The organism is Rhodococcus sp. MurmanLake-1 (assembly GCF_056945715.1).
Window position 1 is genome coordinate 173,015 of sequence record NZ_JBWZNF010000001.1, and the last position, 461,373, is coordinate 634,387.

General features: G+C 63.1%; 404 protein-coding genes, 7 tRNA genes and 1 pseudogene (2 of these 412 only partly in view). 182 read left to right on the plus strand and 230 right to left on the minus strand.

The features are described 5' to 3' along the window. From AC2ETI_RS00745 to AC2ETI_RS00755, 3 genes are all read left to right on the plus strand, one after another. On the plus strand, nt 1-9,784 hold the 3' end of the coding sequence (locus tag AC2ETI_RS00745) for a non-ribosomal peptide synthase/polyketide synthase (protein ID WP_483633446.1). It extends 16,793 nt beyond the left edge of the window; 9,784 of the gene's 26,577 nt are visible here — the last part of the coding sequence; its start codon lies off the left edge, out of view; it ends in the stop codon at nt 9,782-9,784. Nucleotides 9,785-9,894: 110 nt separating this feature from the next. Further along, a complete protein-coding gene (locus AC2ETI_RS00750; protein WP_021344275.1) occupies nt 9,895-11,070 on the plus strand; it encodes a lipase family protein in 1,176 nt (391 codons plus the stop codon). A gap of 73 nt (nt 11,071-11,143) precedes the next feature. Further along, nucleotides 11,144-11,617 (plus strand): DUF5709 domain-containing protein, encoded by a 474-nt coding sequence (locus AC2ETI_RS00755; RefSeq protein ID WP_019748468.1) that lies wholly within the window; start codon nt 11,144-11,146, stop codon nt 11,615-11,617. Here AC2ETI_RS00755 and AC2ETI_RS00760 read toward each other — a convergent pair. Next, complete coding sequence (locus AC2ETI_RS00760; RefSeq protein ID WP_483633447.1) at nt 11,606-12,739, minus strand: GGDEF domain-containing protein; 1,134 nt, start codon at nt 12,737-12,739, stop codon at nt 11,606-11,608. The genes AC2ETI_RS00755 and AC2ETI_RS00760 overlap by 12 nt on opposite strands. Nucleotides 12,740-13,227: 488 nt before the next feature. Here AC2ETI_RS00760 and AC2ETI_RS00765 point away from each other — a divergent pair, with 488 nt between their 5' ends. Beyond that, complete coding sequence (locus AC2ETI_RS00765; RefSeq protein WP_483633448.1) at nt 13,228-14,211, plus strand: hypothetical protein; 984 nt, start codon at nt 13,228-13,230, stop codon at nt 14,209-14,211. A 7-nt stretch (nt 14,212-14,218) separates the two neighbouring features. On the opposite strand, the gene galE (AC2ETI_RS00770) is transcribed toward AC2ETI_RS00765, so the two are convergent. The 5 genes from galE (AC2ETI_RS00770) to AC2ETI_RS00790 all read right to left on the minus strand — a co-directional run bounded on the left by galE (AC2ETI_RS00770) (nt 14,219) and on the right by AC2ETI_RS00790 (nt 19,630). Next, nucleotides 14,219-15,217: a UDP-glucose 4-epimerase GalE gene (gene galE, locus AC2ETI_RS00770; RefSeq protein WP_483633449.1), complete on the minus strand. Its 999-nt coding sequence runs from the start codon at nt 15,215-15,217 to the stop codon at nt 14,219-14,221. Continuing rightward, complete coding sequence (locus AC2ETI_RS00775; protein WP_483633450.1) at nt 15,214-16,344, minus strand: nucleotidyltransferase family protein; 1,131 nt, start codon at nt 16,342-16,344, stop codon at nt 15,214-15,216. The genes galE (AC2ETI_RS00770) and AC2ETI_RS00775 overlap by 4 nt, the downstream gene beginning before the upstream one ends. Continuing rightward, a complete protein-coding gene (locus tag AC2ETI_RS00780) occupies nt 16,323-17,144 on the minus strand; it encodes a hypothetical protein (protein WP_483633451.1) in 822 nt (273 codons plus the stop codon). The genes AC2ETI_RS00775 and AC2ETI_RS00780 overlap by 22 nt, the downstream gene beginning before the upstream one ends. Nucleotides 17,145-17,208: 64 nt before the next feature. Beyond that, nucleotides 17,209-17,481 (minus strand): PqqD family protein, encoded by a 273-nt coding sequence (locus AC2ETI_RS00785; protein ID WP_020969628.1) that lies wholly within the window; start codon nt 17,479-17,481, stop codon nt 17,209-17,211. Nucleotides 17,482-17,542: 61 nt separating this feature from the next. After that, the gene (locus AC2ETI_RS00790; RefSeq protein WP_483633452.1) at nt 17,543-19,630 is read right to left on the minus strand and encodes a glycosyltransferase; all 2,088 of its coding nucleotides are present in this window, start codon (nt 19,628-19,630) and stop codon (nt 17,543-17,545) included. A gap of 58 nt (nt 19,631-19,688) precedes the next feature. Between AC2ETI_RS00790 and AC2ETI_RS00795 the strand changes: the two genes are divergently transcribed. Then, nucleotides 19,689-19,991 carry a hypothetical protein gene (locus tag AC2ETI_RS00795; RefSeq protein WP_029255360.1) on the plus strand — a complete coding sequence of 101 codons (303 nt, stop codon included), beginning with the start codon at nt 19,689-19,691 and terminating at the stop codon, nt 19,989-19,991. A gap of 421 nt (nt 19,992-20,412) precedes the next feature. Here AC2ETI_RS00795 and AC2ETI_RS00800 read toward each other — a convergent pair whose 3' ends face one another. Next, the gene (locus tag AC2ETI_RS00800) at nt 20,413-21,210 is read right to left on the minus strand and encodes an ArsR/SmtB family transcription factor (protein ID WP_483633453.1); all 798 of its coding nucleotides are present in this window, start codon (nt 21,208-21,210) and stop codon (nt 20,413-20,415) included. Between the two features lie 410 nt (nt 21,211-21,620). Here AC2ETI_RS00800 and AC2ETI_RS00805 point away from each other — a divergent pair, with 410 nt between their 5' ends. After that, the gene (locus AC2ETI_RS00805) at nt 21,621-23,036 is read left to right on the plus strand and encodes an NAD(P)/FAD-dependent oxidoreductase (protein ID WP_019748456.1); all 1,416 of its coding nucleotides are present in this window, start codon (nt 21,621-21,623) and stop codon (nt 23,034-23,036) included. An 87-nt stretch (nt 23,037-23,123) separates the two neighbouring features. Here AC2ETI_RS00805 and AC2ETI_RS00810 read toward each other — a convergent pair whose 3' ends face one another. Both AC2ETI_RS00810 and AC2ETI_RS00815 read right to left on the minus strand, forming a co-directional pair. Beyond that, the gene (locus AC2ETI_RS00810) at nt 23,124-23,552 is read right to left on the minus strand and encodes a PaaI family thioesterase (protein ID WP_020969625.1); all 429 of its coding nucleotides are present in this window, start codon (nt 23,550-23,552) and stop codon (nt 23,124-23,126) included. Between the two features lie 236 nt (nt 23,553-23,788). Continuing rightward, complete coding sequence (locus AC2ETI_RS00815; RefSeq protein WP_483633454.1) at nt 23,789-24,571, minus strand: hypothetical protein; 783 nt, start codon at nt 24,569-24,571, stop codon at nt 23,789-23,791. Nucleotides 24,572-24,773: 202 nt separating this feature from the next. Here AC2ETI_RS00815 and AC2ETI_RS00820 point away from each other — a divergent pair, with 202 nt between their 5' ends. The 3 genes from AC2ETI_RS00820 to AC2ETI_RS00830 are packed head-to-tail and all read left to right on the plus strand — an operon-like array spanning nt 24,774 to nt 28,170. Beyond that, the gene (locus AC2ETI_RS00820; protein ID WP_483633667.1) at nt 24,774-26,234 is read left to right on the plus strand and encodes a FecCD family ABC transporter permease; all 1,461 of its coding nucleotides are present in this window, start codon (nt 24,774-24,776) and stop codon (nt 26,232-26,234) included. After that, nucleotides 26,231-27,322 (plus strand): FecCD family ABC transporter permease, encoded by a 1,092-nt coding sequence (locus AC2ETI_RS00825; protein WP_019748452.1) that lies wholly within the window; start codon nt 26,231-26,233, stop codon nt 27,320-27,322. Before AC2ETI_RS00820 ends, AC2ETI_RS00825 begins: the two co-directional genes overlap by 4 nt. After that, nucleotides 27,319-28,170: an ABC transporter ATP-binding protein gene (locus tag AC2ETI_RS00830; protein WP_020907760.1), complete on the plus strand. Its 852-nt coding sequence runs from the start codon at nt 27,319-27,321 to the stop codon at nt 28,168-28,170. Before AC2ETI_RS00825 ends, AC2ETI_RS00830 begins: the two co-directional genes overlap by 4 nt. A 10-nt stretch (nt 28,171-28,180) precedes the next feature. Here the strand turns inward: AC2ETI_RS00830 and AC2ETI_RS00835 are convergent, their stop codons facing one another. After that, on the minus strand, nt 28,181-30,754 hold the full coding sequence (locus AC2ETI_RS00835; protein ID WP_483633455.1) for a bifunctional lysylphosphatidylglycerol flippase/synthetase MprF: 2,574 nt from the start codon (nt 30,752-30,754) through the stop codon (nt 28,181-28,183). 191 nt (nt 30,755-30,945) lie between these two features. On the opposite strand from AC2ETI_RS00835, the gene AC2ETI_RS00840 reads away from it, so the two are divergent. The 14 genes from AC2ETI_RS00840 to AC2ETI_RS00905 all read left to right on the plus strand — a co-directional run bounded on the left by AC2ETI_RS00840 (nt 30,946) and on the right by AC2ETI_RS00905 (nt 47,835). Then, nucleotides 30,946-31,359: a BlaI/MecI/CopY family transcriptional regulator gene (locus tag AC2ETI_RS00840; RefSeq protein ID WP_003944876.1), complete on the plus strand. Its 414-nt coding sequence runs from the start codon at nt 30,946-30,948 to the stop codon at nt 31,357-31,359. 25 nt (nt 31,360-31,384) lie between these two features. Further along, nucleotides 31,385-32,338, plus strand: a complete 954-nt coding sequence (locus AC2ETI_RS00845; protein ID WP_003944922.1) for a M56 family metallopeptidase — start codon at nt 31,385-31,387, stop codon at nt 32,336-32,338. 261 nt (nt 32,339-32,599) lie between these two features. Further along, the gene (locus tag AC2ETI_RS00850) at nt 32,600-34,567 is read left to right on the plus strand and encodes a DEAD/DEAH box helicase (protein ID WP_084325946.1); all 1,968 of its coding nucleotides are present in this window, start codon (nt 32,600-32,602) and stop codon (nt 34,565-34,567) included. Between the two features lie 217 nt (nt 34,568-34,784). Then, on the plus strand, nt 34,785-36,242 hold the full coding sequence (gene gndA, locus AC2ETI_RS00855; RefSeq protein WP_483633456.1) for an NADP-dependent phosphogluconate dehydrogenase: 1,458 nt from the start codon (nt 34,785-34,787) through the stop codon (nt 36,240-36,242). A 62-nt stretch (nt 36,243-36,304) separates the two neighbouring features. Continuing rightward, nucleotides 36,305-37,807: a DEAD/DEAH box helicase gene (locus tag AC2ETI_RS00860; RefSeq protein ID WP_003944962.1), complete on the plus strand. Its 1,503-nt coding sequence runs from the start codon at nt 36,305-36,307 to the stop codon at nt 37,805-37,807. Between the two features lie 4 nt (nt 37,808-37,811). Further along, a complete protein-coding gene (locus tag AC2ETI_RS00865) occupies nt 37,812-38,693 on the plus strand; it encodes a DMT family transporter (protein WP_020907757.1) in 882 nt (293 codons plus the stop codon). 3 nt (nt 38,694-38,696) lie between these two features. Beyond that, complete coding sequence (locus tag AC2ETI_RS00870; protein WP_042919784.1) at nt 38,697-40,133, plus strand: GuaB1 family IMP dehydrogenase-related protein; 1,437 nt, start codon at nt 38,697-38,699, stop codon at nt 40,131-40,133. A gap of 311 nt (nt 40,134-40,444) precedes the next feature. Further along, nucleotides 40,445-41,827 carry a hemolysin family protein gene (locus AC2ETI_RS00875; RefSeq protein ID WP_019748444.1) on the plus strand — a complete coding sequence of 461 codons (1,383 nt, stop codon included), beginning with the start codon at nt 40,445-40,447 and terminating at the stop codon, nt 41,825-41,827. Continuing rightward, nucleotides 41,820-42,908: a hemolysin family protein gene (locus AC2ETI_RS00880; RefSeq protein ID WP_003944826.1), complete on the plus strand. Its 1,089-nt coding sequence runs from the start codon at nt 41,820-41,822 to the stop codon at nt 42,906-42,908. The genes AC2ETI_RS00875 and AC2ETI_RS00880 overlap by 8 nt, the downstream gene beginning before the upstream one ends. A gap of 3 nt (nt 42,909-42,911) precedes the next feature. Beyond that, nucleotides 42,912-43,790 (plus strand): 3-methyladenine DNA glycosylase, encoded by an 879-nt coding sequence (locus AC2ETI_RS00885; protein ID WP_092764013.1) that lies wholly within the window; start codon nt 42,912-42,914, stop codon nt 43,788-43,790. A gap of 18 nt (nt 43,791-43,808) precedes the next feature. Then, on the plus strand, nt 43,809-45,122 hold the full coding sequence (locus AC2ETI_RS00890; protein WP_483633457.1) for a CoA transferase: 1,314 nt from the start codon (nt 43,809-43,811) through the stop codon (nt 45,120-45,122). 31 nt (nt 45,123-45,153) lie between these two features. Beyond that, nucleotides 45,154-45,630: an OsmC family protein gene (locus AC2ETI_RS00895; RefSeq protein ID WP_019748441.1), complete on the plus strand. Its 477-nt coding sequence runs from the start codon at nt 45,154-45,156 to the stop codon at nt 45,628-45,630. Further along, nucleotides 45,623-46,657, plus strand: coding sequence for a nucleoside hydrolase (locus AC2ETI_RS00900; protein WP_259120881.1), 1,035 nt, complete (start codon nt 45,623-45,625; stop codon nt 46,655-46,657). Before AC2ETI_RS00895 ends, AC2ETI_RS00900 begins: the two co-directional genes overlap by 8 nt. 230 nt (nt 46,658-46,887) lie before the next feature. After that, nucleotides 46,888-47,835, plus strand: a complete 948-nt coding sequence (locus AC2ETI_RS00905; protein WP_019748438.1) for a sulfite exporter TauE/SafE family protein — start codon at nt 46,888-46,890, stop codon at nt 47,833-47,835. A gap of 61 nt (nt 47,836-47,896) precedes the next feature. On the opposite strand, the gene meaB is transcribed toward AC2ETI_RS00905, so the two are convergent. Genes meaB through mutA form a run of 3 tightly spaced genes read right to left on the minus strand, consistent with a single transcriptional unit; the run spans nt 47,897 to nt 53,051 of the window. Beyond that, entirely contained in the window at nt 47,897-48,889 is a 993-nt protein-coding gene (gene meaB, locus AC2ETI_RS00910; protein WP_003945003.1) for a methylmalonyl Co-A mutase-associated GTPase MeaB, read from the minus strand. A 17-nt stretch (nt 48,890-48,906) separates the two neighbouring features. Continuing rightward, nucleotides 48,907-51,159 carry a methylmalonyl-CoA mutase gene (gene scpA, locus AC2ETI_RS00915; RefSeq protein ID WP_019748436.1) on the minus strand — a complete coding sequence of 751 codons (2,253 nt, stop codon included), beginning with the start codon at nt 51,157-51,159 and terminating at the stop codon, nt 48,907-48,909. Beyond that, on the minus strand, nt 51,156-53,051 hold the full coding sequence (gene mutA / locus AC2ETI_RS00920) for a methylmalonyl-CoA mutase small subunit (RefSeq protein WP_483633458.1): 1,896 nt from the start codon (nt 53,049-53,051) through the stop codon (nt 51,156-51,158). The genes scpA and mutA overlap by 4 nt, the downstream gene beginning before the upstream one ends. A gap of 423 nt (nt 53,052-53,474) precedes the next feature. On the opposite strand from mutA, the gene AC2ETI_RS00925 reads away from it, so the two are divergent. The 3 genes from AC2ETI_RS00925 to AC2ETI_RS00935 are packed head-to-tail and all read left to right on the plus strand — an operon-like array spanning nt 53,475 to nt 55,399. Continuing rightward, nucleotides 53,475-54,182 (plus strand): TVP38/TMEM64 family protein, encoded by a 708-nt coding sequence (locus AC2ETI_RS00925; RefSeq protein WP_060938559.1) that lies wholly within the window; start codon nt 53,475-53,477, stop codon nt 54,180-54,182. 31 nt (nt 54,183-54,213) lie between these two features. Further along, nucleotides 54,214-54,810 carry a hypothetical protein gene (locus AC2ETI_RS00930; RefSeq protein WP_003944858.1) on the plus strand — a complete coding sequence of 199 codons (597 nt, stop codon included), beginning with the start codon at nt 54,214-54,216 and terminating at the stop codon, nt 54,808-54,810. A gap of 55 nt (nt 54,811-54,865) precedes the next feature. Further along, the gene (locus AC2ETI_RS00935) at nt 54,866-55,399 is read left to right on the plus strand and encodes a hypothetical protein (RefSeq protein WP_003944797.1); all 534 of its coding nucleotides are present in this window, start codon (nt 54,866-54,868) and stop codon (nt 55,397-55,399) included. Nucleotides 55,400-55,435: 36 nt separating this feature from the next. Here AC2ETI_RS00935 and AC2ETI_RS00940 read toward each other — a convergent pair whose 3' ends face one another. The 3 genes from AC2ETI_RS00940 to AC2ETI_RS00950 are packed head-to-tail and all read right to left on the minus strand — an operon-like array spanning nt 55,436 to nt 58,020. Beyond that, the gene (locus AC2ETI_RS00940) at nt 55,436-56,719 is read right to left on the minus strand and encodes an SPFH domain-containing protein (RefSeq protein ID WP_483633459.1); all 1,284 of its coding nucleotides are present in this window, start codon (nt 56,717-56,719) and stop codon (nt 55,436-55,438) included. Further along, nucleotides 56,719-57,150: an NfeD family protein gene (locus tag AC2ETI_RS00945; RefSeq protein ID WP_019748432.1), complete on the minus strand. Its 432-nt coding sequence runs from the start codon at nt 57,148-57,150 to the stop codon at nt 56,719-56,721. Before AC2ETI_RS00945 ends, AC2ETI_RS00940 begins: the two co-directional genes overlap by 1 nt. A gap of 42 nt (nt 57,151-57,192) precedes the next feature. Next, entirely contained in the window at nt 57,193-58,020 is an 828-nt protein-coding gene (locus AC2ETI_RS00950; RefSeq protein WP_047888332.1) for a DUF3097 domain-containing protein, read from the minus strand. A 67-nt stretch (nt 58,021-58,087) separates the two neighbouring features. On the opposite strand from AC2ETI_RS00950, the gene AC2ETI_RS00955 reads away from it, so the two are divergent. Then, nucleotides 58,088-58,879 carry a hypothetical protein gene (locus AC2ETI_RS00955; RefSeq protein ID WP_019748431.1) on the plus strand — a complete coding sequence of 264 codons (792 nt, stop codon included), beginning with the start codon at nt 58,088-58,090 and terminating at the stop codon, nt 58,877-58,879. On the opposite strand, the gene AC2ETI_RS00960 is transcribed toward AC2ETI_RS00955, so the two are convergent. Beyond that, nucleotides 58,869-60,635 (minus strand): enoyl-CoA hydratase-related protein, encoded by a 1,767-nt coding sequence (locus tag AC2ETI_RS00960; protein ID WP_483633460.1) that lies wholly within the window; start codon nt 60,633-60,635, stop codon nt 58,869-58,871. The two genes, AC2ETI_RS00955 and AC2ETI_RS00960, sit on opposite strands and share 11 nt — an antisense overlap. Before the next feature lie 181 nt (nt 60,636-60,816). Next, a complete protein-coding gene (locus AC2ETI_RS00965) occupies nt 60,817-61,308 on the minus strand; it encodes a hypothetical protein (RefSeq protein ID WP_020907745.1) in 492 nt (163 codons plus the stop codon). 77 nt (nt 61,309-61,385) lie between these two features. Here AC2ETI_RS00965 and AC2ETI_RS00970 point away from each other — a divergent pair, with 77 nt between their 5' ends. Next, nucleotides 61,386-61,727 carry a metallopeptidase family protein gene (locus AC2ETI_RS00970; protein ID WP_003944783.1) on the plus strand — a complete coding sequence of 114 codons (342 nt, stop codon included), beginning with the start codon at nt 61,386-61,388 and terminating at the stop codon, nt 61,725-61,727. Nucleotides 61,728-61,833: 106 nt separating this feature from the next. Then, a complete protein-coding gene (locus AC2ETI_RS00975; protein WP_019748428.1) occupies nt 61,834-62,442 on the plus strand; it encodes a hypothetical protein in 609 nt (202 codons plus the stop codon). A 17-nt stretch (nt 62,443-62,459) separates the two neighbouring features. Here AC2ETI_RS00975 and AC2ETI_RS00980 read toward each other — a convergent pair whose 3' ends face one another. From AC2ETI_RS00980 to AC2ETI_RS01015, 8 genes are all read right to left on the minus strand, one after another. Next, the gene (locus tag AC2ETI_RS00980; protein WP_021344248.1) at nt 62,460-63,512 is read right to left on the minus strand and encodes a ferrochelatase; all 1,053 of its coding nucleotides are present in this window, start codon (nt 63,510-63,512) and stop codon (nt 62,460-62,462) included. Nucleotides 63,513-63,596: 84 nt separating this feature from the next. Further along, entirely contained in the window at nt 63,597-64,394 is a 798-nt protein-coding gene (gene inhA / locus AC2ETI_RS00985) for an NADH-dependent enoyl-ACP reductase InhA (RefSeq protein WP_483633461.1), read from the minus strand. A 54-nt stretch (nt 64,395-64,448) separates the two neighbouring features. Next, on the minus strand, nt 64,449-65,198 hold the full coding sequence (gene fabG1 / locus AC2ETI_RS00990) for a 3-oxoacyl-ACP reductase FabG1 (RefSeq protein ID WP_007727875.1): 750 nt from the start codon (nt 65,196-65,198) through the stop codon (nt 64,449-64,451). Between the two features lie 70 nt (nt 65,199-65,268). Further along, complete coding sequence (locus tag AC2ETI_RS00995; protein WP_003944878.1) at nt 65,269-66,249, minus strand: VWA domain-containing protein; 981 nt, start codon at nt 66,247-66,249, stop codon at nt 65,269-65,271. Further along, nucleotides 66,246-67,238 carry a DUF58 domain-containing protein gene (locus AC2ETI_RS01000; RefSeq protein ID WP_483633462.1) on the minus strand — a complete coding sequence of 331 codons (993 nt, stop codon included), beginning with the start codon at nt 67,236-67,238 and terminating at the stop codon, nt 66,246-66,248. The genes AC2ETI_RS00995 and AC2ETI_RS01000 overlap by 4 nt, the downstream gene beginning before the upstream one ends. Beyond that, nucleotides 67,235-68,431: an AAA family ATPase gene (locus AC2ETI_RS01005; protein WP_019748425.1), complete on the minus strand. Its 1,197-nt coding sequence runs from the start codon at nt 68,429-68,431 to the stop codon at nt 67,235-67,237. The genes AC2ETI_RS01000 and AC2ETI_RS01005 overlap by 4 nt, the downstream gene beginning before the upstream one ends. A 150-nt stretch (nt 68,432-68,581) precedes the next feature. Next, nucleotides 68,582-70,129 carry an NlpC/P60 family protein gene (locus AC2ETI_RS01010; protein WP_029255350.1) on the minus strand — a complete coding sequence of 516 codons (1,548 nt, stop codon included), beginning with the start codon at nt 70,127-70,129 and terminating at the stop codon, nt 68,582-68,584. A gap of 451 nt (nt 70,130-70,580) precedes the next feature. Continuing rightward, complete coding sequence (locus AC2ETI_RS01015; protein WP_259120904.1) at nt 70,581-71,171, minus strand: Rv1476 family membrane protein; 591 nt, start codon at nt 71,169-71,171, stop codon at nt 70,581-70,583. A 456-nt stretch (nt 71,172-71,627) separates the two neighbouring features. Between AC2ETI_RS01015 and acnA the strand changes: the two genes are divergently transcribed. Then, nucleotides 71,628-74,429 carry an aconitate hydratase AcnA gene (gene acnA, locus AC2ETI_RS01020; RefSeq protein WP_019748421.1) on the plus strand — a complete coding sequence of 934 codons (2,802 nt, stop codon included), beginning with the start codon at nt 71,628-71,630 and terminating at the stop codon, nt 74,427-74,429. A 101-nt stretch (nt 74,430-74,530) separates the two neighbouring features. Beyond that, a complete protein-coding gene (locus AC2ETI_RS01025) occupies nt 74,531-75,097 on the plus strand; it encodes a TetR/AcrR family transcriptional regulator (protein WP_003944970.1) in 567 nt (188 codons plus the stop codon). 60 nt (nt 75,098-75,157) lie between these two features. On the opposite strand, the gene AC2ETI_RS01030 is transcribed toward AC2ETI_RS01025, so the two are convergent. Continuing rightward, a complete protein-coding gene (locus AC2ETI_RS01030) occupies nt 75,158-76,789 on the minus strand; it encodes an ABC-F family ATP-binding cassette domain-containing protein (RefSeq protein WP_020907739.1) in 1,632 nt (543 codons plus the stop codon). A 129-nt stretch (nt 76,790-76,918) separates the two neighbouring features. On the opposite strand from AC2ETI_RS01030, the gene AC2ETI_RS01035 reads away from it, so the two are divergent. Together AC2ETI_RS01035 and AC2ETI_RS01040 are read left to right on the plus strand one after the other, a co-directional pair. Then, nucleotides 76,919-77,704 carry an SDR family oxidoreductase gene (locus AC2ETI_RS01035; RefSeq protein ID WP_483633463.1) on the plus strand — a complete coding sequence of 262 codons (786 nt, stop codon included), beginning with the start codon at nt 76,919-76,921 and terminating at the stop codon, nt 77,702-77,704. A gap of 10 nt (nt 77,705-77,714) precedes the next feature. Next, a complete protein-coding gene (locus tag AC2ETI_RS01040; protein ID WP_483633464.1) occupies nt 77,715-78,845 on the plus strand; it encodes a lycopene cyclase family protein in 1,131 nt (376 codons plus the stop codon). Nucleotides 78,846-78,860: 15 nt separating this feature from the next. Here AC2ETI_RS01040 and AC2ETI_RS01045 read toward each other — a convergent pair whose 3' ends face one another. Then, nucleotides 78,861-79,832 carry an alpha/beta hydrolase gene (locus AC2ETI_RS01045; RefSeq protein ID WP_483633465.1) on the minus strand — a complete coding sequence of 324 codons (972 nt, stop codon included), beginning with the start codon at nt 79,830-79,832 and terminating at the stop codon, nt 78,861-78,863. A gap of 149 nt (nt 79,833-79,981) precedes the next feature. Here AC2ETI_RS01045 and ku point away from each other — a divergent pair, with 149 nt between their 5' ends. Then, nucleotides 79,982-80,821: a non-homologous end joining protein Ku gene (gene ku / locus AC2ETI_RS01050; protein ID WP_172932851.1), complete on the plus strand. Its 840-nt coding sequence runs from the start codon at nt 79,982-79,984 to the stop codon at nt 80,819-80,821. A gap of 1 nt (nt 80,822) precedes the next feature. Here the strand turns inward: ku and AC2ETI_RS01055 are convergent, their stop codons facing one another. The 8 genes from AC2ETI_RS01055 to AC2ETI_RS01090 all read right to left on the minus strand — a co-directional run bounded on the left by AC2ETI_RS01055 (nt 80,823) and on the right by AC2ETI_RS01090 (nt 102,118). After that, entirely contained in the window at nt 80,823-95,132 is a 14,310-nt protein-coding gene (locus AC2ETI_RS01055; RefSeq protein WP_483633466.1) for an amino acid adenylation domain-containing protein, read from the minus strand. Nucleotides 95,133-95,470: 338 nt separating this feature from the next. After that, nucleotides 95,471-95,893 (minus strand): metal-sulfur cluster assembly factor, encoded by a 423-nt coding sequence (locus AC2ETI_RS01060; RefSeq protein WP_003944963.1) that lies wholly within the window; start codon nt 95,891-95,893, stop codon nt 95,471-95,473. Beyond that, nucleotides 95,890-96,393, minus strand: coding sequence for a Fe-S cluster assembly sulfur transfer protein SufU (sufU, locus tag AC2ETI_RS01065; RefSeq protein ID WP_003944894.1), 504 nt, complete (start codon nt 96,391-96,393; stop codon nt 95,890-95,892). The genes AC2ETI_RS01060 and sufU overlap by 4 nt, the downstream gene beginning before the upstream one ends. Nucleotides 96,394-96,396: 3 nt before the next feature. Further along, complete coding sequence (locus AC2ETI_RS01070; protein WP_003944865.1) at nt 96,397-97,662, minus strand: cysteine desulfurase; 1,266 nt, start codon at nt 97,660-97,662, stop codon at nt 96,397-96,399. A 5-nt stretch (nt 97,663-97,667) separates the two neighbouring features. Next, entirely contained in the window at nt 97,668-98,474 is an 807-nt protein-coding gene (gene sufC / locus AC2ETI_RS01075; protein ID WP_003944795.1) for a Fe-S cluster assembly ATPase SufC, read from the minus strand. A 61-nt stretch (nt 98,475-98,535) separates the two neighbouring features. Beyond that, complete coding sequence (gene sufD / locus AC2ETI_RS01080) at nt 98,536-99,756, minus strand: Fe-S cluster assembly protein SufD (RefSeq protein ID WP_020907733.1); 1,221 nt, start codon at nt 99,754-99,756, stop codon at nt 98,536-98,538. Next, entirely contained in the window at nt 99,756-101,216 is a 1,461-nt protein-coding gene (sufB, locus tag AC2ETI_RS01085; protein ID WP_003944799.1) for a Fe-S cluster assembly protein SufB, read from the minus strand. Before sufB ends, sufD begins: the two co-directional genes overlap by 1 nt. 155 nt (nt 101,217-101,371) lie before the next feature. Continuing rightward, nucleotides 101,372-102,118 carry a helix-turn-helix transcriptional regulator gene (locus tag AC2ETI_RS01090; RefSeq protein ID WP_437436506.1) on the minus strand — a complete coding sequence of 249 codons (747 nt, stop codon included), beginning with the start codon at nt 102,116-102,118 and terminating at the stop codon, nt 101,372-101,374. A gap of 130 nt (nt 102,119-102,248) precedes the next feature. On the opposite strand from AC2ETI_RS01090, the gene mptB reads away from it, so the two are divergent. From mptB to AC2ETI_RS01115, 5 genes are all read left to right on the plus strand, one after another. Beyond that, complete coding sequence (gene mptB / locus AC2ETI_RS01095; protein ID WP_081329031.1) at nt 102,249-104,003, plus strand: polyprenol phosphomannose-dependent alpha 1,6 mannosyltransferase MptB; 1,755 nt, start codon at nt 102,249-102,251, stop codon at nt 104,001-104,003. After that, nucleotides 104,000-104,941 (plus strand): ABC transporter ATP-binding protein, encoded by a 942-nt coding sequence (locus tag AC2ETI_RS01100; RefSeq protein ID WP_007727917.1) that lies wholly within the window; start codon nt 104,000-104,002, stop codon nt 104,939-104,941. Before mptB ends, AC2ETI_RS01100 begins: the two co-directional genes overlap by 4 nt. Nucleotides 104,942-104,955: 14 nt before the next feature. Next, nucleotides 104,956-105,792: an ABC transporter permease gene (locus AC2ETI_RS01105; protein ID WP_370333988.1), complete on the plus strand. Its 837-nt coding sequence runs from the start codon at nt 104,956-104,958 to the stop codon at nt 105,790-105,792. Between the two features lie 47 nt (nt 105,793-105,839). Next, nucleotides 105,840-107,234: a hypothetical protein gene (locus AC2ETI_RS01110; RefSeq protein ID WP_021344236.1), complete on the plus strand. Its 1,395-nt coding sequence runs from the start codon at nt 105,840-105,842 to the stop codon at nt 107,232-107,234. A gap of 136 nt (nt 107,235-107,370) precedes the next feature. Beyond that, nucleotides 107,371-108,345, plus strand: coding sequence for a COX15/CtaA family protein (locus tag AC2ETI_RS01115; protein ID WP_019748407.1), 975 nt, complete (start codon nt 107,371-107,373; stop codon nt 108,343-108,345). A gap of 63 nt (nt 108,346-108,408) precedes the next feature. Here AC2ETI_RS01115 and AC2ETI_RS01120 read toward each other — a convergent pair whose 3' ends face one another. Continuing rightward, the gene (locus AC2ETI_RS01120; protein WP_019748406.1) at nt 108,409-108,771 is read right to left on the minus strand and encodes a hypothetical protein; all 363 of its coding nucleotides are present in this window, start codon (nt 108,769-108,771) and stop codon (nt 108,409-108,411) included. An 83-nt stretch (nt 108,772-108,854) separates the two neighbouring features. Here AC2ETI_RS01120 and AC2ETI_RS01125 point away from each other — a divergent pair, with 83 nt between their 5' ends. Continuing rightward, the gene (locus AC2ETI_RS01125; RefSeq protein ID WP_020907725.1) at nt 108,855-109,820 is read left to right on the plus strand and encodes a quinone oxidoreductase family protein; all 966 of its coding nucleotides are present in this window, start codon (nt 108,855-108,857) and stop codon (nt 109,818-109,820) included. 56 nt (nt 109,821-109,876) lie between these two features. On the opposite strand, the gene AC2ETI_RS01130 is transcribed toward AC2ETI_RS01125, so the two are convergent. Continuing rightward, nucleotides 109,877-110,860 carry a heme o synthase gene (locus AC2ETI_RS01130; protein ID WP_003944994.1) on the minus strand — a complete coding sequence of 328 codons (984 nt, stop codon included), beginning with the start codon at nt 110,858-110,860 and terminating at the stop codon, nt 109,877-109,879. Between the two features lie 201 nt (nt 110,861-111,061). Here AC2ETI_RS01130 and tkt point away from each other — a divergent pair, with 201 nt between their 5' ends. The 10 genes from tkt (at nt 111,062) to AC2ETI_RS01180 (ending at nt 120,835) form a co-directional block, all read left to right on the plus strand. Further along, a complete protein-coding gene (gene tkt, locus AC2ETI_RS01135; protein ID WP_019748403.1) occupies nt 111,062-113,164 on the plus strand; it encodes a transketolase in 2,103 nt (700 codons plus the stop codon). Between the two features lie 5 nt (nt 113,165-113,169). Further along, nucleotides 113,170-114,294 (plus strand): transaldolase, encoded by a 1,125-nt coding sequence (gene tal / locus AC2ETI_RS01140; RefSeq protein ID WP_029255341.1) that lies wholly within the window; start codon nt 113,170-113,172, stop codon nt 114,292-114,294. 4 nt (nt 114,295-114,298) lie between these two features. Then, nucleotides 114,299-115,843: a glucose-6-phosphate dehydrogenase gene (gene zwf / locus AC2ETI_RS01145; protein ID WP_020907722.1), complete on the plus strand. Its 1,545-nt coding sequence runs from the start codon at nt 114,299-114,301 to the stop codon at nt 115,841-115,843. Continuing rightward, nucleotides 115,843-116,751, plus strand: a complete 909-nt coding sequence (gene opcA, locus AC2ETI_RS01150; protein ID WP_019748400.1) for a glucose-6-phosphate dehydrogenase assembly protein OpcA — start codon at nt 115,843-115,845, stop codon at nt 116,749-116,751. The genes zwf and opcA overlap by 1 nt, the downstream gene beginning before the upstream one ends. Further along, complete coding sequence (pgl, locus tag AC2ETI_RS01155; RefSeq protein ID WP_019748399.1) at nt 116,744-117,481, plus strand: 6-phosphogluconolactonase; 738 nt, start codon at nt 116,744-116,746, stop codon at nt 117,479-117,481. The genes opcA and pgl overlap by 8 nt, the downstream gene beginning before the upstream one ends. A gap of 326 nt (nt 117,482-117,807) precedes the next feature. Then, entirely contained in the window at nt 117,808-118,728 is a 921-nt protein-coding gene (locus AC2ETI_RS01160) for an SDR family oxidoreductase (RefSeq protein WP_483633467.1), read from the plus strand. 26 nt (nt 118,729-118,754) lie between these two features. Continuing rightward, the gene (locus AC2ETI_RS01165) at nt 118,755-119,189 is read left to right on the plus strand and encodes an iron chaperone (protein ID WP_483633468.1); all 435 of its coding nucleotides are present in this window, start codon (nt 118,755-118,757) and stop codon (nt 119,187-119,189) included. Beyond that, nucleotides 119,131-119,853 (plus strand): AAA family ATPase, encoded by a 723-nt coding sequence (locus AC2ETI_RS01170; RefSeq protein WP_483633469.1) that lies wholly within the window; start codon nt 119,131-119,133, stop codon nt 119,851-119,853. Before AC2ETI_RS01165 ends, AC2ETI_RS01170 begins: the two co-directional genes overlap by 59 nt. A gap of 27 nt (nt 119,854-119,880) precedes the next feature. Next, on the plus strand, nt 119,881-120,201 hold the full coding sequence (locus tag AC2ETI_RS01175) for a TfoX/Sxy family protein (protein ID WP_019748395.1): 321 nt from the start codon (nt 119,881-119,883) through the stop codon (nt 120,199-120,201). A gap of 121 nt (nt 120,202-120,322) precedes the next feature. Further along, a complete protein-coding gene (locus tag AC2ETI_RS01180; RefSeq protein ID WP_483633470.1) occupies nt 120,323-120,835 on the plus strand; it encodes a hypothetical protein in 513 nt (170 codons plus the stop codon). Here the strand turns inward: AC2ETI_RS01180 and AC2ETI_RS01185 are convergent. The 3 genes from AC2ETI_RS01185 to secG all read right to left on the minus strand — a co-directional run bounded on the left by AC2ETI_RS01185 (nt 120,822) and on the right by secG (nt 124,823). Further along, on the minus strand, nt 120,822-121,607 hold the full coding sequence (locus tag AC2ETI_RS01185) for an oxidoreductase (protein WP_483633471.1): 786 nt from the start codon (nt 121,605-121,607) through the stop codon (nt 120,822-120,824). The genes AC2ETI_RS01180 and AC2ETI_RS01185 overlap by 14 nt on opposite strands. Before the next feature lie 104 nt (nt 121,608-121,711). Continuing rightward, complete coding sequence (ppc, locus tag AC2ETI_RS01190) at nt 121,712-124,486, minus strand: phosphoenolpyruvate carboxylase (RefSeq protein WP_029538096.1); 2,775 nt, start codon at nt 124,484-124,486, stop codon at nt 121,712-121,714. Nucleotides 124,487-124,589: 103 nt separating this feature from the next. Beyond that, on the minus strand, nt 124,590-124,823 hold the full coding sequence (secG, locus tag AC2ETI_RS01195) for a preprotein translocase subunit SecG (RefSeq protein ID WP_003944946.1): 234 nt from the start codon (nt 124,821-124,823) through the stop codon (nt 124,590-124,592). A gap of 209 nt (nt 124,824-125,032) precedes the next feature. Here secG and AC2ETI_RS01200 point away from each other — a divergent pair, with 209 nt between their 5' ends. Beyond that, nucleotides 125,033-125,833: a tyrosine-protein phosphatase gene (locus AC2ETI_RS01200; RefSeq protein WP_317831942.1), complete on the plus strand. Its 801-nt coding sequence runs from the start codon at nt 125,033-125,035 to the stop codon at nt 125,831-125,833. Nucleotides 125,834-125,943: 110 nt separating this feature from the next. Here the strand turns inward: AC2ETI_RS01200 and tpiA are convergent, their stop codons facing one another. The 16 genes from tpiA to fmt all read right to left on the minus strand — a co-directional run bounded on the left by tpiA (nt 125,944) and on the right by fmt (nt 141,903). Further along, a complete protein-coding gene (gene tpiA, locus AC2ETI_RS01205; RefSeq protein WP_019748390.1) occupies nt 125,944-126,729 on the minus strand; it encodes a triose-phosphate isomerase in 786 nt (261 codons plus the stop codon). A 6-nt stretch (nt 126,730-126,735) separates the two neighbouring features. Next, nucleotides 126,736-127,947, minus strand: a complete 1,212-nt coding sequence (locus tag AC2ETI_RS01210; RefSeq protein ID WP_019748389.1) for a phosphoglycerate kinase — start codon at nt 127,945-127,947, stop codon at nt 126,736-126,738. 17 nt (nt 127,948-127,964) lie between these two features. Further along, on the minus strand, nt 127,965-128,984 hold the full coding sequence (gene gap, locus AC2ETI_RS01215) for a type I glyceraldehyde-3-phosphate dehydrogenase (protein ID WP_003944851.1): 1,020 nt from the start codon (nt 128,982-128,984) through the stop codon (nt 127,965-127,967). Between the two features lie 158 nt (nt 128,985-129,142). Continuing rightward, nucleotides 129,143-130,120 (minus strand): DNA-binding protein WhiA, encoded by a 978-nt coding sequence (whiA, locus tag AC2ETI_RS01220; RefSeq protein WP_021344225.1) that lies wholly within the window; start codon nt 130,118-130,120, stop codon nt 129,143-129,145. Continuing rightward, nucleotides 130,117-131,181 (minus strand): gluconeogenesis factor YvcK family protein, encoded by a 1,065-nt coding sequence (locus tag AC2ETI_RS01225; protein WP_019748388.1) that lies wholly within the window; start codon nt 131,179-131,181, stop codon nt 130,117-130,119. The genes whiA and AC2ETI_RS01225 overlap by 4 nt, the downstream gene beginning before the upstream one ends. After that, nucleotides 131,178-132,077: an RNase adapter RapZ gene (rapZ, locus tag AC2ETI_RS01230; protein ID WP_003944872.1), complete on the minus strand. Its 900-nt coding sequence runs from the start codon at nt 132,075-132,077 to the stop codon at nt 131,178-131,180. The genes AC2ETI_RS01225 and rapZ overlap by 4 nt, the downstream gene beginning before the upstream one ends. Continuing rightward, on the minus strand, nt 132,074-134,266 hold the full coding sequence (gene uvrC / locus AC2ETI_RS01235) for an excinuclease ABC subunit UvrC (RefSeq protein ID WP_264614510.1): 2,193 nt from the start codon (nt 134,264-134,266) through the stop codon (nt 132,074-132,076). The genes rapZ and uvrC overlap by 4 nt, the downstream gene beginning before the upstream one ends. Before the next feature lie 74 nt (nt 134,267-134,340). Then, nucleotides 134,341-134,814, minus strand: a complete 474-nt coding sequence (locus AC2ETI_RS01240; protein WP_007727982.1) for a PH domain-containing protein — start codon at nt 134,812-134,814, stop codon at nt 134,341-134,343. Next, nucleotides 134,811-135,308, minus strand: coding sequence for a 6,7-dimethyl-8-ribityllumazine synthase (gene ribH / locus AC2ETI_RS01245; RefSeq protein ID WP_003944999.1), 498 nt, complete (start codon nt 135,306-135,308; stop codon nt 134,811-134,813). Before ribH ends, AC2ETI_RS01240 begins: the two co-directional genes overlap by 4 nt. Then, entirely contained in the window at nt 135,305-136,579 is a 1,275-nt protein-coding gene (locus tag AC2ETI_RS01250) for a bifunctional 3,4-dihydroxy-2-butanone-4-phosphate synthase/GTP cyclohydrolase II (RefSeq protein ID WP_003944833.1), read from the minus strand. The genes ribH and AC2ETI_RS01250 overlap by 4 nt, the downstream gene beginning before the upstream one ends. A 110-nt stretch (nt 136,580-136,689) precedes the next feature. Next, on the minus strand, nt 136,690-137,298 hold the full coding sequence (locus AC2ETI_RS01255; RefSeq protein ID WP_003944892.1) for a riboflavin synthase: 609 nt from the start codon (nt 137,296-137,298) through the stop codon (nt 136,690-136,692). Nucleotides 137,299-137,303: 5 nt separating this feature from the next. Next, entirely contained in the window at nt 137,304-138,356 is a 1,053-nt protein-coding gene (gene ribD / locus AC2ETI_RS01260) for a bifunctional diaminohydroxyphosphoribosylaminopyrimidine deaminase/5-amino-6-(5-phosphoribosylamino)uracil reductase RibD (RefSeq protein ID WP_019748385.1), read from the minus strand. Between the two features lie 8 nt (nt 138,357-138,364). Then, nucleotides 138,365-139,048 (minus strand): ribulose-phosphate 3-epimerase, encoded by a 684-nt coding sequence (gene rpe, locus AC2ETI_RS01265; protein ID WP_019748384.1) that lies wholly within the window; start codon nt 139,046-139,048, stop codon nt 138,365-138,367. A gap of 98 nt (nt 139,049-139,146) precedes the next feature. Then, the gene (locus tag AC2ETI_RS01270; protein WP_483633472.1) at nt 139,147-139,494 is read right to left on the minus strand and encodes an MmcQ/YjbR family DNA-binding protein; all 348 of its coding nucleotides are present in this window, start codon (nt 139,492-139,494) and stop codon (nt 139,147-139,149) included. Nucleotides 139,495-139,534: 40 nt separating this feature from the next. Further along, a complete protein-coding gene (locus tag AC2ETI_RS01275) occupies nt 139,535-140,983 on the minus strand; it encodes an RsmB/NOP family class I SAM-dependent RNA methyltransferase (protein WP_019748382.1) in 1,449 nt (482 codons plus the stop codon). Next, nucleotides 140,980-141,903 carry a methionyl-tRNA formyltransferase gene (gene fmt / locus AC2ETI_RS01280; protein ID WP_020907709.1) on the minus strand — a complete coding sequence of 308 codons (924 nt, stop codon included), beginning with the start codon at nt 141,901-141,903 and terminating at the stop codon, nt 140,980-140,982. The genes AC2ETI_RS01275 and fmt overlap by 4 nt, the downstream gene beginning before the upstream one ends. Before the next feature lie 288 nt (nt 141,904-142,191). On the opposite strand from fmt, the gene AC2ETI_RS01285 reads away from it, so the two are divergent. After that, nucleotides 142,192-142,398 carry a hypothetical protein gene (locus AC2ETI_RS01285; RefSeq protein WP_003944900.1) on the plus strand — a complete coding sequence of 69 codons (207 nt, stop codon included), beginning with the start codon at nt 142,192-142,194 and terminating at the stop codon, nt 142,396-142,398. A gap of 57 nt (nt 142,399-142,455) precedes the next feature. On the opposite strand, the gene AC2ETI_RS01290 is transcribed toward AC2ETI_RS01285, so the two are convergent. The 19 genes from AC2ETI_RS01290 to AC2ETI_RS01380 form a co-directional block, all read right to left on the minus strand. Further along, nucleotides 142,456-143,475 (minus strand): esterase/lipase family protein, encoded by a 1,020-nt coding sequence (locus AC2ETI_RS01290; RefSeq protein WP_141487304.1) that lies wholly within the window; start codon nt 143,473-143,475, stop codon nt 142,456-142,458. A gap of 94 nt (nt 143,476-143,569) precedes the next feature. Next, complete coding sequence (locus tag AC2ETI_RS01295; RefSeq protein WP_370671296.1) at nt 143,570-144,238, minus strand: PadR family transcriptional regulator; 669 nt, start codon at nt 144,236-144,238, stop codon at nt 143,570-143,572. Nucleotides 144,239-144,428: 190 nt separating this feature from the next. Then, complete coding sequence (locus AC2ETI_RS01300; RefSeq protein ID WP_211916721.1) at nt 144,429-146,447, minus strand: primosomal protein N'; 2,019 nt, start codon at nt 146,445-146,447, stop codon at nt 144,429-144,431. A gap of 25 nt (nt 146,448-146,472) precedes the next feature. Continuing rightward, complete coding sequence (gene metK, locus AC2ETI_RS01305; protein WP_003944827.1) at nt 146,473-147,687, minus strand: methionine adenosyltransferase; 1,215 nt, start codon at nt 147,685-147,687, stop codon at nt 146,473-146,475. A 188-nt stretch (nt 147,688-147,875) separates the two neighbouring features. Further along, nucleotides 147,876-149,174 (minus strand): bifunctional phosphopantothenoylcysteine decarboxylase/phosphopantothenate--cysteine ligase CoaBC, encoded by a 1,299-nt coding sequence (gene coaBC, locus AC2ETI_RS01310; protein ID WP_020969581.1) that lies wholly within the window; start codon nt 149,172-149,174, stop codon nt 147,876-147,878. Further along, entirely contained in the window at nt 149,171-149,470 is a 300-nt protein-coding gene (rpoZ, locus tag AC2ETI_RS01315) for a DNA-directed RNA polymerase subunit omega (RefSeq protein WP_003944996.1), read from the minus strand. Before rpoZ ends, coaBC begins: the two co-directional genes overlap by 4 nt. Before the next feature lie 98 nt (nt 149,471-149,568). Beyond that, nucleotides 149,569-150,168 carry a guanylate kinase gene (gene gmk, locus AC2ETI_RS01320; RefSeq protein ID WP_483633473.1) on the minus strand — a complete coding sequence of 200 codons (600 nt, stop codon included), beginning with the start codon at nt 150,166-150,168 and terminating at the stop codon, nt 149,569-149,571. 36 nt (nt 150,169-150,204) lie between these two features. Continuing rightward, nucleotides 150,205-150,525 carry an integration host factor, actinobacterial type gene (gene mihF / locus AC2ETI_RS01325; RefSeq protein ID WP_003944825.1) on the minus strand — a complete coding sequence of 107 codons (321 nt, stop codon included), beginning with the start codon at nt 150,523-150,525 and terminating at the stop codon, nt 150,205-150,207. Nucleotides 150,526-150,894: 369 nt separating this feature from the next. Continuing rightward, nucleotides 150,895-152,094, minus strand: a complete 1,200-nt coding sequence (locus AC2ETI_RS01330) for a glycosyltransferase 87 family protein (RefSeq protein WP_020907703.1) — start codon at nt 152,092-152,094, stop codon at nt 150,895-150,897. 57 nt (nt 152,095-152,151) lie between these two features. After that, the gene (gene pyrF / locus AC2ETI_RS01335; RefSeq protein WP_151531658.1) at nt 152,152-152,973 is read right to left on the minus strand and encodes an orotidine-5'-phosphate decarboxylase; all 822 of its coding nucleotides are present in this window, start codon (nt 152,971-152,973) and stop codon (nt 152,152-152,154) included. Beyond that, complete coding sequence (gene carB, locus AC2ETI_RS01340; protein ID WP_047888353.1) at nt 152,970-156,326, minus strand: carbamoyl-phosphate synthase large subunit; 3,357 nt, start codon at nt 156,324-156,326, stop codon at nt 152,970-152,972. Before carB ends, pyrF begins: the two co-directional genes overlap by 4 nt. Next, a complete protein-coding gene (gene carA, locus AC2ETI_RS01345; protein ID WP_003944927.1) occupies nt 156,326-157,501 on the minus strand; it encodes a glutamine-hydrolyzing carbamoyl-phosphate synthase small subunit in 1,176 nt (391 codons plus the stop codon). Before carA ends, carB begins: the two co-directional genes overlap by 1 nt. Beyond that, nucleotides 157,498-158,079, minus strand: a complete 582-nt coding sequence (locus tag AC2ETI_RS01350) for a PH-like domain-containing protein (RefSeq protein WP_020907699.1) — start codon at nt 158,077-158,079, stop codon at nt 157,498-157,500. The genes carA and AC2ETI_RS01350 overlap by 4 nt, the downstream gene beginning before the upstream one ends. Nucleotides 158,080-158,085: 6 nt before the next feature. Further along, a complete protein-coding gene (locus tag AC2ETI_RS01355) occupies nt 158,086-159,423 on the minus strand; it encodes a dihydroorotase (RefSeq protein WP_007728012.1) in 1,338 nt (445 codons plus the stop codon). Continuing rightward, entirely contained in the window at nt 159,420-160,364 is a 945-nt protein-coding gene (locus AC2ETI_RS01360; protein WP_003944883.1) for an aspartate carbamoyltransferase catalytic subunit, read from the minus strand. Before AC2ETI_RS01360 ends, AC2ETI_RS01355 begins: the two co-directional genes overlap by 4 nt. Beyond that, entirely contained in the window at nt 160,361-161,002 is a 642-nt protein-coding gene (pyrR, locus tag AC2ETI_RS01365) for a bifunctional pyr operon transcriptional regulator/uracil phosphoribosyltransferase PyrR (protein WP_020907698.1), read from the minus strand. Before pyrR ends, AC2ETI_RS01360 begins: the two co-directional genes overlap by 4 nt. 173 nt (nt 161,003-161,175) lie before the next feature. Next, nucleotides 161,176-161,673: a transcription antitermination factor NusB gene (gene nusB / locus AC2ETI_RS01370; protein WP_477846743.1), complete on the minus strand. Its 498-nt coding sequence runs from the start codon at nt 161,671-161,673 to the stop codon at nt 161,176-161,178. Beyond that, nucleotides 161,674-162,237 (minus strand): elongation factor P, encoded by a 564-nt coding sequence (gene efp, locus AC2ETI_RS01375; protein ID WP_003944958.1) that lies wholly within the window; start codon nt 162,235-162,237, stop codon nt 161,674-161,676. 34 nt (nt 162,238-162,271) lie between these two features. Beyond that, nucleotides 162,272-163,366 carry a M24 family metallopeptidase gene (locus tag AC2ETI_RS01380; RefSeq protein WP_483633474.1) on the minus strand — a complete coding sequence of 365 codons (1,095 nt, stop codon included), beginning with the start codon at nt 163,364-163,366 and terminating at the stop codon, nt 162,272-162,274. A 111-nt stretch (nt 163,367-163,477) separates the two neighbouring features. On the opposite strand from AC2ETI_RS01380, the gene AC2ETI_RS01385 reads away from it, so the two are divergent. Next, nucleotides 163,478-164,086, plus strand: a complete 609-nt coding sequence (locus AC2ETI_RS01385; protein ID WP_019748369.1) for a B-4DMT family transporter — start codon at nt 163,478-163,480, stop codon at nt 164,084-164,086. A gap of 87 nt (nt 164,087-164,173) precedes the next feature. Here the strand turns inward: AC2ETI_RS01385 and aroQ are convergent, their stop codons facing one another. From aroQ to AC2ETI_RS01440, 11 genes are all read right to left on the minus strand, one after another. Next, nucleotides 164,174-164,602, minus strand: a complete 429-nt coding sequence (gene aroQ / locus AC2ETI_RS01390) for a type II 3-dehydroquinate dehydratase (RefSeq protein WP_020907695.1) — start codon at nt 164,600-164,602, stop codon at nt 164,174-164,176. Beyond that, entirely contained in the window at nt 164,599-165,708 is a 1,110-nt protein-coding gene (aroB, locus tag AC2ETI_RS01395; RefSeq protein ID WP_020907694.1) for a 3-dehydroquinate synthase, read from the minus strand. The genes aroQ and aroB overlap by 4 nt, the downstream gene beginning before the upstream one ends. A gap of 25 nt (nt 165,709-165,733) precedes the next feature. Continuing rightward, the gene (locus tag AC2ETI_RS01400; protein WP_020907693.1) at nt 165,734-166,243 is read right to left on the minus strand and encodes a shikimate kinase; all 510 of its coding nucleotides are present in this window, start codon (nt 166,241-166,243) and stop codon (nt 165,734-165,736) included. Between the two features lie 13 nt (nt 166,244-166,256). Continuing rightward, on the minus strand, nt 166,257-167,444 hold the full coding sequence (gene aroC / locus AC2ETI_RS01405; RefSeq protein ID WP_024487252.1) for a chorismate synthase: 1,188 nt from the start codon (nt 167,442-167,444) through the stop codon (nt 166,257-166,259). A gap of 111 nt (nt 167,445-167,555) precedes the next feature. After that, nucleotides 167,556-168,254, minus strand: coding sequence for a S1 family peptidase (locus tag AC2ETI_RS01410; protein ID WP_020907692.1), 699 nt, complete (start codon nt 168,252-168,254; stop codon nt 167,556-167,558). A gap of 225 nt (nt 168,255-168,479) precedes the next feature. Further along, complete coding sequence (locus AC2ETI_RS01415; RefSeq protein ID WP_483633475.1) at nt 168,480-169,118, minus strand: prepilin peptidase; 639 nt, start codon at nt 169,116-169,118, stop codon at nt 168,480-168,482. Between the two features lie 80 nt (nt 169,119-169,198). Beyond that, nucleotides 169,199-170,038 (minus strand): shikimate dehydrogenase, encoded by an 840-nt coding sequence (locus AC2ETI_RS01420; RefSeq protein ID WP_256064594.1) that lies wholly within the window; start codon nt 170,036-170,038, stop codon nt 169,199-169,201. Further along, nucleotides 170,028-171,338 (minus strand): endolytic transglycosylase MltG, encoded by a 1,311-nt coding sequence (mltG, locus tag AC2ETI_RS01425; RefSeq protein WP_019748362.1) that lies wholly within the window; start codon nt 171,336-171,338, stop codon nt 170,028-170,030. Before mltG ends, AC2ETI_RS01420 begins: the two co-directional genes overlap by 11 nt. Beyond that, nucleotides 171,335-171,868, minus strand: a complete 534-nt coding sequence (gene ruvX, locus AC2ETI_RS01430; protein ID WP_151532193.1) for a Holliday junction resolvase RuvX — start codon at nt 171,866-171,868, stop codon at nt 171,335-171,337. Before ruvX ends, mltG begins: the two co-directional genes overlap by 4 nt. 2 nt (nt 171,869-171,870) lie before the next feature. Next, nucleotides 171,871-174,543 carry an alanine--tRNA ligase gene (gene alaS, locus AC2ETI_RS01435; protein WP_019748361.1) on the minus strand — a complete coding sequence of 891 codons (2,673 nt, stop codon included), beginning with the start codon at nt 174,541-174,543 and terminating at the stop codon, nt 171,871-171,873. 77 nt (nt 174,544-174,620) lie between these two features. Beyond that, entirely contained in the window at nt 174,621-176,033 is a 1,413-nt protein-coding gene (locus AC2ETI_RS01440) for a replication-associated recombination protein A (protein WP_446837475.1), read from the minus strand. A gap of 123 nt (nt 176,034-176,156) precedes the next feature. Here AC2ETI_RS01440 and AC2ETI_RS01445 point away from each other — a divergent pair, with 123 nt between their 5' ends. Continuing rightward, nucleotides 176,157-176,537: a nuclear transport factor 2 family protein gene (locus tag AC2ETI_RS01445; protein ID WP_019748359.1), complete on the plus strand. Its 381-nt coding sequence runs from the start codon at nt 176,157-176,159 to the stop codon at nt 176,535-176,537. A 71-nt stretch (nt 176,538-176,608) separates the two neighbouring features. Here AC2ETI_RS01445 and AC2ETI_RS01450 read toward each other — a convergent pair whose 3' ends face one another. From AC2ETI_RS01450 to aspS, 3 genes are all read right to left on the minus strand, one after another. Beyond that, nucleotides 176,609-177,790 (minus strand): protein kinase family protein, encoded by a 1,182-nt coding sequence (locus tag AC2ETI_RS01450; RefSeq protein ID WP_024487255.1) that lies wholly within the window; start codon nt 177,788-177,790, stop codon nt 176,609-176,611. Between the two features lie 191 nt (nt 177,791-177,981). Further along, nucleotides 177,982-178,947, minus strand: a complete 966-nt coding sequence (locus tag AC2ETI_RS01455; RefSeq protein WP_019748357.1) for a DUF389 domain-containing protein — start codon at nt 178,945-178,947, stop codon at nt 177,982-177,984. An 18-nt stretch (nt 178,948-178,965) separates the two neighbouring features. Continuing rightward, nucleotides 178,966-180,774 carry an aspartate--tRNA ligase gene (aspS, locus tag AC2ETI_RS01460; RefSeq protein WP_019748356.1) on the minus strand — a complete coding sequence of 603 codons (1,809 nt, stop codon included), beginning with the start codon at nt 180,772-180,774 and terminating at the stop codon, nt 178,966-178,968. 163 nt (nt 180,775-180,937) lie between these two features. On the opposite strand from aspS, the gene ypfJ reads away from it, so the two are divergent. The 3 genes from ypfJ (at nt 180,938) to AC2ETI_RS01475 (ending at nt 183,268) form a co-directional block, all read left to right on the plus strand. After that, nucleotides 180,938-181,861, plus strand: coding sequence for a KPN_02809 family neutral zinc metallopeptidase (ypfJ, locus tag AC2ETI_RS01465; protein WP_446836814.1), 924 nt, complete (start codon nt 180,938-180,940; stop codon nt 181,859-181,861). Between the two features lie 76 nt (nt 181,862-181,937). Beyond that, the gene (locus AC2ETI_RS01470) at nt 181,938-182,549 is read left to right on the plus strand and encodes an ArsR/SmtB family transcription factor (protein WP_021332959.1); all 612 of its coding nucleotides are present in this window, start codon (nt 181,938-181,940) and stop codon (nt 182,547-182,549) included. A 2-nt stretch (nt 182,550-182,551) separates the two neighbouring features. Then, nucleotides 182,552-183,268 carry an SRPBCC family protein gene (locus AC2ETI_RS01475; protein WP_019748353.1) on the plus strand — a complete coding sequence of 239 codons (717 nt, stop codon included), beginning with the start codon at nt 182,552-182,554 and terminating at the stop codon, nt 183,266-183,268. Nucleotides 183,269-183,272: 4 nt separating this feature from the next. On the opposite strand, the gene AC2ETI_RS01480 is transcribed toward AC2ETI_RS01475, so the two are convergent. From AC2ETI_RS01480 to AC2ETI_RS01495, 4 genes are all read right to left on the minus strand, one after another. Then, nucleotides 183,273-184,673: a DUF2252 domain-containing protein gene (locus AC2ETI_RS01480; protein ID WP_153211198.1), complete on the minus strand. Its 1,401-nt coding sequence runs from the start codon at nt 184,671-184,673 to the stop codon at nt 183,273-183,275. Nucleotides 184,674-184,704: 31 nt separating this feature from the next. After that, nucleotides 184,705-185,124: a DUF1622 domain-containing protein gene (locus AC2ETI_RS01485; RefSeq protein ID WP_007728052.1), complete on the minus strand. Its 420-nt coding sequence runs from the start codon at nt 185,122-185,124 to the stop codon at nt 184,705-184,707. 51 nt (nt 185,125-185,175) lie between these two features. Next, nucleotides 185,176-186,207, minus strand: coding sequence for an ABC transporter substrate-binding protein (locus AC2ETI_RS01490; protein WP_446836812.1), 1,032 nt, complete (start codon nt 186,205-186,207; stop codon nt 185,176-185,178). A gap of 101 nt (nt 186,208-186,308) precedes the next feature. Beyond that, on the minus strand, nt 186,309-186,668 hold the full coding sequence (locus AC2ETI_RS01495) for a zinc ribbon domain-containing protein YjdM (protein ID WP_020969567.1): 360 nt from the start codon (nt 186,666-186,668) through the stop codon (nt 186,309-186,311). A 113-nt stretch (nt 186,669-186,781) separates the two neighbouring features. Between AC2ETI_RS01495 and AC2ETI_RS01500 the strand changes: the two genes are divergently transcribed. The 4 genes from AC2ETI_RS01500 (at nt 186,782) to AC2ETI_RS01515 (ending at nt 190,580) form a co-directional block, all read left to right on the plus strand. Continuing rightward, complete coding sequence (locus tag AC2ETI_RS01500; protein WP_024487257.1) at nt 186,782-187,414, plus strand: TetR/AcrR family transcriptional regulator; 633 nt, start codon at nt 186,782-186,784, stop codon at nt 187,412-187,414. A 43-nt stretch (nt 187,415-187,457) separates the two neighbouring features. After that, nucleotides 187,458-189,029 (plus strand): MDR family MFS transporter, encoded by a 1,572-nt coding sequence (locus tag AC2ETI_RS01505; protein WP_020969565.1) that lies wholly within the window; start codon nt 187,458-187,460, stop codon nt 189,027-189,029. A 14-nt stretch (nt 189,030-189,043) separates the two neighbouring features. After that, complete coding sequence (locus AC2ETI_RS01510) at nt 189,044-189,643, plus strand: CHAP domain-containing protein (protein ID WP_446836811.1); 600 nt, start codon at nt 189,044-189,046, stop codon at nt 189,641-189,643. A 208-nt stretch (nt 189,644-189,851) separates the two neighbouring features. Further along, complete coding sequence (locus tag AC2ETI_RS01515) at nt 189,852-190,580, plus strand: HD domain-containing protein (RefSeq protein ID WP_020907678.1); 729 nt, start codon at nt 189,852-189,854, stop codon at nt 190,578-190,580. On the opposite strand, the gene AC2ETI_RS01520 is transcribed toward AC2ETI_RS01515, so the two are convergent. After that, nucleotides 190,581-190,952, minus strand: coding sequence for a cupin domain-containing protein (locus tag AC2ETI_RS01520; protein ID WP_020969562.1), 372 nt, complete (start codon nt 190,950-190,952; stop codon nt 190,581-190,583). A gap of 89 nt (nt 190,953-191,041) precedes the next feature. Between AC2ETI_RS01520 and AC2ETI_RS01525 the strand changes: the two genes are divergently transcribed. Further along, a complete protein-coding gene (locus AC2ETI_RS01525) occupies nt 191,042-191,860 on the plus strand; it encodes a helix-turn-helix domain-containing protein (protein WP_097387384.1) in 819 nt (272 codons plus the stop codon). 95 nt (nt 191,861-191,955) lie between these two features. On the opposite strand, the gene AC2ETI_RS01530 is transcribed toward AC2ETI_RS01525, so the two are convergent. Then, nucleotides 191,956-192,579 carry a hypothetical protein gene (locus AC2ETI_RS01530; protein ID WP_446836810.1) on the minus strand — a complete coding sequence of 208 codons (624 nt, stop codon included), beginning with the start codon at nt 192,577-192,579 and terminating at the stop codon, nt 191,956-191,958. Continuing rightward, entirely contained in the window at nt 192,576-193,631 is a 1,056-nt protein-coding gene (locus tag AC2ETI_RS01535; RefSeq protein WP_446836809.1) for a LacI family DNA-binding transcriptional regulator, read from the minus strand. Before AC2ETI_RS01535 ends, AC2ETI_RS01530 begins: the two co-directional genes overlap by 4 nt. A 70-nt stretch (nt 193,632-193,701) precedes the next feature. Here AC2ETI_RS01535 and AC2ETI_RS01540 point away from each other — a divergent pair, with 70 nt between their 5' ends. Next, nucleotides 193,702-194,931, plus strand: coding sequence for an MFS transporter (locus AC2ETI_RS01540; RefSeq protein ID WP_153211194.1), 1,230 nt, complete (start codon nt 193,702-193,704; stop codon nt 194,929-194,931). Here AC2ETI_RS01540 and AC2ETI_RS01545 read toward each other — a convergent pair. From AC2ETI_RS01545 to AC2ETI_RS01560, 4 genes are read right to left on the minus strand one after another with little or no spacing between them, the layout of a single operon-like run. Beyond that, nucleotides 194,892-195,560 (minus strand): class I SAM-dependent methyltransferase, encoded by a 669-nt coding sequence (locus AC2ETI_RS01545; protein ID WP_397510269.1) that lies wholly within the window; start codon nt 195,558-195,560, stop codon nt 194,892-194,894. The two genes, AC2ETI_RS01540 and AC2ETI_RS01545, sit on opposite strands and share 40 nt — an antisense overlap. A gap of 36 nt (nt 195,561-195,596) precedes the next feature. After that, nucleotides 195,597-198,140 carry a polynucleotide kinase-phosphatase gene (locus tag AC2ETI_RS01550; protein WP_446836808.1) on the minus strand — a complete coding sequence of 848 codons (2,544 nt, stop codon included), beginning with the start codon at nt 198,138-198,140 and terminating at the stop codon, nt 195,597-195,599. After that, nucleotides 198,137-199,561 (minus strand): 3' terminal RNA ribose 2'-O-methyltransferase Hen1, encoded by a 1,425-nt coding sequence (locus tag AC2ETI_RS01555; RefSeq protein ID WP_446836807.1) that lies wholly within the window; start codon nt 199,559-199,561, stop codon nt 198,137-198,139. The genes AC2ETI_RS01550 and AC2ETI_RS01555 overlap by 4 nt, the downstream gene beginning before the upstream one ends. 37 nt (nt 199,562-199,598) lie before the next feature. Beyond that, the gene (locus AC2ETI_RS01560) at nt 199,599-200,636 is read right to left on the minus strand and encodes an Rv2578c family radical SAM protein (RefSeq protein WP_446836806.1); all 1,038 of its coding nucleotides are present in this window, start codon (nt 200,634-200,636) and stop codon (nt 199,599-199,601) included. Nucleotides 200,637-200,734: 98 nt separating this feature from the next. Between AC2ETI_RS01560 and AC2ETI_RS01565 the strand changes: the two genes are divergently transcribed. The 4 genes from AC2ETI_RS01565 to AC2ETI_RS01580 are packed head-to-tail and all read left to right on the plus strand — an operon-like array spanning nt 200,735 to nt 204,300. Continuing rightward, nucleotides 200,735-201,100 carry a RidA family protein gene (locus tag AC2ETI_RS01565; protein ID WP_019748335.1) on the plus strand — a complete coding sequence of 122 codons (366 nt, stop codon included), beginning with the start codon at nt 200,735-200,737 and terminating at the stop codon, nt 201,098-201,100. A gap of 53 nt (nt 201,101-201,153) precedes the next feature. Beyond that, nucleotides 201,154-202,038 (plus strand): DUF5995 family protein, encoded by an 885-nt coding sequence (locus AC2ETI_RS01570; RefSeq protein WP_483633668.1) that lies wholly within the window; start codon nt 201,154-201,156, stop codon nt 202,036-202,038. 49 nt (nt 202,039-202,087) lie between these two features. Then, nucleotides 202,088-203,521 (plus strand): putative nucleotidyltransferase substrate binding domain-containing protein, encoded by a 1,434-nt coding sequence (locus AC2ETI_RS01575; protein WP_223257836.1) that lies wholly within the window; start codon nt 202,088-202,090, stop codon nt 203,519-203,521. Beyond that, a complete protein-coding gene (locus AC2ETI_RS01580; protein WP_446836805.1) occupies nt 203,518-204,300 on the plus strand; it encodes a Fic/DOC family protein in 783 nt (260 codons plus the stop codon). Before AC2ETI_RS01575 ends, AC2ETI_RS01580 begins: the two co-directional genes overlap by 4 nt. A 115-nt stretch (nt 204,301-204,415) precedes the next feature. Here AC2ETI_RS01580 and AC2ETI_RS01585 read toward each other — a convergent pair whose 3' ends face one another. Genes AC2ETI_RS01585 through AC2ETI_RS01600 form a run of 4 tightly spaced genes read right to left on the minus strand, consistent with a single transcriptional unit; the run spans nt 204,416 to nt 209,440 of the window. Next, nucleotides 204,416-206,398, minus strand: coding sequence for a 5-oxoprolinase/urea amidolyase family protein (locus AC2ETI_RS01585; RefSeq protein WP_483633476.1), 1,983 nt, complete (start codon nt 206,396-206,398; stop codon nt 204,416-204,418). After that, nucleotides 206,395-207,048, minus strand: coding sequence for an urea amidolyase associated protein UAAP2 (locus tag AC2ETI_RS01590; RefSeq protein WP_269577242.1), 654 nt, complete (start codon nt 207,046-207,048; stop codon nt 206,395-206,397). The genes AC2ETI_RS01585 and AC2ETI_RS01590 overlap by 4 nt, the downstream gene beginning before the upstream one ends. Then, nucleotides 207,045-207,878: an urea amidolyase associated protein UAAP1 gene (locus AC2ETI_RS01595; protein WP_141487319.1), complete on the minus strand. Its 834-nt coding sequence runs from the start codon at nt 207,876-207,878 to the stop codon at nt 207,045-207,047. Before AC2ETI_RS01595 ends, AC2ETI_RS01590 begins: the two co-directional genes overlap by 4 nt. 2 nt (nt 207,879-207,880) lie before the next feature. Next, nucleotides 207,881-209,440 carry an amino acid permease gene (locus tag AC2ETI_RS01600; RefSeq protein WP_020907661.1) on the minus strand — a complete coding sequence of 520 codons (1,560 nt, stop codon included), beginning with the start codon at nt 209,438-209,440 and terminating at the stop codon, nt 207,881-207,883. Between the two features lie 197 nt (nt 209,441-209,637). Between AC2ETI_RS01600 and AC2ETI_RS01605 the strand changes: the two genes are divergently transcribed. Beyond that, entirely contained in the window at nt 209,638-210,369 is a 732-nt protein-coding gene (locus tag AC2ETI_RS01605; protein WP_113683597.1) for a TetR/AcrR family transcriptional regulator, read from the plus strand. 12 nt (nt 210,370-210,381) lie between these two features. Here the strand turns inward: AC2ETI_RS01605 and AC2ETI_RS01610 are convergent, their stop codons facing one another. Beyond that, complete coding sequence (locus AC2ETI_RS01610) at nt 210,382-210,936, minus strand: LysM peptidoglycan-binding domain-containing protein (RefSeq protein ID WP_019748325.1); 555 nt, start codon at nt 210,934-210,936, stop codon at nt 210,382-210,384. A 440-nt stretch (nt 210,937-211,376) separates the two neighbouring features. On the opposite strand from AC2ETI_RS01610, the gene AC2ETI_RS01615 reads away from it, so the two are divergent. Then, on the plus strand, nt 211,377-212,024 hold the full coding sequence (locus tag AC2ETI_RS01615; protein ID WP_446836804.1) for a hypothetical protein: 648 nt from the start codon (nt 211,377-211,379) through the stop codon (nt 212,022-212,024). Between the two features lie 17 nt (nt 212,025-212,041). On the opposite strand, the gene AC2ETI_RS01620 is transcribed toward AC2ETI_RS01615, so the two are convergent. Genes AC2ETI_RS01620 through AC2ETI_RS01630 form a run of 3 tightly spaced genes read right to left on the minus strand, consistent with a single transcriptional unit; the run spans nt 212,042 to nt 216,123 of the window. Beyond that, complete coding sequence (locus AC2ETI_RS01620) at nt 212,042-213,724, minus strand: ATP-binding cassette domain-containing protein (protein ID WP_020969548.1); 1,683 nt, start codon at nt 213,722-213,724, stop codon at nt 212,042-212,044. Nucleotides 213,725-213,739: 15 nt separating this feature from the next. After that, entirely contained in the window at nt 213,740-215,503 is a 1,764-nt protein-coding gene (gene kstD, locus AC2ETI_RS01625; RefSeq protein WP_483633477.1) for a 3-oxosteroid 1-dehydrogenase, read from the minus strand. After that, on the minus strand, nt 215,500-216,123 hold the full coding sequence (locus AC2ETI_RS01630; RefSeq protein ID WP_483633478.1) for a TetR/AcrR family transcriptional regulator: 624 nt from the start codon (nt 216,121-216,123) through the stop codon (nt 215,500-215,502). The genes kstD and AC2ETI_RS01630 overlap by 4 nt, the downstream gene beginning before the upstream one ends. A 158-nt stretch (nt 216,124-216,281) precedes the next feature. Here AC2ETI_RS01630 and AC2ETI_RS01635 point away from each other — a divergent pair, with 158 nt between their 5' ends. From AC2ETI_RS01635 to AC2ETI_RS01655, 5 genes are all read left to right on the plus strand, one after another. After that, complete coding sequence (locus AC2ETI_RS01635) at nt 216,282-216,785, plus strand: hypothetical protein (protein ID WP_483633479.1); 504 nt, start codon at nt 216,282-216,284, stop codon at nt 216,783-216,785. Then, the gene (locus AC2ETI_RS01640) at nt 216,782-217,837 is read left to right on the plus strand and encodes a BUD32 family EKC/KEOPS complex subunit (protein WP_483633480.1); all 1,056 of its coding nucleotides are present in this window, start codon (nt 216,782-216,784) and stop codon (nt 217,835-217,837) included. The genes AC2ETI_RS01635 and AC2ETI_RS01640 overlap by 4 nt, the downstream gene beginning before the upstream one ends. 80 nt (nt 217,838-217,917) lie before the next feature. Further along, the gene (locus AC2ETI_RS01645; RefSeq protein ID WP_046378519.1) at nt 217,918-218,892 is read left to right on the plus strand and encodes an ABC transporter ATP-binding protein; all 975 of its coding nucleotides are present in this window, start codon (nt 217,918-217,920) and stop codon (nt 218,890-218,892) included. Continuing rightward, nucleotides 218,892-219,683 (plus strand): ABC-2 transporter permease, encoded by a 792-nt coding sequence (locus AC2ETI_RS01650; RefSeq protein WP_483633481.1) that lies wholly within the window; start codon nt 218,892-218,894, stop codon nt 219,681-219,683. The genes AC2ETI_RS01645 and AC2ETI_RS01650 overlap by 1 nt, the downstream gene beginning before the upstream one ends. A gap of 133 nt (nt 219,684-219,816) precedes the next feature. Beyond that, the gene (locus tag AC2ETI_RS01655) at nt 219,817-220,617 is read left to right on the plus strand and encodes an alpha/beta fold hydrolase (protein ID WP_099698673.1); all 801 of its coding nucleotides are present in this window, start codon (nt 219,817-219,819) and stop codon (nt 220,615-220,617) included. A gap of 9 nt (nt 220,618-220,626) precedes the next feature. Here the strand turns inward: AC2ETI_RS01655 and otsB are convergent, their stop codons facing one another. After that, nucleotides 220,627-221,415 (minus strand): trehalose-phosphatase, encoded by a 789-nt coding sequence (otsB, locus tag AC2ETI_RS01660; protein ID WP_019748315.1) that lies wholly within the window; start codon nt 221,413-221,415, stop codon nt 220,627-220,629. 174 nt (nt 221,416-221,589) lie between these two features. Here otsB and AC2ETI_RS01665 point away from each other — a divergent pair, with 174 nt between their 5' ends. Both AC2ETI_RS01665 and AC2ETI_RS01670 read left to right on the plus strand, forming a co-directional pair. Then, nucleotides 221,590-221,919, plus strand: a complete 330-nt coding sequence (locus AC2ETI_RS01665) for a type VII secretion target (protein WP_182261921.1) — start codon at nt 221,590-221,592, stop codon at nt 221,917-221,919. Then, the gene (locus AC2ETI_RS01670; RefSeq protein WP_483633482.1) at nt 221,916-223,208 is read left to right on the plus strand and encodes a hypothetical protein; all 1,293 of its coding nucleotides are present in this window, start codon (nt 221,916-221,918) and stop codon (nt 223,206-223,208) included. Before AC2ETI_RS01665 ends, AC2ETI_RS01670 begins: the two co-directional genes overlap by 4 nt. Before the next feature lie 33 nt (nt 223,209-223,241). On the opposite strand, the gene AC2ETI_RS01675 is transcribed toward AC2ETI_RS01670, so the two are convergent. The 4 genes from AC2ETI_RS01675 to AC2ETI_RS01690 all read right to left on the minus strand — a co-directional run bounded on the left by AC2ETI_RS01675 (nt 223,242) and on the right by AC2ETI_RS01690 (nt 226,884). Further along, nucleotides 223,242-224,231, minus strand: coding sequence for a malate dehydrogenase (locus tag AC2ETI_RS01675; protein WP_019748312.1), 990 nt, complete (start codon nt 224,229-224,231; stop codon nt 223,242-223,244). Between the two features lie 66 nt (nt 224,232-224,297). Then, a complete protein-coding gene (locus AC2ETI_RS01680; protein WP_047888379.1) occupies nt 224,298-224,927 on the minus strand; it encodes a hypothetical protein in 630 nt (209 codons plus the stop codon). Continuing rightward, the gene (hisS, locus tag AC2ETI_RS01685; RefSeq protein ID WP_019748310.1) at nt 224,917-226,188 is read right to left on the minus strand and encodes a histidine--tRNA ligase; all 1,272 of its coding nucleotides are present in this window, start codon (nt 226,186-226,188) and stop codon (nt 224,917-224,919) included. Before hisS ends, AC2ETI_RS01680 begins: the two co-directional genes overlap by 11 nt. Nucleotides 226,189-226,203: 15 nt before the next feature. Beyond that, nucleotides 226,204-226,884 carry an MBL fold metallo-hydrolase gene (locus AC2ETI_RS01690; RefSeq protein WP_269577250.1) on the minus strand — a complete coding sequence of 227 codons (681 nt, stop codon included), beginning with the start codon at nt 226,882-226,884 and terminating at the stop codon, nt 226,204-226,206. 194 nt (nt 226,885-227,078) lie between these two features. Between AC2ETI_RS01690 and AC2ETI_RS01695 the strand changes: the two genes are divergently transcribed. Continuing rightward, nucleotides 227,079-227,960, plus strand: coding sequence for a peptidylprolyl isomerase (locus AC2ETI_RS01695; RefSeq protein WP_070796917.1), 882 nt, complete (start codon nt 227,079-227,081; stop codon nt 227,958-227,960). Next, complete coding sequence (locus tag AC2ETI_RS01700) at nt 227,960-228,772, plus strand: peptidylprolyl isomerase (protein ID WP_370627687.1); 813 nt, start codon at nt 227,960-227,962, stop codon at nt 228,770-228,772. Before AC2ETI_RS01695 ends, AC2ETI_RS01700 begins: the two co-directional genes overlap by 1 nt. A 52-nt stretch (nt 228,773-228,824) precedes the next feature. Here the strand turns inward: AC2ETI_RS01700 and AC2ETI_RS01705 are convergent, their stop codons facing one another. The 10 genes from AC2ETI_RS01705 to AC2ETI_RS01750 all read right to left on the minus strand — a co-directional run bounded on the left by AC2ETI_RS01705 (nt 228,825) and on the right by AC2ETI_RS01750 (nt 240,428). Further along, the gene (locus tag AC2ETI_RS01705; protein ID WP_029255290.1) at nt 228,825-231,236 is read right to left on the minus strand and encodes a RelA/SpoT family protein; all 2,412 of its coding nucleotides are present in this window, start codon (nt 231,234-231,236) and stop codon (nt 228,825-228,827) included. A gap of 98 nt (nt 231,237-231,334) precedes the next feature. After that, nucleotides 231,335-231,913 carry an adenine phosphoribosyltransferase gene (locus AC2ETI_RS01710; RefSeq protein WP_019748305.1) on the minus strand — a complete coding sequence of 193 codons (579 nt, stop codon included), beginning with the start codon at nt 231,911-231,913 and terminating at the stop codon, nt 231,335-231,337. Then, a complete protein-coding gene (locus AC2ETI_RS01715) occupies nt 231,910-233,640 on the minus strand; it encodes an ABC transporter substrate-binding protein (protein WP_211916771.1) in 1,731 nt (576 codons plus the stop codon). The genes AC2ETI_RS01710 and AC2ETI_RS01715 overlap by 4 nt, the downstream gene beginning before the upstream one ends. Nucleotides 233,641-233,642: 2 nt before the next feature. Further along, nucleotides 233,643-234,866: a protein translocase subunit SecF gene (secF, locus tag AC2ETI_RS01720; RefSeq protein ID WP_019748303.1), complete on the minus strand. Its 1,224-nt coding sequence runs from the start codon at nt 234,864-234,866 to the stop codon at nt 233,643-233,645. Beyond that, nucleotides 234,863-236,584, minus strand: coding sequence for a protein translocase subunit SecD (gene secD / locus AC2ETI_RS01725; protein WP_029255288.1), 1,722 nt, complete (start codon nt 236,582-236,584; stop codon nt 234,863-234,865). Before secD ends, secF begins: the two co-directional genes overlap by 4 nt. A 220-nt stretch (nt 236,585-236,804) precedes the next feature. Beyond that, entirely contained in the window at nt 236,805-237,152 is a 348-nt protein-coding gene (yajC, locus tag AC2ETI_RS01730) for a preprotein translocase subunit YajC (RefSeq protein ID WP_019748301.1), read from the minus strand. Between the two features lie 138 nt (nt 237,153-237,290). Beyond that, nucleotides 237,291-238,388: a Holliday junction branch migration DNA helicase RuvB gene (gene ruvB, locus AC2ETI_RS01735; protein ID WP_019748300.1), complete on the minus strand. Its 1,098-nt coding sequence runs from the start codon at nt 238,386-238,388 to the stop codon at nt 237,291-237,293. Continuing rightward, on the minus strand, nt 238,385-238,984 hold the full coding sequence (gene ruvA / locus AC2ETI_RS01740) for a Holliday junction branch migration protein RuvA (protein ID WP_007732953.1): 600 nt from the start codon (nt 238,982-238,984) through the stop codon (nt 238,385-238,387). The genes ruvB and ruvA overlap by 4 nt, the downstream gene beginning before the upstream one ends. Next, on the minus strand, nt 238,981-239,550 hold the full coding sequence (gene ruvC / locus AC2ETI_RS01745) for a crossover junction endodeoxyribonuclease RuvC (RefSeq protein WP_020907638.1): 570 nt from the start codon (nt 239,548-239,550) through the stop codon (nt 238,981-238,983). The genes ruvA and ruvC overlap by 4 nt, the downstream gene beginning before the upstream one ends. 125 nt (nt 239,551-239,675) lie before the next feature. Then, nucleotides 239,676-240,428: a YebC/PmpR family DNA-binding transcriptional regulator gene (locus AC2ETI_RS01750; protein ID WP_007732951.1), complete on the minus strand. Its 753-nt coding sequence runs from the start codon at nt 240,426-240,428 to the stop codon at nt 239,676-239,678. A 145-nt stretch (nt 240,429-240,573) separates the two neighbouring features. Here AC2ETI_RS01750 and AC2ETI_RS01755 point away from each other — a divergent pair, with 145 nt between their 5' ends. Together AC2ETI_RS01755 and AC2ETI_RS01760 are read left to right on the plus strand one after the other, a co-directional pair. Beyond that, entirely contained in the window at nt 240,574-240,930 is a 357-nt protein-coding gene (locus AC2ETI_RS01755) for a GntR family transcriptional regulator (protein ID WP_003943322.1), read from the plus strand. Then, entirely contained in the window at nt 240,927-241,847 is a 921-nt protein-coding gene (locus tag AC2ETI_RS01760) for a hypothetical protein (protein ID WP_019748298.1), read from the plus strand. The genes AC2ETI_RS01755 and AC2ETI_RS01760 overlap by 4 nt, the downstream gene beginning before the upstream one ends. Nucleotides 241,848-241,877: 30 nt before the next feature. Here AC2ETI_RS01760 and AC2ETI_RS01765 read toward each other — a convergent pair whose 3' ends face one another. Together AC2ETI_RS01765 and AC2ETI_RS01770 are read right to left on the minus strand one after the other, a co-directional pair. Continuing rightward, complete coding sequence (locus AC2ETI_RS01765; RefSeq protein WP_019748297.1) at nt 241,878-242,579, minus strand: GAP family protein; 702 nt, start codon at nt 242,577-242,579, stop codon at nt 241,878-241,880. Nucleotide 242,580: 1 nt separating this feature from the next. Beyond that, nucleotides 242,581-242,781: a hypothetical protein gene (locus AC2ETI_RS01770; RefSeq protein ID WP_003943331.1), complete on the minus strand. Its 201-nt coding sequence runs from the start codon at nt 242,779-242,781 to the stop codon at nt 242,581-242,583. Between the two features lie 111 nt (nt 242,782-242,892). Between AC2ETI_RS01770 and AC2ETI_RS01775 the strand changes: the two genes are divergently transcribed. Both AC2ETI_RS01775 and AC2ETI_RS01780 read left to right on the plus strand, forming a co-directional pair. Continuing rightward, entirely contained in the window at nt 242,893-244,107 is a 1,215-nt protein-coding gene (locus AC2ETI_RS01775; RefSeq protein WP_483633483.1) for a sensor histidine kinase, read from the plus strand. After that, nucleotides 244,062-244,739 (plus strand): response regulator, encoded by a 678-nt coding sequence (locus tag AC2ETI_RS01780; protein ID WP_483633484.1) that lies wholly within the window; start codon nt 244,062-244,064, stop codon nt 244,737-244,739. The genes AC2ETI_RS01775 and AC2ETI_RS01780 overlap by 46 nt, the downstream gene beginning before the upstream one ends. Before the next feature lie 25 nt (nt 244,740-244,764). On the opposite strand, the gene pdxT is transcribed toward AC2ETI_RS01780, so the two are convergent. Together pdxT and tesB are read right to left on the minus strand one after the other, a co-directional pair. After that, nucleotides 244,765-245,370, minus strand: coding sequence for a pyridoxal 5'-phosphate synthase glutaminase subunit PdxT (gene pdxT, locus AC2ETI_RS01785; RefSeq protein ID WP_003943308.1), 606 nt, complete (start codon nt 245,368-245,370; stop codon nt 244,765-244,767). Then, nucleotides 245,370-246,221 carry an acyl-CoA thioesterase II gene (gene tesB / locus AC2ETI_RS01790; protein ID WP_046378507.1) on the minus strand — a complete coding sequence of 284 codons (852 nt, stop codon included), beginning with the start codon at nt 246,219-246,221 and terminating at the stop codon, nt 245,370-245,372. Before tesB ends, pdxT begins: the two co-directional genes overlap by 1 nt. A gap of 35 nt (nt 246,222-246,256) precedes the next feature. On the opposite strand from tesB, the gene AC2ETI_RS01795 reads away from it, so the two are divergent. After that, entirely contained in the window at nt 246,257-246,922 is a 666-nt protein-coding gene (locus tag AC2ETI_RS01795; RefSeq protein WP_257207950.1) for a nucleoside/nucleotide kinase family protein, read from the plus strand. A 50-nt stretch (nt 246,923-246,972) separates the two neighbouring features. Here AC2ETI_RS01795 and AC2ETI_RS01800 read toward each other — a convergent pair whose 3' ends face one another. Both AC2ETI_RS01800 and AC2ETI_RS01805 read right to left on the minus strand, forming a co-directional pair. Then, on the minus strand, nt 246,973-247,794 hold the full coding sequence (locus AC2ETI_RS01800; RefSeq protein WP_019748291.1) for an acyl-CoA thioesterase: 822 nt from the start codon (nt 247,792-247,794) through the stop codon (nt 246,973-246,975). Between the two features lie 114 nt (nt 247,795-247,908). After that, entirely contained in the window at nt 247,909-249,417 is a 1,509-nt protein-coding gene (locus AC2ETI_RS01805; RefSeq protein WP_483633485.1) for an HNH endonuclease signature motif containing protein, read from the minus strand. A gap of 196 nt (nt 249,418-249,613) precedes the next feature. On the opposite strand from AC2ETI_RS01805, the gene AC2ETI_RS01810 reads away from it, so the two are divergent. Further along, complete coding sequence (locus tag AC2ETI_RS01810; RefSeq protein ID WP_046379901.1) at nt 249,614-250,090, plus strand: RidA family protein; 477 nt, start codon at nt 249,614-249,616, stop codon at nt 250,088-250,090. A 98-nt stretch (nt 250,091-250,188) separates the two neighbouring features. On the opposite strand, the gene pdxS is transcribed toward AC2ETI_RS01810, so the two are convergent. The 9 genes from pdxS to AC2ETI_RS01855 all read right to left on the minus strand — a co-directional run bounded on the left by pdxS (nt 250,189) and on the right by AC2ETI_RS01855 (nt 258,556). Continuing rightward, a complete protein-coding gene (pdxS, locus tag AC2ETI_RS01815) occupies nt 250,189-251,097 on the minus strand; it encodes a pyridoxal 5'-phosphate synthase lyase subunit PdxS (protein WP_483633486.1) in 909 nt (302 codons plus the stop codon). Between the two features lie 170 nt (nt 251,098-251,267). After that, a complete protein-coding gene (locus AC2ETI_RS01820) occupies nt 251,268-252,290 on the minus strand; it encodes an NUDIX hydrolase (RefSeq protein ID WP_020969519.1) in 1,023 nt (340 codons plus the stop codon). Next, entirely contained in the window at nt 252,287-253,414 is a 1,128-nt protein-coding gene (locus AC2ETI_RS01825; RefSeq protein ID WP_003943332.1) for a glycosyltransferase family 4 protein, read from the minus strand. Before AC2ETI_RS01825 ends, AC2ETI_RS01820 begins: the two co-directional genes overlap by 4 nt. Next, nucleotides 253,411-254,313 carry a phosphatidylinositol mannoside acyltransferase gene (locus tag AC2ETI_RS01830; protein ID WP_483633487.1) on the minus strand — a complete coding sequence of 301 codons (903 nt, stop codon included), beginning with the start codon at nt 254,311-254,313 and terminating at the stop codon, nt 253,411-253,413. The genes AC2ETI_RS01825 and AC2ETI_RS01830 overlap by 4 nt, the downstream gene beginning before the upstream one ends. Continuing rightward, nucleotides 254,310-255,005, minus strand: coding sequence for a phosphatidylinositol phosphate synthase (gene pgsA, locus AC2ETI_RS01835; protein WP_020907628.1), 696 nt, complete (start codon nt 255,003-255,005; stop codon nt 254,310-254,312). Before pgsA (AC2ETI_RS01835) ends, AC2ETI_RS01830 begins: the two co-directional genes overlap by 4 nt. An 81-nt stretch (nt 255,006-255,086) precedes the next feature. Further along, on the minus strand, nt 255,087-255,641 hold the full coding sequence (locus tag AC2ETI_RS01840) for an ATP adenylyltransferase (RefSeq protein WP_264614478.1): 555 nt from the start codon (nt 255,639-255,641) through the stop codon (nt 255,087-255,089). Further along, nucleotides 255,638-257,695, minus strand: coding sequence for a threonine--tRNA ligase (gene thrS, locus AC2ETI_RS01845; RefSeq protein WP_047888389.1), 2,058 nt, complete (start codon nt 257,693-257,695; stop codon nt 255,638-255,640). The genes AC2ETI_RS01840 and thrS overlap by 4 nt, the downstream gene beginning before the upstream one ends. A gap of 133 nt (nt 257,696-257,828) precedes the next feature. Next, on the minus strand, nt 257,829-258,281 hold the full coding sequence (locus tag AC2ETI_RS01850) for a TIGR02611 family protein (protein WP_029255280.1): 453 nt from the start codon (nt 258,279-258,281) through the stop codon (nt 257,829-257,831). A 203-nt stretch (nt 258,282-258,484) separates the two neighbouring features. Then, nucleotides 258,485-258,556, minus strand: a tRNA-Val gene (locus tag AC2ETI_RS01855). 293 nt (nt 258,557-258,849) lie between these two features. Between AC2ETI_RS01855 and AC2ETI_RS01860 the strand changes: the two genes are divergently transcribed. From AC2ETI_RS01860 to AC2ETI_RS01880, 5 genes are all read left to right on the plus strand, one after another. Then, nucleotides 258,850-258,922, plus strand: a tRNA-Gly gene (locus tag AC2ETI_RS01860). Between the two features lie 25 nt (nt 258,923-258,947). Further along, nucleotides 258,948-259,018, plus strand: a tRNA-Cys gene (locus AC2ETI_RS01865). 1 nt (nt 259,019) lies between these two features. Next, nucleotides 259,020-259,094 (plus strand) — tRNA-Val (locus AC2ETI_RS01870). A 92-nt stretch (nt 259,095-259,186) separates the two neighbouring features. Next, nucleotides 259,187-259,262: transfer RNA gene (locus AC2ETI_RS01875), tRNA-Gly, on the plus strand. 16 nt (nt 259,263-259,278) lie between these two features. Then, a tRNA-Val gene (locus AC2ETI_RS01880) sits at nt 259,279-259,353 on the plus strand. Nucleotides 259,354-259,499: 146 nt separating this feature from the next. Here the strand turns inward: AC2ETI_RS01880 and AC2ETI_RS01885 are convergent. Both AC2ETI_RS01885 and AC2ETI_RS01890 read right to left on the minus strand, forming a co-directional pair. Continuing rightward, entirely contained in the window at nt 259,500-259,997 is a 498-nt protein-coding gene (locus tag AC2ETI_RS01885; protein ID WP_020907588.1) for an alpha-isopropylmalate synthase regulatory domain-containing protein, read from the minus strand. 174 nt (nt 259,998-260,171) lie between these two features. Then, nucleotides 260,172-261,557: a GH1 family beta-glucosidase gene (locus AC2ETI_RS01890; RefSeq protein ID WP_020969516.1), complete on the minus strand. Its 1,386-nt coding sequence runs from the start codon at nt 261,555-261,557 to the stop codon at nt 260,172-260,174. 116 nt (nt 261,558-261,673) lie between these two features. Here AC2ETI_RS01890 and AC2ETI_RS01895 point away from each other — a divergent pair, with 116 nt between their 5' ends. Together AC2ETI_RS01895 and AC2ETI_RS01900 are read left to right on the plus strand one after the other, a co-directional pair. Next, the gene (locus AC2ETI_RS01895; RefSeq protein ID WP_019748279.1) at nt 261,674-262,870 is read left to right on the plus strand and encodes an MFS transporter; all 1,197 of its coding nucleotides are present in this window, start codon (nt 261,674-261,676) and stop codon (nt 262,868-262,870) included. A 67-nt stretch (nt 262,871-262,937) separates the two neighbouring features. Further along, entirely contained in the window at nt 262,938-263,471 is a 534-nt protein-coding gene (locus tag AC2ETI_RS01900; protein WP_003942603.1) for a GNAT family N-acetyltransferase, read from the plus strand. Between the two features lie 12 nt (nt 263,472-263,483). Here the strand turns inward: AC2ETI_RS01900 and zapE are convergent, their stop codons facing one another. Then, nucleotides 263,484-264,500 carry a cell division protein ZapE gene (gene zapE / locus AC2ETI_RS01905; protein WP_019748277.1) on the minus strand — a complete coding sequence of 339 codons (1,017 nt, stop codon included), beginning with the start codon at nt 264,498-264,500 and terminating at the stop codon, nt 263,484-263,486. 43 nt (nt 264,501-264,543) lie between these two features. Between zapE and AC2ETI_RS01910 the strand changes: the two genes are divergently transcribed. The 4 genes from AC2ETI_RS01910 to msrB are packed head-to-tail and all read left to right on the plus strand — an operon-like array spanning nt 264,544 to nt 268,651. Next, nucleotides 264,544-265,293, plus strand: a complete 750-nt coding sequence (locus AC2ETI_RS01910; protein WP_438473283.1) for a pyrimidine reductase family protein — start codon at nt 264,544-264,546, stop codon at nt 265,291-265,293. A gap of 19 nt (nt 265,294-265,312) precedes the next feature. After that, the gene (locus AC2ETI_RS01915) at nt 265,313-266,866 is read left to right on the plus strand and encodes an alpha/beta fold hydrolase (protein ID WP_483633488.1); all 1,554 of its coding nucleotides are present in this window, start codon (nt 265,313-265,315) and stop codon (nt 266,864-266,866) included. A 60-nt stretch (nt 266,867-266,926) separates the two neighbouring features. Then, entirely contained in the window at nt 266,927-268,210 is a 1,284-nt protein-coding gene (locus AC2ETI_RS01920; RefSeq protein ID WP_019748274.1) for a glycosyltransferase family 87 protein, read from the plus strand. A gap of 9 nt (nt 268,211-268,219) precedes the next feature. Beyond that, nucleotides 268,220-268,651 (plus strand): peptide-methionine (R)-S-oxide reductase MsrB, encoded by a 432-nt coding sequence (gene msrB, locus AC2ETI_RS01925; protein ID WP_003942631.1) that lies wholly within the window; start codon nt 268,220-268,222, stop codon nt 268,649-268,651. An 86-nt stretch (nt 268,652-268,737) separates the two neighbouring features. On the opposite strand, the gene AC2ETI_RS01930 is transcribed toward msrB, so the two are convergent. The 7 genes from AC2ETI_RS01930 to hemE form a co-directional block, all read right to left on the minus strand. After that, nucleotides 268,738-269,658: a WXG100-like domain-containing protein gene (locus AC2ETI_RS01930; RefSeq protein ID WP_483633489.1), complete on the minus strand. Its 921-nt coding sequence runs from the start codon at nt 269,656-269,658 to the stop codon at nt 268,738-268,740. Continuing rightward, a complete protein-coding gene (locus AC2ETI_RS01935) occupies nt 269,658-269,969 on the minus strand; it encodes a hypothetical protein (protein WP_019748272.1) in 312 nt (103 codons plus the stop codon). The genes AC2ETI_RS01930 and AC2ETI_RS01935 overlap by 1 nt, the downstream gene beginning before the upstream one ends. After that, nucleotides 269,962-270,435, minus strand: coding sequence for a YbaB/EbfC family nucleoid-associated protein (locus tag AC2ETI_RS01940; RefSeq protein ID WP_238076725.1), 474 nt, complete (start codon nt 270,433-270,435; stop codon nt 269,962-269,964). The genes AC2ETI_RS01935 and AC2ETI_RS01940 overlap by 8 nt, the downstream gene beginning before the upstream one ends. 82 nt (nt 270,436-270,517) lie before the next feature. Beyond that, on the minus strand, nt 270,518-272,794 hold the full coding sequence (locus AC2ETI_RS01945; RefSeq protein ID WP_397510328.1) for a molybdopterin guanine dinucleotide-containing S/N-oxide reductase: 2,277 nt from the start codon (nt 272,792-272,794) through the stop codon (nt 270,518-270,520). 54 nt (nt 272,795-272,848) lie between these two features. Then, entirely contained in the window at nt 272,849-273,544 is a 696-nt protein-coding gene (gene hemQ / locus AC2ETI_RS01950) for a hydrogen peroxide-dependent heme synthase (RefSeq protein WP_019748269.1), read from the minus strand. A gap of 4 nt (nt 273,545-273,548) precedes the next feature. Further along, nucleotides 273,549-274,910: a protoporphyrinogen oxidase gene (locus tag AC2ETI_RS01955; RefSeq protein ID WP_097387402.1), complete on the minus strand. Its 1,362-nt coding sequence runs from the start codon at nt 274,908-274,910 to the stop codon at nt 273,549-273,551. Further along, nucleotides 274,907-276,004, minus strand: a complete 1,098-nt coding sequence (hemE, locus tag AC2ETI_RS01960; RefSeq protein ID WP_483633490.1) for a uroporphyrinogen decarboxylase — start codon at nt 276,002-276,004, stop codon at nt 274,907-274,909. The genes AC2ETI_RS01955 and hemE overlap by 4 nt, the downstream gene beginning before the upstream one ends. A 168-nt stretch (nt 276,005-276,172) precedes the next feature. Between hemE and AC2ETI_RS01965 the strand changes: the two genes are divergently transcribed. The 5 genes from AC2ETI_RS01965 to AC2ETI_RS01985 all read left to right on the plus strand — a co-directional run bounded on the left by AC2ETI_RS01965 (nt 276,173) and on the right by AC2ETI_RS01985 (nt 283,019). Then, on the plus strand, nt 276,173-276,763 hold the full coding sequence (locus AC2ETI_RS01965) for a DUF3000 domain-containing protein (RefSeq protein ID WP_019748266.1): 591 nt from the start codon (nt 276,173-276,175) through the stop codon (nt 276,761-276,763). A 60-nt stretch (nt 276,764-276,823) separates the two neighbouring features. Continuing rightward, nucleotides 276,824-278,230 carry a WS/DGAT/MGAT family O-acyltransferase gene (locus tag AC2ETI_RS01970; RefSeq protein WP_336504516.1) on the plus strand — a complete coding sequence of 469 codons (1,407 nt, stop codon included), beginning with the start codon at nt 276,824-276,826 and terminating at the stop codon, nt 278,228-278,230. 11 nt (nt 278,231-278,241) lie between these two features. Further along, nucleotides 278,242-279,531, plus strand: coding sequence for an HRDC domain-containing protein (locus AC2ETI_RS01975; protein ID WP_019748264.1), 1,290 nt, complete (start codon nt 278,242-278,244; stop codon nt 279,529-279,531). 161 nt (nt 279,532-279,692) lie between these two features. Beyond that, nucleotides 279,693-280,913, plus strand: a complete 1,221-nt coding sequence (locus AC2ETI_RS01980; protein ID WP_003942598.1) for a thiolase family protein — start codon at nt 279,693-279,695, stop codon at nt 280,911-280,913. Further along, entirely contained in the window at nt 280,914-283,019 is a 2,106-nt protein-coding gene (locus tag AC2ETI_RS01985) for a 3-hydroxyacyl-CoA dehydrogenase NAD-binding domain-containing protein (protein ID WP_007732875.1), read from the plus strand. It abuts the gene before it with no gap. Nucleotides 283,020-283,085: 66 nt separating this feature from the next. Here the strand turns inward: AC2ETI_RS01985 and AC2ETI_RS01990 are convergent, their stop codons facing one another. Further along, on the minus strand, nt 283,086-284,657 hold the full coding sequence (locus AC2ETI_RS01990; protein ID WP_081341307.1) for a GMC oxidoreductase: 1,572 nt from the start codon (nt 284,655-284,657) through the stop codon (nt 283,086-283,088). A 102-nt stretch (nt 284,658-284,759) separates the two neighbouring features. Further along, nucleotides 284,760-285,311: a TetR/AcrR family transcriptional regulator gene (locus AC2ETI_RS01995; RefSeq protein WP_003942617.1), complete on the minus strand. Its 552-nt coding sequence runs from the start codon at nt 285,309-285,311 to the stop codon at nt 284,760-284,762. A gap of 124 nt (nt 285,312-285,435) precedes the next feature. Between AC2ETI_RS01995 and AC2ETI_RS02000 the strand changes: the two genes are divergently transcribed. Together AC2ETI_RS02000 and AC2ETI_RS02005 are read left to right on the plus strand one after the other, a co-directional pair. Next, on the plus strand, nt 285,436-286,452 hold the full coding sequence (locus tag AC2ETI_RS02000) for an iron-siderophore ABC transporter substrate-binding protein (protein ID WP_483633491.1): 1,017 nt from the start codon (nt 285,436-285,438) through the stop codon (nt 286,450-286,452). A 464-nt stretch (nt 286,453-286,916) separates the two neighbouring features. Further along, on the plus strand, nt 286,917-288,359 hold the full coding sequence (locus tag AC2ETI_RS02005) for a sugar porter family MFS transporter (protein WP_020907569.1): 1,443 nt from the start codon (nt 286,917-286,919) through the stop codon (nt 288,357-288,359). An 88-nt stretch (nt 288,360-288,447) separates the two neighbouring features. Here the strand turns inward: AC2ETI_RS02005 and dxs are convergent, their stop codons facing one another. After that, nucleotides 288,448-290,394, minus strand: a complete 1,947-nt coding sequence (dxs, locus tag AC2ETI_RS02010) for a 1-deoxy-D-xylulose-5-phosphate synthase (protein ID WP_483633492.1) — start codon at nt 290,392-290,394, stop codon at nt 288,448-288,450. 252 nt (nt 290,395-290,646) lie between these two features. Here dxs and glsA point away from each other — a divergent pair, with 252 nt between their 5' ends. Together glsA and AC2ETI_RS02020 are read left to right on the plus strand one after the other, a co-directional pair. Further along, nucleotides 290,647-292,473, plus strand: a complete 1,827-nt coding sequence (gene glsA, locus AC2ETI_RS02015) for a glutaminase A (RefSeq protein ID WP_019748258.1) — start codon at nt 290,647-290,649, stop codon at nt 292,471-292,473. A gap of 9 nt (nt 292,474-292,482) precedes the next feature. Continuing rightward, nucleotides 292,483-293,148, plus strand: coding sequence for an SIMPL domain-containing protein (locus AC2ETI_RS02020; RefSeq protein ID WP_019748257.1), 666 nt, complete (start codon nt 292,483-292,485; stop codon nt 293,146-293,148). Nucleotides 293,149-293,198: 50 nt separating this feature from the next. Here the strand turns inward: AC2ETI_RS02020 and AC2ETI_RS02025 are convergent, their stop codons facing one another. From AC2ETI_RS02025 to AC2ETI_RS02040, 4 genes are all read right to left on the minus strand, one after another. After that, nucleotides 293,199-294,833: an MDR family MFS transporter gene (locus tag AC2ETI_RS02025; protein ID WP_021334295.1), complete on the minus strand. Its 1,635-nt coding sequence runs from the start codon at nt 294,831-294,833 to the stop codon at nt 293,199-293,201. A 5-nt stretch (nt 294,834-294,838) separates the two neighbouring features. Continuing rightward, the gene (locus AC2ETI_RS02030) at nt 294,839-295,327 is read right to left on the minus strand and encodes a MarR family winged helix-turn-helix transcriptional regulator (RefSeq protein WP_003942624.1); all 489 of its coding nucleotides are present in this window, start codon (nt 295,325-295,327) and stop codon (nt 294,839-294,841) included. A gap of 154 nt (nt 295,328-295,481) precedes the next feature. Beyond that, nucleotides 295,482-296,750, minus strand: coding sequence for a class I SAM-dependent RNA methyltransferase (locus tag AC2ETI_RS02035; RefSeq protein ID WP_483633493.1), 1,269 nt, complete (start codon nt 296,748-296,750; stop codon nt 295,482-295,484). Between the two features lie 48 nt (nt 296,751-296,798). Beyond that, on the minus strand, nt 296,799-298,793 hold the full coding sequence (locus tag AC2ETI_RS02040) for an APC family permease (RefSeq protein ID WP_264614470.1): 1,995 nt from the start codon (nt 298,791-298,793) through the stop codon (nt 296,799-296,801). 171 nt (nt 298,794-298,964) lie between these two features. Between AC2ETI_RS02040 and AC2ETI_RS02045 the strand changes: the two genes are divergently transcribed. The 3 genes from AC2ETI_RS02045 to AC2ETI_RS02055 all read left to right on the plus strand — a co-directional run bounded on the left by AC2ETI_RS02045 (nt 298,965) and on the right by AC2ETI_RS02055 (nt 300,706). Beyond that, complete coding sequence (locus tag AC2ETI_RS02045; protein WP_019748254.1) at nt 298,965-299,630, plus strand: potassium channel family protein; 666 nt, start codon at nt 298,965-298,967, stop codon at nt 299,628-299,630. Between the two features lie 86 nt (nt 299,631-299,716). Continuing rightward, entirely contained in the window at nt 299,717-300,379 is a 663-nt protein-coding gene (locus AC2ETI_RS02050; protein WP_003942632.1) for a potassium channel family protein, read from the plus strand. Between the two features lie 33 nt (nt 300,380-300,412). Then, nucleotides 300,413-300,706, plus strand: coding sequence for a GNAT family N-acetyltransferase (locus tag AC2ETI_RS02055; protein WP_019748253.1), 294 nt, complete (start codon nt 300,413-300,415; stop codon nt 300,704-300,706). Here AC2ETI_RS02055 and AC2ETI_RS02060 read toward each other — a convergent pair. Then, nucleotides 300,699-301,412 carry a DUF3159 domain-containing protein gene (locus AC2ETI_RS02060; protein WP_483633494.1) on the minus strand — a complete coding sequence of 238 codons (714 nt, stop codon included), beginning with the start codon at nt 301,410-301,412 and terminating at the stop codon, nt 300,699-300,701. The two genes, AC2ETI_RS02055 and AC2ETI_RS02060, sit on opposite strands and share 8 nt — an antisense overlap. A gap of 52 nt (nt 301,413-301,464) precedes the next feature. Then, nucleotides 301,465-301,839, minus strand: a complete 375-nt coding sequence (locus tag AC2ETI_RS02065) for an OB-fold nucleic acid binding domain-containing protein (RefSeq protein ID WP_483633495.1) — start codon at nt 301,837-301,839, stop codon at nt 301,465-301,467. A 138-nt stretch (nt 301,840-301,977) separates the two neighbouring features. Between AC2ETI_RS02065 and AC2ETI_RS02070 the strand changes: the two genes are divergently transcribed. Next, entirely contained in the window at nt 301,978-302,703 is a 726-nt protein-coding gene (locus tag AC2ETI_RS02070; protein WP_483633496.1) for an alpha/beta fold hydrolase, read from the plus strand. Between the two features lie 11 nt (nt 302,704-302,714). Here AC2ETI_RS02070 and AC2ETI_RS02075 read toward each other — a convergent pair whose 3' ends face one another. Both AC2ETI_RS02075 and dut read right to left on the minus strand, forming a co-directional pair. Beyond that, nucleotides 302,715-303,554, minus strand: coding sequence for a DUF3710 domain-containing protein (locus AC2ETI_RS02075; protein ID WP_070385148.1), 840 nt, complete (start codon nt 303,552-303,554; stop codon nt 302,715-302,717). A 3-nt stretch (nt 303,555-303,557) separates the two neighbouring features. Then, entirely contained in the window at nt 303,558-304,052 is a 495-nt protein-coding gene (gene dut / locus AC2ETI_RS02080; RefSeq protein ID WP_483633497.1) for a dUTP diphosphatase, read from the minus strand. 41 nt (nt 304,053-304,093) lie between these two features. On the opposite strand from dut, the gene AC2ETI_RS02085 reads away from it, so the two are divergent. Continuing rightward, nucleotides 304,094-304,591, plus strand: a complete 498-nt coding sequence (locus AC2ETI_RS02085) for a DUF3093 domain-containing protein (protein WP_019748248.1) — start codon at nt 304,094-304,096, stop codon at nt 304,589-304,591. A gap of 80 nt (nt 304,592-304,671) precedes the next feature. Here the strand turns inward: AC2ETI_RS02085 and AC2ETI_RS02090 are convergent, their stop codons facing one another. Beyond that, nucleotides 304,672-304,974, minus strand: a complete 303-nt coding sequence (locus AC2ETI_RS02090) for a DUF4193 domain-containing protein (RefSeq protein ID WP_003942593.1) — start codon at nt 304,972-304,974, stop codon at nt 304,672-304,674. A 533-nt stretch (nt 304,975-305,507) separates the two neighbouring features. Here AC2ETI_RS02090 and cei point away from each other — a divergent pair. Continuing rightward, complete coding sequence (gene cei / locus AC2ETI_RS02095) at nt 305,508-306,191, plus strand: envelope integrity protein Cei (protein WP_003942618.1); 684 nt, start codon at nt 305,508-305,510, stop codon at nt 306,189-306,191. Nucleotides 306,192-306,207: 16 nt separating this feature from the next. Here cei and AC2ETI_RS02100 read toward each other — a convergent pair whose 3' ends face one another. Beyond that, the gene (locus AC2ETI_RS02100) at nt 306,208-307,086 is read right to left on the minus strand and encodes an inositol monophosphatase family protein (protein WP_021344118.1); all 879 of its coding nucleotides are present in this window, start codon (nt 307,084-307,086) and stop codon (nt 306,208-306,210) included. Nucleotides 307,087-307,242: 156 nt separating this feature from the next. Here AC2ETI_RS02100 and ppgK point away from each other — a divergent pair, with 156 nt between their 5' ends. Both ppgK and AC2ETI_RS02110 read left to right on the plus strand, forming a co-directional pair. After that, complete coding sequence (ppgK, locus tag AC2ETI_RS02105; RefSeq protein ID WP_007732834.1) at nt 307,243-308,010, plus strand: polyphosphate--glucose phosphotransferase; 768 nt, start codon at nt 307,243-307,245, stop codon at nt 308,008-308,010. Between the two features lie 112 nt (nt 308,011-308,122). After that, a complete protein-coding gene (locus AC2ETI_RS02110) occupies nt 308,123-309,547 on the plus strand; it encodes an RNA polymerase sigma factor (RefSeq protein ID WP_370333980.1) in 1,425 nt (474 codons plus the stop codon). 69 nt (nt 309,548-309,616) lie between these two features. Here the strand turns inward: AC2ETI_RS02110 and AC2ETI_RS02115 are convergent, their stop codons facing one another. The 4 genes from AC2ETI_RS02115 to AC2ETI_RS02130 form a co-directional block, all read right to left on the minus strand. After that, nucleotides 309,617-310,426: a tyrosine-protein phosphatase gene (locus tag AC2ETI_RS02115; protein ID WP_047888402.1), complete on the minus strand. Its 810-nt coding sequence runs from the start codon at nt 310,424-310,426 to the stop codon at nt 309,617-309,619. Between the two features lie 21 nt (nt 310,427-310,447). After that, on the minus strand, nt 310,448-311,620 hold the full coding sequence (locus AC2ETI_RS02120) for a cation:proton antiporter (RefSeq protein WP_003943778.1): 1,173 nt from the start codon (nt 311,618-311,620) through the stop codon (nt 310,448-310,450). A gap of 7 nt (nt 311,621-311,627) precedes the next feature. Next, the gene (locus tag AC2ETI_RS02125; RefSeq protein WP_021344116.1) at nt 311,628-312,110 is read right to left on the minus strand and encodes a cation:proton antiporter regulatory subunit; all 483 of its coding nucleotides are present in this window, start codon (nt 312,108-312,110) and stop codon (nt 311,628-311,630) included. Between the two features lie 86 nt (nt 312,111-312,196). Beyond that, a complete protein-coding gene (locus tag AC2ETI_RS02130) occupies nt 312,197-312,574 on the minus strand; it encodes a DUF952 domain-containing protein (RefSeq protein WP_259119708.1) in 378 nt (125 codons plus the stop codon). A gap of 234 nt (nt 312,575-312,808) precedes the next feature. Here AC2ETI_RS02130 and AC2ETI_RS02135 point away from each other — a divergent pair, with 234 nt between their 5' ends. Continuing rightward, nucleotides 312,809-313,000: a DUF7455 domain-containing protein gene (locus AC2ETI_RS02135; protein WP_003942643.1), complete on the plus strand. Its 192-nt coding sequence runs from the start codon at nt 312,809-312,811 to the stop codon at nt 312,998-313,000. A gap of 133 nt (nt 313,001-313,133) precedes the next feature. Here the strand turns inward: AC2ETI_RS02135 and AC2ETI_RS02140 are convergent, their stop codons facing one another. Continuing rightward, nucleotides 313,134-314,912 carry a DEAD/DEAH box helicase gene (locus AC2ETI_RS02140; protein WP_020907558.1) on the minus strand — a complete coding sequence of 593 codons (1,779 nt, stop codon included), beginning with the start codon at nt 314,910-314,912 and terminating at the stop codon, nt 313,134-313,136. Nucleotides 314,913-315,168: 256 nt separating this feature from the next. Between AC2ETI_RS02140 and AC2ETI_RS02145 the strand changes: the two genes are divergently transcribed. After that, on the plus strand, nt 315,169-316,416 hold the full coding sequence (locus AC2ETI_RS02145; RefSeq protein ID WP_020907556.1) for a YihY/virulence factor BrkB family protein: 1,248 nt from the start codon (nt 315,169-315,171) through the stop codon (nt 316,414-316,416). Here AC2ETI_RS02145 and AC2ETI_RS02150 read toward each other — a convergent pair. Next, nucleotides 316,389-316,625 carry a DUF3039 domain-containing protein gene (locus AC2ETI_RS02150; RefSeq protein WP_003942602.1) on the minus strand — a complete coding sequence of 79 codons (237 nt, stop codon included), beginning with the start codon at nt 316,623-316,625 and terminating at the stop codon, nt 316,389-316,391. The genes AC2ETI_RS02145 and AC2ETI_RS02150 overlap by 28 nt on opposite strands. Before the next feature lie 83 nt (nt 316,626-316,708). Here AC2ETI_RS02150 and AC2ETI_RS02155 point away from each other — a divergent pair, with 83 nt between their 5' ends. The 3 genes from AC2ETI_RS02155 to AC2ETI_RS02165 all read left to right on the plus strand — a co-directional run bounded on the left by AC2ETI_RS02155 (nt 316,709) and on the right by AC2ETI_RS02165 (nt 319,725). Next, entirely contained in the window at nt 316,709-317,068 is a 360-nt protein-coding gene (locus AC2ETI_RS02155) for a DUF3099 domain-containing protein (RefSeq protein ID WP_019748237.1), read from the plus strand. Between the two features lie 26 nt (nt 317,069-317,094). Beyond that, nucleotides 317,095-318,594 carry a DUF7782 domain-containing protein gene (locus AC2ETI_RS02160; protein WP_046378488.1) on the plus strand — a complete coding sequence of 500 codons (1,500 nt, stop codon included), beginning with the start codon at nt 317,095-317,097 and terminating at the stop codon, nt 318,592-318,594. 159 nt (nt 318,595-318,753) lie between these two features. Further along, a complete protein-coding gene (locus tag AC2ETI_RS02165) occupies nt 318,754-319,725 on the plus strand; it encodes a sigma-70 family RNA polymerase sigma factor (protein ID WP_003942639.1) in 972 nt (323 codons plus the stop codon). Nucleotides 319,726-319,867: 142 nt separating this feature from the next. Here the strand turns inward: AC2ETI_RS02165 and AC2ETI_RS02170 are convergent, their stop codons facing one another. Both AC2ETI_RS02170 and AC2ETI_RS02175 read right to left on the minus strand, forming a co-directional pair. Then, nucleotides 319,868-322,573 (minus strand): bifunctional acetate--CoA ligase family protein/GNAT family N-acetyltransferase, encoded by a 2,706-nt coding sequence (locus AC2ETI_RS02170; RefSeq protein WP_020969494.1) that lies wholly within the window; start codon nt 322,571-322,573, stop codon nt 319,868-319,870. Continuing rightward, nucleotides 322,566-323,837 carry an acetoin utilization protein AcuC gene (locus AC2ETI_RS02175; protein WP_019748234.1) on the minus strand — a complete coding sequence of 424 codons (1,272 nt, stop codon included), beginning with the start codon at nt 323,835-323,837 and terminating at the stop codon, nt 322,566-322,568. The genes AC2ETI_RS02170 and AC2ETI_RS02175 overlap by 8 nt, the downstream gene beginning before the upstream one ends. A 176-nt stretch (nt 323,838-324,013) precedes the next feature. Here AC2ETI_RS02175 and AC2ETI_RS02180 point away from each other — a divergent pair, with 176 nt between their 5' ends. Next, nucleotides 324,014-324,700, plus strand: coding sequence for an iron-dependent transcriptional repressor DtxR (locus AC2ETI_RS02180; protein WP_003942150.1), 687 nt, complete (start codon nt 324,014-324,016; stop codon nt 324,698-324,700). 8 nt (nt 324,701-324,708) lie between these two features. Further along, on the plus strand, nt 324,709-325,698 hold the full coding sequence (gene galE, locus AC2ETI_RS02185) for a UDP-glucose 4-epimerase GalE (RefSeq protein WP_483633498.1): 990 nt from the start codon (nt 324,709-324,711) through the stop codon (nt 325,696-325,698). Here the strand turns inward: galE (AC2ETI_RS02185) and AC2ETI_RS02190 are convergent. Further along, complete coding sequence (locus AC2ETI_RS02190) at nt 325,695-326,825, minus strand: DUF4192 domain-containing protein (protein ID WP_092765574.1); 1,131 nt, start codon at nt 326,823-326,825, stop codon at nt 325,695-325,697. The two genes, galE (AC2ETI_RS02185) and AC2ETI_RS02190, sit on opposite strands and share 4 nt — an antisense overlap. 155 nt (nt 326,826-326,980) lie before the next feature. Continuing rightward, nucleotides 326,981-327,736 carry a sensor domain-containing protein gene (locus AC2ETI_RS02195; protein ID WP_029255254.1) on the minus strand — a complete coding sequence of 252 codons (756 nt, stop codon included), beginning with the start codon at nt 327,734-327,736 and terminating at the stop codon, nt 326,981-326,983. A 361-nt stretch (nt 327,737-328,097) separates the two neighbouring features. On the opposite strand from AC2ETI_RS02195, the gene AC2ETI_RS02200 reads away from it, so the two are divergent. The 3 genes from AC2ETI_RS02200 to AC2ETI_RS02210 all read left to right on the plus strand — a co-directional run bounded on the left by AC2ETI_RS02200 (nt 328,098) and on the right by AC2ETI_RS02210 (nt 332,807). Continuing rightward, nucleotides 328,098-329,057 carry a proteasome assembly chaperone family protein gene (locus AC2ETI_RS02200; protein ID WP_003942198.1) on the plus strand — a complete coding sequence of 320 codons (960 nt, stop codon included), beginning with the start codon at nt 328,098-328,100 and terminating at the stop codon, nt 329,055-329,057. A gap of 181 nt (nt 329,058-329,238) precedes the next feature. Continuing rightward, nucleotides 329,239-330,276 carry an alpha/beta fold hydrolase gene (locus tag AC2ETI_RS02205; protein ID WP_019748230.1) on the plus strand — a complete coding sequence of 346 codons (1,038 nt, stop codon included), beginning with the start codon at nt 329,239-329,241 and terminating at the stop codon, nt 330,274-330,276. Nucleotides 330,277-330,302: 26 nt separating this feature from the next. Then, on the plus strand, nt 330,303-332,807 hold the full coding sequence (locus AC2ETI_RS02210; protein ID WP_097387413.1) for a DEAD/DEAH box helicase: 2,505 nt from the start codon (nt 330,303-330,305) through the stop codon (nt 332,805-332,807). Between the two features lie 53 nt (nt 332,808-332,860). Here AC2ETI_RS02210 and AC2ETI_RS02215 read toward each other — a convergent pair whose 3' ends face one another. Beyond that, nucleotides 332,861-333,268 (minus strand): DUF5997 family protein, encoded by a 408-nt coding sequence (locus AC2ETI_RS02215; RefSeq protein WP_483633499.1) that lies wholly within the window; start codon nt 333,266-333,268, stop codon nt 332,861-332,863. Between the two features lie 56 nt (nt 333,269-333,324). On the opposite strand from AC2ETI_RS02215, the gene AC2ETI_RS02220 reads away from it, so the two are divergent. From AC2ETI_RS02220 to AC2ETI_RS02240, 5 genes are all read left to right on the plus strand, one after another. Beyond that, the gene (locus tag AC2ETI_RS02220; protein WP_003942255.1) at nt 333,325-334,173 is read left to right on the plus strand and encodes a LysR substrate-binding domain-containing protein; all 849 of its coding nucleotides are present in this window, start codon (nt 333,325-333,327) and stop codon (nt 334,171-334,173) included. A 120-nt stretch (nt 334,174-334,293) separates the two neighbouring features. Continuing rightward, nucleotides 334,294-334,602 carry a type VII secretion target gene (locus AC2ETI_RS02225; protein ID WP_021334291.1) on the plus strand — a complete coding sequence of 103 codons (309 nt, stop codon included), beginning with the start codon at nt 334,294-334,296 and terminating at the stop codon, nt 334,600-334,602. Continuing rightward, entirely contained in the window at nt 334,599-336,950 is a 2,352-nt protein-coding gene (locus AC2ETI_RS02230) for a TPR repeat domain-containing protein (protein WP_483633500.1), read from the plus strand. Before AC2ETI_RS02225 ends, AC2ETI_RS02230 begins: the two co-directional genes overlap by 4 nt. 163 nt (nt 336,951-337,113) lie before the next feature. Continuing rightward, nucleotides 337,114-337,758 (plus strand): hypothetical protein, encoded by a 645-nt coding sequence (locus AC2ETI_RS02235; protein WP_019748224.1) that lies wholly within the window; start codon nt 337,114-337,116, stop codon nt 337,756-337,758. Nucleotides 337,759-337,835: 77 nt separating this feature from the next. Further along, entirely contained in the window at nt 337,836-339,236 is a 1,401-nt protein-coding gene (locus tag AC2ETI_RS02240) for an FAD-binding oxidoreductase (protein ID WP_483633501.1), read from the plus strand. A 28-nt stretch (nt 339,237-339,264) separates the two neighbouring features. On the opposite strand, the gene AC2ETI_RS02245 is transcribed toward AC2ETI_RS02240, so the two are convergent. Then, complete coding sequence (locus AC2ETI_RS02245; protein WP_020907545.1) at nt 339,265-340,185, minus strand: hydrogen peroxide-inducible genes activator; 921 nt, start codon at nt 340,183-340,185, stop codon at nt 339,265-339,267. 229 nt (nt 340,186-340,414) lie between these two features. Here AC2ETI_RS02245 and AC2ETI_RS02250 point away from each other — a divergent pair, with 229 nt between their 5' ends. The 3 genes from AC2ETI_RS02250 (at nt 340,415) to AC2ETI_RS02260 (ending at nt 342,305) form a co-directional block, all read left to right on the plus strand. Further along, nucleotides 340,415-341,002 (plus strand): peroxiredoxin, encoded by a 588-nt coding sequence (locus AC2ETI_RS02250; RefSeq protein ID WP_003942119.1) that lies wholly within the window; start codon nt 340,415-340,417, stop codon nt 341,000-341,002. 2 nt (nt 341,003-341,004) lie between these two features. Continuing rightward, entirely contained in the window at nt 341,005-341,544 is a 540-nt protein-coding gene (ahpD, locus tag AC2ETI_RS02255) for an alkylhydroperoxidase, AhpD family (RefSeq protein ID WP_003942122.1), read from the plus strand. Between the two features lie 80 nt (nt 341,545-341,624). Beyond that, on the plus strand, nt 341,625-342,305 hold the full coding sequence (locus AC2ETI_RS02260) for a PhzF family phenazine biosynthesis protein (protein ID WP_483633502.1): 681 nt from the start codon (nt 341,625-341,627) through the stop codon (nt 342,303-342,305). On the opposite strand, the gene AC2ETI_RS02265 is transcribed toward AC2ETI_RS02260, so the two are convergent. Then, complete coding sequence (locus tag AC2ETI_RS02265) at nt 342,291-342,989, minus strand: hypothetical protein (protein WP_019748222.1); 699 nt, start codon at nt 342,987-342,989, stop codon at nt 342,291-342,293. The two genes, AC2ETI_RS02260 and AC2ETI_RS02265, sit on opposite strands and share 15 nt — an antisense overlap. Before the next feature lie 17 nt (nt 342,990-343,006). Between AC2ETI_RS02265 and AC2ETI_RS02270 the strand changes: the two genes are divergently transcribed. Then, nucleotides 343,007-343,273, plus strand: coding sequence for a hypothetical protein (locus AC2ETI_RS02270; protein ID WP_007732799.1), 267 nt, complete (start codon nt 343,007-343,009; stop codon nt 343,271-343,273). Nucleotides 343,274-343,275: 2 nt separating this feature from the next. On the opposite strand, the gene AC2ETI_RS02275 is transcribed toward AC2ETI_RS02270, so the two are convergent. Further along, nucleotides 343,276-344,499, minus strand: coding sequence for an aminotransferase family protein (locus AC2ETI_RS02275; protein WP_020907543.1), 1,224 nt, complete (start codon nt 344,497-344,499; stop codon nt 343,276-343,278). Nucleotides 344,500-344,631: 132 nt separating this feature from the next. Between AC2ETI_RS02275 and AC2ETI_RS02280 the strand changes: the two genes are divergently transcribed. Continuing rightward, entirely contained in the window at nt 344,632-344,949 is a 318-nt protein-coding gene (locus AC2ETI_RS02280; RefSeq protein ID WP_483633503.1) for a DUF2322 family protein, read from the plus strand. Here AC2ETI_RS02280 and AC2ETI_RS02285 read toward each other — a convergent pair. Continuing rightward, a complete protein-coding gene (locus AC2ETI_RS02285; RefSeq protein ID WP_070797210.1) occupies nt 344,920-345,597 on the minus strand; it encodes a Pr6Pr family membrane protein in 678 nt (225 codons plus the stop codon). The two genes, AC2ETI_RS02280 and AC2ETI_RS02285, sit on opposite strands and share 30 nt — an antisense overlap. A 53-nt stretch (nt 345,598-345,650) precedes the next feature. Here AC2ETI_RS02285 and hrpA point away from each other — a divergent pair, with 53 nt between their 5' ends. After that, entirely contained in the window at nt 345,651-349,556 is a 3,906-nt protein-coding gene (gene hrpA, locus AC2ETI_RS02290; protein WP_019748218.1) for an ATP-dependent RNA helicase HrpA, read from the plus strand. A gap of 286 nt (nt 349,557-349,842) precedes the next feature. Here hrpA and nrdR read toward each other — a convergent pair whose 3' ends face one another. Beyond that, the gene (gene nrdR / locus AC2ETI_RS02295; RefSeq protein ID WP_020907539.1) at nt 349,843-350,340 is read right to left on the minus strand and encodes a transcriptional regulator NrdR; all 498 of its coding nucleotides are present in this window, start codon (nt 350,338-350,340) and stop codon (nt 349,843-349,845) included. Between the two features lie 195 nt (nt 350,341-350,535). Continuing rightward, a complete protein-coding gene (locus AC2ETI_RS02300; RefSeq protein WP_047889278.1) occupies nt 350,536-351,276 on the minus strand; it encodes a LysM peptidoglycan-binding domain-containing protein in 741 nt (246 codons plus the stop codon). A 271-nt stretch (nt 351,277-351,547) separates the two neighbouring features. Between AC2ETI_RS02300 and lexA the strand changes: the two genes are divergently transcribed. Further along, a complete protein-coding gene (gene lexA, locus AC2ETI_RS02305) occupies nt 351,548-352,276 on the plus strand; it encodes a transcriptional repressor LexA (protein WP_020723648.1) in 729 nt (242 codons plus the stop codon). Nucleotides 352,277-352,367: 91 nt separating this feature from the next. Here the strand turns inward: lexA and AC2ETI_RS02310 are convergent, their stop codons facing one another. The 3 genes from AC2ETI_RS02310 to AC2ETI_RS02320 form a co-directional block, all read right to left on the minus strand. Then, complete coding sequence (locus AC2ETI_RS02310; RefSeq protein WP_019748214.1) at nt 352,368-353,510, minus strand: acyl-CoA dehydrogenase family protein; 1,143 nt, start codon at nt 353,508-353,510, stop codon at nt 352,368-352,370. A gap of 201 nt (nt 353,511-353,711) precedes the next feature. Then, complete coding sequence (locus AC2ETI_RS02315; RefSeq protein WP_065352932.1) at nt 353,712-354,992, minus strand: uracil-xanthine permease family protein; 1,281 nt, start codon at nt 354,990-354,992, stop codon at nt 353,712-353,714. 75 nt (nt 354,993-355,067) lie between these two features. After that, nucleotides 355,068-356,741 (minus strand): putative PEP-binding protein, encoded by a 1,674-nt coding sequence (locus AC2ETI_RS02320; RefSeq protein WP_483633504.1) that lies wholly within the window; start codon nt 356,739-356,741, stop codon nt 355,068-355,070. 191 nt (nt 356,742-356,932) lie between these two features. Between AC2ETI_RS02320 and AC2ETI_RS02325 the strand changes: the two genes are divergently transcribed. The 4 genes from AC2ETI_RS02325 to AC2ETI_RS02340 all read left to right on the plus strand — a co-directional run bounded on the left by AC2ETI_RS02325 (nt 356,933) and on the right by AC2ETI_RS02340 (nt 361,129). Beyond that, nucleotides 356,933-357,700: a DeoR/GlpR family DNA-binding transcription regulator gene (locus AC2ETI_RS02325; RefSeq protein WP_020969481.1), complete on the plus strand. Its 768-nt coding sequence runs from the start codon at nt 356,933-356,935 to the stop codon at nt 357,698-357,700. Further along, entirely contained in the window at nt 357,697-358,692 is a 996-nt protein-coding gene (gene pfkB / locus AC2ETI_RS02330) for a 1-phosphofructokinase (protein ID WP_483633505.1), read from the plus strand. The genes AC2ETI_RS02325 and pfkB overlap by 4 nt, the downstream gene beginning before the upstream one ends. Before the next feature lie 18 nt (nt 358,693-358,710). Continuing rightward, nucleotides 358,711-360,774, plus strand: a complete 2,064-nt coding sequence (locus tag AC2ETI_RS02335) for a PTS fructose transporter subunit IIABC (RefSeq protein ID WP_483633506.1) — start codon at nt 358,711-358,713, stop codon at nt 360,772-360,774. 97 nt (nt 360,775-360,871) lie between these two features. Beyond that, entirely contained in the window at nt 360,872-361,129 is a 258-nt protein-coding gene (locus AC2ETI_RS02340) for an HPr family phosphocarrier protein (RefSeq protein WP_003942144.1), read from the plus strand. A gap of 39 nt (nt 361,130-361,168) precedes the next feature. Here the strand turns inward: AC2ETI_RS02340 and AC2ETI_RS02345 are convergent, their stop codons facing one another. The 7 genes from AC2ETI_RS02345 to AC2ETI_RS02375 all read right to left on the minus strand — a co-directional run bounded on the left by AC2ETI_RS02345 (nt 361,169) and on the right by AC2ETI_RS02375 (nt 368,443). Then, nucleotides 361,169-362,494, minus strand: coding sequence for an alpha/beta hydrolase (locus tag AC2ETI_RS02345; RefSeq protein ID WP_483633507.1), 1,326 nt, complete (start codon nt 362,492-362,494; stop codon nt 361,169-361,171). Between the two features lie 55 nt (nt 362,495-362,549). Further along, complete coding sequence (locus AC2ETI_RS02350) at nt 362,550-363,557, minus strand: hypothetical protein (protein ID WP_483633508.1); 1,008 nt, start codon at nt 363,555-363,557, stop codon at nt 362,550-362,552. Next, nucleotides 363,550-365,025, minus strand: a complete 1,476-nt coding sequence (gene hflX / locus AC2ETI_RS02355) for a GTPase HflX (RefSeq protein WP_024487621.1) — start codon at nt 365,023-365,025, stop codon at nt 363,550-363,552. Before hflX ends, AC2ETI_RS02350 begins: the two co-directional genes overlap by 8 nt. Before the next feature lie 75 nt (nt 365,026-365,100). Beyond that, nucleotides 365,101-365,970 (minus strand): diaminopimelate epimerase, encoded by an 870-nt coding sequence (gene dapF, locus AC2ETI_RS02360; protein ID WP_483633509.1) that lies wholly within the window; start codon nt 365,968-365,970, stop codon nt 365,101-365,103. Between the two features lie 32 nt (nt 365,971-366,002). After that, a complete protein-coding gene (locus AC2ETI_RS02365) occupies nt 366,003-366,674 on the minus strand; it encodes a class F sortase (RefSeq protein WP_483633510.1) in 672 nt (223 codons plus the stop codon). An 84-nt stretch (nt 366,675-366,758) separates the two neighbouring features. Continuing rightward, a complete protein-coding gene (gene miaA / locus AC2ETI_RS02370) occupies nt 366,759-367,694 on the minus strand; it encodes a tRNA (adenosine(37)-N6)-dimethylallyltransferase MiaA (RefSeq protein ID WP_483633511.1) in 936 nt (311 codons plus the stop codon). Beyond that, on the minus strand, nt 367,682-368,443 hold the full coding sequence (locus AC2ETI_RS02375; RefSeq protein ID WP_483633512.1) for a class III extradiol dioxygenase subunit B-like domain-containing protein: 762 nt from the start codon (nt 368,441-368,443) through the stop codon (nt 367,682-367,684). Before AC2ETI_RS02375 ends, miaA begins: the two co-directional genes overlap by 13 nt. 139 nt (nt 368,444-368,582) lie before the next feature. On the opposite strand from AC2ETI_RS02375, the gene AC2ETI_RS02380 reads away from it, so the two are divergent. Then, a complete protein-coding gene (locus tag AC2ETI_RS02380; RefSeq protein WP_019748202.1) occupies nt 368,583-369,968 on the plus strand; it encodes a DUF349 domain-containing protein in 1,386 nt (461 codons plus the stop codon). A gap of 92 nt (nt 369,969-370,060) precedes the next feature. Here AC2ETI_RS02380 and AC2ETI_RS02385 read toward each other — a convergent pair whose 3' ends face one another. Then, on the minus strand, nt 370,061-370,651 hold the full coding sequence (locus tag AC2ETI_RS02385) for an Rv2732c family membrane protein (protein WP_020907525.1): 591 nt from the start codon (nt 370,649-370,651) through the stop codon (nt 370,061-370,063). After that, nucleotides 370,648-372,195 (minus strand): tRNA (N6-isopentenyl adenosine(37)-C2)-methylthiotransferase MiaB, encoded by a 1,548-nt coding sequence (gene miaB / locus AC2ETI_RS02390; protein WP_020907524.1) that lies wholly within the window; start codon nt 372,193-372,195, stop codon nt 370,648-370,650. Before miaB ends, AC2ETI_RS02385 begins: the two co-directional genes overlap by 4 nt. 231 nt (nt 372,196-372,426) lie before the next feature. On the opposite strand from miaB, the gene gluA reads away from it, so the two are divergent. The 4 genes from gluA to AC2ETI_RS02410 all read left to right on the plus strand — a co-directional run bounded on the left by gluA (nt 372,427) and on the right by AC2ETI_RS02410 (nt 375,791). Beyond that, entirely contained in the window at nt 372,427-373,155 is a 729-nt protein-coding gene (gene gluA, locus AC2ETI_RS02395) for a glutamate ABC transporter ATP-binding protein GluA (protein ID WP_007735175.1), read from the plus strand. A gap of 126 nt (nt 373,156-373,281) precedes the next feature. Then, nucleotides 373,282-374,118, plus strand: a complete 837-nt coding sequence (locus tag AC2ETI_RS02400) for a glutamate ABC transporter substrate-binding protein (protein ID WP_020907523.1) — start codon at nt 373,282-373,284, stop codon at nt 374,116-374,118. Nucleotides 374,119-374,217: 99 nt separating this feature from the next. Next, entirely contained in the window at nt 374,218-374,898 is a 681-nt protein-coding gene (locus tag AC2ETI_RS02405) for an amino acid ABC transporter permease (protein ID WP_019748198.1), read from the plus strand. Continuing rightward, nucleotides 374,895-375,791, plus strand: a complete 897-nt coding sequence (locus tag AC2ETI_RS02410; RefSeq protein WP_007735172.1) for an amino acid ABC transporter permease — start codon at nt 374,895-374,897, stop codon at nt 375,789-375,791. Before AC2ETI_RS02405 ends, AC2ETI_RS02410 begins: the two co-directional genes overlap by 4 nt. A gap of 115 nt (nt 375,792-375,906) precedes the next feature. On the opposite strand, the gene recX is transcribed toward AC2ETI_RS02410, so the two are convergent. The 8 genes from recX to AC2ETI_RS02450 form a co-directional block, all read right to left on the minus strand. Beyond that, nucleotides 375,907-376,485 carry a recombination regulator RecX gene (gene recX / locus AC2ETI_RS02415; protein WP_099697704.1) on the minus strand — a complete coding sequence of 193 codons (579 nt, stop codon included), beginning with the start codon at nt 376,483-376,485 and terminating at the stop codon, nt 375,907-375,909. Nucleotides 376,486-376,493: 8 nt separating this feature from the next. Next, nucleotides 376,494-377,531 (minus strand): recombinase RecA, encoded by a 1,038-nt coding sequence (recA, locus tag AC2ETI_RS02420; RefSeq protein WP_007735170.1) that lies wholly within the window; start codon nt 377,529-377,531, stop codon nt 376,494-376,496. A gap of 257 nt (nt 377,532-377,788) precedes the next feature. Beyond that, nucleotides 377,789-377,983, minus strand: coding sequence for a DUF3046 domain-containing protein (locus AC2ETI_RS02425; RefSeq protein WP_483633513.1), 195 nt, complete (start codon nt 377,981-377,983; stop codon nt 377,789-377,791). Between the two features lie 52 nt (nt 377,984-378,035). After that, on the minus strand, nt 378,036-379,199 hold the full coding sequence (locus tag AC2ETI_RS02430; RefSeq protein WP_483633514.1) for a glycosyltransferase: 1,164 nt from the start codon (nt 379,197-379,199) through the stop codon (nt 378,036-378,038). 12 nt (nt 379,200-379,211) lie between these two features. Continuing rightward, a complete protein-coding gene (locus AC2ETI_RS02435) occupies nt 379,212-380,762 on the minus strand; it encodes a glycerol-3-phosphate dehydrogenase/oxidase (protein WP_021333598.1) in 1,551 nt (516 codons plus the stop codon). Between the two features lie 2 nt (nt 380,763-380,764). After that, a complete protein-coding gene (locus tag AC2ETI_RS02440) occupies nt 380,765-381,403 on the minus strand; it encodes a TetR/AcrR family transcriptional regulator (RefSeq protein WP_019748192.1) in 639 nt (212 codons plus the stop codon). Nucleotides 381,404-381,476: 73 nt separating this feature from the next. Then, the gene (locus AC2ETI_RS02445) at nt 381,477-382,190 is read right to left on the minus strand and encodes a PIG-L deacetylase family protein (protein ID WP_195791221.1); all 714 of its coding nucleotides are present in this window, start codon (nt 382,188-382,190) and stop codon (nt 381,477-381,479) included. Between the two features lie 17 nt (nt 382,191-382,207). After that, the gene (locus AC2ETI_RS02450) at nt 382,208-382,396 is read right to left on the minus strand and encodes a hypothetical protein (RefSeq protein ID WP_020907519.1); all 189 of its coding nucleotides are present in this window, start codon (nt 382,394-382,396) and stop codon (nt 382,208-382,210) included. Nucleotides 382,397-382,621: 225 nt separating this feature from the next. Between AC2ETI_RS02450 and AC2ETI_RS02455 the strand changes: the two genes are divergently transcribed. The 3 genes from AC2ETI_RS02455 to AC2ETI_RS02465 are packed head-to-tail and all read left to right on the plus strand — an operon-like array spanning nt 382,622 to nt 384,507. Further along, nucleotides 382,622-383,218, plus strand: a complete 597-nt coding sequence (locus tag AC2ETI_RS02455) for a biotin transporter BioY (RefSeq protein WP_019748189.1) — start codon at nt 382,622-382,624, stop codon at nt 383,216-383,218. Between the two features lie 6 nt (nt 383,219-383,224). Beyond that, nucleotides 383,225-383,905, plus strand: a complete 681-nt coding sequence (locus AC2ETI_RS02460; RefSeq protein ID WP_070797201.1) for an energy-coupling factor ABC transporter ATP-binding protein — start codon at nt 383,225-383,227, stop codon at nt 383,903-383,905. Then, nucleotides 383,902-384,507 carry an energy-coupling factor transporter transmembrane component T family protein gene (locus AC2ETI_RS02465; RefSeq protein WP_019748187.1) on the plus strand — a complete coding sequence of 202 codons (606 nt, stop codon included), beginning with the start codon at nt 383,902-383,904 and terminating at the stop codon, nt 384,505-384,507. Before AC2ETI_RS02460 ends, AC2ETI_RS02465 begins: the two co-directional genes overlap by 4 nt. A 38-nt stretch (nt 384,508-384,545) precedes the next feature. Here the strand turns inward: AC2ETI_RS02465 and pspM are convergent, their stop codons facing one another. The 5 genes from pspM to pgsA (AC2ETI_RS02490) form a co-directional block, all read right to left on the minus strand. Further along, complete coding sequence (gene pspM, locus AC2ETI_RS02470) at nt 384,546-385,391, minus strand: phage shock envelope stress response protein PspM (protein ID WP_020907518.1); 846 nt, start codon at nt 385,389-385,391, stop codon at nt 384,546-384,548. A 31-nt stretch (nt 385,392-385,422) separates the two neighbouring features. Next, on the minus strand, nt 385,423-386,235 hold the full coding sequence (pspA, locus tag AC2ETI_RS02475; protein WP_003942098.1) for a phage shock protein PspA: 813 nt from the start codon (nt 386,233-386,235) through the stop codon (nt 385,423-385,425). A 156-nt stretch (nt 386,236-386,391) separates the two neighbouring features. Continuing rightward, nucleotides 386,392-386,772: a helix-turn-helix domain-containing protein gene (locus AC2ETI_RS02480; RefSeq protein ID WP_003942191.1), complete on the minus strand. Its 381-nt coding sequence runs from the start codon at nt 386,770-386,772 to the stop codon at nt 386,392-386,394. Between the two features lie 90 nt (nt 386,773-386,862). Beyond that, nucleotides 386,863-387,360, minus strand: coding sequence for a CinA family protein (locus AC2ETI_RS02485; RefSeq protein ID WP_019748185.1), 498 nt, complete (start codon nt 387,358-387,360; stop codon nt 386,863-386,865). Beyond that, on the minus strand, nt 387,357-387,998 hold the full coding sequence (gene pgsA, locus AC2ETI_RS02490; RefSeq protein WP_003942125.1) for a CDP-diacylglycerol--glycerol-3-phosphate 3-phosphatidyltransferase: 642 nt from the start codon (nt 387,996-387,998) through the stop codon (nt 387,357-387,359). Before pgsA (AC2ETI_RS02490) ends, AC2ETI_RS02485 begins: the two co-directional genes overlap by 4 nt. A gap of 120 nt (nt 387,999-388,118) precedes the next feature. On the opposite strand from pgsA (AC2ETI_RS02490), the gene AC2ETI_RS02495 reads away from it, so the two are divergent. Continuing rightward, nucleotides 388,119-388,643 carry an amino-acid N-acetyltransferase gene (locus AC2ETI_RS02495; protein ID WP_019748183.1) on the plus strand — a complete coding sequence of 175 codons (525 nt, stop codon included), beginning with the start codon at nt 388,119-388,121 and terminating at the stop codon, nt 388,641-388,643. A 59-nt stretch (nt 388,644-388,702) separates the two neighbouring features. Further along, on the plus strand, nt 388,703-388,987 hold the full coding sequence (locus AC2ETI_RS02500; RefSeq protein WP_020907517.1) for a YciI family protein: 285 nt from the start codon (nt 388,703-388,705) through the stop codon (nt 388,985-388,987). Nucleotides 388,988-388,997: 10 nt separating this feature from the next. On the opposite strand, the gene AC2ETI_RS02505 is transcribed toward AC2ETI_RS02500, so the two are convergent. From AC2ETI_RS02505 to thyX, 6 genes are all read right to left on the minus strand, one after another. Further along, on the minus strand, nt 388,998-389,978 hold the full coding sequence (locus AC2ETI_RS02505; RefSeq protein WP_019748181.1) for a TerC family protein: 981 nt from the start codon (nt 389,976-389,978) through the stop codon (nt 388,998-389,000). 45 nt (nt 389,979-390,023) lie between these two features. Continuing rightward, nucleotides 390,024-392,795 carry a DNA translocase FtsK gene (locus AC2ETI_RS02510; protein ID WP_019748180.1) on the minus strand — a complete coding sequence of 924 codons (2,772 nt, stop codon included), beginning with the start codon at nt 392,793-392,795 and terminating at the stop codon, nt 390,024-390,026. A gap of 124 nt (nt 392,796-392,919) precedes the next feature. Next, nucleotides 392,920-393,543 (minus strand): TIGR03085 family metal-binding protein, encoded by a 624-nt coding sequence (locus tag AC2ETI_RS02515; protein ID WP_003942175.1) that lies wholly within the window; start codon nt 393,541-393,543, stop codon nt 392,920-392,922. Between the two features lie 59 nt (nt 393,544-393,602). Then, nucleotides 393,603-395,612 carry a ribonuclease J gene (locus AC2ETI_RS02520; protein ID WP_019748179.1) on the minus strand — a complete coding sequence of 670 codons (2,010 nt, stop codon included), beginning with the start codon at nt 395,610-395,612 and terminating at the stop codon, nt 393,603-393,605. Continuing rightward, a complete protein-coding gene (gene dapA / locus AC2ETI_RS02525; protein WP_003942142.1) occupies nt 395,613-396,518 on the minus strand; it encodes a 4-hydroxy-tetrahydrodipicolinate synthase in 906 nt (301 codons plus the stop codon). It abuts the gene before it with no gap. Nucleotides 396,519-396,561: 43 nt separating this feature from the next. Next, on the minus strand, nt 396,562-397,314 hold the full coding sequence (gene thyX, locus AC2ETI_RS02530) for an FAD-dependent thymidylate synthase (protein WP_029538044.1): 753 nt from the start codon (nt 397,312-397,314) through the stop codon (nt 396,562-396,564). Nucleotides 397,315-397,468: 154 nt separating this feature from the next. On the opposite strand from thyX, the gene AC2ETI_RS02535 reads away from it, so the two are divergent. From AC2ETI_RS02535 to AC2ETI_RS02655, 25 genes are all read left to right on the plus strand, one after another. After that, the gene (locus AC2ETI_RS02535; protein WP_019748177.1) at nt 397,469-397,948 is read left to right on the plus strand and encodes a toxin-antitoxin system HicB family antitoxin; all 480 of its coding nucleotides are present in this window, start codon (nt 397,469-397,471) and stop codon (nt 397,946-397,948) included. A gap of 86 nt (nt 397,949-398,034) precedes the next feature. Further along, a complete protein-coding gene (locus tag AC2ETI_RS02540) occupies nt 398,035-398,469 on the plus strand; it encodes an SRPBCC family protein (protein WP_019748176.1) in 435 nt (144 codons plus the stop codon). A 180-nt stretch (nt 398,470-398,649) separates the two neighbouring features. Further along, entirely contained in the window at nt 398,650-399,042 is a 393-nt protein-coding gene (locus AC2ETI_RS02545) for an Rv3143 family two-component system response regulator (protein WP_044480360.1), read from the plus strand. A 228-nt stretch (nt 399,043-399,270) separates the two neighbouring features. Then, nucleotides 399,271-399,630, plus strand: a complete 360-nt coding sequence (locus AC2ETI_RS02550; RefSeq protein ID WP_003942165.1) for an NADH-quinone oxidoreductase subunit A — start codon at nt 399,271-399,273, stop codon at nt 399,628-399,630. Nucleotides 399,631-399,710: 80 nt separating this feature from the next. Next, complete coding sequence (locus tag AC2ETI_RS02555; protein WP_003942234.1) at nt 399,711-400,265, plus strand: NuoB/complex I 20 kDa subunit family protein; 555 nt, start codon at nt 399,711-399,713, stop codon at nt 400,263-400,265. Further along, nucleotides 400,262-400,924 (plus strand): NADH-quinone oxidoreductase subunit C, encoded by a 663-nt coding sequence (locus tag AC2ETI_RS02560; protein ID WP_019748174.1) that lies wholly within the window; start codon nt 400,262-400,264, stop codon nt 400,922-400,924. The genes AC2ETI_RS02555 and AC2ETI_RS02560 overlap by 4 nt, the downstream gene beginning before the upstream one ends. Further along, a complete protein-coding gene (gene nuoD / locus AC2ETI_RS02565; protein ID WP_019748173.1) occupies nt 400,924-402,255 on the plus strand; it encodes an NADH dehydrogenase (quinone) subunit D in 1,332 nt (443 codons plus the stop codon). The genes AC2ETI_RS02560 and nuoD overlap by 1 nt, the downstream gene beginning before the upstream one ends. Beyond that, nucleotides 402,252-403,076 carry an NADH-quinone oxidoreductase subunit NuoE gene (gene nuoE, locus AC2ETI_RS02570; RefSeq protein WP_020969458.1) on the plus strand — a complete coding sequence of 275 codons (825 nt, stop codon included), beginning with the start codon at nt 402,252-402,254 and terminating at the stop codon, nt 403,074-403,076. Before nuoD ends, nuoE begins: the two co-directional genes overlap by 4 nt. A 1-nt stretch (nt 403,077) precedes the next feature. Continuing rightward, nucleotides 403,078-404,397 (plus strand): NADH-quinone oxidoreductase subunit NuoF, encoded by a 1,320-nt coding sequence (nuoF, locus tag AC2ETI_RS02575; protein WP_019748171.1) that lies wholly within the window; start codon nt 403,078-403,080, stop codon nt 404,395-404,397. Beyond that, nucleotides 404,394-406,811: an NADH-quinone oxidoreductase subunit G gene (locus tag AC2ETI_RS02580; protein ID WP_483633515.1), complete on the plus strand. Its 2,418-nt coding sequence runs from the start codon at nt 404,394-404,396 to the stop codon at nt 406,809-406,811. Before nuoF ends, AC2ETI_RS02580 begins: the two co-directional genes overlap by 4 nt. Beyond that, on the plus strand, nt 406,808-408,148 hold the full coding sequence (nuoH, locus tag AC2ETI_RS02585) for an NADH-quinone oxidoreductase subunit NuoH (RefSeq protein WP_483633516.1): 1,341 nt from the start codon (nt 406,808-406,810) through the stop codon (nt 408,146-408,148). Before AC2ETI_RS02580 ends, nuoH begins: the two co-directional genes overlap by 4 nt. Then, a complete protein-coding gene (nuoI, locus tag AC2ETI_RS02590) occupies nt 408,141-408,743 on the plus strand; it encodes an NADH-quinone oxidoreductase subunit NuoI (RefSeq protein ID WP_483633517.1) in 603 nt (200 codons plus the stop codon). Before nuoH ends, nuoI begins: the two co-directional genes overlap by 8 nt. Further along, nucleotides 408,740-409,537, plus strand: a complete 798-nt coding sequence (locus AC2ETI_RS02595) for an NADH-quinone oxidoreductase subunit J (protein WP_020907504.1) — start codon at nt 408,740-408,742, stop codon at nt 409,535-409,537. The genes nuoI and AC2ETI_RS02595 overlap by 4 nt, the downstream gene beginning before the upstream one ends. Continuing rightward, complete coding sequence (gene nuoK, locus AC2ETI_RS02600; RefSeq protein WP_003942238.1) at nt 409,534-409,833, plus strand: NADH-quinone oxidoreductase subunit NuoK; 300 nt, start codon at nt 409,534-409,536, stop codon at nt 409,831-409,833. Before AC2ETI_RS02595 ends, nuoK begins: the two co-directional genes overlap by 4 nt. Nucleotide 409,834: 1 nt before the next feature. Continuing rightward, a complete protein-coding gene (nuoL, locus tag AC2ETI_RS02605; RefSeq protein ID WP_021333588.1) occupies nt 409,835-411,727 on the plus strand; it encodes an NADH-quinone oxidoreductase subunit L in 1,893 nt (630 codons plus the stop codon). Next, entirely contained in the window at nt 411,721-413,325 is a 1,605-nt protein-coding gene (locus AC2ETI_RS02610) for an NADH-quinone oxidoreductase subunit M (protein ID WP_483633518.1), read from the plus strand. Before nuoL ends, AC2ETI_RS02610 begins: the two co-directional genes overlap by 7 nt. Beyond that, nucleotides 413,322-414,917, plus strand: a complete 1,596-nt coding sequence (gene nuoN, locus AC2ETI_RS02615) for an NADH-quinone oxidoreductase subunit NuoN (RefSeq protein WP_483633519.1) — start codon at nt 413,322-413,324, stop codon at nt 414,915-414,917. Before AC2ETI_RS02610 ends, nuoN begins: the two co-directional genes overlap by 4 nt. A 4-nt stretch (nt 414,918-414,921) precedes the next feature. After that, the gene (locus tag AC2ETI_RS02620; protein WP_483633520.1) at nt 414,922-415,605 is read left to right on the plus strand and encodes a lysoplasmalogenase family protein; all 684 of its coding nucleotides are present in this window, start codon (nt 414,922-414,924) and stop codon (nt 415,603-415,605) included. Nucleotides 415,606-415,635: 30 nt separating this feature from the next. Further along, nucleotides 415,636-416,220: an RNA polymerase sigma factor gene (locus AC2ETI_RS02625; protein WP_483633521.1), complete on the plus strand. Its 585-nt coding sequence runs from the start codon at nt 415,636-415,638 to the stop codon at nt 416,218-416,220. After that, nucleotides 416,217-416,936, plus strand: a complete 720-nt coding sequence (locus AC2ETI_RS02630) for a hypothetical protein (RefSeq protein ID WP_080910511.1) — start codon at nt 416,217-416,219, stop codon at nt 416,934-416,936. The genes AC2ETI_RS02625 and AC2ETI_RS02630 overlap by 4 nt, the downstream gene beginning before the upstream one ends. A 20-nt stretch (nt 416,937-416,956) precedes the next feature. Beyond that, nucleotides 416,957-417,583, plus strand: coding sequence for a class I SAM-dependent methyltransferase (locus tag AC2ETI_RS02635; RefSeq protein ID WP_019748160.1), 627 nt, complete (start codon nt 416,957-416,959; stop codon nt 417,581-417,583). 103 nt (nt 417,584-417,686) lie between these two features. Next, nucleotides 417,687-417,757 (plus strand) — tRNA-Cys (locus AC2ETI_RS02640). 121 nt (nt 417,758-417,878) lie between these two features. Next, entirely contained in the window at nt 417,879-418,670 is a 792-nt protein-coding gene (locus AC2ETI_RS02645) for an ABC transporter ATP-binding protein (protein WP_483633522.1), read from the plus strand. Next, nucleotides 418,667-420,289: an ABC transporter permease gene (locus tag AC2ETI_RS02650; RefSeq protein ID WP_483633523.1), complete on the plus strand. Its 1,623-nt coding sequence runs from the start codon at nt 418,667-418,669 to the stop codon at nt 420,287-420,289. The genes AC2ETI_RS02645 and AC2ETI_RS02650 overlap by 4 nt, the downstream gene beginning before the upstream one ends. A 1,020-nt stretch (nt 420,290-421,309) precedes the next feature. After that, the gene (locus tag AC2ETI_RS02655) at nt 421,310-422,758 is read left to right on the plus strand and encodes an MFS transporter (RefSeq protein ID WP_483633524.1); all 1,449 of its coding nucleotides are present in this window, start codon (nt 421,310-421,312) and stop codon (nt 422,756-422,758) included. On the opposite strand, the gene AC2ETI_RS02660 is transcribed toward AC2ETI_RS02655, so the two are convergent. The 9 genes from AC2ETI_RS02660 to AC2ETI_RS02700 form a co-directional block, all read right to left on the minus strand. Then, entirely contained in the window at nt 422,707-423,552 is an 846-nt protein-coding gene (locus tag AC2ETI_RS02660) for a siderophore-interacting protein (protein ID WP_483633525.1), read from the minus strand. The two genes, AC2ETI_RS02655 and AC2ETI_RS02660, sit on opposite strands and share 52 nt — an antisense overlap. Further along, a complete protein-coding gene (entS, locus tag AC2ETI_RS02665) occupies nt 423,549-424,850 on the minus strand; it encodes an enterobactin transporter EntS (RefSeq protein WP_483633526.1) in 1,302 nt (433 codons plus the stop codon). The genes AC2ETI_RS02660 and entS overlap by 4 nt, the downstream gene beginning before the upstream one ends. Continuing rightward, nucleotides 424,847-425,860 (minus strand): Fe2+-enterobactin ABC transporter substrate-binding protein, encoded by a 1,014-nt coding sequence (locus AC2ETI_RS02670; RefSeq protein WP_029538034.1) that lies wholly within the window; start codon nt 425,858-425,860, stop codon nt 424,847-424,849. The genes entS and AC2ETI_RS02670 overlap by 4 nt, the downstream gene beginning before the upstream one ends. A 40-nt stretch (nt 425,861-425,900) precedes the next feature. Next, complete coding sequence (locus AC2ETI_RS02675; protein WP_483633527.1) at nt 425,901-438,362, minus strand: amino acid adenylation domain-containing protein; 12,462 nt, start codon at nt 438,360-438,362, stop codon at nt 425,901-425,903. Between the two features lie 208 nt (nt 438,363-438,570). After that, the gene (locus AC2ETI_RS02680) at nt 438,571-439,023 is read right to left on the minus strand and encodes a flavodoxin family protein (protein ID WP_003942217.1); all 453 of its coding nucleotides are present in this window, start codon (nt 439,021-439,023) and stop codon (nt 438,571-438,573) included. Between the two features lie 47 nt (nt 439,024-439,070). Then, nucleotides 439,071-439,718, minus strand: a complete 648-nt coding sequence (locus tag AC2ETI_RS02685) for an isochorismatase family protein (RefSeq protein ID WP_269577293.1) — start codon at nt 439,716-439,718, stop codon at nt 439,071-439,073. A 36-nt stretch (nt 439,719-439,754) separates the two neighbouring features. Then, nucleotides 439,755-441,419, minus strand: a complete 1,665-nt coding sequence (locus AC2ETI_RS02690) for a (2,3-dihydroxybenzoyl)adenylate synthase (protein WP_483633528.1) — start codon at nt 441,417-441,419, stop codon at nt 439,755-439,757. 41 nt (nt 441,420-441,460) lie between these two features. Continuing rightward, on the minus strand, nt 441,461-442,261 hold the full coding sequence (locus tag AC2ETI_RS02695; protein ID WP_483633529.1) for an SDR family oxidoreductase: 801 nt from the start codon (nt 442,259-442,261) through the stop codon (nt 441,461-441,463). Then, complete coding sequence (locus AC2ETI_RS02700) at nt 442,249-442,479, minus strand: phosphopantetheine-binding protein (protein WP_003942230.1); 231 nt, start codon at nt 442,477-442,479, stop codon at nt 442,249-442,251. The genes AC2ETI_RS02695 and AC2ETI_RS02700 overlap by 13 nt, the downstream gene beginning before the upstream one ends. Before the next feature lie 201 nt (nt 442,480-442,680). On the opposite strand from AC2ETI_RS02700, the gene AC2ETI_RS02705 reads away from it, so the two are divergent. Continuing rightward, entirely contained in the window at nt 442,681-443,838 is a 1,158-nt protein-coding gene (locus AC2ETI_RS02705; RefSeq protein WP_269577295.1) for an isochorismate synthase, read from the plus strand. A gap of 7 nt (nt 443,839-443,845) precedes the next feature. On the opposite strand, the gene AC2ETI_RS02710 is transcribed toward AC2ETI_RS02705, so the two are convergent. Beyond that, complete coding sequence (locus AC2ETI_RS02710; protein WP_020907486.1) at nt 443,846-444,244, minus strand: DUF1801 domain-containing protein; 399 nt, start codon at nt 444,242-444,244, stop codon at nt 443,846-443,848. Between the two features lie 202 nt (nt 444,245-444,446). Between AC2ETI_RS02710 and AC2ETI_RS02715 the strand changes: the two genes are divergently transcribed. Both AC2ETI_RS02715 and AC2ETI_RS02720 read left to right on the plus strand, forming a co-directional pair. Further along, nucleotides 444,447-445,394 (plus strand): hypothetical protein, encoded by a 948-nt coding sequence (locus AC2ETI_RS02715; protein ID WP_254664923.1) that lies wholly within the window; start codon nt 444,447-444,449, stop codon nt 445,392-445,394. Between the two features lie 47 nt (nt 445,395-445,441). After that, nucleotides 445,442-446,098 carry a thioredoxin-like domain-containing protein gene (locus tag AC2ETI_RS02720; protein ID WP_019748146.1) on the plus strand — a complete coding sequence of 219 codons (657 nt, stop codon included), beginning with the start codon at nt 445,442-445,444 and terminating at the stop codon, nt 446,096-446,098. Between the two features lie 35 nt (nt 446,099-446,133). On the opposite strand, the gene AC2ETI_RS02725 is transcribed toward AC2ETI_RS02720, so the two are convergent. Then, the gene (locus AC2ETI_RS02725) at nt 446,134-446,598 is read right to left on the minus strand and encodes a hypothetical protein (RefSeq protein WP_020907483.1); all 465 of its coding nucleotides are present in this window, start codon (nt 446,596-446,598) and stop codon (nt 446,134-446,136) included. Beyond that, nucleotides 446,595-447,359, minus strand: coding sequence for a 4-hydroxy-tetrahydrodipicolinate reductase (gene dapB, locus AC2ETI_RS02730; protein ID WP_019748144.1), 765 nt, complete (start codon nt 447,357-447,359; stop codon nt 446,595-446,597). The genes AC2ETI_RS02725 and dapB overlap by 4 nt, the downstream gene beginning before the upstream one ends. Nucleotides 447,360-447,461: 102 nt before the next feature. On the opposite strand from dapB, the gene AC2ETI_RS02735 reads away from it, so the two are divergent. Both AC2ETI_RS02735 and AC2ETI_RS02740 read left to right on the plus strand, forming a co-directional pair. After that, nucleotides 447,462-449,501 carry an ABC transporter ATP-binding protein gene (locus tag AC2ETI_RS02735; protein WP_483633530.1) on the plus strand — a complete coding sequence of 680 codons (2,040 nt, stop codon included), beginning with the start codon at nt 447,462-447,464 and terminating at the stop codon, nt 449,499-449,501. Then, a complete protein-coding gene (locus AC2ETI_RS02740) occupies nt 449,498-450,232 on the plus strand; it encodes an energy-coupling factor transporter transmembrane component T family protein (RefSeq protein WP_483633531.1) in 735 nt (244 codons plus the stop codon). Before AC2ETI_RS02735 ends, AC2ETI_RS02740 begins: the two co-directional genes overlap by 4 nt. On the opposite strand, the gene AC2ETI_RS02745 is transcribed toward AC2ETI_RS02740, so the two are convergent. Continuing rightward, nucleotides 450,198-450,854: a TetR/AcrR family transcriptional regulator gene (locus AC2ETI_RS02745; protein ID WP_483633532.1), complete on the minus strand. Its 657-nt coding sequence runs from the start codon at nt 450,852-450,854 to the stop codon at nt 450,198-450,200. The genes AC2ETI_RS02740 and AC2ETI_RS02745 overlap by 35 nt on opposite strands. Before the next feature lie 225 nt (nt 450,855-451,079). Here AC2ETI_RS02745 and AC2ETI_RS02750 point away from each other — a divergent pair, with 225 nt between their 5' ends. Next, on the plus strand, nt 451,080-452,024 hold the full coding sequence (locus tag AC2ETI_RS02750; RefSeq protein ID WP_483633533.1) for a metal-dependent hydrolase: 945 nt from the start codon (nt 451,080-451,082) through the stop codon (nt 452,022-452,024). Beyond that, the gene (locus tag AC2ETI_RS02755; RefSeq protein ID WP_483633534.1) at nt 452,024-453,187 is read left to right on the plus strand and encodes a DUF7802 domain-containing protein; all 1,164 of its coding nucleotides are present in this window, start codon (nt 452,024-452,026) and stop codon (nt 453,185-453,187) included. Before AC2ETI_RS02750 ends, AC2ETI_RS02755 begins: the two co-directional genes overlap by 1 nt. Nucleotides 453,188-453,249: 62 nt before the next feature. Here the strand turns inward: AC2ETI_RS02755 and lplAB are convergent, their stop codons facing one another. Beyond that, the gene (lplAB, locus tag AC2ETI_RS02760; RefSeq protein ID WP_019748138.1) at nt 453,250-454,299 is read right to left on the minus strand and encodes a lipoate-protein ligase LplAB; all 1,050 of its coding nucleotides are present in this window, start codon (nt 454,297-454,299) and stop codon (nt 453,250-453,252) included. A gap of 181 nt (nt 454,300-454,480) precedes the next feature. On the opposite strand from lplAB, the gene AC2ETI_RS02765 reads away from it, so the two are divergent. Next, nucleotides 454,481-454,984, plus strand: a complete 504-nt coding sequence (locus AC2ETI_RS02765; protein WP_092764474.1) for a Type 1 glutamine amidotransferase-like domain-containing protein — start codon at nt 454,481-454,483, stop codon at nt 454,982-454,984. On the opposite strand, the gene AC2ETI_RS02770 is transcribed toward AC2ETI_RS02765, so the two are convergent. The 6 genes and pseudogenes from AC2ETI_RS02770 to AC2ETI_RS02795 form a co-directional block, all read right to left on the minus strand. Next, the gene (locus AC2ETI_RS02770) at nt 454,976-455,311 is read right to left on the minus strand and encodes a hypothetical protein (RefSeq protein ID WP_483633535.1); all 336 of its coding nucleotides are present in this window, start codon (nt 455,309-455,311) and stop codon (nt 454,976-454,978) included. The genes AC2ETI_RS02765 and AC2ETI_RS02770 overlap by 9 nt on opposite strands. 798 nt (nt 455,312-456,109) lie before the next feature. After that, nucleotides 456,110-457,195, minus strand: a complete 1,086-nt coding sequence (locus AC2ETI_RS02775) for a pentapeptide repeat-containing protein (RefSeq protein ID WP_483633536.1) — start codon at nt 457,193-457,195, stop codon at nt 456,110-456,112. 46 nt (nt 457,196-457,241) lie between these two features. Next, on the minus strand, nt 457,242-457,781 hold the full coding sequence (locus tag AC2ETI_RS02780; protein ID WP_483633537.1) for an ATP-binding protein: 540 nt from the start codon (nt 457,779-457,781) through the stop codon (nt 457,242-457,244). Between the two features lie 24 nt (nt 457,782-457,805). Beyond that, complete coding sequence (locus AC2ETI_RS02785; protein ID WP_220388527.1) at nt 457,806-458,321, minus strand: Mu transposase domain-containing protein; 516 nt, start codon at nt 458,319-458,321, stop codon at nt 457,806-457,808. Between the two features lie 120 nt (nt 458,322-458,441). Beyond that, complete coding sequence (locus AC2ETI_RS02790; protein ID WP_220388528.1) at nt 458,442-458,819, minus strand: hypothetical protein; 378 nt, start codon at nt 458,817-458,819, stop codon at nt 458,442-458,444. A 151-nt stretch (nt 458,820-458,970) separates the two neighbouring features. Beyond that, nucleotides 458,971-459,424 (minus strand): annotated as a pseudogene (locus AC2ETI_RS02795) (transposase); the annotation flags it as partial. A gap of 197 nt (nt 459,425-459,621) precedes the next feature. Between AC2ETI_RS02795 and AC2ETI_RS02800 the strand changes: the two are divergent. Then, a protein-coding gene (locus AC2ETI_RS02800) for a hypothetical protein (protein ID WP_139182792.1) crosses the window boundary here: on the plus strand, nt 459,622-461,373 show its 5' portion. 372 nt of this gene lie beyond the right edge of the window; 1,752 of the gene's 2,124 nt are visible here — the first part of the coding sequence; its start codon is at nt 459,622-459,624; the stop codon falls past the right edge of the window.

A 461,373-nucleotide genomic window follows, 5' to 3' on the forward strand; every position in this document is an offset into this window, starting at 1 on the left:
CGACTTCTCCGTCTGGGAGCTGTGGGGGCCACTGCTGCACGGTGGCCGGTTGGTCGTCGTCGACTACTACACGACCAGATCGCCGGACATGTTCCACGAACTGCTCCGCCGTGAGCGAGTGACGGTGCTGAACCAAACACCCACCGCCTTCTACCAACTCGCCGAAGCCGACCGTGCGTACTCACCGAACGGCACCGGTCCCGACCTTGCACTGCGTTACGTCGTCTTCGGTGGAGAAGCGCTCGATCTCGGGCAATTGCGCAAGTGGTACGACCGGCGGGCCGACACGGCGCCGACGCTGGTCAACATGTACGGGATCACCGAGACGACAGTGCACGTCAGTCGAATCGCGCTCGACCGCAACGACAGCGAGCACGCGTCGGCGAGCATCATCGGGCGAGCAGTACCAGGATTGTCCGTCTACGTACTCGATCGGCGACTGAACCTGGTGCCACCAGGTGTTGTCGGCGAAATGTACGTCGCCGGTGACCAGGTGACTCGGGGATACCTCGGGAAACCCGCATTGACTTCGGTGCGGTTCCTTCCCGATCCATTCGGTAGTTCGGGGGATCGAATGTATCGGAGCGGGGACCTGGCGAGGTGGAACGACGCGGGGCAGTTGGAGTACGTGGGCCGCAGTGATTTCCAGGTGAAGGTGCGTGGTTTCCGCATCGAACTCGGAGAGATCGAAGCCGCAATGCTCCGCTGCCCCGGCGTCGCTGCCTCGGTAGCACTTGTTCGAACAGAGGGAGCGTCACCGCGGATCGTCGGGTACGTGGTCGCCGAAACAGGCAGTACCGTCGATTCAGCGACGGTGACCGACTTCGTCGCCGCCGAACTCGCGGAGTACATGGTGCCCACCGCGATCGTCGTCCTCGAATCACTTCCGCTGACGGTCAACGGAAAGCTCGACCGACGCAGCCTCCCGGCTCCGGACTTCACCGTGACGGGAACAACCGAGGCGACGCGGGCACCAGCCACCGCCACCGAAGCGGTCCTCGCGGATCTCTTCGGAGAGGTTCTGGGGCGGGGCGGTATCGGAGTGGACGATTCCTTCTTCGGCCTCGGCGGCGATTCGATCATGTCGATCCAACTCGTCTCACGGGCGAAGTCCGCAGGCCTCATCTTCACTCCGCGGGACGTCTTCGAAGCGAAAACCGTGGCCGGCCTCACCAAGGTCCTCCTCATCGAATCATCGGAAACCGCACCGGTTCTCACTGAGCTACCCGGCGGGGGAGCCGGCCCGCTACCGCTCACACCGATCATGGAGTGGCTCGTCGAACGCAGTCGCGGTGACCTGAGCACGATCCGCAGTTACAGCCAGAGCGCGCTGATCGCACTGCCCGCGGATGTGTCCGGCCCCGCGCTGGAGCGCGCACTACAAACGATCCTCGACCGCCACGACGTACTGCGGGCACGTCTGGAGGCCGCGACTCACCAACTCGAGATCAGCGAACCCGGCACCGTCGCAGCCTCCGACATCTTGCACCGAACCCCTATCGTGTCCACCGGCGGCGAAGAATTCTTGCGCGCGGCAGAAGCCGCGATGCAGGACGCATCCAGCCGACTCGATCCCGAGCACGGCAAGATGATCAGCGCAGTCTGGTTGGATCCGGTCAGCGCGAACGGCAACCGGCCTGAGGCGGGACGGTTGCTCCTGGTACTTCATCACCTCGCGGTCGACGGTGTGTCCTGGCGAATGCTGGTCCCCGGCCTGGTCACGGCATATGCGTCGGCGTTCGACGGCGAAACACCGATTCTTCCGCCCGGCGGAACGTCGATACGTCGCTGGGCGACAGCGCTCGCCGAGACCGCCGCAGATCGACGCGACGAGATCGACCTGTGGTCGAGGATGCGGACCGACGAACCAATGCTCGGAACGCGCGGGCTAGACCCCGCGGTCGACGTCGGAGCCACCGTCGACCGCGTCAGCGTCGACGTACCGACCTCGGTGACCGAGAACATCATCTCGGCGGTGCCACGACATTTCGGAGGCTCGGTGAACGACGGGCTGCTTGCTGCTCTCGCGATTGCCGTCACCGCCTGGCGTCGATCGCGCGGACAGCGCAGCGGGGAAGTGCTCGTCAATCTCGAGGGACACGGGCGCGAGGAGAACGCAGCGCCTGGCGCAGACCTCTCGCGCACAGTCGGTTGGTTCACCACCTTGTTCCCCGTCCGGATCGATCTCACCGGACTCAATGTCGTCGATGCACTGTCCGGGGGATCAACCGCGGCCTCCGCTGTGAAAGTCGTCAAGGAAACGCTGCTCGGTCTGCCGGACAACGGCATCGGGTTCGGGATGCTCAAGTACCTCGACCGAAACGACGAACTACAGGAGTTGCCCACACCTGAGATCTCGTTCAACTACCTCGGACGTTTTGCCGGCTCGGACCCCGAGCACGGCGAGGTGCCGTGGCTGCCGATCTCGGAAGTGACGCTCGACGAAGCGCACAGCGGAGATCTTGCCGCCGCGTCGGTGCTCGACATCAATGCCGTCACCACCGACACCGCGCACGGTCCGATTCTGCGCGCTACGTGGTCCTTCCCCCGCGGCATCCTCAGCGAAGCCGAAGTCACGGAACTGGCGGAACTCTGGTCCCGAGCACTCGGCTCGTTGAGTGAATACGTGGACGAACACTCCGAGCGCGAGCTCACGCCCACCGATCTCGATCTCGTCACCGCGGATCAGCAGAGCATCGAACAGCTCGAGCGTAGGTTCCCCGACCTGACCGATATCTGGTCACTGTCACCGCTGCAGTCGGGCATGCTCTTCCACGCCCAGTTCGACGAAACGGAAATCGATCCGTACATGGTGCAACTGACCCTCGAGCTCGGGGGTCGGGTGGAGGCACCGCGCCTGCGTCGCGCCGCGCAGGCCTTGGTTGATCGTCATCCGAGCTTGCGCGCGGGATTTGCCTCCGCGCCGGGAGGGCGGGCGCTGCAGGTAATCCGTTCCGGTGTCGAGATCGGCTGGGCCGAGATCGACCTGTCCGGGACCGAGGACAGTGAAGTCGCGTTCGCTCAGCTGCTCGAGCGTGATCGCGCTCAGCGTTTCGACATGGAAACAGCACCCCTGATCCGGTTCATGCTCGTACGATTCGGACCGGACACAGCACGCTTCGTCGTGACGAACCACCACATCCTGCTCGACGGCTGGTCAACCCCTCTGTTACTTCGAGACCTGCTCACTCTCTACGCAACCGACGGCGACCCCGAGATTCTGCCCAGAGTTCAGTCATATCGCGACTACCTCACCTGGATCTCGAAGCAGCACCCCGACTCTTCTCTGCGAGCCTGGCAGGAAGCGCTACGAGGAGTGGACTCATCCACCCAACTCTCGCAAGCGAGCACCGCCGCCGAAACCGTTGCCAGTGACATTCACTCGTACGCGCTGCCGACCGAACGAGCCGAGACCCTTCGGGCGTTCGCGCGAAGCCGCGGATTGACCATGGCAACCCTGGTCCAAGTGGCCTGGGGAATCGTGCTCGCCGAACTCCTCGGCCGCGACGACGTCGTCTTCGGTGGAACCGTTTCCGGACGCCCACCACAGGTGTCCGGTGTGGAATCGATTGTCGGCTTGTTCATCAACACAGTGCCCGTGCGAATCCGCCTCGACGCCCGAGAAACCCTCGCGGAACTGGCCATTCGCGTCCAATCCGAGCAAGCGTCACTACTCGACCACCACCACATCGGACTGTCGGACATCGCGGGAGCAGTGGGCGCCGCCGGTTCATTCGACACCCTGACGGTATTCGAGTCGTATCCCGTCGACGAGGCAGCCCTGACCGCCGAAACCGACATCGCGGGAATGCACGTCCTCGGCATCGACGGACGCGACTCGGCGCACTATCCGATTGCCGTTGTCGCGTCGGAAAGTGACACGCTGAACCTGAAGATGGAGTACTTGCCGACGCACTTCTCCGCCCGCGAAGTCGCGAAGATCACCGAGCGCGTGGGCATCGTCCTCGAGCAGCTGGCGTCGGCGCCGGATCAGCCGCTGGCCCGCCTGCAGGTTCTCACGGAGTTCGAGAGCCGTGATCTTGCGCCGGTCTTCGGATCCCCGGGTCGCTCCGCTCGTACGCTCCCGGAAATACTCGCCGACGTCTCCGCCACATATCCCGACCGCATCGCGCTCTCGGCCGGCAGCCGTTCCATGACCTACATCGAACTGGACCGACGCTCGAACCAGTTGGCCAGAGCCATGATCCGCCGCGGCGCCGGGCCCGAGACGTCGGTGGCCATCGGCATCGAAAGATCCGTCGAATCAGTACTCGCGGTGTGGGCAGTGGCCAAGACCGGCGCAGCGTTCGTCCCCGTCGACCCCACCTATCCGGCCGACCGAATCGAACACATGCTCAGCGACTCCGAGGTGTTGTTCGGGTTGACCGTCGTCGACGCCATCGACACATTGCCACCCATCGTGTCCTGGTTGGTGCTCGGAGAGGAAGCATTCGACGACGACGTCGCCACAAGCTGCACGCTGCCGATCGCCCAGGACGAACGGCTTGCACCGGTGGTCATGGACAACGCCGCCTACGTGGTCTACACCTCGGGATCCACCGGCCGACCCAAGGGAGTTGTCGTCACCCACACCGGACTCGACAGCTTCGCGCTCGATCAGCAACGTCGATTCCACGCCGATCACCACTCTCGGACCCTGCACTTCGCCACCCCCAGCTTCGACGGTGCCATCTTCGAGTACCTGCAGGCATTCGGTGTCGGAGCAACCATGGTGATCGTCCCGACCGACATCTACGGCGGCGCCGAACTGGCAAGTCTGATCCGCCGCGAACACGTCACTCACGCGTTCGTCACCACGGCGGCACTCGCCACCGTCGATCCGGCCGGCCTGGACGAATTCCGGCACGTCGTCGTCGGGGGAGAGGCTCTGCCACCGCACCTCGTCGGTCTGTGGGCACCCGGGCGGGAATTCGTCAACGCCTACGGCCCCACCGAGACAACCGTCATGGCAGACATCAGCGAACCCATGACAGTGGGTGCACCCATCACGATCGGTGGCCCGATCCGCGGTGTGCACGAGATGATCCTCGATTCGCGCCTGCAACCGGTGCCCGTCGGAGCTCCCGGCGAGCTGTACATCGCCGGCATCGGCCTGGCTCGCGGATACCACCGGCGTCCCGGCTTGACCAGCGAGCGATTTGTCGCCGACCCCTTCGGCAAGCCAGGCGACCGGATGTACCGCACCGGTGACATCGCCTCCTGGCGAAGCGATCACACCATCGAGTACGTAGGCCGCAGCGACTTCCAGGTGAAGATTCGCGGATTCCGTATCGAACTCGGTGAGGTGGACGCCCAGATCACTGCAATGGCAAGTGTCACGAACTGCGTGACACTCGGCGTCGACGGACCGGCCGGCGCAACCGTTCTCGCGTCTTACCTCACCGTCGAGGAAGGGTCGACGCTGACCGGCGCAGAGATCACCGCGCACCTCGCCGGACGTGTTCCCTCGCACATGGTTCCGGCCAGCATCATGATCGTCGACGAGCTACCGCGCACCGCGGTCGGCAAGCTCGATCGAAAAGCGTTGCCGACCCCGGAGTTCACCGGAACCGGCGTGGAATTCCGGGCTCCCGGCACCAGCCTCGAGCGTCGGATCGCCGACGCCTTCATCGATGTACTCGGCGTCGAGCAGGTAGGCGTCGACGACAACTTCTTCGAACTCGGCGGCAACTCGCTGATCGCCACTCGCGTGGTCTCGCGGCTCAACTCCGCACTGAACATCGACGTCGGGGTGCGCGTGCTCTTCGAGGCACCGACGACAGCTCAGCTCGCCGAACGGCTTTCCGACGCTGTCACTGCGGTCGGCACTGTGCCGCTCACTCCCATGGAGCGCGACGGTAACGTCCCGCTCTCGTTGGCGCAGAAGCGCATGTGGTTCCTGAACCAGTTCGACACACGCTCAGCCGCGTACAACATCCCACTAGCTGTTCGCCTCACCGGTGACCTCGACGTCACCGCCATGCAACAGGCGATCGCCGACGTCGTCGAGCGGCACGAAACCCTGCGGACGGTGTTCCCCGCCGTCGGCGGCGATCCGATTCAGAAAGTGCTCACCGCCGACGAGGCCGTACCGCCGGTCCGTGAAATGACGTTGGGAGAGCACGAACTCGCAGAGCGCATGCAACGACTCGCCACGACCGGTTTCGACGTATCGGTGGACCTGCCGCTGCGCGTCGCGCTCTTCCGCCTCGACACCGATGAACCCGTTCACATTCTGTTTGTCGTGGTCCATCACATCTGCGCCGACGGTTCGTCGATGGCGCCGCTCGCACGCGACGTGATGACGGCCTACCTGGCGCGCACGGCAGGAACCGAACCCACTTGGGCGCCACTCGAAGTGCAGTACGCGGACTTCACGTTGTGGCAGCACCGCGTCCTCGGATCGGAAGACGATCCGGAATCCGTCATCAGTCGCCAATTGCGCTACTGGAGTGAGCAACTCGCCGGCCTCGACGACGTCATCGCACTGCCCACCGACCACCCGCGGCCCGTACAACAGACCTTCCACGGTGACCGATTCACCTTCGACATCGACGCCAACACCCACCGCGCCCTCGCGGACCTCACCAGGGCAAACGGTGTCACGATGTTCATGGCTCTGCACGGCGCACTGGCCGTGCTGATGTCGAAACTGTCCGGCGCCGAAGAGGTCACCATCGGCACACCGATCGCCGGCCGCGGTCAGGCAGCGCTCGACCATCTCGTCGGAATGTTCGTCAACACGCTGGTCCTGCGCACAGGCGTCGACCCCGACATCACGTTTGCCGAACTGGTGGAACACATCCGGGAAATCGATCTGGCCGCATTCCAGAACTCGGATCTGCCATTCGAACGGCTCGTCGACGTCATCAATCCGACCAGATCCACGTCGTACTCACCGTTGTTCCAGGTCGCCCTCGAACTTCAGAACAACGAACCAGCGCATTTCCACTTGCCCGGCCTCGATATCGAAGGCCTCACCGTGGAAACCGAATACGCGAAGGAAGATCTCGAACTGATCGTCGACGAGAAGTTCGACGAGTCCGGCGCCCCGGCCGGGATGTCCGCTGCCTTCGGCTTCGCAACCGATCTCTTCGAACCCGCCACCATTCGGCGCTTTGCCGACCGCCTGCGTCTGATCCTCGACACTGTCGGACGCGAACCCGCAACACGTATCGCCGACATCGGCATCCTCGCCGCCGACGAAACAGCAGCCCTGGTGCCGGCATCCGGTGCAGCAGCGACTCGCGTGCAGGTGTGGCCGGAGATCCTCGCCGAGGCAGTCGCCTCGAACCCGGATGCTCCAGCTCTCTCGAGTCGCGAGGGGTCGATGACCTACCGCGAGCTCGACGAGGAATCGACGAAGCTGGCTCGAGCGTTGTGCCGGCGCGGTGTCGGACCCGAAGATTTTGTGGCGCTGGGTCTGCCGCGGTCCACGGCGGAGATCGTCGCCATCTGGGCGGTCACGAAAACCGGAGCAGCATTCCTGCCGGTCGACCCGAACTATCCAGACGATCGCATCAACCACATGCTCGACGATTCGCGGGCCGTACTCGGCATCACCGACGACGCTCACCGCAGTCAACTTCCCGACACGGTCGAGTGGATGGTCCTCGATGAAGCGCAGACCGTCGACGAGATCGACGGCCAGAGCGCCGCCGCGATCACCGACCTCGACCGCACGATCCCCTTGCATCACGGGCATCCCGCGTACCTGATCTACACCTCGGGTTCAACCGGGAAGCCGAAGGGCGTCATCGTCACCCACCTCGGTTTGTCCAACCTCAACGCCGAGGAACATCAGAGATTCAACGTCCAGCCCTATTCGCGTATCTCTCACTTGGCATCACCGAGCTTCGACGCCTCGGTCTTCGAACTCATGATGGCGTTCGGCAGCGGAGCCTGCCTGGTCGTCATCCCACCCACGGTCTTCGGCGGATCCGAGTTGGCCGAAATCTTTGCCGACGAACACGTCTCACACGCGTTCATCACGCCGACCGCGCTCAGCTCCATCGAAAGCTCCGCGCTGCCAGAACTCCGCGTGCTCGCAGTCGGTGGCGAAGCCTGCCCACCCGAACTCGTGGACATCTGGGGCCGCGACCGCCGCATGTTCAACGGATACGGACCTACCGAATCCACCATCCAGGCCAGCGTCAGTGAACCCATGCGGCCGGGCAAGGACATCAACATCGGCCGACCGGCCATCGGCTTTGCCGGCCTGGTCCTCGACGGGCACCTCAAGCCCGTGCCAGTAGGAGTCATCGGGGAGCTGTACGTGACCGGCCCCGGACTCGCCCGCGGGTACCACAATCGTCCCGACCTCACCGCCGACCGATTTGTCGCCGATCCGTTCGGCGAACCAGGCCAGCGGATGTACCGCACAGGCGACCTGGTGCGCTGGCGCTCCGACAGCACACTCGAATACCTCGGCCGCAGCGACTTCCAGATCAAGGTCCGCGGATTCCGCATCGAGCTCGGCGAAATCGACTCAGTCCTGATGGCACACCCATCCGTCTACTTCGCCGCAACACTTGGGCACGAAGCACCGTCGGGGGAGACGATGATCGCCTCCTACATCCAGCCTGTAGAAGGACAGACCGTCGACGACTGGGAGCTTCGCCGCCACCTGTCTTCTCGCCTGCCTGCGCACATGGTTCCCGGCGCGATTGTCGTCGTCGACCGAATTCCGGTGACACCGGTCGGCAAGCTGGACCGTAAAGCACTGCCGACGCCGAGCTTCGAGCGTCGTACAGTCCCGTACGCGCCGCCGACCAACGACACCGAACGAACGGTCGTCGACATCTTCGAGACCGTGCTCGGTCACGAGCACATCGGCGTCGACGACGACTTCTTCGAACTGGGAGGAACGTCGATCGTCGCCACTCGAATAACCATCGAACTCGAGAAGCGCCTCGGGATGCGAGTGCCGTTGCAATCGCTTTTCCTGGATCCGACACCTGCCGGTGTCGCCCGGGCGGCCGACGGAATGGACGCACACACTCCGGACGATTCTTCGGATCTGCTCGCCCCGATGATCACGCTGCGCGCCGGATCCGATCGAGCACCACTGTTCTTCGTCCATCCGGGTATCGGATTGTCCTGGGGTTATGCAGAATTCGTCAAGCACCTCGAGCTGGATCAACCCGTCTACGGTCTTCAGTTACCGTCCCTGAGCGGCGGACCCAGCTTCGACTCGCTGACCGAACTCGCCGACGACTACGCGAATCGCATTGCAGCCGTGGCACCGACCGGCCCGATCCATCTGACCGGCTGGTCGCTCGGCGGCGTCATCGCACACGCCGTGGCGCACAGTCTCACTCGGAGCGGACGTGACGTGACGTTGTCGATCCTCGACAGCTATCCGTCGTCGGATTCCGATCAGCCCGCAGAACTCTCGGTCTCCGAACTACTGGCCGGGCTCGCGATGCCGGCGGGATCCGAGACCGTCGAAACCTTCGAAGAAGCGGCGGAATTGCTGGAGCAGACCCTGGGCGCCGGAATCGGAATCGAAGCGGAGCATCTAGCGCGGATCAGTCGCGGTTACTCCCACTCCGTCGAATTGACGAATCGGCACCAACCGCCTGTCCACCTTGGAGCCATCGAGTTCTTCGTAGCCGGAAGATCTACGGAGAACGGACACGACGTGGCCGAATGGCGAAGGTTTGTGCAAGGCGACATTCGAGTCACCGAAGTCGATTGTGAACACAACCAGATGATCGAACCGGGTCCGGCGGCAACCATAGCTGTACGATTGCGGGAAGTTATCGCTCAGTGGGGTGTCTGAACCAGGTTCGACATGGGTATGAGTGAAACACACAGGGTGATGGACCCCGGGTGGGTCCGGACGAGGGGAAAACGTTGAAACTGCGAACCAGACGCGTGTTTACCGGATCGATGCTGACTGCTGCTGCACTGACTGCCGCACTTCTCTCCGGGTGGACTGCACAAGCAGATCCCGCATATCCGGCACCGGACCCGGACCCGTTCTATTCGCAAGCAGCGGCCGAGGGGACCGCCGGCACGCCGATCTCTGTGCGCCGGGCCCCTGACCTGATGACCTTTCCCGGCGTCGCGATCTGGCAGGTCAGTTATCGGTCCACGAACTCCGAGAACAAGCCGATCGCCGCGGTCAGCACGATCCTGGTCCCGCCGAATCAAGCGCAAGACGGCCCGTTGCTCTCCTATCAGCACATCGTCAACGCACTCGGAACGGGATGTGCGCCATCTCGCGCGCTTTACGCATCGGATCCCAACATCGTCATCCGTGAAGCGCCCATCCTCAACGTCGCGCTTCAACGTGGATGGACCATTGCCCTTCCTGACCATCTCGGACCCAACAGCGCCTACGGCGCCGCGCGCCTGGGCGGACAGATCACGCTCGACGGTATCCGCGCCGTTCAGAAAATCCCCGAATTGCGTAGTGGCGCCAGCCCAGTCGGTATTGCCGGTTACTCCGGCGGCGGCATGGCCACCGCGTGGGCGGCCGCACTGGCCCCGAGCTACGCACCCGAGGTCAACCTCGTCGGTGTAGCCGAGGGTGGCGTTCCGATGAATCTGTCCAAGATGGCCAACGGCCTCGGACAGGATCCGCACCCGGCATTCGGCCTCGCCTTCGCCGCAGCAATGGGCCTCGAACGCGAGTACCCCGACCTCCTTCCGCTGAGCAACCAACTCAATGACCTCGGTCGGTCGATGCGGACCGAACTCACCAACGCGTGCACCAACGACATCCTGAGAGTTGGCGCAGGACGCAGCGCTTCCCAGGTGTCGACGTCGACTTCCCTGTTGTCCAGCCCCGAAGTGCGAAAGGTTATGGACGACAACAGCGTCGAACTCTACCCGGGTGTGCCGACTGCCCCGGTATTCGAATGGCACACCCCCGACGACGTCCTTATCCCCATCGATTCGGTGGTGAACACGATTTCTCGGTACTGCGCCGCCGGAGCCACGGTTCAATCTCAGCTGTTCCCCAGCCCGGACCACCTCACCACTGCGGTCCTCGGTCTGCCCACCGCGTTCGAGTACCTACAGGACCGGTTCGACGGAGTGCCGGCCCCGCGTTCGTGCTGAATGTCTCCGGAGTGATGTATCGAGCAGGCGCGGCACATGGCCAACTCGGTGTGCCCGTGGCATCGTTGATCGTATGAGCGACACGGATGACACCGGCGCGGCCGGCAATGGCGATTACAGTCTCGATCCCGACGACCAGCTTCAACCCGAAGACACCCTGATCGATCGAGGCGTGGACGACATTCTCGACGAGGGAATCTCACCACCGGAACGCCCATTGGGCCTGGACGCCCACGGGTTGACCGGCAGTGAAGAATCGGCGGGGGAGACCCTCGACGAGCGCCTGGCCGAGGAAGAACCTGATCCGTACGCGTCACTGGGAGATCCCCTGAAGGATCCGGCAGATGCCGACGAATTCGAACGGGAAGAAGAATTCCCGAACGGTGACGAAGTCGGAAATCGCCGCGTCGGGCGTCTCGTTGCCGAAGACGAGGGCCGATACGAGGACGAGGAAAGCGAACTCATTGCCGGAGACGTCGGAATCGACGGCGGCGCAGCGTCGGCGGAGGAAGCCGCGATGCATCTGATCGAAGAATCAGACGACTGACCGACCGCCTGACTGTTGTGGCTGTTGATCGGTGAGAACGATGGAGTGGACGTGATTTCCACCCATCCTCTTGCTTTCGTACATCGCCGAATCGGCTAGGCGATGTAGATCGTGAACGCCACTTTCTGCTGCTTGCACGTCTGGCCAGCCGCCGTTGTGTATGGCTATGCCGATGCTTGTCGTCGAGAGTGGTTCGCCCGTAGGGGAGTTCATGATGGGGGCGATCCGTGCGAGCAAGTCGCCGACGTACGGCAACGGCATGATCTGAACGACGACGAACTCGTCACCGCCGATACGAGCGATCGCTGCGTCCGATCTGGCCCAGTCGTGGAGTCGATACGCCGTGCGCAGGATGACGCGGTCGCCGACGTCGTGACCGTAGGTGTCGTTGAAGTGTTTGAAATTGTCGATGTCGATCACCACCACCAGCAAGGACTGGTCGAGGCTGGATTTCGCTTGCAGGAGTTCGGAAGTCCGCCGTGAGAGTCCGCGCCGATTCAGCAGGTCCGTCAACGGATCGAGTTCGGAGCTTTGAGCGTCGTTGCTCAGGAGCGCCAGAGCAATCTGCGTGACCACCGGTATGACGGTGATGACAGGGATGGCAAAGGCAATGCGTCCCAGGACGTCTGAGAGGCCGGAAGGTACATCGGTGAACACGCCAATGCTGGCGATAACGATGACCGCCCCGGAAAACAGCAGGTGCCACAGCTGCGCTCGAAGATTGTGAAAGAACGCTATGTACGAGCCGACGAGTCCGAAGACGAGGCACCCCAGCAGCCTTTGATCCGGATCGGCCTCCGCCAGCACGATCACCGCAACAGCGAGGTCGCCCGCGATGACAAAAAGGTACGACCGTTCCCGGGTCGTCGCAGTGAACGGCAGCGCTGTTCCGCCGATCATCACGAGCACTGCGATGACGACGTCCAACGGAAATCCGATGGTCTGTACCGAATGGGTGCCCAGTCGCTTCAGCAGAATCGTGACTCCCAGGAGGAAAACCAATATGCCGATGCCTATCCGAGTCGGCATCAGAATTCCGTTGTCGCGCAAGAATCGCGTGAATCGGTCGAACTGGTCTGGCACTGCAAGCCAGCGGTGCACGACCTTGGGTGTGTCACTCATCGCGGCCACTGATCATTCGAAGCGGCCGGTCGAAATAAAACACATGCGGCGATAGTAGTCCGTGGCGATGACAATGGAACTGCACCCGCTCGGCAGCCTGTCGTCCCCAATACGTCACAGTGACGAATTGGGGCGGGGTGGCTGGGAGTGGGCGAGACTCATCCATCAACATCAACCCGCGTCAGGCGGCCTGCCGCGCGGCCTGGACACCTGAGCGGCAGGGTTGCTCGGTGGCCGGCCGGGGTCGGACGGCGATCGACGATTGATTGTCCGACGACGGGCACGCCAAGATGATCAGCTCACACAATGCGTCCAGCGGTCCAGGGCGGAAGCACGCGAATGGTCGACAGATACATCTACGGATCGACGACGCAGGAAACGGATCATGAGCCGATATCGCCAGGTCGACAATTTGCCGATAATCTACATTATGTCAAGTAATGGGTATTCGGACGTCCCCCGTCAGCCTGTCCGCTAGCTTTGCTCACATGGATTTCGTTGCACTCATCCTCGGTTCACCACGTGGCCGTCGCTTCTGTGCGAACGTCGGGCACGCGTGCCGCGCCAGCGCAAGCAACTCCGGTGGACACTGGCCTCAATCGCCGGAACATGCGCTCGAAGTTCTCGGCGCTGTTGATATCCGGGCAATCACCGAGATGTCCGAACTCGAGATTCTGCACTGTCTTGCGTATGCCGTAGATTGCGCACGCTACTGGGAGCCGCCGGACGAAGAAGACCTGATCTTCGTCCGGCCGGATGTCGCAGCGGCGCTGCGACCGATTGCCGGAGCACTCCTCGACTCGCCACACACCGCATGGTGGACCGAGCCGATCGACCGCCTGAACCAGAATCTGGTTGAAAAGCGAAACCCCATTTACGGCTGGTCGGGCCTACCCCTGCGGATTTACCCCACGAAGGACGGCCTCGAACAGTGGCGCGATGAGGCACTCGATACCGAACGCCGGTTTCTGGAATACCAGATCGAAGATCCGGACCGTAACATCGGAGGCGAATGGTGGTCTACCCCTTTTGCCAACGGCACAACCGAAACAACCAGGGCCCGCGACGGTATCGGGGCCCTCGGGGTGTTTCTCGAAGAAGACAGCTCCTCGAACGAGGCGCGGGTGCAGCCGGTAAGGATCTACGGCGCGCCCCGCATCTACGAGATCACCGGTCCGCAGGACTGGGCGAATCTGGTCGATACCTATCCCCTGCCAGTGCCCGCTTCACGTCGCTTCGTTTGGTACGACACGACCGGTGAATACCGTGACTGGTTCATTCCGGACTGGGTTTCGGTCGCCGCAGATTACGACGCCGTCCACCTGACCTTGATGGCTTATCTGACCACGCCAGGCATCGCGATCCCGTTGTCGGCCAACTCGGGGGCCACCGTGCTCGCCGGGTGGGATCCGGACGCCGCATTCTGGCTACGAAGCAACAACATCACCGTCGAGGGCGAGCCACCAAGCTGACGTTCAGCTACACCGAATTCAGCAGGTGCGCCCGTACGGCCAGCCACCGTGCAGTGTCCTCGATCCCCTGTTCCAAGGTGAACGTCGGAACCCACCCGAGTAGTCGTAACGCACGATCGTTCGACGCATAGGCGCCGGCAGTGTCACCGGTGCGTCGGTCGGCAGCGACCACGTCGACGTCTTCGCCGAGCACTTTCTCGAATGTGTGTACCAATTCCCACACCGTCGTCCCCCGCCCGCTGCCCAAGTTGACCACAGTCATGCGTGATGAATCAGCGGTGACCCGGTCGAACCTTTCGAGTGCTCGAACATGAGCGTCTGCAAGGTCCCAGACATGAACGTAGTCACGCACTCCCGATCCGTCGCGCGTCGGCCAATCCGTCCCCGTAACCCTGAAAGGCGTTCCTGTCGAATATGATTCGAACAGCTTTCCGAGTGCGTGGGTCGGGCGCGCCGACGCTGGTCCGCTTCGCAATTCCGGATCTGCCCCGACAGGGTTGAAGTAGCGTAGAGATATTGCCGATAATCCTGTGGCCGCCACGATGTCGTCAAGCATCGTTTCGAACTGAGCCTTGCTGTGCGCGTAGGGACTCTGCGGTGCGATCCGCCAATGTTCGTCGACACACCCACCGTCGCTCGGCGCGTACACCGCGGCAGAGGAACTGAACAAGAAGCGCTCACAGCCGTTCCGAAGGACACTCGATACCAGTGTCAGTGACTTGGATACGTTGTTCTCGTAGTACCGCGCCGGGCTACTCACGGAATCTCCGACCACGATCAAGGCCGCACAGTGAACTGTGGCAACGATATCGGGATGATCTGCGAATATCCTGTCGAGCAGTTTCTCGTCCGCGATGTCGCCGCAGTAGAACGGGAATCTGTGCGCAAATTCGGCACGGCCGGTCAGCAGGTTGTCGAGAATCACGACATCGATCCCGGCGTCGACGCACTTCGACGCCACGGTGCTTCCGATGAATCCCGCTCCGCCGGTGATCAGTACTTTCACGCTGCTCCCCCGGCATCTTCGACGGCAGCCCTCGCACGACGGACGAAGTGGGATACGCGTGAGCGTGCCAAGTCCCATCCACGTAGGTCGCGCCCGTCCCGGATGGAAAGCCGATCACGGTCGAGAAAGAGCGGCACCATGACCAGATCGCGGTAGAGCGAGTGCAGACGTGGGCGATCGGCCAACCACAGCGTGCATTGCCACCACCAACGCGCCGAGGTGGTCGTCACCCCGGTATTCACTCCGAAAATCGATTCCACCGCAGCCCAGTGGACGTTCACCGCGCGACGGACATCGCGCGGCAATCGGCGTCGCGCGAGCATCGCCGGGAGTGACGGCTCGGAGTCGAACAGGTACCCCACGTCGAAGACGCTGTTCAACGCCAGATCAGCGCGAATCAAGGCGCGATCGGCAAGCCGCGCGTGAGCGATGACATGAAGCGTGACATCGGCAAGGGCAAGTCTGGATCCTTCGGTCTCCGAGCTGAGTCCTCGGACCGCGGACTCGCGGGTCAACGCGTGACGGGCGAACCGCGGAAGCAAGTGTGAATGGATTTCGACGGAGCCGTGACGGTCGTCGCGAAGGAGCGCTGGTTCCTGATGATCGTCGTGATCGATGGAATCCCCTGCCACCTCGTCCGGGCGAACCATTCGATAGCCGAAGTCGATGATCGCGTCGTTGGCTGGAACGGCGTGTGCGGGATCTACGACCAAGAGGTCGATGTCCGTCATCCGTCGTGCCGCCGGGTTCGGCCAGATTCTTCGCTCGAGAAGAGCAGCACCTTTCAGCGCGACAGTCGGAAATCCGCTGCTGTGTAACAACTCTTGCAGTTCTACGCGCTGCGCATCGAGGTCCGCGATACGAAGCGCGTTTCGGTGATGGACAAGGCTCAGCGTCAATTCCGGACTCGACGCGCTAGCTGCGGATTCCGACAGCATTTCGGCGAAACTCGCCGGCAGGACCGATGCGAAGCCGGCATCGACTGCGCGGGCGGCCAGCAGCGGCAGCACCTTGTGCCTGGCAGCGGCGTCGATGACTCGCGGCCAATCTTGCTGCGAACACGAACGGATGACGTCGGCCCCGCGCTCGGGTTCCAACATGGAAATCAGGTACCGGGTGTCACGCATGACGCCACCAGTTCCTCCACGGTGTCGGCGCCGGTGTCGCCGTGGTGCCGGATCATTCTGTAGCACGGGGCATTCGAGAGCAGGGCAGCGATGTTTCTCAGGGTCAGTCCGTGATTGTCGGACCACAGAGCGGATTGCTCGGCCAGCGACTGTATCGCCTGGGGTGCGGGCATCGGCGCGACACGAGTAGGACCCCCGTCCCATTTATCGAGAATCAGCACCAGATCGATTCCGCGAACCGCCGAATCGACGTTGGGAGTCGCGGGCAATGTCGACGGGTCCAGTGCCCACACCGAAGGGGTATACGGGAGATACAGCGAATCGTGCGCCTTGATGTCCGGGAGAACGTCGAACGTACCGGCTTTCAGATGGACCCGGCGCGGCAAGCCCACCGCTTCGGTACCGCGAATGAAGGCCCCTTCGTCAGCTCGCAGTTGTGCACCCCGTAAGGCAAGGGCAAGCGCCAAGGTGGTTTTACCCGCCCCGGAGTGCCCGGCGATCGCCACTCTCACACCGTTGCAGTCGACCAGAGCGGCATGCAGGCGTGTCCACAGTTCGGTATCTGCGGACGTCATGACATCCCGGTGCACAGTGCGGTAAACGTTCTCCGCGAGGTGGAGTCCGTCGAGACCGATCAGCGGTTCCTTTCTGCCTCCGATGGTCGAGTCGATGGTGGCGTCCCAGCGACCGAACGTCGATCGATTCCGCTGAATCCGAACTTCGATGTTGTGGTCCGCAGGCCAGGGGCTGGCAATTCGATGCTCGATGACACCGAGTTCGGGTATGGCAGGGCCGCGCACGATCGCATCAACCCATAGGTAGTGCGTTCGGAATTGTGGTACGTGGCTGCCTGTCACGGGATTCTCACACCAGCAGACGCGAGGCGCTCAGCTGTCCATAGGTCTCGCTGACCACCGACTCCGCGTCATGGTCAGGGATCTCGAGTACCTCCGACACCGCCTGGACGATGTCACTGACGGTCCGGCCGTCACACAGTTCCCACACCAAAGTCGCGACGGGGTTGAGGTGGTGGGCAACCTCGCTGGAACTGTCGTACAGCACGACACCGTCGGTGAGATCATTGCTCTCCACCGTCTGTGAGCGCTGAGGCCTCGCGTCTTCGAGTAGTTCCGTCAAGATATCTCCTTGTTCCAACCAGTCCGATATTCGTGTTGGGCTATTTGCGTTTGCGGTGGTGTCAGAGCGAGAAGCGTCGTGAGTATTCGGATTCGATTGCGCCCGAACGAATCAGGCTGCGTGTGGAGGCGATGCCGGGTGCGAGCGTCAGACACGTGAGCGCTCCCCCGGCGTTCGCATCCACCAGGTAGTTGCCCAAAGTTTGGTAGTGGCCCGCCCATTTTTCGAATGCTTCGGGGTCTACCTCCGGATCCGCAATCGCGTCCAGAATTCGTTCGAAGGCGCGCGAATGAACGAGGACGGCGTGAACTGCACGGTTCTCCGGACTGGTGCGCAAGAGCGCCGAACCGTCGATCAGCGCTCCGTCGGCCGATTTCGCGTCGTGTCCGAGTTGGACGACATCCCAATCGCGGTGATCGAGGTCTTCACGTGCGTGGTCCAGGATCGACGCAGCCGCATCCAGCAAACTCACGTCGTCAGCTGCAATGAGGACCGAATCCCAGCTCTTCTCGGTCGCCCGAGAAACCGCGCGACGCCACGAGACGGCAAAGGCCGCTTCCTGATTCATCACGTCCTCGAAAGCTGATTCTCTCTCCACCGCTGTTACGCGCGGTAAGCGAATGAATCGATGCCAGGACGCCTTCCATCTGTCGATATCGAGGTCAAGATTCACGACGACAACACCGAGGTCCGACTTCGAATCCTCGACAGCCGGGGTGGGTTCTCCCCCTACTCGGGCAGGCGACAGTGGGCGATCGAGCACAACGTCGACTGCGCCCCGCTCGAGCAGATAGGTCGCCAGTGAAAAGTCGGACCGCACGGGTCCGTCCATGCTCCGAGAGAGTTCGTCTCGCAAGGTTCGGTATGCCGCGGCGCGAACAATCAGTGCAGCCCCGACCAGGTCTTCGCCGTGTGCGTGGATGACGGCCGCATCGGCTTCGGCGGGGAGGTCGTCTGTTATGTTCCGCAGCTTGTACATAACCGCGGGTTCGATCACGCGAGCCTCGTCCAGGAAGACCACCGACTTCCAGCCCAGCAGAATCGCCTTGTCGAGTCCGGCGACGAACGCTGAGGCCGTCCTCCACCCATCCGGACCGTCGTCCTCCGCCGGAATGGCACGGTGAACGGTCAGTTCGATCGACTCGGCCTCCGCCAGGCATGAACGCCACGGAGCTACTCGGCCGTCGTCGCTGAGAACGATCACCCCGCCGAAGACCAACTCGGGTCGCTGGACGCTCAGTTCGGCACGGCGACGAATCTCGGGATACGAATCACCGAGGTACCTGGAGAACTGACGATGGAGTGAGTCGAGATCCCATCCGACCTCATTCCAACCGAGCAGGTAATTGTGAACGCGATCTTCCCAGTTTATTCGATACGGGACACCCGCCGGGCGCTCGAATCGATGGTGCCAACCAAATGTCGGAAGGCAGACGACCTTTCCGCCGTTGATCCGGAACTTCTCGTGGATGTATCCCTCCTCACCGCCGAATCCGGTGAAGTGCGAGTTCAATCCCGGCCATGCCTCACGCCTGCAGGCAAATGAGCCGAGGCCCTGCATGATGATCTCGAAAGGCACGTCCGGGTGTTGCTTCGCTCGCGGATCAACTCCCCAGGAGCCGAACATTCCGTTGCGCCACTTGGGGTCCATGTGGGTGGCCGCGATGTGCGAGGAATCCTGGGAGAGCATCGGTCCCTGGATCAGATCGTCAGTTTCCGGATTTGCATCGAAATACGCCAGCAACGCCGACAACGATCCCGGTGCCAGGATCACGTGGGAGTCGAGGACCAGGACATACTTTCCGGTGGCCTTGCGGAACAGGACGTCCCGCACCGCAGTCGATCGAACGTCGGTGAACGGGATGTAGCGGAACCGATCGATGTAACCGGCAAACGATTCGAGCATCGGCGCCGGCAACCCCTCGGGGTTGTTGTCCAACAAGACGAATTCGACTCTGTCCAGAATCTCGCGATGATGGACCAGGATCGAGTGGATCGTGAAGTATGCGCCGTCGAAATCGTCGTAGGTCGCGATTGCAATGGTGAGGTCGGCAGATTCTCCGTGCGGCGGAGTTTCTTTCACCTGTACTGGCACCGCGCTCTGAAGCCTCTTCAGAGCGCGGTGCAGGGCGTCGTCGAACTCGGGCATCGGTGTGCTCCCTGGGAACCCGTGGCGTTGTATCGATTACGTCGGTTACGCAGGTTCCGTGGGATCTGTCGGCTTGGTCGGGCTGGTTGGGAACGTCGGCTCGGTGCGAGTGGTCGGCACAGTTGGGACAGTTGGGACGGTCGGCTCTGTCGGCTCCGTCGGCCCGGTGGGCTTGGCGGTCGTCGTTCCACCCGAGCCTGACGAGCTACCGGTTGATCCGGAACCTGTGGAACTTCCAGACGATCCCGAACTCCCGGAACTACCCGAACTTCCCGACGATCCCGAACTTCCCGACGATCCGGGGTTGCCCGGCTCGTTTCCGCCCGGCTGGTTCCCTCCCGGAGTATTACCACCGGGCTGATTCCCGCCTGGTTGCTCGCCGCCTGGTTGATTCGGATTCTGCTGGCCACGAGTAGGAACTCCGGAGAGGTTCGGCGTGTCACCGGCCGCGAAGGCCGGTGCCGCACCACCGAGGCTGATCGACGTCACGACCGGAACAGTTACCGCCGAGGCCGCTAGAACTGTCTTGACGAACTTGCGTCGATCAACCGGAACATTCTGAAAAGCGTCGCCGCCCATAGCGTTTCTCCCATGCGTCCGAGACGAGGTCGTCCTCACTCGATGTCGGGCAAAACGCTAGCATCCTTCCGGCAACTTTACAGACTGAACGCGCCGATATTTGACGGGTATGCGAATTTGAGTCCGGACTGCGCCGCCTGTTCGGACAGAAGTACGGCGATCTCCTCCTGTTCAGGGGACTCGTTTGTCCCGGTCGACAACCGTCAACCGACCGGCATCTCCCACGGCGCCACCGGAAGAGTATTTCCGGTCTCGAGGTAGGACTTCAGATTCGACAGCACCGCCGACCATCCGCCCGCTACCTCCATGCGAGCCGATTCGTCTGCCAAATCGGTGTGCTTGACGGTCAATCGCACGATCGCGCCGAAGGCTTCGATGTCGAAACTCACCCGCGAGATATCGACGCCCGGTTCGCCGTTCGGATCAGCCCAGGTGGTGACCAACCTGGACGGTGCGCTGCTTTCGACTACGGTGCCGACTACATCCGCGATGTTCGAACCGTCGATCCGGCGGTGCTCCCACGTCGATCCCGGCTGCCAGTCGGAGACGTTGCTGTGTCCCCAATACTCTGCAGTGGCCCCCGCGTCCGTGAGTGCTTTCCAGACGTTCTCGGCCGTACTGGCGATGTAGGTGACATATACAAAACTGGGCTTGTCGGTCATGGCTTCCTCCGCGAGTTTTTTGACGGCACTGAGCGCATGCAGGCGCGGTACCTCGAACTTGTTGATCCATCGCTCTCGAATCTCCTCGAGCGCAACGGGATTGAGATAGTGAAGTTTCGTTCTCCCCTGCCGCACCGTGCTGATCAGATTTGCATCCTCGAGCGCCGTGAGGTGTTGCGTGACAGCTTGGCGACTCATGTCGAGGCTCCCGCACAGCTCACCGAGCGACTGCCCGTTGGCTACGAACAGGCGGTCCAGCAGAAGTCTTCGCGTGGGATCGGCAAGTGCTTTGAAGGCTGCATTCATCCGGTCGTTCACAACTTCACGATATGCAAGCATTTGCTTGCATGTCAATGGTTGGGCGTGCCGGGTTTCGGAAGTAGGGATAAATAGGGTGTGATGTCTTCAGGCAGATGTGATCTGAATCCCGGATCACACCGTAAGAGAGGTTGAGCACATGGACTGGGCAGCAATTGGAGTGGGTGTCGGGTATGCCTCGGTGGCTCTGTCGATCCTGGTTTTCGTCGGCGGGTGCATCGCACTGTTCATTTTGTCGGTCCGCCAGTAGCTGACACCTCGACAAAGTGGTGAACACCCCCGGCGCGAGGATGACACGCGTCTCGGGGTGATCGCCGCCGGAGGCTGCTTGATCGATTCGGACACACCGGCGCGCGTCGGACTGCTCGCAGAGAAGCTCGGCCGCGGTGGGACTACCGTAGGACTGTCGCCTAGAACTCGAGGAGTACGGAATGAGCATCCAGTCGGTTGAACCGCACCGCCACCGCGTAGTGGTGATCGGTTCCGGCTTCGGAGGATTGTTCGGCACTCAGGCTCTCAAAAAAGCCGATGCCGACATCACGATGATCGCGCGTACAACCCACCATCTGTTTCAGCCGCTCCTCTATCAGGTTGCGACCGGCATCCTCTCGGTCGGTGACATCGCTCCCGCCACGAGACTGGTGCTGCGCAAGCAGAAGAACGCCCAGGTGCTGCTCGGTGAGGTCGAGACCATTGATCTCGAGAATCAGACCGTGACCTCGCGTCTGCTCGAACGCGTCACGGTTACGCCGTTCGACAGTCTGATCGTGGCGGCAGGTGCCGGTCAGTCGTACTTCGGCAACGATCAGTTCGCGGAGTTCGCCCCCGGAATGAAAACGATCGACGACGCCCTCGAACTGCGCGGACGAATCCTCGGGGCCTTCGAACAGGCCGAACTGTCGGACGATCCCGCCGAGCGCGCGCGCTTGCTCACCTTCGTCGTGGTCGGCGCCGGCCCCACCGGGGTGGAGTTGGCCGGGCAGATCGCCGAGCTTTCCCGTCGAACGCTGGACGGCGCCTTCCGCAAGATCGATCCTCGTGAAGCGCGCGTCGTGCTCCTCGACGGCGCCCCTGCCGTGTTGCCCGTGTATGGCGGGAAGCTCAGCCGCAAGGCTGCCGAGACGCTCGAGAAGCTCGGCGTCGAGATCCAGCTCGACGCAATGGTCACCGACGTCGACAACGACGGTCTGATCATCAAGGAAAAGGACGGCACGCTTCGCCGCATCGAGTCACAGTGCAAGGTCTGGTCCGCCGGCGTGCAGGCCAGCCCCCTCGGCAAGCAGCTTGCAGAGCAAAGCGGCGGAGAAACCGACCGCGCCGGCCGAGTGATGGTCAATCCTGACCTGTCGCTTCCCGGACACCCCAACGTCTTTGTCATCGGCGACATGATGTCGCTCGACAAGCTTCCAGGACTGGCTCAGGTCGCCATGCAGGGCGGCAAGTATGCGGCCAAACAGATCAAAGCGTCACTGGATGGAAAGTCCCCGTCGGAACGAGTTCCGTTCAAGTACTTCGACAAGGGCAGTATGGCGACGATCTCGCGCTTCAGCGCGGTAGCCAAGGTGGGCAAGCTCGAGATCAGCGGCTTCATCGGGTGGGTTGCCTGGTTGGCAATTCACCTCCTGTACCTCGTCGGATTCCGTTCACGCGCCTCGACGCTCTTGTCGTGGGCAGTGACGTTCTTCGGGCGTGGCCGTGCTCAGATGGCGTCCACCGAGCAGCAGGTCTTCGCGCGAAACGCGATGGGCGAGTTGGAGAAGAAGAACAAGGAAGCGACGGAGTCCGGCAGCACTTCGAATGGCGAAGCCAAGAAGGCTGCCGGCAAGCAGCAGAAGGCCGCCGGCTGATCGATCAGCACCTGGGCGAATAACGAAGGGCGGCTGTGGAGTTCAACTCCACAGCCGCCCTTCGTCATTTGATCGACTGCCGCGTGGTCAGTTTCCGATCTTCGCCACCTCGGTGATGTTCGCGAGGCGAACCTGCCCCTTGGAAACGAGTCGGCCGTTCTCGTCGGTGATGCGAACTTCCCAGAGTTGCTGGGTGCGTCCGCGATGAATCGGGGTGGCTTCAGCGGTGAGAGTGCCCTCCCGCGTTGCGCGCAGGAAGTCGGTGTTGTTGTTGACTCCGACTACGTGTCCTCGCTCGCCCAGCCACACGGTGCCGCCGACGCTGGCGAGAGACTCCACCACCGAGCAGTACACACCCCCGTGCTGTATCCCGGCGGGCTGGTGCAGCGTGGGCTTGACCGTCCATTGCGCCCTCACACGGTCTGGGCTCAGTTCGGTGTATTCCAGGCCGATGGTGGCGTCGAAGCCCGTCCCGAGCCGTTTCATCATCTCTGCGGTCTCAGCAGTGTCGACCATGCCATCTCCATCTGTGATTCTCTGGCGCCGGTGTGGCTGCCACTCCCTACCTGATTACACGAGAGGTAACTCGAGCTTGGAATCAGGTCTGGAAAAAGAACCGGCGGGTTTCCCATCATTCGATGGGAAACCCGCCGTGGGAAGGACCGGGAGTCTCTGCAGCCCTCAGGACTCCGGCGCGGTCCGGCAGTTTCGTCACTCTCGCGTCGTGTAGCTCTCTGCGAGGTGTTCCACAATCATAGGCAAGGCTGACCTAATTTAGCAAGCCTTTCGTCGAACTGGTTCCAACGAGGGCGTAGCGAGACCTTGCGGCGCGCACGAACCGGCAGCCCGGCGGCGACAAAGGCGTCCAGCAGTCCCTGCCCTCGACGCTGAGCGGCCAATTCGCCCTCACCGGCCAAGATGGGGACGTAGGCCGCTGCACCCAGGATCGACTCCCCTACCAGGCCCCAGAATCTGAACTGGTCGACGGGCGCACACCTGGCGACGGCGTCATAGATCGCTCGGAGTGAAGTCAGGCAACGGTGCGCGGTCCAGACAAGGAGCGCTTCTTCACATGGCATGTCGACGACGCCGTCACTGCCGGACTCCCGTCCGTTGGGCGCAACGCGCAGCGTTTCGTCGACCACGCCGGCCCAGTCGATCCCGCCGTCGCTGTCCATGTGGATGAACAGGTTCTCGAGCCCCGGGTCCCATGCGGACCCCTCGGAGACGATCGACGCGGCCACCCTGCCGACCACGGCATGAATAAGTGACGTGGCAACCTGGATCGCCGCAGCTTCGGCGCTGTCGAGATCTTGAAGTGAACGGGCGAACATCTGATGCACCCGATCCCCGCACAGGCCCTCGCTCAGTTGCCACCAACGCCGTTTACCTTCGCCCGCCATGGCGGCAACCGCGTAGACGCGCGGATAGTCAGGGTTGAGTGCTCGTAGGCGAACGCTGGTGCGGCTCAATGCGTTCGACCGGAGTTCGAATTCACGAACATCCGCATGCTGGGTGGTCAAGGTGATGGTCACCGTGCACTCCAATCGGCCGAAGTTGTCTTGTGGTTCTTAATGTAGGTTAGCCTCACCATAATTCAAGAGTAAAGAACTGTGACGCTGGGCACCGCATATTCACAGGAACGTCCCCCGCAGGAAGCGCACCCGCATAGGGTTCCGTAACCTAAGATGCGAATTCCCTGCGCACCAAGACCAGGAGCTCGAACCGCCAGTGACGATGATCAAATCTCTCGGGAACGGACATCCCCGAGGACCCAGCGAGACGTACGGACGGCGCATCGTGCCGCGCGGCCCCGCTCCTGTCCGAATGCGTGTCCTGGCTGGACTTTTCGACGCGGCGGTGTTCCTACTTCCGTTGATCGTCGGCTGGTACATCGTCCAGTCGCTCCGTGACGACAACGGTGGCGGCGAGGCCGATCGAGCAGTCTTCGGCGGGACAGCAATAGCGATCGCCGTCGGTCTGCTTGTGTGGAACCTCGGATTCCGTGAGGGGGTCACCGGTCGGACCTCGGGGAAGGGATGGGTTGGCCTGGTCACGCGTGACGCGACCACCAAACAGCCCATCGGTGTCCGCCGGGCTCTGCGCAGACCGTTCGACCGAAGCGGCATCGAGGTGGTCCGAGAAAGCACGGCCCGCGACGAGGGCTTCGAAGAACTCGCACGCGACAACAGTGTCGGTGCAACTCGCCGGCGCCGCCTGATCGGACTCGCGGTCCTCACCGTGCTGCTCGCGCTTGTGATGCTCGCGAGTATCGCGGTGGGTGCTCGTCCACTGACGTTCGCCGAGATCTTCCACGCGCTCTTCAATTCGGACGGAACTCAAACGGACATCATCGTGCGGACGTTGCGCGCCCCACGAACGATTTTGGGTTTTGTTGTCGGAATTGCACTCGGTATCGCCGGTGCCTTGATTCAGGGACACACGCGCAACCCGTTGGCGGATGCCGGTCTACTCGGCCTCAACGCAGGCGCGGCGTTCTTCGTGGTCATGGCGATCTACCTCTTCGGCTTTACGGCGCCGAGTCAGTACCTCTGGTTCGCGTTCGCAGGATCCTTCGTCGCCAGCATCGTCGTTTTCGGCTTGTCTTCCATCGGAAACGGCGGCGCAAGTCCTCTGAGTCTGGCTCTGGCGGGCGCGGCCGTCGCGTTCTTCCTGCAAGCCATGACCAACGCCGTGATAATCCTCGACCAGACGAGCCTGGACGCCTACCGTTTCTGGGTTGTCGGGTCGGTGTCCGGTCGCGGGTTCGACGTCCTCTGGCAGGTCCTGCCTTTCCTGATACTCGGATTGGTCATCGCCTTGGCAAGTACGCCGGGGCTCAACGTCCTCAGCTTGGGTGAAGACGTCGCAAAAGCCTTGGGAACGAACATCGCGTTCAGTCGCACACTCGGCATCGTCGCGATCACCCTGCTGACCGGCGCCGCCACCGCGGCGTGTGGTCCGATCGCGTTCATCGGTTTGGTGGTCCCTCACGTGGCCCGGGCCATCACCGGACCCGACTACCGCTGGCTGGTCCCGTACGCGGGCTTACTCGGCGCGGTCATGTTGATCACCGCGGACATCATCGGCCGCGTGGTCGTGCGCCCTGGTGAGTTGCAGGTCGGCATCATCTTGGCCCTGTTCGGCGCTCCGTTCTTCATCGCTCTCGTACGCCGCAGGAAGTTGGCAAGTCTGTGACGCTCAAGCAGGAACTCCGGGTACTCCCCCGGACCGTCCCCTCACGTAAGTCGATCCGCCTCGGTGGATTCTCGCTGGTCTACCGCCCACTCGCGGTGTCGGTGAGCATTGCCCTCGCAGTTGCGCTGTTCCTTCTGCTTTGCATCAACATCGGGCGGGGCGACTATCCGATCTCGATCCCCGATGTCATTTCGGTCCTGCTCGGCAATGGCAGCAAGACACAGAACCTGATCGTCTTCGACCTTCGACTTCCTCGGTCGCTCACCGCGCTCTTCATCGGTATGGCACTCGGCATTGCCGGTGCGGTCACCCAGACGATTGCGCGCAATGCCCTCGCCAGCCCCGACATCCTCGGAATCACGGCTGGATCGAGTGCCGCCGCAGTGGCACTCATCGTACTCGGCGGGGGTGGCTCGTTCGTGGGACTGCTTGCCACACTGGGGATTCCGTTGGCTGCGCTCTGCGGCGGCCTACTGACAGCAGTGGTGATCTACGCCTTGGCGTGGCGCAAGGGCGTCGAGGGGTTCCGCCTCATCCTGATCGGTATCGGCATCAACGCCATGCTGGTGGCAGCGACGGGATGGCTCCTCATCTCGGCGGACATCAACGACGCTTCTCGCGCACAGGTGTGGCTCAACGGTTCACTCAACGGTGCCACCTGGAATCAGATGTGGCCGGTCGCAATCGCCGTCGCAGTAGTCGGCGGCTACGCGGTGATCGCATCGTTCACCATGGGAGCGCTGCGGTTGGGCGACGACAACGCAACCTCACTCGGTGTTCGCTTGCAATCATCACAGGCCAAGTTGTTGCTTTCCGCCGTGGCACTGGCCGCCATCGCGACCGCAGCAGCAGGTCCGGTCGGCTTTGTCGCCCTGGCTGCGCCACAGGTCGCCATGCGTCTGGTGCGCTCCGCCGGCCCGCCCATCGTGGCTTCCGCGCTGACCGGTGCTGTACTGGTGGTAGGCAGCGACGTCATCGCTCGAACAATTCTGCCTGTGGAACTCCCCGTCGGAATCGTGACTTCCGCACTGGGCGGCCCGTTCCTGCTCTACCTGTTGGTTCGTAACAATCGGAAGGTCACAGCATGACCACCATCGCCCAGTCCACCGATGCTCCTTCGCGTCTCGTCGCGCAGAATCTGACGCTCGGGTACGGGGATCGCATCATCGTCGACGGACTCGATCTCGAGATCCCCACCGGCGTGATCACGACGGTCATCGGACCCAACGGTTGCGGCAAGTCGACGCTCTTGCGCGCGCTCGGTCGTCTGCTCAAGCCAAAGGGTGGATCGGTCATCCTCGACGGCAAGGCGATCAGTTCGATGAAGACCAAGGAAGTCGCGCGGGTGCTCGGAATGCTCCCCCAGACTCCTGTTGCGCCGGAAGGGCTCACCGTCGCCGATTTGGTCTCACGTGGGCGCCACCCGCACCAGTCGTGGATCAGGCAGTGGTCCGCGGACGACGAGGGCGAGGTCGCCGAAGCGCTCGAGCTGACCGGTGTCTCGGATCTCGCCGATCGGCCCGTCGATCAATTGTCCGGCGGTCAGCGTCAGCGAGCCTGGATCTCGATGGCTCTCGCCCAGGGAACCGACATCCTGCTTCTCGACGAACCGACTACCTATCTGGACCTCGCGCACTCGATGGAAGTCCTCGACCTGGTGGATCAACTCCACGAGGAAATGGGGCGCACCGTGGTGATGGTTCTGCACGACCTCAATCTCGCGGTCAGATACAGCGATCATCTGATCGTGATGCGCGACGGCGCCGTCGTCGCTTCTGGTGTCCCCAAGGACATCATTTCCGCGGAACTTCTGCTCGAGGTGTTCGGTCTCGAAGCTGCGGTCATCGACGATCCCGTCTCGGATCGGCCGCTGATCGTTCCGATCGGAACCCGGCACGTGTTCGGTGCCGTCGGCGGGCCGGCAAAGCCTGCGTGACGATCGCGAATCAGCGACCCAGAATCGTCCGAACGAGTTTGAATCCCTGACCGATCGTCACGGTCGGCAGGTATGCCCGTCCGACCGCGTTGCCGATGCTCGGCAACGCGGCTGGATCGGCGAATGTCATGTGCATCGGCACGTATCGCGGCTGGAACTTCGATTTGAAGGCCAGCAGCGATCGAAATCCGTACACCGGTTCAAGGGTGCGACCGAGTAGGTCGAGCACGCTGTCCATCATCGCCGAGAAAGTCGTGGCCTCCGGTTCGTTCGCATTCCTCTCGGAGTCACCGGCGATTGTTGCCAGCGGTGCACCGGACAGACTGAGGAACTCGACGCCCTCCTCCTCCAATTTCAGTGCAGCGGAAGCGATGAGGAACTCCATCGCGGGACGGAACCCTTCGGAGCGTCGCCTCATGAAGTCGAGTGTCCACCCGACGACTTTGCCGTCGCGGTACACCGGTAGCCACGATGTGACACCGTGCACGGTGCGATCCTCGTCGACCGCGATCAGGCACCGCACTTGTTCGTCCTCGACCTCGTCGAGTCCGCCGAGGGTGAATCCCATCTCGGGCATCCCCTTGTCCGCTACCCACTCCTCCGAGATGGCGACTATCTGATCCTTGATCGCGAGAGGTGCATGAGGGAAGGAAATCCACTCGGCGGTGATACCGGACTTCTTCGCCCGGTTCAGTGCTGTGCGCACGTCCTGGAACCGCTTTCCTGTGAACGCGACTTGTCCCAGGTCGAGCACGGTTTCCTCGGCGACCTGTAGACCGCTCCAGCCCATCGAATCGGTGATGGTTCGGGCGTCGTCGGTCACGGAATAGAAGCAGGGAATCCAACCGTTCGACGACGCGAACTCGGCGAACCCCTCGATCGCCGCGCGCATGCGATCTGGAGGACCGACCGGATCACCTGTGGTGAGAGCAACGCCGGCGATGACGCGATACGCGACGTAACTCGAACCGTCCGCGCTGAACCAGTAGGTGTTCCCCTTCCACGTCGTCATCCACGACAACGGGCTGCCGGTACCGGCGATCAACATGGATCGCGCTCGTTCGGCGGCTTTGGGATCGGCGGTCTTGACCGGCTTGAGGAAACTCACGAATACCAACAGGGCGGCAACGCCCCAGAACACGACGCCGGTCCACTCGAAGAGCAACGTCGACTCGATGTCCACGGGAAGCAGGCGCGGGTCGATCAACTGCAGGTACACCGGCGGTACAAGGCGCTGTGGGAAGTCCGCGAGCAGCATCGTGACCGTGGGCTCGCGGTCGAACCCGTGCCTGGCGAGCATTCCGCCGCCGACGTAGATCACGGCGAGGACCGCGAGCAAGGTCACGATCGCAGCACCGAGACGTCGGTACGTCTTGGCCGGGGCCGCGACGTCGAAGTATCGACGTGTGGCGATCAGCAGGATCAGCACGAAGAGCGGTGTCAGGAACGGCACCAGAGTTCGGTACACGTTCGGATCGCTGATTCCGTAGAACAAGCTGTCGCTGTCGACGGCGTCGACGAACCTGATGACGAAGTTCCCGATCGAGAGGACGAGTAAGACGACCTGAGCACAGACAGTCGCAATCCAGGCGAATCTGCGGCCACGACGGAGCCCATCGCTCAACACCAGCACAAAAATCGACGGCATCAACGAGAGCAGAGTCGGACCGATCCCCGAGAGTCTCAGCTCGAGGAGGCCGCGTCGGCAGTCCGGATCCGACGCGGATTCGGCGCACAGCTCACGTACTTCTGCGACAGTCCAGGGAACACCACGGAAGAGATCGCGGAGTACGGCGAGTGGGCCAACCGCCTGTGGGGACAGCGCGGCGATCATCGGGCCGATCGCACTTGCCGCGACGACGATGGCGACCAGGACTCGGCCCTCTCGCTGTGTCCCGGCGATGCGTTCACCGCGAGCCGATCGTCCGACGATCCACTGTCCGATCACCAAACCCACCACAGCGGCAAAGAATCGGATGACATCTTGCAGCTGACCACTGAACAAGGCCAAGGTGATGGTCAAAGCCAGGGTTCCGACGCGGATGCGGCGACGCCACAATGTCCCCATGTTCGAGCTGGCGGCCATCGCGGCGCCGACGATCCACGCGCTCGCGCCGACAGCGGAGCCGACATGGAGGCGGAACCCCCAATTGGAGTCGAACACTTTCACGAAGGATGCCCAGCCGAGCCCGAGCAGAACTCCCAAGATTTGAGTGCTTGCGCCGGCGATCGCCAGCTTGATCGTTCCCATCCGCCGTTCGAGAGGTGCAGCGACCGCAATCAGGAGCACGCTCGCGCCGATGTACCCGAGCAGGTTTCCTGCCCACAGCGCGGAGCTCAGTGGAATCCAGACATGTCCGTGCTGGATCGAGCCCATTCCCGCACCGATCGTGTGCTCGAGATCGCGGGACGGTCCGTGAACGAGGCTGCCGGTTGCGGCGCCCAGTATCCACATAGTGAGAAGTAGGACGACCGTCAAGGGTGCGTCGCGAATGCCGAAACGGATGATGCCGGCAGCTTTCTGCGTGACTACCCGCGCCCGTGATGTCGATTCTTCGGTGCCCGGCGAACTGTCGATCGTCATCTACGTGCGGCTACTTTCTGCGGATCGACTGTTGGCTTGCAATTATCGGGCATCGTCATTGTCGGGACTTTGGTCGTCTCACACCACCGTAACCGTCACGCAGATCACTATGGCCAATACCACACCCCCACCGAGGCGGTTACTACTACCAGTAGTACGTATTTCGTCGTGGAAGTCCGTAGAATCGAAGAATGGCAGGTCTAGGTGAACTCGAACGCGCGGTGATGGATCATTTGTGGTCCACATCGGAACCGCAAACTGTGCGACAGGTGCATGAAGCACTCGCGACGCATCGCGAATTGGCGTACACGACGGTAATGACCGTTCTGCAGCGCCTGGCGAAGAAGCATCTGGTGATTCAGCAGCGTGACGATCGCGCCCATCGCTATCTTCCCGTCAACAAGCGCGAAGAACTGGTCGCGAGTCTGATGGTCGACGCGCTGGCCCAGGCCCCGGAGTCCGGCGGTCGCGCTGCGGCACTCGTCCACTTCGTGGGACAGGTCAATGCTGACGAAGCCGATGCTCTCCGCGAAGCGCTCGCTGCCCTCGAGGTGCGCGAGTCCGCGAAAAAGGCTGCGCAGCCCGGAATTTCTAGGCCGAACTGATTTCGTCGTGCATGATGTGTAGGACATGAACGCCACTACTGCACTGGTTTTCGGACTGCTTGCCTTGTTGCTGGCCGGTCCGGTTCCCGCACTCCTGAGCCGCTCCACGTGGCCTTACCGCGCTCCACGCGCGGCGTTGGTTCTGTGGCAAGCCGTCGCAATTGCTGCGGTGCTGTCGGCATTCAGCTCGGGCCTGGCCATTGCCAGCCAGCTGCTCGTTCCCGGCGCTGACGGTAGGCCGACGACGGCCCCGACCGCCGAAATCGATGCACTCGGGCTCCCGCTGTGGATTCTGTACGTGGTTGTTTTTGCCCTGACGCTTCTGATCGGCGCGAAGCTGATCTTCTCGATAATCCAGGTCGCTGTGAGAACCCGACGTCGCCGTGCACGTCACCGCGTGTTGGTGGACCTTCTCGACGACTGCGCCATGCCCGCGTCGGTGGAACGCACACCCGATCTGCGGGTGCTGGACGTGGACGAACCGATCGCATACTGCCTGCCAGGTCTGCGCCAACGCGTGGTTCTCAGCCAAGGCACTCTGCAGAACCTCGATCATGCCGAGGTCAAAGCAATCCTGACCCACGAGCGTTCACACCTGCGAGCTCGTCACGATCTTGTCCTCGAGGCTTTCACGGCCGTCAACCACGCCTTCCCCCGTTTCGTCCGTAGCAAGTCGGCTCTGGGATCGGTACAACTGCTGGTGGAGTTGCTCGCCGACGATTCAGCTGTGCGGGCTACCGGTCCCACTCCCCTCGCGCGGGCACTTGTCGCGTGTGCCGGATCGACGGCACCCCGCGGAGCGATGGCAGCGGGCGGCCCGTCGACGCTCATCCGAGTGCAGCGCCTCTCGGCCGACGATGCAGATCCCCGCATCGCAGTTTTTGCGTATCTCGGGGCGGTCGCGATTCTCGTGGTTCCCACGGTTGCGGTGGCTGTGCCCTGGCTCACCGAACTTCGACTGCTTTTCAACGCATACTGAGTCTTGACCTGCGCAACCCCGTGTAGTAGTGCAGGTCACAGGCGGGGCTACCTGACTTCGGTGTCCCCGGTGGCGTAGAGTGGACCACGGCCACCATCGTGGTCCGTCAACATATAACGGCACACAGCCCAATTCCCCGCAGTATGCGTTCGGATTGCCAGGTGACATGTGCCCTGGCTCGTCCCTTTGCGAACTGTGTCGTGTATTTCAGCATGGCTTCTTCCGCTCCGCGACGTGCCCGTAGTCCGGAGAGGTTTCCGCGTGACCAACGCTGTCCAAATGTCGTCTTCCGAGAACATCGAAGACCCCACCGTCAACACCCCCGCTGCCGAAGAAGCAGTCGCCACCGAGCCGGGTATCACCTTCGCCGAGATCGGCCTGCCCGAGCAGCTTGTTGCCGCATTGGCGCGCAACTCCATCACCGTCCCGTCCCCCATCCAGGCACAGTCCATCCCGGACGCGCTCGCCGGAACCAACGTTCTCGGCCGCGCACAGACCGGATCGGGTAAGACCCTCGCCTTCGGCCTGCCGATGCTGACTCGCCTCTCACGCCACGAAGATCGCCCGGCCGCCAAGCGTCCCCGCGCACTCGTGCTCGTCCCCACCCGTGAGCTTGCTTTCCAGGTGGTCGACTCCCTCAACTCCTACGCCGGCGCACTCGGACTCACGGTTCGTCCCGCTGTCGGTGGAACGCCGTTCGCCAAGCAGGTCGATCAGCTTCGCCGCGGCGTAGACGTCCTCGTCGCAACGCCGGGTCGTCTCGGCGACCACCTGCGTCAGGGCACCTGCATCCTCGACTCGGTGGAAATCACCGCACTCGACGAAGCCGATCAGATGGCGGACATGGGCTTCCTGCCCGAGGTTCGCTCGATCCTCGGCGAGACCCCCGCAGACGGACAGCGTCTGCTGTTCTCGGCAACCCTCGACCGTGAGGTCCAGTCGCTGGTTCGTCAGTTCCTGGCCAACCACGTCACACACTCCACCGAAGACGGCCGCGCAAGCGTCGACACGATGGAGCACTACGTCCTCCTCGTCGATCGTGGGCAGAAGGATTCCGTCCTCGCCGAGATCGGTGCCCGTGACGGACGCACCATCATGTTCGCCCGCACCAAGCTCGGTTGCGAGGGAATCACCGATCGCCTCCGCGCAGTCGGCATCGCTGCCGAGTCGCTTCACGGCGGCAAGGCACAGAACCAGCGCACCCGCGTCCTCGAGCGTTTCAAGAACGGCCGCACCCCGGTCCTCGTCGCAACGGACGTTGCAGCACGCGGTATCCACGTCGACGGCATCGACCTCGTCGTTCACGTCGATCCCCCGGCCGACCACAAGGACTACCTGCACCGCGCTGGTCGTACCGCTCGCGCCGGCGAGAAGGGCACCGTTGTCGCCATCGTGCTGCCGAACCAGAAGCGTCAGTTCAAGCGTCTGACCGGAATGGCCGGCGTCAATGCCGCAGCCGTTGCCGTCACCCCGGGTTCTGCTGAACTTGCTCGCATCACCGGCGCCAAGAAGCCGACCGGAGAACCCTTGCGCGAGAGCTCTTCTCGTGGCGAGCGTTCCTTCGGTGATCGTGGCGGAAGCCGTGGCGGCTACCAGGGCAACCGCTCTTCCGGCGGCTACCAGGGCAACCGCTCTTCGGGTGGATACCAGGGCAACCGTGACGGTGAGAGCCGCGGCGGATACCAGGGTGATCGCTCCAGCGGTGGTTACCAGGGCAACCGCGACAGCCGCCCCTCGACCGGATACCAGGGAAACCGCTCTTCGGGTGGCTACCAGGGAAGCCGTGACGGCGAGAGCCGCGGCGGCTACCAGGGCAACCGCTCTTCCGGTGGATACCAGGGTGATCGCTCCAGCGGTGGTTACCAGGGCAACCGTGACAGCCGTCCGTCCTACGGAGACCGCGACAGCCGCCCGTCGACGGGTTACCAGGGCAACCGCTCTTCGGGCGGATACCAGGGAAGCCGTGACGGCGAGAGCCGCGGCGGATACCAGGGCAACCGTTCGTCCGGTGGTGGCTACCAGGGCAACCGCGACAACACCCGCTCGTACGGCGATCGCGACAGCCGCCCCTCGACCGGATACCAGGGCAACCGCTCTTCCGGTGGCTACCAGGGCAACCGCGACGGCGGCGACAACCGTGCAGCCTCGACCAGCGGTGGCGGCTTCCGCAGCCGCACCGACCGTCGTAGCTATGACGGATTCGACGGCCCGAAGCGCGATCAGCGGTAATACCTGCGCTGAGCTGCGGCTCGACAACTGAACACTGAGAACCTTCCGGCTGTGCCGGAAGCTGTATCGAGACGGATGCAGGTCACTGCAATTAAAGTGATCTGCATCCGTGTTTTGTATGCACGGTCTGATGTTCACGCGCGTCGCGGCCGCACCGTTTTCGGCTGCGCACAGCGCAGGATTTCACAGCCGCGGACCGAGAGGGAAAGCTGTAAGTATGTCAACCACTAGCACCGAATCATCCCGAGCTCAGATCGGCGTCACCGGCCTGGCCGTCATGGGTTCGAATATTGCCCGCAATTTCGCCCGCCACGGTCACACCGTTGCCCTGCACAACCGCAGCATCGCGAAGACCGATGCCCTGATCGCCGAGCATGGTTCCGAGGGCGATTTCGTGCGCACCGAGACCGTCGAGGAGTTTGTTGCCGCACTGCAGAAGCCGCGACGCGTCCTGATCATGGTCAAGGCCGGCGCCCCGACCGACGCCGTGATCGAAGAGCTCGCGAACGCCATGGAGCCCGGCGACATCATCATCGACGGTGGCAACTCGCTCTACACCGACACGATCCGTCGTGAAGCAGCGATCCGCGCCCGCGGTCTGCACTTCGTCGGCGCTGGTATCTCCGGTGGCGAAGAAGGCGCACTCAACGGTCCGTCGATCATGCCCGGCGGCCCGAAGGAGTCCTACGAGGCTCTCGGCCCGCTTCTCGAGTCCATCTCCGCTCACGTCGACGGCACCCCGTGCTGCACGCACATCGGCCCCGACGGCAGCGGTCACTTCGTCAAGATGGTGCACAACGGCATCGAGTACGCCGACATGCAGCTCATCGGCGAGGCGTACAACCTCTTCCGCGACGCACTCGGTTACGACGCCGGTCAGGTCGCAGACGTCTTCACCGAGTGGAACAAGGGCACGCTCGAGTCCTACTTGATCGAGATCACCGCCGAGGTGCTCCGCCAGGTCGACGCCGAGACGGGCAAGCCGTTGGTCGACGTCATCGTCGACGCTGCCGAGCAGAAGGGCACGGGCCGCTGGACGGTCAAGTCCGCTCTGGATCTGGGCGTGCCGGTCACCGGTATCGCCGAGGCCGTTTTCGCTCGCGCACTGTCCGGTAGCCGCAATCAGCGCGCCGCAGCTCAGGCGCAGGGTCTGGCTGCCGGCTCTCTCGGCGACAAGCCTGCTGACGCCGAGCAGTTCGCCGCCGACATCCAGGCCGCGCTGTACGCGTCGAAGATCGTGGCGTACGCGCAGGGCTTCGATCAGATCGCTGCCGGCAGCGCCGAGTACGACTGGAACCTCAAGCCTGCCGACCTGGCGACGATCTGGCGCGGTGGCTGCATCATCCGTGCGCAGTTCCTCAACCGCATCAAGGACGCGTTCGACGCGGATCCGAGCCTTCCGAGCTTGATTCTGGCGCCGTACTTCCGTGAGGCCATCGAGGCAGGCATCGACAGCTGGCGCCGTGTGGTCGCCACCGCGACGATGCTCGGCATTCCGGTACCGGCGTTCGCGTCTTCGCTCTCGTACTACGACGGTCTCCGCGCGGAGCGTCTGCCGGCCGCTCTGACTCAGGGGCAGCGCGACTTCTTCGGCGCGCACACCTACGAGCGCATCGACAAGCCGGGCAAGTTCCACACACTGTGGAGCGGTGACCGCAGCGAAATCGAGGCCTGATTCACAGCGGGTATCGGTAGATGCGGTCATCTGCGTCTACCGATACCCGGTAGCCTGGACAAATGCAGGAATCGACGATCGACTCGCCCACCTCGACCGAAGGGCGTTCGTTCGTCGACCTCGGAATCCCCGCCGTGATGGTGCACGCGTTGCGCCGTAGCGGCATCGATGCCCCCTTCCCCATTCAGTCGGCAACCATCCCCGATGTTCTTGCCGGCCGGGATGTCCTCGGGCGCGGCGCGACGGGTTCCGGAAAGACTCTGGCCTTCGGGCTTCCGATGCTGGTGCGCCTCAAGGGTGGGGCGAGCAAGCGGAATCGTCCGCGCGGTTTGGTGCTCGCTCCCACCCGTGAGCTGGCGATCCAGATCCACAAGGCACTCGACGACGCTGCTACCGAGATCGGTTTGCGTGTGGCAAATGCGGTCGGTGGCGTTCCGATCAAGCGTCAGGCCGACATCCTTGCCCGCGGCGTCGATCTCCTGATCGCGACCCCAGGGCGCCTACTCGACCTACTCGAGCAGAAGTCGGTGATTCTCGACGACGTCGTGATCACGACCATCGACGAAGCCGACCACATGGCAGACATGGGTTTCATCGACGAGGTTGCGAAGATTCTCGACACGACACCGAAAGACGGTCAGCGCCTTCTCTTCTCGGCAACACTCGACGGCAAGGTCGACGATCTGGTCGCGGGTTACCTGCGCAATCCGGCGTCGCACTCGACTGCTCCCCCGGTTGCCACGGTCTCGACCATGGAGCATCACCTGCTCTTCGTCGACCGCGACGACAAGAGATCCGTTGTCGCACATATCGCTTCACGGGCGGGACGGACCATCATGTTCGTCAAGACCAAGCACGGAGTGGATCGTCTTGCGCAGCAACTGCATTTGATCGGTGTCTCGGCCGGCGCCCTGCACGGCGGCAAGACGCAGAACAACCGGACCAAGACCCTCGCGTCGTTCTCCGACGGGACAACACCGGTTTTGGTCGCCACCGATGTCGCCGCGCGCGGAATCCATGTCGACGACGTGACGCTCGTCGTTCACGTCGATCCCCCGGCGGAGGCGAAGGACTACCTGCACCGGGCCGGCCGGACGGCACGCGCCGGGGAATCGGGCGTCGTCGTCACCATCGTCACCGACGAAGAACGTGATTCGGTCGAGAAGTTGACCAAGCAGGCAGGCATCAAGGTTCACGGCGTGCGGGTTCGTCCTGACGATCTGGAGCTCACGCGCATCACCGGTGCGATGGAGCCGACGGGCATACCGGTCGAAGCTCCCGATACGACGGTCGCCGTCAAGCACACCGCCAAGCGTGGCCGTCAGGAACACGACACTGCAGGCCGGACCGCTGCCGGAGGCCGGATGAAGAAGGACGGCGACAAGCGCGCCGCTTCCTCGCGGCGCGTCACCGATCCGAAGAGTGTGAAGAAGATCCGTGCGGACGGCACTCCGGTCCCGACCCGTTCGGAGCGTCTGGCGTCCAAGGGCTTGACCCCGCGTCGCGGCGCACCCGGCGCAGGAAAGCCGTCTGCCGGAAATCGGGCGGGCAAGCGCGCACACTGAGGGAATGGGTGATCTTCCACTGATCTCTGTTCTCTGCGCACTCGTCGCCGCGCTTCTCTTCGCGTGTGCCTCCGTCGCTCAGCAGCGCGCCGCGTCTGCGGTTCCGGAGGGCGAGGCGTTGGTGGCGTCGTTGATTCGCAGTCCTCGGTGGTGGGCCGGGCTGATCGGTGACGGCGGCGGTTACGTCATGCAGGCCGTTGCACTGTCGTTGGGTTCGGTGTTGGTGGTGCAGCCGCTGATCGTGACCTCGCTGCTGTTCGCGCTGCCACTTTCGGCCAGGTTCTCGGGAATTCGCATCACCCGTTCTGCGTGGTCGTTGGCGATCATGCTCGCGATTTCCTTGGCGATCTTCCTCGTCGTCGGCGATCCCACCGAGGGAGACAGCAACGCTCCGTGGTCGGATTGGGCTGTGCCCCTGACGATCACGGTCGCAGTGGCCGTGGTCGCAACTATCGGCGGCTTGTCCAAACTCGACGGTGGCTGGCGCGCTCTGCTTCTCGGCTCTGCGGCCGGAATCTTCTACGGCGTGGCCGTCGCTTTCACCAAGTACGTCACCGACCTACTCGGGCACGGTGTCGTCGGGGTGATTTCGGCATGGCAGACGTGGGCGCTGATCGCCTCGGGCGCAATCGGGGTCTACCTCCAACAGCGCGCTTTCCAGGTCGGGCCTCTGTCGGCGTCGCTACCTGCCCTGACGATCGGCGAGCCGATCGCGGCCATCTTCCTGGGGATGACGGTTCTCGACGAACGCCTCCGCGTCGACGGTCCCGGAATTGCTCTCATCGGGTGCGCCGTCGCCGTCATGATCATGACCACGATCGCCCTCTCCCGCTCACAAGCGCGCGATACCGAGGGCGCTACGGCGGAATCGACGGTAGGCTCGTGAAACGTGCAGTTCCTCGAAGGGCAACGCCCCCCATACGACCTGACCTACGACGACGTCTTCCTCGTCCCTAACCGGACCGAGGTCACCTCTCGGTTCGACGTCGATCTCAATTCTTCCGACGGATCCGGAACGACCATTCCCGTCGTCGTCGCCAATATGACCGCAGTCGCCGGCCGCCGCATGGCGGAGACTGTCGCCCGCCGCGGCGGACTGGTCATCATTCCGCAGGACGTCCCCACTGACGCTGTCGCCGAGACCGTGGCGTTCGTCAAGAGCCGCCACCTCGTCGCTGATACGCCGGTCACGCTGAGTCCGGACGACGCCGTCTCCGATGCGCTGGCGCTGCTACCCAAGCGTGCACACGGCGCAGTCGTGGTGGTCGAGGACGGCAAGCCTCTCGGTGTCGTCACCGAGGCTGCCTGCGCGGATGTCGATCGGTTCACTCGCCTACGTACCGTCGCGATCACCGACTTCGTCACCGCCCCGGTCACCGCCACACCGCGTGAGGTCTTCGAACTGCTCGAAACCAAGCACGATCCGTTGGCCGTCATCGTCAACGAGGACGGAACCCTCGCCGGCGTCCTCACTCGCACCGGCGCGATTCGTGCCGGCATCTACGACCCCGCAGTCGATGAGCGCGGCGCACTCCGGGTCGCTGCGGCGGTCGGTGTGAACGGTGACGTGGGCGCCAAGGCCAAGGCACTCGTCGACGCCGGTGCCGACGTGATCGTCGTGGACACGGCTCACGGTCACCAGCAGAGAATGATCGATGCGCTCACCACCCTCAAGGCGCTCGACCTCGGCGTCCCGTTGGTTGCAGGCAACGTGGTGTCCGCACAGGGAACCCGTGATCTGATCGCCGCAGGCGCGGACATCGTCAAGGTCGGCGTCGGGCCCGGAGCCATGTGCACGACTCGCATGATGACCGGCGTCGGGCGCCCGCAGTTCTCGGCCGTCGCGGAATGTGCTGCAGCAGCACGCGAGCTCGGCAAGCACGTCTGGGCCGACGGCGGCGTTCGCCACCCTCGCGACGTTGCACTCGCCCTCGCAGCGGGCGCGTCGAACGTCATGATCGGCTCGTGGTTCGCCGGCACGTACGAGTCCCCCGGCGATCTCAAAGTCGATCAGGCGGGCAACGCGTACAAGGAGAGCTTCGGTATGGCCTCCAAGCGCGCTGTTGCCGCTCGCACCGCCACCGAAACGGCTTTCGATCGCGCCCGTAAGGGATTGTTCGAGGAAGGCATCTCCAGTTCGCGGATGCGTCTCGATCCCGAGCGCCCCGGAGTCGAGGACCTGATCGATCAGATCTGTTCCGGCGTACGCAGTACCTGCACGTACGCGGGTGCGCGCTCACTCGAGGAGCTGCACGAGAAGGCAGTTCTGGGAGTGCAGTCCGCCGCCGGATTCGCCGAAGGACGGCCGCTTCCGTCTGGTTGGTGAACCACGTTTTATGACAGTCGGCGGGTGCTCGGGTCCCTACTCCCGGGCACCCGCCGGTATCATTGGATCCGTAAACAGGAAACAAAACTCGGTCGGGTGCCCATCGGCGACCCGACCGAGCCCGCTACAGCCGAGAAATACTCGGCTCCGACGAGAGGAACCCGGTGCCCGAGGCACCCACACACTTACCCGGCGCTACACCCGTCGTTTTATCCGAGGAATCGTCTGATTCCGCTGGTTCGGAGGGCTCCTCTAGCGAGCCGGGAGACAAACCCGGCGGCCCCCGTGCACACCTCAGGTGGCGATGACACATGGACATCGTTTTCACCATTCTCAGCTTGGTCGGCTTCATCGCGCTGACTGCAGGCACCGCCCTCTTCGTGGCGGCCGAATTCTCACTGACCGCGCTCGAACGCAGCACCGTCGACGAAGCTGCTCGTGGCGGCGACCGACGCTCGCGGCAGGTTCAACACGCGCACAAGACTCTCTCGTTCCAGCTCTCCGGCGCTCAGCTGGGCATCACGATCACAACCCTGATCACCGGTTACCTGGCCGAGCCGGTCCTGGCACGGTTCATCACTCCGGTCACGAAGGCCGTCGGGCTCAGCGAATCCGCTGCCTCGACAACGTCTTTGATCCTGGCGCTCGTGATTGCGACCTCGTTCTCCATGATCTTCGGTGAGCTCGTACCGAAGAACCTCGCAATCTCCAAGCCGATGCCCACCGCCCGCGCGACTGCGGGCCTGCAGGCGGGCTTCTCGCTGATCTTCCGGTGGGCCATCAACGGCCTCAACGGAACCGCCAACTGGATCGTGCGACGCCTGGGCATCGAACCCGCGGAAGAATTGCGCTCGGCGCGATCACCGCAGGAACTCGGGTCCCTCGTGCGGACGTCCGCGCAGCGCGGGTCCATCGACAAGGGCACGGCGATGCTCGTCGACCGTTCGCTGCAGTTCGGTGACCGCACCGCAGAAGAGCTGATGACTCCGCGAGTGAAGATCGAATCGCTGGAACTCTCGGACACCGTCGCAGACCTGATCGTGACGGCGTCGCGAACTGGCTACTCGCGCTTCCCCGTCGTTCGCGGCGATCTCGACGACACAGTCGGCGTCGTACACATCAAACACGCGTTCACCGTTCCGGCCGAGCGCAGGCGCACGACGCGCGTCGACAGTCTGGCTCAACGTGTTCCCGTCGTGCCGTCGAGCCTGGACGGAGACACCGTCATGGAGCGGATCCGCTCTGACGGCATGCAGGTCGCGCTTGTCGTCGACGAATACGGCGGAACAGCCGGCATCGTCACGATGGAAGACCTCATCGAGGAAATCGTCGGTGATGTGCGCGACGAACACGACGAACCCGAACTCGACGTACAGCGCGTCGGCGACGGCTGGTCGTGCTCCGGTCTCCTGCGCATCGACGAGGTCACCTCGGCAACCGGGTACACCGCGCCCGAAGGCGACTACGACACGCTCGGCGGTCTGGTGCTCACCGAACTGGGCCGAATCCCCGACGAGGGTGACGAAGTGGAATTGCCCGACGTCGACTCGTCCGGTGATTCCCGCGGCAAGTGGATCGCCCGAGTGACCAGTATGGACGGCCGTCGTATCGACCGAGTGACCATCACGCCGGTCCCGGCACATGTCGAACCCGAATCCGCAGACGACGACACGAAGGAGTCCGACGATGAATAACCTCTTCGGTGTACTCCTCACCGTCGTGCTGCTCGCCGGTAACGCATTCTTCGTCGGTGCGGAGTTCGCGCTGATCTCCGCACGACGCGACCGCCTCGAGGCACTTGTCGCGCAGGGTAAGAAGCGGGCACTCACGGTCATCAAGGCCGGTGAGAACCTCTCGCTGATGCTTGCGGCAGCTCAGCTGGGCATCACGATCTGCTCGATCCTGCTCGGTAAGGTCGCCGAGCCCGCCATTGCGCATCTCCTCGAGGTGCCGATGGAAGCCGTCGGCCTTCCCGACGGATTGCTACACCCGATTTCGTTTGCGATCGCGCTCTCGCTGGTCGTCGTGCTGCATATCCTCCTCGGCGAAATGGTGCCCAAGAACATCGCGTTGGCGGGCCCCGAGAAGACGGCCATGCTGCTCGTTCCCGTGCATCTGGCGTTCATCAAGATCGCTCGCCCGATCATCGCGTTCTACAACCTCTGCGCCAACGGAGTGCTCAAGCTCCTGCGCGTCGAGCCCAAGGACGAACTCGACGTCACTGTCTCGGCGGTGGAGTTGTCCGCGATGATCGGTGAATCGCGATCCGAGGGTCTGATCGACGCCGAAGAACACCGGCGCTTGAAGCAGGCACTCGAATCGACAGATCGCACCGTCTCCGAGGTCCTGATCACCCTCGACAAGGTGCGGACCATTCCCCTCACGCCGTCGGGAACAACACTGGGTGAGATCGAGCGTGCGGTCATCGAGACCGGATACTCGCGTTACCCGGTCCGAGCGAGCGACGGATCGCTGGCCGGGTACGTGCACCTCAAGGATGTGCTCGACGAGGTGCTCGACGAAGCTGCCGGGCCGGACACCGTCGTTCCGACATCGGATATCCGCCCGTTGCCCATCGTTCCGCTCAGCACGCCGCTGGCCGAAGCGTTGGCCGGCCTTCGTCGGGCCAGCTCGCACCTCGGCGCAGTCACGGACGCCGACGGAGTCGTGATCGGTATCGTCGCGCTCGAGGATCTGCTCGAGGAGTACGTCGGAACGGTTCGCGACGGCACGCACCGCGGCACGGATGCTGTTCCCGGACAAAGAAACAGCTGATCGATGACACGTTCGGTGCATTCACTCGCACTCGCACAGAGCGAGTGGACGGCTCGGCGGGCACTTCACCTCGAGGAGGTGGAGAAGCTCGTCGAGCCGCACCGAGCGCGTCGTAGCGCCGGTATCTCTCACCCGGTGCACGACTTCCTCTTCACGTACTACAACTTCAAGCCCGCGCAACTGCGCCGCTGGCACCCCGGGTACGGAGTCGCACTCGAGAACGCCGGCGAATACGCAGCCTTCTCCGGCTACCGCGTCGACGAATCGGGTACCGCGACGGTCGAGGCCTCCGTGCTGGAGCGTCGGCGTCACACAGTCGAATTCGTGTGGAATCTGTTGAATCAGACGTCGGCGCGGCCCGCTGTGCTGGGCTGTTTCGGCCTCCACGAATGGGCGATGGTCTATCGCGGCGGCGAGGACGCGATCCGTCACCAGTCAGTGCCGCTGCGGCTCGGGTTCGCCGGTACCGACGCGGTCGTCGAATCCCTGCCACTCAAATGCACGCACTACGACGCGTTCCGGTTCTTCACACCGGACGCGGCCCCCAAGAACTCGCTCCCGCTTGCACGCGAAACTCAGATCGATCACGAACAGCCGGGCTGCCTGCATGCGGGTATGGATCTGTACAAGTGGAGCTTCAAGTTGTTGCCACTCGTGGATTCCGATCTGGTGATGCGGTGCTTCGAACACGCGCTCCTGGCCCGTGAACTCGACATGCGCGCGAGCCCATACGACCTCGCCGAGTACGGGTACTCCCCCATTCGTATCGAAACTCCGGCGGGCCGCGCCGAATACGTGCGTCAGCAACAACAGTTGGCGGATCGTGCTGCGCCGCTCCGCGATACGCTGGCAGAGAAGTGCCGGGAGCTTCTCGGCCACTGAACTGCCGAAAGGCGCCACATGGATCACGGGTACGGGTTCTATCTCGACGAATACCAACGTGACGTCGGGGTGCACACCGACGACCGACGCGGCCACATCGAATGCCCGGACTCGGCGGGCTTCCTTGCGGCGCACTTGCCGGTGTTCGACCTCGCTGCAGGCTCAGTCGCGGCCTTCGCCTCGGCAATTCATCGGTCAACCAGCCCGGGCGACGGACACTGGACCCTCGATCCCGAGCGCATCGCCGCGTCCTTCTCGAGCGATCGACTGTTCCGGATCGGCGGCGAACCGATCAACGGATTCTCCGAATACTCGGGGTTCTTTGCCGCCCGCGACGGTTGGGTCCGCACGCACGGCAACTATCCACACCATCGCGACCGCCTGCTCGCCATCCTCGAACTCGACCATGGATCACCTAAAGATGCAGTGGCGCAACGGATATCCGAACTCAGCGCCATCGAGATCGAGCAGCAGGCCGCCGAGATCGGCGCCATCGTGGTCCGTGTTCGTACCGAGACCGAGTGGCGCCTGAGTGAGCAGTGCGCAGCTGCGAGGTCTGAGCCTCTGGTATCCATCCGAGTACGCGACGAGGGAAAACCCCGCACGCATCCGACGCGCCCACGTGTTCTCGACCTGACCCGCGTCATCGCCGGCCCGGTCGCGACCCGTGCCCTCGCGCTGGTCGGCGCTGACGTTCTGCGGATCGACCCTCCGGCGATCCCCGAGATCGGATGGCAGCACCTCGACAGTGGCCAGGGCAAGCGGTCGGCGCTTCTCGACCTGAAGTCCTCGGCGGAAGCGGCAGCATTCCGCGAACTCCTCGACACCGCAGACGTACTGGTCACCGGCTACCGTCCGGGCGCACTCGAAGCACTCATCGGGCAGGATCTTCCCGCCCACCTGATTCACGGGCGCGTCAGCGCATGGGGATGGGAAGGTCCGTGGGCGAATCGCCGCGGCTTCGACAGCATCGTGCAGGCCGCATCCGGTATCTCGTTCCTCGAGGGCGGCGAGAAACCGGGCGCACTTCCAGCGCAGGCCCTCGACCACTCGACCGGATACTTCTTGGCAGCTGGGATCCTCGACGCGTTGACGCTGCGCTCGCAGGACGGCCGTGGCCGCGATGTCGACGTGTCATTGGCCAGCACCGGCGCCCGTCTTCTCGACGCACCCGGCCGAACCGTCCATCCCGGTCTACCGACCGCTCCCGGCCTGAATGCTGTTGTCAACCATGCCGACGTGACCACCGCACGACCCGCGCTGGCAGAGTTCGAGGACTACCCCGAACCATCCCATCCGTGGGGATCGGATCGGGCGGAGTGGGCACACTGAGGGACCGGCACATTCAGGGCAAGATGGACCTGTGAAGTCACATACCTACACACTCGACCTTCAGTGGACGGGCGATCTGGGAACCGGAACGTCCAGCACGCAGGGATATTCGCGCAATCATGCAATATCCGCGGTCGGAAAGCCGGAACTTCTCGGCAGCTCCGATCCCTCGTTCCGCGGTGACGCGCAGCGATGGAACCCCGAGGAACTGCTCGTTGCCTCCCTCGCCCAATGCCACATGCTCTGGTACCTCGGTCTGGCAGCTGCCGCTGGGGTCGTCGTTCTCGACTACAGCGATCAGCCGGTCGGCAGCATGATCGAGGAATCCGATGGCGGCGGCCAGTTCATCGAAGTGACGTTGAATCCGACGGTATTGGTCGCGGAGGCGTCGATGGTCGAGAAGGCCGAGGAGCTTCACGGCCCCGCACACACGAAGTGCTTCATCGCTCGGTCGGTCAACTTCCCTGTCCTGCATTCACCGACGATCCTGGTGGCCACCGATGAGTGATACGCACAAGCTCATCGTCGACGTCGACACCGGCATCGACGACTCGTTGGCGCTTCTCTATCTCCTTGCCAGCCCCGAAGCCGAGATTCTGGGGATTGCGAGCACCGCCGGCAACGTTCCGGTGGAACAGGTCGCGGCCAACAACTTGAACTGGCTTGCGCTCTGCGGCGCCCCGGACATCGAGGTTGCACTCGGCGCCCGCGAGCCACTGGTCATCCCGTTGCGCACCACCGAGGAGACTCACGGTCCGCAAGGGATCGGCCATGCCGTCCTCCCCGATTCGGGTCGCAAGCGCTCGGTCCGAACGGCCACCGACCTCTGGGTGGATCTCGTGCGTGAGTACCCCGGACAACTCACCGGATTGGTGACGGGGCCGCTCACCAACCTTGCGCTGGCGATCAGACGTGAACCCGATCTGCCGTCTCTGCTGAAGCGACTGGTCGTGATGGGTGGGTCGTTCAACTATCCGGGCAACACGACGCCGACCGCGGAGTGGAACGTCTCGGTGGATCCGCACGCCGCCAAGGAGGTGTTCGACGCGTTCTCCGTCGTACCCGCGCACCGGCGCCCGATCATCTGCGGCCTCAACGTCACCGAATCCATCGAGATGTTCCCCGAACATGTGCGTCGGCTCGCCGACGCTGCCGGGAGCACTCCGGAAGAGATCATCTCCCCTGACGACGGCCCCGACGTCCGCAGTTCCGCGTCCAACAGCGTGATCAGGCATATGTCCGACGCGATCCGGTTCTACATGGAATTCCATCGTGAATACGACCAGGGCTTTCTTGCTCACATGCATGATCCCTTTGCTGCTGCCGTCGCGCTCGATCCGAGCTTGGCGACGCTGAAGCCGGCAACGGTAGATGTCGAAACCGAGAGTCCACTGCTGATCGGAACGACGGTCGCGGACTGGGTCGGGCACTGGAAGCGTGAGCCCAACGCGGATATCGCGATCAGCACCGATCCGGCGGAATTCTTTGATCGACTTGTCCACCGAGTGGGAAATTACGCCCGCGTCGTGGGTTGACCGAGCCGGGCACCGGCTATGCTCGCATGGACAGAACACCAACGAACGAGAACAAAGGACCTGACGTGCAGATTTCCAGCCACGATGCCTCCCCGGCATTTGCGCTCGGATTGATGGCGTTCTGGCCCACTCGTCGTAGCGCATGCTTCGATCAGGCGTGTTGCTGAGCGGCGATTCTCGCTGCCTGCACCCCTGACTTTGTCGCTTCTTCGCTCGGAGTCTGTCTTCTCATGTTCAACCTTCTTTTGTTCACCCTTGTCGGCGTCGGCGCCCAGCTCGTCGACGGCGCCCTCGGTATGGCCTTCGGTGTCACCGCAACCACTCTGTTGATGATCGGTGGCCTCGGTCCGGCTCAGGCCAGCGCCGCTGTTCACCTGGCCGAGGTCGGCACCACCCTCGCTTCGGGTGTGTCGCATTGGAAGTTCAAGAACATCGACTGGAAGCTCGTCGCCAAGCTCGGTGTGCCCGGCGCAGTCGGTGCATTCATCGGCGCAACCGTGCTATCGGGTCTGTCCACCGAAGCGGCAGTCCCCATCACGGCGACGATCCTGCTGGCCATCGGTATCTATGTGGCACTTCGCTTTTCGGTCCGCCCACCGGCCGTCGCGGATGCTCGTACCACTCCGCACACTGCACGTTTCCTGTCCCCACTCGGCCTGTTCGGTGGTTTCATCGATGCATCCGGCGGTGGTGGTTGGGGTCCGATCACCACCAGCACGCTGCTCTCGCGGGGCAAGACCGCGCCGCGCACCGTGATCGGCTCGGTCAGCGCCTCGGAGTTTCTGGTCGCGTCAGCCGCGTCGCTGGGATTTCTTGTCGGATTGGGTCGTGAGTCTGCTGGAAACCTCCTCGTTGTCGCCGGTCTCGCGCTCGGCGGTGTCATCGCTGCCCCGTTCGCGGCGTGGCTGGTCAGCCGCGTGCCTGCAACCTTGCTCGGAACGGCGGTGGGCGGCGTCATCGTGTTGACCAACGCACAGAAGCTGTTCAAATCCTTCGACATCACCGGGGCGGTCACAGTGGCCGGCTACCTGGCCATTCTCGGCGCGTGGGCAGCGTTGCTGTTTTACGCGTGGAAGCGGTCCACGCTCACCCCAGCCGAGGCAGAAGGCGATTTCACGGGAGTCGAACTCGCTGTCGAGAACGAACTCACCGAGCCTGCGGTCAAACGCGAACGATAGCTCGTCACAGAAGAAATCCCGGGTATCCGCTGTCGGATACCCGGGATTTTGTTTTTTCGCCCTAGTTGCTTCCGTCGAACGCGTCGAGAATTCGCCCCGCCGCCAACGCTGCTGTCAGCGAACCGTCACGCACGCTCTGCTCGACGTCGGCCCGGATCGCACGCACCCGATCGTTGCTCGAGAGCCTGCGTAGCAGCTGATCGTTGACCATCGTCCAGGTCCAATCGACCTGTTGCTTGCGACGCTTCTCCTCGAACTGTCCTGCTTCGGTGAGCACCTCACGGTGTTTGGTGACAGTTCCCCAGAACTCGTCCAGCCCGACACCTTCGAGGCCGCTCATCGTGATGACGGGCGGCTTCCAGATGGCGTCGTGCGGGTAGATCAGGCGAAGCGCTCCGGCCAATTCGCGGGCAGCACCCTTTGCCTCGCGCTCATGCTTTCCATCGGCCTTGTTGACCGCCACCAGATCTGCGAGCTCGAGGACACCCTTCTTGATGCCCTGGAGCTGATCACCGGTACGAGCGAGGGTCAGGAACGTAAAGCAGTCCACCATGTTGGCAACAGTGACTTCGGACTGGCCGACACCCACTGTCTCCACCAGGATGACGTCGAAACCGGCAGCTTCGAGAAGCACGATGGTCTCTCGGGTTGCCTTGGCAACACCACCGAGCGTGCCGGACGTCGGTGACGGCCGGATGTACGCATTCGGTTCGACGGTGAGCCGAGCCATGCGTGTCTTGTCGCCGAGAATCGAGCCGCCGGTGCGGGTGGACGACGGATCGACCGCCAACACCGCAACCCGATGTCCCTTGCCCAGCAAGTACATTCCGAGCGCGTCGATGAACGTCGACTTGCCGACGCCGGGAACGCCGGTGATGCCGATCCGGTGCGCTCCCCCGGCCTCGGGCAGCAACTTCAGTAGAAGCTGCTGCGCAAGGGCCCGGTGGTCGTCGCGAGTGGACTCGACGAGGGTGATCGCCCGAGCGAGGCCGGCACGCTGATTCCCGCGTACCGCCTCGGCGAGGGAATCAATGTCGATGGGCTGACGTGCCATCTTCAGTGACCCCCTTCTCAGCTGTGGTCGTGACCCAGTTGGGCGGAGAGCTTCTCCAACAATCCGCTGGCAGCGTCGGCGATGACGGTTCCGGGCGGGAAGATGGCAGCAGCGCCGGCCTCGTAGAGTTCGTCGAAGTCACCGGGCGGAATGACGCCGCCGACGACGATCATGATGTCGGGACGACCGGCCGCAGCCAGAGCCTCCCGCAGCGCCGGCACCAAGGTGAGGTGACCGGCTGCCAACGACGACACACCGACTACGTGGACGTCGTTGTCGGCCGCCTGATTGGCGACCTCTTCGGGAGTCTGGAACAGCGGTCCGACGTCGACGTCGAATCCGATGTCCGCGAAGGCCGTGGAGATGACCTTCTGGCCACGGTCGTGACCGTCTTGGCCCATCTTCGCGACGAGAATACGGGGACGACGTCCCTCGTCCTCGGCGAACTTCTCGACCAGTTCCATCGCCTTGCTGATGTTGCTCACCGTTCCTGCCTCGTCGCGGTACACACCACTGATGGTGCGGATCTCGGCCTGGTGGCGTCCGTACACCTTTTCGAGGGCGTCGGAAATCTCGCCGACCGTAGCCATCGCACGGGCGGCGACAACAGCGAGGGCGAGGAGGTTGTTCTCCATGCCGCCTTCGGTGGATGCGGCAGCGCGGGTGAGGTTCGCGAGTGCGGCCTCGACGGCTTCCGGATCACGTTCTGCGCGAAGGCGAACCAGCTTCTCGAGCTGTTCCTTGCGGACCTTGGAGTTCTCGACCTTGAGAACTTCGATGGTGTCGACCTCGTCGGGAACGTACTTGTTGACGCCGACGAGCGGCTGCCGACCGGAGTCGATGCGTGCCTGGGTGCGGGCGGCAGCTTCCTCGATGCGCAGCTTCGGGATGCCTTCGTTGATGGCCTGAGCCATTCCGCCGGCTTCCTCGACCTCTTCGATGTGCTTACGAGCCCGGTTGGCGAGTTCGTTGGTGAGCCACTCGACGTAGTACGAGCCGCCCCACGGGTCGATGGGACGCACTGTGCCGGATTCCTGCTGCAGCAGCAACTGGGTGTTACGGGCGATGCGGGCGGAGAAGTCCGTCGGCAGTGCGATGGCCTCGTCGAGTGCGTTGGTGTGCAGCGACTGAGTGTGGCCCTGGGTCGCAGCCATGGCTTCGACGCAGGTACGCGGAACGTTGTTGAAGACGTCCTGCGCGGTCAGAGACCAGCCCGAGGTCTGCGAGTGGGTACGCAGCGAGAGCGACTTCGCGCTCTTGGGATCGAACTTCGCAACAAGCTCGGCCCACAGGAGGCGTCCGGCGCGGAGCTTGGCGACCTCCATGAAGAAGTTCATGCCGATGGCCCAGAAGAAGGACAGGCGCGGTGCGAACTTGTCGATGTCCATACCGGCGTCGAGGCCGGCGCGGATGTACTCGACGCCGTCGGCGAGGGTGTACGCCAGTTCCAGATCGGCCGTCGCTCCGGCTTCCTGGATGTGGTAGCCCGAGATGGAGATGGAGTTGTACTTCGGCATTTCCGCGCTCGAGTACGCGAAGATGTCCGAGATGATCCGCATCGAGGGCTTGGGCGGATAGATGTAGGTGTTACGAACCATGAACTCTTTGAGGATGTCGTTCTGGATCGTTCCGGCCAGCTTGTCCGGGGTGACGCCTTGCTCGCCTGCCGCAGCGACGTACAGCGCGAGAATCGGCAGCACGGCGCCGTTCATCGTCATCGAGACCGACACCTGCGAGAGGTCGATTCCGTCGAAGAGCTGACGCATGTCGAGGATGGAATCGATTGCGACACCGGCCATTCCGACGTCACCCGCAACGCGAGGGTGATCGGAGTCGTAGCCGCGGTGTGTGGCGAGGTCGAAGGCGACCGAGAGGCCCTTCTGACCGGCCGCGAGGTTACGACGGTAGAACGCATTCGACTCCGCGGCAGTGGAGAATCCGGCGTACTGGCGAATGGTCCACGGCTGGTTCACGTACATGGTCGGGTACGGACCACGCAGGAACGGCGCTGCGCCCGGGAAGCTGTCGAGCGGGTAACCGGACTCGGCGGCGGCCGTGCGGTCCGCACCGGTGTACACCGGCTTGACGTCGATGCCTTCCGGGGTGGACCAGACAACCTGCTCGGCGGCGTAGTTGTTGGCGTTTGCGCCCTCTTCGATGAGCGCCTGTGCCTGCTCGACCGACGGCGGTGTGGGTGCCGGAGACTGCGGGTCCTCGAGTGGGACCTCGGCGAAACTGCCGATCACGTGCTTGACCTCTCGTGTCGTCACTTGGAGCTTCCCGTCTCGATGAAGTCGAGCAGTTCGGTCAGAGCCGACACTGCGTCGATGCGGGCTGTGAGGAATCCGTCCGGGCGAGAATCGCCGGTCGCGTCGGCGACTGCCTTTTCCGGTCCTGCGAGCAGCACCTTGGTGATGCCGGCAGCGCGAAGTTCGGCGACGGCCGCTGCGGCGCTCTCGCCGTAGCGCTTGTCCGTGCCGCACAGCACCGCGACGGTGGCACCGGAAGCCTTGACGGCTGCGGAGATGGCTTCTGCGCCTACCTCGAGGGGGCCGGGGTTGACTGCGTCGATACCACCCGAAGCGAGCAGGTTGGACGCAAACGTGGTGCGCACGTTGTGTTCTGCAACCGAGCCCAGCGGCGCGAGAAGCGCAGTGGGACGGGCGCCGCCGGCGGCGAGGAACGCGTCCGAACGGTCACGAAGCGCTTCGAATGCAGCTGCGTAGCGGGCGACGGACTGGCCGGGCTCGACGGCTTCGGCGGACAGCGGCGTTTCGCCGAGGTTCGGGAACTCGTTGACACCGGTGACCGTGGTCTTACGGTGTGCGATGTCGGAGTCACGCTTGGCCTTCGTGGCAGCGATGCGACCGGAGACGATTCCCGCTTCGAGTGCCGCCAGATATCCGCCGGCTGCTTCGATTTCCTGGAAGAACTCCCACGCGGTGGCGGCGATCTGCTGCGTCAGGTCCTCGACGTACCAGGAGCCCGCCGACGGATCGAGCACGCGGCCCAGGTGCGACTCCTCGAGGAGAAGCAACTGCGTGTTGCGCGCGATGCGCGAGGAGAAGGACTTGCTGACACCAAGGGCGCCGTCGGCCAGGGCGACGTCGAACGGAAGAACAGTCACTGCATCTGCTCCGCCGACGCCGGCGCCGAATGCGGCGAGGGTCGTGCGCAGCATGTTCACCCAGGGATCACGCTGAGCCATCATCGCGGCGGAAGTGACTGCGTGCTGCGGCGCTCCACCGAAGTCGGAAGCTCCACAGACCTGAGCGATGCGGGCCCACACGAGACGTGCGGCGCGGAACTTCGCGATGGTCTGGAACTGATCGTCGGTTGCCGAGTAGCGGAAAGCCAACTGCGACAACGCAGCACCGATGGTCAGACCGCTCTCTGCGGTGAGTGCGCGGAGGTATTCGAGTCCGGCGGCAATCGCGGCTCCGAGTTCCTCGGCGTCGCCGGCACCCGCGTTGTGGAAGGCCGTGCCGTCGACGGTGATCGCGTGCACGGTTTCCGCGCGAGCTGCAGCGAGGGCGGCCAACTCGACGGCGCCTGCAAATTCGACGTCGGCTGCGCCGGAGAACGAACTGGTCAGCGGCGCTGCACCGAGGTGGACTCGGATACTGCTGCGATCACTGACGCCGTCGCCGGCTTCGCCGCGAGCATCGAGGAGAGAGAAGAGTGCGCGGGCTGCATCGTTCACCTCGGCGCCTGCGTCGAGCGTGAGCGGTGCGAGGTCGAGAAGAACGCCCTCGAGCGCAGCGGCGAGGTCGGTGACCGGAACGCCGTCGGCGCCCACCTTCAACCAGAGTGCGCTGACTCCGTTTTCGAGGGCGTCCAGGATGGCGCGATTAGTCTCGGCCGCCGAAGCGGTTCCGAATGCAGCGGAAACCAACCAACCGGCATTGACATCACGGTGAGCGTCGACGCCACGCACGTACGGAAACGTGCCCGGCAAGCTCTGCTCGGGACGCTCGTCGCGTGGGCTGTAGAGCGGTGCGACAGTGACACCGTCGTAGGTGACGGTTTCGAGCAGTTTCTGTGGCTCGGGGCCCAGCTCTGCCGCATCGACTCTGCGGGACTTGGCGAGCACACCGGCTACGGAGCGCTGCCACTCCGCGTACGCCTGCTCGACAGCCTCGGCTTCTGAAGCTAATGACACTGTGTCCGCTCCCTCTCATTTTTTGCGTGAGCGCTTTACCGATAATCGGATTTGTTCGTTAGTTCTGTGATGCTAACCCGCGGTTGAGCCCAGATATCGTGAGGATCACGTCATGTTCTTCACAGGGCTGTTCGCGGCCACTTTCCGACCGGTCAGACGACGTGCAGATTCGGTCGTTCGTGCACGTGTGACCGGCCCTTACCTAGCGATTGTTCAGCATGTTTACGGGTTACCCGCGAGTTCGTTTCACTGGCCGGGACTACAGGTGAAGGCCACTCCGAAAGCCTAGTGGTTTTCGTCACAGCGCCGTTTCATTGTCGCCTGGAGCACGTCGCTTTCCCGCCCCCGTGGCAATGTTCGACTCACGATTGCGGGTCGGCAGTCGGCCCGGTTCACCGTTCGCAGGTAGCCTTGTGACCTGTGATGGGACGCCTGCTGGACCGAAGATTGATCGCAATAGTCCTGGTAGTGCTCGCTTTGTTCCTCGCAGCCCTCCTCGCCCCACATCCCACGGTGTCCCAGGTGCGAGAGTGGGCGGACTCGGTTGGCCCGGCGTTTCCCCTCGTGTTCTTCCTGGTTCATTCGATAGTCACCGTCGCGCCGTTCCCGCGCACCGTCTTCACCCTCAGTGCGGGGGTTCTTTTCGGCTCGGTGACCGGCATCGCTCTTACCGTGGCGGCAACGACTGTGAGCGCCGTTCTGGCCCTCTACCTGGTCCGCGCCATCGGCCGTGACGTCGTGTGGCAACGGATTTCGAGTCCGACGATCCGGCGGGTGGACGAGCGGATCGAAAAGCGGGGGTGGCTGGCCGTCGGCTCTCTGCGCTTGATCGCGTTTGTCCCCTTCTCGGTGGTGAACTACTGCTGCGGCATTTCGTCGATCCGGATCGTGCCCTACATCCTTGCCACCGTCGTCGGCATCTTGCCCGGCACTGTTGGGATTGTCGTTCTGGGCGATGCGCTCTCCGGCGAAGCCGATCCTCGTCTCCTGATTCTGTCCGGGATCTGCATTGCGATCGGCATCGCCGGTCTGGTGTTCGACGCTCGCCGTCAGCCTTCACCGGGCGAAACCATCGTTGACAACGGTCAATCTCAAGAGGTTGATTTGATTGAGTCAACCCAAAACGATTGACTATTGACAGTCAACTATCTAGCATTGACTAATGTTCGTACTGACAGTGGATCAGCGAGGTAGCCGACGCGATGTCGACCGCGTCGGGGACATCATCGACGACATGGCCGATCGCAGGCTCCTGCGGCCGTTCGAGCGCACGGCGGGCGACGAGATTCAAGCGGTGACCGACGATCCGGCGCTACTCGTCCTCGTCGCACTCGAGCTGATTCGGCGCGAGCACTGGAGTGTCGGGATCGGGATCGGTCCCGTCGAGCAGCCTCTCCCACGGCAGACCCGGGCCGGACGCGGACCGGCATTCGAAGCTGCTCGGATCGCCGTCGAGCGAGCCAAGCGAGCTCCGGCCAGAATTGCCGTCGAACAGGCGCCGGCCGACAGCTCACGCGACGAACTCGCCGCCGATGTCGATGCCGCGTTCACCTTGCTCGGAACGATTGTCACGAGACAGACGAAGGACGGACGCGAAGCCATCGCTCTGATGGACAGCGGACTTACTCAGGTCAGCGCGGCGGCCCACCTCGGAATCACCAAACAGGCCATGTCCAAGCGACTCCTGACAGCCGGGTGGCACGCAGAACTCGCGGGGCGCAGACTCGCAGAACGACTTTTGGTCAGACTCCAGCCCTAGACTGCTCACGCTCGCACCGGTACAAACTCGTCGACACAGCAGGGGGCTCGAATACATGGTCGTTCTGGCGTTGATCGCGCTCGCCGTCGCCGCCGCGGCACCAGCAGTTGCAGCGGCACTGGGACCGCTCAGTCGTGGTCGACTGGAAGTCCCCGAATGGGCGTCGTCCGTGGTGGCTCTTCCGGCGCTGGGTGTTGCCGCACTGGCATCGACCCGAACGACCCCGGTCACCGGTTTCGCTCTCGGAGCGACGCTTGTCCTGTGCGTACTTGCCGCCGCCACGGCCGGTGCACCGTTGGTACTTGCCACCTTCAAGATCGCTCGTCGCCAACCGGACGGGAGCCCGGCACCGGACGCCGGACCTCTTCGCGGCGGACGTGTGATCGGCATCCTCGAACGGCTCGCGGTGGCGGCGTCGATTCTCGCAACCTGGCCGGAGGGGATCGCGATCGTCTTGGCAGTCAAGGGGCTCGCACGGTACCCGGAACTTCGCGAACCTCACGCGTCCGAGCAGTTCATCATGGGAACTTTCGTCAGTGTCCTCTGGGCGATCGCTGTATGCGGAACGGGACGGGCACTCATCACGTAGGTGACGAGCGCCCGTCCCGATTACTACGAGAGGAGCCTACCGGCGCTGGCCGCCCTCCGGCGGCTGATCCTGGTACGGGTACTTCTGCTGGAATTCTTCGCGTTCGGACGGCAGCGGTAGCTGACCGGGCCAAGGATTTTCACTCTGCTGCGGCAGCGCGGGATCTACGAATCCGGGCTGCTCGGGCGCACTTTCACGGAGGTGCCTGACCGCAGCTGCCGGATCTTCGACGGGAGTACGTGCAGCAACTTCAGCAGCACGGACTGCTTCTGCGATAGCCGGATCGGATTTCGTTTCAAACCACTCCGCCACCTCAGCTGAATCGTCCTCAGGGTTGGGAAGATTCTCTTCGGCGGCCGGCGGCTCGTAACGGAAGACACCGTCCTGCCCCTGCGCGCCAAGCGTTTTCGCAAATCCCTTCAGTGCGTCACCGAAGTCGCTGGGCACGAGCCACACCTTGTTCGCATCGCCTTGCGCCATCTGCGGCAACGTCTGAAGATACTGGTATGCAAGCAATTCCGGAGTCGGCTTACCGGACTTGATAGCAGCAAAAACCTTCTCGATGGCCTTGGCCTCGCCTTGGGCCTGCAAGTACTTGGCCGCGCGGTCACCTTGGGCCCGAAGAATCTGGGACTGACGCTCACCCTCGGCGTTGAGGATCGAGGCCTGCTTGTTGCCCTCGGCGGAAAGAATCTGGCTCTGCTTGGCGCCCTCGGCTGTCTTGATAGCGGATTCGCGGTGGCCTTCAGCCGTCAGAATCATCGCGCGCTTCTCGCGGTCCGCCTTCATCTGCTTTTCCATCGACTCCTGGATGGAGGGCGGAGGATCGATGCTCTTGAGCTCGACGCGGGCCACTCGCAGGCCCCAGCGGCCGGTCGCCTCGTCGAGGACACCACGAAGCTGACCATTGATGGAATCACGCGAGGTCAGAGTCTCTTCGAGGGTCATTCCGCCGACGACGTTTCGCAGCGTCGTGGTTGTCAACTGCTCGACGGCAGCGATGTAGTTGCTGATCTCGTACACCGCAGCTTGCGGATTGGTGACCTGGAAGTACACCACCGTGTCGATGGACAGTGCCAGGTTGTCCTGGGTGATCACCGGTTGCGGTGGAAAGGAGACCACCCGCTCACGAAGATCCACCTTGGCGCGCACACGATCGGCGAACGGGATCAAGAATGTGAGCTGACCGGACACCGTCTTCGAATACCTACCGAGCCGCTCGATCACCGCGGCTTCTGCCTGCGGTACCAGTGCTACCGACTTCGCGACCACCAAGATCACGAATAGCACCAACACACCGAGCACTATGAGTGCTGCCATTAAGGTCCCCTCCAGACGACTGCTGTTGCGCCGTTGATTTCCATCACCGTCACCTTGGTGCCCGGCGGGTACACCTCGGTGGTGTCGTACGGCCTGGCAGTCCACACCTCGCCGTTCAACTTGACCTGCCCGGAATGCTCGCCCACTTCTTCCAGAACCAGAGCGTGTTTACCTTCGAGTGCCTGAATTCCGGTCGGGGTCGGTGGCGGACTACCGAAGCGACGCAACATGATCGGTCGCACACCCAGGACGAGGGCGGCGGAGAACACTCCGAACATGACGGCGTCGACCCACACCGGGAAGTCGGTGACAGCACTGACACCGGCAGTAGCGAGCGCCCCACCGGCGAGCATCAGCAGGAAGAAATCCCCCACCAGCGCTTCGGCCCCGGCGAGCACCAGTGCTCCGATCAGCCAAATAAGTGCAGCCACAACACCATCTAACCAGAATGTGTGACCCAGGCCGCCGCTACGTCAGTTCGGCTCGGTAACGAAATCGACAAGTTGTTCGACGGCACCGATCAAGGGAGCTTCCAGATCGCGGAAGCTCTCGACCGAGTTGTAGACCCGCCGCCAGCCCTCCTGAGGTGTCCCCCAGCCCAGTTCGCGGCAGATTCCCGTCTTCCAATCCTCGCCGCGTGGAATCTTCGGCCAGGAGGCGATTCCGACAGATTTGGGACGAACGGCCTCCCACACGTCGATGTACGGATGTCCGGTCACCAACACGTTCGGGCCGAGGCCCTGAGTCAGTTGGGTTTCCTTGGAACCGGTGACCAGGTGGTCGACGAGGACACCGACACGGCGGCCGGGGCCCGGCCCGAATTCGGCAAGCCGCTCCCCCAGATTGTCGAGCCCTTCGAGATGTTCGACGACAACACCTTCGACGCGAAGGTCATGGCCCCACACCCGCTCGACGAGGGCAGCATCGTGCACTCCCTCCACCCAGATCCGGCTGGGCAGTGCCGTGCGTGCACGTAAGCCTTCGACTCGGGTCGAACCCGAAGCCGATCGTGCGGGTTTGGTGGACGCGGGCCTGGGGGCCGGGCGAACGAGGGTGACCGGTGAGCCGTCGATGAGGAAGGCCGCCTCGCGCATCGCGAACAACCGCGTCCGGGAACGCCCGTCCTCGAGTCGCACGAAATCGCCGTCGTACGTGCGCTCGAAACCGACAACCGCACCGCAGAATCCTGTCGCCGCATCCTCGACGACAAGATCACGTTCGGCCGCCACTTCAGGCGTCACGCGCTTCTGTTTGCGGGTATGACCCGCAAAAATGTCACCGTATCCGTTGCCACCGCTCACGCCGGATCACGCTAGGTCACAACGCCGGGGCCGCGCATGTCGCCACGCCGAACTAAACTTCACGGTCATGAGTTCTCCCAGCGCAACCCTCACCGTGTGGGCAGCGTCATGGCTCGCCGGCGACGCTGCGCCGGACGACGTCATCGACGCCCTTGCCGCGTGGGCGCCGATGCACCTGATCGGCGCTGCCGATGCGGAAACCGCGGTCCGCCACGATCTCGAGTGGCCGGGAGTCACGGCTTCGGGTGTGTCCACCCTGTTGAGAATCGCCCGCTCGGAGGCTGCTGAAGTCCGCCTGGTCCTTCCTACGGCCGGCGATGTACGTGGCCTGCCCACTGGCACCGAGTTCGCACGCGCTGCGATCGCAACGGGTGAAGGCATACAGATCGGCGCCGTCGGCAAGCCGGGAGTCGGCCTCGTGCCGTCGAAGGAAGGTCCGGACGTCTTGCGGTGGACGGTTTTCTCCATTCCCACTGTGGCGGGCAGCGCCGAATCGATCGGACTCCGTGAAGCCGAATACGAACTGCGCCAGGCTGTTCGGGACGCAGCGGAGGTGCTCGGCGGGCTTCCGACCGTAGCCACCGGAATGCCTGGGGGCGACGCTCGTACGCTGGTCGCCGAAGCGCTGCAGGCCCAGGCCGGGTACCGCTGGCCGTCGACACTGTCACCTCGGCATCTACAGGTGATCGACACCGCCGACAACGTGGCAGCCATTCTTACCGTCGCTGCGTCGGTCTCGACCAATCAGGCCCCGAGCGTGTCCACTGCGCAGAGGCGTGACGACCTGCTGCGACGACTGTGGGACGTCGTTCGCACTGCCCGTGTCGCGTCGGCGAACAGCGTGTCGATCAGAGCTTGAGCACGAAGTTCCGGCGTTTCTCGGCAAACCCGTTGCGGTCACCGAACATGTCGATCTTCATCTCTTCGAGCTCACGCTCCTCGTAGGGCTCCACCGGATCACGTTCCAGTCGAAGACGTTTGCGCTCCAGCATCGATTCCATCCGATCTCCTTCGAGCAAGTCGGTGGCGACCTCGTGCAACCACGCCTCGAACAGATCCGGCCGCCTGGGGCCGATTGCGTCGACAAGTCCGATGTCCAAGGCTCGACGGATACCGATCGCACTGCACTCGGCCAGCAGGCTGCGGGCCTGCTCCTCGCCGACCCGAGCCGGAAATGTGTACGTGTGCAGTTCCGAGCCGAACAGGCCCATCGTGGCGTAATGAGGATTGAGAACCACACCGTCCCTGGCCACGACTACGTCGGCTCCAAGCGGGAGCATGACCCCGCCGGCACCGGCGTTGCCTGTGAATGCCGCCACCACAACCTGTTCCGTACAGGTGACGATCGCTTTCGCGATCTTGTTGATGGCTTTGATGTTGGCCCACGCTTCTCCGGCTTGATCAGACGCGGCCTCGATGACGTTGAGGTGGATACCGTTGCTGAATCTGTCGTAGTCACCCGTCAGGACAAGAATCTTGGTGTCCTGCGCGATCGCCCAGCGGAGCCTGGCGGCCAGTCGGGCGCATTGCTTCGTACTCATCGCACCGTTGTAGAAGCGGAACGAGAGATATCCGATTTCGCCGTCGCGGTGATAGTCGGTCTCGGGGTAACGACTCTCCCAGACCTGTGGAACGAACACGTCCGGACGTACGACCGCGGTCGACGGAAGTTTGACATTGCCGGCGCCGACGAGCCGCGCATGTCCGATCCATACGGAGCCCGCACCGGTGGCGACACGTATCGCCTGGTGGAAGTACTCGACGATGGTGCCGGGCGCTGCATCGACGTGGGTATCGGGGTGAGCGTCGTAGACGTAGACCCGGTCGAGCCCCAACTGAACGGCGACGCCGGGAAACCCGTCGGCGGCGTTGACGGCGCGGACGATGCTCGACGCGTCTTCCTCCCAGCTGAAAACGCGATCGGCCTGTTTCATGCTGGGCCTCGATCGGGCCGATGCCACGGGCCGCGCAACTCGGTCCGATGGGATCGCCTGGAAGTCAGGAGTACGGAAATGTTCGACGACCTCCGTAATGCACTCCATCGCCGCGTCGGTGACTGCCTCGTTGTATACCGAAGATTTGGTTGCACCGCTCTGGAGTTCGAATGTCCGCCACGCCCACAACGCTCCGGCATCGAGTTCCTCGGCGGCCTGCAACGCGGTCACTCCCCAGATCGGTTCGCCATCCGTTATCGCCCAGTCCAGCGACGACGGTCCGCGATCACCGGGCGGGCCGGGATGGATGATGATCGTTGTCCACCGCTGCCAAATAGATTCCGGTACATAGGCTTTCAGAAACGGGCAGATGATGAGATCAAAATCTCCCGCAGACGTCGCGGCCAGCGCTGCGTCCGCGCCGGCGACGACGGCGGTGCGGACTTGGTGCCCCGCCTCGCGAAGAACAAGACCAGCCCGCTGCGAGAGACCATTGTCGGAGGTGACGAGAAGAAGCACGCTCAACGGTGGCGCGGAAGCCGCGCGTGGGCGTGAGCGCCGGAACAGCGCCGCCGTCGCCGCTCGCAGACGGCCCCTGCCCGGTGCAGCTTCGCGTAGCTTCGTCGTTGCTCCAGCGCTGGAAATAGCCACAGAAGTCGTGAGTGCGGCCGATTTGGGCATCGGTCTAACTTCGGGGGTCGAAACCATGGATTCCTGCTCGCATGCTCGGGTATCTGCAGCGCAGACCAAACTCCCCCCAGAGCAGGGCCGACGCACCGATAGATTGATTGAGGTATTTAGGGACTTTATACCTACCGTCGGTTTGTTTCAATAGCTATTTTCAGGCAAACCGCTTGATCGGTCAACCCGCAGTCTTGTGATTGATCGCAATATGGCGGTCGATGCGAATATGTTCGTCCAACGTCGGGTAGCGCAAACCGGTGTCCTGGCTGTACCCCTGACGGCGCAACCAATCCAGGACATCGCCCCAGAACCAGATCCCCCCGGCGACCGAGTTGTACGGAATCGGGAAGGGAGTGGCCGCCTGCCGGACCCCTCGCACCCATTGTCCGACAGCCTGCCTCGTCACTCCCGCACGGTCGGCAATGTCCTGACGTGACACCAAATCGGGATGCGTCCGCTGGGGACGCACGCCTGCAGCCACCAACTGGTCGACCACGGTGATAGCCGTCGTCGCCGCTCGCATACCTTCCGAGGTGAGCGTCAGCAACTGCAGTCCACGCCGGTCCTCGACCCTTCCGCCCAAGCTCTCTTCGATCGCCTGCTCTTGCGAGACTGTCAGCATCTGAACGATGAATGTGAATTCGTAACGGTGATAGAGGTCTTCGGCCACGCAATGAACATAGCCGTAAGCTGCACTGTTTCCACATGGACACACCCGGATCCCGCCCTCGCACGCACAATGGGCAGATGATCGACGTGGACGACAGTCAGTTCGAGGACATGGTCAAGCGGGCGCTCGACAGTCTGCCCCCGAAGTTGGGTGCGGAGATGGCCAACGTCGCGGTGACCGTTCAACTCGAAGGGGGACGACCGGGGTTGCTCGGGTTGTATCAGGGCATCCCACTGACCAAGAGAACCACCACGTACGCCGGCGTCCTCCCCGACCGCATCACGATCTACCGCAGGGCCATCTGTGCGATCTGCAGCACCGAAGACGAGGTGATCGAGCAAGTTCGCCGAACCGTGATCCACGAAATCGGCCACCACTTCGGGATCGGAGATCCCCGGTTGCGTGAACTCGGATGGTGACAACCGACTCATCTACAAGTCGGAAATCAGCTAGAGGTTGATAATCGGCGAATTGTCATGTCAGCTGTACCAAGCCCGCAACAATTGAACACTTACAGGAGTTCGCATGGTCAATTTGATCCAGATCGCCCCGAAGAATGCCCCGACGTTTGCGATGAGCCGACAGAAGGCCGCCGAACTGCTGGGCATCTCGGTCGACAGCGTCGCGTTTCTCCTCAAGTCTCGCTATCTCCCGGATCTGGACGCCGGCCGGTTGATCTCGATGGCCAACCAACCCTGGTTGTACTCGGACGGCGACTTTCCCGTGCTGCAGCAAGGTGCATCCGAACTAGCACCGAAGAAGATGCTCCCCGCCCGTAAGTACATCGGCGAGAGCGCAATTCACTCCGACGCCGAATGCGTGGAAGCCAACCAGGGGCAGTGGGCGGGATTCAACGTCGACCATGTGCTCGGCGCCCGCTTCCTGCCTGTGACGCTGCGCAAGTTTCCGGTGTCGGTGCTGCAGATCCACGACGTCAACGACGATGACGAAGAACGAGTGTCATTTGTAGCGACCCTCGCCGGGCGAGTCCGCGAACTGGGGGCGCCCAAGCTCAACTTCATCGACCCGTCACTGAGCCCCGAGGATCGACAGATCGTCGAGACGCTCCTCACCTCACGCAGCACGTCCACCGTTCCGGGACCCTGCGGAAAGCTGAAGCAGCCGAACTCCTGAGCGTCGGAAAGCTTCCGTCAGCGGGGGCGCTGAACGGCCGCGCAGCAGTTCACCGCACACGAGAGACCGTTGGTGGTCGAGCCGAGCAGCGGCTCGACCCCCAATCGCAGTGGCTGCTCGGCGTCGGCCAGTTCCCGAACGAGCGTGGGCACCAGCTGCGCAAAACGCTGATCGCGGCCGGGTGTCGCGGCGCGCACGAAATCCATACCGAGTTCGGCCGCCTTGTCCTTGGCCTCGGTGTCCAGGTCCCACACCACTTCGAGGTGATCGGAGACGAAACCGACAGGACACACGATCACGGCGCGAACGTCCTTGGCGGACAGCGTATCCAGGTGATCACAGATGTCGGGGTCGAGCCACGGAACCTGCGGCGGGCCTGATCGCGACTGCCACACCAGATCAAAATCTTCGACGCCGACGGCCTCGGCAACCAACTTCGCAGCCTCGGCAACCTGTCGGCTGTAGAGGTTTCCGCCCTCTGCCGGCGGCCCTGCATTGCGGTCTGCGGCACTCGGGACCGAATGCGCCGTGAACACCAGGCGCGCGGTATCGCGAGTCGCTTCGGGCAACTCTGCGCGGGCCGCCCGCACACCGTCGGCGAACGCGCCGACGACGAGCGGATGGTCGTAGTACTGGCGAAGTTTTGTCAGCGTCGGTGCGCCGTCACCGACGGCTTCACGGGCACGGACGATGTCCTCGTGGTACTGCCGACATCCCGAGTAACCGCCCCACGCCGACGTGGCGAACACGGCGGCATTGCGGACACCGTCCTCGCGCATCTTGGCAACGGTGTCTTCGACCATCGGGTGCCAGTTGCGGTTGCCGAAGTACACGGGCAGGTCCACGCCGGCTGCTGCCAACTCACCTTCGACCCGTTCGATCAGGTCTCGGTTGAGCGCGTTGATGGGCGAAACTCCACCGAAATGCATGTAGTGCTCGACAACGGCGTCGAGCCGCTCCGGTGGCACTCCCCTACCGCGCGTGACGTTTTCGAGGAACGGCCGTACGTCTTCGGGTTTTTCGGGACCGCCGAACGACAAAACGAGAAGAGCATCGAACTGCATGTCCATACTTGCGGTCATGAGTTCAATCTTGCGTGATGCCGTTCGGCGGGGGTCACCCGGGTACTCACCTGTGTAGTAGAAGGGGTGCTACTAGCCGACCATCGCGTGGAAGCCGCCGTCGACGTAGATGATCGACGCGGTCGTGCCGGGCAACCAATCCGAGAGAACGGTGCAGACCGTTTTGGCGACCGGCTCGCGATCGTCGACGTCCCAGCCGATGGGCGCAGCACCCTCCCATGCGGTGTTCAGCTTGTCCAACTCCGCGCCCGGACCGGTGCTGTCGCCGGCAATGGCCTTGGCGGCCAGGGTCTTGATCGGGCCGGAGGACACCAGGTTCGAGCGGATGCCGCGGACGCCCACCTCTTTGGCCACGTAACGGTTGACGGCCTCGAGGGTTGCCTTGGAGACACCCATCCAGTTGTAGAAGGGCATTGCGCGTGCCGGATCGAAGTCCATTCCGACGATGGACGCGTTGTCGTTGAGCACCGGCAGCAAGGCCTTGGCCAGTGCGCTGTACGAGTATGCGGACACCTCGAGTGCGACCGCCACGTCTTCCCACGGCGCGTCCATGAACGGGCTTCCCAGGCAGGAGCGGGGAGCGAAGCCGATCGAGTGGACCACGCCGTCGATACCCTCGGGAGCCAGCTCGCGCACACGCTCGGCGAGAGATGCGAGATCCTCCGAGCTCTGGACGTTGAGCGAGATTGCCGGCGGCACGGGCTGCGGCAGTCGCTGGGCGATGCGATCGATGAGGCGCAGACGATCGAATCCGGTGATCAGCACCTTCGCACCCTGCTCCTGCGCGACCTTGGCCACGTGGAACGCGATCGACGAATCGGTGATGATGCCGGTGACAAGAATGGTCTTACCCTCGAGCAAACCGCCCATGAGATGTCCTCCTGATTTCAGACGTACGAGAAAGGTGTGTGTGCGAAAAGCGGGTCAGTGCCCCATGCCGAGTCCGCCGTCGACGGGGATGACTGCACCCGAGACGTATGCCGAATCGTCGGAGGCGAGGAAACTGACAACTGCTGCAACATCTTCCGGCTTTCCGGTCCGCTGCAACGGGATGAACTCGGTGGCCTTGTCCTTCACGTCGTCGCCCAGTGCTGCCGTCATGTCGGTCTCGATGAAACCCGGTGCGACGACGTTGGCGGTGATCGAACGCGAGCCGAGTTCCCTTGTCAGGGAACGAGCGATACCGACGATGCCTGCCTTGGACGCGGCGTAGTTGACCTGGCCGGCTTGTCCCGCCAGACCCACCACCGAACCGAGGAAGATGAAGCGTCCGAAACGCGCGCGCAGCATCGACCGGGTCGCACGCTTCGAGAGGCGGAACGTACCGGTGAGGTTCGCGTCGACGACGCTCGTGAACTGCTCTTCGCTCATTCGCATGATCAGTGTGTCGTCGGTGACGCCGGCATTGGCGACGATGACCTCGACCGGCCCCTGGTGCGCTTCGACCTCTTTGAATGCACGGTCGATCGACTCGGTGTCGGTGACGTCGCAAACGACGCCGAACAACCCTTCGGGGACACCGGAACCGCGGTGCGTGACGGCTACCTTGTGGCCGTCTGCGGCGAGCCGCTGAGCGACGGCCAAGCCGATTCCGCGGTTACCGCCGGTGACGAGCACCGAGCGCGGTGTGGTGACGGTCCGTTCGGAAACCACTGTCGTGGGAGGGGTAGACATGGCGATCAACCTATCAATTCTCTGCGGGCCGCGTACCAGCGGTATTTGGACAATTCGGAACTGCTCTCGATCAGGGCAGACGCTGCCTGCGTACCAGGGCAATCGTCAGACCAGCGGTCGCGAACACGACGCCGAGGACCAACCACGGTCGACTCGCATCGCCTCGTGTCGTCTCGAAACCGATCTGCTCTTCGAGCGTGTCGTACACCTGGCGCAGTTCTTCGAGGCTCGATGCCGTGAAGAAACTTCCGCCGGACAGGTTGGCGATCTCCTTCAGTGACGCATCGTCGACCGGGACGGGGATTCGGTCTCCTTCGATCTCGACTCGCCCGTATGTCGTTCCGAAGGAAATGGTCGAGATCGGAACGCCCTTGTCCTTGGCCTGACGGGCAGCGGTGAATCCGCCCCGCGGATCGTCCGAGTTCTCGGGAACGGTCTGCTTACCGTCGGACAGCAACACGATGCGCGCCGGTGGCGCCTGATCGCTGCCGCCGAGAACAGCCGACAGCGTGTCGATCGACTGCAACGAGGTGAAGATCGCTTCGCCCGTCGCCGTTCGCTCACTGAGCTTGAGGTTGTCGATGGCGACCTTCGTCGCGTCACGATTCGTGGTGGGCGACACCAGAACCGAAGCGGTTCCGGCAAATGCGACCAACCCGAGGTTGATGCCGGGAGTCAGACCGTCGGCGAACGACTTGGCAGCTTCCTGCGCTGCTGCCAATCGCGTCGGCTCGACGTCGGTGGCCTGCATCGACAGCGACACGTCGATCACGAGGATCACCGTGGCACGGTTTCGCGGGACCTTCTTGTCTGCCGTCGGACCGGCAAGGGCGACGGTGAAGAACACCAATGCGATGACCATCAGAATCGCCGGAATATGACGCCACCGCCCGGGCCGCGAAGGCGCGACCTTCTCCAACAGTGCGAAGTTCGTGAACCGAAGTGTGTGCTTGGCTCGCTGCTTCTGCACGAGTACGTAACCGACCACCAACGCGGCGATGACAGCGAGGAACAGCAGCCACCACGGTGCGGTGAATTGAGAAAGACTCACGAACGAACGCCCCCAGTTCCGGCGCCGGAACCATAACTGTGTCGGCGTGCCGAGATGAATCTCACGACGTCGGCGATCCAGTCCCGATCGGTGTGCAGGGACATGAGCGGTGCGCCGCAACGACGTAGAGCTTGCCTGACCTCGACGCGGTGCTCGGCGGCGACTCTGGCGAAGTCGGCGCGCAGTTGCGGCGTCGTGGTGAATTCTCTGGTCCGGCCGGACTCGGGATCGTGGAGCACCACGTCGCCGACGTCCGGAAGTTCGAGGTCGCGCGGATCTACCACCTCGACGCCGAGCACGTCGTGACGTCCCGAAATGGCGCGCAGCGAGCGTTCCCAGTCGATCGGCCCGAGGAAGTCGCTGATGACGACCGCGAGTCCGCGCCGACGCTGTGGCCGTCTGAGCGCTTCGATCGCGCCGACCAGATCACCGCGTACCCCGTCCGGAGCGTGCGGAGTCGTCGCGATCTTGCGGAGCATCGCCTGTGCGTGAATGCGCCCACCGCGGGCCGGAATTCGAGTTGTCTGGGCGCCCGTCGAGATGATGGCGCCGACGCGGTTACCGCCCGAACTGGTCAGGTGAGTGATCGCCGCGGCTGCGGCGACAACCAGGTCACGCTTCTCGCATCCGGCGGTCCCGAAGTCGAGACTTGCAGACAGGTCGATGACAAGCCACGTCTCGAGCTCACGATCCGCGACCGACTGGCGCACGTGTGGGTGCGTCGTCCGCGCGGTCACGGACCAATCCATCTGCCGCACGTCGTCGCCCGGCTGATACTCGCGGGCGTCACCCGGTTCCGAACCCGGGCCGGGAATCAGGCCGAGGTGATCGCCGTGCAGCACACCGTCGAGGCGACGACGAACCGTCAGCTCGAGGGTGCGCAGCGCAGCGGTGAGTTTGGGATCGCTGAGCTCGCCGGATCGGAACGACGGCGGAGAACCGGTGGATCCGGCGGGTGTCGCCTGGCCACCGTCGCGGCCTTCGGTCACTGCGGGCGACTCATCGTCTCAGCGGTCGCGATCGGCGCGCCGTTTCCCTGTGGATTGACTGTGCCCTGTGGATTCGCGGTGCCCTGTGCGTTGAACTGAGGTGCCTGCGGTGCGCCCTGCTGAGGCGGACCGGGAACGGTGGGAACCGGCCGCGCGGCGATCTGCGGCAGTCCGACGGTCTGCAGCACCCGGGCGATGACGGCGTCGGGAGTCACCTCGTCGGCCATGGCGTCGTAGGAAAGAACGAGGCGGTGGCGCAACACGTCCGGGATCACCTCGATGACGTCTTGCGGCACGACGTAGTCGCGGCCGCGGACGAGAGCGAGAGCCCGCGACGCGGCGATGATGCCGAGCGTCGCGCGGGGTGAGGCGCCGTACGCGATCCAGCCCGCGACGTCCTCGAGTCCGACCTCACGCGGCGTACGCGTAGCGGCGATGACCCTGACCACGTAGTCGACGAGCGCGTGGTGGACGAAGACGTTGCTGGCGACGCGTTGGAGCCTGACCAACTCCTCCGGACCGAGGATCTGGTGCGGCTCCGGGGCTGCCACACCCATCCGGTAGACGATTTCGCGTTCTTCCTCGACAGTCGGGTAGTCGACGAGGATCTTGAACAGGAAGCGGTCGCGCTGCGCCTCGGGGAGCGGATAGACACCCTCGTTCTCGATGGGGTTCTGCGTCGCCATCACCAGGAACGGATCGGGCATGTGGTACCGCTTGCCACCGATCGAGACGTGGCGTTCTGCCATCACCTCGAGGAGCGCGGACTGCACCTTGGCCGGGGCACGGTTGATCTCGTCGGCCAACACGAAGTTGGCGACGACGGGTCCGAGTTCGGTGTCGAACTCCTCGCGGCCCTGACGGTAGATGCGCGTGCCGATGAGGTCGGTTGGCACCAGGTCGGGGGTGAACTGGACGCGGGAGAACGAACCGCCGACGACCTTCGCGAAAGTCTCGACGGCCAGCGTCTTGGCGACACCGGGTACGCCTTCGAGGAGGACGTGCCCCTTGGCGAGAAGTCCGACGAGAATGCGCTCGACAAGCCGGTCCTGCCCGACGATGACTCGCTTGACCTCGTAGATCGCTCGTTCCAAGGTCTGAACGTCGGCTGCCAGGGAAGGTGCTGCTCCGTCCGCACTTCCGCTCGCCTTGCTTACGTCGACCGTTCCGACCGAATCTTCACGTGAGGTCACCAAGAATCCATCGCTTTCACCTAGAAAAGTACCGACAGTAACGTGTTCCCCGTCAACTATTCCAGGTAGTTGCGCTCGATGCCGTAACACCACGTCGGGAACTTGATAGTTCCCTGACAATGCGGGTGTCAGCGGCATTTCCTCTGACGGTCAGGACACCAGTCGGACGGCGTACGGCGTCATTCCGCCCCAGCGAACCGGGGAGACCATGACACTCGAACCGGATTGTGGTGCCTCGAGCATCTGCCCGTTACCGAGGTAGAGCGCCACGTGCTGGCTGGCGTTGGGGCCGTAGAAGATCATGTCGCCGCGTTTCATCTCCGAAGACGGAACCTGCGTGCCCGCGGTGTACTGATAGCCGGTGTAGTGCGGCAGCGAGATTCCGATGCCGGCGAAGGCGTAGATCATCAAGCCCGAGCAGTCGAACCCGACTTTGTTGAAGTCGCCGTAACTGTCGGCGACGCCGCCGTCACGGATGCCTCGCGTCGGACCGTTTTCGTCGCCGCCGCCCCAGGCGTACTGCACGCCGAGCTGAGACATTCCGCGGTCGATGACGGATTCGATTGCAGCGCTTCCGGTAACGGAAGGCTTCGGCGTGCTGGGCTTCGGCGTCGTCGGCTTGGGGGTGGTGGGCTTGGGCGTCGTGACCGTTTCCTCTTCGGTACCGGTCTCTTCGTCCGTGCCTGTTTCCTCGTCGGTCCCGGTTTCCTCGTCAGTCCAGGTGTCGTCGTCGTCCGGGATGACGGTCGGAGTCGGGTCTTCCACAGCGGTATGCGGACGCTGAGCCGCTGCCAGTGCTGCAGCTCGATCCTTGGCGGCCTGGTCGGCAGCTGCGCGGGCAGCAGCCTGTGCGGCAGCTTCCTTGGCGGCAGCTTCGAGAGCCTTCTGATGAGCTTCCTCGGCGCGACGCTGCTCGTCCCACGTCGCATACGCCTGGCGTTGGCCCTGCAAACCTGCGACTGCATTGCGGGCGGCGTCGAGCTGAGCCTGAGCGGAGTTCCGCTCGGCTTCGATCGCGGCCTTCTTGGCAACCTGCTGATCGAGAGCGTTGCGCGCGATCTGAATCGCCTGCTCGGCCAGATCCTTCAGTTGTGCCGCGACCTCGGCGGCGGCGTCGGCCTGCTGCTTTGCCTGGCGGGTCGCGGAGTCCTTGTTCGCCTGCTCGGTACGTGCTCGTTGGAGACCGTCAAGCACTGCGCTCTGCGTATTGGCGAGCAGTTTGAGGACCTGCGCGCGGTCGAGGACATCGCCCGGGCCCTTGGCGTCGAGGAACGACGAGATGGACGCGGTGTTGGTGCCCTTGACGTAGCTCGAGCGTGCGTACTTGTCGAAGTCCGTCTGAGCGACCTCGATCTGCGCCGACGCGTCCTTAAGAGCTTGTTTGGTGACGCCGACGGCCTGCGCTGCGGTGTCTGCGGCGCCGCGAGCGTTCTGCAGATCCACGAGCGTCTTGTTGACGTCTTCACGCTTGATCGCAACTTCGTTGTCGAGTGCCGACAACTGTTCGTTGGCCGAGGCGACTTGATTGATGAGCGCGCTGACGGTGCCGACGCTCGACGAGACCTGCGAATCGGCCGCAGCGATGTCCGAGTCACTCGGATTCGGCGGCGGCGGTGGTACGGCCGAGGACATGGCGGGCGTACCGACGATCAGGGACCCGACAACGCCGAATCCGATGACCAGTTGCGCCAGGCGCATCGACTTACGGGAAGGACCACGACGGGACTCGCCGCCACGTGTTACTTGCCTCACAAATAACTCTCCCTCGCGTGTAACGCCACGGCCCGCTGGGTCGCCGATCCGTGCGGGGAGGGAATGCGCAGACCAAGCACCGGTCGCCCACAGCCCGAGAGCTGCTCGTCGACCTGGACGTGCCGTACGAACGCCACCGTCGACACCTCGAGAACAAGGCAACCGACAAGTACGCGTCGAACAACATCAGCCTGTCTGCGACACTTCTTCCCCAAAAAGTGCCAGTTGTACCGTACGACACTCAAGCGTTCTTTGGAAACTTTAGCCACAAATAACACAAACGGTATTTGAGCTGGTCGAATGGCATGCAGGTACCAAAAAGGGCAGGTACTCACCGCAAACAGCGGTGAGTACCTGTTTTCGACGAGTTACTGAAAATCTCGCAAAAGGACCAAGGTCAGACGGAATCGGCCCGGTGGTCGGAAGATGTCGCCGTTTCTGAAGTCGAAGCGATATGTCTGGTTTGCGCGTTTTCCGGCTCTCGCCGCCACTTGACGGCAAAGGTAATTCCGGCAATAACCGCAACCAGTGCGATGACAAGGACCGTGTAAAGCGTCCACGGCGGACCCGGCGCCACGATCTCGTGCGAGAAGCGGTCCGCGGTCACGCTCGCGCTTTCTCCGAAAGATCGGTCCTGCGCGGTTTCGAGCTGCACGCGACTGATCGAGTCGCTGTAGCTACCCATCCAATCTGGGCTCAGAACGATAACCGTGCCGCCTTCGGTTTTGCCGACCGTCGTGGCCAGGTCGCGAAGATCGGAAGGCCGGCCCGGATTTGCGTCGACCACTACGACGCTCAAGTCGACACCACGTTCACGGGCGTCGGTCACCACCGCAGTCAGCCCCACAACATCGGACTCCGGGGCGGAGACGCCGTCCGTCGAAAGGTCCGCGAGCACGTCGTCGAGATCGACATCCGACGGAACAGCGACGTGCAACGGGGACTTCACGTGCACAGGCGCAAAAGCGTGATTGGTAGGAGCAGACATCTCTCATCCGGGTGCTGTTCGGATTCCGTCCACCGCTGAGATGCGGGGAGTTCTTCCGAGGTCGTTTTTCGGCGGCCGACCCGCGACGGGCCTGCATGCAGCCTACTTCAGGTCGACTGCCACCAGGCGTCACACGCAACCGCCGCGCGTGCCGCCCGAGCGGTAACTGTGGGTGTGGTCACCCAGCCAAGCCTGCGTTGCGCAGGCCCGCAGTCTGCATGAAGATTGTTTCGGTCAACTTGCCCTGAATTCTCACAGGACAAGCGTACTGTTAGACTTGGACCAAGAGGTACCACCGGTCAGGACAGGTTCTACTGCAGCTCCGATGTTCGGACAGTTCTCACGCGAACTGTGCGATTGGCGTGAGCTACGGAGGGTCTTCCCGGCCGAAGTACCTCGCTTCAGCTGCCGACACAGCCCCGTCGGTAGCGACCCTCATAGACGAGTGGAGCAGACGTGAGCACCAGTATCGATTCATTCGGAGCCAAGGGAACCCTCGAGGTCGGTGAGAACTCTTACGAGATCTTCCGCCTCTCGGCCGTCCCCGGCACCGAGAAATTGCCCTATTCCTTGAAGGTTCTCGCCGAGAACCTTCTCCGCACCGAAGACGGTGCCAACATCACCGCGGATCACATCCGCGCAATCGCGAGCTGGGATCCCTCAGCCGAGCCGAGCATCGAAATCCAGTTCACGCCTGCCCGCGTGATCATGCAGGACTTCACCGGCGTTCCTTGCATCGTCGACCTCGCCACCATGCGTGAGGCCGTCACCACCCTCGGCGGCGACCCGAACAAGGTCAACCCGCTCTCCCCCGCCGACATGGTCATCGACCACTCGGTCATCCTCGACGTCTTCGGCCAGGCCGACGCACTCGAGCGCAACGTCGACCTCGAATACGAGCGCAACGGCGAGCGTTACCAGTTCCTCCGTTGGGGCCAGGGCGCATTCGACGACTTCAAGGTCGTCCCCCCGGGAATGGGCATCGTTCACCAGGTCAACATCGAATACCTGGCGCCCACCGTCATGTCCCGTAACGGACAGGCATACCCCGACACCTGTGTCGGCACCGACTCGCACACCACGATGGTCAACGGCCTCGGCGTGCTCGGCTGGGGCGTCGGCGGCATCGAGGCCGAGGCAGCAATGCTCGGCCAGCCCGTCTCCATGCTGATCCCCCGCGTTGTCGGCTTCAAGCTCTCCGGTGAGATCAAGCCCGGCGTCACCGCAACCGACGTCGTGCTCACCGCCACCGAGATGCTCCGTAAGCACGGCGTCGTCGGCAAGTTCGTCGAGTTCTACGGCAACGGTGTTGCCGAGGTTCCGCTCGCGAACCGCGCAACGCTGGGCAACATGAGCCCCGAATTCGGTTCCACCGCAGCGATCTTCCCGATCGACGCCGAGACCATCGAGTACCTGCGCCTCACCGGCCGCAGCGACGAGCAGCTCGCTCTCGTCGAGGCGTACGCCAAGGAACAGGGCCTGTGGCACAACCCCGACAAGGAACCCGTCTTCTCGGAGTACATCGAGCTGGATCTGGGAACCGTTGTTCCCTCGATCGCCGGCCCGAAGCGCCCGCAGGACCGAATCCTGTTGTCGGAGTCCAAGACTGCGTTCCGCAAGGACATCCACAACTACGTGGAAGAGAACTACCCGACCGAGCACACCCAGCTCGACGAGGCCGTCGAAGAGTCCTTCCCGGCTTCCGATCCCGCGGTTCTGTCGTTTGCCGACGACGGAGCGGTCGACGTTCTCTCTGCTGCCAACGGTGCAGAAGGCCGTCCGAGCAAGCCGGTCGTCGTCAAGTCCGACGCCGGTGAGTTCGTTCTCGACCACGGCGCCGTCGTTGTTGCAGGTATCACCTCCTGCACCAACACGTCCAACCCGTCGGTCATGCTCGGTGCTGCACTGCTCGCACGCAACGCCGTCGAAAAGGGCCTCGCCACCAAGCCGTGGGTCAAGACCAACATGGCTCCCGGTTCGCAGGTCGTCACCGATTACTACGAGAAGGCCGGCCTGTGGCCGTACCTCGAGAAGCTCGGTTACTACCTCGGCGGTTACGGCTGCACCACGTGCATCGGTAACACCGGACCCCTGCCCGAGGCAGTCTCGAAGGCCATCAACGACAACGACCTCTCGGTCACCGCGGTGCTCTCGGGTAACCGTAACTTCGAGGGACGTATCTCCCCCGACGTCAAGATGAACTACCTGGCTTCCCCGCCGCTCGTGATTGCATACGGCCTCGCCGGAACCATGGACTTCGACTTCGAGACCGATTCGCTCGGTAACGACACCGACGGAAACCCCGTCTACCTCAAGGACATCTGGCCGTCCACGCAGGAAATCGAAGAGACGATCAAGTCCTCGATCGACCAGGACATGTTCCGCAAGTCGTACGCAACCATCTTTGCGGGCGACAGCCGCTGGCAGAACCTCGAAACCCCGAAGGGTGACACCTTCGAGTGGGACGTGAACTCCACCTACGTGCGGAAGCCACCTTACTTCGACGGCATGACGATGGATCCGGCTCCGGTCAAGGACATCAAGGGCGCACGCGTCCTCGCACTGCTCGGCGACTCGGTCACCACCGACCACATCAGCCCGGCAGGTCCGATCAAGGTCGGTACCCCCGCTGCGCAGTACCTCGACTCCCACGGCGTCGAGCGTGCGGATTACAACTCCCTCGGCTCGCGTCGCGGTAACCACGAGGTCATGATTCGCGGAACGTTCGCGAACATCCGTCTGCGTAACCAACTCCTCGACGACGTCTCCGGTGGTTACACCCGCGACTTCACGCAGGAAGGCGCACCGCAGGCATTCATCTACGACGCGTCGCAGAACTACCAGGCAGCCGGCATCCCGCTGGTCGTCCTGGGCGGCAAGGAGTACGGCTCCGGATCCTCGCGTGACTGGGCAGCCAAGGGCACCAGCCTGCTCGGCGTCAAGGCCGTCATCACCGAGTCGTTCGAGCGCATCCACCGCTCCAACCTCATCGGCATGGGCGTTGTCCCGCTGCAGTTCCCGGTCGGCGAGTCCGCAGGTTCGCTCAAGCTCGACGGCACCGAGACCTTCGACATCGAAGGCGTCGAGAAGCTCAACGAGGGCGTCACCCCGAAGACCATGAAGGTCACGGCGACGCGCGAGAACGGCGAGAAGGTCGTGTTCGACGCAGTCGTACGCATCGATACCCCCGGCGAAGCGGATTACTACCGCAACGGTGGCATCCTGCAGTATGTGCTTCGCAACATGATCCGGGGCTAGTCAACCGAGCCCTGCTCTAACCCACGTGGCGGACTCAGCGAGGTGCTGAGTCCGCCACGTGCGTTCAGAGCACAAAGAAAGCGCGAGACGAGGACAACAACGTGCCCAAGGTCAGTGAAGACCATCTCGCGGCACGGCGCAGTCAGATCCTTGACGGCGCCCGCCGCTGCTTTGCGGAATACGGCTACGACGGCGCCACAGTTCGCCGTCTCGAAGAAGTCACCGGTTTGTCCCGAGGAGCGATCTTTCATCACTTCAAGGACAAGGACGGCCTGTTCCTCGCTCTCGCAAGCGAGGATGCGAGCCGGATGGCAGATGTCGTCGCCGAAGAGGGCCTCGTCCAGGTCATGCGGGACATGCTCGCGCAGCCCGATCAATTCGATTGGCTGGGAACGCGACTGGAGATAGCGCGTCGACTGCGCAATGACGCCGACTTCCGCGAGAAGTGGTCACAGCGCTCCGTAGAACTGACGGAAGCGACCAGTGCGCGCCTCGCCAGACAGAAATCGGCCGGTCGGCTCCGTGACGACGTTCCCACCGAAATTCTGATCGGGTATCTGGATCTGGTGATGGACGGCCTGGTCGCGAGAATCGCCTCCGGCCACGGCGTCGACAACCTGTCAGCGGTTCTCGATCTGGTCGAGGAATCGGTGCGGCGGCGAGATTGAGGGGCTTCGCCCCTGTGAGTGGTTGAGGAGTGCGGGGACTCCCTAACCACTCACAGGGGGTTAGGCGAGCTGGATCAGCTCGAGGTATTCCTGCGACCAGTGGTCCTCGTTGCCGTCGGGCAGGAGTATGACCCGCTCGGGGTTGAGTGCCTCGGCAGCGCCCGGATCGTGGGTGACCAGGACGACGGCACCGGTGTAGCTGCGGAGCGCGTCGAGCACCTGCTCGCGTGAGATCGGGTCCAGGTTGTTGGTGGGCTCGTCGAGAAGCAGAACGTTGGCAGCGGACGACACCAGACCGGCCAGAGCCAGACGCGTCTTTTCACCACCCGAGAGCGTTCCGGCCGGCTGTTCGAGCTGTGGGCCGGTGAACATGAAGGCACCGAGCAGAGAACGCAGTTCCTGCTCCCCTGTATCCGGCGCAGCGTGGCGGATGTTCTCCCACACGGACGCGTCGTCGTCGAGGGTGTCGTGCTCCTGAGCGAAGTAGCCGACCTTGAGTCCGTGACCGGCGATCAGCTCACCCGCGTCCGCCTTCTCCGCGCCCGCGAGGATGCGGAGCAGTGTGGTCTTACCTGCACCGTTGAGTCCGAGGATAACCACACGAGACCCACGATCGATCGCGAGATCGACACCGGTGAAGATCTCGAGCGAGCCGTACACCTTGGTGAGGTTCTTGCCCATCAGCGGAGTCTTGCCACAAGCGGCGGGCTCGGGGAAACGAATCCGCGCAACCTTGTCCGAGACACGTTCGGCATCGAGGTTCGCCATCAACTTGTCGGCTCGCTTGGCCATGTTCTGAGCCGCGACGGCCTTGGTTGCCTTTGCACCCATCTTCGCAGCCTGAATCCGCAGCGCACCGGCCTTCTTCTCGGCGTTCGCGCGCTCGCGGCGACGACGCTGCTCGTCCGTGGCACGAGCGTCGAGGTACTTCTTCCAGTTCATGTTGTAGACATCGGCCTCACCGCGGACGGCATCGAGGAACCACACACGGTTGACGACGTCGTTGAGCAGGTCGACGTCGTGACTGATGACCACCAGTCCGCCCTCGTGGTTCTGGAGGAATCCACGCAGCCAGGTGATGGAGTCGGCGTCGAGGTGGTTGGTGGGCTCGTCGAGCAGCAGAGTGGTGTCCGAGCGGGCACCGCTGCCGTCGGAGGCGGCAAAGAGGATTCGCGCCAATTCGACACGACGACGCTGACCGCCGGACAGCGTGCTGAGCGGCTGCCCGAGAATACGGTCCTCGAGGCCGAGGCTGCTGGTGATACGTGCGGCTTCGCTCTCGGCTTCGTAGCCGCCGAGGGCCGAGAATCGATCCTCGAGCTGGCCGTACTTCTTGACCGCGCGGTCCTGAGATTCCTGATCGAGCACCTCGCCCATCAGGATCTGCTGCTTCTCCATCTCGCGGAGCATCGTGTCGAGGCCGCGGGCAGAGAGAACCCGGTCCTTGGCGAGGATGCTCAGGTCGCCCTCTTTGGGGTCCTGCGGGAGGTATCCGAGTTCACCGGTACGTACGACGCTTCCCGCATATGCCTCACCTTCACCGGCGAGGATGCGCAGAGTGGTCGTCTTTCCGGCACCGTTACGTCCGACGAGTCCGATCCGGTCGCCCGGCTGGATGCGCAGCGAAGGCCCGGGAGCTGTGAGAAGGGTGCGGACACCGGCACGAACTTCGAGGTCAGTGGCGGTAATCAAGCAAACTCCTCAGGAAAAACGACGAATACGGGTAAACAATGCCTGACTACAGACACAAGAACTATCGATTTTACCGTGACCTGACGGTCGTTCCGACCAGGAGCGTGTGAGTCCGCTAACGTTCGGGACATGACTAGCGAAAACAGCACTCGTCCTCGCGACCTCGAAGGCCGCGCCGCCATCGTCACCGGCGCAAGTCGCGGAATCGGCAAAGCTGTCGCCGCCGAACTCCTCGCTCGCGGCGCCGACGTCTTGATCACAGCCCGCAAGCCGGAGCCCCTCGAGGCCGCTGCATCCGAACTGTCCGCTCTGGGGCACGGCGGCAAGGTCGTCGCATTCGCGGGCAACGCAGCCGATGCCGAAGCCCGCTCCGGTGCCGTCGACCGCGCCGTCGCCGAGTTCGGTTCGCTCGACATTCTGGTCAACAACACCGGAATCAATCCCGTCTTCGGTTCGCTCATGGAGGCGGACCTCGACGCCGTGCGCAAGATCTTCGACGTGAACGTGGTTGCCGCCCTCGGCTACGTCCAACAAGCACATCGGGCGTGGATGGGTGAACACGGTGGAGCCGTCGTGAACCTGGCAAGTGTGGCCGGGATCCGGTCGACGGGCGTCATCGCGGCGTACGGCGCGTCGAAGGCTGCGCTCATCCGGTTGACGGAAGAACTGGCCTGGCAACTGGGACCGAAGATTCGTGTCAATGCCGTAGCTCCCGGGATCGTCAAGACGCAGTTCGCGGCAGCCCTGGTCGCTGCCGGCGAGGACAAGGCGTCGGCGGGCTACCCGATGAAGCGGCTCGGCACCCCCGAGGACGTTGCCGGCTTGGTCGGCTTCCTCGTCTCCGACGCGGCGGCATGGATCACCGGCGAAACGGTCCGGGTCGACGGCGGTCTGCTCGCAACGGGATCGATGTAGTGCGCCGATCATGAGCACACTCGACTCCTCCGCCGACGTGGTGATCGTGGGCGGCGGGCCCGCGGGGCGGGCACTCGCGACGCGCTGTATCGCCCGGCAACTCACCGTTGTCGTTGTCGATCCGCATCCTCATCGGGTGTGGACGCCGACGTACTCGGCGTGGGCAGACGAGCTGCCGTCGTGGCTGCCGGACGAGGTGATCGCGAGCCGAATCGAACGCCCGAGCGTGTGGACCAGCGGGCAGAAAACGCTTGATCGCATCTATTGCGTATTGAATACACCTTTACTGCAATCATTTCTCTCCGACACATCCATAAAGGTCAGAGGCTTACGCGCTCAAACACTGTCCACCACCACCGTCGTGTGCGTGGACGGATCGCAGCTGACGGGATCCGTCGTCGTCGACGCCCGAGGCACCGATCTGGCAGTGACAACCGCGCAGCAGACGGCCTTCGGAATGATCGTGGACCGAGCTCTGGCCGATCCGATTCTGGGCGGCAGCGAGGCCTGGTTCATGGACTGGCGAACAGACAACGGCACCTCCGACGCCGACACTCCGTCGTTTCTCTACGCGGTCCCGCTCGACGACGAGCGAGTCCTCCTCGAGGAGACCTGCCTCGTCGGCCGGCCGGCGTTGGGGTTGCGCGAACTCGAAACACGTCTGCGCACCCGACTTCACAATCGGGGCTGCGAAGTCCCCGACGACGCGCCGGTCGAGCGAGTCCGTTTTGCGGTCGAAGGCCCGAAAGACTCGTCCCCGGACGCTGTCCTCCGGTTCGGCGGGCGAGGCGGTCTGATGCATCCGGGAACCGGATACAGCGTTGCCTCCTCACTCGCCGAGGCCGACACTGTCGCGAAAGCAATCGCCGACGGTGAAGATCCGAACGCGGCACTCTGGCCTCGCTCGGCCAAGGCGGTATCCGCTCTCCGCCGCGTTGGTCTGAACGCACTTCTCACCCTCGACTCGGGCGAAGTCACCACATTCTTCGACAAGTTCTTCGATCTACCGGTCGAGGCTCAGCGGTCATACCTTTCCGATCGGCGGGACGCGGCCGCGACGGCGAAAGTGATGGCAACACTGTTCCGATCGTCACCGTGGCACGTGAGAAAGACGTTGATGCGCGCGCCGTTTCTCCGGTGACTAGATCCGCACCGACTACTGCGCTCCCATCGAACTGGCGATCATCGGCCACGAATTGTGGAGGTCGTCCTGCCAGTAACCCCACGAGTGGGTTCCGGTCGGCTTGAAGTCGAAGGTCGCGGGGATGCCCAATGCGTTCAGTCGGTCCGCCAATCCGTGTGTGCACCCGTTGACCGCGGATTCGATGATGCCGCCGACGATGATCTGATTCAGGAGTGCTCCGGGATTTCCGTTCACATCGGGCGCCTGAAGGTTGTCGTGCGGACCTGGCAGCCCGGATCCGGTGGAGACGTACAGTTCGGTCCCCCGCAGCTTCTCCGCGTTCACGACGGGATCGTTCTCACGCCATCCCGGACCGTCGAACGGTCCCCACATGTTTGTCGGATCAGCGCCACCCCGCGCACCGACCACCAGTCGCACGTAGTCCTGACCCGGCTGGGTGGAAGTCTCCGCGCACCCGCTGTAGGCCCCGACACTCCGATACAGCCCTGGGGCTGAGATCGCGAGATTGAGTACCGAGGTCGCGGTCATCGAGATCGCCGCGATGGAGTTGACCCCGTTGGTACCGAACTGCGCATCGATGACTGGCGGCAGTTCGCGAGTGAGGAACGTCTGCCACTTGTTGCGTCCGAGTACGGGATCGTCCTTCTGCCAGTCGGTGTAGTAGCTGAACGCTCCTTCCAGCGGCGTCACGACGTTGACGTTCTTGTCGGCGAAGAAGTCCAGGACATCGGTCCGTCCTTCCCACGTTGCACTGTCCTCGCCACCACCGGCGCCGTTGAGCAGATACAACGTGGGCCGTGGGGCGCTCGTGTCGGCGGGGAGGATCACCTCAAGTGGAATGTCGCGGCCCATCGCATCGGAGTGGACGCTGATGGTTACGGTGCGTGCCGGATCTGCGTTCGCGGGCCAAGGCGCAAACAGCAGTGGAACCAGTGAAATTGCCAGCGCTGCTGCTACGCGTCGACGGTAGGTTCGGATACTCATCGGAGTATGCCCCCAGGTGTGCGAGTCGGATTCTCGGAGCGGATACCCGCTCGCCGCGCCTCGAACCGGCCCACCCGGACGCAACGGTTCGGGATCAACCGTGAGCGTTTGCCTCGCGCAATCGGCTGGGGGCGACCATCATGGGAGGCATGCGCTCGATTTGGAAAGGCTCGATAGCCTTCGGTCTGGTCAACGTTCCGGTCAAGGTGTACTCGGCGACCGAGGACCACGACATCCGATTTCACCAGGTCCATGCAAAAGACGGTGGCCGCATCAAGTACAACCGTGTGTGTTCCGAGTGCGGAAACACGGTTCAGTTCGCGGACATCGACAAGGCGTACGACTCGGAAGACGGATCGCGCGTCATCTTGAGCGACGAGGACTTCAACAAACTCCCGGCCGCGGAGAAGCACGAGATTCCGGTGCTGGAATTCGTGCCGAACGATCAGATCGATCCGATCTTGTTCGAGAAGAGTTACTTCCTCGAACCCGATTCGGCGTCGCCGAAGGCGTACGTCCTGCTTTCGACTGTGCTCACCGAGAGTGATCGAACGGCACTGGTGCATTTCACTCTGCGACAGAAGACGCGCCTGGCCGCGATGCGCGCTCGCGACGGCGTCCTCGTGATCCAGACGTTGCTGTGGCCCGACGAAGTTCGCGCAGCAGAGTTCCCTTCACTCGACGACGTGGAGAAGCCGAAGGCCAAGGAACTGAAGATGGCGCAGACGCTCGTCGAGAGCATGGCGGGCGATTTCGATCCGACCGAGTTCACCGACGACTACCAGCTCCAACTGCGGCAGTTGCTCGACGAGATGATCGAGAACGGCGGCAAGAAGGTCATCCCCGCCGCCGAGGTCGACCAAGAGGGCACCGATGCAGAGGTGGTCGACCTCGTTGCCGCACTGCAGCGCAGTGTGGACGAAGCGAAGTCGAACGCCTCCAAGGCCGGCTCGTCGAAGTCGACGACACCGAGGAAGAAACGAGCCTGAGTCAGCCGCGCACGTCTTGGATCTCGATCAGAGCGTCCAACTCAGCGTCGACGTCCGGGGCCGCGTGACGACCCGTTCCGACCGCCAGGTTGATCACGGGCCCGATCGCCTCCAGACCTGCCTCGGTGAACATTTCGGCGTGTGACGTGGGCACCGGACGGTCGATGATCACCCCGGACACGAACGGTCGCCACGCCGACGCCGTTCGCAGCGGGTCAAAGGTGTCGGTCTGTGCCGAGAAGAACAGCAGATCGCCCACGAACTTGCCCGGGCGGTACCGGTGGGCAAGCTCCGCGCCTGCGGAGTATTCCTCGAACAGTCGCTCGATCCGATCGCTCGAGACCAAAGGGTGATCGCCGATGGCTTCATGCAAGAGCGCTTCGGCGTCCTCGGGTGTCAGATCACGCTCGTCGGCGTCCGGGACCGAGATCCCCAACCCGCCGATCAGTTCGGCGAGAGAAGGCTGCGCGCCCGCCATCGTCGGGTCTTCGAGAACGAAGCTGTCGAGCAGAATCAGGTCGGCGACGCTCTCGCCCGCTGCTTGCAACTGCACCGCCGCCGCGTGAGCGATCAATCCCCCGATCGACCACCCCAGCAGGTGATACGGACCGTGCGGCTGAACTCCGCGAATTTCCTCGACGTACCGCGCCGCGAAGTCCTCGATCAGCTCCGCCCGGAATTCGGGGTCCGTCAGAATCGGCGACTGCAGGCCGTAGAGCGGCCGGCTGGAATCGACGTACCGATCGAGTGCCCCGTAGCACCAGGCCAAACCGATGGCCGGATGGATGCAGAACAGTGGCTCGGCGCGGCCTTCCGGGCGTAGTGGCAGGACTACCGCAAGTGCGGAGGTATCCGCGTCACTTGTCATAACTGTTGCCTCGAGTTCGAAGAGTCTGCGCGCCAATGCCTCCGGTGTCGGGTCGGAGAATATCCACGCGACGGGGACGGTCATGCTGGTGCGTTCCTTGATGGCAGCGACCAAACGCGTTGCCATGAGCGAGTTTCCGCCGAGTTCGAAGAAGCTCGAATCGGCGTACGTGTCTGCGTCGGCGAGATCGAGGACCTCCGCGAAAGCAGCGCAGATCGCAATCTCGTCGCTGCCTTCCGGACTGCGTCCACTCGGCGCCTCCCAGAGGGGCGCAGGCAGAGCTGCGCGATCCAGCTTGCCCGCCGGTGTGGTCGGGACTGCATCGATCATGACAAAAGCGGACGGGATCATGTGCGCAGGTAGGGATGTGCCTGCGTGGCGTCGTAGTGCGGTGACGTCGACGTCCCCGTGTGCCGGGACGACGTACGCGACTATCCGAGCGTCGACGCCGTCGCCGACGACCACGCTCACAGCCGAATGCACGGACGCCTCCGACGCCAGCACCGCGTCGATTTCACCGAGTTCGATCCGGAACCCTCGGACCTTGACCTGGTGGTCCGCGCGTCCGAGATAGACAAGCGACCGTGCGCGATCTTCACGCACAAGATCCCCGGTGCGGTACATCCGAGAGCCTTCGGGTCCGTGCGGGTCGGCGACGAACCGCGCTGCCGTGAGCGCGGGGTTGCCGAGGTACCCGCGGGCGAGACCGTCGCCGCACACGTAGAGCTCACCGACGACCCGTCCGGGGACCGAGTGCAGTCGGGAATCGAGAACCATCGCATCCACGCCTCGGATCGGACCGCCGATCGTCACGGTCTCCCCCGCGACGAGTGAATCGCTGATGGTGACTGCGACGGTGGCCTCGGTCGGGCCGTACGCGTTGAACATTCGGCGCCTCGGCGCCCACCGAGATACGAGGTCGGCGGTGCAGGCGTCGCCACCGACAACGACGGCCTCGAGATGGTCGAGACCGGCGGGATCGACAGTCGCCAGGGCGGCCGGAGTCACGAATGCATGGGTGATCATCTGCTCGTCGAGCAGTTCGTGCAATTCGACACCGCCGAGAACCGTCGGAGGCGCAATCACCATCGTTGCGCCGGCGCCGAATGCCAGAAGGAGCTCGAGGACCGACGCGTCGAAGCTCGTCGAGGCGAAGCTCAGAGCGCGAGAGTGCGCGGTGACGCCGAAACGTTCCCGCTGTTCGTCGGCAAACGCGGCCAATCCCGCGTGAGTGACCAATACGCCCTTGGGTTTTCCGGTCGAGCCCGAGGTGTAGATCAGGTAGGCCGGGTTGTCGAACTCGAGTGGCGCGTCCGGCAGTGTCTCGGAATGGGCTGCCTCGATTTCGGTGGTGAATTCGACCGCGTCGAGCTCGATCCACGACGTGGCGCCCGGAAGGCCGGCCACATACTCGCCCCTGGTGATACCGAGTACCGCCCCACTGTCGGTGAGCATGTGCTCGATCCGCTCGGCGGGGTACGCCGGGTCCACGGGAAGAAACACTCCGCCGGCTTTCGCTACGGCCCAGAGCGCGATCACATAGTCGGCCGACCTCGGAAGCGCGAGTGCCACAATCATTTCCGGCGCAATCCCGCGAGCGATCAACGCAAACGCCATTGCGTCGGAGCGTCGGTCGAGTTCGCCGTACGTGAGCGTGGTGGAAGCCGCGACGTCGACGATTGCCGGAGCATGCGGATCGGCCGCGCCGCGAAGCAGCAACTCCGGCAAGGTCAAAGCATCGCCGGCCGGACGTCCGGGCAACGCACGCAGGCCACGTCCCGCAAGATCCACGTCACCGACGACGGCGGAGGGCTGGGCAGTCAGTGTCTCGATGACCGTTTCCAGCATCACCGCAAACGACTCCGCCGTATCGGTGTCGAAGAGGTCCTTCGCGTAGGTGAGGGAGGCCTCGTAGCCGCCGCCTTCCTCCGCGGTCTGTTCGACAACGGTGAACTGCAGGTCGTACTTGGCGATGTCCGGTGTGATCTCGTGGGCACGAACGGCAAGTCCAGGCAGGTCCCACGTCGTCGGGTGGGCGCCGTGGAACGAGATCATCGTCTGGAACACCGGATGACGGTCGGTGGTCCGGGTCGGCGCCACAACGTCCACGACCTGCTCGAACGGAATGTCCGCGTGGGCGAAGGCGTCGAGATCGACGGAGCGGACAGTACGCAGAACGTCGACGAACGTCGACCCGGGATCGACCGTCGTGCGCAGTCCGACCGTGCCCACGAACATTCCCACGAGGTCGTCGAGAACTCGGTGTCCTCGCCCGGCGACCGGAGATCCGATCACGATGTCCGTGCTTCGACTCAGCCTGGACAGCAGCACGGCATAGGCAGCGTGCAACACCATGAACGGCGTCGCCGCATTCGAGCCGGCGACCGCCTCGACCGCGATCCGGGTGTGCGCCGGAAGCGAGACCGCGGTGTGGCCGCCGCTCAACGACTGGGTGAGCGGGCGCGCTCGATCGCTCGGAAGGTCGATCAGCTCAGGTGCTCCCCGCAACGTCTCCCGCCAGTACGACGCCTGTGCCCCGAGCACGCTCTCGGATTCGTTCACAGAGCCCAGCGCTTCCCGCTGCCAGATGGCGAAGTCCGCGTAGTGCACTTCGAGCGGGGTGAACTCGGGAGCGTGTCCCGAACTTCTCGCGACGTAGGCGGTGAGCACGTCCTTCATCAACGGCGCGATCGACCATCCGTCCGCCGCGATGTGGTGGATCACGATGACAAGCGTGTGGTGCTGCGGCGTCGACTCGAGCAGGAGCGCGCGAACGGGAGCTTGGGTCGTGATGTCGAATCCACGCGACGCGAATTCTCTGGCGAGCTCTGCCGGTTCACGGGTGTCCGCATTTGCGTACTCCAGCGAGGTGAATGCATCCTGGATCACCTGGTGTGGGCCGGTGTCGGAGTCGGGGAACACCGTGCGCAGGATTTCGTGCCTTTCGATCACGTCGAGGACCGCAGCTTCGAGGGCTGGGACGTCGAGTGCACCGCCGAGGGAGATCGCGGCGGGGACGTTGTACGCGGGTGAGCCGGGATCCATCTGGTTGAGGAACCAGATGCGGGCCTGCGCGTAGGACAGCGGAACTTGCTCGGGGCGGTCGACGGCGGTGATCGGTGGTAGCGCCTTCGCCCCGGCGGATGTGTCGAGCACGGTGGCAAGTTCCCGAATTTCGGGGTGCTCGAACAGCATTCGGACAGGTACCTGCCTGCCCAACGATTCGCCCAGTCGCTGGGCCAGTCTGGTGGCGAGCAGTGAGTTGCCGCCGAGTTCGAAGAAACTGTCCGACGCACTGATCTGTTCGATACCCAGCAGTTCCGCCACGACGCCGGCAACCTGGAGTTCGGTCGCGGTGGTCAGCGGCTCGACACTTCGCTCGGACGAACGCAGTGTCGGCGCCGGCAGCGCCGATCGGTCGAGTTTCCCGACGGGGGTCAGCGGAACGTGCTCGATCGGGGTGATCGCCGACGGCACCATGAAGGCGGGCAGTGCGCGGCGCGCATGGATCAGCAACTCGTCCATCTCGACCGCATCGGCGCCGAGCACTACGTACGACGCCAACATCGTCTCACCGGAAGCTGCGTCGACGCCCACGGTGACCGCGAACTCGACGCCGGGGTAAGCGCTGAGCACGGAGTCGATCTCGCCCAGTTCGATGCGGAATCCGCGCACTTTCACCTGATGATCAGAGCGTCCGACGTATTCGATTGTCTCGAGCGGCGTCCACCGAACCAGGTCACCGGTCCGGTACATGCGGGTGCCGGCCGGGCCGAACGGCGCTGCCACGAATCGCGTCGCCGTCAACGCGGGTTGGTCGAGGTAGCCGCGGGCAAGTCCGAGGCCGGCGATGTAGAGCTCACCGGTGACGCCGACGGGTACCGGCTGAGCCGAGCCGTCGAGAACTACCGCGGACACGCCGCGGACGGGCCCGCCGATGGTCACGGTCTCCCCCACCGTCAGGGCATCGCTGATGCACACCATGACCGTGGATTCCGTCGGCCCGTAGCCGTTGAACAACCGGCGACCCGGTGCCCACTTGCGGACCAGTTCGGGTGAACAGGCCTCGCCGCCGACAACGATCGACTGCAAGACGTCCAGCCCGGTGGGATCGACCGAGGCCAGCGCTGCCGGCGTGATGAACGCGTGGCTCACCTGCTGATCGGTGATCAGTTTTGCGAGGTCCTCGCCGCCATACACATCGGGAGATGCGATCACCATCGTCGCGCCCTCACCGACGGCGAGCAGCAGTTCGAGGATGGATGCGTCGAAGCTCGGTGAGGAGAAGTGCAGCGTCCTCGACTTCGCCGAGATGCCGTAGCGCGCCGTCTGCTCGGCGGCCAATGCGCTCAGGCCACGGTGAGTGACGCTGACACCCTTGGGCTTTCCCGTCGATCCGGAGGTGTAGATGATGTAGGCAAGGTTGTCGATTCGGATCGGCGCGGCAGGAACCGGCTGCCAGACACCGTCGCCGTGGATGTCGTCCATCGTCATCCACGGAACCGGACGGGGCAGTGATTCGATCACCGCTTCCGTTGTCACTCCGCGAGTGGCTCCGGAGTCGGTGAGCATGTGCAGAATGCGATCGGCTGGGTACCGCGGATCGACCGGAACGAACGCGGCGCCGGTCAAGGAAACGCCCCACAACGCGACGATCGAGTCGATCGAACGCGGAATCGCTATCGCCACAACGTCTTCGGCGCCGATACCTTCCGTGGTCAAACGGCGGGCAAGCGCCGATGCACGGGCGAAGAGATCTCGGTAGAGCACGGTGGTGTCACCAGATCGAAGGGCCACCGAATCGCATGAACGGGTGGCGGTCCGCGTCAATATTTCGGCCAAGGTGCGCGAACTGGTCCACGCCGGACCTCGTACCGGCATCAGCGACGCCCGCTCGAGGGTGCTGAGGAATTCCATGTCGTCGATTGCGGTGTCCGGGTCTGCGGCGACGGCACGGGCCACCGACTGCACACGTGCGGCGATCGTTTCCGCAGTGGAAATGTCGAAGAGCGCCTCGGCAAACCTGAGCGACCCGGTGATCTCCGCCTTCTCGGAATCGCCTGCCAGCAGGGTGAACTCGAGGTCGAACTTCGCGACGGACGGTTCGAGCGCTTGCGCCTCGAGATGCGCGTCGTGGACGGTTACCTGCGGCGAGACCACATTCTGGTGGTACGACAGCATGACCTGAAACAGCGGGTGTCGCGTAGTGGACCGGTCGAGATCGAGGGCGTCGACCAGCACCTCGAATGGCAACTCGGGGTGCGCGAAGGCGGCAAGGTCGCGTTCACGGACGACCTCGAGCAGGGAGGTGAACGACGCTCGGTGATCGACCGGTGTGCGAAGCGGTACCGAATTGACGAACATCCCGATCAGGGAATCCAGTTCGGGTCGGCCGCGGCCTGCCACCGGAGTGCCGACCACCACGTCGTCGGTAGCACCGAGACGCGCCAGAACAACCGTCAAGATCGCGTGTACGACCATGAATTGCGTCGTGCCACTGCGCCTTGCCAAGGCGGCGAGCCGCTCCCCGGTCGCCGCGTCGATGACGATCGGCACCGATCCGACGGCGGTCGTGGTGACAGATCCGCGTGGGCGATCCACCGGTAGCAGTACCTCGTCCGGGGCACCAGCCATGGCAGCGGTCCAGAAGGTCAGCTCGCGGGCAACCAGAGACTTCTGGTCGTCGATCTGCCCGAGCGAGTCTTGCTGCCACACCGCGTAGTCGGCGTACTGCACGTCGAGCGGTGTGAAAACCGGGGCGTCTCCGACGACGCGTGCGGAGTACGCCGCGACGAAATCTGTCGCGAAGGGAGTCAGGGACCAGCCGTCGAAGGCGATGTGATGGATGACGACGACCAGTACGTGAGCGAAAGTGTCCTCGCGCACCAGCATGGCCCGAATCGGCAGATCCGAACCGAGATCGAACCCACGCGCCGCGAACTCCGTCGTCGCGGATTCGATACCTTCGGATCCGCAATAGCGCTCGACGGAGAACTGCACGTCGGAAATTGCTCGGATGACCTGGCTCGGGCCGTCGGCGCTGTCGACGTAGATCGTTCGAAGCACCTCATGGCGTGCAATGACGTCCGCAAGCGCCTCCTCGAGTGCATCGCCGTGGATGTCTCCGGTGATCCGGATCGCGAACGGAATGTTGTAGACCGCGGACTGCGGGTCGAAGCGATTGACGAACCACAGCCGCTGTTGCGCAGCGGAGAGCGGTAGTCGGTCCGGGCGAGCACCGGCGCTCAGGGCAGGTCGATCGTCTGATTCTTCGGCGCTCGCCGCCAGACGTGCAGCGAGCGCTTCGACGGTCGGCGCTTCGAAGATCGAGCGCACGTCCACCGCGAGTCCCGTCGCTGCGCTCAACCGCGCGGACACCTGCGTCGCGACGAGGGAGTTGCCCCCGAGATCGAAGAAACTGTCTCCGGCCCGGACATCGGGTACGTCGAGCAGTGAAGCGAACACGTCGGCGACGGTGCGTTCGAGCCCGGTCTCGGGTTCACGACCCGTACCGAGGACTTCGCGCGGTATCGGCGTCGGCAATGCTCTCCGATCGAGTTTGCCGACCGGAGTCAACGGAATCGCGTCGATCGGGGTGATCGACGACGGAATCATGTACCGCGGCAGCGTGTCGGCGAGTGCCGCAAAGAGCGACTCGATATCAGCGTCGCCGCTGAGCAACACGTACGACGCCAGAGTGGTGCCTGCGGCGGATTCGACGGGAATCGTCGTGGCGAAGTGAACGAGAGGGGAATCCATCAGAGCAGCGTCGATCTCGCCGAGTTCGATGCGGAACCCGCGGATCTTGAGCTGATGATCGCTGCGGCCCACGTAGCGAAGGGTCAGGTCCTTGGTCCAGCGGACCAGGTCACCGGTTCGGTACATCCGCGCACCGGACGTCGAGTACGGATGCGCGACAAAACGATCCGACGTCAGCGCGGGACGAAGGTGGTAACCGCGTGCAAGCCCCGGCCCACCGATGTACAGCTCGCCGACGCCGCCGATCGGGACCGGTTGCAGCCGAGCGTCGAGCACCACGGCGTCGATTCCGCGGATGGGACCGCCGATGGTGATCGGCTCGCCCGGTGAGAGTGGGTCACTGATGGCAACCATGACAGTGGTTTCGGTCGGACCGTATCCGTTGTGCAGTCTGCGCCCGTTGCCCCAGCTCGAGACCAATTCCGGGGTGCACACGTCGCCGCCGACGACTACGCATTCCAGTGCCGTCACGCCCGCCGGATCGACGGTCGCCAGAGCAGCCGGAGTGATGAAGGCATGAGTGACCTCGCGGCTTCGGAGGAACTCGCTCAACGCCTCCCCTCCGTAGATGTCGGGAGGGGCGATCACCATCGTCGCGCCGGTCGAACCGGCGAGCAGTAGCTCGAGTACGGCGCCGTCGAAGCTCGGTGACGCAAAATGCAGAGTCCGCGACCCGGCGGTGATCCGGTACCGATCCTGTTGTTCGCGAGCGAGATTGGCCAAACCTGCGTGAGTGACGACGGTGCCCTTCGGCACTCCGGTCGAGCCGGAGGTGTAGATGACGTACGCAGCCGACGCCGCAGTGATCGACGCTGTTCTGTCCGCGTCGTCGATGGCAGCGTCGGAGTAGGCGGCACATTCTGCAACCGTGTCCGCGTCGCCGAGGTCGATCCAGGCTGCGACGTTCCCGCCGGTTGCCGGACCGGCCGCAACCTCGGCGGACCGAATTCCGATCCGCACACCCGAATCCTCGAGCATGTGCGCAACTCGATCTGCGGGATAACGGGGATCGACCGGGACGAAAACGCCACCGGCTTTGGTGACCGACCAGACTGCGAGCACGGAGTCGACCGATCGGGCGACGGCCAATGCGACCGGTGTCTCGGGGCCGACGCCCAGGTCCATGAGGTATCGAGCGATCCGATTCGATCGACGCTCCAGCTCCCCGTACGAGAGTGAGCGCTCGGAGTCTTCGAGGGCGATCGCGTCGGGATACGTCCTCGCGGTATCCCCGAGGATCTGCGCCAGCGTCGATTCGCCCACCGAAGCCACGCCGCGCCGCGGCAATATCGCGGCACTCTCCCGGGATCCGAGTACACGAAGGTCACCAATCGGTGCAGTCGGTTCCGACACTGCCGATTCCACGAGGGTCACGAAGTTTCGCGCCAAGGCTTCGACGGTCGCGTTGTCGAACAGGTCGGTGGAATAGGTGAACGTGGCATCGATTCCAGCTGCGGTCCCGGACTCGTGACGTTCGGTGACGGTGAGCTCGAGGTCGAACTTGGTCAGCCCCGTCTCGACTGCCCGCGCCGTCATCGACACCCCGGCCAGTTCGGCTGTGTGAGCGGTGGTTATCCGAGAGGTGATGGCAGCTTGAAAGACCGGATGGTGCGCAGGCGAGCGGTCCAGTTCGAGCGCGTCCACGACGACGTCGAAAGGCACGTCCGCATTGTCGAAGGCATCCACGTCGACGGCCCTGACTTGCGACAGGTGCGCGGCGAACGTCGCGTCCCGATCGACGACGGTCCGCAAGGCCAGAGTGTTGACGAACATGCCGACGAGCAGATCGAGAGATCTGTCCCCTCGTCCTGCCACCGGTGTTCCGATGACGATGTCGTCCGTGCCGCTGTACCTGGCCAAAAGCAGGGCGAAGCACGCATGCAGGGCGATGAACGGCGTGGCGTCGTGATCGCCGGCAAGTACAACGAGCTTCTGATGAGTGGAAGCGCCAATTCTGATGTCGACTCCGGCCCCGCGCATGGTCGGGTCGAGTGGGCGCGGACGGTCCGTCGGCAGGTGGAGTTGCTCGGGCGCTCCCGCCAGCTGCTGCTTCCAGAACGCGATCTGTGAGTGGGCAAGCGAATCGGTGGATGCCGCGTCGCCGAGGTGTTCTCGGTGCCAGAGCGTGTAGTCGGCGTACTGCACCGGAAGGGGCGCCCACTGCGGGCTGTTGCCGCCGACGCGGGCGGCGTAAGCGCCGGTGAGATCAGCAGCCAACGGCGCGAGCGACCAGCCGTCGGCCACCATGTGGTGCAGAACTACGACGAGGACTGCTTGCTCGTCATCGCCGTCCTTGCCATCGCCTTCCTCATCGTCGGCGACAGTGATCAGCAGGTAGCGGACCGGGCGTTCGCGGACCAGATCGAAACCCGCCGAGGAGAATTCGAAGATCACACTTTCGAGATTCTCGCGTTCCACTTCGATCGACTCGAGCCCCGCGATACCCTCGCCCAGGCCCAGAACCTTCTGCGTTGCGTTGTCCCCGATTTGAGGAAACACGGTGCGTAGTGACTCGTGACGTGTCACGACGTCCACGATCGCGGCGCTCAGTGCGTCGGGATCGACGTCGCCGCGCAACGACACCGCCAACGGAATGTTGTATGCACCTGATTCCGGTGCGACGCGGTTCAGGAACCACAGTCGCTGCTGCGCGGGAGCAAGAGGCAGTACCGCCGGCCGGGCCACGACCTGGATACCGTCGGCGTCCGGGGTCTGGGCGGCACGCTCGATCGTCGCCGCGATCCCGGACACCGTGGGATGGTCGAAGAGCGCACGCAGCGGCATACGAACTCCGGTGGCTTCGGTCAAGCGCGCCACAGCCGTCGTCGCTACCAGCGAGTTTCCGCCCAAATGAAAGAAATTATCGTCGAGCCCGAGCGGTCCACTACCCAGGATGTCAGCCAGAACCGCGGCTACCTTGCCCTCGGTCGGAGTCGTCGGGGGCCGGAAGACCTTGGTGGAGGCGAGGATCGGCGACGGCAGCGCACGCCGGTCGAGTTTTCCGTTGGTGGTCAACGGAATCGAATCGATGACCATGAAGGCATCGGGAACCATGTAGGTCGGGAGGGCTTCGGCGGCGTGCGTGCGAAGGGCTTCGGCGTCCACGGCGTCCGAAGCGGTCACATAGGTCACGAGAGCGCCGCCGGCCGGCGTCGGAGCCACGACGGTCACGGCGTCGTCGATTCCCGGCGCGCCGAGGATGACGGAGTCGATTTCGCCGAGTTCGATCCGGAATCCGCGGATCTTGACCTGCGCGTCGCCGCGTCCGAGGTATTCGAGTTGTCCGGGCGCAATCCATCGTGCGCGGTCACCGGACCGGTACAACCGTCGTCCGCCGGCATTGAACGGATCGGCAACGAACCGGCCCGCGGTGAGGTCTGGTCGGCCCAGATAGCCACGGGCGAGTTGACCGCCGGCGACATAGATCTCCCCCGCAATCCCCACCGGGACCGGGGAGAGATGCTCGTCGAGCAGGTACACACGAAGTCCGTCGATCGCGTCACCGATCCGGCTGCCGGTAACCGCACTCGCGCTCGCCCGGTCGAGTTCGAGATGGGTGACATGCACCGTCGTCTCGGTTATGCCGTACATGTTGACGAGTGCGGGCCCGGATTCCGTGTGATTGTCGTGATTGTCGTAGCCCGCGTGATTGTCGTACCAGCGCCCGAGGCGACGAAGATCCAAGGCTTCGCCACCGAAGATCACGTACCGGAGCCGGGTCTCCGAATCGGCTCGAAGGTCGGCTTCGATGTACTGGTAGAAGGCCGAGGGCGTCTGATTGAGCACGGTGACGCCTTCTGCGGCGACGAGCGCGCGGAAGGCATCGGGGTCGCGTGAGACTTCGTGATCGACCAGAACCAGCGTTCCACCGTGGAGCAGGGCGCCCCACAGTTCCCACACCGAGAAGTCGAAGGCGAACGAGTGGAACATCGTCCACACGTCGTTGCCGTCGAATCCGAATTCGACCTGCGTGTTCTCGAACAATCGCACCACGGTGGCGTGGGTAACCGAGACGCCCTTGGGTCGGCCCGTCGACCCCGAGGTGTAGATCACGTATGCCAGATTGTCGACTCCGTGCCCGCGCGGGCACTCATCGGTTTCCAGACCCTCACCGGAGTACTCGTCGGAGTCGACCCCGACGACCACCACGTCAGAGTTCGGGAAGGCGGAGTTCGGGAAAGTGGAATCGGAGATGACGCACACCGGTTGCGCATCCTCGACCACGTATGCCAAACGCTCGGCGGGGTGCGCACGATCGAGTGGGAGGTATCCGCCGCCGGCCTTCACTACCGCGACAGCGGCAACGATCATGTCCACGGATTTCGGCAGCATGATTCCGACCAACGACTCGGATTGCACGCCATGCTCGACGAGCTTGCGCGCCAACTGATTCGATCGTCGATCGAGTTCGCGGTACGACACGCGCTCGCTACCTGCGACAACGGCGATCGCTTCCGGGGTCGCCCGAATGCGATCGGAAAGGATGTCGGAGAGCGTTCGGACCGGGGTAATCGGGAGAACGGGCGGCACCAGCGCCTGGCGCGCGTCCGGGCGGAGCAGATCCACTGAGCCGAGCGCCGAGTGCGGAGCACCGACCATCGCGGTCAAGATTCGTAGATAACGGTCGGCGAGGTCCTCGGCTTGCTCGTTCGTGCCGAGCCAATCCAGAACACCGGAGATCGGCTGATCGAAATCGACATGCTCACCAGTCGGAATCGCCAGGGAGACAAACAGTTCCGGCACGGTGGCCAGATCCGATCCGATAGGCGCACCGACCATGAGCCCCGGAAATCTCGGGTGAGCATCCAGCGGCTCCTCGAAGCAGACCATCGCCCGGAACAACGGGCCCGTCTCCACCCAGCGGCCGTCACCGAGTGCGGCGGTCACCGAAGACAGAAGAATGTCTGCGTGTTCGAAAGCTTCGATTGCGACGGTGTCCACCGCACCGACCAGGTCGTTGAGCGTCATGGTGTTCGACACCGTCGAGCGAAGCACCAACTGGTTGGCGAACATCGAGACGAAATCGTCCGGGTTCGAGGCGCCGTACCCGCGGACCGAGACGCCGATCGACACCTCGTCAGTCGAACCGACGCGGCGCAGCAGTCCGGCCATCGCAGACTGGAACAGCACGAACAGACTCGTGTTCATCGTCGTCGCCATCGTCTCGAGGCGGCGGCAGAGGTCTGCCTCGATCTCGAGGGGCGTGGACGTCCGACCGGATCCGGCGACGACCGGCAAACCCAGATCCTCGGCGGGGTTCGACAATGTCGAAGACCAGTACTCGACGTTGCGGGCGTGTTGAACTTCGGCGATCCACTTCCCCGCGGCGTCCGGGTCGATGTCCATCAATCGAGTTCCCGATTCCGCAGCGCAGAACAATTCGAGGAATTCGAGGAAACGTCGGTGGTGACGCGTGATGTCCTCGTTGGTGTAGAGGTCTGGGTTCGCGGCGAAGTCGATCTGGATCTCTTCGGCTGCGGAAGTCTGATAGACGTTGACCGAGAGGTCTTCGATCGGCCCGGTCGAGATCACGTTCAGTTCGCCGTGCGCGTCCCCGAGAGTGATTCCCGAGTGGAACAGCATGAGGTTGATCAACGGCCCGTGGAAGCCGCGTCCGTCGGCGATGCTGTGATCACCGGCGTTGAGGTCGCGTCGTAGGTCCTCGTGGCGGTACTTCTGATGACGCAGTGCGCCCGTGAGTTCGATCTTCACCTCGTGCAGCAAGTCCCCGACCGCGAAGTGCGGATCGACACTCGCACGTATCGGGACGACGTTCGACATCATTCCGCCGGACCTGCGAGCAGCTTTTGTCGTCCGCCCCGAGACCGGCAGGCTGAGGACCACGTCGCGAGTCCCGGTGGCCCGGGCGAGGTAAGCCGCCAGTGCACCGATCACCACTGACGACGTAGTCACGTCGTGAGCGACGGCAAGCCGTTCGAGGGAGCTTCGCAGTTCCGTAGGTACCGTCGCCGACCGTAGGCGTGACCACGCCTGCGACGGAGCAGTCGAGGACGCGAGCGAGGTTCCGCCCGGCTTGTCGGCCATCTTGGTGTTCCAGTAGTCGCGATCGCGTTCCCACCGGGAAGAGCCCAGATAATCGGCCTCTGCCTTCACCAACGATTGGAGGGGGGCAGTTACCGCTGGGGGAACTGGCAGATCCCGCACCGCGGCGGTGTAGATCTCGGCTGTGCGGTTCATCATCGACATCGCGCCGAAACCGTCGAGCGCCACATGATGAATACGGCTGTACCAGTAGTAATGGTCGTCGCGAAGCACCAGGACTGCCAGCCTGACCAGGCGATCGGTGAACGGATCGATGGCAGCAGTGTGCTCTTTGCGCATCCATTCTCGCGCCGCCGATTCCGGATCGGATTCGGCGCGCAGGTCGACCACGTCGAGGGAGTCGTCCATGTCGAGATCGAGCCACTGACGCGCAACCCCGTCCACCTCGACCAGGCGCAGGTATCCGGAGCCGATCTCACGGCCGGTCTGTTTACTGGCAGCGGTCAGCAGCTCGATGTCGAGCGGGCCGTCCACGTCGACGTACTGAGCGATGCTGACGGGAATCTCGGGTCGAAGCTGTTGTGCGACAAGCAGGGAAAGTTGCGCGGCAGAAAGAGGGAAGGTGAGTTCGTCGTCCGGACGAGCTGCGGAAACGATTCCTCGGTCGGGACTGCCATCCACACGAATCTCCCTCTTACAACTTGATCATGATGCAAACAGGTATATGCGTCCGCTGGACGCTTCGAACTGATCGGGGCACTTCGAAATGAGACGAATACATTGGAAAGCTCGGGTGGAAACTGGCAAATCGCCCGCCGGAGATCACATCGTGACAATCAGCTGCGATGTTACCGATCAGTCAGCTTCCAGCAAATATTCATCAAACAACCATTTGGGACTATTGTCCTGAATATCATGGCTAAAACGGCCCTATATAACAAACCGAAGCGCCGGTACCCGACGAACGGGCACCGACGCTCCGGTGAAATGTATTCAGTTGATCCTGCCGAGGCTGCTTGTCAGACCGTGAAGCCGAGTGCGCGCAGTTGCTCGCGTCCGTCTTCGGTGATCTTGTCCGGTCCCCACGGCGGCAACCACACCCAGTTGATCTTCATGTCGGTACACAGATCGCTACGCACAAGTGCGCCGCGTGCCTGGTCCTCGATCACGTCGGTCAACGGGCACGCCGCCGACGTCAAAGTCATGTCGATCGTGACGACACCGTCGTCTTCGAAGAGTCCGTAGACCAAGCCGAGATCGACGACGTTGATTCCCAGTTCGGGGTCGACGACGTCGCGCATCGCTTCTTCGAGTTCGTCGAGTCGCTCAGGCGACGGGACAGTGCCACTGCCCTGTGCGCCACCGAATTCCGCAGTGGAATCGGGATTCGGATTCACCGGAGCGCCGACCTCGGCGTCCTGCACTGGTTGTGTCTCGGTCATGATCCCTGTCCTTCAGTCGTGTCGACCAATTCACTGCTGCTGTCCGCCGTCGTCACAGCACTGCCGTCGACAATCTGGACTACAGCATCCTTGAATGCCATCCATCCGAGCAAGGCGCACTTCACGCGTGCCGGATACTTCGAGACACCGACGAACGCGATGCCGTCGCCGAGAACGTCCTCGTCCCCCTCGACGGTGCCCCGACTGCTCACCATCTCGTTGAACGCCGTCACCGTCTTCAATGCGTCGGTGACCTGCATCCCGATGACGAGGTCGTTCAGCACCGACGTCGACGCCTGGCTGATCGAACAACCCTGCCCGTCGTACGAGACGTCGGAGACCGTTCCGTCCTCGGAGATCTGGACGCGCAACGTCACCTCGTCGCCACACGTCGGGTTGACGTGGTGCACCTCGGCGCCGAACGGCTCACGGAGTCCGCGGCCGTGCGGATGTTTGTAGTGATCGAGGATCACTTCCTGATACATCTGCTCCATGCGCATGATTCAGTTCAACTCCCCTGCGACACCGAAAAATTCCTGCGCACGCTTGATCGCTGCAACGAGAACATCGATTTCCGCGGTGGTGTTGTAGAGCGCAAACGACGCACGGGCCGTCGCAGCGACACCGAACTTACGATGCAGCGGCCACGCGCAATGGTGTCCGACGCGGATCGCGACGCCCTCGTCGTCGAGGATCTGTCCGAGGTCGTGGGCGTGAATACCGTCCACGACAAAGGAAATCGCTCCGCCGCGGTTCTCGGACGTCTGCGGTCCGATGATGCGCAGACCTTCGATCGCCGACAACTTTTCGAGAGCAGCCTCCACCAACACGTGCTCGTGCGCGGCGACGGCGTCCATCCCGAAGGTGTTCAGGTAATCCACGGCAGCGCCCAGTCCGACCACCTGTGAGGTCATCGGGACGCCGGCTTCGAAACGCTGAGGCGGCGGCGCGTAGGTGCTGACCTCCATGGTGACCGTCTCGATCATCGACCCGCCGGTGATGAACGGAGGCATCGCTGCCAGCAGTTCACGACGGCCGTAGAGAACTCCGACCCCCGAAGGGCCGAGCATCTTGTGGCCCGAGAACGCCGCGTAGTCCACTCCCAGTTCGTGGAAGTCGACGGCCATGTGAGGCACCGACTGGCACGCGTCGAGCACGACGAGTGCACCGACGGCGCGTGCTCGTCGCACCAATTCCTCGACGGGCGCGATCGCGCCGGTCACGTTGGACTGGTGGGTGAACGAAACGACCTTCACCGCGTCTGTCAGCTCCAGCGAATCGAGATCGATCCGGCCGTCGTCGGTGACGCCGTACCACTTGAGCGTCGCACCGGTTCGGCGCGCAAGTTCCTGCCAGGGAACGAGGTTGGCGTGGTGTTCGAGTTCGGTGATGACGATTTCGTCGCCAGGACCGACATGGCGGTCGAAGCGATCGTCACCGAGAACGTAGGTCACCAGATTGAGAGCCTCGGTGGCGTTCTTGGTGAACACCAACTCGTCCGAATCCGCGCCCACGAAAGAAGCGATGGTGGCGCGAGCATTCTCGTACGCGTCCGTCGCCTCTTCTGCGAGCTGATGAGCACCCCGGTGTACTGCCGCGTTACACGTGGTCAGGAAGTCCCGTTCGGCATCGAGAACCTGGACCGGACGCTGCGAGGTAGCGCCGGAATCCAAGTACACCAAAGGTTTTCCGTCGCGCACGGTTCGCGCCAGGATCGGGAAGTCGGCCCGAACCGCTGTGACGTCGAGCTCGCGCACCGAGGTGGTCATCGTGATTACGCTCCCTGGGTAGCTGCGGTGTCCGCGGTGAAACGAACGTAGCCGTTGGTCTCGAGCTCGTCGGCCAGCTCCGGTCCACCGGACTCGACGATGCGGCCACCGACGAACACGTGAACGAAGTCGGGGTTGATGTAGCGCAGAATGCGCGTGTAGTGCGTGATCAGCAGAACTCCGCCGTTCTCGCGCTCCTTGTAGCGGTTGACGCCTTCGGAGACGGTGCGCAGAGCGTCGACGTCGAGGCCGGAGTCGGTCTCGTCGAGGATCGCGATCTTCGGCTTGAGCATGCCCAGCTGCAGGATCTCGTGGCGCTTCTTCTCGCCACCGGAGAAGCCTTCGTTGACCGAGCGCTCGATGAACGAGGGATCGATCTCGAGCTCGCTGAGGGCTTCCTTGACTTCCTTGACCCAGTGGCGCAGCTTGGGAGCCTCGCCTCGCACGGCCGTAGCGGCGGTGCGCAGGAAGTTGGACATGGAAACGCCGGGAACCTCGACGGGGTACTGCATTGCCAGGAAGAGCCCGGCACGTGCACGCTCGTCGACGCTCATTGCGAGGACGTCTTCACCGTTGAGGGTGATGGAGCCGGACGTGACCTGGTACTTGGGGTGACCGGCGATGGCGTACGACAGAGTCGACTTGCCGGAGCCGTTGGGGCCCATGATCGCGTGGGTCTCCCCCGAGCGGACCGTCAGGTCGACGCCCTTGAGGATCTGGATGGGCTCGGCGTTGGCATCGGAGTTGGCGACCTCGACGTGCAGGTCACGAACCTCGAGGACCGAGGTGGTGGTGTTGTCACTGGTAGACATGAAATTCCTTCAAGATGAGGCGGGCGAGCGTAGCGACGGGGTGGTGTCGCAGGCGGGGCGGTCAGGAGCCGACGGCTGCGAGTTCGGCTTCGACTGCGGCTTCGAGGCGATCGCGCACCTCGGGAACAGCGATCTTGTTGATGATTTCGTGGAAGAACCCACGTACGACCAGACGACGAGCCTGATCCTCCGGGATACCACGAGCACGCAGGTAGAACAGCTGCTCGTCGTCGAAACGTCCCGTTGCACTTGCGTGGCCGGCACCGACGATCTCACCGGTCTCGATTTCGAGGTTCGGAACCGAGTCGGCGCGGGCGCCGTCGGTCAGCACCAGGTTGCGGTTGAGCTCGAACGTGTCGGTGCCCTCCGCTGCGGCGCGGATGAGAACGTCGCCGATCCACACGGTGTGCGCGTCGGGCTTGCCGGATCCGGGATCGCCCTGAAGCGCACCCTTGTAGACCACGTTGGACTTGCAGTTGGGCTGCGAATGATCGACCAGCAGACGCTGTTCCAGATGCTGGCCGGCGTCGGCGAAGTACAGGCCGAGCAGTTCGGCGTCGCCGCCCGGTCCGTCGTACTTGACGGTGGCGGACAGGCGAACCAGGTCGCCGCCCAGGCTGATCGAGGTGTATCGAAGCACTGCGTCGCGATTCAGGCGAGCGTGGTGTGACGTCACGTGAACTGCGTCGTCCGCCCAGTCCTGGATGGCCACCACGGTCAGCTGCGAACTGTCACCGAGAACGAATTCGATGTTCTCCGCGAAGGTTCCGCTGCCGCGCTGGTCGATCACGAACGTCGCCTTGGCGAACTGTGCCAGGTGAATCTGGGTGTGTCCGTAGGCGACGTTGTCGACTCCGGGGCCGGTCATGGTGACCACGACTGGCTTCTCGACCTCGACCTCGGCGCCCACCGAGATGACCGTTGCAGTCTCGAAGCTCGAATACGCCTGCGCTGCAATGCGATCAGCGGGAACGCCGGCTTTGCCCAGACGCGCGTCGTCACGGCCGACGGTCTCGACGGTGATGTCGCTTCCCCCGTCGACCTCGACGGTGACCTGTCCGTTGGCGACGGCGCTGCCGTCATGCAGTCCCCGGAGACGACGCAGCGGGGTGAACCGCCAGATCTCGTCACGTCCGCCGGGAACCTCGAATGCATTGACGTCGAACGAGGAGAACTGCTCGCCCTTGTTCGTGATAGGTGAGCCTGTGGCTGCACCCTTTACAGGAGCGGTCGGGTTCTCCCCGGCAACAGCTCCGATGACTCCGGTCTCTGGCGTGGTCACTAACCCACAGCCCCTTCCATCTGAAGTTCGATAAGGCGGTTGAGCTCGAGCGCGTACTCCATCGGGAGTTCCTTCGCGATGGGCTCGACGAATCCACGCACGATGGTGGCCATCGCCTCGTCCTCGGTCAGTCCGCGGCTCATGAGGTAGAAGAGCTGATCGTCACTGACCTTGGAGACGGTGGCCTCGTGACCCATGGTGACGTCGTCCTCGCGGATGTCGACGTACGGGTAGGTGTCGCTTCGGCTGATCTGGTCGACCAGCAGAGCGTCACACTTGACGGTCGACTTGGAGCCGTGGGCACCCTTGTTGACCTGCACCAGACCGCGGTACGACGCACGTCCACCACCACGGGCGACAGACTTGCTGATGATGGTCGAGGACGTGTGCGGCGCGAGGTGGAGCATCTTGGCGCCGGTGTCCTGGTGCTGGCCCTCGCCGGAGAACGCAACGGAGAGAACCTCACCGCGGGCGTACTCGCCCATCAGCCACACGGCCGGGTACTTCATGGTGACCTTGGAGCCGATGTTGCCGTCGACCCACTCCATGGATCCGCCTGCCTCGACCTTGGTGCGCTTGGTCACCAGGTTGTAGACGTTGTTGGACCAGTTCTGGATGGTCGTGTAGCGGCAGTGGCCGCCCTTCTTCACGATGATCTCGACGACGGCCGAGTGCAGTGAATCGGACTTGTAGATCGGCGCGGTGCAACCCTCGACGTAGTGCACGGAGGCATCTTCGTCGACGATGATCAGGGTGCGCTCGAACTGACCCATGTTCTCGGTGTTGATACGGAAGTACGCCTGCAACGGGATGTCCACGTGGACTCCCGGCGGAACGTAGATGAACGAGCCACCGGACCACACGGCGGTGTTCAGCGCGGAGAACTTGTTGTCGCCGGCCGGGATGACCGATCCGAAGTACTCCTTGAACAGCTCCGGGTGCTGCTTGAGACCGGTGTCCGTGTCGAGGAAGATGACGCCCTGCTCCTCGAGGTCCTCACGGATCGAGTGGTAGACGACCTCGGACTCGTACTGAGCTGCGACGCCGGCCACGAGGCGCTGCTTCTCCGCCTCGGGGATGCCGAGCTTGTCGTACGTGTTCTTGATGTCCTCGGGCAGATCTTCCCACGACTCGGCCTGCTTCTCGCTGGACCGGACGAAGTACTTGATGTTGTCGAAGTGAATACCTTCGAGGTCGCTGCCCCAGTTCGGCATCGGCTTCTTGTCGAAGGTGCGCAGCGCCTTGAGGCGGATGTCGAGCATCCACTCGGGCTCGCTCTTCTTGGCGGAGATGTCCCGCACGACAGCCTCGGACAACCCGCGCTGCGCGCTGGCTCCGGCTTCGTCGGAATCGGACCAGCCGTAGCCGTAATGACCGAGGGACGCGATGGTCTCTTCCTGCGTGAGCGGCTCGGTGCCTGCTGCCGCAGTGGTAGTCGCCTGGTCTGATGTGACGGTCATGCGAGCTCCTTCCGGAGTCTTGTTTCTTGACGGCTGCTCGGGTTCAGCGAGGGCTGGTCGCTGTGGTCGAGCAGTTCTGACTTTGAAGAACTAGCTGAAAAATCTCTATTCGAACGCTGCACGGTGGCAACGCTCTGTAGAACACTCTGGTCCGGTCATCTACTCCCGGTGGACACGAGGGGCACGTGCGTCGTGCAGGCGCAGTCACCGTTGGCGATGGTCGCCAGACGCTGAACATGAGTCCCGAGCAATTGCCGGAATGCTTGCTGCTCTGCCTCGCACAGTTCCGGAAACTCTTCTGCCACATGGGAAACCGGGCAATGGTGTTGGCAGATCTGCACGCCGTTGCCGACCGGCCGGGTCGACGCTGCGAACCCCACCGCGTTGAAGGCTTCGGCGATTGCGTCCGCTGTCGCCTCGACGTTGTCGACATCTGTCGGATCAGCCGGTTCGACGTCTCCGACGATCGCCTGGACCCGACGCTTGGCGAACTCCTCGATTGCCGCGTCTCCGCCGATTTCACGGAGTTGCCGCATCGCGGCTCCCGCCAGATCGTCGTAGGTGTGGCCGAGGCGGCCGCGACCGGTCGCGGTGATCTGGAACTGCTTGGCGGGACGACCTCGTCCGCGCTGACGCAGCGACGACGCCGAAGCGGTACGGGCTTCGCCCGACTCGATCAACGCATCCAAGTGACGTCGGACACCTGCGGCACTCAAACCGAGGCGTGTGCCGATTTCGGAGGCGGTAATGGGGCCTTCTTCGAGTAGCAGCTTGACCACTGCCGCCCGCGTCTGACCTTCGACGCTCACCGTAACCGGATTTGCGGCAGCACTCGGCGAGGCCGCTACAGTGGGCTGACCTGCAACTTCCTTGCTTTGTGGGTCTGACGCATTTCTTTTCACAACACAAGTGTGACGGAATTCTTTTCGCAGGTCTACTAAGGGCAACCTGCATTACATTCGGGAATATCCGGACAACGTACGTTGTTTGTGCTTGTCTGTCCGGCTGGATGGAGCCGCTACGCTGCCTGGTGTGCCGCAGACCCCCGAGAAGACGACGACCGCGCGATCGGCGCGCGCGATCCTGCTGGAAAAACCCAAGGCACTCGCGCTTTCCACAATCGGCGTTCGACCTTTCGGATCCGCTCCCCGGCAGAGTATGGCCGCGGTGCTGCACGGCGACGAGGACGAGCGCCCGGGCCTGAACGCGAAGGAAACCGCACAACTGCGAGGGATCCGCCGATTCGGCGCGACCGGCGCGGTCTTGATGGCAGTCGGAGCGCTCGGCGCCGGCGCACAACCCGTCCTGCAGAATCCGACCGCAGGACTTCGAGTCCTCAGCCTTCCCGGACGTATGCCGACGGTCTCACTCACCATGACGATGACCGGAACCGTGCTCGTCGTTCTGGCCTGGCTGATGATGGGCCGATTTGCAGTCGGGGACATACGCAGCCGTTCCGGCGCACCGCGGCGCATGACCCGTTCCCAGTTGGACCGCACACTCCTGCTGTGGATCCTGCCGCTCTCGGTCGCACCGCCGATGTTCAGCCGCGACGTCTACTCGTATCTGGCTCAAAGCGAAATCGCGGCCCGTGGACTCGATCCGTACGCCATCGGTCCCAAGGCGGCACTGGGTGTCGACCACGTTCTCACCCGCACGGTTCCGACGATCTGGCGCGACACCCCGGCTCCGTACGGACCGTTCTTCCTGTGGCTGGGACGCGGGATCAGCTCACTGACCGGCGACAACATCGTGGCCGGAATCTTCTTGCACCGCTTGCTCGCATTGGCCGGCGTCGCGCTCATCGTGTGGGCGATACCTCGACTGGCCAAGCGATGCGGTGTCTCTGCCGTCAGTTCGCTCTGGCTCGGTGCCGCGAACCCGCTGTTGCTCTTCCACTTGGTGGCCGGCATCCACAACGAAGCGCTCATGCTCGGGTTGATGCTCGCCGGAATCGAGATCGCCCTCCGCGCAGTCGAAGGGTCCGGGCCCATCCGTGGCCGAGCGCTGTTCTATCTCGTTGCGGGATCAGGTTTGATCGCATTGTCGTCGACCGTCAAAATTCCGTCCTTGCTTGCCTTGGGATTTGTCGGCATGGCCTTGGCTCGGCGTTGGGGTGGAACCTGGAAAGCCCTGGCGGGAGCCGCGATCCTCCTGGGCGTCGTTGCCGCTGTCGTCACGTTTGTCATCAGCGTGGCCAGTGGGCTCGGTATGGGCTGGATCAACACCCTCGACACCGCCACCGCAGTCCGGAGTTGGATGTCCATCCCGACGCTCCTGGGCGTCGGCACGGGATTGGCCGGTGTACTGCTCGGACTCGGCGATCACACGACGGCGATCCTCACGATCACGCGGCCCATCGCGACTCTCGTCGCCATGCTCGTCACCGCACGGATGATGATCTCGGTGTACATGGGCCGCATACACCCGGTCGGTGGACTCGGCATCGCACTCGGAGCGATCGTTCTCCTGTTCCCCGTCGTTCAGCCGTGGTACCTGCTGTGGGCGATCCTTCCGCTGGCCGCGTGGGCCACCGCACCGATTTTCCGCATCCCTGCCGTCGTTTTCACCTCGATCGTCAGCGTCATGTTGATGTCCAACGGCGCCGAATACCTTCCGTTCATGATCGTGCAGGCCGTCATCGCGACCATCCTCACCGCCGGAACGCTCATCGTCTTCACCCGCAATTCACTCCCCTGGCGTAGCGACAAGCCAGTAGCGGAGATCACGAAAGGCGGACCGGTAGACGAAGACAACTCGGCGGGGGCTTACGCTGATTCCCCGTGACCTCGAGAGCCTCCAGATCGTCGACGCCGGCGGTACAGATCCAGGGTGTCGTCAAGTCCTTCGACGGTGTTCGAGCCGTCGACGGTATCGATCTCACTGTCGAGACGGCCCAGGTCGTTGCCCTGCTCGGCCCCAACGGAGCCGGTAAGACAACCACCGTCGAGATGTGCGAAGGGTTTGTCACCCCCGATGCCGGCACGGTTCGAGTGCTCGGTCTCGACCCCATCGCCGACTCCGGTGAAGTCCGCTCACGAATCGGCGTCATGCTGCAGGGCGGCGGCGCGTACCCCGGGTCCAAGGCCGGGGAAATGCTCGACCTCGTGGCCGCATACTCGGCCGACCCGCTCGATCCCGCCTGGCTCCTTTCCAAACTCGGCCTCACCGATGCGCGCAAGACCCCGTACCGCCGTCTCTCCGGAGGCCAGCAGCAACGACTGTCCCTGGCGTGCGCGCTGGTCGGCCGCCCCGAATTGGTATTTCTGGACGAACCCACCGCTGGACTCGACGCTCAGGCGCGCCTGCTCGTGTGGGAACTCATCGACGCTCTGCGACGCGACGGCGTGAGCGTCCTGCTCACCACACACCTCATGGACGAGGCCGAAGCACTCGCCGACGAACTGGTCATCATCGACCACGGCAAGATCGTCGCATCGGGAACGCCGGCCGAGGTCACCAGCAAGGGCGCCGAAGGACAACTCCGTCTGACGACGGTTCCCGGTTTGAGCCTCGATTCGCTGGCCGGTTCACTCGCCGGGTTCCGCATCGAGGAATCCAACCCAGGCACCTACGTCGTCGAAGGTGCAATCGATCCGGCAACCGTGGCAACAGTTGCGACGTGGTGTGCCGATCAGGACGTGCTGATCAACGACATTCGCGTCGATCAACGGAGTCTGGAAGACGTCTTCCTCGAATTGACGGGCCGGGAACTGAGGGGATGACGGAGATCAAGGTCATGAACGAAACAGCGTCGAACGGCCAGAGCAGTCCCATCAGCGTTGCCCGAGACCGGCGGCTCGCCGAGAACCGCTTCGAGCCAGGCACCTTCTCGCCGGATCCCCGCCCCAATTCGGCGGCCAAGATGCTGGCGGCGCAGACCAAACTGGAGCTGACACTTCTGCTCCGCAACGGTGAGCAATTGCTGCTCACCATGTTCATCCCGATCACCCTGCTCATCGGACTGTGTCTACTTCCGATCGGCGATTTGGGCGATTCTCGGGTCGATACCGTGCTCCCCGGTGTCATGATGGTTGCCGTGATGTCGACGGCGTTCACCGGACAGGCCATCGCCGTCGGATTCGATCGCCGATACGGCGCGCTCAAACGACTCGGTGCAACGCCTCTACCGCGGTGGGGAATCATCGCAGGCAAGAGCGCTGCCGTCATCATCGTCGTGGCGCTGCAGTCGCTGTTGCTCGGCGCTATCGGTTTGGCGTTGGGGTGGCGTCCGTCGTTCGTCGAACTTGTACTCGGCGCAGTGGTCATTGCCATCGGTACTGTCACATTTGCAGCGCTTGGCCTGCTGCTCGGCGGTACATTGCGAGCAGAAATCGTTCTCGCGCTCGCCAACGTCCTGTGGTTCATCATGGTGGGCATCGGCAGTGTGGTCTTCGCCAGCGGTGAACTCCCGACCGCTGTTCACACGCTGGTGCGCATTGTTCCGTCCGGCGCCCTGGCACACGCACTCGAAGCGGCCCTCGACACCTCGATGGACTGGTTCTCGATTCTCGTACTTCTCGTCTGGGCCGCAGTGGCCGGAGTCTGCGCAGCAAGGTGGTTCAAGTTCACGTGAGTACACGACGGACAGCTCAGATCGTCGGCTGTGTGGCCGCAACAGTGATGTTGTGTGCCGGACCCGCAACGGCGACCCCTTCGGTGTCCGGTCCACTCGCACCTGCAAATCCGCACCTCGGTCCCGTCGGTACTTCCACCATGCACGGTGACGCGGGCTCGTCCGACGTCACGCCGCTGCCTGGTCCAGGAACCGGCCCACACGAGGTGACAGCTTTCCCGATGATGGCCGCCTGCCCGACGGTCCTCCAGGGGTCCGACGGCATGATCGTCTCGCTCTGCACGACGATGATCGGCCAGATCCCGACCATCCATTTGATCGATCCGAAGGCCGACGCCACACCCTTGGGACGGTCGGTCGCGCAACTGCCGCTCGCGAAGGGCAGCCTGCTCGGCGGCGTCTACGCCTACCTCGACAACGAGAACCGTCTCGTAGCCGTCGACGGAAACCGTCAACTGGTCCGCATTTCCCATGCGCAGAATCCGGACGGCAGTTGGCGGCTGGAACTCGCGGATGTCATCGATCTCAGTGGTGCGGTTGCCGCCGACGACAACGTCACCGGCCTCGCCCCGGATTGGGACGGCAATGTCTGGTTCGCCACGGGGCACGGCACCGTCGGGTACGTCGGCGCGGATCGAATCGCGCACAGCATTGCGCTCCCCGAGGGTGAGCAGGTGCAGAACAGCATCTCCACCTCCCCGACGGGCACTGCCGTCGCAACGACCCACGCGCTTTACCAACTGAAGCGAAGTGGCGACGAAGTCGTCATCGACTGGCGTCAGCCGTACGACCGAGGGCCGGCCCGCAATCCGGGTCAGCTCAGCTGGGGAACCGGATCGACTCCGACATACTTCGGCCCGTCGACGGGCAGCGATTTCTTGACCATCGTCGACAACGCCCACCCGACAGTGAGCTTGCACGTCTATCGCGCTGACACGGGCGCCGAGGTGTGCACGCAGCCGGTGTTGTCCGCGGCCAGCAAGGACGGCTCACCGAGTGGCAGCGAGAACTCCCCCGTCGGCATCGGTCATTCGGTCTACGTGGCCGGCACTTACGGATACCCGTACCCCACGACTCCTGAAGGTGCCGGTCCAGCGGTCCCCGCCACGGCACCCTTCAACGGCGGAATGACCCGGGTCGACATCGATCCGGTCGGCTGCCATGTCGTGTGGGACAACACGATTCGTAGCTCCGCGGTACCGCACCTCTCGACGGCGGACGGCTCGATCTACACCGTCACGCGGGACGGTAATCCGAGCACCTCTCCGCTCGACGGGTACTCGTTCGCGGTGATCGACTCGAAGGACGGGTCACAGATCGGTTCGACTCCGCTGCCGTCGACGATCCTCAACGACACCCTGCAGATGTCGGCACTCATCACCGAGTCGGGCGAGTACTTCCAGGGAACGATCTCGGGAATCGTGCGCGTTCGAGCGAACTGACGCGAGCTGGTCCCGACGACGCGGGGCAGCTCGCTTCGCGCCTGCTTCAACGCCTGCCCCCAACGACGCGGGGCAGGCGCGGAGCGAGCTGGCCCCAACGACACTGTGTAGTTGATGGGGAACTACGATCGTTGGCGTGGTGAATCGTGTGTATGCCGGATTTTTACGCTTGGTGGATCGACTACCTCTCCCCTCGCTGAAAACGCAGAAAATCATCGCGTTCATCGTGATCCTGACGCAGGGCGGCATCGCTGTCACCGGCGCGGTGGTGCGCGTGACGGACTCGGGACTCGGTTGCCCGACGTGGCCGCAGTGCTTCCCCGGTAGCTTCGTCCCGGTCGGCCACGGACAGGTCGCGGTGATTCACCAAGCCGTCGAGTTCGGCAACCGCCTACTCACGTTCCTGGTCGTCATCGTCGCTGCCGCAATCGTGCTCGCGGTGACTCGCGCTCGCCGCCGCAAAGAGGTGCTTGTCTACGCCTGGATGATGCCGCTCGGCACTGTCGTTCAGGCAGTGATCGGCGGTATCACCGTCCTCACAGGTCTCCTGTGGTGGACGGTCGCCATTCACTTGGTGGCGTCGATGCTGATGGTCTGGGTTGCCACGGTGATGTACGCGAAGATCGCGGAACCCGACGAGGCAACAACTCTGGTCGTGATGCCGAAGCCGCTGCGCTGGCTTACCGCGCTGTCAGGTGTCGCGCTCGCCGGCGTATTGGTCGCCGGAACTCTCGTGACGGGCGCAGGTCCCCACGCGGGCGACAAGGGCCTGGACCGCACGGTTCCGCGCCTGGAGGTCGAGATCGTGACGCTTGTTCATCTGCACTCACAGCTGCTGGTCGGATATCTCGCGCTGGTCGTGGGTCTGACATTCGGTCTATATGCGGTCGGGACATCTGCGGCCGTGAAGATCCGTCTGAAGGTCCTGCTCGGACTGATCCTCGCCCAAGCGCTCATCGGGGTCGTGCAGTACTTCACCGATGTGCCGGAAGTTCTGGTGATCATGCACGTCGCCGGTGCGGGACTGTGCACGGCTGCGACCGCAGCAGTTTGGGCTGCGGGTAAGACCCGCCAGTACACGCCGACCGATTCGCCGATACCGGCTCTCTGACGCTTCAAGACACGTGTGGGGCGTAGGAACACCAAGAAGTGTTCCTACGCCCCACACGTCATTTCAGGCTTCGTTGCGTGCTTTCGGGAACCGGGTCTGGTTGGCGACCCAACCGGCCATCTTCTTGAAGTGGCCTTCCTGGGGGGTGACGATGCTCGTCAGCTCACGCTCCCACTCGGCAACGGTGACGGTGTCGAACGACGCAACGACGGCATTGGCCGTGGCGAGGTCCTCGACAACCTGATCACCGAGGATGCCGTCGGCACCCACGAGAGTGATGCGAACGCCGGCCAGGCCGACCGGCTGAATGACGGCGCTGGCGGAGCCGCCGTGCTCGGCGACGAACTTGGTGATGGCGTTCACCGTGGACTTCGGCAGTTCCGGCGCGGACGGGGTGGCGTCCGACTTCTCGGTATCGGTGCTCATGACTCGACAATACTGGTCGGTAGCCCGGAAGCGACACCAGGCATGGACTGAGCGTCGGCCGTCCCGGGTGTAGAACAGAAACCATGCGAGCCATCTACGTGACCGAGACCGGCGGACCAGAGGTTCTGACTCTGACCGAACAACCCGAACCGACACCCGGCCCAGGCGATCTACTCGTCAGGACCGAAGCGATCGGCATCAATTTCATCGACACGTATTTCCGAATGGGCCAGTACAAGCGCCCGCTCCCCTATATTCCCGGCGACGAGGGCAGCGGCGTCGTCGAAGCTGCCGGTTCCGACGTCACCGAATTCGCCGTTGGTGACCGTGTCGCGTGGGCGGCCGCCACGGGCAGCTACGCCGAGAAGGTGGCTGTTCCCGCCGCAGTCGCGGTGAAGGTGCCCGACGGTGTCCCGGCATCGGCCGCAGCGTCGGCGCTCCTGCAGGGGATGACGGCGCACTACCTCGCTAAGTCGACGTATCCGATCCAGAGCGGCGACACCGTGCTCGTGCACGCGGGCGCGGGCGGCGTCGGGTTGATCCTGACGCAGATGGCCGTCAGCCTCGGGGCGAAGGTCATCACGACTGTGTCGTCGGATGCGAAGGAAGAACTCTCGCGCGGCGCCGGTGCCTCGGAGGTCCTGCGGTACGACGAGGACATCGCAGCGAGAGTCCGGGAGTTGACCGGCGGCGAAGGAGTAGCGGCGGCATACGACGGCGTCGGCGCGACAACTTTTGATTCGAGCCTGGCTTCCGTCCGTATTCGCGGCACTGTCGCATTGTTCGGTGCGGCCAGTGGCCCGGTTCCGCCGGTTGATCCGCAGCGGCTCAATTCATCGGGTTCGCTGTTCCTGACGCGTCCGACGCTTGCGCATCACATTCGCACTCGTGAGGAACTGACCTGGCGTGCCGGCGATGTCTTCGACGCCATTGCGGCCGGGAAGCTCGATATTCGCGTCGGCGCCGAGTATCCCCTCGCCGACGCGGCAACAGCCCATCGGGATTTGGAAGGTAGAGCAACGACCGGGTCGATCGTTCTGATCCCCTAGCGAAGTGCTGTGCGCCTTTATTAACCGCCCGCGGTTAATAAAGGCGCACAGCAGAATCAGCTGAGCATGTCGCTGATCGTCTGGAGTCCGAGAACCGAGTCGACAGCGAGGCCGACGAAAACGATCGCAAGATAGTTGTTCGACTGCAGGAACAGGCGCAGCGGCTTGACCTGAGCACCGCCGCGAACGCTGCGGTACAGCTGATGAGCCATGAGCAGGAACCACGCACCGGCGACGATGGTGATTGCGGCGTAGATGACGCCCGACGCGGGGACGAGGACAAGCGTCGTGACGACCATCGCCCAGCTGTAGAACAGGATCTGCTTGGTCACGTGCTCCTCGGTGGCGATCACCGGAAGCATGGGAACGCCTGCCGCCTTGTAGTCCTCTTTGTATCGCATCGCGAGCGCCCAGGTGTGCGGCGGCGTCCAGAAGAAGATGATCAGGAACAGCACGACGGGCTGCCAGCTCAGCGACCCGGTGACAGCGGCCCAGCCCACGAGGACGGGCATACATCCGGCTGCGCCACCCCAGATGACGTTCTGCCAGGTACGACGCTTGAGAACCATCGTGTAGATGAGGACGTAGAACGCGATCGTGATCACGACGAGGATGCCGGCCAGGAGGTTGGCTCGCCACCACAGCCACAGGAACGACGCGAGTCCGAGAAGAAGTCCGAAGACGAGTGCGTTACGGGTCGGCACCGCCTCGCGGGCCAACGGACGCTTCGCGGTGCGCTTCATGACCTTGTCGATGTCGGCGTCGACGACGCAGTTGAGCGAGTTCGCACTCGCTGCGCCCATCCAGCCACCGAAGAGGGTGCTGAGGATCAGAACGATGTCGACCGTTCCGCGATCTGCCAGCAGCATTGCCGGAATGGTTGCCACCAACAGCAATTCGATAACTCGCGGCTTCGTGAGCGCGATATAAGCCAGAACCTTGCCCGTTGCGCGACCCCACACCGTATCGGTATTGGTCGCCCGCGGGGCGGCACCTGGGCTGCCGAAGCCATGTCCGCTCGGCTGTTGCCCTGTCCGCACGTTCTCTCCTTGCACCACGCGTTACCGCACTAACTGTTCACGACACACTGCTGACACTGTCCTCTACTACGAACGATGGTAGACCGCAGCCATTGAGGAACCGAATCGACCCGGACAGCCAGGACCATTAGGCTGGGTTACGCAGTGGAGGGACACCCCACCCTCGCAATCCACGTACACCATGTCAGGAGACATCTGCCAGTGTCGATCACAGACGAGATCCACGTCCTCACGCAACCCGTCCACCCCTCGGACTGGACCGACCTGGACACCAAGGCTGTCGATACCGCCCGCGTGCTCGCCGCCGACGCGGTTCAGAAGGTCGGCAACGGCCATCCCGGAACTGCAATGAGCTTGGCGCCGTTGGCATACACCCTCTTTCAGCGCATCATGCGCCACGATCCTTCGGATGCAGAATGGGTCGGCCGTGACCGCTTCGTTCTTTCCTGTGGCCATTCGTCCTTGACGCTGTACACCCAGCTCTACCTGTCGGGCTACGGTCTCGAGCTTGCTGACCTCGAAGCTCTCCGCACGTGGGGCGCACTGACCCCCGGTCACCCCGAGGTCGGCCACACCGTCGGCGTCGAGATGACCACCGGTCCGCTCGGCCAGGGCCTTGCGTCCGCAGTCGGCATGGCCATGGCTGCACGTCGTGAGCGCGGGCTGTTCGATCCGGAGACCCCGGTCGGCTCCTCTCCCTTCGACCATCACATCTACGTGATCGCGTCCGACGGTGACATCGAGGAAGGCGTCACCTCCGAGGCGTCGTCTCTCGCGGGTGTCCAGGAACTGGGCAACCTGATCGTCTTCTACGACGACAACAAGATCTCCATCGAGCACGACACCGCCATCGCTCTCGGCGAAGATGTCGGAAAGCGCTACGAGGCGTACGGCTGGCACGTTCAGCACGTCGATGGCGGCGAGAACGTCTCCGGCATCCTCGACGCGGTTGCCGCAGCCAAGGCCGTCGTCGACCGTCCGTCCATCATCTTGCTCCGCACCATCATCGGTTTCCCGGCGCCGAAGAAGATGAACACCGGCGACGTTCACGGCTCCGCACTCGGTGCCGACGAGGTCGCCGCGGTCAAGGAAGCCCTCGGGTTCGATCCGAGCAAGTCCTTCGACGTCGACGCCGACGCTCTGGCTCACGCCCGTGAGGTCGTCTCGCGCGGAGCCGACGCACACAAGGCATGGCAGGTCGAGTTCGACGCGTGGGCCGCACGTGAGTCCGAGCGCAAGGAACTCTTCGACCGCCTGTTCGCCGGTGAGTTCCCCGCCGGCTGGGCCGACGCTCTCCCGACCTACGAGGCCGACGCCAAGGGCGTTGCGACTCGCAAGGCCTCCGGTTCGGCTCTCAACGCGCTCGGACCGATCCTGCCCGAGCTGTGGGGCGGTTCCGCCGACCTCGCCGGCAGCAACAACACCACCATCAAGGGCGCAGATTCGTTCGGCCCCTTCTCCATCTCCACGAGCGACTGGACTGCGCAGCCTTACGGCCGCACGCTTCACTTCGGTATCCGTGAGCACGCGATGGGCTCGATCCTCAACGGCATCGCGCTGCACGGCCCGACCCGCCCGTACGGCGGAACCTTCATGGTCTTCTCCGACTACATGCGTCCGGCGGTTCGCCTGGCTGCACTGATGAAGACTGCCGTCACCTACGTCTGGACCCACGACTCGATCGGTCTCGGCGAAGACGGCCCGACTCACCAGCCGGTCGAGCACCTCGCTGCTCTTCGTGCGATCCCGAACCTCGCCGTCGTCCGCCCGGGTGACGCCAACGAGACCTCGTTCGCATGGCAGGCAGCACTCGAGAACAAGACGGGCCCGACGGCTCTGGCGCTCACCCGCCAGGACATCCCGGTGCTCGAAGGCACCAAGGAGAAGGCTGCCGAAGGCGTCAAGCGCGGCGCTTACGTCCTCGTCGACGCTGCCAACGGTTCGCCCGAGGTCATCTTGCTTGCGACCGGTTCCGAACTGCATCTGGCCACCGAGGCTCGCGAGACCCTCGAAGCTCAGGGCGTCGCAACCCGCGTCGTTTCCGTGCCGTGCCTCGACTGGTTCCTCGAGCAGGATCAGGCGTACCGCGACGAGGTCATTCCGCCCGCCGTCCGCGCACGCGTGTCCGTCGAAGCCGGTATCGCAATGCCGTGGTGGCGCATCCTCGGCGACGCCGGCCAGGCCGTCTCGCTCGAGCATTACGGCGCTTCCGCCGATTACAAGACCTTGTACCGGGAGTTCGGCATCACCGCCGACGCGACTGTCGAAGCCGCGCAGCGCTCCCTCGCATCTGTGAAGGGATGATCTCGATGACACAGAACGTGAATACCGAAAAGCTCTCCGCTGCAGGCGTTTCCATCTGGCTTGACGACCTCTCGCGAGATCGCATCCAGTCCGGCAACCTGCAAAACCTCATCGACACGAAGTCGATCGTGGGTGTCACGACCAACCCGTCGATCTTCCAGGCGGCACTGTCCAAGGGCTCGGCCTACGACGCTCAGGTTCGCGAGTTGGCCGAGCGCGGCGCCGATGTCGACGCCACCATCACGGCCGTCACCACCGACGACGTGCGCGCTGCGTGCGACATCCTGGCCCCGCAGTTCGAGGCCTCGAACGGCGTCGACGGCCGCGTGTCCATCGAGGTCGATCCTCGTCTGGCGCACGACACCGACGCGACTGTCGCGCAGGCGATCGAGCTGCACAAGATCGTCGACCGCCCGAACGTCCTCATCAAGATCCCCGCGACGCTGGCCGGTATCCCCGCCATCGCCAAGGTGATCGGTGAAGGCATCAGCGTCAACGTCACTTTGATCTTCTCGGTCGAGCGCTACGAAGCTGTCATGGGCGCGTACCTCGACGGTCTGGACACCGCCAAGGCTGCCGGCCGCGACATCTCGTCCATCGAGTCGGTCGCCTCGTTCTTCGTCTCCCGTGTGGATTCCGAGATCGACAACCGCCTCACGGCGATCGGCACGCCGGAAGCTCTCGAGCTTCGTGGCAAGGCTGCACTCGCAAACGCTCGTCTGGCGTACAACGCGTACCAGCAGATCTTCGAGGTGCAGCCGCGCTTCCAGGCTCTCCTGGCCGATGGCGCCAAGGCTCAGCGCCCGCTGTGGGCGTCGACCGGCGTGAAGAACCCGGATTACCCGGACACGCTCTACGTCACCGAGCTGGTTGCGCCCAACACGGTCAACACCATGCCGGAGAAGACGCTCGACGCTCTCGCCGACCACGGTGAGATCACGGGCGACACGATTTCGGGCACCGCTCAGGACTCGCAGGTCGTCTTCGATCAGCTCGCAGCTGTCGGCATCGATCTTGCGGACGTGTTCAAGGTCCTCGAGACCGAGGGCGTCGACAAGTTCGAGGTGTCCTGGAACGAGTTGCTCGACGCAACTGCCGAGCAGCTTCGCGCAGCAACCCAGAAGAGCTGAGCCTGTGAGCGATTCCGCGGCGGCATCAGATTGGGTGAATCCCCTTCGGGACAGCACCGACAAACGGCTTCCGCACATTGCGGGGCCCTGCGCCCTGGTGATCTTCGGTGTTACCGGCGACCTCGCCAGGCGCAAGCTCATGCCAGCCATCTACGACCTCGCCAACCGTGGACTGTTGCCGCCCGGATTCGCTCTGGTCGGGTTCGCCCGGCGTGAATGGACGGACGAGGACTTCGCGAACGTCGTCCTCGAAGCAGTCAAGGACGGTGCTCGCACCAAGTTCCGTCAGGATGTCTGGGAGAGGCTCGCCGAAGGTATCCGGTTCGTGGAGGGCAGTTTCGACGAGGCCGAGGCCTTCCAGAACCTGTCCGAAACGTTGGCCACCCTCGACAACGAACGTGGTATCGGCGGCAATCACGGGTTCTACCTTGCGATTCCGCCCAACGCGTTTCCTCAGGTGCTCGAGCAACTGTCGGCGTCGGGCCTCGCGCAGGCCGAGGACGGTCAGTGGCGACGAGTTGTCATCGAGAAGCCGTTCGGTCACGACCTCGAGAGCGCTCGCGAACTGAACGCCGTCGTCAACAAGGTGTTCCCCGAGGACACGGTCTTCCGTATCGACCACTACCTCGGCAAGGAAACGGTCCAGAACATCCTGGCTCTGCGCTTCGCGAACCAGTTGTTCGATCCGATCTGGAACGCGCACTACGTCGACCACGTCCAGATCACGATGGCCGAGGACATCGGCCTCGGTGGGCGTGCCGGGTACTACGACGGCATCGGCGCGGCCCGTGACGTGATCCAGAACCACCTGCTCCAATTGCTCGCGTTCACGGCGATGGAAGAACCCATCAGCTTCGAACCGCTCAATCTGCAGGCGGAGAAGATCAAGGTTCTTTCGGCAACGCGTCTGGCCGAACCACTCGACGAGACCACTGCCCGCGGACAATACGAAGGTGGTTGGCAGGGCGGGTTGCCGGTGGTCGGACTCCTCGAAGAAGAGGGCTTCGCAGCGGACTCCACAACGGAGACCTTTGCCGCCATCACCCTCGAGGTCGACACCCGTCGCTGGGCGGGCGTGCCATTCTACCTGCGCACGGGCAAGCGTCTCGGCCGCCGCGTCACCGAGATCGCAGTGGTCTTCAAGCGCGCACCACACCTGCCGTTCGACAAGACCATGACCGAAGATCTCGGCCAGAACGCACTCGTGATCCGCGTGCAGCCTGACGAGGGCGTCACCATGCGGTTCGGCTCGAAGGTTCCCGGATCGAGCATGGAAGTCCGTGACGTCAACATGGACTTCTCGTACGGTCAGGCTTTCACCGAGTCGTCACCGGAGGCGTACGAGCGACTCATCCTCGACGTGTTGCTCGGCGAACCGTCTCTCTTCCCCGTCAATGCCGAAGTCGAATTGTCTTGGGAAATCCTCGATCCCGTCCTCGAACACTGGGCAGCCGGCGGCAAGCCGGAACCCTACGAGGCTGGAACGTGGGGACCACCGTCTGCGGACGAAATGATGCAACGCACCGGACGCGAATGGAGGCGACCCTAGTGATTCTCGATTTGCCCTCCACCACCACGGTCCAGGTCAGCAAGAAACTGGTCGAGGTACGTAAGACCGGCGGCGCTGTCACCCTGGGACGTGTGCTCACGCTTGTCGTCTGCACCAGGGACACCGGGAACGCCGAGGCCGCAATCGAGGCCGCCAACGAAGCAAGCCGCGAGCACCCCTGCCGCGTCATCGTGCTTCTGCGTGGCGACGAGCAGAGCGAGCCTCGGCTCGATGCTCAGATCCGCGTCGGTGGGGATGCCGGCGCCTCTGAGGTCGTGGTGCTGCGCCTCTACGGCCCCCTGGCGGACCACGAGAGCAGCGTCGTCATCCCGTTCCTGCTCCCCGACACACCGGTAGTCGCGTGGTGGCCCCTCGAGGCACCTGAGATTCCGGCGAAGGACCCCGTCGGAAAGCTTGCGATCCGTCGCATCACCGACGCCACCGGTGCCCCGGATCCGACTGCCACCATCAAGGGACGACTCGCGTCGTACACCGCCGGTGACACCGATCTCGCCTGGAGTCGCGTCACCTACTGGCGCGCACTGCTCGCGTCGGCTCTCGATCAGCCGCCGCACGAGAAGATCACCTCAGCGGTGGTCTCCGGTCTCAAAACCGAACCGGCACTGGATATTCTCGCCGGTTGGTTGGCAGCCAAGATCGACGGTCCGGTCATCCGACGTACGGGTGAGCTCACCGTCGAGCTGAAGCTGGAGACTCGCAGCATCTCCATCAGCCGCCCACAGGAGGGTACGACCGCAACCCTGATCCGCACCGGTCAGCCCGACTCGCTGGTCTCGCTCGGTCGTCGAGAGACGCGCGATTGCCTCGCCGAGGAATTGCGTCGGCTCGATCCGGACGAGATCTACGAAGAAGCTCTGGCTGGATTGGAGAAGGTGACCTATGAGTGATGTTGTCGTAGAGAAGTTTTCCGACGCCGGCCAACTGGTCGATGCCGCTGCCGCACGCCTGGTCACGACAATCGTTGATGCCCAGAGGGCTCGCGGGTTCGCATCCATCGTTCTGACGGGTGGCGGAACCGGGATCGCACTTCTCGAGAAGTTGCGTGACGCTCCCGGCGACATCGACTGGTCGCAGATCGATCTGTACTGGGGCGACGAGCGGTTCCTGCCGTCCGGCGATCCCGAGCGGAACGAAGTCCAGGCTCGTGAGGCGCTTCTCGATCACGTGCCGGTCGATCCCGACAGGGTGCATGCGATGGCCGCCTCCGACGGTATCTACGACGGTGATCCGCACGGGGCGGCGACGGCGTACGAACAACTGCTGGGCGCTCAGGCACACGGCAATCAGGTTCCGACGTTCGACGTGCACCTGCTCGGCATGGGTGGAGAAGGACACGTCAACTCGTTGTTCCCGCACACCGACGCCGTTCGCGAGGAAGCTCGTTTCGTTGTCGCGGTGACGGACTCCCCCAAGCCGCCACCGGTACGGATCACCCTGACGTTGCCTGCTGTTCGGCGTGCCAAAGAGGTCTGGCTGCTCGTCTCGGGTGCTGCAAAGGCCGAGGCCGTTGCCAAAGCTGTCGGAGGTGCTTCGTCCGAGGACTGGCCGTCCGCCGGCGCCACCGGTTTGGTGGCGACGCGTTGGTTCCTCGATACGGACGCTGCCTCGCAGCTCTGATCTGATTTCACGGATCTGATTTCACACCGGGCCGGGAATCGTCTTCAGGCGATTCCCGGCCCGGTGGTACATCGAGGACATTTTCACAGTGGCGAGTCATGACTACCCGCTGAGTCCGGATCCGATGCGAATTTCCTTTTGACGGAACGGAACTCAATCCCGAGATCCCTTGTCTCCAACGGGCACTCTGCCCTGCACAATGATTCATCTCTCCCCCTGTCTCGTTCTTTCGAGCGATTACTACCTTGGACGCCGCGAAGTAGGGTTCGGTTCCGCAGATCGCTTTCACTCTTGAACGAAGCAATCCAGGCGAGAACAATCGAACAATGTCGTGGACACCGAATCCGGATGCACTTCGCGGGCGAGTGGCTGTTGTTGCCGGGGCGACGAGGGGCGCCGGACGCGGAATCGCCGCAGCCCTGGGTGAGGCCGGTGCAACCGTCATCTGCACTGGCCGGAGCACATCTGCCGGAATACTTCAGTCGGACTATCCGCGCGGCGAAACCATCGAGGAGACGGCAGAGCTTGTCACCGAACTGGGCGGCGTCGGCGTGCCGATTGCCGTCGATCATCTCAAGAGCAAACAAGTGGCTGATCTCGCCGAACGCTTGCGCGCCGACTATCAACATATCGACATCTTGGTCAATGACATCTGGGGCGCGGAACTACTCAAGGGTGGGCCGGCGGAGTGGAACACGCCGGTATGGGAACACGATCTGGACAAGGGCTTTCACATTCTGCGCCTGGCGATCGACACCCACATCACCACGTCGCACCACCTCCTGCCGCTGATGATCGATCGGCTAGGCGGACTGGTCGCCGAAATAACCGACGGCACTACCGAATACAACGCATCGAACTATCGCATCTCGGTGTTCTACGACCTGGCGAAGGTATCCGTGAACAGGCTTGCATTTTCGCAAGGCCACGAACTTGCCCCGTTCGGCTGTACTGCCGTCGCCATCACTCCGGGGTTCCTGCGATCGGAGATGATGCTCGACAATTTTGGTGTCGGCGAATCGAATTGGCGTGACGCTTTGTCGCCGGAGCGGGATGGGCCGACTGCACCTCCGGATTTTGCCCGCTCCGAGTCACCAAGATTCACAGGACGTGCGATCGCCGCCCTCGCCGCCGATTCGAATCGGAAGCGATGGAATCAGCGATCGGTCAGTTCAGGCGAACTCGGAACGGCATACGGGTTCACCGACACCGACGGCAGCCGCCCCGATTTTTGGCGAGCCAACTGAATCCGACAGTGATTAAGATCCGTTTCATGGCCGAATTCGCGACGATCGACGAATACATCGCGTCGTTTCCCACCAGCGTGCAGCGAGCCCTCGGGAGCATCCGCGAGACGATCCACAGCACTGTTCCCGGCCTCGATGAGACCATCAGCTATCGGATGCCGACCATGACGGTGAATGGGAAGAACCTGGTTCACTTCGCAGGCTGGAAACACCACATCTCGATGTACCCACTCCCCGCAGGTGACGCAGAGTTCGAGAAGTCCGTCGACCCGTACCGGGCTGCGAAATCAACCGTGAGGTTCCCGCTGAACAAACCGATCCCCTCGATCTCGTGGCTCGAATCGTCGAATTGCTCGCGCAGCGCCACTAACCTCAGTTCCCGTCGGAGCCTTGTGAGAGCGTATGGCCGTGCAGAGACAACCCATCCGACGCATCAAGGCCGGGACATCGTCGGGCGCTGACGTAGGCAGCTGGCCGATGACGGTGCCCGCGGTTGCGCAGATCGTTCGGGACGGTCTTGAACTTCCACCGGGTGTCACCATTCTGGTCGGCGAAAACGGAGCGGGGAAGTCGACCGTCATCGAAATTCTTGCCGCCGTTCTCGGTCTCAATGCCGAAGGCGGGTCTACCAATACGCGACATCAGACCAGATCGAGTGAACCGAGCGGCCTCGACCTTGTGGTCGAGCGGAGCCCCGGCGCGTCGAAGTGGGCGTACTACCTCCGAGACGAAACCTTGCACGGGTTGTACACGTATTTGGAGGACAACCCCAATCCCAGGCGACCTGAACCGCTTTACCATCACCTTTCCCACGGTGAGGCGCTGCTCGAGATCTTGTCGTCGAGGACCTCCGACGGCGGCTTCTATCTGATCGACGAACCCGATGCCGCACTCTCATTCCAAGGGACCTTGACGCTGGTCGCGCTGCTAGGTGAGCTGATGGAATCCGGCGCGCAGGCGGTGATCGCGACGCACTCGCCGATCATCGCGGCACTGCCGAACGCCAATCTGCTCGAGATCGGCGAATGGGGAATCCGAGCCGCGAGCTGGGAGGACCTCGATCTGGTCTCGAACTGGCAGCGGTTCCTTCACGACCCGCAGACGTACCTGCGCCACCTGATCTAACCTGGAACTCCACCCCAGGAGGCCTCCATGGCATACGACAAGGCGCTGGCTGAGCGTATCCGCGATGCGCTCTCGGGCGAGAGCGACGTCGAAGAAGTAAAGATGTTCGGTGGGCTGAGCTTCATGGTGAACGGGAAGCTGGCCGCCAGTGCGAACTCACACGGCAACATCATGGTTCGGTGTGACCCCGATCGAGTTGACGAACTCCTGACGCACAAGGGTGCAAGTTGGCCCGAGATGCGGGGTAAGCCGATGAGCAAGGGATGGATCGTCGTCGACCGAACCGGGACGAGTTCGAACGTCGAGTTCAATGCGTGGATCAAGGAAGCTCTGGACTTCGTGCACTGACTGGTACTGCCGGTTCGATCAATTTCGCTCGATTCGGCAAAAAGTGAAGTGGGCGGCCCTAGACTCCGAAAAAGCATTGGATTGGGCGCCACGACGGCGCGGAGGAAAGGTGGTCCGTCGCGTGACGTTCACACCCAATCAGCCGGATCACCAACGCGCCTTCGGGTTTCAGCCGCCGTCGACCCGCACGATTCCCTCCCTCATGCCCGACCGTTACGGACCTAGCCTCATCGGATCGCTGTGGGCGTGCGCCGGGATCGTCGCCGGAAGCCTCGGCCCGTGGACGTCGTCCTCCGCCCTCGACCACAGTGGTACCGACGAATGCGGAGTGATCACACTCGTCCTCGCTCTGGGCGCGGTAACCGCGCTGATCACCCTCATGGTTCGGGACGTCACGCCCGAGATGAAGAATCACTGCACGGGACCGCTGGTGGGAATCGCCGTCTTGATCGTTGCCGTCGGAAACGCCGCGTCCATTGTGCGACGTAGTACCGAGGTCGCAGGGCACACCGCCGGACCGTCCATCGGGTGGGGATTGTGGGTGGTCATCGCGTCCGCAGTGATCCTGTGCATCACGTCGTCGACCGTCGCGCACATGATCAGGTTTCAGGCAGCAATGATCACAAGGTCTTGATCAGACCGCCGTCGATCACGAAATCCGCGCCCGTCACGTTCCCCGCGCGATCGCTGGCGAGGAACAACACCAGGTCCGCTACCTCTTCGGGAAAACTGAAGCGGCCGGTCTCGGCGCCGGCGGCGGCACTTTCGACGATATCGTCGGCGGCTGAACCATTCGCCTTCGCCAGCATCGAGGCCACTCCGTGCTTGCCGAGCCACAACTCCGTCTGCACCGGACCAGGGCTGACGGTATTGACGCGGATACCGTTCCCGCCCAGTTCTTTCGACAACGACTTCGAGAAGTTGGTCAACGCCGCTTTGGCGGCGCTGTAGTCGATCACCGTGGGGTCAGGCAAGAATGCGTTGACCGAACTGATCGTCACGATGCTCCCGCCACCTCGGCGGATCAACTCCGGCAGCGCAGCGCGAACAGTGCGTACAGCCGACAAGAACGTCAGATTGAACGACGACGCCCACTCTTCGTCCGTGATAGCCGCGAAGCCGCTCGTTCTCGGAGTGACGGCGCCGACGTTGTTGACCAAGATGTCGACGCCGCCCCTCGCTGCTGCAACCTCGAGCAGTCGGGTAGATCCTTCGACACTCGCGAGGTCGACGCCGACAAAGGTGACGGCGCCGCCGAACTGCAGCGATTCGAGTTCCGGCGAGAGCGTCCGCGAGCCCGCGACGACGTGGACTCCCTCGGCCACCAAGGCCCGAGTGATCGCCAACCCGATACCTTTTCCCGCGCCGGTAACCACGGCAGTTCGTCCGTCCAATTGCAGATCCACTGCGGTCCCCGTTCGGTCCGGTGCGCAGCGTTGGGTGTGCGTGCGACAGCTCTAGAGTCGCCGCACGCACACCCTGGTAAACCTGCAGAACCAGCCGCTGTTACCTAGCCACTGTTACGAAGCGCAGTGGCCAGGCCGTTCATCGTCAGCTGGATACCCCGACGCACCTGATCGCTCTCGTCGCCGGAACGGTACCGACGGATCAGCTCGACCTGTAGATGGTTGAGAGGTTCGAGGTACGGGAACCGGTTGTGAACCGAACGCTCGAGGCCCGAGTTGTCGGCAAAGAGGTTCTCGTTGCCTGTGATTGCCTTGTACATGCGAATTGTGCGTTCGTGCTCGTCGGTGATCATTCCGAAGACTCGATCGCGCAGTTCGGCGTCGGGCACGAGGTCCGCGTAGCGGGCCGCCAAACCGAGATCAGACTTCGACATCACCATGGCCATGTTCGAGAGCACGGTTCGGAAGAACGGCCACTTCTCGTACAGGGCCGTCAACGTGGCAAGCCGAGTGTCGTCTCCGTCTATCCATCTTTCGAACGCGGCGCCGGTTCCGTACCAACCCGGAAGCATCACGCGAGACTGACTCCACGAGAGCACCCAGGGAATGGCACGCAGATCGGAAATCGCCTTGGTCTGCTTGCGAGAGGCCGGACGAGAGCCGATGTTGAGTGCTCCGATCTCGGCGACCGGTGTCGACGCTTCGAAGTACTGCACGAATCCTGGTGTGTCGTGCACCAATTCGCTGTACGCGGTACGGGCGAGTGCCGCCAACTCGTCCAACACCGCGTAGGCCGCATCTGCGTCGCTGCCAAGACCTTCGACATCGAGCAACGTCGACTCGATAGTCGCGGCGATGAGTGTTTCGAGGTTGCGGTGCGCCAGACGCGGTTCGGCGTACTTGGCCGCAATCACCTCACCCTGCTCGGTGATTCGCAGAGAACCAGCGACTGCGCCGGGGGGCTGCGCGAGAATCGCTTCGTAGCTCGGTCCGCCGCCACGTCCGACGGTTCCGCCGCGGCCGTGGAAGAGCCTCAACCTGATTCCGCTCTTACGCGCGGCATCGACGAGGTCGAGTTCGGCACGGTACAGCGCCCAGTTGGCGGCCAAGTACCCGCCGTCCTTGTTCGAGTCGGAGTACCCGAGCATCACTTCCTGACTGTCACCGCGCGAACGGACGATCGCACGATAGATCGGGATGTCGAGCGTCGCCAGCAATGTGTCGGCGCCGCCCTGCAGATCCTCGATCGTCTCGAACAACGGGACGATGCCGATCGGGCAGGAGGGTTCGCTACCGACGCCCGGATCGAGCACCCCGACCTCTTTGAGCAGCACCGCAGCTTCGAGCATGTCGCTGACCGAGGTACACATGCTGATGATGTAGTTGGGTACTGCGCCCGCTCCGAGAACCCGCACTGCCTTGGCGCCGGCCGCCATGATGGCCAGTTCCTTGGTGGTCAATTCGCTGAACTCGGCGTCCGGCGAAGTCAGTGGTCGCCGCGTCGTCAACTCGGCCGACAGCAGTTCGACTCGATCGGCTTCCGGCAAGGACGTGTAGTCCGGGTGAACTCCGGCCCACGCCAGAAGTTCTGCGACGACGCTTTCGTGTACCTCGGAGTTCTGCCGCATGTCCAGACCGGACAGGTGAAAGCCGAACACCTCCACCGCTTCTCGGAGCCGATCGAGTCGATCGTCGGCGATGGTCTCGTCGCCGAAACGACGCAACGAGGTGTCGATGATTCCGAGATCCCGCTGCAGCTGTGCCGGGTCGGTGTACGCCTCGAGTCCGTCGTCGGAGCCGTGGGCGGGCAACTCCCCCAGCACCGTCAGTGCGGTTGCGCTCAATCGCCCGCGGATGCCGCGAATCGCGCGACGGTACGGCTCGTCGGCCCGGAATGCAGAATCGTCGCCGGAGGTAGACGCCAGCAGATCGAGTTCGGGCGTGACGGACACCAGCCGCGCCGACATCGACAGTTCACGCTCGAGATGTTCGAGTTCCTCGAGATGATGCTCGAGAGCAGTCGCCGCAGCGCGCGACGTGGCGCGCTGGACGATTTCGCCGGTCACGTACGGATTGCCGTCCCGGTCACCGCCAATCCACGAACCCGGCCTCAGGATCGGTTCCGGCAGGAGCCCGGCGTCCGGCCAACGCGTTCGTAGAGCTTTGCGGACCTCGGCATTGATCTTCGGAATCACCTCGAACAACGCCGCGTCGTAGTAGCGCAGGCCTACCTCGATTTCATCCTGGATACGGAGGCGGCTGAGCCGGATCAGAGCCGTCTGCCACAGGGTCAGGATCTGACGGCGCAATTGCAGATCGACATCAGCGGTTTCTGCGACGCTCAGCGCCGTGCGCTCGCGGTATCGCATCAACTCGGTGATCCGACTCTGCGTCTCGAACACCGTGCGGCGTCGAGTCTCCGTCGGGTGAGCGGTGATGACGGGTGAGACCAGGGCGCCCCGCAGCGCTTCTTCGACGGTAGCCGAATCGATATCGGCTGCATCGAGTTTGGTGTACGTGGCGGCGAGAGTGCTGTCGCGGGGCGGTTCACCCGCGTTGACGTGGATGGCCCGTCGACGCTCGCGGTGGATGTCCTCGGCCAGGTTGGCGAGCAGCGCGAAGTGACTGAACGCACGAATGACGGGAATGGCGTCGTCCGTACTGATTTCGGCGAACAGCGACACCAGTTCGGCGCGGTCGATCTCCGACCGACGGACTCGGAACGACTCGACACGGGCTCGCTCGACCAGATCGAAAACATTGTCGCCGGCTTGCTCTCGCACTATTTGTCCGAGTATTCCGCCGAGAAGCCGGATGTCTTCGCGCAGCGGCTCGGTGGCCTCTCGCGGTGTTTCTCGATGCGACGCGGTTTCAGTCATCACTCAATTATCGACCGAAACAAAGAACCCCGCTCGATAGGCGGGGTTCCGTGTCTGAAATTCGTGTGTGAAAAACTACCGGCTGCAAGTCATGAGCCGAGAATCAGGCGAACTTGATCTCCAGGCCGATGCCGACGATCGAAATGAGCCAGATCAACGCGGTGAAGACCGTCAACCGGTCGAGGTTCTTCTCGACAACAGTCGATCCGGACAGGCTGGACTGGACACCGCCACCGAACAGACTCGACAAACCGCCGCCCTTACCGCGGTGCAGGAGCACCAAGGCGATGAGGAGCAAGCTGGTGATGACCAGCAGGATATCCAGGAACAGTTTCATGTCTGTCTACGTCCACCAATCCAATAGGGACAACTACAACCGATAACACCATACAGGCGCGCACAGATAGCCTGACCACATACCCGCCTCGCACATGACTTTGCACCCGGCCAGGCACGACTCTTGGTCAGTGGCATCGATCACACTGTCGAGATACCGATTCAGTAGTTTTTCAGTTGACGCGACTCTACCTCCGAAAGGCCGGCTCCATGCTTTCCGACACTGCCCTGCCCGACACTGCCCTGCCCGACATACCCTTGCCCGACACACCACGTCTGGCTTCGATTCACAACTTCCGCGACGTGGCCGGCCCCGGGTACGTCACGACCAGCGGACAGGCGATGAGCCGCGGAGTTTTCTACCGCGCAAACGTGCTGACGCCCTCGCCTGAGGATCTTGCGATCGTGGAATCGCTGGGGCTGACTGCCGTCTACGACGTGCGCTCCGAAACCGAAGCGAACGAAACTCCCGACACCGTGCCTACGCCGGCTATGTACGCCCACATTCCCATCCTGTCCGGCAACATCCACGCCGAAGCGATGGCTCTCCGAACAGCGGACGCTGCAACAGCTTTCATGCAGAACATCAATCGCAGCTTTGTCGCAGACCCGGTCACTCGCAGCGGATTCTCGCAGTTGTTCGCCGCCCTGGCCACTACCGCCGGGCCGCAACTCTTCCACTGCACGGCAGGCAAGGACCGAACAGGCTGGGCAGCAGCACTACTGCAAACACTCGCCGGTGTACCGCGCGAAACGATCATGGCGGACTACCTGCTCACGAATACGTACTCGGCCGAGTACATCGATGCGACGGTCGCAACGATCGCCGCCGCCACAGATGCAGACAAGGGCGAGGTGATCCGGTTGCTGCTGTCCGTCGACGCAAGTTACCTGGGCGCTGCCTTCGAGCAGGTGGAACACCACTACGGGACCGTCGAGAACTATCTGACCACCGGGTTGGACCTTGCTCCCGAACTCGTCGGCGCTTTGGAAACCAAACTCGTGCGCTGAATCCGGCGAATCAAAAAACTGCGGGCGTGTGACCTACTCGGTCACACGCCCGCAGTTCAGTGTCATGCAGTAACAGTGTCCTGCAGTTTCCAGCTCACGACCCGATCACATCACGGGAGTGGACCGCCTGCAGCGATCGCAGACAGTGTCGCGAACTCGTCAGCCTTGAGCGACGCGCCGCCGACCAGAGCGCCGTCGACGTCGGTCTGGCCGACGATCTCTCCGACGTTCTTGGAGCTGACGCTGCCGCCGTACAGAACGCGAACGCCGGCTGCGACCTCGGCGTCGGCAAGTTCGGCAACTGTTGCTCGTACCGCAGCGCACACTTCCTGTGCATCGGCGGCAGAAGCGACCCGGCCGGTGCCGATGGCCCAGACAGGTTCGTACGCGATGACGATCTTGGAGATCTCCTCCGCGCTCAGGCCCGCCAATGAACCCTTGAGCTGGTCGACGTTGTAGGCAACGTGATCGCCCGCTTCGCGGATCTCGAGGCCTTCACCGATGCACACGATCGGCGTGAGGCCGTTCTTGAGAGCGGCCTTGGTCTTGGCGAGGACGGTCTCGTTGGTCTCACCGTGAAGGGTGCGACGCTCCGAGTGGCCGACCACGACGAAGGTGCATCCGAGCTTGGCCAGCATGGAGCCGCTGATCTCGCCCGTGAACGCACCCGAGTCCTGAGCCGAGACATCCTGCGCGCCGTACGTGAGGAGGAGCTTGTCGCCCTCGATCAGCGTCTGGACGCTACGGATGTCGGTGAACGGCGGGATGACCGTGACGTCCACTTTGTCGAAGTACTTCGCAGGCAAGGAGAAAGCGATCTTCTGCACCAGGGCGATAGCCTCGAGGTGGTTCAGATTCATCTTCCAGTTGCCGGCGATCAACGGCTTACGTGCCATGTCGGATCAGCCTTCCAGTACTGCGATGCCAGGCAGCTCTTTGCCCTCGAGGTACTCGAGGGAAGCGCCACCACCGGTGGAAATGTGCGAGAAGCCCTCGTCCGGGATACCGAGCTGACGAACGGCTGCTGCGGAGTCGCCGCCGCCGACGACGCTGAAGGCGCCCTTCTCGGTTGCCTCCACGATTGCCTCGGCGACACCGCGGGTGCCTGCCTCGAACTTCGGGAACTCGAACACGCCCATCGGGCCGTTCCAGAACACCGTCTTGGCGCCGGTCAGGATCGCGGCAAAGCGCTTGACCGACTCCGGTCCGATGTCCAGTCCCATCCAGCCGTCGGGAATCTTGTCGAACGGAACGATCTTCGACTCGGCATCGGCCGAGAAGGAGTCCGCGACGACAACATCCTGAGGGATGTGGATGACGTCGGCGTACCGGTCGAGGAGACCCTTGCAGGTCTCGATCATGGACTCTTCGCACAGCGAATTGCCCACGGAGACACCCTGAGCCGCGAGGAACGTGTAGAACATTCCGCCGCCGATCACCAGAGTGTCGACCTTCGGTGCCAGTGCCTCGATGACGGCCAGCTTGTCCGAGACCTTGGAGCCACCGAGCACCACCGCGTACGGACGCGCAGCGTCCTGCGTGAGCTTGGCGAGCACCTCGACCTCGGCGCCGACCAGGTAACCGGCGTAATGCGGGAGCAGCTTCGCGACGTCGAAGACCGACGCCTGCTTACGGTGAACAACACCGAATCCGTCGGAGACGAATGCGCCGTCGTCACCGACCAGCTCGACGAGAGCCTTGGCGAGCTTGACCCGCTCGGCTTCGTCCTTGCTGGTCTCGCGAGGGTCGAAACGGATGTTCTCGAGCATCAGGACGTCACCATCGGTGAGTCCTTCGGAACGAGCCAGCGCGTCCTGTCCCACGACGTCACCGGCGAGTTGCACGTTGCGACCGAGGATTTCGGCCAACTTCGCGGCAACCGGTGCGAGGGAGAACTTGGGATCGGGCTGACCGTCGGGGCGCCCGAGGTGCGCGGTCACGATGACCTTCGCTCCACCCTCGGCAAGTGCCCGCAGGGTGGGAGCGGACGCGACGATGCGGCCCGGGTCCGTGATTTCTCCGCCATCCAACGGGACGTTGAGGTCGGAACGCACCAGTACGGTGCGCCCCTCGACCCCAGCGTCCAGCAGATCCTTCAGCGTCTGAACTGCCACTGTTATCGAAACTCCGCTCAGAGAGACTTGGCGACGAGGCCGATGAGGTCGGCGAGGCGGTTGGAGTAGCCCCACTCGTTGTCGTACCAGGAAACGATCTTGACCTGGTCGTCGATGACCTTCGTCAGACCCGAGTCGAAGATCGACGAGTGCGGGTCGGTGACGATGTCCGAGGAGACGATCGGTGCGTCGGTGTACTTCAGGATGCCCTTGAGGGGTCCTTCGGCAGCGGCCTTCATCGCGGCGTTGATCTCGTCGGCGGTAGCCGACTTCTTCAGGTTCGCGGTGAGGTCGGTGACCGAGCCCGTGGGGATCGGCACGCGCAGTGCGTAGCCGTCGAGCTTGCCGAGCAGCTGCGGGAGAACCAGGCCGATTGCCTTGGCTGCACCGGTGCCGGTGGGAACGATATTGAGGGCAGCTGCGCGGGCGCGACGGAGGTCTGCGTGCGGAGCGTCCTGCAGGTTCTGATCCTGGGTGTACGCGTGGATCGTGGTCATCAGACCCTTGACGATGCCGAACTCGTCGTCGAGAACCTTGGCGATGGGGCCGAGGCAGTTGGTGGTGCACGACGCGTTGGAGATGATGTTCTGGCTGCCGTCGTACTTGTCGTCGTTGACGCCCATGACGATGGTGATGTCTTCACCCTTGGCCGGAGCCGAGATGATGACCTTCTTGGCGCCGGCTTCGAGGTGTCCCTTGGCCTTTGCGGCGTCGGTGAAGATGCCGGTGGACTCGACGACGACGTCGACGCCCAGCTCGCCCCAGGGAAGCTCGTTCAACGGGCCGCGGTGTGCGAGGGCCTTGATGCGCTGATCGCCGACGACGATCGTGTCGTCACCGTCGAGCGACACGTCGTACGGCAAACGGCCGAGGATGGAGTCGTACTTCAGCAGGTGAGCGAGCGTCGCGTTGTCAGTCAGGTCGTTGACTGCCACGATCTCGATATCGGTGGTTCCGAGCGCCTTCTGCGCATCCACCGCCCTGAAGAAGTTACGTCCGATACGGCCGAAACCGTTTACGCCAACCCGGACAGTCACAATTCGCTCCTTTGACCATGATTCTGGTGTGCAACTTGACCCACGCATACTCCGAATCCGTGTGTGCACGACGCGGACGTGGGGTTCATCGGTCGATGTGACTCATACCCTAATGCGCGTGGCCCGAACGTGCGCAGCCCACCCTGACGGAGGGCAGGTCACCCCTCTTCGAGTAGCTCCACATTCACTGCGGATTCGGTGTCGGGTATGCCCGTTTCCTTGGCCTTGCGATCAGCCATGGACAGCAGGCGACGGATACGTCCGGCAACGGCGTCCTTGGTCATCGGCGGGTCGGCCAACTGGCCGAGTTCTTCGAGGGACGCCTGCCGATGCTCGACGCGCAGTGCGCCCGCCGCCGCGAGGTGATCGGGCACGTCCTCGCCGAGGATCTCCAACGCACGCTCGACGCGCGCAGCAGCCGCAACGGCAGCGCGAGCAGAGCGTCGCAGGTTTGCGTCGTCGAAATTGGCGAGACGATTGGCGGTGGCGCGGACCTCGCGTCGCATCCGTCGCTCCTCCCACACCAGGCGTGTGTCCTGGGCTCCCATTCGGGTCAGGAGATCGCCGATGGCCTCACCGTCGCGGATCACCACACGATCCGTTCCGCGAACCTCACGTGCCTTCGCCGAGATCCCCAGACGCCGCGCAGCTCCGACCAGAGCAAGTGCAGCTTCCGGGCCGGGGCAGCTCACTTCGAGCGCCGACGAACGGCCGGGTTCGGTCAGGGAACCGTGCGCGAGGAACGCACCGCGCCAAGCTGCTTCGGCGTCGCCGACACTTCCGCCGACGACCTGCGCAGGCAAGCCGCGAACCGGGCGCCCGCGAAGATCGAGCAGTCCCGTCTGGCGCGCGAGGGCCTCACCCTCCTTCGCCACACGCACGATGTAGCGAGCGGATTTTCGAAGCCCGCCCGCACTGAGTACGTGAACATCGGCACTGTAGGTGAACAGGTCGAAAATCTCCCGGCGCAGACGTCGCGCCGTGGAGCCCAGATCCACCTCTGCTTCGACGACCACCCGGCCGCCGACGATGTGGAGCCCACCGGCAAAGCGCAGCAACGCGGAGACCTCTGCCTTGCGGCAGCTGACCTGAGTCACCACTAACCGGCTCAGTTCGTCCTTGACCTCCGCTGTCATTGCCACGAAGCGTTCTCCCTCTGTTCTTCGGATTGCTGTTCTTGCAGGGAAGACTGTGTCGAATCCCCTACTGCCGCACTGCTCGACAGTTCAGCCAGTACATCGGCCAGTTTTGCCGGATCGTGTACATGCGCTGCGCCCGGTGAGGTGTCCGCGACATCCGCGTACCTGACTTCGGCTGAAAATTGATCCGCCGCACGCTGCAGATGTTCACGTTCACGCCCGGCCGGTACCGACGCCGAGTCGACCACCACGTAGTCGACCCGAAAATCGGGCACGTGTTGGGAGAGTACGTGCAGGTGACGCTCTGCGGAGAATCCGGCGGTCTCCCCCGGCTCGGGTGCGAGATTGAGCACCAGCACCTTTCGAGCATTCGTCGACGACAGTGATTCGACAAGTTCGGGTACCAGTACGTGCGGGATCACGCTCGAGAACCACGATCCCGGGCCGAGAACCACGAGATCGGCACGATCGATCGCAGTCACAGCCTCGGGACACGCGGGCGGGTTGGACGGGAGCAGTCTCACACGCCGAACCTTGCCCGGCGTGGTCGCGACGGCGACCTGTCCACGAATGCAGCGGCTGACGCGTGGGTCCTCTTCGAGTCCTTGAACGTCGGCTTCGATCTCGAGCGCGATCGGCGACATCGGCAGCACGCGGCCACGGATTCGCAGCAGTCGCGCCATCTCGTCGAGCGCGACGACCGGATCGCCGAGCACCTCGGTGAGTCCGGCCAGGATGAGATTGCCCACCGAGTGCCCGGCAAGTGCGCCGACACCGCCGAAGCGATGCTGAATGGTCCGAGTCCAGTCGACTATCTCGGGTTCGTCCGACGCGAGAGCCGCGAGCGCCATCCGGAGGTCACCGGGCGGGATGACGCCGAGTTCGGCGCGCAGCCGGCCCGACGAACCACCGTCGTCGGCGACCGTGACCACTGCGGTGACGTCGACCGTCAGGCGTCTGACGGCCTGGAGCGTGGCGAACAATCCGTGCCCGCCGCCGAGCGCGACGATGGCCGGCCCATCTGGCTTCTCCCGCGAGCTATGTGTCGGTTCACTCATTCGCGCCCCAGATCCCGGTGCACGATGCTGACCGAGATGTCGTCCTCGGAACCCAAACGCCTCGCGAGAGCTTCGGACATGGCCACGCTTCGGTGCTTACCGCCGGTGCACCCGACCGCAATTGTCATGTAGCGCTTTCCTTCTCGCCGATATCCGGCGATCGTCAAATCGACCAGATGTCGGTAGGTGTCTAGGTAGTCTTCCGCGCCCTCGCGGGACAACACGTAGTCGCGGACGTCGGCATCCTGACCGGTGTGCGGGCGAAGTTCCGGGATCCAGTGGGGATTGGGCAGGAATCGAACGTCACAGACGAGATCGGCGTCCATCGGCAGGCCGTACTTGAATCCGAACGACTGGACCGTCACCTTCATCGTGCGGTTGGCATCGTTCCCGAACGCCGTTTCGATCTTCTGACGCAGCTGATGTGCCTTCAGCGCCGACGTGTCGATGACCAGATCGGCGGCCGCCTTCACCACGGCCAACTGCCGACGCTCGGCTGCGATCCCTTCGGACAACGTGCCGTCGATGCCGTCGTTCTGCAACGGATGACTGCGGCGCACCTGTTCGAACCGTCGGATCAACACGTCGTCGGACGCTTCGAGGTACAGCACCCGAGTGTGGATCGGCTCCGCCTCGAGTTCGGTGAGCACCCACCCGAGATCGCCGGTGAAGAGTCGACTCCGCACGTCGATCACGACGGCGAGACGATCGACCGGCGGATCGGAGGTCAAGCTCAGACCGACCATCCGGGAAATGAGCTCAGGTGGCAAATTGTCCGCGACATACCAGCCGAGGTCTTCGAGCACCTTGGCAGCGGTACTCAAACCGGCTCCGGACAATCCCGTCACCAGCAGGAAATCCATCGTTCGACTGTCTTTGGCGCTGTCGGTAGTCACTGTGCACTCGGCCCCGTCGTCGGCATGGACAATTCTCGCGACTCGGAGCCCTCGTCACCGCTACCGGATTCGGCGCTGGGCGCGTCAGCAGAGGTAACAGACGATTCGGATTCCTTGTCCAGCTCATCATCCCCTACCGCGGCTGGCAGCGCTCGAGCTTCAGCACCCGCATCGGTTGCAGCCGAATCCGTGCCGAGTGCGGCCAGAACTGCTGTGGCTGTGGTCTCACCGATACCGGGGACCTGCATAATCTCCTCGACCGTTGCCGTTTTCAGCTTCGCCACGGAACCGAAGTGAGCCACCAGAGCAGTACGGCGAGTTTCACCGAGCCCCTTGACCGAGTCCAGAGCCGAAGCCGTCATCCGCCTCGAGCGCTTGCTGCGATGGAACGTGATCGCGAAGCGGTGGGCTTCGTCTCGGATGCGTTGCAGGAGGTACAACGACTCGCTCGTTCGGGGAAGGATGACCGGATCGTCTTCCCCCGGTACCCACACCTCTTCGAGTCGCTTGGCCAAGCCGACTACCGCAACGTCGGTGACCCCCAGCTCGTCGAGGACCGCCGCTGCGGCCGTGACCTGGGGGGCGCCGCCGTCCACGACGAACAGATTGGGTGGATAGGCGAACCGCCGAGGCCGGCCCGTCGCCGGGTCGATCGCCGCTTCGGGAGCCAGATCCCCACCGTCCGCGTCCATGGTCGACGCCGACGCAGCGAGAATGCCCAGGTCGCGGTTGTGTCGCAGGAACCGCCTGCGAGTGATCTCGGCGATACTCGCCACGTCGTCGGAATGACCGTCGCCGGCAGCTTCCTTGATCGCGTAATGGCGGTAGTCCGACTTACGCGGGAGCCCGTCTTCGAACACGACCAGTGACGCCACGACGTCGGTTCCCTGGACGTGACTGATGTCGATGCATTCGATTCGTAGCGGAGCCGAGTCCAGGTCCAGTGCTTCCTGGATGCCCTGAAGCGCCGCAGAACGCGAGGTGAAATCGCCGGCGCGCTTGAGCTTGTGCTGCGCCAGAGCCTCTTTCGCGTTTCGCTGGACCGTTTCGGCGAGGTCTTTCTTGTCGCCGCGTTGCGGAACCCGCAGTTGCACTTGCGATCCCCGAAGCTTGCTCAGCCACGCCTGGATCTCGGTCGCGTTGGCGGGCAGGACCGGCACGAGAACTTCCTTGGGAACGGCGCTGATCCCGGCCTCGGAGCCCGCTCCCGGGTCGAGTGCCGCCTGCTCCCCGTAGAACTGGGTGAGGAACTGCTCGACCAGGATCGGCAGGTCGGACTCGGCGTCGAGTGCGGCCCAGTCGATGGCATCGCCTGCCTTCTCCACGACCCATCCACGCTGACCCCGCACGCGTCCGCCGCGCACGTGGAACACCTGAACGGCGGCTTCGAGATCATCGGTGGCAAAGGCGACGAGATCGGCGTCGGTGCCGTCACCGAGTACGACGGCCTGCTTCTCGAGCGCCTTGCGCAAAGCCCCGATATCGTCACGCAGACGGGCTGCAGTCTCGAAATCGAGGTCCTCGGAAGCCTGCTGCATGCGCTTTTCGAGATCTTTGACCAGCTTGTCCGTGCGGCCGGCGAGGAAGTCGCAGAAATCTTCGACGATCTGACGATGCTCCTCGGCGCTGACTCGTCCGACGCAGGGCGCCGAGCACTTGTCGATGTAACCGAGCAGACACGGCCGGCCGATCTGGTTGTGTCGTTTGAAGACTCCGGACGAGCACGTTCGTGCGGGAAATACTCGCAGCAGCAGATCGAGTGTTTCGCGAATCGCCCAGGCATGCGAGTAGGGACCGAAGTAGCGGACGCCCTTGCGCCGCGGACCGCGGTAGACGAACAGCCGCGGGAACTCTTCGTTGAGCGTCACGGCGAGGACCGGATACGTCTTGTCGTCGCGGTACCGCACGTTGAACCGCGGATCGAATTCCTTGATCCAGTTGTACTCGAGCTGAAGCGCTTCGACTTCGGTACTGACGACGGTCCACTCGACGCTGCCGGCGGTGGTCACCATCTGCCGAGTACGGGGATGAAGTGTCGTGACGTCCGCGAAGTACGAGTTCAAACGTGAACGGAGGCTTTTCGCCTTTCCGACGTAAATGACCCGACCATGCGGATCGCGAAATTTGTAGACGCCCGGCGCAGCCGGAATGGTTCCGGTAGCGGGGCGGTAAGTCGAGGGATCCGGCACGGTTTCAGGTTAGTCGCCGCCACCGACCGACTCGGAAACGCGCAGGATGCGGGCACCGAACCGGTCGGAAGACGTCAGTTGCTCTTGTGCGCGACCGGTGCGTAGCGGTCGGCCAGTTCGCGGAACTTGCCGACCGTGTCGACGGCGTACTCACGGTCGTTGGACTGGATCGCCATCACTGCCATGTACTCGTCGTCGGGCAATTCGATGCGTGCCCAGGCGGCGCCGTCGGGGAACGAGAGTCCCTCGAACAGATCCCAGTCGACGATCTTCTCGCCCAAGATGTTTCGTACGGCGATCCCCTGCTTGCCCACCTTGACCCGGGGCCGCGTCAACATCAGTACACCGAGAGCCAGAATGGTGCCGATGCCTGCCATCGCAAGTTGGTCCGCGGCTCGGAAGTACACGCCGGTGGACCCCTGGCGGAGCAGGAGTGCAAGTGTGACGTGAACGATCACCAGGAGGACAGCAACTCCGATCGCGTATCGCGTCGACTTACGCGGTGACGCAATCAGTTCCCAGTTCTCGTTGTCGCCGGGTGTACTCATCGAAACGAATCCTCGGTCCATGGTGCTCGGAGATGGCGCAGGGTCACTGCGGTGTCCAGTGCGGCGGCGCAGGCCTGTGCGCCCTTGTCCTCGACGCTACCCGGCAGCCCCGAACGGTCAAGAGCCTGCTGCTCGGTGTCGGTGGTCAGGACACCGTTCCCCACGGGAGTGCTTTCGTCGAGTGAGACGCGTGTAAGGCCCGCGGTGACCGCGTCACACACGTACTCGAAGTGCGGCGTGCCGCCGCGGATGACAACACCGAGTGCGACGACGGCGTCGTGCGTGCGCGCCAATGCCTGCGCAACGACCGGCAGTTCGATCGCACCGGCGACACGGACCAGTGTCACGTCCTTGATCTGTGCCTCCTGCGCGACGCGCTGCGCGCCGGCGATCAGAGCCTCGGAGATCGTCGCGTGCCACTGCCCGGCAACGATCGCCAGCTTCAGATCCTTGGCCTCGGCGATCGCGAGCTGCGGCTGACCTTCGCCGCTCACAGTGCGGTTCCCGGCTGTGCGGTGTTCTGGTTCGCCTCGTACTCGTCCAGTCCGATCAGATCGTGACCCATCCGATCTCGCTTGGTGCGCAAGTAGGTGAGGTTCTCCGCATTCGCGCGCAGCGGCATCGGAACGCGATCGGTGATCTGCAGGCCGTAGCCGTCCAGACCCACACGCTTGGCCGGGTTGTTGGTCAGCAGACGCATCGACGAGATCCCCAGATCGACGAGGATCTGCGCACCGATGCCGTAGTCGCGGGCGTCCGCCGGTAGCCCGAGTTCGAGATTGGCGTCGACTGTGTCGGAACCGGCGTCCTGGAGCTGGTAGGCCTGCAGCTTGTGCATGAGCCCGATGCCACGACCCTCGTGTCCGCGCATGTACAGGACAACGCCGCGGCCTTCCTGGGCGACCATGTCCAGTGCGGCGTCGAGCTGTGGGCCGCAATCGCACCGCAGCGAACCGAAGACGTCGCCGGTGAGGCACTCGGAGTGAACGCGGACGAGTACGTCGCTACCGTCTCCGTCGGGGCCTGCGATGTCGCCGCGCACCAGCGCAACGTGCTCGACCTCGTCGTAGATACTCGTGTACCCGACAGCGGTGAACTCACCGTGGCGGGTGGGGATACGGGCCTCGGCGATGCGCAGTACGTGCTTCTCGTGCTTGCGACGCCACGCGATGAGGTCCGCGATCGAGATCAGAGCAAGGTTGTGTTCGTCGGCGAAGACTCGCAACTCGTCGGTCTGAGCCATCGCGCCTTCGTCCTTCTGGCTGACGATTTCGCAGATGACGCCGGCGGGACGCAGGTCCGCCATGCGGGCGAGGTCGACTGCAGCTTCCGTGTGGCCCGGACGACGCAGCACTCCGCCTTCCTTCGCGCGGAGCGGAACGACGTGGCCGGGACGAGTGAAATCGTTGGCACCGGATTCGGGGTTTGCGAGCAGACGCATCGTCGCAGCGCGGTCCGACGCCGAGATGCCGGTACCGATTCCCTCACGGGCGTCGACGGTCACGGTGTAGGCGGTGCCGTGCTTGTCCTGGTTGGTGGCGTACATCGGGGGCAGGCCCAGCCGATCGCAATCGTCACCGTCGAGCGGCACGCACAGGTAGCCGGAGGTGTACCTGACCATGAACGCCACCAGTTCCGGGGTGGCTTTCTCGGCGGCGAAGATGAGGTCGCCCTCGTTCTCGCGATCCTCGTCGTCCACGACGACAACAGCTTTACCTGCAGCGATATCTGCTACTGCGCGCTCGATACTGTCGAACCTGGTCACGTGCTCGCACTCCAAAGTCTTGACTTTTAACATCATCGAATACAACAAGTGCATCCGACGGATGCACTGACAACCCTACGACCAATCGGACGGGTCCGATCAGCCTGGTCCTACCGACCGGCAGAGTGAAGCCGCTCGACGTACTTGGCGATCACGTCCACCTCGAGGTTGACCGGCGTACCGACCACAGCGGTTCCGAGCGTCGTCAACTCGAGCGTTGTCGGGATCAGCGAGATCTCGAAGTACTCGAACCCGCGGTCGCCACCCAGCGCGGAGACCGTCAGCGAGACTCCGTCGACAGTGATCGAACCCTTCTCCACCACGTATCGGGAAATGGAGTCCGGCAGTGCGATCCGCACTACCTCCCAGTTCTCGGAAGGCGAGCGGGAAATGACGTGGCCAGTTCCGTCGACGTGCCCTTGAACCAAGTGGCCGCCGAGTCGACTGTTCAGCGCCGCGGCGCGCTCGAGGTTGACGCGAGAGCCGACATCCAACTTCGCCAGGCTCGAGCGGTTCAGCGTTTCCTGCATGACGTCTGCGGTGAACGAACCGTCGGCAAGCACATCGACGACCGTCAGGCACACGCCGTTGACCGCGATCGAATCGCCGTGACCAGCGTCGGAGGTGACCAGTGGCCCGCGCACCGTGAAGCGTGCAGCATCGACCAGTTCTTCCTTGGCGACAATTTCGCCGAGTTCTTCCACAATTCCTGTGAACACGCGCCCTACTCCTCGTTCCCCGGAGCAGAACTCTCCGGAACCAGACTCAACAAAATATCGGGGCCGATCGTTACCGCGGACTCCAAACGAAATCGGTGGGCGTCGGTGATGGTGTGCACTCCGGCATCGACGAGCGCGGAAGCGCCCGCGCCGAGCAGTATCGGAGCGATGTACGCCTCGATGACGTCGACATATCCGGCGGCGAGGAATGCTCCGGCCAGACGGGGCCCACCCTCGAGCAGTACGTCTGTGTACTCCCCCAACGCCTCGACTACTTCGTCGATGTTGTCGGTGTTGAGCACCAAAGTCGGTGCGGTGTCATCGAGAACGCTTGCCGTCGAAGGTATTTCACGCTTTCCGACGACGACGCGTACGGGCTGATGCGCCGCGAGCTCACCGGTGGGCTGACGCGCCGTCAGCCACGGATCATCGGCGAACACGGTGCCGGTGCCGACCACGATCGCATCGATCTGCGCCCGCTGAGCATGCACGCGCGCCCTCGCCTGCGGACCGGTGATCCACTGACTCGTTCCGTCCTCGGCAGCGCTGCGTCCGTCCAGACTGGCCGCGTACTTCCACGTGATGTGCGGGCGACCGGTGCGCTGTTTGTGCAGCCAGGCTCGCAGTGGACCAGCTTCCACCTCGGGTGCTCTCAGTCCGGCCGTGACGCTGATTCCAGCGCGCATGAGCGTCGCTGCGCCGCCGGAAGCCTCGGGATTGGGATCACCGACTGCGTAGACGACCGCCGAGACCCCGGCGTCGATCAATGCCTGCGAGCAAGGGCCGGTTCGCCCCTGGTGATTGCACGGTTCCAGTGTCACCACGGCCGTTCCACCACGTGCCGCATCGCCAGCCTCGTCGAGAGCCACGACCTCCGCGTGCGGTCCACCGGGCGGTTGCGTCATACCGACGCCCGCGATGGTGCCGTCGGCGGCGAGGATGACAGCGCCGACCGGCGGGTTGGGGCTGGTGAATCCGCGCGCAGAATCGGCTGCGGCCAGCGCAATCTGCATCGCGGCGTCAAGATCAGCCGTCGACGCCTGTCCACCCTTTGCCATCGAGCGGCTCAGACCGACAGCGTCAGGTGCGGCGACGCCGAGGCGGCCTGCGCGCGTAGCTTGCGCACCGCCTCACCGGGATCACTCGCCCCGTACACCGCCGAACCGGCGACGAAGCAGTCGATCCCTGCTTCAGCGGCCTGCTCGATCGTGGAAGCGTTGATGCCGCCGTCGATTTCGACGAGGAGCGTCAGCTCACCCGAGTCGACGAGCTTTCGAACTGCGCGTGCCTTGTCGAGCACCTGAGGCATGAAGGACTGACCACCGAATCCGGGTTCGACGCTCATGATCAAGAGGGTGTCGAAGTCCTTGAGGATTTCCAGGTAGTCGTCGATCGGGGTTCCAGGCTTGATGCTCAGCCCCGCCTTGGCACCAGCTGCACGAATATCGCGGGCAACCGAACGCGGGTCGTCGGTGGCCTCGGCGTGGAACGTGACGTTGTACGCACCGGCCTCGGCGTACGGCGGCGCCCAGCGCTCCGGATTCTCGATCATGAGATGGCAGTCGAGAGGAATGTCCGTCGCCTTCAGCAGACTCTCGACCACCGGCAGACCCAGCGTGAGATTGGGAACAAAATGCGCGTCCATCACGTCGACGTGAAGCCAGTCGGAGCCGGACACGGCAGTCGCTTCATCGGCGAGTCGAGCAAAATCTGCGGACAAAATGGACGGTGCAATCATCGGGGAAGCCACGCCGCCGAGTTTAGCTGTGACTCATCGCCGACCGTGCATGCACATCGGCTGTGACTCATCGCCGACCGTGCATGCACATCGGAGCCGGTGAAATCCGATCAGTTCTTGACGACGGTGCGGAGCTTTCGCACCTTGGCGGGCGCCTTGATCCGCCACGCATCTTCGAGCATCTCACCCAACTGCACCTCGTCGATCAGTTCGAGGTGCACGAGGATCGATCCGTGCCCGTGATAGTGATCTGTGGTGAAGAAAGCCGCCCCGCCACTGGCGAGTAGCGCCTCCTTCTCGTCCAGACCGCACATCACGACCAAAGCGCCCTCCGCTTCGGTGCGGAGCCGCGCAAAAGTTTTACCTGCCACCTTGAGTGCCGGGGTGTTGTACGAGGTCGACTCTTCCACGGAGGGAAGAGCCGAACCCAGTACTACAACCTGTTCCCACGTAACCATGTAGGCACCATACGACTACCGATGCCCAGAAGTCATCCGATCAGGCCAGCGGCTTGCGCAAAGCGGCCATGAACATAGCGTCCGTGCCGTGTCGATGCGGCCACAACTGAACCGACGATCCGTCGCCGACGTCCGGGACACCTGGCACCAATTCCTTGGTGTCGAGTTCCACGACGCCATGACGCCGCACCGCATCGGCGACCACTGCCAGCGTTTCCGACAAGTGCGGCGAGCACGTGGAGTACAGCACCACTCCGCCGGGGCGAACCAGTTCGATTGCGGCAGCAAGCAATTCACGCTGCAACTTCACGAGCGGAGCCACATCGGACGGCTGGCGACGCCAACGTGCCTCCGGGCGCCGACGCAGCGCACCCAACCCGGTGCAGGGAGCGTCGACGAGGATGCGGTCGTATCCGGGTTCGAGCCCGGATTCGCGGCCGTCCGCCACGTGTACGTCCACGGGAAGCTCGCGAGTGGTCTTGCGAATCAACTCGGCACGGTGTTCGACCGGCTCGACGGCGTCGAGTCGACCACCTTCGATGCCGGCAAGAGCACCGAGAAGTGCCGCTTTTCCTCCTGGACCTGCGCAGAGATCGAGCCAGCGTCCGGAGTCTTCACCTTCGAGAGGAGCAATGCTGAGGGCGCGGGCAACCAGCTGACTGCCCTCGTCCTGCACTCCTGCCAGGCCTTGGCGGACCGCCTCGAGTTGTCCGGGGTCACCGCCGTCGAGATGCACGGCGTACGGCGAGTACGGCCCGATCTCGCCGCCGGTCACCAGTGCGAGCTCCTCGGCGGAGATCTCACCGGGGCGGGCGACGAGGTGCACGGCGGGGCGGGCGTCGTCGGCGATCAGGACGTCTTCGAGCTCTCCGGCTGCAGCGCCGAGCGAGTCGGCAAATACCTGCGCGATCCACAGGGGATGCGCGTGCTCGAAGGCGAGTCGGCCGACCGGGTCCTTCGGGGCTAGCAGCTCGACCCACTCGTCCTGGGTGCGTTCGGAAACACGGCGCAGGACCGCGTTGACGAATCCTGCTCGGCCCTGGCCGTTTTCGGCGCGAACGAGGTCGACCGAGGTGGCAACAGCAGCGTGCGGTGCGACACGAGTACGCAGTAGTTGGTACGAGCCGAGTCGGAGTACATCGAGCAGGGTTCCGTCGATCTCTTCGATCGGCCGACCCGCCGCATGCGCGATCACCGCATCCAGGAGGCCCTGAGCACGTGCCGCGCCGTACGCGAGTTCGGTCGCCAGCGCCGCATCGCGTGCGTCGAGTTTGCGGTCACGCAGGAGCCCGGGCAGAACCAGGTTCGCGTATGCGTCACGTTCACGGACCGCGCGCAGGACGTCGCGCGCAGCCAGGCGCGGTTGATCGAGCCCGGCGGTTGCCGGATCCGGCCGCTTGGCCTGCTTCGGCTTGGTGTTCTTGCCGCCGGTTGCATTCTTGGCTCCGGGACCCTGTGTCCGCCGTGCCGGTCGTCGTGATTCGGTCACTGTGCTCGTACCTCCGCGTCGAGTCGGGCACCGCGTGCCCAGTCCCCTGCCGACATCAATTTCTTGCCCGGGGGCTGAATCTGCCCGAGTCGTACCGCGGTGGTCGCGGTACCGATGTACAGACCATCCTTGCGTACCGAGATCTCACCGACTGCCAGGGTCTCGTCCGTAACGGTGACCGGGCCGACCTTGACTCGAAGATCACCGATCATCGTCCATGCCCCAGGCGCGGGTGTGACTGCTCGGATGTGCCGGTCCACCGTGCGAGCGGGCAATTCCCACCGCACGCGGGCCGCGTCCACAGTCACCTTGGGGGCGTACGAGACGCCGTCGGCAGACTGCGGAACCGCGTTGATCTCTCCTGCCTCCAGGCCGTCGAGTACCGATTCGAGCAGGGCAGCGCCGTTTTCCGCCAGACGCCCGAGCAGGTCGCCTGCCGTATCGGTGTCGCGAATCCGCTCGGTCATCACTCCGTACACGGGGCCGGTATCCATGCCGGCTTCCAAACGGAACGCACTGGCGCCCGTCACCTCGTCACCGGCACTGATCGCGGCCTGCACCGGCGCGGCGCCGCGCCACGCCGGAAGCAGCGAGAAATGCAGATTGACCCAACCGTATTTCGGAATGTCGAGGACGTTCTGCGGCAACAGGTTTCCGTAGGCGACGACGGGTGCGCAGTCCGGTTCCAGGCGGGCGAGTTCGGCTGCGAAGTCGGGATCGGACGCCTTGACCGGTGTCAGGACCGGGATGCCGTGCTCGTCGGCAAGCAGACCGATCGGCGAGCGGGTGACTTTGCGACCGCGGCCCGCCACAGCGTCCGGACGCGTGACGACGGCTACCACTTCGTGGTTGGCAGACTCGATGAGACGCCGCAGCGAAGGAACCGCGGGTTCGGGCGTTCCGGCGAACACGACGCGCATGTCAGCTCTCCCGTTTCGTTGGGCTCTTCGGACTCTGATCAGCCGATCGGCCTGTCGAACGCGGTGGACTGCAACTCACGAAAATGCTCCCGGATGTGTCGGTGGGTGGAACTGTCAGTCTAAGGACTGCGGGAGCTACGACCTACCTCGCGCCACACCGAACCACTTTCTCAGCAATTTCTTTGATCAGAACCCTGCAGATTCACCGGTCCTCGGTATTGACTGTCTCTGTCGTCGCCACTCGGCGGAGGCTGATACGGGATACACCGATCACACGGAGGAACTTAGATGGCAGGCATCGACAGTAAGTTCGACAAGGCCTACGCAGGAAAGTCCGTCGAAGAATTGGCGGACGCCCCGGTCGCGGCACTCAACGGCGTAAGCGATTCGGACGCAGAACATTTGAAGGCAGCGTTCAACATCAAGACCGTCCGCGACCTCGGAACGAACAAGTTCTTCCTGTGGGCGCAGGCCACTGCCAAGCTCGCCGAGTAAACATCCCGACCCACGTGGCCTCGGTGCTCACGAGTTAGCAGCTCACGAATTTGCAGCTCACGAATTTGCATCGATGACCACTTGCGGAATATCCGTGCCGAGCGGCACCGCGCTGCACGAAGCGTGCCGCTCGGCATCGGGGTCGAGGACCGTCCGGATGACGTCGATCACGTAGGGGTCGTACGGCATGCGGAAGTGGCCGGTCAGGTTCGACGGGCACAGATCCTGGAGGACGATGTTTTCTGCACCGGCGTCGCGGAGCGCGATGTTCGAGGACGGCTGGATCATCTCGTCGACAGTGGACCCGATAGTCGTGTAGCGCACTCCGGGTACGGTGTCGCCGCCGTCGTTGAGGGCGTTCAACGTATCCGACCCCTGCATCTGCTCGCGGACAGCTCGCGAAAAGACATCTTCGACAAAGTCTTCTCCGCCGGGGATCGCACGGACGATGGGAACCAACCCGAACATCACCCCGCCGTAGGTCGGCGAAGCCAAGCCGACCCAATGATCGACGTAGGCGTCGCCGCCCATTTTGTTGACGTAGTACCGCGTCACCGTCGCGCCTTGCGAGTAGCCGATCACGTCGACCTTGTCCGCTCCGGTCGCGGTCAGCACCTGATCGACGAAAGAACCGAATGCGGTCGCACTACCGACTATGTCGCCGACGCCGTAAGTCTCGTGTGCGACGTCCCCGTCTTCTTCTTTGATCGCACCGCCGTAATTGAGGGCGAAGACGCAATAGCCGTCAGCTGCCAGTGCCGGCGACAGGGCCGCCCAATCCGCGTACGCCTCGGTGTCGGTTCCGTGGGCGAGTACAACCGGTCGGGGATGCGTGGCGGAAGGCTCACAGCCGAAATCGTTCGACCCGGCAGGCGCGGATCCTGGATGAGCATGCGCATATGCCGTGGCAACGGAACGAGTCGCCTGACCCGGACCGATGTCGAGAGGAACGTCCATCGCGTCGGCACTCGCAGACGGGAGCGTCGGTGCGGCAGCCGATATCGCTGGCGGTGCTCCGATCAGCAGCGCCACTGCTACCGAAAATGTCAGTCCCACAGACCGTTTGACGCCAGCCATTGTTCCTGCTCCTGCTCTGATCCTACGAGGGAGCTGACCGTAACACCAGAAACTTCGGGGCGCATACCCTACCGAACAGTAGGTATCCGACGTCTCAATTGCCGCCTTCATCGGCGTCATCACCGGCAAGCACTCGGTAGAGCGACTTGCGCGCCTCGACAAGCACGTCGGCTGCGGCCTTGACCTGCGCTGGTGTGCCTACAGCAGCCACTTGACCGGCCGCGCCCATCAGCTGGCCGATCAGTTCACGAAGGTCCTGCTCCGGCTCCCCTACGCTGAGACGAACGTCATCCCACGGTGCCCCGAGATCGGCGCGATGCTCCTCGACGTACGCGAGGCCTTCCTCGGTCAGCTTGGCGGTCTTGCGGCCGGCGACCTTTTCGATGATCACCAGTCCCTCGTCCTCGAGTTGGGACAGCGCGGGATAAATGGAACCCGGACTCGGCTTCCAGACGCCGCCGCTGCGCTCGACGATCTGCTGAATCAATTCGTAGCCGTGCATCGGCTCTTCCGCGATCAACAACAGAATCGCAGCGCGCACATCTCCACGACGACCGCGTCCGCCACGTCCTCGCCCGCGACCGAACTGAGCGCCCGGACCGAAGCCGGGGCCGGGTCCGCCGTCTGGACCGAAACGCCCCCGCCGATGGCCTCTGCGTGGCATGTCACCGAAGCCCGGCCGCTCGTGCGGTCGACCGCGTCGTCCACCGTCTCGATCGCCGGGACCATCGCCCGGCGCGCCGTCGTCCGTCGGCACCCACATCACAAATGGTGGCCGTTGCTCACGGCCGAAACCGCCGAAGAAACCGCGTCGGCCGAACATCCCCTCGTTCGGGAAACTTGCATCCATCGTCGAACCTCCATCACTATCGTTGATAGTTCGACGATATATCGCCATATCGGGTTGCGCAACATTTTTGCTGCACACAAGCAGGCCTTGGAGAACTCGAAAATCAGCCGATGCGGCGTGGGTCGATCTGAATGCGGACCGGACCCGATGACTTCCGCGCACTGCGCGCGGCCCTCGCATGTGCCAGAGCGTCCGCGAGGCCGCGACCGTCCTTGCGTGGAACGCGGACCAGCATTCGCTCCGGCGCGACACCGCTCTCGTCCTCACCGGAATACGGAAGCCTCTCCCCCGCAGGCAATTCCACTGGTCCGAGTAGTACAGCACTTGCCGGCAAATCAGCTGAGTCCACCAACTCCGCAATTGCTGCGGATCCACCGTCGATCGCAGCCATGTGAACGGCCGGAGGAAAGCCGACCTCGTCCCGTTCCTCGAATTGAGATTGTGCGTGCCCCACTGGATCCCATCGGACCAACGCCTGCACCGTCGGGATACCCGAGTCTGCGACAACCACAACTTCACCGCCTTCGGACAGCGGAATCACCATGGCAGCAGCCGACATCCAGCGTCTGAGTGTTTCCTCGGCGGCGCGCAGATCGGGCCGGCCGAGCAGTGCCCAACCGTCGAGCAAGAGCGCGGCGCCGTAGCCGCCGGTCATCACCGGCTCCGCACCCACTGTCGAGACCACCAACGCGGGCCCGTGTGGCAGTTCCTTGACCACATCACCGCCCCCGGACAGAACAACTTTCACACCGGGAAACGCCCGCCCGAGTTCTTCGGCGGTCCGGCCGGCACCGACCACCACCGCGCGCAACGCTTTCGCCCCGCACGCGTGACATCGGTAGGCGGCATCGGCAACCCCGCACCAGCGGCACGCCGGTGTCCCGGCGCCGTCGGGACCTGCCGCAGCGGGAAGAGCCAGTGGGCCGTTGCACCGACGGCACCGTGCCGGGGCACGGCACTTTCCACAGGCCAGGGTCGGTACGTACCCCCGCCGAGGCACCTGCACCAGGACTCCGTTGCCCTCACCCAGAGCGCGCCGGGCGGCCGCGAATGCAATAGCGGGCAAACGAGCCGCTCTGGCTCCCGGATCGCGGGCCAAGGCTTGATCGCTGTCGGCAAGCGCGGTGATCTTGGGTGCGTGAGCACGAACGACGTCCCGCGTAGCGACCAGATCGTGCGCCCATCCCGAGTCGACGAGTACCTGCGATTCTGCCGTACGGGAGAACCCACCGATCACGACGGCGCACCCGGCGACGTAGCCACGCAGGACGGCAACTTCGCGGGCATGTGGATACGGCGACCGCGGCTCGGACAAGTTGTCGTCGCCGTCGTCCCAGACGACGACAAGACCGGTCTCGGGCGTCGGCGCAAAAACTGCACTGCGCGTGCCGACGACGATCCGGGCGGTCCCGCGCAGTGCAGCGAGCCACCTTCGGTATCGCATGGCCGGCCCCAGGCCTGCGGACAGACCCACCACTGCATCCGCTCCGGAGAGTTCGGTACATGCGGCGACGACGCGGTCCAGGTCGCGTTGATCGGGCACAACCAGAATCGCGGATTTACCACTTGCCGCTACAGCCCCGGCCAATTCGGCCAGGCGCAGTGGCCAGTTTTCACCAGGCAACGCCTGCCAGACCGCACGCGGGCTTTTCGACTCGCAAATCGCGGACAGAAAGGCGTCACCGAATCTGTAGAGATGCCAACCATTTTCGATCGGTTCAGGAGCGGACGGCGGCTCGGCGGGCTCCCACGGTTCCGCCTCGACCTTCGCGTGGCGCGGCGGTACCGCCAAACGGAGAACATCGGCGCGGGTTCCGGCATAACGCTCCGCCACACGATCGACGACTTGCGCGATTTCGGCCGTCAGGACCCGCTCGGACGAGATGACGCGTTCGAGCCAGCCGAACTTCCCCTGATGGTCACTGGTGGCCTCGCGCGAGACGATGAAACCGTCCACCAGACGACCAGCGAAGCGGATGCGCACCCGGACTCCGGGCTGCGCATCCGCTTCGAGTTCACGAGGAACGAGGTAGTCGAATTCACGGTCGAGGTGAGCGAGCGGGAGCATCGGCAGCACCCGGGCGACCGGATCGACTTCTGCCGCTACTCTTTCCGCGCCCACCCGCGCCCCGTCTGTACGTCAGTGATCAGAGACCAGCTGCGCTACGCAGCTTGTCGGCGCGATCGGTGCTCTCCCACGGGAGGTCGATGTCGGTGCGACCGAAGTGACCGTATGCCGCCGTCTGCGCGTAGATCGGACGCAGCAGGTCGAGGTCACGGATGATCGCTCCCGGACGCAGGTCGAAGATCTCGGTGATCGCCTTCTGGATCCGTGCCGGATCGGTCTTCTCGGTGCCGAAGGTTTCGACGAAGAGTCCGACCGGAGCTGCCTTACCGATGGCGTATGCGACCTGAACCTCGATGCGGTCGGCCAGACCTGCGGCAACAGCGTTCTTGGCCACCCAACGCATGGCGTAGGCAGCGCTTCGGTCGACCTTTGACGGGTCCTTGCCGGAGAACGCGCCGCCGCCGTGGCGAGCCATTCCGCCGTAGGTGTCGACGATGATCTTGCGGCCGGTCAAACCGGCGTCACCCATCGGGCCACCGAGGACGAACTTGCCCGTCGGGTTCACCAACAGACGAACATCGGAGGTGTCGAGATCGGTGAGGTTCACGTCGGTCAGCACCGAGTGAAGCACCTTCTCGCGAAGATCGGGCGTCAACAGGTTGTCGAGGTCGATGTCAGCGGCATGCTGGGTGGAGATGACCACGGTGTCGAGACGGACAGCCTTGTCACCGTCGTACTCGATGGTGACCTGGGTCTTGCCGTCCGGGCGCAGGTACGGCAGCACGCCGGACTTACGGACCTCGGTCAACCGGCGAGAGAGACGATGAGCCAACGCGATGGGCAGCGGCATCAGTTCCGGCGTGTCGGTGGTGGCGTAGCCGAACATCAGGCCCTGGTCGCCCGCACCCTGACGGTCGATCTCGTCGTCGCTGATTCCGTCGACGCGAGCCTCGTGCGAGTGATCGACACCCTGCGCGATCTCGGGCGACTGCGCGCCGATCGCGACGTTGACGCCACAGGAGTTACCGTCGAAGCCCTTTGCCGAGCTGTCGTAGCCGATCTCGAGGACCGTGTCGCGCACGATCTTCGGAATGTCTGCGTACGCAGTGGTCGTGACCTCGCCGGCTACGTGAACCTGGCCGGTGGTGACCAGAGTTTCGACGGCCACGCGGGCGCGTGGGTCCTGGGTGAGCAGCGCGTCGAGGATCGAGTCGCTGATCGCGTCACAGATCTTGTCCGGATGCCCCTCGGTGACGGACTCGCTGGTGAATAGCCGACTGCCGGACTTGCTCACAGATCTCCCTCTCGACGACTGAGTTCTTGACTACAGCTTATTGAAGTATCCGAATCACCGTTCGGTGACCGTTTTGTCATGCTTTGTTAGCTGGGGGCTGAGCCGACGATAACGGTTGGACCGCCTGCGCAACACCCTTGTGCTCACCCGATTATCGTGGGGTAACTCTCACCACCGGGCGCGTGTCGCTACTCGGGGAAGAGCTTGACCAGGGCGTCGAGTACTCGACTGGCCATCAAAGCCTTGGATCCGTGCTCGAGCGCGGACTCCGAGCCGTCGGAACCGAGCAGCCAACCGTCGTTGTGATCGACCTCGAACGCCTTGCCCTCGCCGACCGCATTGACCACGAGGAGGTCGCAACCCTTGCGGGCAAGCTTGGAGCGGGCGTAACTGAGAACGTCACCATGGGCGTCACCGGTCTCTGCGGCGAATCCGACGATCACCGTTCGAGCGTCCAGATCGCCGTCACGACGCGCTTCGACGAGACCGGCGAGGATGTCGGCGTTTCTGGTGAGGCTGATCGAGTCGGGTTCGTTTGCGCCCTTCTTGATCTTGCTGCCTTCGACGGTGGTCGGGCGGAAGTCCGCGACAGCTGCAGCCATGACGACTCCGTCGTGTCCCGGTGCGTGCTTCTCCACTGCCAACCGGAGATCTTCGGCCGTCTTGATGTGCACGACGTCGACAGCGGCGGGGTCGGCAAGATCGGCCGTGTAACCGGCGATCAGCGTGACGTGAGCGCCGCGTTGTGCGGCCAGACGGGCGAGCGCGTAGCCCTGTTTGCCGGAGCTGCGATTACCGAGAAAGCGCACCGGATCGAGCGGCTCGCGAGTACCGCCGGCGGTGACCAGAATGCGGCGACCTTCCAGGTCGCGCGGCAACGCGTCCGAGCGCTCGAGGAGCAACGATGCCAACCCGACGATCTCGTCGGGTTCGGGAAGTCGACCGGCCCCGGTGTCTTTTCCGGTCAAACGCCCGGAGGCAGGTTCGATCACGTGGACGCCGCGCGAGCGCAGTGTCGCCACGTTGGACACCGTTGCGGGGTGCTCCCACATCTCGGTGTGCATTGCGGGGGCGAAGACGACCGGACAGCGTGCGGTCAACAAGGTGGCTGTCAACAGGTCGTCTGCGCGGCCCATGACAGCTCGCGCCATCAGATCAGCGGTTGCCGGCGCGATGACAACGAGATCGGCTTCCTGTCCGAGGCGGACATGCGGAACCTGCGGGACGTCGTTGAAGACGCCGGTGTGAACCGGGTTGCCGGAGAGTGCTTCGAACGTGGCGCGGCCGACGAACTCCAGAGCGGATTCGGTCGGAATCACGCGGACGTGATGACCGCTCTCGGTGAAGCTGCGGATGATCGAGCACGCTTTGTACGCGGCGATACCCCCACCGACACCGACGACAATGCGCTTACGTATCGATGTGGGCGCGTCGGACACTCCCCCGACACCCGAACGAGGTTCGGGTGCGGCAGACGTGGTGCTCACTCGCCTTCGGTGTGCTCGAGGAGATCAGCGTGGATTTCACGCAACGCGATGGACAGCGGCTTTTCCTGCAGACCGGGCTCGACCAGAGGTCCGACGTATTCGAGGATGCCGTCACCGAGCTGGTTGTAGTAGTCGTTGATCTGGCGCGCACGCTTGGCCGAGTAGATGACCAGGGCGTACTTGGAAGAGGTGCGTTCGAGCAACTCGTCGATCGGCGGGTTGGTGATGCCGAGCGGGGTGTCGTAGGCAGGCAGAGCGCCCTGACCTGCTGCGGACGCGGCTGAAGTGCTGCTCACTCTTGTGTCTCCTGAATTAGATCTTCATTGAAGAACTAGTTTTATCGATCCGGATATCTGAGAAACGGGGCGGAAATCGGTTCCCGAAGGGTGCGGAATCAGTTCCCAACCAACAAGGATACCAACTCATCGCAAGCACGGCTTACATCCTCGTTCACGATGACCGTGTCGAACTCGTCCTGTGCGGCCAATTCCACTCGGGCCGTCTCGAGTCGGCGTGCCACGACGTCTTCCGTTTCGGTTCCCCGTCCGGTCAGCCGTTGCACCAGAACGTCCCAGCTCGGTGGAGCCATGAACACCAACAGAGCTTCGGGCATCGCCCGGCGGACAGCTCGTGCTCCGGCGAGATCGACCTCGACGAGTACGGGCTTTCCAACTTCGAGCGCTTCTTCGATCGGCGCTGCCGGGGTGCCGGAGCGCTGTAGACCGCCGTGGATTTCCGCCCATTCGAGAAGTTCACCGGAGTCGATCATCCGTTGAAATTCTTCACGGGAGGTGAATCGGTAGTCCTTGCCGTCCACTTCACCGGGACGGGGATCGCGAGTGGTCGCCGAAACGCTGAAAACGAGTTCAGGCAACCGAGTTCTCAGCTCGCGAACGACGCTGGACTTACCGACAGCCGAAGGGCCGGCCAGTACAACCAGCCGACCCCTCCGCACTGCGGTCTTGCTCTCTGACACTGTTGCGTCAGCAATCATCAGACACTGCCGCGTCAGCAATCATCACTTGTCGGCTCAGGCCTCGAAGTCAAACTTGGTGAGCAGAGCCTTGCGCTGCCGATCACCGAGGCCACGAAGGCGACGGGTCGGTGCAATCTCCAGCTCGGTCATGATCTCCTGAGCCTTGACCTTGCCCACCTTGGGCAGCGCCTCGAGCAGTGCCGAAACCTTCATCTTGCCCAAGATTTCGTTGTCTTCGGCGTCCTTGAGGACCTGCTTGAGGTCGGTGCCGCCACGCTTCAGGCGCTCCTTGAGCTCAGCCCTGGCCTTGCGGGCAGCAGCTGCCTTCTCCAAAGCAGCAGCGCGCTGCTCATCAGTCAACTGGGGAAGGGCCACGGTTCCTCCGTCTCGTCGTGTGCAAATTTTGTCTATTCCGCTGATAACCAGCAGCGATAGCGACCGTACTCACGCCTGGCGCGAATTGCTAACCCACCCCCCGCGGTCCGATGCAGATCGCGGTGGGTTATGCGCGTCGAATCGATGTCACACATCATCGCCGTTTTCGGCTGGATCGAGACGGATTCGACGCAACACGAACGTGCGTACAGTACCGAAATAGACTGTAACACAAAGCATTTCGATACATCAGATGCGACGTCCCCATGCGTGTGTGCGAAATCGTTACCTGCGGGAATGAACGTGGTCGCCGACACATCCAAAAATTTCGAGCATTTTCGACGCCCATGCGCGTGTCGCGGCCTGTTTTCAGGTCGGCAGCGACGATTTCGGATCGTCGGCATCGACCGTGTCCGGTTCGGTGCGGCTCACGCCGGGGGCGGCCAGAGCGAGTACTACCGCGAGGCTCGCCCAGAGCAATGAATTCTCCAGGACGAAGCCGACGACCGGGATATCCATGTCCGCGCCGACCCGAGGAAGCCGAAACAGCACGACCGCAGCGGTGAGGCCGATCGCGATCCAGGACCACGCGGGTACCGATCGGGTGTCCTCCCCCACGCCCGACTTGATCGGAACGAGGAGCACACCCACCGCCGGCACCAACCACACGAAGTGGTGGGTCCAGGCAATGGGAGTCACGATTGCCGCCAGCAGAGCAACCACCGTGAAACCGGCAAGATCACCTCGCAGGCGCTGAGCGCGCCGCGTCGCGACAATTCCGAGGACACCCAACACTGCACAGGCGACGAGCCATGCCGGACCCACCAGGCCCTCGGGGAGTAGCCGTAAGGCCATTCCACGCACGGACTGGTTACCGAACACGGACGGGTCACCGACCGCGACGCGCCCCGAGAGTGAGGCGATGTCACCGAAGTAGTCGATCGTCTGGCGCGGGAGAACGGCAAAGCCGAGTGCCGTGGCGCCGAGGAAGCCGGCGAGGCCGCCCGCAACTGCTTTCCAACGCCCGGTGATCACGTAGTAACCGATGTAGACGAGAGGCACCAGTTTGACGGCCCCGGCGATCCCCACCAGCACACCCTCGGGAATCCACCGTGGTCGAGCCAGCACGTCGATCAGGCACAGGAGTGTCAGGAACAACCCGACCTGCCCGTACCCGAGGTGATCGGAGATCGGCGATGCCGCCGTCCAAAGGACCAGGAAACCCACGTAGACGACGACGGGCCGCCTACGTGTGAACGGGACTTCGCGATAGCTGAGCACGATGATCGCGGCCAGCATCAGGAGGCTGACGAAACTCCATCCCCACTGGACCGCCCCCCAGGAACCCAAGGCGACCGGAACGGCGACGAGCGCAGCGAAGGGCGGATAAGTGAACGGCAGTCTCGCGTTGAACGACTCGTCGTACAGGTTCGAGCCGTCGAGGACGGCTTGACCCGCCGTCCGGTACACGGCGAGATCGTCGCCGTGTACGCCGGTGACGGATTGGAACCCGGTGGCGAGCAGCGCGCACGCCGCGACGAGAAGTCCGATCTGCCACCAACGATTCACCGACGGACGGTACCACCGGGTTCCACCGCTCGAACGAGCCTCGAGGTCACTCACGGATCAGTGCGCCAATGCGGCTTCGATCTCGTCTCGGTCACGCATTGCTGCCTCCCGAAGTGCCGATACCGAAGGACCATGCTTGAGCACCCCACGGGAAGTGTTCGGGAGCAGGAGCTCGGTCGATCCCGCGAAGATGTCTGCGAGATCCGCTGCCGTCGCACCCTGCGCGCCGAGCCCCGGAGCGAGAATCGGGCCGTTGAACTGCGACAGGTCCAGACCGTGGTCCCGAGTTGCACCGACCACCAGTCCGACGGTGTCGCGTCCGTCGGCGTTCGCGTCGACCGCAGCGTTGACAATCGACTGAGCCACGCTCACACCGTCAGACGACGACTGTTGAAGTACGCCGCCTTCCGGATTGGAGGTTCGTGCCAGCACGAAGATCCCGCGTGCGTTCTGCCTTGCCAGTTCGAGTGTCGGAGCCAACGCCCCGAATCCCAGGTACGGCGAAACGGTGACCGAGTCGGAGGCCAACGGCGAATCACCCAACCAGGCTTGCGCGTACGCGTCCATCGTCGAACCGATGTCACCGCGCTTGGCGTCCGCGACGACAAGCGTTCCCGCATCGCGAAGAACCGAGATGGTCCGCTCCAACACGGCGAAGCCGGCGCTTCCGTACGCCTCGAAGAACGCAACCTGAGGTTTGACGAGTCCAACCTCACCGGTGAAGGCCTCGACGCAGATCTCGGCGAAAGTCTCCAGACCTTCGGCGGTACGTGGCAGTCCCCACGCGTCGAGAAGCGCGGGATGCGGGTCGATACCGACGCACAGCCGCCCCCGGTCCGCGATCGCGGACCGGAGACGATGCCCCCAACTGTGACTCACGACTGCTGTGCCGGCTGACGAAGACCTGCGTGCAGTTCCTGCAGGGAGTGAACTCCGATATCGCCGCGGATGGCCGCTTCGATGCCCTGCACGGCGGCCGAGGCGCCCTGGACCGTCGTGATGCACGGGATGTTCGACGCGACTGCTGCGCTTCGGATCTCGTAGCCGTCGACACGCGGACCGTTGTTGCCGTACGGCGTGTTGATGACCATGGCGACCTCGCCGCTGCGGATCTGGTCGACGATGGTCTCGGCACCGGCCGGAACATCCTCACCCGACTGCTTGTACACCTGCTTGCACTCGATACCGTTGCGCCGCAACACATCTGCGGTTCCTTCGGTGGCAAGGATGGTGAATCCGAGATCTGCCAGGCGCTTGACCGGGAAGATCAGCGAACGCTTGTCCTTGTTGGCGACCGAGACGAACACCGCGCCGGTGGTGGGCAACGACCCGTAGGCGGCAGTCTGCGACTTGGCAAAAGCCGTACCGAAGTCGAAGTCGATTCCCATGACTTCACCGGTGGACTTCATTTCCGGGCTGAGCAAGGTATCCACGCCGGTACCGTCGGCGCGACGGAAGCGGTTGAACGGCAACACAGCTTCCTTGACCGCGATCGGTGCACCGGCCGGGGTGTTTCCACCGTCGCCGGTCGCCGGCAGGATGCCGCTTGCGCGCAGGTCGGCGATGGATTCGCCGAGCATGACGCGGGCGCATGCCTTGGCCAGCTGGACGGCCGTCGCCTTGGAGACGAACGGAACCGTACGGCTGGCGCGGGGATTTGCTTCCAGCACGTAGAGGATGTCGTCCTTGAGGGCGTACTGGACGTTGAGCAGGCCCTTGACGCCGATGCCCTTTGCGAGAGCCTCGGTGGAGCGGCGGACGTTCTCGAGATCCGCACGGCCCAGAGTGATGGGCGGGAGCGCACACGCCGAGTCACCGGAGTGAATGCCGGCTTCCTCGATGTGCTCCATGACGCCGCCGAGGTACACCTCGGTGCCGTCGCACAGAGCGTCGACGTCGATCTCGACCGCGTCTTCGAGGAAGCGGTCGACCAGGACCGGACGATCGTCGGAGATCTCCGTGGCACGCGAGATGTAGTCGGCGAGTGAAGCCTCGTCGTAGACGATCTCCATGCCGCGTCCACCGAGCACGTACGACGGACGCACCAGCACCGGGTAGCCGATGCCTGCTGCGATCTCGCGGGCGCCGTCGAACGTGGTGGCGGTACCGAACTTCGGTGCAGGCAGACCGGCTTCGGTGAGCACGCGACCGAATTCGCCGCGGTCCTCCGCCAGGTCGATGGCTGCGGGGCTGGTTCCCACGATGGGAACGCCGGCAGCTTCGAGGCGCTTCGCCAATCCGAGCGGGGTCTGGCCGCCGAGCTGGACGATGACGCCGGCAACGGTGCCCGACTGCGCCTCCGCGCGGTAGACCTCGAAGACGTCCTCGAATGTCAGCGGCTCGAAGTACAGGCGATCAGCGGTGTCGTAGTCCGTGGAGACGGTCTCGGGGTTGCAGTTGACCATGACGGTCTCGTACCCGGCCTCGGACAGCGTCTGGGCAGCGTGGACACACGAGTAGTCGAACTCGATGCCCTGGCCGATGCGGTTGGGGCCGGATCCGAGGATCAGAACCTTGGGTCGCTCGGTCTGCGGAGCCACTTCGGACTCGGCCTCGGGATCAAGCTCGTAGGTCGAGTAGTGGTACGGCGTCTTGGCCTCGAACTCTGCGGCGCAGGTGTCGACGGTCTTGTAGACGGGGCGCACGCCAAGCTGATCACGCAGAGCGCGAACGGCGTCCTCACCTGCGTGCGTGTCACCACCGAGTTCGGGGCGCAGAGCCGCGATCTGGCGGTCCGAGATGCCGTGGTACTTGGCCTGACGCAGGGCAGCCTCGTCGAAAGACTCTGCAGCGCGAAGCTTTTCACCGAGCTCGTGAATCTGCTGGAACTGGTCGAGGAACCACGGATCGATCTTGGTGGCGTCGAAGAGCTGCTCGACAGTTGCGCCGAGGGCGAATGCCTTCTCGATGCCGTACATGCGGCCGTCCTGCGGAACGCTCAGATCGGCGAGCAGGGCGTCCAGGCTCTCCGTCTCGATGTCGGCGCCGGTCCAGTAACCCGCACGCTTGGTCTCGAGTGAACGCATGACCTTGCCGAAAGCCTCGGTGAAGTTGCGGCCAATGCTCATGGCCTCGCCTACCGACTTCATCGTGGTGGTCAGGGTTCCGTCGGCACCGGGGAACTTCTCGAAAGCGAACCGCGGAGCCTTGACGACGACGTAGTCGAGTGTCGGCTCGAAGCAAGCCGGGGTTTCCTTGGTGATGTCGTTGACGATCTCGTCGAGCGTGTAGCCGATGGCAAGCTTGGCGGCCATCTTGGCGATCGGGTAACCGGTCGCCTTCGACGCCAGCGCCGACGAGCGGGAAACGCGCGGGTTCATCTCGATGACAACCAGGCGGCCGTCGGCCGGGTCCATCGCGAACTGGATGTTGCAGCCGCCGGTGTCGACGCCCACCTCACGCAGAATGTCGATGGAGAGGTCGCGCATCGCCTGGTACTCGCGGTCGGTCAGCGTCATCGCCGGAGCAACGGTGACCGAGTCTCCGGTGTGGACACCGACCGGGTCGACGTTCTCGATGGAGCAGACGATCACGACGTTGTCGCGACTGTCGCGCATCAGCTCGAGTTCGTATTCCTTCCAGCCGAGGATGGATTCCTCGATCAGGACGTTCGCCGTCGGCGACGCGGCCAGACCGCCACCGGCGATGCGGTTGAGATCGTCGACGTCGTACGCCATGCCGGAACCGAGGCCGCCCATGGTGAAGGACGGACGCACGACAACCGGGTAACCGAGTTCGGCGACCGTGGCGTGTACTTCGTCCATCGTGTAGCAAACTGCGGACTTCGCGGATTCGCCACCGACCTTGGCGACGATGTCCTTGAACTTCTGGCGATCCTCGCCGCGCTGGATGGCGTCGAAGTCGGCGCCGATCAGCTCGACGTCGTACTTCTCGAGGATGCCCTGCTCGTGCAGCGCCACAGCGGCGTTGAGAGCGGTCTGACCGCCGAGCGTCGCGAGGACGGCGTCGATCTTGTTGCCCTGCAACGCTTCCTTGGCGATGACCTTCTCGAGGAACTCGGCCGTGATCGGCTCGACGTACGTGGCGTCGGCGAACTCGGGGTCCGTCATGATGGTGGCCGGGTTGGAGTTGACCAGGCTGACGCGCAGGCCCTCCTCCTGGAGGACGCGGCAAGCCTGGGTGCCCGAGTAGTCGAACTCACAGGCCTGACCGATGACGATCGGACCGGAGCCGATTACCAGGATGTGCTTGAGATCTGTACGGCGTGGCATTAGTTCTTGACTCCGGTTTCTTTCCGTGCGGAGAGCAGGCTGGTGAAGCGGTCGAAGAGGTACGCAGCGTCGTGCGGGCCGGCTGCCGCCTCCGGGTGGTACTGCACCGAGAAGGCCGAATCGTCCAGCAGGCGAACACCTTCGACGGCTCCGTCATTGGCGCAGGTGTGGCTTACCACGGCGCGACCGAACGGGGTGTCGAATTCCTGGCCGGCTTCACCTTCGAGTGCGAAGCCGTGGTTCTGCGCGGTGATCGCGATGCGACCCGTCTGATGCTCGATCACCGGGATGTTGATGCCGCGGTGGCCGAACTTCATCTTGTACGTGCTCAGGCCGAGTGCGCGGCCCAGGATCTGGTTGCCGAAGCAGATACCGAACAGCGGCAAGCCCTGTCCGATGACCTCTTTTGTCAGGTGCACTGCGCCGTCGGCGGTGGCCGGGTCACCGGGACCGTTGGAGAGGAACACTCCGTCGGCCTTCAGGTCGAGGATCTGTTCGAGACTCGCATTGGACGGCAACACGTGGACGCGGATACCGCGCTCGGCGAACATGCGCGGGGTGTTGGTCTTGATACCGAGGTCGATGGCGGCAACCGTGTACAGCGCCTCCCCGCCCTTCGGCTCGACGACGTAGCCGCTGGTGGTGCTGACTTCACCGGCAAGATCGGCGCCGAGCATGGTCGGCTGATCCTGAACCCGTCGGACCAGTTCGTCATCGGCGGCGATGGCTTCACCGGAGAAGACGCCTGCCTTCATCGAACCGCGAGTACGCAGGTGGCGAACCAGGGCACGAGTGTCGATCCCGGCGATTCCGACGATGCCCTGCTCTTCGAGCTTGGCCTGCAGCGAACCGGTTGCACGCCAGCTCGAGGTGACGCGCGAGGGGTCACGAACGACGTACCCGGCAACCCAGATCTTGGCGCCGGCACTCTCGCCGGTCGGTCCGACCGACTCGTCGTCTTCGTCGTTCCAGCCGGTGTTGCCGATCTGCGGCGCGGTGGAGACCACGATCTGGCGGTGGTAGCTGGGATCGGTGAGCGTTTCCTGGTAGCCGGTCATGCCGGTGCTGAACACCGCTTCGCCCAGGGTCTGTCCAACCGCACCGAAGGTGGTTCCGCGGAACACCCGTCCGTCTTCGAGGACCAGTACTGCGGGGCTGTTGCCAAAGCCGCTCATGCGTTCTTTCCGTTCTGCTCGATGTCGCCAGAGCTTGCGTCTTCGTTGTCATTCGTCTTGTTCGAGGCAGTCTTGTTCGAAGCAGTCTTGTTCGAAGCAGTTACCGGCTTGACCCAGTCCGGATAAACCGTCTTGTCGTCACCGCGCACGCCCGTGTCGATCTCGGTTCCGCTCGGCAATTCCCAGCGAATCACCAGGACGCCGTCCTTGCTCATGACCTTGCCGGCAAGACCGTTCTCCGTGCGGATCGCGCGGATCGACTTCTCCGGAATCCAGATGGCCGACGCACCGTCACGCTCGACCAGAATTCCGCCGCTGTAGCGGCTGATCTCGCAGGTGGCGCGGAAACCGAGGTCGCCGACGGCGATGCGGTCCTGCCAACTGGGTGCGATGGTGCTACCGACGTACAGGCCGGTGGTCGGCAGGACGAGCAGTTCACCCAGGGTTGCCGGTACCGTCGGCAGTTCGCCGATCTTGTCTTTCTGGCGTCGAGCGCGTCCACGCCAACCGACGTACATCAGGCCGATCATTGCGACCCAGAAGATCGCCAGACCGATGATCCACAGTGCTCTGTCCATGACGCGCTACTCCTCGCTACTCCGCAGCCGCACATTCCCGTCGTGTGCGGTGATGCGGCCACGTAACAGTGTGGTCGTGACCCGTGCGGGCAATGTCATCGACTCGTACGGAGTGTTATGCGCGACACTCGCCAGGTCTGGGCCGTGGACCGTCCACTCGGCCGACGGATCGACCAATGTCAGGTTGGCGGGCTCCCCCACCTCGATGGGACGGCCTTGATCGTCGAGTCCGACGATCGCCGCTGGGCGCTCGCTCATGACCCGGGCAACACCGCGCCAGTCCAACAGGCCGGGCTGGACCATCGTCTGCACGATGATCGAGAGCGCGGTCTCGAGGCCGAGCATTCCGGGGCGGGCGGCCGCGAATTCGCAGCACTTGTCCTGCTCGGCGTGCGGTGCATGGTCAGTCGCGACGCAGTCGATGATGCCCTCGGCCAGACCCTTGCGCAGGGCAGCAACATCGCTGGCCTCACGCAACGGCGGGTTGACCTTGTTGATCGCGTCGTACGTCTCGAGACGTGAATCATCGAGGAGCAGGTGATGCGGGGTGACCTCGGCGGTGATCGAAATCCCTTGGCTGCGAGCCCACTTCACGAGTTCGACGGTTCCGGCGGTGGATGCGTGGCAGATGTGAACGCGGGCGCCGGCGTCACGCGCGAGCAGTGCGTCACGGGCCACGATCGATTCTTCGGCTGCTCGCGGCCATCCGGCCAGGCCGAGACGCGCGGCCGTGGGGCCCTCGTGGGCGACCGCACCGACCGTCAAACGCGGTTCTTCCGCGTGCTGCGCGATCAGGACGCCCAGTGAGCTGGAGTATTCGAGCGCGCGACGCATGATCAGTGGGTCGTAGACGCAGTGACCGTCGTCGGAGAACATCTTGACCTTGCCGACGCCTGCGGCCATGGTCGCCATCTCGGCGAGCTGCTTGCCTTCCAGGCCTGCGGTGACTGCGCCGACGGGGTGGACGTCGACGAGGCCGACTTCCTGTCCGCGTCGCCAGACGTGATCGGTGATGACCACCGAATCGGCGACGGGGCTCGTGTTCGCCATCGCGAAGACCGCGGTGTATCCACCCAGAGCGGCCGCGGAGCTTCCGGTTTCGATGGTCTCGGTGTCTTCGCGACCAGGCTCACGTAGATGGGTGTGCAGGTCCACGAAGCCGGGAAGCAGGATCTGCCCGCCGGCATCGATCACCTCGGATGCCGTGGCCGGATCGAGGTCCACGCCGATCTCGAGGATCGTGCCGTCGCCGACGAGTACGTCGGTGGGCTCACCTTCTCCGTAGATCAGGACTCCGCGGAGCAGGACACTCACGGGTGATTCTCCGTTCTCGTTTCTGGTCACAGCGCACCGTCCTCCGACCCGACCAGCAGTCGGAACAAGACAGCCATGCGCATGTGTACGCCGTTGGTAACCTGTTGCAGTACAGCAGTTTTCGAGGAATCGGCGACGGCGGATGCGATCTCCATGCCGCGCAGCATCGGACCGGGGTGCAAGACCACCGCGTGGTCGGCCAGCATCGCCAGTCGCTTCTCGGACAGGCCGTAGTTGATCGAGTACTCGCGCTGCGAAGGGAAGAAGCCGCCGTTCATGCGTTCGGCCTGAACCCGCAGCATCAGCACCGCGTCGAGTCCGGGCAGTTCGGCGTCGAGCGAATGCGAGACCGTGACCGGCCACGTGTGCGCGCCGACCGGCAGCAGTGTCGGAGGCGCCACCAAGACGACCTCCGCGCCGAGCATCGAGAGCAGCAGCGCGTTGGACCGGGCCACACGGCTGTGCAGAATGTCGCCGACGATCGCGATCCGCTTGCCCTCGATGTCGCCGAGGCGCTGGCGAAGGGTCAAAGCGTCGAGAAGCGCCTGAGTTGGATGCTCATGCGTGCCGTCACCTGCGTTGATGACTGCCGGGCCACCGTCGTCGGCCGCTCCGGTCCACTTGGCGATCTGATGGGCGGCACCCGAAGCCGGATGCCGCACGATGAGGGCGTCAGCACCGGCCGCGCGCAGGGTCATCGCGGTATCGCGCAGGGATTCGCCCTTGGACACCGAGGAACTCGATGCGCTGACGTTGATGACGTCCGCGCTCATCCACTTACCGGCCACCTCGAAGGACACCCGGGTGCGCGTCGAGTTCTCGAAGAACACCGTCATGACCGTGCGTCCGCGCAGCGTCGGGAGTTTGCGTACTTCGCGGCCCAGCAGCGCCTGCTCGAAGCGTTCTGCCTCGTCGAGAAGTTCTACCGCGGACTCACGATCGAGGTCCGCGATGGAAAGAAGGTGCTTCACGCGCTCTTACCTCCGGAGATGACTACCGCTTCCCTGCCGTCGTGTTCCTGGAGGAGAACCTTGACGTCTTCTGACCTCGCGGTCGGGACGTTCTTGCCGACGTAGTCGGCGCGCAGCGGCAGTTCGCGATGACCGCGATCGACCAGCACTGCGAGTTGGACGGCCCGGGGGCGACCGAGATCGCGCAACGCATCGAGGGCGGAGCGCACGGTGCGACCGGAGAAGAGGACATCGTCCACCAGGACGACCAGAGCATTGTCGACGCCACCTTCGGGGACGGACGTGCGCTCGAGCGGGCGATGCGGCTTGGTGCGGAGATCATCACGGTAGAGCGTGATGTCGAGAGATCCGATGGGAAGACGCACACCGGAGAATTCTTCGATCTTGGCGCGCAGTCGCGTGGCGAGGGTGGTTCCGCGCGTCGGGATGCCGATCAGGACCACACGAGGGGCTGTTCCCTCGGGTCCGTCGAGTGCGGTTTTCTCGATGATCTCGTGAGCGATCCGCGCGATGGTCCGGCCCACATCCTGGGCGGACAACAATTCACGGGTCTCACTACTTGCCTCGGCACCAGCGGATGCCTTGGCGCTGCCTGGACCTGCAAGATCGGATGGGCGAGACCCTTCGGGCACGCTCATACAGCGACCTCCTTCTCCGCCTCACTGGACGGATCGTTAAAGGATGTCTGACGGTCCCCACCCTATCAGCCGACAGACCTGATCCCGCCGTGCGAGCAGCGACTTCGACCGGTTGTGTGCAGACACACAACGCGCACGGTGACACTCGCACGGCGGTGGTGGAACAGAACTTGCTACTCGGTACCCGAATCCGATTCCTGCGCGCGCTGCGAGGTCGCAGCTGCAGCCGATCGAACCTGCGGCGCAACGAGAACGACCTGACCGAGGATTCCGTTGACGAATCCCGGAGAGTCGTCCGTCGAGAGCTGCTTCGCGAGTTCGACGGCCTCGTCCACGGCGACAACCGGCGGAACGTCCGTCGCATGGAAGAGCTCCCACACGGCGATACGCAGAATCGCACGGTCGACGGCGGGCAGACGCTCGAGCGTCCAATCCTGCAGATGCGAGGAGATGACCTGATCGATCCGGTCCAGATTCTCCGCAACGCCGGACACCAACGTGACGGTGTAGGCCGCGACGGGTGCTACCGCGTCGTCCTCGACGGACAGATCGGAACGCTCCGATGCGAGCGCGACCGGATCGAGGTCACGTGCCTCGGCTTCGAAGAGGAAGTCGACGGCACGCTTGCGCGCCTTGTGGCGTGCACCGAGTTTCTTATGTGTGCCGGACACTCAGGAATTCACACGCCCGAGGTAGTTGCCGTCACGGGAATCGACCTTGAGCTTGTCACCGGTGTTGATGAAGAGCGGCACGTTGATCTCGGCACCGGTCTCGAGGGTGGCAGGCTTGGTGCCGCCGGTGGAGCGGTCGCCCTGCAGGCCCGGATCGGTGTGCTTGACGACGAGCTCGACCGTGACCGGAAGCTCGACGAAGAGGGGAACGTCTTCGTGGGTCGCGACCTGGACGGCCATGTTCTCGAGCAGGAAACGCGACTGGTCGCCGACGGTGGATTCACTGATCGACACCTGGTCGTAGGTGTCGCCGTCCATGAAGATGTAGTCGCTGCCGTCGTGGTACAGGTAGGTCATGTCACGACGGTCGACCGTGGCGGTCTCGACCTTCACACCGGCGTTGAACGTCTTGTCCACTACCTTGCCCGAGAGCACGTTCTTGAGCTTGGTGCGCACGAAGGCAGGGCCCTTGCCGGGCTTGACATGCTGGAACTCGATGATCGTCCACAGCTGGCCTTCGATCTGCAGAACCAGACCATTCTTGAAATCACTGGTGGAAGCCACTTGCTTCGCGTCTCCTAGGGGTCGGGAAACCGTCTCAGACGACGGTAAGGTCTTTTGCGGTCAGTGTGAGCAGCTCTGGCCCCTGCTCACGAACAACGAGCGTGTCCTCGATCCGTACACCTCCGCGCCCGGAGAAGTACACGCCCGGCTCGACGGTCACCGCCGCGCCGGAAAGAAGTGTACCGGTGCCGAGCTTGCCGATTCCCGGTGCTTCGTGGATTTCGAGGCCGACACCGTGGCCGAGGCCGTGCAGGAACAACTCGCCGTAGCCTGCATCGTCGATCACCGAACGGGCGGCGGCGTCCACGGCCGCACATTCGACACCCGGAGCGAGGGCATCGCAACCGGCAGCTTGTGACCGCGCGACGAGTTCGTAAATCTCCCGTTGCGAATCGGAAACGGACTCGAGCACGTACGTCCGGGTCATGTCCGAGTGGTACCCACCGACCTGTGCGCCGAAGTCGAGTTTCACGAAGTCACCCGACGCCAGGATCGCGTCGGTCGGTCGGTGATGCGGAATCGCCGAGTTGACGCCTGCCGCCACGATCGTCTCGAAGGAAATACCGTCTGCGCCGTTGTCGAGCATGAGGTTTTCCAGTTCACGACCGACCTCTCGTTCGGTTCGGCCAGGTCGCAGACCGCCGCGAGCGATCAACTGCGCCAACGCGACATCGGCTGAAGTGCATGCGGCGCGCAACAACTCCACCTCGTGCTCGTCCTTGACCATGCGCAACTGTTCGACGAGTCCACTCACCGGTTCGAACCGGATCTTCGGTGCTGCCTCGGTCCATGCGCGATGTTCGGCGAACGTCGCGACGTGTGACTCGAACGCGAGAACGGGCATCGTCGACTTCTCGATCAAGTGCGCAGCACTCGAACGGGCGATTTCAGCGCGCAGGTCCGGAACCTGCTCCGCCACCTGCGTCACGTAACGACCGTCGGTGCAGATCACCGTCGCGCGTTCGTCGGACGCCGAATCGGACGCACTGACGACGAGCGCAGCATTGGAACCGGTGAAACCGGTGAGGTACCTGATGTTGAGGAGATCTGTGACGAGAATCGCGTCGAGTTCGCGCTCCGCGAGGAGGCGTCTGAGGGATTCACGGCGTGTTCTGAAGTCGACCGGCATCCCTCGAACCTACCGCCCTGGCAGACCTGTCGATCAACTCGAAACTAACGGTTACAGCAATAAGTGTGGGTTAGGCCACAAGGTGTAATGGGTTCTAGTTAGGCTGTACCCATGAATGCGTGGTTGGTACGTGGCCTCGGCATGGCCCTGATACATGTTGTGTTTCGTGCGTTGCTCGGTGCAGCAATCGCACAGTGGCCACTTCAGGGGTCCACCCTGCGCTGGCTGTCCCTGTTGATCGTCATCGTCTTCGCCGCGATCTGGGGTGGTATCGACGGCATTCGCGACCGCCGAAACTTCCCCGAACCCGAGGACGGCGCCGATCTGACCATGCTGTGGCTCAAAGCTGCTTTGGTCGGCGGATTCGTCGCCGGCGCTGCCAGCTGGGCACTCAGCCTGGTCCCCTCCCTCGAACTCACTCAGCAGGGCTTGTTCTTCGAGGTGACCTCCGGTGCGGCGTTCACGATCCTTCTCATCTTCGTTCCTGCCATGATCGCCATCACCGTCGGACGTTTCTTCGTCAGTCGTGAGCAGCGCAAGAACGGAACCGCTCCGCAGACCCCGTCCCACGAGCGTCACCACGAACCGGTGCCCGTCAGCGAGGGCTACGACTCCCCCACCGAGCAGCACGCATACAGCGGAGCCGCCATGTCCGTCGAGGAATCCGACGCCGATACCGCGGTCTTCCCAGCGATCGATCTGGGCAAGCGCGAGCAGTAACGCCCGCCGTCTACACAATCGAATGCGGCCCCGAGGAAATTTTCCTCGGGGCCGCATTCGTGTGGTCGGCTTTTCGACTTCCCTCGTTCAGCCTCGCTCGGCGAGGAACCTGATCGCCAGCGGATACGCGGCGACGCCGAGTCCGACGATCACGCCGGTCGCAATCGGACTCAGGTAGGAATGGTGCCGAAACTCTTCTCGCGCATGAACGTTCGAGATGTGCACCTCGACGAGACCTGCGGTCAGTTCGGCGCATGCATCTCGCAGGACCACCGACGTGTGCGTCAAGCCACCGGCATTGAGGATCACCGGTTCCCCCGCGTCCGCCGCGTCGTGGATCCAACCGAGCAGATCGCCTTCGTGATCGCTCTGACGGACGATCACCTCGACGCCGAGGTCCTTACCTGCCGCGACGCACAATTCGATCAGATCGTCGTGTGTGGTCGCGCCGTAGACCTCGGGCTGACGCTTACCCAGACGCCCCAGATTGGGTCCGTTGACGACGTTGATCCTCACAGCAGGACCGTTCCGCCGGCCGGCCGAGGATCACGGGCGATCGCCGAGTACGCCGCGACCAGCAGGCTCGGATCCGGCCCTTCGAGGCGGCCCGGCTTGGCGAGGCCGTCGAGGACCACGAAACGGAGCAGCCCGGCACGGTTCTTCTTGTCGGTCTGCATTCCCTTCATCAGATCGCCGAACGCATCACCGTCGTACGACGTCGGCAGCCCGACGAGATCGAGGATCGACTTGTGACGATCGGCGGTGGCGTCGTCGAGTCGGCCCGCGAGCCGTCCGAGTTCGGCAGCGAATACCAGCCCGACGGAGACGGCAGCACCGTGGCGCCACTTGTAGCGCTCACGACGTTCGATCGCGTGACCGAGTGTGTGGCCGTAGTTGAGGATTTCGCGCAGATCCGACTCGCGCAGATCCGCGGCCACGACCTTGGCCTTGACCTCGACGGAGCGCCGAATCAGCTCGGGCAGAACAGTTCCCGACGGATCGAGAGCAGCCTTGGGATCGGCTTCGATGAGGTCCAGGATCACCGGGTCGGCGATGAATCCGGTCTTGATGACCTCGGCCATGCCTGCAACGATTTCGTTGTGCGGCACAGTCTCGAGCGTCGCGAGATCGATGAACACCGCTCCCGGCTCGTGGAACGAACCGACGAGGTTCTTGCCCGCTTCGGTGTTGATACCGGTCTTGCCGCCCACTGCTGCGTCGACCATCGCGAGCAAAGTGGTGGGGACGTGAACAACCTTGACACCACGCATCCACGTAGCCGCGACGAAGCCGGTGAGGTCGGTCGCCGCTCCCCCGCCCAAGCTCATGATCGCGTCGCTGCGAGTCAGGCCGATCCGGCCGAGCACGTCCCAGCAGAAGCCCGCGACGGCAAGATCCTTACCGTCCTCGGCGTCGGGGATTTCGATGCGGTGAGCGTCGATTCCCTTCTCCGCCAACGCAGCCCGTACAGCCTCCGCGGTCTCTGCCAGCGGCGGCTGATGGAAGATCGCGACAGTGCGCGCGCCGTCGAACTCGGCAACAAGGTCACCGAGCAGGCCGCGGCCGATCACGACCGGGTAGGGACTTGCGGTCTTCACCTCTACACGTACGGGTTCGGTCACTGCTCCACTACTCCGCTCCGGTTGTTCATTTGTCTTGAAGTTTCGACACCAATTGCCCGACGACACGCGCCGGGCTTCGGCCGTCGGTCCGAATCCGAATCGTGGCCGAACGCCGGTACAGCGGACGACGACGCCTCATCAGCTCCTGGTACTTGACCTTGGGATCTCCGCCGGCCAGCAGCGGACGATGATTGTTCGCCCCCGTGCGGCGAAGCCCTTCGGCGACACTGATCTCCAGGTAGATGACCGTGTGACCCTGGAGCAGTTCGCGCGTGCGATCGGACAGGATCGCACCACCGCCGAGCGAGACGATTCCGTCGGTGGCCTGCAACGCGTCGCGAACCACCGATTCCTCGATCTCACGAAACCGAGGCTCTCCGTCATGGGTGAAGATCTCCGGGATCGTTCTACCCGTGGTCCGTTCGATCTCGGCGTCGGTATCGACCAATTCGAGTTCGAGTGCCTGCGCGAGACGTCGACCGATGGTCGATTTGCCGGCACCGGGCGGACCGATGAGTACAGCCTTCGGCTTCATCGATACGTGAGTCCTATCGAGGCGGTCGGGCTGCGATGCCCTCGGCGTAACGACGGTAGTTGGCAGTGGTTTCAGCAATGGAATCACCACCGAACTTTTCGAGTGCGGCCTGAGCCACGACAAGCGCAACCATCGATTCGGCGACGACGCCGGCGGCCGGAACCGCGCACACATCGCTGCGCTGGTGGATGGCAACCGCTTCCTCGCCGCTCTCCATGTCGACCGTCGCCAGAGCGCGCGGAACCGTCGAGATCGGCTTCATCGCGGCGCGAACTCGAAGGGCCTCACCATTGGTCATGCCACCTTCGATACCGCCTGCGCGGTTGGTGGAGCGCACGATGCCGTCCGGGCCCGGGCGGATTTCGTCGTGAGCCTCGCTGCCACGACGGCGCGCGGTCTCGAAGCCGTCACCGACCTCGACGCCCTTGATGGCCTGAATTCCCATGAGGGCAGCGGCAAGTCGTGAATCGAGACGCTCGGCGCCACTGACGAAGGTGCCGAGTCCGACCGGCAGCCCGTGGATGACGACCTCGACGACGCCGCCGAGGGTGTCGCCGTCCTTCTTGGCCGATTCGATTTCGGCGATCATCGACTCTTCTGCAGCCTTGTCGAAGGCACGGACCGGGCTCGCGTCGATCGCGTCCAGGTCCTTGCCATCCGGCACGGGCCCGACGTACGGCTCGGAAGCACCGATGGAAATAACGTGTGAAACGACCTCGGCACCGAATACCTGACGCAGGAACGACCGTGCGACTGTTCCGGCGGCTACACGGGCTGCGGTCTCGCGAGCGCTGGCGCGCTCGAGGACGGGACGCGCGTCGTTGAAGCCGTACTTGAGCATGCCGCTGTAATCGGCGTGACCGGGACGCGGGCGCGTCAGCGGAGCATTGCGAGCCTGATCGGCGAGCAGGTCCGGGTCGACCGGGTCGGCGGACATGATGGTTTCCCACTTGGGCCACTCGGTGTTGCCGATTTCGATGGCCACGGGGCCACCGAGCGTAAATCCGTGGCGGACACCACCGATGATGGTGACCTTGTCGGCCTCGAACTTCATCCGCGCGCCACGGCCGTAACCGAGTCGACGACGGGCAAGTTCGGACGAGATGGCCTCAGAGGTCACTTCGACCCCCGCGACCATGCCCTCGAGCATCGCGACGAGGGCGGGACCATGGGATTCTCCGGCAGTTATCCAACGCAGCACGCCGACCATCTTTCCACGTCGCAGACCTCAGTTGTCACAGTGGCCCTCCGGGTGAACGCAGATGGCCCACACGCACGATGCGTGTGGGCCATCTCAGAGGTTCCTGCGGGCCTAGAACAGGCGGAATCCTCCACCGTTGGCATTGATGTCAGCCAAACCGATGTTGATGTCTGCCGAGTTGTCGGGAGCATGGAACGGCGGCGGGAGCGGCTCGAAGCAGTACGGTTCGAAGCCGTTGCTGATCAAGCCCACCAGGCGATCGCCGACGACGAGTGGTCCACCGGAGTCTCCGGGAATCGAGCACGTGTGCTCGACAATTTCACCGTAGACGGAGTCGTAGCCCCAGGTGATACCGCACGTGTTGCCGGTCGAACGGCCTTCCTTGCACACGATCGTGCCCGGTGCCGGCGGAGCGCCGATTCCGTTGATCGTCGTGCCGCCGACGGTACGTAGCGGGGCTACCTTCGCGTCGTCGAGATCGATCACCGCGATATCCGAGACCGGACTCGAGTAGGAGAACCGACCGATGGGGCCGGCTTCGGGCAGGTATTCGGCGAACACCCGGTCCCCGACAACTCCGCAGTGTCCGGCGGTGAGTGCCACGAGCGAGCCGGCGTTGTCGTATCCGACCGCGGTCAACGTGCACGCCGCAACTTGCTCCGGATCGGAATGATCCACGTCCGGCAGCAGGATTCCTGAGCCCCCGCCCAGTGCCACCGACGAAGGTGCAGGCGCGGCGCCGGCGACGCCCGCCCCTGCAGCCACAGCCGCCAAACAGGCTGCCGCAGCGACGAAAAGCCTTGTGCGCATAGGTTCCCCCGATAATCGAGTGCGAAACGAGATTCGTTTTGTCCCATTTCCGAAGCCTCAGTCAACGTCAGGGAGTGGACATTCGGCAAGTCCGACTCGCCGCATGCTGGGACTGCGCGCCTGCGATACCCGCCTTTATGAAACCGACGGTTACGTCTTTCCTGCAGATCACGGTCCGTCGTTGAATAGTCAATAACGCAAGGTTTTCCGCGGATGTTGCACTCGTCACGTCAACCAGGCAAACGCCATCGAACCGCAGGCTGCCAGGCACATTGAGGGACCGTGCGCGATGGGCGAATTGTGGGCTACCGGCCCCGACTGTCGCCGGCCCAGTTTTCGCAGTTCGATCACGACACCCAGGGTTGCGGTGAGCACCGACGCAGACACCAACGACCACAGCCAGGCGTCAGCGCCCACCAATCCGGTCAGAGCGCCCAGCGGAAGAGAGAGCTTCACATCGCCGAGACCCATCGAACCAGGCGACATCACGTGCGCCAGGAGGTGGATTCCGGCGAGCAGTGCCGATCCCACCGCAGCAACCCACACCGTTCCCGACGCCGCCGCGTAGACCATCACGACGACGTAGCTCGGCAGCGTGAAACTGTTGGGCAGCCGGCGCACAGCCAGGTCGACAGTCGAGATTGCGACGCACCACCACACCACGGCAAGACCTGAGATCAGTTGCACCACCGAGGTATTCAGTGCGCCGACAACCACCCAACCTGTGGCGACAGCGCACTGCGGCGCACAACAGCGAGTCACGGATGGTCGATAACCGTGTCGCCGCAACCAACTGTCGACGATCGCCCGAGCACCGGCGCCAGCGACTACCCCCGAGCCTGCCAAGACCACCAACGTCCACATGGTTTCGAGCTTGGTGTCTGCCGTTCACCAGCGGCACACTACGAATCGTCTTGTGGACTACCTCGACACTGTGAACAGAGCTAAGCGATAGCGGCTGCCATCGCCTCTCGCGGAGCGGGCTTGCCCGTGAACTGCTCTACCTGCCCGAAGGCCTGATTGAGCAACATCTCGAGGCCACCGATCACTGTGCCACCAGCCGCCTCGACAGCCGAAGCGAGTGGCGTCGGCCAAGGGTTGTAGATCGCGTCGAGGACAAATCGCGCCTTTCCCAATTGCTGAGCAAAGGGCGCTGCCGCATCCGCGGGAACGGTACTGACCAAGACCGAGGATTCGGCACAGATCCCGCCCAGCCGTGCGTCGTCGAAGGTGACCAGATCAATGTCCAACCCGACCGCGCCGCCGCATTCGACGGCCCCGGACGCACGTCCCGGATCACGCGCGACCACGGTGACTGCCCGAACTCCCATGTCGGCCAACGCGACCAGCGCCGGACGCGCGGTGCCTCCCGCGCCGACAACTACCGCCGAAGTCCCGCTGAGATCGCCGACACCGCCGGCGATCAACGCACCGCTGACTCCGTCGACGTCCGTGCAGTCGGCACGCCAACCGCCCTCGATGCGAACCAAGGTGTTGGCCGAGCCGATGGTCACCGCTCGCGGTGTGCGTTCGGTGGCATATTCGAGTGCCGCGATCTTGCCCGGCATCGTCACGGAGAGGCCGACCCATTCGGGGCCGAGTGAGTCAACGAGGGCAGGCAACTGCTCGCCGGTGCATTCGATCCGCTCGTAAGTCCAATCGCTCAGCCCCAAAGCCTCGTACGCGGCCAGATGCAGCAACGGCGACTTCGAGTGAGCGATCGGACTTCCGAGAACTGCCGCCTTACGCGGCGTCTCGAGTGCTGTTGCGGTACTACCGTCCACTGTCGAGAATCCCACTTTGCTGTGCCAGTTCGATGTTGGCCAGATGCTCCTCGTAACTCTTGGTGAAGAGCGTCTGGCCTTCCTTGTTGATCGTGACGAAGTACAACCAGTCACCGGCCGCCGGCGATTCCACGGCCTTCAGCGCGTCGATGCTCGGCGAAGCAATAGGCGTCGCAGGCAGACCGGGCATTGCGTACGTGTTCCAGGGGGTGACGCGCTCACGGTCGGCATCCGTCGTGGCAACTTCGGTGGTGTCGAGTGAGTAGTTGACCGTGGAGTCGAACTGCAAAGGCTGATCGACTGCGAGTCGGTTGACGATCACCCGCGCGACCTTGGCCATGTCGCCAGGCAATGCCTCACGCTCGACCAGCGACGCTGCAACCAACAACTGGTACGGCGACATTCCGACTCCGCTGCCTGCTGTCAGGATCCCGGTGGCCTCGTACTTGGCGGCGCTGCCCTCGACCAACGAACGCAGGATCTCGGTGGGCGTCGCAGTGGGATCGAAATCCCAACTGCTGGCGGCGATCAAACCTTCGAGCTGACGATCCTTGTCCGGAACACTTTTGACCGACGACATCGCCCAGTCCGGCACACCGAGCGAAGCCAGATCGGAAGATGCTCCCGCAGTGTTCAATTCGTCTGTCGAGACACATTTCTGAGCAGAAACCGGGCCGACACAACTCGCCTCGGAAATCAGGTTGTATATGCCCTTCTTGAGCGAGCCGGTCTGCGCGTCCGAACTGTCGTGCAGCTGACGCCCTTCGGCGATGACAACACTGCCGACACGGGAGTCCGGGGCAACCAAACTGTCGAGTGCGCTCGCGGCACTACTCTGCACCGGCACCTGGTAGAAGCCGGGTTGTACCTTCTGGATCTCCGACGGATTGGCGATCGCAGCGTTGTAGAAAGCAGCCGAACTCGCGACGACGTTCTTCGCCTCCAGCGTCGCACCGATCTCCGATGCGGTTTCTCCACTGTTGATCTGGATGACCACGGGTGCGCCGCCCGGGCCGGCGAAGTCCTCCGCGGCCTTGTTGCGATCCATGTACCAGAGGGCACCGTAGGCACCGACACCGAGAACCGCGATCACCAACACCAGGAGAGCGAGAACACCAACCTTCTTACCTCGCTTGGCGCGCTTGTTGCGCGCTTCGCGTTGCTTGCGTGCCTCCGCTCGCGACATATGCGGCGGATCGATATTCTGCGGCAACGCACGCATGACCATGGTCTCGTCGTTGTCGAAGTCGAACGAACTGGTGGGCCGGCTTCCGCCGCCCTCATCCCACCGCGCGTTCACAGATCGCCCTCCAGTGCAGCGTCCTTCGACGACTCCCCTGGTTTCACAGCTCTACTCCGCTCGTCCAGCCAGCCTTGCAGGATTTCCACCGCCGCAGCCTGATCGATCATCGGCCGCTGGCCGCGTGCCTTGACTCCACTTTCGCGGAGGTTGCGCGCAGCCGTGACGGTCGTCAGTCGTTCGTCGGACAATCTCACCGGGATCGGTTCGACGGCCCGCTGCAGTCGTTTGGCGAATGCAGTCGCGATACCGGCGGCTTTACCTTGCTCACCGCGCAGCGTCTGTGGCAGTCCGACGATAACCTCAACGGCCTCGTATTCGGACACGATGGCGATAATGCGCCGGATATCCGGCGCGTCGGGCCCACGCTCCTTCGAGCGTGCAACCGTTTCCACCGGTGTCGCGAGGATGCCGTCGGGGTCGCTTGACGCGACGCCGATGCGAACACTGCCGACGTCGATGGCGATGCGCCGCCCGCGACCAGGGTCGTCGATGCCGGGGCGATCGGGACCCTGCTGCGTAGCCACCACCGTCAGCTGCCGCCCGCCAGCTCTCCGACTCTGTCCCGGATCGCATCGAGCGCCGCCGGGATTCCGGCAGAGTCCGAACCCGAGCCCTGGGCCATGTCGGGCTTTCCGCCGCCGCGGCCACCGATCTTGGGACCGAAGGACGCGACAAGCTCGCCGGCCTTCACACCGAGACCCTGGGCCGCCTTGCTGGATGCGACCACGAACGGGACCTTGCCGTCGACGTCACCGAGGAGAGCTACGACGGCGGGTTCGGAGCCGAGTCGGCCCTTGATGTCCGTGACGAGGCTGCGCAGATCGTTGCCGCCGACTCCCGCGGGAGCAGGCTCGGCAATGACCAGGACGCTACCGATGCGCTTGGCCTTGGCGACGTACTCGCCTGCCGACGCCAGCACAGCCTTGGCCTTGGTCTGCTCGAGTTCCTTCTCGGCCACCTTGAGTCGCTCGACGAGCGCCTCGACGCGGGCGGGTACCTCTTCCGAAGGAACCTTCAGTGAGGAGGAGAGTCCGGCGAGGAGAGCGCGTTCCTTGGCGAGGTAGCGGTAGGAGTCCAAACCGACGTACGCCTCGACGCGTCGGATTCCGGAGCCGACCGACTGCTCACCGAGCAGCGTGACCTGACCGATCTGGGCGGAGCTTCCGACGTGAGTACCGCCGCACAGTTCCATCGAGAACGGACCGCCGATTTCGACAACGCGAACCTCGTCGCCGTAGTTCTCACCGAAGAGTGCCATCGCACCCATCGCCTTGGCCTTGTCGAGATCCGTGACAAATGTGTTGACCGCGTAGTTGGACGCCACGGCTTCGTTGGTGAGTGCCTCGATGTCCTGCTTCTGGGAGTCGGACAGCGCACCCTGCCAGGAGAAGTCGAAGCGGAGGTAGCCCGGCTTGTTGAGCGAGCCCGCCTGCACCGCGTTGGGGCCGAGCACCTGACGCAGCGCCGCGTGCACCATGTGGGTACCGGAGTGCCCCTGGGTTGCACCCTTGCGCCACTCGGCGTCGACGTGCGCGAGCACGACGTCGCCCTCGGTGATCTCGCCCTTCTGCACCGTGACCTTGTGCGTCCAGACCTTCTTGGCGATCTTCTGCACGTCGTTGACCTTGGCTTCGAGGCCCGGCGCGGTGAGCGAACCGATGTCGGCGATCTGTCCACCGGACTCGGCGTAGAGCGGGCTGCGGTCGAGGATTACCTCGACGTCCTGACCGGCCTTCGCAACCGGCACGCGGACACCGTCGACGATCAGTGCGAGGACGTGAGCCTCGGAGACGAGCTCGTCGAAACCGGTGAACTCGGTGGCACCTCGATCGAGCAGTTCCTTGTAGACCGTGAGGTCCGCATGCGCGTGCTTGCGCGCTTGAGCGTCGTCCTTGGCGCGCTTGCGCTGCTCGGCCATGAGCGTGCGGAAGCCGTCTTCGTCGACGGTGAGACCGGCCTCGGATGCCATTTCGAGCGTGAGGTCGATCGGGAAGCCGTAGGTGTCGTGCAGTGCAAACGCCTGATCGCCGGCGATGACCGACTTTCCGGACGACTTGACCGTCTCGGCAGCATTCTCGAACAGGGCCGAACCCGACGCCAGCGTCTTGAGGAACGCGGTCTCCTCACCGACGGCAACGTTCTCGATGCGCGTGAAGTCGGTTTCCAGAACCGGGTACGACGGCGCCATCGTGTCGCGGACGACGATCATGAACTCGCGCATGGTGGGCTGCTCGCTGCCGAGCAGTTTGGCCGAGCGCACGATACGACGCAGCAACCGGCGCAGGACGTATCCGCGGCCGTAGTTGCCGGGGTTCACACCGTCGGCGATCAACATCGCGGCGGTGCGTGCGTGGTCGGCGATGACGCGGAAACGGACGTCAGAAGTGTGATCGGTCCCGTACACGCTGCCGGTCAGCTCGGCAGCCTTGTCGATGACGGGGCGGAGAAGGTCTGTCTCGTAGACGTTTTCGACGCCCTGCAGGAGGAACGCAACGCGCTCGACGCCCATGCCGGTGTCGATGTTCTTCTTCGGCAGCGGTCCGAGGATCGGGTAGTCGCCCTTGTTGGTGCCCTCGCCGCGCTCGTTCTGCATGAACACGAGGTTCCAGATCTCGATGTAGCGATCCTCGTCGGCTTCCGGGCCACCCTCGACGCCGTACTCGGCGCCGCGGTCGTAGAAGATCTCCGAGCAGGGGCCGCACGGTCCGGGAATGCCCATGGACCAGTAGTTGTCCTTCATGCCGCGGCGCTGGATGCGCTCTTCGGGCACACCGACCTCGTCGCGCCAGATCGAGAACGCTTCGTCGTCGTCGAGATAGACGGTTGCCCACAAGCGCGTGGGATCGATGCCGTATCCGCCGTCCTCGACCGAACCTGTCAGCAACTGCCAGGCGTGGGAGATGGCTTCCTTCTTGAAGTAGTCACCGAAGGAGAAGTTGCCCGCCATCTGGAAGAAGGTGTTGTGGCGGGTGGTGATGCCGACCTCTTCGATGTCCAGGGTGCGGACACACTTCTGCACAGACGTCGCGCGCGAATAGGACGGCGTCTGCTGCCCGAGGAAGAACGGCACGAACGGAACCATGCCCGCGTTGACGAACAGAAGGTTCGGGTCGTCGAGAATCAGCGAGGCGCTGGGCACCTCGGTGTGGCCGGCCTTGACGAAGTGGTCGAGGAATCGCCTGCGGATCTCGTGGGTTTGCACTAACCGGTCCTTACCTTCAAGAGCGTCGAGCTATGGGTGTCCAGACTAACGCGTCGACCGGTGGAACCTGGCAGGCGTCAGCCACGAACGATTCGGCGGAGTTTGCTCACCCGATCGGCGATCTCTCGCTCGTTGCCGTGTGCGGTGGGCTGGTAATAGTCGACACCCACCAGATCGTCCGGTGGATACTGTTGCCGCAGAACACCATCACGTGTGTCGTGCGGGTACTTGTATCCGACTGCGTTGCCCAATTGCTCGGCACCCTTGTAGTGCCCGTCACGCAGATGCTGCGGTACCAGTCCGGATTTTCCGGCGGCCACGTCGGCCATGGCCGCACCGAGAGCGGCGATCACCGCACCCGATTTGGGAGCCGTCGCCAGATGAATGGTGGCCTGTGCCAGCGCCAGACGAGCCTCCGGCATACCGATCAGCTGCACTGCCTGGGCAGCGGCGGTGGCAGTCTGCAGCGCCATCGGGTCCGCCATGCCGATGTCCTCGCTGGCATGAACCACCAGACGCCTCGCGATGAAACGAGGGTCTTCGCCCGCGGTCAGCATCCGAGCGAGGTAGTGCAGGGCGGCATCGACGTCGGAGCCGCGAATGCTCTTGATGAAGGCGCTGATGACGTCGTAGTGCTGATCTCCGGCACGGTCGTACCGAACCGCGGCCTTGTCGACACTGGCCTCGACGGTCGCTAGGTCGAGCACCACTGGGCCCGAAGAGTCACCGGCCGTGTCCAGTGCAGCTCCGGCAGCGGCCTCGAGTGCCGTCAGGGCTCGGCGTGCGTCACCGGCCGCCAGACGAACGAGGTGTTCCATCGCGTCGTCGTCGATCGCGATCGCTCCCCCGAACCCGCGCTCGTCGGCGACCGCACGCTCGAGCAGTTCCTGGACATCCGCAGCGGTGAGCGATTGCAGTTGCAGGACCAACGAGCGCGACAACAGCGCGGAGACGACCGAGAAGGACGGGTTCTCGGTGGTCGCGCCGACCAGGAGCACGATCCGGTTCTCGACCGCGGCGAGCAAGGCGTCCTGCTGGGTTTTGGAGAAACGATGGACCTCGTCGATGAACAAGACGGTCTGTTCGCCGTTCAGCAGACGACGGCGGGCAAGTTCGATGACACCGCGGACTTCCTTGACGCCGGCGGACAGGGCAGACAATGCCTCGAACCGACGGCCGGTAGCGCCCGAGATCAACGACGCGAGCGTGGTCTTGCCGGTGCCGGGAGGTCCGTACAGAAGTACCGATGCAGCGCCGGACCCCTCGACCATTCTGCGCAGCGGAGCACCAGGGCCGAGCAGGTGCTGTTGACCGACAACTTCACCGAGAGTGAGGGGGCGCATGCGGACGGCCAGAGGAGCACCAGGCGGCACCGAGGACAACGCGCGCTCGGCGACAGACACGACATCGGGTTCGTCGACGATCGCGGATTCCTCCGGAGTTGCCTCGAACAGGCCGTCTTCCGCCACCACGCCGTCTTTCGCCCCCACACTGTCTTCCGCTTGCCAATCGCTCACGAATCGACGCTACTAGAGACCACCGACGCTTGACACAACCCGCAGTTCCGCCAGCCCTCACGTCCTCGGCAAAGGCGCTGTAATAGCGTTGTCGCCATGAGCACCTCCGAGATCGCCACCGTCCTCGCGTGGCACGATGCACTCAACTCCCAAGACATCGACACGCTTCTGCAGTTGTCGAGTGACGACATCGAGGTAGGCGGCCCCAAGGGCGCGAGCCAGGGACTCGCTGCCCTGCGCGAGTGGGCCACCAACGCCGGCATCACGCTCGTCCCCGGGAAGATGTACGTCCACCATGGCGTGGTCGTCGTCGAACAGACCGCAACGTGGGCGGCCGAACCGGACAAGTCCGCGACCCTGGCCTCGGCTTTCCGAGTCGTGGCCGACCAGGTGACGTCGACGTTCCGCCATCCTGATCTGGCGACGGCGCTCGCGGCGACGGACCTGTCCGAGAACGATCTGGTCTCCGACAACTGAGCGGACTCGACCGAAAAAGGGCGCTCGTGCTGCATGCACGGGCGCCCTTCTGCGTGTGATCAGTCAGAAACTCAACTGAACTCGGTGCGCAGCGCCGCCACGACGTCGCGGGCGTGTGCCTCGACGGCGTCGTTGCCGGCGAGCTTCGCCGAACGCGCGAGTCTTGCCCAGCGTCCCACCAGTGCGTCGGCCCGTGGAATCGAGAGATAGTGCTCGCGGACAGCGGCGATACGTGAATGATCCTCGGGCAGGTACAGATAGGTGCTGAGCCAGACCCAGATGAGTTGGGCCTCGACGATCCTGCGCCCCAATTCGGCCTCGTCGGCCAGGGCCGGCCACATCCCGACGACCTCGGCCCGCCAGGCATCGACCATCGCCGACGCCCGCTCTTCGGTCAGGTCGATGTTGCACAGGCAACCGGGGAACGACACCAACGCGTAGGTGATGTCGAGGAGGGCGTCCCGGTAGCCACCCCACTCGTAGTCGAGGAACTGCACGCCGTCGTCGTTGACGATGATGTTGTCTGGGCACAGGTCCGACGGACTGAAGGCGCGGAATCGACCGCCACTGAACAGTGTCTGCGCGTGCTGAACCTGCTCGAGAATGTCCGAACTCACATCGATGCCGAGACTTTCCACCAACATCGCGGGAACACCGGCCACTGCGCGTCCCACCTGATCCGCCACTTCATCGGAGCAATGGGCGACCTCGGCTCGACGCAGCAGTGCGGTGAAGTCGTCCTCACGGCCGACGGTCGCGGCGTGCATGCGCCCCATGGCCTGCGCCATGGCCATCAGCGTGTGAGTGACGGTGTCCGGGTCGGAGTCTTCGAGTCGGACGCTGATTGCGGTGGCGTCGCCGAGATCACTCAGGATCAAGAGGCGAGCATCGAGGTCGGACGCCAACAGTTCGGCGCCGGGGCGTGCGTCCTTGGCAAGCGCGTTGGCGAACTGATACGACACCGCTTCACGAAGGAAAGCGGTCTCGACGTCGAAGTCACCTTCGGACGCGGCGGGGAGCGCAATCGCGGTTTTGGTGGCTCCCTGGAAGTTGTCGCGGACCTGCTTGATCACCAGCGTTCGAGGCAGCGAGAACGGGTTCTCGGCGACACGTACGCGTAGCACGACGGTGCGGCCACTCCCCCCGAGATCGACTGGATCCACCAGGGTTACGGGTGCCCCTGTGCGGCGTGTCAGCAACTGCTCAGCAGCTGCGACGACTTCGGAAACGGGGTCTGCCAGTAATGCGGTCATCACCGACCAACTTACCCGTTAGTGACTCCGATCATGCCCAGCTCATCCACTCACAGCGGCGAATTCAAGCTCTCACAGCGACAGAAATTGCCGCCTACCTGCGGTGATGACAAAAGTCCCTAATCGCCACACCGGCACACAGTTCTCGCGAGAATTCTGCTGTCGGTGAGCAGAACTCCGAACCGGCGATGTCATGGAGTTTTGTCCTCGTCGACAAATCGAGAAATGCCTTTCAACGCTGCTTCGAATTCCTCGTCGGCCCGGGTTCTGACCCAGAGGACGAGCACGCAGGCAGTGACGATCCCGACCAGGTTGACAGCCAGTTGCAGCGACGACAACCCGGCGATCCGCCATTCTCCGTTTGCTGCCGCAACCACCGCGAAACCGGCGGCAGGAACCGTGGTGACGGAGATGAACACTCCGACCAAGGCAGCGGACTTCGACGAGACGAGTGCCAGCATTCCAGCCGCACCGGCAAGAAGCGCGACGACAAACGAGATGGGCCCGACCTTGTAGACGAAATCGACCTCGTGGAGCGATTCGAGACTCACGACGTCCATCCACCCGAAGAACTTCACCACGAACGTTGCGGCGAGAGTCACGCCCATCGCGATGGGGAATCCGACGGCGAGCGCGAGAATCGAACGTCGACGCAACCGTCGATCCCGCCGTACGAGTGCCACAGCCAGCGCGGCCAGCGGCCCGAACTCCGGGCCGACGACCATGGCGCCCACGATCGTGATCTGAGAGTCGGTGACAACGCCGATTGCCGCGAGCAGACATGCGATCGTCAGGAACGCGACGAACAATCCGTTGAGAGTTGATTCTTCCCGAGTGCGGGACAGCAATTCCTCCCACACGACGGAATCCGCGGGATCACCCGGCACGTCGCGCTCAGCTTTGCGCGCCGCCGCCGACAACACCGTCTCGACTGGTACGAGCGTCATTCCGCCGTCCTCGGCGACGCCGAGAGCGGTCAGAGCATCGACGACGTCGTTGGCCGCCTCACGGGCGACGTCGGCCTCCACCATGTCGCCGGCGGGATGAACCGCGACATCACGTAATACGACGATGTGTGTCGCGCCCCGCTGCGACGCGAGCGCACCGAGAACTTGCTCGGTGCGCTCGGTCGGGCAGATCACCCGCAAATGCAGCATGGCGATCCGGTGTCGGCTCTACTTGGCTTCGACGGTGTCGCCTTCGGACTTCTTGTCCTCTGACTTCTTCTCGGGCTTCGCATCAATACCCGATTCCTTGCGCTGCTGCGCAGAAATCGGTGCCGGAGCATCCGTCAGCGGGTCGACGCCGCCACCGGACTTCGGGAACGCGATGACCTCACGGATGGAATCCATGCCGGCGAGGAGAGCGGTGATGCGGTCCCAGCCGAAAGCAATTCCGCCGTGCGGAGGCGCGCCGAAGGCGAAGGCGTCGAGAAGGAAGCCGAACTGCTCCTGCGCCTCTTCCTCGGAGATACCCATCACCTTGAACACTCGTTCCTGAATGTCCTTGCGGTGGATACGAATACTGCCGCCGCCGATCTCGTTGCCGTTGCAGACGATGTCGTAGGCGTAGGCGAGAGCGGAATCCGGATCGGTGTCGAACGTGTCGAAGAACTCCGGCTTCGGCGACGTGAACGCATGGTGCACGGCGGTCCAGGCGGAGTGGCCGAGAGCAACGTCACCGGATGCAGTGGCGTCGGCGGTCGGCTCGAACATCGGAGCGTCGACGATCCACACGAAGGCCCACGCGTCGGGATCGATGAGATCCTTCTTGCGGGCGATCTCACCACGGGCAGCGCCGAGGAGAGCGCGCGTCGACTTGGTCGCGCCCGCTCCGAAGAAGATGCAGTCACCCGGCTGGGCTCCGACGTGAGCGGCCAGGCCCTCGCGCTCGGCGTCGGTCAGGTTCTTGGCAACGGGACCACCGAGAGTGCCGTCTTCACCGACCAACACGTACGCCAGGCCCTTGGAGCCGCGCTGCTTCGCCCACTCCTGCCAGGCATCGAGCTGCTTGCGCGGCTGGCTTGCACCACCGGGCATCACGACGGCGCCAACGTATTCGGCTTGGAAGACGCGGAAGGTCGTGTCCTTGAAGAACTCCGCGCACTCGACGAGTTCGATACCGAAACGCAGGTCCGGCTTGTCGCTGCCGTAACGACGCATTGCCTCGTTGTAGGTCATGCGGTCGATCGGCGTCTTGATCTCGTGGCCGACGAGCTTCCAGAGCGCCGTCAGGATTTCCTCGGCAAGCAGGATGATGTCGTCCTGGTTGACGAAAGCCATCTCGATGTCGAGCTGAGTGAACTCGGGCTGACGATCGGCGCGGAAATCCTCGTCGCGGTAGCAACGCGCGATCTGGTAGTAGCGCTCGATGCCGCCGACCATGAGTAGCTGCTTGAACAGCTGCGGGCTCTGCGGCAGTGCGTAGAAGCTACCGGGCTGCAGGCGTGACGGTACGAGGAAGTCACGGGCACCCTCTGGCGTCGAACGCGTGAGCGTCGGAGTCTCGACCTCGACGAACTCGTGGTGCGCGAGAACGCCGCGCGCTGCGGCACTTACCTTGGAACGCAAGCGAATTGCGGATCCGGGCCCTTCACGACGCAAGTCGAGGTATCGGTACTTGAGGCGTGCTTCTTCGCCGACCTGATCGTCGAGCTGGAACGGCAGCGGTGCGCTTTCGTTGAGAACCTCGAGTTCGGTGGCGTTGACCTCGATTGCTCCGGTGGGGATCTCGAAGTTCTGGTTGCCCTCGGGGCGAACCTCGACCGTTCCGGTTACGCGAACGCAGTATTCCGCGCGCAGACGGTGCGCCTGCTCGGCCACGTCACCTGCCCGGAAAACTACCTGCGCAACTCCGGATGCATCACGGAGATCGATGAAGATCACTCCGCCGTGATCACGACGCCTGGCTACCCAACCGGTGAGCGTTACGGTCTGCTCTGCCTGCTCGGGTCGCAATGAACCGGCGAGATGTGTGCGCAGCACGGGATTCCTTTCGAACTACTTCCAATAACCGATGACCGACTACTTTGCCTGCGATCCTACGGAGCGAACTGCGCAGAGCGGAAACGCGGACCCGCATCGCATGCGAAGCTATCTCCAGAAGTGACGGCAAGCACTTGTTCACGACAGCAGAAAGCGGACATAGATGACCTTCAACGAGGGGGCCCGCGGCGAAGCGGGACGCGTTCAGGTTCAAGGCGGCGGGGGCGGCGGTGGCCGCGGCGGCAAGATCGCGATCGGCGGTGGCGCGGGCGGCATCATCGTTCTGATCCTGGCGCTGTTGTTCGGCGGTGACCCCGGCTCACTACTAGGCACGTCCACCGAAACTTCGAGTTCGTCGACCGGACTGTCGTCGGTCGACGAGTGCACCGGCGCTCAGGCAAACACCGATGTGAACTGCCGCGTCACACTGACCGTCGGAAGCCTCGACGACGTTTGGGAACAGCAGTTGGTCAAGCAGACCGGCACGGCATACGTGCGACCCGAAGTCATCCTGTTCAGCGGTTCGGTCAACACCGGTTGCGGCCAGGCGTCGAGTGATGTCGGTCCGTTCTACTGCCCGGCGGACCAAACGGCGTACTTCGATACGAGCTTCTTCCAATTGCTCGTCGACCGTTTCGGTTCCAGTGCCGGACCGCTCGCACAGGAGTACGTGGTCGCTCACGAGTTCGGACATCACATCCAGAATCAGCTCGGCGACATCGGCCGCGCGCAAGCTGACCCACAGGGCGAGCAGTCCGGCGCGGTTCGCACCGAACTCCAGGCCGATTGCTACGCCGGCGTCTGGGCACATTTTGCGGACACGATTCCCGACGAAGCGACCGGTCAACCATTCCTGAAGCCCTTGTCCGAGAGCGATATTCGGGACGCCCTCTCGGCGGCGTCATCGGTGGGCGACGACCGCATCCAGAAGTCCACGACCGGTCGGGTCAACCCCGAAGGTTGGACACACGGTTCCTCCGCACAGCGGCAGGCGTGGTTCAAGACCGGATACCAGACCGGCCAGATTTCGTCGTGTGACACGTACTCGGCGCGGGATCTGAACAATCCGCCCGATCTGAAGCGGTAGAGAACCTCCGAAATACCATCCCGCCGACAATTTTTTCTGTCTTGACAGATTTGGTTGTCGGTGGGATGGTTTTCTCATGTTGGAAGTTGCAGTCATCGATCGTCCCGCAGCTGCCGAGGCCTCGCTCGATCCGATCCGCCAACGGATTCTGGCTGAACTGGCAGTCCCGGCATCAGCATCCTCGCTGGCACCCCGAGTGGGCTTGACGCGCCAGAAGATCAATTACCACTTGCGCACTCTCGAGGAACACGGACTCGTCGAACTCGTCGAGGAGCGCAAGCGGGGAAACATGACGGAGCGGATCATGCAGGCCAGCGCCGCGTCGTACGTCATCTCCCCCGCTGCAATGTCCGCGCTCGCGCCGGACCCGAGCCGGTTCCCGGATCAGCTCTCGGCGCGCTGGCTCGTCACTCTCGCGGCGCGGATCGTCCGAGAGGTCGGCGAACTGATCGCCGGCGCAACTGCGGCCGGAAAACCGTTGGCGTCCTTTGCCATCGACAGCGACATCACCTTTGCCACGGCGGCCGACCGCGCCGCCTTCGCCGGCGAACTCGGCGAGTCGGTCAACTCACTCGTGGCCAAATACCACGACGGCAATTCCGAAGCCGGGCGCAAACACCGCTTGGTTGTCGCCCTGCATCCCAGTCTCACCACACCCCACGTCACCACACCCGAAACGGAGCAGTAGCGATGTCCGAGAAATTCGAAATCCGCCGCGAGGTGGTCGTCCCCGGAACTCCCGAGCAGATCTGGGCCGCAATCTCGGCAGAGACGGCCGGCTGGATGTTCCCGTCCCCGCTCGAAATCCCTGCGGACGGCAGTAGTCCGGACAGCCCGATCATCGCGACGTGGGAGCCGCCCCGCGAGCTAGCCATCCACATGCAAGGCCCCGACGGCTGGTTCAACAACCTCGAGTACGTCGTCGAGGCCCGCGACGAGAGCACCGCCGTTGTCCGCTACGTCCACGCCGGAGTGTTTGCCGAGGACTGGGACAACCAGTACGACGGCGCGAGTAAGCACACGGACTTCTACCTGCACAGTCTCGGCCAATACGTGCGGTACTTCGCCGGCAAACCCGTCACCTATGTCTCGGCCGAAGGCCCGGAATCCTCGTCCTCGCCGCAAGCGATGGGAACGCTTCGCAGCGCCCTCGGAATCACCTCGGGCACCGCTGTCGGTGACGCCACGTCGGTGGAAGTCCCCGGAATCGGAACCGTCGACGCGATTGTCGACTACATCAACGACTGGTTCATCGGCTTGCGTACCGAGGACGCATTGCTGCGGTTCTACGGACGAAACGCCTTCGGCGGCACCGTCGACGCGGCCCATCACCTCTTCGCAGAGGGCGCTGACGGTGGATCAGCAACGACAGCGTGGCAGGCCTGGCTCGACGGCGTGTTCGCCTGAGTCGTCACACTCCCCGCTCTGCTGACACGCGACCGTCGTCGATCGCGGTCAGCAAAGCGGCATGATCGCGTGCGTTGCGTTTGGCGTAGGCAGCCGCGAACTCCCCGATCGCGAAATCGAATTCGGTTCCGTCACCGAGATATTCGGCGATCGCAATCCGATCGGACGAGCGAGCATGCGCATAGGCCAGGACCCTCGCGCATAGTCGCCCGTAGAGTTCCATCCCTTCAGGTTTCATGGTTTCGATGACCGCTGATCCCTTGCCGTCCCGAAGTTGGCGGATGTAGAAGTCGTGCTCATCCTCGTCGAGTCCCGGTCCGCGCTCCCACCCCAGGAAGATGTCACTGGTGGCCTGCATCAGGCGCTGCCCGTTCACTACTCGTTCGCCCTCGTTGGAGAAGGTGGGGCCATCGACGTACGCCGAGAGAACGGACGGCTGCGCCTCCTTGACCTGCAGGATCAACGGATCGTCGTCGTCGACGCCTTTCATCAGGATCATCCACGCGCGCGTTCCGACGCTCCCGACACCGACAACTTTCCGCGCGATGTGCGTCATCTCGAAGCTTTCGAGCAACACCCGACGGTCCCACTGCAACGTGCTTCGATAGGAACGAACGCGCTGACGTAGCAACTCCTCGATCTGAGTGAGGTCGGTGCCCGCGAACAATTCCTCTGCCGGCACGATCAGCGGCGGGTCACTGATGAACCGCCTTCTCCCGTCGACGATTTCGGTGAATTTGCCGGCAGCCTGAGCGCTGTCTCGGCGACGAGCCTTGTCCAACGTCGCCTGGGTCCGCTCGAGCATTCGCTTCTTCAAATCGACGCGAAGTTCTTCCAGTCCGTCTTCGGGTGCGATGTGCGCGTACCAAACTGCGAGGTTCCCCAATCCTGACTGAGCGATCAGGGTTTCGCGATACTCGGCCGCACACCCGCGAACGATCTTCTTACGCTCTTTGCCGGAGTATCCGTTGTCCTTCGCTGCGATCGCCAAACTGGCGGCCAGCCGTTTCACGTCCCATTCGAACGGCCCCGGGTACGTTTCGTCGAAGTCGTTGATGTCGAACGCGAGCTTTCGCTCGGGCGTCGCATAGATACCGAAGTTGCTCAGGTGTGCGTCGCCGCAGAGTTGGCTGTTCAGGCCGGAATCAGGGCTTCGGGACAAGTCGTCCGTCATCACCAGGGCAGCACCACGGAAGAACGAGAACCGGGACGCCGACATGCGCCCGTATCGGATGGGCACCAGGTCCTGTACCCGCGACTTCGCCTGCAATTCCAGCAGTGATATCGGATCGCGGTCACTCTCTGTCAGATCCGCGAGCGCGGCCAATGGCGTATCTCTACGCGCCTGGCGGCCGCGCGCCCGCCTCTCGTCGACAGTGGGATGCTCGGTACGCACTGCTGTCATCTGCCCGACCTTTCACTCGCAACGGCTATCGCTACGAACTCGACGCGTCGGGCGTCGTTCGGCCTCCTGATCCGCGCGCTGCGCGTACCAGGAGTTCCGGACTTGACACCAACGCCTTGCGCCACGGAAGTACCCCGTCGATCTCGATCTGAATCGACAGGCTCAACACGGTCCGAATCAGAACGATCATGCCCAGAACTGCGGCGTCGGTCAGCGACGGTGAAGACGTCACAGTCTTCACCAGATCAGCGGCGACAAGGATCTCGAGCCCGAGAAGGATGACCGCACCCATCGTCTCGCGCAGAGTGCGAAACGCTGAACTACCGTCGCGCGTTCGACTCCAGGCGCGCCCCGCGATCACGAATGCGAACACGAACCCGAGGACCATGGCGACAACACCGAGTACTTCGAACCATTCGGTGACAAGCTCGAAGAACCTGATTTTGTCCATGATCATGATTCTCGAGGTAATGCACCGATAAGTCGAGGTGACACGACGGAGTCAGCTGAAGATCCGCTCGATATCGTCGAGTCGCAGCTCGGTCGCGCGAGGAGAATAGCCCGAGCCCCACAGGCTGTCGTCGACGTAATGGATGGTCCCCGAGCGGACAGCGGGAAGACGCTCCCAGAGCGGGTTCATTGCCAACTGCGCGCGGACGTCCTGCTGGTCCTGGAATGCACCCACGATGATCACGTCGCTGGTCACCTGATCGAGTTGCTCCGCTGTGAGTGTGCGGGTGAACTCCTCCGATGTAGCTCGATCGCCTGGGAACCCGAGAGCATCGAGAAGAGCGTCGACCTGGTTGTAGACGACACCGTTTTCGCCGGTACGCAGCAGCGTCACCGACGGTAGCGAGCCGAGGGCCGAGAGCCGATCCTTGATTGTGAGGAGGCGCTCTTCCGTTCTCGCGTTCAATTCCGCAGCAGCTTCTTCCCGTCGGACCGCGACGCCCATCGAGGTGACCAACTTCTTCATCTCGTCCCACGTGAGGTACCCGTTGAAGCCGGCGAACACTGGAACACCGGTCGCAGAGAGTTCGTCGTAGGACTTTGCCGCATAAGCATTTCCGGCGGTCAGGAGCATGACGATCAGATCCGGCGACGCGCCGATGATCGCTTCCTTGTTCCACGTTCCCGCCGTGCCGAGGTTCGGGATGTTCGCCGCCTCCGGCATCGTGCGCAACACCGCGTCGCCGCCCACCCCTTCGAGACCGAAGAAGCCGCCGACGATCTTCTCCGGCGGCACACCGAGGTCGAGGACCGTCGCCATGGCGCTGACGTGGGCGATGACCATTCGCTGCGGATCCGACGGAATCTCGACTCTGCCCGTCTCATCCTGCACTGTGACGAGACCACTTGGCGCCGAGCCGTTTTCGTCGCTGCTGCACGCTGCCAGCAATGTCGCAGCCGCGACACCGAGCCCGGCGCCGAGGAATCCCCTGCGTGTCAGCGCATCGACGATGCGTTCCCACTGCTCGTCTGTATCGAGTGTGGTGTTATCGAGTGCGGGCGCCAGGCAGATCGAGTTCGGCACAGTTCGGTCCATTCGTTCGAGCGGTCGAAGATCTCCTCGATTGTGGCTATCGAACCGTCGAAACTGAACAGGATTTCGAGCCGACATCTATCGCTGTCCGGTCACACCTTCTTGACGACGCTCGACTTCAATTGCATCGGTCCGATGCCGTCGACCTTGCAGTCGATGTCGTGGTCGCCAACGCCCTGAACAAGGCGGATGTTGCGCACTTTCGTACCTGACTTGATGCCGGTCGGACTGCCCTTCACCTTGAGCGTCTTGACGACCGTCACCGTGTCTCCGTCCGCAAGGATGTTGCCTACGGCATCTTTCACCACACCCAGTTTCACCACACCCGAGTCCTCGCCGGCACTATCGGTCGGCGCCCACTCGTGCGCGCAGGACGGGCAGACCATCAACGCGCCCATCTCGTAGGTGTATTCGCCGGCGCATTCGGGGCAAGGGGGCAAGGTGTCTTCCACGCGGTTCATCCTATCCACCAGGCACCCGATCCCCATTTTTGCATTTCATGAGGCATTCTTGGGCGAAATATTGCATTCGATGAAACTTTGCACTCTGTGCAATTATGGATGAAATGGGAACCGAAACTCTCGGATTGCGCGAACGAAAACGAATTGCGACGAGGCAGCTGATCGAGCACACTGCCGTCGAACTCGTCCTCGACCTGGGCTATGACGAAGTGACCGTCGAGAAGATCTGCGAGGCCTGCAATCTGTCGACCCGCACGTTCTTCAACTACTTCCCCACCAAGGACGCGGCGATCGGTGGGCTCATGCTCGTCGTGCCAAGTGAGGCAACCATGCTCACGCTCATCGGCGAGCACCCGGACGATCCGCTGCGCGGCGCCCTCGCGGTCTTCGAGGCGGCGATGCAGATCGTCGACGAGCGACCCGATCTGCTCGCGCATCGACGCGAATTGTTCGAACGTCATCCCACGCTGTTGCAACAACATCTGGCCACCTTCCACGATCTTGAAGACACGCTCACCCGGATCCTCACGCGGGAGTTGTCGCACAGAACCGAGTATCGCCGCCTGCACTCGGATACAGCCGCTGCCGACGAAGCCACGGCAACGGTCATCACCGCAGGCGCCGCGATGCGTTACGTCTTCCGAAAATGGCAGAACAGTGAACGGGCAAGCCCCAGAACCGACTTGCTTGATCCGGCACTACTCCTGATGGCTCGAATACTCAGGTCCGAGAGCTGATCCACACTCTCTCGCACCAGCTGTCACTCAACTAAGGAACTACATGTCCACTCGAGAAGCTGCGACCGTCGAGCCCGACGGCACGCATACCGATACCGAGGCCGCGCCGGACAAACGGTCGATCATCCTCGTTTTTGTCGGGCTTATGATCACGATGCTTCTGGCATCGCTCGACCAGATGATCTTCAGCACCGCGCTCCCGACCATCGTGGGTGAATTGAACGGCGTCAACCACATGGTCTGGGTGACGACGGCATACATCCTCGCCTCGACCGTCATGATGCCGGTGTACGGAAAACTCGGTGACCTGATCGGGCGCAAGGGCCTCTTCATCGGCGCCATCAGCATTTTCATCGTCGGTTCGGTGATCGGCGGTCTGTCCCACGACATGACCACACTCATCGCTGGTCGAGCCGTGCAAGGACTCGGCGGCGGCGGATTGATCCTGCTGTCCCAGGCGATCATTGCCGACGTCGTCCCTGCCAGGCAACGCGGCCGGTACATGGGTGCGATGGGCGGCGTGTTCGCACTGGCTTCGGTTGCCGGCCCCCTTCTCGGTGGATGGTTCACCGAGGGCATCGGCTGGCGCTGGGCATTCTGGATCAACATCCCCCTCGGGCTCCTCGCAATCGCGAGCGCAATGGCATTCCTTCACCTGCGGAAGCCGAACCTCGGCAAACCTCGCATCGACTATCTGGGAATGGTCCTCGTCGCAACGGCCGCAACCTGTCTGATCCTGTTCACCACCTGGGGCGGCAACACCTACGCCTGGGGGTCAGGCGTCATCATCGGGTTGATCATCGGCTGCATCGTGACCGCAGTGGCGTTTGTCTTCGTCGAGAAGCGTGCTGACGAACCGGTAATTCCGATGCACCTGTTCGCTCAACGAAACTTCGTGTTGACCACGGTCGCGGGTCTGATCATCGGCATCGCGATGTTCGGTGCGCTCGCATACCTGCCGACCTACATCCAGATGGTGACCGGTAAGAACGCCACCGAAGCAGGACTGATGATGATTCCGATGATGGCAGGCCTGCTGGTCGCCTCCATCGGATCCGGTCAGCTCGTCAGCAAGACCGGCCGCTACAAGATCTTCCCCATCGTCGGAACATCCATCGTCGCAGTCGCTCTTGTCCTGCTCTCACGTCTGACGCCGTCGACCTCACTGCTGGTCTTCGGTTGCTACATCGCACTCATGGGTATCGGCCTCGGCCTCGTCATGCAGATCTTGATCTTGATCGTGCAGAACACCTTCCCCGCGGCCGAAGTGGGAACGGCCACCGCGTCGAACAACTTCTTCCGTCAGATCGGTGCGTCGTTGGGCAGCGCGATCGTGGGCAGCCTGTTCGCCTCGCGTCTGACCAATCTCCTGGCCGAGCGACTCCCGGCGAATGGCGGCGCGGTCGGTGGTGACGAGAACTCCTTGACCCCGGGAATCCTCTGGAAGTTGCCCAGCCAGGTTCGCGAGATCATCGTCGGTGCGTACAACGACGCGCTGGCGCCGATCTTCCTGTACCTCGTCCCCTTGGTCATCGCGGCAGTTGTCCTGTTGCTCTTCGTCAAGGAGAAGCCACTCGCGACAACGATCGATCGCTCGGCACCCCCGCTCGAGTAATTGACTATCGTGGCGTGATGTCGCACGCACCGAATACGCCCAGACGCACTCTCGCTGTTCTGGGCGTATTCAGCGTTGTGGTGGTCGTAGTTGTCGCCGGCGCACTGTGGTGCTTCGCGCGCGGCGACGACGCTCTTGCCGGCGAGAATCTCGATTCGTTCCCGGCCGTCGACCACAGCATTCTCAGCGCTCAGCAGAGTGCGCTACTGGGCGTCCTCGAGCAGGAGTGGGAGTCAGGGAGTCCCGGCACCAAATACGCCGAGGGTGTCGAAGAATCGTGGTGTGCCGATTTCGTGAGCTGGTCGATGAACCAGATCGGCACGCCGTTCTCGAACCCCAACTCAGGGTCGTGGCGCATCCCCGGGGTGTACACGCTGCAGGAGTATTACGAGTCCGTCGACGCGTTTGTCCCCTACGGTCAGGACTACCAGCCCAAGGTCGGCGACACGATCCTGTACGGCGACTCGAGCCCCTTCGGCCAACACGTCAACGTCGTTCTGGTCAACGACGGCGGCACTCTGACGACCGTCGGCGGCAACGAGAACAACAAGGTCATGCTCCATCGCATCGTCCCGTCGGAAGTCCCGGGGATCGTCGGGTTCGGCGTCATCTGAGCCACCCCCGCCGTCTTTGCGTGATGAAACTTGATTGTTGCGAGCGGTGAGATTTCCGAATTGGTTCAACCGTTGATTGGTGCAAACTGATCGACATTGTTCGGATAATTCAGTGTTTCCGTCGTCGACAGATATCTATATCGAACGAAGGATCTGACCTGACAACTAGATTCATATCCAGCTGCCCCCTACCTCAGACAGGAATTCGATGCGCCCTGGTGAGCTGACCACCCTCGAGCAGATACAGCTCATGGCCCGCGCGGCTGCTGCGCAGGCCATGAGCACGCCGTCGATGCTCCGGCTGCGGCTCGGCCGCTACCCCACTCGCACACCCGAGCTGCGCAAACGCCCACTCCCGGACACCAAGCTGTGCAGCGAAGCGCTCGATCACGCCAGAGGAACCCTCTCCCCCGCGGTCTTGAACCACAGCCTGCGCTGCTGGATCTGGGCCGACGCCTTCGCGCAGATCGATGCGATCGAGTACGACCCCGAAGATCTCTTCACTGCGTGCGCCCTTCACGATGTCGGACTGGGCGCAGAAGGATCGGCCGAGCACGGGTGTTTCACCTACATCAGTGCCGCAGACGCAGAAGAACTCGCGACCCGAGTGGGAACTTCGGAGAGGTCGGTACGGCGAATCGGCGAAGCGATCCGTCTACACATGGATCTGACCGTCGACCGCGGCGCGGGCGCTGACGCCTATCTACTGCATGCCGCAGCGCATTTCGACGTTGCCGGTCGGCGTGCGCCCGAAATTCCGCGAGCAACTGTTGATGCAACAATCGCGGAGTACCCGCGAACAGGGTTCACCGACGAGTTCGCGCAATCGATGCGGCGCGAGGTCGAGCTCCGTCCGCACTCTCGCGCGGCGACGCTCTGGAGATCGGGAATGGCCCTGCCGTTGCGTACCAATCCCCTGGATTGGAAGAGCCGGTAACTACGAAAAGTCCTCGAGCACTGCAGTTCGCGGTCCTCCGACGTTCCCGGTATTCACCACGCCGACGGGTTCGATCAACATCACCTCCGCTTCTTCCTCGGCGATCGGGCAATGTTCGACTCCGCGAGGTACCACGAACAGTTCACCGGGCCCCAGTGGAACATCTCCGTTTCGGAGTTGGATTCGAATCTGCCCCTTCGTCACCAGGAACATTTCGTCGGTGTCGGTGTGGGAGTGCCAGACGAATTCACCTTTGATCTTGACGATCTTGATCTCGTAATCATTGAGGACCGCAATCTTCTTGGGCGACCAGTGCTCGGTGAACTGACCGAACTTCTCGCGGAGCGATACCGCTGTTGCCGAACTGTTCATGTTGTTCCTCCCTCGGGCGCGCCACCACCGCGATGACGACCCCGCCACTCTTCGTCACCCGCGGCAGCTGCGTCTTGTACGTTTCTGACATGGATCCCCGCGGCGCACAGATCACCGCGTGGGCACCGGGCCTCGCGGGAATCACCGAGGTCTTCCATGCCGATTTCGTCGGACACGCCTATCCCAAACACACGCACGATCAGTGGTCTCTGATGCTCGTCGACCGCGGCACGATTGCATACGACCTCGATCATCGCGCTCATGGCGCAGCACCCGAGATCGTGACTCTGTTGCCGCCAGGCATCGCACACGACGGAGTTCCGGTCACCGAGGCCGGATTTCGTCAACGAATCCTTTACCTCGACACGTCAGTTCTCGGCGAGGTCCTCATAGGCCCGGCGGTGGACAGCCCCGAGATTCGAGACCCTCTACTGCGCCACCGCATCGATCAACTGCACTCTGCACTCGGCCCGGACGGCGAATCACTCGAAGCCGAAAGTCGCCTGAGGTTCCTCGCTGAAAGATTGAACAAGATCCTCACACCGGCCACAGGTCGATCCCTTCACACGCCGACCGTTGACGAACGCGTTGCCGATCAACTTCGGGACCTGCTCGATGCGCGACTCACAACGGGAATCACGATGCGGGAAGCGTCGAACATCCTGCAACGGAACCCCACGTATCTGATCAAGAACTTCGCGAAGCATTTCGGGCTTCCGCCTCACAAGTACGTGACGGGACGTCGGATCGATCTGGCGCGACGCGCAATCCTCGCCGGTCGCGAATTGGCGGACGTGGCCGTCGACGTCGGATTCCACGATCAATCCCACCTGTCGCGGCACTTCGTCAAGCATGTCGGGGCGCCGCCCGGTAAATACGCACTAAACGTGGTCGGCAGAGCGCGCTAGTCGAAGCACCTGGCACCGGTTTCGTCGAGCAGACACTGGTTCCGGTCAGCTGGTGCCTGTGTCCACTGAATGAAAACGGTGTCAGGTCCCAACGATCAAGCAGCCGTCTCGAGGTCGACCAGGAGGAGGTCCTCGCGCCGCGGCCCGTATTCACGATCGGTCAGCTGATACGAGCGCAACGCGCGAGGCGCGCGGGCCAATTCGTAGAACCGCTCGGACCCGGACACGAACTGCCTCGATGCCCAACCCCAGTTCGGGCCGTGCGGAAACTTCGGGTCGGGCAGCATGTCGGACTCCATCGACATCAGCCGTAGACGGCGAACCACTCCGGTAGTGGAGGCATTCTCGTCGAAATCGGTCCACGCCTGACGGGCATTTGTGTCGTCACGAGGAGTTCCGGCGCGTAGTTGCAAAGCGCCCGCGGCTTCGATCCGAGAAGGCAACGGTGGTTCGGCGTCGAACATGAATTGCAGTGCACCGACGCGAGCGATCGCCGGCTGGACCGGCTCCCGGATGTCTGACCCGTCGCGAGGCAGTCTCCACATTAATGGTTTCGAACTCGTTCGCACTTCCGCCGTCAAGAGCCACGCCGGCTCGACTACCGCCCACCTGCTCGGGCTGTCGACATTCCAGGAGAGTCCCCACCGGACGGTCTCCCCCAATTCAGGAGGAACGAACCACCGAAGACGCAGAGCGTCGACCACTACCGGCGTAATCATCGTGTCGAAGTTCGCCGACGCACCGACCACTCGACCGGCTCCACCGCATCGTCCAGCCCGAGAACCACGCGAGCTGCATTGCGCCCTTGATCGAACAGGGACTGGCGAACTGTGGTCAAGCCGGCGTCCGATGCGGCTGTTGTGTCGTCCCATCCGACGACTGCGACATCGTCTGGCAGCGCGAGGCCGAGTTCACGGATCGCGTCCAGAACCCCCAGAGCCAGTTCGTCACTCATCGCCAAGATGACATCGGGCCTTCGGCTCTCGGGAACGTCGAGCAGGGACCGAGCCATCCGCGCACCCTCGCTCCGCTCGTTGACGGTGACCACCCCCACCCGCACCGAGGACCAATCGAGGCCCGCGTCGCGGACGGCGCGCTCGTAGCCCTCGAGCCGATGGCGGGACACCGGAAAGAACGCTTCACCTGGATCCACGGCCATCCGAATCTCGGACCGACGCTCACGATCCCACGGAAGGCTGATCACCGCGGGCCGCTGCGCCCCCGACAACCCGACTGCCGCGATCGCAACGGCGCCGGCAACATCGTCCATCCCGACGAGATCCACACCCTCGTGCAACGGCCCACCCTGGATGCACGCGGGTTTTCCGGTGCCGACAATCGCGTCGAGGATGGGATCGTCGAAAACGGTGGTCCAGACGACAAAGCCGTCTACTGCCGCGTCGCGAACTCTGTCGACGTCTCCCGGTTTCCCCGAGTTCGGCAGCATCATCAATCCGGCGTTCGCATCCAGGCACGCTTCGGCGACTCCCGAGAGGAATCGCCGAGCTACTGCGTCTTCGAAGGCGTACGTCAGCTTCTCGCTGAAGACGACCGCGATGTTGTTGAATTTCCCGCTCCGCAAGGACTGCGCCGCCCGGTTAGGGCCCGCGTACTCGAGCTCTTCGGCGGCGGCGAACACCTTGGCCCGCGTTGATTCAGACACGCGCTCGGGCTGCGCGAAGGAGTACGACACCGACATCACCGACACGCCTGCGGCCTTGGCGACGTCGGCCATCGTCGGACGACTCGAACGCTGCGCACGTATGGCCATGAGCATCAGCATAGCGAGTGCAAAATATCTATTGCGCAGGTGTGTATCGATACATGTATCGTTACACACCATGACTGCTCGACTGCCGAAGGCAACCACGCTACGGCTGATGACACTGGCCGGAGCAGCCTTCGCCTACGTGACGGCCGAAATGCTCCCCGTCGGACTGCTCAGCGAAATCTCGACGGACCTCGACGTCACCGAAGGGCGTGTCGGCCTACTGCTGACCTTCTACGCATACGGTGTCGCGGCCTTGACGCTTCCGCTGATCGGAGCGGTCAAAACCTGGCCGCGCCGACGTGTTGTCGTTCTGACGGTGGCCACCCTCGCGGTGTCGCAACTGGTCGCAGCATTGGCCGTCAACTATCCGATGCTGGTGATCGGACGATTGCTCTGCGCTGCGACGCACGGAGTGTTCTGGGCTGTCGTTGCCCCGGTCGCAGCCACTCTGGTTCCGCGCGGACAACAGGGCAAGGCAATCGCGATGGTGTATGCCGGTACGTCTCTCGCTTTTGTTCTCGGAGGTCCACTGTCTTCGGCGATCGGCCAGTCCTGGGGTTGGCGGACTGCGTCGGCGGCAATCGGTGTGGTGGCAGTGGTCATTGCTTTCTCACTGCATCGTGCGTTGCCCGAAATGCCGGTCGATCAACACCATCGGAGCAAGCGAGACAAACCGAAGCCGACACCGGCGATGAAACGGGCACTCGCCGTCATCTGCGCGGCAACGCTGTTTGCCGCCCTGGGGCAGTTCGCTTCGTACACGTTCTTCACACTTCTGGTGGAGGAAAGCCTCGGCTCGTCCGGTGGCATCCGTACCGCGATGCTTCTGGTCTACGGCGCCGCCGGCGCAGTCGGAGTGTGGGTCGCCGGCAAGTACTACGACCGCCGACCGCGTCTCTTCACGCTCATCTCGATCGCGACGGTGGCAGGCGCGCTGGCCATCTTCTGGCTCTTGGCGCCGTCGATGGGAGCGTTCGCAGTTGTCGCCACGATCTTGTGGGGTGCGGCGTTCACCACCGTTCCGATCTGCCTCCAGTCCTCGGTTCTGCGCGCCGTCCCGATCGGGACCGACCGAGCCTCCGCCGTCTACGTGGTCGTTTTCCAAATCGCGATTGCTACGGGTGCCTTGCTCGGCTCTGCCGTCGTCGACGGTGGCGGGCTCTCACATCTGGCGGGCATCGGGGCCACTCTGATGATCGGTTCGTTGGTGATAGTCGGGTTCGGCCGACGCGCATTTCCCCGCGAACCGCAGCGGTCTACTCACTCCCCCACCGACGCGGCAGCGACGGTCGCGTCGTAGATCAGGGTGTATCGCCAGAACAGTCGTCTCCTGATCCGGCTACCTGGCAAACACAACGCGGCCGCGCGTCGGACGTCAGCCATCGACTCACCCGGTTCCGCGGTGGGAGCCGTCATCGCCTTCAGTGGCTCGGAGGCAACCCGTCGATGCTTGACGACGCCGACGACGGGATTGCACACGGTCGCCAACACCGACAGGAGTGCGTCGGTGGCTGTGGTCGATCGATAACACCCGACCACGACGAGCCGGCCGCCCGGTTCGAGCAGGCCGCTCAGCCGCTTCATCGACTCTTCGAGTGGAAGATGATGCAACGCCGCGACGACTGTGATCGCGTCGTACTTCGCCTCGGATGCAAAGTCCTCGATCCGCCGTGCTTCGATGATCACGTTCTCGTCGTCGACAAACCTTGCGCGCACGGCGGCCGACGTCGTCAGGTCAGGTTCCACACCGACCACCACGTCGAACCGCCGCCGCAAGAGGTCGATCAGATTGCCGGTCCCGCTCCCCACGTCGAGAGCGCGACCCGACCTGACTCCGCGCAGATTACGTAGAACCCACCGGCCGTAGTGATCGTTGTGACTCCACGGATGGCGTCGGTTGAAACCGTCCAAGCGCGCAATCACACCCATACCCGACGGTATCAATCCGAGCCCGGGCACCGGCCGTCACAACCGCGGGTCGACCGGCTCCGATTCGAGAGCCAACACTGCGAACACGGCCTGGTGCGCTCGCCACAATGGTTCACGGTCGACGAGCCTGGATACCGCCTCCATGCCGAGCGCGTACTCGCGCAGCGCCATCGACTGCTTGTGTCCGAGGTTGCGGTTACGCAATCTCGCAAGCGTCGACGGTTCGAGGTAGTCGGCACCGTAGATCAATCGCAGGTACTCCCGGCCGCGAACCTTGATCCCCGGCTGAACCTTCGCGTTGTACCCCCGCGGTCCGTGAATCTGATTCGCCAGCGGTTTGACGACCATCCCCTCACCACCGTCACCGGTGAGCGACTCCCACCACTTCGTCGCTTCGGACACCGAGTCCTCGGAACCGAGATCGACCACCAGGCGACGTGTGGTGGTAAATCGACTCGGGTCGGCCGCGGCCAGGCGGTCCGAAATACCGAGGTGCCATTCGTGATCCCGTTCCCCGTACGACTTGCCCTCGGCCGCCAGAATCTGGAACGGCGCGATGGTGACGCCGTCCAGTCCGTTCGTCGGCCACACGTACCGTCGGTACGCCTCGCCGAAGCGCTCGATACTGGCGGCCCGAACAGTTGTCTGTTCGAACATCTCCGCCACGTCCAGGCCCCGCGACCCGGCCTGCGCCAACACGGCCTCGCGAGCTGTGAGGTCTGATCGCCCGGCCGCCGCGACCGACGCGTACTGCGAGCGCAGCAGACCTTCCGCTTTGACGTTCCACGGCAACAGTTCGCAGTCGAGGAGCAGCCAGTCGGTGCCCAGCTCTTCCCACAACCCAGCGGAGGTGACTGCGGCGGCGATGTCATCGATCAACTGCTGAGTCAGGTCGTCGTCGAAGAACTGGCGGCCGGTGCGGGTGTGCACCACCCCGCTGAGCGCATCCGGTGCGTCGAAGCGGGACTGAGCAACCGATCGATCACGGCACACGAGCACCACTGCCCGCGAACCCATGTGCTTCTCTTCGCAGATCACTGTTCCGATTCCGCCGGCCCGGTATGCGTCGAACGCGGTCGACGGGTGTTCCAGATAGTCATCGGATTGGGCGCTCGCGCAGGGCGCCATGGTCGGCGGTAGGTACCGCAGCCATTGCGGCGCGACGGCGAATCGGCTCATCACTTCCAAGGCGCCGGCAGCGTTGTCGGTGCGAACGGACACTCGACCTCGCAGTTCGGTGTCGACGCCTGTTGTTTCGAGGACGTCGGCGAGATCGAGCACGTCCGGATCGCGAGTCGGCGGTGCCAGCGGTACCACCGGCTCGTACCAAACCTGCTCCGCCGGAACCGACACGATCTCTCGTTCCGGGTATCGAAGGGCGGTGAGGGATCCACCGAACACACAGCCGGTGTCGAGGCACGCGGTGTTGTTGATCCATTCCACCTCGTGCACCGGAGTGTGACCGTAGAGGACCATCGCTGATCCTCGGTAGTCCTGCGCCCACGGGTATCGAACGGGCAAGCCGAATTCGTCCGTCTCACCGGTGGTTTCACCGTAGAGCGCAAAGCTTCGCACTCGGCCGGACGCCCTGTTGTGGTAGTCCTCCTTGAGACCGGCGTGCGCGACAACGAGTTTGCCGTCGTCCAGGACGAGGTGCGCGACGAGACCGTCACAGAAGTCGACGACGCTTTCGCGGAACTCCGCCGACTCGGTGGCCATCTGCTCGAGGGTCTCGGCGAGTCCGTGACTCGGCGTGACCTTCTTACCGCGCAGCGCCTTGACGAGTTTGTTCTCGTGGTTACCCGGAACCGCTATCGCATGTCCCGCCGCGACCATCCCCATGACCAGACGCAGCACACCGACCGAATCCGGACCTCGATCCACGTAGTCACCGAGGAAGACGGCAGTTCGCCCGTCCGGCGGCACCGCATCGACAGCTCTGCCATCCGTCCCGAAGTCGACGGTGTAGCCGAGTTTCACGAGGAGCGTCTCGAGCTCACTTCGACATCCGTGGATGTCACCGATGACGTCGAACGGACCACGCTCGACACGCAGATCGCTGCGGAGCGGGTGGCGCAAGAATGTGGCTTCGGAAACCGCGTCCTCACCTCTGAGGATGTGAACCGAACGGAAACCTTCCTTACCCAACCCGCGGAGCGAGCGAGTCAACTGTTGGTGCTGGCGACGAATCACGTCGCGTCCGAACGTCCGGTCAGAGCGAGCGTCGTTTCGTGCAGAGCAGACCGATTCCGGAACATCGAGCACGACTGCCACCGGCAGTATGTCGTGCTCGCGAGCCAACGCAACGAGTCGCTTGCGCGCAGCGGGCTGGACGTTGGTCGCGTCGACCACCGTGAGGCGTCCGCGTCGCAAACGCTTGGCCGCGACGAACTCCAGCACTTCGAAAGCATCGGACGTCGACTCCTGTGAGTTCGGATCGTCACTGACCCACCCTCTGAATGTGTCACTCGAGAGGGTTTCGTACTCACCGAAGTGGCGCGCTGCAAAGGTCGACTTTCCCGAGCCACTGACGCCGATGAGTACTACCAGGGCGAGATCTGGAATCTCGTACACCGTCATGACGTTCGTGCCTCCTTCGTGAAGATTGCCATCTGTGTCGGCCCGCCGAGGACCGGATCAATTGCTCCGATAAATTCGAACTCCACGCAATAGCCGTGGACTCGGGCCGTTTCGGTTGCCCAGTCGTCGAATTGGGTCCGTGAGAACTCGAACCTGTGATCGGGGTGCCTGAACTCTCCCGCGGCCAATGCCGGATACAGCACGTTGTAGTCGGCATTCGGAGTAGTCAGCAGCACATACTGCGGTGCTGCGTCCACGAAGACCGATCTGACCAGCGCCGGCAGGCGCGCCGTGTCGACGTGCTCGACCACCTCCATCAGCACGGCTGCGTCGAAGCCTTTCAAGCGTGCGTCGCGGTACGTCGCGGACGACTGCATCAAAGACACACGTTCACGCTGGACGTCGGACATTTCGGTGAACTTCAATCTGCGTTGCGCCCGTGTCAGTTCGCGCGCGCTCACATCGACGCCGACAAGTTTGTCGAATCGAGCGTGCGGCATCAGCGCCTCGAGCAATTTACCTTCGCCACAACCGATATCGACAATTGTTCTCACGTGCAGTCGCTGAAGCGTCGCCAAAACTGCGTCGACGCGAAGGCGTGCCAGCGGCGGATCCGGTCTCGGTGCTTCGATCTGCGCCTCAGCTTGTTCGGGAATCAGTCGATCGACCACCGATTCGACCAGGTCGCGTCGACGAGCCAGGTAGCGGGACATGATCAGCGCGGAATCCGGATGCGACGCCAACCACTCTCCAGCGACGCGGATCAATTTGTCTGCCTCGTCAGGTCCCACCCAGTAGTGCTTCACATCGTCGAGGACGGGCAACAGCACGTAGAGGTGCCGTAGGGCACTCTGCACCGTGTGTTCCCCGGTCAGTGTCAGCGACACGAAGTCGGAGTTTCCCCACATCGGTAGGTGCGGATCAAGCTGCACCGGTATCGCGGTCACGTCCCAGCCCAGCGGCTCGAACAGCCGACGAGGCAATTCCGCATCGCCGCCACACGGAACCACCGGAATCGAGACGGTCAACGCGAGTTCGGCTCCGACGAGTTCCGGGTGCGACTTGCACGTTCCCGTCAACGCGGTGCGAAACAGCTTCGACAGAGCAACCGAGAGTATGGACGACGCCGCATACGGCCGATCGTTGACGTACTCCCCCAGCGAAAAGTTGTCGCCACTCTTGCCGCGTCGATACCTACTCTGCACAAGTTCGATGGGGTCGACGTCCACAATCACTGCCACCGTGGTCTTTTCGGCCGAGGCCTCCGGGTACAGGACCGTGGCGGTGCCGATCGCCAAGTCGAAGCTTTGCACGCGGTCGGGATGTTTGTGCAGCAGGTAGCTCAACGCGGTCGCATCAGGAGTCTGCGGGGTCGGGGTGGACGTCAGTGTGAGTAGCACCAGGCGAATGTAGCCCGGCAAACGTCCGGGGCGCCTCCGATTTACGCGCCCGCGGCCGTCAGAACAAAGTGAGAGCTGCTCCCGCACCCACCAGTTCCCGAGGCGCCTCACGCGGTTCAGTGCCAGCCGCACTGACGTCTCGATGCTCCGAACGACCACCCAACCCATGACGCTCGACCAATGGCTCGACACGGCTTGCGAGCCAACGCTTGTATTCGGGAGTGACATACGCACCCCGCCCGTACAACTCGCGGTAACGACGGATGAGTGCCGGATGTTCCTGAGCAAGCCAATTCATGAACCAACCCCGAGTACTCCCCCGCAGGTGCATCGGGAAGACCGTAACACTCGTCGCACCGGCTTCGGACAGTGCCTCGAACAGACCGTCGAGGTGACTGGTGGAATCGGTGAGGAACGGAATGACCGGCGCCACCATGACATTGCACGAGAATCCCGCGTCGGTGACGGCCCGGATCATCTCGAGACGCGCCCGCGGTGACGGGGTACCAGGCTCGATCTGCTTCTGAAGTGCAGCGTCGTTGATCGCCAACGACACTCCGATTCCGACGTCGACCTGCGCCGCCGCCATCTTCAACAGCGGCAGGTCCCGTCGGAGCAGAGTTCCCTTCGTCAAGATCGAGAAGGGAGTTCCCGATTCGGTCAACGCGCGAATAATGCCGGGCATCAAGCGGTATCGGCCCTCCGCTCGCTGATAAGGATCAGTGTTGGTACCCAGTGCCACTGCCTCCCGTTTCCAGGACTTTCGCGCCAATTCCTTGCGGAGCACCGCGGCAATGTTCGTCTTCACGACCACTTGGGAATCGAAATCCGCGCCGGCGTCGAGGTCGAGGTACTCGTGACTCGGTCTCGCGAAGCAATATCGGCATGCGTGCGAGCAACCACGAAAAGCGTTGACGGTGAAGCTGAACGGCAACGTCGACTCTTCGGGCATCTTGTTGAGCGCGCTCTTGCAGAGCACCTCGTGAAACGTGATTCCCTCGAACTCGGGAGTCTGCACGGAGCGAACCAACCCGGCCCGTTCGAGTCCGGGTAGCGCTCCGTCATCTGCATCCAATGCCTGACCCGACCACCTCATGGCCCCAAGTCGAACACTTGTTCTAAGGTATGTCAAGATGGAGCGAATACCCGACCGTGCCTCACCACGGCCGGGAAGTTGTTGGCAGAATTCGGGGCATGTCGAACAGAATCAATATTTCGTCCGGTTCCGAATGGGAACCCAAGATCGGTTACTCCCGTGCCGTGCGCATCGGTAACCAGATCGCAGTCTCTGGCACCACCGCTCCTGGCGAGACCCTCACAGATCAGACCCGCGCAGCGCTCGAAACTATCAAGGCAGCACTTGCCGAGGCCGGCGCCTCGCTCGACGACGTCATCCGCACTCGCATGTACCTGCGCGACATGACGCAGTGGGAGCAGGCCGCTCTCGCGCACGGTGAAGTGTTCGGCGAGATTCGTCCCGCCACGACCATCCTCGAGGTCAGCTCGCTGATCGACCCCGCTCTGCTCATCGAGATCGAGGCCGACGCGGTTCTCAGCTGATCGCCAATCCGGACATTTGTGAAATGGGCGCCTAGTCTGAGCCGATGAAACCGATGCGGCTGTATCCGTTGACGCTCGCGCTCGGCATCACCGCCGCTTTCCTCTCGCCCGGTTCTGCACTCGCAGATCCGGGCGAGAGTCTTTCGACGGCTTGCGGCAGCCAGTTGAGCAATGCCGAGGTGGGCCGGATTGCCGAACTCAGCGACGTCACGACGCTGAACGGTGCCGGACTGCCTCGGCTCGAGACCGCTGTCGAACGTCATCGTGAGATCACGTCGATCCTCGTCTCACACCACGATTGGCGAGGCTTGTTCTCCATCGGCCTCGACGCTGTCGAACACGAGGCGGTGATGCCGCTGCAGCGAGACCCTGCGGCCTTCGCCGATGACGAGTGGGCCCATTCCGTCAGCTTCGAATTGCTGCGCAGGTACCTGGTGAACGTCCATGCGGAGTTCACCGGTACTCCCACCGATCCGGCGTGGACCAACTACTTCGCCCTGACACGTCAGTGCGATGCCAGTCCAGCACGGGTTGCCATGGCCGGCTACAACGCTCATCTCACCGTCGACCTCGCTCACGCCGTCGCCACGTCCGGAACCACTGCGGAGGATGTCACGGATTTCTACGAGATCGTCGATTCCATTGCCGTCAAGGGTGGTTCGATCGTGACCCTCACCAAGGCCGAGTACGACGCCGATCTGGGGCCGCTCTGGCGGTTCTACTTCGTCGGCGAAGGACTCGACCGATTGGCCGGAAACTCGCAGCCCTCGGAACTGCTGCTCCGCGCCGCCGACAGCGGATACAACACCATCACACTGGCCAACGGATTCGCCCTCCAGAATCCGCAGACACGTCCCGGCGCAGAACAGGAGATCGACGCACTCTGGCGTACTACGGATTCCGCTCTCGACGTACTCTCGCGACTCGGCGGTCTCTGACATCTCACCCTCCGCTGCCTGAAACGGACACACCTGCGACAATGACCCCATGACGGGGCACTCGGCGGGGCAAGGCATCCAGAGTCCCGCCATGCGCCGGGTGCGAGACCTGTTGCGCGGGCCCGCAATTGTCTGCGACGGCCAGGCAACCATCCGCGAGGCCGCGAAGTTGATGACCGATGCGGGCCGCCGTGCTGTTGTGATCCCGACGGAGACAAGCGGTTTCGGAATCTTCACCGAAGGTGACCTACGCGCTCGCGTGGTAGTCGGTGGTATCGACAGCAATCAGCCGGTATCAACAGTGATGACGCCGTCAGCAGTGACAGTCGATCCGGATCGATTGGGCGCCGACGCCGTGACCGACATGCTCGAGTACGGATTGCGCCATCTCCCGGTCGTGACCGAGGCAGGCGCACTGATGGGTGTGCTCGAACTCAGCGACCTCCTGACTTCGGCCACCAATCAGGGTTTCGAACTGCGCGCAGCGCTCGCCACAGCACAGGACGACGCCCACCTCGTCGAAACAGCCCGCGCGGTCCCTGTTCTGGTGACGGAATTGGTGGCCTCACGGGTCTCACCGCTCGACATCGGCGCGACGCTGGCCGTGCTGATCGACGTGACGGTCAGGCGAGCCATCGAATTGGTGGTGGGCGGAGACGAGCGACCGGATTTCGCGTGGCTGTCGCTCGGCAGCGTCGCCAGGCGTGAAGCGCTCCCCTCTTCGGATATCGACAGTGCGCTGGTGTGGGGCGGCGAATCTCATCACGAGGGAGCCGACGCCGCGAAGACCATCCACGACATCCTCGATCTCTGCGGGTTCCCTCGCGACACCAAGAACGCCGTCGCGACCCAGGCCAGGTTTGCTCGGACGCTCCCACAATGGCGCACTGCGCTGCGGAAATGGGTATCCAATCCGTACCAGGACCAAGCCCTGGTCATGTTGTCGATGCTGGCGGATGCCCGCGTCGTCGCAGGCGATCCGGCGTTGGATCCTCGCCCTGCGGCGTTGGATCAACTGCGACTGCACCCGGCCGTCATGCGACTGCTCCTTCGCGAAGCGGTCGGAGACAAGGCAAAGCTCCATTCGTTCAAGGACGTGATGACGCGTCGGACCGGAACCGTCGACCTCAAAGCCAGCGCCGTCCAACCGATCGTGAACATCGCTCGATGGGCGGGGATTTCCGTGGGCGCCCGCACGAGTTCGACACTCGAACGTCTCAAGGCTGCAGCGGGAAGCGGTTTCCTACTCGACGACGACGCCCAGGTACTGATCGAATCTTTCGAGGTGTTGCAGCAGATTCGTGTCCGCCACCAGACCGATCAGTTCGCGGCAGGTCGGCCACCGACCGACGAAGTCGTGATCTCCGAACTCACTCCGCTCTCGCGGAGCTTGCTGAGCAATGCAGTGCGCGAGGTCGCAGGTGTGCAACGACGACTCGAATATGCCGCGTCCGCGTCGGCGCTACCCGACATCGACCCGTGAATCGCACTGCGCTCGAACAGGTTCTGGCGGCGGAGCGCCTCGAAGGCTGGGATCCGAGTAACGAGCAGATCGCGGAACTCGAGGCCGTCATGATCGGGATGCTCTCTCGGCGTGAGTATTTCGAGCAGGAATTGGCGCGAGCCGTCGGCCTGTCGTCACCAATTCCCCCGCGGATCCGCTGGCGAAGATCAGCGCCGTACGTCTATCGCGGTACATCGGTGCTCGAGAACAATTTCGACGTGCGAGATCCCGCCGCACTGCAATCACTCGAGTTCGCGGCGACCGCGCTTCGTCTGGGTGAGGCGCATCTCGGCGGCGACCTCGTACCGCACACGCGAGACACAGCCGAACTTCTCCTACTTCACCAGCACGTTTTCCAAGATCTGTACCAGTGGGCCGGACACATCAGAACCGTCGACATCAGGAAAGGTGCGGCAACGTTTGCCCCGGTCTCGGCGATTCGGAACTACCTGTCCGAGGTGGAAGAGATCATCGCCGCCGTCGATTGGGTAGCGCTCGATCACGGCGCTGCGTCGTTCGCGCTCGCATCGGTGTACTCGACGCTCAATCATGCCCACCCGTTTCGGGAAGGAAACGGGCGAACCGGAACACTCTTCCTGCACCGACTCGCCGCCGACACCCGATATCAGCTCGACTTGTCGCGGGCGAGCAGAACCGAGTGGGTATCCGCGTCGAGGGATTCTGCGCCTTTCCGGCCCACCGGAACCCCGTCGCCTCGCCCGTTCATCGATCTGTTCAATCGCGCTCTGACTCGCTGACGCAAACATCTGCTGCCCGTTCCAGGCGGACTGAACACCGTTACTGCTGAGTGAGCACCACTTCCGACACGCTGGAAGCGGTGCTCACTCGAAGACCACTGTGCTCACTCGACCATCAACCGGGTAGCGCGAACTCTCCTGCGTCGGACCAGCGCTGACGCTCGGCTCCGAATGCGACGGACTGCATCGCGCGGAACTCCTCGATCGAGCGCGAGTTCGACGCAAGGAACTCCTGATGCTCGGCCAGCGAGAAGCTGCCGTCCTCGATCTCGACTCCCCCGCCGCGGCCGGCCGCAGTGTCCGCGCGCAGATCCATCAGCTCTTCCGGCTCGACGGGGTACCAGGAGATCCGGTCGAAGAATCGCAGCAACCACGGAGTGCCCTCCTCGAACGGGCCCGACTTCGCGGGGTGACGGTGATTCCACACCTGCGTCGTACGTCCGACGAACTGGTACCCACCTGGGCCTTCCATGCCGTAGATGCAGAGGTAAGCCCCACCGATCCCGACGGCGTTTTCGGGGGTCCAGGTGCGGGCGGGGTTGTACTTGGTCGTGACAAGGCGATGACGTGGGTCGAGCGGCGTCGCGACCGGAGCTCCGAGGTAGACGTCGCCGAGCCCGAGCACCATGTATTCGGCGCCGAAAACGGTGTCGAACACGTCGTTCACGGATTCGAGACCGTTCATCCGGCGGATGAACTCGATATTCCACGGGCACCACGGCGCGTCCGCACGCACTCCGTGCATGTACCGCTGGATCGCTTCGCGCGTAGCCGGGTCGTCCCACGACAGTGGCATCCGCACAGTGCGACTGGGCACAACGAGTTCGTTGGCCGCAGGCAAGGTGTCCTCCGCCTCGGCGAGCATTCCCATCAGTTTGCCGACGGGCAGCACGTCTGGGTCGACGCGGACCTGCAGGCTGCGGATTCCCGGGGTGAGATCGAGTAGTCCGGCCGGCTTCTCGGCTTCGAGTCGCTGATGCAGTGCATGTGCACGCGCACGTAGCGCCAGGTCGAGATTCATGTCGCCGTATTCGACCAACACGTTGTCATCGCCTGAGCGCCGGTACGTGACCGCGGTGTCGCCGTCACGGCGGGCTATGACGCCGTCGTCGCCGTCACCACCGGAGGAATGCACAACCGAATTGGACGCTCGACGCGATACTCCGAGGTCACGGCGGGAGGCTGCCCGTTCGGCGCGGACCGGCACGAAGCGAATCTTGTTCCCGGGAGCCAACTGTCCAAGCTTCCAGCGATCAGCAGACACCACCGTGATCGGGCAGACGAAGCCGCCGAGGCTCGGTCCGTCGGGCCCGAGGAGGATGGGCGTGTCGCCGGTGAAGTCGAGTGCACCGATCGAATACGCGTTGTCGTGGATGTTCGAAGGGTGAAGTCCCGCTTCGCCGCCGGTGGTTCTGGCCCAGTCAGGTTTCGGACCGATCAACCGGACTCCGGTGCGGTCGGAGTTGAAGTGGACCTCGTACTCGGTCGCGTACAGCGTGTCGATGTCGGAGCGGGTGAAGAACTCCGGCGCCCCGTGCGGGCCCTCGGTCACCGCAAGTTCCCAGCACGTGTGTATCGCCGGAACATGCTCGGCGGGAACACCTCCCGCTGCGCCGCTCGCCTGTCCGAGTTTGAGAACGTCCCCCGCCCGCAAAGTCCTACCTTCGTGTCCACCGAACCTGCCCAGGGTGAAGGTCGACGCACTGCCGAGATAGTCGTCGGTCTCGATTCCGCCCTGTACGAGTACGTAGATGCGCAGTCCTGGGCCGCTGAGCGTTCCGACGTCGAGCACCGCTCCAGCGGAGACGAAAACAGGACGCCACTGACCGTGGGCGATGCCGTCGACGGTCACAGACACCGGAGCGCCCGTGACGCACACCGTGGTGTCCTCGTCGAACGTCATCGCAGGTCCGGCCATCGCGCATTCGATGCCGGGTGCGCCTTCGGGATTTCCGAGTGCGGTGTTTCCCAACCGAAACGACAGGTCGTCCATCGGGCCCGACGGTGGGACACCGATCTGCCAGTACCCGACGCGCCCTGGATAGTCCTGAACCGTCGTCAACATTCCGGGACGCACGATGGTCAGTTTTGCGTTCATTCGTCTGCCTCCGGCCGTGTGACGATCATGCGGACGGCCGTCGGATCGAAGCCGTTGCACGGGTTGTTGATCTGCGGGCAGTTGGACACGAGGACGAGCGCGTCGCGTTCGGCACGCAACGCGAGCCGCTTGCCTGGCGCAGACAGTCCGTCGACGATTCCGAGTGTGCCGTCGGGGTCGACCGGGACGTTCATGAAGAAATTGATGTTGGACACCAGGTCCCGCTTGCCGAGCCCCCATTTTGCGCCCTCGACGAGGAAGTTCTCGACGCACGCGTGCTGGTGCTTGGTGTGGTGGCCGTATCGCAGGGTGTTCGATTCCTGTGAGCACGCGCCGCCGACGGTGTCGTGGTTTCCGACCTCGTCCGCGATCAGGGTCATGAGCGGAGTTCCGTCGTCACTGCGGAGCACGGATCCTGTGGTCAGAAACAGATTCTGCTGCGCTGTGACCGTCGCTGCTGCCGAGTACCGAACGCTGTGATCGTCACTGGCATAGACGAGTGTGTCGACGGCTTGATTTCCGTGCAGATCGACGATGGTCAGGACGTCGCCGGCGCGGACAACTGCGGACCACGGCCCGAACGCTTCAGCAATCTCGTCGAGGATCACCGTTCCGGGAACGAGGGCGGGGACATCCAGGGTGGTGGTCATGCGATCTCCTCCAGGTTCGAAGCCGTCCAGGCGTCTTCGGTATTGAGCACTGCGCGTTGGTATTCCGGCCCGAGATCGTCAAGGCTGCCGAGTTCGTCGGCCGCGTTCCACGCGAGCACTTCGAGGGACGTGGTGGGAAACTCCAGCGCCGGATCGAGTGGGTGCGCGGTGTTGGCGATCATCACGATGACCGGCAGGTGGATCAGAAGGTCGACCGTTGCGCCGGCGCCGGCGGAACCCGTACTGGTGAGAGCGCCGTCGGCCTCGACGCGGACACCATGGAAGAAGGACAACGGTGGCGCTATGTCCTGCGGCCCGAGTCCGTTCTTCGCGGCAGCGACGGTGAACAGTTCACGACCGGCGGGTGAGGCACTGTGCAGCGAACCCTGCCCGTACTTCGCCTCGTTGGTAGCGCGTGACGTCGTTCCACAGAACGCGTCGTGGTGCCCCGACGTGTCGGCGACCACCGTCGCGAGTACTCGCCCCTGATCGGAGAGCAACGGGTGCCCGACACCGAGATAGGCCTGCCATGGCACCTTTACGGTATCGGCGACGTTGAGACGCTCCCAGGGGGCGTCGGCGCGGTAGAGCAAGATGTTTGCACAGGCGCTGCCGACGATGTCGCAAAGTCGTAATCGGGTTCCACGGGCGAGAACCTTGGTCGTGTATCGCCCACCCGGCACTGTTTCAGCCCAGGTCAGACGTTCGGGAGCGACGTCCTCGGGCGGGTTCGGCCAGCGGGTGGCCGGCAACACCGGCATGGAATCGGTGATCGTTCCGGCTTGAGAACGGGCATGCTCACGCGCTCCGGCGGTGGTCTGAGTACTCATGGTCAGGCTCCGATCGTGACGGGATTCGGGGTGGCGCGGCCACGTGGGAAGCAAGCGACTCCCAGCCCCACGACCAGCGCTACCGTGATGGGCGCGGCCCACTGCAGAATGGGGTACTCCCCCGTAGGGTTGAAGATCTCGGCTCGTGGCCAGGACAGGTTGATCACCATCAGCGCGCCGTACACAACCGCGGCGATGTTGACCGGAACTCCCCAGATGCCCAGGGAGAAAAGCTTTTTGCCTTCGGCGTCGAACTTGGGGCCGACTGCCGTGCGAGGCCATCCCTTGAGACGCTGAACCAGCAGCGGCACGGTCACCATGAGGTAGGCCAAGTAGATCAAGATGATGCATACGCTGGACAGGGTTGCGAAAATTGCCGAGTTGCCCACGTTGACGGCCAGGACGGCAATGCAGACCAGACCGATGAGGACGGACGGCGCGATAGGTGTTCCGGTGCGGGGGTTGACCTTTGCCAGTACCTGCGAGGCAGGCAGCCGCCCGTCGCGGGCCATGGAGAACATCAGCCGTGAAGCAGCAGTCTGAATGGCCAAGGTGCACACGAACACTGCGATCGAGACGTCGATCAACAAGACCGTGCCCCACGGCGAACTCAGAATAGAGGTCAGTACGTACGGCAAACCTTCCGTGGCCAGGCGTCCGTCGGTCAGTGAGGGCGCTGCCATCAACGCGCCGAGGATCATCAAGCCGCCGCCGAGCGCGGAAGCGGAGAGTGCAAGGCGGATCGTACGAGGTGCGACGCGTCGGGGGTTGCGGGTCTCCTCGGCCAGTTCGCCTGCCGAACCGAAGCCGACCATGACGTAGGCAGCCATCAGTCCGGACATGATCCACGCCCAGGCGTATCCGGGCTGACCGCCGGCACTGCCGGTGTCGAGGACGACGTCCGGTCCGCGCTGAGCGTGGGTGAAGAACATCCCGATCACCGCGATGACACCGACGATTTCGCAGGTCACGCCTATGTTGTTGATACGCGACATCCAGTTGACGCCGATGCAGTTGATGAAGGTGGTCAGAACCAGAAGTACCGATCCGAGCAGCACCGCATTGGCAGCGCCGCTCGAGGAGGTGAGTGCACTGTCCTCACCGATGATCTGGAACCCGCTCCACACATTCGGGAGCACGACCTGCAAGGCGATCGCGGCGGCCGACGCGGTGACGATCTGAGCGAGAATCATGAACCAACCCGCGAACCAGCCGACGATTTCGCCACCCATCCGCCGCGACCACTGGTAGATGGCACCCGAAATCGGATATCTGGCAGCAAGTTCCGCGAAGTTGAGGGCCACCATGAACTGACCGATGAAGACGACAGGCCAGGTCCAGAAGAACGCCGGACCCGCGAAACCGAAACCGAGGCCGAACAATTGGAAGATCGTGGTCAGGATGGAAACGAAGGAGAAGCCCGCGGCGAACGACGCGAACTTTCCCAGCGATCGATGCAGCTGCTGCTCGTAGCCGAACTCCGCGAGGTCACCGTCGTCGTGAGGCGAAGAGGCGAGTGCGGATGCGGTGGTGGGCTGCGCAGCCGGGGTGGTTGCACTCAACGGCGTACTCCTTCGGCGAAGCGATTCAGAGGCGAATAACTGTCGATTGATAGTTTTCGCGAAATCCACTCGCCGCAGGTGACGCCCGCGTATACGATTCGCCTGATTCTGTAACAGGCTCGTTGAGTACGTTTCGAGCACGTGACCGAATGCTCACAGCGACGGCCACCCCGCATGTAAGGCCAGAGCCTGCCACTATGGAAGGCGTGACCAACGCCGGCCCCGGACGACCCCGCCTGACCGCTCGCCGACGCCCGGGTGGGACTGCCCGGGCGGAGATCTTGGATGCAGCCGCTGAACTGTTCACCACCCGAGGCTTCGCCGCGACGTCGACACGCCACATCGCCGAAGCAGTCGGAATGCGTCAGGCGTCGCTGTACAACCATTTCGCCACCAAGGACGACATCCTGGTTGCACTGCTCGCCGACACCGTGACTCCGGCGCTGGACTTCGCGGAGAATCTCAGGCCACTCGGCACCTCACCCGAGGTGAAGCTGTACGCGCTTTCGTACATCGACGCGGCCCAACTGATCACCGGACGGTGGAACCTCGGCGTCCTCTATCTCTTACCGGAACTGAGAAGCGACAGGTTCATGTCGTTCCGAGCCGATCGCGATCGGCTTCGCGAGCAATACCGGGCCCTCGCCCAGGCAGTGCTCGACGCGATTGACGATCCAGCATCAACTCACCTGGCCGAGCTTCCGTTTCGCCTGGTGGAAAGCGTGATCAGCGCGCGAGCCGACGCACTCGAAGGCACCCCGATCCCCGACTCCGCCGTCATCGCCGGGTCGGCACTGCACATTCTGGGGTGGCGCCAGGATCTTGATCCCATCCACACGGAAGCAGCAGAGCTCATTGCGAACGCAGAAACGTCGAAATTGTCCGGGGCTGCATCAGCTCCGGACAATTTCGACGCAATGAGGACCTAAACGGCCACGAGACTAGACCGAGAGGGACTGTCCCGGGAAGATCAGGTTGATGTTCGGGACCTGGCTGGCGAGGTTCTCGAGCGAGATGCCGTGTGCAGCAGCGATCTTCGACAGGGTGTCGCCTGCCTTGACCACGTAGTTGCCGCTTCCGGTGCTTGCTGCCGGAGCCGACTCGACGGAAGCCTCAGCGGTGACGGGGGCTGCTGCGGCCTCGTAGTTGCCTGCGGTGGTGCCGGTGGTCAGGTACTGACCGCAGACGGGCCATGCGCCGACGCCCTGGCCTGCGAGAACGTTCTCGGCGACACGGATCTGCTCAGACTGGCTGGCGTTGGCAGCGTTGCCCGATCCACCGAACGCGTTCCAGGTGCTCTGCGTGAACTGCAGTCCGCCGTAGAAGCCGTTTCCGGTGTTGGCGGCCCAGTTACCGGAGGACTCGCAGTTTGCGACTCCGGACCAATCGTGGCCGGCTGCCGAAGCGGTGCCGGTGCTCATGGCGAGCGGGATTGCGACGACTGCGCCTGCGGTTGCAACTGCGCCGAGGGCGCGCTTGAAGGTGATGCTGGTCATTGGGAAAATCCTCTCCGCTACCGCGGACGAGGTCGGCCCGGACGCTTTCACGTCTCGTCGATCGACTCGCCTGTTTCACTCCTGCCCCGCGAAGGTTTCGGGAGTACCGGACCCGCGGGGCAGAAGCACGCAGTTGCGGGTCGGTGTTTGCCCGGTAGTTTCGGGCTGTCAACGACCGTAGGCGATGGTCACGGATTGGTCACGGGGCAGTTTTCCAGCACTGCCGTACCAGATTCAGTCGAGATTCAAGAAATAACCACAGGTCAACTAGTTGATTCGAGCTTCAACCATACCGATCGTTATCCGTCCGTTATGTGGCAACCGTCACTGCGATTTTGTGACCCACCGCACCGAAACAGGCCGTGTCGGAACGCAAAACAGCCCCATTCAGATGTTAAGAGCGTCCTGGCAACGAGCAAAAACCAACCGCCCCAATCATTATGGAGAATGAACTGGTGATCGTCGCAGTAGAAGGACCCAGCGCCGCCGGCAAGACCACCTGGTGCCGAACCCAACTCGGTGGAGAATCCGCCGCGGAAGGATTCGTCGCCGAGTATCAGCCCACCGGGGTCGAGCCGGACGGCACGGATCTCGACGTCCAGGCAAGTTACTGGGCAACGGTCAATTCGGAGCGATGGTCGCAAGCGGAAGAACTCGAATCGAGAACCGGGATCGCGCTCTGCGACAGCGACCCGCTGAAACTGCACTACAGCTGGTGTCTCGCCGCGGTGGGCGCCGCACCTCGGGAGCGATTCGAGTACGAGCTCGAGGCAGTCGAGACGGCTTTTACGCGCCTCGAACTGGGTCTCGCGGATCTGACCGTCATCTCGATACCGTCACCGAAGCAACTTCGGCTGCAGCGCGAAGGAGACCCCAGCCGACGACGACGGCATTTCGAGCTTCACGCGGCGCTCGCCGAGCCGCTCACCCACTGGTACTCGGCGGTGGACAGGGTGGATCCAGGTCGCGTTCTGTGGGGCTTCCCGACACTGCTCGATCTTTCGCGCTGTCCCCCACCTCGATCGGATCGCAGCGATCCGGGCCTCCTGCGCGCGATGATCAACGAGTTGCCGCCACTCCCCAGATAGCAAGCGGCTACTCGATCTCAGCGCGCTCGTTCGACCCTGGCCTCGTCCCACACCGGAGACTCGCTCTCGTACACGTTCCCGTCCGATCCGAAGACGAGGAACCTGTCGAACCCGCGCGCGAACCAACGATCGTGGGTTACCGAGATGACGGTGCCGGCAAACTGTGCGATGCCCTGTTCGAGCGCGTCAGCCGAATGAAGGTCGAGGTTGTCGGTCGGCTCGTCGAGCAGCAACATCGTGGCGCCGGAAAGCTCGAGGAGCAGAATCTGCAGGCGCGCCTGCTGTCCGCCGGACAGGTCGTCGTACTTCTGTTCGGCTGCTTGGGACAATCCGTAACGGTCGAGCGCGCGGCTCGCCGCTTCACGCCCCATTCCGTTTCGGTGTTCGTCGCCCATGTGCAGGATCTCGAGCAGCGTGTTCCCGGTCAGATCAGGCCTGGAATGGGTCTGCGCAAACAATCCGGGACGTACCCGGGCACCCAGCGTCGCAGTACCCCCGTGCTCGACCGGGGCGATGTCGAGCGCCTCGACGGGCAGATGCTCGGTCCCCGGATCGGTCCCACCACCCGCCAAGAGACGAAGGAAATGTGACTTCCCGGATCCATTGGAGCCCAGCACGGCAACCCGATCTCCGTACCAGATCTCGGTGTCGAAAGGCTTCATCAATCCGGTCAGCTCGAGATCCTGACATACCAACGCGCGCTTGGCGGTTCGCCCGCCCGCCAGCCGAACTGTCACCTTCTGCTGAAGTGGAATCGCTTCGGGTGGCCCTGCCTCCTCGAACTTCGCCAACCTGGTTTGCGAGGCGTGATACCGCGCAGCGACGCCGTCGTTGAACTTGGCCTTTTCACGCAATCGCAGAACCAGGGCACGCAGTTTCGCGTGCTCCTCGTCCCAGCGTCGACGCAGTTCTTCGAATCGAGCGTTGCGATCCTCGCGGGCCTGGTGGTAGCTGGCCAGCCCAGCGCCGTGGGTCCACGACGTTGCGCCGCTGATTCCGGGCTCGAGCGTCACGATGTGGGTGGCCGCGTTGGCGATCAGTTCGCGGTCGTGGCTGACGAACAAAACCACTTTCGACGATTCCGAGATCGTCTTTTCCAGCCATCGCTTGCCCGGAACATCGAGGTAGTTGTCCGGCTCGTCCAGCAGGAGTGCGTCGTCGGGCCCAGCGAACAGTGCTTCGAGAACCAACCGTTTCTGCTCGCCACCGCTGAGCGAGTTGGCCGCGCGCCACTTCGCACGGTCATAAGGAACACCGAGAGCCGCGGTTGTGACCTTGTCCCAGAAGTCTTCGGTCTCGTAGCCGCCCACATCGGCCCAATCGGCCAGCGCATGCGAATACTTCATTTGAGTTGATTCCTCGTCGCGCTCGATCATCGCGTTTTCTGCCGTATCGAGCGCCAGTGCTGCATCCCGGATCCGCGCCGGAGAGACGGACAACAGAAGATCGCGCACGGTGGACTCGTCGCGAACCTGGCCGACGAATTGCCGCATCACGCCCAGTGTTCCGGATCGAGTGACGGCTCCCTCGTCGGCGACGGCGTCTCCGGCGACAATCCGAAGCAATGTCGTCTTACCAGTCCCGTTGGGCCCGATCAGTGCAGTTTTTGCACCGTTTCCGACCCGAAAGCTGACACCGCTGAGCAGTTGTCGACCATCAGGAAGGAAGTAGTCGACGTCGGCGATGTTGAGGTGGGTCACGCTCTCAAGGGAACCCTACCCGCGGCGATCTGCCAAACCATTATTCCTGCCTTCGGTGTCGAGTTCACGACCGTCATGGGATCGTCCGACCGCATCGAGCGCGGCCAGATATCCGAAAACCATTGCGGGACCGATAGTTGCACCTGGACCGGCATAGGTATGACCCATGACCGGCGAGCTGGTATTACCTGCTGCGTAGAGCCCGTCGATGACCGAAGCGTCGGCGCGCAACGCTCGCGCGCGAGCGTCCGTGTTGATGCCGCCTTTGGTCCCCAGGTCTCCGGGCACCATCTTCGCGGCATAGAACGGACCCTTCGTGAGTTCTCCGAGGCTGGGGTTGGGCTTGTTGGTGCAGTCGCCGTAGTAGTGGTCGTATCTGCTTGTCCCACGGCCGAAGTCGCGATCGACTCCGTCGCGCGCGTGACTGTTGAATCGTGTGATGGTCGCGGACAGCGCATCGCCCGGCACTCCGATCTCGGCAGCGAGTTCGGCAATCGATCCAGCTCGCACGATCGCACCCGATTCGATCCACGACCGAGGTATCGGCCTGCGCGCCGGCACTCCCGCGAACAGGTAACGGTCACGGTACGTCTGATCGAAGATCAGCCAAGCCGGGATGTTTTCAGCGGGTCCTTCACCTCGGCCGTACTTTCCGCCGAACATGGCGTGCGCGGCTTCGACGTAGGGAAGCGACTCGTTCATGAAGCGCTGACCGCTGGCGTTGACCATCAGGCTTCGAGGCAACGAGCGTTCCGCCAAGGCGAACCACGGGCCTTTGGGCAGCGGAATCGACGGGGCCCACCACGCGTCGTCCATGTACGAAGTTGCCGCGTCGACGCGTAGAGCTGCACGGATACCGTCTCCGGTATTGGTCGGTGCCCCGAGAGTCCACTGCGCACTACTCGGCCGGCGCTGGTACTCGCCTCGCATGTCGTCGTTGTTGTCGAACCCGCCGCACGCGAGGATTACACCGCATCGAGCGTGCATGGTTCTCCGCACTCCCCCGGACTCGAGTCGCGCACCCACGACACGATCATTGTCGGTAACCAAATCCACAAGCCTCGTTCCGAGCTCGACCGTCACTCCGGCGTCCCGAACTCCGAGCATCAGTTCCGCCATGAGCGCCGGCCCGAGCCCGATCAGCTTCTTCTTCCGAGCCTTCGCGACCAGGGATCTCGTTCCCACCCGAAGCATTCGCACCGGCCCCCGCCAATGCCGAACCCCCGTGCTCAGCCAACGGTAATCAGATTGTTGGACAACCATGTTGAGCGGCACCTTCATGTACGGCGGATGAAGGGTCGCGAGATCGTCGCCCAGAGCTCGCGCGTCGAACGGGCGCGGCTCGCACGAGCGGCCGCTTGCAAGTCCGCCGGGTGCCTCAGGAAAGTAGTCGGAGTAACCCTTCACCCATTCGAGCTCGAGTGCAGAGTGCCGAATCAGGAAATCGAGGGCTTCCGGGCCTCGATCGATATACGTGTCGATACGGTCGGTGTCTGCATCCTCACCGACAATGCTCTTCAGATATGTTCGCGCAGAGTCGATATCATCCGCCGGCGCCTCGCGGCGAAGTACCGAGTTTCCCGGAATCCACACTCCGCCCCCGGACCGGGACGACGAACCGCCCCAGTACTCCGACTTCTCCACGAGAATTGTCGAGAGTCCGTTGCGGGCTGCAGTGATGGCTGCGGACATGCCGGCAGCCCCCGATCCCACAACGATCACATCCACCACTGGCACATCCACTACCGAGAGTTCGGAGTTTCGAGAGTTCTCGTTCATAACTGGTCACGACCTTTCGTGTCATCGTCATCCTGCGTGCGCCACCGGGATCCCTGAACCGCGTCGAGTGCCCCCTCGACGCACACGGGAAGTGATGCCCCACGCTTCTGGGGGTTACGTATCCATTGCCGATAGCCGAACTCCGCCGCCGCCAACATCAAGTGAACGAGTAGTCCTGGTCGGCTGTCATTTTCAGGATCGAGTTGCATTCGTTGTGCCACCAACTCCACCAACCGATCACGATGCTCGGGCGCGATCAGCGCGACTCGATCCATCAGGTGCGGCGCGGTGCGGAACGCTGCTCGCCACTGATCGATCTCCGCGGACTCGAAAGCATTGGAACGCTCGAGGATTGCCCGCGAGATCGCAAGATCAGCCGACTCAGCTGCCGGGCGATCCTCGAGCAGTGTCACGATCCCGGCACCGCCCTGCCTGACCGGGTCCAACAGCAGATCCTCTTTGTTACGAACGTGCCGGAAGTACGTACTCGCCGACACCCCCGCTGCTGCCGCAATCTGCTCGGTGGTCACATCCTCGAAACCGTCACGCGCGAACAGATCGAATGCCGCACGTTGAATGTCTGCTCGCACCTGCAACCGTTGTCTCTCCCGTAGTGACATCAGCAACGTCCTCCCGCCTCGGCCGAGATCCGGCCATTCTCGATAATGCGAGTCTCACCTATTGTGACAGTCACTGTCAATATCCAATACTCTGTCAGATATCTGCAGACCCCGGCATTTCGTTGACAGGGCATTCGATGCCACGACAAGCTTCGAAGATGAAACGATGGTTCGCGGCGGGCTTCGGAACGGCGATCGTCTCGCGATCACTTCTGCGCAAAGCACTCATCTTCAAGTTCCGACGCGACGTACGTGCACTCAATTCCGGCAACTACCGGCCGCTGTTGAATTCCTATTACCACCACGCGGTGCTCAGATTCGCCGAGGGTGATCATCGGTGGGCAGGAGTGCATGCCGGACGGGACCAAATCGAGACGTTTCTCCAGGAATTTGTCGACGCGGGGCTTCAAGGCGCGGTCACCGAAGCGTATTTCGGTGGTCCGCTCTGGCGCATGACACTGCTCGTCCGATTCGACGACCGAGCCCTAGGCCCGGACGGCGCCGTCATCTATCAAAATCGAACAGTGCTTCTCGTTCGAACCAAGTGGGGAAGAATCGTCGAGCAGGAGGACTACTACGAGGACACCGCCAGAATCGGTGACTTCGACAGACGGCTCCGCGAAATCGAAGCCGGACGAGCTTGTGGCACAGTCGCGGAATGACGGACATCAGGATTGACCGCCACCGGAAACTATCAGCATTCCTGTCTTCCCGGAACGATGTCGAACTGGCCCGACTGGTCGACACCGCTCGAGTCTCGAGCGTAGGCGTGGGCGGCGCCGCAGGACTCGTCGGTGTCTGCGAGAACGGGTTCGACAGCGTTCAGGTATTCACCAAACGCATCCCACTGACCGAACAGGAACTCGCCGACGTGGGCTCTACTTCCAACCATTTCGACTTGCCGACGTTCTGCCAGTACGGCATTGGGGGCCCGAGCTTCAACGCCTGGCGAGAGCTGGCCGCGAACGTCATGGTCACCGAGGCCGTTCTGGCCGGCGAAACACAGTCGTTCCCAATGCTTTACCACTGGCGGGTGCTGCCCGGTCGATCGCCGGTTGCACCCGAACACGCCGACATCGCTTCCGTTCCCACCGCCTGCGCCAGTAGTGAAGCGCGGGTCCGCCTCGAAGCACTCGCCACTGCGCCGTGCAGCCTCGTACTGTTCTGCGAGTACATCGCACACCCGATCTCGGATTGGCTGCAAGACAACCCAGCCGCCAAAGCTGCCGAAGTCGAGCGACAGTTTTCGGAGATCGTGGCGTTCTTACGCGATCGACAGTTGCTGCACATGGACGGACATTTCGGCAACATGCGCACCGATATGGAGCGGATCTATCTCACCGACTTCGGACTGGCCACATCCCCACACTTCGACCTGTCGACTACCGAACATGACTTCGTCCGGCGCCATGCCACCCATGACGCCGACTACGCCGCCATGCTTCTGGTCAACTGGCTGGTCACCGAGGTCTGCGGAGTGCCGAGGCCGACGAGCGGCGGACAGGTCGCCCGCAACGAGTACGTACGCCGGTGCGCCACAGGTCATGTCCCAGGTGATGTGGCACCGGAGGTGGCCGCGATCTTGACCCGGCACGCGCCCGCCGCTGCGAGAATGAACGACTTCTACTGGCGATTGTTCGACGGCGACTTCGACGCGCCCTACCCTCATGCCGCGGCAGTTCCGACTTCCGGTCGAGGACAGGGTTTTCCCTGAACTTCCGTCTCCACATCTCAGGGTCCATCTCATCCTCCGGACCGATGTGCTGGTCAGCGCCGTAAGGCACAGTTCTCCTCATGATTGAACTGAGGGGATTGACCAAGGTTTACGGACCGACGAAAGCGGTGGACGATTTGTCGTTCACGGTCAAGCCGGGCATCGTGACGGGCTTTCTGGGCCCCAACGGTGCCGGTAAGTCGACGACGATGCGGATGATTCTGGGTTTGGATCAGCCGACGTCGGGTGCGGCGTTGATCGACGGCAAGCCGTACCGGGAGTTGAAGACGCCGTTGCGGACGGTGGGCGCGTTGTTGGATGCGAAGTGGGTGCACCCGAACCGCAGTGCGCGGGCGCATCTGCAGTGGATGGCTGCTTCGAACGGGATCCCGAAGTCCCGCGTGGACGAGGTGCTCGGGTTGGTCGGGTTGTCCGAGGTGGCGGGCAAGAAGGCCGGCGGGTTCTCGTTGGGTATGTCGCAGCGTCTCGGGTTGGCGGGTGCGTTGTTGGGTGATCCGAAGGTGTTGTTGTTCGACGAGCCGGTCAACGGGCTCGATCCGGAGGGCATCGTCTGGATTCGTAAGTTCATGCAGCGGTTGGCGGCCGAGGGTCGCACGGTGCTGGTGTCGAGTCACCTTCTCTCGGAGATGGCGTTGACGGCGGAGCAGTTGGTGGTGATCGGCCGGGGTCGGTTGATCTCGGATTCGACGGTCGCGGAGTTCGTGGATCGCTCGTCGGAGTCGACGGTGCGCGTGCGCAGCCCACAATTGGACGCTCTCCATGCCGCATTGACTGCCCACGGACTGACTGTCCGCGAGGAGCATTCAGGATCGGAGGCGGTGTTGGTGGTCGTGGATTCGACGACTGACGTGATCGGCGGTCTGGCTGGTTCGCAGGGAATCGTGTTGCACGAGTTGGCGTCTGTGCAGGGTTCGCTCGAGGATGCGTTCATGAAGTTGACCGGAGACGATGTCCAGTACCACGCATCCGGTATCGATCCGGGTGCCGGAGCCCACCACACAAACACACAGCACGCTATGGGAGGTGCACTGTAATGGCTGTTCTCAGTGCTGAACGTATCAAGATCACCACGACCAAGTCGCCGCTGTGGTGCACGATCACAATCATCGTCCTAGGATTGGGCGTCGCCTGGATGATCGGGCGTTCGTCGAGTTCGAGCATCCAGGCGTACAACGACGAAGCCGCATCAGGAACTCCTGATTTCGAGAAGTTCCTCCCCACGTTCAATGAAGCGGGACTGGGAGTTTCCGGCTTCGGCGTCATGGTCCTGATGATCATGGCGGCCCTCGCGATTACCAGCGAATACCGCTTCGGCATCATCCGCACCACCTTCCAGGCCATCCCGAGCCGGGCTTCGGTCCTGATCGCCAAAGCCTGCCTGATCGGCGCCTTCGGCGCGGCGCTGTCCTTCGTTCTCATGCTCGGCGCGGTATTCATCACCAAAGCTGCTGCAGGCTCTGAAGGTTCCACCAATCTGGCACTCGACAACGCCGATGCCTGGCGCGCCGTCTACGGCGTACCGATCTTCGCCTTCCTCTGCGTTGTCCTTGCCATCGCCGTCGGAGCACTCCTGCGGCAATCTGCCGGCGCTATTGCATTGCTCCTGCTCTGGCCGCTGCTCATTGAGAGCCTGTTCGGCATGTTCGGATCCTTCGGTAGGAACGTCACACCGTTCCTCCCGTTCGCCAACGCCGACCACTTCCTCTCTTCGGGTTCGAGCACCAATTTCCATTGGGGCCCTTGGGGAAGCCTGTTCTACTTCGCAGCATTTGTGCTGGTGGTTTTCGGAATCAGCATCGCCGTCGTCAGCAAGCGCGACGCCTGACCTAACACCAAGACTGGCCGTACCGGAGATGTTCCGGTGCGGCCAGTTTCTTGTTGCCACAACCGCGGTTCACAGAACTTAGGATAGGCTCACTTCTATCTGATTCGGCAACGAACTGAGGCAACGGACAGCGATGCAGACTCTGACAACCCAGACTATTTCCACTCCGGGCACCGAAATGCGTGTGTGGCGCACGCCGGCGCTCGATCGGAAATGCATCGTCTTCCTGCATGGCGCCGGAGTTGATCATCGAATGTTCGACGACCAGGTCGCGGAACTCGCGGGCGCCTATTCCCTGGTGCTGCCCGACCTACGCGGTCAAGGGCTGTCGATTCTCGAGGAAGGCCACCGCGCCACTCTCGACACTGTGATCGACGACGTGAAGGTCATGCTCGACTCGCTCGGAATCGATCGCGCAAGCATCGTCGGACACTCGTTCGGCGGAAACATCGCGCAGGAGTTCACCCATCGTCATGCGGATCGAGTAGACAAGCTCGTCATGATCGGCAGCCCTGGCCAGCACCGGGAAATGAGTGGAGCCGCTGCCTCGGCGATCAAAATCGGCACGCATTTGTATCGACGGATTCCGTGGGGTCCCTTTGCCTTTTACAGTGGCCGGTGGTCGAGTCGAAATCCCGCAACTCGCAGATACGTTGCAGACTGCATGCTGGCCGCCGGACGGCAGACCTGGCTGGATCTGGGAACAAGCGGGTTCGCGTCACTCTGCCCGGTGGATACGGCACCCCGAAAGGAGACCCTCCTGATGCGGGGAGAGGTCGACATGCCGCGCCAACTCGATCGAATCTACGACGCCCTGAGCGATCAACTACCGGACCTGACTCGCCGGGTGGTGATCACCGGCGTCGGACATCAATGCACACAGGACAATCCGGAAGAGGTCAACCGCGCGCTGGTCGAGTTCTTGGCAGACTGACCTCACGTGTCAGCGTTCCAGGTGCGCGGCAAGCTCTTTCATCCAATCGAGGAATGCCGGCGGGCCGTCGAACTGGACGCCGTCGACAGCAGCCACTTCCGGTGCAATGTCATCGCCCTTGACCACCAACGCTTCTCCACCCGAGGCAAGGACAGCAGCAAAGGCAGGTAGGTCACCACGGTCGTCGCCCGCGTACGCGACGACGTCGACGCCTGCGGTGGCGATCGCGCGAAGGAGGCCTGTCCCCTTGTCCTCCTCAACGGGTGGACGCAATTCTTCGACCAACTTGCCGGGCTCACGCCGCAACCCGGTCCGGCTCGCGATTTCTGTCGTCGCTGCTTCCACCAGGCGCTGCGCGACCGCTCGATCCGCGGCCCGACGCCAATGCACAGCCACCGCAAGGCCTTTGCTCTCGACGTGGATGCCAGGAACTGACTGAGAGTCGAACAGGCGACGCAGTTCGGCTTCTGCTTCGGCGACGGCATCACTGAACGCAGCGACGGCCGGAAGCACTTCGATTCCGTTCTCCGTCCAGGTCTCGACGCCGTAGGAACCCATGAGAACAACCGAATCCAGACTCAGTCGTTCTCGCAAGAACGACGCCGGCCGTCCCGAGAGCAAGCCCACCACGCCGAAGTGCCTCGACAAAGTCGCGAGCACCTCCTCGGCACCGGGCAGGAGCGCACTGGCCGACGGATCGTCGACGATAGGTGCAAGCACACCGTCGAAATCCATCACCAGTCCACAGCGAGCTGGATCGGACGTGAGTCGGAGGATGACGTCCGAAGCGGTTCGCATGGTTCGAGTGTGCCAAATCGATCGCACCCGCAATACCAACACCGGATCAGAATGTAATCTCTGCCACTTCGTCCAGGTTGTCCGGAAAGCGCAGGGTGAGCCGTGTCCACTCCCCTCCGGCGCCGATTCCGTCCGTTACAGTTCTCACGACGCTTACCAACTGGGGGGGTAACGATGAGCGAATTGACTGTCGTCACTGACGACATCCGAAGGTACGGCTCGACGTCGGCCGAAGCTGCAGGACACATCGCGCAGGCCGCCGCCGTCGATCTGGGCGCCAACATCGCGGCAGTCGCACCAGCCGTCGGTCCTGTCGGCATCGAGTTTCTCGAGGCATTCGCGCGCGCCCAGGCAACTCACACCAAAGATGTTGCAGCACTGGCGACCTTCTACGCCGGCAACGCAGCAACGGCGAGTGCAGCCGCTCAGGCCTACGACACCACAGATCTTTCAACCGCGTCAGATCTGGCCGGCATCGCTGGATCGACGGACGTGACCGCGTGAACAGCGATCGCGTCGACACCGATCGCATGAACACCGAAGACGACTCGACGACGGTCCTCGAATTCCTTCAAGGTGGTGCTCCGGCCCCGGCATTGCCGAACAACACGGTCGAATCGATGCTCGCCGGCATACCGGTTCCGGCATTACCCGGAATCGAAGATCTGTTCGCGCCGTTGATCGAACTCGGGAAGAGCCTCGGCACCGGCACTTTTGCCGGCATCGATCCCGTCGGCATCTTCAACCAGGCGTCCACTCTCATCGACCAAGCCATGGGACTGTCCCAAAGCGCGGTCGCCGAGGTGGGCCAGACCTGGAACAGCACCGGCAGCGAAGCCGCGACCGAACTGTCGCGATCCGCCCAGAACAGCGGCGCAGAATTGAGCGAACGCGGAACCGCGATATCGAAAACCGCTGCTGCCGCCGCGGAATCGGTGCAGCGAGGCAACGCGAATCTCGCGGCGATCGCGCAGTCCTTCGCGACCACGGTTGCAGCTGCTGCACCGATCGCGTGGACACCACCAGGACAGGCGATGCTGATTGCCTCCGCAGCCGAACACATGCAGGCAGCCGTCGCGGCGGTGACACAGACTCGCGGGGAAATGCTCGGGCACACCGCTGCCATGAACGCCCTTGCCGGGTCGATCCCCGTGCCGACTCCACCGATCGGTGAGGCTCTCGCCAACCTTGCCACTCCGGAGGCGCTCGCCGACGCCGCCCGTCAGATCGCCCAACCTCTGGCGGCATCAGCCGCGTCGGCATCGCCGCTGTCTGGATCGCAGCTGTCTGGATCGACCGATGCCGGCGACGCACCGTTATCCGCGCACTCAGGAACCGATGCCGTTCGGACCTCGGCAGCGCAGGCAGGCGCCGGACTTCCGACCGGCGTCGACAAGCTGTGGGGCGCAGGCAATTCGTCGACGTCACTCGCAGCCGGCGGGTCGCCGTCGCCCAGTGCGACAGCGAGCTCCGGCGGAGCATGGGTGGGTGGAAGCGGCACTACCGGTGGAACGATGAGAGGCGCAGCGGGAGTTGCTGCAGTTCAACCGGTTCAGGTAGCAACGCCCGGCCTGGGTGCACCATCTTCGGCGGTCGGCAGTAGCGGCATATCGCCGGGCGGCATGATGGGCGGCGGTCCTCGCGGAACGCGGGACGACGAGTCGTCACGCACGACTCCGGGGTATCTCGTCAGCGCCGGTGACGAAAACTCGATGGTCGACGATCTACCGATGGTGTCACCGCCCGTGCTCGGTGCCGAGAATCCCGATCAGTACCTGTTCCGAGATCTCTGATCGGGACTCCCCGGCCGGGGCGGCATTACAACCTCAAACGAAGCCCAACTCCCGTACCGCCGCACGCTCCTGCTCCAATTCGCTGACGGACAGGTCAATCCGTTCGCGTGAGAAGTCGTCGATCGCGAGATCCGGAACGATAGCGAATTCACCATCGGCACAGGTCACCGGGAAGGACGAGATCAATCCTTCGGGCACCCCGTAGGAACCGTCCGAACAGACGGCCATGGATACCCAGTCGTCCTCGGCCGTTCCGATCACCCAGTCACGGACGTGGTCGATCGACGCGCTGGCCGCACTTGCCGCAGAGGACGATCCACGCGCAGCAATGATGGCGGTGCCTCGTACCTGCACAGTCGGGATGAAATCGTTCTCCACCCAGTCTCGGTCGTTGATCACCGCGAGCGCAGGCTCACCCGCGACGGTCGCGTGGGACAGGTCCGGGTACTGCGTCGCCGAATGGTTTCCCCAGACGGACACCTTGCGCACCGACGACGCACGAACGCCGGTCTTCTTCACCACCTGCGCAATCGCTCGGTTGTGGTCGAGGCGCGTCAGTGCACTGAACCGAGTATCGGGTACATCCGGCGCGTTGTTCATCGCGATGAGAGCGTTGGTGTTGGCCGGGTTTCCGACGACCAGCACCTTGACGTCCGAGGCTGCGTTGTTGTTGATCGCCTTCCCATGCGCTGTGAAAATAGCGCCGTTCGCGCTCAGCAAGTCGGCGCGCTCCATCCCCTTGCTCCGCGGACGTGCACCGACCAGCATCCCGACGTTCGCGCCGGAGAAGGCGACATCGGGATCGTCGGTGATGTCGATGGAGCTCAGCAAGGGAAATGCGCCGTCTTCGAGCTCCATCGCGACGCCTTCGGCAGCGGACACGGCGGCGGGAATCTCGAGCAGTCGAAGTTTGATCGGTACGTCAGCGCCGAGCATCTCCCCCGCAGCTATGCGGAAAAGCATGCCGTAGGCGATCTGACCCGACGCTCCGGTCACCGTGACGGTTACGGGCGCAATACTCATTGCCGACTCCTCACCTGCCGTTTTCACGACTGTCCGTTCTACAACGCTGTAAGAACGGTTTCCACGCTAGTCGAGTAATCCGGCCACTTCGTGGTCTGTCAGTGTGGTTCTCGGCACTCGTCCCTCCGCCGTCACGAGTTCGACGGCGCGGTAGAGCGGACGCTCGGCCAGTCCGGCGCCGCGGGCTTCGGCACGCAACTGTTCGATCAGCACCGAGGACAACGCGGCAGCCGGTACCAACTCACTGGCCGCCAGGGCGTCGGCGAGCTTGCGGAGTGCAAGGATCTCCAATTCGCGCCCGCCCCCTGCCGTGTAGAGCGCGAGCGGTATTCGCACGGTGGACCGACCGTCACCGAGTGTCAGGCTGACCTCGCTGATCCGGCCGGATCGCACCGTCAACGCCGCCGTGAGCACCTCGGCCACGTCGACGTCGTTGGTGCGAAAACCAGCTTGTGCTCGAATCCTGTTGCCATACAAGGTGATATGCCGGCGCAGCGTCATCAGAATCGCCAGTGACGTCGGAACCGCGATGACGGCACCGACGATCACTCCGACCGTCATCGTCGAGAACACACTGACGATCAACCCGACGACCACACCGAAGACCACCACAACAACGGCGAACTTCTTCAGCCGCGGCGCGATCAACGCCACGGGAACCAGATCGAGCGAAACCGGTTCAGCCTCAGTGCTCAACGAGATCCCCGAGCTTGTCGACAACTTGGTCGAGCGGCACCGTCTCCTGCTCACCTGTCGCCAATTGTTTGACAACGACAACGCCCTCTTCGAGCTCGCGCTCGCCGAGAACCAAAGCGACTGCGGCGCCCGAGCGATCGGCCGCTTTCATCGAACCCTTGACGCCACGATTTCCGTACGCCAGGTCGACGCGAATCCCATTGGCACGCAACTGGTGTGCGATCTTCACCAGTGCCGCCTTCGCCTCGGCTCCCATCGGTACACAGAAGACGTCGACACGTGCCGGTGGCGCAACCGACTTACCCTCGGCCTCGAGCGCGAGAACCGTGCGGTCGACGCCGATTCCGAACCCGATCCCCGAGAGCGGCTGTCCGCCCAGCTGTTCCATCAGTCCGTCGTAACGACCACCACCACCGATTCCGGACTGCGCGCCCAGTCCGTCGTGCACGAATTCGAAGGTCGTCTTGGTGTAGTAGTCGAGGCCGCGGACCATGCGCGGGTTGACGACGTAGGGAACTCCCAAGGCGTCGAGGTGCGCTAGTACCTCGTCGAAGTGCGCCTTGCAGCTCTCCGAGAGGTGATCGAGCATGAGCGGTGCGCCGGCCGTCATCTCGCGTACATCTGGGCGCTTGTCGTCGAGCACCCGAAGCGGGTTGATCTCGGCGCGTCGACGCGTGTCTTCGTCGAGCGGGAGTGCAAAGAGAAACTCCTGCAGCAGTTCGCGGTACTGCGGTCGGCAGGTGTCATCGCCGAGAGAGGTGATTTCGAGGCGGAAGCCGTCGAGCCCCAACGACCGGAATCCGGCGTCGGCGATCGCGATGACCTCAGCGTCGAGCGCGGGGTCGTCGATCCCGATGGCTTCGACTCCGACCTGCTGCAACTGGCGGTAGCGGCCGGCCTGCGGGCGCTCGTAGCGGAAGAACGGGCCCGCGTAGCTGACCTTGACCGGCAACTGTCCACGATCGAGGCTGTGCTCGATGACGGCACGCATGACACCGGCGGTTCCCTCGGGACGCAACGTCACCGAACGGTCACCGCGATCGGCGAAGGTGTACATCTCTTTGCTGACGACGTCGGTCGACTCACCGACACCGCGCGCGAACAGGCCGGTGTCCTCGAAGATCGGCAATTCGATGTGGCCGTACCCGGCCAACCTGGCGGCGCGCGTCAAACCGTCACGAACGGCGACGAATTCGGCTGACTGCGGCGGAACGTAGTCCGGAATTCCCTTGGGTGCAGAGAAGGTGCTGGCTTTACTCACGAGAGGTACTTTTCCTTATTTCTGTGCGCTGAGTCCAACGAGAAACGGGTTCGAGCTTCGCTCGGCGCCGATCGAACTGTTGCCACCGTGCCCGGGCAGGACCACGGTCTCGTCACCGAGTACCAGTAGCTTGCGGGCGATCGAAGCGAGCAACTGCTCGTGATTTCCGCCTGGCAGGTCGCTGCGCCCGATGGAACCCTGGAACAGGGTGTCACCGGTGAACGCCAAGTCCACGGGCCCGCTCTCGGTGTTCGCCTGGGTGCGGAACACCACCGATCCCTGCGTGTGCCCGGGTGTGTGGTCCACCACGAACGTCATTCCGGCCTCGGTGATCTTGTCTCCGTCGCTCAGTTCGATCACCTCGTCCGGCTCCACGAACGTCATGCCCTGAATGAATTCCTTCATCGTCGGGCCGATCCCTCGTGCCGGATCGCTGAGCATGTAGCGATCATCGGGATGGATGTAGGCGGGCACGGAGTACCGCTCACAGACCTCGCGGGCCGACCACACGTGATCGAGGTGACCGTGGGTCAGAAGTACTGCATTGACCGACATGTCCTTGGAGTCGAGATATTCGAAGAGCGGCTCGGCTGCATCCTGACCCGGATCGACGACTACGCATTCGCACGCGTCGTCCTGAGCGAGTATGTAGCAGTTGGTTTGGAACATCCCGGCCGGAAAACCAGTGACGAGCACGGGGGCAACTCCTCTTCGAAGGGGGGAAACGAACAACACGCTGTCGGTTACAGCCTAAGCTGCTGCCCCGCCAGTAAGTTCTCAGGTTGCAATGGGAGACTCTGACGACGAGTAGAGCCGCTTGCCGAAGCCGACCCCAGGGTGTCGCTCGGCGGGCCGACCACGATCCACCCGCGATACGGAGGACTACAGCAGTGCCGAGTAACGAGCAACGCCGCGAGGCGGCGAAACGCAAGCTCGAGCGTCAGCTCGAACGTCGCGCAGAACGTGCCCGCAAGCGCAAGCAGATGACGATAGCCGGAACTGCGCTCGGCGTGGTCGTCGTAGTCGGTGTCGTCGGTGGACTCATCTGGTTCAGCAATCGCAGTGACGACGACGCGAACACCACCAACACTGCTGCCGACGATTCGAGCCTCACGCCGCAGACCGCGGGTGCAATGCCGGCCGGTCTGTCGACGCCGCTGGCCGACACGGTTTCCTGCTCGTACCCGGCTGACGGCGCTACCGCGTCCAAGGCCAACAACCCTCCTCGTACCGACGGGATTCCCACCACCGCGCCGGACGCGACGCCGAGCATCAGCGTCGAGACCTCGCAGGGAAACATCGGGCTCACGCTCGACGGAACGAAGTCTCCGTGCACGGTCAACAGCTTCGTGAGCTTGGCGCAGCAGGATTACTTCAACGACACCACCTGCCACCGCATGACGACGAGCCCCTCGCTCCAGGTTCTGCAGTGCGGTGACCCGTCGGGCACCGGCTCCGGCGGACCGGGCTACGGATTCGACAACGAGTTCCCCACCACGGCGTACGCCACCACCGACCCGGCAGCGCAAGAGCCAGTCACCTACGCGCGCGGCACGGTTGCGATGGCCAACACCGGGACACCCGGTAGCAACGGCAGCCAGTTCTTCCTCGTCTACGGCGACTCACAACTCCCGCCGCAGTACACGGTTTTCGGCACGATCGACGAGACCGGTCTCGCCACTTTGGACAAGGTCGCGGCCGGCGGATCGACACCAGAGGGTGACGGCAAGCCGAATCTGACCACCGACATCAAGACAGTAAGGCTCGACTGATGCGACGTAATCCTGTGATGCGCTTTCCTGTAGTTATTGCCGCTGCAAGCGCCGCAGCGCTGCTTCTGGCTGGTTGTTCCAGTGATTCCGGTAGCTCGGACTCGCCGTCCAGCACCTCCAAGGCGAAGACGACAACGGCTGCCATGCCGCCGCTCGACATGTCACAGTTCGACGCACTCCCGCCTGTCCCGACTCCGGCGTCGGCGACTGTCGACTGCTCGTACCCGAGCGCGGCGGGCGCTGCAAAGACCGTCAATCCGCCGAACTCCACGGGCGTGTCCACCGAGGGAACCGTCAACGTCGCGCTCACGACTACGGCCGGCCCGATCGGGATGGAACTGAATCGCGCAGCAGCCCCCTGCACGGTCAACAGCATCGTGAGCCTGACCGAGCAGAAGTATTTCGACGACACCCCGTGCCATCGACTCTCGACGATGCCTGGTCTGCAGATTCTCCAATGCGGCGACCCGTCGGGTAAGGGCACGGGCGGACCGGGGTACCAATTTGCAAACGAGTACCCCACGACCACATACGCTGGGAACGACCCGGCGCTGTCGCTGCCGGTCGTCTACCCCCGTGGCACTCTGGCGATGGCTCATTCGTCCGTACCTGACAGCAACGGCAGCCAGTTCTTCCTCGTCTACGAGGATTCGATGCTGCCGCCTGACTACACGGTTTTCGGCACCATCGACGACGCCGGCCTGGCGACGATCGAGAAGATCGCAGCCGACGGCGACGACGGAGGCATGGGCGCAACCGGTGGCGGCGCACCCAACACCCCGATCACCATCGAGACTGCAGTAGTCGCCTGACCGACTGTGCGCCTTTATTAACCGCCCGCGGTTAATAAAGGCGCACAGCAGTTTACGAAGCAGAGGTCACGCGGTAGACGTCGTAGACGCCTTCCACATTGCGAACCACGTTGAGCACATGACCCAAGTGCTTCGGGTCGCCCATCTCGAAGGTGAACTTGCTGATCGCCACTCGGTCACCTGAGGTGGTGACCGAGGCCGACAGGATGTTCACTTTCTCGTCGGCCAACGCCTTGGTGACGTCGGAAAGCAACCGATGACGATCGAGCGCCTCGATCTGGATCGCGACCAGGAACACCGACGTCGCTGACGGTGCCCATTCGACGTCGATGATTCGCTCGGACTGATCGTGGAGCGAGTTGGCGTTGGTGCAGTCGGTACGGTGCACGCTCACCGCCCCACCGCGCGTGACGAAGCCCAGAATCGAATCGCCCGGAACCGGCGTGCAACACTTTGCGAGTTTTGCCACCGTGCCGGGTGCTCCGGGAACCAGAATTCCGGAGTCACCCGTACTGCGGGTGCGCACCGGCATGGTCGACGGCGTCGAACGCTCGGCCAGTTCCTCCTCGACGGCGCCGACGCCGCCCAGATGAGCAACCAGTCGCTGCACGACGTGGTGCGCAGACACCTGGCTCTCGCCTACCGCCGTGTACAACGCCGAGACGTCGGGATAACGAAGTTCATGCGCGATCGTGCTCATCGATTCGGCATTCATCAACCGCTGCAACGGAAGTCCCACACGGCGGACTTCCTTCGCGATCTGATCCTTGCCGGACTCGAGCGCCTCTTCGCGGCGTTCCTTCGCGAACCACTGACGGATCTTCGCCTTGGCACGCGGCGAGACGACAAACGTCTGCCAATCTCGGCTCGGCCCGGCGGTGGCAGCCTTCGACGTGAAGACCTCCACCACTTCGCCGTTTTCGAGAGTTCGTTCCAGCGCGACCAACCGGCCGTTGACCCTGGCACCGATGCATCGGTGCCCGACCTCGGTGTGCACCGCGTACGCGAAATCGACGGGAGTCGATCCGGCAGGCAACGTGATCACGTCACCCTTTGGCGTGAAGACGAAGATCTCCTTGACCGCGAGGTCGTAACGCAACGATTCGAGGAACTCCCCCGGATCGGCCGCTTCACGTTGCCAGTCGAGTAGCTGACGCATCCACGCCATGTCGTCGACCTCGGCGATGTCGCCCGCGTGCTTGCCCTTGGTCTCCTTGTACCGCCAGTGCGCGGCGATACCGAACTCCGCGGTCCGGTGCATGTCCTGGGTCCGGATCTGGACCTCCAGGGGCTTGCCTTCCGGTCCCACGACGGTGGTGTGCAGTGACTGGTAGACGCCGTAGCGCGGCTGTGCGATGTAGTCCTTGAAGCGTCCGGCCATCGGCTGCCACAGTGAGTGGACAACGCCGACCGCGGCATAACAGTCACGCACTTCTTCACACAGGATGCGGACGCCGACCAGATCGTGGATGTCGTCGAAATCGCGGCCCTTGACGATCATCTTCTGATAGATCGACCAGTAATGCTTGGGCCGGCCTTCGACGATGGCGTTGATCCGCGAGGCGGACAGAGTCGAGTTGATCTCGGCGCGAACCTTGGCCAGATAGGTGTCACGAGAAGGCGCGCGATCGGCGACCAGTCGAACGATCTCGTCATACTTCTTCGGGTGCAAGATGGCGAACGAGAGGTCCTCGAGTTCCCACTTGACGGTCGCCATTCCAAGTCGATGTGCAAGTGGCGCAATGACTTCGAGAGTCTCTCGCGCCTTACGTGCCTGCTTCTCGGGCGGCAGGAATCGCATCGTGCGCATGTTGTGCAGACGATCCGCGACCTTGATCACGAGCACGCGCGGGTCCCGCGCCATCGCGATGATCATCTTGCGGATGGTTTCGCCCTCGGCGGCGGTGCCCAGAACGACCTTGTCGAGTTTGGTGACTCCGTCGACGAGGTGAGCGACCTCGTCACCGAAGTCCTTGGTCAACTCTTCGAGTGAGTACCCGGTGTCCTCGACGGTGTCGTGCAGCAGGGCTGCGACGAGGGTGGTGGTGTCCATACCCAACTCGGCCAGAATGCTTGCGACGGCCAACGGATGCGTGATGTACGGATCGCCGGACTTGCGACGCTGGCTCGAATGTCTGTCCTCGGCGACGTCGTACGCACGCTGGAGCAGCGCGAGGTCGGCCTTCGGATACAGCTCACGGTGGAGGCTGACCAACGGCTCGAGCACCGGGCGGATGGTGGCGTTGCGCTGACCGGTGATGCGCCGAGCAAGCCGAGCGCGCACCCTACGGGAGGCGGAAGCGGGCACGGCCAGGTTCTGCCCACCCCGATTGCCGGCAGTTTGCGCAGATCCCGAATCGTCGGGCACCGCGGACTTCGATGGTGTCGTCTCCGGAGCCGGATCTGCACCCGTCTCCTGCGACACTGCACCCGAGTTCTGTGATCGATCAAGATTCGACGTCATGTCGCCACCTCCTACCACCGAGTTGGTTGAGGCAACCGCCCTGCATCGGGTAATTGCCCTGGAGGTCTAACTCGACCCCCAGGAGACAACTTTAATACTCAGACCTTCACCAGGGATGTCAGTGGGTACTTCAAGAAGCGATCTCGACCGCGCAGTTCCTCGATCTCGAGCACCACTGCGACGCCGACGACGTTCGCTCCACCCAACTCAACCAACTGTACAGCCGCCTCGAGTGTCCCTCCGGTAGCCAGAACGTCGTCGATCACCAGAACATTCCGCCCGGTGAGATCGAAGCCGTTTGCGGGGATCTCGAGAGTCGAGGATCCGTACTCGAGGCTGTACGAACGAGAGAGTACCGGCGGCGGCAGTTTGCCGACCTTCCGCACGGCCACCACCCCAGCACCCATCTTCGCAGCCGCGCCGGCACCGAGCAGGAACCCGCGAGCATCGACGGCCGCAATCGTGTCGGCGTCCGGAGCACAGGCGACAAGGGCGTCGAGCACGGCCCCGAACCCCTCGGCGTCGGCGAACACCGGAGTCAGATCGGCGAACCGAACCCCGGGCCCGGGAAAGTTGTCCGCCCAACGGGTCAGCCGAACAACGGCGTCTCCGGCAGCCCGGTGGATTGCGATCAATTCTTCAGGCGTGTGCAAGGCAACACCATTCGAGACGCTCATCTGCGTAATACCCATCTGTCCATGTTCCAGCCGGTAGCGGCCCGAGTCGGATTGACCAACACCGCCGACATGCCTGGAGCTACAGCGACAGTTCGTAGTTGATTGAACAGTGGAATCGTAGGCACCTGGGTCCACAGGATGTTCTCCGCCTCCACCGAGAGTCCCAATTGCGCACTGGTGCTCGCATCCACGTTCAACTGATCGATGATCTGATCGATCCGTGCATTTCCGTACGTACCGAGGTTTGCGCCGTTGCCCGATCGCAACGCTCCGCGCGCGTCGATCATGCTCGCTGTTCCGCCTGCCCCGACTTTGCCTGCCATGCCGGAAAGCACAGCGTCGACTCCCCCGGACTGCAGACTCGCAGGATCGAAGCTGTCGGTACTCGCGTCCTCGATCGTAATTCCCGCCGGAGCACACGCGGCTTTCGCTTCAGAGACGATCTGCGCCCGCACCGGGTCAGGTGCGAGGTACCCGACCCGGACGGTCAACTGGTCGAGATCGGCTTCCGACAACGACGTCTTCGCGGCATCGACGTCGGCATTGGCGTACCGGTCACCGTCGACCGCAGCGGCGTCGCTGTACACGAGTGAATCCGGCGCCATCAGTCGCGAATCGACCACGCCGGAACCCAGACCAGCCTGCGGCGCGTTATCCGTCTGCCCGAACTTCTCGAACAGAGTTGTCCGCGGAACACAATGCGCGAACGCTCGACGGGCGGCTTCGTCGCCCAGCGAACCAGACGTCGCGAGAACGAACTGCTCGATCGACCGCGACGGAATCTGTTGGACGTCGAACCCGGACGGAGTACCGAGCTCGCCGGCCGACCCGGAAGCGACGTCGACGACCTCGATCGAGTTCTTGTCGAGATCCTCGGTCAGATTCACACCACGTGGCCAGACGACGATGCGATCGGTCGCGGGCTTGTTGCCCCACCACCGCTCGTTCGCGACCAGCACCAGGCCGTCGTCGGCGCTGTACGAGTCGATTCGATACGGACCAGCGGAAGGCAGTACGGAGGTGTCCACCTGACCTGGAGTCAGGTTCCACCCGGTGTTCCAGAAGTCGGCGATCTTCGACAACGCTTCGGTGTCACCGGCATTCACCGCGCTCACCACGTCGCCGACTCCGGCGCGCTGCGTCACGATGTGTGAAGGCATCAATGCAGTCGCACCGAACAACGACCGCCAATCGGTGAACGATCGCCCGGGCTTGAAGAAGACAGTCGCGTCCTTCGACCCGCTCTGGCAGTCGATCCGGTCGATGTCCGCGTAACCGAGATTGTTCGCCGTGTCGAACATGGGCTTCACCGCACCATCGACGTCTTTGGTGAACTTGCCACTCGACGCCGCCCAGGTGAGGACCAGATCGTCACAGGACATCGGAATCCCGTCGGAGTACACCGACGCCGGATTGAGCTTGTACGAGACCGTGAGCACGTCACCGGGCAACTCCGACGCCGTGCCGATGTCGGTGTCCGACACAGGAGCACCGGCCGGACCGGTGAACGTGAAGCCGGGAAGCACCCGGCCGAACGCGGCCATCGCCCCGGACACCGATCCAGCTGTCGTGTTGGCGTTGTACGTGGAGATGGAGTTGTCGATGGCATATCCGATGGACGGAACCTGCTCGGCGCTTTCCGAGCAGGCCGCCAACGAACCGGCAGCCACAGCGGTGGCCGCAACGAACGTCATCGATCGAGCCAGTGTGCGTGTTCTTGGGAGCATGTTCAGTGCCCCTTCTTGTTTCGCTTTCCGGTCGGCCGCACACCCGGCTGCGGAGCAACCGGCGCACGGCGTGCAACTGGTGCGCCGACGGCAACCGTCTGCGTACCCTTCTCGGCCAGAGTAGCCCGGCGCGAGAGCACCTTACGAGTGTGCGCGGCAACGGGTCCCCAGCGTTCCTTCATCGACACCAGGAGCGGCGTCGCGAAGAAGATCGAGGAGTACGCACCCACGATGATGCCGACGAGCTGAACCAGCGCAAGGTCCTTGAGCGTGCCGACGCCGAGCATCCAGACCGCGACAACCATCAGAGCGATCACCGGGAGCACACTGATGACGGTCGTGTTGATCGATCGCATCAAGGTCTGATTCACCGCGAGGTTGGCCTGCTCGCCGTACGTCCGGCGCGTCAGATGCAGAACACCGCGTGTGTTCTCTTCGACCTTGTCGAACACCACCACTGTGTCGTACAGCGAGAAGCCGAGAATGGTGAGCAAACCGATCACCGTCGCGGGCGTCACCTCGAAACCGACGAGCGAGTAGACGCCGGCAGTGACGATGATGTCGAAGAACAACGCGACAATCGCGGCTACCGCCATGTCCCGCTCGAAGCGGATGGCGATGTAGATACTCACGATCACCAGGAACACAATCAGCGCGATCAGCGCCTTCTTGGTGATCTGGCCGCCCCAGGTTTCACTCACGTCCGCAAAACTGATGGCCTGCGCCGACGGGTTCCCGTTCTTGTCCTTGGGCTGGAACTCGTCGAAGAGCGCCGACTGCAGATCGTTGATCTGCGTCGCGTTCAACGTCTCCGACCGAATCTGTACGGTGGCGCTGGCACCCGAGCCGACCGTCTGCACGCTGACCGGCTCGAACCCGAGTGTGTCGGAGTAGACGGTTTCCACCTCCGACGTCTCGACTCCACCCTCGGCCGGGAACTGAATGCGCGATCCGCCCTCGAAATCGATACCGAAGGTGAAGCCGCGCAGGATGATGCTGAGCAGCGCAATGGCGACCAGAGCGCCGGTCAGTCCGTAGTAAAAACGACGCCTGCCGACGACCTCGAACGCACCCGTTCCCGTGTACAGCCGCGAGAGCCAACTGTGCTTGGGCATCGCGCCCTGATCGACGCCGGAGTCGGTGATCTCCGACCGGGCTGCGGCATCGGCGGACTCGGCCGAGGAACTGTTGTTGGGCCCCACCGGGGAGTTGTTGGACTCGCTCATGCTCGTGTCTCCTTAGCCGACGCAGCGGCGGCAACCTTACGTTCGCGGGCAACCTCTTGCACTGCGCCGAGACCGTTGACGCTGGGCTTGGACCAGAACGCCGAACGGGACGCCATACTGACCAGTGGCCACGTCACGAGGAACACGACAATCACGTCGAGGATGGTGGTCAGACCCAAGGTGAAGGCGAAGCCTCGCACCTGTCCGACCGCCAGCACGTACAGAACTGCAGCGGCGATGAAGCTCACCGCGTTGCCGGAAAGAATTGTTCGGCGCGCTCGCGCCCAACCGCGTGGCACCGCGGAGCGGAAGCTACGGCCCTCACGCATTTCGTCCTTGATGCGTTCGAAGAACACGACGAACGAGTCGGCGGTCATACCGATACCGATGATCAGACCAGCCATGCCGGCCAAGTCGAGTGTGAAGCCGATGTATCTGCCGAGCAGAACCATGATCGCGTAGACCATGACTCCGGAGAGGATCAGCGACAACGCCGTCAGGACGCCGAGCATCCGGTAGTAGACGAGGCAGTACAGCAGAACGAGAACGAGACCGACCGCGCCGGCAATCAATGCCGCCTGCAGTGAGGCCAGGCCGAGCGTTGCCGAGACCGTCTCGGCCTCGGAAGCTGCGAACGACAGCGGAAGCGAACCGTACTTCAGAGTGTTGGCAAGTTCTTTGGCGCTCTCCGCAGTGAAACTGCCCGTGATCGAGGTCGCGCTACCCGCAGGCGTTGCACCTTGAATCGTGGGGGCGCTGACGACCTTCGAGTCGAGCGTGAACGCTGCCTGCTTGCCGATGTTGGCTGAGGTGAACTCGGCCCAGGTGTTGCTGCCGGTCGTCTTGAACGAGAGGCTGATCTCGTGGCGCGACTGCTGCGAGTTGAAGACCGAAGACGCGTCGGCAATCTCCTGGCCGTCGATGATCGAAGGACCGAGAAGATAGATGTTCAGTCCGTCTTGCGAGCACGCGACCAGCGGAAGAGTCGGGTCGTCGTTTCCACGGAGCGGATCCGCGACGGAGCAGTCGAGGTTCGCCACTGCTTGCTGCTGCACCGTCGGATCGCTGCTCTGTCGGAGGGCGCGCGCTGCGGCGATTTCCGCTGCTGCTGCGTCGCCTTCGTCGGTGCCGTCACTCGATGCGTCCACGGGGGGAGCCGGTGTTGTCGTCTCCGGCGCCGGGGTTGCCTCCGGAGTGGTCGGGTCCTGAGCCAGGAACGGGCGGTTCTGCGGCGTCTGGGTCCCGTCGGCCGGCGCCTCGGGAGCCGGAGCATCAGTGGCCGGAGTTTCAGCCGCTGGCACCTCTGGGGTAGCTGTCCGGTTCGCGTCACGGGTGGCGACGTCGATCGAACCCGTCACCGGGCGGATGTACAGACGGGCGGTCTGGCCGAGCGAGCGAGCCTGCGCACTGTCGTCGCCGGGAACGGTGATGACGAGGTTGTCACCGTCGACGACGACCTCGGAGCCGGAAACGCCGAGACCGTTGACGCGGGTCTCGATGATTTCCTGAGCCTGCTTGAGACTGTCCTGACTGGGAGCGCTGCCGTCCGGGGTACGAGCGGTCAACGTGACGCGCGTTCCACCCTGCAGGTCGATGCCGAGTTTCGGCGTGGCCGACTTGTCTCCAGTGAAGAACACCAGGGCATACAGTGCCACCACCAGGACCCCGAAAAGGGCCAGGTAGCGGACCGGATGCACCGTTCCGGTGGAAGGTGCCACGATCTTTAAGTCTCCTCAGTAGGTGCAGAGCTTCAGTAAATGCAGGGCTCGGGCGGTCGACGACCACCCGAGCTGCGGCGTTCGAACTGCAACGATTGATCAACGGGATGAACTGAGCTGCTGGTGAAAGAACTACTCCGATGAAAGAACTACTACAGACCAACCGATCTGGACGTGTGTCCGAGTTCACAACTCTAGAACACGTGCCAGGTCGACGAAGTCAGGACTCCTTGGTGAGCCGGATTTCGGTGTCAGCAGCTGATTCTTCGATCTCGGAAACCGAGTCGTCGTCGTACTCGTCGGTTTCGGTCGTCTCGACAACGCGCTCACGGATGACCAGACGCGACCAGGTGGTGATGACACCGTCGGCGATCTCGAGGTCCACGGTGTCGTCGTCCAGAGAAGCAATCGTGGCATAGAGCCCGGCCGTGGTCTGCACTCGATCGCCGACCTGCAGCGAGTCCTGCATCTCGGAAGTGGCAGCCAAAGCCTTCTTCTGCTTGCGCATGCCCAGGAACATGGGCACCAGCAGTGCGAGGATCAAGAGTGGGAAAAGCAAACTCGACATGTGTTGATCAACCTCGGTTGTGTTGCACGTTTTACGCCGCGATGGTCCCGGATGGACCTACGCAATACACCAGTGTGCCATTAGTTGCTGAGGATTCCTGACAGATCGGCCGTTCAAGTAGGCCTTTCCAGTCGAAATTCACTCTCCGTTCGGATCGAACAACGTGGCCTGCGGTTCGTTGACACGAACCTCGATACCGCCCGCTGCGGCATCCGGCGGCGGTGTCATTCCGAGTTGAGTCCAGGCAGCGGCGGTAGCCACGCGTCCTCGCGGCGTCCGGGCGATCATCCCGGCCCGGACCAGGAACGGCTCGCACACTTCTTCCACCGTCGACGGTTCCTCGCCGACGGCCACCGCAAGCGTCGACACGCCGACGGGCCCGCCGCCGAACGACCGCACCAACGCACTCAGTACGGATCGGTCGAGACGGTCCAAGCCCAACTGGTCCACGTCGTAAACAGCCAAGGCCGCCTGAGCGACGTCCATGGTGACGATTCCGTCGGCGCGCACCTCGGCGAAGTCGCGAACCCGGCGCAGCAATCGGTTCGCGATACGCGGCGTCCCCCGCGAGCGTCGTGCGATTTCGGCGCCGGCGTCAACTTCGAGATTGACGCCCAGAATTCCGGCCGAACGCATCAGAATCTGTTGCAGCTCTTCGGGTTCGTAGAAATCCATGTGAGCGGTGAACCCGAAGCGGTCGCGCAACGGACCGGTCAGCGCACCTGACCGCGTAGTCGCACCGACCAGCGTGAACGGTGCAACCTCCAGAGGAATCGACGTGGCACCCGGCCCCTTACCGACGACGACGTCGACACGGAAGTCTTCCATCGCCAGGTACAACATCTCCTCGGCCGGACGAGCGATTCGGTGAATCTCGTCGATGAACAGCACGTCACCCTCGACGAGGTTGCTCAGCATCGCGGCCAGGTCTCCGGCGCGTTCGAGCGCCGGTCCGGACGTCAACCGCAGAGAAGAGCCCAACTCCCCCGCGATGATCATCGCCATCGACGTCTTGCCGAGCCCGGGGGGACCGGACATCAGGATGTGATCAGGTGTGCTGCCGCGAAGTTTTGCTCCGGTGAGCACGAGCTGCAGTTGTTCGCGAACACGGGGTTGCCCGATGAAGTCGTCGAGACTCTTGGGGCGCAAACTCGCTTCGACATCGCCGTCTCCCGCCACCAATTCGGCAGAGACCTGCGACTCGTCGTCGAAATCGTCGATCGGGTCGAAGTTCATCGAGTCTTACCGAGCAGCGACAGAGCAGAACGCAGTGCTACCGACGTAGTGGCCTCGGGCGATTCCGCCAGGACCGAATCCGTGGCCTGCTCGGCCTGCTTGATCGGGAAGCCCAGACCTTCGAGAGCCTCGACGATCTGATCACGGATCGAACTGCCGACGACGACACCGGACGCCGCGCCGGCCGTCGTCGCGACGGCGTCGACCTTGTCGCGCAGTTCGACGACCATGCGCTCGGCGCCGCGTTTCCCGATACCGGGGACCCTCGTCAACGCCGTCAGGTTGCCTTCCGAGAGTGCCCGCCGCAATGCGTCCGGTTCGAGCACTGCAAGAGTTGCCATCGCCAGGCGCGGTCCGACTCCGGAAACCGTCTGCAAGAGGCTGAACAGGTCCTTCGACTCGGTATCGGAAAAACCGTAGAGCGTCATCGAGTCTTCGCGAACGATCATCGTCGTGAACAGTCGCGCTTCGCTTCCCCGATGCAGTGCACCGAGAGTCACCGGGGTGGCATTGACCCGATAGCCGACACCTGACGCTTCGATGACCGCATGGTCGAGTGCAATATCGAGTACCTCGCCGCGTACCGACGCGATCATCGTGAACCTGCCTTCTTCATCTCGGCCAATTTTGCCTGATACTTACGCATTTGTTCAGCGGCCATCGCCTCGGCGCGGGCCATTCGCTCGATCATCGGTGCTCGCCAGCAGTGACAGATCGCGAGCGCCAGAGCGTCAGCGGCGTCAGCCGGTTTCGGCGCCGTCTTCAAGTTCAGGATTCGCGTCACCATCGCGGTGACCTGCGCCTTGTCGGCGTTACCGCTGCCGGTAACGGCGGCCTTCACCTCGCTGGGCGTGTGGAAACACACCGGGATGCCGCGTCTGGCGGCAGCAAGCGCGACAACTCCGCCTGCTTGCGCCGTGCCCATCGCGGTACTGACGTTGTGCTGCGCGAATACACGCTCGATCGCGACGACCTCCGGCTTGTACTGCTCGATCCACAGTTCCGCCGCATCGGAGATCCGCAGTAGCCGAGACCCGAGGTCCATCTCGGGCGGGGTCCGCACCACGTCGACGGCAATGGGGCGCACTTTCCTGCCGTTGCTCCCGTCGACCACACCCAACCCGCAGCGAGTCAAGCCTGGGTCCACTCCGAGCACGCGCACTTTGTCACACCTCTCCATACCGAACAGCTGTTCGATAGCTTAGCGGTGCGCGGGCGTACTGCCCCGCATCAACACGCAACCCGGCCGAGACGCGGACGTCAGGGCCGGGTTGAGTTGAAAAGCAATCAGTCTTCGAGAGCCGCGAGAACTTCGTCGGACAGATCGATGTTGGTGTAGACGTTCTGCACGTCGTCAGAGTCTTCGAGCGCGTCGACGAGCTTGAAGATCTTGCGTGCGCCGTCGACATCCAAGGGAACCTCGACGGAAGCGCGGAAATCGGCTTCAGCGGAGTCGTAGTCGATGCCGGCTTCCTGAAGTGCCGAACGGACGGCAACCAGATCCTGTGGCTCACTGACGATTTCGAAGGTTTCACCGAGATCGGTGACTTCCTCGGCACCGGCGTCGAGCACAGCCATCAGGACGTCGTCCTCCGACTGGCCGTTCTTCTCGAGCGTGACGACGCCCTTGCGAGCAAACAGGTAGGAGACGGAACCCGGGTCAGCGAGGTTGCCACCGTTACGGGTCATCGCGGTGCGAACTTCACCGGCTGCGCGGTTGCGGTTGTCGGTGAGGCACTCGATCAGAACGGCGACGCCGTTGGGTCCGTAGCCCTCGTACATGATGGTCTGCCAGTCTGCGCCGCCCGCTTCTTCACCGGCGCCGCGCTTGCGCGCACGCTCGATGTTGTCATTGGGAACAGACGTCTTCTTCGCCTTCTGGATGGCGTCGTACAAGGTGGGGTTGCCCGTGGGATCGCCACCGCCGGTTCGTGCCGCCACCTCGATGTTCTTGATCAGCTTCGCGAAGGATTTGCCACGACGTGCGTCGATCACAGCCTTCTTGTGCTTGGTGGTGGCCCATTTTGAGTGGCCGCTCATGCGATTCAAGCCCCTTTCCTGCTGCGTTGCGCACGCCGAATGCGCGTCTTTCAGCTCTGCCGATGTTACCCGTCCCACGTCACAACGCGCTGCATCCCCCGACACGAATTAGTCAAACCGCGCATTGTTTGCATAGAATGCAAACATGTTGGTCCGAATAGATCACGCCTCCACAACTCCACTAGCGGAGCAGATTGCAGCCGGGGTTCGTGGCTCGGTCATCCGCGGTGAGATCGGACCAGGTGACCGCCTGCCGTCCGCTCGCGCTCTCGCCGAGTCGATCGACGTCAATCTCCACACGGTTCTTCGTGCGTACGCAACACTCCGCGACGAAGGCCTGATCGACCTCCGACGCGGACGTGGCGCCGTCATTCGCGCCGAATTCGACTCGGGAAGAACAGCTCTCAACGAATCTGCGCGCGAGTTCGTACGGCAGGCCCGCAATCTCGGACTCGACACTGCGCACATGCTCGACCTCATCAAGGAGACCAGCACACAATGACGACCAGCAAGATCCGACTCTGGACAGCAGCTTCGCTGACTCTGATCCCGACCCTGATTCTGGTTCTCGCACGCTTCGCGTGGGGTGACCGCCTACCCGAGACCGTCGCGAGCCATTGGTCCGGATCGACCCCGGACGGGTTCAGCACCACGACGACGTTTTTCGCCATCGCACTGGTGATTTCACTGGTGGCTGTCGTTTGCGCCTGTGTCGTCGCGGCCCGTTCGAGCGACAACGCGCCCTTGTTTCTCGCCGTAACCTCGATCTCGAGTGCGACACTGGCGACGATCTGGATTCTGAGCGTCGCCTTGACGATCGACGCCGGGTCGCCGGAAGACGCGCGTATCGGCTGGTGGATTCTTGCGCCGATCGCGGCGGTACTCGTAGGAGTTCTGGCATACGCGCTGCCTGACCAGCAACGAAGCGGCCCGGAGTCGCCACTGCCAACCCCGACGCTCGACACTCCGCTGACGGCCTCCGAACGTGCAGTGTGGGTCGGGCAGGTCCGCAGCGTCTGGCCGTGGATCGTTACCGCCGGCCTCGTAGTTCTCGTGATCGCGACTGCCGCGTACTCGGATTGGTGGGTTGCCGTGATCCTGGGTGTGTCCACCCTCGCCGTCACAGCATTCGCGTCGGTCACCGTTCGCGTCGACCGTCATGGTGTCGGCATCAGTTCCTGGGGCGTTCGATGGAAGAAGATCCCCATCTCGAAGGTGAAGTCCGCATCAGTCGACGCGATACGTCCGGCCGAATGGGGTGGATGGGGTTACCGAATGACACCGCGCGGAACAGCCGTCACGCTCCGCTCGGGTGAGGCCATCGTGGTCACTCTCGAGAACGGACGACTGTTCGCCGTAACCGTCGATCACCCGGAAGACGGTGTGAAGCTGATCAATTCGTTGGTTCAGGCTGGTTGATTCACGAACAACGTCAATTTACGAACAACGTCAATTCACGAACAACACGGCAGCGGCATTGCCGGCGAGGTAGAAGCCGGCAATGCCGAACACCCAACCCATCGCGCTGTCGCCGTGGCGTGAGATGAACGAGTCCACCCCGCTCAGCGGCTTGTCCAGTCGGTCGCCGGCCACGATCCGCCCGCACAACAGAAGCACTGCCGGAGTGGCCATGATCAGGCAGTATCCGGCAAGTATCGACGCAGACGTGACTGCGGACAGCCCAGCAGCGGTGATCATCGCGATCGCCGCCAAGTAGGGCAGCATCGTCACCAATTCGGCGGTCCCGGCAGCAATTGCCAGAAGTACAACACTTCTCGCGGAACTGGCCGAGCCGAGCACCCGCTCTCGCCAAACATGGGTTCGATCGGCTTGACCGGATGTGCGCCTCTTCTCGGAATCGAATCGAAAGCTCCACGCGAACAACGCGATACCGAGTATCAACTGCGCACCGCGGGCGGCGGGGGTTTCGAGCAGCGGGGCGACGACAGGCATACCTGCCCGTGCCGTCGTCCAGACTGCCACCCCGACAACAAAATAGAACGTCGTGATGACCACCAGATACGTCAGCAGCCTGCGAACCTGCGGTCGTCCCGGCATCAACAACATCCAGACCGGGACGACCAAAGTTCCGATGCTCGTACTGTCCAGCAGGGCGAGCCCGCCCAGCGTGGTGAGCAGGACGAGTTCCACGTCAGTCGTTTCGGCGCTCGGGTATCGCTGTCTCCCTCGTTCGGACTGCATTCACGATGTCGAAGGCACCGATGATCGCGAGGATCACGCCGAGTGGTCCGCCGCGAAACCAGAAGAACTCGGCGTCACGCGCGAACAGCCACAGACAGCCGCCACCGACGACCAAGAGAATGCCGATCATCAACTCGAAGCGAATTTTCATACGTCGAGCCTGTCTTCTCTATCGAATCCGCACATCAGCCATCGGAACAACGCCGACCTCATCATTTGGTATGACAAGTCAGGCGCCCCGATGTGCTCTGATAAGTCTGTGGTGACCAGAAGTCGGAGTGTCGGCAAGTGGAACGATCCGCTCATCGCCTTCGGCCTGTTCGCGATCGGGGTACTCCTCTACCTGGTCGGCCTGTACCAAATGTGGACCGATGTCGGAGGTGTCGCCGAGGTTCCCGCCGGGGTTCGGATCGGGATGCTGGCTCTGCTGTGTGCGATCGACTCGTTCCGGCGGGTGCGTCCGGCAACAGCTTTGGCGGCGGGGGCCGTCGTCGTCGCGGTCGACGCCGCCCTGGGACCCACTCTGCCGATGTGGCTGGTCCTCTCGGATCTCACCTACGCCGCAGTTCTGTACGGGACGGCGCGGCTGGGCCGAGTGGTGTGTTCTCTGACCGCGGTGACGGTTGCCGCGCTCACCGCACTCGTCTACCTGTCCACCCAGGACGTCCGCGCTGCGGCTGGGGCAGGCGTGGTGACGGCACTGTTCTTCGGTACCCCGGTGTGGTGGGCACTGGTCATCCGTCGACAAGTCGAACTGACCGAGGCCGAACGCGAGCGTTCCAGAGTCCACGAAGCACTCGCCGCTCTGGACCGCGAGGCCGCAGTCGCTCACGAACGAGCAACCATGGCGCGCGATCTGCACGACGTCATCGCAAGCCACCTCTCCGCCATCGCAATCCATTCGGAGGCGGCACTGTCCACCTCAGCTCTCTCCGGTGAACGGGGCCAACCAGACGACGGCTTGAGGGAGATGATCGGAGCGATCAGATCGAGCAGTCTCGCGGGCCTTTCCGAGATGCGGTCGATGATCGAACTGCTCCACGCCGGGGACGACGAGACCCCGGACCCGCGTTCCTCTCCCCCGCGGCTGACCGAGTTGCCCGTCGTCCTGGACGCAGTTCGGGCAGCCGGCGGCACTGTGCACGTTGCGATCGACGTCGATGCTGCCGACTTGCCGAGCGTGGTCGATCACACGGCGTATCGGATCACCCAGGAAGCCTTGACCAACGCACTCAAACATGCGCCCGGTGCGCCGATCTCGATGTCGATCTCTTTCCAGCACAATGCATTACAGGTCGAGATCCGAAACCCCGTCGGTCCCGACACATCCCATCCGCGGGCAGGAACGCGCGGACTTGCAAACATGCGTCACCGCGCCGAGCTGCTGGGCGGTTCACTCGACGCACTTCCGGTCGACGGAGAATGGACGGTATGCGCGCAACTACCGGTCCCCGCACCGAACGGAACGGATCGGTGATCACCGTCGCCCTGGTCGACGACCACGCCGCGATCCGCTCCGGCCTGGCGATGATCCTGCGGCAGCACGACGACATCGATGTCGTTGCAGAAGCCGGTGACGGAGCGTCGGCGATCACCGTCACCCGCACGCATCAACCCGACGTCGTACTCATGGACGTCCGGATGCCAGGCACCGACGGCATCGAGGCGACGCGTCAGATCATCGGGACGACCCGCAGCCGGGTTCTGGTGTTGACCACCTTCGACCTCGACGAATACGTCTTCGCGGCCCTGCGCGCCGGCGCGTCGGGATTTCTGCTCAAGACTGCGACCGCGGACGAGCTGACCAGCGCTATCCGCAACGTCGCGGCCGGAGATGCAGTGCTCGCTCCTCGCGCGGCGCGTGCACTGATCGGCGAGTTCGTTCAGCGTGCACCCAAACCCACCGAACCGCTGGGATTGAGCGAGCTCACCGATCGTGAACGCGAGGTGCTCGCGCTGCTTGGGACGGGTATGTCCAATGCCGAACTGTCGCGTGAACTCGGTGTCGGTGCTCCGACGGTGAAGTCTCATGTGTCACGAGTTCTGTCGAAGTTGCACCTCACCTCACGCGTCCAGGCGGCGATCCTTGCCCGCGAACTGGAGCTGTAGGTTCGGCCGAGGCTGGCTACTCGAGTTATCCGCGAACCAGATCGACGAACATCTCGTGCACTCGACGGTCACCGGTTACCTCGGGATGGAAAGAAGTGGCGATCACCGAGCCCTGCCGAACCGCGACGATCCGGCCCGCGGCCTCCCCCGCGGCGGCGGGAACCTGCGCAAGGACCTCAACGCCCGGTCCAACTCGCTCCACCCACGGCGCGCGGATGAAGACGGCGCGGATGGGATCTCCGATGATGCCCTCGAACTCCAGGTCTGACTCGAAAGAATCGACCTGTCTGCCGAAAGCGTTGCGGCGCACCGTCATGTCGATGGCGCCGAGATGTTCGGCGTCCGGCCGGGTGTCGAGTACCTCGCTCGCCAGCAGAATCATGCCGGCACACGAACCGTAGGCCGGCAGACCGCCGCGAAGACGCTCACGCAGCGGATCCAACAGTTCGAACACCTGCAGAAGCCGGCTCATGGTGGTGGATTCGCCACCCGGAATCACGATTCCGTCTACCTTGTCCAGCTCCTCCGGCCGTCGGACACCCACGGCATCCGCACCCGAATCATCAAGTGCAGCAAGGTGCTCGCGAACATCACCCTGGAGGGCGAGTACACCGATCAACGGACGCGTCATCACACAGTTCCTGTCTTGTTCTCACGGCTGTCGGGTTCGCGTTCCAGACGCGTCAAACCCTCCTGAACCACCGCTGCCACCATGTTGCCATCGCGATCGTAGATACGCCCCTGAGTGAGCGCGCGACCGAAACCTGCCGACGGCGATGTCTGGTCGTAGAGCAACCACTCGTCGGCCCGGAACGGACGCAGGAACCACATCGCGTGATCGAGCGAAGCAGTCTGCGTTTTCACGCCCCGGTGCGGGACTTTCGAAGTTCCGAGCAGGGTCATGTCACTGAGGTACGCAAGCGTGCAGATGTGCAACAGCGGACGATCCGGCAGAGCCTCGCGGTAGCGCATCCACACGCGCTGTTGTGCGGCGAGATCCGGCGCTGACGCACTCTGCTCGGCCGGCACAATTCTGATGTCCCAGTTCTTCCACTCTTGGTAGAACTGGGATTCCGCCAACTTGGGGACGGTCTGCGCGTCCTGCAAGTCCTCCGGCGCCGGAACGGAAGGCATCCGATCCTGATGCTCGATACCTTCGTCCTCGACGTGGAACGAGGCCGACATCGTGAAGATCGTCTTACCGTCCTGGACTGCGTTCACCCGGCGGGTGCAGAACGAGCGCCCGTCGCGGATGCGGTCCACCAGGTAGACCGTCGGAATCTTCGGGTTGCCCGGGCGCAGGAAGTATCCGTGCAACGAGTGCACGTGGTAGCTCTCGTCGACGGTACTCACGGCAGAAACCAACGACTGCCCGGCAACCTGCCCGCCGAACGTCCGCTGAAGTGCGGTGGGATGGACCGCACCACGGAAGATGTCCTTCTCCAGGTGTTCGAGCGCGAGGATCTCCTCGATACCAACCATGAGTCCTCCGGAAATAGACCGCCGCAGTGGGCGCGATGACGGTTCACAATATCGCCTCGGCGAGCGGGCACGGCACCATGGTGGGCGTGAGCACATTCATCCCGTCCACTCCCCTCGCCCTGGCCGAGCAGATCGCAACGCTGAGCGGATCATTTCCGTCGGTGGCAGTAGTAGCGATCGACGGACCTGATTGTGCGCAGCCGTCTCGGCTCGCGGAACTGGTCCGGGCCGCCGTCGAGTCGCACAGCAGGCCGAGTGCTGTTGTGTCACTGCACGACTACGTGCGGCCGGCTTCGCTGCGATACGAGTTCGGTCACGAGGATGCGCTGAGTTACCGCACCATCTGGTTCGACTATCCGGCACTCGATCGTGAAGTGATCACCGCTGCCCGCACCAAACGAGCGTTCTTGCCGAAACTCTGGGACGAACCCACCGATCGATCGGCTCGCTCGACCCGCGTCCCCGTCCATGAGCGCGCGGTCATCGTGATCGCCGGTCCGATGTTGCTCGGGCGTGGGCTGGAGTTCGACGTCAGCGTCCGCCTGGACATGAGCGAACCTGCCATGCGACGGCACACTCCGGAGGCGGATCTGTGGACCGTCGACGCACTCCTCGAACACCGCTCAGAGGTGTCCGAGGAGGTCGATTTCGAGGTCAGGTACGACCATCCGGCCCGGCCTGCGGTGCGGTCTCGCCCGTGAAGGTCTCACTGCGATTGATCTCACTTCAGGCGACCTCACTTCGGCCTACCTCACTTCGGGCGATACAGCCTGGTCAGGCCTTCCTGGACGACTGCAGCAACCATGTTTCCTCGGCTGTCGAAGATTCGTCCCTGCGTCAATGCGCGACCGAAGCCCGCTGACGGCGACGTCTGGTCGTACAACAGCCACTCGTCGGCCCGGAACGGCCGCAGGAACCACATGGCGTGATCGAGCGAGGCGCTTTGCATGGCGACGTCCATGTGAGGGCCTCGGGAAGATCCGAGCAGCGTCATGTCGCTCATGTACGCAAGCGTGCACACGTGAAATACCGGGTCGTCCGGGAGAGCCTCGCGGGAACGGAACCATACTTGCTGCTGTGCGGCAGCGCCTGGACGTTTGTTGATGTCGGCCTTCGGCACCATCCGGAGGTCCCAATCGGACCACTCGCGAGCCAACCACGCAGTCTCGGGATCTTCCGAATCCTGGGCGATGGCCAAGGTCTCGGGGTCAGGGACCGGTGGCATCTCGTCCTGGTGCTCGATGCCTTCGTCTTGGACGTGGAAGGATGCCGACATCGTGAAAATGGCTTGCCCGTCTTGAATTCCGGTGACCAAGCGGGTCGCGAACGATCGACCGTCCCGAACACGATCGACCAGAAAAACGGTCGGCTCCATCGGATTGCCCGGACGCAGGAAGTATCCGTGCAACGAATGAACTGAATAGGCCGGATCGACCGTGCGTACCGCCGACACCAATGCCTGGCCGGCGACCTGGCCGCCGAAAGTGCGGGTCAGGGTGGTCTCCGCGATGATTCCTCGAAAGATGTCACGCTCGAGGCGTTCCAACTCCAGAATTTCTTCGATCCTCGCCATCGATGCTCCACATCTTCCCGTGTACCGACGTCTACCGACCTTCACACAATGCCTGACGCACCCCCGGCCACCAAAGTGGGCATCCGAAAACACTGAGCGACGGGGCGCATCGACTCAGAATGGCGGTGGATCGTCTCCGCCGTCGAAGGTCCTCCTCTGTGCCTTCTTCATCCGCCGGTGCATCCGTATCCGCTGACGCCGGCGTTCACCCCGCACACGAGAGGCCTTGTTCTCCAGACGTGTGCGCCGACGCCGACCACCCTCGGGCAGTACAGGCTCGAGCATTCCCGCCAGCAGACCTGACGGCCTGGTTCGGTAGCAATGTCCGGTCGGCGAGGTCAGCATGACACTCCGGTCCGGGTTCGAGGTGTGCAACCACTGACCGGAATGCTTGAGGCGGTGATGGTTTCGACAATACGCACTCATATTCGACGCCACGGTCTTTCCGCCACGAGTGGGATCGCGATGATCAAAGGGCTCAGTGTGATCAAGATCTGAATTCCATGCAGCGACATCGCAGTGCAACCACTGGCAGCTTCCTGCGATCACCCGCACCCAGGTGTCGAGGACAGCGCCGGGGCGGTAGACCGACGCCGAAGGAACAACGGGCGGAGGTACTGGCTCGCACTCACCGGAAGACTCGAGCGCGGCATCGACTGGTACTTTCACCTTCCGAATCAGCGCACCCGCGGCGATGTCACGCGCATGCTCTGCACTGATCACTCCATAACCGTCAAGGTGAGCGGGTTCGTCTGCACCTGGTGCGTCACCGCCCTGAAGCGTTGATTCCAGCATGACCACGTGAACCAACGGCCGACGCACCACGACAATCCCGCTTCGATCTTGTGGGCAATCGTCCCGGCCGCAATCGCACGGCAGAATCGTCGACCCGGATACCAACGCTCCTAATGCGTCAGCTCGTCGTTGCTCGTACTTACGGGAATCGTGTCGACACACCGACATTGCCAACTCCCGCAACCGACGGTCGAAAGCCCGTGCTTCCTCCGCCGGAATACTCCCCAATATCCGCGCCATTCCGTCCTCGGCAGCGCTCACACCCACGAACCGATCAGCCAGGGCGCGGCGTCGACGTTCGCGTATCCCCTCGGGATCCACCACGGCGACGATCCGGTCGATAGCCGCTGTCAATCGGCGACCGGTCAAGCCAGTACCGCCAGGCATCGGTGGCGCCGAGATCTTTTCGAGGAGTTGCCGTTCCACCTCGTCGATCAAATCGTCGGCTACGTTGGCCGTAGCGGAGTCGATCAATCCGACTCGGTACAGATCCAGTTCTCCGCGCGCCATGGCGGCACGCGTGCGATGGAGGCGAGTCTTGAGAGAAAAGCCGAGACCGATCAACTTTCCCGCTGCGGCACGGCCCATGGTCAATGCCGCGCCGAGCTCGGCCTCAGCCAGTTCGTGAGCGGTAGACGACCAAGCACCGTTATCAGTGTGGTCAGCGCTGCGACGCTCGAAAAACTCGGCAATGGCAGCCAGTTTCCGTTCCACGAGCATCGATTCGCGCGCATGCAGATCGGCGATGAGATCGATGAGGGCGCAGTCGGATTCAGCACCGGACAGCTGCGCTGCGGTACCCGAACTTCCTGCTCCGTCATCGAACATTCCTCAACACTATTCGAATATACGTTCGATATCCATGATTTCCAGGAATCAGTCCGAACAATCCCGAACGACCGAAAATCCACGGCCAATATCACCAAAAGTGATGGGGTGGGCGCAAATACGACTTGGACTTGCGGTCATCGACGATGACAGACTCGAACACCATTCCCGGACAAAAGAACCCATTGAGGAACCGATGAACGACGCAAGTACCTGGACCGCACGACTCGCCGCACTCGACCTGACCCTCCCGCCTGTTGCCACCCCCGCAGGCTCATACCTTCCCGCCGTTCAGACGGGGTCATACGTCTACACGTCGGGGCAATTGCCGCTCGTCGAGGGCACTACGACGTGCATCGGCAAGTTGGGCGAGGGCGTCTCCGTCGAAGACGCCGCCCAGGCGGCGCGGTTGTGCACTCTCAACGGACTCGCGGCCGTTGATGCCTTGGTCGGTCTCGACCGCATCGTTCGGGTCGTCAAGGTCGTTGGATTTGTTGCTTCGGGATCCGGATTCTCGCAGCAACCCCAGGTGATCAACGGTGCGTCCGACCTGCTGGCCGAGATCTTCGGTACCGCTGGACAGCACGCCCGCTCTGCGATCGGCGTGGCCGAACTCCCCCGAAACAGTGCCGTCGAGGTCGAGTTCGTGTTCGAGGTATCGGACAGCATCTGACAGTCCGCCACACCCCGAAGGGCGGCGGTTGCCAATGCAACCGCCGCCCTTCTTGTGTGAAGACTTTCAGGCACTGAGCCCGGTCGTCGAACCTGCTGTCACCAACCGCGCTCTGCGAGGCGGTGTCCGACGGGCAGGTCGTCGACGTTGATGCCGACCATTGCCTCGCCGAGTCCGCGCGAGACCTTGGCGAGCACGTCCGGGTCGTCGTAGAACGTGGTGGCCTTGACGATTGCCTCAGCGCGCTGCTTCGGGTTGCCGGACTTGAAGATACCTGATCCGACGAAGACGCCCTCGGCGCCGAGCTGCATCATCATCGCAGCGTCTGCCGGGGTGGCGATGCCGCCGGCGGTGAACATGGTGACAGGCAGCTTGCCGGCCTTGGCGACCTCGACGACCAGTTCGTACGGGGCCTGCAGTTCCTTGGCGGCTACGTACAGTTCGTCCTCGCTCAGCGAGGTCAACCGGCGGATCTCGCCGCGGATGGTGCGCATGTGTGTGGTGGCGTTGGAGACGTCTCCGGTGCCGGCTTCACCCTTCGAGCGGATCATGGCCGCGCCTTCGTTGATGCGACGGAGTGCTTCACCGAGGTTGGTGGCGCCACACACGAAGGGAGCGGTGAACTTCCACTTGTCGATGTGGTTGGCGTAGTCGGCCGGGGTCAGGACCTCGGACTCGTCGATGTAGTCGACGCCGAGGCTCTGCAGGATCTGCGCTTCGACGAAGTGACCGATGCGTGCCTTCGCCATGACGGGGATGCTGACGGTGGAGATGATGCTGTCGATCATGTCCGGGTCACTCATGCGCGAGACGCCGCCCTGTGCGCGAATGTCTGCGGGGACCCGCTCGAGTGCCATGACGGCGACGGCGCCTGCGTCTTCGGCGATCTTGGCCTGCTCAGCGGTGACCACGTCCATGATCACACCGCCCTTGAGCATTTCAGCCATGCCGCGCTTGACGCGGGGGGTGCCGATGGCGGTGGTGGGGGCAGAGTCGGGGGTGCTCACAGCAAACTCCTGCAGTAGTGGCGTGACAAAAGAAACGAGGCACGGCGAACACACGAGTTCATTCGCTCGGAGGCCTCTGGCCAGAACTCTAGGACTAACCGGCCTTCGATTCCGTATCCAATTTGCCATTGCTGGCCTTAAACGGCCGCAAGCACTGAACGACCGAACGATCAGCGGATGGAACGCACTTCCGGATCCTCGGAACCGTCCGCAATCGTCGCGGCCTCCACCAGGAGGTTTGCCAGATCCAACGGGTAGACGGGCTCACCGGACTTGGCCAGTCGGCGGATCTCGTCGGCGCTGCACCAGCGATGACCCGTAATCGCACGCTGTTCCAATTCCGTGTGGCCTTGGAAGACCGGCTCGAAGCCGTGAGTGCGCGTAGCGAAGAACAGCTCTTCCGAACGGATCAGCTCACCGTCGAACGGGAAGATCGCCACCCGACGCCAAAGCGGACCTCGCAGATTCTCCGGCGCCACGACGAATCCGGTCTCCTCCTCGATCTCACGAACCGCGGCCGCTCGCAGATGTTCGCCGCGTTCGAGCCCGCCACCGACGGTGAACCAGAAGTAAGTGTTCGGGATTTTGGGATCGTGCCCGCGCAACAGCAGCACCCGATCTTCCTCGTCCAGCATCACCACGCGGGCAGAGGTCCGTGACGTATCCACGGTGATTCCCTCGGGCACCGCCGCCGCGGTCGTGCGCTCAGAGATCTCGAAGTATTGAGGCAGTGGCGCCGTTCCGCCGAGATGTAGCCATCGAACAAGCCGACGGGTACGCAGCGCGAGAGTGTCTCGCACCGCGTCGTTGTGGAACCGCCGGGCGATCAGCACGCGCGCCTCGGCATCGGCCAACTCGGCCACCAGTTGAGGTCGCAGCGACGTCGTGCCGTAGGCAGCGAGAGCATTGGACAGCCGGTTCTCGGCAAGCTCGCGATCCTGACGATCCGCACGTTCGGCGGCGTCCGCCAAGGTGACGAATCTGCGGGCGTCGTCGGCGCTCATGTCCACAGCCGCCGCGCGGACAACCGCGGCACGACGGGACAGAGCCGCATCGAGCGCCAACCACGACTGATCCGAACGCACATGCAGTCGATCGAGTCGGTTCGCCGTCCCGTACGCCCACAGTCCGACGACCAGGACGACGGCAGCGACGAGCCCGAGAATGAAGATTGTCAGAGCGGAGAAGGTCATGACCCCACCACGCGTACGCCGGTGCCGCCAACCGTGACGGTCTCGTAGACACGCAGGATCTGTTCGGCCACCACCGGCCAGTCGTATTCGGCAACAACACTTGTCGCGGTGTTGACCAGCGCGCGTCGTCGATCCGGGTCACCGAGAACGGAATCGATTGCCTCGGCCAAGGCATCGGAGTTCCCGATGGGGACCAGCAAGCCGGCCTGACCGTCGCGAAGAACACGGCGGAAAGCGTCCAACTCACTGGCCACGACGGCAGTGCCAGCCGCCATGGCCTCCACCAGCACGATCCCGAAGCTCTCACCGCCGAGATTGGGCGCGCAGTAGACGTCCGCACTGCGAAGCGCCGACGCTTTCTCCTCGTCACTGACCTGCCCGAGCAGGCGGAGATGCTTGAAGTACTTGCCCGCCTCTTTGCGGAGTTTCTCCTCGTCGCCGCGTCCGACCACGATCACTTCGAGATCCGGGTGACGCTCGACCAACTCCGGCAGTGCGCCGAGGAGGACGGCCATCCCCTTGCGCGGTTCGTCGTAGCGACCGAGGAACAGAATGGTTCCACCTTCGCGCGGGTAGCCGGGCAACAGATCGGCCTCGGCAAACGCTGCGACATCGACGCCGTTGGGAATTTCGACCGCGTCGGATCCGAGGGACTCGACCTGCCAACGACGCGCCAACTCCGAGACTGCGATCCGGCCGCTGATCTTCTCGAGATACGGAGCCAAGACACCCTGAAAAGTGCTCAGCACCAACGACTTCGTGGTCGACGTGTGGAAGGTGGCGACGATCGGGCCTTCCGCGATACGCAACGCGAGCATGGACAGACTCGGCGCATTGGGTTCGTGGATATGTAGAACGTCGAAGTCACCTTCCGCGATGAACTTGCGGAGGCGGTTGTTCGCCGTCGGGCCGAAAGACAACCGTGCAACAGAACCGTTGTAGGGAATCGCGACGGCTTTACCTGCGGAAACCACAAAATCCGGCAACTCGTCGTCATCGGACGACGGCGCAAGCACACTCACTTTGTGACCACGTTCGATCAGCACCTCGGCCAGATCCACCACGTGCGCCTGCACGCCACCGGGGACGTCGAAGGAGTACGGGCAGATCATGCCGATCTTCATTCACCCTCCATGCGGGCGAGCCGCGATTCGGAGAGGTCGGAGCGCCACAGCGGCTGAAGCATGTGCCAGTCAGCGGGGTGCGCTGCGATGTTGACCGCGAAACGGTCGGCAAGTGCCTGCGTGGCCGGGCCGACTCCGCCGGATACGTCGATCGGCGGGTCGATCTTGAAACCCCAACCGTCGGGAGTGAACCAGCAGTGGACCGGAAGTAGCGGCGCGCCGGTATCGATCGCGAGCTTCGCCGGGCCGGCGGGCATGCGAGTGGGTTCTCCGAAGAATGTGACGGGCACACCCTTCTTCGCCAGATCGCGCTCCCCCAGCAGGCACACGATCTTGTTCTCGCGCAGATGCTTGGAGAGTTCGACGAACGGTGGATGCTCCCCGCCGCTGAGCGGAAAGATCTCGAAACCGAGACTCTCGCGGTATTCGACAAACCGTTCGTACAGGGATTCGGGCTTGAGTCGCTCGGCAACGGAGGTCAACCCACCCCATTGCTGAACACACCACACGCCGGCCATGTCCCAATTACCGCTGTGGGGCAGCGCCAATACCGCGCCATGACCTGCTGCCATTGCCTTTTCCAGATGTTCCTGGCCCTCGACCAGCGCATGCAACGTTTTACCGGTCGCGACCAGATCCATCGACGGAAGACGGAACGCCTCACGCCAGTACCGGGCGTACGAGCGCATCGAATCCTTGATCAACTGATCCGGAACTTCCGCCGGCGTCGTGCCCAGAACTCTCGCGAGGTTCTTCCTGAGTTGTTCGGGTCCGCCCTTGCGTACCGCGAAATCCGCTCCGGCGTCGAACAGCTTGACCGCCACCGATTCCGGCAGGCTTCTCACCAACCGCCAACCCGCGGCATATCCCAGATCGGTTGCGCGCTCGGAAAAACTCACTGCTCTGCCTCACCTTCAGGCTTGGGATCGCCCTCGGTGCCCGCCGCGCCTTCGACCGTCGATGCCGCCGGGGCGATCGGCAGAAGTTCCCGGGCGCCAGGCGAATTGCGCACCGCGAGCACTCGTTGGAAGACCGTCACGATACTTCCGGCGGCAAGTACCCACATCGCGATGTGAATCGCCCACGGTAGACCCATACCCGTCAGGCCAGATCCGACCAACACGATGATCAGTCGGTCCGGGCGCTCGATCCACCCGCCGTCCGCAGTCAGCCCGCTCGCCTCCGCGCGCGCCTTCGCGTACGAGATGACCTGCGAGGTGACGAGGCAGATGAGAGTCGCGACGAGCAGCCACTTGCTGTTCTCGTGGTAGACCGCCCACCAGGCCAGGCCGGCAAAAATCGCGCCGTCGGCCACGCGGTCGCAGGTCGCGTCCAGTACCGCCCCGTACCGCGTTCCGCCGCCGCGAGCACGAGCCATTGCGCCGTCGAGCATGTCGAACATGACGAAGAACCAGATGAACAAGGTTCCCCAGAACAGATGTCCGGACGGAAACAGCGTCACCGCACCGGCGACGCTTGCCACCGTGCCGATCACCGTCACCGAGTCCGGCGTCAGACCGGTCTTGACCAGCGCCTTCCCCATAGGTGCCGTCACCTTGGACACCGATGCGCGCCCGAAGAAGCTCAACACCGCAGGAACCCTCCCCGTCGTGAGTTCCGGTTCGGAACTCGTTGCAGCAATGCATCCTGCCATGAAGCCGGATGCATCAACCTATTGTTGCCAGGCACCGGCGAGTAGTCCCCTGGTCTCCCGCAGCAATTGCGGCATCACCTTGACCCCACCGAGCACGGTGATGAAGTTGGCGTCGCCGCCCCAACGTGGCACTACGTGTTGGTGAAGGTGCTCGGACAGCGAACCGCCCGCGGCAGCACCGAGATTCAGACCGACGTTGAATCCGTGCGGATTCGACACGCTCTTGATCACCCGCAACGCACGCTGGGTGAACGCCATCAACTCGGCGCTCTCCTCGGGCGTGAGGTCTTCGAGGGCCGCGACCTTGCGGTACGGCACCACCATCAGGTGACCCGGGTTGTACGGGTAAAGGTTCAAGACCGCGTAGACGTGTTCACCGCGGGCGACGATCAACCCTTCCTCGTCCGACATTTTCGGAATGTCGATGAACGGTTCACCCGTCGTACCCGGGGTGTTGGGCGCCTCGGTGATGTACGACATCCGATGTGGCGACCAAATACGCTGCAAATGATCAGGATCGCCGACGCCGTGGTCGATCAGCGAACCCGGACCCTCGTCACCGGGGGCGCTCACTGCGCCACACTTGGCTGCACCAGTTCGGCTGTCGGCGAGGCATTCTCGCGGCGGCCGATCCACTCGGTGACGATCCGGACGGCGTCGTCGACGGGAATTCCGTTGATCTGGGTGCCGTCGCGGAAACGGAAGCTGACCGCGCCTGCCTCCACGTCACGCTCGCCCGCGAGGAGCATGAACGGGACCTTTTGCGTGGTGTGGTTACGGATCTTCTTCTGCATCCGGTCGTCACTGAAATCGACCTCGGCGCGAACACCGGCTGCCTTGAGCTTCTTCGTGACGTCGAACAGGTGATCGGCGAAGGCCTCGGCCACTGGGATTCCGACGACCTGCACCGGCGCCAGCCACGCCGGGAACGCGCCCGCGTAGTGCTCGGTCAGGACACCGAAGAACCGCTCGATCGAGCCGAACAGCGCGCGGTGGATCATGACCGGACGAGTCTTGACGCCGTCGTTGCCGGTGTACTCGAGTTCGAACCGCTCGGGCAGGTTGAAGTCGAGCTGGATGGTCGACATCTGCCAGGTGCGGCCGAGTGCGTCCTTGACCTGAACGGAGATCTTGGGACCGTAGAACGCGGCTCCACCTGGATCCGGCACCAGAGTCAGGCCAGAAGCTTCGCCGACCTCGGCGAGCGTTGCGGTCGCCTCTTCCCAGACGTCGTCGCTACCGACGAACTTGTCCGGGTTCTTGGTGGACAGTTCGAGGTAGAAGTCGTCGAGGCCGTAGTCCTTGAGCAGGTTCAGAACGAACTGCAGGGTGGTGGTCAGCTCGTCGCGCATCTGCTCACGGGTGCAGTAGATGTGAGCGTCGTCCTGGGTCATGCCGCGCACGCGGGTCAGGCCGTGGATGACGCCGGACTTCTCGTAGCGGTAGACCGAGCCGAATTCGAAGAGCCGCAACGGCAATTCACGGTACGAGCGTCCGCGAGCACGGAAGATCAGGTTGTGCATCGGGCAGTTCATCGGCTTGAGGTAGTAGTCCTGGCCCGGCTTGCGCACGGTGCCGTCCTCGTTCAGTTCCTCGTCGACGTGCATCGCCGGGAACATTCCGTCGCGGTACCAGTCGAGGTGACCGGAAACCTCGTACAGATGTCCCTTGGTGATGTGCGGAGTGTTGACGAACTCGTAGCCCGCCTCGATGTGGCGGCTGCGCGAGTAGTTCTCCATCTCGGTGCGGATGATGCCGCCCTTGGGATGGAACACCGGCAGACCCGAACCGAGTTCGTCGGGGAAGCTGAAGAGGTCCAGTTCGGTACCGAGCTTGCGGTGATCACGACGCTCGGCCTCGGCGAGCAGTTCGAGGTACTCGTCCTGAGCCTCGGTGGACTCCCACGCGGTGCCGTAGACACGCTGAAGATCGGCGTTGTCCTGGTTGCCACGCCAGTAGGCGGCGGAGCTTCGGGTCAACTTGAATGCCGGAATGTGCTTGGTGGTCGGAATATGCGGGCCGCGGCACAGATCGGACCAGATCTTGTCGCCAGTGCGCGGATCGAGATTGTCGTAGATGGTCAGCTCGTTGCCGCCCACCTCCATGATCTCGGGATCGTCGATACCGGACTTGTCGTCGATCAGTTCGAGCTTGAAGGGCTCGTCGGCCAACTCGACCCGAGCGTCCTCGATCGAATCGACCACTCGACGCGAGAAACGCTGCGATCCCTTGATTATCTGCTTCATACGCTTTTCGAGCTTGGCCAGATCCTCCGGAGTGAACGGACGATCCACTGCGAAGTCGTAGTAGAAGCCGTCCTTGATCGGCGGACCGATGCCGAGCTTCGCGTCGGGGAATTCCTTCTGGACCGCCTGCGCGAGGACGTGGGCCGCGGAGTGCCGGATGACGCTGCGGCCGTCCTCGGTGGATGCTGCCACCGGCTCGACGTCGACATCGACCTCAGGTGTCCACGACAGATCCTTGAGCGTTCCCTCGCCATCGCGGACAACGACGATCACGTCGGGCCCCTTCGTGGGGTATCCGGCTTCGCGCACTGCAGTCCCGGCGGTCGTCCCCGCGGGCACCCGAAGTGGGGCGGCTGAGTGCTCTGGCGCGGGACTGGTCACGGCGATGTGCTCCTAAAGGTATTGCGACAAGTTAGACAGGCGTCGTACCCACTGCGAGCACGCGCACGATCATGTTATCGGCCCTACCGACATGGTGAGACAACCGAGTGAAGGAAACCGGGCCGCGTTCAGCTCACAGTGGCGACTCGAGCCACGAGTAGTCAAGGCCCACCCATGTCCCGATCAGGCCGAAGGTGCCGAGCACCCACAAAGTCGCCAGGACGATCACTGTGGTGAACAGAACGCCCAACCCCTTGACGAACAGCGACTGCTTGCCGAACCATTCCATGAACCTGTCGTATCGAGCCTTCGCGAAATGAAGGAGTCGATGTGCCCACGCGAACTCCGACGCCAGTATGCCGAGGCCGGCGAAGACGATGAGCCAACCGGGCCCGGGGTACGGAATAGCCACGATGCCTGCTGCGAACACGATCGTGCCCACGACTCCCACACCGATGCGGTACGCAAGATTGAGGGTGGGCCGCGCGGCGATTCCAGCGCGCCACCGCTCCCAGCGGGACTCTGCGTCTTGGAAGACGGACAGGTCTGAATCGTCGACGGGAGAATCGACCTTTTCGGTACTCAAGTCGGTCACCTTTTCGGTCGCGAAATGTCTCTTCGACCAGGCTACCGAAATCATCGGCCGGCGACCTGCGACGACGGTCTGCATGCCGAAACAACCGTGCCCTCGAACAGCTGTGCTCTCGAACAGCTGTGCTCTCAAACAGCTGTGCTCTCAAACGACTGAAGGCGTCCCCGATGATCGGGAACGCCTTCAGGGCTTTTCTGTGGTCCCGGCTGGGATCGAACCAGCGACCTTCCGCGTGTGAAGCGGACGCTCTCCCACTGAGCCACGGGACCTTAAGACATTCGAACGCATGCGCTCGAACGAGTTGGAACATTAACACGGCTGCGCGATGAATACGAATCACCAGGTTGGCATTCGTTTTGCTCCAGGCGACCCCGAAATCTACGAATTCGAGCTGATTTCAGACCGTATTCATCGCCAAGACGGACAGTTGCAACGCGCGCGACGGGCCAATTCGACTCCGAACACGCCACTGAGCTGGTGATTTGTGTGTATCCGACACGGTCGGCTAATGTTTCCAACGCACCGAGGAGAGCGAGCAGCTCCCCAAGCAACACGGTGCGATGCGGACGTGGCGCAGCTGGTAGCGCACAACCTTGCCAAGGTTGGGGTCGCGGGTTCGAATCCCGTCGTCCGCTCGAGAGGTGTGACTCAACCTTTTACGGTGGAGTGGCCGAGTGGTGAGGCAACGGCCTGCAAAGCCGTGCACACGGGTTCGATTCCCGTCTCCACCTCGCGCGATTAGCTCAGCGGGAGAGCGCTTCCCTGACACGGAAGAGGTCACTGGTTCAATCCCAGTATCGCGCACCACGTCAGGCCCTCGGGCCTGATGGTCAAGACCTGCTTGCAGGTCTGATAAGTTAGAAAAGTACTGAGTTCCGGTAACGGAGTTCATTGCTCATGCGGACGTGGCGCAGCTGGTAGCGCACAACCTTGCCAAGGTTGGGGTCGCGGGTTCGAATCCCGTCGTCCGCTCCATTTTTCTCCAGAACCCGCGCGATTAGCTCAGCGGGAGAGCGCTTCCCTGACACGGAAGAGGTCACTGGTTCAATCCCAGTATCGCGCACCATTTGAAATTGCAAGAAGCCGGAACCTCAGGGTTCCGGCTTTTTGCGTTCGAGCGCTGAACACATCAACCGCAGTACAGACGCAAGCCCTCTCGGGAATCCACGTCAGTACTGTGGTTGATGTAGCTGATCAGATTGTTGTAACTGATCAGTGAGAGAAGCGGTTCGCTGCCGAAGTCATCGCGCGCAGCGAGGACTCAGTCGACGACTCCGCAATCCCCATCGCCCAGCTCCGACGGCCGTCGCACTCGGTGAAGATGAACGTCGCCGTGCGGTGGCCGATCTGGTGCTGATGGAAAGACAGGATCTCGAGCGAGATTCCCGCGTCGTGCAGCATCGACGTCATGGCCGAGATCGCGCCAGTCGAGGTGGCGGAAGCCTTCTGGATGCGCTCCCCCAGACCGAGAGTCGCTTCGAAAGTCCAACGACCCGGCGCAATCTTCTCGGAGGACCACGCGCCCAAACGGATCGGGCCGCTCATTGCCGCATACGTGGACTCGAACTCGGTCCAAGACATCGCTGAGCATTCGGCACGCAGGCCGGCTGGCAGAGATTTTCCGTGACGCGCCGCGAAAGGATCAGCAGCGGTAGAAGAAGAATCAGAAGCGAAGGCGGAATCAGAAGCGAAGGCGAAGTTGTAAGTCATGATCGTGGTCTTCCTGGAATGAAGTGGAGGACCAACTGGTAGCAAGACGACCCGCAGCGAGGGGTCGGTCCGATTCAGACCCCGCTACGGCGGCTTACTACGAGAATTCGCTTCATGAGAGACGAGGCTAGGCGGCCCGGTTCGAGAATGCAACCCGGACCGCCTCCGCACAGGTCAGACCTGAGCCGATTTATGCTCGGCGATCAGGGCGCGATACCACTCGAACGAGGTCTTCGGTGTGCGCTTCTGGGTGTCGAAATCGACGTGTACCAGGCCGAATCGCTCTTTGTATCCCGCAGCCCATTCGAAGTTGTCGAGGAGTGACCACACAAAATAGCCACGGACGTCGACACCGTCGTCCATGGCCGATCGGAGGGCGCGAAGGTGCGCGTCGTGGTAGTCGATTCGCGCTTCGTCCTCGACGACGCCTGCGGCATCCGGTGCGTCGTGGAATGAACATCCGCTTTCCGTGATGTAGATCGGCGGCAGTGCGTCACCGAACCGAGCCTGGAACGTCCGCAGGATCTCACCCAGCCCTTCGGGAACGATCGGCCATCCGAAATCGGTTGTGGGATAACCGGTAATCGCGACAGGCGCAAAGGGCAGGCCCGGCGGTAGGTCGACCTCGAGCACACCTTCGGTCCCCTGGCCTTCCACCGGAGCGGCAATCATCGTCGGCTCGTAGTAGTTGATCCCGTACCAGTCGAGCGGCACCCCGATGATTTTCAAGTCCTCGTCGACGGGCCCGCTGAGCAGCTGAGCGAATTCGTCGGCGGGGTACTTCCCGACCAGAACCGGGTCGGCGAACATCCAATTGACGACGTGGTCGTAGATGTCGGCAGCCATCACGTCTTCCGGGGAATCCGAGGCGGCACGCACCGGTGCATGGTTCGAGGCGATTCCGATGTTCGTGCATCCGGTTGCCCGAAGCGCTTCGACAGCGAGGCCGTGCCCGAGCAGCTGGTGATGTGCAGCTTGGAAAGCCTCGAACCCCAAGGCCAGGCCGGGGGCATGAACTCCCAGGGCATGACCGTAGAGCGTGTGCACTACCGGTTCGTTGAGCGGCATCCACATTCCGACGCGATCGGACAACCGTTCGCCGACGACCTGGGCGTACTCCCCCAGCCGGTACGACGTGTCTCGGTTCATCCAGCCGCCCTGCTCTTGCAGTGCGAGGGGCAGATCCCAGTGAAAGAGAGTGACGGCAGGAGTAATTCCCACCGAACACAGTCGATCGATCAGGCGGTCGTAGAAGTCGAGCCCTTTCGCATTCACGGCCCCCGATCCGGTGGGCAGAATTCGCGACCACGACAGGGACAGCCGATAAGCGTCGAGCCCGAGGTCTTTCATCAACTCGATATCCGATTCCCAGCGGTGATAATGATCGGCAGCAACCGCTCCGGTGTCGCCCCCGACGACTACACCGGGGCGGTCACAGAACTCGTCCCAAATCGACGGTCCGCGACCGTCTTCGGCCACAGCTCCTTCGATTTGGTAGGCCGCGGTGGCGGTTCCCCAGACGAAGGAAGACGGAAATTCTGGTGTCGGCTGCCGAGTCATGTCGGCCAGTTAATCAAAGAACCGTGCAAAACACGCAGCTTTGTTGGACACTCGACCAGTATCAAGATCCAGTACCGTTCGGCCTAACCGAACGAACGAGACAAAGGCCCTGCTTGATGACGGATAACACCCGCACCCTGACGAGGGCTCGGATCGCCACTTCGGTGGCCTTCGGACTTCAAGGATTTCTCCTCGCCGCCATTCTGACGCAGCTGCCGCAGTACAAGGACTTGTTCGAGCTGAGCGAGACACTGGTTGTGGTTGCGGTTGTCACCGTGTCCGTCATCGCCGGGCTCGGCAGCGTGCTCGCCGAGATTCTGGCCGTGAGAACGTCGAGCAAGATGACTCTGCGAACCGGACTCGCCGTCATCGCAGTCTTTGGCGGGGCAACCGGAATTGCGCCCAACGCGGCGATGTTCTTCGTCTTCCTGGCGATCTACGGCATCGGACTCGGCATGGTCGACGCGGCCGCCAACATGCAGGCAGTCTCGATCCAACACGCCAAGGGCCGCTTCATCCTCTCCTCGTTCCATGCTTCCTGGAGCGTCGGAGCGATTGTCGGCGCTCTGTTCATCTCTGCTACCGCAAGCCTCGACATCTCGATCCGCATCACGCAGGTGATCGCGGGAGTTGTTGTCGGACTGATGCTTCTGGCCTTCGGCCCGCAACTGCTCGATCGCTCCGAGTCTCCGGTTGCCGATGCAAACATCACTAGCACCGCGAAATTCACCGTACCCACCCGCGCCTTCGTCCTGCTCGGCGTCGCGATGGCATTGTTCTATGCGGTCGACTTCAGCGTCGGAAACTGGTCGACGCTGTACGTCAAGGACGAACTGCTCGCCGACGCCGGGACGGCCGCCCTTTCCGTGGCGGCGTACCAAATCGCGGCACTGGTCGCACGACTGACCGGCGACTACTGGGTCGGCAAGTTCGGTGAGACCACCGTCGTGCGGATCGGCTCTCTCATCGGCGTGGTCGGCATGACGATCGTTGTCCTCGCGCAATCTCCCGCCGTTGCCATCGCCGGCTTCCTGATCGTCGGCCTCGGCGTACCGGTGATCGCCCCGATTTGCTTCAGCGCGGCCGGACGGATGGCTCCCCCGGATCAGGTCGACGCGGTGATCGCACGCATCAACCTCTTCAACTACGTCGGCACGGTGGTCGGCGGCGGCATCGTCGGCGCGGTCGCTGCCTTCAGTGACCTTCGAATCGGGTTCCTGATTCCGCTGGCGTTCTGCGCGATCTTGATAGTTCTTGCTCCCGCGTTCGCACCGAAACGAGCCACGACGCCGGTCGCCGAGAACGCCGCTTGAGCATCACGCTCGACGAAGGTGGTGTACTTGATCATCCGAATCATGTGCGCGAGAGGTAGAAACTGACGTGACGATCACCGTTGACCGGGCCGGAATCTGGGATTCCGAAGCAATCGCCGACGTGGCAGCGGTGACGTTTCCGCTGGCTTGTCCGCCGGACGCATCCGACGACGACATCAGTGCCTTCATCGACAATGTTCTCTCGGTCGACAAGTTCTCCGAGTATCTGACGGACCCGACACGAACCGTTCTCAAGGTCATTCGCGACGGCTCGATCGTCGGCTACGCGATGCTCGTCGACGACGAGCCCGCCGATCCGGACGTCAAAGCTGCTGTGACACTTCGCCCGACGACGGAACTGAGCAAGTTGTACGTGCTTCCGGGAAACCACGGAACCGGCGCGGCAGCATCCCTGATGGACGCGGTTGTCGACCATGCACGACGCAGCGGAAGTGCCGGGATCTGGCTGGGTGTCAATCAGGAAAATCTGCGCGCCCAGAAGTTCTACGCCAAACACGGCTTCACCCAGGTCGGCACGAAGACTTTTCTCGTGGGGGCACAACTCCACCACGATTTCGTGATGGAGCGCCCCGTCAGCTGACAGGCCTGCAGATCAGCCGGCCGCGACCTCGAAACGAGAAAGTGCGAGCAGACGCGAGGTCGCGCGCAGGTACTTCTTCTTGTACCCACCGGCAAGCATCTCGGGGGTGAAGATCTCGTCGAGGCGTGCGCCGGAAACGGTGACCGGGATGCTCGCGTCGTACAAGCGGTCGGCGAGAACCACGATGCGCAGTGCAACAGACTGATCCGTGGCCGGGTGAACGCCGTCGATGAAGACCGCCTTCACCCCCTCGACCAACTTGTTGTAGCGCGACGGATGCAGTGTGCTGAGGTGCTTGCACAGCTCGTCGAAGTTGTCGAGCGTGGCGCCGTCGATCGCCTCGGCCCGAGAGACCAATTCCTCCGAGGAGATGGGCTCCGGTGCGGGCGGGAGATCGCGGTGACGGTAGTCGGGGCCGTCGACGCGAATCGTCTCGAAGATCGAGCCGAGCTTCTTGATCTCACGCAGGAAGTCCTGAGCCGCGAAGCGACCCTCACCGAGCTGGCCGGGAAGCGTGTTCGACGTCGCGACGATGGACACGCCGCGCGCGGAAAGCTCCGAAAGGAGGCGAGAGACGAGCATGGTGTCGCCCGGATCGTCGAGCTCGAACTCGTCGATGCAGAGAACGCTGTGGTCGGCGAGCGCTTCGACCGCTTTGTTGAAGCCGAGAGCGCCGACGACGTGTGTCAGCTCGACGAAGGTTCCGAAAGCCTTCGGCGACGGGACGCTGTGGAAGATCGACGCCAGCAAGTGAGTCTTACCGACACCGAACCCGCCGTCGAGGTACAGGCCGGCGCCGGTCGCCTGGGTCTTCTTGCCGAACAGTCCGCGGCGTCCACCACTACGGATCTTGGTTACGCGCTTGGAGAATTCCTCGGCCTTGGCGACAGCAGCTGCCTGGCTCGGTTCCTTCGGATCAGGAATGTAGGACGCAAAACTCACCTCGTCGAACATTGCGGGAGGCACCATTTGAGCTACCAGTTGATCGGCGGGTACCACCGGGCTGCGATCGACAAGACGTTCATGCATCCGTCAAGGGTATCTACGTGATGTGATCTCTCATGTGCACCGTATGGATATTGCGACCTACTTCACACCAGGCCACGAAGACGAACTCCGCGGCTTGTACGCCTATCCGGCGAACCTCACCCAACCCTGGATGCGCGTGAACTTCGTTTCCAGCATCGACGGGTGCGTCTCCGTCGACGGAGTGAGCCATGGACTGGGCACCCCTGCAGACAAGTCGGTATTCGGGATCTTGCGCGAACTTTGTGACGTCGTCGTGGTCGGCGCAGGCACAGCGCGAGCCGAGAACTACGGGGGTGTGCAGATCTCGGACGCAGCCCAGGCGCGACGAAAGGCGGGCGGCCTCGCTCCGGTCCCACCGATCCTCGTCGTCTCGGCGCACGCGTCGATCGACCCTGAAAGCCGGCTCCTACGAGATACCGAAATTCCGCCGATTCTTGTTGTCGGTAGCGCCGCGGACAGCGCAGCGATTTCAGCGCTGAGGTCGGCCGGAGCGCAGGTGGAGGTGACGGACTCACCGAATGTCAGCAGCGGCGACATCGACAGGGCCTTGTCGGCTCGCAAGCTCCGTCGCGTGCTGTGTGAGGGCGGGCCGTCACTTTTCGGGCAGTTGATCGAGGACAATGCCGTCGACGAACTCTGCATCACCACTTCACCTCAACTGGTGGGGAGCAAAGTCGGCCGAATCTCGCTCTCCCCCAATGCAATGCCCACGTCGATGCGTCCCGCTCACATTCTCGGCGATTCGGACGGCACGATCCTCACTCGATGGGTTCGTCAGCAGCCACGTCGGTGAACCTGGCACTCTGGTCGGCATGCGCAGAGTTGCTTTGATGGCCGTCGTCCTCGCGACGTGTTGTGCGTGCGGCGCCGGGCCGTCGCTTCGGCCCGCCGTCGCGGTCGAAGGCCGCACCGACGGCAGCCCTGCCCAGAGCGAGGGACCGTCACCCGATGCGCCGCCGGTTGACCCCGGCGTCCCGACCGACGACATACCGTGGCGAGACTGCACCGGCACGTCACTCGCCGACCAGGCTCTCGCAGCGTCGAGCGCCGGCGTCATCCTCGAATGCGCGGAATTCAGTGCCCCCATCGACGTGACCGGCGCCATCGACGGCAACTTCACTGCCGGCTTGACCCGCGCTCGGACATCCTCGACGCCTGCCAACGCGTATCCGATCGTGTTCACATCCGGCACCGACCGTTCGTCGGGAAACTCTCTGGCCATGCTCGCTACGTCCGACTTGACGACGGTGCTCGCGGACCACCCCGTCGTTGCCCTGGATCGACGCGGAATCGACAGGTCCACCGCAATCGACTGCATGACGCCGGAGATTCGGCGCGGCCTTCACGATCTGGGCCAGTTCGACGCGGACTCCACCGGCGACGCCGCCGACGCGGTCGCCGCTCTCGGTCACGATGCAACCATCGCCTGTACCGACTATCTCGATCCTCAAGAACTGAAGTTCGGCGCGGACTCCGCGGCCGAGGACATCGACGCTCTACGTACGCGGTGGGGCGTCGAGACCATCGCTCTGTGGTCGGCAGGGTCCGGCTCGGACATCGCGCTGAGCTACGCGGCAGCCCACCCCGAGAACCTCGCGAGGTTGATCCTCGATTCTCCCGCTCCGGTGGCCACGGACGCTGCCACCGAGGCAGAGAGCCGCGTGCAGGGTGAGGAAGCGGCGTTGACCGCATTCGCTCAGCGATGTGTGGCGCTGGGGTGCTCTCTCGGACCTGATCCGAAGAAAGCGGTCACGGACCTGATGGAGCGCGCTCGGGCCGATGAATTCCAGCCGCTGTCCGCCGCTGCGGTGTCGAACGCGATTTCGGCGAGCCTGTGGACTGCCGGAACCAACCGTGAGCAAGAGACCCGCTCGCTCTCAGACGCTCTGTCCGCGCTCGGTACCGGCAACGCTTCGCCGATTCGAGAGCGCGCCGCCCGGGCAGAGAACGAGGTGGACGGTGACGGCCAGTTCATCGGACGATGCACCGACGGCATGCAGTGGCCGGGGATCGGGCGCGTCCGCGAACTGGCGGACACCTGGGGCACCAACTATCCGGTATTCGGTCGAGAAGCCGCGCTCGGTTTGCTCGCATGCGCCAGCTGGCCGTCGACCGCCAACTCTCCCCTGCCGAATCAGTTGAAGCCCGCCGTCCTCGTGCTGAGCGGTCAGGGCGACCCGGCCGTCGGGAACTCCGGACTCTCGACCGTCACCGGCGTCGTGACCAACGCGGGGTCGCGCTTCGCAACCCTGGACTGGCAGGGTGCAGGTCACCCCGCGGCACAATCCACCTGCGCGCAGCAGGCGATGAGGGCATACCTCACCGACGCCTCCCTGCCCAGCAACGGAAGCGTGTGCCCGGCCTGACTCGGGCGCTTGTCCACCACGACCGAAAAGGGGTGCATCCCCCGATCACACCCTGCTCCGGTGTACCGTGCCGAAGTGTTCCTTCGACAGCTCGAGCCGCGTACCGGGCGGACAACCCAACAAGTCGTCAACTTCGTTTTGTGGCCGATCGCCGTGATGACCGTGCTCAATCGTGTCATCGTCACAGCAGTCAACGGCGCCATCACCGATGACTTCCGACCGGTCTACAACGCCGCGCTGGCGTTCTGGAACGGGCGCGACGTCTACACCGCAGATTTCAACTCCGTAGACCCCCATTATCTGTACCCACCATCGGGTTCCTTGTTGATGGCGCCCCTGGCGATCCTCGATCCCGAGCGCTCGCGGTGGCTGTTCATCGGTGTCAATGCCGTCGCCATTCTCGTGGCTCTCTACCTGCTGTTGCGCTTGTTCGACCTGACGATCAGTTCCATCGCGGCGCCGATTCTGGTGCTCGGCGCTTTCATGTCGGAGACGGTCACCAACACGTTGGTGTTCACCAACATCAACGGCCTCGTACTACTCGGCGAAGTTGCCTTCCTCCTGCTGCTGATGCGCAAGAAGGATCTGTGGGCCGGCGCCGCGATCGGTCTCACCATCGCAGTGAAACCCACTCTCGCGCCACTGCTCCTGCTGCCGCTCGTTCGCGGTCAGTGGAAGGTGCTCGTCACCGCCCTGGGCATCCCGTTCATTCTCACGGTCGTGGCATGGCCGCTTGCGTCGGATCCGATGGACTTCGTCCGCCGCACCGTGCCGTACCTGCTCGAATCTCGTGACTACTTCAACAGTTCGATTGTCGGAAACGGCGCTTACTTCGGTCTGCCCGAATGGTTGATCCTGCTGTTGCGCGTCGTGTTGGCCGCCATGGTCGTCGTCTCTCTGTGGCTTCTGTACCGCTATTACCGCAACGACGAACTCTTCTTCCTCACCACCGCGACCGGTGTGATCATGACCGCGTCGTTCCTGCTGCCATCGCTCGGCCAGATGTACTACTCGATGATGCTGTTGCCGCTGTTGATGTCCGTGGTGCTCAAGAACTCGGTCATGCGGAACTGGCCGGCGTGGCTCGCCGTCTACGGCTTCATGACGTTCGACAGCTGGTGGTCGAACCGCTGGCCGACCTTCGGCCGGGCAGCCGAATACACCAAGAGCACCCTCGGCTGGAGCCTTCTGCTGATCGTGATCTTCTGTGTCCTCGGATACCGGTATCTGGTCGCGCGTCGCGAGGGCCGCTTGGATCGCGGAATCGATCCCGCCTACCTCCTCGATCCCCCGCTCGATACCGTCTCACCTGCCGACGAAGCCGAAACGGCGACAAAGCATTAGCGTGGAGGCATGAGTTCTTCACACGATGGCATCGACAGCACACCTGAGGTCACGTACACCGAGAGCGAGTGGCGCGAAAAGCTGACTCCGGAGGAGTTCGCCGTCCTGCGCCAAGCCGGCACCGAACGCCCCTTCGTCGGCGAGTACACCGACACCACCACGGAAGGCGTTTACTCCTGCCGTGCGTGCGGAGCCGAACTGTTCCGCAGCACCGAAAAGTTCGAATCGCACTGCGGGTGGCCGTCCTTCTTCGATCCGGCGGATTCGGATGCCGTGATCCTGAAGGAAGACAGCTCACTCGGGATGCGCCGTGTCGAGGTCATCTGCAAGAAGTGCCACAGCCACCTCGGTCACGTCTTCGAGGGCGAGGGATACCCGACGCCGACCGATCAGCGGTACTGCATCAACTCGATCTCGCTGGTTCTCAAGCCCGCTCAGTAGCCAGGTCGTGGGCTGCCCCGTGTCGCTCAGTAGCCAGGTCGTGGGCTACCCCGTGTCACTGGTAGCCCACGATTCGAGACTTCAACTCAGAAGTCCCAGTTCAGCGCAGTCGGGCTCAGACCGGCCGCGTTCAGGTCCTCGTTTCGAGCGACAAGACCGTCCTTGACTGACCCGATCCCACCACCGATCGCGCCGGAAGTGATGTCCGTCAACGAGGCATCGCCGCCCGTGACTTCCTTCGTCACGATCGCAGCGGACGCTCCCGATACCGCATCGTCGAAAGCCCCCCGCGCGATCTGCTGCAATCTCGAACCGGTCGGGAGCGGGTTCGGGTCAGGGCCGACACGATCCGGCGTCGTCTTCAACCCTCCGTTCGCAAGTCCCTTGATGAAACCGTCGCGGCCCTCGGTCACGACCTTGCCACCGTCGATCGACTGGCGATGATCCATCGTCATCTGCCCGAGTTGAATGGCGAGGCCGGAGAAGACGGCAGCGGCAGCTTCCACTGCTGCGGCCTCGATCACTCGTATCAACAATTGCTGCAACAGCATTCGGACCGTGAGTGTTGTTGCCACCTCAGCCGCCACGATTCCGGCGGTACTCGCACCCAGTGTCGGGACAGCGGCCGCCAGCATGGCGGCAATCTCGAGCGCCAGTGCGCCCAGCGCCGCGAGGATCGACAGTTTGGTGTACTCGATGTCCATGCCGGTATCCGTGCATGACTGACCCAGTTCGGCCGCGGTAGAGGACAACCGCTCGAAGACCTCCGCAACTCCCCCGGCCTCCGACCAATACCGAGACAACGAGTCGCCGGCTCGACCGTCGATCGATGCCAGTACTGTTTGCAATCCGTAACCACCGGCAGCGGCCGAAGCCTCGATCCGATCAGCCGCGCCTGACCAGGCATCACCCAACCTCCACAGTGCCGTTTCGTCTCCTTGCGGCCAGTCACTGCCCACCGCGACCGACGCAACCGCCTGTAACCAGCCTGGAATCTCGAGTCCCATCAGAGCCCACCCGCCATGTCGTCGGCAAGCGAGGTGTCGATCGATTCGAAACGATCGGTGATCTCGATCAGCGTGGCGGTCAATTCGCGGAGCGCGCCCGCGACCAGTGTCATCCCACCGACTGCTGACTCCGCACCGGGAACATACGCGTCCGAGAATGCGGTTCCGAACTGGTCAGCGCCCCAGCACCCCTCTTCGGCGCCGGCCACTGTTTCCAGAGCACTCCGTGCCTCGTCGAGATCGGCAGCGACCACCTCGAATGCTGGTGCAGCACTTCCCATCGCGGCCACGTCCACGTCCAGTTCAGACATTGCCGGAGCTCCTCAGAACGGTGCGGTCCCAGTGCTCGTCGCCGCCGACCGGCACCGACGCCGGACGAGGCGCGAGAATCTCACGCAATCCGAGCACACCGGGAACGAGGTCGGGCAAATCGATCCTGGCCGCTTCGGTGAACGGCCTCGACATCTCGGCAATCTGTCGGCGCATGTCCTCCGCCGCAGATGTGGCCGTGGCCAGGATCAGATTTCCCAACGCTACCGGCGAATGCTTGCCGTAAGCGCTCCCGGAGAGGGTGACTCCCACGGTCGCCCCCGAAGCGTCTACGACGACTTCCACGCTGCCATCACTCGAGCGTGCACTCGCCGTTGCTCGTGCGATCTTCTCCTGCATATCCGCCAGCGATCGCGTTCGCTCCAACAGATCAACCTGCATCGAATCGATCTGAGCCCGAAGAACTTCGACGTGTCCCCTCATCGAACCAACATCCGCTCCACTCACGATGGTCCCCACCTTCGATAGATCGTGACACCTGATTCAGGCGCTCACGAGGTTCGACGCGGGAGGTGGCCGATCGGTTCCGTCAGCGCGAACGAAGCACGGGCGGATCGAACGCCTTGACCGGCGGCAGAACCCCTTGGAATTTCTCGATCTGCACCAGAACGTGCTGGCCGGTGCACCCGTGCGAAAGCGAAGACGTGCCGACGTCTGGCGTCAGAACGTTGGGATTTCCGTGAACACACAGCGAATCGGGGTCGGCAGGATCGAGCGGGTCGTACCACGCCCCGGTCGACAACTGGACGACGTCGCTCCGCAAATCCGAATCGACGATCACACCAGCCAGGCACGCCCCGCGATCGTTGAATACGCGCACCACGTCCCCAGCCGACACGCCGCGCGCGGCCGCTGCATCGGGGTGCATACGAATCGGCTCGCGTCCCTGAATCTTCGATGCCTGGCTCGCAGCGCCGTGATCGAGTTGGCTGTGCAGGCGCGTCTTGGGCTGGTTGGCGATCAAGTGAAGCGGGAATTGCGTGGCCCGTGGTCCACCCAGCCACTCGTCGGGCTCGTACCAGCGCGGATGGCCGGCGCAGTCGTCGTAGCCGAAAGACTCGATGGTCTCGGAGAAGATCTCGATCTTCCCACTCGGAGTCGAGAGCGGATACTTCTCGGGGTCCTCGCGGAAGTCACCGAAGAGCACGAGGTTGTCTTCGGTTCGCATCCGGTAGTGCCCGTCCGACCAGAAATCCTCGAACGTCGGTGTGTTGCCGCCGTCTGCATCGACGAACGGCCGCCATTGACCGTAGAGATGCTCGATCCACTCCTGTGAGGATCTCCCCTCAGTGAACTGCTCCCCGAATCCGAGCGCAGAAGCCAGAGCGGCAAACGTGTCGTAGTCGTCTCGCGAATTCGCGAAAGGTGGAACTACTTGCTGCATCGCGACCAGAAGTGGATCATTTCGTGTGCAGCTCAGGTCATTTCGTTCGAGCGACGTCGTCGACGGGACAACGATGTCGGCATTGCGAGCCATCGGCGTCCAGTAGGGATCGTGAACGACGATCGTGTCCGGACGCGCAAATGCCCGTCGCAGCCTCGGGAGATCCTGGTGGTGGTGAAACGGATTGCCACCGGCCCAGTAGACCAACCGAATATCCGGATAGGTCAGGCGCCTGCCGTCGTAGTCGAACTCCTCGCCGGGCGAGAGCAAGAGATCGGAGATCGCGGCCACCGGAATGAAATCGGGCACCGGATTCACACCTTGCGAGAAGGTCGGCAACGGATACGGCACCGGAGCCAGACCCGGCTCGTTCATCGAACCGTAGCCGTGGCCGAAACCGCCACCCGGAAGCCCGAATTGGCCGAGCATCGCGGCGAGTGTCACGCCCATCCACGGTGCCTGTTCACCGTGTTTGATTCGTTGCAACGACCACGTGACGGTCACCAGCGTCCGGCCGGACGCCATTCTCCGAGCCAGGTCGGTGATGAACTCCGCCGGCACCCCGGAGATCTTCTGCGCCCAGCGCGGATCCTTCGGTACACCGTCGGCACGTCCGAGCAGGTAATCCTCGAAGCGTTCGTAGCCGACGCAGAAGCGGTTCAGGAAATCGCGATCGTGCAGGTCCTCCGACGCCAGGACAAACGCCAGGGCAAGCATGATTGCCACGTCGGTTCCCGGAACGGGTGCGATCCACTCGCAGTCGCCATCGACGTCGTCGCGCAACGGACTGAAGGAGACGATCTTTCCGCCGCGGGCACGAAATGCGTCGAGCGCCCCGCGCGTCGGATGATCGCTCGTACCACCGGCATTGACGCCGGTGTTCTTGATCGGCACTCCCCCGAACGAGACGAGAAGATCGGAGTGCTTGGCGATGACGTCCCACGACGTGGAGCGCGCGAACAACTTCCAGTGTGTTCCGACCACACGCGGCATGATGACACCGGTGGCACCGAGCGAGTAGCTGTGGACCGACTTGGTGTATCCACCCAGCTGATTCAGAAATCGGTGAACTTGGCTCTGCGCGTGATGGAATCGACCGGCGCTGGCCCAGCCGTACGAGCCGCCGAAGATCGCGTTGTTCCCGTGCGTGTCGACCACGCGACGCAACTCGCGGGAGAGGAGTTCGGTCAGTTCGTCCCACGAGACCGAGACGAACTCGTCCGCGCCACGTCGGTCGCTGGGACCAGGTCCGGTCTCGAGCCAACCGCGGCGCACCGCCGGGCCCGAAACGCGAGCCCGACTGCGCACCGAACCGGCGAGGTTCCCGAGCATCGGCGAGGGATTCGAATCACCCTCGTACGGATGCACGGCGGTCACCTCGCCGGCGACCGATTCGGCGGTGAACATTCCCCAATGGGACATGTGTTGACGACGCCGGTTCGGTGCAGTTGTCACAGAAACTACTTTCGAAGTAGATCAGGGTAGGGAAAGGACCAGCTTCTCGATGTCCACGCGCGGCCCGGTGAAGAACGGCACCTCTTCGCGAACGTGCAAGCGAGCTTCGGTGGCACGCAGATCGCGCATCAGATCGACGATACGGATGAGCTCAGGCGCTTCGAACGCGAGAATCCACTCGTAGTCCCCCAGAGCGAAGGCCGGGACGGTGTTGGCGCGAACGTCCTTGTACGAACGAGCAGCCATACCGTGATCGGCGAGCATCTTGCGACGCTCCTCGTCGGGGAGCAGGTACCACTCGTACGAGCGGACGAACGGGTAAACGCAGATGTAGTCGCCCGGATCCTCACCCGCGATGAACGAGGGCACGTGGCTCTTGTTGAACTCCGCGGGGCGGTGCACCGCCGAGTTGCTCCAGATGGGAGCACTGGCCTGTCCGAGGACGGTGGTGCGGCGGAAATCCGCGTACGCGGCCTGAAGTTCCTCGATGCTGGCCGCGTGGGTCCAGATCATGAAGTCCGCGTCGGCGCGCAAGCCGGCGACGTCGTAGATGCCGCGAACCACGACGCCCTTGTCTTCGAGACCCTCGAAGAACAAGCGGGCGTCCTTGACCGCAGCTTCCCGATCATCGCCCAGCACACCGGGTTCCACCTGGAACACGGAGAACATGAGGTAACGGATTTCAGAGTTCAGTTTGTCGAAATCAAGGCGTGCCATGGGTCTATCGTGCCACTCGCTCGAATATCCGTGTAGCCGCCGTCGTGCCGACTGCGACACACGCCGGAACCCCGACGCCGTGCAGCCACGACCCGGCCACTTCGAGGCCGTCGAACTGCGTCATCCCGGACTCGATTTCAGCCACGATTTCCGTGTGACCTGGGGAGTACTGGGGAAGACCGCCGTGCCACCGCTGTACGAAGCTCGCTCCTGGCTCCTCGGTGATTCCGGTCACGGTCTCGAGATCGGCGCGCGCAAGTTCGATCAGTTCACCATCCGGCCGGTCGACGATCTCCGATGCGCCGAATCGACCGAACGACACCCGAACGAGATGCTCGCCGCGATCAGCGAGGTGCGTCCACTTTCGGCTCGACAGCGTGAACGCCTTGGCGGTCAGGTCGGCGTCGGTGGCAACCAGGATCCCCGAATTCTGCGGAAGGTCGACCTGACCGGGCAGGCGGAGCGCCACCACCGCGGACGACGCCAGTTCGATCCGCGACGCGATACGCGCAATATCCGCATCGACGCCGGCCAACAGCACCGCTGCGCGCGGCGCCGGAACAGCCAGAATCACCGCGTCGACGCTGCCGAGCGGATCGACGTTCCAACCTTTCCCGTCCCTGCGTAACTCGGAAGCCTCGCCGCGGACGAACGTCGCGTCGGCGGCCTGCCGCAGCGCATCGAGCAAGATGCCGTAACCGTCCCTGAGCGCTCCGAACACTGGTCCGGGTGCAGGTGTCGGCACTGCGGCTGCAACTGCGTCCGTGAGGCTCTGAGCGCCCGCATCGAGCGCCGCAGCGAGTGTCGGCAAAGCTGCACGCACTCCGATGGTCTCCGCCAGGCCCGAGTACACCCCGCCGAGAAGGGGATCCACCGATCGGCTGACCACCTGATCACCGAATCGCTGTGAAACCAGTTCGGCAACACTGCAATCGGAACCGCGGGTCCACTCGAACGGAGCGCCTGGTTCGGCAGCTATGCGCGACAGTGTCTGCTCGTCGACTAGATCTCTCACCGACTCGGACGATGCCGGGATTCCCATCAGGGTTCCGGCAGGAAGTCGATTCAGTGAGCCCTGGGACCAGATCAACGGGCTCAACCCCGCGGGGTAAACGATCTGATCGGTCAGTCCCAGCTCGGCGAGAAGCGCAGGGACTTCGGGCCGACGGGCGATGAACGCCTCGGCGCCGATGTCGATCGGGCCACCGCCAAGATCAATCGTTCGCAGCTTCCCGCCCAGTCGCGGAGAGTCGTCGACGACCGTGATGTCGGCAACGGAGCCCAGACTGCGCCGAAGCCGGTACGCGGCAACCAGACCGGAGATTCCGCCTCCGATCACCGCGACCGACGGCCGAGTGGTTGTCACAGCGAGTGCACCAGCTCCACCGCCGAGGTGATCGCCGTGGGATCGGTGTCGGGAAGAACTCCATGGCCGAGGTTGAAGATGTGGCCGATGGCACCGGCTTCGATCGCGCGGTCACCTTCGGCGGCGATCCGGCGCACCTCACGATCGATCACCTCGGGGCCCGCGAACAGTACAGCGGGATCGAGATTGCCTTGCAGCGCCTTGCCCGGACCGACACGACCGGCCGCGACGTCGAGCGGAATCCGCCAGTCGACACCCACGACGTCGGCACCTGCCTCCCCCATCGCGCCGAGAAGTTCACCGGTTCCGACACCGAAGTGGATACGCGGAACGCCGGCAGCGGCAACCTCGGCAAACACCCGTTCGGAATGCGGGAGAACAAATTCCCGGTAATCGGCCAGCGAGAGCGCGCCGGCCCACGAGTCGAACAGCTGAACCGCGTCGACACCCGCCTTGAGCTGCGTCTGCAGGAAGCAGATCGTGGTGTCTGCCAGGCTTCCGAGCAACGCGTGCCAGGTCTTCGGATCGGAGTGCATGAGCGCCTTGGTCTTCTCGTGGTTCCGGCTCGGACCACCCTCGACCAGATACGACGCCAAGGTGAACGGCGCTCCGGCAAAGCCGATCAGCGGAGTCGAGCCCAACTCGGTGGTGAGAAGTCGAACGGCCTGCGCGATCGCCCCGACCTCTTCGGGAACCAACCGCGGGAGGGCTGCGACGTCGGCGATGGAGCGAATCGGATTGGCAACCACCGGTCCGACGCCGGCAACGATGTCGAGATCGATTCCCGCAGCCTTGAGCGGAACAACGATGTCCGAGAACAGGATTGCCGCGTCCACGTCGTGACGGTGCACCGGCTGCATCGTGATCTCACAGACCAGCGCCGGATCGAAACACGACTCCAACATGCCGATCCCCGCGCGGATCTCGCGATACTCCGGCAACGAACGTCCGGCCTGGCGCATGAACCACACCGGCCGTCGACTCGGAGTGCGTCCGGTCGCCGCGGCGAGCAACGGTGCGTCGGGCAAAACTCGCCGAGCGCTGTATTCCGCCGACCCGGTCATGCCTGAATTCATGTTGTCCAACCCGCTCATCAGTCCTCGCGCTCTCCGCCAACGTGTGTCTTCGATCGACTCAATGCTGCCATGTCCCACACTCGGGATCGGACACCCGAGCGGTTCGTGAGCGGCCACACACCCGAACCACACTCGGTCGGCGCGCCTCCACCTACCCGCCCTTATCCCCGACTAACGTCCTGACCTGTGACGACATCCGGATCGACAGCCGACCCGGCCGAGTTCCGTGCCGCCGTGGAGGCGATGACCGCTGCGCGGGTTCGGCCCGAGATAGAGGTCGGTCCCATCCGTCCGCCGCAGCGTCTCGCTCCGTACAGCCACGCAGTGGGAGCCGAGGTTCTGCACCCGGACTCCGACGTCGTGGCCGAGCAGTCCGAAGGCGACGCTTTCGGCCGCCTGATCCTGTTGTTCGATCCGGACGGCGACGAGGCGTGGAACGGCACCATGCGGTTGGTGGCCTACATACAGGCCGATCTCGACGAAGCCGTCGCCGCGGATCCACTACTTCCCGAAGTAGCCTGGAGTTGGCTGGTGGACGCACTCGAAGCCGGACCGGAACCTTTTGTGGCCCTGGGCGGTACGGTCACAGCCACAACTTCCGTGCGATACGGCGACATCGCGGGCCCGCCGCGAGCCCACCAACTCGAGTTACGTGCATCCTGGACTGCAACGTCATCGGAATTGGCTCACCACGTCGAGGCTTTCTGTGAAGTTCTCGCGTACGCGGCAGGACTTCCGCCTGCCGGGATAACCACGCTGTCGCGGCAGGGCGACTAACTCCACTACTCGTTTACGCATTCCCCCGGATAAATACTAGAACCTGTTCTAAAATGAGTCATGCAACGTCTCAGCGGACTCGACGCGACCTTCCTCTACTTGGAAACACCGACCCAGCTATTGCACGTTTGTGGACTCGTACTGCTCGACCCCTCGACCATTCCGGGCGGTTACGACTACCGGGAGCTGCTTCGCGAGTTGGACTCGCGGATGGCCACGATGCCGACCTTCCGGCGCAAACTCAAAGATTCCCGCCTCAATCTCGACTACCCGGTATGGGTCGACGATCACGATTTCGACATCGAGCGGCACTGCCACCGGACCGCGGTACCTGCTCCGGGCACACACGCGGAACTGGCAGAACTCGCCGGACACATCGCGAGCCAACCGCTGGATCGTTCCCGCCCACTGTGGGAGATGTGGGTCATCGAGGGACTTGCCGACGGACAGATCGCCGTCATGTCGAAGATTCATCACAGCGCTGCCGACGGCGTCACCGGCGCGAACATCCTCGCTCAGCTGTGCAGTCTCGAACCGGATTCACCGGCGCTCGTGGATCCCACCGCACAGGGTGCGGGCGACGCGGGAACGCTGGACATCGCCATCGGCGGACTCATGGCCGTCATCGCCCGACCCGCAAGAATTGCCCGTCTGGTCCCCGGCGGAATCGCCATGCTCCCCAAGTGGGTGACGCGTGCACGAAAGGGTGAAGCGATGCCTGCTCCGTTCACCGCGCCGCGGACCTCGTTCAACGGCGCTATCACCGGTCACCGCAACGTCGCCTTCAGCCAGCTCGATCTCGCGAAGGTCAAAGCCGTCAAAGATCGCCACGGCGTCAAGGTCAACGATGTGGTTCTCGCGCTGTGCGCGGGTGCTTTGCGGACCTACCTCGAGGACCGCGACGAACTGCCGGAGGACTCACTCGTCGCGATGGTCCCCGTATCGGTCCACGGTAAATCCGATCGGCCGGGCACAAACCAGATCTCGGGCATGTTCACGCAGCTGGGCACCCAGATCGGCGATCCGGTCGAGCGTCTGCACGCGATCAGCGATTACAACGCCACCTCGAAGAACCACAACGAGGCTCTGGGTGCGAACATGCTCCAGGACTGGTCCCAGTTCGCATCGCCGGCGGTGTTCGGCGCCGCCATGCGGGTGTACTCGTCGCTCAAACTCGCCGAGCGTCACCCCGTCGTGTCCAACCTGGTCGTCTCGAACGTGCCCGGGCCGCCGGTCCCGCTCTACTTCCTCGGCGCCCAGATCAAGGGAATGTTCCCGCTCGGCCCGATCTTTCACGGGGCAGGACTCAACGTGACGGTGATGTCACTCGACGGAAAACTCGACGTCGGCATCGTCAGTTGCTCCGATCTGGCACCCGAATTGGACCAGCTCGCGCAAGGTTTCGGAGCCGCACTCGACGAACTGTTCGACGCTGAGGTGACAACCCCGGCCCCGACTGCGACGTAGAGTCAGTGACCATGTCCGAAGTCACCGATGATGCAACCGAGCCCACCTCCGACGTAGTTCCGCTGCTCGTTCCGCGTGACGGAGTTCCGGACGTCATCACCACAGCCGCCGGTGTCGCCGACGCCGCGGCCGCGCTGGCCTCCGGCCACGGCCCGCTCGCCGTGGACGCCGAGCGGGCATCCGGATTCCGTTATTCGGCACGGGCGTACCTGATCCAGCTCCGACGCGAAGGAGCGGGATCGTTCCTGCTCGACCCGATCCCGACAGCGCAGGACCTGCAGCCGTTGGCCGAGGCGATCAACCCGTTGCAATGGGTGCTGCACTCGGCCGATCAGGATCTCCCCGGTCTCGCCGAACTGGGCCTGACACCGGCCGAGCTGTTCGACACCGAACTGGCCGGTCGACTGGCCGGGTTCGAACGAGTCGGACTCGCCGCGATAGTGGAACGAACCCTGCGGGTGGAACTTCGCAAGGGTCACGGGGCCGCGGACTGGTCGACACGTCCGCTACCGGACGCCTGGTTGAACTACGCCGCCCTCGACGTCGAAGTGCTTCTCGAACTGCGCGACGCCATGGAAGCCGAACTCGAATCCCAGGGCAAGCTCGAGTGGGCGAAGGAGGAGTTCGAGTACATCCGTCTGGCCGGCCCGCCCAAGCCCAAGCCCGACCGTTGGCGTCGTACATCGCACATCACCTCGCTCAAGACCACTCGGCAGTTGGCGGCAGTACGGGCGCTGTGGCAGGCGCGTGAGGATCTCGCGCGCAAGCGCGACGTGTCGCCGAGCCGGGTTCTCCCTGACTCCGCCATCATCGATGCCGCCCTCAAAGATCCTCAGTCGCTGGATGCGCTCCGTTCGCTTCCCGTGTTCGGCGGACCACGTCAACGCCGGTATTCGCGTGTGTGGATGGACGCGCTGGAAGCTGCGCGCAGGCTCCCGGACAGCGAGCTTCCGCCGAAGACCCCGCCGATCGTCGGACCCCCTGCCGCCGGCCGGTGGGCTCGCCAGGACCCGGCGGCGGCCGATCGACTGACGGCGGCTCGGGCCGCACTGTCGGACCTGAGCAAGGAAGTGTCGGTGCCCGTGGAGAATCTGCTCCAACCCGACCTGGTCAGGCGCCTGTGCTGGGACTGGAAGTTGGAACCCGACTCCGACATCACCGAAGTCGAGAGCGCAATCGAGACCAAGCTCACTTCCGGTGGCGCACGTGGCTGGCAACGCACTTTGACGGTTCCCGTCCTCGCCGAGGCACTGAACTCCGTGGTCCCGGCCGAGCCCGAAGTAGAAGAGCCTGAATCCTGACCTGACCCCGATGTGAGGTTGGAGCAATTCGGCACGTTAAGTTACCGGTCAGTAATGGGCAGTAGTACGCTCGATACGAGGCCGGACGCCTGGCCGTGATCGCCGAACCAACGTCTCACCGCACTTCGGAGTGGTGGGCAGCTCCATCAGGAGGAATTCGCGTGGCTCCATCCACAAACAACCAACGCAACGTCGTCTTCGTCGACGGCATTCGCACCCCGTTCGGCAAGGCCGGCCCGAAAGGCATGTACGCCGACACGCGCGCAGACGATCTCGTCGTCAAGGCGATTCGTGAGCTGCTTCGCCGTAACCCGCAGCTCGATCCCGCACGGATCGACGAAGTGGCTGTCGCAGCCACCACGCAGACCGGTGACCAGGGCCTGACCATCGGCCGCACCGCTGCGATCCTCGCCGGTCTCCCCGAAACCGTTCCAGGATTCGCCATCGACCGCATGTGTGCCGGCGCGATGACCGCCGTCACCACCACCGCGTCGGGCATCGGCTTCGGCCAGTACGACGTCGTGATCGCCGGTGGCGTCGAGCACATGGGCCACCACCCGATGGGTGAGGGCGCAGACCCCAACCCGCGCTTCCTCGCCGACCGCCTGGTCGACCCGAGCGCCCTCGTGATGGGTAACACCGCCGAGAACCTGCACGACCGGTTCCCGACCATCACCAAGGACCGCACGGACGCCTACGCCGTCAACAGCCAGAACAAGTACGACGCTGCCAAGAAGGCCGGCTTCATCGCCGACACCCTGGTCCCCGTCGCCACCCGCAGTTCCGCGGGCTGGGGTCTGGCCACCGAAGACGAGCCGCCGCGCCCCGGAACCACCGTCGAAGATCTCGCGAAGCTCAAGACGCCGTTCCGCCCGGCCGGACGAATCACCGCCGGTAACGCCGCCGGACTCAACGACGGCGCCACCGCAGCACTGCTCGCCGGTGAGGACACCGCAGCCGAGCTCGGCCTGCCGGTCGGCATGCGCATGGTGGGCTTCGCCTACCAGGGCGTCGACCCCGCCGTCATGGGCATCGGCCCGGTTCCCGCCACCGAGAAGCTCCTGGCACGCACCGGCCTGAAGATCGAGGACATCGGACTCTTCGAGATCAACGAGGCGTTCGCCGTTCAGGTCCTCGCGTTCCTCGAGCACTACGGAATCGCCGACGACGACCCGCGCGTCAACCAGTGGGGCGGCGCCATCGCGTGTGGCCACCCCCTCGCTTCCTCGGGCGTTCGCCTGATGACGCAGCTCTCCCGCCAGTTCGCGACGCGTCCCGACGTGCGCTACGGCTTGACCACCATGTGCATCGGACTCGGCATGGGCGGCACCGTCATCTGGGAGAACCCGAACCACGCTGACTACCAGGCAGGGGTTAACTAAATGTCTGATATTGCAACAGCATTCGCCGACGAGGTCGTGACGAACGCCTACACGAAGATCATCTCGGTCCCCGGCATCGAGGGCCCGTTTGCACTGATCACCCTCGACAACGGCTTCGACCACACCAAGCCGTCGTCATTCGGTCCCGGCGGACTCGCAGCATTCGACGCCGCCCTCGACGAAGCCTTCGCAGCCAACCCGGTTGCCATCGCCGTCACCGGCAAGCCGTTCATCTTCGCCGCCGGCGCGGACCTCAAGGGTGTTCCCGCGATCACCTCTCGCGAGCAGGGACTCGAGCTGGGCCGCTTGGGTCACAAGGTGTTCCGACGCCTGCGTGAGTCGTCCGTTCCCACGTTCGCCTTCATCAACGGTGTCGCTCTGGGCGGCGGCCTCGAGGTCGGCCTGCACAGCCACTACCGCACGGTTGCCGCCAATGCGGGCGCACTGGGTCTTCCGGAAGCATTCCTCGGCCTGGTCCCCGGTTGGGGCGGAACGCAGTTGCTCCCCAACCTCGTCGGCCCGTCGAACGCCGTCACCGTGGTGATCGAGAACTCGCTGAACCAGAACAAGGTGCTCTCCCCCAAGAAGGCACTCGAACTCGGCGTCGTCGACGTCGTTCTCGATTCTGCCGACTTCATCGAGCAGTCCCTCGCCTGGGCGTCGCAGGTCCTCGCCGGCACAGTGACCCCCGCTCGCCCCGAGATCGATCGTGGCCAGGGCTGGGACGACGCGATCGCTCGTGCGAAGGCGATCGTCGACGGCAAGACCAAGGGCAACGCTCCCGGCGCCGTCAAGGCCGTCGAGCTGCTCGAACTGGCTCGCAGTACCGACATCACCGATGCCGCTTCGCTCGACAAGGGCTTCGCGGCCGAGGACGAGGCTCTTGCCGACCTCCTCCTGACCGACGAACTCCGTGCAGGTCTGTACGCCTTCGATCTGGTGAACAAGCGCGCCAAGCGCCCCGCCGGAGCACCCGACCGCTCGCTCGCCCGCAAGGTCAGCGGCGTCGGCATCGTCGGTGCCGGTCTCATGGCCAGCCAGCTCGCGCTGCTCTTCGTCCGCCAACTCAAGGTGCCGGTCATCCTGACCGACATCGACCAGGAGCGCATCGACAAGGGTGTCGGTTACGTCCACACCGAAATCGAGAAGCTCCAGGGCAAGGGGCGCCTGTCCCCCGACGCTGCGAACCGCCTCAAGGCGCTCGTCTCCGGTTCCCTCGACAAGGCCGCGTTCGCCAAGACCGACTTCGTCATCGAAGCCGTCTTCGAGAACATGGACGTCAAGAAGAAGGTCTTCGCGGAACTCGAGCAGTTCATCGCTCCCGAAACCATCCTCGCCACCAACACCTCCTCGCTCTCCATCACGGAGATGGCGTCCGGCCTCGAGCATCCCGAGCGTGTGGTCGGCTTCCACTTCTTCAACCCGGTTGCCGTTCTTCCTCTCCTCGAGATCATCAAGGGCAGCAAGACCGACGATGCCACTCTCGCAACGGCTTTCGCCACCGCGAAGTCGCTGAAGAAGTCCGCCGTCCTCTGCGGCGACAAGGCAGGCTTCGTCTTCAACCGCCTCGTCACCCGCACCTTGGGTGAGGTCATGTCCGCCGTCGACGAAGGCACCCCCTTCGACGTCGCGGACAACGCCATCGCCGAACTCGGCATGCCCATGTCGCCGTTCACCTTGCTGGCCCTCGTCGGACCCGCAGTGGCTCTGCACACCGGTGAGACCCTGCAGGAGTCCTACCCGGACCGGTTCAAGAGCTCACCTGGACTCGAAGCACTCGTCGAGGCTCGCAAGCCCGGCGTGTGGACCTGGGGCGAGAACGGTCAGGCCGTCGATCCCGAGGTCGCCGCACTGTGGCCGCAGGGTGACAAGGTGTCCACTTCGGAAGAGGTCCTCGAGCGCACACGTCGTGCGTTTGCCGAGGAAATTCAGATCATGCTCGACGAGGGCGTCGTAGCGGCAGCCGAGGACATCGACCTCTGCCTGCTGCTCGGCGGCGGGTTCGGATTCTGGAACGGCGGCATCACGCCGTACCTGGACCGGACCGGTACCTCCGAGGCTGTCAACGGCAAGCGCTTCCTCGCGCCTGGTGTTGCCAGCGTCTGAGTCAGTCGATCGACCCGTCACGGACGGCGTGCCTTCGGGTACGCCGTCCGTGGCGTTTGCGCAGGTTCAGAATAGGGTTCCCACATCGTCTTTCACGATGTTCTCGAGCGCACGCTCCGCGACGGCGGCGATAGTCATCGACGGATTGCACGCAGCGGAGTTCCCCGGCAACAGAGCGCCGTCGAGCACGTACAACCCCCGCTGGCCCAGAACCCGACCATCAAGATCGCACACCGAGTTCATGCAGGCACCGCCGAGGGGATGCCAGGTGGACGGCAGTAACGCGTTGGTGTCGGTGAGCAGTCCTCCTGCCGCGATCTGCTGGGCCGCAGGTCCGATGTGGCCTTGCTGGATCGCAGAGTCGCCATCCCTCGGCCAACGGAGCACCGCCTCGCCTCGCGCTGAGTCGTACACGAACCGACCTCGGTCGCTGCTGACCCCGAATCCGACCATCACCGTGCTGTGAGCGTCGAACGCCACCGGCGGGAACGACGCCTGAATGACGGTGAACGCGTTATGCGGGTCGTCCCAGTTCCGGCTGCCGTAGACGACCGGACCGCCCTGCGTCGCACCGAAATTCTCCGCGAGATCCGACCAGATGTAGATCCGGTCGGCATTGGTCCCCCACCCCGCGCCGAGTTCGTCGGGCAGATCCGTGATCCGCCCCGTTGCCGCGGCGCGGACCAGGAGTTTGGTGGTGTTCATGCTGCCGGCAGCCATCACGAGCGCATCCGTCGTCAAAATCTTGTTCTCGAGAATCTTGCCGGAAATGTCGGTCCGGTCCACGTACACACGCCACCGTCCGTCGGCTGCCCGCTCGACATCGGTGACCTGGTGCAGAGTCTCCACATTCACCAATCCGGTCGCTTCCGCTGCCGCAATGTAGGTGACATCCACCGAATGCTTGCCCCCGTTGTTGACACCGAGCGCGCCGTCACCGTTGGTGTACGACGGCTTCATCTCACCCCTCAGTTCGGCCAACGCGTAGTTCCAGTCGATCGGCATCGGAATCTTCGACACGGGTAGACCGGAACGCGTTGCGTTACGCGCGAATACACGTGCCGCCTCGTAGTTCGGGCTGGAAATCAGTTCGTCGGGTGCAGTTTCCACTTGCAACATCCGCGCCACCCGCGGGTAATGGACGCGGTCCATTCGTGCGTAGTCGAGCTCCTCCGGAAAGTGCGTGTTGAAGACCGCTTCTTCCGGTTGCAGCGTCATCCCTTGGTACACAAGCGATCCGCCGCCCACACCGGCTGCGCAGATCGCGGTCATGTTCTCACCGGTCACCGTCTCCAACAAACCCGCGTACGGCTCGAAGATCGCCGGCCTGCCGAACAGAGTCGGGTTGGACTGATGCCAGAGAATACGCTTGTCCGGACTGGCGGGATGCGGAAAAGTTTCGGCATTCGGCCCGGTCTGCCACCGAATCCCTCTCTCCAGCAGGGTGACCGGAACCCCGGCCTCGGCCAAGCGAAGTGCCGTCACCCCTCCGCCGAACCCCGAACCGATAACCACGACACGGTGCACTTCACGTGTCAGCGGAATCCCTGTTGCAGCCTTGGCAGTGCGTGGCGCCATCATCGCGACTCCCACGGCGGCCGTACCGGCCAAGAACGATCTACGTTTCACTCCGGACATGACTGGTGCTCCCTCGAAGAATGTCGCCAGAGAATTCCGGGCACGCCAAAACTAGACACTCTGACGCTCGAGTGTCAAGGTTTTGGCGGAGCGGGCGAGGAACTACGAGGTGGACCGGATTGCGGGCCCGAGCCACCTCGAGAGAAAGGCCCGCAAGGAGTCATCGGAATGGACGAGGTCACTGTCGAATGCAACAACCGAAAGCCCCAGTCGCACGGCAATTTCCACTATCTCATCCAACTCCGCCTCCGTGGCGAGGCCACGTTCGACCATAGGGGTGAGCATCTGACCGGCGAAAGGTATTGCTCGACTCATCATTTCGAGATCGAAGACAGGGTTTCCCCGCTCGGCGAGGAGCAGAGTCGCGAGCACCGGGTGAGCACGCACGGCAGTTCGCGCGGCAACGATGAATTCGACGACGTAGTCGCACGCCGTGTCGACCGACTCCACCTGTGCCGTGATCTCCCCGAGAACCTCGACAGCGAGACCGCCCATCGCCTGGGAGACGACCTCTTCACGTGTACCGAAAATCGAGTACACCGTCTGGCGCGAGACACCGGCCGCGGTGGCAACTGCGGCAATGTTCACAGCCTCGAATCCGCCACCTTCGATCAGTCCGAGGGCGGCGCCGAGAATCTTCTGCTGTGATCGCACGAGGAAAGTATCGCCCACCGAAACGGCGCCCTGAGAAACGCGGTCCAGATCCGACTCCCACCTGCATAAACGGCACAATCGGTTTCGTTTGGCTGCCGAAATTCAGTAGGTTAGGCTGCCCTTCATGAAAACTTCTGTTCGGGGCTTCACTGCCCTCGGTGCGGCTGCAATCGCGCTTACCGCACTTGTCTCGTGCTCCTCGGATTCAGGCACATCCACGACATCCCAAGGTACGGACGGATTCCCCGTCAGCATCGAGAACACCTTCGGCACCACGACCATCGACTCGAAGCCCGAGCGCCTCGTCACCCTCGGATGGAACGCGCAGGACATCCTGTACGCACTCGATCTGACTCCGGTCGGACAGCCCAAGTACACCTACGGTGCGGACGACAACGGCGTCATGCCCTGGGCCCAGGACTACTTCGACGCGGACAAGACAACGCTCTTCGACATGCCGGCCAGCGGAGAACCGCCGATCGAGTCCATCGCGTCGTTGACCCCCGACGTCATCCTGGCGCCGTACGAGGGCTTCGAGGAATCCGTCTACAACCAACTGAGCAAGATCGCACCGACGGCCGCTTATCCAGGCGCAGCGTGGCAGACGTCCTGGCAGGACCAGACCCGCATCGTCGGCAAGGCAGTCGGCAAGAGCGAAGAGGCCGAGAAACTCGTCGACGGCCTCGACGCGACTCTCGCCGATACCGCCGCAGCCCACCCGGAGTTCGCCGGAAAGACATTGGCAGTGGTCAACTTCGACACCGATTCGAGCAACATCAACGTCTATCTGCCCACCGACCCGCGGGTCCAGGTGCTGACGGAACTCGGATTCGTCAACGCGCCGGGCGTCGAGAAGCTCGCCGCGGACAATGCAGGTGGATCGTTCTTCAAGACGATCTCCTACGAGAACATCGCCGACATCGACGCCGACTTGATCGTCGGCTTCACCGACGGCTCCGGTGATCCGTCCGGCATACCCGCAGTCGGTGGACTCGACGCGGTCAAACGCGGATCCACCGCATTCCTCAGCGACACCCGCGTCATCGGCGGACTGAGCAACGTCAACGTCCTGAGCACGCCTTGGGTCCTCGGCCAGATCACACCGACGTTGAGTGAAGCCGCAAAGCGCGCGACCGCCTAGAAACGGGATTTTCACGACACCCTCAAAGCCAACTCCCACGGCATGAACTACACGAGCGGGTTCACTCTGAAGCCTGACGCCACAGGCACGATCCTCGAGATGTACTTCTCCGGGGAATCCGAATCCACTTCACGTATCTCGAAGATCTTCACAGCGGTATTCGGTCGATTGGGCGCGCGGGTGACCGGAAATTCATGGCAAAGGATCTCGAGGACATCGCAGCAAAAGCCGAGAGTCTCGCGGGTAATTAAACCGCCCTCACCTGCACCGACATTATTGTTTGCATAATGACTGAAATCAATACCTTGTCTCTGCGTCCGGTTGTTTCGACCTGGGAATGGACTCAGCTGGATAACGGCGCGTGAGTCCCCGCCAAATCTCGTCCGGTGGGCGTAGCGTGCAGAGTGCTCGCGGATGGATCGACGCATCGGGGTGTCGACCGTAGGGCCTTTGAGGGGGCAGGAATGGCATTCAGCGGAACCGCCTCCGGCGGTGGATCCGGCGCTACTCGCGCCGACGTCGGACATGCAGTGCTCTTCGCCGGCGCCGCCGCGCTCGGCGGTTTTCTGTTCGGATACGACACCGCTGTCATCAACGGGGCAGTCGGTGCGATCCGAGACAAGTACGACATCGGAGCCTCGGGCACCGGGCTCACGGTCTCACTGACTCTGCTCGGCGCAGCACTCGGCGCCTGGATCGCAGGCACACTCGCAGATCGCCTCGGCCGCATCCGCGTCATGCAAATAGCCGCGGTGTTGTTCATAATCGGCGCCGTCGGTTCCGCAGTTCCGTTCAGCGTCTACGACCTCACGTTCTGGCGCGTGGTCGGCGGCCTGGCCGTCGGTTTCGCATCGGTCATCGCTCCGGCGTACATCGCGGAGATCTCTCCCGCTGCGATTCGCGGCCGTCTCGGTTCGATGTACCAATTGGCGATCGTTCTCGGAATCGCCGTGTCGCAGTTGGTCAACTACGCACTCCAGGCCGCGGCCGGTGGCGATCGCAATCAGATCGCGGGCCTCGAGGCCTGGCAGTGGATGTTGATGCTCGAAGCCGTTCCCGCAGTTCTGTATCTGATCATGACGACCACGATTCCCGAGTCGCCGCGATTCCTCGTAGCGCAGGGCAAGGACGATCGCGCTCGCAAGATCATCTCCGACCTGGAAGGCGGCGATCACGACGCCGTCACCGAGCGGATGAACGAGATCCGCGACTCGCTCAGCGAGAAGCAAGCCAAAACAACGGTCCGCCAACTCTTCTCGAAGCGGCTCGGCGTCTCCCACCTGGTGTGGGTCGGCATCGCCCTCGCCGCACTGCAGCAGCTGGTCGGTATCAATGTGATCTTCTACTATTCCAGCACCCTGTGGCAGGCAGTGGGATTCGGTGCCGACCGCTCCCTTCTGATCAGCGTCGTGAGCGCCTTGGTCAACATCGTCGGTACGTTTGTCGCCATCGCCGTCATCGACCGAGTCGGTCGAAAGCCGCTGTTGTTGGTCGGTTCCGCCGGTATGGCCATCTCACTGGGCACCGCGGCGTTCTGTTTCCATTCGGCAACAGTGACCAAGAACGAGATCGGCGAATCTGTGGCCACGCTGACCGGAGCCAACGCGACTATCGCACTTATCGGTGCGAACGCATTCGTATTCTTCTTCGCTCTGTCCTGGGGCCCGGTGGTCTGGGTGTTGATCTCCGAGATGTTCCCCAACCGCGTGCGTGCTGCAGCAGTCGGAATTGCGACCGCCACCAACTGGGTCGCGAACTTCCTGGTCTCCTGGACGTTCCCGGCACTTGCCGATTGGAATCTGTCGTACACCTACGCCGGCTACGCCGTCATGGCAGCGTTGTCACTGTTCGTCGTCCTGCGATTCGTGAAGGAAACGCGAGGCAGCACACTCGAATCCGTCCAGTAGCGAGATCTCACGGTTTCACACCGAAAAGCGGTGGCCCTCGGATTGATCCGAGGGCCACCGTTTTTCGAGATTATCGTGAGACGAGCCGTCAGCCTTGCGCGACTTCGCCCTGAGCCGAAGCCGACGACGCGTCTTCCTGGACGTGGACGCCGACGCTGCCCATCCCCGCCACCCAGCCGGTGATCTTGCGGGAGAGGTCCTGAGCCGTGAGTCCGAGTTCCTTGTGGATGGCTTCGCGGCTGGCGTGATCGAGGAACTGCTGAGGAACGCCCATGTCGCGGCACGACGTGTGCACTCCGGCGGCACGCATCGCGGCCGAGACCGTCGAACCGATGCCGCCGTGCAGACCGCCGTCTTCGATGGTGACCACGAGGGCGTACTTGTCCGCCATCTTCACCAGCGAATCCGCGACCGGCAGAACCCATCGCGGATCAACGACGGCAACCGAGATGCCCTGCTTGTCGAGCCGCTCGGCAATCTCGAGCGCCAAGGATGCAAACGGGCCCACCGCGACGAGGAGCACGTCGCCGCGCTCACCCTCGCTGGCCTTGAGAACGTCGACCATTCCGTCGAGTCGCTTCACTGCCGGAATCGCTTCGGGTACAGCACCCTTCGGGAACCGTACGACCGTTGGGCCGTCGTCGACGAGAAGCGCCTCGTCCAGTTCTTCCCGCAGTGTGTCTGCATCACGCGGTGCCGCGACGCGAATCCCCGGGATGATTCCGAGCAGCGAAAGATCCCAGACGCCGTTGTGGCTGGCGCCGTCGACTCCGGTGACCCCGGCGCGGTCGAGCACGACTGTCACCGGTTGTTTGAGCAGTGCGACGTCCATCAACAACTGGTCGAAAGCCCGATTGAGGAAGGTCGAGTAGATAGCAACGACGGGGTGAAGTCCGCCAAGTGCAAGACCGGCGGCCGAGGTCATCGCATGCTGCTCGGCGATACCGACGTCGAAAATCCGATCGGGGAACTTCTCACCGAATGCCGCGAGGCCGGTGGGCCCGGCCATCGCCGCGGTGATGGCGACGATGTCCTCACGACGTGAAGCCTGCTCGATCAATGCGGCCGAGAAGACCGACGTCCAGTCCGGCGCGGACGACTTGGTGCCGCGACCGGTGACGGGATCGATGACGCCGGTGGCATGCATCTGGTCGGCCACGTCGTTCTCGGCGTGTGCGTAACCGTTGCCCTTACGAGTGACGGCATGCACGATGACCGGTCCGCCGTAGGCCTTCGCCCGGCGCAACGCCGATTCCATGGCGGCTTCGTCGTGTCCGTCGACCGGTCCGAGGTACTTGATACCCAGATCGGTGAACATGACCTGAGGGCTGACCGCGTCCTTGAGACCCGCCTTCATTCCGTGCAGGACGGAGTACGCGGTGCGCCCCACCCAGGGCAGTCTCTTGACCAAGCGTCGGCCACTGTCGAGGGCGCGCTCGTAACTCGGCGCGGTGCGCAGTGCCGAAAGATGGTCGGCGAGGCCGCCGATGGTCGGCGCGTACGAGCGACCGTTGTCGTTGACGACGATCACCACCGAACGGTCTTTTCCGGCTGCGATGTTGTTGAGGGCTTCCCAACACATTCCGCCGGTCAGGGCGCCGTCACCGACGACGGCGACAACGTGGCGATTCTGGCCCGTGAGCGCGAAGGCCTTCGCGAGGCCGTCGGCATAGGACAACGCGGCGGAAGCGTGAGAGGACTCGACCCAGTCGTGTTCGCTCTCGGCGCGGCACGGATACCCGGACAGTCCGCCCTGCTTACGCAGAGTGTCGAACTGATCCTGACGACCGGTGAGGATCTTGTGCACGTAGGCCTGATGGCCCGTGTCGAAGATGATCGCGTCCTGCGGCGAGTCGAAAATTCGGTGCAGTGCGAGGGTCAACTCCACGACGCCCAAGTTGGGCCCGAGGTGACCACCGGTCGCAGCGACCTTCAGCACGAGGAACTCACGAATCTCGTCGGCCAACTCCGTCATCTCGGCGTGGCTCAACTGACTTAGATCGTCAGGACCCTGAATGCGGGCAAGAACACCCAACGAGATCGCTCCCTCCGTGCTTCACAGCTGCACCGGTGCGCGCCGCGGCTGTCTTCGCGACAGTGCTGCCAGTCTACGGAGCGTTCCGGCGAACCGACACGCGGACTCGGCCCGAATCCGGTGTGACTTCGCGTAACAGCGAAATCCCACGGATCGCTCGTGATCGCAATCACAGACAAATGGGATCCGTCGCAATCGACTCGACAACTCTTGTTCCACAAAACGACCGCCATGTCGGCTTAAGGTCGACGTATGGGAACTGTGGTCGAAGACCTGATAACGCGAGTGTTCGACGAAGTCCGATCACTCGACGAGGGCGAGTTGGCCGACTACATCCCCGAACTCGCGGCGGTCGCCCCCGATTCGTTCGGAATCTGCATCGCCACCGTCGACGGTTACGTCTACGAGATCGGCGACTCGCGAATCCCGTTCACCATTCAGTCGATCTCGAAACCCTTCACCTACGCCTTGGCTCTCGCCGATCGGGGAAGCGAGGCGGTTGCCGCGAAAATCGACGTCGAACCATCCGGCGAGCCGTTCAACGAAATCAGCCTCGACCCGCTCACCGAACGGCCACGAAACCCCATGATCAATGCCGGGGCGATCACCGCTGCATCACTGGTCGCCGGCCCGAATCCCGAGGCCCGCTTCGAGCGCATCCGCTCGGCGTACTCGAGGTACGCGGGCCGCGAACTGGCATTCAACGAGTCGGTCTACACCTCCGAGGCGCGCACCGGTCACCGCAACCGCGCGATCGGACACATGCTGCGATCCTTCGACGTCATCACCGGCAATCCCGACGAGGCCGTCGACCTGTATTTCCGTCAATGCTCGATCGACGTGACCTGCCGCGACCTGAGTCTGATGGCTGCGACGATGGCGAACAACGGTGTCAATCCGCTCACCCACGAGCGCGCGCTGGCCCCCGCGGGCGTCGAACAGGTCCTCAGCGTCATGGCGACGTGCGGCATGTACGACGGCGCCGGAAAGTGGCTGGTGGAGGTCGGATTGCCGGCCAAGAGCGGCGTCGGCGGCGGAGTCCTGGCGGTTCTGCCCGGCCAGATCGGCATCGCGGTGTACTCCCCCAGGCTCGACGTTCACGGAAACAGCGTTCGCGGAGTTGCGTCTGCCCGGGCACTGTCGAAGGAACTCGAACTGCACTTCCTCCACGTGACGCGGGCGTCACGCTCGTCGATCCGGGCCAGATACAGCGTCATCGAAGCACCGTCGCGAGTACGACGCACCCCGACCGAACAGGCTGTGCTCGACGACGTCGGCAAGCGCAGCCGGGTCTACGAACTGCACGGCGATCTCCTCTTCACCGGTGCCGAATCGGCGGTCCGCGAAATCGGCTCGGTGGACGAGGGCCTCGAAGTTGTCGTCATCGACGTCCGCCGTGTCGACGACGCCAGCGACGTCGCAGTACGCATGATCACTGCGCTGCAGGTTCAACTGGCCGAGCAGGCTTGTGCGGTGGCCGTCGTCGATCCGCAAGGACTGCTGGGACAACGAAGTTCGAGCATCGACCCCGCCAGAAGAAGTGGTCGGGTTTTTGCGGATCTCGATTCCGCCATGCAGTGGTGCGAAGACACGTTGCTTGCGGTGCATTGTGAGGCCGAACGGCAGGCGTCGACGATCTCGATCGAGGACCACCCAGTTCTCGATGCTCTGTCCGCGGCACAGATCGAGGGATTCTCGGCAGAGTTGGAGACTCGTACCTATGCCCGCGGCGAGAAGATCGCCCGCCGAGGTGAATCGGCGTCTGGCTTCTACCTGATTCTCAGTGGCCAGGTCAGCACCATGTTCACCGACGCGCACGGGGTCGAGCACCGCATCACGACGCTCTCCGCCGGAATGACGTTCGGCGAGATGACGATGTTCCTCGACACTCCGTTCCTCAACGACATCCGCGCCGATTCCACGGTCACCGTGGCCGTGCTGACTCCGGAGCGATATGCAGAACTGACCGCACAGGCACCCGAGTTGAAACTTGCGCTTCTCGAACGACTGGCTGCGGGCGCCTACGAGCAATTGGACCTGATGTTGCGGAGTGTCATATCCGCCGGACGAATCGGATAGGAAGTACACATGCCGACCACCGCCCTCACCTCGGAACCGTCCACTGTCACGGTGACCGGAACTGCCACTGCAACAGCTGTTCCCGACATCGTGCGGCTGACGATCGGAGTATCGGTGACACAGACGGCCGTTTCCGACGCATTCGACGCCGTCGCGCGTCTGTCCACTGCTCTGACCGAGACCCTGCACGCGCGCGGTGTGCGCGGAGCGGACCTCACCACCGCCGGGCTGAGCGTCCATCCGCAGACTCACTGGAGTGACGGAGGCCGCCAGGAGACAACAGGATTCACCGCATCGACAACTTTCCGAGTCGTACTGCGAGAGCTGGAGCCGGAAGCGGCGAACTCCCCCGCCGCCGTCATCGCGGCGTGTGTATCGGTGGGCGGCGACGCGATTCGGCTCGACGGGCTCGAGTTCGACCTCGACGACCGCAGCGATCTGGCGACAAAAGCACGCGAATTGGCATGGACGGCAGCCGAATCGAAAGCCAGACAGTTCGCGGACCTGGCAGACAAAGATCTGGTCGAAGTGCTCGAGGTGCTCGAGGACTTCGACCAGATCGTGCCGATGCGCGGACGTGTCGCGGCGATGAAAGCGGATTCGGCCCCGATAGCCGTCGAACGCGGAGAGATCGAAGAATCGATCTCTGTCCGCGTTCGATGGGCTATGGCGTGACAGAACTGTTCAGAAGACGCGGCCGGCGGTAGACCAGCCGGGCATGCGGATCAGCGAGTGAGGTTCTTCTCTTCGCGCTCTTCTTCGTACTTCTGCTCGGCGTCAGGAGTCGCGATGTCGATCGTGGTGCGCAGCGGACGGTTCGGGATGAAGATGACCGACACGAGCGTGACCACAGCGACGACGGCTGCGACCAGGAAGATCCGTCCTGTTGCGTCGCCGTAGGCGAACCGAACGATCTGCGAGACGAAGTCAGGCATATTGCTCAGGTCGAGGCCGTCCTGGAGGCTCTTTCCAGCTACTGCCTGCTGCTCGGGCGGCAAGGTGGAGACCGAATCGACTGTCAGTGTCTTGACGCGGGTCGCAAGAATCGAACCGAGCACCGACACGCCGATCGCGCCGCCGAACGTGCGGAAGAACGCCACGATACTGCTGGCCGCACCGATGTTCTCGACGCTGACCGTGTTCTGCACCGCGAGCACGATGTTCTGCATCAACATGCCGGTACCCAGACCGACGATGGCGATGAAGATTCCGATGGTCCAGAGGCTGGTGGCGTGGTCGATCGTCGACAGCAGCCCGAAACCGACCAGCAGCAGAACTGCGCCGGCGACGATGAAGGGCTTCCACTGACCGAACTTGGTGATCAGCTGTCCCGAGCCGACGGAGGCGACGAGCATGCCTGCGACCATCGGAATGGTGAGCAATCCGGCTTCGGTGGGATCGAATCCGCGTGCGGTCTGGAAGTACTGCGTCAGGAAGGTCGTCGCACCGAAGAGGCCGACACCGACTGCGATCGAGGCGATGATCGCGAGAGCAGTTGTGCGCTCGGTGATGATCTTGATCGGCAGGATCGGATCCTTGACCTTGGATTCGACGAACATCGTCAGGCCGAGCAGGGCCAGACCACCGATGACGAAGAAGGCCGACTCCTTCGAGAACCAGGCGTAGTAGTCGTCCTGACCGGCAAACGAAACCCAGATCAGCAGGACGCTGACACCGGCGGTGAGCAAGGTGGCGCCCATCCAGTCGATGGAGACGTTGTCCTTCTTCACGGTCTCGACGTGCAGTGTGCGCTGAAGCAGGAACAGTGCGATGACTGCCAACGGAACACACACGTAGAAGCACCAGCGCCAGCCGGCAGTGTCCACGAGGACGCCGCCGAGGATCGGTCCACCGGACATCGAGACGGCCATTGCCGCGCCCATGTATCCGGAGTAGCGACCACGATCTCGCGGCGGGATGATCGTGCCGATGATGGCTACGACGAGAGCAGTCAGGCCGCCCATGCCGATGCCCTGGATGACACGTGCACCCAGCAGCAACGGAACATTGTGCGCCGCGCCGGCGATGACCGAGCCGATCACGAAGATGACGATCGCGGTCTGGACCAGGACCTTCTTGTTGTAAAGGTCGGCCAGTTTGCCCCAGATCGGCGTCGATGCCGCAGTGGCGAGCAGTGCCGTGGTGATGATCCAGGCGTACTGCGTCTGAGTTCCGTGCAGTTCACCGATGATCGTGGGAAGCGCTGTCGAAACGATGGTGCTGCTGAGCAGCGCGGTGAACAGCGCTGCGATGAGTCCGGTGAGTGCTTCGAGAATTTCGCGGTGAGTCATCGCGCCCGCTTCGCGAGCCGATCCGTCACCTCCGGTACTTGCCCGGGTTTCTCCTACTGTTGCTGCCATGTGCCTTATCTCCCAATACTTTCTACGCCCGTGTGCGGAACTGCCGGTGAGGCCTGCCGATTCGATGCGCCGAACGTCTCGTTGAGACGTTGCAGCGATGTCACTGCGGCCATGGCCTCTTCCTGGCTCCAGTCTTCGAGCATGTTGCGCAAACGCGCCGCACGCCGCTGCGTGGTTCTCCGTAAAACGTCGTGTCCCTCTTCCGATACTCGGATGCGGAACGCCCGCTTGTCAGCCGGATCGGGATTTCTCTCGACATACCCAGCGTCGACCAGATCCGACATTTGCCGGCTGAGCGACGACTGACTGACACACAGATCGACGGCCAATTCGTTCTGTCGGCACTCCCCACGCGCTGCCAGCATGAACAACACACTGACCAGCGCAGGCGGCAGCAGGCTGTCTGCACCGGTGGTGACCGCGGCTCGCAGCGATCTGCCGAACATGAAGATCGTGTCGACGAGCGCTTGGGCCGTCTCCGGCTGTACCGACATTGCCTACCCCTGAATTCGAGTGGCTCGAACGAGCCGTGACTTGAAAACGGAAAACTACTTGCAGAACGAAACTATACGATTAGTTGCGTAATGCAAGCAACTGTTCTGAACGCGAGAAGCGTCACACCGTTTCAGGGAAAGATTTCGGGACGCGTCAGCGTTCTAGGAGCGCGATGCACTCCATGTGGTGTGTCTGAGGGAAGGCGTCGAACGCCCGGAGGCCGCCGATTCTGAAGCCCTGCTCCAGGTAGAGACCGATATCGCGGCCGAACGACGCCGGGTCGCACCCGATGTGCACGATCCGTTCAGCGCCCGTTGCGGCGAGAGCTTCCACGACCGGACGGCCGGCTCCCGCACGTGGCGGGTCTAGCACGACGACGGCAGGCGAACGCTCCAGCTCCGCGATGACGTTCTCGACGCGGGCGCTGTGGAAGCGCACCTGACCGAGATCGGACAGAGCTGCCCGCCCGTCCGCGACTGCACGCGCCGAAGATTCGACTGACTCCACCACGCCGGACGGCCCGACAAGGTCGGCGAGCACGGATGCGAAAACCCCGACTCCGCCGTAGAGATCCCACGCCGTGTCCCCGGTAGCGGCTCCGGCCCACTCCCCGACCACCTGTGAGTACGCGTTCGCAGCGCCGCGATGGGCCTGCCAGAAACCGGTCGCGGCCAGCGCCCATTCTCGATTGCCGACGCGCTCGGTCACTGTGTCCGATCCGATGGCCACTCGGGTCTTTCGCGGGCCGCCGCTCGCCGCTCGGCGTGCCATCGCGCCGCGACGCCCCGGCGTCCGCCGTCCCGTCTTGGACACCGCGGGTGCGGCAATTTCCACGACGTGCCGCTGACCGGCAGCGTCGAGAACGACCTGCAGCTCGCTCCCTGGCGCCCATTGCGCACCGCCGAGACCGTCGTACGCGCTCTGATCGATCTGGGTGCAGCGCAGGTCCGTGACGATCGGGTTGCTCCGGTACGCGTGGTATCCCGCGACCCCGTGCCCGTCCACCGCCAACCGGACTCGCGTGCGCCAACCCGTTCCGTCTCCGGTTCCAGGTAGTTCCTCTACCGCGACGTCCGATTCGACACGAGCGAGTCGCAGAAGCTGCTCACGCACGACCGAGGTCTTCATCTCACGTTGGACGCTCAGATCCGCATGCGAGTAATCGCAACAGCCCGCCCCGCCCGGGCCGGAGATCGGGCATGTCGGATCGATGCGATGCGGAGATGCGTCGAGAACTGTGATGGCGTCGGCGCGGCAGAACGATCCGCCCTTGTCCTCCGTCACCCGGACCAGCGCCCGCTCCCCCGGCAAACCGTGACGGACGAACACGACCCGTCCCTCGTGCCGGGCGACGACGAACCCGCCGTGACCGGGGTTACCCAGATCGACCTCGAAGGTCTGCCCGGTCCAATTCTCACTCAACGAACTACGCCTGCCATTTCGATGTTGCCGATCATTTTTCGCCGGTGATCATTTCTCGCCGGTGTCGTAACCGCGACGCGTGGCGCCTGCGGTCTTCTCGATGTCCAGCGGCTTTGCCTTTGCCGACGAACTCAGCTGCCACGGAACGCTGGTCACCATCACGCCGGGCTGGAAGAGCAGACGACTCTTCAGACGAAGCGCGCTCTGATTGTGCAGGATCTGCTCCCACCAGTGTCCGACGACGTACTCGGGAATGAAGACGGTGACGACATCACGCGGAGCATCGCGTCGTACACGCTTGACGTAATCGAGAACCGGCTTGGTGATTTCGCGGTACGGCGACTCGATCACCTTGAGCGGAACCGTCACGTCGCTCTTCTCCCACTCACGCACGAGTGCACGGGTGTCGGGCTCGTCGACGTTGACCGTGATGGCTTCGAGGGTGTCAGGTCGCGTGGCTCGCGCGTAGGCGAGAGCTCGCATCGTCGGCATGTGCAACTTCGAGACGAGCACGATCGAGTGCGTGCGGCTGGGCAGTACGCCGTCCCACTCCTGCTCCTCGAGTTCGGCTGCGACGCTGTCGTAGTGCTTGCGGATCATCTTCATCACGATGAAGATCGCGACCATCGCGACGATGGCGATCCAGGCGCCGGCAGCGAACTTGGTGATCAGAACGATGATCAGGACGGTGGCGGTCATTGCGAGACCGATCGAATTGATCACTCGCGAGCGCTGCATCCGGGCCCGCTGTGTCTTGTCGGTCTCGGACTTCAGATGCCGAGTCCAGTGCTTGATCATGCCCGTCTGGCTGAGCACGAACGAGACGAAGACGCCGACGATGTACAGCTGGATGAGCTTGGTGACCTCGGCGCCGAACACCACGACGAATGCGATCGCAGCACCGGAGAGGAAGAGGATTCCGTTGCTGAATGCCAGTCGGTCGCCGCGCGTGTGCAGCTGACGCGGTAGGTACCGATCCTGCGCCAGGATCGATCCGAGTACCGGGAATCCGTTGAACGCGGTGTTCGCGGCCAGAACCAAGATCAGTGCCGTGACGATCGCCATGAAGAAGAATCCGATCGGGAAACCACTGAACACGGCTTCGGCGATCTGCGCGATCAAGGTCTTCTGGTGGTAACCCTCCGGCGCACCGACCAGCTGTTCCTGCGGATTGTGTGCGTAGACGATGCCGATCTTCTGAGCCAGGATGATGATGCCCATCAACAGGACGATGGCGATCGACCCGAGCAGCAGCAAGGTCGTGGCCGCGTTGCGCGATTTCGGCTTCTGGAACGCCGGTACGCCGTTACTGATGGCCTCGACGCCGGTCAATGCAGCACAGCCCGAGGAGAAGGCGCGCGCGATCAGGAACGCGAAGGCAATTCCGTACAGATGCGAATCCTCGGCGTTGAGCGTGAACGACGACGATTCCGCGTGCACGTCCTCGCCGAGGACGTAGATCCGGAAGAACCCCCACCCGAGCATCAGGAACATGCCGACGATGAATGCGTAGGTCGGAATTGCGAACGCGGTACCGGATTCACGGATACCGCGAAGGTTGACCGCGGTCAGCAACACGATCGCCGCAACCGCGAACAACACCTTGTGCTGCGCGACGAACGGCAGAGCCGAGCCGATGTTCGACGCCGCCGACGAGATCGACACGGCGACCGTCAGCACGTAGTCGACCATCAGCGCACTACCGACGGTCAGACCGGCGGTCGGGCCCAGGTTGACCGTCGCGACCTCGTAGTCGCCGCCACCGGACGGGTATGCATGGACGTTCTGGCGGTAGCTCGCCACCACCACAGCCATGACGATGGCGACGGACAATCCGATCCAGGGTGTGTACGCATACGCGGAAATACCCGCGACGGAGAGAACCAGGAAGATTTCTTCGGGGGCATACGCGACGGACGACATCGCGTCGGACGCGAAGACCGGTAGTGCAATTCGCTTGGGTAGCAGCGTGTGCCCGAGTTTGTCGCTTCGGAACGGCCGACCGAGCAGGAGCCGCTTGGTAGCGGTCGAGAGCTTAGACACGTGCAAAGCGTAAGCCGTCTCGCCCGATTCGGAGTCATCAGAGCCCCAACTTCACCTTTTGTCGTGACACCCGGCACGCAGGCGACCGTTGTACTTGCTCTTCCCGTGAGGGGCTGTACCGTTCGATTCGGCGTGCAATCGCGCCATGAGGGTCCATGAACGGAGTAGGGCGTGTATGTCGTCATCATGGGGTGCGGTCGAGTGGGTTCTTCCCTCGCCGCGTCTCTGACCAGGATCGGACATGAGGTCGCCGTCATCGACCGCGATCAGAGTGCGTTTCTGCGTCTCGATCTCGACTTCCCGGGAACCAAGGTTCTGGGAATGGGGTTCGACCGTGACGTGCTGGTCCGGGCGGGCATCGAGCGGGCCGACGCCTTCGCTGCGGTCTCCTCGGGAGACAACTCCAACATCATCGCGGCGCGAGTCGCACGCGAGACCTTCGGCGTCGAACGCGTCGTCGCGCGTATTTACGACGCCAAGCGTGCCGCTGTTTACGAGCGCCTCGGCATCCCCACCGTCGCGACCGTGCCGTGGTCGACGGATCGCTTCCTGCACACGCTGACCAAGGAAAGTCAGACCGCGAAGTGGCGCGATCCTTCGGGCACTGTTGCGATTACCGAACTTGCCCTGCACGAGGATTGGGCCGGCAAGCCGATCGCACTACTCGAGAGCGCGACCAGTTCGAGAGTCGCCTTCATCATCCGATTCGGAACCGGCGTGCTCCCCGATCGCAAGACCGTCATCCAGGCCGACGACCAGGTCTACATTGCCGCGGTATCGGGAACCGTCGCCGAAGCGATCGCACTGGCCGGCAACCCGCCGCCGAGTGACGACTGACGGAGGCCGCAGATGACTGATCCGAACGCCGCCCCTCACAACAAGCCTGCGACTGTGTTGCACTACAACGTGATTGGAAGTTCTCGATGAAGGTCGCCATCGCCGGAGCCGGCGCCGTAGGCCGCTCCATTGCGCGAGAGCTGATTCGAAGCTCGCACGACGTCATGCTGATCGAGCGCAAACTCGATCACATCGAACCGGAGTCGGTGCCCGAGGCGAAGTGGGTACACGCGGACGCGTGCGAACTCAGCCGCCTCGAGGACGCGTCGATGGAGTCCTACGAGGTCGTGATCGCCGCAACCGGAGACGACAAGGCCAACCTGGTCCTCAGTCTGCTCGCGAAAACCGAGTTCGGCGTTCGCCGAGTTGTCGCCCGCGTCAATGATCCCCGCAACGAATGGCTCTTCGACGAGTCGTGGGGCGTCGACGTCGCCGTCTCGACACCGCGGATGCTCGCTTCGCTCGTCGAAGAAGCCGTCTCCGTCGGTGACCTGGTCAAACTGATGACACTGCGGCAGGGGCAGGCCAATCTCGTCGAGATCACGTTGCCCGACAACACGCCTCTTGCCGGAAAAGCCGTCAAGAAGCTCGAACTTCCGCGGGACTGCGCACTGGTCACCATTCTGCGGGGTGGGCGTGTGATCGTCCCGCAGATGGACGATCCCATCGAAGGTGGAGACGAACTCCTGTTCGTCGCGGCCGTCGACGCCGAGGATCAGTTGCGCGTTGCACTCCGCCTGGAGAATTGACCGACGAACACACTGACGACGAAAGGGAATCACATGGCACAAGCACCCGAAAACACCGTAGTCACCGACAATCCAGCCCAGAGCCGGTACGAGATCCATGCAGACGGCGACCTCGCCGGCATCGAGGACTACACCACGTCCGGTGACGTCGTCTCGTTCAACCACACCGAGATCTACCCGGCCTTCGAAGGTTTCGGGCTGGCCGCGATTCTGGTCCGCCAGGCTCTGGACGACCTACGCGCCCGTGGCCTCAAGGTTCACCCGGTCTGCCCGTACGTCGTGAAGTTTCTCGACAAGCACCCCGAGTACCAGGACCTGATCAGCTGAGATCGCGGTCTTCGCGCGGCTTCGTCAAATTCACCGAGCCCACCTCTTCGGACCCTGCGTCCGTTGCGGTGGGCTCGCTGCTTTCGGGCTCCACAACCGGTTCCGGCTCGACGACGCGATCGGCCTTCCGCACAGCCCAGACCGTCACGAGCAGCACCAAACCGGTCAATGGCCAACCCATGCCGATACGCGCGACTGCGAGCCATCCAGTGTGGTCGGTGTCGTAGAGCTGTGACTGAACGAGATACCGTGCACCGAATACCAGCGCCCACGCCGCCGTCGCGATGTCGTAGAGCCGGACGGCGGAGCTGTGCTTGCGCCAGAGATTGCCGTGCCCGTTGAGATAACCCCAGATGATTCCGACGAGGGGCCAGCGCACGAGGATGGAAATCAGGAAGACCGCACCGTAGGCGAGGCTCGTGTAGATACCGAAGAGGAAATATCCTTTGGCATCGCCGGTGCGATAGGCGATGAACGCGGAAACTCCGACTCCGAGAAACCCGGAAATTGCGGGTTGGAGGGAATCCTTGCGGAAAAGGCGCCAGGCCGCGATAGCGACAGCGACGCCCAATGCGGCCCAGATTGCCGCGGTGAGGTTCCAGATACTGTTGACCGGGACAAAAATCAGAATCGGCAAAGACGAATAGATCAGACCACTCAGCCCGCCGAGTTGGTCGATTACCGATCGCTGTTGTGTTTCAGTCACCTGTCGAGGGTGCCACAGTCACCGAGTTGCACGGTAAATGCGGGAAACGCGCCTATTCGCCGCGCAGTTCGTAGTAAGGGTTGAAGATCGCCTTGCGACCGTCACGCTCGCCCACACGACCGCGGATCAGCAGGGTCTTACCGGTCTCGATTCCCGGGATCCGGCGACGCCCGATCCAGACGAGATTGATCACCTCGGTGCCGTCGAAGAACTCGGCCTCGATGCTGGCATTTCCCGACTTGGGACACGCGTCGACGCTGCGGAGTCGGCCCACCATCGTGACTTCTTCACCGCGACGACAATCGCAGGCCTTCTGACCTCCGGAAGCCTTGTTGGACTCGGCCATCTCCTTGGCGTCCAACTGGTCGACGTCCTCGGTCAGACGCTGGGTCAGTCGACGAAAATATCCTGCGGCGGCGGGTGCCATTGCGCGCTCCTGCGAACATGTGTGACGCAAGGGTTTCGCGTCACGTGAAGGGCTGTGTGATCGCCACTGTAGACCCATTACGAGCGTGTAACCACACCGGTCAGTCCGCGTCTCGGGGGCACCGGGCAAGATCAAAAGATGCAGAACTCAGAATCGGCGACCGTTGCCGTCGTTCTCCCAGGTACAGGCTCTGACGCCCACTTCGCAGACCGCGCATTCCGGGCGCCGCTAGCGGCTCTGGGTGTGCGCATCGTCGCAATTGAACCGGACCCTCGGCGTGTCGTGGACGGCTATCTGGACGCGATGGACCGAGCCGCGGACACGCACGGCCGAATCATCGTCGGAGGCGTCTCGATCGGGGCCGCCGTGGCGCTCCAGTGGGCCGCCGAGAACCCCGATCGAACCGTGAGTGTGTTGGCAGCACTTCCGGCCTGGATCGGGTCGGCGGACGACGCACCCGCTGCAGCGAGCGCGAGGTTCACCGCAGCACAACTGCGCTCCGAAGGGTTGGAAGCGGTGATCGCAGCGATGCTCGCGTCGAGTCCGGCGTGGCTCGGAGCCGAACTCGAGCGCTCCTGGCGCTCTCAATGGCCCGATCTCCCGGTCGCGCTCGACGAGGCGGCGTCGTACCACTCGCTCAGCGAGAGCGCGTTACAGGCGGTGGGCATTCCGGTCGGCATCGCTTCGGCGGTGGACGATCCGGTTCATCCCGCGGCAGTGGCGCAGGCCTGGGCGAATGCACTCCCCCGCGGCGCAGTCGCCACGACGACGCTCGACATGATCGGGCGCGACCCCGCGGTTCTCGGGGCCACCTGCATCAAAGCGCTCGCGGCGATCGAATCCGATACCACCGCGAGCGCCTGAAAGAAACCCTGCTACTGACCCAATTGCTGCATGGCAGAACCGGATTCGCCGCTACGCGGCGGCGGGGTCGGTCGCGCTGGAGGTGCCGGCGGAGCGGGCGGAGCTGACTGCTGTTGCTGCTGGGCGGCGACCTGTTGCTGCTGCGCTGTCGCCAACTGCTGCTCGTGTGCGGCCGCCAGCTGCTCGGCGAGTACCTGCGGGAGCACGACGGGCAGCGGTGTCCGCACCGGATGCGGCTCCGATCCTCGGTTGACGACGGTGTCTCGCAGGATGTCGCGTGCGATTGCCACCAAAGGGGTGTTCGCGGCGGTGGATCCGCTCGGACCCGCTACCACGCAGCGCACCATCCACCGCGGACCGTCGACGCCGATGAACCGCAGGTCCATGTTGGCCGTCACGGCAGCCAGTTCCCGGCCCCAAGGGCCGTTCTCGACGCTCACCGCAGAATTGTCGTCGCGAAGCGACTGCGCGAGTTCGGCAACGACCTCACGCCACTGACCGGGTGATTTCGGGGCGGCGTATGCAGCAACCGTGATGCGGCCATGTTCGGTGACCAGGTGCACGGCCTGCGGAGAACCGTTGGGTGCCATCTCGACCTGCAACTGTCCGCCGGTCGGCATCGGCACCAGAACGGAACCGAGATCCAGGCGCTGACCGTCACGGCCTGCCGTCGGATCGTCGGAATCGATCTCCGTGATGTCGTAAGGGCCTTCCGATTCGTCACCGAACTCGTCGCCGGCGACGTCGAGATCGTCTTCGACCTCGTCGATCTCCACCGACTCGTCGTTCTCGTCACCGAAGAAGCTGGTGGGTTCCTCGTCGACGTCTGTCTTCTTCTTGCGTCCGAACATGATTCAGACTCCCTCTCCGACGCCCGCGCCAGGCGCATCGGTATCGAGTATCGCGTGACCGCCGCTGGAACCGTAGCCTCCGGTTCCTCTGGTCGTGTCGTCCAGCGACTCGACTTCCTCGAAAACCGGAAGTTCGACTCGTTGAACCACGAGCTGAGCGATTCGGTCACCGCGGCGGATGTCGATGGCTGTGGCCGGATCGAGATTGATCAAGCAGACCTTGAGTTCGCCCCGGTATCCCGCGTCCACGGTTCCGGGCGCGTTCACGATCGACAGTCCCGATTTTGCGGCAAGTCCGGAACGCGGATGGATCAACCCGACGGTGCCCACCGGCAAAGCGATCGCGATCCCCGTTCCGACCAGTGTTCGGTGGCCGGGTTCGATGGTGACATCGCTGGTGGAGCACAGATCCACACCCGCATCTCCGGGATGCGCACGCTGTGGAACGGGCAGGTCTGGATCCAGTCGCTTCAAGGCGATGGAGAGATGGTCGCTCACGTGGGCCAAGACTACTCGTAGCGACGGACTATCCTTGACAGGTGCCCGAAACATCTCGACCTGACGTCGCCACCACAACGCCCCCGTCCACGACGCTGTTCTCCGAGCGCTTGTGGGTGCCGATCTGGTGGTGGATCGCCGGGCTGGCCGTAGCCGGACTCCTCGCGGCCGAGGTCCACATGGGCCGTCCGGGGCTTCTCTCGTACCTGGCGTACGTCGTGCTGCTCCCCATCCCGATCTGGGCGGCATTCTGGCTCAGCCGGATGCGCGTCGAGGTGGTGGAGACAGCAGGGGTGAAAGAACTGCACGTGGGTCGAGCCCACCTGCCGGTCGAACTGATTTCGCGGGCGGCAGCAGTGCCGGCTTCCGCAAAGAGTGCGGCGATGGGGCGCCAACTCGATCCGTCGGCGTTCGTCCAACATCGCCCATGGGTCAAGACAATGGTGTTGATCGTGCTCGACGATCCGGAGGATCCCACGCCGTACTGGCTGGTGAGCACACGTCGTCCCGCTGATCTGCTGGCTGCGCTGGATCGCTGACCAGCGCGGTCACAGCAAAGCAGTACTTCCCGACCCTTGGTCGACCCGCGAGCTGACGGGTCGACCACCGGGAAGGGAGATCAGGCAGCGCAGTCCATGCATACGAGCTGTCCGTTGGCATCACTGGCCAGGCGGCTGCGGTGATGAACCAGGAAGCAGCTCGAACACGTGAACTCGTCTGCCTGCTTCGGAACAACTCGAACCGAGAGTTCCTCGCCGGAAAGGTCGGCACCCGGCAGCTCGAAGGACTCCGCGGTGTCCGTCTCGTCGATGTCGACGACGGCTGACTGCGCTTCGTTGCGTCGCGCCTTCAGCTCCTCGAGAGAGTCCTCCGAAACCTCGTCGGACTCTGTACGCCTCGGTGCGTCGTAGTCAGTTGCCATCTCGTCTACCCCATCCTCTTCGTGTATCCCGGTCCCGTGTGCGCCGAGAATCCGGTAGATCCTTGATGCGCATGGAAACCGCCGTGGCATCCAGATCATTCCCTGTCGCTGCATAACGCTGCAGGACTGGAATTAGTGCCCGGAAGTTCCTTCCGAGAACGTGATCTGCGCCTCATTTGGTTGTCATTTCGGCGTCCGGCCGATGCCCAGTTGAACGACCTGGGCCGCCAGACAGTAGCCGACGTGAGCACGAAAGTAGTAACCGAATCGGAAATTTCCGAAAAATGACTGCGAATTGTCACCAAGGCAAGAGCAAGCTGTGACCTTTCGGCGACATTTTCAGACCGGATCCGGGTAGAAACTGCCCGCTAGTTGCCCAACTACCGTTGGGCGATCGCCAGCGGCTCGACGCGTCGAGCCGCGCTTCGGCTGTGTCGTCACACAAGCCCTCTAAGGTAGGCACCGAACGTCATGCCGGCGCCGCTCGGCCCGATGGCGAAGTAGAAGTTTCGTCAAGAAAGTCGAGGGATACCGTGGTTTCTCTGATCACCGAAGGCAGCTCTACCGATGACCAGGGACGTCCGTTCCGCCGTCGGCGCGCGTGGCCGGTGATCGCCGTGTTCGCGGTACTCGCATTGATCGGCAGTGTCTTGTGGGTCCGCATCCTGAGCGCCGAGGCAGAAGTCAGTGACACCGTCGCCTGCAACCTCCCGCAGCCTTCCTCCGATCCCTCGGCAGCGGCGCCACTACCGCTGGGAACCGTCGTCGACCGCTCGAAGCTGCTCGACGTGGATCCCGCTCCCCTGGCGGCCACCAAGGTTCGTGTGTTCAACGCCAACGGCGAACACGGTCAGGCCGCCCAGGTGGCAGCGCAACTGAGCGAGTTCGGCTTCTCCAGCGCGCCGGACGTCCAGGTCGGAAACGACCCCGTCTACGTCGACCAGAACATGGAGTGCCAGGGTCAGATCCGCTTCGGAGCGAACGGCCTCGCCGCCGCCAGTTCCGTCTGGCTGGTCGCCCCCTGCGCCGAACTGGTCCAGGACGGCCGCGGCGACGACACCGTCGACCTGGCTCTCGGCACCTACAACAAGGGCGCCCTGACCCCCAACACCGACGCCACCGCGATCCTGCATGCTCTGGCCGAGCAGCCCGCAAACGCCGAAGTCGCTCCGATGGACATCGCACTGCTCAAAGCAGCGCGCACGGCGCGCTGCTGACAAACCCGGTTCGGCCTCAGCTCGGAATCGGCTGATCTGCGCCGATCGAACTGAGCATGTGCGCGAACTGCTCGGCGATCGCCGGAGCCACCGCATAGACGACATCGCCGTCGGCCGAAGTGGAATTGGGCGCCGGGACGTTGATCACGGCGCCCGCTTCGGAAGCGATCAGGGAGCCCGCGGCCCAGTCCCACGGACTCAGCCCGTGCTCGAAGTGAGCGTCGACCCGGCCGGTGGCAACCATGCACAGATCCAAAGCTGCCGAACCTATGCGTCGGATGTCGCGAACCTGCGGCAGGATCTGCCCGATCAAGGTGCCCTGCACCTTTCGGCGATCCGCTCCGTAGCCGAAACCGGTGGCCAACAGAGCCATTGACAGTTCGGTCACCTCATTGGCGTGCAGTTCGCTGACGACGCCGTCGGCCGTGGCCATGGTTGCGCCGCCGCCCCGGTGCGCGGAATACGTTGTTTCCAGCGACACGTCGACGACAGCCCCGGCCACTGAGATCCCGTCGATCTGTACGGCCACCGAAATGGCGAACGCGGGGATTCCGTAGAGAAAATTCACCGTGCCGTCGATGGGATCGACAACCCATCGAACTCCCGCGGAATCGTCGGTGTCTCCGCCACCTTCCTCACCCAAGATCGAATCTGCAGGGCGCAATTGCGCCAGAAGGTCGCGAATCACCTGTTCGGTTTCGGTATCGACCACCGTGACGGGATCGGTCGGCGTGCTCTTCGCAGCAACCGAACCACCCTCGGAGGCACCGGAACCCACCAGGCCGAATACCTCGGGCCGACGCACGCGGACGTGTTCGGCTGCGCGTTCGGCGACGGCTACGGCAACTGCCCGCAATTGTGCGGGGTCCAGAGAATCGGCGGAAAAGTCGGGCAACGTTCTTTCTGAAGGGCGCACCGGACCATCGCAACACATCTCTACCGAGGGGCACCACTCGAACGCCTGGAGTCGCACGCGCCCGAGTCCTTGTTCGGGTTAGTGTTTGCAACGGTAGATCGTGACCTCGAATTCGACACTCAGGAGCGCAGGACGATGACAACCACAGGTTTCGGGATCGACGTCGGCGGCAGCGGCGTCAAGGGCGGCACGATCGACCTGAGCACCGGGGAAATGATCGGTGACCGCATCAAGATCCTGACCCCGCAGCCGTCCACTCCCGATGCGATCGCGGGCACTGTGGCCGAGATCGTCGAGCAGGCAAAGTGGACCGGGCCGGTCGGCATCACTTTGCCCGCTGTCGTGACCGGCGGCGTCGCGCGCAGCGCCGCGAACATCGACAAGTCCTGGATCGACACCGACGCGGCCGCGCTCTTCGGCAAGGCCCTGGGCGGGCGCGAAGTCACCGTCCTCAACGACGCCGACGCCGCCGGAATTGCCGAGGACTCGTTCGGAGCGGGCAAGGACACCTCCGGCGTCGTGATCCTCTTGACCTTCGGCACCGGAATCGGATCTGCCGTGTTGCACAACGGAGTTCTGTTGCCCAACACCGAGTTCGGCCACCTCGAGGTCGACGGCAAGGAAGCCGAGCATCGAGCGGCGTCGTCGGTGAAGGAAAAAAAGGACTGGAGCTACAAGGAGTGGGCGGTCGAGGTCTCCCGAGTTCTGACCACCTTCGAGAACCTGCTGTGGCCTGATCTCTTCATCGCCGGAGGCGGAATCAGCCGCAAGCACGAGAAGTGGATTCCGCACCTGACCAACCGCACGAAGGTCGTCCCCGCCACCCTCCTCAACACCGCGGGAATCGCCGGAGCTGCGCTCGCGTCGGTCGGACTGACCAGGCCGGCCCCCGTCGCCGGATGAGAAAACCTGCACGTGAAAAGCGGAAAATCTACCTGTTACGGCCCGCCGTGACGTAAGAGTTTCCTGAGAGTCGTTACAATGGTGAAGTCCGGCTGCGCGCCGGCCAACAACCATTGACCTCTCCGCCGGATCACCACTCTGGCGTGACGCCGCACGACACCGTCACGAAAGGGCGTACGTGGCAGCCACCGATACACGTCAGACTGCTGATTCTCCATCAGAGTCAGAGCCACAATCTCCAGCCGTGGAGGCGGCCACCGTCACCGCTCCGGCAGCCAAGAAGGCTCCGGCGAAAAAGGCTCCCGCCAAGAAGGCAGCAGCAAAGAAAGCTCCGGCCAAGAAAGCTCCGGCCAAGAAGGCAGCAGCTAAGAAGGCCAGCCCCAAGAAGGCCGGCGATCCTGATGCCGAAGACGGCGATGTCGAGTTGGAAGACATCGACATCACGGACGGCGACCTTGCCGAGGTCGAGTCCGATGTCGTCGAGGTCGTAGCAGTCGGCGAAGACGAAGAGACCGCTGCAGAGCCGTCCGAGAAGGACAAGGCTTCCGGCGACTTCGTCTGGGACGAGGAAGAGTCCGAGGCTCTCCGCCAGGCACGCAAGGACGCCGAACTGACGGCGTCCGCCGACTCGGTTCGCGCTTACCTCAAGCAGATCGGCAAGGTCGCACTCCTCAACGCCGAAGAGGAAGTCGAACTGGCCAAGCGCATCGAAGCCGGCCTCTACGCCGTGCAGATCATGCAGGATCTTGCTGACAAGGGCGAGAAGTTGCCTGCGGCTCAGCGACGCGACATGAGCTGGATCTGCCGCGACGGCAACCGCGCCAAGAACCACCTCCTCGAGGCCAACCTCCGCCTGGTCGTCTCGCTGGCCAAGCGCTACACGGGCCGCGGCATGGCGTTCCTGGACCTCATTCAGGAAGGCAACCTCGGTCTGATCCGTGCAGTCGAGAAGTTCGACTACACCAAGGGTTACAAGTTCTCGACCTACGCCACGTGGTGGATCCGTCAGGCCATCACCCGTGCGATGGCCGACCAGGCTCGCACCATCCGCATCCCGGTGCACATGGTCGAGGTCATCAACAAGCTCGGCCGTATCCAGCGTGAGCTGCTCCAGGACCTGGGCCGTGAGCCCACGCCGGAAGAGCTTGCCAAGGAAATGGACATCACGCCGGAGAAGGTGCTGGAAATCCAGCAGTACGCGCGTGAGCCGATCTCTCTCGACCAGACCATCGGCGACGAGGGCGACAGCCAGCTCGGTGACTTCATCGAGGACTCCGAAGCTGTTGTCGCAGTCGACGCCGTCTCGTTCACCTTGCTGCAGGATCAGCTGCAGTCGGTACTCGAGACGCTGTCCGAGCGCGAAGCCGGCGTGGTTCGCCTGCGCTTCGGCCTCACCGACGGCCAGCCGAGGACTTTAGACGAAATCGGACAGGTCTACGGCGTCACGCGTGAGCGTATCCGTCAGATCGAATCGAAGACGATGTCGAAGCTGCGCCACCCGTCGCGTTCGCAGGTTCTGCGCGACTACCTCGACTAGTCACACCAGCTATACGCAGAAGAGCCGCTCTCCGGATTTCCGGAGAGCGGCTCTTCTTCGTTTGCCGCCTCAGGCCAAGAGTGTGTCCCGGAGTTGTGCGATGTCCCCGTCGCTCAACTGCAGGCCGTCCCGGACGTAGTTGTCGAAGTTGCCGTACACCCGATCCACCGTGGCGAAAGACGTGTCCAGCCACGACTGTTCGACGCCGTCGATGAACGCACTCCCGGTGCGAGGTCCGGTGAGGTACTGGTTGCTGAGCATGTAGTCGGCGTTCACGTCGGCGCGGCTCACGCCGAGGAGGGTCAGAAGAACCGCAGTCATCCAGCCGGTACGGTCCTTGCCCGCCGAGCAGTGGTAGAGGACTGCACCCTCGGTGTTCGCGACGTTCACCAGAGCATCGTGGAATGCGCGGCTCGCCCCCGGATCGGTCGCCATCAACGCGTACATCGTGGGCATGTCCACCAGGGCCGGGAGGTTGGCGGGGTTGGTTCCGATGACGTCGAACCAGTTGGTTCGTGCCCCGTTCGGAATGCGGTCTTGCGAGAGCGTCCGTTCGACGACCGTGCGGAAGTCGTCCACCGATTCCACTCCGCGTTCGCTCAACGACGCGAGATCCGACGGCGTCAGCTTGTCGAGGGCATTCGAGCGAAACACCTTCCCCCACCGAACGGTCCGCCCCTCCTCGGTGACGTAGCCGCCGATGTCACGCGCGTTCGACGCACCCTCGAGATGCAGCGATCGGTCTGCGGCAACCTGCGCAGCTGCAGGTCCGGCTTGTTCGAGCGCGGGTATTCCCCCGGCGAGCGCCGGCACCGGACCGCACGAGAGGATCACCGCGCACAGGACTGTCGCGGCGGGACGGGCGATTCTGTTCGACATCCGGACAGAATAGGGCCGCAATCAGGACTTCGTACGAACCTTGATGTACAACGAGGCAACCGGTTCGATAACTCTTGCCGCCACTGGACCGATGACCGCCATCAGGAGCACGTAAGCCGTTGCCAATGCCGCCAGTTCGGCGTCGACCGCACCCGCGGACACCGCCAGCCCGGCGATGATGATGGAGAACTCACCGCGGGCGATCAGGGCGGCACCGGCGCGCGCTTGACCCATTCGCGCGACACCCTGACGTCTGGCCGCCCAGGCGCCGGTGATCAGCTTCGTGATCGCGGTGACGACGGCCAGGATCGCAGCCCACCCGAGGACGGGCGGAATGGAACTGGGATCGGTGTTGAGACCGAAGACCACGAAGAACATTGCAGCGAACAGATCTCGAAGGGGCTCGAGCACGCGACTGGCATTGTGCGCCGTCGACCCCGAGATCGCGATCCCGAGGAGGAACGCGCCCACAGCCGCCGACACCTGCATCGCCGAACTGATGCCGGCAACCAACAGTGCGGCACCGAGCAGCTTGAGCAGGAGCGTCTCACTGTCGGGACTGTCGAGGAGCGCGGAGACGTACCGCCCGTATCGTAGGGCCACAACAAGAACCACGGTGATGACCAACAACGAGATCCCGACCGCTTCGAGCCCGCCCATGAAGCTGACGCCCGCAAGCATCGCGGTCAGAATCGGCAGATACAGTGCCATCGCCAGGTCTTCGAACACCAGAATCGACAGCACGACCGGTGTTTCGCGGTTACCGAGGCGCCCCAGGTCGCTGAGCACCTTGGCGATGATTCCCGAAGACGAGATGTAGGTGACGCCGGCCATGACCGTCGCCCCCACGACGCCCCAGCCGAGAATCAAGCCGACCACCGCGCCGGGAGTCGCGTTGAGGACGATGTCGACGATGCCCGCTACGCGTGATCGTTTGAGACCGGTCACGAGCTCGGCCGCGGTGTATTCGAGCCCCAACAGCAACAAGAGCAGGACGATCCCGATCTCACTTGCCAGATGGGAGAACTCGCCGATGTCTCCGAGCTGGATGAAACCGCCCTGTCCGAAGCACAGGCCGCCGATCAGGTAGAACGGGATCGGCGACATCCCCACGCGAGCAGCGAGCCGTCCGAGCAGTCCGAGCGCGAAGAAGACCGCGCCGAGTTCGATCAGTGCGAGGGTGGTTGTGTCCACGCGCCAGTCAGCCGTTGGCCAAGATTTTTGCCGCTGCGGCCAAACCGTCCGGCGTTCCGACTGCTACGAGAAGATCTCCCCCGGTGAAGGTGAAGTCGGGGTTCGGGGACGGGCTGACCTGTCCGGCACGCATGACGGCGACGATGGAGACTCCGGTACGCGTGCGCATGCCGGTGTCCCCGAGGGTCTGCCCGTCGTAGCGCGAACCGTCCTTGATGTAGAGCTGTTTGGTTCGAATGCCCGGAAGGTCACGGTGCTCTTCTTCGAGCTGCGCAACGAGCTGTGGGGCACCCAGGAGATTGCTGAGCGCTGCCGCTTCCTCTGTGGTCAGAGGCAGCGAGGCAGCACACGCGTCAGGGTCGTCTGCCTTGGACACGATGAGGTCGGTATGACCGTCCCGATGGGTGACGACACCCACGCGACGACCGGAAGACAGAACAAAATCCTTGCGCGTCCCGATCCCCGGTAGTGGGGTGACTTCTACGTTCATATACCAACGGTAGCGCCGATCGGCGACCTGCATCGCGTGAGGGCCACAATCCGCCGGGAGCACTTCGCGGCGAGCGAACCGGCGACCTACCGAACCGGCGAAAACACGCCGTTCTCGTCCGGAAGATACTCGACGACAGCGGTGACGGCTGCGACCGGAATCGGGGCGTACAGATGCGGGAATCGCATCGATTCCGGGTCAGAAGGGACGCCCGGTTCGTACTTGACCCGACCACCGAGCAGGGCCGGATCGATGGCGAGAAGGACTATGTCGTCGCGGCCGGCGAAGATCCGATTCGCCGGGAGATGAACTTGCGCCGGAGTCGACATGTGAACAAATCCCTCCGCCTCGAATCCGTCGGGGATACGTTCGCCGTGCTGTTGTGCCCGCGCCCATTCCTCGCGCGTGCACATGTGGAGCAACTCGACGCTCTCGTCGACAAGTGGTTCGCGTCCCGGGTTCATCCGCCCAGAATATCGGGCTGAGGTCGGCGATTCGAATCAGCTGTCAGCGAACAATCTTCACCCGAGAATGCCTGTCCAGCGCATTTCCAGTGAGACACAACACTAAGAAACGCCTTCGGGAACAACCCGTAAACCCCAAACGTCTGTAAGAGTGGATCTACCGCGCCATTCCGACGCGGCGGACCAGGCCCCAGGCACGCGGCCCGAATGCCGCAAAGCCAGTACGGAGGAGTCATGCCCGGAACACTGACCAGCCCACAGTTGACCGCTGCCGACCGGTGCGACCGGTGCGGTGCCGGAGCACGCGTACGCGCCGTGCTTCCCACCGGCGGCGAGCTTCTCTTCTGCGGACACCACGCAACCGAACACGCGGATCGACTTCGCGAGATGAATGCCGTCGTCTCCGAAAGCGAACCCGCAATCTGACCTGTCAGCCGGGGGTGGCCTCTTCACGAGGCGCGCCATGAACGCCAGAACGGGCGATCACAGTTACTGTGATCGCCCGTTCTGCCGTTCCGGGGCCGCAAGCACGCGAAGCGTACGGGACCGGTATCGGCTGCTACCAGCTGCGTAGGATCGCGATGCGCTCGGTCAGCTGATCGACAGTCGCGATGGCCGTCGGCGGGCCTCCGCACACTCGGCGAAGTTCCGCGTGAATGATGCCGTGTGGTTTGCCGGTGCGGTGAACGTTCATCGCCACCAACCCGTTCAGCTCCTTGCGGAGCGCTCCGAGCTGATCTGCCGTGGCCGCTCGATCGGATACCACTGCCGCCGTGGGTTGCGGTGCGGCGGCCTTGGCCGAGTTGGCCTCGACCTGTGTCTGCTGGCGTTGACGCAGCAATGCCCGCATCTGATCGGCGTCGAGTAGGCCTGGCAGACCGAGGTAGTCGGCTTCCTCGTCACTTCCGGCGAATGTCGCGGTACCGAAGGACGATCCGTCGTAGATCACCTGGTCGAGTTCGGCATCGGCGCCCAGGGACGTGAACGCCTTCTCCTCCTCGCCCAGCTCGTCCTTCTGCTTGTTCGCATCGGCGAGCAGGTCGTCTTCGAGGCCGTCCTTCTCACGATGCGGCTTGCCGAGCACGTGGTCACGCTGAGCCTCGAGCTGTGCAGCAAGGTCGAGAAGCACCGGCACCGACGGCAGGAAGACGCTGGCAGTTTCGCCCTTACGACGCGAACGCACGAAGCGCCCGATCGCCTGAGCGAAGTACAGCGGGGTCGACGCGCTGGTCGCGTACACACCGACCGCCAGACGGGGAACGTCGACGCCCTCGGACACCATGCGGACCGCGACCATCCATTTCTGGTCGCTCGCACCGAATTCGGCGATTCGCTTGGACGCGGTGGGGTCGTCGGACAGCACGACGGCCGGCTGTTCGCCGGTGATCGCTGTCAACGCCTTCGCGTACTCGCGGGCCACTGTCTGATCCGTCGCGATGACAAGTCCGCCCGCATCGGGCATACCCGTACTGCGCAGCTGCGCCAAACGGGTGTCTGCTGCTTGCAGCACGGCAGGAATCCAGTCGCCGGCAGGGTCCAAGGCCGTACGCCATGCCCGAGTCGTCTGCTCGGCGCTCAGCGGCTCGCCGAGCCGAGCGGTGAATTCCTCGCCGGCGTTGTTTCGCCACCGTGCCTCGCCCGAGTAGGCGAGAAACACGACGGGGCGAACCACGCCGTCCTTGAGGGCATCCGAATATCCGTAGGAGTGATCGGCTTTCGAGCGGAGCAGACCTTCCTTGTCCGGCTCGTACTCGACAAAAGGAATGGCACTGTCGTCACTGCGGAACGGAGTTCCGGTCAGTGCGAGACGCCTGGTCGCGTCGCCGAACGCCTCACGAATGGCGTCGCCCCAGCTCTTGGCGTCGCCGCCGTGGTGGATCTCGTCGAGGATGACCAGCGTCTTGCGGCCCTCGGTGCGCACACGGTGCTTCGACGGGTGCGAGGCAACCTGGGCGTAGGTCAGCACGACGCCGTGATAGTCACTCGAGGTCTGGCCGGTCGAGTTGGAGAACCGCGAGTCCAATGCCAGGCCGGATCGCTGAGCGGACTCCGCCCACTGGTGCTTGAGGTGCTCGGTCGGCGCCACGACGGTTATCTGGTCGACCGTCCGGTCACGGAGCAATTCCGAAGCTACCCGCAGAGCGAAGGTGGTCTTACCTGCTCCCGGCGTTGCGACCGCCAGGAAGTCACGCGGACTGCTGGAAAGGTACTTGGTCAGTGCACGGCGCTGCCATGCACGAAGGGAACCGGTAGGGGCGCCAGGTTGGGTTCCCGCGGATTGAGCTCCGGCGGGTTCGGGCGAATTGCCGAACTCGGCTGCCACGGTCTCAGACGTCATAGGCCGCGCCTCCACTGGAATCGCACTGTTGTCTCGCGCTCCTCGAATTTTCATCAATGTCCGGCGACGAGCCTAGCCGCCGCCACCGACGAAAGCCGCACTCGAAGCGCGTACTCATGGCCGTTCTCACTCCGGCCGGCGAGGTTTCGCTGTTCTCGCATCCTGCCGACCTGCACGCGAATTGTCTCAGAAATGTGCGACACGTCGGCGCCATGGTTGGGCAACCGGGTGTGTCGTCAGGGATGCTGGAGACATCATGAGTGAAGCGCGAGGCGAGAAGTCGAGCGGAAGTGATCTGCACCACCGCAGATGGCATCCGCTACGCCGCACCGGGCAGTTGATCGGTCGCACACTGAGCAAGGCCTGGGACGATTCCATCTTCGGAAAGGCGGCTACGGCCGCGTTCTGGCAAACGCTGTCACTGGCTCCCCTGCTTCTGGGCCTTCTCGGAATGATCGGCTACATCGGTGGGTGGTTCGGACCCAACACCGTCGAGATCATCGAATCCAAGATCGTCACGTTCAGCGGAACGATCTTCAGCGAAAGCGTCGTCGACCAGATCATCCGCCCGACGGTGACGGACGTCCTTCAGCGCGGACGACCGGAGATCATCTCGGTGGGCTTCCTGCTCTCCCTGTGGGCGGGATCGTCGGCGATCAGTACGTTCGTCGACTCGATCGTGGAAGCACATGGTCAGCAGGATGCGCGCAATCCCATCTGGCAGCGCATCTTCGCCCTGCTGCTCTACGTGATGTTCCTGGTGATGGCGGTATTCATCCTGCCGCTGGTAGCTCTCGGGCCGACGCTCGTCGGGCGAGCACTGCCGGCCTCCTGGTACGTGGTCGGATCGAATCTGGTCGACACGTTCTACTACCCCGCTGTCGGTCTACTGGTGATCATCGGCCTCACGACGCTCTACAAAGTCGCTCTACCGAAGTCGCTGCCGTGGCATCGGCTGCTCGCGGGCGCGCTGGTCGCCGGTGTGTTCTTCATGGCCGCCAGTACCGGATTGCGCTGGTACCTGGGATTTGTCACCAGCACCGGCTACACGTACGGCGCACTGGCAACGCCGATCGCATTTCTGCTCTTCACGTTCTTCCTCGGTTTCGCCGTCGTCCTCGGCGCCGAGTTCAACGCGACGGTTCAGGAGTTCTGGCCGGCTCGTGCCACTCGGATGGAGCAGATGCGAGAGTGGCTTGCGGCTCAGAACACCGACGACGAGACCGGTCCGGTCACCAACCTGACCTGGCACCTGGCCACCAGCCCGATCCGCATCTCGGGCGACAAAGCGGATCCGGCCACGGTCCCCTCGTACGGGCGGCCCCGCAGCAGACAAACAGAGTCGCGCCAGAACTCGTGCGCAGACCAAGATCCCTGCGATGAACCGCAGGCAGACGCGAAGAGCCCGGCGGCCGACTGCGTCGAGGCTGTCGATCCGCCGAGCTCCGGAAGTACTCCCGCGCGCGTGACCCGAGGTCAGTCGCCCTTGCGGAGCCCTTCGTAAATCTTCTTGCAGTCCGGGCACACCGGTGATCCCGGCTTGGCGGACTTCGTCACGGGAAACACCTCGCCGCACAGCGCGACGACATGGGTTCCCATGACGGCGCTCTCGGCGATCTTGTTCTTCTTCACGTAGTGGAAGAACTTCGGGGTGTCGTCGTCGGTCGTTTCGTCGGTGGAGACGTCGGGACGTTCCTTGGTTTGAGTGCTCACCCCTCCAATAATGCCGCCTCCGTCACAGCGGTGCGACCCACGGGTCGTGTGCAATTGTCGGCCGAGAGTGGAACAGTGGAGTCATGGCACGAAATGGCGCGTTCGGCAGGTCCGACGAGGCCGGGACTCCCGATAATCCCGTACTGATCACCGAAGCGCAGAAGTCCGTCGAAGAACAGCACAAAGCCCGAGTGCGCAAGTACATGATCATCATGTCCTTCCGGTTCCCGGCGTTGATCCTCGCGGCGATCGCGTACGGCATCTGGGCCAACGCCTGGATCTCGATGCTCATCATCGGTGCATCCATTCCGCTTCCCTGGATCGCCGTCCTGATCGCCAACGACCGACCACCGCGCACCAAGGACGAACCGAGCCGATACGACGGACGAAAGAAGACCGCAGGCGAGATCGAATCCGCGACGCACCACACCATCGAAGGCTGACAAGTTCCGCCTGCGAGAATGACGGGGTGAGAAGCGAAACGCTCCTGTCCATCACCCCTGCGCTGCGTGAGGCCCTGCTTCGCAATCGATTCGACACGGGAACCATGCTCGAGGCATTGGGTCCCGAAGTTCACGCCGCTCTCGGCCGAAGTGAGCCGGTACCCGTGCGCCGCGCCACCCGAGAACTCGGGGACCTGGGCGTTCTCATCAGACTGTTCCTTCTCGCCGATGATTGCCCGGCAGGCGACGTCGCCGCGGCGTTGACTCCGCTGACAATTGCGCAGTGCGTCGACGCCGGCCTGCTCGAAGGTGAAAATTTCGACAGTGAGAATCCGCTCGTGCGGGCCGCGGTCGACCTTCGCCCCATCGACGTCGGCGACGGCGACCGTTGGGTGATCTCGGATCTCGACGGCGGAATCCGTCCCAAGAAGGCCACGGCCGATCACGTGCTGGGCGTCGGACATGCGTCACTGTCCTTGCTGCAGGCCACGCCCACCGCGAAGGTCGGCAGCGTGCTCGACCTCGGTACGGGATGCGGCATCCAAGCCCTGCACGCAAACACGTACGCCGATTCGGTCACCGCAACCGACATCAACCAACGCGCCGTCGACCTCACGGCCGCAACCATGTCGCTCAACGGACTGGACGTCGAACTGCTTCAAGGGTCCTGGTTCGAACCCGTCGAGGGTCGAACCTTCGACCAGGTGGTCGCCAATCCCCCGTTTGTCGTCGGCGAGGCACGCGTCCATCACACCTACCGCGATTCCGGCCTCGATCTCGACGGTGCGAGCGAATTGATGATCTCGCGCTCGATCGACTATCTGAACCCCGGCGGCACGGCAGCACTGTTGGCCTCGTGGGTGCACATCGAAGGACAGGACTGGCGTTCGCGGATCGCGTCGTGGCTGCCGGCGCACGGCGTCGACGCCTGGGTGGTGCAGCGCGACGTGGCGGACCCAGCTCTGTACGTCGGCACGTGGCTCAAGGACGGCGGGCAGGATCCGCGAGATCCGGAATCGGCATCGAGAGCTAACGCCTGGCTGGATCACCTCGAAGAAGCCGATGTCGAGGGCGTCGGCTTCGGTTTCGTGTTCCTTCGCCGCACCGACTCCCCCACCGACCTGATGGCCGAGGACCTCATGCACGGCTTCTCGGACCCGCTCGGGGCAGAGGCGCTCGCTTACTTCGACCGTCTTGCCTGGTTGCGTGAACACGACGTCCTCGAGGAGCGATTCGTCCTCGATCCGGACACGGCTCTCGAACGCGTCTACCTCCCCGGCGACGAGGGATGGCAGCAAGTGGTCACGCGTGTGCACCGCGGCAACGGACCGCACTGGCAGCACGAGATCGACGAGCTCGGTGCTGCGCTGCTGGCCGGGCTCCGAGCGGACGGACTGGTGGTCGACGAACTGGTCGAACTTCTCGCCGCGGCGAACGGCGAAGACCCGGACCAGCTACGTGAGGCCGTCGTCACATTGCTGGTCTCGCTTGTCCGGCACGGGTTGGTGCTTCCCGTCACGAACTGAGTTCCCGGTGAGTTGCAGATTTTTGTGTTCTCAGCAACTTCTCAGGACGACTGGGAAATAACTGCAGGTCACGGCGTTTTAGCGGAAATCGGCGCGGGAACTTTCCCGGAACTCTCACACGTTGAACTGTGTGAGAGACCGCCGATAGGGAGGCAAGTCATGACAAGCCCCAGCACCACTACTCGCATTCGTCCGAGCGCCGCAGATCTGGACGCCCAGAGCCCGGCCGCAGACCTGGTACGCGTCTACCTGAACGGGATCGGTCGTACTGCACTGCTGACAGCAGCAGACGAGGTCGAACTGGCGAAGCGAATCGAAGCGGGGCTGTACGCCAGCCACGTCCTTGCCACGGGAAAGCGCCTGACAGTCGCCAAGAAGAGGGATCTCGCAACGATCGTTCGCGAGGGACAGTCGGCGCGTAGCCACCTCCTGGAAGCGAACCTGCGACTCGTCGTGTCGCTGGCCAAGCGCTACACCGGCCGTGGAATGCCGCTCCTCGATCTCATTCAAGAAGGCAACCTCGGACTCATCCGTGCCATGGAGAAGTTCGACTACGCCAAGGGCTTCAAGTTCTCGACGTACGCCACCTGGTGGATCCGTCAGGCAATCACCCGCGGAATGGCTGATCAGAGCCGCACCATCCGGCTCCCAGTCCACCTTGTGGAGCAGGTCAACAAGCTCGCCCGCATCAAGCGTGAACTGCACCAGCAGCTCGGGCGCGAAGCGACGGACGACGAGTTGGCCGAAGAGTCGGGCATCCCGGCGCACAAGATCGCGGACCTGCTCGACCACAGTCGCGACCCGGTAAGCCTGGACATGCCCGTCGGTAACGACGAAGAAGCACCTTTGGGCGACTTCATCGAAGATTCCGAGGCGACTTCGGCGGAGAACGCCGTCATCGCCGGTCTGCTGCACAGCGATGTGCGCAGCGTGCTCGGGACGCTCGACGAGCGCGAGCAGCAGGTCATCCGACTTCGCTACGGTCTCGACGACGGCCAGCCTCGCACCCTCGATCAGATCGGCAAGCTCTTCGGCCTCTCGCGTGAGCGGGTTCGTCAGATCGAGCGTGAGGTCATGGGCAAGCTCCGCGTCGGCGATCGCGCCGAGAAACTGCGTTCCTACGCGAGCTGATCAAACAACACAGCACGTGCGTCAGCGCGCCACACCACTCGCGCTGACGCACCGCACAAAGCACCGGCCACCGCTTATTCCCTCCCCCTCGGGAATGTGCGATGGCCGGTGTTGTTCGTTGTACCTACCGCAGACGCTGTATCTACCGCAAACGCCTGGGCCCCAGGTCGATTGCGCTCGGCTCGGGCCCGATGCGTACTCGCGAATCGGTGATCTCCGCGCCGGTAGCCGAAGCAAGTACCGGCTCACAGGCCAGTTCGCGGACTTCCGGAATGTCGTCGGCCAGCGCCGAGATCCGCTGGACCAGATCGACCAAGGCACCCTTGTTGACCGGAACGGCGTTGCGATATCCGGAGAGCAGCGGCGCTGCCTTGGGTGCGTCGATCAACTCCGTAGCAGCGTCTTCCGTGAGCGGCAGTACGCGATAGGCACGGTCCCCGAGGAGATCGGAGATCACACCGGCGAGACCGAACGAGATCAGCGAACCGAACGACGGGTCGTCTTGGACACCAACCACACACCCGATGCCCTTGGTTGCCATTTTCTGCACGTGCAGCAGCGGTTCACCCGATGCGGCCGCAAGATCTCGGTAAGCGAGGCGCACCGATTCCGGCCCACTCAGATCCAGCCTGACGCCGCCCAGATCCGGTCGGTGGCGCCACATTTCGCCGGTTGCCTTGACCGCGACCGGGTAGCCGACAGCATCCGCTGCCTCTACAGCTTCGTCTTCGCTCAGGACCGAACGGAATTCGACGACTGCAACCCCGTAGCACTCGAGAAGAGCTGCTGCTTCGACGTCCGAAAGCCAACGGCCAGGCGAGTTTTCAAGCCAGGCGGCCACCATCTTCTGGGCTCGTTCGGAGTCGATTCCCGCGGGGCGAACAACCTTCGACGCAGGCTTGCTGCGCCACTCCGCGTAACGCCAGGCCCTCGCCAACGCCAGTGCGGCGCGCTCCGGCCCTGGGTAGGACGGCACCGAACCGCGGGTCGGGTTTCCGACTTCGTCGCGGACCGCCAGGACGTCCGGCACACCCTCCGCTGCGAGGAACGTCGTGAGAATCGGCTTGTCCGAGCCGGCGACGGCGTCTTTGAGTGCTTTCGCGAACGGCTCGACCGGAATGGCAACCGGAGGAACGAAGACGGCGATGACGGCATCGACGTCGAACGACGCCAACGCGTCGCGCACGGCAGCGGCGAACAGTTCCGGACTCGCCTGGGCGCCAAGGTCGACCGGGTCGCTGACCTGCAAACCTTCACTGCGGGCGGCGTCCGCGGCAAGGACACCGAGCGCGGTCGAGTTGCCGATGACAGCAAGCCGTGGACCGGCTGGCAACGGCTGGTATCCGAAGAGCAAGGCACAGTCGAACAATTGTGAAATGGAGCCGACCTGGATGACGCCCGCCTGTTCGAAGAGGGCGCGGACGATGGAATCGTCGATCTCGACTCCAGTGGCGGCGAGAACCGGCGGAACCGCATGCCGACCGCTCTTGACCGCGACGATCGGCTTCTTCCGCGCAACTCGGCGGGCGATCCGGGAGAACTTTCGTGGGTTGCCGAAGCTTTCGAGGTAGAGAAGGACCACTTCGGTGGACTGGTCGGAATCCCAGTACTGCAGAAGGTCGTTGCCCGAGACGTCCGCACGGTTGCCGGCAGAAACGAAGGCGGACAACCCGATTCGGCTGCGCGCAGCTTCGTCGAGAATGGCGATACCGAGCGCGCCGGACTGACAGAAGAAGCCCACGTTGCCTGCCACCGGCAAGACCGGCGCGAGAGTCGCATTCAACGAGATCGCGGGGTCGTTGTTCGCCACTCCCAGTGCATTCGGACCGATGAGGCGCATTCCGTGAGCGCGTGCTGCATGGACCAGTTTGCGTTCGGACGAGCGTCCGTCCGGACCGCTCTCGCTGAAGCCCGACGAGACCACCACCAGCGCTTTGACGCCCTTGTCGAGGCAGTCGTCGAGTACCGAATTGATCGATTCCGCAGGTACAGCCACGACGGCGAGATCGACGTCGTCAGGAATGTCGCGAACAGTTGGGTACGCCCGCACCCCGTGAACCGAACGATGCTCCGCGTTGACGGGGTAGACCGGTCCGGTGAATCCGCCGCGCAGCAGGTTGGTCAACACCGCGTTACCCACCTTTGCGGGGTCCGCTGATGCGCCGATCACTGCCACCGATCGTGGACTCAGCACGTTTCCCATGCTGCGGGCCTCAGCTGCCCGCTCACGCGAATTACGTACTGAAACAAGCGCTTCCGTCGGGTCGATCGCGAATTCGAGGCGCAGCACGCCACCGTCGAACGAGCGGCTCACCTGATACCCCGCCTCACGGAACACCGTCACCATGTTGCGGTTCTCGGACAGGACCTCGGCGACGAACATCGTCAGGCCGTTCTCGGCCGCTGCTGCTGCCAGGTATTCGAGCAGGATCGGGCCGAGGCCGCGCCCCTGGTGTGCGTCGGCGACGACGAAGGCGACCTCGGCAGACTTTCCGTCACCGACGTCGAGGAGTCGTTCGTAGCGACCCACCGCGATGATCTCGTCTCCGAGCATCATCACGAAGGCGACGCGGTTGTGGTGGTCGACCGTCGTGAAGTTCTTCACGTCGCGCGCCGACATCGTGGGATACGGGCCGAAGTAGCGCAGGTACCGAGTGCGCTCGGAGAGTTTGCCGTGGAATTCGACGAGCTTGTCCGCGTCCTCGGGAACGATGGGTCGCAACGCCACCGCGCCGCCGTCGGAGGCGAGAACGTCGACTACCCACGAATGGGGATAGGTGTGAGCGGGGTCGGTCTTCGGCGCCTGGTCGCTCGCGCCGCCGGCATCGGTATCGGACTGTTCAGTCACGGGGATCCTCCGGGTCGAGTCCGAGTAGCGGGAACGAAGCGCGGCGTGTGGCGATGATCGCCGAGTCGATTCGGGTGAGTGCACGATCTACCGAGGCGACACCTGTCTCCGGTGTACCACCCGGGCCGTCCCACGGGGTGTATGCGACATCTCCGCCGTCGCCCATGGTCGGCGGGAGGTCGACGCTCGGCGCTCGCAGCTTCGTCGATTCCTTCCACTCGTCAGGCACAGCTGTGTCGACGTCGACCTCGCGATCGAGCGCGGCAGCGATCAGGTGAGTCCATGCCCTCGGCACGACGCGAACCAGTCCGTATCCGCCGCCGCCGACTGCCAGCCACCGGCCCTCGGAGTAGCGGTCGGCGAGATCGCGCATTGCCAGGAACGCTGCTCGCTGGCCGTCGACGGTCAGAGCGAGGTCCGCGAGCGGGTCCTCACGGTGCGAGTCGACTCCGCACTGGCTGATGATGATCTGCGGGCGGAAGGCTGCAATGGCTCCCGGGACGACGGCGTGAAATGCGCGCAGCCACAACGCGTCGACGGTCCCGGGAAGCACCGGGATGTTCACTGCAGTGCCTTCAGCGGCCCCGTCGCCGACCTCGCTCGACCATCCGGTGTTCGGCCACAAGGTTGCCGGGTGCTGATGCAGCGAGACCGTGAGCACCCGGGGGTCCCCGAGGAACGCATGTTGCACTCCGTCGCCGTGGTGAGCGTCGACGTCGATGTAGGCGATGCGGTCGTAGCCGTTGTCGAGCAGCCACGAAATCGCCACAGCCGCATCGTTGTAGACGCAGAATCCCGAAGCCCAATCCGCCATCGCGTGGTGCATGCCGCCGCCGATGCTGACCGCGCGACGCGTACGTCCCGAAGCGATTTCCTGCGCTGCGGCCAGCGAGCCGCCGGCGAGGATCGCACTTGCTTCGTGCATGTGCGGGAAGACCGGGTTGTCCTCGGTACCGAGCCCGTGCGGAACATCCTGGCCGCTCACACCGTTGTTCGCAGAGTTACCCGCGTCTTTGACCGCTGCAAGATATGCCGGTGTGTGGATTCTGAGGAGGTCGGCATCGGACGCGGCGCTCGGTTCGAGAAATTCGATGCCCTCGAGAAGTCCGAGGCTTCGCGAGAGTGCCATCGTGAGATCGAGGCGAGTGGGATTCATCGGGTGATCGGCGCTCCACCGATAGCTCAGGTACTCCGGACTCCACACCACGACTCGATTCGCTCGAGACGCCGCGGGGTCCCCGTCAGATCTGATCGACGCGGTCATGGGATCACGCTACTTCCTTCTCGTTTCGTGCCGCACACCACACTCGCGGCCCGCTTCGGAGACCGAGATCGAGTGACACGAATCCAATTCGGACACGCGCTGGACTCGCCGCAGTGGAGGCGGCACCGGAACCACGAACTGAACGGTAGAATGATCAACTGACGAAGGGGTTGAGTGTGAAGGATCTAGTCGACACCACGGAGATGTATCTCCGGACGATCTACGACTTGGAAGAAGAGGGCGTAGTCCCACTCCGGGCGCGGATCGCCGAACGGCTCGAACAGAGCGGACCCACCGTCAGCCAGACAGTTGCGCGTATGGAGCGCGACGGCTTGCTGATGGTCGCCGGCGATCGACATCTGGAACTCACCGACAAGGGTCGCGATCTCGCGATCTCTGTCATGCGTAAGCACCGGTTGGCAGAGCGCCTACTGGTGGACGTCATCGGTCTCAAATGGGAAGACGTACATGCCGAGGCATGCCGTTGGGAGCACGTGATGAGCGAGGAGGTCGAGCGTCGGCTCGTCGTCGTTCTGAACAACCCCACGACGTCGCCATACGGCAACCCGATTCCGGGCTTGGACCAGTTGGGACTCGACGGCCCGGTTGCCACCACCGAAACGTTGGTGCGCCTGACCGATATTCCGCACGGCGCACAGACAGCTGTGGTCGTTCGGCGACTCGCCGAGCACGTGCAGTCCGATCCCGAGGTGATCGCGCAGCTGCGTGACGCCGGCGTCGTTCCCGACGCCAGGGTGACGGTCGAAACCCGTCCGGGCTCGGTGACCATCATCGTGCCGGGTCACAGCGGGTTCGACCTGTCCGAGGAAATGGCTCACGCCGTTCAGGTCAAGCAGGTCTGAGGAACTAGATGAAACTCCTGGTCACCGGCGGCGCCGGTTACGTCGGCAGTGTGTGCAGCACTGTGTTGCTCGAGCGTGGACACGAAGTTGTCGTCATCGACGACCTCTCCACCGGAAATGCCGACGCGGTGCCTGCCGGTGCCGAGTTCATCGAAGGGGATGTGGGGGCGCTGGCCGCCGACATCCTCGGCAATGCGGGTTCTCCGGTTTTCGACGGCGTACTTCACTTCGCTGCGCAGTCGCTGGTCGGCGAATCCGTGCTGCACCCCGAAAAGTACTGGCGCGGAAACGTCGTCACGACCATCGAGCTGCTCGAGGCGATTCGTGTCTCCGGCACTCCCCGGCTCGTGTTCTCTTCCACCGCGGCAACGTACGGCGAGCCGGAGCAGTCCCCCATCGTGGAAACCGCTCCGACCCGCCCTACGAATTCGTACGGCGCGACCAAGCTCGCGATCGATCATGCGATCACCTCGTACTCGATCGCCCACGGCCTCGGCGCTACCAGCTTGCGCTACTTCAACGTCGCGGGTGCGTACAAGTCCGCCGGCGAGAACCGGGTGATCGAAACCCACCTGATTCCGCTCGTCCTTCAGGTCGCACTCGAGCAGCGAGACAAGATCTCGGTATTCGGAACCGACTGGCCCACGCCGGACGGCACCGCGGTACGCGACTACATACACGTGCTTGACCTCGCCGAAGCGCATCTGCTGGCGCTCGAATCCTCGGTTCCCGGCGAGCACCGTATCTACAACCTCGGAAGTGGTGCCGGCTTCAGCGTGCGCGAGGTGATCGCTGCCTGTGCGCGGGTCACCGGCCTGCCGATCAACGTCGAAGACGCGTCACGACGGCTGGGTGATCCGGCCGTACTGATCGCATCGAGCGACAAGGCGATTGCCGAGTTGGGTTGGACGCCCACGCGTACCGATCTCGACGTCATAGTCGCCGATGCATGGCAGTTCCTCCAGGATCTGGGCGACCGCTCACACGCTGCTCGCTAGCTTCCACTCGGCAGTGCCGGCGGCAAACCGGCAATTCCGAGCGATTCCCCGATGGACAATCCGACGGCCGCAAGGTCACGGATCCCATCGGGGTGCACACCGGATTGCAGCGATAAATCCAGCAATCCGGCCAAGGTATGTTCCGAATCGGCCGACAGTGCGGCCGACAGCGCAACACCTGCCAGGGGCCCGTCGCCGCGCACGTATGCAAAGAACCCGAGAAGTGTTGCCGGCCAAGCTCGTTCGGGAGACGGTACTTCATGGGTAAGTACGAGCCACAATTGCTCGGCATGTGCGGCAACCGACGTGATCGCCAGACCCAACACCACGTCGCGCACGTGAACGTCCGTCAAAGCGACCACCAGATCGGCGCATTCCTGCAGGTCAGGGTAGTAAGTGCCCGCCTCCACACGGCGGACATGTTCCAACACCAGATCGACCCGGCGCTGAACTGCTGCATCACGGCCTGATCCCCCGCTGTATTCACCCGATTCTCGGCGGCTCGCGATCAGTCGGGCAATCGCGTCGTGATTACGAGCGGCACCGTGTACCCACCGGACCAGTTCCTCACGCGAACGGCGAATGACCCTCCCGCCCAACACCTGCGCCGCCGCGACCGACGAAGATGCCGGGTCTGGCAGGGTGCCGCAGTGAATCGAACGCGTGACGCTCGTCCACGGCTGGCCAGATTCTATTGCGGCCGTGCACAATACGTCAGCCAGCTCGACGCAGGTTCCGCCGAGCATGTCTTCGAATACCTCGGCCAGCTCGATGGTTTCGTCGATGAGAGTTTCAGCTGTCGAGCAATCGGCGATCACCACGAGAACGACCGCACGCGCCCCTTCCCCGTCACACACGGCGGCGAACTGGCGCAGCGCCGCGCTCATCTGCCTCGCAGGCTTTCCCTTGACGCTGGGAAAGTAGTCGTGTCGCATTACCGGGCCGAGCGTCGAGGCGGAAGCGCCCATCAAAGACAGCGCAACGACGGAGTTGGACGGATGGAATCCCAGGAGGGCGGGTATTGCCGCGATCAATTCGCCTGGATCGGAAACACGTTCAACGCGTCCGAAAAGGGCCAGGTCGTCGTCGGAGAATTCGAATTCTCCTGGAAGAGGTGATGTGGTCATGCACAGACCCTCGTCGATCGCCCCGATGCCGCCATCCGCTCGACCAGGGAAAACAGCGACGCCGAATTCGTCTGTGGATTATCGAGTCAGTTGGGGACGAATGATCGCGCCGCACCGAAAAGGTCCGCTCTGTGTCGGACCCGTGTGCTGCGAAATCACTTGCCTGCTTTGACCTTCTGTACGGCTGCGGTGAACGCTTGATCCAGAGGTGCCGTCGAGGGCGTCGCAGAACCGAACGTCATCAGTGTTGTTGCTACCCGTACGTCGCCGACCTGCGCGATCAATGTCAGCATCGTCTGATCGCCGGCTGCGGCTTTGGGGGACACGACGGTGCGGCGAAGTGACATCGTCTTGTCGGCATCGATCGGCGACGGCGGAAGAATTTCCGTCGTCACTGTAGTGGTGACGCCGTTCGCAGTGACCGTCATGGACGGGCACTGGCGCGTTTGCGCTTCCAACTCGTCCAGTGGTGCATCGACCTTCGTGAGTTCGACCGAAATCGTTGCCCTCGTCGCATTGTCGGTCCCGACCGCCATCACGGTCCCGTTCGGACCGTAATCCTGTTCCGGTGGCTCACATTCGGATGGATCGACGGTGGCACCGCGTGGGACGCCGACTAGATCCGGCGCTGCCATCGGAACGGCCTGCGGGGGCAGCACAACAGCGCCGAAGGGCTCGGGAAATTCCTCGGGAGTCAGCAGCAGTTCGGACAACGGTGCCGCCGTTTTCGGAGAGGTGGATTTCGGCGTCGAGGATTTGGGTGCAGTCGTCGTACTCGGCGCCGCCGAGCCGCTGTCGGTCGCACCGGCAGTCGCCGGCGCGGAGTCCGGAACGGGTGCACCTTGGACCGACCCGGAGCAGCCCGCGAGTAGTGCAACGGCGGCCACCGCAGCAAGGGAGCATGCGGCCACTCGCCTGGACGATCGTGGACACACCCGCATGTAAGCCTCCGCACTCGACCTCGACCGATCCCGACAATCGACCAATGCATTTCGGACAAATCGGCCGTGCCGACCTTGTCTTCCACTCTGCCATGTCCGAAGCCGCGCACCCGACATCTAGCGAACGCCCAGGCCAAGTGTCGAAAGATACCGCTCGGCTTCGCTCTCGGCGAACGTCCGTCTCGTCGGATCGGGAATGATCGGTCACCGACTCGGTGTTCTTACCGATGAACGTCTGATCCAGTGCTGTCGGGCACCTGACTCCGATGCTGTCGAGCGTGCGCCGATAGTGGACACTTGAGATCAAGACCGAAGAGCGAAGGGGACTGCGATGGACGAACAGTCGAGGATGTACGAGCTGGAATTTCCGGCGCCCCAGTTGGCGGCTGCCGACGGCCAGGGACCGATCCTGATTCACGGACTCGAGGGTTACTCCGACGCCGGTCACGCCGTGAAGTTGGCGACGACGCATCTGCGGGAAAGCCTGGAAACCGAGCTTGTCGCGTCGTTTGCTGTCGACGAGCTGATCGACTACCGCTCACGTCGACCAACGATGACGTTCAAGGCCGATCATTTCTCCGATTACGACGCTCCGGCGCTCAATCTGTACGCACTGCGCGATACGGCCGGCACGCCGTTCCTGCTGCTCGCAGGGATGGAACCGGACCTCAAGTGGGAGCGGTTCACCACAGCCGTTCGTCTGTTGTCCGAACAGCTGGGAGTGCGTCGAACCATCGGGCTCAACGCGATTCCGATGGCAATCCCGCACACCCGACCGCTGGGTGTGACAGCACATTCGACCAACAAGGACCTGATCCAGGACCATCAGCGTTGGTCAGGTGAACTGCAGGTTCCCGGCAGCGCATCGTCACTCCTCGAGCTTCGTATGTCTCAGCACGGGCACGAGGCGATGGGCTTTTCGGTGCATGTCCCCCACTACCTCGCGCAAACGGACTACCCGGGCGCCGCAGAGACTTTGCTCGAAAACGTTTCCGAGGTTTCGGATCTGGAATTGCCCTTGGTTGCACTGGGTGAGGCCGCGGCGCGCGTTCGGGAACAGGTTAACGAGCACATAGCCGGGAACGAAGAAGTTCAGACTGTAGTCCACGCTTTGGAGCGTCAATACGACACTTTTGTCGCCGCTCAGGAACAACAGTCGTCCCTTCTGGCCGGCGAGGCCGACCTTCCCAGCGGTGACGAGATCGGCGCAGAGTTCGAAAAGTTCCTGGCCGAACAGGCAGGAAATGACGACTTCGGCTCAGCTGGAGACCTCGATCGAGGCGACAACTGACGAAAATGTGACGGGCGGGGCGCATAATTCGACATTGTGCGCATTCCGCAACCCCTCCGTTACCTGGGCTGTTGTTCAGGACACATCCGTCGGATAGCCTCAAACTCTGTGTGATTTTCGTTGACGGCTCAACAACTGGAGCAGACAGTCAACGTGGTCACACGCCGAGCCAGGAGGCGACATGAGCAGACCACGGAACCGTCAGCTCCGACCGGTCCCCGACGAGGAACCGCGGATGATGTTCCGGACGATTCACGGCTACCGACGCGCATTTCGGATAGCCGGCGAGGGTCCGGCAGTACTGCTCCTGCACGGAATCGGCGACAACTCGTCTACGTGGACCGAGATCATTCCCCACCTCGCCAAGAAGTACACGGTCATCGCACCTGACCTGTTGGGTCACGGCCGCTCCGACAAGCCGCGCGCCGATTATTCGGTAGCCGCGTACGCCAACGGCATGCGTGATCTCCTGTCGACACTCGGCATCGAGCACGTCACCGTCATCGGGCATTCGCTCGGCGGCGGCGTCGCGATGCAGTTCTCCTACCAATTCCCACACATGGTGGATCGCCTCGTGCTGGTCTCGGCCGGTGGCGTCACCAAGGACGTCCACCCGCTGCTGCGCCTCATGTCCGTTCCGGTGGTCAACGAGGTCGTCAAACTGCTCCGGATACCTGGCGCGATGCCGCTCGTCCGGATGGCCGGAAACCTTGCCGGTGTCGTTCACGGTTCGAATCTGCGCCCCGGCACCATGCTGCACGACACGCCAGACCTGATTCGAGTGCTCGCTGATCTCCCCGACCCCACTGCCTACGAGGCCTACCTTCGTACGCTGCGGGCAGTCGTGGACTGGCGCGGACAGGTCGTCACGATGCTCGACCGCTGTTATCTGACCGAGAATCTGCCGGTTCAACTGATCTGGGGCGACGACGACTCCGTCATTCCCGTCTCCCACGCTCACCTCGCGCACGCAGCGATGCCGAACTCACGTCTCGAAATCTTCCGCGGCTCGGGCCACTTCCCGTTCCGCGACGATCCGATGCGTTTCCTGCAGATCGTCGAAGATTTTCTTTCCAGCACCGCACCACTCGTCTTCGACGAGGCCCGCTGGCGTCACATGCTGATCTCCGGCGTCGGCGAGAACACCATCACCGGAACGTCGTCCACCCGCATGGCAGTGCTCGACGCCATGGGCTCGGACGAGCGAAGCGCAACCTGATCCGCGGTTGCGGCTAGCCTGTACGAGTGCTGCTGACGGAACTTCTCCCCGACAACGCGGATCCTGATTCCGTTTTCGACGCCTTCTCTTCGTGGACCCTCGAACGAGGTTTGACGCTCTATCCTGCCCAGGAAGAGGCCGTCATGGAGTTGGTCTCGGGCGCAAACGTGATCCTTGCGACGCCGACCGGGTCCGGCAAATCGATGGTAGCGATCGGCGCGCATTTCTATGCGATGTCGCTCGGCAAGCGCACCTATTACACAGCGCCGATCAAGGCCTTGGTGAGCGAGAAGTTCTTTGCGCTGTGTGAGGTCTTCGGTGCCGAGAACGTCGGCATGATGACCGGCGACGCCGCCGTGAACTCGTCGGCGCCGATCATTTGTGCGACGGCAGAGATCGTCGCGAATCTCGCACTGCGAGAGGGCCCGAACTCCGATATCGGCCAAGTCGTGATGGACGAGTTCCATTTCTACTCCGAACCCGATCGAGGTTGGGCGTGGCAGGTTCCGCTCATCGAGTTGCCGCACGCGCAGTTCCTCTTGATGTCGGCAACTCTCGGTGAGGTCGACTTCTTCTCCGACGATCTGACGCGTCGCACCGGGAAGCCCACCACCGTCGTCTCCGGCACGGAACGCCCTGTGCCTTTGATGTTCTCGTACGCGACCACGCCGGTCGGCGAAACCATCGAAGATCTGGTGACCACCAACCAGTCCCCCGTCTACATCGTGCATTTCACGCAGGCGGCCGCGCTCGAGCGCGCCCAGGCACTGACGAGCGTCAACTTCTGTTCCAAGGCCGAGAAGGAAGCGATCGCCGAAGCGCTGGGCGGTTTCCGCTTCACCACGGGGTTCGGAAAGACACTCTCGCGCCTGGTCCGGCACGGCATCGGCGTTCACCATGCTGGCATGTTGCCCAAGTACCGACGGCTCATCGAAGTTCTCGCGCAGGACGGGCTTCTCAAGGTGATCTGCGGTACCGACACTCTGGGCGTCGGAATCAACGTCCCGATCCGCACGGTGCTGCTCACCGGTCTCGCCAAGTACGACGGCGTCCGCACACGGCATCTGAAAGCCCGCGAGTTCCATCAGATCGCCGGCCGCGCGGGTCGTGCAGGCTACGACACGATGGGCACCGTTGTCGTCCAGGCACCGGAACACGAAGTGGAGAATCTGCGGGCTGTCGCCAAGGCCGGCGACGATCCGAAGAAGATCAAGAAGATTCAACGCAAGAAGGCTCCCGAGGGGTTTGTGTCCTGGAGCGAAGCGACGTTCGACCGCTTGGTCGCGGCATCGCCCGAACCGTTGGTGTCGCGATTCTCGGTCAGCAACTCGATGCTGCTCAATGTCATTGCCCGCCCGGGCAACTGCTTCGACGCGATGCGGCATCTGTTGGAGGACAACCACGAATCGCGTCCGGCGCAACGCAAGCACATCCTCAAAGCGATCTCGCTGTATCGCGGATTGCTCAGCGCCGGGATCGTGGAACGCCTCGACGAACCCGACGAGTACGGCCGCATGGCTCGGTTGACGATGGACCTGCAACGCGACTTCGCCTTGAACCAGCCACTCTCACCGTTCGCCTTGGCGGCATTCGAACTTCTCGACGTCGAATCCGACAGTTACGCACTCGATGTCGTCTCGATCATCGAGTCGACGCTCGACGATCCGCGTCAGGTTCTGATGGCGCAGCAGCACTTCGCGCGCGGCGAAGCGGTGGCGCAGATGAAGGCGGACGGCATCGAGTACGAGGAGCGCATGGAGCTTCTCGAAGAGGTCACCTGGCCGAAACCGTTGTCGGACTTGCTGTTCCCGGCTTTCGAAATGTACCGGGGTGGCCACCCGTGGATCACCGAGTTCGCCCTCTCCCCCAAGTCCGTGGTGCGCGACATGATCGAACGCGCCATGACGTTTGCCGAATTGATCAGCCATTACGGACTCACCCGGTCCGAGGGCCTCGTCCTGCGCTACCTCGCCGACGCCTACCGCGCGCTGAGGCAAACCGTCCCGACCGAAGCGCGCACCGAGGAACTCGAAGACATCATCGAGTGGTTGGGCGAGCTGATCCGTCAGGTCGACTCGAGCCTGCTCGACGAGTGGGAGTCACTCACCGACCCCGGAGCCGAGGCAGACACGGAAGAGGTTGCGTTCGGCGCCGACATTCCCCGTCCCATCTCGGCGAACCCGCGCGCATTCCGCGTCATGGTGCGCAATGCGATGTTCCGACGCATCGATCTCGCGTCGCGTCGACAGTGGAACGAGCTGGAAAACCTCGAGGACGGTATCGAGGCCGCCGAGTGGGAAGAGCAACTACTGCCGTACTTCGAGGAGTACGCAACCATCGGAACCGGGCCGTCGGCGCGCGGTCCGGCGCTCTTCCAGGTCACTGAGGACGGAGAGTTCTGGCGGGTGCGGCAGGTGCTCGAGGATCCGGAGGGCGATCACGGATGGGCGCTGCTTGCCGTCGTCGACATCCCGGAATCGGATGCCGCGGGTGAAATCGTGTTCGACGAACTGAGCGTCGTAGAAGGCTAGCGCCTGTGCGCCTTTCTGGTAGTCGGCGCTACCAAAAAGGCGCACAGGGGGCGTCAGCCCCTTCGAGCCTTCCGCGGCTGGTTGCGGCGAGCAGCGCGCTTTTCCTTGATGCGAACGTTCTCGGCCCGCACCTCGGCCTGAACAGCGCGTTCCTTTTCGAGCCAATCAGGCTTCTCTTCGAGGAGTGCGGCGATCTGATCCGTGGTGAGTGCTTCTTCGACGCCGCCGCGGGCCAGGCCGGCGATCGATACGCCCAGCTTGGCGGCGATGACCGGGCGAGGGTGCGGTCCGGTGCGTCGCAGCTCCAGCAGCCACTCCGGCGGATCGGTCTGCAGAGCGGTCAGCTCGTCACGAGTCACGTCGCCTTCCTGGAACTGCGCAGGTGTTGCTTCCAGGTACACACCCAGCTTCTTGGCAGCCGTCGTCGGCTTCATCGTCTGGGGAGTTTTGTTCGACGTCATGCAACAAGAGTAACCAGCCGATACGGGTGCTTTTACCAAGGCGGTAGCCTTGCCTGGTGACAGACGCGGATAGTCAGGCAATTTTTCGACTCGCGTACGCCCCGGGGGTGACGCCCACCAAGTGGGTCCGGGTGTGGCACGAGCGGCTCCCCGAGGTGCGTCTGGAACTTGTTCAGTTCCCGGTTCTCGAACTCGAAGCTGCACTTCGCGCAGGTGAAGCAGATGCAGGGTTGGTTCGCCTGCCGATCGACCGGACCGGAATCAGCGCCATCTCGCTGTATGCGGAAACCCCGGTGGTGGTGGTACCGAAAGATCACGTGTTCACTACTGTCGATCAGATTTCCGTCGACGATCTGGCCGACGAGATAGTGCTCGATCCTCTCGACGACAGACTCGACTGGCCGACCCGTCCCGGAAAGACCGCCGCCGAGCGACCCGCGACCATCGCCGACGCCATCGAGTTGGTGGCCGCCGGCGTCGGAGTTGTCGTGGTTCCCCATTCGCTGGCGCGGTTCCACCATCGCAAGGACCTGACCTTCCGTCCGGTGGACGGTGCGCCCGAGGCTCCTGTGGCTTTGGCATGGATGGAGTCCAAGACCACAGATCTGGTCGAGGAACTTATCGGCATCGTGCGGGGCCGAACGGCGCAGAGTTCCCGCGGCCGAAACGGTGAGCCGGCCGAGAAGATCAAGGGCTCCGTCAAGGCCAAGATCGCGGCCCGCGAGCGTCGCGCAGAAGCTGCCAAGAACGGGCAGAAAGCTAAGGGCGCCGGCACCGCAAAGAACATATCCGGACGCAACGCCGGTTCCGGTAAGGCCAAGGCGGGCGGCAAATCAGGCAGCGGCAAGTCCGGTGGGACCAAGAGTTCGGGTGGCCGGTTCTCCGGAAAGCAGAAGGGCCGCTAGGGCTTTCACACAACCCCCTCGACCGCGAGGACGATGACGCACCCCTCGAGGTCGGGTCATCTGGCATGCTCTATCCTCGATTCACTGTGATCTCGCAGATGAATTCGGGGGGATTCGTTCATGGGTGTGGATACTTTTTCAGCTGATCCAGCCGAATTGGCAAGTGCTGCGGAGGGGCTGACGGCATCTGCCGAGGAACTCGGTGGATTCTCGGCTTCGGAGGCCGCTACCGCCGCATCGGCCGGAGCCGCCGGGTCGGCGTTCGCTGCAGCCATAGCCGACAACGTCGTCACCGTCGACGAACTCGGCCGCGCGATCGGTGCGGGGATCACTGCTACCCGCACGAAACTGGAAAACTCCGCACGAGTGTTCGCCCGGGTCGACATCGCCAACGGCGCACGGATCGAGGATTCGGGAGACGTGCGATGACACTGTCGATCTCGCAGATCCGATCCTGGAATCTGGACGCCCTCGACAACTACGCCGGCTCCCTGGGCCGCGGACATGACGTATTCGACAGCAACGTCGACATCGCGCACCGCATCATGGACACCGCAACCAGCGATTGGAGCGGCAGCGCGGCGACCGCAGCATGGGATTCGGCAACCCAGCAGCATGCCTTCGGGCGAGACGCCGTCGCGATAGTCGGAGACGCCGGGCGCTGTGTCGCAGCGCAATCGGCAAACCTCCGGTACACCCGCGAAACACTGGTCAGCCGCGTCGACGACGCGAGCGCCGACGGTTTCACCGTCTCTGACGACGGTTCCGTCACCGCGACGCCCGCAACTCTGGCGAGCACAGATCCGCGCGGGGTAGAAGCCCGCCTCGAATATCACTCGTGGCGCATCGGCACGGCACTCACGGACGTCGACGAGACTGACGCGAGCGCCGCCAGAATCCTTACGGAGATCACCGCCGCAGGCACCTCGCTCATCGACCGCAAGGCCGATTTCGGGATCCCCGATGCAGCGTCGACCACCCCTTCACATCACGTTCGGTTCGATGGTCAGGGAGCCCACGACTCCGACATTCTCGCGCAGTCCCCGGGCGCAACACCCGAGAGCGAGGCGGCCAAGCAACGGTTGATCGCCGCGACGACTTTCACTCCGGAACAACAAGCGCAACTTGCTGCCGGCGGGCCCGTGGTCGTCGACCCGGAACAACTCGCCTACCTACGTGAGTTCTACGCCGATACCAACCTCGACGAGCTGAAGAATATCGGTGCAGGAGCCGAAGGATTCCGCACGGTCAACTTCCCCGATGCGAATGTCCCCGCCGACGCGCGAATCCCCAGCGCCCTCGCCACGGGCATGTTCACCGTCTCCAATCCCAACGTCACCGACGGCAACGGCAACGCGGGCAGCCTCGACAACCTTCCGCCAGACGTCCGCAGAATCTTCAGCGACCCCGCGTACAGCTCGCAACTCCAACCCGGTGGGTACTCCACCACCGTGAACGTCAACCATTTCGACGATTCGAATGCACTCACGGACATACTTCGAAATGCAGACCCGGCGACACAATCCGGCAGCGCTTTGAGTTCTGCACTGCTCGATCGCAGCGCAGATCTCGCCCCTCTCCAATCGCAAACTTCATCGAGCGCCCCGATGCGATTGGTCTTCGACGACGACGGCCAGCCCGTCAGCAACGATGAGCTCGACTCCAGCCTCACCAAAGCCCTCGACGTTGCCACTCGGGACATACCTTCGAACGCCGACTTCCTCACCACCCCTGCTCATCAGGACGACGTGGTGAATCTGTTCACCCGCGAATGGAACGATGACGGACGAGCCGTCAGCGGCCTCACCGATTGGATCGGACCCGACGCCACCAACTCCAACCCAGCTGTTGCCGAACGGGCCGGCGCCTCTGCCCTTGCACTCGCCCACAATCTCGCCGGCAACAAAGGTGCCTACCTCGACATCGCCGGCCTGGACAACAGATCCATCGGAGAAGTGAATCCCGCGTTGACGCAATCCATCGGTTCCGCGGTGACCCCGTACATCGGGAATCTCGTCGGATTGGAACCCGATCAAACCGGTACCCTCGGTTTCGAAAATCTCGATGCCTACGACGACAGATTCGCCAATGCAAAATCGGTGATCGCGATCATCGACAGCGACCCCCACGCAGCCGCAAGTTTCAATGCGAACATGCTCGGAGCCGCGGGCCAACTCCAAGGGACCTTCGTCGAAACCAGCATGAGCGGAGACATCGCCGCGGGTTCTTCGCAATATGCAATATATGCGGGACGCGTCCAGGCACTGATGGACGGTGCTCTCGAGGAAGAAGCCCTCAACCGAACCGGTGACGCTGCGGCGGCGCAACAGGACATCATCAGCAGACGTGGGAAAACATACGACGAACTCGGTTGGCTGATTTCCGGCGGTGCCGCCATGATCCCAGGCTTCGGACCACCGACCAGCGTTGCAGTCAGCATGCTGGGAGTCGAACTCAAAGATCACGTCCTGGGCTCCCCGGTCGAAGCTCCTCCGGCACAACTCAACTTCACACACCAGAGTTCGGCTTCGACGACCCTTCTCGATTACCGATTGGTTCAGGCACTCGACAACGCCTACGGAAGAGAACACTTTGAGCAACTGAACGGTTTTCGAGTCAATGGCGATCCGAGCGAATCCCTCAGACCAGTCGATCTGGAGACCCTGGGTCTAAACGGCAAATTCGACAGCACGCTGCAGGACTATTTGACGTTTCGGGGATTCAATCGCGATACGTTCATGACCAACATGAGAGACGGACTCGACGATGTCGGATAGATTTCCTGCGTTTACAAGGCGAAACCACCGCGCCGCAACCGCTCTTGCACTGGCATTCAGCATGGGATCATGTATCGCGGGTTGCGCGGCACCCAACTCAACCGAAAACGTCAGCGCCACAACCACGCCCGCCGCGTCAAACGTCTATGTACTACCGAGCTACATGACCGACTATCACAACCAATGGCTCGCAGACCCCGGCATCGACCTCTTCAGCGAAGAGGCCACCATAATCCGAGCATTCATAGAATCCGACTACATCGTTGACAGTAGTGGCGATCGCAGCGACGCCTACCACGGGTTCTCGAGAATCACTGCGAACACTCGTGGAACGGTCTCGAGCGATCGCCGCTACGGAGAACCCGCAGACACACCACCACGCGTCTACCGAGGTACCAGCATCAACCGGATCTTGAGTATTCAAACAATTCCCGCCGGATACCCTGGCGATTCGACCGTCGTCGCTTACGCCTGCTCCGACGCCTACGATACCGATTACGACGGCCGCAAACCGGATTCGTCGCGACTCCCGAGCAGTAGTTACGAGATCTGGATGCACAACACCGCTTCTACAGCTACCCCCTACCCTCGATTCGAAGGGCCCCGCAATGCACCGGAAGGGGACGTCTTCGGCGGCTGGATCGTCGACAAATTCACCAGCTCCACCAGCGACCGTGTGCAACAGGAGACTTGCTCTGACTGGTTCAAATCGCGTCACGACGGGAATCGACTCCGGATGAGCACCGACTTCGCCCCACCCCTCGTCCTCCCCAACTACCCCGGCTGGCCAGAAGATGCGGCCCGGTAGGGGCCAGGGCAACGGTGCCGCGCCCAAATCTGACCAAGTCAGGACCTCAGCGGCGCTGCCGGACGCATGATGGAGTGATGACGGTCGAAAATTCGCACGCCTTGGACGAACTTGTAGCAGCGCTTCCCGAGGGAGCCGTCCTGCTGGATCCGGATGTGACCGCGGGCTACCGCCAGGACTGGGCCGCCGACCCGGCCGCAGGCCACCCCGCTGCCGTGGTTCGCGCAACGCGCACCGAAGACATCCAAACAGTGATGCGCTGGGCAACCGCCAACCGCGTGCCGGTGGTTCCCAGAGGTGCCGGCTCGGGCCTTTCCGGTGGATCCAGCGCCGTCGACGGTTGCATAGTGGTCAGCACCGAGCGAATGCGACAGATCACGATCGACCCGGTCGCCCGTGTGGCGGTTACTCAGCCCGGCTTGATGAATGCGGAGGTCAAGAAAGCCGCCGCAGAGCACGGACTCTGGTACCCACCTGACCCGTCGTCCTTCGAGATCTGTTCCATCGGCGGCAATGCAGCCACCAACGCCGGCGGACTCTGCTGCGTCAAGTACGGAGTTACCACCGACTACGTTCTCGGACTCCGGGTCGTGCTGGCAGACGGGACAGCGGTCAGCCTCGGAGGTCCCCTTCTCAAGGACGTCGCCGGACTCTCCCTCACCAAACTGTTCGTGGGCAGTGAGGGAACTCTCGGCATCATCACCGAAATCACGTTGCGTTTGATTCCCGCGCAGCCGCCCGCATCAACCGTCGTCGCATCGTTCGACTCGGTACAAGAAGCTACGGACGCGGTCTTGGCGATCACCAGCAACATGCGTCCGGCGATGCTCGAGTTCATGGATCATGCCAGCATCAATGCCGTCGAGGATGCGGTACGCATGGGTCTGAACCGCAAGGCTCACGCACTGCTGCTCGCGCAGTCCGACGCACCCGGCGCGGCAGGCGTGCTGGAAATCGAGACGATTGTTCAGGCGTGCGAAAACAACGGAGCCACCGAAGTATTCGCCACCGATGACCAGGCCGAAGGTGACGCTTTTGCGGCGGCACGGCGGGCAGTGTTCCCGGCAGTGCTCGCGATGGGAAGTCTGCTTCTCGAAGACGTGGGCGTTCCCATGCGCGCACTCCCCCAGCTGGTAACCGGGGTCGAAGCCATCGCCGACGACCTCGACGTCCTGATCTGCACGGTGGCGCACGCCGGAGACGGAAACACACACCCGCTCATCGTCTTCGACCCCGCAGACCCGGACATGTCCGAACGCGCACAGATCGCATTCGGACGGGTGATGGATCTCGCCATCGCGCTCGGCGGCACGATCACCGGCGAACACGGGGTCGGTCGACTCAAGCGCGACTGGCTGCCGTCACAGTTGGGTGAAGACGTCATGGCCCTCAATCGCAAGGTCAAGGATGCGCTCGACCCGCTGGGAATTCTCAATCCCGGAGCCGTCATTGCCGTGAAAGAAGGCTCTCTCGACTAGCTTTCACGTCGACGTCGAACGAGTTAGGTCATCGAGGAACTGTCGGGCTGACCGAACGGACCAGCTCGGCCAGCTGACGGAATCCTTCTGCTCGGCCACTCGACGAGCGGAACACGACGCCGATCGTGCGACCTGGAGCCGGGGAAGCGAAATGCGCCGTCGACAAGTCCCCGCGTCGAACCTCCACTGCAACAGCCGATTCCGGGACCAAAGTCACCCCGAGTCCCCCGGCCACACATTGCACGACTGTCGCGAGAGAGGTAGCCCGCGTGTCGCCGGCAAGCGGATGGGCGTCTACCGAACGGCACAGATCCAACGTCTGGTCGCGCAGGCAGTGGCCGTCGTCGAGCAAGAGCAACGGCAGCGCGTCGAGCACGTCCGCCGTGAGATCGACACGTCCGGCCAAGGAATGATCGTTCGGCACGACCATCACAAAATCCTCTTCGTACACAGGAACTTCCACCAGGCCAGGTGTTCCGGCAGGAAGCGCCAACACCGCGACGTCGAGCGCTCCCGATCGCAGGGCATCAAGCAAGCGCGCCGTTTGATCCTCGACTATTTGCGGCGCCAACGACGGTAGCTTCTCGCGCAGCTCCGGCAACAACCCCGGAAGAATGTACGGCGCAACGGTCGGGATCAACCCGATGCGTAGCGGTCCGGTCAGAGAGTCGCCGGAGCCGGCCGCGCTCGCGACGAAACCGTCGGCAGCCTCGAGGATTTGCTTCGCCTGACCGAGCAAGCGCTGTCCGTCCGCGGTCACGAGCACGCGCCGCGTACTACGTTCGATCAGTTTGACCCCTAGTCCCGCCTCGAGAGCCGCCAGCGCCTGCGACAGTGTGGGTTGGCTCACACCGGAACGTGCTGCGGCAGTACCGAAGTGCCGGTACTCGGCCACCGACACAAAGGCACGCAGCTGTGACAAGGAAGGTTGATAAGTCTGATCAGACATGCCTATCAGTGTAGTGCCACCCATCACCTTTACCTTTTGAACGGTTTGATGCAGAATGGACTCATACCAAAAAGCGCCGGTCACAACCTCGACACTCCAGTCGAAACCGTCCGACCCGCTGACGGTGACAAACCCTCTCGATCCAGCACGTTCGGCCGTCACAGTCCGAACAGCCGGATCGTGTGCGCAAGAAATTCCTGTTCACGAGACACGTAGGAGAATGAGACACATGGCTCTGCTCACAATCGGCGACCAGTTCCCCGCTTACAACCTCACGGCTGTCATCGGCGGCGACCTGTCCAAGGTCGATGCCCAGCAGCCCGATGACTACTTCACCACCGTCACCAGTGACGACTACGCAGGCAAGTGGCGCATCGTCTTCTTCTGGCCCAAGGACTTCACCTTCGTGTGCCCCACCGAGATTGCTGCATTCGGCAAGCTCAACGAAGAGTTCGCAGACCGTGACGCTCAGGTTCTCGGCGCTTCCGTCGACAACGAGTTCGTGCACTTCCAGTGGCGTGCACAGCACGAAGAGCTCAAGACCCTCCCCTTCCCGATGCTCTCGGACCTCAAGCGCGAGCTTGCCGAGGCCACCGGCGTCCTCAACGCCGACGGCGTTGCAGACCGCGCGACGTTCATCGTCGACCCCAACAACGAGATCCAGTTCGTCTCCGTCACAGCCGGTTCCGTCGGCCGTAACGTCGACGAGGTTCTCCGCGTCCTCGACGCTCTCCAGAGCGACGAGCTGTGCGCATGCAACTGGAAGAAGGGCGACCCGACCATCAACGCCGGCGAGCTCCTGACTGCGAGCGTCTGAGTATGAGCGTCGAGAACCTCAAGAACTCGCTTCCCGAGTACGCGAAGGACCTCAAGCTCAACCTGAGTTCCATTGCGCGCACGACGGTCCTGAACGAGCAGCAGTTGTGGGGAACGCTCCTCGCAACGGCCGCAGCCACCAAGTCTGCGTCCACGCTCAAGGAGATTGCTTCCGAGGCTGCCGACAACCTGTCGGCAGAGGCATACAACGCCGCTCTCGGCGCAGCGTCGATCATGGGCATGAACAACGTCTTCTACCGCACCAAGGGCTACCTCGACGGTAAGTACGACGACCTTCGTGCCGGCCTGCGGATGAACATCATCGGCAACCCGGGCGTCGACAAGGCCGACTTCGAATTGTGGTCGCTTGCAGTGTCCGCGATCAACGGCTGCAACCACTGCCTCGAAGCTCACGAGAACACCCTCCGCCAGGAAGGTGTCGACCGCGAGGTCATCTTCGAAGCGATCCGCGCCGGTTCCATCGTCGCGGGCGTCGCACAGGCTGTCGAAGCCAACGAGATCCTCTCTGCCGCACAGGTCTGATCACTCGGACCTGAGTGCAGTTCGACGAGCCCTCCCCACCGTGAAGGTGGGGAGGGCTTTTCGCGCGCTAGGGTGGACCGATGGGTATCGAGGTGAGTGTGGTCCGGGTCTTCACGGACGAGAACGGCAAGCACGGGAATCCGTTGGGAATCGTCGACGCGTCCACGGTTGCAGAATCGGATCGACAAGCCGTCGCGAAGGAACTCGACTACAGCGAGACCATCTTCATCGACGTTCCGGATGACGGCGCCTCACGTGCGCGGGTCCAGATCTTCACTCCGGCAGCAGAACTCCCCTTCGCCGGACACCCGACCGTCGGTGCCACGTGGTGGCTGGGCGAACAGGGCCGTCGCGTGAGCGCCCTCGACGTTCCTGCCGGCAATGTCGACGTCCGCCAATCCGGCGCTTTGACGTGGGTACGCGCGCGTGCCGAATGGGCACCGGAATTCGCGATCTATCCGATGGACACGGTCGACGACGTCATCGACGCAGATCCGTCCGACTACGAGGCGGATCATTCGTATCTGTGGGCATGGCAGGACAAGCTCGAAGCTGCCATCCGCGCACGCATGTTCGCACCGGTGATGGGAATCGCCGAGGACGAGGCGACCGGATCTGCAGCGCTGCGCATCACGGACCGATTGAGGAAATCACTGCTCATCACCCAGGGACGCGGATCGGTGCTTCACACCACCTTCTCTCCGGAAGGGTGGCTCGAAGTCGGCGGCCGCGTCGTCGCCGAGCCGTCACGAACCTTGTGAGTACCCGGCGGGATTGCGTCCGGCCTCGAGGTCACGTGCGCTGAGTGACACCGAGATCTCGTCACCGAGCGCAACTCCCGGCGCGAGGGGCAACTGATCTCCACTCCAGAACTTGCCCGGATCGAACCAGTTGATACGACGGTTACCGACAAGCAGACCCATCGCCTCATAGGTCTTGGCAACCACTTCGGCGCAATAGGCGCTCTCGACGGCCACTGCGGACACGTCGGACTTCTTGCGCAGCTTCGGGATTCGGCCTCCGAACCAGCGTGAGGCAAGCTTCGCCGTCGACGGGAACGGCGTACCGTCCAGCCGTGCGATCGTCTTGAGCAGAGCGTCTTCCTGCTCCCGGGTGACTTCGTGGTCGAGCTGGCGCAACCATCCACGCTGCCCGTACTTGGCGCCCCAGACCTGAACCGCCGATCGCAGATCGTGCAGTTGGACACCACGCTGGAAGCGTCCGGTCCACATGTCCTGCAGCGAGTGACCGAGTTCCGCATGCCACATCAGCGGCGGAAGGTCGTCGATCACGACCGACATTCCGACGTGGTTGACCGGGCTGTTGGTCAGCGTCTGGATGGCCCGGTCCGCCGTCGACTCTCCGCGGAAGATCCAGATGTCGCCCGTGCGGGTCGCCGCGGCGGCCTCCTCGAGACTCACCTGCGAAAGCAATCGTCGGTCCATGCCTCTAGCGTAGAGGGATGAAACTCCCTACTCCTCTGCGCGCCTCGCACGTTTGGAAACTGGTCGGCCTCGCCGGTGCAATGGGCGTTGCCGCCACCGGGGTTCTCGTTGCGCGCGGCGAACGCCAGCGTCGGGCCTACTCTCCGGACGAAATTCGCTCGGTACTGCACGAGCGGTACACCCAGGCCTACGCCAAGCAGTCGGAACAAGAGGTTCTGGAACTCGAACCTGCACCCAACGCTGTGCGGCGCCGAATCGAGAAACTCTTCCGGCGCCGCAACTGAACTCATCCGAGAGCTGCGAGGATCCCTGCTGCCATCTCCGCGACCTGATCGTCGGTCATGACGAACGTCGGCGAAATCTGCATCGCACCCTGACCCGCCGCGCGACCCGAAATACCGTGCTCACGCAACGTCTTCACGAACGGCAACGCCTCCGCCGGATCAGCCAACTGCACCGCAGCGACCGCACCCAGTCCACTACGAACCTCCGCCACCCGCGGATGCTCGGCCAACGGCTGCAGATGCGTATGCAACGACGCCTCCAGACGCTTCGACTCCCCAAGCAAATTCTCACGCTCGAGAATGTCGAGGTTCGCCATCGCCGCCGCAGCAGCACCGGCATGCCCGCCATACGTGTAACCATGACGCCACCACGAACCCGCATAGAACGGCTCCGCCACCCGCGGCGCGATGAACACCGCACCCATCGGAACGTAACCGGACGTCAAACCCTTTGCCGTGGTCATCATGTCGGGCTGCAAATCGAAACGAGTAGACGCGAACCACTCGCCGCCGATACGACCGAAACCGGTCACGACCTCGTCGACGACAAACAAAATGTCGTGCTCGCGGCAGATGTCGCGCACCTCGGCCAGGTACCCCTCCGGCGGAAGATACACCCCACCGGCACCGATGATCGGCTCCGCGAAGAACGCGGCGATCTTGTTCGCACCGATCCTCTCGATCAACTCGAGCAGACTCTTCGCATCATCCCAGCCGACCGTGGCCGCATCCGCCATCAGCTCGCCGTAACCCTCACGGTTCACCGGAATACCCGCCAGAGCCGTTCCCGCAACATGCATTCCGTGGTACGCCTTCTGACGACCGACGATGATCGCCTTCTCCGGCTGCCCCACCTCGTGCCAGTACCGGCGAGCGAGCTTCGCCGCAGTGTCCACCGAATCCGAACCACCCGAAGTGAAGAAGATCTTGCTCCCGGCAACCGGCGCGATCGTCGCCAACCGCTCCGCCAACACCTGCGTGGTCTCGGGAACAAAATCACCGAAATTCGAGAAATGAGCGATCTTCGACAACTGAGCCGCCACCGCATCCGCGATCTCCGTGCGCCCGTGCCCGACATTGGTGAACCACAGGCCCGCCGTCGCATCCAGATACCGAGTGCCCTCGCGGTCCCAGATGTACGCGCCCTCACCGCGAGAGACGACAAACGCGCCGTTCTTCTCCACAGCGCCCATGTCCGCGAACCCGTGCCACAATGCCGAAGCCATCATTGTCCCCTTCGAATACAAACGATGCTGGTGTGCAAACGATGTGCTGCGACTATATCGACACCGGGAATCGGCGGACGACGGCGCTCGCCGGGCACCGGCATTTCCGGGTACACACGTAATCTGTCGACCATGACTTTTGCCGACAATCTCGCCGCACTGCCCACCATCGATCATCTGGCCGCCATCGAGGTACTCGACGCCGACGGAACCGTCATCGACACCGTCGAGAACAAGCCCGGAAAGTCCGGCTCGGTCAAGGTGTACAACCATCTCGCTCAGGTCTACGGCGCGCTCACACCCGAAGCCGCCTCGGCAGGACTGACGATCTTTGCCGAACACACCAAGGACGCGCGGGCGAACCCCGGTAAGCACCCGAACGTGGACCGCCTCGAGCAGGTGCTCGCCTCCGGCAATCCACTAGGACTTCGCAGCGTTCCGTCCGCGTAGCCCGGCTCCCAGCCGTCCGACGGCATTGACCGCCAACGCCATCAGGGCCATCGCGATGCCCAGTACGACAAATCCGATGAACAGGGCCAGATAGCCCTGGTGGCGAGGATCCATGAACGGATACGGATACCAGTCGACGATCGGCCCTCGAATCAACGTGTACACCGCGTAGATCACCGGAAACAGCAGCCACTGCAGCGAGCGGATTTCGGAGATCCTGTGCCTCGAAGCGAAGAACACCCAGTCGAGGAGCATCACCAGCGGAAGAATGCGGTGGAGCGCCGAGTTGATCCACGCGTCGTTCAAATTGACGTCGATATTGGCCAGTAGAACGGCGTAGATGATTCCGGTGATCACCATGTAGAGCGTCACCGCACCGCGAACCGACTGCCATGTCCGAGACTGCGGATCCCGAAGGGCGCCGACCAGCAATACGATCACCGCAAGGATGTTGCTCTCGATGGTGAAGTAGCTCAGATAGTTCGACAACGAGAATCCGTCGGCGTTTCGAATCGGAATCCACAGCAGCGCCGTGAGTCCGTAGATCGCGAACAACAAGCGAAGTACTCGCACGGCAACAGGCGTCGACGCGACCGGTGTAACTGCCTCATTTGCGGTATTTGTCGTCACTGGTCGATATTTGCACATCAAAACGATCTGCGAGCGGTAGTTGTGAACGCGTTCGATAGGCTGTCATCAGCATGTCTACAACACCACCGGCCCCACTCTCCCCCAAGCGGAGTGACCTGAAGAGCGCGCTGGCGCAGGTCTCACTCCGCGACGAGAGTCGACTCCGTCGCAAACTCGACCGTGCCCGCACACCAGACGCTTTGGTGGCGCTGGCCGAGGAAATTGAAACGGCGCGCGCACGGTTGGCGGCACGCTCCGCCAATGTTCCCGCAGTCTCGTATCCGGAAGCTCTGCCCGTCAGTCAGCGCAAGGACGACATCGCGACCGCGATCTCGGAGAATCAGGTTGTCATCGTCGCCGGCGAGACCGGCTCGGGTAAGACAACTCAGATCCCGAAGATCTGTCTCGAACTCGGACGTGGCGTCCGCGGCCTGATCGGACATACACAGCCTCGCCGACTGGCAGCACGCACCGTTGCCGAACGTATCGCCGAAGAACTCGACACCGAACTCGGCGACGCCGTCGGATACACCGTGCGGTTCACCGACCAGGTCTCGGACCGCACCTACGTCAAGCTCATGACCGACGGCATTCTCCTCGCCGAAATTCAGCGCGACCGTATGCTCCGACGCTACGACACGCTGATCATCGACGAAGCGCACGAACGCAGCCTCAACATCGACTTCATCCTCGGTTACCTGGCTCAGCTGCTCCCCCGCCGACCCGATCTCAAGGTCATCATCACGTCGGCGACCATCGATCCCGAACGCTTCGCCAAGCACTTCGCTGTCGACGGTAAGCCCGCGCCGATCGTCGAGGTATCCGGTCGAACATTCCCCGTCGAAATGCGTTACCGGCCACTGACCGTCGAGTCCGGCGACATCACCTTCGACCGTGATCCCGTCGACGCGGTCTGCGAGGCGGTCGACGAGCTGAGCGCGGAGGGCGAAGGCGACATCTTGGTCTTCCTCTCCGGCGAACGCGAAATTCGCGACACCGCAGACGCTTTACGCGATCGGCGTCTTCGCAACACCGAAATCGTCCCGCTGTACGCGCGACTGTCTGCTGCCGAGCAACACAAAGTGTTCTCGCCGCACACCGGCCGACGCGTCGTCCTTGCCACCAACGTGGCCGAGACCTCGTTGACCGTTCCCGGCATTCGGTACGTCGTCGATCCGGGAACCGCGCGCATTTCGCGATATTCGGTGCGCACCAAGGTTCAACGATTGCCGATCGAGCCCATTTCGCAGGCGTCAGCTCGTCAACGTTCCGGGCGTTGCGGCCGCGTCGCCGAAGGAATCTGCATCCGCCTGTATTCCGAGGAGGACTTCGAGTCACGGCCGGCGTTCACCGAGCCGGAAATCCTGCGGACCAATCTCGCATCCGTCATCTTGCAGATGACGGCCCTCGGTCTGGGCGACATCGCTGCCTTCCCCTTCGTCGAACCGCCGGACCAGCGCGCCGTCAAGGACGGAATCGGACTGCTCGAAGAACTCGGCGCGATCGCGCGAGGTTCCGAGGCAAGCCACCCCGAACTGACGCCGGTCGGCCGCGAGCTGGCCCAGATTCCGGTGGATCCGCGGATGGCACGAATGCTGGTGGAAGCCAAGAACAACGGTTGCCTTCACGAAACCCTTGTCATCGTCGCGGCGTTGTCCATCCAGGACGTTCGCGAGCGGCCCGCCGAGTTCCAGCAGGCCGCCGACGAAAAGCACGCCAGGTTCAATGTCGAGAACTCCGACTTCCTGGCATACCTGAAACTGTGGGACTACTTACGCGAACAACGTAACGATCTGTCCTCCAACCAGTTTCGCAAGATGTGCCGGAACGAGTTCCTGCACTGGCTCCGCATCCGCGAATGGCAGGATTTGCACGGGCAACTCCGGCAGATCACCCGCGGCCTCGGCTGGACGGTGGGTGAGACACCCGCAAGCGAGAACGCGATCCATCAGTCACTCCTCGCCGGTTTGCTCTCACACATCGGGCTACGCGAGGGCGAGAAGCGGGACTACCTGGGCGCCAGGGGCAGCCACTTCGCGATCTTCCCCGGATCAGGACTGTTCAAGAAGCCACCACGCTGGGTCATGGCCGCCGAACTCGTGGAAACGTCGAGACTGTGGGCTCGCATGTCCGCGCGCATCGAACCCGAGTGGGCTGAAAAGCTCGCCCCGCACCTGGTGAAACGGACCTATTCCGAACCTCACTGGTCCTCCAAGCGCGGCTCGGCGATGGCATACGAGCGGGTCACTCTCTACGGAGTTCCTCTGGTGACCGGCCGCGCAGTGACGTACTCACGAATCGATCCCGAGGCCTCTCGCGATCTCTTCATCCGCCATGCGCTCGTGCAGGGCGAATGGCAGACGAACCACAAGTTCTTCCACGAGAACCGTGCACTGCTCGACAACGTCGAGGAACTCGAGAACCGCGCGCGCCGCCGCGACATCCTCGTCGACGACGAAACTCTCTACGAGTTCTACGACGAACGTATCGGCCAGGAAGCCGTATCCGCCAAGCATTTCGACCAGTGGTGGAAGACCGAGCGGCGCAAGAATCCGAGTCTGCTGACTTTCACGCCGGAAACGGTGGTCAACTCCGACGCGGCTGCAGTACTGGGCGGCGAGTACCCGGACGCCTGGCGCCAGGGCGACATGCAGTTTCCGCTCACTTACCAATTCGAGCCCGGAAAGGACGACGACGGCGTCAGCGCGCACATCCCGGTCGGCCTGCTCGCGCAACTTCAGCCGGTCGGCTTCGACTGGTTGGTCCCCGGTATGCGCGTCGATCTGGTTACTGCTCTGATCAAGACGTTGCCCAAGAACATCCGACGCGCTGTCGTACCCGCACCTGACTACGCCGCCGCAGCATTGGCAGCAGTCAAACCTCGATCCGAGCCGTTGATGACCGCAATGGCCCGCGAACTCTCGCACTTGGGCGGGATCCAGATCGACGCCAAGGACTTCGATCCCGCCGCGCTGCCCGACCATCTTCGGATGACATTTGTCGTCGAGGACGAATCGGGCACGGTTCTCGCGAAGGGTAAGGATCTGGCGCAGCTACGACGCACGCTCGCCCCGCGCGTACAGAAGGAAGTGGCCAAGGCGGCAACCGGTACCGAACGGGCAGCGGCAACCGTCTGGACATCCGAAACGCTCGGCGCACTGGAACCGACCATCACTCGCTCCATCGGCGGACAGCAGGTAACCGGGTACCCAGCACTGGTGCCGGAAAACGGCGGAGTTGCCGTTCGTGTCCTGAGTACGCCGGCTGCGCAGGCGCAGGCGATGCGGGAAGGCACTCGGGCGCTTCTTCTCGCGGCCGTTCCCACCCAGCTCAAGGCCGTGACCGCCGGCTTGTCGAACACTCAGCGTCTGGCTCTCGGCCAGAATCCGGACGGCGGCTTGGAGGCACTCGTCGAAGATTGCCGGGTGGCAGCTGCAAACGAAGTGATAGCTGCCCACGGCGGACCGGTACGCACGCCTGAGGCGTTCGACGCCCTGGTGAAGATCGCACGCTCCGAACTGGCCGGACGCGTCTCCGCGATCCTGCGCATGATTGTTCCGATCCTCGAACAAGCACACCAACTGAGCGTCGTTCTGGACCGCTCACGCGGCGAAGCAGCAGACGACGTCCGAGAACAGTTGACCTCACTGCTGTTTCCGGGATTTGTCGCCGAATTGGGCTCGGCCCGCCTACGCGATTTGCCGCGGTATCTTGCCGCAGCAAAATTCCGTCTCGAAGCTCTACCCGCAAGTGCACAACGAGATCAGCAGGCGATGGACGTCCTCGACCGGGTGTACGCAGCGTACGACCGGTTGTTGAGTTCACTTCCCGAAGAGCGTCGCACTGCTCGAGATGTCGACTCGATCAGCTGGATGATCGAAGAACTGCGCGTGAGCCTGTTTGCGCAGTCCCTCGGTACACCCACACCGATTTCCGAAAAGCGAGTCCTGAAAGCTATCGAAGCGATCAAGCGTTGACGTTCGGCGAGAATTGCGCGATCAGTAGATTGTCTGAATGTTGACGTTGGTGAGGAAACCACCAAAGGTGGCAACAGTGTTGGCGAACCCGAGGGTTACCAGGCTGTTCACGACTCCGAGAACTGCAACTAAGTTCATAACGCCTCCGTGAAGATCCGAGATGCGGACGAACGTACTTGGTCGACACTAAGCGAATAACTTGCCCGATTTGTTCGATTGTTCGCTTTGTGTTCTCAGCGTTACCTACGGCCGCTTTGTGCTCTCAGCGTTATCTAAGGCAAAGGCCTCAGTCGACGGAAACGGTCTCGGCGCCGGAAGCCTTGTCGGCAGCACGGGTCTCGGCATGTTCGCGCATGTCGGTGATCTCACGTTCGAAATCCGCGGCAGAACTGAAGGACTTGTACACCGATGCGAATCGCAGGTATGCAACCTCGTCGAGATTTCGAAGCGGATCGAGAATCGCGAGCCCTACCTCGTTGCTGGGAATTTCGGCAGAACCCGAAGCACGTACGGCATCTTCGACCTGTTGGGCCAGCAAATTCAGCGAATCGTTGTCCACTTGGCGGCCCTGGCATGCGCGACGCACTCCTTTGACCACCTTTTCTCGGCTGAACGGCTCCGTCACGCCGCTGCGCTTCACAACCGAGAGAACTGCCGTCTCAACCGTGGTGAATCGGCGGCCACACTCGGGGCACGAACGGCGCCGCCTGATCGCCTGGCCCTCGTCGGCCTCGCGCGAATCGACCACTCGGGAATCAGGGTGCCGGCAGAACGGGCAATGCATCGGGGTTCCTTCGTTGTCGCCGAAATGGCCGCAACTCAGATTCGCTACCGACTGCAAATCCTCCGACGATTTACAGAGCAGATCCACGTACTCAACGCGACCACCCGAGGTGGTGGGACTGTCAAGTGGACAGCTTACTCGCTGTGAACCGACTGCTCTCACGCTCGGTACGCCCCCGCCTGGCACGGGGTACGGTCAGCGGCCCGAGGCCGGCACGATCAGCGTTTGCCCAACGGACAGTCCGGAACTCGACATCGCATTGAGATCCATGATCTGCTCGATCACCGAGCCGACAGCCTGGCCAGGCGCAACCTTGGCAGCAATATCACTGAGGGATTCACCCGCAGCAACACGAACCACTTCGGTCGCACCGTTTGTCGCAGCGACATCACCACTCGACAAAGCGCCGATCCCCACCAACGCCAACACTGCCAGTGCAGTGAATACGGCGCCAAGGAACACTGTCTTCCAACTGACGTCCTCGGCAGCCACTTCATGTTCGACCCGTGAGACACCGACTCTGTTTCGGTGCGCGAAACTTCCTCCGTACGGGCGTGACGAATCGTGCTCGCCGTCCCACCGGCGAGGAGATTCACGCAATGAACGCGAACCTGAAACCGCGCCAACCGCCGGAACACGACGAACGACGGCCGCCTGCGGTTCGTTGTCGACATACCTGGCCACGCCCCGCATTTCGGCCGTGCCGCGCCGTTCGAACGACACACCGTCAGCGTCGGATCCACCATCGGGCCCATAGAACGAGGGGTGGTACTTCAACGCCGACGTGCCGTCGAAACCAATCGCGTCATCACCAATCGCGTCGTCACCAATCGCGTCGTCGAAAACCCTGTTGCTTCTCAGTGCTGCGTTACCCATCGTGACCTCCGCTGGTCGACACCGATCGATGTGTTCGATCATGCGTTCGATGGAACGCATGTTCGAATTTCTACCACGCCTGGCCGACAATGTCTCTACTTCAAGCGACACGAATCGAACAGATGTTTGAAACCGCGAGCAAATCCGGCTAGATTCGTGTCAGACCACACAGCGGGAATTGCGAAAGCCTCCGTGTTTGTCGACAGCTCGAATGTTGGCAGGAGGCACCGACAGGTTTCTGCGCGATTTGCACCAGGCACTTTTTCAGACACAGCTTTTTCAGACACAGCCTTTACAGACACGACTTCTTCAGACACGGAGGCAACAGGCCATGAAGGACGATCGCTCCAGCACAGCCGCGGAGGCAGGAGCTTCTGCAGTTCCGTCTCCGTCGAGCGAGACGCTCACCGAGCGTCAGCGGCGCGTTCTCGAAGTCATCCGCGATTCGGTGACGGAGCGCGGGTATCCGCCGAGCATTCGCGAGATCGGCGATGCGGTGGGGCTCACCTCCACGTCGTCGGTCGCACATCAACTGCGAACGTTGGAGCGCAAGGGCTTCCTTCGACGCGATCCCAATCGCCCTCGCGCAGTCGATGTTCGAGGTCTCGACGAGGTTGCGGCCGATACCGCCATCGCGTCGGTGTCGAAGCATTCCGGTGAGTACAACAGTGCCGACCCGCTACCGGAGCCGGCGTTCGTCCCCATCCTGGGTCGCATCGCTGCCGGCGGACCGATCCTTGCCGAGGAAGCGGTAGAGGACGTGTTCCCACTCCCCCGCGAACTCGTCGGCCAGGGTTCGCTCTTCATGCTCAAGGTTGTCGGCGAGTCGATGATCGATGCAGCGATCTGCGATGGCGACTGGGTTGTCGTCCGTCAGCAGAACGTCGCGGAGAACGGTGACATCGTGGCCGCCATGATCGACGGCGAAGCCACCGTGAAGACGTTCAAGCGTACGAAGAAGGAGGTGTGGCTGATGCCGCACAACGAACTCTTCGAGCCGATTCCCGGCAACAACGCCGTCATCCTGGGCAAGGTTGTCACCGTCATGCGGAAGATCTGAGTTCGCTCGCACCTCGATCACAAAACTCTGGGCCCCGGCATCAGCTGGGGCCCAGAGTCTTTTCGTGACGATCAGCGGTCCATCACCCGAATCAGAGATTCAGCGAACGTCCGATGATCTCCTTCATGATCTCGGTTGTGCCACCGTAGATGGTCTGCACACGAGAGTCCATGTACGCCTTTGCAACCGGGTATTCCTTCATGTAGCCGTAGCCTCCGTGCAGCTGGAGGCAGCGGTCGATGAGCTTGACCTGAGCTTCGGTGGTCCACCACTTCGCCATCGCAGCTTCCTGCACGGTCAGCTTCTCGGCATTGAGCTGCTCGATGAACTTGTCCACCAGGATGCGCACTGCCGTGGTCTCCGTTGCCAATTCGGCCAGTACGAATCGGGTGTTCTGGAAGCTGCCGATCGACTTGCCGAATGCCTTGCGGTCGCGGCAGTACTGGATCGTGCTCTCGAGAACCGATTCCATTGCGGCAGCGGCAACGACGGCGATCGAGAGTCGTTCCTGGGGAAGGTTCTTCATCAAGTAGAAGAAGCCCATTCCCTCTTCGCCCAGCAGGTTGGCAGCGGGAACGCGTACGTCGGTGAAGCTGAGTTCGGCGGTGTCCTGAGCCTTCATGCCGATCTTGTCGAGGTTGCGTCCACGCTCGAAGCCAGGCATGTCCCGCTCGACCACGAGAAGGCTGAAGCCCTGAGCACCCTTGTCCGGGTCGGTGCACGCGACAACGATGATGATGTCGGCGTTGATTCCGTTGGTGATGAAGGTCTTCGAACCGTTGAGGACCCAGTGATCCCCGTCGCGAACCGCTTTCGTCTTGATGCCCTGCAAGTCGCTACCGGTACCCGGTTCGGTCATCGCGATCGCCGAGATCAGCTCACCCGACGCGAATCCGGGTAGCCAACGCTGCTTCTGCTCCTCGTTGCTCAACTCCAGGAGGTACGGTGCCACGACGTCGTTGTGCAGCGTGAAGCCGATACCGCTGAACCCACCCTTGGTGGTTTCCTCGGTGATGATCGCGTTGTAGCGGAAATCCTTGACACCGCCGCCGCCGAATTCCTCAGGGACCGCAGTTCCCAGGAAGCCCTGCTTTCCGGCCTCGACCCAGACGTCACGATCGACGATGTTCTGCTCTTCCCACTTCTCGTGGTTCGGTGCCACGTGCTGTGCCAAGAACTTCTGGTACGACTCCCGGAAGAGTTCATGTTCCGGTTCGAACAGGGTGCGCTCCACGCCGACTCCTTGCAATTCGATATATGGCACTTCAGTGATGTACCCGCTGGGGATGTACCCGCTGGGTGATGTACCCACTGGGATGTTTTCGCTGAGACTGGGCACGCCGAAGTGCGCGGGCCCACGTCACTGCCTCCGACGGTAGAACCTGTTGCGATACCCGTCGATGACCCGAACGATCACGATTCGTGACTGTAGCGGTTATCTGTTACTCGAAGTACGGAATCTGGCGAGATATCGCATGATCGGGTACGCGACGAGGATGCCGATCGATCCCCAGGCGATGCCGCCCAACTCGACCGAACCGATGGTCAGCGTCAAGTTCCCGATGCCGGCGACCAACGCCGCCGCAGCGACCGTCAGGTTGACCGGATCGGTGAAGTCGACCTTCGCTTCCATCCAGATGCGCACACCGAGAATGCCGATGAGGCCGTAGAGAACCATCGTTGCGCCGCCGATGACGCCGTTCGGCACCGTGAAGACCAGTGCGCCGAATTTGGGCGAAAATGCCAGGATCACGGCGGTAGCGGCGGCTACCCAGTACGCGGCGGTCGAGTACACACGCGTCGCTGCCATGACACCGATGTTCTCGGCATACGTGGTGGTTCCGGATCCGCCACCGGCGCCCGCCAAGGTAGTGGCGAGACCGTCGGCAAACAGTGCATTGCCGGCCAGATCGTCGAGGGACTTACCAGTCATGGCGGACACCGCTTTGACATGTCCGACGTTTTCGGCGACCAGAACGATCACCACGGGGAGCGCGAGCACGATCACCGACCAGTCGAACGAAGGTCCGTGCAGACTCGGCAGCCCGAACCAGTCCGCTTCGCGCAGAGCGGACACTCGTTCACTGTCGAGTCCGCCGATGACCGCGGCGAAGACCCAGCCGATCACGACGCCGACCAGAATGCCCAGCCGGCCGAGCAGCCCGGGACCGACGACCGTGACCAGCAGGATCGAAACGAGCGTCACCGTGGCGATCAGCGGCTGCGATTCGAAGGAGCCGACCGCCGTCGGAGCGAGGTTGAGACCGATCAGCGCGACGACAGCGCCCGTCACCACCGGCGGCATGACGGCGTCGATGACTCGGCTGCCGATCAGACGTACGGCGACGCCGATCAACATCAACACGATGCCGACGGCCATGACGGCACCGAGTTGCGCGGCCGGGCCCGATCCTGCCGACGCTGTCAGCGGGGCGATGAACGCGAAGGACGAACCGAGATAGCTGGGGATCCGGCCCCGGGTGATGAGCAGGAACAGCGCGGTGCCGATACCCGAAAACAGCAGCGTCGTCGTGACGGGGAAGCCGGTGATGGTCGGAACGAGCAGTGTCGCTCCGAACATCGCGATGACGTGTTGCATCCCGATTCCGATGGTGCGCGGCCAACTCAGTCGTTCGTCCGGCGCCACGACGGCTCCGTCGGCGATCCGCTTGCCGTCTCCGTGGACAGTCCAGCCGATTCCGCCGGCCCCGGTCATTGTTTCTCGTTCGATCACAGGTCGAAATACTAGAGGTCAGGCGCTCGGTCTCCGACCGAGACCAACGAAACCAGCTCAGCTGATTGCGTCAGCCGCCGCTTTGCGCGCTGCCACCGGATCACCGGTTGCCAGCACCGCCGCCGCAGCCGCCTCACATTGCGCCATGGTGACGGACCCGACCTTCGCTCCCACACCCGCGACCGACGCCGCAGCGCACGACAGCGAGGACACTCCGAGTCCGGCCAGAACACACGCCAACAGTGGATCGGCGGCCGCCTCACCGCAGACGCCGACGCGCTTGCCTGCCGCCTGACCGGCCTGGGCCGTACGTGCGACAAGGGCGAGCACCGCGGGCTGCCATGGATCGGTCAGATCGGCGAGTTCGGAGGACATCCGATCAGCGGCCATCGTGTACTGAGCGAGGTCGTTGGTACCGATCGAGAGGAATTCGACGTGTTCGAGAATCTGGTCGGCCAACAGCGCCGCCGCCGGGATCTCCACCATCACACCGGGAACAAGATCGCGTGCCCGCACCGCATCGGCAAAACGTTTCGCCTCGGCCGGGGTGGCGATCATCGGTGCCATCACCCACGGCGACGAGTTGGTCGACGCCGCAGCTGATGCGATCGCGTCTAGCTGGCGGTCGAGAATTCCCATGTCCTGCCAGGCGATTCGGACCCCACGAACGCCGAGTGCCGGATTCGCTTCCTCTTGATGGTTGGCGAATTTGAGCGGCTTGTCCGAACCCGCGTCCAACGTGCGAATGATGACCTTCTTTCCTGCGAAGGCCTCGAGAACCTCGGCGTAGATCGCCGCCTGCTCGTCTACGGTCGGTTCGGTCTCACGGCCGAGGAAGCAGAGTTCGGTCCGGAAGAGCCCGATGCCCCCCGCAGCAGTCGACGCCGCGGCGCGAGCGCCCGCGCCGTCTTGAACGTTGGCGAGAACGTCTACCGGCCGGCCGTCCGCCGTCTGGCCCGGTCCGGTCCAGGTGCTGACGCGTTCGCGATCGATCCGGGATTGTTCGACCAGTTCACGCGCGTGCCCGGGATCCGGCTCCGCGATCACGTCGCCGGTTGTTCCGTCGATCAGAATCGGTATTCCTGCCGAGATGGATTCCAATTCCTTCGCGGCGACGATGCACGGGATGCCCAACTGCCGCGCGATGATTGCCGTGTGGCTGGTCGGGCCGCCGTAGATGGTCACGAGTCCGATGATCTTGGATGCATCGAGGCCCGCGGTGTCTGCAGGAGCCAGATCGTCCGCGCACAGCACCGACGGTGTCTCGGGCATCGGAACTCCAGGTTCGGGTAATCCGGAGAGTTCGGCGATCACGCGGTCCCGGATGTCCTCGAGGTCGGTGACGCGCTCGGCCATCAAACCGCCGACCTTGGTGAACAGCACCACGAACTGCTCCGTCGCCGCGATCGCAGCCTGCACCGGGGGCACTCCGCCGGCGATCGACTTCTTGGCCGCCCCGATCCAGCCACGATCAGCTGCCATCGCCGCGTTGGCCTGCAAGACCTCTGCGGCCGCGCCGGTAGCTTCGGCGGCCCGTCCGAGAAGGCGGTTCTCGACAGCCTTCGCCGCTGCGACGAAGGCGTCCACGGCGGCCTCTCGATCGGCCTCGTCGAGTGCCGGCGCATCGGTGACGAGTTCTGGTCGGCTGGACGGCCAGATCGCCGGGCCGTAGGCGATTCCAGGCACCACGGGGGTGCCGTGCACGGTGATTCGGTTGAGCTGTTCGGTCATCTGTCCTCCTTGAGCGATGGGCCCGGTGTCACACCGGATCACCTCGAGCGCGTAAAGCCCTCACCTTCGTTGTGACGAAGATTACTCCCAAGTCTTGACATGTCAACACACTCGGGCGTAAAACAACATAAAGCAACATTCACTGTGATCCACAACGCACCGTCGGATCACACTTCGGAATCGGAGAGCACGTGTACGCGGAAGAACGCCAACAAGCGATCGGCACCATGGTGTCGCAGCGCGGACGCATGTCCGTGGCGGCTCTGTCGGAGACCTTCGGTGTGACCACCGAGACCGTGCGTCGCGATCTGGCCTTCCTCGAGCGGATCGGACAGATCAGGCGTGTACACGGCGGCGCCGTTCCCACCGGATCCCTCCACGTCACCGAACCGGGCATGGCGGAACGCGATCAGACCCGCGCGCAACAGAAGGACCGGATCGCCCGCTGCGCGGTCACCTACCTCCCTCCCACCGGCGGCAGCGTGATCTTCGACGCGGGCACGACCACGGGCCGCATGATCCCCGAACTGCCGACTGAGAACGACTTCACAGCCGTCACCAATTCCGTCCCGATCGGCGCACGCCTGGCATCGATGAACTCGATTTCCCTGATACTGCTCGGCGGTCGAGTACGCGGGGTGACTCAAGCCGTGGTCGGCGAGGACGCCCTACGCCTGCTGAGCACGTTGCGAGTCGACGTCGCCTTCATCGGAACGAACGCGATCAGCGTCGGGCACGGACTCTCCACTCCGGACAGCGAAGAGGCCGCCGTCAAACGAGCAATGGTCAAAGCCGCCAATCACGTTGTGGTGGTGGCCGATTCCACCAAAGTCGGCCGCGAGCACTTGATCAGCTTCGCCCCGCTCGACAGCATCGACGTCCTCATCACCGACGAAGAGATCAGTCCCACAGACACATCCGAGTTCCACGACCACGGAATCGAGGTGGTGATCGCATGATCGTCACACTGACAGCCAACCCGAGTATCGATCGGACCGTGCAACTCGAGCAACGGCTCGAACGAGGCTCCGTCCTACGCGCCCACTCCACTCGCAGCGACCCCGGCGGCAAGGGGGTCAACGTCGCGCGTGTTCTCGCCGCAGCCGACCTCGACGTTCTCGCGGTACTGCCGGGAAACGATGGTGACCCTCTGCTCTCGGCGCTGGCAGCCGGTGGGATTCCCCACATCGGTGTCGCCACAACGGGTCTGGCTCGCACCAACATCACCATTGCGGAACCGGACGGGACAACGACGAAGATCAACGAACCCGGCGCAACGCTGTCCGGTTCGACGCTCGACGCCCTGGCACAGGAGTTGATTGTCCGCGCCGATACCGCACTGTGGTTCGCGCTGTCCGGCTCACTGCCCCCCGGCGTTCCGCTCGGGTGGTACGGCGAACTCGTCGCGGCACTGCGCGATCACCCGTGCAAGGTGGCGGTCGACACCTCGGACGCCCCGCTGACGGCACTCGCCGAAGCGTTCCCCGACTCGGCACCCGACCTGCTCAAACCCAACGGCGAGGAACTCGCACAACTGACCGGCGTCGACGGCCACGTCCTCGAACGTGCTGCCGAGAACGGTGATCCCGGGCCTGCGATCACGGCGGCGCAGCGATTGGTCGACCGCGGCGTCGGCAGTGTGCTCGCCACGCTCGGCGCAGCAGGTGCTGTCCTCGTCACCGCCGACGGCGCGTGGATCGCCACCGCTCCCCCGATTGTCGCAGTCAGTACCGTCGGCGCAGGCGATTCGTCGCTGGCCGGCTACATCCTCGCCGAAGCGGGAGGCGGCTCGGAATCCGAGCGGTTACGTCACGCGGTCGCCTACGGAAGCGCCGCTGCCTCCCTTCCCGGCACAACTCTTCCCACGCCCGAACAGATCGATCTGGCAGCGGTTTCGGTATCTGCAGCCGATGCCTCCTCTCCCATCCCCGTCCCCACCGAACTCGCCTGACGCCCTAAGGAACCTGACATGTCCGATACCAACGCAGCCGGCGGTTCCGGCCCCGAGATCATCAGTCCCGAACTGATCTCACTCGACACCGACCTGGGTACGACCAAGGAAGATGTCATTCGTTCTCTCGCAGCGCGATTGACTGCAGCGGGACGGGCGAGCGACGCCGCGGGGCTGGTCGCTGCCGCACTCGCTCGCGAAGCGCAGTCCGCGACCGGACTGCCGGGCGGAATCGCCATTCCCCACTGCCGCGCCGAGGCCGTCTCGTCCGCGTCCCTGGGATTTGCTCGACTGGATCCGAAGGTCGATTTCGGGGCACCCGACGGCCCCGCCGATCTGGTGTTCCTGATCGCGGCACCCGAAGGCGCCGGAGCCGAGCACATGAAGCTGCTCTCGTCCTTGGCCCGAGCGCTCGTCCGACCCGCGTTTGTCACGTCGCTTCGTGAGGCGTCGACGCCGGACGAGATCGTGCGACTGGTCGACGAGGTACTCAATCCCGCGCCGAAGGATGCTCCAGCAAAGGCTGCGGCAGCCACACCCACTCCTCCTGTTTCCACTGGGAAACACTACACCGAGGAGGCTCCAACGCCCGCGGAGCGTCACATCGTCGCGGTCACCGCGTGCCCGACCGGAATCGCTCATACCTACATGGCTGCGGACTCACTCGTCGCCGCGGGTGAACGCGCCGGGGTCAAGGTTCACGTCGAAACGCAGGGCTCGAGCGGAAGCACCCCCCTTGACCCTTCGGTCATCGCCGGAGCCGCCGCGGTCATCTTCGCCACCGACGTCGGAGTGAAGGGCCGCGAACGGTTCGCCGGCAAACCCGTTGTCGCTTCCGGTGTGAAGCGGGCGATCAACGAGCCGGACAAGATGCTTGCAGAAGCGTTGCGCGCCTCCGAGAATCCCGCCGCCGCCACCGTGGACGGCACCGCCGCCGCGGCCGCGGATTCCGATGCCGGTTCCGTAGGGTTCGGCACCCACCTCCGTCAGGTCCTCCTGACCGGTGTCAGCTACATGATCCCGTTCGTCGCGGCCGGCGGTCTGCTGATCGCACTCGGCTTCCTGCTCGGCGGATACGAGATCTCCGGTCCTGCCAAGGACATCGTTCTCAACAACTCGATCACCAACCTTCCCGACGGTGGTCTGGCCACCTATCTCGGCGCAGTGCTGTTCCAGATCGGTTCGTTGGCATTCAGCTTCCTGGTGCCCGCGTTGGCCGGCTACATCGCCTTCGCTATCGCCGACCGGCCTGGCATCGCTCCCGGCTTCACAGCCGGCGCGGTCGCCGTGTTTGTCGGTGCCGGATTCATCGGCGGCCTGGTCGGTGGTCTCATCGCCGGCGTCGTCGCGCTCTACATCGGCCGGATCGCCGTCCCGCAGTGGCTGCGGGGCCTGATGCCGGTGGTGATCATTCCGCTGTTCGCGACGCTGGTTGTCGGAGCACTGATGTTCATCGTCCTCGGTCGTCCGCTCGCCGCGATCACCTCCGGTCTCACCGACTGGCTCAACGGACTGTCCGGCAGCTCGGCCATCTTCCTCGGCATCATTCTCGGCCTGATGATGTGCTTCGACCTCGGCGGACCGGTCAACAAGGCGGCTTACGCCTTCGCTGTAGCCGGACTCAACGTCAACGACCCGGCCACTTTGCGCATCATGGCGGCAGTCATGGCTGCCGGTATGGTTCCGCCGCTGGCCATGGCACTTGCCTCGACGGTGCTGCGTCCCAAGCTCTTCAGCGAAGCCGAACGTGAGAACGGAAAGGCTGCCTGGTTGCTGGGCTCGGCATTCATCTCCGAGGGCGCGATTCCGTTCGCCGCTGCCGACCCGCTTCGCGTGATCCCCTCGATGATGGCGGGCGGTGCCGTCACCGGTGCGCTGATCATGGCTTTCGACGTCACTCTCAGCGCCCCGCACGGCGGGATCTTCGTCTTCTTCGCAGTCGGCGGAATCGGCTGGTTCCTGGTCTCGCTCGCCGCGGGAACCGTGGTAGCTGCGCTCGCCGTCGTCGGAGCCAAGGAGTTCTTCCGCAAGGGGCCGTCCGATGCCGAACTCGACCCCGAAATCGTGCCCGCTGCGGCATGATCGACAGCAAGCAACGCTGCAGTCACCACTGTTGTCACCAAATCCGCCCAAAGACCCCACAACGTCCGCACCGATAGATTCACAACGAGGAGATCCCATGCCCAGCAAGACAGTTGCCGTCGGTTCCGCAGTCGGCCTCCACGCCCGCCCCGCCGCTCTCATCGCCGAAGCAGTCGGAGCCTCCGGCGCCACGGTCACCCTCGCAGTCGCCGACGGCGAACCGGTGGATGCAGGTTCGGCACTGATGATCATGACGCTCGGAGCCGCCAAGGACACCGAAGTCACCATCGAGTCCGACGACGCCGACGCACTCGCCAAGGTCGCCGAACTGGTAGCCGCTGATCTCGACGCCTGACCTGATGTCAGTCGGTGCTGTGTAGCGGGCCGGACACTCTCACGGAGTCAGTGCGAGTGTCCGGCCCAGCCAGTCCATTTCGAGTTCCAGAGCAGTGCCCCACACATCACCCGAGTGCCCGCCGGGAAGGGTGTAGTAGTCCACGTTCATGTCGGCGGCGCGCGCAGCCTCGAACATGATCTCCTGCTGAGGGCGGTAGATGTCGTCGTCTTCACCCGCGACAAATACACCAGACAACTGCGGATACCGATTCTGCGCCATCAGGTCTCGGGCGTTGACCGCGTCGAAAGCGTCTTCGTCGCCGTTGAACATCGCAGCCACAGTGTCCTCGTGGTCACCGGTCGACGGTTCGTCCTGGCCGGAGAAGTCCAGGAACGACGGGTATCGGTCCGGGAAGTTCACGGCCATTTCGATCGCGCATGTCCCGCCGTACGAAAACCCACCGATAGCCCATTGCGCAGCGTCCGGATTCACTTGAAGGTTCGATTCGATCCAGTTCGGGACGTCCTGGTCCAGATACGTCGCGACGTTGCCGAGCGCCGAATCCATGCAGCCGGGGTTGGCGTCGTAGTCCCCCAACGCGTCGGGCACCACCACCACGGGGGCAAGCCCGGAATGCCTCGATGCATAGGCGTCGACTGTGGTCGCGAGACGGCCACTGTCCAGCCAGTCACTGGGGCTGCCGGGCTCACCCGCCACCAACACCAGGACGGGCAACTCCGCACGTGGATCGGCAAGATAGGCCGGCGGGAGATACAACGTCGCCGGCCTCGCGTCGAAACCCGAGATGTTTCCCGGAATCGACGCTTCCGTCACGACGCCGTTGCTCGGCATCCGCACCGGAACCTCCCAATGAGTTTCGGTGGGAAGTCCCCGCTGTAGCCGAGGTTCGGCCCCGGGGAGTGAATCGAAAGCAACGTGCTCGACCGAGCCGACCGGCCAGTGCCCGACCAGTGATCCGAGCGTGGGGTAAGTGCCGGTCTGGGCATTGACCTGACCCACCGCGACGATCGCGGCCAGACCGGCCAATACCGTCACGGAAAGGCCGCGGGCCAGTCCTGGACGCCGAAGGAGAACAAGCGCCGCGCCGATGACTCCGAATATCGCCAACGCTATCCACACAAAACTCGACAGGGGTAGCTGCGCGGGCAACGGTCGATAACTGAGCCACACGAACATCGCGCCGCCGGCGGACCCGACCACTGACAAGCCCAGTGTGACAAGCACGGCCCGACGCGGCAACCAACGAAGCAAAAGCAGCGCGCCGACGCCGACGAGGACGGAACCAACGAGCAGCGCTGCGGTGATGTGTCCGTGCTCGAGTGAGATACGCGAGAGCCGCGTCAGGAGTTGATGCCCGTGCATTCGTTCCAGTATCCACATCTACCGGCAGTCTGCGAATTCGTGGAATTGGTGGGAATCAGCGGCGTCGTCGAGATCTCACGAACGCCACACCTCCGAGCGCGCATCCTGCCGCGACCAATCCGGCCCACACGAATGTCCATGGATCGACCCCGACGCCGACCGAATCGCCAGACGAGACTGCCGTCGATTCGGTCGCTTCCACGAGCGCGCGCATCACGTGAATCGGCGGCAAAGCTCCACCCGCAGATTCCGATCCGATCAGAACATCGCCCGCGTCGTTGAACGCCACGGCCTCGCCCTGAGGCTCCGTCGGGAGCGGGATCCGCAACGGTTCGGTATCGGTGAGCGTCGCGCCGATTCCGCCGTCCTCGACCTCGTACAGGTACAGATCGGAGTAACTCCGAAGCGCGATCGCCGAACCGTCCGACGACACCGCTCCCCCGGTGAACATCACCGACACGGGCTTCTCCGGTCCGAGAGATACGGCTCCGACGCGCTCGAGCGGCGTCGGGCCGGGTTGCGCCAAGTCACTCAGTTTCTGATCCCCGACGGGTGTGTAGACACTGCTGGAGCCGAACAATTCCTTGGTCACGACAAACACATGGCCGTCAGGGTCGAGCAGAATCGATTCGGTGTCGTGCGCGCCGTCCGGGTACGTGAGGCGGTGCAACGTACCGTCACCGGAATCGAGGTCCATCGTGATGAACGCCACCGTGTCGCGGGTTCGGAGGTTGTCGCCGGTATCCGACAGAACGAGCGTTCGACCACTCACCGCAAGATCTTCGACGTCGTATGGATCGATCGGAACCGGAATCTGTTTCTGGACAACACAGTTCAGGTCCATTTCGAATACGAAGTCGTCACTGCCGCCGTCACCCATCGCGTAGATCCGATCGTCGACGACGACCATCCCCGACAACTCCTGGAGCGCAGGATCGGTAGGTGTACAGAGTGGGGCGAACTCGCTCGGCTCGAACGACGACGCCTGTGCGAGCGCTCCGGGAAGCAGTGCGGTTGCCGTAGTCGCAGCAAGCACCGCGACCACGACCCCGAAACTACGCACTAGGTGCGTACTCCACCAATGCCGAGGCCAACATCTGTGGCACGCGTGCGTGCACCCGCGTTCCCGCCTCTTCGTGAGTCGATTCCAAAATCGTTCCGTCCGAGTGGATTCGAGCCATCAGATCACCGCGCGTGTACGGCACCAGCACGTCGACCTCGACCTCCGGCCGAACCAGCACCTCGCTGAGTTGTGCTCGTAGTTCAGCGATTCCTTCACCGGTCCGCGCCGAGACGAACACGGCACCAGGCAACAGACCACGTAGTTGCGTCAAGGTAACCGGATCTGCCGCGTCGATCTTGTTGACCACGATCAACTCCGGCGGAGCCTTCGAATCCGTCTCGCGCAGAACATCGGTGACGACTTCCCGCACAGCCTTGATCTGTTCTGTCGGCAACGGATCCGAACCGTCGACGACGTGCAGAAGCAGATCCGCGTCGGTCACTTCCTCGAGAGTGGACCGGAATGCCTCGACCAACTGAGTCGGAAGGTGTCGCACGAAGCCGACCGTGTCGGTGAGTACGTACTCGCGGCCGTCGTCGAGTGCGGCGCGGCGAGTTGTCGGGTCCAAGGTGGCGAACAACGCGTTCTCCACGAGCACACCGGATCCGGTGAGCGAATTGAGCAGACTCGATTTGCCCGCGTTCGTGTATCCGACGATGGCGATCGACGGGATGTCACTCTGCAGTCGACGGGTCCGCTTGGTGTCGCGGGCGGCCTTCATGCCCTTGATCTCGCGGCGCAGTTTTGCCATGCGCTCACGAATACGGCGACGGTCCGTCTCGATTTTCGTCTCACCGGGACCACGCAGGCCCACACCTCCGTTACTGCCGGCACGGCCACCGGCCTGGCGCGACATCGACTCGCCCCAACCACGCAGACGCGGGAGCATGTACTCCATCTGAGCGAAAGCCACCTGGGCTTTACCCTCACGAGACGTGGCGTGCTGAGCAAAGATGTCGAGAATCAGAGCCGTCCGGTCGATGACCTTGACCTTGACGATCTTCTCCAGCGCCGTGAGCTGCGCCGGCGTCAGCTCACCGTCGCAGACGACGGTGTCGGCGCCGGTCGCCAGGACTACTTCGCGCAGTTCCTGAGCCTTGCCGGAACCGATGTAGGTGGCAGCGTCGGGTTTGTCGCGGCGCTGAACCAGTCCTTCGAGGACCTCGGAGCCGGCCGTCTCTGCCAGTGCGGCCAGCTCGGTCATGCTCGCCTCGGCCTGCTCGGCAGTTCCCTGCGTCCAGACGCCGACCAGGACAACTCTTTCGAGTCGAAGCTGGCGGTACTCGACTTCGGTGACGTCCTCGAGCTCGGTCGACAGACCGGCCACGCGGCGCAGGGCGCCGCGATCTGCGAGTTGCATCTCACCGGTCGACGGGTTGCCCGATGCGGACGCTGCCGTGTATTCGGCTTGCGCGTACTCGGACTGCTCGTGAGCGGTGGACTCTTCGTTTTCATGTGTGTTCGTCATACAAGATCCATGGTCCCACGAAACCTGGCCACGGTGCATCCGTATTTCCTGCAGGCGTATTTCCCGCGGGCGATATCACACGAGCGATTGCCACCAGACATCGCTGATCGTCCCGTTCGCCACCAGAACCGAGGGCCCCCGCAACGACCCTTCGCCGCCTTCGACGGTGACCTGCACTTCGCCGCCGAGCACGCGCACCAGCACCGAGCCTTCGTCGCGGCTGTCGAACTTCAGCGCCGCGGCCGCAGCTGCGACCGTTCCGGTTCCGCAGGAACGAGTCTCGCCCACACCACGCTCGTGTACGCGCATGTGGACCCGACCGTCGTGGATCGGCGTCACGATCTCGATGTTGACCCCGTGCGGGAAGAACCCGGGATCGAAGCCCGGAGAAACACTCAAATCGAGCGCACTCAAAACTTCTGCCGTCACGTGCTCGTCGACACACGCCAAATGCGGATTGCCGACGTCGATGCCGACGCCGGCGAAGACGCGGCCGTCGATTGTTGCCGAACTGGTGCCGAGGTCCTTGATCGGGCCCATCGCCACGGTCACGTCACCATGTGTGGCGTCGTAGCCGTGCACCACGACCGGACGCGCTCCGGCACGGCTGCCGACCACGAACTCGTCCTTGCTCTCCAAGCCCGAGGCCTTGAGATAGTGGGCGAATACGCGAACTCCGTTTCCGCACATCTCCGCGATGGAGCCGTCGCTGTTGCGGTAGTCCATGAACCAGTCTTCGGCAGCGACGCCATCTGGCAGCGCACCGAGCACGCCCGCGTCCGCAAGTGCGCCTGCCCGGGCGACACGAAGGATGCCGTCGGCGCCGAGGCCACGCTGACGATCACACAACGCTGAAACTCGCGCCGGCTCGAGATCGACCCGAACGTCGAGGTCAGGGAGAACAACGAAGTCGTTCTGCGTGCCGTGGCCCTTACTGAAATCCATGGTCGCCATCCTATCCGGACCTACCGACCGACTCACGCAGGTGACGCGGTGACCACGACGTTCTGTTCGTACGTGAATCCGGACGGCAACGAGGGGTCGGGCACGGTTGCGCCGCCGCAGGTCACGAGGACCAGCCTGGGCGCACCCGTTTCGGAAAAGAACTCGGCCGGCAAAGCCACCTTTTCGTACAGCTTCAGGCTCGCTGCGTGATAGGTGAACATCGTTCCGGTGTCGTCGCTCACGTAGATCGGTGTTCCGGGCTTCATCTGGTGCAGCGCCCACAAGGCGCCGTGCGTGCGATCACCGTCGTCGACGTGGCCGGCAACAAGATTGGTGCCCTCCGAAGATCCGAAATGCACGCCGTTGGTGAAATGCGAAACCTTGTCAGGATGCGGAAGGATCATTCCGCGGTTGGCGCCGAACCCACTGGTCACGATGTCGGCTCGCACATCCAGATCGGGAATCGCAAGCGTGTTCGGCGGCAGATCCGTTGGCGCAGGCGCCCAACTCGCCCCTGGATCGGTTGGGGCTCCCACGTCGAAGGGTGCTTCGGGAACAGGTGCGCTGATGGGCTTCCCGGCCGCACTCACCGCAAAATAGACGAGCACCCCGCCGACCGCGAGAAATGTGACGAGCAGTAGGAGAAGCGGCAGCCGACCCGCGCGTCGGCCTCTCGGTCGCGCGTGTGTCCCGGTCTGCGCCATGTTCGTTGTCCTCCAGTCCGTCGATCGCGAAACGAATGGATCGCGATCGAGCTAACTGTAAGATAGCTGATCGGCGCGATCGTGTTACAGGCCGCGATATGCAAGGGCAGCGAAGGCCGAGCGAGCCAGCTCCGGATCGGCACCGTCGAGCCAGTGCACGCGTGCGTCACGACGGAACCATGATCGTTGGCGGCGAACGTAGCGCCGCGTCCCGATGAACGTCCGTTCGAGTGCTTCGGCCAGATCGTATTCACCGTCGAAATGTGCGAGCACCTGTGCGTAGCCGATGGCTCGCGGCGCTGTGACGCCCTCACGCAATCCTTGCTCGACGAGTACGGCGACTTCGTCGACAAGTCCGCCTGAAAACATCAGCTCGGTTCGCAACCGAATCCGTGTGTCGAGTTCTTCCGTATCCCGATCCACGCCGAGAATGCGGGTTCCCCAACGAGGGTCACCGATCTGCGGAGCTGAGGCCGCGAACGGCAGACCTGTCAGCTCGACGACCTCGAGCGCCCGAACCATCCGCCGGCCGTCCGTCGGCAGTATCGACGCCGCCGCTACCGGATCAGCAGCAACAAGCGCCGTATGCACCGCACCGACCCCACCGTCGGCCAGCACTGCCTCCCACTTCGCACGAACTTCGGGATCCGTTGCCGGAAAGGACCATTCGTCGAGTAGGGACTGGACGTACATCATGGATCCGCCGACGATCACCGGAACCTTGCCCGCCGCGATCAGATTCTCGGCGATCGCGATCGCGTCGCTTTGATAACGCGCGACGGTGGCGGTCTCCTTCACGTCGAGAACGTCGAGCAGGTGATGCGGAATCCCGCGACGCTCGGCCGGCGTCAGTTTGGCGGTCCCGATATCCATGCCGCGATAGAGCTGCATCGCGTCGATGTTGATGATCTCACCGCCGAATTCCTCGGCCAGTGCCAACGCGAGATCGGACTTTCCCGACGCGGTCGGACCGACAACTGCGATCGGGCGAAGTTCTTCAGGGATGTTCACGGCCGCCACGTCCCGACGTGGTAAGCGACGCCGAACGGCGCATCGCTGTAGTCGACCACCGAACGTGTCGTGGTTGACCGAGACGAGTCCATGAAGACACCGGCCAGGACCTGCCACGCCGCGCGTCCCTGGGCTCCGACACTCCGGCAGAGCTGCGGATCGAGAGCAAGAAGCGCCTCCGGGTCACCGGCGGTCAGGGCATCGTCGATGGCTGATTGCACGCCAGCGGCGCGCTCGTCGAAGCTTCCGGGCGCCTTGGCCGTCAGCGTGGACGCACCGTCAGCCACGATCAGAAGCCCTTGCGGTCGGTTGTCGCTGTCGAGTTGCTTGCGCAGCTGCTGCCCGAATTCACGACATTCATTCGCCGACGCCTCTGCACTGACGACGTGCATGTCGACAGTGATCTCCACGTCCGCTCGGGCACGCAGCCAGCCGGCAACAAGGGCGCACAGTTCGAGAGACGGCATCGGTTCACCTGCCGCATCCGCGTCCAGGGACGTCCGGACATCGGCGCCGAATCCCGCGAAAGTACCGATCTGCCCACGTCCGACGCCCGATCGCCAGAGTTCGCCTGCTGCATTCTCGGGTTCTGCATTCTCGGGGCCGACACCGACGCCCACCCAGTGAACTGCCTCGTGAGAGAGCCGGCGCACGGCGGCTATCGCTGTAGCGCGCACCTGAGCGGACTCGGCCGAATCACCGGACAATTCCGGCACGAGTAACGGCGCCGAGGGGACGAGAACAGCGGAAGTCAACACAGTTGCCACGCTAGTCGACCCCGAGGTGGCGACCTCACACCCTCTTACCTGATTCAATAGTCGGAGAACGTGAGTACCGGGTTCAATGGAACCAGGAATGCGATCAGGCAGCCGTGACGCGCGGCAGAGACGAGGACCGATGACCGAGAACAGTGAACCCACCACCGGCGCCGACAGCAGTTCGGCCAGCCCGAGCCCGGCAGCACCCAAACCCGGTGCTCCCAAACCTGGTGGACCACGCCCCGGTGCGCCCCGCCCCGGAGCACCTCGCCCCGGCCCGGCAGCCTCGCATGCCGTCACCGCCGCGCCGGCCAGCGACCCGAGCAAGTTCGGCCGCGTCGAGGAAGACGGAACCGCCTGGGTGAAGACCGCTGACGGTGAACGCCAGATCGGTTCGTGGCAGGCCGGCGACGCCACCGAGGGCCTCGCCCATTTCGGTCGTCGCTACGACGACCTCGCGACCGAGGTCTCACTACTCGAGGCTCGTCTGACGTCGGGCGCCGGAGACGCCAAGAAGACCAAGGCTGCCGCCATCGCTCTGTCCGAATCCCTCTCCACCGCTGCCGTGATCGGTGACCTCGACGCTCTGGCCCGCCGACTCGACGTGATCGTTGCCGGGTCCGACGAGGCCGCAGCGCACGCGAAGGAAGAGAAGGAACAGTCTCGCGCCGCGAGCACCGCCCGCAAGGAGGCCCTCGCAGTCGAGGCCGAACAGATCGGTTCGGAGTCGACCCAGTGGAAGACCGCGGGTGATCGACTGCGCGAGATTCTCGACGAGTGGAAGACGATTCGCGGAATCGACCGCAAGGTCGACGACGCACTGTGGAAGCGGTACTCCAAGGCTCGCGAGTCCTTCAACCGACGGCGTGGAGCGCATTTCGCCGAACTCGATCGTGATCGTGCGAGCGCCCGTTCGACGAAGGAAGAACTGGTCGAGCGCGCCGAGAAGCTGTCGACCTCCACTGAATGGGGACAGACCGCTGGAGAATTCCGCGATCTGCTCAGCGAGTGGAAGGCTGCCGGCCGCGCACCGCGCGAGGCCGACGACAACCTGTGGAAGCGCTTCAAGGGCGCTCAGGACGTGTTCTTCGCCGCACGCAACGCTGCTGCATCCGAGCGCGACGCCGAATTCGAGCAGAACGCAGTCGCGAAGGAAGAGCTGCTCGCTGCGAACGCGAACATCGATCCGGCACACGGACTCGAGAACGCTCGTGCAGCGCTGCGCGACCTGCAGGAGAAGTGGGACGCGATCGGCAAGGTGCCGCGCGACCGGATGCAGGAACTCGAAGCGAAGCTCCGGGCCATCGAAACCAAGGTGCGCGACGCCGTCGACGCCGAGTGGCGTCGTACCGATCCGGAAGCACTTGCCCGGGTCGCGCAGTTCAAGGAGCGGGTCAGCCAGTTCGAGGAGCAGGCCGCCAAGGCTCAGGCTGCCGGCAAGACGAAGGACGCCGAGAAGGCTCTCGCTCAGGCAAAGCAGTGGCGTGAGTGGGCCGAAGCAGCCGAGAGCGCTGTCAGCGAGTAGCAGACGACAAACGAGTACGACTACAACGCCGGCTGACTCCGAAAGGAGTCAGCCGGCGTTGTAGTGCGCTATTGGCTAAGAGAACTTCCGTGTCAGCCGACGTTCCATTCCTGATGCTTCTCGGCTTCAGCCGCAGCGATCCGGCGTTGCTCCTCGGCGGCGAGCTGAATGTTGGTTCGCGTCCAGACCACCTTGAGCCAATGGAACGTCAAGAACACGACGGCAAACCATCCGATGACCAGCCCGATCGACGGTCCTGCCACGTTGAATCCGGCGGGAATGGTCTGACGTGACCAGACGGCCATCATTCCCAGCGCACTCGCCACGGCACTACCGGCCAGCGCGACCCACGCCAGACTCCAGCGCCGCGTCACGAGTGCGAGCATCGAGAATCCGATGCCGAAGATGACAACGAACCACACGAACAAGCGTGAGAACAGTGCAATCCGTTCACTTTCGGCGTCCTGGTTGTACGCGAGCACATCCCAGCCGTTCGCCACTCCCGCATGGGGCAGTGCAAGGGTGCCGACCAGCACGAGCACCGCAACCGCGACAACCATGGCGCGCGCACCCGGATCGATTTCTCCCGCGACCTTGCGTTCCGCGTCGTCGAGGTCCTTGCGGTAGCCCTCGAAGGCGTCGTCGCCCGGCTGAGGTGTCTTGTTCTCGTGTTGCGAGGTCATGCGTTGCATCCCATCTGGACGGGTTGTGGGGCTGGGGCACCGATCTTCGGTAGTCCGAGACCTACGCCGATGGGCGGGGTCTTGGGTGTGATGCCCTTTTCGAACGAATCACCGGCGCGGGTCCGACGGTGCGTGAGCACTCCGTCATCTGCCACGAGGTGATGGGGGGCTCCGTGGGTGACGACGACCGTCACCACGTCGCCGGGTCGGATTGTGCCGTCGAGGTTTCCCTCGGGTCGGAAATGCACCAGGCGGCCGTCTCGCGCGCGACCGCTGAGACGGTGAGTCGCTGCGTTCTTGCGGCCCTCACCCGCAGCCACCAGCAGTTCTACCTCGGTGCCGACGAGTTTGCGATTTTCCTCGATGTTCACTTCTTCCTGAACCGCGAGCAATCGCATGTAGCGTTCCTGGACAACCTCTTTGGGGAGTTGATCGGCCATCTCCGCCGCCGGCGTGCCCGGGCGCTTGGAGTACTGGAAGGTGTAGGCGTTGGAGAATCGCGCCTTACGCACGACGTCCAGCGTCTCCTGGAAATCCTCTTCCGTCTCCCCCGGGAACCCGACGATGATGTCCGTGGTGATGGCGGCGTGCGGCATTGCGGCGCGCACCTTCTCGATGATCCCGAGGTACTTCGACTTGCGGTATGAGCGCTTCATCGCCTTGAGAACCTTGTCCGAACCGGACTGCAACGGCATGTGCAGTTGCGGGCAGACGTTGGGAGTGGTTGCCATAGCTTCGATGACGTCATCGGTGAACTCTGCCGGGTGCGGCGATGTGAACCTGACCCGTTCGAGGCCGTCGATGTGTCCACATGCCTTCAAGAGGGAAGCGAAGGCTCCGCGATCGCGCGGTTGTTCCGGATCGGCGAACGACACGCCGTAGGCGTTGACGTTCTGTCCGAGCAGGGTCACTTCCGAGACACCCTCGTCGACGAGTGCCTGCACCTCGGCCAGAATGTCGCCGGGACGTCGATCCACTTCCTTGCCACGCAAAGCTGGAACGATGCAGAACGTGCACGTGTTGTTACAGCCCACCGAGATGGAAACCCAACCCGCGTAGGCGGATTCGCGCTTGGCGGGCAGTGTCGACGGAAATGCCTCCAGCGCGTCGAGGATTTCGACTTCGGCGCGCTGATTGTGGCGCGCACGGTCGAGCAGCGCGGGAAGCGAGCCGATGTTGTGAGTGCCGAAGACGACATCGACGAACGGCGCCTTCTTGACGACGGTGTCACGATCCTTCTGCGCCAGGCACCCACCGACCGCGATCTGCATGTCGGGGTTCGCCTCCTTGTTCGGGGCGAGCTGGCTGAGGTTGCCGTACAACTTGTTGTCCGCGTTCTCGCGGACCGCACACGTATTGAAGACGACAAGATCAGGATCGGTTCCGGTCTCCGCCTTCGAATACCCGGCGTCCTCGAGCAGACCGGACAGTCGCTCGGAATCGTGGACGTTCATCTGACAGCCGTACGTCCGCACCTCGTAGGTGCGAACAGGCGTAGCAGTTGCCTCCGGAACTGCAGTCGGCTCCGGAAGTGCAGGGGACATTTCGTCGATCAGTGACACGCTTCAGCCTAGCTCACGTCCACTACGACGTGTAATAACGCCCTGATAAACAGCCGAAACGCGACATAAACGTCGTCACAGTAAAATTTCCATTACATATGGCAAGAACCATGGCGAAATCACGGGCGTCGACGCAAACTACGCCTAAGGTTCTCGTTTATGACCCAAGCCGACGATGCGACGACGCCGACCACCTCCGGCGATTCCACATCCATGATTTCGATGACCTCGGTGAACAAACACTTCGGGGAACTTCACGTCCTGCAAGAGGTCAATCTCGAGGTACCCAAGGGCCAAGTGGTGATCGTCCTCGGTCCGTCGGGCTCCGGTAAGTCGACTCTGTGCCGCACCATCAATCGCCTCGAACCCATCGACTCCGGCACCATCGCCGTCGACGGAAAGACGCTCCCCGAAGAGGGCAAAGCACTTGCCGCACTTCGTGCCGACGTCGGGATGGTCTTTCAGTCTTTCAACCTGTTCGCGCACAAGACGATCCTCGAGAACGTCATGCTCGCACCGATGAAGGTCCGCAAGGCAAAAAAGGACGAAGCCAAGAAGACCGCGCAGGCGTTGCTCGAACGTGTCGGTATCGCCAATCAGGCCGACAAGTACCCGGCGCAGCTTTCCGGCGGTCAGCAACAGCGTGTCGCCATTGCTCGCGCTCTTGCGATGCAGCCGAAGGTGATGTTGTTCGACGAGCCCACCTCCGCTCTCGACCCCGAGATGGTCAACGAAGTCCTCGACGTCATGACCTCCCTCGCGAAGGAAGGCATGACCATGCTCGTGGTCACGCACGAGATGGGCTTCGCGCGCAAAGCCGGCGATCGTGTGCTGTTCATGGCTGACGGCCAGGTCGTCGAAGACACCACGCCCGAAGAGTTCTTCACCCATCCCAAGTCGGATCGGGCCAAGGACTTCCTCGGCAAGATCCTCACGCACTGATTACAGTCTCCCCTCCGACAGTCCTGTCCTCGTCCACAAGACAACTTGCTCGACTGCACCGTTCACCTCGGCTGCACCGTTCATCTCGACTGCACTGTTCGTGTGTCGACAACTGAGAGGATCTTCATGAAGATCAATCGTTCCGTCCGTTTCGGAATCGGAATCATGGCCATTGCGTTCGCTGCCACGGCCTGTGGCGGCGGCGAGGAGAACAAGTCGATCACCGAGAGCGCTTCCGACGGCACTCTCACCGTCGGCATCAAGTTCGATCAGCCCGGCCTCGGTCAGCGCAACCCTGACGGCACCTTCTCCGGCTTCGACGTCGAGGTAGCCCGTTACATCGCAAACGAACTCGGCGTGAAGCCCGAAGGCATCACCTTCAAGGAATCTCCGTCAGCCCAGCGCGAGACCCTGATCCAGAACGGCGAGGTCGACTACATCGTCGCGACATACTCGATCACCGACACGCGCAAGGAAAAGGTCAGCTTCGGCGGCCCGTACTTCATCGCAGGCCAGTCGCTGCTCGTTCGCTCCGACAACACCGACATCACCGGCCCCGATTCCCTGACCGGCGGCAAGAAGCTCTGCTCGGTGTCGGGTTCGACTCCGGCGCAGAACATCCAGGACAACTACGCAAAGGACGTCCAGCTCCAGCCGCTCGACACCTACTCCGCTTGTGTCGAGGCTCTGCGCAACGGCGCTGTCGACGCTGTCACCACCGACGACATCATCCTCGCCGGCTACGCCGCCCAGTACCCGGGCGAGCTGAAGGTCGTCGGAGAACCGTTCACGACCGAAAAGTACGGTGTCGGCCTGGCCAAGGACGATTCCGAGGGTCGCGGCAAGATCAACGATGCCATCGAGAAGATGATCTCCACCGGCGCGTGGGAAGAAGCCTTCAACAACACCGTTGGTGCTTCGGGCTACCCCATCCCGGCCCCGCCCACCGTTGATCGTTACTGACCTGCTTTTTTCACCGTCAATCGCGCTGCGGCTCCCCACTTCGGGAGCCGCAGCGCGTGACGCCACCAACGGAGATCCCGTGATCTGGGGAGACGGCAAGTGAACCTTCTGAGCAAGTACGGCGACCAGATTCTGGAAGCCTTCTGGACCACGATCCAGCTGACGTTCTTCTCCGCGATCGGCGCCGTCATCATCGGTGTCCTGATCGCGGCCATGCGCGTGTCACCGGTTCCGGTCGCCCGATTCCTGGGTACCGCGTACGTGACCGTGTTCCGCAACACCCCCCTGACACTGATTCTGCTGTTCTGTCTGTTCGGTCTGTCGCAGACGCTCGGAGTCAATCTCGCCAAGTCGGACTCACCGACGTTCTTGACAGACAACAACTTCCGACTCGCAGTACTCGGCCTCAGTGTCTATACCGCCGCGTTCGTGTGTGAGTCACTTCGATCGGGAATCAATACCGTTCCGGTCGGCCAGGCCGAAGCGGGCCGATCACTCGGTCTGTCGTTTGCACAAAATCTTCGGCTGATCGTCCTGCCTCAGGCATTTCGCGCGGTCACAGCACCGCTGGGTAGCGTGCTGATCGCACTGACCAAGAACTCGACCATCGCCGCGGTGATCGGCGTATCCGAAGCGTCAGCGCTGATGAAGAAGATGATCGAAAACGAAGCGGCGATCTTCGTCGTCGGTGGAATCTTCGCTGTCGGTTTCGTGATCCTGACACTTCCCATGGGCTTGATCTTCGGCAAGCTGAGCAAGCGATTCGAGGTTTCACGATGAGCAACCGCGCAACAGTCCTCTACGACGCGCCCGGCCCCAGAGCGCGAAATCTCTACCGATTCGCGTCCCTTGTCGTCGCTGCACTCATGGTCGCAATCGGTTACGTCATCTACCGCGCACTCGACGAAAAGGGCCAGCTGACAGCAGCGAAGTGGGATCCCTTCCTCGAATCCACGTCGTGGACAACGTATCTGATACCCGGCATCCGGGGAACGCTGATCGCGGCTGCGATGTCCATCGTCTTCGCGCTCATCCTCGGTTCTGCCCTGGGTATCGGCCGACTCTCCGAGCACAACATCATTCGGAAGATTTGCGGCGTCATCGTCGAATTGTTCCGAGCAGTACCGGTTCTGATTCTGATGATCTTCTCGTATCAGGTGTTCGCCGAATACGAGGTCTTCAAGTCCAAGTACCTCGCACTCGCGGCAGTCGTCGTGGGTCTGACTCTGTACAACGGGTCAGTGATCGCCGAGATCGTCCGTGCCGGAATCAACTCACTCCCACGAGGTCAAAGTGAGGCCGCCAAGGCACTGGGCATGCGCAAGACGCAGATCATGGTGACGATCCTGCTCCCCCAGGCGGTTACCGCCATGCTCCCGGCACTGATTTCACAGATGGTCGTGGCGTTGAAGGACTCCGCCCTCGGTTACCTGATCGGGTATGTCGAGCTGGTGCGTCAGGCCCAACAGCTCGGCACCTTCTACGGAAACTTCCTGCCGGCGCTCATCGTGGTCGCCGCGATTATGATCGCTCTCAACTCGGCTCTGACCTTCCTGGCAACCAAGGTGGAGAAGCGCCTGCGTTCCGGAAAGCGAAAGGGCAAGGGCCCCATCGCGGCTCCGTCCGCCGACCCAGCCGTTTCGGTTCCGGGCATGGACCTGACCAAGCCGTGAATCAGATGGAGCCGTGAGTCGAATCCGGCCGCGTTAGCGCGAATACACAACAGGGCGGGGGTACCACCGAATTTCGGTGGTACCCCCGCCCTGTTGTTCTGAATGCTGCACTTCGTTAGGAGTCGGTGACCGCCGCCATCTCGGCTTTGACCACCTCGTACGACATCCCAGCTGAATATCCCTTGCGTGCCAGCATCGAGACCAGTCGACGCGTGACCTTGTCACGATCATCGACGGGCTTGTTCTTCAGCTTCCGCCGAACCAGCTCCGCTGCTCGCTCGCGCTCATCTTCCGGATCGATCTGCGACAACGCTTCGGAAGCGACGTCCTGGTCGATTCCTTTGAGCCGCAACTCGACTGCAAGCGCACGCTTTCCCTTGCCCGAGTACGTATGCCGCGAATGAACCCATTGGTTCGCGAAGTCCGCGTCGTCGATCAACCCGATTTCCTGGAGTCGATCGAGGACCTTGGTAATGATCTCGGGTTCGAAGCCGCGTCCGCTCAGCTTGGTTTCCAGTTCGGAGCGGCTGCGCGCCCGGTCGGTCAGGAGGCGCAGGCAAGCATCTTTGGCCTGCGCCTCTGTCCCGCCTTCTGCGCGTTGCGACGGCTTCTCGGATCGTTGACGGGATCGACGCCGAGTAGCGCCGTACTCTTCACGAGCATTCTCGCCGTTGTCACCGTCGTCGAAGCTCATGACTGAACTCAGAAGTCGGCGGGAGCTTCGTCGGTTGCAGTGACGTCAGCACCGATACCGAGCTTTTCCTTGATCTTCTTCTCGATCTCGTCACGGATATCGGTGTTCTCCAGCAAGAACTTACGAGCATTTTCCTTGCCCTGACCCAACTGGTCACCTTCGTAGGTGTACCAGGAGCCGGACTTGCGGATGAACCCGTGCTCGACACCCATATCGATGAGCGAGCCTTCCTTGCTGATGCCCTGGCCGTAGAGAATATCGAACTCGGCCTGCTTGAACGGCGGCGCGACCTTGTTCTTGACGACCTTGACTCGAGTGCGGTTACCGACTGCGTCGGTACCGTCCTTGAGAGTTTCGATACGACGGATGTCGAGGCGGACCGAAGCGTAGAACTTCAGTGCCTTACCACCGGTGGTGGTTTCGGGAGAACCGAACATCACGCCGATCTTCTCGCGAAGCTGGTTGATGAAGATGACGGTGGTGCCCGAGTTGTTCATGGCACCGGTGATCTTGCGCAGTGCCTGGCTCATCAGTCGAGCCTGCAAACCGACGTGGCTGTCACCCATCTCGCCTTCGATCTCGGCGCGAGGAACAAGAGCGGCCACGGAGTCGATCACGACGATGTCGAGGGCGCCCGAACGGATCAGCATGTCGGTGATTTCGAGGGCCTGCTCACCCGTATCGGGCTGCGAGACCAGGAGTGCATCGGTGTCGACGCCCAGCTTGGCTGCATAGTCGGGATCGAGTGCGTGCTCCGCGTCGATGAACGCCGCGATGCCGCCGTTGGCCTGAGCATTGGCAACTGCGTGCAGTGCCACGGTGGTCTTACCCGAAGATTCCGGGCCGTAGATCTCGATGACGCGGCCACGCGGCAGTCCGCCGATACCCAGCGCGACGTCGAGCGCGATGGAACCGGTGGGAATGACGGCGATGGGCTGACGAACACCCTCGCCCAGGCGCATCACCGAACCCTTGCCGAAGTTCTTGTCGATCTGCGCCAACGCGAGGTCGAGTGCCTTGTCCCGATCAGGTGCCTGTGGTGCCATCGTGATCCCCATCCTTGTTTCAGTCTTCAGTGCCTGCCTGAGCAGACTCCGTCTCTTCAGCGCCTGCCTGAGCCGACCCTGTTGGTGTGTTGCGATCAGAGTAGATCCGGCCACCGACAGACTTTTCGATCTTGCTTTCGCGCTTGTCGATAACCGAAAGTTCGCAGTTACGAAAGGAGCGTCACCACCGAACAGCTTCAGCATAGACGAACACGTGTTCGAACAGAAGATGGGAGACGTTCGACACGCCGAAAAAATCAGCGGCGGGCGGGCGGTACGTCCAACTCCACACAGAGCGCACGCCACACTTCGCGAGGCTCCCAACCTGCTTCGACGGCCTCCGCAGCAGTCATTCCGTCGAGACTCTGGAGTACATGGTCGATCAGCATCGAGTCGCCTCGTACCTGCCCGAACTCTTCGCGCACCATTTCATGAAATTCGGTCAACCGCACAGCCGCCACCGTAGTCCACAGAGCGGTGCACCTGCATTCAGGCGCAACATGCTCACGCCGTCACACCGCCGTTGACCACCTGTCGGCACACCGCCACCGGATCGGTGACCTGCGACGCAGTCGCGGCAGCGGACATCGCAGCTTCCGCGAATCGTTTGTCGGAGAGCACCTGCAGTACGGCATCGCGAATCGAGCGGGCATCTGCGGGCCGCACGATCACCGACGTCCCTGCCCGCACAGCGCGATTGGCCAACTCCCACTGGTCCCCACCCCCGGGAACGACGACCGTCGGCACGCCGGCCAGCAAGGCCTTCGCCAACATGCCGTGCCCGCCGCCGCACACCAACACCGACGCGTCACGCAGCATCGCGTCCTGGCGTCCGAGACCTGCACGAACCCAATCGGGATGCTCGCCTTCGGCTCCGTCGAGCATCGACGCGATCAGTCGCACACCGGCGCCGCCGAGTCCTTCGACCGTGCCCTCGAACATTCCCACTGCGCCGGTGTGCGCCGTGGACGGCGCCACCATGACCAGCGGTTCGTCACCTGGCGGTGGGTCCAGAATCACCTCGGTCGGCTCCCAGAGAAGCGGGCCGACGACGTGAGCGTGCTCCGGCCAGTCGGGACGTGGCACTTCCAGTGCCGGAAGTGTTGCGATCAGGCGAGCATGCGGGCCTGGATCCAGGGCGGGTAGCCCGATGCCGACACGGGCCTGCGAGCGCTGCGCCAACCCTTGCTTGATCGAACGTCCTGTTGCGGCGCGCATCAGGGTGTCGCGAAGTCGACCACGAATTCCGATGCCGGGCGCGAGCCCACTACCGATCGGCGGTAACCCCCGCGACGGTGAGTACAGCGGGTGAGGCGAAAGTTCCACCCAGGGGATGCCGAGTCGTTCGGCGGCCAATCCGCCTCCGGCAGTGAGGATGTCGGAGACGACGAGATCCGGGGAGACGGATTTCAGGTCGGGAAGCAGTTCGGTGGAAATATAGGCGGCGCGCGAATGAATCCGAGCGCCTGCATCAAGATCGTCGTCTCCCGGCCGCGGGGCCAAGCCCTTGAGAGGCTCGGCTTCCACGCCGGCCGCTCGCGCTGCCTCGACCCACCGGGTCCCCGTGTACAGAATCGGGTCGTCGCCGGCCTGGATCAACGCCAGCGACAACGCTATTGCGGGAAAAGCATGACCCGGGTCCGGCCCGGCAACAACGGCTACACGCACCGGATCAGAGTGTCACACCGAGTGAAAGGCCTGTTCCGCCGCACCCAGTGCGCGTTCGCGATCCGAAGCCACCAATCCGATTCTCGTCCTGCGATCAAGGACATCGTCGACGTCGAGTGCGCCTTCATGCGATACCGCGAAATCGAACTCGGCGCCGCAGATCTCCAAGTCCGCAACCGATCGGAGTCGATCGCTGCTCGCCGCGGCCACGACCTCGGCCTCTGTGCCGTATCGCGCCACCAACGACGCCGGTGCCTTGATCTTTTTCAATTCCACCGGTGATGCAGCGCCTACCAGCGGCAACGCGCGTGTCCGACACGCCCCGGCGCTCAGCGATCCGACCTCGACCGCGGCGTCGACGGCGTCTTCGGCCATCTTGCGGTACGTCGTGAGTTTTCCGCCCACCACCGTGACCAAGCCCGAGTCCGAACGGACTACAGCGTGATTGCGCGAGAGGTCGGCCGTCGAGCCTTCACCGGTGTCCAGCAGCGGACGCAGACCCGCGAAGGTCCCCAAGACGTCCTCACGGGTCAGCGGAACTTCCAACGCCGTGTTCACGGTGTCGAGCAGGAAGTCGATCTCGTCCTCGGACGCCGTCGGTACGTCGGGCACCGGTCCCGGCGCTGCTTCGTCGGTCAACCCGAGGTAGATCCGGCCGAGCTGCGCGGGCAGCGCGAAGACGAAACGGTTGGTCTCGCCGGGAATCGGCACGGTCAGTGCTGCCGTGGGGTTCCCCAATCGCTCTGCATCGAGCACCAGGTGCGTCCCGCGGCTGGGGCGCAGGGTGATGCTGGAGTCGACCTGATCAGCCCAGACACCGGTCGCATTGACCACGACGCGGGCACGCATCAAGAACTCGGACCCGGTCAACTCGTCGCGCAAGGTGGCCGACGTTCCGGATACGTCGTATGCACCGACGCGGGTCAGGATTCGCGCGCCGTAGGACGCTGCGGTTCGGGCGATGCCGACGACGAGCCGGGCGTCGTCGATGAGCTGCCCGTCGAACGCGGTCAAGGCGCCGCGTAAGTTCTCCTGCTTGACCGCGGGAGCCAATTCGCGCGCCCGCGCAGCGCTGACCGTCCGTGATCTGGGTAAAACCGAAGCCGGGGTTCGCGCCGACATGCGCAGAGCGTCACCGGCCAGGAAACCGGTACGCACCAGGGCCTTCCCGAAGAACGACGTTTCGGGCAACAGCGGTACGAGTTGAGGCATGGCGCGAACGAGGTGCGGCGCGGTGCGCGTCATGAGAATGCCGCGCTCGACCGCACTTTCACGCGCTATACCGACATTGCCGGAAGCCAGGTACCGAAGGCCGCCGTGTGCCAGTTTCGAACTCCAGCGGCTGGTGCCGAACGCGAGGTCGTGCTTTTCGACCAGCGCAACACTGAGCCCACGAGTCACGGCGTCGAGAGCGACACCGACACCGGTGATTCCGCCGCCGATGACCAGGACGTCAACCGAATCGCCGTTCGCCAACTGCTCGAGCTCACGAGTACGCCGCTGTGCATTGAGAGCTGAATCGCCGCCTGCTGAATCACTGCCTGCTGAATCTCGAGGGTCCACAGCTATTCTCCCGAATTCTTTGCAGGTGCCAGATACGCAGCGACCGCATGTCTGAGTTGCTCGACCGACGCGTCGGCGGAAAGTTCCGGCTCGAGAGTCGGTGCGGAGATGACGACGGACTGAGCCATCAGTAGAACCATCGCCGCAATCTCGTTGACGCTTCCCTCGCGAATCGAACCGTCTTGTTGACCGGCAGCGACGACGGAAGTGATCAGTTCGAGAATCGACTTCTGGCTCGCGCCGAGTCGGTCCACGATGTAGGTGGTGAGCAACTCTTGATCAGCGTGCCGAATCTTCACGAAGAGCGGATGGTCGCGAATCTGGCCGACGACGTCCCCGATCGCTTCCACGAGCAATGTGGCCGCAGACCCGGTGAAGGTCACCTCGGGCAGCACCGATCGAATCTCCCGGGTGAGCAGATCCGCGACGACGGCTCGCGTGTCCGGCCATCGCCGGTAGACGGTCGGCCGGCTCACACCGGCGCGACGCGAGATCTCCGCCAGTGTGGTTCGCTGCATTCCGAAATCGAGGACACACGACCTTGCTGCGTCGAGAATCACGTCGTCGATCTCGCGGCTGGGGATGCGCTGACCGTCTGCCTTGCGAGGGACAATTGGGCCATCTGCGTTACGGATTACCATCGTGTGTAACACAATACCGGACAAGTCACCGGTAATCCCGTCGGGACTTGCGAGTTCTCTCGCTCAGAGATCATCAGAAATAGTACAACTCGAAACCAACTGCGCGCTCGGCGTCGAATCCAGGCTTCGGTCCGCTGACCATGTCGATCTGTGCGCGCGCCTGTTCCCGGATCGGCGTGGAACTCAACGCCGCCAGATATCGCGCATGTTCCGCGAGTGAATCCACGGCGCGATCGACCGTCGACGTCACGTCGACGCAGTGTGTAGGAGTCATCGTGTTGACCGCAACCCACCGAACGCCGGACCACGGCGCCAGTCCCTGCGCCGTCAATGACGGAAAGATCCATTCGTTCGCCGCATCAGCGGTCGCGTCCAGGACGCTGATCCCGAGCGCTCGGTGATCCGCGCTGTTGAGGTAGCCAGGTCCCCAGGTATGGGAGAAGTTCATCGTCACCACCAATTCCGGGCGGTGACGACGAACTGCTGCGGCGAGAGTCGAGCGCAACTCCAAGCCTTCCACGAGACGACCGTCGGGCAGGCCGAGGAACTCCACCTCACTGACACCGACGATCGCGGCCGAGCGACGCTCTTCTTCCTCGCGGACCGGGCCGGACTCCTCGGGCGACAGACCGGCGATTCCGGCCTCGCCGCGCGTGGCCAGGACATATCGCACGTCTTTGCCGCGATCGGTCCACTGCGCCACTGCTGCGGCTGCGCCGTATTCGATGTCATCGGGATGCGCCACGATGACAATCGCGCGCTGCCAGTCCTCGGGGAAGTTTTCCATAGGGCAGATCTTGCCCGTCAGAACCGCGAAGCGGGCGAATTGTCGTCACTTCCCGACATCGCCTTCACCAGGAAATAGATTCCGAAGCCGACGGCGCCGACAACCAAAACCCAGAAAAGCCCCTTGATCAGGGCACCGACCACCGCGAGTGCGACCCACACCAGGACGACGGCCAAAACGATCTTCCAAAACATGCTTACCTCCAACGTGCCGTTGAATAATCAGTCGAATCGGACAGGTGCTGCGTCGTCCGTAGAACCAGCCTGACAGGTCTGGCGTGACAAAGCAGCAGCTCAGCGGCAAGTTCAGGTAAAGATCAGGGTTCACCCCGAGACCGGCCCTCACGCAGGTCAGGTGTCCAACCCATCGGAGCTTGCTCCTGGCGTAAACTCGCGAAGTTCGATCCCGTATGCCGAAGGAGCACGTCCGCAGTGTCTACGACCCGTTTCCCCGCTCGCGATCTCGCGCATGTAGCCGTCTTCGCCGCACTCATCATCGCGCTGGGCCTCCCCGGGTCGATCAACATCGGCATCTCCGGTGTACCGATCACACTTCAGTCCATGGGCGTCATGATGGCCGGCGCTCTACTCGGACCGCGCAAGGGTGTTCTCGCCGTCCTGACGGTCATTGCCCTGGGATTGGTCGGACTACCGGTCCTTGCCGGCGGTCGCACCGCACTCGTGTCTCTCTCGAGCCCGACAGCCGGATTCCTCATCGGTTGGATCCCGACGGCGTTTGTCATCGGATGGCTGACTGCCAAGATGCTGCCCAAGTACCGGATCATCGCGGGCATCGGCATCAACCTTCTCGGCGGCGTGGTCATTCTCTACGCGTTCGGCATCGTCGGAATGATGGTCCGCGGACACATGAGCTTCGTTGCCGCATGGTCGGCCAACGCCGCCTTCATTCCTCTCGACGCCGCAAAAGCGGTCGTCACCGCGTTGGTCGCGTCCCAGGTTCATCGGGCATACCCAGCACTACTGCGCGACTCGGTGATCTCGTCGAACAAGACCGTGGTGGCGAATTAATCTCCGATGAGTGAGATCGTCTTCGAGAACGTCGGACACAGCTTCGGTGAACGAACGGTCCTGCAGCAGATAAATCTGCGACTGAGCGAGCAGCGAATCGGAATCGTGGGTGCGAACGGAAGCGGAAAGTCGACCCTCGCTCGCATGATCAACGGACTGGTCGTTCCAACGGAAGGACGCGTCCACGTCAACGGCTTGGACACGGCGAAGAAGGGCCGCGACGTACGCAAGCAGGTCGGATTCGTCTTCACCGATCCCAACCACCAGATCGTGATGCCGACGGTTGCCGAGGACATCGAATTCTCGCTCCGCCGTAGCGGATTGGGCAAAGCCGAGCGCGCCGCAAAGGTGGCCTCGGTGCTCGAACGCTACGGCCTCGCCGGGCACGCCGACCATCCCACCCACCAGCTTTCCGGCGGGCAGAAACAGCTCCTCGCGCTCGCGGCCATCATGGTGACGGAACCGAACGTACTCGTCGCCGACGAACCCACCACGCTCCTCGACCTTCGCAACTCTCGGCTGATCAGTTCGGTATTCGAGTCACTCGATCAGCAACTTATCGTCGTGACCCACCAACTCGATCTCCTCGAATCCTTCGAACGGGTGTTGGTCGTCGACCAAGGCCGCGTCGTCGCTGACGGCTCCCCCGCCGACTCCATCGATCACTACCGGTCGTTGGTCTCGTGACCACTCTCGGCGTCTACCGACCGGGCTGCTCACTCCTGCACCGGATGCCGACGGGGATCAAGCTCTTCGCCTTGGTCGTGGCCATCCTCGCCGTCTCGATCTTCGTGCGTGAGCCGTGGCAACTGGCAGCTCCCACGATCGTCGTTGTGGCCCTGTACGCGATTGCGCGCATTCCTCCGATGACTGCAATCCGGCAGCTGCGTCCAGCGCTGTGGATGTTGCTCTTCATCGGGGCGTTCCAGCTGGTAGTCGCGGGATGGCAGCGAGCGGCCGTCGTTTGCGGGGTTCTGATCATTTCGATCGCCTTCGCGGCGATCATGGGTCTGACCACACGGATCTCCGAGATGCTCGACGCGATCACCAGATTCCTGACACCCTTGCGACGCTTCGGCGTCAATCCCGAACGGATCGCCTTGCTCCTCGCAATGACGATCCGGTGTATCCCGCTGATGTTCGAGGTCATCACACAGGTGTCCGAGGCACGCAAGGCGCGAGGGCTCGGATTCTCGCTGCGATCCTTCGCAGTGCCGGTCATCGTCGGCACCCTGATGACCGCGGACGCAATGGGCGAAGCATTGGCGGCCCGCGGCGCCGACGACTGAGATGTCGAACAGGGAGCATTGATCGGTGCGAGGGCCGATCAGTTGTACTTGCGGGTGATGTCGTCCACCTCGCCGATGGCGTCGGCAAGCGCCGAGAGCCGCTCGGCGGCCGCGTGCAGCGCCGAAAGCTCTCGGTTGAATCCCACGAGCGCCGACGGGCTGTGAGGCGCTGTCAGAGCAGCTGCAGAGGTCACCAGATCCTCGTACTGATCCAACCCCGACTGCAACTCACGGACTGCGCCGTCGATGGTGGGATCAAGAGGTTCGGTTACCTTCGGCGTCGCGGCCACGGCGCGTTCCATCGCGACGACATCCGAAGACACCGCGAACATCGCTCTCAATGCCGAATCGGCGGTAACAGTGATTTCGTCCAACTCACCGGGGTCGATGGTGTCGGCGCGTCTGAGCACACTCAAGATCTCGAACAGCGAAGTCTCGGCGCCGATGAGGCGCGACATCGGGATGAACGCGCGAGACGACGACGGTGGCAACCGCCGGCGAATCGGCGCTGACGGCGGTGGGCCGGAACTCATCGAACGGTAGCGGCCGACCGCGATCACGGCGGGAACCGCGAACAGTGCCGCTCCCCCGCCTGCCACGACCACCGACCACTCTGGAGCCGACGCGACGGCGAGGCCGGCCGTGCCGACCACGGATCCCCCGGACATGAAACCCCAACGCTGAGCGCGTCGGCGCGCACGGGCACGCTTGCGCTCGAACTTGGCCCGCGGGTCCTGCCACCGCCGAGCGGCATCCGCCGCCGAAAGCCCGACCTCGCGCAATGTATCCGCGGTGCGTCCCAAGGCTCCGAAAGCGCCGGATACGGAAACGGGAACGGCCGACCGGGGCTCACGCCCAGATCGACCGTCTCGTGAAGAAAACATCAGAGCATCACTGCCGACATCGAGGATTCGGCTACTGCCCGGTCTGACCGGCAGCCGGGGGCTGCTTCTCGACGGACGGAGTCGCGGGAGTGGCTGCTGCGCCGCCGGACGGCAGCGCCTCGCCCTTCATGGATGCACGAATCTGCTCGAGGCGACTGTGCCCTGCCATCTGGACCGAGGCCTGCTGGACCTCCATCATGCGGCCCTGAACGGAGTTCTGGGCGAGCTCGGCAGAGCCGAGTGCGTCAGCGTAGCGACGTTCGATCTTGTCGCGAACAGCATCGAGGCTGGGTGTGTTGCCCGGAGCCGACAGCGTGCTGTCCATGGAACGAAGGGACTCGCTCACGCGCTCCTGCATCTTGGCCTGCTCGAGCTGGCTGAGCAGCTTGGTGCGCTCGGCAACCTTTGCCTGCAGAGTCATCGCGTTCTGCTCGACGGCCTTCTTGGCCTGAGCGGCTGCCTGCAAGGACTGGTCGTGCAGTGCCTTCAGATCCTCGACGCCCTGCTCGGCCGTCACCAACTGGGCCGCAAAAGCTTCTGCAGCGTTGGTGTACTGAATCGCCTTGTCGTTGTCGCCGGCAGCAGCGGCCTGATCGGCGAGGTTGACTGCCTGGCGCGCGTTGGCGTTGAGCTTTTCGACCTCGTCGAGTTGACGGCTGAGCTTCATCTCGAGTTGACGCTGATTACCGATCACCGACGCAGCCTGCTGGGACAACGCCTGATGCTGGCGCTGTGCGTCCTCGATCGCCTGCTGAATCTGAACCTTTGGATCTGCCTTCTCATCGATCTTCGAATTGAAGAGCGCCATCAGGTACTTCCAGCCCTTGACGAAAGGATTAGCCATTGGTTTGATCCTGCCTCCATCTGATGCGCCGCGCCGAACGCGACCCGGAGCGCGACCGTCGCGCACCGAAACAAGGGCTGCGCCCTATCTGCTCTGACCCCACCTGCTGGAAACCGGCGGTTACGTACAAAATCTATCGGTTACGGCCGGTAGTGGCTACGCCGCCGCCAACCTTCGAGCGTTCGGTGCCGGAATCACGACGCGGGTGTCGCGTGCGATAGTCGGCGAACCGGAAGCCGAGACAGAGCCGGAAGCCGACACGGCAGGTTCGGCAACCTGCCGACCAGCTACCGGAGCGCTCTTCTTCGTGGCCAGGGTCTCGCTCACGTCGACCAGCACGTCGGACAGTGGGACTGCGAGCGCATCACAGATCGCCGCCAACAATTCGCTCGATGCTTCCTTACGTCCACGTTCCACTTCGGACAGATAGCCCAAGCTCACACGCGCGCTGTTCGAGACCTCACGTAGCGTGCGGCTCTGCGAAACGCGCGTACGCCGGAGACTGTCACCGATTGCCTCACGCAATAGCAGCGCCATCTCGCTCCTCCTTCATCCGTGACCTCATCGTGCATGGTCGTACGTCTTCACAATCGTCAACGTCCGAACACATCCGATTGGTTCCCGAGCCTATCGTGCCGCACGCTCTACGACACGATCACGCAACCGCGACACGGCAGTCGCGACCGCGGTTGTCCGAATCTCCCACCGTTCGCCGCCGAGCGCGAGCGGTTCGCATTCGGTTCCGTCAGGGCCGGCGATACCGAGAAACACTGTTCCGACCGGGTGTCCGTCCTGCTCACTCGGACCGGCGACTCCGGTCAGACCGATACCCCAGTCCGCACCGCACTTCGTCCGGGCACCGAGCGCCAATGCCACCGCCGTGCTCTCGGACACGGGGCCGTCCGTTGCCAGGCGGCCTGGATCCACACCAGCCAGTGTTGCTTTCAGGTCGGTCGCGTACACGACCAGACCCCCACGCAGCACCGCGCTCGACCCCGGCACCGACGCGACTGCAGCCGTGAATAACCCTGCTGTCAGAGATTCGGCGGCGGCGACAGTCTGCTTCGCGGCGCCGAGGGCCTCGACAAGTTCGACCACTCCGAGTCCGAGCAGCGGGTCGGTCATGACTCGACTGCGCGAACTCCGGCGCGAAGCCTGATCGCCTGCACGATGTATTCGATTCCCGTCGCCACCGTCAGCACGACGGCAGCAGCCATCAGCAGCCCGCTGACGATGTCCCAACTGCTCGGCAGCGGGCAGAGGTAGAACCCGATCGCAACGGCCTGCACGAGGGTCTTGAGCTTGCCACCCTTGCCCGCCGGGATGACCGCGTGCCGCAGAACCGCGAACCGCAGCAGCGTGATTCCGAGTTCCCTGGCGATGATCACTCCGGTCACCCACCACGACAAGTCACCCAGAACCGAGAGACCGATCAGCGCGGCTCCGATCAGCGCCTTGTCCGCGATCGGGTCCATGAGTTTGCCGAAATCGGTGACCAGACCGTACTTCCGAGCCAATTGGCCGTCGATCCGATCCGTGATCGCGGCGACGATGAACACGCCCATCGCCCCGAGACGCCACCACGTCGAGTGTCCGCCGTCGACGAACAGAACAACGAGAAACACCGGAACGAGAACCATCCGGACCATCGTGAGAATGTTCGCGATGTTCAGCAACGGAACCGGGTTGTCCGCGACAGGTGTGCCGTCGGACGGGCCGACGGCGGCGCGATGGGCGTCGGTCTGATCGCGCGGGGTACTCATCGGATCACCGCACAGGCGGTGAGCCGAACCCGGGATACAGCCGAGCGGCGCGGGAATTGCGTGGGGCGGACAGGCACGCGACTTAGAATATCGGTAGGGCCATTGACTAATGTGCACCACATGACTTCGACCGCGCCGACCTATACCGAGAGCCAGTTGATCGTGCGTCGCGCGCGAACGTCGGACATCCCCGAAATCAAGCGTCTGATCGACATCTACGCCGGCAAGATCCTCCTCGAGAAGAATCTCGTGACGCTGTACGAGGCAGTCCAGGAGTTCTGGGTCGCCGAGCGGGGTGACCAGGTAATCGCTTGCGGCGCACTGCATGTGCTGTGGGCGGACCTGGGTGAGATCCGCACCGTCGCAGTCGATCCGACTGCGAAAGGGCAGGGCGCAGGTTTCCACGTCGTCGACAAACTCATCGAGGTCGCCAAGGAATTGGAGTTGGAACGGTTGTTCGTTTTGACGTTCGAGACCGAGTTCTTCCACCGTCACGGATTCGCGGAGATCGACGGCACTCCCGTCACCGCCGAGGTCTATGCGGAAATGTGTCGGTCCTACGACGCCGGCGTCGCCGAGTTCCTCGATCTGAGCTATGTGAAACCCAACACACTCGGCAATACTCGCATGCTCCTGACTCTCTGAACCGTTCAGACTCTTCAAACACACCCGTCTCGATCACCAGCCTCCGAAAGCGGTTCACGATGTCGTTGTTCCTGGTCGAATACACCTACGCACCCGAGAAGAACCCTCAGCGCGACGAAGTCCGCAGCGATCACCGCGCCTGGCTCGCGGATCTGGTTTCCCGCTCGATCGTTCTGTCATCTGGCCCGTTTGCAGATGGAAACGGCGCGCTGATCATCGTCGATGCCGCTGACGCCGACACCGTTTCACTCCTCTTCACCCACGATCCGTTCGCGATCGCCGATTTGATCGAGAAGGTCCGGATCACCGAGTGGGTTCCGGTGTTGGGTCAGTTCAGCGCCTGAGAGCGTCGACCTACTCCCCGGCCCGGTCGCGAGTCTTCAACAGGCTCGCGACCGTCGTCACCGCCAATACTCCGATGATCACTCCGAGTGAGAGTGCCGTGGAGATCTCCGGCACGGAGACGTGTTCACCTCCGTTGACGAACGAGAGGGTGTTCTCGTGCAACGCGTGAAGTACCAGTTTCACACCGATGAACGCCAAGATTATCGAGAGCCCGTACGAGAGATAGACCAGCCGTTCGAGCAACCCACCGATCAGGAAGTACAGCTGCCGTAGGCCCATCAGCGCGAAGGCGTTGGCGGTGAAGACCAGATACGGTTCCTGGGTCAGACCGTAGATCGCCGGAATCGAATCGAGCGCGAAGAGCACGTCGGCAAAGCCGATTGCGATGAGCGCCAACAACAACGGAGTCACGACGCGCTTGCCGTCGATCCGGGTGATCAACTTGTCGCCGTCGTATTCCTCGGTAGTCGGCAGCACCCGTTTCACGAGCGAGATGATGCGACTGTCGCGCTTCTCCTCGGCTTCCTTCTCATGCCCGTGATCGCGGATCAGGGTGTACGCGGTGTAGATCAGGAACGCACCGAAGAGGTAGAACACCCAACTGTATGCGTTGATGGCGGCGGCACCGACACCGATGAAGATTCCGCGCATCACCAACGCGAGGACGATGCCGATCAGCAATACCTTCTGCTGGAACTCTCGTGGTACCGCGAAGGTCGACATGATGATCACGAAGACGAACAGATTGTCGACCGAGAGCGCCTTTTCCGTGACATAGCCGGCGAAGTACTCACCGCCGTACGTGGTGCCCCAGATCCACATCACGACGAGGCCGAAGACGATGGCGATCGAGATGTAGACCGTCGACCAGAACGCGGACTCCCGGAAGGTCGGCGCATGCGGCGTGCGGACGTGGGCGAAGAAGTCGAAGACGAACAGGCCGAGGATCACCACGATCGTGATTCCCCAAGCCAACGGCGTCACATGCACGGGTTCCTCCGGTCGTCTGTCGACGGCTTGTCCGCCGAGGTGTCCCTACTCGTCTGCGGGTGCCTCATCCGGGTCGCCGCCGCGAATCGACCACAGCAGACCGTCGAGTTCCTCAGGCTTCATGAGTACCTCGCGGGCCTTCGAGCCCTCGCTGGGTCCGACGACGCCACGATTTTCCATGAGGTCCATCAGTCGGCCGGCCTTGGCGAACCCGACTCGCAGCTTGCGCTGAAGCATCGACGTCGAACCGAACTGGCTGGTGATCACCAATTCCACGGCCTGCAAGAGGACATCCATGTCGTCGCCGATGTCGGGGTCGACGTCCTTCTTCTCCCCGGCCTTCTGCGCGGTGACACCTTCGGTGTACTCGGGCTCCGCCTGGTTCTTCGCGAAGTCGACGACCGCCGAGATTTCTTCGTCGGTGATGAACGCGCCCTGCATACGGGTCGGCTTACCCGCACCCATGGGCAGGAAGAGGCCGTCACCCATACCGATGAGCTTCTCGGCGCCTGGCTGATCGAGGATGACTCGCGAGTCCGTCAGTGAAGACGTCGCGAACGCCAGACGAGACGGCACGTTGGTCTTGATCAGGCCGGTGACGACGTCGACGGACGGGCGCTGCGTTGCCAGCACCAGGTGGATACCGGCAGCACGGGCTTTCTGCGTGATGCGGACGATCGCTTCTTCGACGTCGCGGGGAGCGGTCATCATGAGGTCGGCCAGCTCGTCCACAATTGCCAGGATGTACGGGTACGGACGGTAGACGCGCTCGCTGCCCAGCGGGGCGGTGATTTCGCCGGACTTGACCTTGGAGTTGAAGTCGTCGATATGACGCACCCGGTTGGCCTGCATGTCCTGGTAACGCTGTTCCATCTCCTCGACCAACCAGGCCAGCGCTGCCGCGGCCTTCTTCGGCTGAGTGATGATCGGCGTGATCAGGTGCGGAATACCTTCGTACGGCGTGAGCTCGACCATCTTCGGGTCGATGAGGATCATCCGTACTTCTTCCGGCGTTGCTCGGGTGAGCAACGAGACGAGCATCGAGTTCACGAAGCTCGACTTACCCGAGCCGGTCGAACCTGCCACCAGAAGGTGGGGCATCTTCGCGAGGTTGGCACTGACGAAGTCACCTTCGATGTCCTTGCCCAGACCGATCACCAGTGGATGGTGATCGCGTCGGGTGCTCGGCGCGTTCAGCACGTCGGCGAGGCGAACCATTTCGCGGTCGGAGTTCGGTACCTCGATGCCCACGGCGGACTTACCCGGAATGGGGGCCAGGAGACGGACGTTGTCGGTAGCCACTGCATAGGCGATGTTGCGGGCGAGCGCGGTGATCTTCTCGACCTTCACGCCTGGGCCGAGTTCGACCTCGTACCGCGTCACTGTCGGGCCTCGGGTGAATCCGGTAACGGCGGCGTCGATCTTGAACTGTTCGAGGACCTCGCTGATCGCTTCGATCATCGCGTCGTTCGCAGAACTGCGGAGCTTGGGCGGGTCCCCTTCGATCAGCAACGTCGTCGGAGGGAGGTTGTAGTCGCCGTCGGTGACCCGATCGGTGACGAAGTGTTCCTTCTCCTCCGGCTCCGGTTCGGGTTTCGGCACAGGCTTGGCGATAGGGACGGAACGGGCCGGCACCTTGGGTCGCGGCGCCGGAGTCTCCACGACGGGCGCGGCAGCAGCCACGACGGGCTCGTCGGGTACTGCGGTGTCGTCGGCGTTCCACAGACCGAGTACTTCGGTCTTCTTGTCGCCGGATTCGAACTCGTCCGTCGGGTAGTTGTCGATCGGTGCGCGTCGGCTGGTCCGCTTGGCGGGCTTGAGCGGTGGCTCGGCGTAGGTGTCGACCGGGTAGCCGTCGGCGTCGAACAGTGAAGGATCGTAAGCAGATTCGCCGTAGTGGTGCTCGCCGTCCTCGTCGAATTCGGATCCGTAGTCGCCGTATTCGTCCGAGCGATACGAGGCACCGAAGAAGGACTGGAACTTGCTCGGCACCTCACGCAGCGTGGTTCCGGTCAGAAGGAGGATTCCGAATCCGGCGGCGATGACCAGCAGCGGCGCAGACAGCCAGACGGTGAGCCCGTTGGTGAGCGGGCCGCCCACGACGTACCCGACGAACCCTGCTCCGTTGGAGCGACCGGTGGAGTCTGTCGGTGAACCCGAGATGATGTGCCAGAGGCCGAGCGCCGGCAGACCGACCAGCAACGATCCCATGATCAGTCGGGGGCGGATCTCAGGTTTCGGTTCTGTGCGCATCAACAGGATCGCGAGGCCGACGCCGACGATGGGGAGCACGGCCGAGGCCGCGCCGAAGATAGCGCGCACAAGGGTGTCGATGCCGCCGCCGATCGGACCACCGGCTTTGAACCAGACGCCGCCGGCGATGACGACGCTGAATGCGATCAGGCCGAGCGCTATTCCGTCGCGGCGGTGGCCGGCTTCGATCTCGCCGACCTTACTGACGGTGCGTGTGGTGGCGCCGACGCCGCGGGCAGCCAGGGACCACCCGGCTCCGATTCCCTTGCCGACAGCCGCCAACGGGCTGGCCCGCTGAGACGTTTTCGATACCGGGCGGCGCGCGGCCGACGACGTACCGGAGGCCTTCTTGGGCGCTGGCTTGGAGCCTTTGCCCGAGGCCGGGCGCCCACCAGCCCTGGCCGAAGTCGTGACGTTCCGAGGAGTCGACACGGTCCGTGTGGTGCGCGAGGTGCGAGGTTTTGCGGTCGTGCGCGCACTCGGAGTGGAGGCTGACGACCTGGTCGATGCCCTGGACGTGGACGTGCTTGTACTGGATCCCCGGGCGCTCGACTTACCTGCCATGGAGTTCAGGCTAGTCTGTGCGACCCCATCTGGACCATCCGCAACACCAGCAACACTGGTCGCGAGTGCGAAACGTGATCTTCGCAACCCGTCGTTCGAGCGCCACTCAGGTAGAAAAAGGCAATCAGAAACTGCGATCGAGCGCCATCACGGATTGGACGTCGGCCAGTTCACCTTTGGCTTCGATCTTCACTTCGTTGCGACCGAATGCGTGCAGCAGCAACTCGGCGGGTTCGCCCTGCAAGACAACACTGCGAGAGCCGGATTTATGGACGACCGCACTCTCGCCGGAGGGAAGTTCGAAAATTACCTCGACAGCGGCCTTGCGGTAGCCCATCTTGCCGATCTGGCGTGCGTACTTCCACAGCTGAGCCTGCCGACCCTCCGACAACGGACGCGGCGCCCAGTTCAGATGTGCGCGGCGTACGTCTTCGTGGTGAACGAACATCTCGGTGGTGTTGACCTGCGCGTCGAGCCAGTACATCGGCGACCATCGCGGCGGCCCGCTCCGAACGTCGTCGAGGATCTCCTCCCACGGACGCGCCGCTGCGGCCTTTCGCACGCTCTCGGTGTGACCGGCAAGAGGGCTCAACATGATTCCGGGAGCGGCGTCGAGACGCCGCTCCCGGACAATCAGATGTGCTGCCAGGTCACGATTGGTCCACTCCCCACACAGTGTCGGAGCATCGGGGCCGAACTCGACCATGCTGTCCACCAGGGCGAGTCGTTCGTCATGAGCGAAGGTCACCTTCGCCAAAGTACTCGAACCGGACCGGGTTCGAGCGGAAGCGACCTGCTGTGCCGAATCTACGGAACCGCGATGACCGTCGGAATGATCATCGGACGGCGGCGGTACTTGTCCGCGACCCAGCGTCCGACGACGCGGCGCACGGACTGCGCGATGCGATGAGCGTCGATGACGCCTTCGCTCGCCAACCGGGCCAGGTCCGATTCCACGAGATCCGCGGCGGCCTTGAGTGCCGTCGGATCGTCGGAGAAGCCGCGACCGGACACCTCGGGAGTGCTGACTGCACGTCCTGTCGACTCGTTGATGACGATGGTGATGGCGATGAAGCCGCCTTCACCGAGTACGAGGCGATCGGAGAGCGTCGGCTCGCCGACGTCACCGACGGACAGACCGTCGACGTAGACGTGTCCGACCGGTACGCGTCCCACGATCTCGGCGAGGCCGTCGACCATGTCGACCACGACGCCGTCCTCGGCCAGCACGATGCGCTCTTCCGGAACGCCGGTGGCCTTGGCCAGGGCGGCGTTGGCACGCAGGTGGCGCCATTCACCGTGGACGGGCATGGCGTTGGTGGGCCGAACCGCGTTGTACAGGTAGAGCAGCTCACCGGCGGACGCGTGGCCCGAGACGTGAACCTTGGCGCTCTGCTGAGTCACGACGGTGGCACCACGCTTGGCCAAGCCGTTGACCACGGCGAAAACGGAGTTCTCGTTGCCCGGGATCAGGGAGGACGCGAGAACGACCAAGTCGTTGGCCCGGATGTTGATTTGGCGGTGCTCGCCGCGCGCCATCCTCGAGAGCGCTGCCAACGGCTCACCCTGCGAACCCGTGGAGATGAGAACGAGGCGATCGTCGGGAAGGGTGGCGGCGGTGTCGATGTCGACGACCAGGCCGTCTGGCACCGTGAGGTAGCCGAGATCCTGGGCGATCTGCATGTTGCGGACCATCGAGCGGCCGACGAAGACGATGCGACGGTTGTACCGAGCGGCAACGTCGACGACCTGCTGGATGCGGTGCACGTGGCTGGCGAACGATGCCACGATGACGCGCTGCTTCGCCTTGCCGATGACGTTGTCGAGCACTCCCCCGATTTCACGCTCGGGCGTGACGAATCCCGGGACCTCGGCGTTGGTCGAGTCCACGAGGAACAGGTCGACACCCTCGTCGCCCAGGCGGGAGAAACCGGCGAGGTCGGTCAGGCGGCCGTCGAGAGGCAGCTGATCGAGCTTGATGTCACCGGTGTGCAGTACAACTCCGGCGTCGGTGCGAATCGCGATTGCGAGCGCGTCGGGAATCGAGTGGTTGACGGCGAAGTACTCGCAGTCGAACGGGCCGTGAGTGGTGGTGTTTCCTTCGACGACCTCGACGAGGTTCGGTCGCAGGCGATGCTCGCGGCACTTGGCGGCAACGAGGGCGAGAGTGAACTTCGCGCCGATGACCGGAATGTCCGCGCGCAGGCGCAGCAAGAACGGTAGAGCACCGATGTGGTCCTCGTGGCCGTGAGTCAAGATGACGGCTTCGACGTCGTCCATACGGTCTTCGATGTAGCGGAAGTCCGGGAGGATCAGGTCGACGCCGGGCTGCTGGTCCTCGGGGAACAGCACACCGCAGTCGACGATCAGCAACTTGCCGCGGTGCTCGAACACCGTCATGTTGCGACCGATTTCGCCGATGCCGCCGAGAGCAACGATGCGCAGACCTGATGCCGGCGCCTTCGGGGGTGTTCCGAGGCGACCGGTGGGATCGACGGCCGGACGGTTCTCGGGGCGCTTGTTTCCGCGCCCGTTGCCCGCCTTCGACGCTGCCGGACGGTTGCCGCCGGCAGATTTGCGTGGCGACCTGTCTTCGGTCGATTTCTTGGGTGCAGCAGATTTAGTGGCTGCGGACTTGGTCGCTGCAGATTTGGCTGCTGCGGCCTTCTTGGGCGGGGCGGCTGCGGCGGGGGCCGCTTCTGCCGCCGGCGCAGCTGGTGCCTCTACCGGTGCGGCCTTCGCGGCCGTTTCGGGAGCCGGAGGCGAAGGCGGACCGGCTTGACGACTGGCACTACGACGTCGGGGGGGACGGGTCATTTACAAAACTCCTGCCGCATGCAGATCGGCGGCAAGACCGTCGATCTGCTCTTTAGTGGGTGCAACCTGCGGAAGGCGTGGTTCTCCGACATCGATTCCGATGAGTCGCAGACCCGCCTTCGAAGCGCTGACACCGCCGAGGCGGGCAACGGAACGAATCACAGGGATCAAACTGAGGTTTATCTCGCGTGCGCGGGCGATGTCGCCGGACACGAACGCGGTGTGGAGGTCGCGGAGGCGACCCGGAACGAGATGGCCGATGACGCTGACGAAGCCGGTAGCACCGACAGCGAGCCACGGCAGGTTCAGCGGGTCGTCACCGGAGAAGAACTGAAGCTCGGTGGTGCCGATCAACTCTGCGCCGGCGTTGAGGTCACCCTTGGCATCCTTGACGGCCTTGATCCGCGGGTGCTCGGCGAGTCGGCGGATCGTTTCGGTCTCGATGGGGACGACGGAGCGGGGCGGAATGTCGTACAACATGACGGGCAGGTCGGTCGCGTTGGCGACGGCGGTGAAGTGTGCAAAGAGTCCGGCCTGGGGCGGACGCGAGTAGTACGGGGTGACGACGAGCAGACCGTGCGCACCGGCGCGAGCCGCGTCACGGGCGAGTTCGACACTGTGGGCGGTGTCGTTGCTCCCGGCGCCTGCAACGATCTTCGCGCGGTTGCCGACGGCGTCGATCACTGCGCGGAGCAGGTCGAGCTTCTCGGACTCGGTGGTGGTGGGAGACTCACCGGTCGTGCCGGCAAGAACGAGGCCGTCGCAGCCGTTGTCGACGAGATGGGCTGCGAGGCGCACTCCCGCGTCGACGTCCAACTTCCCGTCGGCAGTGAACGGGGTCACCATCGCAACGGAAATGGTGCCGAACGGACGCTCGACAAGAGAAGCGGAATCACCGTAGGTCATGGTCAGAAGGTTACCCGGTTCAGCTCTTACTTCTGCACACGAGTCACGACTCGGCCGCAAATGCACTGACGGCGATTTCCGATCCGTCGCTTCCGCGGAGAATCTCGTAGTCCCCGAACACATTTGGGGCGACGTCACGAAGCTGACGTAGGCACTCGATCGCGACTCGCCGGATCTCGACGTCGGCATGTTCGGTGGCGCGCATCTCGACGAAGTGCCGCCAGGCCCGATAGTTCCCGGTCACGACCAAGCGCGTCTCGGTTGCGTTGGGCAGCACCGAGCGCGCAGCTTGCCTGGCTTGCTTCCCACGCATCGGGGCACCGGGCACTGATTGCAATTTCCCCTCGAGGGCGGTCAGCAGTTCGCCGTAAGCGCGACGGCTCTCGTCGGTGGCAGACAGAAACAGTGATTCGAGCTCGGGATCACCTTCGACCGCGGGAGGCACGACAACGTTCGCATCATTCTCGCGAACGAATCGCTGCGAGAGTTGCGAGTACGAGAAGTGCCGGTGACGAATCAATTCGTGAGTGCACGAGCGCGAGATACCAGTGATGTAGAAGCTCACCGTCGCGTGCTCTAGCACCGAAACGTGTCCGACCTCGAGCAGATGTCTGAGGTAGCCGGCGTTGGTTGCGGTTCGCGGATTCGGCTTGGACCAACTCTGGTAGCAGGCTCGGCCGGAGAACTCGACGAGCGCTTCGCCGCCGTCCGCGTCCGTCTCCCACGGAATGTCCTCGGGCGGGAAGAACTCGGACTTCGCCACCAACTGCACTTTCAGCGACACCGTGTTCGGCACAACCCACTCCTCGACAAGCACGAAACGACCAGCACGAAACCCGGGCGCCGTTCGCCTCAGGTGCTGGGCAACTCTATAGCGGTTGCGCTCCCCCGAGATCGAGTGACGTCACCACACCCTTGACTGACGTCACTTTTGACGCCACTCTGGTGTCATGGACATTTCGGAGTACACCGCGAAGCTGCAGAATGACCTCGTCACCGCAGCCGAACTCGGCGACGATCACACGCGCCGGATTGCGGCGTCGTTGTCCGCCGCCATCGAACCCTCGGTCCGCCTGGTCTTGTTGGCCGCGGCGACGGAGTTGGCCAAGGAGATCGGGACCAAACTCGACGGCCGCGAGGTCAGGGTCAATCTCGACGGCAACGAGATCGTGACCGACGTCGTCCGCCCGACGAATTCGACCGGCGGCGAGGGCGGAAACGAGAAGGCAGACGACGAGAAGAAGGACTCCACTTACTCGTTCGACGACGTCAGCGGCGATATCAGCCGAGTGACGTTGAGGATGATGGAGCAGATCAAAGCCCGCGCCGAGGAGGCAGCCAATCAGAACGGAGTCTCCCTCAACTCGTGGGTTTCACAAGCCGTTCAGGGCGCATTGCGGGACCAGATGCGCAAGAACGGCATGGACTAGTTCGACGCCACCCTGATCGCCGATGATCTAATTGCGCAACTGCAGTAATCACGAACCGTTGCCGCAAGGCGAGAAGGAGCACGTTCATGGCCGTTTCGGGCGTCAAGGAATTCGAGATCAAGGCTGATCCGGCGACGGTGATGAAGGCCGTAGCTGCAGTCGATCGGCTGCCGGAGTGGTCGTCTGCGCACAAGAAGATCACCATCGAGAGCACCCACGACGACGGTCGACCCCATCGCGTTCGCATGGCCGTGTCCATTCTGGGAATCAACGACGAGCAGGTAGTCGACTACACCTTCGAGGGCGACGACAAGGTGACCTGGACACTCGTCGAGAGCGGCCAGCAGAACCAGCAGGACGGCTCGTACGTCTTGACTCCCACCGACGGTGGAACCAAGGTCACCTTCGAACTGACCATCGATCCCAAGATCCCGCTGCCGGGCTTCCTGGTGAAGAAGGCGCAGAAGACGGCCCTGGAAACTGCAAGCAAGGGCCTGACGAAGTTCGTCGAAAACTTCTGAGCGCACACGCAATTCAGGCGGCCCTTACTTCGGCGTTCATCGCCGGGTAGGGGCCGTTTGCTGTGAAGCCCAGCTGCGATTTCTCGGAAGTTCTTGCCGATGTTGAACATTCGCCGGTAGCCGTGGACCGCCCGGAGTAACGTCGGCCGCGTGTCCGCCGAGACCGCAGAGCCCAACTCCATGGCACCCGTGCGCATCCTCGTCTACAGCGACGACGCACACACCCGCGAGCAAGTTCGGCTCGCTCTCGGAGAGCGCCCACATCCTTCGATGCCCACCATCGACTACGTCGAGGTCGCGACCGCGCCGATCGTCGTCGACAAGCTCGATGCCGGCGGAATCGATCTCGCCATCCTCGACGGCGAGGCGAGTCCGGCGGGCGGCATGGGCGTCGCGAAACAACTCAAGGACGAGATCGTCGACTGTCCGCCGATCCTCGTACTGACCGGTCGACCCGACGATGCGTGGCTGGCGTCGTGGTCGCGAGCGGAAGCCTCAGTGCCGCAGCCGATAGATCCGATGGAACTCTCTTCCACCGTCATCGCGCTTCTGCGTCGGCAACTGAGCCGGTGAGCACCCGTTGCAGCGGTGATTCGTTGCGGCGCCGACTACTTCGGACTTTCGAGAGCGAAACTCGGCACCTCGAAAATCAACCCAATGTCGGAGGCCTCCCCTAGTGTGGGTGTCGCAGGTCACATAAGTGTCGAATTGCTGGCAGTATCGAAATCGAACGGCACCTTCGGGTTAACGGCACCTTCGGGCTAGGCGGACATCCGCACAGCGGAGAGGAGTTCGGGTGAGATGAACGCTTACATCCCCATTCTCGTTCTCGGGGTCATCGCGATGGCCTTCGCTGTGGTGTCGGTTGTTCTCGCGTCCGTGGTCGGCCCGAAGCGGTACAACAGGGCGAAACTCGAAGCCTACGAATGCGGAATCGAACCGGCACCCCGTACCGCTGGTGGCGGACGGTTTCCCGTCAAGTTCTATCTGACGGCAATGCTGTTCATCATCTTCGACATCGAGATCGTTTTCCTCTATCCGTGGGCGGTGCATTTCGATTCGCTCGGTTTGTTCGGCCTCGCGGCGATGGGCCTTTTCATAGTCAACGTCTCGGTGGCATACGCATACGAATGGCGACGAGGCGGTCTCGGTTGGGACTAGCTCAGCGAACACAGGAACAGCACACACGAGTCAGACAAAACCGGTCACACCGCAGCTGTTACGACTGAAAAGAGTCGGATATGGGTCTCGAAGAAAAGCTCCCCAGCGGATTTCTACTGACCACGGTCGAGGGCCTGGCAGGTTATGCCCGAAAAGGATCACTGTGGCCTGCCACCTTCGGGCTCGCGTGCTGCGCCATCGAGATGATGGCAACCACGTCGGGTCGCTTCGACCTGGCGCGGTTCGGTATGGAGGCATTCCGCGCGTCGCCGCGACAGGCAGACCTTCTGATCGTGGCCGGGCGGGTCAGTCAAAAGATGGGCCCGGTACTTCGTCAGGTCTACGACCAGATGGCCGAGCCGAAATGGGTTCTGGCCATGGGTGTATGCGCGTCGTCCGGCGGAATGTTCAACAACTACGCAGTGGTTCAGGGCGTCGACCACATCGTGCCGGTCGACATCTACTTGCCCGGCTGTCCGCCGCGGCCGGAGATGCTCCTGAACGCGATCATCGAACTGCACCGAAAGATCCAGGAAATGCCCCTCGGCGTGAACCGCGAAGAGGCACGCGCGGCAGCCGAGCGCGCCGCACTGGCATCCACCCCCACCATCGACATGAAGGGGCTGCTGCGATGACCTCGGGTAACACCGGCGCGAGAGGGATGTTCGGGGTCCGCGGCACTGGCGACACCTCGGGCTACAGCAGGCTTGCCCCTCCGATCTCTCTAGAGGACAAGGCTTCTCGACCCTTCGGCGGTTATTTCGATGCAGTCGCGGATTCGTTGGACGCGGCATTGAGCAGCGCGGGTGGCACTTTCACCGCTGCAGTCGAGCGTGTGGTGATCTTTCGAGACGAGATGACGCTGCACGTCGAACGCTCCCACTTGCCGCAGGTTGCGCGAAGACTGCGCGACGAACCGGACCTTCGCTTCGAGCTCTGCCTGGGTGTCGACGGAGTGCACTACCCGCAGGACACCGGTCGTGAACTGCACGCCGTGTATCCACTTGCCTCGATTACGCACAACCGCCGAATCAGGCTGGAAGTATCTGTGCCGGATTCCGATCCGCATATTCCGTCGATCGTCGGGATCTACCCGACCAATGACTGGCATGAACGCGAGACGTACGACTTCTTCGGGATCGTCTTCGACGGTCATCCGGCCCTGACCCGCATCGAGATGCCCGACGACTGGAAAGGCCACCCCCAGCGGAAGGACTATCCGCTCGGCGGTATCCCGGTCGAGTACAAGGGCGCCCAGACTCCGCCTCCCGACGAGCGTAGGTCGTACAACTGATGAACGAGACGACAGGAAGCAACTCCGGTGCCACGACGGAAACCGTCGTCACGGCATCGGGTCAGGACTGGGACGACATCGTCACCGCGGCCGCCCGCCAGCGAACCGGCGAGGCGGAACGGATCGTGGTCAACATGGGCCCACAGCATCCGTCCACTCACGGGGTCTTGCGCCTCATTCTCGAGATCGAGGGTGAGACGGTCGTGGAAGCTCGATGTGGAATCGGCTACCTGCACACCGGAATCGAGAAGAATCTCGAATTCCGGAACTGGACGCAGGGCGTCACTTTCGTTACTCGAATGGACTACCTGTCACCGTTCTTCAACGAAACCGCGTACTGCCTCGGAGTCGAGAAACTTCTCGACATCACCGACGACATTCCCGAGCGAGCCACCGTCATTCGCGTCATGATGATGGAACTCAATCGGATCTCCTCACATCTCGTGGCCCTGGCGACCGGCGGAATGGAACTCGGCGCCGTAACGGCGATGCTGTTCGGATTCCGCGAACGCGAATTGATTCTGGACGTGTTCGAGACGATCACCGGACTGCGGATGAATCACGCCTACATCAGGCCTGGTGGTCTCGCTCAGGATCTACCCGACGGGTCGGTCGCGAAGGTTCGGGAATTGTTGAAGGTCCTACCGAAACGGTTACGTGACGTCGAACTGATGCTCAGCGACAACTCCATCTGGAAAGCACGTACCCAGGGAATCGGATATCTCGATCTCACCGGCTGTATGGCGCTCGGGGTGACGGGGCCGGTCCTTCGCGCCACAGGTCTCCCCCACGATCAGCGTCGAGCGCAGCCGTACTGCGGCTACGAGAACTACGAGTTCGACGTAGTGACACACGACGGATCCGATTGCTACGGAAGGTACGTCATCCGCGTCGAGGAGATGAAGGAGTCCCTCAAGATCGTGGAGCAGTGCCTCGACAAGCTGCAACCGGGCCCGGTCATGGTGGACGACAAGAAGATCGCCTGGCCTGCCGATCTCGCTGTCGGACCGGATGGCCTCGGCAACTCGCAGAAGCACATCGCCAAGATCATGGAGTCCTCCATGGAAGGTCTGATTCACCATTTCAAACTGGTCACCGAGGGTATCCGCGTGCCGCCAGGTCAGGTGTACGTCGCCGTCGAGTCTCCGCGTGGCGAATTGGGGGTGCACATGGTCAGCGACGGGGGAACCCGGCCGTACCGCGTCCATTTCCGGGACCCGTCGTTCACCAACCTTCAAGCGGTCGCCGCGATGTGTGAGGGAGGCATGGTGTCCGACGTGATCGCTTCGGTTGCCAGTATCGATCCCGTCATGGGCGGAGTGGACCGATGACCGGCCCGAACGGCTCGTCACGCGTGTTCATCGAACTCGGGCCGCGCCCGGAAGAGCCCACGCAATTGGTACGCCCTGGCGCACGATCGAGCTATCCACCCGACGTACTCGCCCGACTCGACGCCGACGCCGAAACCGTCATCGCTCGTTACCGTGAGCCTGACGCCGCCGCGACCACCAGTCGATCCGCCCTGTTGCCGCTCCTTCATCTCGTGCAATCCGAGGACGGGTACATAACCCCGGCCGGGATCGATTTCTGCAGTGCCAAGCTGGGATTGACGGGCGCCGAGGTCGCCGCAGTTTCCACCTTCTACTCCATGTATCGCCGGGGGCCGACGGGTGAGTATCTGGTCGGAGTCTGCACCAACACGCTGTGCGCGATCATGGGCGGCGACGACATCCTCGCGGCACTCGAAGAGCACCTGGGCTCGACAGGCTCCAGAGACGAAGGTGGACACTCCATCTCGACGTCCGACGGTAAGATCACCCTGGAACACATCGAGTGCAATGCGGCGTGCGACTACGCCCCCGTCATGATGATCAACTGGGAGTTCTTCGACAATCAGACCCCGGAATCGGCGCGCTCACTCGTCGATGCGCTCCGCGCCGGAGAGCGCGTGACACCCGATCGCGGTGCCACGCTGTGCTCGTTCCGGCAGACTGCGCGCACTCTGGCTGGTTTTCCGGATACGCGAATCGAGGCAGCCGAAGCGCAGACCGTCGGCGATGCAACTCTTGCCGGACTACGTATCAGCCGATCTCTCGACGACAACCCACCCGGCTCGGCCTCCGCGGCCGACGCTCCCGGCGAAGGGAAGTGACATGACACTCGCCCCCGTCCTGAGTCGATACTGGGATCAACCGAATTCATGGACCCTCGACAGCTACCTTCGCCGCGACGGCTACCAGGCGCTGCGCAAAGCGCTGGCCACGCCCCCCGACGCCGTGATCGAAACCGTCAAGGACGCGGGCCTGCGCGGACGTGGCGGCGCGGGCTTCCCGACAGGCCTCAAGTGGAGCTTCATCCCCCAGGTCTCCGAAGACAAGCCAGGAGACGGCAAGCCTCACTACCTCGTCGTCAATGCCGACGAGTCCGAACCGGGCACATGCAAGGACATGCCGTTGATGATGGCGACCCCACACACGTTGGTGGAGGGAGTGATCATCGCGGCGTACGCAATTCGAGCAGCGAAGGCGTTCATCTACGTCAGAGGTGAGGTTGTCCCGGTTCTGCGGCGCCTACAGACCGCTGTCGCCGAGGCTTACGCGGCTGGATATCTGGGCCGCAACGTCCTCGGTTCGGGTTTCGATCTGGATCTCGTCGTCCATGCCGGAGCCGGCGCCTATATCTGTGGGGAAGAGACGGCTCTCCTCGATTCGTTGGAGGGACGACGCGGTCAGCCCCGCCTGCGGCCGCCGTTCCCCGCTGTCGCCGGTCTCTATGCCTGCCCGACCGTCGTCAACAACGTCGAGTCCATCGCGAGTGTTCCGTCGATCGTCCTGGGCGGCCCGGAGTGGTTCCGGTCGATGGGAAGTGAGAAGTCACCGGGATTCACGCTGTATTCGCTCTCGGGTCATGTCACCACACCCGGCCAGTACGAGGCTGAACTCGGAATCACCTTGCGCGAGCTGCTCGAATACGCAGGCGGGGTCCGCGCTGGACACACCCTCAAATTCTGGACTCCCGGCGGATCCTCGACACCGATCTTCACCGACGAACATCTCGATGTCCCACTCGACTACGAGGGCGTCGGCGCCGCGGGATCCATGCTCGGTACCAAGGCCTTGCAGATATTCGACGAGACAACCTGCATCGTGCGTGCGGTGTTGCGATGGACCGAGTTCTACGCTCACGAATCCTGCGGTAAATGCACGCCGTGCCGCGAGGGCACGTACTGGCTGGTGCAGATCCTGCGTCGGCTCGAAGGTGGAACAGGAACCGAGGCCGATCTCACCAAACTTCTCGATATCTCGGACACGATCCTCGGAAAGTCCTTCTGCGCGTTGGGTGATGGAGCGACCAGCCCGATCATGTCTTCCTTGAAGTACTTCCGCGAGGAATACGTAGCGCATTTCGACGGTAACGGATGCCCGTTCGATCCTCACCGGTCCGTTCTCGCGACAGGAGCGTTCGTCTCATGACTGCAGCCGACGCCACCACTGGAACCGATGCGGCACCGCCGATTGATCTCGTCACCCTCACCATCGACGGCCGGGAACTCCAGGTCCCCCAGGGCACGTTGATCATTCGCGCTGCGGAGATGATCGGCACCCAGATTCCGCGGTTCTGCGATCATCCTCTATTGGACCCGGTCGGTGCTTGCCGCCAGTGCATCGTGGAAGTCGAAGGTCAACGCAAGCCGGTGGCGTCCTGCACGACACCGGTTGCGGACGGAATGGTCGTCACCACACAGCTCACGTCGCCTGTGGCCGAGAAGGCGCAACGCGGGGTGATGGAACTCCTGCTCATCAACCACCCTCTGGACTGCCCCGTGTGCGACAAGGGCGGCGAGTGTCCGCTCCAGAACCAGGCGATGTCGACCGGTCGCACCGAATCCCGGTTCGGTGAGGAGAAAAGGACCTACCCCAAGCCCATCCCCCTCTCGTCCGAGATCCTCCTCGACCGCGAGCGTTGTGTCCTCTGCGCCAGGTGCACGCGATTCTCGAGTCAGATCGCCGGCGACCCGTTCATCGATCTCCTCGAGCGCGGCGCGCTTCAACAGGTCGGGATCTACGCCAACGAGCCCTTCGAGTCCTACTTCTCGGGCAACACCATCCAGGTTTGCCCGGTCGGCGCGCTCACCAGTACGGCATACCGATTCCGGGCGCGACCGTTCGATCTGGTGTCCAGCCCCAGCGTGTGTGAACACTGCGCCGACGGATGTGCTCAGCGCACCGACCACCGTCGCGGAAAGGTTCTCCGTCGTCTCGCCGGGGACGACCCCGACGTCAACGAGGAATGGAACTGCGACAAGGGGCGCTTCGCTTTCACGTACACGACCCAAGGTGATCGGATCACCACTCCCCTGATCCGCAATGCTGACGGCGAATTGATTCCGGCGTCGTGGCCCATGGCACTCGACCTCGTTGCGCGATCCTTCGCGCAGGCCCGCGGTGACGCAGGCGTACTCGTCGGCGGACGCTCTACCTTGGAGGACGCCTACGCCTACGGTAAGTTCGCGCGAGTTGCTCTCGCTACCAACAACATCGACTTCCGAATCCGCGCTCACTCAGCCGAAGAGGAAGATTTCCTCTCAGCTCACGTCGCTGGCCGCACACTCGAAGGGTCGGTGACGTACCAGGACCTCGAATCTGCCCCGACCGCGTTGCTGGTAGCTCTCGAGCCAGAGGAGGAGTCACCGATCATCTTCCTGCGACTGCGCAAGGCCGCACGTTTCGGCAAGACGGCGGTGCTCTCCAGCGCGCCATTCGCTACGCGCGGCCTGCAGAAGATGGGCGGTGGTCTACTTCGGACCGTACCCGGAAGTGAAGCAGCTCTGATGGATTCGTTGTCCCACCCCAGCAGTGAGGAGGGTCAGCTCCTCCGGCAGCCCGGTGCTGTGATCCTGCTGGGTGAGCGACTGAGTGCGGTAGTAGGCGGCTTCGCCGCGGCGCTGCGACTCGCCGAATCGACGGGAGCTTCTTTGGCTTGGGTACCACGCCGCGCTGGTGATCGCGGCGCCGTCGAGGCCGGCGCGCTACCGGGATTGCTTCCCGGCGGACGCCCCGTTGCGGACCCGGCAGCACGTCAGGAGGTGGAATCAGTGTGGGGGGCCTCCATCCCGGCATCCGACGGTCGCGACGCCGCGAGTCTGCTGGATCCGGCGCAGACGACTGCTGCGCTTCTTGTCGGCGGCGTCGAGTTGAGTGATCTCCCGAACCCGGCGAAGGCAAGGGCCGCGATCGAAGCCGCAGGGTTCGTTGTGAGTTTGGAGATCCGTCACAGCGGAGTCACCGAACTCGCCGACGTCGTCTTCCCGGTGGCACCGGTCGCCGAGAAGCCCGGAACCTTCCTCGACTGGGAAGGCCGCGAGCGCGTGTTCGACACCGCGTTAAGAACGACAGGAGTGATGCCGGATCAGCGCGTTCTCCACGCGATCGCAGCCGAGATGGGCATCGATCTGGGCCTACCCGACGCAGATTCCGCACGCTCGGAGATACACCGCCTCGGCGCTTGGTCCGGATCGCGCCCCACCTCGCCTCAGGTCCCGTCAGGCACCATGCCCACACCGGCACTGGGCGAGGCAGTGTTGTCGAGTTGGCGAATGTTGCTCGACAACGGCCGATTGCAAGACGGCGAGCCCAACCTGGCGGGTACGGCACGGCCGTCGCTCGTGCGTTTGTCGGCCGAGACCGCTGCCGAGATCGACGCCGACAACGGCGATCACGTTGCGGTGTCGACTGAATCCGGTTCCATCACATTACCGTTGGAGATCACCGACCTCCCGCCTCGAACAGTCTGGCTCCCGCTCAATTCACCGGGTAGCACGATCTACGAAACGCTCTGCGTCACCGCGGGGTCCGTGGTGAAGATTGCGAAGGCGGGAGCGCAATGAACACCCACGAGTACGGGACGGTCGCAGCTCCGGTCGACCTGTCGGCGTTCGGGCACGACCCGTGGTGGTTGGTGATCGGCAAGGCTCTCGCAATCTTCGTGTTCCTCGTACTCACCCCGCTGGTGGCGATCTACGCGGAACGAAAGGTCATGGCACGCATGCAGATGCGTGTCGGACCGAACCGCGTCGGCCCCCGTGGAATGCTCCAGAGCCTCGCTGACGGAATCAAGCTCGCCCTCAAGGAGGGCATCACACCGACCGGCGCCGACAAACCGCTTTACCTCCTCGCGCCCGTCATCGCGGTCGTGCCCGCCTTCATGGCTTTTGCTGTCATCCCGTTCGGTCCACAGGTGTCGATTTTCGGAACCCGGTCACCCCTGCAACTGACCGATCTACCGGTCGGCGTTCTGTACATCCTGGCCGTCACTTCTATCGGTGTGTACGGGATCGTCCTTGCCGGCTGGTCTTCGGGATCGACGTATCCCCTACTGGGCGCACTTCGATCGACCGCGCAGGTCATCTCGTACGAGGTAGCGATGGGCCTGTCTTTCGCTGCCGTTTTCCTCTACGCCGGCACGATGTCCACGTCCGGCATCGTCGACGCCCAACAGGGAGCCTGGTACGTCTTTCTCCTCCTGCCGTCCTTCCTGATCTACGTGACAGCCATGGTCGGCGAAACCAACAGGGCTCCCTTCGACCTTCCCGAGGCCGAAGGTGAGCTGGTAGGTGGGTTCCACACCGAGTACTCCTCCCTCAAGTTCGCGATGTTCATGCTGGCCGAGTACGTGAACATGGTGACGGTGTCCGCTCTGGCCACCACGCTGTTTCTGGGCGGGTGGCACGCACCGTTCCCGTTCAATCTTTGGGACGGCGCCAATTCCGGTTGGTGGCCGGTGCTGTGGTTTGTCGCGAAAGTGTGGGGCTTCCTCTTCGTCTTCATCTGGTTGCGCAGCACGCTTCCTCGATTGCGCTACGACCAGTTCATGAATCTCGGCTGGAAGGTTCTGATCCCAGCAGCTTTGGTATGGGTGATGGTGATCGCGACCGTTCGTGCGTTCCGCAACGAGGGCTACAACACCTGGGTCGTACTTCTCTGCGTCGCACTGGTTCTCGGAGCTGCGCTCCTGATCGTGTTGGCCGGGACCTACCGCGGCCGACGCCGAACTGCCGCGTTGGTCACCGCTTCGGGGGCTTTGCCTTTCGATGCAATGTCGGGCGGCTTCCCGGTTCCACCGCTGCCTGGTCAAAAACTGCCTGGTCAAAAACTGCCTGGTCAGAACGTGCCACCGCCGCGACGCACAGATGTTTCCGACACATCGGAGGACTCCCATGCCTGAATTCCTCGGACCTATCGCGGGTTTCGGAGTGACGCTCTCGACCATGTTCAAGAAACCCGAGACCGAGTTCTATCCGGAGGAGAAGCGCCCCACCGCGCCCGGATACCACGGTCGCCATCAACTCAACCGGTATGCGGACGGACTCGAGAAGTGCATCGGTTGCGAACTGTGTGCCTGGGCCTGCCCCGCCGACGCGATCTATGTCGAGGGTGCTGACAACACCGAAGAAGAACGGTTCTCCCCCGGAGAGCGCTACGGGCAGGTGTATCAGATCAACTACCTGCGGTGCATCGGCTGCGGCCTCTGCGTCGAGGCCTGCCCCACTCGGGCCCTCACGATGACCAACGAGTACGAGATGGTCGACGACAATCGAGCTGGATTGATCTACGAGAAGGACCGACTGCTCGCGCCCCTGAAACCCGACATGACAGCGCCACCACACGCGCTGCGTCCCGGCACAACTCAGGACGACTACTACCGCGGCGACATCACAGCAGTACCCGAACAAGCAGTACCCGAACAAGCAGTACCCGAGCAAGCAGTATCCGAGCAAGCAGCACCCGAGCTAGAGCCGAACCCGGAGACCGAGAAATGATCGCGGCGGTCACGACCACGATCCTGGCGGAGGGAACGATGACATCGACCTCCACCGGCGAGGCGGTGCAGTTCTGGATCCTCGGAACCCTTGCGGTGATCAGCGCTTTGGGTGTCGTCGCCGCTCCCAAGGCCGTCTACTCTGCACTCTTCCTTGCGATGACGATGATCATTCTGGCCGTGTTCTACATCGTCCAGGGCGCACTGTTCCTGGGTGTCGTTCAGATCGTCGTCTATACCGGCGCGGTGATGATGTTGTTCTTGTTCGTCCTGATGCTGGTGGGCGTGGATTCTTCGGACTCCCTGGTCGAAACGCTACGCGGACAACGAGTCAGCGCGATCGTGATCGGCGTCGGATTCGGGCTGCTCCTTATCGGCGGCCTCGGAAATGCGTCGATCTCGGGCTTCACCGGATTCACCGGACTCGACCAGGGCAACATCGACGCACTCGCCGATCTCATCTTCATCCGCTACGTCTGGGCCTTCGAACTGACCGGTGCACTGCTGATCACGGCGACACTCGGCGCAATGATGCTCGCACACCGGGAGAAGATCGGAGCCACACTCAGCCAACGCGAACTCTCGCAGCAACGATTCGCGTACCTGGGCAGCGATGAAGACAATCCCGAAAAGGGCTCGGCCACTCCACTCCCCAGTCCCGGCGTGTACGCACGTCACAACGCAGTGGACATGCCGGCCTTGTTGCCGGACGGAACGTTCTCGACGCTCTCTGTCAGCAGCGCGCTCACTCCACGTTCCCCGGATCCGAGCACCGGTGAGGAGACTCAGCGATGAATCCCGAGAACTATCTGTATCTGTCCGTCCTGTTGTTCACGATCGGAGCTGCAGGAGTCCTCCTGCGCCGCAACGCCATCGTGGTGTTCATGTGTATCGAATTGATGCTCAACGCCGCCAACTTGGCGTTCGTGACCTTCGCGCGCATGCACGGCAATCTGGACGGCCAGATCTTCGCCTTCTTCACGATGGTGGTCGCTGCGGCCGAAGTAGTCGTCGGCCTGGCAATCATCATGATCATCTTCCGATCTCGGCGTTCTGTATCCGTCGACGACGCAGACCTGCTGAAGTACTGATATGTCAGGAGGAATCACGTCCGCCATCTGGTTGCTCCCCGCCCTGCCGCTGTGCGGCGCCGCTGTCCTTTTGCTGGCCGGTCGTCGCACGAACGCGTGGGGTCACCTGCTTGCCTGCGTCATGGCTATCGCGTCGTTTGTCGTCGCAGTGGTGTTTTTCATCGCCATGCTCGGCCGTGACACCGCCGACCGCACCGTCACCGAGCACCTGTTCAGTTGGGTCCCGGTCGACAGTCTTCAGGTCGAGTTCGGACTGCAACTGGACCAACTGTCGATGTGTTTCGTTCTGCTCATCACCGGTGTAGGTTCGCTGATCCACATCTACTCGGTCGGATACATGGCGCACGACCCCGAGCGTCGTAAGTTCTTCGCGTACCTCAATCTTTTCCTCGCTGCAATGCTGCTTCTGGTGCTCGCCGACAACTTCCTCGGACTCTACGTCGGCTGGGAAGGCGTCGGGTTGGCGTCATACCTGCTGATCGGCTTCTGGCAGCACAAGCCGTCGGCGGCGACTGCCGCCAAGAAGGCTTTTGTCGTCAATCGGGTGGGCGACATCGGATTGATGATCGCAATGATGTTGATGTTCAGCACATTCGGCTCGCTCTCGTTCAGCAATGTCTTCGGCGACGCGTCCGGCGCAAGCGAAGGTGTCCTGACGGCGATCGGTCTGATGCTCCTCCTCGCTGCGTGCGCGAAGTCGGCGCAAGTGCCGCTGCAGTCGTGGCTCGGCGACGCGATGGAGGGCCCCACCCCCGTTTCGGCTCTGATTCACGCGGCCACGATGGTCACCGCCGGCGTCTACCTGATCGTGCGCTCCAATCCGATCTTCGATCTCGCGCCCGACGCTCAACTCGTGGTTGTCATCGTCGGTGCCGTGACGCTCCTGTTCGGTGCGATCATCGGCTGTGCGAAGGACGACATCAAGAAAGCGCTCGCCGCATCGACCATGAGTCAGATCGGATACATGGTCCTGGCCGCGGGTCTCGGACCAGCCGGATACGCCTTCGCAATCCTTCATCTGATCACCCACGGATTCTTCAAGGCGGGCCTGTTCCTCGGCGCCGGCTCCGTGATGCACGCGATGAACGACGAAACCGACATGCGGCGCTACGGCGGACTCCGAGCGTTCATGCCACTGACTTTTGTCACGTTCGGGCTCGGATATCTTGCCATCATCGGTGTTCCGCCGTTTGCCGGGTTCTTCTCCAAGGACAAGATCATCGAGGTTGCAATCGGCGAGGGCGGCGTCAAGGGCGTTGTGCTTGGCATCGTCACGCTCTTGGGTGCGGCGCTCACTGCCTTCTACATGAGCCGCGTGATGCTGATGACCTTCTTCGGGAAGGCCCGCTGGGAGAACCAGAAACCTCACGAATCTCCGGCGGTGATGACGTCTCCGATGATCATTCTGGCGGTGGGATCCGTCGGGGCCGGCATGCTCCTGACCATCGGGTCCAGCTTGCAGAACTGGCTGGAACCGGTAGTCGGCTCCCATCACGTCGAACCGCCGATACCCGCATGGTCGATCACCGCGCTGGCGCTGCTCGCAGTCGCCGCCGGCGTCGCGATTGCTTATCGCGAGTACGCCACACGGGAGATTCCCGTGGTGGCACCGACTCCGGTTTCTCCGTTGACCGTTGCGGCTCGCCGTGATCTGTACGGTGACGCCTTCAACGAGGCGGTGTTCATGAAGCCGGGACAACAACTCACCAAGTCGCTGGAAGTGGTCGACACCAAGGGAATAGGCGGCGTCGTGGGTAGCTTTGCGGTGGTCGTCACCGGGTTGTCCACGCTCACGCGGAAGCTGCAGACCGGGTTCGTTCGTTCGTACGCGCTGGTGATGTTTGTCGGAGCAACACTCGTGGTCGCGACAATGATGGCGGTGACACTGTGGTGATCGAAGCGGCGGTGAGCGACTCTGTGACCAATGCCGGCTTCCCTGCGCTGACGGCGCTCTGGCTGCTTCCGCTCATCGGAGCGGGTGTTGTCCTCGCTCTGCCTGCACGGTCGTACCAATTTGCCAAATCTCTCGCACTGGCAGTGTCCGTGGCAGTCCTGGTGATCGCTGGCGGTCTCGGAATTGCGTTCGACCGCGGCGGCGAGCAGTTTCAGTTCGTCGAAAGCCACAGCTGGATACCGGCTTTCGGTACCAGCTACACACTCGGACTTGACGGCATCGCACTCGTTCTGGTTCTTCTCACCGCAGTGCTGGTGCCATTACTACTGATCGCGGGCTGGAACGACGTCCCCGCGGACCCGGCATCACCCAAGCGGATGCCGCACACCTATTTCGCGCTGATCCTTGTTGTCGAGTCCATGGTGATGATTTCGTTCAGCGCCTTGGATATTCTCCTGTTCTATATTTTCTTCGAGGCAATGCTGATACCGATGTATTTCCTCATCGGCGGGTTCGGTGGAGTTGGCCGATCGCGGGCCGCCGTGAAGTTTCTGCTCTACAACCTCCTCGGCGGCCTGGTTATGCTCGCTGCGGTCATCGGCCTGTACGTGGTCACCACGCGCGACGAGAGTCCCTTCACCAGCGGCACTTTCGACTTCCGAGCGATCGCGTCCGCGGCGAGCAGCGGTGAACTCGGCGTCGGACCCGGGGTGCTCAATGCCTTGTTCCTCGGATTCATGTTCGCGTTCGCGGTCAAGGCACCGCTCTGGCCGCTACACAGTTGGTTGCCGGACTCCGCAGTGGAATCGACTCCGTCGACAGCAGTGTTGATGATGGCGGTCGTGGACAAGGTAGGCACCTTCGCGATGATTCGCTACTGCCTGCAACTGTTCCCGGAGTCGTCGTCGACTTTTGCACCGTGGATCATCACGCTCGCCGTGATCGGAATCGTCTACGGCGCAATACTGGCGATCGCGCAGACAGACGTCATGCGACTGATCGCCTACACGTCGATTTCACACTTCGGCTTCATCATTCTCGGAATCTTCGCGATGACCAGCCAGAGCCAGGCAGGTTCCGCGCTGTACATGGTTAATCACGGAATCTCCACTGCCGCGCTGTTCTTGATTGCGGGCTTCCTGGTCTCGCAGCGAGGTACACGATCGATCGCAGCGTACGGCGGCGTCCAGAAAGTCGCACCCGTCCTGGCCGGCACATTCCTCGTTGCGGGGTTGGCAACACTGTCTCTGCCGGGTCTCGCTCCGTTCGTCAGCGAGTTCCTGGTGCTGATCGGAACGTACTCGCGCTACCACGTGGCCGCTATCGTGGCGACTGTCGCGCTTGTACTGTCCGCGATCTACATACTCTGGCTCTATCAGCGCATGATGGGCGGACCGGTGAAGGAAGGGCAGGGAACGATCCGCGACCTCGCGCGACGCGAACTCGTGGTGGTCGCCCCTCTGATCGCACTCCTCCTGCTTCTCGGCATCTACCCCAAGCCTGCCTTGGACGTCATCACTCCTGCAGTGAGCCACACGGTCGTCTACGAGGCACCGACGCCGCTCGTCGCCGACCACGAAGGAGGTGCCCACAAATGAGTTCCTTCAACGACGTGACCATCCTCGGCTCGGCCGACGCGGCATCACCCAGTATCGAATACAGCCTGCTCGCACCGATGTTGATCGTGTTCGGTGTTGCGGTGGCCGGGGTACTCATCGAAGCCTTTGCACCCCGGCGTATTCGGTACCCAGTGCAACTCGTCCTCGGTGTCGGAGGTTTGGCGGCCGCATTCGTGGCAGTGCTTCTGCTCGCCGGCACGCGGTCGACGGCGATGATGGGTTCTGTTGCTGTCGACGGACCGACGCTGTTCTTGCAGGCCACGATCCTTCTTGTGTCGATCCCCGCGGTACTGCTGATTGCCGAGCGAGGCTCGGGCAACACCGCCCAAGTGATTGCGCAACATGACGCGCTCGGCAGTTTCACCCCTCAAGCGTCGAGCGTCCCGGGAAGTGTTGCGGAGCAAGAAGCAGTGAAGGTCGGTATCGCCCAGACCGAAGTCTTTCCGCTCACGCTCTTTGCGGTCGGCGGTATGTTGTTGTTTCCGGCTTCGAACGATCTACTGACGATGTTCGTTGCGCTCGAAGTGTTCTCACTGCCTCTGTATCTCCTGTGCGGTCTGGCACGTAGACGTCGCCTGCTCTCCCAGGAAGCTGCGCTCAAGTACTTTCTGCTCGGGGCATTTTCGTCGGCGTTCTTCGTTTTCGGAATTGCGTTGCTGTACGGCTATGCCGGGACGGTCACGCTCTCCGGTATCGCCGACGCAGCACGCATCGGGTCGGGCACCGACGCCTTCCTCTGGCTCGGAACGGCCCTGGTGGCAGTGGGGTTGCTGTTCAAAGTCGGTGCAGTGCCGTTTCATTCGTGGATTCCCGACGTCTATCAAGGGGCGCCGACGCCGATCACCAGTTTCATGGCGACTGCGACCAAGATTGCCGCGTTCGGCGCCATCCTTCGCGTCTTCTACGTGGCCCTGCCCAATGAATACGTGAACTGGCGCCCGCTGATGTGGGCGGTCGCGATTCTCACGATGGTTGTCGGATCGATCGTTGCAGTGACGCAGACCGATATGAAGCGAATGCTGGCCTATTCGGCTGTCGCGCACACCGGATTCATTCTGACCGCCGTGGTGGCGGACTCGGATGCCGGCCTCGCCTCGGCGATGTTCTATCTTCTGGCTTACGGATTCAGCACCGTGGGTGCGTTCGCCGTCGTCAGTGTGGTCCGAGACGCTGACGGTGAGGTCGCTGCGCTGTCGCGCTGGGCCGGATTGGGCAGACGCTCACCATTGGTCGGCGTTGTGTTTGCACTGTTCCTGTTGGCTTTCGCCGGGATTCCGTTGACCAGTGGGTTCATCGGAAAGTTCGCGGTGTTCAGCGCGGCCGCCGAGGGTGGGGCCGCGCCTCTCGTCATCGTCGGCGTCCTGTGCAGCGCGATCGCCGCCTACTTCTACGTGCGAGTGATCGTGTTGATGTTCTTCACCGAATCGGCGGAAGACGCACCGACCGTCGTGGTGCCGAGTGCACTGACCAGCAGTGTGATCGGCCTCGGCGCCGGTGTAACGCTCATCCTCGGCATACTCCCCCAGCCGGCGCTCGATCTCGCCGAGCGTGCAGCGGACTTCGTGCACTGAGCCGATGCGTGAATCTGTTCGCGACGCCGGACTGCCGAGTACCTTCCGGTCGCCATGGTTTGTCGGGTTTTCCGCGGTGGCGATTCTTCATCTGATCCTGAATGCCGCTGATGCTGTGCCCTGGGACGGGATCACCAAGGTCATGCTCGCGCCGATTCTGGCTGCCTGGGTTGTCGACCAAGGCGGACCGAGGATTGTTGCTGCTGCGCTGATTGCCTGCGCTTTCGGAGACCTGTTCCTGATCTGGGACTCCACGTTTGTCATCGGGATGGCCGCCTTCGCGATCGGTCACGTCTGTTTCATCCGATTCTTTCTCTCGCACGGCGCTCTTCGGGAGATACGAAGGCGGCCATGGTTTTTGTGCGCGTACGCCGTTGCCGGAATTGCCCTTGTGTCGTACGCCTGGACCGGTCTCGAACCGGCACTTCGGATTGCCGTCCCTGTGTACGCCGCAATCCTGGTGGGAACCGCGTCCACCGCACTGGCCTACAACACGATCACCGGTATCGGCAGCGCACTGTTCCTCACCTCTGACGCCCTGATCCTGCTCGGTCAGGCGAACAAGTGGCAGCCTGCCGCTGCCGGCATCTGGATCATGACGCTGTACATCCTTGCGTTGTTGCTCCTGACCGTCGGAATCCTCGGCCGGAGTAACACGGCATACCGTCCATTGGCGCCCACGCTGTAAGGATCAGCAACCAGCCGGACATCTCTTCTTATGACGCCGAAATCCGAGGACGGGCCACCACCGAGCGACGAAGAGCGTTTCACCGTCCTGTGGGACGCCTACGCCGGTCGGGTGTTCGCCTATACCTGCCGCCACGTCGATCATCACAGCGCACAGGAAGTTGTCTCCGAGACGTTCCTCGTTGCCTGGCGACGCTTGGACGACGTGCCCGAACAGGCACTTCCATGGCTGTTGGTGGTGGCTCGAAACACCGTGAACAACAACCGTCGAAGCGTTCGGCGCCATGATGCGTTGACCGAGAAGATGCGACGAATCGAGCAGATCGCGGCATCGACGCCGGGCGCCGACGTCACTGTCACCGACCGCACGGAACTGCTCGAAGCACTGGCAACACTCACCGTCGCCGAGCGTGAAGCCCTACTCCTGACTGCCTGGGACGGATTGACCGCCACCGAAGCAGCGCGGGTCGCCGGGTGTTCGGTTCCAGCCATGCATGTTCGACTCTTTCGCGCTCGGCGTCGATTGAGCACCGGGTTGGCTTCAGAACCTGACACCGCGATCCCGATGAACACCGCCCGACCTTGCGCTGCCGCCGAACACGGGAGTACTCCATGAGCAAAGATTTGCTGACCACCCTCGAGAAGCTGCGGCCGACCGATTCTCTTTCCGCCGAACTCTGGCCCGAGAACGTCCAGGTTGCCGCTCGCATCCGAATCATCGCTGACGAAAACAACATTGGAACACCCAGAGTTCCACGCCGCCGGGTAGGCGCCGTAGCTCTCGTCGCGATGCTCTGTGCAGCGGGAATGGTGGGCTGCGCCGCTGCCACGGCGATGATGCCTAAACCGTTTACGGATATGTACTCGGGTTGGCAGACCATGCCGGGAACCAACGGCGGAATAGATCCGTCCACCGCCGAGCGGGTCGGGTCCATCCCCGGACCTGACGGAACCGTGTTCAGCGTCTTCGTTGCCCACGGCGCTGATGGCTGGAGGTGCGTCGCCCCGGTTTTCGAGACGTCATCCGAGACCGACAAGGTTGGTCCGTCGAAATTCATCAGCCTCGGACACGGCTGCAGATCGAACGACGACTTGTACGGCGCAGATTCATTCGGGGGCGGCGCCGGGTACGAGGCCGGTTCGCACGAGGCGACCTACGACGCAGGGGCGGGAGGTGCCGTTCGGGCCGAACTTCACACCGCAGACGGCCAAATCTATCCGACAATTCTTGCCGAAGACCGCTTCTACGGATGGATTCCCCTCTCACTCACCTTCCCGCGTCCAACTCTCGTCGGATATGCCGCAGACGGGACGGTCGTCGGCACCCGGTGAGCTGTCGGTACCCTCGAAAGATGACTGCACAGGCCCCGAACGAGCGCATCCCCAGCCAGTGGGAAGAGATCACTGCAGCCGACTCGACGCATTCCACACGATATGTCGAGCGTTTCCGTTCCATGAGAGCGGACGGCAAGGACATTGTCGGGGAAGCACGTTTGATCGACGCGATGCTCGGACGCGGTGGCCGGGTTCTCGATGCAGGGTGCGGGCCGGGCCGACTCGGCGGTTATCTGCACGACGTCGGGCATGTGGTTGTCGGAGTCGACGTTGACCCGGTTCTCATCGCTGCCGCGGAGGAGGACCACCCCGGCCCTACGTGGCTTGTCGGCGATCTCTCCGAGCTCGATCTACCGGCCCGCGGTGTCGAGGCGAATTTCGACGTCATCGTGTCGGCAGGCAACGTGATGGCGTTTCTCGCTCCGTCAACCAGGCAAGCAGTATTGTCAGGATTTGCTCGTCATCTCGCTCCGAGCGGCCGAGTGGTCATCGGATTCGGTGCCGGCCGTGGCTACGAGTTCCCCGAGTTTCTCGCCGACGCGGCCGCGAGTGGCCTCGAGGCTGATCTGCTGCTGTCCACGTGGGATCTGCGCCCGTTCAAGGACAATTCCGAATTCCTGGTCGCGGTGTTCTCCCGCGCCTAGCCCGCCAGTTCACCGCCTTCCCTACAATCCGTCACATGGCGATCAATTCACCCTGATCACAATCCTGGCGACTGTTGTTCACTACGAACATAATTGGATCAATGCGGGTGTGGCCGAGCGGCAAGGCAGCGGTCTGCAAAACCGTCCACGCAGGTTCGACTCCTGCCATCCGCTCAGCTTGCGAACCAGCGACTCATGCCGCGACCAACCACCTACCAATGACATTCGGTGCACGCAGCCTGCATCGCTCCGCTCTGTCTCCGCGCACAGGGCTCCGGACAGTTACCCTCGATCGATGCACCCTCTCCCCGAGACAGGCCAGTTGCCTCCCGGACCGATGGCCTTACAGGTGGAACACCTCTGCATGGCGTTCGGCGCGAAAGTTGCTGTGAACGACCTTTCCCTCGCGGTGCCCTCAGGTTCGTTGTTCGGCCTGGTGGGCCCTAACGGTGCGGGAAAAACGACCACACTGTCGATGGCTGTCGGATTGCTTCGCCCGCACTACGGTCGCAGCCTGGTGTACGGCTACGACGTGTGGAACGACCCTGTGGCAGCGAAGAGTCTGCTCGGCGTTCTACCCGACGGTCTGGCGCTACCCGCCCAGTTCACCGGTCATGAACTACTCACCTATTTCGGGCGACTGCGCGGCATGCCAGAGGACGTCATCGCGTCACGACGCGACGAACTGTTGGCCGCGCTCGATCTCGCCGATGCAGGTGGAACGGTCATCGCCGACTATTCAGCGGGTATGACGAAGAAAATCGGGTTGGCCTCGGCCTTGTTGCACGGCCCTCGCTTACTGGTACTGGATGAGCCGTTCGAAGCTGTCGACCCCATTTCTTCGGCCGGAATTCGGAGCATTCTGCTCTCGTTCGTCCACTCAGGTGGCTCGGTCATTCTTTCCAGTCACGTGATGGCCCTTGTCGAACAACTGTGTACTCACATCGGAGTCATCGCAGACGGTCGCGTCGTGGCTTCAGGAACGGTCGACGAGGTGCGCGCAGGCAACACACTCGACGAGGCATTCGTTCGCCTTGTCGGCAGCCGCAATCCCAATCCCGACGGACTGTCATGGATGCGCGCATGAGCATTACGAGCTTGCCGACGACGCGCAGCGCCCCAACCTCACTGTGGCGCACTGTTCTCCGCATGCGCGTGACCCTCTACAAACGTCAATTCACCGGCGGCAGAGCCGTCATCAAAGTCGTGGCAGCACTCTTCGGCGTTCTGGGGGCAGCTCTGCTGTGCCTGCAAGCCTCGGGGACGAGCGCGAGCTCTTCCGAACTCGTCAGCGGCACAACCAGTCTCGCACTGTCGGCTATCGGCGTGATGTGGATCTTGATGCCGATCATGTCTGGTCTGTCAGATGACAATCTTCACCCCAGACATTTCCAACTACTCCCCCTGGAACCCGTCCGACTCGCCAGAGCACTGTTCTCGACGTCGCTGGTCGGTATGACCGTCCCGATCACCGCGTTGGCTGCCGCAGCGATACCGATCTATGCAGCAACCCACCATGCTGCCGCGTTGCCTCTGGCGATCGTTGCGTGGCCCACAACGGTCCTGCTGATGGTCGGCACCTCACGGGTCGCGATGCTGGCGATGTCGCAGCTCCTACGGAGTCGTCGCAGCCGCGAACTGGGACTGTTGGCATTCGGCACGTTCTTCGGCGGGCTGTATCTGCTGCAATTTCCGCTGCAGAGTCGCCTCGGCACGGTCGTGGACGGCGACGTCACGTGGCCGCTCACGGTCGCGCATTCGATCCCGTTCGCGTGGGGAATCACCAGTGTCGACGCAGCAGCAGGAGGCGCCTGGCTCCTCGCCGCCGGAGCAGTCCTCGCCCTGGTGCTGGTCGATCTCGCACTGCTGTGGTCATGGCAACGCCTGGTCGTTCGCTACTTCAACGGGAAGGTCGCAGAATCAGCGGGCGCCACTTCCGTGCAATTGAAGAACCAGGGCCGCGACATTCGAACCGGTTGGCGCGCATCCCGACTGGGCACCGTCATCTCTCGCGAGCTTTCGCTCTGGCACGGCGACATGCGCCGACGAACACAACTGCTCTCCGTTGCCATCATGACCTTGGTCTCCGGCTTCGGACCGCTGATCTCGTCATCGATCCCCTTCTCCGCCGCATGGGGTGCCTGGTTCCTGATCTACCTGGCAATGGCAGCCGGATCGAATCTGTACGGATTCGACGGCGCATCGATCTGGCATCTGGTGATGATCCCCGAAGCCGCTGCCGCTGACGTCCGGGGCCGACAAATCGCGTGGGCGATCGTGATGACACCCTTCGTGGTCGTCGCAACAGCTGCTGTACGGATCTTCGGGGACCTCGGGACCGACCGACTGGCCGTGCCGCTCGCCGTCGGCATTTCGATGATGGGAGTCGGTGCAGGACTGGCAGTGGCGATATCCGCCAAAGCCCCCTACCCGGTCCCGGAGATGAAGAAGTCGTTCTCCCTCAACACCCGCGGATCCTTCAACGGCTCGTCCTTCGGACTGATCATCCTCGCCATCGTCATCTTCGCCGCGACAACGGCGCCCGGCGTGCTACTAGGAGCGCTGCTACCGAACCCGGTGAACTATTCCGCCATCCCTGTCGCTGTTGCGATTGGTGCATTTGGTGCTTGGATCGGAGGCCGCGTCGCGATCACCCGTATGCAACGCGAGCCGGATCGGATTCTGTTCGCGGTTACCACCGCATGATCGTTGCCCAGATAGTCCGAGAATTTCTGGGCGTCAGCGCAGTAGCCGCAACTTGCACCAAAAAACTCAGTCTGGGCAATCGGATTATCAGGGAGCCAGGTAGCGCAGCTCAACGGGTTCGGTCCTCGCATATCGCCGCCGGGCTTTCGTGACATAGCTTCCGCTCGAGCCGAACCATTGCCCTGGAAACATCGCACCACCAAGATGTTTGGCATGCCCCCGGAGCACCACGGTTCCGTACGTGTCGCCGAACGTCCCGGCCGATGCGGGAACTGCGCGCACCCCGCCCCTTCGCTGGAGCGCGGCTGGATCGAGCGCTGCCTCAGGTTCGCACCGCAGCCCGCTCGGTGTGCAGAAATCCTGGTGATGGACCACTACACCGGAGCGATGGAATTCTGCCGGTGCCGACATCCGTTCCACGGGTCCTGATCGCGCCGGATCCTCGAGATCCGCTGTCGAGCCGAGTCCCTCGGCGCCCCGGCTCGACAGCGAAATCACACCTGAATCAGCTCAGCGAGCTCAGCAGCGGCTCGAGAAGCTTGTAGAGCTCGAAGATTCCGATGATCGTTGAAATAGAACCCATGATGATCCTCCGTGATTCGTGAACTTTCCGTGACGTCGCGTCACAGGCAGAAAGCTAACAAACCCGGCATTCAAACGGGGACCTTGGATGTGTCCGGCAGATGAACTCCCTGCTGGCAGAGCCCTTTTGGTGACCAGCGTCATGTTCGACGAGAAATACGCCTCATCGTCACATCACCTGACCCTGACCGACCACAACATCGAAAGTCTGCCGGTTGTGGTCTCGCGATACTTCGCGCCAATTCCGCCCCATCCGACTCTTGCTTTGTGCGCTGAATCCGATTACATTTCTCCACAATAACGGTACGCGTAACGCAATAACAAGACGCCCTACTGCACTGACCGATATACCCAGTGCCACAACCCTTCCGGACTCTTGCTGGGGCGGCGCTTCGTCGTGTCCAGAAGCTCCTCACTCCCCGACCGAAAGAGAGCACGATGACCACAGAGAGCATCTCCGGAAATCAGCCGCGACCGGTAGCAACTATCGCAAGCCTGACCCTGCTGATCGCTGCCGTGGCCGCGCTCGAAAGCATCATCGTCCCCGCACTCCCCCTGATACAGAGAGACTTCGGAGTGACGGCCGACGTCGGAGCGCTCGCATCCGTCGCTCTGACGTTGAGCACTGTTCTCGTCACGCCGATGGCCGGGCGAATAGCCGACGTGTACGGCGCCCGCCCCACCTTGCTCGCGATCACGACAATCGTCGTCCTGGGCGGCAGCGTGTCCGCTCTTGCAACGATCTTCCCGCTGTTCGTCCTCGGCCAGTTTCTCCAGGGATTCGGGCTCGGGTTGCTTCCCGTGAGCTTCGTGGTCCTACGACGCACTTTGTCCTCGGACCGACTCAAGACGGCCACGGGTTTGCTCGGGGCTGTCGTCGTGGCCGGCGGCGCTCTGGGAGTCGTGCTGGCGGGACCCGTCGCGGAAAACGTCTCACGCACCGCGATGTATGCAGTTCCGACCGCGTTCGTTTTGCTCGGCGCAATTGCTTTTGCCGTGAGCGCACCACGAGATCACATGTCGAACGTCGGCGGCCGACTCGATTGGCTGGGAGCTGCTGGATTGGCTCTGGGGTTGTTGACGCTGACGGCGTGGCTGGCGAGCGCATCGAGCAACGGGTGGGGCGCACCGACGTCGATGCTGCTGCTTCTCGCTTCCGCTGCCGTGTTCACGATCTGGGCCAGGTATCAGAGCCGGACAACCGAGCCGATGGTCGACCTGACGATGATGCGGCATCGTTCGATGTGGAGCGCCGTGGTCGTCGGCGTGGTTTTCGGGTTCACTTACGGCGCTGTTGTCTATCTACTTCCGCAACAACTCGCCGTGCCGGAGGAGAGTGGATTCGGCCGCGGTGCGTCGACCAGCGCCATCGGCTTCCTACTGTGCGTCGGCTACGGCGCAGCGGTGATCGCGTCGGTGATCTCCGGAAAGCTCGCACAACGGGTCGGCACGAAAGCCATTGCGGTAGCGGGGGTTGCCTTTCTCGGCCTGAGCGGCGCCGTCGGGGTCTTTGCAACCACGATGTGGCAGATCGTTGTGGTGCTGATCCTTGCGGGTACCGGCGTTGCCGCCGCGTCGACGGCAGTGTTCGTCATCTCCGCCGACAGCGCACCGGCAGACCGCGTAGGTGTCACGACGGCAATAGTCACGATCGCCAGATCGCTGGGTTCTGCTGTGGGAACCCAAATTGCCGCCGGGATCATCGCGAGCGCGACTTCATCCGGCGGCCTTCCCCAGCACTCGGCATTCGCCACGGCTTTCGGAGTGGCGGCAATCGTTGCGATTGTCGGACTCGTTGTCGCGGTGACGATGCCGAAACCGGCGTCAACCGATGTTCAGTGGTCGTCGTCGTCCTCGTCGAAGTCTGCGACTCCGCGCTTCCAGTAGCCCGTGATCAGGTGGTCGCCCGAACTCAGGCCGAGTTCGTCGCGCACGAATCTGCGAATCGGCTTGAGACTGGTGGCCTCACCGGAGATCCAGGCGTAGAGGCGCTCACCTTCGGGCACGGTGACCGTCCGGACTGCCTGCTCGAGCAGATCCGAGTGACCGGCTGGGACGTCACCGCGGTGCAGCCATCGCACCTCGACTCCTTCCGGAACAGTGAGTTCGATTTCCTGTGAAGGGTCGGTGATCTCGACGAACACCCACCCGGCGGCAGCAGCGGGCATCATCTCGAGCCAACGAGCAATGGCAGGAAGGGCGGTGATGTCACCGGCCAGCAGATAGCGGTCGTACGTCCATGGAACTACGACGCCGCCGGGCGGACCTGCCACGTGCACCCGAGTGCCGACGGTGGCCGCCTGAGCCCAATCAGAGGCGTACCCACCTTCGTGGAGCGCGAAGTCGAGGTCCAGCTCCCCCGCCTCGGCGTCGTATCGACGGACGGTGTACTCACGCGAGATCGGCAATGGACGAGGCCACTTCAGGCTGAATCCGTCGCGTTCAGGTAGACGCAAAGTTCCGTCTGCATCCGGGTACACCAGGCGGACGTGCTCGTCGGGAGCGTGCGATTCGAAGCCCTCCAACTCCGGTCCACCCAAGGTCAGACGCAACAGTCCGGTCCCGACCATTTCGCTGCGAACAACTTCGAGTTCGCGAATGCCGATGGGGTACGGCACTTTTGCGCCGGTGGTTCCCGCCAGAACTTCGGCGATGGTCGCGAGGTGGTCTCCTCGGTTCATGAACTACCTTCCTTTTCCGGCGGAGCATTCCCCACCGGCACAGTGTTTTCGGAGCGATCGACTTCGTTGATATCCGAAGTTACCCGGCGCACCGAACCCAATGCTGCCAGGAACACCAGGCCCAGTGTCACACCGGCGAGCCCCAAGACCAGTAGCGCGGCGCCAGGCTCGAGCCACTGCCCGAGGAACCCGGCTGCCATCGAACCGATCGCCGTACCCGTGACGGCTTGCACCATCCACAGACTCGACACGCGTCCGCGCAATTCGTCCGGCGTGTTCTGTTGAAGGACTGCAAATCTCAGAATGTCGTTGAGTGCGCGGCCGAGGCCGAATCCGGCCAGGCCCAGGAACGCGACAATCGCTGCTCCCGACGCACCCAGTACCACCAGGCCGAGAGGCATCAGCGCAACAGAGATCAACATCGCGGCGCCGTTGCGGTGGACTCGTCCCGTCCACCCGCTGGTGAGGGAACCGACCACAGCGCCGACAGCGGGGGCGCCGTAGAGCAGACCGAGCATGGTGGGTCCGCCGCCGAGAACCTGGTCGACGAAGGCAGGCAGCAACACCATCGGCCCGCTGACGAACATGACCAACAGACCGCTGATCAGGATGCCGCGAATGACTGTGTGCGTGCCGGCGAATTTCACGCCGGTCACAAGCGCGCGCATCGGGCTTTCGTGATTCGTGCCCGGTGCAGGGGAAGGGCCGATGGCTTGGAACAACGTGACAGTTGCTGCGGTGGCCACCGCAGCAACAAAGTATGTCGCGGGGATGCCGCCGGAGGCGATGATCACGCCGGCGATTGCCGGCGAGATCATCGTCCCGATGTCGGTGGTCAGCGCTACCAAAGCGCCGGCCGCAGCCATCTTGTTGCGCGGCAACAACGTCGGCATCAAAGCCATCAAGGCCGAGCTGCTGACACCGCCGGCCAAGCCGTCGACAGCTGCCGCGACGTAGATGACCCACATCGACGGGTGTGGCAAGAGCGCATTGCACCCGAGAATGACAAAGCCGAGACCCGCAGCACTGCGGGCCAACTGGATGGTGCGTCGCCGGTCGTAACGATCAGCGAGCACACCGCCGAACAGGCTGCCGAAGAACATGGCGATGGCCATCGCCGTGGACACTCCGGCAACCTGCAAGGTCGACCCGGTGAGCTGGTAGGTCTGCGCGGGAACGGCTACGACGAGCAGTCCGATCCCGAGCAGCGAGATCAATCGCGCGGAAAACGCGTACCTGAATGGACGGCTGGTCCGCAACGGTGAAACATCGATCACCAGCCCACCGAATCGAGTCATGCGAAGGTCTGGCCGATCAGGTCGAGCGTAGCCATTGCGCCGTCGTAGTCAGGACGGTAGCTGGTGGCGGGGAGCTCGAACGTCGTGCCTGCCTTGAAGGACGGCAGCTGCGAGTAGAGCGGATCGGTGGCAAGTTCGGCCATCGGGCGACCGGACACCGGAATCACAAAGGCGACAGGAGCATCGGCGACCTGCGAGAGCAGTTCCGGGCTGACCTCGAACGAGTCACCCGAGCCGAAGAGCTGCGGGTTGCCGGCCTTGGCCATGACGTCGTCGGCCTTGAAACCGAGCTCGGCGAGCATCGCGGGGAGCGCTGCCGTCGGCGGCACGAGGTACGGCTTGTTGTTGGCGAGCGAGAGAATGTAGACGACGTTGCCCTCGGGAACCTTGATCTTGCCCTTGACCTCTTTGACCTTGTCGTCGTACGCGCTGATCAGTGCCGGAACCTTGTCCGAACGACCTGCGGCATCGGCGACGATCTCGAGCTGCTTGTCCCAGTTGGCAACCGTCTTGGGGACCAACACGGTGGGTGCGATAGCGGTCAGCTGGTCGTAGAGTTCCTCGGCCTGAACCGAGGTGATGCCCTGTCCACCGCCGATGATCAGGTCGGGTTCAGCCGCCGCGACGGCTTCGATGTTGAGCTGCTCGCCGGCCGGCAATTCCTTGGTGCCCTGCGCCTTTGCGGCATCCGACCATGCCGGCGGGAATCCACCGTCGAGGTTCGTGACACCGAGGACGCGGGTATCGGTGGCAACCACCGGTGCGTCCAGGGCGTACAGGTATCCGGCGAGACCGCCGCTCAGAACCACGATGCGCTCCGCCGACGCGGGCACGGTGACCGAGCCCTTTTCGGTTTCGATCACGCGGGTCGTGGGCTCTGCGGCCTTGGTCGGTTCGTCGTTCGAATCGCTACTGCAACCGATCATCGCCACGAGTGCGACGATCAGCAACCCTGCGATGGCGACGAATCGTCGCCAACTCCGTATCGCGAGGGGCGGTGTGGACTTCATCATTGAGCTCCCATTGTGTTTCAACTGTGTGGTTTTCAAACTATGTGGCCGTGCGTTTCGACAAATGGCTGTCGAGCAGCGGGGCAATGGCCGCCCACCCGGCTGGGGTCACCAATCCGGCGTGGTCGTACGGCAGATGGTGTACTGCCATGTCCCGGTCCCCGCGGACTCTGCGCCAGCGATCGGCCAGCAGCTGTCCGGACGCCTCGGCGTCGGCGGTGATCAGAGTAACCGGTCCGTCGTGGGTTGTGTCAGTCGAGCGGGCCACGAGCAAACGAGTGGCATCAAAACCCGCCCGAACAGCCTCGACCAGTCCCGGTGCCTGAGTGAGGATCTCGGGTGGCAGGGCGGCGGCCAGATCTCGGTCGTCGGCATCGTCGCGACCGCGATCGTCACGATCTCCCAGTGGATGAGTATCGATCAGACCGGCGAACTCCACCCTCTCGCCGGTACCGACCAGCTGAGCCGCCATCGCGGCAACGACGTTGCCACCGAACGAGTAGCCGAGCAGGTGGTACGGCCCGCTCGGCTGAACGCCCCGAATCGACTCGACGTACATCGCTGCCAGTTGGTCCACGTTCGTCGGTTCGAGTGGCTCACCGGCAACTGTGGGAAGTTGCAGGCCGAACAGTGGACGGTCAGCCTCGAGGACACCGATCAAAGGTGCAAAGGGCCAAGCGAATCCACCGGCCGGATGCACGCAGAACAGTGGTTCTTCGCTGCCTTCGGCTCGGAGTGTCAGAAGGCGATCGCGACTTAAATCGATTTCGGACGCCGACTCGCCAAGGTGTGCTGCAAGTTCTGCAACTGTCGGACGGGCCATCAGCGTTCCCACACCGACGCTCACCGACAGGTCGTGCTCCATCTCCCCCACCAGTCGCATGGCTCGAAGCGAGTCGCCGCCGAGATCGAAGAAGCTCTCTTCGGGATCGACGGCCTCGACGCCGAGTACCCGCGCAAAGACCTGGCACAGTTGCCTTTCCATCTCGGTTCGCGGTGCTCGGGCCGCTGCTCGGGCGGGGGGTGCCGGCAACGCACCGCGGTCCAGTTTTCCGTTGGGCGTCAGCGGGATCGAATCCACGACGACGATGTCCGACGGAACCAGGTGTGCCGGTACGCGTTCCCGCAACGCAGCTCGCAGATCGACTGCATCAGCGCCGGGTTCTTCGATGACGTACCCGACCAGTCGCGGCGGCCCACCGCCTTCGCTACGGACTGACGCTGCCGCTCTCAACACTCCCGGCAACGACGCCAGCGCGGATTCCACTTCACCCAATTCGATCCGAATGCCTCGGATCTTGACCTGATGGTCTGCGCGACCCAGATATTCGAGTTCGCCGTCGCGGCGACGCAGAACGACGTCACCCGTGCGGTACATGCGGTGACCGACCGAGTAGGGATCAGCGACGAATACGGAAGATGTCAGCGCGGTCCGGTGAAGGTAACCCATCGCCGTGCCGTCACCGGACATGTACAGCTCGCCCGCCGCTCCGATCGGAACCTCCCGCAGCCCCGAATCGAGTACCCGCGCGGACGCGTTCAGAATCGGACGACCCAAGCACGGTGTCTCGCTCCCCTGAACCGGGGATCCCATCGCGTTGATCGTGAACTCCGTCGGCCCGTAAAGGTCGTACCCGTCGACACCGTCCTGATCGCGCAATCGCGACCACAGTTCGGCAGGTACAGCTTCTCCTCCGAGCATCACCAACACAGGCGTCCGCTCCCCGTCGAGGAGACCGGCGGCCATCAGTTCCCGTGCATACGAGGGGGTTACATTCACGACGTCGATACCGACTTCGCGGTAATGCTTCACCAGAGACGCGGGGTCCAGTCGCGCCTGCTCGTCGATCACGTGAACTTCATGCCCCGCGAGCAACCAGAACAGTTCCTCCCACGACATGTCGAACGAGAACGAGACTGTGTGCGCGATGCGCAAACGTCGGCCACCCACACTGTTTTCGGTCGGAGTGAAGATCTCGGCCTTGTGATTGTGATACATCGTCGTCAACCCGCGGTGACCCACCACGACGCCCTTGGGTTTTCCGGTACTGCCCGAGGTGTAGATGACGTAGGCAGGCTGGTCCGGTGAGGTCGGCCCGCACACCGCGGCCTCGTCGACTACAGGTGCCGGGGACTGCCCGTCGAGTACCCCGGTTACGTCCGGGTCGTCGAGGACCAGACATACCTGTCCGTCCGGAACAACAAGGTCACGCGTCTGAGTCGTGGTGATCACCAGCGCCGCATCGCTGTCGAGGATCAGTTCGCGCAGGCGTGCCGGCGGGTGAGCCAGATCCAAGGGAAGGTATGCCGCTCCGGTTCTCATGACCGCGAAGATCGCTACGACGTGATCGGCGGTACGCGGAAGTGCGAGCGCCACAACACGGGTCGATCCCGCGCCTGGCACCGACTGCCCCAGCGCCGAAGCGAGTATCCGTGCCAGCCTGTCCACTCGAGTGTTCATCTCGGCTGCGCTCAGTGTGACGTCTCCGAAGACCAGCGCCGTCTCGTCCGGAGTTGCCGCTGCCCTTTCGCGGAGCAAGGCGTCCACGCTACCGCCGGCCTGGTCCGGCCGCGGCATCACAATGTGCTCCGAAGCGAATTCCGCGGGGGTGCGCGAAAGCGGAACCGCCGTGTCCGCCACCGTGGCGGTATCGGAATTCGCCATCACTTCGAGGATCGTGATGGTGCGTGAAAGAACGTCCCGAGCCACGTCGTGGGGAATCAGGTCGGGACGATTTTCGAGAGTGAGCGCCATCGGCGCATCCCCGACCCCCGGATCCACGTCGAGCGTGAGCGCATAGTGGGTGCCGTCCACTGCGTCGAACCCGACGATTCCACTGCGCCCGAACGTGTCTCGACGTGCCTGTTCGTCACGAGGCGTGTTGCGGAAGACGTAGAGCGTGTCGAACAGTGTTGCGAACCCAGCGCTTCGCTGCACGTCGCCGAGCCCGAGATGGTGATGCCCCAGCAGCGAACCCTGTTCACGGAACAGGCGTCCGAGCAACGCCGAGATCTCCTCGCCTGGCCGGACCCGGACACGCACGGGAATGGTGTTGAGCGCCAAGCCCACCATGCGGTCGGCGCCCTCGACCTCGGGTGAACGTCCCGAAACCGTCGATCCGAAGACCACGTCGTCACGCCCCGTCACGGCGCGCAATGCCAGGCCCCACGCCGCAGAGACGACGGTGGACAGCGTCACTCCGCTACGTCTGGCCAGCTCGCGAACGTGCTCGGTGATGCTCTGTTCGAGCTGAACGCGGGTGAACACCGGCAACGGAGCGCGTCCGCCTGATCCCGTACCACCCACGAGTGTGGGTTGCTCGAGATCCGCGAGGTAGTCCTTCCAGGACGAGAGGGCGTCCGTGCGATCCGCTTCGGCGATCCATCGCAGGTGATCACGGAAGTCCGCAGGCTTGTCGAGCGCGCCGTCGAGTCCAACCGGGTCCGTGCCGTGAGTGCGAGCAAACTCGTAGAGCGCAAACAACTCCGCGTACATCAAGGTCTGCGACCAACCGTCGGTCAGCAGGTGGTGCTGAGTGAAGACGAGATGCGCTCCCCCACCCGGTAACCAGACCAGCACCATTCGAATGAGTGGTGGTGCACTCAAGTCGAAGAGCGTGCCGAATTCGGCCTCGTCGACGGCGCGAACCTCGCGATCGATGTCCTCGGTCGCAACTGCGCTCAGATCGATCTCGCGGAAAGGCATTTCGGCTGCCCTGGGCACGAACTGCACCGGAGCGTCGAAACCGGCGTGTGTGAAGCCGGCCCGCAGGTTCGGATAGCGCCGCAAGAGCGCATCCCCCGCTGCTCGGAGTGCGCGAACGTCGACGGCAGCATCGGCGGAGAACTCGAATCGCGGCTGCATGTGATAGACATCCGTACCGCCGGCGCCGTCGAGAACCGACTGGAAGTACATGCCTTCCTGCAATGGACCGAGTGGTAGCACGTCCTGCCATCCCGGGCTCAGCGACTCGAGCCGTGCCCGACGATCCGCATCGACGGCTACGAGTGGGCTCGGCACACGATCCGGCGCGGTGTCGGGCAATGCCTTTCGGTCCACCTTGCCGTTGAGGGTGAGCGGGAGTGCTTCGAGCACCGTGATGCTCTGCGGCACCATGTGCTCGGGGAGCAGCCGCGCAATCTCCTTGCGCACCAGTACCGAATCGAGCGTGGTTCCACCTTCGGGAACCACATATCCGTGCAGACTTCCGGTACCCGCCGCATCGACACGGACGGTGGCTGCCGCGCGGAACACACCGGCCACCGATCCGAGCGCGCCTTCGACCTCGCCGAGCTCGATGCGGAAACCGCGAACCTTCACCTGATCGTCCGCACGACGAAGGAAGTGCAAAACCCCTCGCCTGCGTCGGACCAGATCACCGGTGCGGTAGAGGCGTGCCCCCGGCAGAGAAGGATCGGCAACGAACCGAGCTACGGTCAGATCGGGGCGATTCAGGTATCCGCGGACCACCTGCGCGCCGCCCAGATACAGCTCGCCCGCAACGCCTTCCGGAACCTCACGCAGGTCGTCGTCGAGGATTCGCACGTGCACGTCGGTCCAGGGCTGACCGATCGTGACTCGGTCGCCGGTCGTGATGACCGAAGATGTCGCCCACACCGTGGCCTCGGTGGGTCCGTAGACATTCCGGACCGAAGCAGCGTTGGCCACCAGATCGTCAGCCAGATCCTGCGGGAGGGCTTCCCCTCCCACCAGGGCTCGCACCATGGCGAGCCCGACTGCGTTCTCGTGTTCGGTGACCACTCGCCACAGCGCCGGCGTTGCCTGCATCACTGTCGCATTGCTTGCGATGATCAACGCCGACAACGCATCCGGATCGCGAACCGTCCTGCGGTCTGCGATCACGACAGTCGCGCCCGCTGCGAGCGGGCACAGCAACTCGAGTGCGGCGATGTCGAACGACACCGTTGTCACCGCGACGATGCGATCGCCCGGCCTGATCCAGCAATCCTCGAGTACCGTGTCCGCGAAGGCCGCGAGGTTGCCCGTCGAGACCATCACGCCCTTGGGGCGACCCGTCGAACCGGAGGTGTGGATCATGTAGGCGAGGTGATCACCCGCCGCGGGCGGTGAAGGAAGCACAACGCCCGAGTTGGTGAACTCACCGTCCACGAAGACACTCGTGGCGACCGTCGACGGAAGTTGCCCGGCGCTGTCGATACTGGTCAGGACACACACCGGGGCCGCGTCCTCGATCATGAACTCGAGCCGCTCACTCGGGTAGTCGACGTCGAGTGGCAGGTACGCCGCACCAATACGCAGTACCGCGAGCAGTCCGGCCACCAGATCCGCATCTCGATCGAGCGCGACGGCGACTACCTTCTCGGGTCCGGCGCCGGCCGCGAGAAGTTCGCGGGCCAGCTCGTCGACGCGCGCCGACAGTTCCCCATAGGTAATTCCGACCTCGCCGGAGATCACCGCGACGTCGTCGGGGTGACGGCTGACGTGTCGAGCGAACAACTGCGAGATCCCCGACGGCGGCGTCGCGCGTCGGCCCGGATCGCGATCCCACTTGCTTTCCGACAATCGCAGATCCGCGACGACAGTGCTGTTTTCGTGACCGAGGACCGCGATCACACCGTCGAGCAATGCGTCCGCAGTCGCGCCGTCGAACAGCCCGGCATCAACCGTCAATCGAAGTTCTGTTGCGGTTCGGACGAATTCGAGGTCGACGCTATTTCCGGGCGAGTGACCGACACGGGCAGCGAACAGACTGCTGGTGGGACGCCCGAGTAGATCGGCGATTCGGTCCAGGCTGACATCAGAATGCGCAAGTGCCTCAGAGACAGCGTTTTCGACTCGTCGAACGACATCGGCAATTCTCGGCCGACCGGACAGATCGACCCGAATCAGGCTGTCAGTCCCTTCCAAGAACAGTCCGACCGCAAGGTCCCGACCGCCACCGAAGCCGTTCAGCGTCGCCGCCACTGCGGCCAACAGCACCGCGTCGAATCCTGATCCGTCACCGAACCGAGCATCGCGTAGCTGACGAACGTAGGTGTGCGGGCGGTACTCTTCGCCGCGCGGGCGATCGTAGGGAAGGTCCGTTTCGAGGGGCAAGCCCGCGAGCGTGCGAACCCAATACCGCTCGTGATCAGGATTTCCCGCCACTGCCGGGGCGCGGAACGTCGCCACGGTCACGGCGGGTCGATCGACGACAGCAACCGAATCCGGCGAGAACTTCTTCTGATCGACGCGTGCGGCCACGGCAAGACCGAGGGGGGTCGGGGTGTCGAAGACATCGGAGACGACGACGCGTATTCCCAGCTTCCGCAGACTTCCCACCAACCGCATCGCTGTGAGCGAGTGACCGCCGAGAGTGAAGAAATTGTCACCCGGATCGACGTCGGGAATCTCCAACACCGTTGCGACACAGGCGCACACTGCATCGACGACCGCGGGATCGACATCGATCGCTTGATCAGACGCAGCCGCCTTTTTCGTGACAGCCACCTTTTTCGTGACAGACACCGCATCGGCAACGGACGCTGCCTGTCGGACAACCGTGAGCACCGCGGATGCGGGAGCTGTCGGCTCGGTCAGCAACCCACGCAGGATCTCCGCGAGCCGTGTGACCATTCGCTGCGCCGTGGCTTCGGAGACAACTGCCGGATCGTGGTACAGGACCAGATCCAGACCGGTGCTCGGCGGCGCCATCAACGTCATCGGATAGTGCGTGACTCCGCGGTTGGTGAATCCCTCGACTCGAAGTGTGTGCGATGCAGGCTGTCCCGCACCGGAGTTCGGGAAGTTCTCGAACACCAGGAGCGTGTCGAACAGTTGACCGATCCCGGCGATGCGTTCGATCTCGGCCAAACTGGTGTGCTCGACGTCCACGATGTCGAACTGCGCGTTCTGCAGACCGACGAACTGATCCAGCAAGGGCTGATCCGCGACGATGTCGAGGCGGGCCGGAATCGTGTTGCTGAACAACCCGACCATTCCCTCCACCCCGGAGAGTTCGGCAGGTCGGCCGGACACCGTGGCCCCGAACACGACGTCCCACTGTCCCGTCGCTTCGGCGAGCGCCGCTGCCCACGCACCCTGAACCAGGGTGTTGACCGTCAGCGCTCGCGCACGACCGAGTTCGATCAGCGCTTCGGCGTCCGATGTCGCGAGAGGAACCTCGAGCGCGACGGGCACACTTCGCGGCGCCCCTGCGTCGGCAACGAGAGTCGGCGCGGTGAGCCCACGCAGACGCTCACTCCACACTGCGCGGGCAGAGTCCTGATCACGGCCGGCGATCCATGCCAGGTAGTCGCGATACGGCGTCGGCGCAGGAAGGTGCGCATCGCCGTCGTGGTAGACGTTCATCAGCTCGCGCAGGACGATCGGAGTCGACCACCCGTCGGTGAGCAGGTGATGCGCATTGAGGACCAAACGGTGCACCCCGCCGGGCAGCCGAATCAGCAGCGCACGCAGCAGAGGCGGTGTACTGACATCGAAGACGTAATCGGCGGCCTCGTCCTCGAGCTGATCTGCAGAGCGGAATGCAGTGTCAGCTGGAACGGAGGTCAGGTCGACCGAACGCCACTCGACTTTTGCGCCGCGCGGAATGATCTGAACGGGCCGTTCGAACTGCTCGTAGTGGAAAGCTGCGCGTAGGTTCGGGTGCCTGTCGATCACGGTCTCGAACGCGTCGGCCAACTTCACCTCGTCCAACGGGCCGGAGAGGTCGAAGCGTGCAGTAAGTGTGTAGACGTCTGCTTCGCCGTCACGGACCGCATGGAACAGGAGGCCTTCTTGTAGCGGCGACAGCGGAAGTACATCGGCAAGCGGTCCGTGGACGGCTTCGAGTTCGTTGATCCCGGCTTGATCGACCACCGCGCCCTGGCCGAAGATCGTCGCCGAGCAATCGGAAGGCGTCAAACCACCCTCGAAGAGCGCGGCATGCGCGGTCAGTGCAGCGAGCGCACGTTCCCAATGCTCTTGCAGCTCGACGATCGTCGCGGCGTCGAGCACTGAACCCGCCGCAGTCCATTCGACTGCCAGCGTCGTCGAGTCGTCCTCTCGGACAAATGCGTTGAGCGCCAGCACTTCCGACATTGCCTTGCTCGCCGGTTCGATGACCGCGAATGGATCCTGCTCCGGCAATCGCCATCCGGTTCCGGGTAGGGACGGGAAGCGGCCGAGATAGTTGAGCAACAGTTCAGGTGTAGCGCACGCGGAAAGGTCAGGTGCGGTGTCGCGATCCAGATGCCGCAGAACTCCGTAGCCGACTCCACCTCCGGGTACGGCGCGTTTTGCTTCCTTCACCGCACGAAGCAGATGCCCGGCAGCTGCTCCGCCGCTCAGTGCGTCGGCAAGATCGTCTGCGGTGAGCAGTGCATCGGTGGGAACCCGGACGGGGAACTCACTGGTGAACCACCCGATGGTTCCGGCGAAGTCGGTGTCGCTGGTGAGCGCGTCGCGGCCATGGCCTTCGACGGTGACTGTCTGCGCGGGCAGGCCGATGAGGCCGCGGCCGTGCTGCCATGAGCGCAAGGCAAGCATCAAACCCGCGAGAAGCACTTCGTCGGCCTTGGCTCGATACGCCGCCGGAAGCGTGGTCAACAGCGCGTCGGTGACAGCCGGGGGTGCAACAGTTGTCGTGCGAGAGGCGGTTGCGGTGAGGTCGACTTTCGGGTCGAGACGACGACTGCCGATCGGCTCGTCGTCCGCCTGTACCGACGCGGACTTCCAGTACTCGAGCTCCGATGCCATGCTGCCCGAGGTCCCGAATTCTGCGAGCAACCCCGCGTATCGGCGCCACGAACTTCCGCCAGCACCCAGCCGGGCCGACCTACGCTCGCGCGCTGCATCGGTAGCTTCGTGGAGGTCTGGAAGCAGAATTCGCCAGGACACACCGTCGACGATCAAATGGTGAGCCACGACGATCAATTGGTCGGGTCGACCGGCCTCGGTATTGACCAGTACGACTCGCAGGAGTTCACCGGCGCGTGGGTCGAGACTCGCCGCCGACGCCTCCGCGAGCTCTCTGATCCGGGACGGCTCGGAGGTGTCGGACACCTCGTGAACGAGCCCCTCGCTGCGCACCGCGCCGACGTCTCGGACGATCAATTCGGTAGTGCCGCTGTCATTGTCACGGCGCAGGAGCAGACGTAGAGCGTCATGGTGATCGAGGATCGTCTGCACGCCGGACTGCAGGTCGCCAAGCGAGAGGCCGTCGTCGATGCGCACTGCGGTCCACTGCGTGTAGCCCGCGATTGCCTCGTCTGTCGGATTCTTGTCGATCAGTGCCCGAACGATCGGCGGAGCGATCACGGTGCCGGTCGCCACGTCCGCAACCGAGGCTACGGCGTCGGCGTCATCGGCAATCTCACGCGCCGCAGCGGCGATGGTTCCCAGATCTCGCTGTGCCAGTAGCTCTTTCGGAGCGACGACCAGTCCGCGCACCCGCAGGCGACTGCTGACACTGATTGCCGTGATGCTGTCACCACCGAGGCCGAAGAAATCCTCGTCCACACCGACGCGCTCGCGGCCTAGCACCTCGGCCACCACGTCACAGAGGATTTCCTCGTGTGGTGTGGATGCAGCGCGACCTTCCGATTCGGTGGCCGGGGCTGGTAGTGCCGCACGATCGAGCTTTCCGTTCACCGTGACGGGTAGTTCGTCCAGAACGACGATTGCGGCGGGAACCAGATGATCCGGTACGCGACCGGCGAGGTCTCGGCGCAATTCTTCCTGCGGCGGAAGCGTCGTACCGGCGGCGGCTACAACGTAGCCGACCAGGCTGGGCCGTCCTCCATCCGTACGGATCAGCGCGGCGGCCGCGCCGATTCCGGGCACCGATCCGAGAACAGCCTCGACCTCGCTCAACTCGACGCGATGTCCGCGGATCTTCACCTGCTTGTCGCTACGACCGATGAAGTCGTATCCCCGCCCGGGTACCCAGCGCGCGACGTCCCCGGCGCGGTACATCAGATCTCCCGGAGCCCCGAAGGGATCTGCGACAAAACGCTCGGAGGTCGCTCCGGCGCGACCGAGGTATCCCCTGGCCAATTGCGGTCCGGCCAGATAGAGCTCACCTCGTTCGCCGTCGGCGACCGGTTCGAGCGCGCTGTCGAGCAGGTACGCGCGGGTTCCCGCGAGCGGGTACCCGATACGCGGTCCGGCACCTTCGACCGTGGTCGCGATCGCGTCGACCGTCGTTTCGGTGGGGCCGTACAGGTTTCGAGCGGGAACACCGGATTCGATGATTGCGTCCCACAGTGCGGGCGGTGCCGCCTCGCCGCCCACGACGAGGAGCTGCAACCGCTGCGTACGCAGCAATCCGTTGTCCACCATCGCTGCCGCCATCGACGGCGTCGTGTCGACCACGTCGACGCAATCTCGCTCGAACGCCGCAACCAGGGCAACGGCGTCCTTCTGCAGTTCTTCGTCGTATACGTGCACCCGATGACCACACAGCAGCCACAGCAGTTGATCGAGAGACGCATCGAAGGCGAACGACGCCGTATGCGCGGTGTGCAGTTGCCGATTTCCGACGCGTTCGGCCGTGTCCCGGTAGATGGTGGCGCGGTGATGGTGAAGCAGGTGCGCCAATCCACCACTTCTGACCAGCACTCCCTTGGGCTTGCCTGTCGATCCCGAGGTGTAGATGACATACGCCAGGTGATCACCATGCCGCGCCGTCGCCAGTTCACCGAGTTCGAGTGGAAACTCGGAATGGGCACGGAGTTCTTCGCGCACTGCGGCGGAATCGAGTACGAGCGGGTCGGGTCGAGAATCTCCGACGAGTTGCTCGGCCAGCGCGGAAGTGGTGAGCACCACTTTCGGTTGCGCGTCGTCGATCAGATCCCGCAACCGCTCGGCCGGGTGCTGCGGATCCAGGGCCACGTACGCTGCGCCCGCGTTCAGTGTCGCGAGCAGAGCCACCACCATCTCGGAGGTACGCGGAAGTGCAAGTCCGACAATGTCGTCCGGGCCGACATTGCGAGCCCGAAGCAACCGGGCGAGTTTGTGGACGCGGCCACCGAGTTCTGCGCCTGTCAGACGTTCCTCACCGCACACCAGGACCGTGTCATCCGCATGATCGGCGACGATGCGGTCGAAGACGTCCGGGACGAGGGCGACGGAGCCAGGCACAGGTTCAATTTCACGGCCGGCAAGGATCCGCGCAGCTTCGGGTGCCGGCATCATCTGCACCTGTCCGACGGCAGGATCTCCCTCCCCCACCATCGCGTTGACGATGCTCACGAAACCAGCGAGGCGACGCTGAACCGAATCCCGAGTGTTGGTGCGCGCGTCCACTTCGAACCCGAGGAGAACTTCGCCGTCCGCGATGGGGGTGACCGTCAACCCCAGGTCCTCGGGCGGACCTCCGGCGACGTTACGTAGTACACCCACAGCACCGGCGAAATCGAGGGCGAAGTCGAAAGCCTTGAGATTGATTCCGATCCCGTGAAGCAGTGCGCCCGTGCCGGCGACGCCCAGGTCCCGAGCAAGATTCTCACCGCGGTAGCGCTGGTGTGCGCGCAGGCTTTTCATCGTGGCGGCCACCTGCTTGCTCAGGTCACCGAGTCGATCGTGGCTGCGAATCGTCAACCGGAGAGGCAGAACGTTGACTGCCATGGCCGGGGTCTTGAGTGCCGTGCGCCCCACGCGTGCCATGAGTGGCATCGCGATGACAACATCCGTCTCACCGAGCAACCGGTGGAGAAACGCGCCGTAGCAGGCGATCAGCGCCTCGGCCCACGTTGCTCCCGTCGCGTCTGCCACCTCTTTGAGGCGGCCGAGGGCGTCGGCACTGATGACCTCGCGAACCTGGATCGTTCGTTCCGCCGGACCGGTGACCTGCTGGCCGCGTCCGTCCAACGCAGGCAAAGGCGTCAGGACATCACGCCAATAGTCACGATCTTCGACGAACTGGTTGCCCGCCCGGTACGCCTCGTCCTCGGCGACCAACGCACTCATCGAACCGAATCGCGTTGGTGCGACGTCGGTTCCCTTCTTCGCCGCCGTGTAGTGCGCGGCGACACGACGCGAAATCATGGCTGCGCTGTATCCGTCGACGATCAGGTGGTGATAGAGCTGGATGCACCAGATCTCGCGATCGGACAGCCTGATCAGCGAGTACGTGTACAGAGGGCGCTCCACCATCAGGCGGCAGTACTCGGACGCTCGGCTGCGCTCGGCGTCGACCAGTGCGTGCGCCACGGCTACGGGATCGCGCTCGTCACGAACGTCGGTGATCGGGATGACGCCAACCGGCTCGTCGGAGATGTACTGACGCGGGCCGTCCGCCGTCTCGATCATCCGCAGTCGCATGGTTTCGGCTTCGCCGATCGTCGCCCTGATGGCGGCCGTCAGAAGTTCGGTGTCGATCGGTTCGTCGCCCGAGATTTCGAGCACCTCACCGACGAGATAGCTCCGAGATTCGGGATCAAGCCTCTGTGCGTTCCAAATCCCGAGTTGAGCTCCTGTGAGAGCAAACGTAGCTTCGTTTGCCGCTCCGGAGTTCGAACCTGGAAGAACGCTCACACTGATCCCCTCGTCTGTGGACACACGTCACCCAAGGGTGACCTAACGTCGTTTTGGGTAGCCTAAACTAAATGTCGATGAATCGGGGAATCCGCCTCGCCGGTGACCCGAGAACCGACGGCTCCCGACGCGTTCACCAGAGGACACGCGCTTCTACAACCGCTTGCGGGACAGTCTCTTTCGTGAACCGAAACGAGAAAGTGGAAGGCTAGTCCATCAGCGTTGCTGCGACGGTTCCGCCCAGTTCATAACAACCATCGCGGACAGATTTGTCCACGCTCACAGTCACTTCGAGCGGATCCGCCACCGCGACCAACCCGAGCCCTGTCGCGAGTTTGCGCACCGACGACACGGCACCAGCAGTGTCGTTGTTGCCGTGAACCCACAGGCCGTACGGCCGATCCGACACCGCACCGAGACATTGGTAGTACGTGGTGTCGAAGAAGTACTTGAGCGCACCCGACATGTATCCGAAATTGGCGGTGGTACCGAAAAGATAGCCGTCAGCAGCGAGTACGTCGGGCACCGTCGCCGCCAACGCCGGCATCACCTTCACCTCGACGCCCTCGATCTCCGGATCGCGAGCACCGGCAAGGACTGCATCCAACAATTCGTGGGTTGTCGGCGAGGGCGAGTGGTGAACCACCAACAAAGTCTTCACACACCTGACAATACGGCGACGGGTGGCGCACCCGTCGCCGTTCACGCCTACGCCGAAACCGTTTCCGCGCTCATCGCCTTGACCAGGTCATCGGTTCGGGTGACCGAGGCGCAGCGCCCGGCCGCGTACTCGAGGGCGCCGACATGCTCGCCCAGGGAGAAGTCGGCCACCGCGTCGCCCACGAAGAAGATCTGCACGTCTTGCATGAACCCGTCCAAAGCAGTAGTCAGGCAACCGATGTGGGCATAGATTCCGGTGATGATCAGCTGGTCACGCCCGCTCTCGCTCAGCCGCTCACGCAGATCCGTTTTGATGAAGGCGCTGTAGCGCCATTTTGTGAGCATCACGTCGTCCGGATGCGGAGCCAACTCGGCGATCACGTCGGTGTGAGCGGGATCTGCCTTCAGACCCGGTCCCCAGAAATCCGACAGCAACGCACGCTCCTCGGGATCCTGATCTCCGGGTTGCGCGGTGTAGACGATCGGGATTCCGGCAGCTCGCGCCGACGAACGAAGCCGGTCGATGTTCGGAACCACGGTTTGGAGCGGGTCGACGCTTCGGTCGTACGCGTTCACGAAATATTCCTGCATGTCGTGCAGAAGCAGCACCGCTCGGGAAGGATCGAGAGTCCAGTCGACCCGATTCTGCGGAAACTCGGTGGGCATCTCGTATCGCACTGCTGTGGGTAGCGCCATGATGAATCTCCTCGAAAATGTGGGGGTGGGAACCGATCAACTCGACAGAGTCTGTGCGGCAATCGATTCGCTGAGAACACGGCGCAAGGCCGCCTTGCTGGTCTTTCCGACGCCGGTGACGGGGAACTCGGTCACGAACTCCACTCGATCCGGAACCTTGTACGCCGCAACGCCTCGGCCTCGTATGTATCGCTTGATCTCGCCGACGGTCGGTGCATCTCCGGAAATCACCAGAACGGCGCAGGTTCGCTCGCCCAGGTACTCGTCGGGAACAGCGACGACGGCCGCATCGTGGACAGCAGGATGCGAGAGCAGGTGGTTCTCGATCTCCTCGGCGGCCACCTTCTCGCCGCCGCGGTTGATCTGGTCCTTTGCGCGGCCCTCGACAATCAGGTGTCCCGTATCGGTGACGCTGACCAGATCGCCGGTGCGATAGAAACCTTCGGCGTCGAAGACCTCGACGTTGTGCGCATCCGCCCGGTAATAGCCACGGATCGTGTATGGCCCCCGAGTCAGTAAGTGCCCCGTGGTTCCGGGCTCGACGAGCGCGCCATCGTCATCGACTACACGAACCTCGTCGTCCGGTGAAATGGGCCGGCCCTGCGTGCTGACGATCAATTCTTGCGTGTCGTCGAGGCGGGTGTAGTTGACCAGACCCTCAGCCATGCCGAACACCTGCTGAAGGGTGCAGCCCAGCTCCGTGGGTACGCGTGCGGCAGCTTCGGCGCTGAACTTCGCTCCGCCGACGCCGAGAACCCGCAAGCTCGACAGGTCGTGATCTGCCTTGCTGGGGGCGGCCATCCAGGCCAATGCGATCGGTGGAACCAGCGACGCGTGCGTGACTCGCTCTGATTCGATCAGACCGAAAGCTGTGGACGGCATGGTGTCCGGCGCCAGAACCACGGTGCCGCCCGCGTGGAAGACACCCAGGATGCCCGGCGAACTCATCGGAAAATTGTGCGCAGCAGGGAGAACCACCAACATGCGCGTCGAATCGTCGACGCCGCAGATCGGGTTGGATGCCCGCACCGAGTAGAGGTAGTCGGCGTGCGTTCGCGGAATCAGCTTCGGAACACCGGTCGTGCCACCGGAAAGCTGAAGAAAGGCGACCGACAACGGATCGACGTCGGCAAGAACGGGAACCTCGTATCCGCGCAGCGAATCGAAACCGACAAACTCTTCGGGGTCACCGGCCACGATCACAACAGGCGGAGTCTCGAGGCCTTCGTTCACCTCACGCGCCAGTGCGCGGTAGTCGAACCCGCCATGACGGTCGGCGACGATATAGGCAGCGACATCGGCGAACTGGCAGAAGTATCCGATTTCGGTTCGGCGATGCGCCGGCAACCCGAATACCGGCAGGGCGCCGAGCTTCAACACACCGAACAATGCTTCGACGTATTCCACGATGTTCGGTAGCTGCAGAAGCACACGGTCACCGGCGCGAACACCCAAGCCGGACAGGCCTCCGGCCACGGCCGAGCTGCGACGATCGAGGTCGCAATACGTCAGCCGTGTTTGTGCCCCGGTGGCATCGCTGCCTACCACCGCTTCGTTGTCGGGATGCCGTGCGGCCGCGGCCGTGATGAATCCGGCCAGCGTCTCGTCAGTCCAGTAGCCTCGTTCCCGATAATGCGTCACCAATTCGGGTGGATACTGTGCGACGGGCGCCAAGGGCTCGCGAGCGATCCTCGATGTCATGCAAGTGACTCCTCTTCGAAAGTACTGTCAGCAAATACATCTCACGCTTTTAGCGTCGCTCCGCCGTCGACGTACAGCGCCTGCATGGTGATGTGGGCCGCCCGGTCGGACAGCAGGAAGTGCACCGAGTCCGCGATATCGTCTGCGGTGGCAAGTTTTCCGAGCGGAATGCCCAGGCGATAGCCCGCCAGATTGCCCTCGATGACCGCATCGGCACCCGAATCGTCGGAAGGGTCCGACCACAAAGACCGCTGCATCGCTGTGTCTGTGGAACCCGGAGCGACAACGTTGACACGAATCCCGTCGACAGCCAACTCCAGACCCGCGGTTCGAACCAACATGGTGGCAGCAGCTTTGGACGAACCGTAAGCACCCATCCCGATACGTGGGACACCGGCCGCGTTGGACGAGACCACCACGATCGACCCAGCCCGCCGGCGACGCATTTCCAGTCCCACACTTTGCAGAACGTTGAGCAATCCGAAGACGTTGACGCCGAATAAATTCCGCCACTGGTCTGGATCGGAGTCAAGCACCGATCCGGTGTCCAGAATTCCGGCGACGTGCGCGAGCGCGTCGATCCGGCCGAACGTATCCATCGTGGAGGCCACTGCAGCATCGACTGCCTGCCGATCGGTCACGTCCACGACGTGACTCTCGATATCGGCGCCTTCGACGATTGTTTCTGCCAATTCCGCAGTTGCCCGCTTCAGTTCGACGTCGTCGCGATCGAGAAGTGCCAGCGAATACCCGTCGCGCGCAAGAGTCCGGGCCACTGCGGCGCCGATCCCCGCCGCCGCACCGGTGACCACGGCAATTCGGCGATCGCTCACTGCGGGCACAGCACCTGAACCCAGGCATTGATGGTCGGTTCTTCTGCCAACTCCGCGAAGTCGGCATCCGCGCCCGCTCCTCGCCAGCGTTCGACGAGCGTCATCAAGCGAACCGAGTCCAGGCCTTCGTCACCCAGGTCCGCGTCGTCGCCGAGTTGTTCTGCCCTCATCGACAGAACCTCGGCGACGTCGCGCACGATCTGGTCACGGTCCACGGTGTTGCTCATCGGTCTCCTCGAGTAGTGGTCGACGCGCTCAGATCGAGCCAACCCACCCCTCGTGTCGACCCCGTCCGCACGCCTTTACTTTAGGCCAGCCTAACCATAACGGTACGGAAGTACACAACCCGGATGCTCACGACACAAATTCACCCAAACTAAGGCTAGCCTCAACATAGCAAGTAATCCTGTCGAACTGGAAGGGTGTCCATGTCAGCACTCGCCGAAGTCTCCGAATTCCCGTTGCGCAACAACCGGACTGACGATGAAACGGACTCCGTTTTCCTGCTCTCACGTAGGCAAACGTCGATCCGTACTTCGGGAGTAGTCGAAGAATTCGACTCGGCCTTCGACGCCGCTGAAGCCCTCAAAACGGGGCGCATCGACTCGGTCGTCGGAGCCCTGCCGTTCTCACCGGAGACGGCGTCCGCCCTCACCGCGCCACTGAGTTTCACACGAGTCCGCGGTGATCTATATCACTCGAACGTACCGACGCTACCCACTTCGCGGGTAGCCGGATTCGAACCCAGCGCGCAGATCCACACCGACAGAGTCCGCGGCGCCATCGAACGTCTTCGAGCAGGCGAACTCGACAAAGTTGTCCTCGCACGCTCCCTGACCATCGAGGCCGAGTCCACAATCTTGCCCGCCGCTCTGGCCGAGAAACTGATTGCACTCGATCACGCGCACAACGGTTTCTGCGTCGACTTGTCCCCCGCCGGAGGAAAGTACCGCGGGCGTTCGCTGGTCGGCTCGACGCCCGAGGTTCTGATCGAACGGCGAGGCGACGTCGTCACCTGCCACCCGTTGGCGGGCTCGATTGCACGGCACCCGAATTCGGATCAGGACGAGGCGAATGCCGAGCAACTCCGCGCGTCGACCAAAGATCTCGCCGAACACGCGTTTGTCGTCGACTCCATCAGCGCGATACTCGGACCACTGTGCACATCATTCAATGCACCCAGCGCACCGGAACTCCTTCGGACACCGCAACTGTGGCACCTCGGGACCAAGATCGAAGGGGTCCTGGCCGATCCGAGCCTGACCTCGCTCGAGCTGGCAATGGCGCTGCACCCGACCCCCGCCATCTGCGGAACACCGACGGGCGCCGCACGCGAGCACATCACCGCGACCGAAGGGGACCGCGGGTTCTACGCCGGTGCCGTGGGCTGGTGCGACCGAACCGGAGACGGCGAGTGGATGGTGGCTATTCGTTGCGCCGAGATTGCAGCAGACGGCCTCTCGGCGCGGGCGTACGCAGGCGGCGGAATCGTCGCTTCCTCCGATCCGGAAATCGAGCTGAGAGAGACCAGTACAAAATTCCGCACGTTACTCAGTGCGTTCGACCTCGCTGAACATCAGCTCTGACCAGGCATCACTTCTTCGAGGTGTTCAGGGCAATCGCGGCGTGAACGAGTGCCTTGAACGCCTTTTCGTCGACGGCTTCACCTTCGTGAAAATCGATCGCCCGTCTCGTATTGCCCTCGAGGCTGGAGTTGAAGAGACCTGAGGCGTCGTCGAGTGATGCGCCTTTGGCAAAAGTCACCTTCACTGCACTCTTGTAAGTCTCACCGGTACAGATCATTCCGGCGTGGTACCACACGGGAACTCCTCGCCACTTCCATTCCTCCACCACATCCGGATCCACCTCTTTGATCAGAGTTCGTATCCGGGAGAGCATCTCGCCCCGCCAGTCTCCGAGTTCCTCGATTCGCTGGTCGATCAACTGAGACGGGGAATCTGCGCCTTGCTTTTCGGAATCACGCTTCGCCATCGCTTCGTCACTTCCTGCTCGTTGCCGCCGATCTCCGGTGAGTCGAGTATCCCCTCCTGCACCAACATTCACTCAGCGAATCACTGACGCATCACGACGTCTCGGCAAGCGCGATTTCTTGGAATTCGGACAAAGTGAGACGGACGTCCAGTATTCTCTGGGTACTAAGTCCCGATTCTTCGGCCCGGAGGACTGCATCGTGATGTGGAATCGCCCGCTCGCCCATTCAGTCGCTGCGGCTGCCGGATCGGTTCTTCTCGCCGCCGCAGTCGTCGGCGTTCACACTGTTCCGGCGGCGGCGCAACAGGCCCCGCGCGTCTTCGACGTACTGTGCACACCCACCGATGAAGGCCTTTCCGAGCTGTCCGGACTCACCGTCACCGCGGCCGGGATATACGCAATCGGCGACAGCGGCTCCGATGATCGAGTCGCCGAACTCGATTCGAACTGCCACGTTCAGCGCTGGATCAGCGTGGGCACCCCTCGTGTCGATGTCGAGGATCTCTCGTCGACTCCCGACGGCCACCTGTGGCTGGCAGACATCGGCGACAACAACGCGGTACGAACGTCGATCGGGCTGATCGAACTCGATCCGACTTCAGGTGCCGCGACCTCCTACCCCCTGGTTTATCCGGACGGGGCGCACGATGCCGAGACACTGCTGATCCAGAGCGACGGGCTTCCGGTCATCGTCACCAAGGATTACCTGGGCGCAAGCGTGGTCTACACAACCGCTGAACGACAGCAGGTTCAGGATCTGAGTACGGCGTCGCCGACCATGTTGGCCAAGGTAGGTCAGCTCAGATTTACTCCCACCCTCACTTCCGGTGGACCGGTCCCCCACGCCGGAACGATGGCTGTCACCGGAGGCGCCGTGAGCAAAGACGGCACGGTGGTAGCGCTGCGCACCTACACCGATGTCTACCTCTACACAGCTCCCGACGGTGATATCGCGAAAGCCTTGACCACCAAGCCGATTCGTGTGCCCCTTCCCGACGAGCCACAAGGTGAAGCGATCGCGTTCGACGCGGCCGGTGATCTGATCAGTGGCTCCGAGGCATACCAAGGGCCGCTGCCTCCGCTCCGAATTCTTCGAGGCGCCAGTGACATCGCGCTCTCGGGCGGAACCACAAGCTCTCTCGGGTCGTAGTCGATTCACGTCTCGGGAAAGCGGACAGGCGCCGCTATCATGGCCGAGTGAACAAACAACTTCGAGCAACAGTGGCGATCTCGACAGTTCTCGCGCTGGCTTCGTGCGCGAATTCTCTCGAAGGAACACCTCGACCGGATGCGTTTGTTCCGAGCGTAGACAATCCGGATCCGTCCGAATCCATCGACGGAGTTGTCACGGTCGACTACCCGGCAGCTCAACACGTACGGCCGAACGAACGTGTGGCGTACACACATTCACCGCCCTTCGGTGGTCGCCATGATTCGGTCTGGGCAAACTGCACCGGAGTTGTCTACCCGCAAGCCATTCGAACCGAGAATGCGGTCCATTCCCTCGAGCACGGGGCAGTGTGGATCACGTACAACCCCGACCTGGTCTCGAGTGAGGATCAGGCGCGCTTGGCACAGCGAGTCGAAGGCATGAGCTACACCTTGATGTCGCCGTATCCGACCCTGGATTCGCCGATCTCGCTGCAGTCCTGGGGCCGTCAACTCAAACTCGACAACGCTGAGGACGCTCGCATCGATCAATTCGTCTCGGCGCTACGAGTCAACCCGAACACGTATCCCGAAGTGGGCGCGACGTGTTCGGTGCCGATGACTAGCTTCGACCCGAACAACCCGCCGCCATTCGACCCCACCACTCCGGATCCGTCTTCTCCCGCAACAGTTCCGGAGCGGTAGCATCCCAGCAGACCCCTGTTCCTAGCAGGGAGATACTACTTGCCTCGCGACCGACGTTCCAGTTCCACTGCGCGGCGCATGGTTTCCCGTGCCCGGCTTCGGTCACCGGCATAGTCGTAGGCGCGAGCGAGTCGGAAGTTCTGCTTCCAGTTGTCCGGGTCTGCTTCCCAGTCGACCTTGATCTGAGCGAACAACTCGTCGGCAGCCGCCCGCTCGATCCGGCCCGAAGGCAATTTCGGAAGTGAAGACGCATCGACAGCGAGGCCCTCGTCGTGAATCTGCTGCGCGAGGCGTTGGTGTGTGAAGCCGGCACGAAGGGTGGCGATGACGAGCCACAGCCCCAGGAACGGCAGGATCAGCACGCCGATCCCGAGACCGATCGCGGCGCCGCCTCCGTCTTGGATGAGCTGGATTCCGCGCTGGCCGAGCAACACGAAGTACACCGCGAGCGCGATACAGATCGCAACGATCAACGCGAGGGTGCGGGTGGTCTTGTTCATAGATCGAGGAAGGAATCGATACCGACCGTCAGGCCCGGACGTGACCCGATCTGGCGGACACCGAGCAGAACGCCCGGCGCGAACGAATTCCGGTCGATCGAGTCGTGGCGAATGGTCAGCGTCTCGCCCTGAGTTCCGAGAATCACTTCCTGATGCGCGACCAGTCCGGCCATCCGCACGGAGTGAACCCGGACTCCGTCGACGTCGGCTCCACGCGCACCCTCGAGCTCGGTCGTGGTGGCGTCAGGGCTGCGTCCGACGCCTGCTTCCGCGCGAGCTTCGGCGATCATGGCGGCCGTTCGGTATGCGGTGCCCGAGGGAGCATCTGCCTTGTTGGGGTGGTGAAGTTCGATGACCTCGACGGAATCGAAGAAGCGCGCCGCGGCAGCCGAGAAGCGCATCAACAACACAGCACCGATGGCGAAGTTCGGGGCGATCAGAACACCCGTTGCAGGCTGCTCGTCGAGCCAGGACTGCACAGTCGCCAGCCTGGACTCGTCGAAACCGGTGGTGCCGATCACGGCGTGAATTCCGTTGGCCACGAGGAATTCCAGATTTCCCATGACGACGTCGGGGTGCGTGAAATCGACGACTACCTGAGTGCGGGTGTCGACGAACGTCTCGATGCGATCACCGGTATCGACCTGAGCGACAAGTTCCAGATCGGGAGCAGCTTCCACTGCCTCGCAGATCGCTCGACCGACCTTGCCCTTGGCTCCCAGAACCCCGACCCTGATGGGTGCTGCACTCACGTCTTCCACGCTCCGTCCGATGCATTGTTTGAGGTGAAGCCTACGCAATCGTGCCGATGCGCTCACCATCAGTCGGGCAGGAGTTATGTCACCACTGGCACACTGGACGTAGTGAGCAACCGTCCGCAAGTCCGCGAAACCGGCAACCTTCGACCACTCGAGTTGGCAACGGGTGCCGTCATGGCCGGATTCACGGTCGCGTTGTCCGTCATTGCCACGGTCATCCCCATGGCCAGCGCCCTCAACCTCGTGGCCGCCGTTCCGATGGGAATTGTTGCCCAGCGCTTTCGAGTCCGCGCCGTGATGACCGCTGGCGTCTCGGCTACTGCGGTCGCTTTCGTCGCAGCGGGTTCGGGATCTGCGGCGGCGGTCGCGCTGAGCGCTCTCCTCGGCGGAATCATCGGTACGGTCAAGCGGCGCGGTCTCGGCTTCATCTCCGCGTTGCTGTCGTCGCTTGTCATCGGACCCGCGCTGGCGTTGTTCTCCATAGTCCTGTTGCTTGTTCTCGCGCCCCTGCGCACCTTGTTGTTGACCTCGCTGGAGAACACCGCGCTGGGCGTGGCCGCAATCTTGAAGCGTGCCCCCACGCTGGTCGGCGCAGCCGAATGGATCGAGAACAGCATCGGCTCGATCATCGACTACTGGTGGTTGTGGATCGGCGTGTCGATCATCTCCGGAATCGTCCTCAGCACCGTCGTCTCCTATTTTGTCCTCGGTGCCGTCCTCGATCGATTGGCTGCACTCCCCTCGGCCGACCCGCTCCAGACAGCACCCGACGACCGTCCGATCGATCCGCTACCGGTCACTTTCGATCACGTGGGCTTCACCTATCCGGGTGCATCGACGCCGGCGCTCGTCGACGTCAACTTCACGGTCCGACGAGGAGAGTTCGTCACCGTCGTCGGCCACAACGGCTCGGGCAAGTCCACACTCACCCGGTTGCTCGCCGGTCGCGTACCGACCGTCGGGAGCCTGACGAGACCCGGGTCCGCAGGCCTCGGCCGACACGGCGGAACCGCCATTGTCCTGCAGCGACCGGAGAGCCAGATCCTCGGAACCCGCGTCGCGGACGACGTCGTCTGGGGGCTTCCGCCCGAGTCGCATCCCGACGTCGATGCACTGCTGGCCGAGGTGGGACTCGCCGGCATGGGCATGCGCGAGACCTCAGGGCTGTCCGGCGGCGAGATGCAACGTCTGGCGGTTGCTGCCGCGCTGGCGCGGCGCCCCGCTCTGCTGATCGCGGACGAAGCCACCGCGATGGTCGATCAGGCCGGCCGGGAGGAATTGGTCTCGCTCCTCGCCGAACTGCCCCGGCGCCATCCGATGGCCGTGGTTCTGGTCACCCATCACCACGCCGACACCCGCAACTCAGATCGGGTGATTCAACTACAACGCGGACGGCAGATCGATCACCAACCCGGTTGGATGACGTCGACGTTCGCGGGTCCGCCGTCTGCGCCGTGGCCGGCCGGCACTCGAACGGTCCTCCAACTCACCGATGTCACCCACACCTACAACGACCGGACTCCGTGGTCGCGGCGCGCACTCTCGGACGTGAATCTGACCATCGGAGACGGGGACGGGCTACTGGTCCTGGGCGGCAACGGTTCCGGTAAATCGACCCTGGCCTGGATCATGGCGGGCTTGATCGCACCGAGCCGGGGAACCGCGGTCTTCGACGGCAAACCCGTCTCGCGTCAGCTCGGCACTGTCGGTCTGACGTTCCAACACTCGAGGCTGCAGCTGCAACGCCGAACCGTCGCCGAAGACATCGAGGCCGCCGGTGGTCCGGAGATCGGATCGGTGCAAGTCTCCTGGGCGCTCGACGCCGTCGGACTCGACCGTCACATCGCCGGCCGCAGTATCGACGAGTTGAGCGGCGGACAGATGCGACGCGTCGTACTGGCCGGTCTCCTCGTCCGCCAACCCCGCGTACTCATCCTCGACGAACCATTGGCCGGTCTCGATCCACCCGGCCGACACGAAATCCTGAACGTACTCAGGTGGATTCGTCGGAACGGAACCGCAGTAGTCGTCATCTCCCACGATGTCGACGGCATGGATGCCGTCTGCAGCAGAACAATTCGACTGTCGCAGGGTCGCATCCTCGACCCTGCCGCCAGCAGCGCCTTGGAAGGATCGACGACGTGACAACACTTCTGCGCGAAGTCCCGACTTCATCGCCGATCCACCGATTATGGGCCGGAACGAAGATCGTTGCCGTCGTTCTCGTCAGCATCGTGGTCGTGGCCGCGCCGTCCTGGCCTGCGATCGGCGTCGTACTGGGATTGTTGTTGCTGACCGCGGTGATCGGACGCATCCCCCCGACTGCAGTTCCCCGACCTCCGTGGTGGTTGTGGGCGCTGATCCTGCTCGGCGCGTTGATCAACCTTCCGATCGGCCTCGACGCGGTGTTCATCTACCTGCAAGCTGTGACGTTCGGTCTTGTATTGCTCTGCGTCTCACTGATGTTGGCGTGGACCACGTCGATGAGCGACGTGGCGCCGGCACTGGCAACGCTCGGTAGACCGCTGCGAATATTCAAGATCCCGGTCGACGAGTGGGCCATCGCGACCGCCCTCTGCATTCGTTCACTTCCGCTGTTGATCGACGAGATGCTCACCCTGGTAGCGGCGCGACGACTGCGCCCGAAAGCTGTGGTGAACAGCGCGGCCGACAATTCGATAGTCGACCTGATCACCACAACCATGTCCGTGGCAATTCGGCGGTCTGCCGAAATGGGCGAAGCAATCTCCGCTCGCGGGGGCACTGGACTGATTGCGGCGTACCCCAAGCGCCCTCAGCTCGCCGACCTGTTCGCACTGACCGTCGTCATCGCCGCGTGCGTCAGTGCCGTTGCTTTGACGATATTTCTGCGCTGATCGGGTCATCGCTGACAGAATTTGCCTGGGCGATGATCGCAGAACCCATCCAGCGCCGTAGGTATCGCCGCAGTTCCTCATCGCTCCGCGGTGGGTCGCCAGGCGCGAGGAAAAACGACTGCATCGTCCGCAGGACGTATTCGACCAGTTCCTGAAGTGACGCGTCGTCGTAGCCGTAATGCACCCAGTCCACGTCGAAGCGGTTGATCATCGCCATTCCGAAGGCTTGCGCCTCCTGAGAGGTCAGACCCTCCGGGTGCAGACTCGTATTCGTGCTTGTGAGAAGGATGCCGAGATGCGGTGTTCGGTGGACCTGAGTCAGTGTGTAGAGAACACCCTCGGTCATCGCCTCGACGGGATCGTCGATGCCGCTCACGTGTGTGGTGAGTCGATCGAGGTAGCCGTCGACCGACGCGATCGCCGCTGCCCGCATCAGAGCGTCGGCGCTGGGGAAGTATCGATACACGGTCTGCCGGATCACGCCCAGTGACTCCGCCACGTCGCCGATGCTGATTTCCGAACTCGTCCGTCCGATCAGCTCGACTGCGGCCTCGACAATTCGACGTGACGCATCTTCGTCGTTGTCCGGTGGATTGCCGCCCCACCCACGCCTTCGTGCCACTGCCCACTTCCTCGCTCGAACGAGGCTCGAACCATGTCTTTGCGCTCGAAGTCCAAGAGCCACAGGCTAACACAGGCAGGTTTTGCATCTGCTTTCCCCGAATCCACTCCCGTCATCGAAAGTGAACATACAACTGCACATCAATATGTATGATTACCGCCACACGTGGCTTCGAGTGCCAGAGCGGCCACCTGACCAGCCCCTCCGAAAGACGAGGTTCGACAAGTGACCAACCTTCAGCCCCGAAAGATGGATTTCGGATTCGAGGATCATGACGTTCCCTTCCTGTGGAACCCGGAGAATCCGGCCTGGTCGAGCATGTCCAACGCGGTCTCGTTCCTGGCCATCGGTTTCGAAAAGATGATCGTGAAGATGATCATGCAAACCAAGTCGCGGATCAGTGATCCGGAGGTCGCCGAGGAAGCCGTGGCATTCATGCGTCAAGAAGGCCACCACTCGACCGCCCACCGCCAACATGTGAAAGCTCTGATCAGGCGATACCCCGGACTGCAGAACACACTCGACGCCGTGATCGGTGAATTCGATCTGCTCACCGAGGCGACCTCGTTGAACTACCGGCTCGCGTACACCGCAGATCTGGAGGCGACCTTCACACCGGTGTTCAAACTGATGCTCGACAACGAGGCGACCTTGTTCCGTCCGGGAGACGACCGCGTCGCATCACTGTTCATCTGGCACTTCGTCGAGGAGGTCGAGCATCGCAGCTCGGCACTGATCATCTTCAATTCCGTTGTCGGAAGCGAGCTTTACCGGATGCGAATGGCGCCGTCGATCTTCGCGCACGTCATGAAGGTGATTCGCATCGCCTGTGCAGGGTTCAACCAGCACGTTCCACTCTCCGAACGGCAAGTCGACTCACTGTCGATGTTCGCCATACACCGCACCAAGCAGAAGATTCTGACGTCGTTTGCGCCCTACCTGACCAAGGGCACCATGCCCCGCGCCTTCGATCACCTACAACTCGGCGAACAACTCGTCGCGCTCGGCGGAGTCTTCCGCAGCCAGATGCCCAATCACAACCCGGACCACGAGAAGCTCCCCGCACTGGCCGACCAGTGGTTCAAGCGTTACGACGACGGCTACGACTGCACACGCTGGTACACCGCCGAATCTCAGGCACAAGAGTCGATCACGTCAGGGGCCAACTGATGGCAGAGCACTGCTCCCCCACGTTTGCCCAACTGGCAACAGAACTCGGTTTCTCCTGTCAGGAAGCAGGTGGACTCGTCGAGTTCCGTAACCCGGCGGCCCTCGAGAACTGGACCCTGCCCGTACTCGAATGGACGATCATCGTCGGCTCGGTACTCGCACTGGTCTTGGCGATCGTGCGACTGCGCCGCAACGGCGACCCCACCAACCTGGTCCTTTGGTTCGGCGCCACCGCCTACCTGTTCATCATCGAGCCTCCGCTGTACTTCCCGGCAGCGTTCGGCATCGAAGAACAAGTGGACACGATGTTCGCGCACAACGTGTTCACCGTCGACTTCATGTGGGGTCGACTGCCGCTGTACATCATTGCCATCTACCCGCTCATGGCGACGTTGGCCTTCGAAATAGTCAGAATGCTCGGCGTTTTCCGCAAATACGGTCCACTGCTGGGTGCAGTCTGCGTCGGCTTCGTCCACCATGCGTTCTACGAAATCTTCGATCACCTCGGACCCCAGTTGCGGTGGTGGGAGTGGTCGACGTCGAACCCGATCAACCAACCCATGTTCGACGCGGTTCCACTCCCCAGCGTGGTCGTCTTCGCCGCTCTGTGGCCGATGTCGTTGGCATTCTGCGTCCAGTACTTCGTCGGACGGCATGTCGATGCCGGCAAGCACTTCTCCGGGCTTCAGTTGGTTTGGCGCACCATCGTGATCGGCCTGCTGGCCTCGCTGGGCACGTTCATTCTCCCGCTCCCGGCGACGGTCTTCGGGATGGGCAGTGACACCGTTCGTGGGTTCCTCTACGCGGCAGAACTCGCCGTCCTCACAGTGGTCGCGATCGTGGTTCTCGTCCGCCAGTGGAGAAACCTGCGCTCGGCAGAATCGAACGCTCCTGCACACACCAACAGGTTCGTCCAGATTTACAGCGTGGTGTACCTGGTTGTCATGGCCGTACTGTGGGCGAGTGCGCTTCCGGACTTCTTCGACGCAGTCGAAGGTTCCACCAGCGCTGGAGATCCCATCGGGAACCTGTGGTACACACTGGCGTGCTTCGTCATCGCAATCCTGTGTGTGAGCGCAACTTTCACCATTCCGGAGAGGAACTCCGTCGTCGACGACGACGCTGAACTTCTTAGGGCAAACTCAACGACTCCGGCCAGCTAGGTCGACCGGGGCGAGACCTCTGGGGTCTCGTCCCGGTTTGTCGGTGTCTCGAGACAACGGCGTCACGGGACGCGGTGAGTCCACGCTTCGGTGCTGAACTTCGTGTCCACCAGCTTGCGCGCCTGCTCCAACTCCGAGTCCGTGTAGTCGCTGTCACGGGTGTCGTACTGGCCGCGGAAGTGCTGCGCAAACGACTCCAGGATCGCTGCACGCGTCATTCCGGTTTGAGAACGCAGCGGATCGACCCGCTTGGCTGCGCTCTTGGTTCCCTTGTCCGACATCTTCTCTCGTCCGATTCGCAGCACCTGCGTCATCTTCTCCGCATCGATGTCGTAGGCCATGGTCACGTGATGGAGCACGGTGCCGGACGCGAATCGCTTCTGAGCGGCGCCGGCGATCTTGCCCTTGTCCGAGGCGATGTCGTTGAGCGGCACGTACCGAGCGTTGATACCGACCTCGGCAAGCGCTCCCATGACCCACTGATCGAGAAACGCGTAGGACTGCTCGAAACTCAAACCTTCGACCAACGACGCCGGTACTGCCAACGAGTACGTGATGCAGTTGCCCGGTTCCATGAACATCGCGCCGCCACCGGAGATTCGGCGCACCACGCCGATGCCGTGCCGCGCAGCCGCCTCGGAGTCGACCTCGTTACGCACGGACTGGAACGATCCGATCACGACCAAGGGTGAGTCCCAGTCCCAGAAACGCAATGTCGGCGGACGCTCACCCGATGCAACCTCACGCGCGATGACCTCGTCCAGCGCGACGTGCATCGCGGGATCGAGAACCACCGGTGGGATGAGGTCGAACGTGTGATCCGCCCAGCTCGTGGCGTGACCGAGTGCGCGCCGGATCGCGATGCCGACCGACTGCGGCGTGAAGCCGATCATCGAGACGGACTCGTCGAGCGCACTGGAGATAGCTTGTGCCAACTGTTCTGCATCCGAGTCGGCGGGCATTCCGCGCAACGCCGCGTTGATGTCGTCGAGCGCACTGTCGGGCTCGAGGAAGAAGTCCCCCGAGACTGCGACTTCGGCCAGCCGACCGTCCGCCACCTCGACGTCGACCGCGACCAGTTTTCCACCAGGAACCTTGTACTCTCCACGCATTCGTCCAGCCTATCCCTGTGCGATTCTCTGCGGTGAGCGCCGTCGAAGATCACACCGCGCGCGCAGTGCGCATCGGTTCGACCGGAAGGGCGATCAGGCACTCACACCTGTAAACCGCTGTGCGGCTGCATGATGCGAGGCGAGAACAGCACGTGTCGGCCTCTACCCATAAGGTCGACCGATGCCTCTGCTTCTGCTCTCCCTCGGCATCGGCGCCGTCCAAGACTTCATCTCCACCCACGTCGACCGGGAACCCGGCGAGATCAATATCGGCTACATCAACGATGCATCGCTCCCCTACTCGGGCGAAGAATTCGTCGCCGCCGAACACGAGCAACTCGCTGCGCTCGGATACTCCCTGACCGACATCACTGCCGGTGACCACGACCAAGCAGGTACGTTCCGATCCGTCCTCGACGAACTCGATGCCGTCTACGTCGCCGGCGGCAACACCTTCGTGCTCATGTCCGCGTTTCGCCGTAACGGCACCGGCAACGCACTCGTCGAGAAAGTCCGAACCGCATTGCCCTACATCGGATCAAGTGCTGGTTCGATCATCACCGGTCTCAGCATCGAACCTGTCTCACTGATGGGCGATCCGTCCGAAGCACCCGATCCCGCCGAGCGCGTCGGACTCGCCCTCGTCGACACCAACTCGGCGATCGCGGAATCCGATTCACCTTAAGACGCGAGCAACACGATCCCTGCCCGCTACTCCGGACCTCAGGAGATACCCGATCTTCGTCCGCCCCAGGAGACTGGACAAGGGCCACATGTTGGTCAGGAAGATCTCGGCAAAGAGTTGAATCGCTCCGGCGCTTGCCGCGTCGAACTGATCTGCCAACTTGTCCCAAAAATCCCGACCTCCCTCGTCAGGACTATCGACGTAGATCGCTTTCAACTCCTGAAAGTTTGCGACCGACCAGACCGGCCGGCCGGGAGTGAGCACCGAATCACCCCGCAGGTAACCGGCGACGATCAGTCGTCGTCCCACCGCTTCGAGTTCATCCAACCCGGCTCCACCCTTGGTCGTGTACTCACTTATGATCGGTATCTATACCCGACCACGCTCCCTGGTTGTGTCACCGCATGCGAGAAGAACCGGTCACCACCAGCGATTCGGCGAGCAATTCCCGACGGCGAATCCCGCAGCGCGTATATATGCGTGCACCGATGCGCGCACGCGGGCCCGCAAGAACCCTTTCCCATGGCAATCAGTCGGAGTGTTCCAGTCCCCCGGTTCGGGACGCCTCAGTGGTCACTGCCCTTGCCGCACGACCTACGGCTGCGGTCTGATGATGATGTCGGCATAGTGCGGGGTGTCGTGAATGTATTTGTTTCGCACGAAATTTCGGGCTGTCTGGCGGCTGTTGGCTGTATCGGGTTGAGAATCTCGTCGAACTTCAACCGAATCCGATCGTTGGGCATATGCTCCCACGAGCCCTGCTTATCCACTTCATCGGGAGCTCGATCCCGAGCCGCGGAGCCACGCCAGGAAACTCGCAGGATGGGCGTCTCGGTGCGGTCATGTCGGCTCCGTCGGGCAGGCTGGCCACCAGCGCAGCGGCTTGTTTCTCCGACAAAGCGAAACCCCGGTCCCAGTGGAGGTACCAATACCTCATCGAAGCGGCTTGGTCCTATTGGAGGCAAGCTGGCGTCCATGCGGGGAAATTGCATCGCTGCAGTGAGCGCGGACCAAGTTGATCATCGACGGGAAGCTGAAAAGGACGTCGAAGCCGGAGATCAAGAAGCTCACAGCGCTCAATACACCGATCCCGTTCCTGGACAAGCAACTCTGTTCTAGATGTTGTTAGCGGCGTACCCAAACTGCGCCATCGTCCAGCTTCTTTGCTGTCGAGGGTGTGAAGCCAGTTGGCCATATGGTTTTGTCCGAATAGACGGTCTCGCCCGTGAGATGGTCGTCGACGAAGTTGTCGGCATCTCTGAAACTGGCACCACGAAGGTTGGCGGCACCAAAGCCGGCTTGCAAGAAGATGGCGCGATCGAACACCGCGCCCTCCGCGAGGGTACGACCGAAGTTCGTTCTAATTGCCATGACTCCGGAAAGATTGGCGTTGCTGAGGTCGGCCCTACTCATGCTCGCGAACACAAGATTCGCCGAGCTGAGGTCAGCGTCTCTCAGTATTGCGCCGTCGAGGTGAGCTTCTGCAAAGTTGGCCTGACTGAGGATCGTGCCAACGAGAATCGAGTCTCTCAGGTCGGCTTTGGTGAGATCTGCATTTGGGAGAATCGCTCCGCTCAGGTCGATGACGATCTTGCTCCGCTCGTCGATGGCTGCCTGTTTGGTCCAATCGTCTTCGACTCTCCTCCACGCTGGAATGCGCTCGCGAAAAACACTCACCACGGAGCTTCGAACCGCACCTTCGTCAGCCTGAAAATCTCCTGCTCCCGCGTCGGTACGGCGGTTCGCACGAAGGTACGAACACAGCAAGTGGGCGCAAACTCTGGCTTGCGAATGCGAATGCTCCTTTTGCCCAGTGAGCTCGCCGTGACTGAACCAATCGTCGACCAATGCCGCGAGGGCGTGGACACCGGCTTCCCTCACCGCCCCGTTGTGGTCCCCGAGTTGTTGTGCTGCGGTCGTATACCTGTCTCGGAGGTTCGTCTCTCGGTCTCGATCCATCGTCAGTTGATGATGAATACCGTCAAGCGCGCGTGTCTTTGCGCCGTTGTGCAGCGCCAAGAGGCCCGCGGCGATTGCTCCAGCGCCAGCGACTGATGTCGCCAATGGCTGTGCTGCCAGGTCCCAGAATTCAGCTGATCCGGGGACCTCGAGGCTCCGGCCGAGCAGGAAGATTCCGGCGCCGACCACAGTGCCGAAAGCGGCTCGCGCTGGGTATGTGACCCATTTCGACACGTCGGTTCTTTCCGGCATTGAGGCTCCTGCTCCGATTTTACCTCGGCAACAGGGTCAGCCCCTGCTACAGCTCGTACCCAGTATCTCGTAACTGCAATGATTCCGATGTCGCCTGACGAATCGGTCCAACTACCGTCGGTCCCCGCTTGTTGATTAAGTCGCGGATGGAACGCCGGTAGCATCCCAGCGCGGCATCCAAGGCCGATAGGTCGTATCCGGGACCTATGCAGTCTGGCGTCGGTTCCGCCGTCGTGATTGGAGTGGCGACGGCAGCGTCGATGGTTTCCCGAAGCAGGGTTGTCTCGCCTGTCTGGACGTACTCGAAACGACCCACACGAACTGCTCTCGCAAATCCCCCACCCCTGACCGTTGAAGACTCCAGCTCCCAGATATGCCACATCTCTCGACTGAGTGACGGTTGATCGTCGAAGTTGCACTCCTCCACTGATTTTCGTGTCGGAAGTCCGGCCAATCGGATACGGTTCTGAGTGCCGGACGATTCCCTCGCCGTGACTTCTCGCGACAGCACGGCGGCAAGGTAGTCCTCGTGGCTCCATCCGTCGCTGCGGGCCTGATCCGCGAGTCTTGCTGCCGATTCCCGCATCCGCGGCGCACATCATTGCACGGCCTAATCGTTACATGATGCAGTACAAGGGAATTCAGCTCCGAACACTCGGTCGTAGTCGCCCAGGTCCCGCATCAACCGATCCTGATCTTCGGCGGCCGGCGTCGGGTTTTGGCATTTTTCTCGCAGCCTGGCTGCTGATTTCACGTGTAGTGGATCGGTGACGGTCAGCCCCCGTAACCATCGCCGTTCGTGCTCGGCGAGGACTCGTCCTTCACGAGTGACCGCTACCTGGCGCAGATCCGCAGCGACCTCGACCAGGTGTCCGATCGCCCAGGGGTCTACCGAGTAGTCGTTTCCGTGGACCCGAACGTAGTAGTCCCGCGGCAGACGGATCTGCGAGTATGCGGCGGTGAGCGGTGGAACCGGCGGCAGTGACAACATCGCCGCGGTGTCCACGGTCACCAAATCTATTGGGCGACCGCCGATCCGGCGGACAACGCGAGAATTCGCGATCGGGAGCCAGTCGGCCAGTTGGGTGTTGAGGTCGTCGGGTGAATGAAATGTTCGACCGGGCATGAACGAGGTCTCCTTCAAACTGGTTGGCGCGCTCGACGATTCCTTTGGATTCGGGATCGTACGGTTTGAGCTGGATCAGTGTCGTGGCAACGGTTCCGACGAATGCCGTCACTGGATCCGTCAGCCTGCCGCGGCGACCGATACAGGACGCGTTGTCCACCAGAGCCGGTGTGGGATCGCACCGAGATCCTGTGAGAGCAGCTGCCATATGCCCGCGACCAGGTCCGTGGTGACCCGACTGGGCATCATCGCGGTGATGAACCGGGAGAACGCGGAAACCATCACCAGCACCGGCGGGGAACCGGACTGGTCTCCGCCGAGCGGAATCGACGCCGGCGGAAACCATAGATCGTACTGCACGACCTCCCCAGGATCGTGAACGAGGCGATCCGCCGGGTCCGCAGGAGCGTATTCGGGTCGGATCATCCGGACGCGTTCACGCAGCCAGCTGATCGACCCGCTCCACCCGATGCGTTCAGCGATCACTGTGGCGGGCATCGTTGCATGTTGTGCGAGCAGTGCCCTGATCTTCGGTTCCACGGCACCTGTCGCACATGCCGATACTTGGTGTTCCACAAATAATTAGACAGCGGGAGCACATTCGTCAGCAGCAACTCGGCGAACAGTTGGATTGCGCCATCGCTGGCGCCGGCTGCAACCGGCTATCGGAGACCGATCTAGCCGACGCCGGTCGGCTTTTGGGGCGTATTAGCTGCTCGGAGGTATCTGCAAGCCCTTGCAGATAGGCTCGACCCCGAGCCTCCGACCCACGATAACATCGCCGCGATTGGGATCGATGAACGCGGTCATTGTGCTAGCGGTCGAGCTCCGCCCCGAAGAAAGACGCCGCACGCTTCAATATCTCGTTGGCGCGCGGTAGTTCTCGGATTTCCTGCTCGAGTTGCTTGATCCGATCGGCCTCGGCGGTGCTCACTCCCACAGTCAGACCGTCATCGATATCGGCCTGCGTGAACCCACGACCTGACGGACTCGACCCCGTAACCCAACTGCGAGGCAACCCGCGCTGTCGTCCCATGCTCGGTCCGCAACGCCCGGACCATCCGCACCGCACCGGCCTTCTCCTCCGGCGAATACCGCCGCATCGTCGGCCTCCCTGACACCCGTTCAATCGGTATGCTTGCATCCTCGTTTCCAAGGCCAGAAGTCTCCACCGAACCCAGAGCGATTCAATTCGTCGTGGACGAATCAAAGTCTTCGAGGTCTTTGGCTGCTACCTCGCCGACAGCCGGCACGAGAACTTGGTAAGCGCTTCTTAGTTTGATCGGTAGACTTCTTACTCATGCCCCTCAATCTAAAAAACTTGCAAATCTCAATAAACAGATTTATAACCGAACCGATCAACTCAACCGTCATGACCATTGGTAGGATACTGAGACTTACAACCCAAGACGACAACCGGATCGGGGTCAGAAACGTGTTCGAGAAGCGCGAAAGGTGGATCGAAGAACTATCACATGAGCTTCGATCAGGTACAACCACTCTCAGCCGCTCCGGACATATGACACTTTTGGGCATCTCTAAGGAAATCCGTGATGCTGCCAGTATAACACGGAATCCAATCGACTCCGATACCAGCGTTTGGGATTCTTTACTGCAAGACTTGCGAGATTCCTACGAATATTCCGGCAGAGAAATGAGCGCTCACACATCATATGCTTATAGCCAAGTAATATCACGGATAGATCGAGTAATTGAGACTAGAGTTGTCGACGGCCGAGAAAAGCGGGTGGTGATAAAACAAAAAAGGAATCAAGTGGCCCCTAAAGCGACAAACCTGATAGAAAAATTACTTGAGCCGGCGGCAGCTGTCGCTTCCTGGCATGACCTCACGGAGGGATGCAAGGATATGATTAACCCGTCTTTTACCAGAGATCGAATTTCGTATTTCAGAGAGTCCATGTTCGCCATTCTTGAGGATCGATACATAGAAACCGGCTGGACGAGTCCAATCGGAGACCTTGTCGAGATTGCGAACGCTAATCATCAGATCATCTATTCGAGTCGACAGAAGCTTGGCGACGATGTCGAAGAGGTTCAATCATTCGAGGATATGGCGAAGCCACAGCTCGACGAAGAAGGACGCATGAACCTGTGCGACAGAATCGTGGGAAGTGAGCCAGACCGACGGGACGTCGTAATATGGCTCAGGATCAAGGATGCACACCTTCCGAGTGAAGACAGTGTCGCTTATGGTCCTATTACGCTTTATGAAGGGAAAGGCCTGGCATACATGGTCACCGATCCGACTGCACTAGCGACTGCGTACTCGATCACTCCAGTAGAACTCCTGGACGACGAAGTTCAAAAGTTCCGGGCTGAGCAGGAAGCAGACGAATACTTCGGTTTCCCATACGAACCGTTGGTTGTATATGCGCGCATATCGCTGGTCGACATACCGGTACATCGGGCAGAGAAAGAAGCTAGGTCATTGCTCAAAGCAGTGCTGGATTTGACGTATCCTGACGAAAATCAGTGGAACATCATGGGTGGTCACCTTCAGTTTGCATCGGGGACTTTCTTTTATCGAAATCTCGAATGGGGGCGACGCGAACCCATTAAAAGTAAGCTATTCATTGAGAATGATCACACATTCGCAAAACTGAAGAATATGACAGATTCACCGAAGACAATAAATCAGCAGTCCATCGAAGATGCACAGCCAATCCTAAAACTCATCAACGCTGTGCTGAAAACTAAGGATGATGATCTAGAGTCAGTCATAATGGCTTCGGTTCGTTCTGTTGAGCACGTCAAATCATGGGTTGTGGGGGAAGGCCCGTCATGGAGTTCTTTCATAAACAATTACTTAATGGGCGCTACTCTGAAACTAAGATTGCGGCACACTATCGGACAGTATCTCTACGTAGCCGCAGCGAATCCACCCGGCCATTACCCGCCCGATCGAAAGGTCGTGGAGTCCTGGCGAAAGATCATCGATGAGGTACGCTCATCCGACCGATCATATAACATCGTAAAGATACACGACCACGTTGACGAGTTGATTAAGATCCAAGCTGAGACTGTATTCGCT

What these genes read in the sequence shown, in the direction of transcription:
- AC2ETI_RS00750 (WP_021344275.1), top strand. Translation starts at nt 9,895, where the DNA reads ATGCTGACTGCTGCTGCACTGACTGCCGCACTTCTCTCCGGGTGGACT.
- AC2ETI_RS00755 (WP_019748468.1), top strand. Translation starts at nt 11,144, where the DNA reads ATGAGCGACACGGATGACACCGGCGCGGCCGGCAATGGCGATTACAGT.
- AC2ETI_RS00760 (WP_483633447.1), bottom strand. Translation starts at nt 12,739, where the DNA reads ATGAGTGACACACCCAAGGTCGTGCACCGCTGGCTTGCAGTGCCAGAC.
- AC2ETI_RS00765 (WP_483633448.1), top strand. Translation starts at nt 13,228, where the DNA reads ATGGATTTCGTTGCACTCATCCTCGGTTCACCACGTGGCCGTCGCTTC.
- AC2ETI_RS00775 (WP_483633450.1), bottom strand. Translation starts at nt 16,344, where the DNA reads ATGCGTGACACCCGGTACCTGATTTCCATGTTGGAACCCGAGCGCGGG.
- AC2ETI_RS00790 (WP_483633452.1), bottom strand. Translation starts at nt 19,630, where the DNA reads ATGCCCGAGTTCGACGACGCCCTGCACCGCGCTCTGAAGAGGCTTCAG.
- AC2ETI_RS00800 (WP_483633453.1), bottom strand. Translation starts at nt 21,210, where the DNA reads ATGCTTGCATATCGTGAAGTTGTGAACGACCGGATGAATGCAGCCTTC.
- AC2ETI_RS00805 (WP_019748456.1), top strand. Translation starts at nt 21,621, where the DNA reads ATGAGCATCCAGTCGGTTGAACCGCACCGCCACCGCGTAGTGGTGATC.
- AC2ETI_RS00810 (WP_020969625.1), bottom strand. Translation starts at nt 23,552, where the DNA reads ATGGTCGACACTGCTGAGACCGCAGAGATGATGAAACGGCTCGGGACG.
- AC2ETI_RS00820 (WP_483633667.1), top strand. Translation starts at nt 24,774, where the DNA reads ATGATCAAATCTCTCGGGAACGGACATCCCCGAGGACCCAGCGAGACG.
- AC2ETI_RS00830 (WP_020907760.1), top strand. Translation starts at nt 27,319, where the DNA reads ATGACCACCATCGCCCAGTCCACCGATGCTCCTTCGCGTCTCGTCGCG.
- AC2ETI_RS00835 (WP_483633455.1), bottom strand. Translation starts at nt 30,754, where the DNA reads ATGACGATCGACAGTTCGCCGGGCACCGAAGAATCGACATCACGGGCG.
- AC2ETI_RS00840 (WP_003944876.1), top strand. Translation starts at nt 30,946, where the DNA reads ATGGCAGGTCTAGGTGAACTCGAACGCGCGGTGATGGATCATTTGTGG.
- AC2ETI_RS00845 (WP_003944922.1), top strand. Translation starts at nt 31,385, where the DNA reads ATGAACGCCACTACTGCACTGGTTTTCGGACTGCTTGCCTTGTTGCTG.
- gndA (WP_483633456.1), top strand. Translation starts at nt 34,785, where the DNA reads ATGTCAACCACTAGCACCGAATCATCCCGAGCTCAGATCGGCGTCACC.
- AC2ETI_RS00860 (WP_003944962.1), top strand. Translation starts at nt 36,305, where the DNA reads ATGCAGGAATCGACGATCGACTCGCCCACCTCGACCGAAGGGCGTTCG.
- AC2ETI_RS00865 (WP_020907757.1), top strand. Translation starts at nt 37,812, where the DNA reads ATGGGTGATCTTCCACTGATCTCTGTTCTCTGCGCACTCGTCGCCGCG.
- AC2ETI_RS00875 (WP_019748444.1), top strand. Translation starts at nt 40,445, where the DNA reads ATGGACATCGTTTTCACCATTCTCAGCTTGGTCGGCTTCATCGCGCTG.
- AC2ETI_RS00880 (WP_003944826.1), top strand. Translation starts at nt 41,820, where the DNA reads ATGAATAACCTCTTCGGTGTACTCCTCACCGTCGTGCTGCTCGCCGGT.
- AC2ETI_RS00885 (WP_092764013.1), top strand. Translation starts at nt 42,912, where the DNA reads ATGACACGTTCGGTGCATTCACTCGCACTCGCACAGAGCGAGTGGACG.
- AC2ETI_RS00890 (WP_483633457.1), top strand. Translation starts at nt 43,809, where the DNA reads ATGGATCACGGGTACGGGTTCTATCTCGACGAATACCAACGTGACGTC.
- AC2ETI_RS00900 (WP_259120881.1), top strand. Translation starts at nt 45,623, where the DNA reads ATGAGTGATACGCACAAGCTCATCGTCGACGTCGACACCGGCATCGAC.
- AC2ETI_RS00905 (WP_019748438.1), top strand. Translation starts at nt 46,888, where the DNA reads ATGTTCAACCTTCTTTTGTTCACCCTTGTCGGCGTCGGCGCCCAGCTC.
- meaB (WP_003945003.1), bottom strand. Translation starts at nt 48,889, where the DNA reads ATGGCACGTCAGCCCATCGACATTGATTCCCTCGCCGAGGCGGTACGC.
- AC2ETI_RS00925 (WP_060938559.1), top strand. Translation starts at nt 53,475, where the DNA reads ATGGGACGCCTGCTGGACCGAAGATTGATCGCAATAGTCCTGGTAGTG.
- AC2ETI_RS00930 (WP_003944858.1), top strand. Translation starts at nt 54,214, where the DNA reads ATGTTCGTACTGACAGTGGATCAGCGAGGTAGCCGACGCGATGTCGAC.
- AC2ETI_RS00935 (WP_003944797.1), top strand. Translation starts at nt 54,866, where the DNA reads ATGGTCGTTCTGGCGTTGATCGCGCTCGCCGTCGCCGCCGCGGCACCA.
- AC2ETI_RS00940 (WP_483633459.1), bottom strand. Translation starts at nt 56,719, where the DNA reads ATGGCAGCACTCATAGTGCTCGGTGTGTTGGTGCTATTCGTGATCTTG.
- AC2ETI_RS00955 (WP_019748431.1), top strand. Translation starts at nt 58,088, where the DNA reads ATGAGTTCTCCCAGCGCAACCCTCACCGTGTGGGCAGCGTCATGGCTC.
- AC2ETI_RS00960 (WP_483633460.1), bottom strand. Translation starts at nt 60,635, where the DNA reads ATGCCCAAATCGGCCGCACTCACGACTTCTGTGGCTATTTCCAGCGCT.
- AC2ETI_RS00970 (WP_003944783.1), top strand. Translation starts at nt 61,386, where the DNA reads ATGATCGACGTGGACGACAGTCAGTTCGAGGACATGGTCAAGCGGGCG.
- AC2ETI_RS00975 (WP_019748428.1), top strand. Translation starts at nt 61,834, where the DNA reads ATGGTCAATTTGATCCAGATCGCCCCGAAGAATGCCCCGACGTTTGCG.
- AC2ETI_RS00980 (WP_021344248.1), bottom strand. Translation starts at nt 63,512, where the DNA reads ATGGACATGCAGTTCGATGCTCTTCTCGTTTTGTCGTTCGGCGGTCCC.
- inhA (WP_483633461.1), bottom strand. Translation starts at nt 64,394, where the DNA reads ATGGGCGGTTTGCTCGAGGGTAAGACCATTCTTGTCACCGGCATCATC.
- fabG1 (WP_007727875.1), bottom strand. Translation starts at nt 65,198, where the DNA reads ATGTCTACCCCTCCCACGACAGTGGTTTCCGAACGGACCGTCACCACA.
- AC2ETI_RS01010 (WP_029255350.1), bottom strand. Translation starts at nt 70,129, where the DNA reads ATGCGCCTGGCGCAACTGGTCATCGGATTCGGCGTTGTCGGGTCCCTG.
- AC2ETI_RS01015 (WP_259120904.1), bottom strand. Translation starts at nt 71,171, where the DNA reads ATGTCTGCTCCTACCAATCACGCTTTTGCGCCTGTGCACGTGAAGTCC.
- AC2ETI_RS01035 (WP_483633463.1), top strand. Translation starts at nt 76,919, where the DNA reads ATGACTAGCGAAAACAGCACTCGTCCTCGCGACCTCGAAGGCCGCGCC.
- AC2ETI_RS01040 (WP_483633464.1), top strand. Translation starts at nt 77,715, where the DNA reads ATGAGCACACTCGACTCCTCCGCCGACGTGGTGATCGTGGGCGGCGGG.
- AC2ETI_RS01045 (WP_483633465.1), bottom strand. Translation starts at nt 79,832, where the DNA reads ATGAGTATCCGAACCTACCGTCGACGCGTAGCAGCAGCGCTGGCAATT.
- ku (WP_172932851.1), top strand. Translation starts at nt 79,982, where the DNA reads ATGCGCTCGATTTGGAAAGGCTCGATAGCCTTCGGTCTGGTCAACGTT.
- AC2ETI_RS01060 (WP_003944963.1), bottom strand. Translation starts at nt 95,893, where the DNA reads ATGACCGAGACACAACCAGTGCAGGACGCCGAGGTCGGCGCTCCGGTG.
- sufU (WP_003944894.1), bottom strand. Translation starts at nt 96,393, where the DNA reads ATGCGCATGGAGCAGATGTATCAGGAAGTGATCCTCGATCACTACAAA.
- AC2ETI_RS01070 (WP_003944865.1), bottom strand. Translation starts at nt 97,662, where the DNA reads ATGACCACCTCGGTGCGCGAGCTCGACGTCACAGCGGTTCGGGCCGAC.
- sufC (WP_003944795.1), bottom strand. Translation starts at nt 98,474, where the DNA reads ATGTCTACCAGTGACAACACCACCACCTCGGTCCTCGAGGTTCGTGAC.
- sufB (WP_003944799.1), bottom strand. Translation starts at nt 101,216, where the DNA reads ATGACCGTCACATCAGACCAGGCGACTACCACTGCGGCAGCAGGCACC.
- AC2ETI_RS01105 (WP_370333988.1), top strand. Translation starts at nt 104,956, where the DNA reads ATGAACGAAACAGCGTCGAACGGCCAGAGCAGTCCCATCAGCGTTGCC.
- AC2ETI_RS01110 (WP_021344236.1), top strand. Translation starts at nt 105,840, where the DNA reads ATGTTGTGTGCCGGACCCGCAACGGCGACCCCTTCGGTGTCCGGTCCA.
- AC2ETI_RS01120 (WP_019748406.1), bottom strand. Translation starts at nt 108,771, where the DNA reads ATGAGCACCGATACCGAGAAGTCGGACGCCACCCCGTCCGCGCCGGAA.
- AC2ETI_RS01125 (WP_020907725.1), top strand. Translation starts at nt 108,855, where the DNA reads ATGCGAGCCATCTACGTGACCGAGACCGGCGGACCAGAGGTTCTGACT.
- tal (WP_029255341.1), top strand. Translation starts at nt 113,170, where the DNA reads ATGACACAGAACGTGAATACCGAAAAGCTCTCCGCTGCAGGCGTTTCC.
- pgl (WP_019748399.1), top strand. Translation starts at nt 116,744, where the DNA reads ATGAGTGATGTTGTCGTAGAGAAGTTTTCCGACGCCGGCCAACTGGTC.
- AC2ETI_RS01160 (WP_483633467.1), top strand. Translation starts at nt 117,808, where the DNA reads ATGTCGTGGACACCGAATCCGGATGCACTTCGCGGGCGAGTGGCTGTT.
- AC2ETI_RS01165 (WP_483633468.1), top strand. Translation starts at nt 118,755, where the DNA reads ATGGCCGAATTCGCGACGATCGACGAATACATCGCGTCGTTTCCCACC.
- AC2ETI_RS01170 (WP_483633469.1), top strand. Translation starts at nt 119,131, where the DNA reads ATGGCCGTGCAGAGACAACCCATCCGACGCATCAAGGCCGGGACATCG.
- AC2ETI_RS01175 (WP_019748395.1), top strand. Translation starts at nt 119,881, where the DNA reads ATGGCATACGACAAGGCGCTGGCTGAGCGTATCCGCGATGCGCTCTCG.
- ppc (WP_029538096.1), bottom strand. Translation starts at nt 124,486, where the DNA reads ATGACTGAAACCGCGTCGCATCGAGAAACACCGCGAGAGGCCACCGAG.
- secG (WP_003944946.1), bottom strand. Translation starts at nt 124,823, where the DNA reads ATGAAACTGTTCCTGGATATCCTGCTGGTCATCACCAGCTTGCTCCTC.
- AC2ETI_RS01200 (WP_317831942.1), top strand. Translation starts at nt 125,033, where the DNA reads ATGCTTTCCGACACTGCCCTGCCCGACACTGCCCTGCCCGACATACCC.
- tpiA (WP_019748390.1), bottom strand. Translation starts at nt 126,729, where the DNA reads ATGGCACGTAAGCCGTTGATCGCCGGCAACTGGAAGATGAATCTGAAC.
- whiA (WP_021344225.1), bottom strand. Translation starts at nt 130,120, where the DNA reads ATGACAGCGGAGGTCAAGGACGAACTGAGCCGGTTAGTGGTGACTCAG.
- AC2ETI_RS01225 (WP_019748388.1), bottom strand. Translation starts at nt 131,181, where the DNA reads ATGAGTGAACCGACACATAGCTCGCGGGAGAAGCCAGATGGGCCGGCC.
- AC2ETI_RS01240 (WP_007727982.1), bottom strand. Translation starts at nt 134,814, where the DNA reads ATGAGTACACCCGGCGACAACGAGAACTGGGAACTGATTGCGTCACCG.
- ribD (WP_019748385.1), bottom strand. Translation starts at nt 138,356, where the DNA reads ATGGCAAAGGGTGGACAGGCGTCGACGGCTGATCTTGACGCCGCGATG.
- AC2ETI_RS01270 (WP_483633472.1), bottom strand. Translation starts at nt 139,494, where the DNA reads ATGGTTACGTGGGAACAGGTTGTAGTACTGGGTTCGGCTCTTCCCTCC.
- fmt (WP_020907709.1), bottom strand. Translation starts at nt 141,903, where the DNA reads ATGCGCGTCGTGTTCGCCGGAACGCCCGAACCCGCGGTTCCTTCGCTG.
- AC2ETI_RS01285 (WP_003944900.1), top strand. Translation starts at nt 142,192, where the DNA reads ATGGCAGGCATCGACAGTAAGTTCGACAAGGCCTACGCAGGAAAGTCC.
- AC2ETI_RS01290 (WP_141487304.1), bottom strand. Translation starts at nt 143,475, where the DNA reads ATGGCTGGCGTCAAACGGTCTGTGGGACTGACATTTTCGGTAGCAGTG.
- AC2ETI_RS01295 (WP_370671296.1), bottom strand. Translation starts at nt 144,238, where the DNA reads ATGTGGGTGCCGACGGACGACGGCGCGCCGGGCGATGGTCCCGGCGAT.
- gmk (WP_483633473.1), bottom strand. Translation starts at nt 150,168, where the DNA reads ATGATTGCTGACGCAACAGTGTCAGAGAGCAAGACCGCAGTGCGGAGG.
- carB (WP_047888353.1), bottom strand. Translation starts at nt 156,326, where the DNA reads ATGCCACGCCGTACAGATCTCAAGCACATCCTGGTAATCGGCTCCGGT.
- carA (WP_003944927.1), bottom strand. Translation starts at nt 157,501, where the DNA reads ATGAGCGGCTTTGGCAACAGCCCCGCAGTACTGGTCCTCGAAGACGGA.
- AC2ETI_RS01350 (WP_020907699.1), bottom strand. Translation starts at nt 158,079, where the DNA reads ATGGACAGAGCACTGTGGATCATCGGTCTGGCGATCTTCTGGGTCGCA.
- pyrR (WP_020907698.1), bottom strand. Translation starts at nt 161,002, where the DNA reads ATGAGCGTGCCCGAAGGGTCTCGCCCATCCGATCTTGCAGGTCCAGGC.
- AC2ETI_RS01380 (WP_483633474.1), bottom strand. Translation starts at nt 163,366, where the DNA reads ATGCCGGTCGACTTCAGAACACGCCGTGAATCCCTCAGACGCCTCCTC.
- AC2ETI_RS01385 (WP_019748369.1), top strand. Translation starts at nt 163,478, where the DNA reads ATGAATGCGTGGTTGGTACGTGGCCTCGGCATGGCCCTGATACATGTT.
- AC2ETI_RS01400 (WP_020907693.1), bottom strand. Translation starts at nt 166,243, where the DNA reads ATGAAGCCGAAGGCTGTACTCATCGGTCCGCCCGGTGCCGGCAAATCG.
- AC2ETI_RS01410 (WP_020907692.1), bottom strand. Translation starts at nt 168,254, where the DNA reads ATGCGCACAAGGCTTTTCGTCGCTGCGGCAGCCTGTTTGGCGGCTGTG.
- AC2ETI_RS01415 (WP_483633475.1), bottom strand. Translation starts at nt 169,118, where the DNA reads ATGTGGACGTTGGTGGTCTTGGCAGGCTCGGGGGTAGTCGCTGGCGCC.
- AC2ETI_RS01445 (WP_019748359.1), top strand. Translation starts at nt 176,157, where the DNA reads ATGAGCACCTCCGAGATCGCCACCGTCCTCGCGTGGCACGATGCACTC.
- AC2ETI_RS01450 (WP_024487255.1), bottom strand. Translation starts at nt 177,790, where the DNA reads ATGACCGCATTACTGGCAGACCCCGTTTCCGAAGTCGTCGCAGCTGCT.
- AC2ETI_RS01455 (WP_019748357.1), bottom strand. Translation starts at nt 178,947, where the DNA reads ATGCTGCATTTGCGGGTGATCTGCCCGACCGAGCGCACCGAGCAAGTT.
- ypfJ (WP_446836814.1), top strand. Translation starts at nt 180,938, where the DNA reads ATGACCTTCAACGAGGGGGCCCGCGGCGAAGCGGGACGCGTTCAGGTT.
- AC2ETI_RS01470 (WP_021332959.1), top strand. Translation starts at nt 181,938, where the DNA reads ATGTTGGAAGTTGCAGTCATCGATCGTCCCGCAGCTGCCGAGGCCTCG.
- AC2ETI_RS01475 (WP_019748353.1), top strand. Translation starts at nt 182,552, where the DNA reads ATGTCCGAGAAATTCGAAATCCGCCGCGAGGTGGTCGTCCCCGGAACT.
- AC2ETI_RS01480 (WP_153211198.1), bottom strand. Translation starts at nt 184,673, where the DNA reads ATGACAGCAGTGCGTACCGAGCATCCCACTGTCGACGAGAGGCGGGCG.
- AC2ETI_RS01485 (WP_007728052.1), bottom strand. Translation starts at nt 185,124, where the DNA reads ATGGACAAAATCAGGTTCTTCGAGCTTGTCACCGAATGGTTCGAAGTA.
- AC2ETI_RS01500 (WP_024487257.1), top strand. Translation starts at nt 186,782, where the DNA reads ATGGGAACCGAAACTCTCGGATTGCGCGAACGAAAACGAATTGCGACG.
- AC2ETI_RS01505 (WP_020969565.1), top strand. Translation starts at nt 187,458, where the DNA reads ATGTCCACTCGAGAAGCTGCGACCGTCGAGCCCGACGGCACGCATACC.
- AC2ETI_RS01515 (WP_020907678.1), top strand. Translation starts at nt 189,852, where the DNA reads ATGCGCCCTGGTGAGCTGACCACCCTCGAGCAGATACAGCTCATGGCC.
- AC2ETI_RS01520 (WP_020969562.1), bottom strand. Translation starts at nt 190,952, where the DNA reads ATGAACAGTTCGGCAACAGCGGTATCGCTCCGCGAGAAGTTCGGTCAG.
- AC2ETI_RS01525 (WP_097387384.1), top strand. Translation starts at nt 191,042, where the DNA reads ATGGATCCCCGCGGCGCACAGATCACCGCGTGGGCACCGGGCCTCGCG.
- AC2ETI_RS01530 (WP_446836810.1), bottom strand. Translation starts at nt 192,579, where the DNA reads ATGATTACGCCGGTAGTGGTCGACGCTCTGCGTCTTCGGTGGTTCGTT.
- AC2ETI_RS01535 (WP_446836809.1), bottom strand. Translation starts at nt 193,631, where the DNA reads ATGGCCATACGTGCGCAGCGTTCGAGTCGTCCGACGATGGCCGACGTC.
- AC2ETI_RS01540 (WP_153211194.1), top strand. Translation starts at nt 193,702, where the DNA reads ATGACTGCTCGACTGCCGAAGGCAACCACGCTACGGCTGATGACACTG.
- AC2ETI_RS01545 (WP_397510269.1), bottom strand. Translation starts at nt 195,560, where the DNA reads ATGGGTGTGATTGCGCGCTTGGACGGTTTCAACCGACGCCATCCGTGG.
- AC2ETI_RS01550 (WP_446836808.1), bottom strand. Translation starts at nt 198,140, where the DNA reads ATGACGGTGTACGAGATTCCAGATCTCGCCCTGGTAGTACTCATCGGC.
- AC2ETI_RS01560 (WP_446836806.1), bottom strand. Translation starts at nt 200,636, where the DNA reads ATGAGGTGGTCGGGTCAGGCATTGGATGCAGATGACGGAGCGCTACCC.
- AC2ETI_RS01565 (WP_019748335.1), top strand. Translation starts at nt 200,735, where the DNA reads ATGTCGAACAGAATCAATATTTCGTCCGGTTCCGAATGGGAACCCAAG.
- AC2ETI_RS01570 (WP_483633668.1), top strand. Translation starts at nt 201,154, where the DNA reads ATGCGGCTGTATCCGTTGACGCTCGCGCTCGGCATCACCGCCGCTTTC.
- AC2ETI_RS01575 (WP_223257836.1), top strand. Translation starts at nt 202,088, where the DNA reads ATGACGGGGCACTCGGCGGGGCAAGGCATCCAGAGTCCCGCCATGCGC.
- AC2ETI_RS01585 (WP_483633476.1), bottom strand. Translation starts at nt 206,398, where the DNA reads ATGAACGCAAAACTGACCATCGTGCGTCCCGGAATGTTGACGACGGTT.
- AC2ETI_RS01590 (WP_269577242.1), bottom strand. Translation starts at nt 207,048, where the DNA reads ATGACCACCACCCTGGATGTCCCCGCCCTCGTTCCCGGAACGGTGATC.
- AC2ETI_RS01595 (WP_141487319.1), bottom strand. Translation starts at nt 207,878, where the DNA reads ATGAGTACTCAGACCACCGCCGGAGCGCGTGAGCATGCCCGTTCTCAA.
- AC2ETI_RS01605 (WP_113683597.1), top strand. Translation starts at nt 209,638, where the DNA reads ATGGAAGGCGTGACCAACGCCGGCCCCGGACGACCCCGCCTGACCGCT.
- AC2ETI_RS01610 (WP_019748325.1), bottom strand. Translation starts at nt 210,936, where the DNA reads ATGACCAGCATCACCTTCAAGCGCGCCCTCGGCGCAGTTGCAACCGCA.
- AC2ETI_RS01615 (WP_446836804.1), top strand. Translation starts at nt 211,377, where the DNA reads ATGGAGAATGAACTGGTGATCGTCGCAGTAGAAGGACCCAGCGCCGCC.
- kstD (WP_483633477.1), bottom strand. Translation starts at nt 215,503, where the DNA reads ATGAACGAGAACTCTCGAAACTCCGAACTCTCGGTAGTGGATGTGCCA.
- AC2ETI_RS01630 (WP_483633478.1), bottom strand. Translation starts at nt 216,123, where the DNA reads ATGTCACTACGGGAGAGACAACGGTTGCAGGTGCGAGCAGACATTCAA.
- AC2ETI_RS01635 (WP_483633479.1), top strand. Translation starts at nt 216,282, where the DNA reads ATGAAACGATGGTTCGCGGCGGGCTTCGGAACGGCGATCGTCTCGCGA.
- AC2ETI_RS01640 (WP_483633480.1), top strand. Translation starts at nt 216,782, where the DNA reads ATGACGGACATCAGGATTGACCGCCACCGGAAACTATCAGCATTCCTG.
- AC2ETI_RS01645 (WP_046378519.1), top strand. Translation starts at nt 217,918, where the DNA reads ATGATTGAACTGAGGGGATTGACCAAGGTTTACGGACCGACGAAAGCG.
- AC2ETI_RS01650 (WP_483633481.1), top strand. Translation starts at nt 218,892, where the DNA reads ATGGCTGTTCTCAGTGCTGAACGTATCAAGATCACCACGACCAAGTCG.
- AC2ETI_RS01655 (WP_099698673.1), top strand. Translation starts at nt 219,817, where the DNA reads ATGCAGACTCTGACAACCCAGACTATTTCCACTCCGGGCACCGAAATG.
- otsB (WP_019748315.1), bottom strand. Translation starts at nt 221,415, where the DNA reads ATGCGAACCGCTTCGGACGTCATCCTCCGACTCACGTCCGATCCAGCT.
- AC2ETI_RS01665 (WP_182261921.1), top strand. Translation starts at nt 221,590, where the DNA reads ATGAGCGAATTGACTGTCGTCACTGACGACATCCGAAGGTACGGCTCG.
- AC2ETI_RS01675 (WP_019748312.1), bottom strand. Translation starts at nt 224,231, where the DNA reads ATGAGTATTGCGCCCGTAACCGTCACGGTGACCGGAGCGTCGGGTCAG.
- AC2ETI_RS01700 (WP_370627687.1), top strand. Translation starts at nt 227,960, where the DNA reads ATGCGACGTAATCCTGTGATGCGCTTTCCTGTAGTTATTGCCGCTGCA.
- AC2ETI_RS01705 (WP_029255290.1), bottom strand. Translation starts at nt 231,236, where the DNA reads ATGACGTCGAATCTTGATCGATCACAGAACTCGGGTGCAGTGTCGCAG.
- AC2ETI_RS01710 (WP_019748305.1), bottom strand. Translation starts at nt 231,913, where the DNA reads ATGAGCGTCTCGAATGGTGTTGCCTTGCACACGCCTGAAGAATTGATC.
- AC2ETI_RS01715 (WP_211916771.1), bottom strand. Translation starts at nt 233,640, where the DNA reads ATGCTCCCAAGAACACGCACACTGGCTCGATCGATGACGTTCGTTGCG.
- secF (WP_019748303.1), bottom strand. Translation starts at nt 234,866, where the DNA reads ATGAGCGAGTCCAACAACTCCCCGGTGGGGCCCAACAACAGTTCCTCG.
- yajC (WP_019748301.1), bottom strand. Translation starts at nt 237,152, where the DNA reads ATGTCGAGTTTGCTTTTCCCACTCTTGATCCTCGCACTGCTGGTGCCC.
- ruvB (WP_019748300.1), bottom strand. Translation starts at nt 238,388, where the DNA reads ATGAACTTCGACCCGATCGACGATTTCGACGACGAGTCGCAGGTCTCT.
- ruvA (WP_007732953.1), bottom strand. Translation starts at nt 238,984, where the DNA reads ATGATCGCGTCGGTACGCGGCGAGGTACTCGATATTGCACTCGACCAT.
- AC2ETI_RS01750 (WP_007732951.1), bottom strand. Translation starts at nt 240,428, where the DNA reads ATGAGCGGCCACTCAAAATGGGCCACCACCAAGCACAAGAAGGCTGTG.
- AC2ETI_RS01755 (WP_003943322.1), top strand. Translation starts at nt 240,574, where the DNA reads ATGTTGGTCCGAATAGATCACGCCTCCACAACTCCACTAGCGGAGCAG.
- AC2ETI_RS01760 (WP_019748298.1), top strand. Translation starts at nt 240,927, where the DNA reads ATGACGACCAGCAAGATCCGACTCTGGACAGCAGCTTCGCTGACTCTG.
- AC2ETI_RS01770 (WP_003943331.1), bottom strand. Translation starts at nt 242,781, where the DNA reads ATGAAAATTCGCTTCGAGTTGATGATCGGCATTCTCTTGGTCGTCGGT.
- AC2ETI_RS01780 (WP_483633484.1), top strand. Translation starts at nt 244,062, where the DNA reads ATGCGCGCAACTACCGGTCCCCGCACCGAACGGAACGGATCGGTGATC.
- pdxT (WP_003943308.1), bottom strand. Translation starts at nt 245,370, where the DNA reads ATGACGCGTCCGTTGATCGGTGTACTCGCCCTCCAGGGTGATGTTCGC.
- tesB (WP_046378507.1), bottom strand. Translation starts at nt 246,221, where the DNA reads ATGGTTGGTATCGAGGAGATCCTCGCGCTCGAACACCTGGAGAAGGAC.
- AC2ETI_RS01795 (WP_257207950.1), top strand. Translation starts at nt 246,257, where the DNA reads ATGACGGTTCACAATATCGCCTCGGCGAGCGGGCACGGCACCATGGTG.
- AC2ETI_RS01800 (WP_019748291.1), bottom strand. Translation starts at nt 247,794, where the DNA reads ATGGCGAGGATCGAAGAAATTCTGGAGTTGGAACGCCTCGAGCGTGAC.
- AC2ETI_RS01805 (WP_483633485.1), bottom strand. Translation starts at nt 249,417, where the DNA reads ATGTTCGATGACGGAGCAGGAAGTTCGGGTACCGCAGCGCAGCTGTCC.
- AC2ETI_RS01810 (WP_046379901.1), top strand. Translation starts at nt 249,614, where the DNA reads ATGAACGACGCAAGTACCTGGACCGCACGACTCGCCGCACTCGACCTG.
- AC2ETI_RS01820 (WP_020969519.1), bottom strand. Translation starts at nt 252,290, where the DNA reads ATGACCTTCTCCGCTCTGACAATCTTCATTCTCGGGCTCGTCGCTGCC.
- AC2ETI_RS01825 (WP_003943332.1), bottom strand. Translation starts at nt 253,414, where the DNA reads ATGAAGATCGGCATGATCTGCCCGTACTCCTTCGACGTCCCCGGTGGC.
- AC2ETI_RS01885 (WP_020907588.1), bottom strand. Translation starts at nt 259,997, where the DNA reads ATGACTTACAACTTCGCCTTCGCTTCTGATTCCGCCTTCGCTTCTGAT.
- AC2ETI_RS01890 (WP_020969516.1), bottom strand. Translation starts at nt 261,557, where the DNA reads ATGACTCGGCAGCCGACACCAGAATTTCCGTCTTCCTTCGTCTGGGGA.
- AC2ETI_RS01895 (WP_019748279.1), top strand. Translation starts at nt 261,674, where the DNA reads ATGACGGATAACACCCGCACCCTGACGAGGGCTCGGATCGCCACTTCG.
- zapE (WP_019748277.1), bottom strand. Translation starts at nt 264,500, where the DNA reads ATGCATGAACGTCTTGTCGATCGCAGCCCGGTGGTACCCGCCGATCAA.
- AC2ETI_RS01910 (WP_438473283.1), top strand. Translation starts at nt 264,544, where the DNA reads ATGGATATTGCGACCTACTTCACACCAGGCCACGAAGACGAACTCCGC.
- AC2ETI_RS01915 (WP_483633488.1), top strand. Translation starts at nt 265,313, where the DNA reads ATGCGCAGAGTTGCTTTGATGGCCGTCGTCCTCGCGACGTGTTGTGCG.
- msrB (WP_003942631.1), top strand. Translation starts at nt 268,220, where the DNA reads ATGAGTTCTTCACACGATGGCATCGACAGCACACCTGAGGTCACGTAC.
- AC2ETI_RS01930 (WP_483633489.1), bottom strand. Translation starts at nt 269,658, where the DNA reads ATGGGACTCGAGATTCCAGGCTGGTTACAGGCGGTTGCGTCGGTCGCG.
- AC2ETI_RS01935 (WP_019748272.1), bottom strand. Translation starts at nt 269,969, where the DNA reads ATGTCTGAACTGGACGTGGACGTGGCCGCGATGGGAAGTGCTGCACCA.
- AC2ETI_RS01945 (WP_397510328.1), bottom strand. Translation starts at nt 272,794, where the DNA reads ATGTCCCATTGGGGAATGTTCACCGCCGAATCGGTCGCCGGCGAGGTG.
- hemQ (WP_019748269.1), bottom strand. Translation starts at nt 273,544, where the DNA reads ATGGCACGCCTTGATTTCGACAAACTGAACTCTGAAATCCGTTACCTC.
- hemE (WP_483633490.1), bottom strand. Translation starts at nt 276,004, where the DNA reads ATGAGCGGGTTGGACAACATGAATTCAGGCATGACCGGGTCGGCGGAA.
- AC2ETI_RS01970 (WP_336504516.1), top strand. Translation starts at nt 276,824, where the DNA reads ATGCAACGTCTCAGCGGACTCGACGCGACCTTCCTCTACTTGGAAACA.
- AC2ETI_RS01975 (WP_019748264.1), top strand. Translation starts at nt 278,242, where the DNA reads ATGTCCGAAGTCACCGATGATGCAACCGAGCCCACCTCCGACGTAGTT.
- AC2ETI_RS01985 (WP_007732875.1), top strand. Translation starts at nt 280,914, where the DNA reads ATGTCTGATATTGCAACAGCATTCGCCGACGAGGTCGTGACGAACGCC.
- AC2ETI_RS01990 (WP_081341307.1), bottom strand. Translation starts at nt 284,657, where the DNA reads ATGTCCGGAGTGAAACGTAGATCGTTCTTGGCCGGTACGGCCGCCGTG.
- AC2ETI_RS02000 (WP_483633491.1), top strand. Translation starts at nt 285,436, where the DNA reads ATGAAAACTTCTGTTCGGGGCTTCACTGCCCTCGGTGCGGCTGCAATC.
- AC2ETI_RS02005 (WP_020907569.1), top strand. Translation starts at nt 286,917, where the DNA reads ATGGCATTCAGCGGAACCGCCTCCGGCGGTGGATCCGGCGCTACTCGC.
- glsA (WP_019748258.1), top strand. Translation starts at nt 290,647, where the DNA reads ATGGGAACTGTGGTCGAAGACCTGATAACGCGAGTGTTCGACGAAGTC.
- AC2ETI_RS02020 (WP_019748257.1), top strand. Translation starts at nt 292,483, where the DNA reads ATGCCGACCACCGCCCTCACCTCGGAACCGTCCACTGTCACGGTGACC.
- AC2ETI_RS02025 (WP_021334295.1), bottom strand. Translation starts at nt 294,833, where the DNA reads ATGGCAGCAACAGTAGGAGAAACCCGGGCAAGTACCGGAGGTGACGGA.
- AC2ETI_RS02030 (WP_003942624.1), bottom strand. Translation starts at nt 295,327, where the DNA reads ATGTCGGTACAGCCGGAGACGGCCCAAGCGCTCGTCGACACGATCTTC.
- AC2ETI_RS02050 (WP_003942632.1), top strand. Translation starts at nt 299,717, where the DNA reads ATGAAGGTCGCCATCGCCGGAGCCGGCGCCGTAGGCCGCTCCATTGCG.
- AC2ETI_RS02055 (WP_019748253.1), top strand. Translation starts at nt 300,413, where the DNA reads ATGGCACAAGCACCCGAAAACACCGTAGTCACCGACAATCCAGCCCAG.
- AC2ETI_RS02065 (WP_483633495.1), bottom strand. Translation starts at nt 301,839, where the DNA reads ATGGCACCCGCCGCCGCAGGATATTTTCGTCGACTGACCCAGCGTCTG.
- AC2ETI_RS02070 (WP_483633496.1), top strand. Translation starts at nt 301,978, where the DNA reads ATGCAGAACTCAGAATCGGCGACCGTTGCCGTCGTTCTCCCAGGTACA.
- AC2ETI_RS02075 (WP_070385148.1), bottom strand. Translation starts at nt 303,554, where the DNA reads ATGTTCGGACGCAAGAAGAAGACAGACGTCGACGAGGAACCCACCAGC.
- AC2ETI_RS02090 (WP_003942593.1), bottom strand. Translation starts at nt 304,974, where the DNA reads ATGGCAACTGACTACGACGCACCGAGGCGTACAGAGTCCGACGAGGTT.
- ppgK (WP_007732834.1), top strand. Translation starts at nt 307,243, where the DNA reads ATGACAACCACAGGTTTCGGGATCGACGTCGGCGGCAGCGGCGTCAAG.
- AC2ETI_RS02115 (WP_047888402.1), bottom strand. Translation starts at nt 310,426, where the DNA reads ATGTCGAACAGAATCGCCCGTCCCGCCGCGACAGTCCTGTGCGCGGTG.
- AC2ETI_RS02125 (WP_021344116.1), bottom strand. Translation starts at nt 312,110, where the DNA reads ATGAACGTAGAAGTCACCCCACTACCGGGGATCGGGACGCGCAAGGAT.
- AC2ETI_RS02130 (WP_259119708.1), bottom strand. Translation starts at nt 312,574, where the DNA reads ATGAACCCGGGACGCGAACCACTTGTCGACGAGAGCGTCGAGTTGCTC.
- AC2ETI_RS02135 (WP_003942643.1), top strand. Translation starts at nt 312,809, where the DNA reads ATGCCCGGAACACTGACCAGCCCACAGTTGACCGCTGCCGACCGGTGC.
- AC2ETI_RS02140 (WP_020907558.1), bottom strand. Translation starts at nt 314,912, where the DNA reads ATGACGTCTGAGACCGTGGCAGCCGAGTTCGGCAATTCGCCCGAACCC.
- AC2ETI_RS02145 (WP_020907556.1), top strand. Translation starts at nt 315,169, where the DNA reads ATGAGTGAAGCGCGAGGCGAGAAGTCGAGCGGAAGTGATCTGCACCAC.
- AC2ETI_RS02155 (WP_019748237.1), top strand. Translation starts at nt 316,709, where the DNA reads ATGGCACGAAATGGCGCGTTCGGCAGGTCCGACGAGGCCGGGACTCCC.
- AC2ETI_RS02165 (WP_003942639.1), top strand. Translation starts at nt 318,754, where the DNA reads ATGACAAGCCCCAGCACCACTACTCGCATTCGTCCGAGCGCCGCAGAT.
- AC2ETI_RS02175 (WP_019748234.1), bottom strand. Translation starts at nt 323,837, where the DNA reads ATGACCGCGTCGATCAGATCTGACGGGGACCCCGCGGCGTCTCGAGCG.
- galE (WP_483633498.1), top strand. Translation starts at nt 324,709, where the DNA reads ATGAAACTCCTGGTCACCGGCGGCGCCGGTTACGTCGGCAGTGTGTGC.
- AC2ETI_RS02190 (WP_092765574.1), bottom strand. Translation starts at nt 326,825, where the DNA reads ATGACCACATCACCTCTTCCAGGAGAATTCGAATTCTCCGACGACGAC.
- AC2ETI_RS02200 (WP_003942198.1), top strand. Translation starts at nt 328,098, where the DNA reads ATGGACGAACAGTCGAGGATGTACGAGCTGGAATTTCCGGCGCCCCAG.
- AC2ETI_RS02205 (WP_019748230.1), top strand. Translation starts at nt 329,239, where the DNA reads ATGAGCAGACCACGGAACCGTCAGCTCCGACCGGTCCCCGACGAGGAA.
- AC2ETI_RS02215 (WP_483633499.1), bottom strand. Translation starts at nt 333,268, where the DNA reads ATGACGTCGAACAAAACTCCCCAGACGATGAAGCCGACGACGGCTGCC.
- AC2ETI_RS02225 (WP_021334291.1), top strand. Translation starts at nt 334,294, where the DNA reads ATGGGTGTGGATACTTTTTCAGCTGATCCAGCCGAATTGGCAAGTGCT.
- AC2ETI_RS02230 (WP_483633500.1), top strand. Translation starts at nt 334,599, where the DNA reads ATGACACTGTCGATCTCGCAGATCCGATCCTGGAATCTGGACGCCCTC.
- AC2ETI_RS02235 (WP_019748224.1), top strand. Translation starts at nt 337,114, where the DNA reads ATGACCGACTATCACAACCAATGGCTCGCAGACCCCGGCATCGACCTC.
- AC2ETI_RS02240 (WP_483633501.1), top strand. Translation starts at nt 337,836, where the DNA reads ATGACGGTCGAAAATTCGCACGCCTTGGACGAACTTGTAGCAGCGCTT.
- AC2ETI_RS02245 (WP_020907545.1), bottom strand. Translation starts at nt 340,185, where the DNA reads ATGTCTGATCAGACTTATCAACCTTCCTTGTCACAGCTGCGTGCCTTT.
- AC2ETI_RS02250 (WP_003942119.1), top strand. Translation starts at nt 340,415, where the DNA reads ATGGCTCTGCTCACAATCGGCGACCAGTTCCCCGCTTACAACCTCACG.
- ahpD (WP_003942122.1), top strand. Translation starts at nt 341,005, where the DNA reads ATGAGCGTCGAGAACCTCAAGAACTCGCTTCCCGAGTACGCGAAGGAC.
- AC2ETI_RS02260 (WP_483633502.1), top strand. Translation starts at nt 341,625, where the DNA reads ATGGGTATCGAGGTGAGTGTGGTCCGGGTCTTCACGGACGAGAACGGC.
- AC2ETI_RS02265 (WP_019748222.1), bottom strand. Translation starts at nt 342,989, where the DNA reads ATGGACCGACGATTGCTTTCGCAGGTGAGTCTCGAGGAGGCCGCCGCG.
- AC2ETI_RS02270 (WP_007732799.1), top strand. Translation starts at nt 343,007, where the DNA reads ATGAAACTCCCTACTCCTCTGCGCGCCTCGCACGTTTGGAAACTGGTC.
- AC2ETI_RS02275 (WP_020907543.1), bottom strand. Translation starts at nt 344,499, where the DNA reads ATGGCTTCGGCATTGTGGCACGGGTTCGCGGACATGGGCGCTGTGGAG.
- AC2ETI_RS02280 (WP_483633503.1), top strand. Translation starts at nt 344,632, where the DNA reads ATGACTTTTGCCGACAATCTCGCCGCACTGCCCACCATCGATCATCTG.
- AC2ETI_RS02285 (WP_070797210.1), bottom strand. Translation starts at nt 345,597, where the DNA reads ATGTGCAAATATCGACCAGTGACGACAAATACCGCAAATGAGGCAGTT.
- hrpA (WP_019748218.1), top strand. Translation starts at nt 345,651, where the DNA reads ATGTCTACAACACCACCGGCCCCACTCTCCCCCAAGCGGAGTGACCTG.
- nrdR (WP_020907539.1), bottom strand. Translation starts at nt 350,340, where the DNA reads ATGCATTGCCCGTTCTGCCGGCACCCTGATTCCCGAGTGGTCGATTCG.
- AC2ETI_RS02300 (WP_047889278.1), bottom strand. Translation starts at nt 351,276, where the DNA reads ATGCGTTCCATCGAACGCATGATCGAACACATCGATCGGTGTCGACCA.
- lexA (WP_020723648.1), top strand. Translation starts at nt 351,548, where the DNA reads ATGAAGGACGATCGCTCCAGCACAGCCGCGGAGGCAGGAGCTTCTGCA.
- AC2ETI_RS02315 (WP_065352932.1), bottom strand. Translation starts at nt 354,992, where the DNA reads ATGACCGGGGCCGGCGGAATCGGCTGGACTGTCCACGGAGACGGCAAG.
- AC2ETI_RS02320 (WP_483633504.1), bottom strand. Translation starts at nt 356,741, where the DNA reads ATGACCGAACAGCTCAACCGAATCACCGTGCACGGCACCCCCGTGGTG.
- pfkB (WP_483633505.1), top strand. Translation starts at nt 357,697, where the DNA reads ATGATCGTCACACTGACAGCCAACCCGAGTATCGATCGGACCGTGCAA.
- AC2ETI_RS02335 (WP_483633506.1), top strand. Translation starts at nt 358,711, where the DNA reads ATGTCCGATACCAACGCAGCCGGCGGTTCCGGCCCCGAGATCATCAGT.
- AC2ETI_RS02340 (WP_003942144.1), top strand. Translation starts at nt 360,872, where the DNA reads ATGCCCAGCAAGACAGTTGCCGTCGGTTCCGCAGTCGGCCTCCACGCC.
- AC2ETI_RS02345 (WP_483633507.1), bottom strand. Translation starts at nt 362,494, where the DNA reads ATGCACGGGCATCAACTCCTGACGCGGCTCTCGCGTATCTCACTCGAG.
- hflX (WP_024487621.1), bottom strand. Translation starts at nt 365,025, where the DNA reads ATGACGAACACACATGAAAACGAAGAGTCCACCGCTCACGAGCAGTCC.
- dapF (WP_483633509.1), bottom strand. Translation starts at nt 365,970, where the DNA reads ATGGATTTCAGTAAGGGCCACGGCACGCAGAACGACTTCGTTGTTCTC.
- AC2ETI_RS02365 (WP_483633510.1), bottom strand. Translation starts at nt 366,674, where the DNA reads ATGGCGCAGACCGGGACACACGCGCGACCGAGAGGCCGACGCGCGGGT.
- AC2ETI_RS02380 (WP_019748202.1), top strand. Translation starts at nt 368,583, where the DNA reads ATGACCGAGAACAGTGAACCCACCACCGGCGCCGACAGCAGTTCGGCC.
- AC2ETI_RS02385 (WP_020907525.1), bottom strand. Translation starts at nt 370,651, where the DNA reads ATGACCTCGCAACACGAGAACAAGACACCTCAGCCGGGCGACGACGCC.
- miaB (WP_020907524.1), bottom strand. Translation starts at nt 372,195, where the DNA reads ATGTCCCCTGCACTTCCGGAGCCGACTGCAGTTCCGGAGGCAACTGCT.
- gluA (WP_007735175.1), top strand. Translation starts at nt 372,427, where the DNA reads ATGATTTCGATGACCTCGGTGAACAAACACTTCGGGGAACTTCACGTC.
- AC2ETI_RS02400 (WP_020907523.1), top strand. Translation starts at nt 373,282, where the DNA reads ATGAAGATCAATCGTTCCGTCCGTTTCGGAATCGGAATCATGGCCATT.
- AC2ETI_RS02410 (WP_007735172.1), top strand. Translation starts at nt 374,895, where the DNA reads ATGAGCAACCGCGCAACAGTCCTCTACGACGCGCCCGGCCCCAGAGCG.
- recX (WP_099697704.1), bottom strand. Translation starts at nt 376,485, where the DNA reads ATGAGCTTCGACGACGGTGACAACGGCGAGAATGCTCGTGAAGAGTAC.
- recA (WP_007735170.1), bottom strand. Translation starts at nt 377,531, where the DNA reads ATGGCACCACAGGCACCTGATCGGGACAAGGCACTCGACCTCGCGTTG.
- AC2ETI_RS02440 (WP_019748192.1), bottom strand. Translation starts at nt 381,403, where the DNA reads ATGGTAATCCGTAACGCAGATGGCCCAATTGTCCCTCGCAAGGCAGAC.
- AC2ETI_RS02445 (WP_195791221.1), bottom strand. Translation starts at nt 382,190, where the DNA reads ATGGAAAACTTCCCCGAGGACTGGCAGCGCGCGATTGTCATCGTGGCG.
- AC2ETI_RS02460 (WP_070797201.1), top strand. Translation starts at nt 383,225, where the DNA reads ATGAGTGAGATCGTCTTCGAGAACGTCGGACACAGCTTCGGTGAACGA.
- pspM (WP_020907518.1), bottom strand. Translation starts at nt 385,391, where the DNA reads ATGTTTTCTTCACGAGACGGTCGATCTGGGCGTGAGCCCCGGTCGGCC.
- pspA (WP_003942098.1), bottom strand. Translation starts at nt 386,235, where the DNA reads ATGGCTAATCCTTTCGTCAAGGGCTGGAAGTACCTGATGGCGCTCTTC.
- AC2ETI_RS02480 (WP_003942191.1), bottom strand. Translation starts at nt 386,772, where the DNA reads ATGGCGCTGCTATTGCGTGAGGCAATCGGTGACAGTCTCCGGCGTACG.
- AC2ETI_RS02485 (WP_019748185.1), bottom strand. Translation starts at nt 387,360, where the DNA reads ATGACCGACCCGCTGCTCGGACTCGGAGTGGTCGAACTTGTCGAGGCC.
- pgsA (WP_003942125.1), bottom strand. Translation starts at nt 387,998, where the DNA reads ATGAGTACCCCGCGCGATCAGACCGACGCCCATCGCGCCGCCGTCGGC.
- AC2ETI_RS02495 (WP_019748183.1), top strand. Translation starts at nt 388,119, where the DNA reads ATGACTTCGACCGCGCCGACCTATACCGAGAGCCAGTTGATCGTGCGT.
- AC2ETI_RS02500 (WP_020907517.1), top strand. Translation starts at nt 388,703, where the DNA reads ATGTCGTTGTTCCTGGTCGAATACACCTACGCACCCGAGAAGAACCCT.
- AC2ETI_RS02510 (WP_019748180.1), bottom strand. Translation starts at nt 392,795, where the DNA reads ATGGCAGGTAAGTCGAGCGCCCGGGGATCCAGTACAAGCACGTCCACG.
- AC2ETI_RS02520 (WP_019748179.1), bottom strand. Translation starts at nt 395,612, where the DNA reads ATGACCCGTCCCCCCCGACGTCGTAGTGCCAGTCGTCAAGCCGGTCCG.
- dapA (WP_003942142.1), bottom strand. Translation starts at nt 396,518, where the DNA reads ATGACCTACGGTGATTCCGCTTCTCTTGTCGAGCGTCCGTTCGGCACC.
- AC2ETI_RS02535 (WP_019748177.1), top strand. Translation starts at nt 397,469, where the DNA reads ATGGACATTTCGGAGTACACCGCGAAGCTGCAGAATGACCTCGTCACC.
- AC2ETI_RS02540 (WP_019748176.1), top strand. Translation starts at nt 398,035, where the DNA reads ATGGCCGTTTCGGGCGTCAAGGAATTCGAGATCAAGGCTGATCCGGCG.
- AC2ETI_RS02545 (WP_044480360.1), top strand. Translation starts at nt 398,650, where the DNA reads ATGGCACCCGTGCGCATCCTCGTCTACAGCGACGACGCACACACCCGC.
- AC2ETI_RS02550 (WP_003942165.1), top strand. Translation starts at nt 399,271, where the DNA reads ATGAACGCTTACATCCCCATTCTCGTTCTCGGGGTCATCGCGATGGCC.
- AC2ETI_RS02555 (WP_003942234.1), top strand. Translation starts at nt 399,711, where the DNA reads ATGGGTCTCGAAGAAAAGCTCCCCAGCGGATTTCTACTGACCACGGTC.
- AC2ETI_RS02560 (WP_019748174.1), top strand. Translation starts at nt 400,262, where the DNA reads ATGACCTCGGGTAACACCGGCGCGAGAGGGATGTTCGGGGTCCGCGGC.
- nuoD (WP_019748173.1), top strand. Translation starts at nt 400,924, where the DNA reads ATGAACGAGACGACAGGAAGCAACTCCGGTGCCACGACGGAAACCGTC.
- nuoE (WP_020969458.1), top strand. Translation starts at nt 402,252, where the DNA reads ATGACCGGCCCGAACGGCTCGTCACGCGTGTTCATCGAACTCGGGCCG.
- nuoF (WP_019748171.1), top strand. Translation starts at nt 403,078, where the DNA reads ATGACACTCGCCCCCGTCCTGAGTCGATACTGGGATCAACCGAATTCA.
- AC2ETI_RS02580 (WP_483633515.1), top strand. Translation starts at nt 404,394, where the DNA reads ATGACTGCAGCCGACGCCACCACTGGAACCGATGCGGCACCGCCGATT.
- nuoH (WP_483633516.1), top strand. Translation starts at nt 406,808, where the DNA reads ATGAACACCCACGAGTACGGGACGGTCGCAGCTCCGGTCGACCTGTCG.
- nuoI (WP_483633517.1), top strand. Translation starts at nt 408,141, where the DNA reads ATGCCTGAATTCCTCGGACCTATCGCGGGTTTCGGAGTGACGCTCTCG.
- AC2ETI_RS02595 (WP_020907504.1), top strand. Translation starts at nt 408,740, where the DNA reads ATGATCGCGGCGGTCACGACCACGATCCTGGCGGAGGGAACGATGACA.
- nuoK (WP_003942238.1), top strand. Translation starts at nt 409,534, where the DNA reads ATGAATCCCGAGAACTATCTGTATCTGTCCGTCCTGTTGTTCACGATC.
- nuoL (WP_021333588.1), top strand. Translation starts at nt 409,835, where the DNA reads ATGTCAGGAGGAATCACGTCCGCCATCTGGTTGCTCCCCGCCCTGCCG.
- nuoN (WP_483633519.1), top strand. Translation starts at nt 413,322, where the DNA reads ATGAGTTCCTTCAACGACGTGACCATCCTCGGCTCGGCCGACGCGGCA.
- AC2ETI_RS02620 (WP_483633520.1), top strand. Translation starts at nt 414,922, where the DNA reads ATGCGTGAATCTGTTCGCGACGCCGGACTGCCGAGTACCTTCCGGTCG.
- AC2ETI_RS02625 (WP_483633521.1), top strand. Translation starts at nt 415,636, where the DNA reads ATGACGCCGAAATCCGAGGACGGGCCACCACCGAGCGACGAAGAGCGT.
- AC2ETI_RS02630 (WP_080910511.1), top strand. Translation starts at nt 416,217, where the DNA reads ATGAGCAAAGATTTGCTGACCACCCTCGAGAAGCTGCGGCCGACCGAT.
- AC2ETI_RS02635 (WP_019748160.1), top strand. Translation starts at nt 416,957, where the DNA reads ATGACTGCACAGGCCCCGAACGAGCGCATCCCCAGCCAGTGGGAAGAG.
- AC2ETI_RS02645 (WP_483633522.1), top strand. Translation starts at nt 417,879, where the DNA reads ATGCACCCTCTCCCCGAGACAGGCCAGTTGCCTCCCGGACCGATGGCC.
- AC2ETI_RS02650 (WP_483633523.1), top strand. Translation starts at nt 418,667, where the DNA reads ATGAGCATTACGAGCTTGCCGACGACGCGCAGCGCCCCAACCTCACTG.
- AC2ETI_RS02655 (WP_483633524.1), top strand. Translation starts at nt 421,310, where the DNA reads ATGACCACAGAGAGCATCTCCGGAAATCAGCCGCGACCGGTAGCAACT.
- AC2ETI_RS02660 (WP_483633525.1), bottom strand. Translation starts at nt 423,552, where the DNA reads ATGAACCGAGGAGACCACCTCGCGACCATCGCCGAAGTTCTGGCGGGA.
- entS (WP_483633526.1), bottom strand. Translation starts at nt 424,850, where the DNA reads ATGACTCGATTCGGTGGGCTGGTGATCGATGTTTCACCGTTGCGGACC.
- AC2ETI_RS02670 (WP_029538034.1), bottom strand. Translation starts at nt 425,860, where the DNA reads ATGAAGTCCACACCGCCCCTCGCGATACGGAGTTGGCGACGATTCGTC.
- AC2ETI_RS02685 (WP_269577293.1), bottom strand. Translation starts at nt 439,718, where the DNA reads ATGGCGCTACCCACAGCAGTGCGATACGAGATGCCCACCGAGTTTCCG.
- AC2ETI_RS02690 (WP_483633528.1), bottom strand. Translation starts at nt 441,419, where the DNA reads ATGACATCGAGGATCGCTCGCGAGCCCTTGGCGCCCGTCGCACAGTAT.
- AC2ETI_RS02700 (WP_003942230.1), bottom strand. Translation starts at nt 442,479, where the DNA reads ATGAGCAACACCGTGGACCGTGACCAGATCGTGCGCGACGTCGCCGAG.
- AC2ETI_RS02705 (WP_269577295.1), top strand. Translation starts at nt 442,681, where the DNA reads ATGTCAGCACTCGCCGAAGTCTCCGAATTCCCGTTGCGCAACAACCGG.
- AC2ETI_RS02710 (WP_020907486.1), bottom strand. Translation starts at nt 444,244, where the DNA reads ATGGCGAAGCGTGATTCCGAAAAGCAAGGCGCAGATTCCCCGTCTCAG.
- AC2ETI_RS02715 (WP_254664923.1), top strand. Translation starts at nt 444,447, where the DNA reads ATGTGGAATCGCCCGCTCGCCCATTCAGTCGCTGCGGCTGCCGGATCG.
- AC2ETI_RS02725 (WP_020907483.1), bottom strand. Translation starts at nt 446,598, where the DNA reads ATGAACAAGACCACCCGCACCCTCGCGTTGATCGTTGCGATCTGTATC.
- AC2ETI_RS02755 (WP_483633534.1), top strand. Translation starts at nt 452,024, where the DNA reads ATGGCAGAGCACTGCTCCCCCACGTTTGCCCAACTGGCAACAGAACTC.
- lplAB (WP_019748138.1), bottom strand. Translation starts at nt 454,299, where the DNA reads ATGCGTGGAGAGTACAAGGTTCCTGGTGGAAAACTGGTCGCGGTCGAC.
- AC2ETI_RS02765 (WP_092764474.1), top strand. Translation starts at nt 454,481, where the DNA reads ATGCCTCTGCTTCTGCTCTCCCTCGGCATCGGCGCCGTCCAAGACTTC.
- AC2ETI_RS02775 (WP_483633536.1), bottom strand. Translation starts at nt 457,195, where the DNA reads ATGCCGGAAAGAACCGACGTGTCGAAATGGGTCACATACCCAGCGCGA.
- AC2ETI_RS02780 (WP_483633537.1), bottom strand. Translation starts at nt 457,781, where the DNA reads ATGCGGGAATCGGCAGCAAGACTCGCGGATCAGGCCCGCAGCGACGGA.
- AC2ETI_RS02785 (WP_220388527.1), bottom strand. Translation starts at nt 458,321, where the DNA reads ATGCCCGGTCGAACATTTCATTCACCCGACGACCTCAACACCCAACTG.
- AC2ETI_RS02790 (WP_220388528.1), bottom strand. Translation starts at nt 458,819, where the DNA reads ATGCCCGCCACAGTGATCGCTGAACGCATCGGGTGGAGCGGGTCGATC.